404 protein-coding genes, 2 tRNA genes, 1 other RNA gene, 4 pseudogenes and 2 riboswitches (2 of these 413 cut by a window edge) are annotated in these 457,345 nt (G+C 63.9%); of the genes and pseudogenes, 192 read left to right on the top strand and 219 right to left on the bottom strand.

From position 1 onward, the window contains the following. A riboswitch (SAM riboswitch) is annotated at positions 1–73 on the top strand (it extends 5 nt beyond the left edge of the window). Between the two features lie 54 nt (positions 74–127). Then, complete coding sequence (locus tag AC04SI_RS02605; RefSeq protein ID WP_488473866.1) at positions 128–1,315, top strand: O-succinylhomoserine sulfhydrylase; 1,188 nt, start codon at positions 128–130, stop codon at positions 1,313–1,315. Positions 1,316–1,355: 40 nt separating this feature from the next. Here AC04SI_RS02605 and AC04SI_RS02600 read toward each other — a convergent pair whose 3' ends face one another. Then, a complete protein-coding gene (locus tag AC04SI_RS02600) occupies positions 1,356–2,504 on the bottom strand; it encodes a ceramide glucosyltransferase (protein WP_488473865.1) in 1,149 nt (382 codons plus the stop codon). Positions 2,505–2,734: 230 nt separating this feature from the next. Here AC04SI_RS02600 and apaG point away from each other — a divergent pair, with 230 nt between their 5' ends. Next, on the top strand, positions 2,735–3,127 hold the full coding sequence (apaG, locus tag AC04SI_RS02595; RefSeq protein ID WP_006199938.1) for a Co2+/Mg2+ efflux protein ApaG: 393 nt from the start codon (positions 2,735–2,737) through the stop codon (positions 3,125–3,127). Between the two features lie 87 nt (positions 3,128–3,214). Here apaG and AC04SI_RS02590 read toward each other — a convergent pair whose 3' ends face one another. From AC04SI_RS02590 to AC04SI_RS02580, 3 genes are all read right to left on the bottom strand, one after another. After that, complete coding sequence (locus tag AC04SI_RS02590) at positions 3,215–4,249, bottom strand: Hsp33 family molecular chaperone (RefSeq protein ID WP_404280068.1); 1,035 nt, start codon at positions 4,247–4,249, stop codon at positions 3,215–3,217. Positions 4,250–4,327: 78 nt separating this feature from the next. Continuing rightward, a complete protein-coding gene (gene argF, locus AC04SI_RS02585) occupies positions 4,328–5,239 on the bottom strand; it encodes an ornithine carbamoyltransferase (protein ID WP_404280067.1) in 912 nt (303 codons plus the stop codon). 17 nt (positions 5,240–5,256) lie between these two features. Beyond that, entirely contained in the window at positions 5,257–6,456 is a 1,200-nt protein-coding gene (locus tag AC04SI_RS02580; RefSeq protein WP_404280065.1) for an aspartate aminotransferase family protein, read from the bottom strand. Between the two features lie 357 nt (positions 6,457–6,813). Between AC04SI_RS02580 and AC04SI_RS02575 the strand changes: the two genes are divergently transcribed. Then, positions 6,814–7,332, top strand: a complete 519-nt coding sequence (locus tag AC04SI_RS02575; protein WP_192179200.1) for a GcrA family cell cycle regulator — start codon at positions 6,814–6,816, stop codon at positions 7,330–7,332. Positions 7,333–7,399: 67 nt separating this feature from the next. On the opposite strand, the gene AC04SI_RS02570 is transcribed toward AC04SI_RS02575, so the two are convergent. The 3 genes from AC04SI_RS02570 to AC04SI_RS02560 all read right to left on the bottom strand — a co-directional run bounded on the left by AC04SI_RS02570 (position 7,400) and on the right by AC04SI_RS02560 (position 10,607). Further along, positions 7,400–8,410, bottom strand: coding sequence for a magnesium and cobalt transport protein CorA (locus AC04SI_RS02570; RefSeq protein WP_488473864.1), 1,011 nt, complete (start codon positions 8,408–8,410; stop codon positions 7,400–7,402). Between the two features lie 91 nt (positions 8,411–8,501). Continuing rightward, positions 8,502–9,227, bottom strand: coding sequence for a phosphate signaling complex protein PhoU (phoU, locus tag AC04SI_RS02565; RefSeq protein ID WP_006199951.1), 726 nt, complete (start codon positions 9,225–9,227; stop codon positions 8,502–8,504). Positions 9,228–9,341: 114 nt separating this feature from the next. Continuing rightward, positions 9,342–10,607 carry an ATP-binding protein gene (locus tag AC04SI_RS02560; RefSeq protein WP_488473863.1) on the bottom strand — a complete coding sequence of 422 codons (1,266 nt, stop codon included), beginning with the start codon at positions 10,605–10,607 and terminating at the stop codon, positions 9,342–9,344. Between the two features lie 103 nt (positions 10,608–10,710). Here AC04SI_RS02560 and ppk2 point away from each other — a divergent pair, with 103 nt between their 5' ends. Continuing rightward, positions 10,711–11,616: a polyphosphate kinase 2 gene (ppk2, locus tag AC04SI_RS02555; protein ID WP_488473862.1), complete on the top strand. Its 906-nt coding sequence runs from the start codon at positions 10,711–10,713 to the stop codon at positions 11,614–11,616. Between the two features lie 212 nt (positions 11,617–11,828). Here the strand turns inward: ppk2 and AC04SI_RS02550 are convergent, their stop codons facing one another. From AC04SI_RS02550 to AC04SI_RS02540, 3 genes are all read right to left on the bottom strand, one after another. After that, on the bottom strand, positions 11,829–12,578 hold the full coding sequence (locus tag AC04SI_RS02550) for an enoyl-CoA hydratase-related protein (protein ID WP_404280056.1): 750 nt from the start codon (positions 12,576–12,578) through the stop codon (positions 11,829–11,831). A 16-nt stretch (positions 12,579–12,594) separates the two neighbouring features. Then, positions 12,595–13,233: an acyl-homoserine-lactone synthase gene (locus AC04SI_RS02545; protein WP_488473861.1), complete on the bottom strand. Its 639-nt coding sequence runs from the start codon at positions 13,231–13,233 to the stop codon at positions 12,595–12,597. 97 nt (positions 13,234–13,330) lie between these two features. Then, positions 13,331–14,062, bottom strand: a complete 732-nt coding sequence (locus AC04SI_RS02540) for a helix-turn-helix transcriptional regulator (RefSeq protein ID WP_404280053.1) — start codon at positions 14,060–14,062, stop codon at positions 13,331–13,333. 263 nt (positions 14,063–14,325) lie between these two features. Between AC04SI_RS02540 and AC04SI_RS02535 the strand changes: the two genes are divergently transcribed. Further along, positions 14,326–15,171, top strand: a complete 846-nt coding sequence (locus AC04SI_RS02535; protein WP_488473894.1) for an ABC transporter substrate-binding protein — start codon at positions 14,326–14,328, stop codon at positions 15,169–15,171. Positions 15,172–15,184: 13 nt separating this feature from the next. Here AC04SI_RS02535 and AC04SI_RS02530 read toward each other — a convergent pair whose 3' ends face one another. Then, positions 15,185–15,598, bottom strand: coding sequence for a tellurite resistance TerB family protein (locus AC04SI_RS02530; protein WP_404280050.1), 414 nt, complete (start codon positions 15,596–15,598; stop codon positions 15,185–15,187). A gap of 156 nt (positions 15,599–15,754) precedes the next feature. On the opposite strand from AC04SI_RS02530, the gene AC04SI_RS02525 reads away from it, so the two are divergent. Beyond that, entirely contained in the window at positions 15,755–17,404 is a 1,650-nt protein-coding gene (locus tag AC04SI_RS02525) for a lysine--tRNA ligase (protein WP_404280048.1), read from the top strand. Here the strand turns inward: AC04SI_RS02525 and AC04SI_RS02520 are convergent. From AC04SI_RS02520 to AC04SI_RS02485, 8 genes are all read right to left on the bottom strand, one after another. After that, a complete protein-coding gene (locus AC04SI_RS02520; RefSeq protein ID WP_404280046.1) occupies positions 17,367–18,212 on the bottom strand; it encodes a thermonuclease family protein in 846 nt (281 codons plus the stop codon). The genes AC04SI_RS02525 and AC04SI_RS02520 overlap by 38 nt on opposite strands. After that, complete coding sequence (locus AC04SI_RS02515) at positions 18,213–18,857, bottom strand: S24 family peptidase (RefSeq protein ID WP_404280043.1); 645 nt, start codon at positions 18,855–18,857, stop codon at positions 18,213–18,215. A 136-nt stretch (positions 18,858–18,993) separates the two neighbouring features. Beyond that, positions 18,994–19,539 carry a thioesterase family protein gene (locus tag AC04SI_RS02510; RefSeq protein WP_404280040.1) on the bottom strand — a complete coding sequence of 182 codons (546 nt, stop codon included), beginning with the start codon at positions 19,537–19,539 and terminating at the stop codon, positions 18,994–18,996. Positions 19,540–19,548: 9 nt separating this feature from the next. Continuing rightward, a complete protein-coding gene (locus AC04SI_RS02505; RefSeq protein WP_404280037.1) occupies positions 19,549–21,768 on the bottom strand; it encodes a 3-hydroxyacyl-CoA dehydrogenase NAD-binding domain-containing protein in 2,220 nt (739 codons plus the stop codon). A 23-nt stretch (positions 21,769–21,791) separates the two neighbouring features. Beyond that, entirely contained in the window at positions 21,792–23,000 is a 1,209-nt protein-coding gene (locus AC04SI_RS02500; protein WP_404280034.1) for an acetyl-CoA C-acetyltransferase, read from the bottom strand. Between the two features lie 31 nt (positions 23,001–23,031). Continuing rightward, positions 23,032–24,204, bottom strand: a complete 1,173-nt coding sequence (locus AC04SI_RS02495; RefSeq protein ID WP_488473860.1) for an acyl-CoA dehydrogenase family protein — start codon at positions 24,202–24,204, stop codon at positions 23,032–23,034. A 51-nt stretch (positions 24,205–24,255) separates the two neighbouring features. After that, complete coding sequence (locus tag AC04SI_RS02490; RefSeq protein ID WP_488473859.1) at positions 24,256–26,052, bottom strand: acyl-CoA dehydrogenase; 1,797 nt, start codon at positions 26,050–26,052, stop codon at positions 24,256–24,258. A 279-nt stretch (positions 26,053–26,331) separates the two neighbouring features. Beyond that, entirely contained in the window at positions 26,332–26,793 is a 462-nt protein-coding gene (locus AC04SI_RS02485) for a MerR family transcriptional regulator (protein ID WP_488473858.1), read from the bottom strand. 458 nt (positions 26,794–27,251) lie between these two features. Here AC04SI_RS02485 and AC04SI_RS02480 point away from each other — a divergent pair, with 458 nt between their 5' ends. The 4 genes from AC04SI_RS02480 (at position 27,252) to AC04SI_RS02465 (ending at position 34,563) form a co-directional block, all read left to right on the top strand. After that, positions 27,252–31,223 (top strand): peptidoglycan-binding protein, encoded by a 3,972-nt coding sequence (locus tag AC04SI_RS02480; protein WP_488473857.1) that lies wholly within the window; start codon positions 27,252–27,254, stop codon positions 31,221–31,223. A gap of 195 nt (positions 31,224–31,418) precedes the next feature. Then, on the top strand, positions 31,419–32,342 hold the full coding sequence (locus AC04SI_RS02475) for a TSUP family transporter (protein WP_192179184.1): 924 nt from the start codon (positions 31,419–31,421) through the stop codon (positions 32,340–32,342). Beyond that, entirely contained in the window at positions 32,342–33,133 is a 792-nt protein-coding gene (locus AC04SI_RS02470) for a TIGR02186 family protein (RefSeq protein ID WP_404280024.1), read from the top strand. Before AC04SI_RS02475 ends, AC04SI_RS02470 begins: the two co-directional genes overlap by 1 nt. Before the next feature lie 173 nt (positions 33,134–33,306). Continuing rightward, the gene (locus AC04SI_RS02465) at positions 33,307–34,563 is read left to right on the top strand and encodes an Hsp70 family protein (RefSeq protein ID WP_488473856.1); all 1,257 of its coding nucleotides are present in this window, start codon (positions 33,307–33,309) and stop codon (positions 34,561–34,563) included. A 5-nt stretch (positions 34,564–34,568) separates the two neighbouring features. Here AC04SI_RS02465 and AC04SI_RS02460 read toward each other — a convergent pair whose 3' ends face one another. Continuing rightward, entirely contained in the window at positions 34,569–35,465 is an 897-nt protein-coding gene (locus AC04SI_RS02460) for a LysR substrate-binding domain-containing protein (RefSeq protein WP_488473893.1), read from the bottom strand. Positions 35,466–35,745: 280 nt separating this feature from the next. Here AC04SI_RS02460 and AC04SI_RS02455 point away from each other — a divergent pair, with 280 nt between their 5' ends. The 3 genes from AC04SI_RS02455 to AC04SI_RS02445 are packed head-to-tail and all read left to right on the top strand — an operon-like array spanning position 35,746 to position 40,346. Continuing rightward, the gene (locus tag AC04SI_RS02455) at positions 35,746–38,676 is read left to right on the top strand and encodes a molybdopterin oxidoreductase family protein (RefSeq protein WP_488473855.1); all 2,931 of its coding nucleotides are present in this window, start codon (positions 35,746–35,748) and stop codon (positions 38,674–38,676) included. Beyond that, positions 38,673–39,407 (top strand): 4Fe-4S dicluster domain-containing protein, encoded by a 735-nt coding sequence (locus AC04SI_RS02450; protein ID WP_488473854.1) that lies wholly within the window; start codon positions 38,673–38,675, stop codon positions 39,405–39,407. Before AC04SI_RS02455 ends, AC04SI_RS02450 begins: the two co-directional genes overlap by 4 nt. 3 nt (positions 39,408–39,410) lie before the next feature. Then, entirely contained in the window at positions 39,411–40,346 is a 936-nt protein-coding gene (locus AC04SI_RS02445; RefSeq protein ID WP_488473853.1) for a dimethyl sulfoxide reductase anchor subunit family protein, read from the top strand. A 3-nt stretch (positions 40,347–40,349) separates the two neighbouring features. Here AC04SI_RS02445 and pdeM read toward each other — a convergent pair whose 3' ends face one another. From pdeM to AC04SI_RS02420, 5 genes are all read right to left on the bottom strand, one after another. Further along, positions 40,350–41,066: a ligase-associated DNA damage response endonuclease PdeM gene (pdeM, locus tag AC04SI_RS02440; RefSeq protein ID WP_488473852.1), complete on the bottom strand. Its 717-nt coding sequence runs from the start codon at positions 41,064–41,066 to the stop codon at positions 40,350–40,352. Positions 41,067–41,087: 21 nt separating this feature from the next. Beyond that, on the bottom strand, positions 41,088–43,607 hold the full coding sequence (locus tag AC04SI_RS02435; protein WP_488473851.1) for a ligase-associated DNA damage response DEXH box helicase: 2,520 nt from the start codon (positions 43,605–43,607) through the stop codon (positions 41,088–41,090). Positions 43,608–43,676: 69 nt separating this feature from the next. After that, a complete protein-coding gene (locus tag AC04SI_RS02430; protein ID WP_404280005.1) occupies positions 43,677–44,537 on the bottom strand; it encodes a C40 family peptidase in 861 nt (286 codons plus the stop codon). Between the two features lie 46 nt (positions 44,538–44,583). After that, on the bottom strand, positions 44,584–44,934 hold the full coding sequence (locus tag AC04SI_RS02425; RefSeq protein WP_404280002.1) for a MarR family winged helix-turn-helix transcriptional regulator: 351 nt from the start codon (positions 44,932–44,934) through the stop codon (positions 44,584–44,586). A 70-nt stretch (positions 44,935–45,004) separates the two neighbouring features. Continuing rightward, complete coding sequence (locus AC04SI_RS02420) at positions 45,005–46,369, bottom strand: leucyl aminopeptidase family protein (protein ID WP_488473850.1); 1,365 nt, start codon at positions 46,367–46,369, stop codon at positions 45,005–45,007. Between the two features lie 125 nt (positions 46,370–46,494). On the opposite strand from AC04SI_RS02420, the gene AC04SI_RS02415 reads away from it, so the two are divergent. Beyond that, positions 46,495–47,316: a tetratricopeptide repeat protein gene (locus tag AC04SI_RS02415; protein ID WP_404279997.1), complete on the top strand. Its 822-nt coding sequence runs from the start codon at positions 46,495–46,497 to the stop codon at positions 47,314–47,316. Between the two features lie 160 nt (positions 47,317–47,476). Here AC04SI_RS02415 and AC04SI_RS02410 read toward each other — a convergent pair whose 3' ends face one another. The 9 genes from AC04SI_RS02410 to AC04SI_RS02370 all read right to left on the bottom strand — a co-directional run bounded on the left by AC04SI_RS02410 (position 47,477) and on the right by AC04SI_RS02370 (position 56,602). Beyond that, positions 47,477–48,493, bottom strand: coding sequence for a type II secretion system F family protein (locus AC04SI_RS02410; RefSeq protein WP_404279995.1), 1,017 nt, complete (start codon positions 48,491–48,493; stop codon positions 47,477–47,479). 68 nt (positions 48,494–48,561) lie between these two features. Then, complete coding sequence (locus tag AC04SI_RS02405) at positions 48,562–49,575, bottom strand: type II secretion system F family protein (protein WP_488473849.1); 1,014 nt, start codon at positions 49,573–49,575, stop codon at positions 48,562–48,564. Between the two features lie 29 nt (positions 49,576–49,604). Then, on the bottom strand, positions 49,605–51,110 hold the full coding sequence (locus tag AC04SI_RS02400) for a TadA family conjugal transfer-associated ATPase (RefSeq protein ID WP_488473848.1): 1,506 nt from the start codon (positions 51,108–51,110) through the stop codon (positions 49,605–49,607). A gap of 29 nt (positions 51,111–51,139) precedes the next feature. Continuing rightward, complete coding sequence (locus tag AC04SI_RS02395) at positions 51,140–52,423, bottom strand: CpaE/TadZ family protein (protein ID WP_404275371.1); 1,284 nt, start codon at positions 52,421–52,423, stop codon at positions 51,140–51,142. 29 nt (positions 52,424–52,452) lie between these two features. Next, complete coding sequence (locus tag AC04SI_RS02390) at positions 52,453–53,193, bottom strand: CpaD family pilus assembly protein (RefSeq protein ID WP_404275333.1); 741 nt, start codon at positions 53,191–53,193, stop codon at positions 52,453–52,455. A gap of 14 nt (positions 53,194–53,207) precedes the next feature. Next, positions 53,208–54,740 (bottom strand): type II and III secretion system protein family protein, encoded by a 1,533-nt coding sequence (locus tag AC04SI_RS02385; protein WP_404275331.1) that lies wholly within the window; start codon positions 54,738–54,740, stop codon positions 53,208–53,210. After that, positions 54,737–55,549 carry a Flp pilus assembly protein CpaB gene (gene cpaB, locus AC04SI_RS02380; RefSeq protein ID WP_404275329.1) on the bottom strand — a complete coding sequence of 271 codons (813 nt, stop codon included), beginning with the start codon at positions 55,547–55,549 and terminating at the stop codon, positions 54,737–54,739. The genes AC04SI_RS02385 and cpaB overlap by 4 nt, the downstream gene beginning before the upstream one ends. Before the next feature lie 191 nt (positions 55,550–55,740). Beyond that, entirely contained in the window at positions 55,741–56,259 is a 519-nt protein-coding gene (locus tag AC04SI_RS02375) for an A24 family peptidase (protein ID WP_404275326.1), read from the bottom strand. Positions 56,260–56,431: 172 nt separating this feature from the next. Beyond that, a complete protein-coding gene (locus AC04SI_RS02370; protein WP_404275325.1) occupies positions 56,432–56,602 on the bottom strand; it encodes a Flp family type IVb pilin in 171 nt (56 codons plus the stop codon). Between the two features lie 355 nt (positions 56,603–56,957). Here AC04SI_RS02370 and AC04SI_RS02365 point away from each other — a divergent pair, with 355 nt between their 5' ends. From AC04SI_RS02365 to AC04SI_RS02355, 3 genes are all read left to right on the top strand, one after another. Next, entirely contained in the window at positions 56,958–57,380 is a 423-nt protein-coding gene (locus AC04SI_RS02365) for a pilus assembly protein N-terminal domain-containing protein (protein WP_404275323.1), read from the top strand. A gap of 144 nt (positions 57,381–57,524) precedes the next feature. Beyond that, complete coding sequence (locus tag AC04SI_RS02360; RefSeq protein ID WP_404275321.1) at positions 57,525–58,115, top strand: TadE/TadG family type IV pilus assembly protein; 591 nt, start codon at positions 57,525–57,527, stop codon at positions 58,113–58,115. Between the two features lie 37 nt (positions 58,116–58,152). Further along, on the top strand, positions 58,153–58,773 hold the full coding sequence (locus tag AC04SI_RS02355) for a TadE/TadG family type IV pilus assembly protein (protein WP_488473892.1): 621 nt from the start codon (positions 58,153–58,155) through the stop codon (positions 58,771–58,773). A 24-nt stretch (positions 58,774–58,797) separates the two neighbouring features. Here the strand turns inward: AC04SI_RS02355 and AC04SI_RS02350 are convergent, their stop codons facing one another. Next, a complete protein-coding gene (locus tag AC04SI_RS02350; protein WP_404275319.1) occupies positions 58,798–59,787 on the bottom strand; it encodes a phosphate/phosphite/phosphonate ABC transporter substrate-binding protein in 990 nt (329 codons plus the stop codon). A gap of 135 nt (positions 59,788–59,922) precedes the next feature. Here AC04SI_RS02350 and AC04SI_RS02345 point away from each other — a divergent pair, with 135 nt between their 5' ends. The 11 genes from AC04SI_RS02345 (at position 59,923) to AC04SI_RS02295 (ending at position 71,206) form a co-directional block, all read left to right on the top strand. Continuing rightward, the gene (locus AC04SI_RS02345; protein ID WP_404275317.1) at positions 59,923–61,170 is read left to right on the top strand and encodes a phosphopentomutase; all 1,248 of its coding nucleotides are present in this window, start codon (positions 59,923–59,925) and stop codon (positions 61,168–61,170) included. Beyond that, complete coding sequence (mutM, locus tag AC04SI_RS02340; RefSeq protein ID WP_404275316.1) at positions 61,154–62,044, top strand: bifunctional DNA-formamidopyrimidine glycosylase/DNA-(apurinic or apyrimidinic site) lyase; 891 nt, start codon at positions 61,154–61,156, stop codon at positions 62,042–62,044. The genes AC04SI_RS02345 and mutM overlap by 17 nt, the downstream gene beginning before the upstream one ends. A 46-nt stretch (positions 62,045–62,090) precedes the next feature. After that, positions 62,091–62,864, top strand: a complete 774-nt coding sequence (locus AC04SI_RS02335) for an enoyl-CoA hydratase (protein WP_404275315.1) — start codon at positions 62,091–62,093, stop codon at positions 62,862–62,864. Positions 62,865–63,012: 148 nt separating this feature from the next. Continuing rightward, positions 63,013–63,279 (top strand): 30S ribosomal protein S20, encoded by a 267-nt coding sequence (gene rpsT, locus AC04SI_RS02330; protein WP_404275314.1) that lies wholly within the window; start codon positions 63,013–63,015, stop codon positions 63,277–63,279. Positions 63,280–64,123: 844 nt separating this feature from the next. Further along, positions 64,124–65,668, top strand: a complete 1,545-nt coding sequence (gene dnaA / locus AC04SI_RS02325) for a chromosomal replication initiator protein DnaA (protein WP_040582979.1) — start codon at positions 64,124–64,126, stop codon at positions 65,666–65,668. A 199-nt stretch (positions 65,669–65,867) separates the two neighbouring features. Next, on the top strand, positions 65,868–66,986 hold the full coding sequence (dnaN, locus tag AC04SI_RS02320; protein ID WP_404275312.1) for a DNA polymerase III subunit beta: 1,119 nt from the start codon (positions 65,868–65,870) through the stop codon (positions 66,984–66,986). Positions 66,987–67,084: 98 nt separating this feature from the next. After that, positions 67,085–68,245: a DNA replication/repair protein RecF gene (gene recF, locus AC04SI_RS02315; RefSeq protein ID WP_404275310.1), complete on the top strand. Its 1,161-nt coding sequence runs from the start codon at positions 67,085–67,087 to the stop codon at positions 68,243–68,245. A 31-nt stretch (positions 68,246–68,276) separates the two neighbouring features. After that, positions 68,277–69,032 (top strand): molybdopterin-synthase adenylyltransferase MoeB, encoded by a 756-nt coding sequence (locus tag AC04SI_RS02310; protein WP_404275308.1) that lies wholly within the window; start codon positions 68,277–68,279, stop codon positions 69,030–69,032. Positions 69,033–69,036: 4 nt separating this feature from the next. Further along, positions 69,037–69,525, top strand: a complete 489-nt coding sequence (locus tag AC04SI_RS02305) for a GNAT family N-acetyltransferase (protein ID WP_488473847.1) — start codon at positions 69,037–69,039, stop codon at positions 69,523–69,525. Then, positions 69,522–70,775 (top strand): aconitase X, encoded by a 1,254-nt coding sequence (locus AC04SI_RS02300; RefSeq protein ID WP_404275304.1) that lies wholly within the window; start codon positions 69,522–69,524, stop codon positions 70,773–70,775. Before AC04SI_RS02305 ends, AC04SI_RS02300 begins: the two co-directional genes overlap by 4 nt. Continuing rightward, positions 70,772–71,206: an aconitase X swivel domain-containing protein gene (locus tag AC04SI_RS02295; protein WP_404275302.1), complete on the top strand. Its 435-nt coding sequence runs from the start codon at positions 70,772–70,774 to the stop codon at positions 71,204–71,206. The genes AC04SI_RS02300 and AC04SI_RS02295 overlap by 4 nt, the downstream gene beginning before the upstream one ends. On the opposite strand, the gene AC04SI_RS02290 is transcribed toward AC04SI_RS02295, so the two are convergent. After that, positions 71,196–72,197: a 2-hydroxyacid dehydrogenase gene (locus AC04SI_RS02290; RefSeq protein WP_404275301.1), complete on the bottom strand. Its 1,002-nt coding sequence runs from the start codon at positions 72,195–72,197 to the stop codon at positions 71,196–71,198. The genes AC04SI_RS02295 and AC04SI_RS02290 overlap by 11 nt on opposite strands. Positions 72,198–72,353: 156 nt before the next feature. Here AC04SI_RS02290 and AC04SI_RS02285 point away from each other — a divergent pair, with 156 nt between their 5' ends. Beyond that, positions 72,354–72,911: an SH3 domain-containing protein gene (locus AC04SI_RS02285; RefSeq protein WP_404275299.1), complete on the top strand. Its 558-nt coding sequence runs from the start codon at positions 72,354–72,356 to the stop codon at positions 72,909–72,911. Between the two features lie 81 nt (positions 72,912–72,992). Here the strand turns inward: AC04SI_RS02285 and AC04SI_RS02280 are convergent, their stop codons facing one another. Continuing rightward, the gene (locus tag AC04SI_RS02280; RefSeq protein ID WP_404275298.1) at positions 72,993–73,352 is read right to left on the bottom strand and encodes a DUF4260 domain-containing protein; all 360 of its coding nucleotides are present in this window, start codon (positions 73,350–73,352) and stop codon (positions 72,993–72,995) included. Between the two features lie 10 nt (positions 73,353–73,362). After that, on the bottom strand, positions 73,363–73,794 hold the full coding sequence (gene irrA / locus AC04SI_RS02275) for an iron response transcriptional regulator IrrA (protein ID WP_040582976.1): 432 nt from the start codon (positions 73,792–73,794) through the stop codon (positions 73,363–73,365). Positions 73,795–74,072: 278 nt separating this feature from the next. On the opposite strand from irrA, the gene fabA reads away from it, so the two are divergent. The 4 genes from fabA (at position 74,073) to AC04SI_RS02255 (ending at position 78,315) form a co-directional block, all read left to right on the top strand. Further along, positions 74,073–74,591, top strand: coding sequence for a 3-hydroxyacyl-[acyl-carrier-protein] dehydratase FabA (gene fabA, locus AC04SI_RS02270; RefSeq protein WP_006202935.1), 519 nt, complete (start codon positions 74,073–74,075; stop codon positions 74,589–74,591). 31 nt (positions 74,592–74,622) lie between these two features. Next, complete coding sequence (gene fabB, locus AC04SI_RS02265; protein WP_404275295.1) at positions 74,623–75,843, top strand: beta-ketoacyl-ACP synthase I; 1,221 nt, start codon at positions 74,623–74,625, stop codon at positions 75,841–75,843. Between the two features lie 12 nt (positions 75,844–75,855). Next, the gene (gene fabI, locus AC04SI_RS02260; protein WP_404275294.1) at positions 75,856–76,665 is read left to right on the top strand and encodes an enoyl-ACP reductase FabI; all 810 of its coding nucleotides are present in this window, start codon (positions 75,856–75,858) and stop codon (positions 76,663–76,665) included. Positions 76,666–76,767: 102 nt separating this feature from the next. Continuing rightward, the gene (locus AC04SI_RS02255; protein ID WP_488473846.1) at positions 76,768–78,315 is read left to right on the top strand and encodes a putative bifunctional diguanylate cyclase/phosphodiesterase; all 1,548 of its coding nucleotides are present in this window, start codon (positions 76,768–76,770) and stop codon (positions 78,313–78,315) included. A 15-nt stretch (positions 78,316–78,330) separates the two neighbouring features. Here the strand turns inward: AC04SI_RS02255 and AC04SI_RS02250 are convergent, their stop codons facing one another. The 10 genes from AC04SI_RS02250 to rimP all read right to left on the bottom strand — a co-directional run bounded on the left by AC04SI_RS02250 (position 78,331) and on the right by rimP (position 90,630). Continuing rightward, complete coding sequence (locus AC04SI_RS02250; RefSeq protein WP_404275291.1) at positions 78,331–79,344, bottom strand: class I SAM-dependent methyltransferase; 1,014 nt, start codon at positions 79,342–79,344, stop codon at positions 78,331–78,333. Positions 79,345–79,413: 69 nt separating this feature from the next. After that, positions 79,414–81,561 (bottom strand): polyribonucleotide nucleotidyltransferase, encoded by a 2,148-nt coding sequence (gene pnp / locus AC04SI_RS02245; RefSeq protein WP_006202930.1) that lies wholly within the window; start codon positions 81,559–81,561, stop codon positions 79,414–79,416. 409 nt (positions 81,562–81,970) lie between these two features. Continuing rightward, the gene (gene rpsO / locus AC04SI_RS02240; protein ID WP_006202929.1) at positions 81,971–82,240 is read right to left on the bottom strand and encodes a 30S ribosomal protein S15; all 270 of its coding nucleotides are present in this window, start codon (positions 82,238–82,240) and stop codon (positions 81,971–81,973) included. Between the two features lie 201 nt (positions 82,241–82,441). After that, on the bottom strand, positions 82,442–83,536 hold the full coding sequence (gene corA, locus AC04SI_RS02235) for a magnesium/cobalt transporter CorA (protein ID WP_404275285.1): 1,095 nt from the start codon (positions 83,534–83,536) through the stop codon (positions 82,442–82,444). A 45-nt stretch (positions 83,537–83,581) separates the two neighbouring features. Continuing rightward, positions 83,582–84,562 (bottom strand): tRNA pseudouridine(55) synthase TruB, encoded by a 981-nt coding sequence (truB, locus tag AC04SI_RS02230; RefSeq protein ID WP_404275283.1) that lies wholly within the window; start codon positions 84,560–84,562, stop codon positions 83,582–83,584. After that, the gene (rbfA, locus tag AC04SI_RS02225) at positions 84,562–84,966 is read right to left on the bottom strand and encodes a 30S ribosome-binding factor RbfA (RefSeq protein WP_404275281.1); all 405 of its coding nucleotides are present in this window, start codon (positions 84,964–84,966) and stop codon (positions 84,562–84,564) included. The genes truB and rbfA overlap by 1 nt, the downstream gene beginning before the upstream one ends. Before the next feature lie 126 nt (positions 84,967–85,092). Next, positions 85,093–87,663, bottom strand: a complete 2,571-nt coding sequence (gene infB, locus AC04SI_RS02220; RefSeq protein WP_006202925.1) for a translation initiation factor IF-2 — start codon at positions 87,661–87,663, stop codon at positions 85,093–85,095. After that, positions 87,660–88,310, bottom strand: coding sequence for an RNA-binding protein (locus AC04SI_RS02215; protein ID WP_192179214.1), 651 nt, complete (start codon positions 88,308–88,310; stop codon positions 87,660–87,662). The genes infB and AC04SI_RS02215 overlap by 4 nt, the downstream gene beginning before the upstream one ends. 38 nt (positions 88,311–88,348) lie before the next feature. Beyond that, positions 88,349–89,944, bottom strand: a complete 1,596-nt coding sequence (gene nusA / locus AC04SI_RS02210; RefSeq protein ID WP_404275278.1) for a transcription termination factor NusA — start codon at positions 89,942–89,944, stop codon at positions 88,349–88,351. A 47-nt stretch (positions 89,945–89,991) separates the two neighbouring features. Next, the gene (gene rimP / locus AC04SI_RS02205; protein WP_404275276.1) at positions 89,992–90,630 is read right to left on the bottom strand and encodes a ribosome maturation factor RimP; all 639 of its coding nucleotides are present in this window, start codon (positions 90,628–90,630) and stop codon (positions 89,992–89,994) included. Between the two features lie 294 nt (positions 90,631–90,924). On the opposite strand from rimP, the gene AC04SI_RS02200 reads away from it, so the two are divergent. Beyond that, the gene (locus AC04SI_RS02200; protein WP_404275274.1) at positions 90,925–91,089 is read left to right on the top strand and encodes a hypothetical protein; all 165 of its coding nucleotides are present in this window, start codon (positions 90,925–90,927) and stop codon (positions 91,087–91,089) included. Between the two features lie 61 nt (positions 91,090–91,150). On the opposite strand, the gene trmB is transcribed toward AC04SI_RS02200, so the two are convergent. The 18 genes from trmB to AC04SI_RS02110 form a co-directional block, all read right to left on the bottom strand. Further along, positions 91,151–91,852, bottom strand: a complete 702-nt coding sequence (trmB, locus tag AC04SI_RS02195) for a tRNA (guanine(46)-N(7))-methyltransferase TrmB (protein WP_404275273.1) — start codon at positions 91,850–91,852, stop codon at positions 91,151–91,153. A gap of 20 nt (positions 91,853–91,872) precedes the next feature. Further along, a complete protein-coding gene (gene metK, locus AC04SI_RS02190) occupies positions 91,873–93,138 on the bottom strand; it encodes a methionine adenosyltransferase (protein WP_006202919.1) in 1,266 nt (421 codons plus the stop codon). Between the two features lie 168 nt (positions 93,139–93,306). Continuing rightward, a complete protein-coding gene (locus AC04SI_RS02185) occupies positions 93,307–93,726 on the bottom strand; it encodes a helix-turn-helix domain-containing protein (RefSeq protein ID WP_006202918.1) in 420 nt (139 codons plus the stop codon). A gap of 140 nt (positions 93,727–93,866) precedes the next feature. Next, on the bottom strand, positions 93,867–95,459 hold the full coding sequence (gene lnt, locus AC04SI_RS02180) for an apolipoprotein N-acyltransferase (RefSeq protein ID WP_404275271.1): 1,593 nt from the start codon (positions 95,457–95,459) through the stop codon (positions 93,867–93,869). A gap of 117 nt (positions 95,460–95,576) precedes the next feature. Further along, positions 95,577–96,023, bottom strand: coding sequence for a VOC family protein (locus AC04SI_RS02175; protein ID WP_404275269.1), 447 nt, complete (start codon positions 96,021–96,023; stop codon positions 95,577–95,579). A gap of 10 nt (positions 96,024–96,033) precedes the next feature. Continuing rightward, on the bottom strand, positions 96,034–97,107 hold the full coding sequence (locus AC04SI_RS02170; protein ID WP_120015045.1) for a hemolysin family protein: 1,074 nt from the start codon (positions 97,105–97,107) through the stop codon (positions 96,034–96,036). A 27-nt stretch (positions 97,108–97,134) separates the two neighbouring features. Next, complete coding sequence (gene ybeY / locus AC04SI_RS02165; protein WP_404275267.1) at positions 97,135–97,641, bottom strand: rRNA maturation RNase YbeY; 507 nt, start codon at positions 97,639–97,641, stop codon at positions 97,135–97,137. 17 nt (positions 97,642–97,658) lie between these two features. Further along, positions 97,659–98,651, bottom strand: coding sequence for a PhoH family protein (locus AC04SI_RS02160; protein ID WP_246800759.1), 993 nt, complete (start codon positions 98,649–98,651; stop codon positions 97,659–97,661). An 83-nt stretch (positions 98,652–98,734) separates the two neighbouring features. Continuing rightward, a complete protein-coding gene (miaB, locus tag AC04SI_RS02155) occupies positions 98,735–100,144 on the bottom strand; it encodes a tRNA (N6-isopentenyl adenosine(37)-C2)-methylthiotransferase MiaB (RefSeq protein ID WP_488473845.1) in 1,410 nt (469 codons plus the stop codon). A 62-nt stretch (positions 100,145–100,206) separates the two neighbouring features. Beyond that, positions 100,207–101,007 carry a lyso-ornithine lipid O-acyltransferase gene (gene olsA, locus AC04SI_RS02150; RefSeq protein WP_404275262.1) on the bottom strand — a complete coding sequence of 267 codons (801 nt, stop codon included), beginning with the start codon at positions 101,005–101,007 and terminating at the stop codon, positions 100,207–100,209. Between the two features lie 133 nt (positions 101,008–101,140). Next, positions 101,141–101,635 carry a ribosomal protein S18-alanine N-acetyltransferase gene (gene rimI / locus AC04SI_RS02145; protein WP_404275261.1) on the bottom strand — a complete coding sequence of 165 codons (495 nt, stop codon included), beginning with the start codon at positions 101,633–101,635 and terminating at the stop codon, positions 101,141–101,143. Then, the gene (tsaB, locus tag AC04SI_RS02140) at positions 101,635–102,312 is read right to left on the bottom strand and encodes a tRNA (adenosine(37)-N6)-threonylcarbamoyltransferase complex dimerization subunit type 1 TsaB (protein ID WP_404275260.1); all 678 of its coding nucleotides are present in this window, start codon (positions 102,310–102,312) and stop codon (positions 101,635–101,637) included. The genes rimI and tsaB overlap by 1 nt, the downstream gene beginning before the upstream one ends. A gap of 138 nt (positions 102,313–102,450) precedes the next feature. Further along, a complete protein-coding gene (locus tag AC04SI_RS02135) occupies positions 102,451–103,557 on the bottom strand; it encodes a DUF1513 domain-containing protein (RefSeq protein WP_404275258.1) in 1,107 nt (368 codons plus the stop codon). A gap of 2 nt (positions 103,558–103,559) precedes the next feature. Continuing rightward, entirely contained in the window at positions 103,560–104,639 is a 1,080-nt protein-coding gene (locus tag AC04SI_RS02130; protein WP_404275256.1) for an imelysin family protein, read from the bottom strand. Next, entirely contained in the window at positions 104,639–106,246 is a 1,608-nt protein-coding gene (locus tag AC04SI_RS02125; RefSeq protein ID WP_404275255.1) for a di-heme oxidoreductase family protein, read from the bottom strand. The genes AC04SI_RS02130 and AC04SI_RS02125 overlap by 1 nt, the downstream gene beginning before the upstream one ends. Positions 106,247–106,258: 12 nt before the next feature. Then, the gene (gene bfr, locus AC04SI_RS02120) at positions 106,259–106,744 is read right to left on the bottom strand and encodes a bacterioferritin (RefSeq protein WP_065518165.1); all 486 of its coding nucleotides are present in this window, start codon (positions 106,742–106,744) and stop codon (positions 106,259–106,261) included. After that, on the bottom strand, positions 106,710–107,021 hold the full coding sequence (locus AC04SI_RS02115; protein ID WP_404275253.1) for a (2Fe-2S)-binding protein: 312 nt from the start codon (positions 107,019–107,021) through the stop codon (positions 106,710–106,712). Before AC04SI_RS02115 ends, bfr begins: the two co-directional genes overlap by 35 nt. 54 nt (positions 107,022–107,075) lie before the next feature. Beyond that, the gene (locus tag AC04SI_RS02110) at positions 107,076–108,365 is read right to left on the bottom strand and encodes an imelysin family protein (protein WP_404275251.1); all 1,290 of its coding nucleotides are present in this window, start codon (positions 108,363–108,365) and stop codon (positions 107,076–107,078) included. Positions 108,366–108,791: 426 nt separating this feature from the next. On the opposite strand from AC04SI_RS02110, the gene AC04SI_RS02105 reads away from it, so the two are divergent. Further along, on the top strand, positions 108,792–110,039 hold the full coding sequence (locus AC04SI_RS02105; RefSeq protein WP_404275250.1) for an NAD(P)/FAD-dependent oxidoreductase: 1,248 nt from the start codon (positions 108,792–108,794) through the stop codon (positions 110,037–110,039). Here AC04SI_RS02105 and AC04SI_RS02100 read toward each other — a convergent pair. The 12 genes from AC04SI_RS02100 to ffs all read right to left on the bottom strand — a co-directional run bounded on the left by AC04SI_RS02100 (position 110,036) and on the right by ffs (position 122,589). Beyond that, entirely contained in the window at positions 110,036–111,313 is a 1,278-nt protein-coding gene (locus AC04SI_RS02100; protein ID WP_404275249.1) for a 4-aminobutyrate--2-oxoglutarate transaminase, read from the bottom strand. The genes AC04SI_RS02105 and AC04SI_RS02100 overlap by 4 nt on opposite strands. A gap of 222 nt (positions 111,314–111,535) precedes the next feature. Continuing rightward, positions 111,536–112,285 carry an ABC transporter ATP-binding protein gene (locus AC04SI_RS02095; protein ID WP_404275246.1) on the bottom strand — a complete coding sequence of 250 codons (750 nt, stop codon included), beginning with the start codon at positions 112,283–112,285 and terminating at the stop codon, positions 111,536–111,538. Further along, positions 112,282–113,115, bottom strand: coding sequence for an ABC transporter ATP-binding protein (locus AC04SI_RS02090; protein WP_404275245.1), 834 nt, complete (start codon positions 113,113–113,115; stop codon positions 112,282–112,284). Before AC04SI_RS02090 ends, AC04SI_RS02095 begins: the two co-directional genes overlap by 4 nt. Then, positions 113,112–114,032 carry a nickel transporter permease gene (nikC, locus tag AC04SI_RS02085; RefSeq protein ID WP_488473844.1) on the bottom strand — a complete coding sequence of 307 codons (921 nt, stop codon included), beginning with the start codon at positions 114,030–114,032 and terminating at the stop codon, positions 113,112–113,114. The genes AC04SI_RS02090 and nikC overlap by 4 nt, the downstream gene beginning before the upstream one ends. Then, positions 114,029–115,096 carry an ABC transporter permease gene (locus AC04SI_RS02080; protein WP_404275243.1) on the bottom strand — a complete coding sequence of 356 codons (1,068 nt, stop codon included), beginning with the start codon at positions 115,094–115,096 and terminating at the stop codon, positions 114,029–114,031. Before AC04SI_RS02080 ends, nikC begins: the two co-directional genes overlap by 4 nt. An 18-nt stretch (positions 115,097–115,114) precedes the next feature. After that, positions 115,115–116,752, bottom strand: coding sequence for an ABC transporter substrate-binding protein (locus tag AC04SI_RS02075; RefSeq protein WP_488473843.1), 1,638 nt, complete (start codon positions 116,750–116,752; stop codon positions 115,115–115,117). 248 nt (positions 116,753–117,000) lie between these two features. After that, entirely contained in the window at positions 117,001–118,272 is a 1,272-nt protein-coding gene (locus AC04SI_RS02070) for a lytic murein transglycosylase (protein WP_404275239.1), read from the bottom strand. 24 nt (positions 118,273–118,296) lie between these two features. Beyond that, on the bottom strand, positions 118,297–118,902 hold the full coding sequence (gene recR, locus AC04SI_RS02065) for a recombination mediator RecR (RefSeq protein ID WP_006199390.1): 606 nt from the start codon (positions 118,900–118,902) through the stop codon (positions 118,297–118,299). Between the two features lie 126 nt (positions 118,903–119,028). After that, complete coding sequence (locus AC04SI_RS02060; RefSeq protein ID WP_404275237.1) at positions 119,029–120,012, bottom strand: cell wall hydrolase; 984 nt, start codon at positions 120,010–120,012, stop codon at positions 119,029–119,031. Positions 120,013–120,229: 217 nt separating this feature from the next. Further along, positions 120,230–120,553, bottom strand: a complete 324-nt coding sequence (locus AC04SI_RS02055; protein WP_006199387.1) for a YbaB/EbfC family nucleoid-associated protein — start codon at positions 120,551–120,553, stop codon at positions 120,230–120,232. Between the two features lie 16 nt (positions 120,554–120,569). Next, positions 120,570–122,387: a DNA polymerase III subunit gamma/tau gene (locus tag AC04SI_RS02050; RefSeq protein ID WP_488473842.1), complete on the bottom strand. Its 1,818-nt coding sequence runs from the start codon at positions 122,385–122,387 to the stop codon at positions 120,570–120,572. A gap of 105 nt (positions 122,388–122,492) precedes the next feature. Next, an RNA gene (gene ffs / locus AC04SI_RS02045) (signal recognition particle sRNA small type) lies at positions 122,493–122,589 on the bottom strand. Between the two features lie 199 nt (positions 122,590–122,788). On the opposite strand from ffs, the gene AC04SI_RS02040 reads away from it, so the two are divergent. From AC04SI_RS02040 to AC04SI_RS02030, 3 genes are read left to right on the top strand one after another with little or no spacing between them, the layout of a single operon-like run. Next, positions 122,789–123,208, top strand: coding sequence for an HIT domain-containing protein (locus AC04SI_RS02040; protein WP_404275234.1), 420 nt, complete (start codon positions 122,789–122,791; stop codon positions 123,206–123,208). A 39-nt stretch (positions 123,209–123,247) separates the two neighbouring features. Continuing rightward, the gene (gene nudC / locus AC04SI_RS02035; protein WP_404275232.1) at positions 123,248–124,189 is read left to right on the top strand and encodes an NAD(+) diphosphatase; all 942 of its coding nucleotides are present in this window, start codon (positions 123,248–123,250) and stop codon (positions 124,187–124,189) included. 10 nt (positions 124,190–124,199) lie between these two features. Further along, positions 124,200–124,502 (top strand): Dabb family protein, encoded by a 303-nt coding sequence (locus tag AC04SI_RS02030; protein ID WP_404275230.1) that lies wholly within the window; start codon positions 124,200–124,202, stop codon positions 124,500–124,502. Positions 124,503–124,546: 44 nt separating this feature from the next. On the opposite strand, the gene AC04SI_RS02025 is transcribed toward AC04SI_RS02030, so the two are convergent. Beyond that, positions 124,547–125,533, bottom strand: coding sequence for an aldo/keto reductase (locus tag AC04SI_RS02025; RefSeq protein ID WP_488473841.1), 987 nt, complete (start codon positions 125,531–125,533; stop codon positions 124,547–124,549). 85 nt (positions 125,534–125,618) lie between these two features. On the opposite strand from AC04SI_RS02025, the gene AC04SI_RS02020 reads away from it, so the two are divergent. Then, a complete protein-coding gene (locus AC04SI_RS02020; RefSeq protein ID WP_404275228.1) occupies positions 125,619–126,461 on the top strand; it encodes a LysR family transcriptional regulator in 843 nt (280 codons plus the stop codon). A gap of 47 nt (positions 126,462–126,508) precedes the next feature. Here AC04SI_RS02020 and AC04SI_RS02015 read toward each other — a convergent pair whose 3' ends face one another. Together AC04SI_RS02015 and AC04SI_RS02010 are read right to left on the bottom strand one after the other, a co-directional pair. Next, on the bottom strand, positions 126,509–127,372 hold the full coding sequence (locus AC04SI_RS02015; RefSeq protein WP_404275227.1) for a prephenate dehydratase: 864 nt from the start codon (positions 127,370–127,372) through the stop codon (positions 126,509–126,511). A 9-nt stretch (positions 127,373–127,381) separates the two neighbouring features. Beyond that, complete coding sequence (locus AC04SI_RS02010; protein ID WP_404275225.1) at positions 127,382–128,110, bottom strand: 3-deoxy-manno-octulosonate cytidylyltransferase; 729 nt, start codon at positions 128,108–128,110, stop codon at positions 127,382–127,384. Between the two features lie 191 nt (positions 128,111–128,301). On the opposite strand from AC04SI_RS02010, the gene AC04SI_RS02005 reads away from it, so the two are divergent. The 7 genes from AC04SI_RS02005 to AC04SI_RS01975 all read left to right on the top strand — a co-directional run bounded on the left by AC04SI_RS02005 (position 128,302) and on the right by AC04SI_RS01975 (position 137,739). Continuing rightward, on the top strand, positions 128,302–128,964 hold the full coding sequence (locus AC04SI_RS02005; RefSeq protein ID WP_404275223.1) for a c-type cytochrome: 663 nt from the start codon (positions 128,302–128,304) through the stop codon (positions 128,962–128,964). A 161-nt stretch (positions 128,965–129,125) separates the two neighbouring features. Continuing rightward, a complete protein-coding gene (locus AC04SI_RS02000; RefSeq protein ID WP_404275221.1) occupies positions 129,126–131,003 on the top strand; it encodes an extracellular solute-binding protein in 1,878 nt (625 codons plus the stop codon). 14 nt (positions 131,004–131,017) lie between these two features. After that, the gene (locus AC04SI_RS01995; protein ID WP_488473840.1) at positions 131,018–132,880 is read left to right on the top strand and encodes an extracellular solute-binding protein; all 1,863 of its coding nucleotides are present in this window, start codon (positions 131,018–131,020) and stop codon (positions 132,878–132,880) included. 30 nt (positions 132,881–132,910) lie between these two features. Next, positions 132,911–134,005: a microcin C ABC transporter permease YejB gene (locus tag AC04SI_RS01990; RefSeq protein ID WP_192179111.1), complete on the top strand. Its 1,095-nt coding sequence runs from the start codon at positions 132,911–132,913 to the stop codon at positions 134,003–134,005. Further along, the gene (locus AC04SI_RS01985; RefSeq protein ID WP_192179110.1) at positions 134,005–135,144 is read left to right on the top strand and encodes an ABC transporter permease; all 1,140 of its coding nucleotides are present in this window, start codon (positions 134,005–134,007) and stop codon (positions 135,142–135,144) included. Before AC04SI_RS01990 ends, AC04SI_RS01985 begins: the two co-directional genes overlap by 1 nt. After that, positions 135,141–136,769, top strand: coding sequence for an ABC transporter ATP-binding protein (locus tag AC04SI_RS01980; protein WP_404275218.1), 1,629 nt, complete (start codon positions 135,141–135,143; stop codon positions 136,767–136,769). The genes AC04SI_RS01985 and AC04SI_RS01980 overlap by 4 nt, the downstream gene beginning before the upstream one ends. A 28-nt stretch (positions 136,770–136,797) precedes the next feature. Next, positions 136,798–137,739: a 2-hydroxyacid dehydrogenase gene (locus AC04SI_RS01975; protein WP_404275216.1), complete on the top strand. Its 942-nt coding sequence runs from the start codon at positions 136,798–136,800 to the stop codon at positions 137,737–137,739. A gap of 10 nt (positions 137,740–137,749) precedes the next feature. On the opposite strand, the gene AC04SI_RS01970 is transcribed toward AC04SI_RS01975, so the two are convergent. Next, positions 137,750–138,058 carry a hypothetical protein gene (locus tag AC04SI_RS01970; protein WP_404275215.1) on the bottom strand — a complete coding sequence of 103 codons (309 nt, stop codon included), beginning with the start codon at positions 138,056–138,058 and terminating at the stop codon, positions 137,750–137,752. A gap of 180 nt (positions 138,059–138,238) precedes the next feature. Beyond that, positions 138,239–139,153 carry a class I SAM-dependent DNA methyltransferase gene (locus tag AC04SI_RS01965; protein ID WP_488473839.1) on the bottom strand — a complete coding sequence of 305 codons (915 nt, stop codon included), beginning with the start codon at positions 139,151–139,153 and terminating at the stop codon, positions 138,239–138,241. Between the two features lie 108 nt (positions 139,154–139,261). Between AC04SI_RS01965 and AC04SI_RS01960 the strand changes: the two genes are divergently transcribed. After that, a complete protein-coding gene (locus AC04SI_RS01960; RefSeq protein WP_404275212.1) occupies positions 139,262–140,272 on the top strand; it encodes a ligase-associated DNA damage response exonuclease in 1,011 nt (336 codons plus the stop codon). A 244-nt stretch (positions 140,273–140,516) separates the two neighbouring features. Next, on the top strand, positions 140,517–142,115 hold the full coding sequence (locus tag AC04SI_RS01955) for a cisplatin damage response ATP-dependent DNA ligase (protein WP_404275210.1): 1,599 nt from the start codon (positions 140,517–140,519) through the stop codon (positions 142,113–142,115). Between the two features lie 60 nt (positions 142,116–142,175). Here AC04SI_RS01955 and AC04SI_RS01950 read toward each other — a convergent pair whose 3' ends face one another. Further along, entirely contained in the window at positions 142,176–143,318 is a 1,143-nt protein-coding gene (locus tag AC04SI_RS01950; protein WP_404275209.1) for a hypothetical protein, read from the bottom strand. A 374-nt stretch (positions 143,319–143,692) separates the two neighbouring features. On the opposite strand from AC04SI_RS01950, the gene AC04SI_RS01945 reads away from it, so the two are divergent. Beyond that, positions 143,693–143,768, top strand: a tRNA-Thr gene (locus tag AC04SI_RS01945). Positions 143,769–143,852: 84 nt separating this feature from the next. On the opposite strand, the gene AC04SI_RS01940 is transcribed toward AC04SI_RS01945, so the two are convergent. The 7 genes from AC04SI_RS01940 to AC04SI_RS01910 form a co-directional block, all read right to left on the bottom strand. Then, the gene (locus tag AC04SI_RS01940) at positions 143,853–144,116 is read right to left on the bottom strand and encodes a GCG_CRPN prefix-to-repeats domain-containing protein (protein ID WP_404275208.1); all 264 of its coding nucleotides are present in this window, start codon (positions 144,114–144,116) and stop codon (positions 143,853–143,855) included. 197 nt (positions 144,117–144,313) lie between these two features. Next, positions 144,314–144,607 carry a GYD domain-containing protein gene (locus AC04SI_RS01935; protein ID WP_192178049.1) on the bottom strand — a complete coding sequence of 98 codons (294 nt, stop codon included), beginning with the start codon at positions 144,605–144,607 and terminating at the stop codon, positions 144,314–144,316. Between the two features lie 162 nt (positions 144,608–144,769). Further along, positions 144,770–146,341 carry an indolepyruvate oxidoreductase subunit beta family protein gene (locus AC04SI_RS01930; protein ID WP_488473838.1) on the bottom strand — a complete coding sequence of 524 codons (1,572 nt, stop codon included), beginning with the start codon at positions 146,339–146,341 and terminating at the stop codon, positions 144,770–144,772. After that, complete coding sequence (locus tag AC04SI_RS01925; protein ID WP_404275204.1) at positions 146,334–148,487, bottom strand: thiamine pyrophosphate-dependent enzyme; 2,154 nt, start codon at positions 148,485–148,487, stop codon at positions 146,334–146,336. The genes AC04SI_RS01930 and AC04SI_RS01925 overlap by 8 nt, the downstream gene beginning before the upstream one ends. A gap of 46 nt (positions 148,488–148,533) precedes the next feature. Further along, positions 148,534–149,016, bottom strand: coding sequence for a MarR family winged helix-turn-helix transcriptional regulator (locus AC04SI_RS01920; protein ID WP_404275202.1), 483 nt, complete (start codon positions 149,014–149,016; stop codon positions 148,534–148,536). Continuing rightward, positions 149,016–150,587: a phytoene desaturase family protein gene (locus tag AC04SI_RS01915; protein ID WP_404275200.1), complete on the bottom strand. Its 1,572-nt coding sequence runs from the start codon at positions 150,585–150,587 to the stop codon at positions 149,016–149,018. The genes AC04SI_RS01920 and AC04SI_RS01915 overlap by 1 nt, the downstream gene beginning before the upstream one ends. A gap of 306 nt (positions 150,588–150,893) precedes the next feature. Continuing rightward, positions 150,894–151,685 (bottom strand): cyclase family protein, encoded by a 792-nt coding sequence (locus tag AC04SI_RS01910; protein ID WP_404275198.1) that lies wholly within the window; start codon positions 151,683–151,685, stop codon positions 150,894–150,896. Between the two features lie 119 nt (positions 151,686–151,804). Here AC04SI_RS01910 and AC04SI_RS01905 point away from each other — a divergent pair, with 119 nt between their 5' ends. From AC04SI_RS01905 to AC04SI_RS01850, 12 genes are all read left to right on the top strand, one after another. Beyond that, positions 151,805–153,379, top strand: a complete 1,575-nt coding sequence (locus tag AC04SI_RS01905; protein WP_404275197.1) for a phytoene desaturase family protein — start codon at positions 151,805–151,807, stop codon at positions 153,377–153,379. 106 nt (positions 153,380–153,485) lie between these two features. After that, on the top strand, positions 153,486–155,012 hold the full coding sequence (locus AC04SI_RS01900; protein ID WP_404275195.1) for an ABC transporter substrate-binding protein: 1,527 nt from the start codon (positions 153,486–153,488) through the stop codon (positions 155,010–155,012). Positions 155,013–155,083: 71 nt separating this feature from the next. After that, entirely contained in the window at positions 155,084–156,091 is a 1,008-nt protein-coding gene (locus tag AC04SI_RS01895) for an ABC transporter permease (protein WP_488473837.1), read from the top strand. Beyond that, positions 156,084–156,932, top strand: a complete 849-nt coding sequence (locus AC04SI_RS01890; protein WP_488473836.1) for an ABC transporter permease — start codon at positions 156,084–156,086, stop codon at positions 156,930–156,932. Before AC04SI_RS01895 ends, AC04SI_RS01890 begins: the two co-directional genes overlap by 8 nt. Then, on the top strand, positions 156,929–157,810 hold the full coding sequence (locus AC04SI_RS01885; protein WP_488473835.1) for an ABC transporter ATP-binding protein: 882 nt from the start codon (positions 156,929–156,931) through the stop codon (positions 157,808–157,810). Before AC04SI_RS01890 ends, AC04SI_RS01885 begins: the two co-directional genes overlap by 4 nt. Further along, positions 157,803–158,639: an ATP-binding cassette domain-containing protein gene (locus AC04SI_RS01880; protein ID WP_404275188.1), complete on the top strand. Its 837-nt coding sequence runs from the start codon at positions 157,803–157,805 to the stop codon at positions 158,637–158,639. Before AC04SI_RS01885 ends, AC04SI_RS01880 begins: the two co-directional genes overlap by 8 nt. Before the next feature lie 144 nt (positions 158,640–158,783). Beyond that, the gene (locus tag AC04SI_RS01875; RefSeq protein ID WP_404275186.1) at positions 158,784–161,078 is read left to right on the top strand and encodes a bifunctional salicylyl-CoA 5-hydroxylase/oxidoreductase; all 2,295 of its coding nucleotides are present in this window, start codon (positions 158,784–158,786) and stop codon (positions 161,076–161,078) included. Then, entirely contained in the window at positions 161,075–161,848 is a 774-nt protein-coding gene (locus AC04SI_RS01870; RefSeq protein WP_404275184.1) for an SDR family NAD(P)-dependent oxidoreductase, read from the top strand. The genes AC04SI_RS01875 and AC04SI_RS01870 overlap by 4 nt, the downstream gene beginning before the upstream one ends. Beyond that, a complete protein-coding gene (locus AC04SI_RS01865; protein ID WP_192178062.1) occupies positions 161,842–162,312 on the top strand; it encodes a MarR family winged helix-turn-helix transcriptional regulator in 471 nt (156 codons plus the stop codon). Before AC04SI_RS01870 ends, AC04SI_RS01865 begins: the two co-directional genes overlap by 7 nt. After that, entirely contained in the window at positions 162,309–163,121 is an 813-nt protein-coding gene (locus AC04SI_RS01860; RefSeq protein WP_404275182.1) for an enoyl-CoA hydratase family protein, read from the top strand. Before AC04SI_RS01865 ends, AC04SI_RS01860 begins: the two co-directional genes overlap by 4 nt. Beyond that, positions 163,121–164,269 carry an acyl-CoA dehydrogenase family protein gene (locus tag AC04SI_RS01855; protein ID WP_404275181.1) on the top strand — a complete coding sequence of 383 codons (1,149 nt, stop codon included), beginning with the start codon at positions 163,121–163,123 and terminating at the stop codon, positions 164,267–164,269. Before AC04SI_RS01860 ends, AC04SI_RS01855 begins: the two co-directional genes overlap by 1 nt. A 66-nt stretch (positions 164,270–164,335) precedes the next feature. After that, positions 164,336–164,731: a RidA family protein gene (locus AC04SI_RS01850; RefSeq protein ID WP_404275179.1), complete on the top strand. Its 396-nt coding sequence runs from the start codon at positions 164,336–164,338 to the stop codon at positions 164,729–164,731. Between the two features lie 34 nt (positions 164,732–164,765). Here the strand turns inward: AC04SI_RS01850 and AC04SI_RS01845 are convergent, their stop codons facing one another. Beyond that, positions 164,766–165,857, bottom strand: a complete 1,092-nt coding sequence (locus AC04SI_RS01845) for an LLM class flavin-dependent oxidoreductase (RefSeq protein ID WP_404275177.1) — start codon at positions 165,855–165,857, stop codon at positions 164,766–164,768. Between the two features lie 124 nt (positions 165,858–165,981). Between AC04SI_RS01845 and AC04SI_RS01840 the strand changes: the two genes are divergently transcribed. The 5 genes from AC04SI_RS01840 (at position 165,982) to AC04SI_RS01820 (ending at position 171,245) form a co-directional block, all read left to right on the top strand. Further along, entirely contained in the window at positions 165,982–166,758 is a 777-nt protein-coding gene (locus AC04SI_RS01840; protein ID WP_404275176.1) for an HpcH/HpaI aldolase family protein, read from the top strand. A 182-nt stretch (positions 166,759–166,940) separates the two neighbouring features. Next, the gene (locus tag AC04SI_RS01835) at positions 166,941–168,137 is read left to right on the top strand and encodes a pyridoxal phosphate-dependent aminotransferase (protein ID WP_404275368.1); all 1,197 of its coding nucleotides are present in this window, start codon (positions 166,941–166,943) and stop codon (positions 168,135–168,137) included. A 73-nt stretch (positions 168,138–168,210) separates the two neighbouring features. Further along, positions 168,211–169,008, top strand: coding sequence for an ABC transporter substrate-binding protein (locus AC04SI_RS01830; protein ID WP_006202867.1), 798 nt, complete (start codon positions 168,211–168,213; stop codon positions 169,006–169,008). A gap of 219 nt (positions 169,009–169,227) precedes the next feature. Continuing rightward, positions 169,228–169,902 (top strand): amino acid ABC transporter permease, encoded by a 675-nt coding sequence (locus tag AC04SI_RS01825; protein ID WP_006202866.1) that lies wholly within the window; start codon positions 169,228–169,230, stop codon positions 169,900–169,902. Positions 169,903–169,949: 47 nt separating this feature from the next. After that, positions 169,950–171,245 carry a cysteine desulfurase-like protein gene (locus AC04SI_RS01820; RefSeq protein ID WP_404275174.1) on the top strand — a complete coding sequence of 432 codons (1,296 nt, stop codon included), beginning with the start codon at positions 169,950–169,952 and terminating at the stop codon, positions 171,243–171,245. Positions 171,246–171,281: 36 nt separating this feature from the next. Here the strand turns inward: AC04SI_RS01820 and AC04SI_RS01815 are convergent, their stop codons facing one another. The 5 genes from AC04SI_RS01815 to AC04SI_RS01795 are packed head-to-tail and all read right to left on the bottom strand — an operon-like array spanning position 171,282 to position 176,527. After that, positions 171,282–172,112, bottom strand: a complete 831-nt coding sequence (locus AC04SI_RS01815) for a dipeptide ABC transporter ATP-binding protein (RefSeq protein ID WP_404275173.1) — start codon at positions 172,110–172,112, stop codon at positions 171,282–171,284. After that, positions 172,109–172,966 (bottom strand): ABC transporter ATP-binding protein, encoded by an 858-nt coding sequence (locus tag AC04SI_RS01810; protein WP_404275172.1) that lies wholly within the window; start codon positions 172,964–172,966, stop codon positions 172,109–172,111. Before AC04SI_RS01810 ends, AC04SI_RS01815 begins: the two co-directional genes overlap by 4 nt. Next, complete coding sequence (locus AC04SI_RS01805) at positions 172,966–173,874, bottom strand: ABC transporter permease subunit (RefSeq protein WP_404275171.1); 909 nt, start codon at positions 173,872–173,874, stop codon at positions 172,966–172,968. The genes AC04SI_RS01810 and AC04SI_RS01805 overlap by 1 nt, the downstream gene beginning before the upstream one ends. After that, positions 173,874–174,881: an ABC transporter permease subunit gene (locus tag AC04SI_RS01800; protein WP_192178072.1), complete on the bottom strand. Its 1,008-nt coding sequence runs from the start codon at positions 174,879–174,881 to the stop codon at positions 173,874–173,876. Before AC04SI_RS01800 ends, AC04SI_RS01805 begins: the two co-directional genes overlap by 1 nt. A gap of 47 nt (positions 174,882–174,928) precedes the next feature. After that, the gene (locus AC04SI_RS01795; protein ID WP_404275169.1) at positions 174,929–176,527 is read right to left on the bottom strand and encodes an ABC transporter substrate-binding protein; all 1,599 of its coding nucleotides are present in this window, start codon (positions 176,525–176,527) and stop codon (positions 174,929–174,931) included. Positions 176,528–176,996: 469 nt separating this feature from the next. Between AC04SI_RS01795 and AC04SI_RS01790 the strand changes: the two genes are divergently transcribed. From AC04SI_RS01790 to AC04SI_RS01780, 3 genes are all read left to right on the top strand, one after another. Continuing rightward, positions 176,997–178,988 (top strand): long-chain fatty acid--CoA ligase, encoded by a 1,992-nt coding sequence (locus AC04SI_RS01790; RefSeq protein WP_404275168.1) that lies wholly within the window; start codon positions 176,997–176,999, stop codon positions 178,986–178,988. Further along, complete coding sequence (locus AC04SI_RS01785; protein ID WP_404275167.1) at positions 178,985–179,716, top strand: class I SAM-dependent methyltransferase; 732 nt, start codon at positions 178,985–178,987, stop codon at positions 179,714–179,716. The genes AC04SI_RS01790 and AC04SI_RS01785 overlap by 4 nt, the downstream gene beginning before the upstream one ends. Before the next feature lie 204 nt (positions 179,717–179,920). Next, complete coding sequence (locus AC04SI_RS01780; protein ID WP_488473834.1) at positions 179,921–180,154, top strand: hypothetical protein; 234 nt, start codon at positions 179,921–179,923, stop codon at positions 180,152–180,154. Between the two features lie 17 nt (positions 180,155–180,171). Here AC04SI_RS01780 and AC04SI_RS01775 read toward each other — a convergent pair whose 3' ends face one another. Beyond that, positions 180,172–180,894: an HAD family hydrolase gene (locus AC04SI_RS01775; RefSeq protein WP_120012245.1), complete on the bottom strand. Its 723-nt coding sequence runs from the start codon at positions 180,892–180,894 to the stop codon at positions 180,172–180,174. A 5-nt stretch (positions 180,895–180,899) separates the two neighbouring features. Next, on the bottom strand, positions 180,900–182,543 hold the full coding sequence (pgi, locus tag AC04SI_RS01770; RefSeq protein ID WP_488473833.1) for a glucose-6-phosphate isomerase: 1,644 nt from the start codon (positions 182,541–182,543) through the stop codon (positions 180,900–180,902). A gap of 252 nt (positions 182,544–182,795) precedes the next feature. Here pgi and pdxR point away from each other — a divergent pair, with 252 nt between their 5' ends. Both pdxR and AC04SI_RS01760 read left to right on the top strand, forming a co-directional pair. Continuing rightward, positions 182,796–184,289: a MocR-like pyridoxine biosynthesis transcription factor PdxR gene (gene pdxR, locus AC04SI_RS01765; RefSeq protein ID WP_404275162.1), complete on the top strand. Its 1,494-nt coding sequence runs from the start codon at positions 182,796–182,798 to the stop codon at positions 184,287–184,289. Positions 184,290–184,487: 198 nt separating this feature from the next. Next, a complete protein-coding gene (locus tag AC04SI_RS01760) occupies positions 184,488–186,077 on the top strand; it encodes a trimethylamine methyltransferase family protein (protein ID WP_404275160.1) in 1,590 nt (529 codons plus the stop codon). Positions 186,078–186,098: 21 nt separating this feature from the next. On the opposite strand, the gene AC04SI_RS01755 is transcribed toward AC04SI_RS01760, so the two are convergent. Beyond that, entirely contained in the window at positions 186,099–186,497 is a 399-nt protein-coding gene (locus tag AC04SI_RS01755) for a hypothetical protein (RefSeq protein ID WP_404275158.1), read from the bottom strand. A 161-nt stretch (positions 186,498–186,658) separates the two neighbouring features. Here AC04SI_RS01755 and AC04SI_RS01750 point away from each other — a divergent pair, with 161 nt between their 5' ends. Next, on the top strand, positions 186,659–187,078 hold the full coding sequence (locus AC04SI_RS01750) for a GFA family protein (protein WP_404275156.1): 420 nt from the start codon (positions 186,659–186,661) through the stop codon (positions 187,076–187,078). 120 nt (positions 187,079–187,198) lie between these two features. Here AC04SI_RS01750 and AC04SI_RS01745 read toward each other — a convergent pair whose 3' ends face one another. Then, entirely contained in the window at positions 187,199–189,004 is a 1,806-nt protein-coding gene (locus tag AC04SI_RS01745) for an IlvD/Edd family dehydratase (protein WP_404275154.1), read from the bottom strand. 149 nt (positions 189,005–189,153) lie between these two features. Between AC04SI_RS01745 and AC04SI_RS01740 the strand changes: the two genes are divergently transcribed. Continuing rightward, entirely contained in the window at positions 189,154–189,603 is a 450-nt protein-coding gene (locus tag AC04SI_RS01740; protein ID WP_404275152.1) for an SRPBCC family protein, read from the top strand. 12 nt (positions 189,604–189,615) lie between these two features. On the opposite strand, the gene AC04SI_RS01735 is transcribed toward AC04SI_RS01740, so the two are convergent. Next, on the bottom strand, positions 189,616–190,782 hold the full coding sequence (locus tag AC04SI_RS01735; protein WP_404275151.1) for an Mrp/NBP35 family ATP-binding protein: 1,167 nt from the start codon (positions 190,780–190,782) through the stop codon (positions 189,616–189,618). A gap of 198 nt (positions 190,783–190,980) precedes the next feature. On the opposite strand from AC04SI_RS01735, the gene AC04SI_RS01730 reads away from it, so the two are divergent. Beyond that, positions 190,981–191,358 carry a VOC family protein gene (locus AC04SI_RS01730; protein ID WP_404275149.1) on the top strand — a complete coding sequence of 126 codons (378 nt, stop codon included), beginning with the start codon at positions 190,981–190,983 and terminating at the stop codon, positions 191,356–191,358. Between the two features lie 20 nt (positions 191,359–191,378). Here AC04SI_RS01730 and AC04SI_RS01725 read toward each other — a convergent pair whose 3' ends face one another. Both AC04SI_RS01725 and AC04SI_RS01720 read right to left on the bottom strand, forming a co-directional pair. Next, positions 191,379–192,383, bottom strand: a complete 1,005-nt coding sequence (locus AC04SI_RS01725; protein WP_404275147.1) for an inorganic phosphate transporter — start codon at positions 192,381–192,383, stop codon at positions 191,379–191,381. Positions 192,384–192,386: 3 nt separating this feature from the next. Continuing rightward, positions 192,387–193,028 (bottom strand): DUF47 domain-containing protein, encoded by a 642-nt coding sequence (locus tag AC04SI_RS01720; protein ID WP_258605024.1) that lies wholly within the window; start codon positions 193,026–193,028, stop codon positions 192,387–192,389. A gap of 151 nt (positions 193,029–193,179) precedes the next feature. Between AC04SI_RS01720 and AC04SI_RS01715 the strand changes: the two genes are divergently transcribed. From AC04SI_RS01715 to AC04SI_RS01685, 7 genes are all read left to right on the top strand, one after another. Then, positions 193,180–194,079: a LysR family transcriptional regulator gene (locus AC04SI_RS01715; protein ID WP_006202846.1), complete on the top strand. Its 900-nt coding sequence runs from the start codon at positions 193,180–193,182 to the stop codon at positions 194,077–194,079. 134 nt (positions 194,080–194,213) lie between these two features. Beyond that, positions 194,214–194,693 (top strand): formate dehydrogenase subunit gamma, encoded by a 480-nt coding sequence (locus AC04SI_RS01710; protein ID WP_006202845.1) that lies wholly within the window; start codon positions 194,214–194,216, stop codon positions 194,691–194,693. Continuing rightward, complete coding sequence (locus tag AC04SI_RS01705) at positions 194,690–196,246, top strand: formate dehydrogenase beta subunit (protein ID WP_404275145.1); 1,557 nt, start codon at positions 194,690–194,692, stop codon at positions 196,244–196,246. Before AC04SI_RS01710 ends, AC04SI_RS01705 begins: the two co-directional genes overlap by 4 nt. Positions 196,247–196,256: 10 nt before the next feature. Beyond that, a complete protein-coding gene (gene fdhF / locus AC04SI_RS01700) occupies positions 196,257–199,166 on the top strand; it encodes a formate dehydrogenase subunit alpha (RefSeq protein ID WP_404275143.1) in 2,910 nt (969 codons plus the stop codon). A 2-nt stretch (positions 199,167–199,168) separates the two neighbouring features. Further along, complete coding sequence (gene fdhD / locus AC04SI_RS01695; protein WP_404275142.1) at positions 199,169–199,999, top strand: formate dehydrogenase accessory sulfurtransferase FdhD; 831 nt, start codon at positions 199,169–199,171, stop codon at positions 199,997–199,999. Then, positions 199,989–200,297, top strand: coding sequence for a formate dehydrogenase subunit delta (locus tag AC04SI_RS01690; RefSeq protein WP_404275140.1), 309 nt, complete (start codon positions 199,989–199,991; stop codon positions 200,295–200,297). Before fdhD ends, AC04SI_RS01690 begins: the two co-directional genes overlap by 11 nt. A gap of 21 nt (positions 200,298–200,318) precedes the next feature. Continuing rightward, entirely contained in the window at positions 200,319–200,582 is a 264-nt protein-coding gene (locus AC04SI_RS01685) for a hypothetical protein (RefSeq protein ID WP_488473832.1), read from the top strand. 133 nt (positions 200,583–200,715) lie between these two features. Here the strand turns inward: AC04SI_RS01685 and AC04SI_RS01680 are convergent, their stop codons facing one another. Next, positions 200,716–201,186: a VOC family protein gene (locus AC04SI_RS01680; RefSeq protein ID WP_404275138.1), complete on the bottom strand. Its 471-nt coding sequence runs from the start codon at positions 201,184–201,186 to the stop codon at positions 200,716–200,718. Between the two features lie 268 nt (positions 201,187–201,454). Between AC04SI_RS01680 and ilvD the strand changes: the two genes are divergently transcribed. Then, positions 201,455–203,299, top strand: coding sequence for a dihydroxy-acid dehydratase (gene ilvD / locus AC04SI_RS01675; protein WP_404275136.1), 1,845 nt, complete (start codon positions 201,455–201,457; stop codon positions 203,297–203,299). Between the two features lie 42 nt (positions 203,300–203,341). On the opposite strand, the gene AC04SI_RS01670 is transcribed toward ilvD, so the two are convergent. Further along, entirely contained in the window at positions 203,342–205,096 is a 1,755-nt protein-coding gene (locus AC04SI_RS01670; RefSeq protein ID WP_404275134.1) for an ABC transporter ATP-binding protein, read from the bottom strand. Between the two features lie 179 nt (positions 205,097–205,275). Between AC04SI_RS01670 and AC04SI_RS01665 the strand changes: the two genes are divergently transcribed. Both AC04SI_RS01665 and AC04SI_RS01660 read left to right on the top strand, forming a co-directional pair. After that, positions 205,276–206,568, top strand: a complete 1,293-nt coding sequence (locus AC04SI_RS01665) for an amidohydrolase family protein (RefSeq protein WP_404275132.1) — start codon at positions 205,276–205,278, stop codon at positions 206,566–206,568. Positions 206,569–207,064: 496 nt separating this feature from the next. After that, on the top strand, positions 207,065–207,988 hold the full coding sequence (locus tag AC04SI_RS01660) for a DMT family transporter (RefSeq protein WP_404275130.1): 924 nt from the start codon (positions 207,065–207,067) through the stop codon (positions 207,986–207,988). A gap of 12 nt (positions 207,989–208,000) precedes the next feature. On the opposite strand, the gene AC04SI_RS01655 is transcribed toward AC04SI_RS01660, so the two are convergent. Next, positions 208,001–208,903 carry a phosphotransferase gene (locus AC04SI_RS01655; protein ID WP_404275128.1) on the bottom strand — a complete coding sequence of 301 codons (903 nt, stop codon included), beginning with the start codon at positions 208,901–208,903 and terminating at the stop codon, positions 208,001–208,003. A gap of 102 nt (positions 208,904–209,005) precedes the next feature. Between AC04SI_RS01655 and AC04SI_RS01650 the strand changes: the two genes are divergently transcribed. Beyond that, complete coding sequence (locus AC04SI_RS01650) at positions 209,006–209,638, top strand: class I SAM-dependent DNA methyltransferase (RefSeq protein WP_404275127.1); 633 nt, start codon at positions 209,006–209,008, stop codon at positions 209,636–209,638. A 17-nt stretch (positions 209,639–209,655) separates the two neighbouring features. On the opposite strand, the gene AC04SI_RS01645 is transcribed toward AC04SI_RS01650, so the two are convergent. From AC04SI_RS01645 to AC04SI_RS01635, 3 genes are read right to left on the bottom strand one after another with little or no spacing between them, the layout of a single operon-like run. After that, positions 209,656–212,109: a GcvT family protein gene (locus tag AC04SI_RS01645; protein WP_404275125.1), complete on the bottom strand. Its 2,454-nt coding sequence runs from the start codon at positions 212,107–212,109 to the stop codon at positions 209,656–209,658. Continuing rightward, positions 212,106–212,990 (bottom strand): phosphotransferase, encoded by an 885-nt coding sequence (locus AC04SI_RS01640; RefSeq protein ID WP_192178096.1) that lies wholly within the window; start codon positions 212,988–212,990, stop codon positions 212,106–212,108. Before AC04SI_RS01640 ends, AC04SI_RS01645 begins: the two co-directional genes overlap by 4 nt. A gap of 4 nt (positions 212,991–212,994) precedes the next feature. Then, positions 212,995–213,384 (bottom strand): hypothetical protein, encoded by a 390-nt coding sequence (locus AC04SI_RS01635; RefSeq protein ID WP_404275123.1) that lies wholly within the window; start codon positions 213,382–213,384, stop codon positions 212,995–212,997. Between the two features lie 25 nt (positions 213,385–213,409). Between AC04SI_RS01635 and AC04SI_RS01630 the strand changes: the two genes are divergently transcribed. From AC04SI_RS01630 to AC04SI_RS01600, 7 genes are all read left to right on the top strand, one after another. Continuing rightward, positions 213,410–214,186, top strand: a complete 777-nt coding sequence (locus tag AC04SI_RS01630; RefSeq protein ID WP_404275121.1) for a DeoR/GlpR family DNA-binding transcription regulator — start codon at positions 213,410–213,412, stop codon at positions 214,184–214,186. A gap of 65 nt (positions 214,187–214,251) precedes the next feature. Further along, positions 214,252–215,163: a LysR family transcriptional regulator gene (locus AC04SI_RS01625; RefSeq protein WP_006204420.1), complete on the top strand. Its 912-nt coding sequence runs from the start codon at positions 214,252–214,254 to the stop codon at positions 215,161–215,163. 143 nt (positions 215,164–215,306) lie between these two features. Beyond that, positions 215,307–216,461, top strand: a complete 1,155-nt coding sequence (locus AC04SI_RS01620) for an ABC transporter substrate-binding protein (RefSeq protein WP_192178099.1) — start codon at positions 215,307–215,309, stop codon at positions 216,459–216,461. 215 nt (positions 216,462–216,676) lie between these two features. After that, entirely contained in the window at positions 216,677–217,675 is a 999-nt protein-coding gene (locus AC04SI_RS01615; RefSeq protein ID WP_404275119.1) for an ABC transporter ATP-binding protein, read from the top strand. Further along, positions 217,672–218,640 carry an ABC transporter permease gene (locus tag AC04SI_RS01610; protein ID WP_404275117.1) on the top strand — a complete coding sequence of 323 codons (969 nt, stop codon included), beginning with the start codon at positions 217,672–217,674 and terminating at the stop codon, positions 218,638–218,640. The genes AC04SI_RS01615 and AC04SI_RS01610 overlap by 4 nt, the downstream gene beginning before the upstream one ends. Then, positions 218,630–219,445, top strand: coding sequence for an ABC transporter permease (locus AC04SI_RS01605; RefSeq protein WP_192178102.1), 816 nt, complete (start codon positions 218,630–218,632; stop codon positions 219,443–219,445). Before AC04SI_RS01610 ends, AC04SI_RS01605 begins: the two co-directional genes overlap by 11 nt. A gap of 25 nt (positions 219,446–219,470) precedes the next feature. Then, a complete protein-coding gene (locus tag AC04SI_RS01600; protein ID WP_404275115.1) occupies positions 219,471–220,898 on the top strand; it encodes a gamma-aminobutyraldehyde dehydrogenase in 1,428 nt (475 codons plus the stop codon). Positions 220,899–221,037: 139 nt separating this feature from the next. On the opposite strand, the gene AC04SI_RS01595 is transcribed toward AC04SI_RS01600, so the two are convergent. Then, on the bottom strand, positions 221,038–222,630 hold the full coding sequence (locus tag AC04SI_RS01595) for a peptide chain release factor 3 (RefSeq protein WP_488473831.1): 1,593 nt from the start codon (positions 222,628–222,630) through the stop codon (positions 221,038–221,040). 141 nt (positions 222,631–222,771) lie between these two features. Between AC04SI_RS01595 and AC04SI_RS01590 the strand changes: the two genes are divergently transcribed. Further along, complete coding sequence (locus AC04SI_RS01590) at positions 222,772–223,845, top strand: NAD(P)/FAD-dependent oxidoreductase (protein WP_404275111.1); 1,074 nt, start codon at positions 222,772–222,774, stop codon at positions 223,843–223,845. On the opposite strand, the gene AC04SI_RS01585 is transcribed toward AC04SI_RS01590, so the two are convergent. From AC04SI_RS01585 to AC04SI_RS01575, 3 genes are all read right to left on the bottom strand, one after another. Continuing rightward, positions 223,839–225,212 carry an amidase gene (locus AC04SI_RS01585; protein WP_404275109.1) on the bottom strand — a complete coding sequence of 458 codons (1,374 nt, stop codon included), beginning with the start codon at positions 225,210–225,212 and terminating at the stop codon, positions 223,839–223,841. The genes AC04SI_RS01590 and AC04SI_RS01585 overlap by 7 nt on opposite strands. A gap of 162 nt (positions 225,213–225,374) precedes the next feature. Beyond that, entirely contained in the window at positions 225,375–226,175 is an 801-nt protein-coding gene (locus AC04SI_RS01580) for a class II glutamine amidotransferase (protein WP_404275107.1), read from the bottom strand. A 15-nt stretch (positions 226,176–226,190) separates the two neighbouring features. Then, positions 226,191–226,442, bottom strand: coding sequence for a DUF6356 family protein (locus tag AC04SI_RS01575; RefSeq protein WP_006206866.1), 252 nt, complete (start codon positions 226,440–226,442; stop codon positions 226,191–226,193). 115 nt (positions 226,443–226,557) lie between these two features. On the opposite strand from AC04SI_RS01575, the gene AC04SI_RS01570 reads away from it, so the two are divergent. From AC04SI_RS01570 to AC04SI_RS01550, 5 genes are all read left to right on the top strand, one after another. Continuing rightward, positions 226,558–227,028, top strand: coding sequence for an Lrp/AsnC family transcriptional regulator (locus AC04SI_RS01570; protein WP_404275105.1), 471 nt, complete (start codon positions 226,558–226,560; stop codon positions 227,026–227,028). Between the two features lie 84 nt (positions 227,029–227,112). After that, on the top strand, positions 227,113–227,598 hold the full coding sequence (dut, locus tag AC04SI_RS01565; protein WP_404275103.1) for a dUTP diphosphatase: 486 nt from the start codon (positions 227,113–227,115) through the stop codon (positions 227,596–227,598). Further along, positions 227,598–228,254: an HAD family hydrolase gene (locus AC04SI_RS01560; protein WP_192178110.1), complete on the top strand. Its 657-nt coding sequence runs from the start codon at positions 227,598–227,600 to the stop codon at positions 228,252–228,254. The genes dut and AC04SI_RS01560 overlap by 1 nt, the downstream gene beginning before the upstream one ends. A 78-nt stretch (positions 228,255–228,332) precedes the next feature. Next, positions 228,333–229,184 (top strand): hypothetical protein, encoded by an 852-nt coding sequence (locus AC04SI_RS01555; RefSeq protein WP_404275102.1) that lies wholly within the window; start codon positions 228,333–228,335, stop codon positions 229,182–229,184. A gap of 78 nt (positions 229,185–229,262) precedes the next feature. Next, positions 229,263–230,066 (top strand): isocitrate lyase/PEP mutase family protein, encoded by an 804-nt coding sequence (locus AC04SI_RS01550; RefSeq protein WP_404275100.1) that lies wholly within the window; start codon positions 229,263–229,265, stop codon positions 230,064–230,066. Positions 230,067–230,108: 42 nt separating this feature from the next. On the opposite strand, the gene AC04SI_RS01545 is transcribed toward AC04SI_RS01550, so the two are convergent. Together AC04SI_RS01545 and AC04SI_RS01540 are read right to left on the bottom strand one after the other, a co-directional pair. After that, entirely contained in the window at positions 230,109–230,807 is a 699-nt protein-coding gene (locus tag AC04SI_RS01545; RefSeq protein WP_404275098.1) for a sulfate transporter family protein, read from the bottom strand. A gap of 76 nt (positions 230,808–230,883) precedes the next feature. Beyond that, complete coding sequence (locus tag AC04SI_RS01540; RefSeq protein WP_404275096.1) at positions 230,884–231,786, bottom strand: DMT family transporter; 903 nt, start codon at positions 231,784–231,786, stop codon at positions 230,884–230,886. A 374-nt stretch (positions 231,787–232,160) separates the two neighbouring features. Between AC04SI_RS01540 and AC04SI_RS01535 the strand changes: the two genes are divergently transcribed. Then, positions 232,161–233,153 (top strand): adenosine kinase, encoded by a 993-nt coding sequence (locus AC04SI_RS01535; protein ID WP_404275094.1) that lies wholly within the window; start codon positions 232,161–232,163, stop codon positions 233,151–233,153. A gap of 133 nt (positions 233,154–233,286) precedes the next feature. On the opposite strand, the gene AC04SI_RS01530 is transcribed toward AC04SI_RS01535, so the two are convergent. Further along, positions 233,287–234,357, bottom strand: coding sequence for a sensor domain-containing diguanylate cyclase (locus AC04SI_RS01530; protein WP_404275092.1), 1,071 nt, complete (start codon positions 234,355–234,357; stop codon positions 233,287–233,289). 274 nt (positions 234,358–234,631) lie between these two features. Then, on the bottom strand, positions 234,632–236,911 hold the full coding sequence (locus AC04SI_RS01525; protein ID WP_404275090.1) for an NADP-dependent malic enzyme: 2,280 nt from the start codon (positions 236,909–236,911) through the stop codon (positions 234,632–234,634). 239 nt (positions 236,912–237,150) lie between these two features. On the opposite strand from AC04SI_RS01525, the gene mutS reads away from it, so the two are divergent. Next, complete coding sequence (gene mutS / locus AC04SI_RS01520; RefSeq protein WP_488473830.1) at positions 237,151–239,874, top strand: DNA mismatch repair protein MutS; 2,724 nt, start codon at positions 237,151–237,153, stop codon at positions 239,872–239,874. Between the two features lie 20 nt (positions 239,875–239,894). Here mutS and AC04SI_RS01515 read toward each other — a convergent pair whose 3' ends face one another. From AC04SI_RS01515 to AC04SI_RS01505, 3 genes are all read right to left on the bottom strand, one after another. Continuing rightward, entirely contained in the window at positions 239,895–240,740 is an 846-nt protein-coding gene (locus AC04SI_RS01515) for an aldo/keto reductase (RefSeq protein WP_488473829.1), read from the bottom strand. A gap of 91 nt (positions 240,741–240,831) precedes the next feature. After that, positions 240,832–241,224, bottom strand: a complete 393-nt coding sequence (gene copM, locus AC04SI_RS01510) for a CopM family metallochaperone (RefSeq protein WP_488473828.1) — start codon at positions 241,222–241,224, stop codon at positions 240,832–240,834. Between the two features lie 44 nt (positions 241,225–241,268). Next, a complete protein-coding gene (locus AC04SI_RS01505; protein WP_488473827.1) occupies positions 241,269–243,770 on the bottom strand; it encodes a heavy metal translocating P-type ATPase in 2,502 nt (833 codons plus the stop codon). A gap of 175 nt (positions 243,771–243,945) precedes the next feature. Here AC04SI_RS01505 and AC04SI_RS01500 point away from each other — a divergent pair, with 175 nt between their 5' ends. The 9 genes from AC04SI_RS01500 (at position 243,946) to AC04SI_RS01460 (ending at position 254,159) form a co-directional block, all read left to right on the top strand. Next, entirely contained in the window at positions 243,946–244,467 is a 522-nt protein-coding gene (locus tag AC04SI_RS01500; protein ID WP_488473826.1) for a glycosyltransferase family 25 protein, read from the top strand. Continuing rightward, positions 244,467–244,790, top strand: coding sequence for a hypothetical protein (locus tag AC04SI_RS01495; protein ID WP_488473825.1), 324 nt, complete (start codon positions 244,467–244,469; stop codon positions 244,788–244,790). Before AC04SI_RS01500 ends, AC04SI_RS01495 begins: the two co-directional genes overlap by 1 nt. Before the next feature lie 185 nt (positions 244,791–244,975). Next, positions 244,976–247,777: a [protein-PII] uridylyltransferase gene (locus AC04SI_RS01490; RefSeq protein WP_488473824.1), complete on the top strand. Its 2,802-nt coding sequence runs from the start codon at positions 244,976–244,978 to the stop codon at positions 247,775–247,777. A 46-nt stretch (positions 247,778–247,823) separates the two neighbouring features. Then, positions 247,824–249,434, top strand: a complete 1,611-nt coding sequence (gene murJ / locus AC04SI_RS01485; protein ID WP_404275083.1) for a murein biosynthesis integral membrane protein MurJ — start codon at positions 247,824–247,826, stop codon at positions 249,432–249,434. Between the two features lie 273 nt (positions 249,435–249,707). Beyond that, entirely contained in the window at positions 249,708–250,238 is a 531-nt protein-coding gene (locus AC04SI_RS01480) for a dTDP-4-dehydrorhamnose 3,5-epimerase family protein (protein WP_404275082.1), read from the top strand. A 1-nt stretch (position 250,239) separates the two neighbouring features. Continuing rightward, positions 250,240–251,604, top strand: coding sequence for a glycosyltransferase family 2 protein (locus AC04SI_RS01475; RefSeq protein WP_488473823.1), 1,365 nt, complete (start codon positions 250,240–250,242; stop codon positions 251,602–251,604). A 150-nt stretch (positions 251,605–251,754) separates the two neighbouring features. Beyond that, positions 251,755–252,822 (top strand): tryptophan--tRNA ligase, encoded by a 1,068-nt coding sequence (gene trpS / locus AC04SI_RS01470; protein WP_006206888.1) that lies wholly within the window; start codon positions 251,755–251,757, stop codon positions 252,820–252,822. 88 nt (positions 252,823–252,910) lie between these two features. Continuing rightward, positions 252,911–253,402, top strand: a complete 492-nt coding sequence (locus tag AC04SI_RS01465; protein ID WP_006206889.1) for a universal stress protein — start codon at positions 252,911–252,913, stop codon at positions 253,400–253,402. 187 nt (positions 253,403–253,589) lie between these two features. After that, a complete protein-coding gene (locus AC04SI_RS01460; RefSeq protein ID WP_006206890.1) occupies positions 253,590–254,159 on the top strand; it encodes a NifU family protein in 570 nt (189 codons plus the stop codon). Between the two features lie 156 nt (positions 254,160–254,315). On the opposite strand, the gene AC04SI_RS01455 is transcribed toward AC04SI_RS01460, so the two are convergent. Continuing rightward, on the bottom strand, positions 254,316–254,933 hold the full coding sequence (locus AC04SI_RS01455) for a L,D-transpeptidase (protein WP_404275079.1): 618 nt from the start codon (positions 254,931–254,933) through the stop codon (positions 254,316–254,318). Positions 254,934–255,160: 227 nt separating this feature from the next. On the opposite strand from AC04SI_RS01455, the gene cueR reads away from it, so the two are divergent. Further along, entirely contained in the window at positions 255,161–255,574 is a 414-nt protein-coding gene (gene cueR / locus AC04SI_RS01450) for a Cu(I)-responsive transcriptional regulator (RefSeq protein WP_006206892.1), read from the top strand. 37 nt (positions 255,575–255,611) lie between these two features. On the opposite strand, the gene AC04SI_RS01445 is transcribed toward cueR, so the two are convergent. Beyond that, a complete protein-coding gene (locus tag AC04SI_RS01445; protein WP_404275078.1) occupies positions 255,612–255,806 on the bottom strand; it encodes a hypothetical protein in 195 nt (64 codons plus the stop codon). 808 nt (positions 255,807–256,614) lie between these two features. Here AC04SI_RS01445 and AC04SI_RS01440 point away from each other — a divergent pair. From AC04SI_RS01440 to AC04SI_RS01430, 3 genes are all read left to right on the top strand, one after another. Continuing rightward, positions 256,615–257,115, top strand: coding sequence for an MmcB family DNA repair protein (locus AC04SI_RS01440; RefSeq protein WP_404275076.1), 501 nt, complete (start codon positions 256,615–256,617; stop codon positions 257,113–257,115). Between the two features lie 190 nt (positions 257,116–257,305). Beyond that, positions 257,306–258,052, top strand: a complete 747-nt coding sequence (locus tag AC04SI_RS01435) for an SDR family NAD(P)-dependent oxidoreductase (RefSeq protein WP_404275074.1) — start codon at positions 257,306–257,308, stop codon at positions 258,050–258,052. A gap of 42 nt (positions 258,053–258,094) precedes the next feature. Further along, the gene (locus tag AC04SI_RS01430) at positions 258,095–259,129 is read left to right on the top strand and encodes an RNA polymerase subunit sigma-70 (RefSeq protein ID WP_404275073.1); all 1,035 of its coding nucleotides are present in this window, start codon (positions 258,095–258,097) and stop codon (positions 259,127–259,129) included. On the opposite strand, the gene nhaA is transcribed toward AC04SI_RS01430, so the two are convergent. From nhaA to AC04SI_RS01405, 5 genes and pseudogenes are all read right to left on the bottom strand, one after another. Next, positions 259,126–260,325 carry a Na+/H+ antiporter NhaA gene (gene nhaA / locus AC04SI_RS01425; RefSeq protein WP_404275071.1) on the bottom strand — a complete coding sequence of 400 codons (1,200 nt, stop codon included), beginning with the start codon at positions 260,323–260,325 and terminating at the stop codon, positions 259,126–259,128. The genes AC04SI_RS01430 and nhaA overlap by 4 nt on opposite strands. A gap of 85 nt (positions 260,326–260,410) precedes the next feature. Then, the gene (locus AC04SI_RS01420; protein WP_040584356.1) at positions 260,411–260,974 is read right to left on the bottom strand and encodes an ActR/PrrA/RegA family redox response regulator transcription factor; all 564 of its coding nucleotides are present in this window, start codon (positions 260,972–260,974) and stop codon (positions 260,411–260,413) included. Positions 260,975–261,093: 119 nt separating this feature from the next. Then, the gene (locus AC04SI_RS01415) at positions 261,094–262,416 is read right to left on the bottom strand and encodes an ActS/PrrB/RegB family redox-sensitive histidine kinase (protein ID WP_404275366.1); all 1,323 of its coding nucleotides are present in this window, start codon (positions 262,414–262,416) and stop codon (positions 261,094–261,096) included. A gap of 55 nt (positions 262,417–262,471) precedes the next feature. After that, positions 262,472–264,934 (bottom strand): ATP-dependent helicase HrpB, encoded by a 2,463-nt coding sequence (hrpB, locus tag AC04SI_RS01410; RefSeq protein WP_488473822.1) that lies wholly within the window; start codon positions 264,932–264,934, stop codon positions 262,472–262,474. A gap of 83 nt (positions 264,935–265,017) precedes the next feature. Continuing rightward, positions 265,018–265,907 (bottom strand): annotated as a pseudogene (locus AC04SI_RS01405) (DMT family transporter). A gap of 26 nt (positions 265,908–265,933) precedes the next feature. Here AC04SI_RS01405 and AC04SI_RS01400 point away from each other — a divergent pair. From AC04SI_RS01400 to AC04SI_RS01330, 15 genes and pseudogenes are all read left to right on the top strand, one after another. Further along, positions 265,934–266,622 (top strand): annotated as a pseudogene (locus AC04SI_RS01400) (PIG-L deacetylase family protein). Positions 266,623–266,875: 253 nt separating this feature from the next. Continuing rightward, the gene (locus tag AC04SI_RS01395) at positions 266,876–268,207 is read left to right on the top strand and encodes an ABC transporter substrate-binding protein (RefSeq protein ID WP_404275066.1); all 1,332 of its coding nucleotides are present in this window, start codon (positions 266,876–266,878) and stop codon (positions 268,205–268,207) included. A 108-nt stretch (positions 268,208–268,315) separates the two neighbouring features. Next, the gene (locus tag AC04SI_RS01390) at positions 268,316–269,263 is read left to right on the top strand and encodes a carbohydrate ABC transporter permease (RefSeq protein WP_404275365.1); all 948 of its coding nucleotides are present in this window, start codon (positions 268,316–268,318) and stop codon (positions 269,261–269,263) included. Beyond that, positions 269,260–270,210, top strand: coding sequence for a carbohydrate ABC transporter permease (locus AC04SI_RS01385; protein WP_120012003.1), 951 nt, complete (start codon positions 269,260–269,262; stop codon positions 270,208–270,210). The genes AC04SI_RS01390 and AC04SI_RS01385 overlap by 4 nt, the downstream gene beginning before the upstream one ends. Continuing rightward, complete coding sequence (locus AC04SI_RS01380) at positions 270,207–270,413, top strand: hypothetical protein (RefSeq protein WP_404275064.1); 207 nt, start codon at positions 270,207–270,209, stop codon at positions 270,411–270,413. Before AC04SI_RS01385 ends, AC04SI_RS01380 begins: the two co-directional genes overlap by 4 nt. A gap of 3 nt (positions 270,414–270,416) precedes the next feature. Further along, positions 270,417–271,529: an ABC transporter ATP-binding protein gene (locus AC04SI_RS01375; protein WP_488473821.1), complete on the top strand. Its 1,113-nt coding sequence runs from the start codon at positions 270,417–270,419 to the stop codon at positions 271,527–271,529. Continuing rightward, entirely contained in the window at positions 271,522–272,535 is a 1,014-nt protein-coding gene (locus tag AC04SI_RS01370) for an ABC transporter ATP-binding protein (RefSeq protein ID WP_404275061.1), read from the top strand. The genes AC04SI_RS01375 and AC04SI_RS01370 overlap by 8 nt, the downstream gene beginning before the upstream one ends. 81 nt (positions 272,536–272,616) lie before the next feature. After that, positions 272,617–274,260 carry a dihydroxyacetone kinase subunit DhaK gene (locus AC04SI_RS01365; RefSeq protein WP_488473820.1) on the top strand — a complete coding sequence of 548 codons (1,644 nt, stop codon included), beginning with the start codon at positions 272,617–272,619 and terminating at the stop codon, positions 274,258–274,260. 76 nt (positions 274,261–274,336) lie between these two features. Beyond that, positions 274,337–274,939, top strand: a complete 603-nt coding sequence (gene dhaL, locus AC04SI_RS01360; RefSeq protein ID WP_488473891.1) for a dihydroxyacetone kinase subunit DhaL — start codon at positions 274,337–274,339, stop codon at positions 274,937–274,939. Further along, on the top strand, positions 274,936–275,325 hold the full coding sequence (dhaM, locus tag AC04SI_RS01355; RefSeq protein ID WP_404275057.1) for a dihydroxyacetone kinase phosphoryl donor subunit DhaM: 390 nt from the start codon (positions 274,936–274,938) through the stop codon (positions 275,323–275,325). The genes dhaL and dhaM overlap by 4 nt, the downstream gene beginning before the upstream one ends. Before the next feature lie 21 nt (positions 275,326–275,346). Next, positions 275,347–275,649 carry an HPr family phosphocarrier protein gene (locus AC04SI_RS01350; RefSeq protein ID WP_006206913.1) on the top strand — a complete coding sequence of 101 codons (303 nt, stop codon included), beginning with the start codon at positions 275,347–275,349 and terminating at the stop codon, positions 275,647–275,649. Further along, on the top strand, positions 275,633–277,219 hold the full coding sequence (gene ptsP, locus AC04SI_RS01345) for a phosphoenolpyruvate--protein phosphotransferase (RefSeq protein ID WP_488473819.1): 1,587 nt from the start codon (positions 275,633–275,635) through the stop codon (positions 277,217–277,219). The genes AC04SI_RS01350 and ptsP overlap by 17 nt, the downstream gene beginning before the upstream one ends. 8 nt (positions 277,220–277,227) lie before the next feature. After that, entirely contained in the window at positions 277,228–277,659 is a 432-nt protein-coding gene (locus tag AC04SI_RS01340; RefSeq protein ID WP_404275053.1) for a hypothetical protein, read from the top strand. Positions 277,660–277,692: 33 nt separating this feature from the next. Further along, the gene (dhaK, locus tag AC04SI_RS01335) at positions 277,693–278,679 is read left to right on the top strand and encodes a dihydroxyacetone kinase subunit DhaK (protein ID WP_404275051.1); all 987 of its coding nucleotides are present in this window, start codon (positions 277,693–277,695) and stop codon (positions 278,677–278,679) included. Positions 278,680–278,754: 75 nt separating this feature from the next. Beyond that, on the top strand, positions 278,755–279,780 hold the full coding sequence (locus tag AC04SI_RS01330; RefSeq protein WP_404275049.1) for a nucleotidyltransferase family protein: 1,026 nt from the start codon (positions 278,755–278,757) through the stop codon (positions 279,778–279,780). A gap of 22 nt (positions 279,781–279,802) precedes the next feature. On the opposite strand, the gene AC04SI_RS01325 is transcribed toward AC04SI_RS01330, so the two are convergent. From AC04SI_RS01325 to AC04SI_RS01315, 3 genes are read right to left on the bottom strand one after another with little or no spacing between them, the layout of a single operon-like run. Beyond that, entirely contained in the window at positions 279,803–280,789 is a 987-nt protein-coding gene (locus AC04SI_RS01325; protein ID WP_404275048.1) for a phosphoenolpyruvate carboxykinase (ATP), read from the bottom strand. Further along, on the bottom strand, positions 280,786–281,211 hold the full coding sequence (locus AC04SI_RS01320) for a lasso peptide biosynthesis B2 protein (protein WP_404275046.1): 426 nt from the start codon (positions 281,209–281,211) through the stop codon (positions 280,786–280,788). The genes AC04SI_RS01325 and AC04SI_RS01320 overlap by 4 nt, the downstream gene beginning before the upstream one ends. After that, positions 281,211–281,498: a PqqD family protein gene (locus AC04SI_RS01315; RefSeq protein ID WP_404275045.1), complete on the bottom strand. Its 288-nt coding sequence runs from the start codon at positions 281,496–281,498 to the stop codon at positions 281,211–281,213. Before AC04SI_RS01315 ends, AC04SI_RS01320 begins: the two co-directional genes overlap by 1 nt. Before the next feature lie 801 nt (positions 281,499–282,299). On the opposite strand from AC04SI_RS01315, the gene AC04SI_RS01310 reads away from it, so the two are divergent. The 3 genes from AC04SI_RS01310 (at position 282,300) to AC04SI_RS01300 (ending at position 286,386) form a co-directional block, all read left to right on the top strand. Then, a complete protein-coding gene (locus tag AC04SI_RS01310) occupies positions 282,300–284,207 on the top strand; it encodes a propionyl-CoA synthetase (protein ID WP_404275043.1) in 1,908 nt (635 codons plus the stop codon). Positions 284,208–284,390: 183 nt separating this feature from the next. Continuing rightward, positions 284,391–285,470 carry an acyltransferase family protein gene (locus AC04SI_RS01305; RefSeq protein ID WP_488473818.1) on the top strand — a complete coding sequence of 360 codons (1,080 nt, stop codon included), beginning with the start codon at positions 284,391–284,393 and terminating at the stop codon, positions 285,468–285,470. Between the two features lie 151 nt (positions 285,471–285,621). Beyond that, the gene (locus AC04SI_RS01300; protein WP_488473817.1) at positions 285,622–286,386 is read left to right on the top strand and encodes a metallophosphoesterase family protein; all 765 of its coding nucleotides are present in this window, start codon (positions 285,622–285,624) and stop codon (positions 286,384–286,386) included. 93 nt (positions 286,387–286,479) lie between these two features. Here AC04SI_RS01300 and AC04SI_RS01295 read toward each other — a convergent pair whose 3' ends face one another. The 6 genes from AC04SI_RS01295 to AC04SI_RS01270 all read right to left on the bottom strand — a co-directional run bounded on the left by AC04SI_RS01295 (position 286,480) and on the right by AC04SI_RS01270 (position 294,133). Next, positions 286,480–288,864: a polysaccharide biosynthesis tyrosine autokinase gene (locus tag AC04SI_RS01295; RefSeq protein ID WP_404275037.1), complete on the bottom strand. Its 2,385-nt coding sequence runs from the start codon at positions 288,862–288,864 to the stop codon at positions 286,480–286,482. 167 nt (positions 288,865–289,031) lie between these two features. After that, positions 289,032–289,928 carry a UTP--glucose-1-phosphate uridylyltransferase GalU gene (galU, locus tag AC04SI_RS01290; RefSeq protein WP_120011984.1) on the bottom strand — a complete coding sequence of 299 codons (897 nt, stop codon included), beginning with the start codon at positions 289,926–289,928 and terminating at the stop codon, positions 289,032–289,034. A gap of 72 nt (positions 289,929–290,000) precedes the next feature. Then, positions 290,001–290,951 (bottom strand): glycosyltransferase family 2 protein, encoded by a 951-nt coding sequence (locus AC04SI_RS01285; RefSeq protein WP_404275035.1) that lies wholly within the window; start codon positions 290,949–290,951, stop codon positions 290,001–290,003. After that, entirely contained in the window at positions 290,941–291,891 is a 951-nt protein-coding gene (locus AC04SI_RS01280) for a glycosyltransferase family 2 protein (RefSeq protein WP_488473816.1), read from the bottom strand. Before AC04SI_RS01280 ends, AC04SI_RS01285 begins: the two co-directional genes overlap by 11 nt. After that, positions 291,891–292,922 (bottom strand): glycosyltransferase family 2 protein, encoded by a 1,032-nt coding sequence (locus tag AC04SI_RS01275; RefSeq protein WP_488473815.1) that lies wholly within the window; start codon positions 292,920–292,922, stop codon positions 291,891–291,893. Before AC04SI_RS01275 ends, AC04SI_RS01280 begins: the two co-directional genes overlap by 1 nt. Positions 292,923–292,960: 38 nt before the next feature. Beyond that, on the bottom strand, positions 292,961–294,133 hold the full coding sequence (locus AC04SI_RS01270) for a glycosyltransferase family protein (protein ID WP_404275029.1): 1,173 nt from the start codon (positions 294,131–294,133) through the stop codon (positions 292,961–292,963). 190 nt (positions 294,134–294,323) lie between these two features. Here AC04SI_RS01270 and AC04SI_RS01265 point away from each other — a divergent pair, with 190 nt between their 5' ends. Both AC04SI_RS01265 and AC04SI_RS01260 read left to right on the top strand, forming a co-directional pair. Further along, complete coding sequence (locus AC04SI_RS01265) at positions 294,324–295,820, top strand: lipopolysaccharide biosynthesis protein (protein WP_488473814.1); 1,497 nt, start codon at positions 294,324–294,326, stop codon at positions 295,818–295,820. A gap of 31 nt (positions 295,821–295,851) precedes the next feature. Further along, positions 295,852–296,874, top strand: coding sequence for a phosphoribosyltransferase (locus tag AC04SI_RS01260; RefSeq protein ID WP_404275362.1), 1,023 nt, complete (start codon positions 295,852–295,854; stop codon positions 296,872–296,874). A gap of 60 nt (positions 296,875–296,934) precedes the next feature. Here AC04SI_RS01260 and AC04SI_RS01255 read toward each other — a convergent pair whose 3' ends face one another. The 8 genes from AC04SI_RS01255 to AC04SI_RS01220 all read right to left on the bottom strand — a co-directional run bounded on the left by AC04SI_RS01255 (position 296,935) and on the right by AC04SI_RS01220 (position 305,274). Continuing rightward, complete coding sequence (locus AC04SI_RS01255) at positions 296,935–298,017, bottom strand: glycosyltransferase (protein ID WP_192179379.1); 1,083 nt, start codon at positions 298,015–298,017, stop codon at positions 296,935–296,937. 71 nt (positions 298,018–298,088) lie between these two features. Continuing rightward, complete coding sequence (locus tag AC04SI_RS01250) at positions 298,089–298,538, bottom strand: hypothetical protein (protein WP_404275027.1); 450 nt, start codon at positions 298,536–298,538, stop codon at positions 298,089–298,091. A 13-nt stretch (positions 298,539–298,551) separates the two neighbouring features. Next, positions 298,552–299,994, bottom strand: coding sequence for a GMC oxidoreductase (locus AC04SI_RS01245; RefSeq protein WP_488473813.1), 1,443 nt, complete (start codon positions 299,992–299,994; stop codon positions 298,552–298,554). Between the two features lie 81 nt (positions 299,995–300,075). After that, positions 300,076–301,407, bottom strand: a complete 1,332-nt coding sequence (locus tag AC04SI_RS01240; protein ID WP_404275025.1) for a UDP-glucose dehydrogenase family protein — start codon at positions 301,405–301,407, stop codon at positions 300,076–300,078. A 133-nt stretch (positions 301,408–301,540) separates the two neighbouring features. Continuing rightward, positions 301,541–302,425: an endo-1,3-1,4-beta-glycanase ExoK gene (gene exoK, locus AC04SI_RS01235; protein ID WP_404275024.1), complete on the bottom strand. Its 885-nt coding sequence runs from the start codon at positions 302,423–302,425 to the stop codon at positions 301,541–301,543. A 97-nt stretch (positions 302,426–302,522) separates the two neighbouring features. Next, positions 302,523–302,906 (bottom strand): single stranded DNA-binding domain-containing protein, encoded by a 384-nt coding sequence (locus AC04SI_RS01230; RefSeq protein ID WP_404275360.1) that lies wholly within the window; start codon positions 302,904–302,906, stop codon positions 302,523–302,525. A gap of 126 nt (positions 302,907–303,032) precedes the next feature. Further along, entirely contained in the window at positions 303,033–304,055 is a 1,023-nt protein-coding gene (locus AC04SI_RS01225) for a glycosyltransferase family 2 protein (RefSeq protein WP_488473812.1), read from the bottom strand. Positions 304,056–304,125: 70 nt separating this feature from the next. Further along, positions 304,126–305,274 carry a nucleotidyltransferase family protein gene (locus AC04SI_RS01220; protein ID WP_404275021.1) on the bottom strand — a complete coding sequence of 383 codons (1,149 nt, stop codon included), beginning with the start codon at positions 305,272–305,274 and terminating at the stop codon, positions 304,126–304,128. A gap of 508 nt (positions 305,275–305,782) precedes the next feature. On the opposite strand from AC04SI_RS01220, the gene AC04SI_RS01215 reads away from it, so the two are divergent. The 6 genes from AC04SI_RS01215 (at position 305,783) to AC04SI_RS01190 (ending at position 311,594) form a co-directional block, all read left to right on the top strand. After that, a complete protein-coding gene (locus AC04SI_RS01215) occupies positions 305,783–305,935 on the top strand; it encodes a lasso peptide (protein ID WP_006205257.1) in 153 nt (50 codons plus the stop codon). Between the two features lie 167 nt (positions 305,936–306,102). Further along, positions 306,103–306,372: a PqqD family protein gene (locus AC04SI_RS01210; RefSeq protein WP_404275019.1), complete on the top strand. Its 270-nt coding sequence runs from the start codon at positions 306,103–306,105 to the stop codon at positions 306,370–306,372. Between the two features lie 10 nt (positions 306,373–306,382). Continuing rightward, the gene (locus tag AC04SI_RS01205) at positions 306,383–306,772 is read left to right on the top strand and encodes a lasso peptide biosynthesis B2 protein (RefSeq protein ID WP_488473811.1); all 390 of its coding nucleotides are present in this window, start codon (positions 306,383–306,385) and stop codon (positions 306,770–306,772) included. Between the two features lie 3 nt (positions 306,773–306,775). Continuing rightward, positions 306,776–308,707: a lasso peptide isopeptide bond-forming cyclase gene (locus AC04SI_RS01200; protein WP_404275015.1), complete on the top strand. Its 1,932-nt coding sequence runs from the start codon at positions 306,776–306,778 to the stop codon at positions 308,705–308,707. Continuing rightward, positions 308,704–309,696, top strand: a complete 993-nt coding sequence (locus tag AC04SI_RS01195) for a phosphoenolpyruvate carboxykinase (ATP) (protein ID WP_488473810.1) — start codon at positions 308,704–308,706, stop codon at positions 309,694–309,696. The genes AC04SI_RS01200 and AC04SI_RS01195 overlap by 4 nt, the downstream gene beginning before the upstream one ends. Positions 309,697–309,704: 8 nt before the next feature. Beyond that, positions 309,705–311,594 carry an ABC transporter ATP-binding protein gene (locus AC04SI_RS01190; RefSeq protein ID WP_488473809.1) on the top strand — a complete coding sequence of 630 codons (1,890 nt, stop codon included), beginning with the start codon at positions 309,705–309,707 and terminating at the stop codon, positions 311,592–311,594. Positions 311,595–311,627: 33 nt separating this feature from the next. On the opposite strand, the gene AC04SI_RS01185 is transcribed toward AC04SI_RS01190, so the two are convergent. Further along, positions 311,628–311,900 carry an exopolysaccharide production repressor protein gene (locus tag AC04SI_RS01185; RefSeq protein ID WP_404275010.1) on the bottom strand — a complete coding sequence of 91 codons (273 nt, stop codon included), beginning with the start codon at positions 311,898–311,900 and terminating at the stop codon, positions 311,628–311,630. A 608-nt stretch (positions 311,901–312,508) separates the two neighbouring features. On the opposite strand from AC04SI_RS01185, the gene AC04SI_RS01180 reads away from it, so the two are divergent. The 3 genes from AC04SI_RS01180 to AC04SI_RS01170 all read left to right on the top strand — a co-directional run bounded on the left by AC04SI_RS01180 (position 312,509) and on the right by AC04SI_RS01170 (position 315,812). After that, a complete protein-coding gene (locus tag AC04SI_RS01180; protein ID WP_404275008.1) occupies positions 312,509–313,186 on the top strand; it encodes a sugar transferase in 678 nt (225 codons plus the stop codon). A gap of 203 nt (positions 313,187–313,389) precedes the next feature. Then, positions 313,390–314,553: a polysaccharide biosynthesis/export family protein gene (locus AC04SI_RS01175; protein ID WP_404275358.1), complete on the top strand. Its 1,164-nt coding sequence runs from the start codon at positions 313,390–313,392 to the stop codon at positions 314,551–314,553. 170 nt (positions 314,554–314,723) lie between these two features. Next, positions 314,724–315,812: an acyltransferase family protein gene (locus AC04SI_RS01170; RefSeq protein ID WP_404275006.1), complete on the top strand. Its 1,089-nt coding sequence runs from the start codon at positions 314,724–314,726 to the stop codon at positions 315,810–315,812. Between the two features lie 118 nt (positions 315,813–315,930). Here the strand turns inward: AC04SI_RS01170 and AC04SI_RS01165 are convergent, their stop codons facing one another. From AC04SI_RS01165 to AC04SI_RS01145, 5 genes are all read right to left on the bottom strand, one after another. After that, positions 315,931–317,214: an O-antigen ligase family protein gene (locus tag AC04SI_RS01165; RefSeq protein WP_404275004.1), complete on the bottom strand. Its 1,284-nt coding sequence runs from the start codon at positions 317,212–317,214 to the stop codon at positions 315,931–315,933. Positions 317,215–317,462: 248 nt separating this feature from the next. Then, positions 317,463–318,290 (bottom strand): SDR family NAD(P)-dependent oxidoreductase, encoded by an 828-nt coding sequence (locus tag AC04SI_RS01160; RefSeq protein WP_404275002.1) that lies wholly within the window; start codon positions 318,288–318,290, stop codon positions 317,463–317,465. 103 nt (positions 318,291–318,393) lie between these two features. After that, a complete protein-coding gene (locus AC04SI_RS01155; protein WP_488473808.1) occupies positions 318,394–318,885 on the bottom strand; it encodes an acetone carboxylase subunit gamma in 492 nt (163 codons plus the stop codon). Next, positions 318,882–321,086 (bottom strand): hydantoinase B/oxoprolinase family protein, encoded by a 2,205-nt coding sequence (locus AC04SI_RS01150; protein ID WP_404274998.1) that lies wholly within the window; start codon positions 321,084–321,086, stop codon positions 318,882–318,884. Before AC04SI_RS01150 ends, AC04SI_RS01155 begins: the two co-directional genes overlap by 4 nt. 13 nt (positions 321,087–321,099) lie before the next feature. Further along, a complete protein-coding gene (locus AC04SI_RS01145; RefSeq protein WP_404274997.1) occupies positions 321,100–323,259 on the bottom strand; it encodes a hydantoinase/oxoprolinase family protein in 2,160 nt (719 codons plus the stop codon). A 112-nt stretch (positions 323,260–323,371) separates the two neighbouring features. Between AC04SI_RS01145 and AC04SI_RS01140 the strand changes: the two genes are divergently transcribed. From AC04SI_RS01140 to AC04SI_RS01120, 5 genes are all read left to right on the top strand, one after another. Then, the gene (locus tag AC04SI_RS01140; protein ID WP_404274996.1) at positions 323,372–324,154 is read left to right on the top strand and encodes a helix-turn-helix transcriptional regulator; all 783 of its coding nucleotides are present in this window, start codon (positions 323,372–323,374) and stop codon (positions 324,152–324,154) included. 121 nt (positions 324,155–324,275) lie between these two features. After that, a complete protein-coding gene (locus tag AC04SI_RS01135; protein WP_404274994.1) occupies positions 324,276–325,205 on the top strand; it encodes a TIR domain-containing protein in 930 nt (309 codons plus the stop codon). Between the two features lie 107 nt (positions 325,206–325,312). After that, the gene (locus AC04SI_RS01130; protein WP_404274992.1) at positions 325,313–326,065 is read left to right on the top strand and encodes an SDR family NAD(P)-dependent oxidoreductase; all 753 of its coding nucleotides are present in this window, start codon (positions 325,313–325,315) and stop codon (positions 326,063–326,065) included. 282 nt (positions 326,066–326,347) lie between these two features. Beyond that, positions 326,348–327,493 (top strand): glycosyltransferase, encoded by a 1,146-nt coding sequence (locus AC04SI_RS01125; RefSeq protein WP_404274990.1) that lies wholly within the window; start codon positions 326,348–326,350, stop codon positions 327,491–327,493. Between the two features lie 39 nt (positions 327,494–327,532). Continuing rightward, complete coding sequence (locus tag AC04SI_RS01120; RefSeq protein ID WP_488473807.1) at positions 327,533–329,101, top strand: glycosyltransferase; 1,569 nt, start codon at positions 327,533–327,535, stop codon at positions 329,099–329,101. A gap of 88 nt (positions 329,102–329,189) precedes the next feature. Here the strand turns inward: AC04SI_RS01120 and AC04SI_RS01115 are convergent, their stop codons facing one another. The 5 genes from AC04SI_RS01115 to AC04SI_RS01095 all read right to left on the bottom strand — a co-directional run bounded on the left by AC04SI_RS01115 (position 329,190) and on the right by AC04SI_RS01095 (position 334,109). Beyond that, positions 329,190–329,771, bottom strand: a complete 582-nt coding sequence (locus AC04SI_RS01115; protein ID WP_404274987.1) for a DUF1349 domain-containing protein — start codon at positions 329,769–329,771, stop codon at positions 329,190–329,192. A 15-nt stretch (positions 329,772–329,786) separates the two neighbouring features. Continuing rightward, on the bottom strand, positions 329,787–331,226 hold the full coding sequence (locus AC04SI_RS01110; RefSeq protein WP_404274985.1) for an aldehyde dehydrogenase family protein: 1,440 nt from the start codon (positions 331,224–331,226) through the stop codon (positions 329,787–329,789). Positions 331,227–331,428: 202 nt separating this feature from the next. After that, positions 331,429–331,914 (bottom strand): hypothetical protein, encoded by a 486-nt coding sequence (locus AC04SI_RS01105; protein ID WP_404274983.1) that lies wholly within the window; start codon positions 331,912–331,914, stop codon positions 331,429–331,431. An 81-nt stretch (positions 331,915–331,995) separates the two neighbouring features. Next, positions 331,996–333,336 carry an FGGY-family carbohydrate kinase gene (locus tag AC04SI_RS01100; RefSeq protein ID WP_404274981.1) on the bottom strand — a complete coding sequence of 447 codons (1,341 nt, stop codon included), beginning with the start codon at positions 333,334–333,336 and terminating at the stop codon, positions 331,996–331,998. Continuing rightward, positions 333,333–334,109 (bottom strand): DeoR/GlpR family DNA-binding transcription regulator, encoded by a 777-nt coding sequence (locus tag AC04SI_RS01095; RefSeq protein WP_404274979.1) that lies wholly within the window; start codon positions 334,107–334,109, stop codon positions 333,333–333,335. The genes AC04SI_RS01100 and AC04SI_RS01095 overlap by 4 nt, the downstream gene beginning before the upstream one ends. A 218-nt stretch (positions 334,110–334,327) precedes the next feature. On the opposite strand from AC04SI_RS01095, the gene AC04SI_RS01090 reads away from it, so the two are divergent. Beyond that, a complete protein-coding gene (locus AC04SI_RS01090; RefSeq protein WP_488473806.1) occupies positions 334,328–335,602 on the top strand; it encodes an FGGY-family carbohydrate kinase in 1,275 nt (424 codons plus the stop codon). Next, positions 335,599–336,450 (top strand): TIGR01459 family HAD-type hydrolase, encoded by an 852-nt coding sequence (locus AC04SI_RS01085; protein ID WP_404274976.1) that lies wholly within the window; start codon positions 335,599–335,601, stop codon positions 336,448–336,450. Before AC04SI_RS01090 ends, AC04SI_RS01085 begins: the two co-directional genes overlap by 4 nt. Position 336,451: 1 nt before the next feature. Here AC04SI_RS01085 and AC04SI_RS01080 read toward each other — a convergent pair whose 3' ends face one another. The 7 genes from AC04SI_RS01080 to AC04SI_RS01050 all read right to left on the bottom strand — a co-directional run bounded on the left by AC04SI_RS01080 (position 336,452) and on the right by AC04SI_RS01050 (position 343,539). Then, entirely contained in the window at positions 336,452–337,519 is a 1,068-nt protein-coding gene (locus AC04SI_RS01080) for an ABC transporter ATP-binding protein (RefSeq protein WP_404274975.1), read from the bottom strand. Between the two features lie 3 nt (positions 337,520–337,522). Then, positions 337,523–338,371 (bottom strand): carbohydrate ABC transporter permease, encoded by an 849-nt coding sequence (locus AC04SI_RS01075; protein ID WP_404274973.1) that lies wholly within the window; start codon positions 338,369–338,371, stop codon positions 337,523–337,525. Then, the gene (locus AC04SI_RS01070) at positions 338,371–339,294 is read right to left on the bottom strand and encodes a carbohydrate ABC transporter permease (RefSeq protein WP_404274971.1); all 924 of its coding nucleotides are present in this window, start codon (positions 339,292–339,294) and stop codon (positions 338,371–338,373) included. The genes AC04SI_RS01075 and AC04SI_RS01070 overlap by 1 nt, the downstream gene beginning before the upstream one ends. 178 nt (positions 339,295–339,472) lie before the next feature. Further along, entirely contained in the window at positions 339,473–340,750 is a 1,278-nt protein-coding gene (locus tag AC04SI_RS01065) for an ABC transporter substrate-binding protein (RefSeq protein ID WP_404274970.1), read from the bottom strand. 29 nt (positions 340,751–340,779) lie between these two features. After that, complete coding sequence (locus AC04SI_RS01060) at positions 340,780–341,982, bottom strand: PLP-dependent transferase (RefSeq protein WP_404274968.1); 1,203 nt, start codon at positions 341,980–341,982, stop codon at positions 340,780–340,782. Continuing rightward, positions 341,979–342,710: a FadR/GntR family transcriptional regulator gene (locus AC04SI_RS01055; RefSeq protein ID WP_404274967.1), complete on the bottom strand. Its 732-nt coding sequence runs from the start codon at positions 342,708–342,710 to the stop codon at positions 341,979–341,981. Before AC04SI_RS01055 ends, AC04SI_RS01060 begins: the two co-directional genes overlap by 4 nt. Before the next feature lie 121 nt (positions 342,711–342,831). Then, complete coding sequence (locus AC04SI_RS01050) at positions 342,832–343,539, bottom strand: DJ-1/PfpI family protein (RefSeq protein ID WP_404274965.1); 708 nt, start codon at positions 343,537–343,539, stop codon at positions 342,832–342,834. Between the two features lie 88 nt (positions 343,540–343,627). Between AC04SI_RS01050 and AC04SI_RS01045 the strand changes: the two genes are divergently transcribed. Further along, positions 343,628–344,575, top strand: a complete 948-nt coding sequence (locus AC04SI_RS01045) for a GlxA family transcriptional regulator (RefSeq protein WP_404274963.1) — start codon at positions 343,628–343,630, stop codon at positions 344,573–344,575. Between the two features lie 88 nt (positions 344,576–344,663). Continuing rightward, complete coding sequence (locus AC04SI_RS01040) at positions 344,664–345,149, top strand: alpha/beta hydrolase family protein (RefSeq protein ID WP_404274961.1); 486 nt, start codon at positions 344,664–344,666, stop codon at positions 345,147–345,149. Here AC04SI_RS01040 and AC04SI_RS01035 read toward each other — a convergent pair. The 5 genes from AC04SI_RS01035 to AC04SI_RS01015 all read right to left on the bottom strand — a co-directional run bounded on the left by AC04SI_RS01035 (position 345,072) and on the right by AC04SI_RS01015 (position 348,345). Next, positions 345,072–345,785 (bottom strand): DUF2161 family putative PD-(D/E)XK-type phosphodiesterase, encoded by a 714-nt coding sequence (locus tag AC04SI_RS01035; protein ID WP_404274959.1) that lies wholly within the window; start codon positions 345,783–345,785, stop codon positions 345,072–345,074. The genes AC04SI_RS01040 and AC04SI_RS01035 overlap by 78 nt on opposite strands. Positions 345,786–346,066: 281 nt before the next feature. After that, the gene (locus AC04SI_RS01030) at positions 346,067–347,086 is read right to left on the bottom strand and encodes an LLM class flavin-dependent oxidoreductase (RefSeq protein ID WP_404274957.1); all 1,020 of its coding nucleotides are present in this window, start codon (positions 347,084–347,086) and stop codon (positions 346,067–346,069) included. Positions 347,087–347,219: 133 nt separating this feature from the next. Next, positions 347,220–347,555 (bottom strand): hypothetical protein, encoded by a 336-nt coding sequence (locus AC04SI_RS01025; RefSeq protein WP_404274956.1) that lies wholly within the window; start codon positions 347,553–347,555, stop codon positions 347,220–347,222. A gap of 150 nt (positions 347,556–347,705) precedes the next feature. Then, positions 347,706–347,781 (bottom strand) — tRNA-Ala (locus AC04SI_RS01020). A 171-nt stretch (positions 347,782–347,952) separates the two neighbouring features. Next, on the bottom strand, positions 347,953–348,345 hold the full coding sequence (locus AC04SI_RS01015; protein ID WP_006204003.1) for a TIGR02300 family protein: 393 nt from the start codon (positions 348,343–348,345) through the stop codon (positions 347,953–347,955). Positions 348,346–348,538: 193 nt separating this feature from the next. On the opposite strand from AC04SI_RS01015, the gene aroA reads away from it, so the two are divergent. From aroA to rpsA, 3 genes are all read left to right on the top strand, one after another. Further along, complete coding sequence (aroA, locus tag AC04SI_RS01010) at positions 348,539–349,897, top strand: 3-phosphoshikimate 1-carboxyvinyltransferase (RefSeq protein ID WP_404274954.1); 1,359 nt, start codon at positions 348,539–348,541, stop codon at positions 349,895–349,897. Between the two features lie 259 nt (positions 349,898–350,156). Further along, positions 350,157–350,807, top strand: a complete 651-nt coding sequence (cmk, locus tag AC04SI_RS01005; RefSeq protein WP_404274952.1) for a (d)CMP kinase — start codon at positions 350,157–350,159, stop codon at positions 350,805–350,807. Positions 350,808–351,012: 205 nt separating this feature from the next. After that, positions 351,013–352,710 (top strand): 30S ribosomal protein S1, encoded by a 1,698-nt coding sequence (gene rpsA / locus AC04SI_RS01000; protein ID WP_488473805.1) that lies wholly within the window; start codon positions 351,013–351,015, stop codon positions 352,708–352,710. Positions 352,711–352,786: 76 nt separating this feature from the next. Here the strand turns inward: rpsA and AC04SI_RS00995 are convergent, their stop codons facing one another. The 3 genes from AC04SI_RS00995 to AC04SI_RS00985 form a co-directional block, all read right to left on the bottom strand. Further along, entirely contained in the window at positions 352,787–353,494 is a 708-nt protein-coding gene (locus tag AC04SI_RS00995) for an SDR family NAD(P)-dependent oxidoreductase (protein WP_404274948.1), read from the bottom strand. Positions 353,495–353,671: 177 nt separating this feature from the next. Further along, positions 353,672–355,252 carry a 5-guanidino-2-oxopentanoate decarboxylase gene (locus AC04SI_RS00990; protein WP_404274946.1) on the bottom strand — a complete coding sequence of 527 codons (1,581 nt, stop codon included), beginning with the start codon at positions 355,250–355,252 and terminating at the stop codon, positions 353,672–353,674. Further along, positions 355,249–356,097 (bottom strand): dimethylarginine dimethylaminohydrolase family protein, encoded by an 849-nt coding sequence (locus AC04SI_RS00985; protein ID WP_404275356.1) that lies wholly within the window; start codon positions 356,095–356,097, stop codon positions 355,249–355,251. The genes AC04SI_RS00990 and AC04SI_RS00985 overlap by 4 nt, the downstream gene beginning before the upstream one ends. A gap of 222 nt (positions 356,098–356,319) precedes the next feature. Between AC04SI_RS00985 and AC04SI_RS00980 the strand changes: the two genes are divergently transcribed. The 7 genes from AC04SI_RS00980 to AC04SI_RS00950 all read left to right on the top strand — a co-directional run bounded on the left by AC04SI_RS00980 (position 356,320) and on the right by AC04SI_RS00950 (position 362,765). Beyond that, positions 356,320–357,132, top strand: coding sequence for an ABC transporter ATP-binding protein (locus AC04SI_RS00980; RefSeq protein WP_404274944.1), 813 nt, complete (start codon positions 356,320–356,322; stop codon positions 357,130–357,132). 58 nt (positions 357,133–357,190) lie between these two features. Beyond that, the gene (locus AC04SI_RS00975; protein ID WP_404274942.1) at positions 357,191–357,985 is read left to right on the top strand and encodes a transporter substrate-binding domain-containing protein; all 795 of its coding nucleotides are present in this window, start codon (positions 357,191–357,193) and stop codon (positions 357,983–357,985) included. A 214-nt stretch (positions 357,986–358,199) separates the two neighbouring features. Continuing rightward, on the top strand, positions 358,200–358,865 hold the full coding sequence (locus tag AC04SI_RS00970) for an ABC transporter permease (protein WP_488473890.1): 666 nt from the start codon (positions 358,200–358,202) through the stop codon (positions 358,863–358,865). Beyond that, positions 358,865–359,674 (top strand): ABC transporter permease, encoded by an 810-nt coding sequence (locus AC04SI_RS00965; RefSeq protein ID WP_404274940.1) that lies wholly within the window; start codon positions 358,865–358,867, stop codon positions 359,672–359,674. The genes AC04SI_RS00970 and AC04SI_RS00965 overlap by 1 nt, the downstream gene beginning before the upstream one ends. A 90-nt stretch (positions 359,675–359,764) precedes the next feature. Beyond that, positions 359,765–360,766, top strand: a complete 1,002-nt coding sequence (locus tag AC04SI_RS00960; protein ID WP_488473804.1) for an Ldh family oxidoreductase — start codon at positions 359,765–359,767, stop codon at positions 360,764–360,766. Positions 360,767–361,151: 385 nt separating this feature from the next. Next, positions 361,152–361,604 carry a DoxX family protein gene (locus AC04SI_RS00955; protein ID WP_404274936.1) on the top strand — a complete coding sequence of 151 codons (453 nt, stop codon included), beginning with the start codon at positions 361,152–361,154 and terminating at the stop codon, positions 361,602–361,604. A gap of 186 nt (positions 361,605–361,790) precedes the next feature. After that, a complete protein-coding gene (locus AC04SI_RS00950; protein WP_404274934.1) occupies positions 361,791–362,765 on the top strand; it encodes a complex I NDUFA9 subunit family protein in 975 nt (324 codons plus the stop codon). Positions 362,766–362,786: 21 nt separating this feature from the next. Here the strand turns inward: AC04SI_RS00950 and AC04SI_RS00945 are convergent, their stop codons facing one another. After that, positions 362,787–364,163, bottom strand: a complete 1,377-nt coding sequence (locus AC04SI_RS00945) for a cytochrome P450 (RefSeq protein WP_488473803.1) — start codon at positions 364,161–364,163, stop codon at positions 362,787–362,789. 195 nt (positions 364,164–364,358) lie between these two features. Here AC04SI_RS00945 and AC04SI_RS00940 point away from each other — a divergent pair, with 195 nt between their 5' ends. The 6 genes and pseudogenes from AC04SI_RS00940 to gyrB all read left to right on the top strand — a co-directional run bounded on the left by AC04SI_RS00940 (position 364,359) and on the right by gyrB (position 370,261). Then, entirely contained in the window at positions 364,359–364,928 is a 570-nt protein-coding gene (locus tag AC04SI_RS00940) for an NADPH-dependent FMN reductase (RefSeq protein ID WP_404274930.1), read from the top strand. Positions 364,929–364,980: 52 nt separating this feature from the next. Continuing rightward, a pseudogene (locus AC04SI_RS00935) lies at positions 364,981–365,948 on the top strand (caspase family protein). An 81-nt stretch (positions 365,949–366,029) separates the two neighbouring features. Further along, the gene (locus AC04SI_RS00930) at positions 366,030–366,608 is read left to right on the top strand and encodes a hypothetical protein (RefSeq protein WP_488473802.1); all 579 of its coding nucleotides are present in this window, start codon (positions 366,030–366,032) and stop codon (positions 366,606–366,608) included. After that, positions 366,545–367,402 (top strand): tetratricopeptide repeat protein, encoded by an 858-nt coding sequence (locus AC04SI_RS00925; RefSeq protein ID WP_488473801.1) that lies wholly within the window; start codon positions 366,545–366,547, stop codon positions 367,400–367,402. Before AC04SI_RS00930 ends, AC04SI_RS00925 begins: the two co-directional genes overlap by 64 nt. Continuing rightward, positions 367,347–367,628 (top strand): hypothetical protein, encoded by a 282-nt coding sequence (locus tag AC04SI_RS00920; protein ID WP_488473800.1) that lies wholly within the window; start codon positions 367,347–367,349, stop codon positions 367,626–367,628. Before AC04SI_RS00925 ends, AC04SI_RS00920 begins: the two co-directional genes overlap by 56 nt. Positions 367,629–367,789: 161 nt before the next feature. Continuing rightward, complete coding sequence (gene gyrB, locus AC04SI_RS00915) at positions 367,790–370,261, top strand: DNA topoisomerase (ATP-hydrolyzing) subunit B (protein WP_404274924.1); 2,472 nt, start codon at positions 367,790–367,792, stop codon at positions 370,259–370,261. Positions 370,262–370,450: 189 nt separating this feature from the next. Here gyrB and AC04SI_RS00910 read toward each other — a convergent pair whose 3' ends face one another. Both AC04SI_RS00910 and AC04SI_RS00905 read right to left on the bottom strand, forming a co-directional pair. Further along, positions 370,451–372,193 carry a hydantoinase B/oxoprolinase family protein gene (locus tag AC04SI_RS00910; protein WP_404274922.1) on the bottom strand — a complete coding sequence of 581 codons (1,743 nt, stop codon included), beginning with the start codon at positions 372,191–372,193 and terminating at the stop codon, positions 370,451–370,453. Position 372,194: 1 nt separating this feature from the next. After that, complete coding sequence (locus AC04SI_RS00905; RefSeq protein ID WP_488473799.1) at positions 372,195–374,267, bottom strand: hydantoinase/oxoprolinase family protein; 2,073 nt, start codon at positions 374,265–374,267, stop codon at positions 372,195–372,197. 210 nt (positions 374,268–374,477) lie between these two features. On the opposite strand from AC04SI_RS00905, the gene AC04SI_RS00900 reads away from it, so the two are divergent. The 5 genes from AC04SI_RS00900 (at position 374,478) to AC04SI_RS00880 (ending at position 380,873) form a co-directional block, all read left to right on the top strand. Further along, the gene (locus AC04SI_RS00900) at positions 374,478–375,305 is read left to right on the top strand and encodes a ferredoxin--NADP reductase (protein WP_404274918.1); all 828 of its coding nucleotides are present in this window, start codon (positions 374,478–374,480) and stop codon (positions 375,303–375,305) included. 165 nt (positions 375,306–375,470) lie between these two features. Then, positions 375,471–376,520 (top strand): deoxyribose-phosphate aldolase, encoded by a 1,050-nt coding sequence (deoC, locus tag AC04SI_RS00895; protein WP_488473798.1) that lies wholly within the window; start codon positions 375,471–375,473, stop codon positions 376,518–376,520. 51 nt (positions 376,521–376,571) lie between these two features. Further along, on the top strand, positions 376,572–378,944 hold the full coding sequence (locus AC04SI_RS00890) for an aldehyde dehydrogenase family protein (RefSeq protein WP_404274915.1): 2,373 nt from the start codon (positions 376,572–376,574) through the stop codon (positions 378,942–378,944). A gap of 189 nt (positions 378,945–379,133) precedes the next feature. Continuing rightward, complete coding sequence (locus AC04SI_RS00885; RefSeq protein ID WP_488473797.1) at positions 379,134–379,865, top strand: SDR family oxidoreductase; 732 nt, start codon at positions 379,134–379,136, stop codon at positions 379,863–379,865. 162 nt (positions 379,866–380,027) lie between these two features. Then, a complete protein-coding gene (locus tag AC04SI_RS00880) occupies positions 380,028–380,873 on the top strand; it encodes a fumarylacetoacetate hydrolase family protein (RefSeq protein ID WP_404274911.1) in 846 nt (281 codons plus the stop codon). A gap of 211 nt (positions 380,874–381,084) precedes the next feature. Here AC04SI_RS00880 and AC04SI_RS00875 read toward each other — a convergent pair whose 3' ends face one another. From AC04SI_RS00875 to AC04SI_RS00850, 6 genes are all read right to left on the bottom strand, one after another. Further along, a complete protein-coding gene (locus AC04SI_RS00875; RefSeq protein ID WP_404274909.1) occupies positions 381,085–382,083 on the bottom strand; it encodes an ABC transporter ATP-binding protein in 999 nt (332 codons plus the stop codon). 18 nt (positions 382,084–382,101) lie between these two features. Beyond that, positions 382,102–383,163 (bottom strand): Gfo/Idh/MocA family protein, encoded by a 1,062-nt coding sequence (locus tag AC04SI_RS00870; protein WP_404274907.1) that lies wholly within the window; start codon positions 383,161–383,163, stop codon positions 382,102–382,104. Beyond that, positions 383,160–383,999: a carbohydrate ABC transporter permease gene (locus tag AC04SI_RS00865; RefSeq protein WP_404274906.1), complete on the bottom strand. Its 840-nt coding sequence runs from the start codon at positions 383,997–383,999 to the stop codon at positions 383,160–383,162. The genes AC04SI_RS00870 and AC04SI_RS00865 overlap by 4 nt, the downstream gene beginning before the upstream one ends. 11 nt (positions 384,000–384,010) lie before the next feature. Beyond that, positions 384,011–384,940 carry a carbohydrate ABC transporter permease gene (locus AC04SI_RS00860; protein ID WP_404274905.1) on the bottom strand — a complete coding sequence of 310 codons (930 nt, stop codon included), beginning with the start codon at positions 384,938–384,940 and terminating at the stop codon, positions 384,011–384,013. A gap of 221 nt (positions 384,941–385,161) precedes the next feature. After that, on the bottom strand, positions 385,162–386,421 hold the full coding sequence (locus tag AC04SI_RS00855; RefSeq protein ID WP_488473796.1) for an ABC transporter substrate-binding protein: 1,260 nt from the start codon (positions 386,419–386,421) through the stop codon (positions 385,162–385,164). A 2-nt stretch (positions 386,422–386,423) separates the two neighbouring features. Further along, a complete protein-coding gene (locus AC04SI_RS00850) occupies positions 386,424–387,383 on the bottom strand; it encodes an N-acetylmuramic acid 6-phosphate etherase (protein WP_404274902.1) in 960 nt (319 codons plus the stop codon). Between the two features lie 199 nt (positions 387,384–387,582). On the opposite strand from AC04SI_RS00850, the gene AC04SI_RS00845 reads away from it, so the two are divergent. The 5 genes from AC04SI_RS00845 (at position 387,583) to AC04SI_RS00825 (ending at position 392,697) form a co-directional block, all read left to right on the top strand. After that, positions 387,583–388,464 carry a glucosamine kinase nucleotide-binding domain-containing protein gene (locus tag AC04SI_RS00845; RefSeq protein ID WP_404274900.1) on the top strand — a complete coding sequence of 294 codons (882 nt, stop codon included), beginning with the start codon at positions 387,583–387,585 and terminating at the stop codon, positions 388,462–388,464. Then, the gene (locus AC04SI_RS00840; RefSeq protein ID WP_006202301.1) at positions 388,461–389,240 is read left to right on the top strand and encodes a GntR family transcriptional regulator; all 780 of its coding nucleotides are present in this window, start codon (positions 388,461–388,463) and stop codon (positions 389,238–389,240) included. Before AC04SI_RS00845 ends, AC04SI_RS00840 begins: the two co-directional genes overlap by 4 nt. Further along, on the top strand, positions 389,237–390,274 hold the full coding sequence (locus AC04SI_RS00835) for an SIS domain-containing protein (RefSeq protein WP_404274898.1): 1,038 nt from the start codon (positions 389,237–389,239) through the stop codon (positions 390,272–390,274). The genes AC04SI_RS00840 and AC04SI_RS00835 overlap by 4 nt, the downstream gene beginning before the upstream one ends. After that, the gene (gene nagA / locus AC04SI_RS00830; protein WP_404274897.1) at positions 390,271–391,443 is read left to right on the top strand and encodes an N-acetylglucosamine-6-phosphate deacetylase; all 1,173 of its coding nucleotides are present in this window, start codon (positions 390,271–390,273) and stop codon (positions 391,441–391,443) included. The genes AC04SI_RS00835 and nagA overlap by 4 nt, the downstream gene beginning before the upstream one ends. A 141-nt stretch (positions 391,444–391,584) precedes the next feature. Next, positions 391,585–392,697: an NAD(P)/FAD-dependent oxidoreductase gene (locus AC04SI_RS00825; protein ID WP_488473795.1), complete on the top strand. Its 1,113-nt coding sequence runs from the start codon at positions 391,585–391,587 to the stop codon at positions 392,695–392,697. Between the two features lie 35 nt (positions 392,698–392,732). Here the strand turns inward: AC04SI_RS00825 and AC04SI_RS00820 are convergent, their stop codons facing one another. From AC04SI_RS00820 to bcoG, 14 genes are all read right to left on the bottom strand, one after another. Beyond that, a complete protein-coding gene (locus AC04SI_RS00820; RefSeq protein WP_488473794.1) occupies positions 392,733–394,262 on the bottom strand; it encodes a malonate--CoA ligase in 1,530 nt (509 codons plus the stop codon). Between the two features lie 63 nt (positions 394,263–394,325). After that, complete coding sequence (locus AC04SI_RS00815; protein ID WP_404274891.1) at positions 394,326–395,066, bottom strand: GntR family transcriptional regulator; 741 nt, start codon at positions 395,064–395,066, stop codon at positions 394,326–394,328. 341 nt (positions 395,067–395,407) lie between these two features. After that, positions 395,408–396,085 (bottom strand): ribulose-phosphate 3-epimerase, encoded by a 678-nt coding sequence (gene rpe / locus AC04SI_RS00810; protein ID WP_006202308.1) that lies wholly within the window; start codon positions 396,083–396,085, stop codon positions 395,408–395,410. 249 nt (positions 396,086–396,334) lie between these two features. Next, positions 396,335–396,601 (bottom strand): hypothetical protein, encoded by a 267-nt coding sequence (locus AC04SI_RS00805; protein WP_488473793.1) that lies wholly within the window; start codon positions 396,599–396,601, stop codon positions 396,335–396,337. A 17-nt stretch (positions 396,602–396,618) separates the two neighbouring features. Next, positions 396,619–398,277 carry a hypothetical protein gene (locus tag AC04SI_RS00800; RefSeq protein WP_488473792.1) on the bottom strand — a complete coding sequence of 553 codons (1,659 nt, stop codon included), beginning with the start codon at positions 398,275–398,277 and terminating at the stop codon, positions 396,619–396,621. A 127-nt stretch (positions 398,278–398,404) separates the two neighbouring features. Next, positions 398,405–402,253, bottom strand: coding sequence for a DUF7929 domain-containing protein (locus tag AC04SI_RS00795; protein WP_488473791.1), 3,849 nt, complete (start codon positions 402,251–402,253; stop codon positions 398,405–398,407). A 10-nt stretch (positions 402,254–402,263) separates the two neighbouring features. Continuing rightward, positions 402,264–404,225, bottom strand: a complete 1,962-nt coding sequence (locus tag AC04SI_RS00790) for a hypothetical protein (RefSeq protein ID WP_488473790.1) — start codon at positions 404,223–404,225, stop codon at positions 402,264–402,266. A 418-nt stretch (positions 404,226–404,643) separates the two neighbouring features. Next, positions 404,644–405,585, bottom strand: a complete 942-nt coding sequence (locus tag AC04SI_RS00785) for an alpha/beta hydrolase (RefSeq protein ID WP_488473789.1) — start codon at positions 405,583–405,585, stop codon at positions 404,644–404,646. A gap of 21 nt (positions 405,586–405,606) precedes the next feature. Continuing rightward, positions 405,607–406,389 (bottom strand): carnitinyl-CoA dehydratase, encoded by a 783-nt coding sequence (locus AC04SI_RS00780; protein WP_120011890.1) that lies wholly within the window; start codon positions 406,387–406,389, stop codon positions 405,607–405,609. Then, positions 406,382–408,460, bottom strand: a complete 2,079-nt coding sequence (locus tag AC04SI_RS00775) for an acetate--CoA ligase family protein (protein ID WP_404274882.1) — start codon at positions 408,458–408,460, stop codon at positions 406,382–406,384. The genes AC04SI_RS00780 and AC04SI_RS00775 overlap by 8 nt, the downstream gene beginning before the upstream one ends. Before the next feature lie 64 nt (positions 408,461–408,524). Next, on the bottom strand, positions 408,525–409,688 hold the full coding sequence (locus AC04SI_RS00770; RefSeq protein ID WP_404274880.1) for an acyl-CoA dehydrogenase family protein: 1,164 nt from the start codon (positions 409,686–409,688) through the stop codon (positions 408,525–408,527). Between the two features lie 4 nt (positions 409,689–409,692). Further along, positions 409,693–410,787 (bottom strand): carnitine 3-dehydrogenase, encoded by a 1,095-nt coding sequence (locus tag AC04SI_RS00765; RefSeq protein WP_404274878.1) that lies wholly within the window; start codon positions 410,785–410,787, stop codon positions 409,693–409,695. Beyond that, entirely contained in the window at positions 410,784–411,413 is a 630-nt protein-coding gene (locus tag AC04SI_RS00760) for an HD domain-containing protein (protein ID WP_488473788.1), read from the bottom strand. Before AC04SI_RS00760 ends, AC04SI_RS00765 begins: the two co-directional genes overlap by 4 nt. A gap of 16 nt (positions 411,414–411,429) precedes the next feature. Next, positions 411,430–412,347: a 3-dehydrocarnitine:acetyl-CoA trimethylamine transferase BcoG gene (bcoG, locus tag AC04SI_RS00755; RefSeq protein ID WP_404274875.1), complete on the bottom strand. Its 918-nt coding sequence runs from the start codon at positions 412,345–412,347 to the stop codon at positions 411,430–411,432. 77 nt (positions 412,348–412,424) lie between these two features. Between bcoG and AC04SI_RS00750 the strand changes: the two genes are divergently transcribed. Beyond that, positions 412,425–413,405: a GlxA family transcriptional regulator gene (locus AC04SI_RS00750; RefSeq protein WP_404274873.1), complete on the top strand. Its 981-nt coding sequence runs from the start codon at positions 412,425–412,427 to the stop codon at positions 413,403–413,405. Between the two features lie 85 nt (positions 413,406–413,490). Here the strand turns inward: AC04SI_RS00750 and AC04SI_RS00745 are convergent, their stop codons facing one another. Both AC04SI_RS00745 and xylA read right to left on the bottom strand, forming a co-directional pair. Beyond that, complete coding sequence (locus AC04SI_RS00745) at positions 413,491–413,694, bottom strand: hypothetical protein (RefSeq protein WP_006202320.1); 204 nt, start codon at positions 413,692–413,694, stop codon at positions 413,491–413,493. Between the two features lie 201 nt (positions 413,695–413,895). Next, positions 413,896–415,221, bottom strand: a complete 1,326-nt coding sequence (xylA, locus tag AC04SI_RS00740) for a xylose isomerase (RefSeq protein ID WP_404274871.1) — start codon at positions 415,219–415,221, stop codon at positions 413,896–413,898. A 110-nt stretch (positions 415,222–415,331) separates the two neighbouring features. Here xylA and AC04SI_RS00735 point away from each other — a divergent pair, with 110 nt between their 5' ends. Continuing rightward, positions 415,332–415,694: a nuclear transport factor 2 family protein gene (locus tag AC04SI_RS00735; protein ID WP_404274869.1), complete on the top strand. Its 363-nt coding sequence runs from the start codon at positions 415,332–415,334 to the stop codon at positions 415,692–415,694. 32 nt (positions 415,695–415,726) lie between these two features. Here AC04SI_RS00735 and xylB read toward each other — a convergent pair whose 3' ends face one another. From xylB to AC04SI_RS00720, 3 genes are all read right to left on the bottom strand, one after another. Further along, complete coding sequence (xylB, locus tag AC04SI_RS00730; RefSeq protein WP_404274867.1) at positions 415,727–417,181, bottom strand: xylulokinase; 1,455 nt, start codon at positions 417,179–417,181, stop codon at positions 415,727–415,729. 82 nt (positions 417,182–417,263) lie between these two features. Then, the gene (locus AC04SI_RS00725) at positions 417,264–418,586 is read right to left on the bottom strand and encodes a tetratricopeptide repeat protein (RefSeq protein WP_404274865.1); all 1,323 of its coding nucleotides are present in this window, start codon (positions 418,584–418,586) and stop codon (positions 417,264–417,266) included. Between the two features lie 123 nt (positions 418,587–418,709). Further along, entirely contained in the window at positions 418,710–419,333 is a 624-nt protein-coding gene (locus tag AC04SI_RS00720) for a LysE family translocator (protein WP_404274863.1), read from the bottom strand. Positions 419,334–419,658: 325 nt separating this feature from the next. Here AC04SI_RS00720 and AC04SI_RS00715 point away from each other — a divergent pair, with 325 nt between their 5' ends. The 6 genes and pseudogenes from AC04SI_RS00715 (at position 419,659) to AC04SI_RS00690 (ending at position 425,593) form a co-directional block, all read left to right on the top strand. Further along, positions 419,659–420,321, top strand: coding sequence for a L,D-transpeptidase (locus tag AC04SI_RS00715; RefSeq protein ID WP_404275352.1), 663 nt, complete (start codon positions 419,659–419,661; stop codon positions 420,319–420,321). Between the two features lie 98 nt (positions 420,322–420,419). Further along, positions 420,420–421,582 (top strand): annotated as a pseudogene (locus tag AC04SI_RS00710) (diphosphate--fructose-6-phosphate 1-phosphotransferase). A 28-nt stretch (positions 421,583–421,610) separates the two neighbouring features. Next, the gene (locus AC04SI_RS00705) at positions 421,611–422,345 is read left to right on the top strand and encodes an MBL fold metallo-hydrolase (protein ID WP_404274860.1); all 735 of its coding nucleotides are present in this window, start codon (positions 421,611–421,613) and stop codon (positions 422,343–422,345) included. Between the two features lie 218 nt (positions 422,346–422,563). Beyond that, the gene (locus tag AC04SI_RS00700) at positions 422,564–424,105 is read left to right on the top strand and encodes a DegQ family serine endoprotease (RefSeq protein ID WP_404274858.1); all 1,542 of its coding nucleotides are present in this window, start codon (positions 422,564–422,566) and stop codon (positions 424,103–424,105) included. A 133-nt stretch (positions 424,106–424,238) separates the two neighbouring features. Then, positions 424,239–424,850: a sulfite oxidase-like oxidoreductase gene (locus tag AC04SI_RS00695; protein WP_404274857.1), complete on the top strand. Its 612-nt coding sequence runs from the start codon at positions 424,239–424,241 to the stop codon at positions 424,848–424,850. Further along, positions 424,847–425,593 carry a ferredoxin reductase gene (locus tag AC04SI_RS00690; RefSeq protein ID WP_404274855.1) on the top strand — a complete coding sequence of 249 codons (747 nt, stop codon included), beginning with the start codon at positions 424,847–424,849 and terminating at the stop codon, positions 425,591–425,593. The genes AC04SI_RS00695 and AC04SI_RS00690 overlap by 4 nt, the downstream gene beginning before the upstream one ends. A gap of 11 nt (positions 425,594–425,604) precedes the next feature. Here AC04SI_RS00690 and AC04SI_RS00685 read toward each other — a convergent pair whose 3' ends face one another. Both AC04SI_RS00685 and AC04SI_RS00680 read right to left on the bottom strand, forming a co-directional pair. Beyond that, positions 425,605–426,705: an FAD-binding oxidoreductase gene (locus tag AC04SI_RS00685; RefSeq protein ID WP_488473889.1), complete on the bottom strand. Its 1,101-nt coding sequence runs from the start codon at positions 426,703–426,705 to the stop codon at positions 425,605–425,607. 19 nt (positions 426,706–426,724) lie between these two features. Continuing rightward, on the bottom strand, positions 426,725–427,972 hold the full coding sequence (locus tag AC04SI_RS00680) for an aromatic ring-hydroxylating oxygenase subunit alpha (protein WP_404274853.1): 1,248 nt from the start codon (positions 427,970–427,972) through the stop codon (positions 426,725–426,727). A 114-nt stretch (positions 427,973–428,086) separates the two neighbouring features. Next, positions 428,087–428,288, bottom strand: a riboswitch (cobalamin riboswitch). A gap of 515 nt (positions 428,289–428,803) precedes the next feature. Here AC04SI_RS00680 and AC04SI_RS00675 point away from each other — a divergent pair. Together AC04SI_RS00675 and AC04SI_RS00670 are read left to right on the top strand one after the other, a co-directional pair. Then, positions 428,804–429,010 carry a DUF680 domain-containing protein gene (locus AC04SI_RS00675; protein ID WP_404274851.1) on the top strand — a complete coding sequence of 69 codons (207 nt, stop codon included), beginning with the start codon at positions 428,804–428,806 and terminating at the stop codon, positions 429,008–429,010. 77 nt (positions 429,011–429,087) lie between these two features. Further along, complete coding sequence (locus tag AC04SI_RS00670; protein WP_404274850.1) at positions 429,088–429,327, top strand: DUF680 domain-containing protein; 240 nt, start codon at positions 429,088–429,090, stop codon at positions 429,325–429,327. Positions 429,328–429,406: 79 nt separating this feature from the next. On the opposite strand, the gene AC04SI_RS00665 is transcribed toward AC04SI_RS00670, so the two are convergent. From AC04SI_RS00665 to AC04SI_RS00645, 5 genes are all read right to left on the bottom strand, one after another. Beyond that, positions 429,407–430,519 carry an ABC transporter ATP-binding protein gene (locus AC04SI_RS00665; protein ID WP_404274848.1) on the bottom strand — a complete coding sequence of 371 codons (1,113 nt, stop codon included), beginning with the start codon at positions 430,517–430,519 and terminating at the stop codon, positions 429,407–429,409. A gap of 27 nt (positions 430,520–430,546) precedes the next feature. After that, complete coding sequence (gene bglA, locus AC04SI_RS00660; RefSeq protein WP_488473787.1) at positions 430,547–432,211, bottom strand: beta-galactosidase BglA; 1,665 nt, start codon at positions 432,209–432,211, stop codon at positions 430,547–430,549. Between the two features lie 5 nt (positions 432,212–432,216). After that, positions 432,217–433,371, bottom strand: coding sequence for a carbohydrate ABC transporter permease (locus AC04SI_RS00655; protein WP_404274845.1), 1,155 nt, complete (start codon positions 433,369–433,371; stop codon positions 432,217–432,219). Position 433,372: 1 nt separating this feature from the next. Beyond that, positions 433,373–434,386 (bottom strand): carbohydrate ABC transporter permease, encoded by a 1,014-nt coding sequence (locus AC04SI_RS00650; protein ID WP_120011867.1) that lies wholly within the window; start codon positions 434,384–434,386, stop codon positions 433,373–433,375. A gap of 233 nt (positions 434,387–434,619) precedes the next feature. Next, a complete protein-coding gene (locus AC04SI_RS00645; protein ID WP_404274844.1) occupies positions 434,620–435,975 on the bottom strand; it encodes an ABC transporter substrate-binding protein in 1,356 nt (451 codons plus the stop codon). Between the two features lie 362 nt (positions 435,976–436,337). On the opposite strand from AC04SI_RS00645, the gene AC04SI_RS00640 reads away from it, so the two are divergent. Then, positions 436,338–437,357 carry a substrate-binding domain-containing protein gene (locus AC04SI_RS00640; RefSeq protein ID WP_488473786.1) on the top strand — a complete coding sequence of 340 codons (1,020 nt, stop codon included), beginning with the start codon at positions 436,338–436,340 and terminating at the stop codon, positions 437,355–437,357. A 61-nt stretch (positions 437,358–437,418) separates the two neighbouring features. Here the strand turns inward: AC04SI_RS00640 and AC04SI_RS00635 are convergent, their stop codons facing one another. From AC04SI_RS00635 to puuE, 13 genes are all read right to left on the bottom strand, one after another. Continuing rightward, a complete protein-coding gene (locus AC04SI_RS00635) occupies positions 437,419–438,873 on the bottom strand; it encodes a S8 family serine peptidase (RefSeq protein ID WP_404274841.1) in 1,455 nt (484 codons plus the stop codon). Beyond that, positions 438,863–439,531, bottom strand: coding sequence for an anti-sigma factor (locus AC04SI_RS00630; RefSeq protein ID WP_404274839.1), 669 nt, complete (start codon positions 439,529–439,531; stop codon positions 438,863–438,865). The genes AC04SI_RS00635 and AC04SI_RS00630 overlap by 11 nt, the downstream gene beginning before the upstream one ends. Beyond that, positions 439,528–440,094, bottom strand: a complete 567-nt coding sequence (locus AC04SI_RS00625) for a sigma-70 family RNA polymerase sigma factor (RefSeq protein WP_192179270.1) — start codon at positions 440,092–440,094, stop codon at positions 439,528–439,530. The genes AC04SI_RS00630 and AC04SI_RS00625 overlap by 4 nt, the downstream gene beginning before the upstream one ends. A gap of 282 nt (positions 440,095–440,376) precedes the next feature. Then, positions 440,377–441,216, bottom strand: coding sequence for an alkaline phosphatase family protein (locus AC04SI_RS00620; RefSeq protein WP_404274837.1), 840 nt, complete (start codon positions 441,214–441,216; stop codon positions 440,377–440,379). A 98-nt stretch (positions 441,217–441,314) separates the two neighbouring features. Further along, a complete protein-coding gene (locus AC04SI_RS00615) occupies positions 441,315–442,970 on the bottom strand; it encodes an ABC transporter ATP-binding protein (protein ID WP_488473785.1) in 1,656 nt (551 codons plus the stop codon). Next, the gene (locus tag AC04SI_RS00610; protein WP_404274833.1) at positions 442,970–443,794 is read right to left on the bottom strand and encodes an ABC transporter permease; all 825 of its coding nucleotides are present in this window, start codon (positions 443,792–443,794) and stop codon (positions 442,970–442,972) included. Before AC04SI_RS00610 ends, AC04SI_RS00615 begins: the two co-directional genes overlap by 1 nt. Before the next feature lie 10 nt (positions 443,795–443,804). After that, the gene (locus AC04SI_RS00605) at positions 443,805–444,764 is read right to left on the bottom strand and encodes an ABC transporter permease (RefSeq protein ID WP_404274831.1); all 960 of its coding nucleotides are present in this window, start codon (positions 444,762–444,764) and stop codon (positions 443,805–443,807) included. 16 nt (positions 444,765–444,780) lie between these two features. Beyond that, on the bottom strand, positions 444,781–446,367 hold the full coding sequence (locus AC04SI_RS00600; protein ID WP_488473784.1) for an ABC transporter substrate-binding protein: 1,587 nt from the start codon (positions 446,365–446,367) through the stop codon (positions 444,781–444,783). A gap of 154 nt (positions 446,368–446,521) precedes the next feature. Further along, complete coding sequence (locus AC04SI_RS00595) at positions 446,522–448,507, bottom strand: CocE/NonD family hydrolase (RefSeq protein WP_404274827.1); 1,986 nt, start codon at positions 448,505–448,507, stop codon at positions 446,522–446,524. An 83-nt stretch (positions 448,508–448,590) separates the two neighbouring features. Next, positions 448,591–449,184 carry a nucleoside deaminase gene (locus AC04SI_RS00590; RefSeq protein ID WP_488473783.1) on the bottom strand — a complete coding sequence of 198 codons (594 nt, stop codon included), beginning with the start codon at positions 449,182–449,184 and terminating at the stop codon, positions 448,591–448,593. A gap of 3 nt (positions 449,185–449,187) precedes the next feature. Beyond that, on the bottom strand, positions 449,188–449,691 hold the full coding sequence (locus AC04SI_RS00585; protein ID WP_404274826.1) for an ureidoglycolate lyase: 504 nt from the start codon (positions 449,689–449,691) through the stop codon (positions 449,188–449,190). After that, positions 449,688–450,551 (bottom strand): bifunctional allantoicase/(S)-ureidoglycine aminohydrolase, encoded by an 864-nt coding sequence (locus AC04SI_RS00580; protein WP_404274824.1) that lies wholly within the window; start codon positions 450,549–450,551, stop codon positions 449,688–449,690. The genes AC04SI_RS00585 and AC04SI_RS00580 overlap by 4 nt, the downstream gene beginning before the upstream one ends. Before the next feature lie 76 nt (positions 450,552–450,627). Then, positions 450,628–452,052, bottom strand: coding sequence for an allantoinase PuuE (puuE, locus tag AC04SI_RS00575; protein ID WP_488473782.1), 1,425 nt, complete (start codon positions 452,050–452,052; stop codon positions 450,628–450,630). A gap of 175 nt (positions 452,053–452,227) precedes the next feature. Between puuE and uraH the strand changes: the two genes are divergently transcribed. The 4 genes from uraH to xdhC form a co-directional block, all read left to right on the top strand. Continuing rightward, a complete protein-coding gene (gene uraH, locus AC04SI_RS00570) occupies positions 452,228–452,599 on the top strand; it encodes a hydroxyisourate hydrolase (RefSeq protein ID WP_404274820.1) in 372 nt (123 codons plus the stop codon). Between the two features lie 3 nt (positions 452,600–452,602). Beyond that, entirely contained in the window at positions 452,603–454,084 is a 1,482-nt protein-coding gene (gene xdhA, locus AC04SI_RS00565; protein WP_404274819.1) for a xanthine dehydrogenase small subunit, read from the top strand. After that, on the top strand, positions 454,084–456,426 hold the full coding sequence (gene xdhB, locus AC04SI_RS00560) for a xanthine dehydrogenase molybdopterin binding subunit (RefSeq protein WP_488473781.1): 2,343 nt from the start codon (positions 454,084–454,086) through the stop codon (positions 456,424–456,426). Before xdhA ends, xdhB begins: the two co-directional genes overlap by 1 nt. 61 nt (positions 456,427–456,487) lie before the next feature. Further along, positions 456,488–457,345, top strand: the 5' portion of a protein-coding gene (gene xdhC, locus AC04SI_RS00555) for a xanthine dehydrogenase accessory protein XdhC (protein ID WP_488473780.1). Its footprint extends 39 nt past the window's final position; the window shows 858 of its 897 coding nt (coding positions 1–858); it begins with the start codon at positions 456,488–456,490; its stop codon lies beyond the right edge, outside the window.

The following is a 457,345-nucleotide window of genomic DNA, read 5'->3' as shown; positions in this document are numbered from 1 at the left end:
ATCCCGTGGTGATTTGGCCGGTCGGCTTGCAGCCACGTTAAACAAGTCGCTAAAGGACCGTTGGCCGCAAGGCCGTATGGACCGGTTGCGACTTTCGCGGCCGGTTTTTTGTGTTTGGGACAGAGCAATGACCAAGAAGCGCGACTGGAAACCTCAGACGGCACTCGTGCATGGCGGGACCTTGCGTTCCGGCTTCGGTGAGACCTCCGAGGCGATGTACCTTACCCAGGGCTATGTCTACGAGACGGCACAGGCCGCGGAAGCCCGCTTTAAGGGCGAGGAACCCGGCTTCATTTATTCGCGCTATGCCAATCCGACCGTCGACATGTTCGAAAAGCGCATGTGCGCGCTGGAAGGTGCGGAGGACGCGCGCGCCACCGCCTCCGGCATGGCGGCGGTGACGGCAGCCCTTCTGTGCAGCGCCAGGGCCGGCGACCATATCGTGGCGGCGCGTGCCTTGTTCGGCTCCTGCCGCTGGGTGGTCGAGACGCTGGCGCCGAAATACGGCATCGAGGCGACGCTGGTCGACGGCACCGACATCGCCAACTGGGAAAGGGCGGTCAAGCCGAACACCAAACTTTTCTTCCTCGAAAGCCCGACCAACCCGACGCTGGAAGTGGTCGACATCGCCGCCGCCGCTGCGCTCGCCAATTCGATCGGCGCCAGGCTGATCGTCGACAACGTCTTCGCCACGCCCTTGCAGCAGAAGCCGCTGCAGCTCGGCGCCCACATCGTCGTCTATTCGGCGACCAAGCATATTGACGGCCAGGGCCGCTGCCTCGGCGGCGTCATCCTGTCGGACAAGAAGTGGATCGACGAGAATTTGCACGACTATTTCCGCCACACCGGCCCCAGCCTGTCGCCCTTCAACGCTTGGACGCTGCTCAAGGGGCTGGAGACGCTGCCGCTGCGGGTGCGCCAGCAGACGGAAAGCGCCGGCAAGATCGCCGACTTCCTCGCCGAACGCCCGGAAATCGCCCGCGTCATCTATCCGGGCCGGGCCGACCACCCGCAGGCCGATATCGTCAGGAAGCAGATGACGGGCGGCTCGACGCTGATCTGCCTCGACGTCAAGGGCGGCAAGCAGGCGGCGTTCGCCTTCCAGAACGCTTTGGACATCGTGCTGATCTCCAACAATCTCGGCGACGCCAAGAGCCTGATAACCCATCCGGCGACGACGACGCACAAGAACCTCAGCGACGAGGCGCGCGCCGAACTCGGCATCGGCCCGGGCACGCTGAGGCTTTCGGTCGGACTTGAGGATGCGGACGATCTGCTCGCCGATGTCGAGCAGGCGCTCAAATCAGCCAAGTAAAGGGTTCAGACTGCGATTTGGACAAACGCCTGAGCGTTGCTCAGGCGCCCTCTTCCAGTTCGGTCATCGCCTTGGTGCGGATGGTCATCGCATTGCCGCGCCAGTCGACGGCGCCGCCGAGCCAGCCGCGCGCCCAGATCGCCGGCAGCATCACGTCGCGCACCATCATCGCCGGGATGATGCGCGGCGACAGGTACCAGCCCTTGGCCCAGGCCAACGCGCATTCCGGCACATAGGCGAGCGCCAGGACGCAGAGCGCGGTGAGCGGCAGACTGATGCCGGCACCGGCGGCCGCGACCAGCGCCAGCACCAATGGCACGGCCACGCCGGTCAGGATTTCGGGAGCGAAGAACAGCGGAAAGGTGACGCGGCGCAGGCGCGCCCAACGGGCCTGGCGCGACCAGATTTCGCCGAGACGGCGCTCACCCAGAGGCTGCTCGAAAGGCGAAGCGACAAGATTGACGCGCAGCCCCAGCCCGTTGACCAGCTTGGTCGCGGCGGCGTCCTCGGCGATCTCGGCGGCCAGCGCGCGGATGCCGCCATTGGCGTCGAGCACAGGCTTCTTCCACAGCATGCTCTTGCCCTGGGCGAAGCCGAGGCCGAGCGCCTCGCCGGTATACTGCCAGCGCGCCTGCAGCGTGTTGAGGAAGGCGCATTCGACCTCGGCCCAGAAGCCGTCCGGCCGCGAGCCGACCGGGGTCGAGCAGACAAGGCCGGTGTCGGGCCGCCACGCCGCCATCAAGTGCTGGATATAGTCCCTGGGCATCAGCACGTTGGAATCGGCAAGGATGACCCAGTGGTGGCGCGCCGCTTCCCAACCCTTGACGCAATTGTTGAGCTTGGGATTGGCGCTGATGCGGTCGTCACCGACCAGCAGCCGGGCCGGCACCTTCGAAAATCGGACGATCGCCCTGTTTATCAGCTTGACCACCGGATCGTCGGCGTGGGCGACGCAGAAGATCAGCTCGTAGCGCGGCCAGTCGAGCGAGAAGGCGCGCTGAAGCGTTTCTTCGGTGAACGGCTCGACGCCGCGCGAGGGGATGACGATCGACACCGGCGGCGCCTTGCCGGGGGGCCGCGCAAGCGTGCGCGGCCGCTTCAGCCTGAAGGCCGCAAGCAGGATGCCGGCGAGATTTGAAAGAATGAGGGCTGTCGAAAGCACGGCGGCGGCGATGACGATCAGTTCCATCGAGATCTGGTCACTCCGGAAAAGCCGGCCGGAAGATGGCCGTTTTGAACAGGTCGACAGAGCGCTTGAGTCGCCCGGCACGGTCCGTGCACACCATCATTGTCATGTGTCACTCAAATGACATTGTTTGGCGGCAGGTGCGCACAAAGACGGAAGAGACAGGCGCCGCGCTCCGTTGACCTAGTCAAAGAGTGCACCGAGACTTCCGCCAGGACTGTTTGGAGTAGCTCATGTACCGCGCCATTACGCGCAACATCGAAGTGCAGGTCAGGCCGTTCTATCTCGAGGATCGCTCGGATCCGTCGGAGAACCGCTATGTCTGGGGCTACCACGTGACCATCGACAACCAGTCGGACGAGTTCGTGCAGCTGATGTCGCGCTATTGGCACATCACCGATGGCACTGGCCGGGTCGAGGAGGTACGCGGCGCCGGCGTCGTCGGCGATCAGCCCGAACTCAACCCCGGCGACAGCTACCAATATACGTCCGGCTGCCCGCTCTCGACGCCGTCCGGCATCATGGTCGGCCATTACACGATGCGCAACAAGCGGGGCGAGACGTTCGACATCGCCATCCCGGCGTTTTCGCTGGATCTGCCGGGCACGCGCAGGACGGTGAATTAAGGGAGCAAGCGGTCTAAAGTTCGCGCCGCCCCTCATCCGCCTGCCCGGCACCTTCTCCCCGTATAGTGACGGGGAGAAGGAGTTACGTCACTGAGCCGCCGCGAATTCCGCCGGGTCGAAGTCGTACTGCGTCGAGCAGAACTCGCAGGCGACATGGATGCCGCCATCCTCGGTGCTGTCCTTGATCTCCTGCGCCGAGAAGCCTTCGAGGATGCCGCGGATCTTCTCGCGCGAGCAGGAGCACTGGTCGGCCACCGGCACGCCGCCGAAGACACGTACGCCATGCTCGTGGAACAGCCGGTAAAGCAGCCGCTCGGCGCCGACCGTCGGATCGATAAGCTCGGTCGGCTCGATGGTGCCGAGCAGGGCCAGCAGCTCCTGCCAGGAATTATCGACCGGGTCATGGACCTCGTCGCGCGGATCGCCGTCGCCGCCGGAAATGTCCGGCACGCGCATGCGCTCCGGCGACTGCGGCAGGAATTGCGCCAACAGACCGCCGGCGCGCCATTGCTCGCGGGGACCACCGATGCCCGGCGTCACCAGCTTGGCAACCGAAAGCCTGAGATCGGTCGGGATCTGCTCCGACTGGCGGAAATAGGTGCGCGCGGCCTCTTCCAGCGTCTCGCCGTCGAGCTGGACGATGCCCTGATAGCGCTGCGTGTGCGCGCCCTGATCGATGGTCAGCGCCAGCACGCCGTTGCCGAGCAGCGTCTGTTGCGAGATTTCGCCGGCAGCCGTCAGCGCCTCGAGCCGGTCGGGGTCGAAGCGTGCATAGGCCCGCAACGCGGATGGCGTCGAAAAATCCGCCACCAGCATGTCGACCGGCCCGTCGGTGCGGGTCTGCAGGATGAACTTGCCCTCGAATTTGAGCGAGGTGCCGAACAGCACCGTCAGCACGCAGGCTTCCGCCAGCAGGCGGGCGACCGGCTCGGGATATTCGTGGCGTCCAAGGATGGCGTCGAGCATCGGCCCGAGCTGGACGGTCCGGCCGCGCACGTCGAGCGGGGCGACCTCGAACGGCACGACGTGATCGTCGCCGGCATAGCCGAATTCGCCGAGTTGAGGGTGGTGTTCAGTCACTTGACGGGTTTCCAACATGACAAAGCTCCGGCGCGCGGCCATGCGGCCCGGAGGGGCACATGCACCGAAACGCGCTCAATTTGCGTGATGGCCCGCAGATAGGCATCACACCTCCGGAGATCAAGCGCCCAGGCACCAGGCCAAAACCGCCTTCTGGGCGTGCAGCCGGTTCTCGGCTTCGTCGAACACCACCGAATGCGGCCCGTCGATCACCTCGTCGGTGACCTCCTCGCCGCGATGCGCCGGCAGGCAGTGCATGAACAGCGCGTCGGGCTTCGCCTTGGCCATGAGCGCCGCATTGACCTGATAGGGCAGGAAGACGTTGTGGCCACGGGCACGGTGCTCCTGACCCATCGACACCCAGCAGTCGGTGACGATGCAATCGGCCTGATCGACGGCTTCCTCGGGCGACCGGGTGAAGGTCAGCTTGCCGCCATTGGCCTTCGACCAGTCGACATGCTTTTCGTCGGGCTCGCTGCCTTCCGGCACCGCGACATTGAGGTTGAAGCGGAAGCGTGCGGAGGCTTCGAGCAGCGAATGCAGCACGTTGTTGCCGTCGCCGGTCCAGGCGATGGTCTTGCCGGCGACCGGACCGCGATGCTCCTCGAAGGTCATGATGTCGGCCATCAGCTGGCAGGGATGGGTGTCGTCGGTCAGCCCATTGATGACTGGAACGGTGGCGTTCTCGGTCAGTTCGAGCAGCCGCTCATGCGATGTGGTGCGGATCATGATGGCGTCGACATAGCGCGACAGAACCTTGGCCGTGTCGGCGATGGTCTCGGAACGGCCGAGCTGCATCTCGGTGCCGGTCAGCATGATGGTTTCGCCGCCGAGCTGGCGCATGCCGACGTCGAAGGATACGCGCGTGCGCGTCGACGGCTTGTCGAAGATCATCGCCAGCACCTTGCCCTCGAGCGGCTTGGTCCGCTCGCCGGCCTTGAGCCTGGCCTTTCGCACCACCGCATCGTCCAGCATGAAGCGCAGATCGCCTTCGGAAACGGCGGACAGGTCGGTGAAGTGGCGAACGCTCATCGGGAAAGGTTCCAGGATTACTTCGCGGCGGCCGCGGCGATGGCATCGGCCAGGCCCTTGGCGCCGGCGCGGATGCGGTCGAGCGCCTCGCTGATCTCGGCGTCGGTGACGGTGAGCGGCGGCAAAAGGCGGATGACGTTGTCGCCGGCCGGAACCGCCAGGAAATGCTGGTCGCGCAGCGCCATGTTGACCTTGGTGTTGGGCATCACGCATTTCAGGCCGAGCATCAGCCCGGTTCCCCTTATGCCCTCGATGACATCGGGGAATTCGTCGGCGACGCCGGCCAGCCCCTGTTTCAGCAGCAGCGCCTTGCGTTGCACATCCTCGAGGAAACCGCCTTCCAGCACCACGTCGAGCACGGCGTTGCCGACCGCCATCGCCAGCGGATTGCCACCGAAGGTGGTGCCGTGAACGCCGGCGGTCATGCCGACCGCGGCTTCGTCGGTGGCGAGGCAGGCGCCCATCGGGAACCCGCCGCCGATGCCCTTGGCGATCGCCATGATGTCGGGTGTCACACCCGTCCATTCATGCGCGAACAGCTTTCCGGTACGGCCGATGCCGCATTGGACCTCGTCGAAGATCAACAGCAGGCCGTGCTGGTCGCAAAGCTGCCGCAACCGCTTCAGGGATTGGGTCGGCACCGGGCGGATGCCGCCTTCGCCCTGCACCGGCTCGATCAGGATGGCTGCGGTCTCCGATGTGATCGCCTTTTCCGCCGCGTCAATGTCGTCGAAACCGACCTGGTCGAAACCCTCGACCTTGGGGCCGAAGCCTTCGAGGTATTTGTACTGGCCGCCGGCGGCGATGGTCGCCAGCGTGCGGCCGTGGAAGGCGCCTTCGAAGGTGATGACGCGGAAGCGCTCGGGATGACCCTTGACGAACTGGTAGCGCCGCGCCGTCTTGATGGCGCATTCCAGCGCCTCGGCGCCGGAATTGGTGAAGAACACCTTGTCGGCGAAAGTGGCGTCCGCCAGCCGTTCGCCCAGCCGCCTCTGCTGCGGAATCTCATAGAGATTGGAGACGTGCCACAGCTTGCCCGCCTGCTCGGTGAGCGCGGCGACCAAATGCGGATGGCTGTGGCCTAGCGAATTGACCGCGATGCCGCCGGCAAAATCGAGATATCGCTCGCCCTTGTCGGTGACCAGCCATGTCCCCTCCCCGTGGTCGAAGGCCAAGGGTGCGCGAGCAAAGGTCTCGAAAAGCGCCGAACCGCTCATTATATGCGTCTCCGGTACCGGAAAATCAAAAAAGCCGCCAAAGCGGCGGCCTTCGCGGCTTATCGTGTTTTTCGGCCATGAAGTCAACGAAAACGTCGCGCATAGGCGCGCGGCACGCCCCCGACAGGACGCCGGCTCATCAGCGACCGGGCAAGTTGGGGAAAACCGTAAAAACTGATTCGTGTGGCCTTTGGGACTCTTGTCACAGAGTCAGCGCATGAGGTATTTGTAGTCGAGAAATAACTAGATTTCGTGCGGCGGACCCAATCACCCGGTATATGTGGTGTTGTCTGCCCGGCGGGAGCCGGGACGGGAAAGGATTCCGATCGCCGCACTTTGCAGCAGGAGCGCGGTCACATGAACTGGACTGACGAGCGGGTCGAACTTCTCAGGAAACTGTGGTCGGAGGGGCTGAGCGCCAGCCAGATTGCCGCACAGCTCGGAGGCGTCAGCCGCAATGCGGTCATCGGCAAGGTGCACCGCCTGAAGCTGTCGGGCCGCGGACGCGCGACGGCCAGCCCGGCGCGCCAGAAGAAGGCAGTGCAAGGATCATCCGTCCAGAAATCGGTGTCACGCGCAGCAAGCACGCAGCGCCACGTCACTACGTCGATCGGTGCAAACGCGCTGCAAGTGCAGTTCGATGCCGAACCGGTGGCGCGCCACTACATCCGCCCGGTCGAGAACGTCGTCGTGCCGATCTCGCGGCACCTGCAGCTGGTCGAACTGACCGAGCGCACCTGCAAATGGCCGAATGGCGACCCACTTTCGGAAGACTTCAACTTCTGCGGCAACGATGCCGCCGAAACCGGCCCCTACTGCAAGTATCACGCGAGGGTGGCGTTCCAGCCGGCGTCGGAGCGGCGGCGTAGTCGGTGAGTAGTGAGGGAATAGGCGGCGAGCGCCGCTGCCACCAATCACTACTGACTACTCGCTACTCACTCCTTCACAGCCAGCCATTCTTGCGAAACCGCCAGTACAGGAACGAGCAGATCAGCGCGATCGTCACCAGCACGACCGGATAGCCGTATACCATCTTAAGTTCCGGCATATCGTCGAAATTCATGCCATAGATGCCGGCGAGCGCCGTCGGAACCGCCAGGATGGCAGCCCATGAGGCGAGCTTCTTGGTGTTCGCCGTTTCCTGGCTCTGGCCGACCAGAAGGCTGGCCTCGAAGGCAAAGGCGAGCACCTCGCGCAGGCTGTCGATCTTCTCCTGGACGGTGCGGATATGATCGGTGACGTCGCGAAACAGCGGGTGCATTGCGGCATGGATCTGCGGCAGCTCGGCGCTGGTCAGCCGGCGGCAAACCTCCACCAGCGGAAGAGCTGCATTGCGCAGGCGCAACAGATCACGGCGCAGCATATAGAGCCGTTCGATGTCGGGGCCGGTCATCGGCTGCAGCAGCACCCTGTCCTCGATCGCCTCGACCTCGTCCTCGATCTGCTCGAGCACCGGCATGTAATTGTCGACGATGAAATCGAGAATGGCATAGAGGACGAAATCCTCGCCCTTGGCCAATGAATGCGGGCAGCTTTCCCAGTGCTGGCGAACGGCGGCATAGGAGGTCGAAGGGCCGTGCCTGACGCTGACGATGTAGCCGGCGCCGACGAACAGATGCGTCTCGCCGAAGGTGACGCGGCCGTCGATCAGCTGCGCGGTGCGGGCGACGATGAACAGGGCGTCGCCATATTGCTCGATCTTTGGCCGCTGGTGCGGATGTTCGGCATCCTCGATGGCCAGTTCATGCAAATGGAATTGCGCCTGGACGCGCAGCAAAAGGTTGCGGTCCGGTTCCAGGAGCCCGATCCAGACGACGTGGCCGGGCTTGGCCGCCCATTCGCCGGCCTCCTCGATCGGAATGTCGGCGATGCGCCGGCCGGCCGTATAGACGCTGGACGCGATAATGCCGGATGTCGGCGGCGGGGCCGGAGTCAGGTTCCGAACGTTTTCCATCGCTACCTCCTCAAGGCATGGCCTCGGGTCAGGACCAGGTACGTTCGGGGAAGCTTAGCCTAAATTAGCCAAGGGTTCGAGGGGACGTCGTTCACTTAGCCGGAACGGTACCGGGAAGGACGATCTTGTCGGTCTTGTCGCCCTTCGGGCGCTCGGCCGGCATCTGGTCGCCGGTGACGATGTAATAGATCGTCTCGGCGATGTTGGTGGCGTGGTCGCCGATGCGCTCGATGTTCTTGGCGCAGAACAGGAGATGCGTGCAGGGCGTGATGTTGCGCGGATCTTCCATCATGTAGGTCAGGAGCTCGCGAAAAAGCGAGGTGTACATGGCGTCGATCTGGTCGTCGCGGTCGCGCACGAAGCCGATCTTCTCGACCGAGCGCGAGGCATAGACGTCGAGCACTTCCTTGAGCTGCGTTAGCGCCAAATTAGCCAAGGCCTCGAGACCACGAAACAGGCTGGTCGGCTGGCGCCCGTCGGTGACGGCCGCCACCCGCTTGGCGACGTTTTTGCCGAGGTCGCCGACGCGCTCGATGTCGGCCGAGATACGGATCGCGCCGACGATCTCGCGCAAATCGGTCGCCATCGGCTGGCGCTTGGCGATGATGACGATCGCCTTGTCGTCGATCTCGCGCTGGCCTTCATCGAGGACGATATCGTCGTGGATGACCTTCTGGGCGAGACCGGGATCGGCATTGACCAGGGCGGTGATCGCCTGCTCGACCATGCGCTCGGCATGGCCACCCATCGCAGCGATCCGCTTCGACAGGTATTTCAGCTCTTCGTCATAGGCACTGACGATGTGAACGGACTGCATGGGACGAAATGCCTTCCCCGGATCTTCTGGCCCGAGTCGTTTCCTCGAATCCTGTGCTGATACGCCAGCCGGATGACAGAAAGAAGAAACGGCCAGTTGGTAAATAGTACAGCCCTAGCGCGCCGGCAAATGGACCGAGAACGTCGCGCCCTTGCCGACTTCCGACTTGATCGACAGCCTGGCGTTGTGGCGTGTCAGGATGTGTTTGACGATCGACAGTCCCAGGCCCGTGCCTTTCTGAGTGCGGCTGTTCTCGACATCGACGCGGTAGAAGCGCTCGGTGATGCGCGGGATATGCTCTTCGGGAATACCGGGGCCATAGTCCCTGATGGTGACGTCGATGCCGGCTTCAGGCTCAGCTTCGGTGCGGGCGATCGACACCGTGACGCGCCCGCCCGACTGGCCGTATTTGCAGGCGTTTTCCAACAGGTTCTCGAAGACTTGAAAGAGTTCGTCGCGGTCTCCCGGCACCTCGAGCGCTCCCTCGACGAAATCGCGTTCGATGACGACGCCGGTTTCCCGGGCCAGCGGTCCAAGCGAGTCGATGACACTGTCTATGGTCTGGCGCAGATCGACCTCGGTTCCCGGCATCAGATAAGGCTTCATCTCCAGCCGCGACAATGACAGGAGGTCGTCGATCAGACGTGCCATGCGGCCGGTCTGGTTCTGCATGATCTGCAAGAACTGGTCGCGCGCCGCCGGATCGCCACGGGCCGGTCCTCTCAACGTTTCGATGAAGCCGGATATCGAGGCAAGCGGGGTGCGCAGCTCGTGGCTGGCATTGGCGATGAAGTCTGCGCGCATCCTGTCGATCCGGCGCGCCTCGCTCTGGTCCTTGAACACCAACACGTAGAGATCGGTGGCATGGCCGACGGAGGATGCGCTGACCCGGTAGGCCCGTTCGATCGGCAGCTTTTCGATGTAGTCGACCACATCCGAAGCGACCGTTCCGGACAGCACGCTGTCCAGCAAGGCCTGCATTTCGGGTGCGCGGAATTTCAGCGACAGCGACATGCCGGGCGCGATGCCGCCGAAGGCAGCGAAAGCGGCGGCATTGGCATGGACGATGGTGGCGGTGCGATCGAATATGATAAGCGGATCGGCAACCGCCGCGGCGAGATATTCGCCGGAAAGTCTCTGCAGCCCGCTCGCCTCGATCGCCGCCGCATCCTCGGCGGACTGGCGCGAGGCACCGGACGGCAGCAGCGCCGCCGCAAGCAGTAGCGCCAAGGCGGCCAGGACGACATAGGCGGACATGCCGGCAAAGCCATAGACGGCAAGGACCGCGACGATGCCGGCGGCCAGCAGCCAGCGGCTCTCCCACAGCCGTGCCGCGACAGCTTGCGCCCTGGTTTGCCGCTCTGCGCCGATGTCAGCCATTCGCGCGTCCCGTGCCCTTGCTCCGGTCGGTTGGAAAACTTCCGCTGGACCGGATTTGAGGCTCCCCATAGCATGAGTCCGCAAGCTGAAAAGGTTCGTCTCGATGAAAAAACCGAAGGAAAGTCCCGCTCCGGCACCAGCACAGGGCCCGCTGAAGATCAGGATCGGAGGCAAGGAGCGGGAGTTCGACATCGAGGACCCCGTGCTCCCGGACTGGATCGAGGACAACAAGCTGACGGTCGGCGGCTATCCCTACGACAAGAAGATGAAGAGCAAGGAATATGACGAGACGCTCGAGAGTCTGCAGATCGAGCTGGTCAAGGCGCAGGCCTGGCTGCAGGCGGCCGGCAAGCGGGTGATGGCACTGTTCGAGGGACGCGATGCCGCCGGCAAGGGCGGCACGATCTTCGTGCTGCGCCAGTACATGAACCCGCGCACCGCGCGCAACGTGGCGCTGACCAAGCCAACGCCGACAGAGGTTGGACAGTGGTACTATCAGCGCTATGTCGACCACTTCCCGACGGCGGGAGAGTTCGTCACCTTCGACCGCTCCTGGTACAACCGCGGCGGTGTCGAGCCGGTCATGGGCTTCTGTACCCCCGAGCAGCACGAGAAATTCCTCGACGAGACGCCACATTTCGAGCGGATGATCTGCAATGAGGGCATCCATTTCTTCAAATTCTGGCTGGACATCGGCCGCGAGACGCAGCTCGAACGGTTCCACGATCGTCGCTACAGCCCCTTGAAGAACTGGAAGTTCTCGCCGATCGATATCGCCGGCATCGGCAAATGGGACGACTACACCAAGGCGCGCGACCTCATGGTCGAGCGCACGAACAAGGCGTTCGCGCCCTGGATCATCGTGCGGGCCAACGACAAGCGGCGGGCGCGGCTGGCCGTCATCCGCCGCATCCTCTTGTCGCTGCCCTATGACGGTCGCGATCTCGATGTTGTCGGCAAGGAAGACAAGAAGATCATCGGCGAAGGGCCATCATTCCTGGAAAAATGACCGGCCTGGAAAAATGACCGGCCTGGAAAAATAGCGGGTCTGGAAAACGCACCTAGAGCGGTTCAGCTTTTGACGGAATCGCCGACCCGCTCTAAGTAGTTGTTTTTACGCAATTCCGGACGGAAAACCGCTACGCACTTTTCCTGAAATTGCTCTAGCCTTTCTCCGGATCGGCCCATTTCGCCAACGATCAACTTTCCGGCCAGACGGCTTTATGCCGCCAGCCGGGCAATCCGCTGCAGCCGCTTCAGGGTGGTGTCATCCTGCAGCGCCTGCTGGAACAGCGATATCTCCTGATCGATGCGGTCGCAGAGCGCGTTGGTGTCGCCCTTGAGCAGGCCGCGCGTCTGCAACAATGCCGCGACCGGCTTCTTGGCGAGCTGCCTTGCCCGGCCGAGAGCCGCTTCCTCGGCACCGCCGTCCGCCACAATCTCGCCGACCAGGCCGAGCGCTCTGGCATCTTCGGCATGAAGCGTGTCACCGAGGCAGAAGAAGCGGAAGGCGCCGGCATAGCCCAGCTTCTGCGGCGCCAGGATGCTGGTTGCCGCGTCCGGCACCAGGCCGAAATCGACAAACGGCACCCGGAACGTGCTGCCGCGCGAAGCGATCACCATGTCGCAATGGAACAAGATGGTGCAGCCGACGCCGACGGCATCGCCATCCACGCAGGCAAGGACCGGTTTGGGAAAGGTCGCCAGCGTGCGGAACATGTCGGTGACCGCGGCGATAAGCTGCTGATGCTTGGTGGCGTCCAGAAATTCGGAAAAGTCGCCGCCGAGGCAGAAGCAGCCTGCCAGGCCGCGCAGCACCACGACGCGGACGTCGTCGTCGACGGCGGCCTCATGGAAGGTCTTTGCCAGGCTCGCATAGGCGCGCCTGTCGAGGACGGGCCGGCCGTCGTCCGAGGAAACCGTGACGATCAGCGTATGGCCACGCAATTCGGGTTGCGGGTGGGTATTCATGGCGGGTCTCCAACTCTCACGAGGCCTGTTTCATTCCGAGCCTGTCGGGGTATCCCCTGGCCAGCACCGGCGCATAATGGTTGCGGCGCGAACGCACGACATCGAGTGTATGTTCGTTGAAGGTGAGCAGCGTGGCGACGACCTGCTGGTTGCCGTAGGTGCGCTGGTAGCCTAGTGGCGTTGCCAGGAAGTGCAGCTGCAGCGCCCGCAGGACCCACATCGGCTCGAATTCGATGATGACCTGGTTGATGCTGCGCGGCAGCCCCCACTCGACGAAACCGGCGATCAGCTCGGTGCCGACCGTCGACACGCCGCGCTTGCCGTCACGAAAGCCCGGCGCCACAGCATAGCGGGTCAGTTCCCAGACATTCGGCCCCGAGGGCGGCGTCCCTTCATAGAGGTCCGCCAGCACTTCGGTCAGAAGATGTGCCCGCGTCGTCGGCAGCATCCGCTGATAGCCGGCGACCTCCCCGTTGCGGATGACGATCTGGTGCACCGCCTCGTCATGGTCGAACTGGTCGATCTCGAGGCCATCGGGGCGCTGAAGATCGGTCCACCCCATTTCCTCGACGAAGATCTTGTAGCGCAAACGATGGACGGCCTCCCAGAGGTCGGGACGATCCATCAATTCCTGTGTGGTAAGGGAAAAAAGCATTAGCCGTCTCCTGGTTTCAAGAGGAAGATACGGCCGGGCTTTCCCGAAAAAATTACGCGATCACGTAGGCAAGAATTTCTAGGCCGGCACGGCCGACCTAACTAATATAGCCGCGCCTAATGGCTTCCGCGACCGCCTGCACCCGATTGACGGCACCAAGTTTGCTTTTGGCGTTAAGGAGATGTTTCTCGGACGTGTGCTCCGAGATGCCTAGAATTTGAGATATCTCCCACTCGGACTTGCCGACGGCGGCCCACTGCAGGCATTCGCGCTCGCGCGGCGTCAATTCGATGTGATCGATGGTCTTGCCCGCCATCGTGTGGATTTGCATGGCGCGGCCGATCGCATAGGTCGACACCAGCGACACGATTCCGAACTCGGCCTCCGAAAGTTCAACGGCCTCGCCGCCCAGCGACACCATGACGATCAGGCCGTCGAGGGTGATCAGCGGGAAGGCCAGGCCGTCGCGCAGCTTGAACTCCCTGGCGTCGCCCATGACTTCGCCGCTGCTCTTGTCGACGCGGATGCTTTCGGACGCTTCGCGCCATTGGAACGGCGCCTGAAGCTGCTTCATGTGGCTGACGACGGGGTCATGATCGACATAGTTGCGCGCCACGTAGCGCTCCAGCCATTCGCCCGGCCAGTCGCACAGCAGCACATGATCCTTCTGCTGGCCGCGCGGCGTGCCTGGCTGCGGAACGGTTCCCGCCATCAGCGCCGTCAGGCCGAAATCCGACGTGACCCCAAGCAGCCTTTCACAGACCGCCGCCGCCGTGTTGGCGTGCTGCAGCTGATCGATGTATTCCAGCGTGCGATCGAAATGTCCCATCGCAACATCTACCCTATGTTGCCTGCCGCCTCAGAGATCGATGGTAGATGCCCGAGACGCGCCTCGCCATCAACCCCGGATTGCAAAGCTGCACCGCTTTCGTGACGCTGGCGAATGCCTCCCTTTCGGCCGGCGCCGCGCTGCTACTTGCAAACCCGCTAAACCATACGCCTAAATCGGTAAGTTGAAATCAAAAACCATTGTGCCTGCGCCATTTTCGTACGAAAAGCCGAAAGCATGACGGGCGGAGCTCTATTGTGACATTGCGGTGGATACTCCTCGCTCTGGTATCGATACTGGTCGGGGCGCAGTCGTTTGCCGGCATCGCCGCCGCCGCCCAGCCGCAGGTGCCGGTGCTGTGGGACGCCAAGGAGCGGCTGCCGAAGCCCGATCTTTCCGCGCTGCCGCGTCTGAGGTTCCTCACCACCACCGATTTTCCGCCGTTCAACTTTCTCGACGGCGCCGGCCGGTTGTCCGGTTTCCACGTCGATCTGGCACGGGCGATCTGCGCCGAACTCGGCATCGCCGAAAAGTGCCAGATCCAGGCGCTGCCCTGGGGCGAGCTCGACGCGGCGCTGCAGAAGGGCGAAGGCGAAGCCATCATTGCCGGCATCGCCGCCACGCCGGAGAGCCGATCCAAATATGCCTTCTCGCGCTCCTATCTGCAGTTTCCGGCGCGCTTCATCATGCCGAAAACAACGGCCTTCGCGGAACCGATCTTCGACAAGTTGCGCAGCAAGCGCGTCGGCGTCATCGCCGGCTCGGCGCATGAGCACATGCTGCGCGCCTATTTCGGCGCCGTTCAGGTCGTCCCTCTCGACAGCCCGGAAAAGCTCTACGGCGACCTCAAGGCCGGCAAGATAGACGCCGCCTTCGGCGACGGGATGCGCTTCGCCTTCTGGCTGGGCGGCACGGACGCGGCGGGCTGCTGCCGTTTCGCCGGGGGGCCGTATCTGGCGCCGGAATATCTGGGATCGGGCATGGCCATCGCCACCAGGGCCGGCGATCCGGCCCTGGCCGCGGCCATGGACTACGCGCTGCAGGAGATCTCGGTGAAAGGTACGTTTGCCGAATTCTATTTGCGTTATTTCCCGGTCAGCTTTTTCTAGGGACTGCTGATTTTCAGGTCAGCGTGCGCAGGCGCGCCTTCGCGGCGCGCGCGATGGCTGCGACGGTCAGCGTGTCGAGATCGAGCTTCAGGCGGATAAGCTGCAGCACCCGCACTTCCTCGAGGCGCATTTCGAGATCGACGGCGGCGACCTCGAAGGCGGCGGCATAGGCGGTGTCGCGCAGCCTTTCGGGCAGCGCTTCGGCGACACGCGCGAGAACACCTTCCAGGCCGCCCTTTTCGTGCAGGCTCTTCTGGCAATCCTGGGCGATGCCGACAAGCCTGTCGTGGCTGAAATCCTCGAACACGGGCCAGGTGCGGACGACGTCGCCGATGCGCGCCAGTTCGACATCGGTCATGTCGCGATCGGAAGCCGAGGTGATGACCATCAGGTAGATCAGCGCTTCATGCGGGGACGGCAACGGCATTCGGGAACTCCTTGAAAGGGCCTCGTAGTTAGGAACAGCATATCGGTGCCGCAAGGAAAAACAGCCGCCATCGTTGACGCCCAAGGCAGGCACGCCTAGAGACCGGTTGAAAAACTCCCTTCCGGCGGCGCCGGCGAACGACTTGGAAACAGTGACATGGCGGGATCAAACATCATCGATCTCAATCCCGAGATGCTTGTGGCGGCGGCCGAAAGCAAGGCCTGGCCGTTCGAGGAAGCCAAAAAGATCATCGAGCGCTACAAGAACACGGACTTTCCGGAAACCGTCCTGTTCGAGACCGGCTACGGGCCGTCCGGCCTGCCGCATATCGGCACCTTCGGCGAAGTCGCGCGCACCTCGATGGTGCGCCACGCCTTTCGCGTGCTGACCAGGGACGCGGTCAAGACCAAGCTGCTGTGCTTCTCCGACGACATGGACGGCATGCGCAAGATCCCCGACAGCGTGCCGGATCGCGCCGCGCTCGAGCCGTATCTGCATATGCCGCTGTCGTCGGTGCCCAATCCGTTCGGCGGCGACTTTGCGAGCTTCGCGGACCACAACAACGTGATGCTTTGCCGCTTCCTGGACACGTTCGGGTTCGACTACGAGTTCGCCAGCGCGACCGAGTATTACAAGGCCGGCCGTTTCGACGCGGTGCTGCTGCGCGCGGCCGAACGCTATGACGAGATCATGGCGGTGATGCTGCCGACGCTTGGGCCGGAGCGCCAGGCCACCTACAGCCCGTTCCTGCCGATCTCGCCGAAGAGCGGCCGCGTGCTCTACGTCCCGATGAAGCATGTCGACGCCAAGGCCGGCACCATCACCTTCGACGACGAAGGCACCGAGACCACGCTTTCGATCAGGGGCGGCAAGGTGAAGCTGCAGTGGAAGCCTGACTTCGGCATGCGCTGGGCGGCGCTGGGCGTCGATTTCGAAATGTTCGGCAAGGACCACCAGACGAACGCGGTGGTCTACGACCGCATCTGCAACATTCTGGGCGGACGGGCGCCGGAGCATTTCGTCTACGAACTGTTCCTGGATGAGAACGGCCAGAAGATCTCGAAGTCGAAGGGCAACGGCATCACCATCGATCAGTGGCTGGCCTATGCGCCGACGGAAAGCCTCGGGCTCTACATGTACCAGCGGCCGCGGCAGGCCAAGAAGCTCTATTTCGACGTCATCCCGCGGGCCGTGGACGAGTATTACACCTTCCTTGCCGCCTATCCCCGGCAGGACTGGAAGGAGCGGCTGGGCAACCCGGTCTGGCATATGCATTACGGCAACCCTCCGGCAATCGACCTGCCGGTGCCGTTCTCACTGCTGCTCAACCTGGTCAGCGCCTCCAACGCGCAGAACAAGGATGTGCTGTGGGGCTTCATCTCGCGCCACGCGCCGGGCGTGACCCCGAAGACGCATCCCGAGCTCGACAGGCTGACGGGCTATGCGATCCGCTACTTCGACGATTTCGTGAAGCCGGCCAAGGTCTACCGGGCCGCCGACGCGGTGGAGCGCGAAGCGCTGGGCAAGCTCTCGGAGGCGCTGGCCTCGCTTCCCGCCGCAGCCGATGGCGAGGCGATCCAGAACGCGGCCCTCAACGTTGCGCGCCGGATCGAGCGCTACCAGGACCATTCCAAGCAGAGCCCGGAAGGTGGTCCCGGCGTTTCCGTTGCCTTCTTCCAGATGATCTACCAGGTGCTGATCGGGCAGGAGCGCGGGCCGCGCTTCGGGTCGTTCGCCGCGCTCTACGGCATTGCCGAAACGCGCGCGCTCATTGAGCGGGCGCTGGCTGGTCAACTGGCGGCGTAAGAACGCCGTCCTCTTCCTGCAATATGGAGCCCGGCGCCTGAGGCGCGGAGCTCGGTGCCGGCGGAACCGGCGGCAGGCCGGTAAGGATCGGCGCTGATCCGAAGATGCCCTTTTTCGCCGCGCGCGCCTTCTCGCCGGCCTCGACATAGGGGCCGCCCTCGGCGGCGCGGGCCCAGCCGTTCTCGACCAGCCATTGCCCCACATCCTGCTTGCCGATGCGGCATTCGGCGGTGATCACGTCGCGGCCGCCCTCGGGCGGCACCGTGCAGACCACCGCCCGGCCGCGCAGGAAAGCCCGGAACGCCGTGCGCGCCCGGATGCCGCAGGCCCAGTCCTTGCCGTCATCGGTGCAGGTCTCGTCCTGCCCGACGACATCGACGCCCGAAAGCGCGACCGAATAGCCCTTCGCCTCGATCACGCCGGCGGCTGACGCCACCGGCTGGAACAGTTTTGTGCCGTTCCAGTCGTCGGGCATCTTCAGCTTGGGCGGCTTGGGCGGGCCGGCCAGCGCAAGGTCGCTCAACGGCGCGCGCGGTTCGACCCGCTGAAGCTCTTCGGGGGTGAGCGGGGGCGGCGCCACCATTTCGGGATCGATCGACCTGGAATGGGGTGCCGGCTTTATCGGCTGCGGCCCGGGAATGGCCGAGGTGGCCGGCTCTTGGGGCGCAGCGTCGACGTCTGCCTGGATCTGGTCGACAGTGACAGTACCGCTGCCTTCGCCACGCTGCACGGTGCGACCGCCGGCGACGACCAGGGCCGCCATCGCCGGGACCGCCAGGGCGGCTATGGCGAGATGGAACAGCCGCACCTACTGGCTTGCCCAGACGATCCGCGCCACCCATTCGACATCGCGCATCGGGATATCGCGATCCGGATGCTCGGGATTGAGCGAGATCAGCACGATCGACTTCGTCGTCTGGCGATCCAACACCTTGGCCATCACCTCGCCGGCGTTGGTCTTCACGACGACGCGGTCGCCCTTGCGGGTGGCGGCGCCCGGCTCGACGATCAGCACGTCGCCATTGCGGTAGAGCGGCAGCATGGAATCGCCCTGGACCTGCAGCGCATAGGAGGTTTCGGTCGCCTGGGCAGGCAGCTCGATCAGATCCCAGCCCTGCCCCGCCGGAAAGCCGGCATCGTCGAAGAAGCCACCGGCGCCGGCCTGGGCGAAGCCGAGCAGCGGCACCGAAGACCGCTGCGCCGGCGCATGGCCGGTCTTGTCGCGGCCTTCGACCAGGCCGGTGAATTCGTCGAGCGAAGCACCAGTCGCCTCGATGATCTTGGCCAGCGATTCGGTCGAGGGCCAGCGCGGCCGCCCATCCGAAGACAGTCGCTTTGACTTGTTGAAGGCGGTCGAATCGAGCCCTGCACGCCTTGCCAGGCCCGAAGCCGACAGCGAATAGCGCTCGGCGAGAGCATCGATGGCGGCCCAGACACGGTCATGCGAGAGCACTTCGCTCTCCCCCGGAACAGGAAAAAATACCTTTCCTTTCTAGTCCGCAACCGCTCGATTGTCCACCCGCGAGGTGGCGGATCGTCAACAAAGCGGCAGCGCCGCGCGTCGCTCGCCACACGCGCGGCCAGCCTGATCAGGCCGGTCCCTTGGCCAGGCCGCGCAGGCCCTGATGGGAGGCCATGAACTTCCGCTCGGCCTCGGTGGGTGGGCGTGGTTGAGCAGAACGGCCAAGCGCAGCCACAACCTCGTCAATGTCGAGAAAGCGGCGACCGCGACGATCGTAAACGCCGCCCGTGGTCATGATAAGCGCAGCCGTTTCGCCATTGTCGAGCACGAAACGATGCTTGCCGATGACCTGCGTGCCTTCCCAGGTCTCGATCGAGGACACCACTTCGAAGTGCCGCCACAGCCGGATCTCGCGTACATAGGTCGATTGCAGCCCGCCGATCATCGGCGCCCAGCCATTCTTGCGCGCCAGTGCGATCAGGCCGGCGCGCAGGAATATGTCGATGCGGCCGAGGTCGGCCAGCATCATGTAGCGCGCATTGTTGAGATGGTTGTTGAAGTCGATATCGGTCGGCAGGCAGCGAAAGGCCAGCCGGCTCTCGCCACCTATCCGGTAAGGGCCACGGCCAGACGCCGTGGCCATCATGCGCGCCATACGCGCCCAGACATACATATCCGCGGATCAGGCGGCCTTCTTTACCTCGCCCTTGGCATAGGGGTCGAAGCGGCCGTAGAAGGTCTCGCCTTTCTCGGCCATGTCGAGCAGCAGCTTGGGCGCCTTGAACTCGGCGCCGTATTTCTTCTGCAGACCCTTGGCGATCTTGACGAACTGCCTGGCGCCGATGCCGTCGATATAGGACAGCGCGCCGCCGGTGAAGGGCGCGAAGCCGAAGGCGAGGATCGATCCGACATCGGCCTCGCGCGGATCGGTGACGATGCCCTCTTCCATCACCCTTGCGGCTTCCAGGGCGATGGTGACCAGCAGGCGCTGCTGCAGCTCCTCATAATCGACCTTTTCCGGCTTGAGCTGCGGATAGAGGTCCTTCAGGCCAGGCCATAGCTTCTTCTTGGCTGGCTTCGCCGGATAGTCGTAGAAGCCCTTGCCATTCTTGCGACCGGCGCGGCCATGGGTATCGACCATGGTGTTGATGAGCGCCATCTGCCTGGGATCGACGGCCTTGTCGCCGAGATCCCTGATGGTCTGCTTCATGATCTTCTGGGCAAGGTCGATGGCCGTCTCGTCGGTCAGCGCCAGCGGGCCGACCGGCATGCCGGCCGCCTTGGCGGCATTCTCGATCATCGGCGCCGGGACGCCCTCGATCAGCATCTTGTAGGCTTCCGACATGTAGCGGAGCACGCAGCGGTTGACGTAGAAGCCGCGCGTGTCGTTGACGACGATCGGCGTCTTCTTGATGGCGCGCACGAAGTCGATCGCGGTGGCCAAAGCCTTGTCGCCGGTCTTCTTGCCGAGGATGATCTCGACCAGCATCATCTTGTCGACCGGCGAGAAGAAGTGGATGCCGATGAAGTTCTTCGCCCGTCCCGAGTTCTTGGCCAGCGCGGTGATCGGAATGGTCGAGGTGTTCGAAGCGAAGATCGCAGCCGGCTTCAGCACGGCTTCCGCCTGTTCGGTGGCGGCCTTCTTGACGGCCGAATCCTCGAACACCGCCTCGACGACGAGGTCGCAGCCGGCAAGGTCGGCATAGTCGGCCGTCGGCGTGATCAGCGACAGGAGCTTGTCCTTCTCCTCGGGCTTGGCGCGGCCCTTCTTCACCTGGTCCGACACCAGGCTCTCGGAATGCGCCTTGCCCTTGGCGGCCGACTCCATGTCGCGGTCGAGCAGCACCACCGGAATGCCGGCCTTGGCTGTGACATAGGCGATGCCGGCGCCCATGAAACCGGCGCCGAGAATGCCGATCTTCTTGAACTTCGTCTCCGGCACGCCGGCCGGGCGGCGGGCGCCCTTGTTCAGCTCCTGCAGCGACACGAACAGCGAGCGGATCATCGCCGCCGCTTCCTTGCTCTGCATGATCTCGGTGAAATAGCGCTGCTCGATGCGCAGGCCGGTATCAAACGGCACCAGCAGACCTTCATAGACGCATTTCAGGATGGCGGCCGCGGCCGGATAATTGCCATAGGTCTCGCGGCGCAGGATGGCGATGGCCGGCGGCCACAGGTTGAAGCCGGCGGGCGAGTAGATCTGGCCGCCGGGCAGCTTGAAACCCTTCTCGTCCCAGGGCTGGACGGCCTTCAGGCCGTTCCTGATCATCGCCTTGGCGGTCTCGACCAGCTTCTTGGGTTCGGCGATCTCATGGATCAGGCCCATCGACTTCGCCTTCTGCGGCGAAAGCGTCTGGCCAGTGGTGAGCATCTGCAGCGCCTGCTGCTGGTCAGTCAGCCGCGGCACGCGCTGCGTACCGCCGGCGCCTGGGAAGATGCCGACCTTGACTTCCGGCAGGGCCATCTTGACCTTGTCCGAGTCGGCGGCAACGCGGCCATGGCAGGCAAGTGACAGCTCGAAGGCGCCACCCATGCAGGTGCCGTTGATCGCCGAAACCCAGGGCTTGCCCGACATTTCCAGCTTGCGGAACAGGCCGGTCATGCGGCCGGCACTGTCGAACAACAGCCTGGCCGCCTTCTCCGGATCCTTGGACTTCTCCTTGGCAAAGACCGTCAGCATCTTCTGCAGCATGGTCAGGTCGGCGCCGCCCGAGAAACTGTCCTTGCCCGAGGTGATCACCGCGCCCTTGATACCGGCATCGGCCACCACCTGGTCGATGATCTTGTCGAGTTCGTTCATCACCTCTTCGGTGAAGACGTTCATCGAGCGGTCGGGCATATTCCAGGTGACCAGCGCGATGCCGTCGGCGTCGGTGTCGACCGTGAAGTTTGTGTAGGTCATGTCTTTCTCCTTCCGGCCGAAAATCAGACGCGTTCGATGATCGTTGCGGTGCCCATGCCGGCACCGATGCACAGCGTCACCAGCGCGGTGTTGAGGTCGCGGCGCTCCAGCTCGTCCAGGACGGTGCCGAAGATCATCGCGCCGGTGGCACCAAGCGGATGGCCCATGGCGATCGCCCCGCCATTGACGTTGATCTTGTCGTGCGGGATGTCGAAAGCCTGCATGTAGCGCAGCACCACCGAGGCGAAGGCCTCGTTGAGCTCGAACAGGTCGATGTCCGACAGCTTCATCTTGGCGCGCTGCAAAAGCTTCTCGGTGACGTCGACCGGGCCGGTCAGCATCAGCACCGGCTCGGAGCCGATATTGGCGAAGGCGCGGATGCGGGCGCGCGGCTTCAGCCCCATCGCCTTGCCGGCCTTCTTGGAACCGAGCAGCACGGCGGCGGCGCCGTCGACGATGCCGGACGAATTGCCGGCATGGTGGACGTGGTTGACCTCTTCGACCTCGGGGTGCTTCTGCACCGCGACGGCATCGAAGCCGCCCATTTCGCCGGGCATGACGAAGGACGGGTTGAGCGAGGCCAGCGACTGCATGTCGGTCGAGGGCCGCATGTGCTCGTCATGGTCGAGGATGGTGAGGCCGTTCTGGTCCTTGATCGGGATCACCGAATTCTTGAAGCGGCCGTCGGCCCAGGACTTGGCGGCGCGCTTCTGGCTCTCGACCGCATAGGCGTCGACGTCATCGCGCGAAAAACCGTATTTGGTGGCGATCAGGTCGGCCGAGATGCCTTGCGGCACGAACCAGCCGGGCAAGCCGACGGAAGGGTCCATGAACCAGGCGCCGCCTGACGCGCCCATGCCGACGCGCGACATCGATTCGACGCCCCCGGCAATGACGATCTCGTCGGCGCCCTGCGCGATCTTGGCGGCGCCGAAATTGATGGCGTCAAGGCCGGACGCGCAGAAGCGCGAGAGCTGCATGCCGGGTGCCTTGGTGTCGTAGCCGGCCTCGAAAGCGGCGGCGCGCGGAATGACGGAACCGGCCTCGCCGACCGGGTCGACGCAGCCGAAGATGATGTCGTCGACGGCGCCGGTGTCGAGCCCGTTGCGGTCGCGTAACGCCTCCAGCACCTTGGCGCCCAGCCTTACCGCCGGCACCTCGTGCAGCGAGCCATCCTTCTTGCCCTTGCCGCGCGGCGTGCGCACGGCGTCGTAGACATAAGCTTCGGCCATTTTCATGCTCCTTGGGTTCGCTGAAAGCTGCTCAGAGAGAGCGTCCGATCAGCAATTTCATGATCTCGTTGGTGCCGCCGTAGATGCGCTGGACGCGGGCGTCGCGGTACATGCGGGCGATCGGGTATTCATTCATGTAGCCATAGCCGCCATGCAATTGAAGGCATTCGTCGACGACTTTGCCCTGCAGGTCGGACAGCCAGTATTTGGCCATCGAGGCGGTCACCGAGTCGAGGCCGCCATCGATGTGGCGGGCAACGCAGTCATTGTAGAAGACGCGGCCGATGGTCGCCTCGGTCTTCAGCTCGGCCAGCTTGAACTGGGTGTTCTGGAAGTCGATGATCGCCTTGCCGAAGGCCCTGCGCTCCTTGACGTAGTCGATGGTCAGCGCAAGCGCCCGCTCGATCATGGCAATCGCCCCGGTGCCGATCTGCAGCCGCTCCTGCGGCAATTGCTGCATCAGCTGGATGAAGCCCTGCCCTTCCTCGTGGCCGAGAAGGTTGGCGGTCGGCACGCGCATGTCGTTGAAGAACAGCTCCGACGTGTCGTTGGCCTTGAGCCCGATCTTGTCGAGGTTGCGGCCGCGCTCGAAGCCATCGACCTCGTCGGTCTCGACGACGATCAGCGACGTGCCCTTGGCGCCCTTGGCCGGATCGGTCTTGGTGACGACGATGACGAAATTGGCGAGCTGGCCGTTGGTGATGAAGGTCTTCGAACCGTTGATCCTGTACTGGTTGCCGTCCTTTTCGGCGCGCGTCTTGACACCCTGCAGGTCGGAGCCGGCGCCCGGCTCGGTCATGGCGATGGCGCCGATCAACTCGCCGGTCGCCAGCTTCGGCAGCCACTTCTTCTTCTGCTCCTCCGAGCCGTAGTGGAGGATGTAGGGGGCGACGATCGAATTGTGCAGGCCGATGCCAAAGCCGTCGACGCCGACATGGCCGATCGCCTCGATGATGGCGCTCTCATGCGCAAAGGTGCCGCCGGAGCCGCCATATTCCTCCGGCATCGAGGCACAGAGCAGGCCGGCGGAACCGGCCTTCAGCCAGCTCTCGCGGTCGACCATCTCGTTCTTCTCGAACTCGTCGTAGCGCGGCGCGATTTCTTCCGACATGAAGCGATGCGCCATGTCGTAGAGCATGCCGACCTCGTCCGCCGCCCAGGCGGGCTTCGGCAGGCCAAGAACTTCGGCTGGATTTGTCGCCACGATTTCCTCCGCGTTCCGACAATTGTGGGCCGGCGTACCGGCCCGCCAAACCTAGAACGCTTCCGCCGGCAGCGCCATTAGCGTGTCCGCGCCACTGGAAATGCGGGCGAGATGTGCCGAGGTCTCCGGCATGATCCGCTCCATGAAGAAGCGCGCCGTCACCAGCTTGTTGTCGTAGAAGGACGCCGGACCGTTGGCGCCGTCGGCCAGTTTCACCCCGGCCGCCTTGGCCATCTGCGCCCACATATAGCCCAGCGCCACCAGGCCGAAGAGATGCATGTAGTCGGTCGAGGCGGCACCGGCATTGTCGGGCTTGGCCATGCCGTTCTGCACCAGCCACATGGTCGCCGCCTGCAGATCGTTGAGGCCCTTTTTCAGCGCCTTGGTGAGGGGCGCCATCTTCTCGTCGGCGCGGTTTTCCTCGCAGAACTCGCCGACCTCCTTGAAGAAGGCCTGCACGGCGCGGCCGCCGTTGAGCGCGAGCTTGCGGCCGACGAGGTCGAGCGCCTGGATGCCGTTGGCGCCTTCATAGATCATGGCGATGCGGGCATCGCGCACGAACTGGCTCATGCCGTGCTCTTCGATATAGCCGTGGCCGCCGAACACCTGCTGCGCCATGACGGCATGGTCGAAGCCCTTGTCGGTGAGCACGCCCTTGACCACCGGCGTCAGCAGGCTTGTGTAGTCGTCCGCCGACTGGCGATCCTTGTCGTCGCCCGAGCGGTGGGCGATGTCGGACTTGATCGCAGTCCACAGCGCCAGCGCGCGGCCGGCCTCGTTGAAGGCCTTCATGGTCATCAGCGCACGGCGGATGTCGGGATGGACGATGATCGGGTCGGCCTTCTTGTCCGGCGCCTTGGCGCCTGACAGCGAACGGCCCTGCAGGCGGTCCTTGGCGTAGGACACGGCGTTCTGGTAGGCGATCTCCGACAGCGAAAGCCCTTGCAGGCCGACGCCGAGACGGGCCTCGTTCATCATCGTGAACATCGCCTTCAGCCCGCCATTGGCCTCGCCGAGCAACGTGCCTTCGGCCTCGTCATAGTTCATGACGCAGGTCGAATTGCCGTGGATGCCCATCTTCTCCTCGATCGAACCGCAGGAGAGCGTGTTCTTCTCGCCGGGATTGCCCGAGCCATCGAGCTTGAGCTTCGGCACGATGAACAGCGAAATGCCCTTCACCCCCTCCGGCGCGCCTTCGATACGGGCCAGCACCAGATGGACGATGTTATCCGCCATGTCGTGCTCGCCAGCCGAGATAAAGATCTTCTGGCCGGAAATCTTGTAGCTGCCGTCGCCGTTGGGCACGGCCTTGGTGCGCAGCAGGCCTAGATCGGTGCCGCAATGCGGCTCGGTCAGGTTCATGGTGCCGGTCCAGGCGCCCTCGACCATTTTCGGCAGCCATGTCGCCTTCTGCGCGTCGGTGCCGTGGGTGATGATGGCCGCGATCGCGCCTTGCGTCAGGCCGGGGTACATCATCAGCGCCATGTTGGTGGAGACCATATATTCGGCAACCGCGGTGTGCACCGCATAGGGAAGGCCCTGGCCGCCGAACTCGACCGGTGCGGCCAGCCCCATCCAGCCACCTTCGCGATACTGGTCGAAGGCTTCCTTGAAGCCTTTCGGCGTCGTCACCGAGCCGTCGTCATGGCGCACGCAGCCTTCCATGTCGCCGACACGGTTCAACGGGTGCATGACGTTCTCTGCGAGCTTGGCGCCTTCGGCGAGGATCGCCTCGACTACATCGGGCGTCGCGTCGGAGAATCCGGGAAGATTGGAATAGCGCTGGTAGCCCAGCACGTCGTTGAGAACGAACAGCGTGTCCTGGACCGGGGCCCTGTAGATCGGCATGCGTTTCCTCCACCATGCGGTCTTGGCCCAAAATCGTGCCGTGCGCGGCAGACGGACCAATGTTGAAGCCCGGATAGCAAAAATTGACGTTTGCGTAAACGTCAATTTTTGATGTTGCGACAAATTTTCCCTGGCATCGTGCATCGGGACGGTAGCGGTCCGGCGTCAAGGACGCCAGCGCAGCGGACGCATCTCTTCGTGAGGGAGTAATGCAAAGAGCCGCGCGGCACGGGCCGCGCGGCTCTCATTGGTCAGGCGGTTTTGCCTAATGCCGGCGGATCAGCTGGCCGCGCTGGCTTGCGGCGCCGAACGCTCCGCGAGCATCTGCCGCACGGCGGCCATCGAGCCGCTGAGCTCGTTGATGGCATCCTCGATGAGCGCCCGCTGCTTCTGCAGGCGGGTAAGCTGCTTCTCGGACTTGTCCAGCGCCAGCCGCAACTGCTTGGTGTTGGAGCCGGTCGGATCGTAGAGATCCATCATCTGCTTGACGTCGCGCAGCGAGAACCCGACCTTGCGGCCGAGCAGGATCAGCTTCAGCCTTGCCCTGTCGCGGCGCGTATAGAGACGGGCCGAACCGTCGCGCTGCGGATTGAGAAGGCCCTTGTCCTCGTAGAAGCGCAAGGTGCGCAGCGTCACGCCGTATTTCTTGGCCATCTCGCCGATGCGGACAAGATCCTCGCCGGCATCGTTCGGTATGTCATTGGTATTGGCCGCGGCTTCGCCGGGCGAAACAAGTTTCATGGTCACTGGCTTTCCCCGTCTGGTGGCATCGCGGTCCGGGACCTTGCGTCGCCTGAGTGGAAGCGGGGGCATGCTTCCAGTCGTGGTTTCAACAAACAAATCGCAAAAGGCGGGATCTGCGCACCGTTTACGTTTACGTCAATGCTATACCGATAGCCGTCTCATGACGCAAGGGCGTTCTCGGGCCAGAACTTTATGCCGCACCCGACAGGCAGCCCGTCAAGGATGTTGCAACTTCTTAAGCTTGGTTAACGCGTTGTTTACCACGTTGGGTGAAATGTGCGCATGTCGGTCACCCGTGTTTATCCTGTAGCGAATTTTTCACGGTTTTTCGAAGCGCGGGTGAAAACCCGGGAGGCTCGTCTTCCACCGCAGCAGAACCGCGCGGTCGTCTTCGTTCCCGGCAGGACTTTGGGGAATCCGGTCACGAGCCGGCCATTCTGAACACGGGCGCATCGATGAACAGCAAGCGGTCCTATCTCGATACACTCAATGCCGGCAGGCAGCGCAAGCCGACCACCACGCTCGAGCAGCTGAACCGCTCCCTGGAAACGCTGGAACAGCGGCTGGAGCGGACGCGCGAGGATACCGCCGAACGTTTCGAACCGCGCCGGCCTGCAGCCGAACCGCGTTACGCCAGCGCCCAGCCCTACAACCAGCAGCGCTGGTACGAGGACCCACAGCCCGCGCCGCGGCCGAAGAGCCCGGCGCCGTCAGCACCTGCCTTCGACCAGAACTATCAGGCGATCGCACGCGACATCGACCGCGTGCGCGGCCAGGAGGACAGCGTCGCCGTGGTCGGCAAGATCGCCGGCGAATTGCGAGGCCTGCGCGAGGAACTGCGCCACCAGATGACCGCCGGGCTCAAGCGCGAATTCGACGCGCTGCGCAAGGACATCGAGCGGGCCTTCCAGGCAAGCGGGCAATCGGGCGGCCAGGCGGGCAAGAGCAGCGCCGAACTCGGCGTCGAATTCGAGCGACTTTCGGGCGCCATCCAGACGCTGGCCGAAAAGAGCGACGACAGAAGCGTCAACATGCTGCGGCTCGAGGTGGAGCAGGTCAAGGCGGCACTCGACACGTTGGCGCGCGAGGAGAGCGTGCAGGCGGTCGATCGCCGCTGGGACGACTTCGACCGCCGCTGGAGCGCTTTCGAGGACCGCGTCGACGCCGATCAGCGCAAGCGCTCCGACGGTGCCGGCCTTTCGGCGCTGACCGAGCGGCTCGAGCAGATCAGCAGTGCGGTCAACAATCTGCCGGAATCGCTGTCGCTGCGGTCGCTGGAGGAAAAGGTCCGCACACTTGCCGGCGCCGTCGACCATTTCGTCAGCCAGCAGAGCAATCGCAGCAGCGACACGTTCGGCATGATCGACGAGCGGCTGGACGAGATTTCACGCGCCATCGTCGCCTCGACCGTCGCCGCGCAGGCCAACGCCTTCGATGCCGAGCCCTTCGAGCGCATCGAGAGGCGGATCGCCTCGCTGGCGCAGCAGATCGAAGAGGTCACGCACGCTCAGCCAAGCGGTGAAGTCATCGACCGCCTCAACATGCTGTCGAGCCGTGTCGACGAACTGGCCGGCCGCGCCAACCTGCCGGAACAGGCGATGGAGCGACTCGGCAAGCAGATCGCGCTGATCGCCGACAGAATAGACCGCGCGCCGGCCATGCCGGACGCCGACTATATCTTCCAGGGTCTGGAACAGCGCTTCGACGCGCTGTCCGGGATCATGGAACGCCGCCAGGGCGACGCGATCGAACAGGGCAACATGCTGTTTCGCGATCTCGAGCGGCGGCTGGAGGAAGTTGCCGACAGGCTGGACCAGCGCATGCCGCAGGCCGACAGCGCCGGCATCATGGACGCCATCGACGCCCGCTTCACCGCTTTGGCAAAGCGCCTGGAGACACGGGTTCCCGATCCCGCCAATGAAGCGGCGATCCGTGGCCTGGAGAGCCGACTCGAAGACATTTCAAGCCGGCTGGAATCGTCGGCCGCGCAGGTCGCCGGCATCGACCCGGCACTCATCCGCAGCCTGGAGGCGCAGGTTTCCGGCCTTTCGGCGCATCTGACCAAGCCCGGCACGCCGCTGCCGGAATTCGAGGATATCAGCCCGCGCCTCAACGAGATCGAGAAGTCGCTGGCCGGAACCCGCGATTCCATCCTCAGCGCCGCGCGCGAGGCGGCCGAGAGCGCGGTGCGCTCGATGGCCGATACGAGTGCCAACACGGCGGCCGTCAGCGGCCTCGCCCAGGACCTGAAGACGCTCGAATCCCTGACACGCCGCTCGGACGAGCGCAATTCGCGCACCTTCGAGGCCATCCACGACACGCTGCTCAAGATCGTCGATCGTCTGGGCTCGCTGGAAACCAGCGAACCGATTGAGGCCGTCAGCGAACTCGTGGATCCGCAGCCAACAGCCAAGCGGAGTGCACGCGGCTCCAAGATCGCGGTGCAGGACGCACCGTCGATGGATATCGACCAGCCGCTGCCGCTGACCGGAGACATGGCCGACCTCGATGGCCGCGCCGCCGCCATCCTGCGCAACGAACCGGCTACGCGTGGCGAACCGGTCATGCGTGGCGAACCTGCGCCGCGCTCGCCGGCTGAAGCGGCTGCCGCGGCCGCCATGGCGGCGCTCGGCTCGGACACGATCGCCGACAAGAAAGACACGACCGGCCGCAAGAAATCGATGTTCGGCGGACTGGCCCGCGCCTTCAGGGGCAAGAAGGACACGGATATGCCGCCGCTTGCCGGCTCGGCGCCCGATACCGACATACCGAGCGTCGATCTCGACGAGCCGCTCGACCCGAAGCTTGCCAACCGGCCGCTGGAGCCAGGCTCCGGCGCACCCGACCTCAACGCCATCATGAAGCGCGTGCGCGACGAGCGCGGCCAGCCGGTCAAGCGCAGCGAGGGCGACGCGGCAAAGTCGGATTTCATCGCCGCTGCCAGGCGCGCCGCGCAAGCCGCCGCCGCCGAAGCCGACGCTTTGAAGCGCCAGTCGACGATGAGTGGACCGGTCAAGGCGCTCAGGATCGGCGACCTGCTCAAGGCGCGGCGTAAGCCGATCCTGATGGCGGCGGCCGCGATCATGCTGGCGCTGGCCGGCCTGCAGCTGGGCAAAGCCTTCTTCTCCGACCCTGCCCCGGTGGCCAGCAACGACATTGCACCGATCATCGCTCCGCAGCCGGTGGAAACCGCATCGGTCAATGCCGCAAGCGAGCCGAAGGCAGAGCCCATGGCGCAGGACGCGCCGGCCCGTGCCGTCAGACAAGCGGAGCCGTCCGAGCCGACAGTCAAGGACGACATGCTGGCGCAACCCGCCTCCGCCCCGCCATCAGGCGCCGATATGCCCATGGATGGCGTTTCCGAGCCGGCGCCGGCCCCCATGGAATCAGCGGCACCTTCCGATGCGACGGAGCCAACTGCTGCGGCCTCAGCACCTGCGGCCGCGGAACCGGCGGCGGCGGATGCGGACAGCCAGCCAATGGCTGCCACGCCGGTCGCACCGACCCCGGCCCAGGACACCACGGGTGCCGTTCCTCCCGCCAATACCGCCACGGCAGCAGCCGCGGCCAAGATCGACATTCCGGCCGATGCCGGCCCGCAGGCGCTGCGCGATGCGGCCGTCGGCGGCGACGCCAAGGCGCTGTTCGAGGTCGGCTCGCGCTTTGCCGAGTCACGCGGCGTCAAGGAAGACATGGCGGCAGCCGCCAAATGGTACGAGAAATCGGCCGACCTCGGCTTCGCGCCGGCGGAATACCGTATCGGCAATTTCTACGAAAAAGGCATCGGCGTCGCGCGCGACATCAAGAAAGCCAAGACCTGGTACCAGATGGCGGCAGCGCAGGGCAACGCCAGCGCCATGCACAATCTGGCCGTGCTGTTAGCCATGGCCGCGGACGGCGTGACCGACAATGAATCGGCGGCGCACTGGTTCCAGGCGGCGGCCGACCTCGGCGTCAAGGACAGCCAGTTCAATCTCGGCATCCTCGCCGCCAAGGGCGTCGGCATGAAGCAGAACCTGGAGGAATCCTACAAATGGTTCGCGCTCGTCGCCAAGACCGGCGACAAGGATGCGGCGGCCAAGCGCGACGAGATCGCCAATGCGCTGCGGCCCGAGCAGTTGGAGCGGGCGCGCTCCGCCACCGAGCTGTGGAAGGCCAAGCCGCTCGACCAGGCGGCCAATTCGGCCGACATCCCCGAATCCTGGCAGGAAGGCACGCCGCAGACGACCGCCAGCATCGACATGAAGAAGGCGGTCAAAAACATCCAGCTCATCCTCAACAAGAACGGCTACGAGGCCGGCGGCGCCGACGGTGTGATGGGCCAGAAGACCAAAGATGCGATCATAGCCTTCCAGACCGATAACAAGATGAAGGCGACCGGCGAAATCGACGCGGATCTGGTAAAGGCGCTGCTGGCGCGCAAATAACGGCATATGCGTCGCTTCCGCGACGCCCTTGCCACACATTTGCCTGTTAACTGATTGAGATGATTTTTTGTTTCGGCGGCGCGGCATGGGTTTCCACCCCGGCCGCGCCGTCGGCGCAAGAAAAAATTGGCTTTTCGGTGCGACACTGCCGCAACGGCTGCAATCGCCGACAGGCAAACTGATCGAGACTGACGGGTGGGCATCTATCTCCCGATCGCGGAAATTTCCGTCAACGTCTTCGTACTGCTGGCCATGGGGGCGGCGGTTGGCTTCCTGTCGGGCATGTTCGGGGTGGGTGGCGGCTTTCTCATCACCCCGCTGCTGATCTTCTACAACATCCCGCCGGCGATCGCGGTCGCCACCGGCGCCAACCAGGTCATCGCCTCCTCGTTTTCGGGCGCGCTGTCGCACATGAAGCGCGGCACGCTCGACTTCAAACTCGGCGGGGTGCTGCTCGCCGGCGGCATTGTCGGTTCGACCGGCGGCATCTTTGTCTTTGCGCTTTTGCGCCGGCTGGGGCAGCTCGACCTGTTCATCTCGCTGCTCTATGTCGTGCTGCTCGGCACGGTCGGCGGTCTGATGCTGGTCGAAAGCGTGAACGCGCTGCGCGCCACCCGCAGCGGTGCCGCTCCTGTGCTGAAGAAATCCGGCCAGCACAACTGGATCCACCGGCTGCCGCTGAAGATGCGCTTCAGGGCCTCGAAACTGTTCGTCAGTGTCATCCCGGTGCTAGGGCTTGGCGCCGGCATCGGCTTCCTGTCGTCGATCATGGGCGTCGGCGGCGGCTTCATCATGGTGCCGGCACTGATCTATCTGCTGAAGGTGCCGACCAATGTCGTCATCGGCACCTCGCTGTTCCAGATCATCTTCACCTCGGCCTACACGACGCTGGTCCACGCCACCACCAACCAGACTGTCGATGTCATGCTTGCCTTCCTGCTGATGGCGGGCGGCGTCGCCGGCGCGCAATATGGCGCCAAGGCCGGCCAGAAGCTGCGCGGCGAACAGTTGCGGGCGCTGCTGGCGATGCTGGTGCTGGCGGTCGCCATCCGGCTTGCCATCGATCTGTTCGTCACCCCGCCCAATCTTTATTCGCTGTCCGCCGCGGGCCTGAACTGATGGCGGGCCTGAAAGCGTTCGCAGCCGCTGCTTTCCTGTCGCTCGTCGCCGCCGCATTGCCTGCGGTAGCGCAGACGCCGCCGGCCGAAAGCATCCAGATCGGGCTGTCCACGGATGCCGTGTCGATCACCGCCGGATTTTCCGGCGCCGACCTCACCATCTTCGGTTCGCTGGAAAATGCCGATCCGCTCGTCGCGCGCCAAGGGCGCTACGACGTGATCGTCGTGCTCGAAGGCCCGCCACGGCCGGTGGTCGTGCGGCGCAAGGACAGAGTGCTCGGCGTCTGGATCAATCTGGAGTCGGAAACGTTCGAGAACGTGCCGGTCTCCTATTCGGTGGCAACCACGCGCCCGTTGCAGGATGTCACCGATCCGAACAGCTACAAGCAGCTCTCGCTCGGTGCCTCCAATCTCTACATGAAGCCAGCTGACGTGACCGACAGCCCGGCGACGATCGAGGAGTTCACCGCCGCGCTGAGGGACCGCAAGACTGCGACCGGCCTCTACAGCGAGAATGTCGGCGGCGTGCAGTTCCTGTCGCAGAACCTGTTTCGCGCCACCGTCAGGCTGGCGCCCAATGTCCCGGTCGGCACCCACAAGGCCCGCGCCTTCCTGTTCAAGAGCGGCATGTTCATCAAGGAGAGCTCGGCCCAGCTCGAAATCCGCAAATCCGGTTTCGAACAGTCTATCTTCCGCGTCGCGCACGACTATTCCTTCCTCTACGGCGTCTTCGCCGTATCGCTCGCCATGCTCACCGGCTGGCTTGGAAGGCTGATCTTCCGCAAAGACTAGATTTCCTCGCGAAAGCCTGTTCCCCTTTGCGGGCTCATGCGCTAGACCGCCGCCTCCCGGCGCAACAAGCGCACATCACAATCCGGTTCGGCAGAAAGGTCCGGTCACCCGGACATTGGCGCGGCTGACAAGGCTCCGTCCCGCTGCCCCAGAAAAAACGACAGGAAACTGCGATGCGACCAGCATTCGGCGGTATCGATTTCGGCACGTCCAATTCCACCGTCGGCGTGATCCGCAACGGGCAGCCACGCCTGGTGGCGCTGGAGGACGGCCAGGTGACGCTGCCAAGTGCTGTGTTCTTCAACTTCGACGACAACCACACCTATTTCGGGCGCCGGGCCATCGCCGACTATACCGACAGCATCGAAGGCCGCCTGATGCGTTCGCTGAAGAGCGTGCTCGGCAGCTCGCTGGTGCATGAGAAGACGCGCATCAAGGCGCGCTCGATCGGCTTCATGGAAATCGTCGGGCTGTTCGTCGGCCACTTGAAAAGGCGGCTGGAGGAAGATGTAAAGGCACCTGTTGAAAACGTGGTGCTTGGGCGTCCGGTGCAGTTCGTCGACGATGACGCGGAAGCCGATGCGAAGGCTGAGGGCGAGCTCGAGAACGCAGCGCGCATCCAGGGCTTCAAGCACATCGCCTTCCAGTTCGAGCCGATCGCAGCAGCGCTCGACTACGAACAGAAGGTTACGCGCGAGGAACTGGCGCTGATCGTCGACATGGGCGGCGGCACGTCGGACTTTTCGATCGTGCGCGTCTCGCCCGAGCGCGCCCGCTCGACCGATCGCAAGGACGACATCCTGGCCAACCGGGGCATCCATATCGGCGGCACCGATTTCGACCGGCTGCTCAGCATCGCCCATGTGATGCCGCAGCTCGGCTATCTGTCGCCGACCAAGGACGGCAAGCGCAATTTGCCGGCCAGCTATTTCATCGACCTGGCGACATGGCAGCGCATCAACCTCGTCTACACCGCCAGGGCGATGACGCATCTGAGACAAATCCGCTTCGAGGCCGAACGCGCCGACCTGGTCGACCGCTTCATCCATATCGTCGAACATCGCTACGGACATGCGCTGGCAGGTCTGGTCGAAAAGGCCAAGATCGCACTGACGGACCAACCCTCGGCCGGCGTGCAGGTCCCGCTTCCCGACGCGCGCTTCGCCGCAGAAATCACGCGGGCAGGCCTCGAAGCGACGATCGGCGGCGATATCGACCGGGTGACCGCGACGGTAGGCCAGACCATCGGCGACGCCGGCGTAAAGGCCACCGACATCACCGCCGTGTTCCTGACCGGCGGATCGACGGCAATCCCGCTGGCGAGGCGGCAGATCCTGGAACTGGTGCCGCAGGCCTCAGTCATCGAAGGCGACATGTTCGGCTCGGTCGGGCTCGGCCTGGCGCTCGATGCCCAGCGGAAGTTCGGCTGATCCAGCTAGGCTGAAGCCATCGCCTTCTCGCTCAGATGCGCCTTCAATGCCATCTGGGCGAGGCTGGCCTGACGGTCGCGGTGGGTGATGATGGCGAAGTCGCGCTTCGGGAGGGCGATCGGCACCGAGCGCAGGCTGCCTTCGGCAATCGCGCCGGTGACGACGAGTTCGGAAATGATGGTGGCGCCGGCGCCGGCTTCGACCGCCTGACGGATTGCCTCGTTGCTCGGCAGCACCAGGAATATCTGCAGCTCGGCGAGTGAAATCCCCTCGCGGCGCGCCAGATCCTCCAGCACCTCGCGCGTGCCGGAACCGCCCTCGCGGATGATCCAGCGCAGTTCCCTGATGTCGGGGCGGCCCGGCGCGATGTCGGCAATCTCCGGATGCGAGGTAGCGACGACAAGCTTCAGCCTGTCGATGTCGACCTTGGCGCGCCGCAAGATGTCGGATTCGGTGCGCCCCTCGACCAGGCCGAAATCCGCCGTGCCGTCCAAAACATGGGTCTCGACCTGCCTGGTGTTGCCGATGGTGACGCTCAGCCTGACGGCAGGGTACGCCTCATGGAAGGAAGCCAGCCGGCGCGGCAGCCAATAGCTGGCGATGGTCTGGCTGGCGGCGATCGAAAGCGAGCCGGTGACGGTCTGCGAGACATCCTCGAGCACGTTGCTTGCGGCGGCCGCTCGTTCGAGCACGGCCTTGGCCTCTGGCAGGAACCGGCGACCGGTCTGCGCCAGCTCGATGTTGCGGCCGACCCGGTTGAACAGCTGCACACCATGCTGCTGTTCAAGCGCGCGGATGGCGGCCGATGCCGCCGACTGGGAGATGCCCAAAAGCGCTGCTGCCTTGGTCATGTGGCCGCGCTCGGCGACGGCTACGAAGATGCGCAACTGGTCCAGAGTCATGATCAACTAAGAAGCAAATTCGATCGGAATTACAAGATCTGTTTGTTAGACAGATCAATTGCTTTGTTCTAAGTTTTTGCGGAAAGTTGGAAAAAATTGGCGGTACCGCCGCAAAGGTTGGGAAATTGATCGGGCGCTTCAAATCGCTGTTCGCGCACTGGACCCGCCGGGTAAGGCGGCAGTTCGCCGGCGAGCGCTACCACCCTGAACAGCATTACATGCGCGGCCCTGGACCGAAGACGAAAGCCAGGACGGCGAGCGGCAAGAGCGTTCGCGGATCATGAGCTACGGAGCGCCGCGCGGCGCCAATTCCGCACCGTCGCAACGGCCGCTGGCCGACACGCGCGCACCCGACGAGGGCGACGGCGTCGACACTTCGCCAAGCGTATCCGACAGGATCGCCAAGACCACCTGCTACATGTGCGCCTGCCGCTGCGGCATCGACGTGCACGTCAAGGACGGCAAGGTCCGTTACATCAACGGCAACAAGGACCATCCGGTCAATCGCGGCGTGATCTGCGGCAAGGGCAGTTCCGGCATCATGCAGCATTACAGCCCGGCGCGGCTGAAGAAGCCGCTGCTGCGCACCGGCCCGCGCGGCTCGGGAGAATTCCGCGAGATCGAATGGGAGGAAGCTTTCTCCATCGCGACGGAGCGGCTTTCGGCGATCCGCCGGACCGATCCGAAGAGGCTTGCCTTCTTCACCGGGCGCGATCAGTCGCAGTCGCTGACCGGCTGGTGGGCGAGCCAGTTCGGCACGCCGAACTTCTCCGCCCATGGCGGCTTTTGCTCGGTCAACATGGCGGCCGGCGGGCTCTACACGATCGGCGGCTCGTTCTGGGAATTCGGCGAGCCCGACTGGGACAACACCAAATACTTCATGCTGTTCGGCGTCGCCGAGGACCATGATTCCAATCCGATCAAGATCGGCCTGGGCAAGCTCAAAGCGCGCGGCGCCAAGGTGGTCTCGATCAATCCGTGCCGCACCGGCTACAATGCGATTGCCGACGACTGGATCGGCATCCGGCCCGGCACGGACGGCCTGTTCGTGTTCGCCCTCATCCACGAACTGCTCAAGGCCGGCCGCGTCGATCTCGATTATCTGCTGCGCTACACCAACGCGCATGTGCTTGTCGTGCAGGAGCCTGGCGCTGCCGATGACGGACTGTTCGTGCGCGACGGTGCCGGCAATCCGCTGGCCTGGGACAGGGTGGCCAAGACACCTGTCGGCGCAGCCGACCCAAATGCAAAGCCGGCGCTGACCGGCAGCTTCACCGTCGACGGCCGCCGCTGTGTGCCGGTGTTCCAACTCGTTGCCGACCGTTATCTCGATGAGAACTATTCGCCCGACGCGGTCGCCGAGCGCTGCGGCATTCCCGCCGACACGATCCGCAAGGTCGCCGCCGAACTGGCTCACGTCGCGTTCGAACAGACGATCGAATTGCCGGTGGCCTGGACCGACTGGGCTGGCCGCCGCCATGAGACGATCAAGGGCCGGCCGGTGTCGATGCACGCCATGCGCGGCATCTCGGCCCATTCGAACGGTTTTCACTCCTGCCGCGCCATTCATCTGTTGCAGGTGCTTCTCGGCACGGTGGACGTGCCGGGCGGATTCCGCTTCAAGCCGCCTTATCCCCGCCCGGCGCCGCCGGGACCGAAGCCCGCGGGCAGGAATGTGCAGCCGATGACGCCGCTCGAGGGCATGCCGCTCGGCTTCGTCTGCGGGCCGGACGATCTCCTGGTCGACGAGGCCGGCACGCCCATCCGCATCGACAAGGCCTATTCCTGGGACGCGCCTTTGGCCGCGCACGGCCTCATGCACACCGTCATCCGCAATGCCTGGGCGGGCGATCCTTACCGGATCGACACGCTGTTGATGTACATGTCGAACATGGCCTGGAATTCCTCGATGAACACCGTCGAGACCATCGCCATGCTGACCGACGCAGACGAGGAGGGCCGCTACAAGATCCCCTTCATCATCTATTCCGACGCCTATTATTCCGAGACGGTGCCGTTCGCCGATCTGGTGCTGCCCGATACGACCTATCTCGAAAGACACGACTGCATCAGCCTGCTCGACAGGCCGATCAGCCACGCCGACGGTCCGGGCGACGCCATCCGTCATCCGGTGGTCGAGCCGGACCGCGACGTCAGGCCGTTCCAGTCGGTGCTGATCGAGCTCGGTGCGCGGCTCGGCCTGCCCGGCTTCATTGCCGACAACGGGTCGGCCAGATACCGCGACTATGCCGACTACATCGTCAATCACGAACGCACGCCCGGCATCGGGCCGCTGGCCGGCTGGCGCGGCAAGGACGGGACGGCGATCGGCAGCGGCGGGGCCAATCCGGACCAGTTGCAGCGCTACATCGACAATGGCGGCTTTTGGCACCACGATTTTTCCACCGACCAGCGCTACTACAAGATGGCCAACCGCTCCTATCTCGAGTTCGCGGAGCAGATGGGCTTCATCCCCAAGGCCGAGCCGATCGTTTTCCAGCTCTATTCCGAGCCCATGCAGCGCTTCCGCCTCGCGGCGCGTGGTCATGGAAAGATGCAGCCACCGGAAGCTGAGCGCAGCCGCATCGAGACCTATATGGACCCGCTGCCGTTCTGGTACGCGCCGTTCGAGGAAGCAGCCGTCGACCTGCAAAAATATCCGCTGCATGCGCTGACGCAGCGGCCGATGCACATGTACCATTCCTGGGGTTCGCAGAATGCGTGGCTGAGGCAGATCACCAGCCAGAACCGCTTGTTCGTGCACCACCAGACCGCAGCCGGACTCGGGCTTGCCGATGAAGACTGGGTGTGGATCGAGAGCATCAACGGCCGGGTGAAGGGACAGATCAAGCTGGTCGACGGTGTCAACCCGGACACGGTGTGGACCTGGAACGCCATCGGCAAGCGCCGCGGCAGCTGGGGGCTGAAGGACGACGCCGCCGAGAGCAATCGCGGCTTCCTGCTCAACCACATCATCGGCGACCAGACATCCGCCGATGCGAACGGCAAGCGCTATTCGAATTCGGACCCGGTCACCGGACAGGCGGCTTGGTTCGATCTGCGCGTCCGCATCGTCAAATGCACCGCGGAAGAAGCCGGCTTCACCGAACCGCAGTTCGAACGCTTCCGGCAGCCGCCGCGTTTCGAACCTGCACCCGACACACTCCGCTTCGGCGCCGAATTCCGCATGAACAGGGAAGCCGCCGAATGACCTGCCTTCCCGCCCATACCGACAAAAGGCTCGGCCTGGTTATCGACCTCGACACCTGCGTCGGCTGCCAGGCCTGCGTTACCGCCTGCAAGGAGTGGAACACCGGCGGCCACATGGCGCCGCTGACCGACATCGACCCCTATGGCGGCAATGTCGATGGCGTCTGGTTCAACCGCGTGCACAGCTATGAGCACACGACCGAGATGGGCGGGCGGACGGTCAACTTCCCGCGCTCCTGCCTGCACTGCGAGACGCCTGCCTGTGTCACCGTCTGCCCGACGGGAGCCTCCTACAAGCGCGCCTCGGACGGCATTGTGCTGATCGACGAGGACAAGTGCATCGGCTGCAAATTGTGCAGTTGGGCCTGCCCCTATGGCGCTCGCGAATTCGACACCGATGTCGGTGTGATGAAGAAATGCACGCTCTGTGTCGACCGCATCTACAACGACAATCTGGCCGAGGAAGACCGCGTGCCGGCCTGCGTCGCCGCCTGCCCGACCAGCGCCCGGCATTTCGGCGACCTCGGCGACCCCGCCTCGGCGGTTTCTCAGTTGGTGGCGGATCGCGGCGGCGTCGACCTGATGCCCGAGATGGGCTATCACCCGACCAACAAGTACCTGCCGCCGCGTGCCCACACCCAACGCGCCGCTTCGGTGGCCGCACCCGCGCTTGAGCCGTTGCGGGCCGAAGGCGGCTTCCTCGGCTGGGTCGACCGCATGCTTTCGAACTGACCCATGCATCCAGCCTTTTCCGTCGTCTTCTTCACCACCGCCACCGGTGCCGGCTACGGCCTGCTGGCGCTGCTTGGCGTGCTCGGCGGATTGGGGTTAATCCCACCTGATTTCTGGCTCGGGTTCATCGGCATGGGGTTGGCGTTGGGTCTGATCGTCGCCGGCCTGCTGTCGTCGACCGGCCATCTCGGCCGACCGGAAAGAGCATGGCGTGCCTTCTCGCAATGGCGCAGCTCCTGGCTGTCGCGCGAGGGCGTGTCGTCGGTCCTGACCTTCATTCCGGCCGGCCTGTTCGGCATCGGCTGGGTGTTTTTCGGCCGCACTGGTGGCTGGGTCACCTTGGCCGGACTGCTGACTGCCGTCGGCGCGATCGTCACCGTCTGCACGACAGGCATGATCTATGCCTCGCTGAAGCCGATCGCCCAGTGGCACAGCCGTTACACGCTACCCGGTTATCTGATCTTCTCTGCGATGACCGGCAGCCTGATGTTGAACGCACTGCTCCAGGGTTTTGGCGTTGGCTCAAAAACCGTGCAGGCATCCTCACTGCTCGTCACGCTTATCGGCTGGGGCTGGAAGCTGGCGACCTGGCGCCACAATGACCGGCTGGAAATCCCGACCACGGCCAACACCGCGACCGGACTTGCCGGCGGCACGGTGCGGTCGCTGGAATGGCCGCACACCGAGGAAAATTATCTACTCAAGGAAATGGGTTTTCGCATCGCGCGCAAGCACGGCGCAAAGCTGCGGCTGATCACGCAGATTTTGGCCTTCGCCTTGCCCAGCTTGCTGTTGCTCGCGGCGATCTTTCTACCTTGGCCGTTGGCGGCGATCGCATCGGTACTCGCAACCTTCGTCCAGTTCGCAGGCATGCTGGTCGAGCGCTGGCTGTTCTTTGCCGAGGCCAAGCACACGGTCACTTTGTACTATGGCAGATAGGTTTTACCCGGGCCTGAGCATCGAGCCGGAAATCGCAAAGATGCGCTCCGCACCGAGCATATAGACCATCAGCGTCTCGCGGCGGAACAGGCCGGCATAGGCACGGTCGAGCACGTTGAGCGAGCCGGTATAGGCGCCGAAGGCCGGCATAATCATGCGGCCGCCGTCACCGGCAAAGCAGCGCCGCCGCACCGAGCGACCGCGCTGGACGATACGGGCGCAGGGATGCAGATGGCCTGATATCTCGCCTTCGACTCGCACCTTTGAAGGCTCGTGCCGGAACAGCAACGCGCCGATGGCGAGTTCGCGCACGGTGTCACCAGGCAGATCGGCCGGCCCGTCCGGATCATGGTTGCCGGCGACCCAGAACCAGTCGCGGCCTGATATCAGCGCTTCCAGGCGCTCGCGGAAGCTTTGATGCATGCGCTCGGCGCCGCCGCCGTCGTGGAAACTGTCGCCGAGGCTGATGACGATCGCCGGCTGATAATCGGCGATCACCGCCTGCAGCCGGAGCAAGGTGGCGCCGGTGTCATAGGGCGGGATCAGCGCGCCGCGCCGGGCAAAGGACGAACCTTTTTCGAGATGCAGGTCGGACACCGCCAGCAGCCGAAGCTCGGGGAAATAGAGCACGCCACGCGGATCGCAGACGGCACGCTCGCCGGCGATGCCGACCAGGTCGGCCTCTGCCATCAGCGACGTGCGCGCCAGCGAGAAATTCATGCCCCCATCACTCTCAGTTCGTCACCTTCGGCCCATGGCCTCCTCGACCAGATCGGCGGCTTCCATCAGCAGCGTCTCGTTGGCGCCGCCATTGACCGGTTCCTTGCCGATCTCCAGCATCACCGGTATCGCCAGCGGCGAAATCTGATCGAGATGCTTATGCACGATTCGGCCGCGCACGCGCGAGAGCATCTCGGCAAGTCTGCTGACATCAAGCAGGCCGGCGGAGGCGTCGGTGCGCGTCGCCTGCAGCAGAATATGGTCCGGCTCGTGGCTGCGCAGCACGTCGTAGATCAGGTCGGCTGACACGGTCACCTGCCGGCCGCTCTTCTCCTGCCCAGGATAGCGCTTCTCGATCAGCCCGGCGATGACCGCGCAGGTGCGGAAGGTGCGCTTCAGCATCCAGCTGTCGTTCAGCCAAGCCTCGAGATCGTCGCCCAGCATGTCCTCGTCGAACAGCGCCGCCAGCGACGGTTTCTTCGTCTTGAACAGTGCCGCCATGTCGTCCAGCGCCCAGACGGCCAGCGAATAGTCGGTGGCGACGAAGCCGAGTGGCCGGGCGCCTGCCCGCTCCAGCCGTCGCGTCAAGAGCATGCCGAGCGTTTGATGCGCCAGCCGGCCCTCGAACGGATAGGCGACCATGTAGTGCCGGTTGCCGCGTGGAAAGGTTTCGACCAGAAGGTCGCCGCGCTTCGGCAGCACCGACTTTTCCTTCTGCAGCCGCAGCCAATCGGCGACCTGTTCCGGCAGTGCCTGCCAGCGGTTGCTGTCGGCCAGCATGCCACGCACCTGTTCGGCGAGATAGGTCGACAGCGGAAACTTGCCGCCGGCATAGCTTGGCACGATGATGTTGGCGCCGGCGCCGCTGGAGACGACGCATTCGTTCTCGCGGATTCCTTCGAAGCGTAGCACCTTGCCGGCGAATAGGAAATTATCGCCAGGGCGCAGCGTCTCGGCGAAATACTCCTCGATCTTGCCGAGCACCGGCCCGCCGCGGCCAGCCATGCCGCGCCCCTGCCTGACATAGCGGACATTGAGCTCCGGCATCTCGACGATGGTGCCGACGTTCAGCCGGTATTGCTGGGCGACGCGCGGATGCGAGACGCGCCACAGCCCGTCGACCGTCTTGCGGATGCGGGCGTAGCGCTCGTAGTTCTTCAGCGCATAGCCGCCGGTGGCGACGAAGTCGACGACGCGGTCAAAAGTCTCGCGCTCCAGGGCCGCATAGGGTGCCGCGCTACGCACCTCCTCGAACAGACGATCGGCATCGAAGGGCGCACCGCAAGCGACACCCAGCACATGCTGCGACAGCACGTCGAGCGCGCCCTTGATCAGTGGCGGTGTGTCCTGCGCGCCGAGATAATTGGCGTCAAGCGCTGCCCGGCATTCCAGCACCTCGAAGCGGTTGGCCGGGATCAGGATCGCCTTCGACGGTTCGTCCATGCGGTGGTTGGCGCGGCCGATGCGCTGCGCCAGCCGGCTGGCGCCCTTCGGCGCACCGACATGGACGACCAGATCGACATCGCCCCAGTCGATGCCGAGATCGAGCGTCGAAGTGGCGACGATGGCGCGCAGTGCATTCTCGCCCATCGCCTTTTCGACGCGCCGGCGCTGGCCGACATCGAGCGAGCCGTGGTGGAGCGCGATCGGCAGCGAATCCTCGTTCGCCCGCCAGAGTTCCTGGAACAGCAGTTCGGCCTGGCTGCGGGTGTTGACGAACAAAAGCGTCGTGCGGTGCTTTTTGATCGCCTCGTAGATCTCGGGGATGGCGTAGCGGGCCGAATGGCCTGACCACGGCACACGTTCTTGTGAATCGAGAATGGAGATGTCGGGCTTGGCACCGCCGACGATGGCGATCAGCCCAGCCATCGCGCCGGGTGGGTTCTGCGCGACCAGCCAGCGCCGCAACTCGTCGGGCTCGGCGACGGTGGCTGACAGACCTATGGTCTGCAGCTTGGGCACATAGTTGCGCAGCCGTGCCAGACCGAGCGCCAGCAGGTGCCCGCGCTTCGAGATCACCAACGAGTGCAGCTCGTCGAGCACCACGTAGCGCAGATCCTCGAAGAAGCGCCTGGCGTCGGGTGCCGCGATCAGCAGCGCCAGTTGTTCGGGCGTCGTCAGCAGGATGTCGGGCGGCACCAGCTTCTGCCGCTGGCGCTTGTGCGAGGGCGTGTCGCCGGTGCGGGTCTCTATGGTGACGGGCAGGCCGATCTCTTCCACCGGCTTGCCGAGATTGCGCTCGATGTCGACGGCCAAAGCCTTCAGCGGCGAGATGTAGAGCGTGTGGATGCCGCGATGCGCCTGGCCCGGTTTTCGCCTGGGACGATCGGCGAGTTCCGTCAGGGACGGCATGAAGCCGGCCAGCGTCTTGCCGGCGCCGGTCGGAGCGATCAGCAGCACGGACTGCCCGGCCCGGGCCCGCGCCAACAATTCGATCTGATGGGCACGCGGCGCCCAGCCTTTTTGCGCGAACCATCTGATGAACGGTTCGGGCAGGACGACGGCGGCATTCCGGTCAGCGAGGCGAGGCTGTTCTGTCACGCGCCAGAGGTAGCGCGACCGCGCGAGAACGCCAAGCAGAATCGGAACAAAAGGTGATCGACGGTCCTGCTACGGCCTTCGAAACCCCGTCGGGCCGCCATAGAGATAGCCGATGCGGGCGATGGCGTCCTTCAGCCCTTCGCGCGACACCAGCATGGTGTGGCCATTGGCGTGGATCATGGTGTCGGCGTCGGTCATGACGGCGACGTGGCCCTTCCAGAAGACGAGGTCGCCACGACGCAGCTCGTTGAAATCCGGGCCGGGTTCGAGCGGCTCGCCGATGGTCGCCGCCTGCATGTCGGAATCGCGGAGCACGTCCTGGCCTGCCATGCGCATCGCCAGTTGCACGAGGCCGGAACAGTCGATGCCGAAGCCCGAGGCACCGCCCCAGAGATAGGGTGTACCGAGAAAGGTCTCCGCGACCGATACATAGTCGGCAGACTTATCCGCGATCGGCCTGAGATGGCCTGCAATGACCGCCTGACCGGAGGGCAGCAGTCCATAGTGCGTGCCGCGGGTTTCCGCGGCACCCGTCACCGTCACCGCCGACCCCATCGACAACTGCCCGCTGATCGGAAAGCGAAGGTCGGGACCGGGATAGAGGAAGGTGCGCGGCACCGAGACAGTATGGGTCGGCGGATGGTCCCTCGCTCCCAGCACGGTGTCGGTGACATAGCCGACATAGCCGTCGCGCTCAGCCTGGATCCAGGCCCAGCCTTCCTTCTCCTCGAAGACGAGGATATCTTCGCCGAACAGGGCCTGGGTGTTGACCCCGGCATCCCAGCTCGGCGCCTTGCGGATATCGGCCACGGAAACCGAAATCCGCGCCGGCTGGCCGGCGACGAAGCGGTCGGCGGAAACTTCGCCTTTCAATCGCGCATCGGCGAGATCGCTGCGAAAAGCGTGAAGGCGGGCATCCCTGGCGGTCAAATCGGCAACTCGTCTTAATCGGTAAGGTGGGCAAATCGACAATTGGTCAGATGGGCAGTTCGTGGGCCCTGGCAACGATACCATCGCCGAAGCGCTCGACAAAGAGGGCGCCCTCGACCGTACGCCTGATCAGGACGTTGCGCTTGTCGAGTTCGTCGCGATGGCGCGACACCAGTTTCAGCGCGCCCATCGTATCGAGCGCGCGGGTGATGACCGGCTTGGTGACGTTGAGCCTTGCGGCCAGCCCGCGCACCGTGTGCGGCGGCGGATCGAGATAGATGGTGAACAGGATCGCCGTCTGGCGCATGGTGAGATCGGGTGCGCCGTCGCGCACCTGCGACAGCATCACTTGCTGCCACAATCGCATGGCCTGGCTTGGGCGCATCAAGATCGACATCCGCCCAGCATGACGCCAAATTGTTTCGGTTCCGTTTCAGTTTCGGAGTTTTGCCGGCTGCTCTGGATGGTCAGCCGTAACGTGTCGAGATGATCCGCTCCAGCGCGCGAATGCCTTGCGCCTCGCCGCCGGCGACGCCGTGCGGGCGATCGGACGGGTTCCAGGCGAAGATGTCGAAATGCGCCCAGCTGTGAGTCTTCTCGACGAAGCGCTTGAGGAACAGAGCAGCGGTAATCGAGCCGGCAAAGCCATCCGCGGTGACATTGTTGATGTCGGCGATCTTGGACGACAGTTTTGCGTCGTAGGGCCGCCACAGCGGCATGCGCCACAGCGGGTCCTCGACCACGACGGAAGCTGCTGCGAGATCGTCGGCCAGCGCCTCGTCGCCGGTGTAGAAGGGCGGCAGGTCGGGGCCAAGCGCGACGCGGGCCGCTCCGGTCAGCGTCGCCATGTCGACCAGCAGTTGGGGTTCGTCGTCGTCGGCCAGCGCCAAGGCATCGGCCAGCACCAGCCGCCCCTCGGCGTCGGTGTTACCGATCTCGACGGTGATGCCCTTGCGGCTCGTCAGCACGTCGCCTGGCCGGAACGCATTTCCCGCAATCGAATTCTCGACCGCGGGGACGAGCACGCGCAGCCGCACGTACAAGCCAGCGGCCATGATCATCGAAGCGAGGCCCAGCACATTGGCGGCGCCGCCCATGTCCTTCTTCATCAGCAGCATGCCCGACGACGGCTTGATGTCGAGACCACCCGTATCGAAGCAAACGCCCTTGCCGACCAGCGTTACCTTCGGCGCCCCCTCCGGTCCCCATCTCATGTCGATCAGGCGGGGCGCATCGGATGATGCGCGACCGACCGCATGGATCATGGGGAAGTTCTCCGCAAGCAGGTCGTCGCCCCTCGTCACCGACACCTCGGCCTGATGCTCAGCGGCCAGCATCCGAACAGCCACCTCCAAATGGTCGGGGCCCATGTCGCTGGTCGGCGTATTGACCAGATCGCGCGTCAGGAAAACGCCGTCGACGATGCGGCCGACACGCGCCGCATCGGCGCCGGATGGCAGGGTAAAGCGCAGCGCCTTGCCTGGCTTCTTGCCGTAACGCGTAAAGACATAGCCGCCGAGCGCCAGCGCAATGGCCGCGAGTTCGGGCTCCGCGGGGTCGGAGGCAAAATGCCAGTCGCCTTCCGGCAAGGCTCGCGCCAAGGCACCGACGGCAAGCATGCCCTCGCCGTCGCCGATGCCGAACAGCGCGCCGGCAAGCGCGCCGCTCTCGCCGGGAACGACAAGCGTCCTGCCGGCTTCACCGGAGAAGCCGTTGGCCTTGGCCCAGGCGATCGACGATGGCGCGAGACCGGCTGCTTCCAGATCGCCCTTTGCCACCAGATGAACCGGCAAGGCGGCCTGCAGCGTGCGTTCGACAAGTTCGACAGGCATTCGATGATCTCCGGCCGGTCGCATCGCGAGTCGGCGTTTCTTAACTGTCCGTTAGGGTTAACAGAATATTTCTGCGGGAGGGAAGACGGCCAGGCAATGGCCGCGTGAATGGAGACCGGGTGCCAATGCCGATCAAAGTGTCGAACATCACAGGCAAGCGTCTGATCACCACGGCATTCTTGGCGGCGTTGGCGGCGAGCGTAGCGGGTTGCGGCACCACCAGCAAGTTCACGACCGGCTCGATTTCCCGCTCCAGCAGCAAACCACTGGAGACCATGGCCGCCGGCGAACTGCACAACGCGACGATAGCGCTAGGCGAATCCTACGCCAAGAATCCCAACGACAAACGCATCGCCACGAACTATGCGGCGGCACTGCAGATGGACGGCGATGCCGACCAGTCGCTCGCCGTCATGCGCAAGCTAGCGATTGCCTACCCCAAGGACCGCGACGTGCTTGCCGCCTATGGCAAGGCGCTGGCCGCCAACGGGCAGTTCGAGCCGGCGCTCGATGCGGTGCGCCGCGCGCAGACACCGGAATATCCGGACTGGCGGCTGGTTTCTGCGGAAGCGGCCATTCTCGACCAGTTGGGGCAGAAGGACGAAGCGCGCCAGGATTACCGCAAGGCGCTCGACCTCAAGCCGAACGAACCATCGATCCTGTCCAATCTCGGCATGTCCTACGTGCTGGAAGGCGATCTGCGCACGGCAGAAACCTATATGCGCTCGGCCGCCGAGCAGCCCAACGCCGACAGCCGGGTCCGGCAGAACCTGGCTTTGGTCGTCGGCCTGCAGGGCCGCTTCGACGAGGCCGAGAAGATCGCCTCGCAGGAGCTCTCGCCCGAGCAGGCACAGGCCAATGTGGCCTATCTGCGCCAGATGCTTGCGCAGCAGAACGCCTGGAGCCAGCTCAAGGACCAGGACAAGGACAAGCCCGCCACCAACTGAAGGGACGGCTGGAGCAATTCCTGGAAAAGTGCTTAGCGGTTTTCCGTTCGGAATTGCGCTGATCCGCGCTAGCGCATCCATCCTGCAATCCCGCCAAAGACAAAAGCCGCGCGGCATAGCCAGCGCGGCTTTTCGTGTATGCGTGAGCCGGATCTCGGTGCTACTCGCTGCTCGACTTCTGCTGATCGCCGAAGATGCCGCGCTGGCTGACCTGGATGCCGGCCGGGCCGAGGATGATGGCGAACAGTACCGGCAGGAAGAACAGGATCATCGGCACGGTGAGCTTGGGCGGCAGCGCGGCGGCCTTCTTCTCGGCAGCGTTCATGCGCATGTCACGACTTTCACTGGCCAGCACGCGTAGCGCATGGGCGACCGGCGTGCCGTAGCGCTCCGCCTGGACCAGCGCCTGCGTCACCGACTTGACTGATTCCAGGCCGGTGCGGCTGGCGAGGTTCTCATAGGCCACCTTGCGCTCCTGCAGGTAGGAGAGCTCGGCGTTGGTCAGGACGAATTCTTCCGCCAATGCCACCGATTGCGCGCCGATCTCGTCGGCGACCTTGCGAAGGGCGGCCTCAACGGACATGCCGGACTCGACGCAGATCAGCATCAGGTCGAGTGCGTCCGGCCATGCCATCTGGATCGACTGCTTGCGTTTGGCGGCGCGGTTGTTGACGTAAAGTATCGGCGCATAGAAGCCGCCATAGGCGACGACGACGCAGACGAACAGCTTGATGAAAGTCGGCTGCAGGGGCAGTCCGCCGAGCATGAAAACGTATAAGGCCGCCAGCGCGAAACCGACGAAGGGCAGGACAAGGCGGAAGAACAGAAAGCGCGTCAGCGGGTTCTGGCCGCGAAAACCCGCCACCTTGAGCTTCTGCAATGTGCTCTCATCGGCCAGCGCGCGCTTCAGATCCAGCCGATCGACGATGTTGCGCATGCCGATCGACTGTTCCTCGCGCAGGCCCTTGCGGCGGCGATCGGCTTCGTTGGCAAGCCGCGTGCGCTGCTTGGCGCGCAATTCGTCACGCTCGAGCGCCACCGATTTCATGCGCGACTTGAGCTGGTTGCCGCCAAGGGCAGGCAAGACCGTGAAGACGGTCGCAAACACCGCGATGCCGACCAGGAGCGCGATCAGGAAAGCGGGGTCGGTAAGGGATTTGACGACCTGGTCTGTCATTGGTTTCTATCTTTTTGTTCGAGCATGATCTTCTCCGAAAACCGGGACCCACTCCTCGGGATCATGCTCTAGACATCGAAGTTCATCATCTTGCGCATCACCATGATGCCGATCGACATCCAGACCAGTGAGCAGCCGATGATCAGGTGGCCGGTGCTGGTGGTGAAGAGCGGCATGATGTAGTTGGGGCTCGACAGGTAGACGAGAAAGGCTACGACGAAAGGCAGGGCGCCGATGATGACCGCGGAGGCCTTGGCCTCCATCGAAAGCGCCTGCACCTTGGCCTTCATCTTCTTGCGGTCGCGCAGCACGCGCGAAAGATTGCCAAGCGCTTCGGAAAGATTGCCGCCGGCCTGCGACTGTATCTGGATCACGATGCCGAAGAAGCCCGCCTCAGGGCAAGGCATGGTTTCGGCCATGCGGATCGCCGCATCGGGGATCGACATGCCCATCTGCTGTGAATCGATGATACGGCGAAACTCGGTCTTTACCGGTTCCGGAGATTCGTTGGCGATCAGGCGGATTGAGTCATTCAGCGGCAGGCCCGACTTGACCGCCCGCACGATGATGTCGAGGGCGTTCGGAAACTCGGCGAGAAATGCCTTGACGCGTCGGCCGCGGCGAAACAGGACGAACCAGCGCGGCAGACCAAGGGCGCCGGCCAGCAACGCACCCGGAAGGATCAGCAAAGGCGCACCGGCCATATAGGCGAGAGCCGTGAGAACGATGCCGCAGACGGCCGAGTAGATGTAGAAGCGCTCAATGGAAACCGTCATGCCGGCTTGACGGATCAACGCCTTCAGCGGCGGCTTCTTGACGTTGCGATCGTTGGATTTCTGCTTTTCGTCGAGCTGCTTCAGCGAATCCTGGACGGATTTTCGCCGCTTGGTTGCTTCGGCGACACGATCACGCGAGGCCTTGACGACGGAACGATCGGTTTCGGCCGTCTTGATGGTCTCGAGCCGCTTGCCGACCTGCTTCTCGTTGCTTATCCGGGTGAACAGGAAAGCGTAGGCGACCGCGCCGGCGCTGAAGCCGGCCAGCACGACAAACGCCAGTACCGTGGTGTCAATTCCGAACATCGACCAGGACCCCTACGCCTCCAGATGCGTCAGTCAGCGCGTTTCTCCATGGCCTCGAGCGCCGTGGCGAGGCGCTGTTCCTCGCCATAGTAGCGGGCGCGATCCCAAAAATGCGGCCGGCCGATGCCGGTCGACACGTGCTCGCCCAGCAGCCTGCCGTTCGAGTCCTCGCCCTTGATGTTGTAGAGGACGAGGTCCTGCGTGATGATGACGTCACCTTCCATGCCGATCACCTCGGTGATGTGGGTGATGCGGCGCGATCCGTCGCGCAGGCGGGCCGCCTGTATGATCACGTCGATGGAGCCGACGACGATCTCGCGCACGGTCTTCTGCGGCAGCGAGTAGCCGCCCATGGCGATCATCGATTCGATACGGTTCAGGCATTCGCGCGGGCTGTTAGAGTGGATGGTTCCCATCGAGCCGTCGTGACCGGTGTTCATCGCCTGCAGCAGGTCGAAGACCTCCGGTCCGCGCACTTCGCCGACGATGATCCGCTCCGGCCGCATGCGCAGGCAATTCTTGACCAGATCGCGCATGGTCACCTCGCCCTCACCCTCGAGATTGGGCGGGCGGGTTTCGAGGCGAACAACATGCGGCTGCTGCAGCTGCAACTCGGCCGAATCTTCGCAGGTGATGACGCGTTCCTCGCGGTCGATGTAGTTGGTCAGGCAATTGAGCAGCGTCGTCTTGCCCGAGCCGGTGCCGCCCGAGATGACGATATTGCAGCGGACCCGGCCGATGATCTTGAGAACATCGGCGCCTTGCGGCGAGATCGCGCCGAACTTGACCAGCTGGTCGAGCGTCAGCTTGTCCTTCTTGAACTTGCGGATGGTGAGCGCGGTCCCGTCGATGGAGAGCGGCGGCGCGATGACGTTGACGCGGGAACCGTCGGGCAGGCGGGCGTCGCAGATCGGGCTGGACTCGTCGACACGGCGGCCAACCTGGCTGACGATGCGCTGGCAGATGTTGAGCAGCTGCTGGTTGTCGCGGAAACGAATGCCGGTCTGTTCGACCTTGCCGTTGACTTCGATATAGACGTTCTTGGAGCCGTTGACCATGATGTCGGCGATGTCGTCGCGGGCGAGCAAGGGTTCCAGCGGGCCGTAGCCGAGCACGTCGTTGCAGATGTCCTCGAGCAGTTCCTCCTGCTCGGCGATCGACATCGCGAAATTCTTGATCGCAATGATGTCGTTGACGATGTCGCGGATTTCCTCGCGCGCACTTTCGGGATCGAGCTTGGCAAGCTGCGACAGGTCGATCGTGTCGATGAGCGCGGAAAAGACCTGGCTCTTGGTGTCGTAGTAGCTTTCGCTGCGCTCGCGCTGGACCTTCTTCGGCGGCGGCGGCGCGAGCGGCGGCGGCTCGACCGGGCGTCGGGCGGGTGGGGCAACGGCGGCACCGGGCTGCGGCGGCGCAGAGGCCGGCCGCGCGAGAACCGCCGTGTCCGCGGGCACGGTCGCAGCCGGCGCCGGTGCCGGCTGACGGAATTCCGGATTGAACCGGTTGCCGTCGTCTGAGCCTCTCTTACCAAACATGATCGACTACCAATTCCGCTGCTTGAGCGTCACTTCTTGTTGCGCGAGAGCTTGCCCAGGAGCATGCCAAGACCTGCCTTCTTCTTGGCCTTGATTTCGCTGCGCCCGGTCAGCACATGGGCGATCTCATTGACCAGGCCGACGATCGGGCTCTTGGCATCCATCTCGCCAAGCATGCGCCCGTTGTTGGCCGCGTTTCCGAACAGGAGCGGGTCGAAAGGGATGACCGCCATCGGCGTGATGCCGAGCGGCTCGGCAAAATCCGACGACCCGATCTCGGGGCGCTTCGGCACGCCTGCCTGGTTGATGATCAGCCTTGGCGGCGGATCGTTCGGTCGAAGCCGTTTCAGCATGTCCACCATGTTCTTGGTGTTGCGCAGATTGGCCAGTTCCGGCGTCGCGGTGATGACGATCTCGTCAGCCTTGATCAGGGTGCTCTTGGCCCATCCCGTCCAGACGTGCGGGACATCGAGCACCAGCAGCGGTGCGCTGCGCTGGGCCGTGTCGATCAGCTGCGAAAAAGCGTCGGGATCGAAATCGTAGACCCGCTCGAGCGTCGACGGCGCCGCCAGCAGCGACAGGTGCTCGGCGCATTGCGCCAGCAAGCGATCCAGATAGACCTCATCGACGCGCTCGGGCGAGAATACGGCTTCGGCGATGCCCTGTGCCGGATCCTGATCGAAATTGATGTTGGCCGTGCCGAAAGCGAGATCGAGATCGGCCACCACCACTTCGGACTTGAACAGCGACGACATCGCCCAGGCGACGTTGTGGGCAATCGTCGAGGAGCCGACGCCGCCCTTGGCACCGATGAAGGCGATCGAACGGCCGATCGGCTCGGCCTCCGGATCGACGAAGATCGACGAAACCACGCTGACGATGTCGGTCATCGACACCGGTGCGATGACATATTCGGAAATACCCGAGCGGATGAGTTCGCGGTAAAGGCCGACATCATTGTAGTGGCCGATCACCACGACCTTCGAGGTCGGGTCGCAATATTCGGAAAGCTGGGCAAGCTGCTCCAGCAGTTGCTTGGGCTCGCTGCGCGATTCAAGCAGGATCAGGTTCGGCGTCGGCGCCGACTGATAGAATTCGATCGCCGTGGCGATGCCTCCCATATGGACCTTCAGATGAGCCTTCGCCATGCGGCGATCCTCACCGGCGAGTTTGACCGGATTGGCGACGCCCTCGGTCTCGCAAAATGCCTGGATCGAGATGCGCGGGACCGGCCGCAGGGCCTGCATCGCGGCAATGTCCTGTTGCGAGGTTTCTGCGCCATCTACGGGAGTGTCATAGGCAAGATTGCTCATCGTCATGCTCTTTCCGTGACTTGCGCCGCTCAGTAGGTCACTTCCGAATTGCCCAGGAACTCGTCCGAAATGCCTCTGCCGCGGTACGTGTCGATCACCGCGCTGCGATTTTCGGCATCAATATCGGAAGACTTGCGCGGGCCGAGCAGATCGGCCGGATTGGCCATCTGGGCGGCCAGGTTGTTCTGATACGAGCAGCCGAAATCGGCATAGTGCTTGTTTTCCGACGTCTGCAGCAGATCGTCGGGCCAGCGTCCGCATTTGTCGGTCTGGGCTTTCACCGAGATGTAGGCGACGCGCACAGGCGCCGACGCTTCGACGGAAACGGACTGATAGGACGTCATCACGATCCGGTTCCGCTTTATGCCGCTGGCGACCGCCAATCTGGCGAAATCGCGTCCCGCTGCGGCCGCCGCGATCTCGTTGGCCGAGCCGACCGGGATTGCGATCGTCAGCGCCGGGGCAGCGCTCCTGTCATAGCCGTCGAGAAAGCCCAGCAGCGTGTCGCGCTGGGACCCGGTCATGCCGCGGTCGCCGGCGCCGACCGGAAGATCGATCTTCTGGTTCTTCTCGGCGATCATGATGGGGTGGTTGGTGCGATAGTCGTCCGGAATGGCGCCGACCGTGACGCTGTCGCGCTTGAGGTTGGCGCAGCCGGCAAGCGATGCGACGAGCAGGACCGCCAGGGCCGGAACGACCGTCCGGTGGATCCGCTTGCGGCCGGACCCTGCGGCGGTGATCATCATGGCCTTCGATGCTGACTGGAACATGTCCGCTTCCCCGCTCACTTGTAGATGAAGCCGACAACGCCGTGGTAGCGGCCGTTGGGCTTGTCGGTCTGCATCGTGCCGTAGACGCGATTGACGCGGCCAAGGAACATGCCGGCGCCATCACTCGGCGCGTTGAAATTGTCGTCCGGCTTGGCGAGGTCGTTGCGCGCCACCGGCCGCGCCAGATAGGGCGTTATGATGATGACCAGTTCGCTTTCATTGCGGACGAAGTCCCGGCTGCGGAAAAGGGCTCCGAGCACCGGAATCTTTGTCAGCCCAGGCAAACCGTTTACCGCTTGCCTGATGTCATCACGGACGAGGCCGGCGATCATCATCGAACCGCCGGAAGGCAGTTCAACCGTGGTATCGGCCAGGCGCTTGCGAAGCGATAGTACATTCATGCCCGGGGCGGACACGCCGCCGGACAGCGATACCGATCCTTCCGTCGTCGGTTCCGAAACCGACGTCCTTACTTTCAGGCTGATGCGCCCGGGCGACAATACGACCGGCTGGAATTCAAGGCCGATGCCATAGTCGATCTTTTCCGTCGTATAGGTAATCGCGCCGCTACTGTCTGGCGCGGATTGACTTTGCACTATGTTGTATTCGCCGCCGACCTTGAAGGTCGCCTTCTCGCCGGAGACGGCGGTCAAGGTTGGCTCGGCCAGCGTTTTCATGACGCCGGCCTGTTCCATGGCGTTGATGTAGGCTTGCAGTGGCGGGTTGGCGCCCGGCCCGCTCGCGAAGTTAAATCCTGAATGCGAAAGCACCTTACCCAGACCGGTGAAGTTGTCACTGATCCCGCGATAGCTGATGCCGTTGCTGCCGCCATTGCCGACCATGTTGACGCCAAGCTGCTTCATCACCGAGCGGCTGACTTCGGCGACGGTCACCTTGAGCGTCACCTGATCATCGCCGATGATCTGCAGCAGGTTGACGATCTTCGAGACGCGGCGCTCGGCGTCCGGATTGTTGATGTCGACACCGCCATTGGCGGAACCGCCGGCGGCGGTCTGTGAATATTGTCCGGTCGTCGCTTCACCGCCGGACACGAAGATGGTTGCCAGGTCGACCGCGCGCTTGGCGTCGAGCGGGGTATCGACGCTTCCGGTCAGAACGACATTGTCGTTGAGCAGTTCGACCTTGATCTCGGACGACGGAATGAACCGCTTGAGATAGTCCTCAAGTCCGGCGACATCGCGCTCGACCGCCAGGTCCAGGCTGACGATCTGCTCGCCATTGGGGCCGAAGACGAAGATGTTGGTCTCCCCGACCGACTTGCCGAACAGATAGATGCGCCGTGCCGTGCGGGTCACCGCATCGGCGACCGCCGGGTTGGCGACGAGGATGTCATAGGCGTCGCTCGGCAGGTCGATGACCACCGATTTGTTGAGGCCAAGCTTGACGCGCTGCGTGGCAACGGACGCCGTCACGCCGGCTGTCCTGTTCGCAGCCTTCGCTTCGACAAGGCCAGGCGCGTTCGTGCCGGCCAGGAACAGGCCGATTGCCACCGCCATCGCGAACGGCAGTTTACCGTTTAGCCTCATTTCCTTGCTCCCACTTCGGAAACTTCGCCCGACTTGATCAACCGCACCGTTCCGCGCCGGCCGTTGCCGGAAACGAGATAGTCAGCCTCGCCCAAATTCTTTTCCTGGCTGTCCGTGATCGAGCGCAGCGCCAGGGTCAGGCGATCCGCCATCTGCTGGGCGACCGTGATGATCTCGGCCTGCTGTGGCGTCAGTTCCAGCGTGGCGGTCTGGCCGACCCTGGTCTTCTTGCCTTCCTCATCTTCCTGGATGGTCTGGTCGATCGCCAGAACGCGGATATTCTTCAGGATGGTCTCGGTGGTGAAACCGCTGCCACCGCTCCCGGTATCGGAGCGGCGGGTCATGATGACGTCGACGAAGTCATTGGGCAGGATGAAGCCGCCCGCGGACGTATCGGCCGATATCGCGGTCGCAACGGCACGCATGCCGGAGGGCAGGATCGACGACATGAAACTCTGCCCCTCGCCGATCAGCTTGGAGCGCCGCAGCGGCTCGCCGGTGAACATCGCGACGCGGGCAACGGAACCCTTCAGCTTCTCGACCGCATCGGGCTCCGCAGCGCGGGTGATGAAATTGGCATTGATGCCGTTGGACGGCCACGACTCCCAGCTGATGTTGTTTTCAAGCGGGGTGCCCATGGCGACATCGCCCGACAGGACAAGCACGTCCTGCAGCGCGATGGCCGGCGCCTGCGGAGAATCGACGATGACCTGGGGCGGCGGAGTCGCCACCATGTTCTTCGCCACATATCCTGCACCACCCGCCGCGGCCACCGCCACGCTCAGAATGATCAGTCGGGATGCTGGCATCTGTCCGAACCCTCGCCTTTGGCAAACCACCTAGCCAGGGGGGACTTTGCAGCCGCAATCGTCAAAACAAGGTTAATGTAATGCTTACGATCGTGATTAATTTAACGTTTACATAAATTAGAACGAACCGCTTCCCGCATACGAAAAAGGCGGCCAGGCCGCCTCTTCGAAAGCGAAATCTGAAAAGATGGCTAAGCCGCCAGCCTTGCCAGCGCCCACACCATCAGCGGCGAGTCCGGATAGGTGAGCAGTCCGCCGATGCCGAGCGCGATGCCATAAGGAACGCCGGACGTCTCGTCGGCGAAATGGCGCAGGAACGGGTTGTGGCCCGTATAGGTGGCGAGCGGCGATTTCCTGTAGACGAGGATGGCGATCGTCAACAGGCCGCCGATGATCGTCGAGGCCACGAGATATTCGACAAGGTGAATGTTGAGCCCCATCCAGACAGCGGTGGCGGCCAGCAGCTTGGCGTCGCCTCCTCCCATGCCGCCGAGCGCGAACAGACCGAAGGTCACGGCCAGCACCAGACCACCGGCGGCGAAATGCCAGCCATAGGTTGCCCAATCCATACCCGTCAGCGGCGCGACCAGGGCAAAGACGGCCACAAGCAGCACCGGCACGCGATTGGCGATTGTCATCGACAATGTGTCGGAGATCGCGGCGAAAAGCATGCAGAACGGAAAGACGACGAAGATCAGGGCTTCAAGCATGGGCGCGGCGCCTGTGGTCAAATGTACCTGGAAGCAGCCTAGGCATGTTCGATTAACGATTGATGAGGCCGGGCCTTCAAAATCGCCACACATCACGGGATGCAGACACTATAAAAATAAAGGGCCGCCAGTGAGGCGGCCCTTGATTGAAAGCAACCAGGTTGCTTCGGTATTACGAACCGTTGATTTCCGCGGCGATGTTCGCGAACTTGGCGTTCAGAGCATTGCCGAGGGCGCCAGCGCCGACCATGATGGCGAGCGCGATGAGAGCAGCGATCAGACCATATTCGATGGCGGTCGCGCCGGATTCGTCCTTCACAAAACGTGCGATCAGGTTAGACATTCGAGAGCTCCTACTCCACGTGTTACAGCACTTCCGTCAACTTCTCTTGCTGGTTGATCGGATGCTGCCAATCTAGGGAGAAGCTCTTTCGATCGGCTTAATAAACACCCTTACCGATTCCTTTCCGGCACCGAACCCGTTGCGTGGTTAACCGTGAGCTAAACGCCGGGAAAGTGGACCGGCAGGCTAGAAAGGGCGGAGATAGGCGCACCTTCAGTATTGCTAAAACAGCGCAGGCTGTAGCGCGCCGTGAGTTCGGCGCACCAATCCTTATCGCGACCAGCCCAGGTTTAACTGTTGGTTCACCAATCTCGTTCATGTTCCGTTGAACAGTTTGCCGCCTTGGAGCGTCCTGATGACCGGGTCGAGATCGTCATTTGCAGTTGTCGCGCTTCTCGCCGCCTCTGCCTTCGTCATGCCGGCCAAGGCCGGATCCGGTATCGAAGTCACGATGAACCAGGCGAAGATCGTCAAGTTGTCGCGCGCCGCCGACACCATCGTCGTCGGCAATCCGGCGATCGCCGACGCCGCCGTTCAGGATGCCTCGACTATCGTTCTGACCGGCAAAGGATTCGGCGTCACCAACCTGGTTGTCCTCGATCAGGACGGCAGCCCGATCATCGACGAACAGGTCACGGTCGTGCGGCAGGACGCGTCTTCGGTCAGAATCTACAGGCGCTCTGAAATCCAGACCATGTCCTGCACGCCCTATTGCGAAAGCTCCTACAAGAGCGACAGCGAGAAGGCCTCGGAAGCCGAGATGAGCGCCGGCCACTGAGCGTCCCGGCTGTCGGCACTTGGCGCCACGGTTAGCGGCCGGTTAAGGCCGTCTCGACGAATTTAGCGGTCATCCAAACCGGGTTTCAATGGGTCTTGGCTAATGTGCCCGCCGACACCGCACAAGCATCGGCAGGAACGGGACATGAGCAGGGATCCGGCACCCGAAGACGGCAATTGCAGCACCAGACGGCCATGGTTCCGCTCCCGTTTCCTTGGCGACAAGCGCGGCAGCACGGCGATAGAATTTGCCATGCTTGCCCTGCCGTTTGCCCTTCTCGTCTTTGCCGTCCTCGAGAGCTGCATCTCGTTTGCCGGACAGGAAGTGATGGCCAACGCCACGGACGATGTCGCCCGCCAGTTGCGCACCGGCCAATTGAGGCCGGCCGACGTAGCCGGGACCAAGTTGCGGGACCTCATCTGCAGCAGGCTTGAGATCATGGTCGCCAAGACCTGCCCGGGACTGCTGGTGGATCTGCGCGAATATCCGACCTTTGCCGACGCCGCCAAGGCGAGCTTCAAGATCGTGGACGACGTGATCGTGCTGAAGAACGGCACGAATGCGACGAGCTTCGCCATCACTCCCGGCCTGGCGGAATCGAAGAACATGCTGCGGGTTTTCTACAAATGGCCTGTCATGACCGATTTCATGGCCAAGTCGATGGCCAATTTCAAAGACGGCACCACGCTGCATTTCGCATCGGTGACCTGGCAGAACGAGCCGTTCGACAACTGAGATTGCAGGCTTGCTTTGGCAAAACGGGGGTAAAGGCATGTTTCGTGCGGGGGCACACCGGGGGATTTCAGCAGTCTGGACGAGAGCGATGCGGTTCTGCGCTGATCGCCGCGGCGTCGCGGCCATCGAGTTCGCCTTCATCGTGCCTGTCCTGCTCGTCATGTATTTCGTGACCATGGAGGCTTCGCAGGCCATCGAGACCAGCAAGAAGGTCAGTCGCATCGGCAGCATGGTGGCGGATCTCGTCACGCAGCAGAATACGATCACCAAAGCGGATCTCGATGCGATCATGCAGATCGGCACATCGACCTTGCAGCCCTATAACCGCTCGACCCCGAAGATCGTCATCACGGCGATAGAGGTCACGAGCGATGCTGCCCCGAAAGTGCAGGTCGTGTGGTCGCGCAAGCTCACCGATGGCACCGCGGCCGTCGATGCCGTCGAGGGCACCACCACCACGGTTCCAGCCACGCTGAAGGTTGCAGGCACTTTTCTTATTCGTGTCGAAAGCGATCTTGCCTACGAGCCGGTCATCACCTGGTCCGCGGACGGTCAGCAACGTCTTGGGTTGACCTCGGCCTTCAACAAGATATCGATGGGCGAGACCTATTACCTGCGCCCCCGCCGCAGCACGACGATCCCCTGCGGCGACTGCTGAGTGGGCGCGGTCGGGCGCCAAGGATCATTGCTGGCCGTTCTTGCCTGACACAAACTGGACGATGGCCGCAGCCATCGCATAGTCCTTCGAAGAGGCGACGGCGAACCCGCCGGAGTGCGCCGCCTCCAGCAGATCGTAGACATCAGGCGTCATCGACTTGAGGTTGGTGAGGAAAACGGTGAGCCGGCGCTTGGCCTCGGGGTCGAGGTCGCTGCGGACGGCATGCGGGCCGTATCTGAGCAAGCCGGACGTCCATACGACCTGAAGTTCCGTCTTCGAAAGACCCGCCGCCTCAAGCCTGGCCACTGTGCCGCCTGGGTCAGCCAGTTGGCCGTCCGGGACCGCCGATTGGCCGTCCGGGGTCGCGGGCTGGCCGTCCGCCATAGCTTCCACCCAACCGAACAGGGCATCGGCCTGGCCGTCGATGAGCATCGTTTCGGCCGCGGCGGCCGAGGCGGCGCGCATCAGATATGGCGCATCCTCGCTGAGCTCGACGCCATCCGCCTTGAGCCCGGCTAACGGCAACAGAGAACCGCCGATGCTGGCGAAAGGCGCGATCGCGATCCGGTGCGTCGCCATGGCGGCAAGATCCGGAACCTTGCCGTCGCGCGTCACGAGGACGGAGCGGATGCCGATGGCGCCGTCTGCATCGACCGGCGCCACGAGAGGTTCGACGCAGCCGCAGCGTTGCTGGGCGGTGGCGTAGGCCGTCGCCGAATAGACCGCGTATTCGATCCGGCCGCTTGCCTGCGCCTCGATCAGCGCCGCGTAGTCGCGGGCGACGACAAATTCCACCTTCATGCCGAGCGCCTTGGTATAGGCGTCCGTCAGCAGCGCCAGGCCCGGAACGGTGTTGCCGGCCCCGGGTTCGGCGACGATGCCGATGCGGAACGTGCCGATGTCGTCGCGCCAGTCGGCACGCGCCGCGTTCGGCCATGATGCGGCAAGCAACGCAAACGCGGCCGCGCATGCCCTCAAGGCGGGCCTCGCCGAAAATGCGCCACCATGTCTCATCCCTGCCCTGCCCGCTCGGCATCCGGTCTCGCCCCGACTATCGCGTCCAAGCCGTTGCCGTTTGGTTTCCGAATTGCCAATGGCGATGTGGAACCCTATGTCTGGGACCGCAGACAGGCAACACGATCCCATTCGATGGCACGCGCTTTCCTCTTCGTTCTCGATTCCTTCGGCATCGGCGGCGCCGCCGATGCCGAAGGCTATGGCGATGCCGGCGCCGATACGTTCGGACACATCGCCCTGGCCTGCGCGCAGGGCCGCGCGGATCGCGAAGGCCTGCGCAAGGGGCCGTTCGCGGTGCCGAACATGGTCTCGCTCGGGCTTGCCCGCGCGGCGGAAACCGCGACCGGTTTTCGGTTCGACGGCAGCAAGATCCCGCTTGCCACGGCCATTCATGGCGCGGCGCAGGAGGTCTCGAGCGGCAAGGACACGCCCTCGGGTCATTGGGAAATCGCCGGCCTGCCGGTGCGCTTCGACTGGGGCCATTTTCCTCAGACGGTGCCGGCTTTTCCGGCTGCCCTGACCGAGGCGATGATCAGGGAAGGAAAGGTGCCCGGCATTCTGGGCGATTGCCATGCGGCGGGAATCGAAATCATCGAGCGGTTCGGCGAGGAGCATATCCGCTCCGGCAAGCCGATCTGCTACACTTCGGTCGACTCCGTCCTGCAGATCGCTGCGCACGAAGCGCATTTCGGACTGGAGCGGCTCTACGAGTTCTGCAAGACCGTGCGCGGGCTGGTCGATCCGCTGAACATCGGCCGGGTGATCGCACGGCCTTTTGTCGGGGAAACCGTCGCTACCTTCGAGCGCACCTACAACCGCCGCGACTATGCGGTGCCGCCGCCGGAACCAACGCTGCTCGACCGGCTGACGCAACGCGGAAGCAAGGTCATCGCGGTCGGCAAGATCGGCGACATCTTCGCGCATCGCGGCATCTCCGAAGTGCGCAAGGCCGCCGGCAACATGGCGATGTTCGACAAGGCGCTGGGTGCGATGGACGACGCTGGCGACGGTGATCTGGTGTTTGCCAATTTCGTCGATTTCGACACCGAGTTCGGTCATCGCCGCGACGTCGCCGGCTATGCGGCCGCACTCGAAGCCTTCGACCTTCGCCTGCCCGAGGCGCTTGCCAAACTGAAACAGGGCGACCTGCTCATCCTCACCGCCGACCACGGCAACGACCCGACATGGCGCGGCACCGACCACACGCGCGAACGCATTCCGGTGATCGGCGTCGGACAGGGGCTCACAGGGGGCGATATCGGGCTCAGAACGACCTTCGCCGACATTGGCGAAACCGTCGCCGAACATCTCGGGCTGGCGCGTGGCCGTCACGGCACTTCTTTCTATGCGACGATAGGCGGCCATGCCCGAATTGCCTGAAGTCGAAACGGTCCGGCGCGGCCTGCAACCGGTTCTGGAAGGCGCCCGCCTCGTCCGCGTCGAGGCACGCCGGCCCGATCTCAGGTTCCCGTTTCCCAGGGATTTCTCCGCGCGGCTGACCGGCAAGACCATCACCGCCCTCGGCCGGCGGGCCAAATATCTCACCATGCATATCGATGGTGGGCCGGTGCTGATCTGCCATCTCGGCATGTCGGGTTCGTTCCGCATCGAGACATCAGATGGCAGCGATATCCCGGGTGTATTCCACCACGAGCGTTCGAAAAGCGCTGCGCACGATCATGTCGTGTTCGATGTGGCCTCCGCCGAAGGCGCCCGCTCGCGCGTGATCTTCAACGACCCGCGCCGCTTCGGCTTCATGCTGTTTGCCGAAGGGACGCCCGACACGCATCCGATGCTGGCCGGGCTGGGCGTCGAGCCGACCGGCAATACGCTGGACGGCGTTCTGCTCGCCTCGCTGCTCGAAGGCCGCCGATCGCCGTTGAAGGCCGCGCTTCTCGACCAGCGGCTGATCGCAGGACTTGGCAATATCTATGTGTCGGAGGCGCTGTGGCGCGCTGGCCTGTCGCCGCTGCGTGAATCTGGCACGATCGCCAAGGCTGGAAAGAAGGCGGCGGGGCAGAGCGAACGCCTGGCCGGGGCGATCCGTTCAGTCATCGCCGATGCAATCGCCGCCGGCGGATCGTCGCTGCGCGACTATGTGCAGACGGACGGCTCGCTGGGCTATTTCCAGCATTCCTTCGCGGTCTACGACCGGGAAGGCGAACCATGCTCAACGCCCGGCTGCGGCGGCCAAATCGAGCGCATCGTGCAAAGCGGGCGCTCGACCTTCTATTGCCGGACCTGTCAGCGGTAAGCTAGGACCAGTCGACATCTATCGGCCGGAACGAGGAGGCGAAGCCATGGCCTATGAAACCATCATCGTGGAAACGCGCGGCAAGGTCGGGCTGATCACGCTGAACCGACCCAAGGCGCTCAACGCGCTGAACTCCCAGGTCATGGCGGAGGTGGTGGCGGCTGTGAACGGGTTCGGCACCGATGCCGCGATCGGCGCGGTGGTCATCACCGGTTCCGAGAAGGCCTTCGCGGCCGGCGCCGACATCAAGGAAATGCAGGCGATCGCCTTTGTCGACGCCTATGTGCAGGACTTCTTCGTCGGCTGGGAGGAGCTTACGCGCACGCGAAAGCCTGTCATCGCCGCGGTCGCCGGTTATGCGCTTGGCGGCGGTTGCGAACTGGCAATGATGTGCGATTTCATCATCGCGGCCGACAATGCGAAGTTCGGCCAGCCCGAGATCACGCTCGGCGTCATGCCCGGCATGGGCGGATCGCAGCGGCTGACCCGCTTCGTCGGCAAGTCGAAGGCCATGGACATGTGCCTGACCGGGCGGATGATGGATGCGGCGGAGGCCGAACGCTGCGGCCTGGTATCGCGGGTGGTGCCCGCCGGCAACCTTGTCGAGGAAGCGTTGAAGGCGGCGGGCAAGATCGCCGAGTTTTCGCTGCCGTCGGTGATGATGACCAAGGAGGCGGTCAACCGCGCCTATGAGACGACCCTTGCCGAAGGGCTTCGCTTCGAACGGCGCCTGTTTCACTCGCTGTTTGCGCTGGACGACCAGAAGGAAGGCATGGCCGCCTTTGCCGAGAAGCGGAAGCCGAATTTCACCAACCGCTAAGCGGGGTCAAAAAGAAGGCCAAGCGGCGTTGACGCGCCGGAAAAGCTGAACTATAAGCCGCTCCAACCGAGGCGGCCTTTGGCTGCCCGTTTGTTTTTTGCGCCCTGCGGCAGCCCGCATGCGCCCACCAGATCAGAAGAGAGGCATCATGGCCAATACCTCCTCGGCCAAAAAGGCAACGCGCAAGATCGTCCGCCGCGCAGCGATCAACAAGAACCGCCGCTCGCGTGTGCGCACCTATGTCCGCCAGGTCGAAGAGGCGCTGGCCGCCGGCGACAAGACCGCAGCACTTGCCGCGTTCAAGGCCGCGGAGCCGGAATTGATGCGCGCCGCGACCAAGGGCGTGCTGCACAAGAACACGGCATCCCGCAAAGTGTCGCGCCTGGCCCACCGCCTCAAGGTGCTGTCGGCCTAATATTACATTTAACTAAACTTGGCTTGTTCAAACCCGGCGCATCGCGCCGGGTTTTTTCGTTTGCCGGCAAGTACTTAAAAAGAACGCCCGCAAAGCGCGTCTGGCCTGGATTTCAAAGTCCGGAATGGTTTGCCGGCATATACATGCGCGCTGATACCCGGTTATGCCGAAAGTGGCAGGGTCGGCAATTTGGGCTGACACAAATTCCATATATTTTTCAAAGACTTGCAGATGGTGATCCACAGCTTGTTCACATCGCGTCCGGGCGATGGGGGACAAGTTGCTGTCAAGAGAATTATTTCAGAAAATTTCGCGTCGGGTGGCCGTTTTCATATTCGCGGGAAAAGGGTTTGAATCACAATGGCTTTATCAAAATGTGCCGTTGCGGCATCTGCTCCGAACCCGTCTCCGCTAACCAGATTCGTTAAAAATTGGTTAGTCGTGGCCTTGCCCTATCCACAGCGATTTCGGTAATGTCCCTCCATCGAAGGGACGGGCTCTTGGCTCTCAACCCAGCCTGAATTGGCCAGCACAAAATGGCAGAATTCATGACGTGGATCAATTCCGCGAACGGGTTCGATTTGTCTTTTCGAGGCGGTAGGGGACTGGCGTAACTGTACATGGCAGGTCGATGGCGCCGGCGTTTTCGCCGGATGGCATTGTATTGCCCTGGTGTCGAGACGGCCCGGCTTGCGAGAGCCGGCACCGGTCCCTTTGTGACGAGGCGACATTCACCTGCCGGCGGCGGCGGTGGTGTCGCAGCGAAGATACGGTCGCCGGAAACATGGATGCAGGAGGCGCATCCCCGGCGGAAAAAGGGTACAAAAGGACAAGGAACTCGATCATGCAGAGCGGCATCGAAAGGGAGCTAACGAGCGAACTCCCATTCCCAGCAACATTTGTCGGAGGGGACAGCATGGCGGCTTCCAGCGACGCGGAACAGAAGTTCGAGCGCGTCAAGACCCAGCTGAAGGCACGTCTCGGAGTCGAGGTCTATTCAAGCTGGTTCGGTCGCATGAAGGTTGCCGAAGCATCCCGTGGCATTGTGCGCATCTCCGTGCCGACGGCCTTCCTGCGGTCCTGGATCAACGGCCATTATCTCGACCTTATCGCGGAGCTGTGGAAGCACGAGGATCCCGAAATCCTCAAGATCGAGATCGTCGTGCGCACCGCCACGCGCCAGGGACGCAACGGCGTCGAGCCGGAGGCTGTTCCGGCGCGCAAGATGACCAGGCAGACGCAGACGACGCTGGCAGCCGGCACTGCGGGGCCCGGCAGGGTGGAACGGGCGCCGGCGCCGCGCCAGGGCACGCCCATCGAAGCAGAATACCGGCACAATGTGCTGGGTTCCCCGCTCGACCCACGCTACACTTTCGGCTCCTTCATCGAAGGTCCGTCGAACCGGGTGGCCTTTGCCGCCGCCAAGGCTGTTGCGGAATCGCAGTCGAGCGCGGTGCGTTTCAATCCGCTCTTCCTTCATGCAACGGTCGGGCTCGGCAAGACACACCTTTTGCAGGCGATCGCGGCCGAATCCCTGCGGCACAATCCGAAGTCGCGCGTCGTCTATTTGACGGCCGAGTATTTCATGTGGCGCTTCGCCACCGCCATCCGCGACAACAACGCGTTGACGCTGAAGGAACAGCTGCGCGACATCGACCTCCTGATCATCGACGACATGCAGTTCCTGCAGGGCAAGTCGATCCAGCATGAATTCTGCCATCTGATCAACATGCTGCTCGACAGCGCCAAGCAGGTGGTGGTTGCCGCCGACCGGCCGCCGTCGGAGCTGGAATCGCTGGAGCCCCGCGTGCGCTCCCGTCTCAATGGCGGCGTTGCGCTCGAAATGTCGGCGCCCGACTTCGCCATGCGGATCGGCATGCTCAAGCTGCGCCTTGCCACCGCCAAGGTCGATGACGCCTCGCTCGACATTTCGGAGGAGATCCTCAACCATGTCGCCCGCACGGTGACCGGCAGCGGGCGCGAACTCGAAGGCGCCTTCAACCAGCTGTTGTTCCGCCAATCCTTCGAGCCGCAGATCAGCATCGACCGCATCGACGAGATCCTCGGCCATATCTATCGTTCGGGCGAGCCGAAGCGGGTGCGCATCGAGGACATCCAGCGCATCGTGGCGCGCCACTACAACGTGTCGAAGACCGAGCTTCTGTCCAATCGGCGCACGCGCACCATCGTCAAGCCGCGGCAGGTCGCCATGTACCTGTCAAAGGTGATGACGCCGCGTTCGCTGCCGGAGATCGGGCGGCGTTTCGGTGGGCGCGACCACACCACGGTGCTGCATGCGGTGCGCAAGATCGAGGATCTTTCCGGCAACGACAACACGCTGGCGCAGGAACTGGAACTGCTGAGAAGGCTGATCAACGACCAGGCCTGATCGGGTGGGAAAGGCCGGCTGGCGCGCCGTGCCGGCTTTATCCCCAGAAAGCCCGCGTAACCGGCCTGAACCGGTGGCGCGGGCTTGCGTTTGCAGGCTTTTTCCTGTCAGCTTACGCAGATTCTGAGCCTGTTCAGACCTTTCGCGGGGCGCCGCCAGCCGGAGACCCGCTCATCCATTCAAGCGAGCCTGTTTCGTCATGCGTGTTATCCTGGAACGGTCAAATCTCCTGAAGTCGCTCAACCACGTTCACCGCGTGGTCGAACGACGCAACACCATACCGATCCTGTCCAACGTGCTGCTCAGCGCCGAAGGCGCCAGCCTTGAAATGAAGGCGACCGACCTCGACCTCGAGGTGACCGAAGCCACGCCCGCCAAGGTCGAGCGCGGCGGGGCGACGACGGTTCCGGCGCATCTGCTCTATGACATCGTGCGCAAGCTCGCCGAAGGGGCGGAGGTGATGCTGAAAACCGACGAGGACGGCAACGCCATGACGGTGACGTCGGGCCGTTCGAGCTTCCGCCTGCAATGCCTGCCGCAGTCCGATTTCCCGGAACTCTCGGCCGGCTCCTTCTCGCATATCTTCCGGCTCGATTCGGTCGGTTTGAAGGGCTTGATCGAGAAGACGCAGTTCGCCATCTCGACCGAAGAGACGCGCTACTATCTGAACGGCATCTACCTGCACACGCATGAGGCCGGCGGCAAGCTGAAGCTGCGCTCGGTCGCCACCGACGGCCATCGCCTGGCGCGCGCCGAGATCGACGCGCCGGCAGGCTCCGAGGGTATGCCCGGCATCATCATCCCGCGCAAGACGGTCAGCGAGTTGCAGAAGCTGGTCGACGATCCGGATGTCGCCGTGACCACCGAATTGTCGGATACCAAGATCCGCTTCACCATCGGCAGCGTCGTTTTGACCTCGAAGCTGATCGACGGCACCTTCCCCGACTACCAGCGCGTCATTCCGACCGGCAATGACAAGAAGCTGATCATCGACCGCCAGACCTTCGCCGCCGCCGTCGATCGCGTCTCGACCATTTCGTCCGAGCGTGGCCGGGCGGTGAAGCTTTCGATCACCGAAGGCCAAGTCACGCTTGCCGTCAACAATCCGGATTCGGGCAGCGCCACCGAGGAACTGGCGGCCGACTATTCGTCCGATCCGATCGAGATCGGCTTCAACGCCAAATATCTGCTCGACGTAGCCGCGCAATTGACCGGTACGGAAGCGAAATTCATGCTGGCGGATGCCGGATCGCCGACGCTGATCCACGACATGGCCGACGAAACCGCGCTTTACGTGCTGATGCCGATGCGGGTGTAGGCCCGAACGAGGCCTATGCGAGAAATCACCCTTCTTCGTCGTGCCGGACATCTCCTGCTCATCAAGGGGGGTGGAGACCAGCACGCCATTTTGTTGCCGTGACCGCCAAACAGTTTCAAAAGCAAACTCATATAAGTAAGCTAACACTTACCAACTTCCGCAATTATGCGGCGCTGTCGATCGACCTCGCGCCAGGCGCCGTGGTGCTTTCCGGCGACAATGGCGCCGGAAAGACCAATCTCCTGGAAGCGGTCTCGCTGCTGACGCCCGGCCGCGGCCTGCGCCGCGCACCTTATGCCGACGTGGCGCGCGAAGGTGGCGATGGCGGCTTTGCCCTGCACGCCCGGATCGAAGGGGCGGAAGGCGAGGTTGAAATCGGCACCGGCATCGCCGGCGGCGACAATGCCGGCGAAGGCGGCAGACGGGTGCGGATCAATGGCGCGGCCGCACGATCGGCCGAGGATATGCTGGAATGGCTGCGCGTCATCTGGCTGACGCCAGCGATGGACGGCCTGTTCCCGGGGCCGACCGCCGACCGCCGGCGCTTTCTCGACCGGCTGGTGTTGGCGATCGACCCCGGGCATGGCCAGCGCGCGCTCGACTATGAAAAGGCCATGCGCGGCCGTAATCGTTTGCTTACGGAAGGATCGCGCGATGGCGCCTGGTTCGATGCGATCGAGACGCAGATGGCCGAGACCGGCGTGGCGATCGCCGCCGCCAGGGCTGAACTGGTGCGCCTGCTCGCCGCCATGATCGACCGGCTGCCCGATAGCGGCCCGTTCCCGCAGGCAGACATCGGCCTCTCCGGCGAACTGGAGGAGCAGGTGGCCACCACGCCTGCCGTCGATGTCGAGGAGCGGTTCCGCGCAACGCTTGCCGGCGGCCGCGAGCGCGATCGCGCCGCCGGGCGCACGCTTGAAGGTCCGCACCGTTCCGACCTCGTCGTGCGGCACCGGCCCAAGGCGATGCCGGCCGAACTTTGCTCGACCGGCGAGCAGAAGGCGCTGCTGGTCGGCATCGTGCTTTCACATGCAAGGCTGACCGGCGAGATGTCGGGCATGACGCCGATCCTGCTGCTCGACGAGATCGCGGCGCATCTCGACAGCGGCCGGCGTGCGGCGCTGTTTTCGATCCTGGAAGAGCTCAACTGCCAGGCCTTCATGACCGGAACCGATGCGGCGCTGTTTTCCAGTCTCGCTGGACGCGCGCAGTTCCTGACAGTCGATCACGGCACGGTTGGGCCAACCGAAGCCCCCTGACAAGGTTTTTGCGCCGCTATATGGTCCCGCAATGACCGCAATCGCCCTTTCCGACGAAGAGCTCGAACGCTATGCGCGCCATATCGTGCTGCCCGAGATCGGCGGTGCCGGCCAGCAGAGACTGAAGCGGGCTCGCGTGCTGGTCGTTGGCGCCGGCGGACTGGGAGCGCCGGTGCTGGAATATCTCGCCGCCGCCGGCGTCGGCACGCTCGGCATCGTCGACGACGACGACGTCTCGCTGTCGAACCTGCAACGGCAGGTGATCCACGGCACCGACATGATCGGGATGGCAAAAACCGACAGCGCCAAGGCGGCCATCGCGCGCATCAATCCCAATGTCGCGGTGGAACTGCACAGACTCAGACTGACGGCTGACAACGCCCCTGCCCTTGTCGCCGGCTATGACATCGCTGTCGACGGCTCCGACAATTTCGAGACGCGTTATGCCGTCGCCGATGCCTGTGCCGCGCAAAAGCGGCCGCTAGTGCACGCCGCCGTCGGCCGCTTCGACGGTTCGCTGACGGTGCTGAAGCCGTTCGAGACCGGTGCGGACGGCAGGCCGAACCCGAGCTATCGCGATCTCTTCCCAGAGGCGCCGCCGCCGGGACTGGTGCCGTCCTGTGCGGTGGCCGGCGTGGTCGGCGCGCTGACCGGCGTCATCGGCACGCTGCAGGCGATGGAGGCTATCAAGCTGATCACCGGCATTGGTGAGCCCCTGGTCGGCCGGCTGCTGCTTTACGATGCGCTGTCGGCGCGCTTCGACACCATTCGCTACAAGAGAAACTGACCGCATGGACCGGCCACCGAGCGACTTCGTCACACAGATTAGGCCCGATTTCGACTGCTGGGACGATGTGCTCAAGCTGATCCTGCGCGCCTTCGCCTACATGGACGGCATCATCGATCCGCCATCCTCGGCGCATCTGCTGACCGCCGAAAGGCTGAAGGACAAGGCCCGGCACGAGACGGGTTTTTTGGCGCTCGAGGCCGACCGGATCGTCGGCTGCGTTTTCGTTCTGGAGCGGGCTGATGATTTCTATGTCGGCAAGCTCGCCGTCGAGCCTGGCCTTGAAGGACAAGGCATCGGCAGGCGGCTGATGCAGGCTGCCGAGGGTCTTGCGCTGAGCCTCGGCAGGTGCGCCATCGAGTTGCAGACACGCGTCGAACTCAGCGGAAATCACGCCGCCTTCTCCCGGCTCGGCTTTCGCGAGACCGGACGCACGGCGCATACGGGCTATGACCGGCCGACTTCGATCACCATGCGCAAGGTGCTTTCGTGAGCCTCGCCCTCAGTCCGGAAGAACAGGCGATCGCCTACGGCAAGGACGGTGCGGCGATGGCGATGCGCATCGTTGCCGACAGCGCCCGCCTGCTCGGCGCGCCACGGCTGATCCCGATCGCCTCCGCGCATATAGACGGGGCGCTCTATCACGGCGATTCCGGCACTCTGTTCGCAGAGAGGCTGGTCGAGGGCGGAGCCCGGGTTTCCGTGCGCTCGACGCTCAATGTCGGGGCGCTTGACCTGATGGGCTGCTCGCGCATCCGCCTCGAGGAGCCGGCGCGCGGCATGGCGCGGCGGATGATGGAGGCCTACCGCAGGCTCGGCTGCGAGCAGAGCTGGACCTGCGCCCCTTACCAGGCCGGGCATCGGCCGGCGCTGGGCAGCGATGTCGCCTGGGGCGAATCCAACGCCGTGGTGTTCTGCAATTCGGTGCTCGGCGCGCGCACCAACCGCTATGGCGATTTCCTCGACATCGCTTGCGCCATATCGGGCCGCGCGCCGGACTATGGCCTGCACCGGGCCGAGAACCGGCGGGCGCGGCTGGTGTTCGATGTCACGGAGCTCTCCGCATCGTTCCTTGGCTCCGAGATCGCCTGGCCGGTGCTGGGCAGCCTCTATGGCCGCGAAGTCGGCAATACAATCGGCGTCGTCACCGGCGTCCAGCGTCATCCGGGGGAAGACGCGCTGAAGGCGTTCGGCGCGGCTGCCGCCTCATCCGGCGCGGTCGGCCTTTTCCACATTGCCGGCGTGACGCCCGAGGCGCCCGATCTTTTGACCATTCTGGACGGCGCGGCACCGGAAACGGTCGTTCGTGTCACGCCGGAGATGGCGGCGAAGGCCCGTGCTGGCTTGTCGACGGCGACGGCGGCGAAGACCATCGATGCTGTGGCGATCGGCAGCCCGCATCTGTCGCTTAGCGAGTTCGACATGCTGGAGCGGCTGATCGCCGGACGGCGGCTCAGCGTGCCGATTTATGCCTGCACCGGGCGCCATGTGCTTTCGTCGCTCGAACAGAACGGGCGGCGCAAGATGCTCGAAGCAAGCGGTGTCGTCATCGTGGCCGATACCTGTGTGGTGGTGACGCCGATCATGCCCGAGCTTGCCGGAGGTATATTGATGACCAACTCCGGAAAGTTCGCACATTACGCGCCGGGCAATACCGGCTACGCCGTGCTTTACGGCTCCTTGGCCGATTGCGTCGAAAGTGCTGTGCTCGGTAAGCCGGTATTTACGGATATCGCCGCATGAGCGCGCTTGCCGAAATCCTGGTGCCGGGTCGAGCCGGCAAGGGCGAGGCCCTGGTGCTGACGGCGCCGATCAGCTTCTGGGGCGGCGTCGATCCGAAGAGCGGCCGAATCGCCGATGTCCGCCATCCGCAGCACGGCGAAAATCTTGCGGGACGGGTGCTGTTCCTGCCGGGCACGATCGGCTCGTCCTCGGCTTCGGCCGTGCTGCTGGAACTCGTCCACAACGGCCATGCACCAGCGGCACTTGTGCTGCACGAACCCGACGCGATCCTGCTGCTCGGGCTGATCGTGGCCAGGGAAATGGGCTGGGAGACGCCGATGGCGTTGCGGCTCGGGCGCGATGTCTTCGACGCCTATCGCGGAAGCACGGTAACAGTCACCGACGACGGCGCGCTCGCCATCGCCACCCAACAGCGTGAGTCTATGTCCTGAGCGGCAGCACACGGTCCGGCGGGCGGTGGCCGTCAAAGAAGGCGCGGATGTTGATGATCACCTTCTCGCCCATGTCGATGCGGCCCTCGAGCGTCGCCGAGCCCATATGCGGCAAGAGTACGACCTTGCCCTTGGCCGCGAGCTTCAGAAGTTTGCTGTTCAGCGCCGGCTCGTGCTCGTAGACGTCGAGCGCGGCGCCGGCGATCTTGCCGTCATGGATCAGCTTGATCAGCGATTCCTCGTCGATGATGTCGCCGCGCGCGGTATTGACGATGTAGGCCGACGGCTGCATCAGCGCCAGCCGCCGCGCCGACAGCAGATGGAAGGTTGCCGGCGTCGACGGGCAGTTGACCGAGATGATGTCCATGCGGGCCAGCATCTGGTCGAGGCTTTCCCAATAGGTCGCCTCCAACTCGTCTTCCACCGCCGGCAGCACGCGGTGGCGGTTGTGATAGTGGATCGACAGGCCGAAGGCCTTGGCGCGCCTGGCGACGGCGGTGCCGATGCGGCCCATGCCGACGATGCCGAGCCGTTTGCCCCAGATGCGGCGGCCGAGCATCCAGGTCGGCGACCAGCCAGCCCATTTCTTGTCGCTGGTCAGCACATTGGCGCCTTCCGCCAGGCGCCGCGGCACCGCCAGCATCAGCGCCATGGTCATGTCGGCCGTGTCCTCGGTCAGCACGTTCGGCGTGTTGGTGACGGTGATGCCCTTCTTGGCCGCCGCCTCCACGTCGATCTTGTCGACGCCGTTGCCGAAATTGGCGATCAGCTTGAGATTGTCGCCGGCCTGGGCGATCAGCGCCGCGTCGATATTGTCGGTGATCGTCGGCACTAGGACGTCGGCCTCCTTGATCGCCGCGACCAGCTCGGGCTGCGTCATCGGCCTGTCCTCGACATTCAGCCTTGCGTCGAACAGTTCGCGCATGCGGGTTTCGACCGGGTCGGGCAGCTTGCGCGTGATGACGACGAGGGGCCTTTTCTTGCCTGCCATTGTTTCCTCGAACCCGATCTCGTTGAGACCTCTTTAACCAAGACAGGCGAAAATCGAAGCCGGTCGCGGTGCCAGCCACTCTGTAACAAGCGGTGCCGCCGAAGACAAAGAAAAAGGGGCGCCGGTGCCGACGGGCAAGCGCCGAAAGGAATGAAAGTGTCTGGTTTCGCGTCGCTCCGCCTGGCCTTCAGCGCAGCAGTCCTTGGCGCCCTCCTTTGTTCCCCGCAAACGGTGGCGCACAGCGCCGCGGCCCCCGCGCAGACGATCACGCTCGGGCCGAGCGGCCTGCCGCTGCCGCGTTTCGTCAGCCTGAAATCGGGTCGCGTCAACGCGCGCGTCGGCCCCGGCGCCAACTACTCCGTGAACTGGATGTACATGAAGGCCGGGCTGCCGATGGAAATCATCCAGGAATTCGATACCTGGCGCCGCGTGCGCGATGCCGACGGTTCGGAAGGCTGGATCAACCAGTCGCTGCTGTCTGGCCGCCGCACGGCGATCGTCGCGCCCTGGCAACGCGGCAAGGGCGGCCGAATCAACCTGCTTGACGACAAGGACAAGGACGCCAGCGTGGTGGCCATCATCGAGCCGGGCGTCATGGGGTCGATCAAGACTTGCGACGGCCAGTGGTGCGAAATGACCTTCGACGGCCACACCGGCTGGCTCCCCCAATCGGTCGTCTGGGGCGCCTATCCGGGCGAACACGTCAAGAACTGAGGTTTCTTGTCTGGACCATGTTCGTATCCGAACCGTAGGTCAGCGTAGCAAAAACCGGTTTCCACTTTTCGGGATCATGGTCTAGCGCCCGATGCGGCCGAGATGGGTGTCCTGAAAACCGCTCGACAGTTTGAGGCCGTAACCCAGCGCGCGGTCGACGGCGATGTGGATGACCCAGGTCAGGGCGATCGCGGTCGCCATCGGATTGGCAAAGACGTAGCCGGCAAGCGCCAGCAGCAGCGGGACGATCAGGATGTGCAGCGCGTTGTAGGCGACAGCACCGACGCGCGGCCCGGCGAGATAGCCCAGCATCGACAGGTCCGGCGCCAGGATGAGCAAGGCAAACAGCCACCACGAGACACCGGCCATCGCGTAGAGAACGAGCGCAACCCCTGCAACGGCAACCCATTCGAGCCGGATTGCCAGATCGACTGGTCTCATCGAGCGCGGATCAATCGCGGCGCTTCGGGCGCAGCCTCACCACGATGTCGACATTGGCGATCTCCATGCCCTCCGGCGGGTCGGGCAGATTGGAAACCGTCACCGGACCGCTGGCGATATCGAAGATACGGTTTTCGCCTTCGATATAGAAATGATGGTGATCGGAGGTGTTGGTGTCGAAATAGGTCTTCGAGCCCTCGACGGCCAGGATGCGCAGCAGGCCCGCCTGGGTGAACTGGTGAAGGGCATTGTAGACAGTGGCAAGCGACACCGGCACGCCGGCGGCGATCGCCTCTTCGTGCAGTTCTTCGGCCGACAGATGGCGATCGCCCTTGGCGAAAAGCAGATCGGCCAGCGCGATACGCTGGCGTGTCGGCCTTAGACCGGCTTCGCGAACCCGCTTGTCCACAGCGACATTATCCTTCCGGCAGCCCTGATCCATCCTATCCGTCGAAACTCGCGGTTCGGCCCCAAAAACCCGCCCAGAATGGCGAAAAAACGGCATCGGCCGAAACTGGACAGCTCCTGACATATATTCTGTCGGCCGAATTCGATCAATAGAGCAACATGCGCGATGCGCGCAGATATCCCGGTGCGCATTGACCCCGGCAGGCGGGCGGGTTAAGCGCAGACGCCGGTTTCCGGCCATAAACAGACTGTGTTAGGAAACCAACGACAAAGGGCGCCCTGCCGCCCAGGACGATCACGGGGACGAAATTGATGGCAGGTTCGAAGTCCAGCTACGATTACGAGGAACTGCTTGCCTGCGCCCGCGGCGAGCTGTTCGGACCGGGAAATGCGCAGCTGCCCTATCCGCCGATGCTGATGTTCGACCGCATCACCGAGATCAGCGAAACCGGCGGCGCGTTCGACAAGGGCTTCATTCGCGCCGAATTCGACATCAAGCCGGACCTATGGTTTTTCGCCTGCCATTTCATCGGCAACCCGATCATGCCAGGCTGCCTCGGCCTCGATGCGATGTGGCAGCTGACCGGCTTCTACCTCGGCTGGCTCGGCGAGCCCGGCAAGGGGATGGCGCTGTCGACCGGTGAGGTCAAGTTCAAAGGCATGGTGACGCCGTCGGTCAAGAAGGTCGAGTACGGTATCGATTTCAAACGCGTGATGCGCGGGCGGCTGGTGCTCGGCATCGCCGATGGCTGGCTCAAGGCGGACGGCGAACCCATATACGCGGCAACGGACCTAAAAGTGGGTCTGTCAAAGCAGTCGGCGGTCGCCTGATCGCCACCAGACACTTTGGAAGGAGCAGCCCATGAGACGGGTCGTAGTGACAGGCCTCGGCATCGTGTCGTCGATCGGCAACAATGCCAATGAGGTGCAGGCCTCGCTCCATGATGCCAAGTCCGGCATCAGCTTCTCGGATTCATTCGCCGAACACGGCTTCCGCTGCCAGGTCTGGGGCGCCCCGTCGCTCGACCCGTCGGCCATGATCGACCGGCGCGCCATGCGCTTCCTGTCGCAGGGCGCGGCATGGAACCACGTCGCCATGGACCAGGCGATCGCGGATGCGGGCCTCGGCGAGAGCGACATCACCAATGAGCGCACCGGCATCGTCATGGGCTCGGGCGGACCATCGACACGCACCATCGTCGAGGCGGCCGAAACGACGCTCAAGAACGGCAGCCCCAAGCGCATCGGCCCGTTCGCTGTGCCAAAGGCGATGTCGTCGACCGCATCGGCGACGCTCGCCACCTGGTTCAAGATCCACGGCGTCAACTATTCGATCTCGTCCGCCTGCTCCACCTCGGCGCACTGCATCGGCAATGGCTACGAGCTGATCCAGTGGGGCAAGCAGGACATGGTCTTTGCCGGCGGTCACGAAGACCTCGACTGGACGATGTCGGACCTGTTCGATGCCATGGGCGCCATGTCGTCGAAGTTCAACGACAGGGCGTCGGCCGCTTCACGTGCCTATGACGTCAATCGCGACGGTTTCGTCATCGCCGGCGGCGCCGGCGTGCTGGTGCTGGAAGAACTCGAGCACGCCAAGGCGCGCGGCGCCAAGATCTATGCCGAGATCGTCGGCTATGGCGCAACTTCGGACGGCTACGACATGGTGGCGCCCTCGGGCGAAGGCGCGGTGCGCTGTATGCGCCAGGCGCTGGCCACGGTTTCCTCGCCGGTCGACTACATTAACACGCATGGCACTTCGACGCCGGTCGGCGATTCCAAGGAGATGGGCGCCATCCGCGAAGTGTTCGGCGACAAGATGCCTTTCATCACCTCGACCAAGTCGCTGACCGGCCATTCGCTGGGCGCGGCCGGCGTACAGGAATCGATCTACTCGATCCTGATGATGCAGGGCGGCTTCATCGGCGAGAGCGCCCATATCGAAGAACTCGATCCCGAATTCGAGGGCATGCCGATCGTACGCAAGCGCATCGACAACGCCAGGATCGACACCGTTTTGTCCAATTCGTTCGGTTTCGGTGGCACCAACGCAACGCTGATTTTCCAGCGCTATTCCGCATAAGGATTGCCAGCCATGGACGGATTGATGAAGGGCAAGCGCGGGCTTGTCATGGGTGTCGCCAACGATCATTCGATCGCCTGGGGCATCGCCCAGAAATTGTCCGAGCACGGCGCAGAACTCGCCTTCACCTATCAGGGCGACGCCTTTGGCCGCCGGGTCAAGCCGCTCGCCGACAGGCTTGGCGCGTCGCTGGTCGTGCCCTGCGATGTCGAAGACAGCGCTTCGGTCGCTGCCACCTTCGAGGCGCTCGGCAAGGAATGGGGCGGTCTCGACTTCGTCGTCCATGCCATCGGCTTTTCCGACAAGAACGAGTTGAAGGGGCTTTATGCCGACACCAGCCGCGACAATTTCGTCCGCACCATGGTCATCTCCTGCTATTCCTTCACCGAGATCGCCCGGCATGCCGCCGCGCTGATGAAGGACGGCGGCTCGATGATCACGCTGACCTACGCCGGCTCGGTCCGGGTCATGCCCAACTACAATGTCATGGGCGTCGCCAAGGCCGGCCTGGAGGCGAGCGTGCGCTATCTCGCCAACGACTACGGTCCGCGCGGGATTCGGGTGAACGGCATATCGGCGGGACCAGTCCGGACGCTGGCCGGCGCCGGGATCTCGGACGCGCGCCACATGTTTTCCTACCAGCAGCGCAATTCGCCGCTGCGCCGCACGGTGACCATCGGCGAGGTCGGCGGTTCAGCTCTTTACCTGCTGTCCGATCTGTCTTCCGGCGTCACCGGCGAAATTCACTATGTCGATTCCGGCTATCACATCGTTTCCATGCCGACGCTCGACGAGCTGAAGCAGAGCGACGTTCGGGAATAGTCTGCGATCGGAAGAATAATTCCTGTCCGTAAAATTGGACGCAATGGCGGAAACCCATTTTAAGGGGATATCCGCTAGAAGTCCCGTAACTTAGGGACCCGCATGCCTGCTGTCAGCAACCCGAAGCGCACACCGTTGTTCCGGCTGATCACCATCGCCAGCTCGGGCTTGGGCGGTTTCATCCTCGGTATCTGGGGCCTGAAGTTCGGTTTCGGCGATGGTCTTGCCGGCATGCCGGCCTCGACGATGGTCGCCGTCATGGCCACACTTGGCGCGCTGGCCGCCGCGGGGGCCTCGCTGTCGTTCTTCGCCGGTGTCGATGAATCGGTGGACTACGTCTTCAACGAAACCAATTTCGACAAGCTGACCGGCCTGCTGACGCGCCCAGCCATGGTCGGCAAGATCGCGGACGCGGCAGCGGCGACGATCCGCAGCGGCGAACCAGTGTTTCTGATCGACATCGACATCGACCGCTTCAAGCAAATCAACGACGCGATCGGCTACAGCCACGGTGACGAGCTGATCCGCGCCTTTTCCCAGCGATTGAAGACCAGCATGCCTGAAGGCGCGGTGATCGGGCGCATCGGCGCCGGCGAGTTCGCGGTCCTGTTGCCGGATCGCGAACTCAAGGGATCCGTGGAACGGATCATCGAGAAGCTCATCGACGAGATGATGGAGCCCTACCAGCTCGATACCCATCTGCAATCGGTCAGCCTGTCGGTCGGCATCGTGGCCATGCCGAAGGACGGCGTCGATCCTGTCCTGGTGCTGCGCCGCTCCAATTTGGCGCTGCAGAACGCACGCGCCGGAGGGGTGGGCAACTGGTCGGTCTTCCATGCCGACATGGGTCGGGTCGCCGACCATCGGCAGTGGATCGAAGGCGAGCTGCACACCGCATTCGAGCGGGGCGATTTCGACCTCCACTACCAGCCGCAGCTCGACCTGCCGAGCGGCCGCATCATCGGCTACGAGGCGCTGATCCGCTGGAAGCACCCGGAGCGCGGCATGATCCCGCCGATGGAGTTCATCCCGATCGCGGAAGAAACCGGCATGATCAATCCGATCGGCGAGTGGGTGCTGCGCAAGGCGTGCAACGACGCCCGCCATCTGCCCGAGGACTGCTTCGTCGCCGTCAACATCTCGCCGGTCCAGTTCATGACCAAGGATTTTGTCGGCATCGTGCGCGAGACAATGGCAAGCACCGGCATCAAGCCGTCGCGGCTGGAGCTGGAAGTCACCGAGACGGCGATGATGCAGGACCGCGAGCGCGCCGCCCTCATCCTGCGCGAGCTCGCCGACATGGGCATCTCGGTCGCCGTCGACGATTTCGGCACCGGCTATTCCAATCTGAGCTACCTGATCGATTTCTCATTTGACAAGCTGAAGATCGACCGCTCCTTCGTCAGCCGCATCGACACGGACTCCAACTCGGGTGCCGTCGTCTCGACAATCGTCGGGCTCTCGCGGGCGCTCGGCGTCGGCATCATCGCTGAAGGTGTCGAAACCGAGAGCCAGGCGACGCTGCTCAGGGCGGCCGGCTGCGAGGTGGTGCAAGGCTATCTGTTCGGCCGGCCGGCGCCGCTCAAGATCGGGCCAGAGGCGCAGGTCATCCACGTCAAGAGCGAAGCGCGCATCGTCAGCGTGCATTAAGCCAAAACGTGCCAGTCACCGGCGCGCCGAGAAAACCTTGAACATGCCGTCGCGGGCGATCTCCGCATGGCTTGAAAACGCCTTCGCCAGCACCGGTTCGTAGGGAAGCTGCCGGTTCGCCACCATGAACAGCTTGCCGCCCGGCTTCAGCGCCTTGGCCGCTGCGTGGATCATGCCGGCGCCGATCTCCGGCTCGGCAGCCCGGCTGCGATGAAAGGGCGGATTCATGACGATCGCGTCATAGCGGCGTTCGACAGGCTCGCTGAGCAGGTCGGTCCAGAAGAAATGTGTCTCGGCTGCCGTGTTGCCGATATTGCCCTTCGCTGCCTCGAGCGAGGCGAAGTCCGCCTCGAAGAGATCGAGGCTGGATATGCCGGACGAGCGCGCCGCGACTTCAGCTGCCACATAGCCCCAGCCGGTGCAGAAATCAGCAATGCTGCCACGCAGATCGTGGGGCAGGTTGTCCACCAGCAATTTCGAACCAGCATCAATCTTATCGAATGAGAACATGCCGGGCACGGTGCGAAAGCGGCCTTCCACCACAAGGTCGGGATTGGCGGCGCGAAGGACTGACGCGGCCCCGGTGTCGGCCGGTCGGGCAAACCAGAAGGCGATGCCGTGATGTTTCGGCAGATGGCCGTCAAGCAGCACAAGCTCGTCGATGCGCTTGCGCAGGCTGGCAATACCGTCCTCCTTGCCGCCGGCGACGATGATCGATCCGCCCGGGGCGACACGTTCGATCGCCTCGGCAATGCGCAATTCGTTTTGCCCGCGATGACGCCCGGCAAGCACCAGTGCGGCGTCGAAGCCGGCACCTTCGGCTTGCGGCGTGACTTTGAAGCCCGACGCCTGCAGGGCGCGGAAATGCGGCCGGAAGCCCTGCACGAGGTGAAGCCCTGCATCGAAGCCCGAAGGCAAGCGGGAACCGGGTTCGGCGCCGAGAAAAAGGACACGGGCGTCCTTACGCGGCAGGGCGACGGCGTCGACCTCATAGGGATGGAACAGCGTCTTCAGCGGTTCTGCGGCCATTCTGGTGCCCCGTAAAAGAAAACGGGCGCGACTTAAGCCGCGCCCGCTTCAACTCTATCGTCAGGCCGATCAGGCGGCGTTTTCTTCGCCTTCGGCCTTCTTGTCGCGGACGATTTCCTTGCCGGTGGCCTGGTCGACGACCTTCATCGACAGGCGAACCTTGCCGCGCTCGTCGAAGCCCATCAGCTTGACCCAGACCTTGTCGCCTTCCTTGACGACGTCGGAGGTCTTGGCGACGCGATCGTTGGCCAGCTGCGAGATGTGGACGAGGCCGTCACGCGGGCCGAAGAAGTTGACGAAAGCGCCGAAGTCGGCGGTCTTGACGACCGTGCCTTCGTAGATCTCGCCGACTTCCGGCTCGGCGACGATGGTGTGGATCCACTTCTTCGCCGCCTCGATCTCCTTGGCGTTGGAGGAAGCGATCTTGACCGTGCCGTCATCCTCGATGTTGATCTTGGCGCCAGTCTTTTCGACGATCTCGCGGATGACCTTGCCGCCGGAGCCGATGACGTCGCGGATCTTGTCGGTCGGGATGTGCATGACCTCGATGCGCGGCGCGAATTCGCCGAGCTCGGCACGCGCGCCGGACAGCGCATGAGCCATTTCGCCGAGGATATGCAAACGACCGTCCTTGGCCTGGCCGAGCGCGATCTGCATGATCTCTTCGGTGATGCCGTCGATCTTGATGTCCATCTGCAGCGAGGTGATGCCGTTGGCGGTGCCGGCGACCTTGAAGTCCATGTCGCCGAGGTGATCCTCGTCGCCAAGGATGTCGGAGAGCACCGCGAAGCGCTCGCCTTCCTTGATCAGGCCCATGGCAATGCCGGCGACCGGCTTTGCCAGCGGAACGCCGGCATCCATCAGCGCCAGCGAGGTGCCGCACACGGTGGCCATCGACGACGAGCCGTTGGACTCGGTGATCTCCGAGACGACGCGCAGCGTGTAGGGGAACTGATCAGCGGTCGGCAGCATCGGGCGGATGGCGCGCCAGGCGAGCTTGCCGTGGCCGATTTCGCGGCGGCCCGGCGAACCCATGCGGCCGGTTTCACCGACGGAATAGGGAGGGAAGTTGTAGTGCAGGAGGAACTTCTCCTTGTACATGCCGGTCAGCGAATCGACATACTGCTCGTCCTCGCCCGTGCCGAGCGTGGCGACGACCAGCGCCTGGGTCTCGCCGCGGGTGAACAGCGCCGACCCATGGGTGCGCGGCAGGACGCCGACTTCCGAGACGATCTTGCGGACCGTCTTCAAATCGCGGCCGTCGATGCGCGAGCCGGTGTCGAGGATGTTCCAGCGCACGACCTTGGCCTGGAGCTCCTTGAACACGCTGCCGATCTGCTCGGATGTGTACTTGGCGTCTTCGCCTTCAGCCGGCGTGAACGCGGCCTTGACCTTCGCCTTGACGGCGTCGACGGCAGCGTAGCGCTTCTGCTTGTCGGTGATCTTGTAGGCGTCGCGAAGCTCGTTTTCGACGATCTTCAGCATCTCGCCCTCGAGCGCCGAATAGTCCGGCGCAGTGAAGTCGCGCGGGTCCTTGGCGGCGACTTCGGCCAGCTTGATGATCGCGTCGATCACCGGCTGGAAGCCCTTGTGGCCGAACATGACGGCGCCGAGCATCAGATCCTCGCCAAGCTCCTTGGCTTCGGACTCGACCATCAGCACGGCATCAGTGGTGCCGGCGACGACTAGGTCGAGCTTGGATTCCTGCATCTCGTCGACATGCGGGTTGAGCACGTATTCGCCGTTGATGTAGCCGACGCGGGCACCGCCGATCGGGCCCATGAAGGGGACGCCGGAGAGCGTCAGCGCGGCCGAGGTGGCCACTATCGACAGGATGTCCGGATCGTTCTCGAGATCATGCTGGACGACGGTGACGACGATCTGCGTGTCGTTCTTGTAGCCATCGGCGAAGAGCGGGCGGATCGGGCGGTCGATCAGGCGGGAAACCAGCGTCTCCTTCTCGCTCGGACGGCCTTCGCGCTTGAAGTAGCCGCCCGGGATCTTGCCGGCGGCATAGGTCTTTTCCTGGTAGTTGACGGTCAGCGGGAAGAAGTCGAGGCCGGGCTTCGGCTCCTTCATCGAGACGACGGTGGCGAGAACCTTGGTTTCGCCGTAGGTGGCCAGCACCGCGCCGTCAGCCTGGCGCGCGATCTTGCCGGTCTCCAGAACGAGCGGACGGCCGCCCCATTCGATTTCCACTTTGTGGTGATTGAACATATCTTGTCCTTTGTATGCGGAAAGGGCCGCGCCGTTTCACGGTGCGCGTATGCCCTTGCCTGGCTTCCTTTCTCGGGCAGCCACGGGCAAGACAACGGGAAGCTCGGGTCAATCGGCACGGTGGCCGCACGAGCATCCTGCAATCCTGCCCCATGACCGTCCATGGGCGGTTCCGAATGGCCCTCTGCACTTTCGAAACCGGGTCTGGCCAATCGATCCGACCGGCCTTGCGCCTGACTCCGAAAATCTCGGGAAGCATCACGCGCAAATTCAAACTTTTCGGAGCGTCCTTTTGCGCGTCCAAAGGGGGATGCACGGCGCTCCATTCCTTGCGTTGGAGTACTGGATTGACCCGATGCTCCAATGCGCGACCGGCGGGCTCTCCGAAGAAAGCCCGCCGGTCAATTCGTCAACGGCGCAGACCGAGCTTCTCGATCAGCGTCTGATAGCGCGCGTCATCCTTGCGCTTGAGATAATCAAGCAGGCTGCGGCGCTGGGAGACGAGAGCGAGCAGACCACGACGGGAATGGTTATCCTTCTTGTGGTCCTTGAAGTGGTCGGTCAGGTTCTTGATGCGCTCGGAAAGGATGGCCACCTGGACTTCCGGAGACCCGGTATCGCCCTTGGCGGTTGCGAATTCACCCATCAATTCCTGTTTGCGCTCAGCAGTAATCGACATCGTGTTTTTCCTTATCTGTTCGAGGAAACGGGACGCCCTCAGCCGGGATGTCGTCCAGCAGGGGCCGGTGCAAGCAACGCGTCAGGGCGCGAAGCTGCGGCGCATATAGGGCAATTCCGACAAAAACACCAGCCTAATTCACAAGCCGGCTTGTCGCAGGCTCTTGTTAGGAAAATCAAGAATTCCGCGGCCGAAATGGCTTTAAAGCCACTTCTTCCATTTGAAGAAGGCGACAAGCCCGACAGCAACAAGCGCCATGAACAACAGTGAAGCTGGATAGCCGTACTGGGACTTCAGCTCCGGCATGTTCCACGGCGAGCTGTCAGGGTCGAAATTCATGCCCCAGACGCCGACCAGGAAGGTGAGCGGCATGAAGATCACCGAGACGATAGTGAGATAGGAGATGACGTCGTTGGTGCGCGCCTGGCTCAGCGACAGATGCATCTCGATCAGGCCGGTCAGCATGTCGCGCTGGGTCTCGACCAGTTCGATGAGCCGCAGCGAATGGTCGAGCGTGTCGTTGAGGAAGATCTTGGTTTCCGCCTTCACATAGGGCACGTCGTTGCGGATCATCGTCGCCAGCGCGTCGCGCATCGGCCACAGCACGCCCTTCAGCACATTGGCGTCGCGGCGCAACTCATGCAGCTGCCGCATCTGGTGCTTGTGCGGCATGTTCAGCATCTGGTCCTCGATGCTGTCTACCTGTTCGCCGGCCGCCTCGATCGGTGGGAAATAGCTGTCGACGATAGCGTCGATCAACGCATATGCGAGATAATCGGCGCCACGCGAGCGCAGCCGGTTGGGCATCGAGCTTTCGATGCGCTTGCGCACGGGATTGAACGGGTCGCCCTCGCGCTCCTGGAAGGTGATGACGAAATTCTTGCCGAAGAAGACGGCGATCTGTTCGTAGCGATGCGCCGTGACGTCGTCGATCATGCGCACGACAACGAAGGCGTGATCCTCAAAGAAATCCACCTTCGGCCGCTGGCCGGTGTTGACGACGTCCTCCAGTGCCAGCGGATGCAGGCTGAAAATGCGGCCGATCTCCTCGATCAGCGGGATGTTGGCAAGGCCGGTGCAATCCAGCCAGATGACTGGCCAGCGGTCGCAATGCGTGTTGAGGTCGTCGATGCTGGCATTTTCGATGGTCTCGAATTTCTCCGGCGACATAAGGGTCAGCCTGAGTTCGCTGCGCCGCGCCGACGGATCGGCGATCAGCGTTCCCGGCGAGGCGCCGACCGGCGGCCGCCTTGTTTTCAGCGGCGCCCGCTTCCTGACCGTCTCAGCTTTTGCCATGTGCCCCCTCAAGCGTAATGTCGAGCCGAAACTAGCTGAGTGCCGTCACCCGGCAAAGACCCGCTTGGGCTTGAACATGCCCTGTTCGATGGCGCCGATGGCAACCAGCCTGCCGCGCGCCGTGGCGCAGGCTTCCTCGGCCTCCACAGGCGCGTCGCGGCCGCGAATGATGACCGGATTGCCGAGCCGGATTTTCACCGCCGCATCGTCGCTGATGGCGACCTGCGGCAGGCAATCGAGCGCGGCTGACGTGTCGACCAGCAGCGCATCGATGGCCGTGAAGTCGACCGGCAGATCGACAGCGTCGGATGCATCATCGGTCGTATCCGAACCCTCATCGCCCTGTTCGCCGAAACGCGCTGCCTCAAGCTCGGCGATGGTGATGAAGTCCTCCTGCGTGAACGGCTCGACCTCGACCCGGCGCAATTCGGCGATATGGCCGAAACAGCCGAGGTCGCGGCCCATGTCGCGGGCCAGCGACCGGACATAGGTGCCCTTGCCGCATTCGACTTCGAAAATGGTTCGCTCGCCACTGTGCTCGATGACGTCCAAACGTCCGATCTCGATCTCCCGCGCGGGTATATCGACCGTCTCGCCGTCGCGGGCGAGATCGTATGCCCGCTCGCCCGCGATCTTGATGGCCGAGAACTGTGGCGGTATCTGCATGATGACACCGGTGTATTTCGGCAGCAGCGCTCTTACTTCGGTCTCGGCGGGACGCTTGTCCGAACTGTTGGTCACCGGGCCTTCGAGGTCGTCGGTCGAGCGTTCGTCACCCCAGGCGACGGTGAAGCGATAGATCTTGGCGCCGTCCTGGACATAAGGCACGGTCTTGGTGGCTTCGCCGAGCGCGATCGGCAGCATGCCGGAGGCGAGCGGATCGAGCGTGCCGGCATGGCCGGCCTTTTCGGCCTGGAACAGCCACTTGATCTTGGAGACGGCTTCGGTCGAACCCATGCCGACCGGCTTGTCCAGCACCAGCCAGCCGGAGACCGGCCGGCCCTTCTTCTTGCCGCGGCGCCCCATTATTTCTCGTCCTTGTCGTTGTCGAGATCGCGCGCCACTTCGGGCGATTTCAAGAGGTCGTTGATCCTGGCGAAATTGTCGAAAGACGTATCGAGCCGGAAGCGGAATTCCGGCATGTACTTCATCTGCCGCAGCGCGCCCGAGACACGGCCACGAACGAATTTCGCATGTTTGTTGAGCGCCTCGACCACCGCGTCGGTGTTTTTGACGCCGAGCGGCGAGACGAAGGCGGTGGCGATCTTCAGATCGGGCGACATGCGCACTTCCGACACCGAGACCACGGCATTTTCGATCAGCGGATCGATGATCTCGCCGCGCTGCAAGGTTTCGGACAGGGCATGGCGCACCTGCTCGCCGACGCGCAGCATGCGCTGGGATGGACCTGATGTGGTTGAACGGGGCATTTTTCTCAATCCTGAAATCGTGAAGCGCGGGATGGGACCGCACCGCATGTCTCAATAAGGCTTTCTCAATACGGCTTGGGCGGCGGCCTTTCGACCACCGCCCGGTCGTATCGACAGTATACGAACTCAGAGCGTCCGGGTCACCATCTCGACACGGAAGCACTCGATGACGTCGCCGACGCGCATGTCCTCGTAGTTCTGGAAGGCCATGCCACACTCCTGGCCGCCCGGCACTTCCGAAACCTCGTCCTTGAAGCGCTTCAGGGTCTTCAGCGTGCCTTCGTGGATGACGACGTTGTCGCGGATCAGGCGCACACCCGCACCACGCTCGACCTTGCCTTCGGTGACACGGCAGCCAGCGATCTTGCCCACCTTGGTGATGTCGAAGATCTCGAGGATCTCGGCATTGCCGATGAAGGTCTCGCGACGCTCGGGTGAGAGCAGGCCGGAGAGCGCCGCCTTCACGTCATCCACGAGATTGTAGATGATCGAGTAGTAGCGGATCTCGATGCCTGCCGCAGCGGCCGCGGCGCGCGCCTGCACATTGGCGCGGACGTTGAAGCCGATGATCGCGGCACCCGAGGTTTCCGCCAGCGACACGTCGCTTTCGGTGATGGCGCCGGCGCCGGCATGGACGATGCGTGCGCGCACCTCGTCGGTGCCGAGCTTGTCGAGCGCGGCGTTGATCGCTTCGATCGAACCCTGCACGTCGCCCTTGATGACCAGCGGGAATTCCTTCAGCCCGCTCGTCTGCAGTTGCGACATCATCTGTTCGAGCGAGCCGCGCTGGCCGGCATGCTTGGCCACCGCCTTCTCGCGCGCCAGGCGCTGGCGATACTCGGTGATCTCGCGAGCGCGCGCCTCGTTGTTTACCACCGCGAAGCGGTCGCCGGCCTGCGGCGTGCCCTGGAGGCCAAGCACCTCGACCGGCATCGCCGGCGGTGCTTCCTTGACATGCTCGCCACGGTCGTTGACCAGCGCGCGCACCCGGCCCCATTCGTTGCCGGCAACCAGGATGTCACCCGGCATCAGCGTGCCGGTCTGCACCAACACCGTGGCGACGGGACCGCGGCCCTTGTCGAGCTGGGCTTCGATGACGACGCCTTCGGCGGTGCGGTCCGGATTGGCCTTCAGGTCGAGGATTTCGGCCTGCAGCAGGATCGCTTCGAGCAGCTTGTCGAGATTGGTGCCCTTGGTGGCCGACACTTCGACGTCCAGCACCTCGCCGCCCATGGATTCGACGAAGACCTCGTGGCGCAGCAGTTCCGAACGCACCTTTTGCGGGTCGGCATCATGCTTGTCGATCTTGTTGATCGCCACGATGATCGGGACACCGGCCGCCTTGGCATGGCTGATCGATTCGATCGTCTGCGGCATGACACTGTCGTCGGCCGCCACCACCAGCACGGCGATGTCGGTCGCCTGGGCGCCACGGGCGCGCATCGCCGTGAAGGCGGCGTGGCCGGGCGTGTCGATGAAGGTGATCTTCTGACCGTTCTTCTCGACCTGGTAGGCGCCGATATGCTGAGTGATGCCGCCGGCCTCGCCGGAGACGACGTTGGCGTTGCGGATGGCATCGAGCAGCGAGGTCTTGCCGTGGTCGACATGGCCCATGATCGTCACCACCGGCGGACGCGACACCAGGTCCTCGGCATTGTCGGCGATGTTGAACAGGCCTTCCTCGATGTCGGACTCGGCGACGCGGCGAACCGTATGGCCGAATTCGGTGGCGACCAGTTCGGCCGTGTCGGCGTCGATGACGTCGCCCGGCTTCATGATCTGGCCCTGCTTCATGAAGAACTTGACCACATCGACCGCGCGCTCGGACATGCGCTGCGCCAGTTCCTGGATGGTGATGGTTTCGGGCAAGATCACTTCGCGCATAACCTTCTCGCGCGGCTCATTGTGCATCGCGCGCTTGAATTTTTCCTGGCGGCGACGCATCGACGACAGCGAGCGGGCGCGCGCATCCTCGTCGGAAAGCGCCGTGTTGAGGGTCAGCTTGCCGCGGCGGCGGTCTTCCTCGCCCTTGGTGGGCTTGGCCGGACGCGCCACTTCGGGCGTGACCGGACGGCGCACGGGGGCGCCGGCGCCAGTGCGCTTCGGCTTGACGTCCTCATCGTCGTCGACTGTCGCCAGTTCGGCGGCTAGCGGGGCGCGACGGCGTGCCTCTTCTTCGGCGCGGCGCCGGGATTCGGCCTCCGTCTGCAGCCGCGCTTCTTCCTCGGCCTGGCGGCGCGCTGATTCCTCGCGCTCGCGCTTGCGGCGCTCTTCATCCTCGGCGCGGCGCTTGGCCTCTTCCTGGGCACGCTGGCGGTCTTCGACCTCACGGACCTTGGAGCCTTCGAGAGCCCTGCGGCGGGCTTCCATCTCGCCACGCGACAATTCGTTCAGCACCATGCCGCTGCGCTCGACCGGCGGCGGAGGCGGCGGCGCCTTGGGCGCTTCCTGCACGACGGGCGCGGCCGCAACAGTGGGCTTCGGCGTGAAGACGGACACGGGAGCGGCGGCCGGCTCCGGCTTGTCGCCGGGCAGCGAGAACTTGCGCTTCTTGGTCTCGACGACGACCGCCTTGGTGCGGCCGTGCGAGAAGTTCTGGCGCACGGTGCTCTGCTCCATGCCGGGCCGCTTCAGCGTCAAGGTCTTCTTCGGCGTAACGCTCAACGTCTTGTCGTCGCCCGATTTCGTATCGCTCATTCCATATCCTCTGCGGCATCATCTTCGTCAGCAACGGCCGCAAGCATTGCCAGATCGTCCGGGGAACCGCCCCGATACCGGTCGAGCGCAACCATGCGCCTCTGGACCGCCCTGCCCGCGTCTTGCGCGAGAACGGCAGCATGTATCACATTTGTACCCCCCAATGCCAAGCTCAACTCGGCCTCGGGGAAAAGTTTGTAGGCAAGGATGGCGGGGCCGCCGAGATGTACGGTTGCCCGCCGCGCCTGGCTGATCTTGCGCACGCCATCGTCGGACGCTTCAGTCGCGTGGAGCACGAAAAGCGCCAGCCCTGAGCGCACGGCGCTCTCCACCTTGGTGGCTCCGAGCGCGATTGCGCCTGCCTTGCGGGCAAGGCCGAGCATTCCCAGAGCGGATCTGGAAAGCAGCCCGTCGACCATGCCGCCGAGATCGGCGGGAACGGTCACCTGCGCCTTGAAGGCGCGGGCAAACAGGTTCTTCGCCGCTGCCTTGTCGACATGTAGGCGCTCGGCGCTGACCCAGCAACCGCGGCCGGGTAGATTTCTCTTGATGTCCGGAACGACGGCCGAATCCGGGCCGACGACGAACCGGATCAGCTCATCCGGTTCGGCCTGCCTGCGGGTGACGATGCAGGTGCGATCGTTCATCTCGTCCAAGGGCGGGTTCTGTGCGATGCGGTTTCACCTCACGCACCGACGGTTTCGTCAGCCGGCGCTTCCTGCGCGGCAAGCTTGTCCTCGGTGATCCAGCCGGCCTTGAGGCGGGCAGCCAGAACCATCTGCTCGGCATCGGCGCGCGAAACGCCGTGATTGGCGAGCACGCCTGGATAGACCTTGGTCTCGCCGTCCTTGCGTTCCTTCCAGCCGGTCAGGTCGTCGGCGGCATAGCCGGCGAAATCCTCGATCGTCTTCACGCCGTCCTCGCCGAGCGTCACCATCATGGCGGTGGTGATGCCCGGGATTTCGCGCAGTTCGTCGGCAACGCCGAGCGCCTTGCGCTTGTCGTCGTGCTCGGCCTCGATCTTCTCCAAATACTCGCGGGCGCGGGTCTGGATTTCCGAGGCGGTGTCCTCGTCGAAGCCGTCGATGGAGGCGATCTCGCCGGAATCGACGTAAGCCACTTCCTCGACGCTGGTAAAACCTTCGGAAGCAAGCACCTGGCCGACCATCTCGTCGACGTCGAGGGCTTCCATGAACAGCGCCGAACGCTCGACGAATTCCTTCTGGCGGCGCTCGCTCTCTTCCTGCTCGGTCAGGATGTCGATGTCCCAGCCGGTGAGCTGCGAAGCGAGACGGACGTTCTGGCCGCGGCGGCCGATGGCCAGCGACAGCTGGTCGTCCGGAACCACGACCTCGATGCGCTCGGCATCCTCGTCGAGCACCACCTTGGCGACTTCGGCCGGCTGCAGTGCGTTGACGATGAAGGAAGCGGCCGAGGGCGACCACGGAATGATGTCGATCTTCTCGCCCTGCAACTCGCCGACCACCGCCTGGACGCGGCTGCCGCGCATGCCGACGCAGGCGCCGACCGGATCGATGGACGAGTCGCGCGAGATGACGGCGATCTTGGCGCGCGAGCCCGGATCGCGGGCGACCGACTTGATCTCGATGATGCCGTCGTAGATTTCCGGCACTTCCATGGTGAAGAGCTTGGCCATGAACTGCGGATGGGTGCGCGACAGGAAGATCTGCGGGCCGCGCTGCTCGCGGCGCACGTCGTAGACATAGGCGCGAACGCGGTCGCCATATTTGTAGTTCTCGCGCGGGATCAGCTCGTCGCGGCGGATGATCGCCTCGCCACGGCCGAGATCGACGATGACGTTGCCGTATTCGACGCGCTTGACGGTGCCGTTGACGATCTCACCGATGCGGTCCTTGTATTCGTCATACTGGCGGTCGCGCTCGGCTTCGCGCACCTTCTGGACGATGACCTGCTTGGCCGACTGGGCGGCGATGCGGCCGAAATCCATCGGCGGCAGCTGTTCGGCGATGAAATCGCCGAGCTGGGCGTCGGGATTGCGCTCGCGCGCCGAGGAGATGGCGATCTGCGTGGCGTAATCGTCGACCTTCTCGACCACTTCCATCAGCCGCTGCAGCTTCATCTCGCCGGTGTTGGCGTTGATGTCGGCGCGGATGTTTGTCTCCTGGCCATAACGCGAGCGCGCCGCCTTCTGGATGGCGTCGGCCATGGCGGCGATGACGATCGACTTGTCGATCGACTTTTCACGCGCGACCGCGTCGGCGATCTGCAGCAGTTCAAGTCTGTTGGCGCTTACAACCATTGTCTTTCTCCCGAGCTTGTTGCCGGACCTCTCGCCCGGCAGCTCAATCAATTGTCCTGTTCGGTTCCGTCTTCGGCGTCCGCACCCTCGGGTGCGTCTTCCGGTTCGCCACGGCGCTTTTTTGCTTCCTTACGCGCCCTGTTGTCCTTCGACAGGGCATCGCGGATGAGATCGTCGGTCAGCACCAGCCGGGCATCGGCGATCGCATCGTAGGGCACGCGCACCGTCGGCTCCTCGCCATAGGCCGCCTTGTCGCGCGCGATCAGCACGCCATCGGCGTCGCTTTCGGCGATCTTGCCCTTGAAGCGCTTGCGTTCGGCGACGAGGACCGAGGTCTCCATCTTGATCAGATGGCCGGTCCATGTCGCGAAATCCGATTTGCGCACCAGCGGCCGGTCGATGCCCGGCGACGACACTTCCAGATGATACGCCTTTTCGATCGGATCATCGACATCGAGCGCCGGCGATACGGCCCGGCTGACCTCTTCGCAATCCTCGACGGTCATGGTGCCGTCCTCGCGCTCGGCCATGATCTGCAGCGTAAGACCGTTCTGGCCCGACAGATGCACCCGCACCAGGCGAAAGCCGATCCCGCGCAGCACCGGCTGCACGATCAGCGCGATGCGCGCATCGATACCGCTTTCGCGGATGATGCGGTCGTCGCCTTCGCTTGCCGTTGCAGTCATTCGGTCCCTGTCGTTCGATTGGTGGCTGACCGGCAGGTAATAAAAAAGAGCGGGACCGGGTGGACCCACTCTTCGTCATACCGACCAAGAATTTGAGGCTGATATAGACGATCCCGGCCGGCGTTTCAAGTCCGCCATACTGGGGGCGCCAAAGCTGCGGCAACGGCGCCAGCGTTGCACCTGGCGCATGGTGCCTATGCGGTAATCCACCTGTGTTTGCCGGCATCGCGTGCCTATCTATGTTGCATTGCACAAATATGACCGGCGCGCGGTGGCGCGCGAAAGGATATGACTATGAGCAATCGCCCGATGTTTTCCGCCATAGGCGGCTTCTTTACCGCATTCGGCAGCGCGGCTGCGGCCTCGTATGCTGTGCAGGCGGGCCGCAAGCCCCGTGACCGGGATTTGCGCAATCTGGGTATCGATCCGGCCGCCTTCGACAGGATCGGCCGCTTCTAAAATAACACTGGCGTCTGGCGCGGGAGGCGTTGAACCTCGACGCAAACGCGCGTTTGCGCAGCTATTTCCTGATAAAGGTAAGATAGGCCGGCCGCCGGCCCTCGCGGATGGCCTTTGCTTCGTAGCGCGTTCCGGGCCAGCCCTCATAGGGCCGATGCCAGTCGGCCGCGTCCTGCGCCTGCCAGGCGAACGCACCATGCGCCCGGCAATTGAGCAGCGTCCAGTTCACATAGCTGTCGATGTCGGAAGCAAAGCGGAATTTTCCGCCTGATTTCAGTACCTTGGCAAAACGGTCGAGATTGGACGGACCGACGAAACGTCGCTTCCAGTGCTTCTTCTTCGGCCAGGGGTCGGGATAGAGAAGATCGATGCCGTCGAGCGAGGCTTGCGGCAGCCAATCGAGCAGGCGCGTGGCGTCATCGTCATGGACGCGCAGATTGGCGAGCGGCTTTTCATTCACCGCCTTCATCAGCTTGGCCATGCCGTTGACGAACGGCTCGACGCCAATGAAGCCGGTCCCCGGGGCCTCCGTGGCGCGATGCAGCAAATGCTCTCCGCCGCCGAAGCCGATTTCCAGCCGCACCGCCGAGACATCCGCCTTGAACAGCTTGCGCAATTCGTCAGGCGATTCGGCGGACAGGTCGAGACCGTAGGTCCCGAGACCGCTTTCCAGCGCCGCCGCCTGCTGCGGGCGAATGGTCTTGCCACGCCGGCGGCCGAAGAACCCTTCGGTCGCGCGGCTCGGCCTGCCTTTCGGATCCATGGACGGGTTCCGCGCCGCCGTCAGGCGGCGACCGCGTCCTTGAGCGCCTTGGCGAGATCGGTCTTCTCCCAGGAGAAGGAACCGTCGCGGCCTGCCTTACGGCCGAAATGGCCATAGGACGAGGTCTTGGCATAGATCGGCTTGTTGAGGTCGAGGTGACGGCGGATGCCGGACGGCGACAGGTCCATCACGGTGCGCAGTGCGTCTTCGAGCCTGGCCTCTTCGACCTTGCCGGTGCCATGCAGGTCGACATAGACCGACAGCGGCTGGGCGACGCCGATGGCGTAGGACAGCTGGATGGTGCAACGGTCGGCAAGCTTGGCCGCCACAACGTTCTTGGCAAGGTAGCGCGCCGCATAGGCGGCGGAGCGGTCGACCTTGGTCGTGTCCTTGCCGGAGAAGGCGCCGCCGCCATGCGGTGCGGCACCGCCATAGGTGTCGACGATGATCTTGCGGCCGGTCAGTCCGGCGTCGCCGTCCGGCCCGCCGATGACGAACTTGCCGGTCGGATTGATGTACCAGTTGCAGTCGTCGGCGATCCTTAGATCGCCCAGCGCCTCGCGGATATAGGGTTCGACAACTTTGCGGACCTTCTTCGAATCCCAGCTCGAATCGAGGTGCTGGGTCGACAGCACGATCTGCGTCGCCTCGGCGGCCTTGCCGTCGACATAGCGGACGGTGACCTGGCTCTTGGCGTCCGGCCCGAGCTTGCCCGCATCGCCGCTGCCTTCATGGCGCGCGGCGGCCAGCAGTTCGAGAATCTTGTGGCTGTAGTAGATCGGCGCCGGCATCAGGTCCGGCGTCTCGCGGCAAGCATAGCCGAACATGATGCCCTGGTCGCCGGCACCTTCCTCACCCTGCCGGTCGGCGGCGTTGTCGACGCCCTGGCCGATGTCGGGCGACTGGCCGTGCAGCAGGACCTCGATCTTCGCCGTCTTCCAGTGGAAGCCGGCCTGCTCGTAGCCGATCTCGCGGATTGCCTTGCGGGCTACCGATTTGAACTTGGCCGGATTGACGACCGGATGACCGGCGGCATCCATCAGGATGTTGCCGGCCTTGTCCTTTTTCAGCAGCGTCTCGGGAACCCTGACCTCACCGGCGATGATGACGCGATTCGTTGTAGCCAGAGTCTCGCATGCGACACGGACCTTCCAGGGGTCCATGCCGGTCTTCTTGGCCTCGCGATAGACCAGATCGACGATTTCGTCGGAGATACGGTCGCAAACTTTGTCGGGATGGCCCTCGGCAACGGATTCCGAGGTGAAGAAGTAATTCTGCCGCGTCACGGGTGTCCCCTCTTGAAAAAAATCGGCAGGCTGCCGATTTTGGCGCGCCACGTGTTAGCGGTGCCGGGCGCCGCTCGTCAAGCGCTGCCGCAGTTCTGGCATGAAATGTCAGCACAGTTGGCTTGTGCCAGCGACGGCAGGGCGCCGCCGGTGGCACAAGCCCCTGGATCAGTCGGCGTCATCGGTGGAAAGGGATTTCACCAGATCTATGATCCTGCGGCGCACCTTCACGTCGCCAATCTTGACGAAGGCGCGGTTGAGTTGAAGCCCCTCCGGACTGCCGCAGAACTCGACGGCGAAAGCCATCGACGCATCTTCGGCAAATCCACGATTGCCCACGGCCTCCTGACCCGGGGCATCCTCGAAAAAGAAGGCAACGGGCACGCTAAGGATGGAGGCTATCGCCTGCAAACGGCTGGCGCCCACTCTGTTCGTGCCCTTTTCATACTTTTGGATCTGTTGAAACGTGATGCCGAGATTCTCACCCAGCTTCTCCTGGCTCATTCCAAGCATATTGCGCCGGAGCCTGATGCGACTTCCGACATGGATGTCGATCGGGTTCGGCTTTTTCTTGTTTTCTTCTGTCATTTTCTCCTCGCCGAATTTTTCCGGCTTTTTCTATTTTTTCCTGCCCAAACGAAGCCGGAGCCAACTGCCCCAACAGAACCACCAACCGACTTCGAGAAAATTTTAGGCACTTACAGTATGAGTTTCTAATGTGTCGGCTGTCAATTCACCCGTAGCCGTTGCCTTACATTCGATGTGAACCCTCCCAGGGCGAACAGGAATATGATCAGCAATCCGTTAATTCGCCGCTGGGCGGCGGAAATGAGAGCGCGCCCAGATATCGGCACCCGCACATCAATGGCTCCACGCGCGTCGACGGCGAGCGCGTCGACGATGCGTCCGCGCGGGTCGACAACGGCGGAAATGCCATTGTTAGCCGCGCGCAACAAAGGCAAACCATTCTCCACGGCCCGGATCTGAGCCTGCCTGAAGTGCTGGTACGGACCCGGTGTATCCCCGAACCAAGCGTCGTTCGTGACATTCACAATAAGCTCGGATGACGTAGCGTCAACTGCAACCAGATCGGGAAAGATAACTTCGTAGCAAATGAACGGGAGCGCCCGCACACCGTCCGGCAGCGTGATCGGATGCCGTTCGTTGCCGGCCGCGAAATTCATCGGCCCGGCGACGAGCTGTTCGATGCCGAAGCGGCCGAGCAGGCCGGCGAAAGGCAGATACTCACCGAACGGCACCAGGTGGACCTTATCGACGGCGTCCGTGATTTCGCCCTTGTCGTTGATCGCCACCACGGAATTGTAATAGCGGCTGTCGGCGCCGGCCGCCGAGCCGCCCTCCTCGCGAACGACGCCGGCGACCAGCATCTGGCCTTCGCCCAGCATATCGCCAAGCGCGGTCAGCGCGTCCGGGCGTTCGGTGAACAGGAAAGGCACCGATGTCTCCGGCCACAGAATCAGTTGCGGCTTGGCATGGCCGGATTCCGGTTCCTTCGCCGACAGGCCGAGCAGTGTGGCGAAGATGCGGTCGCGCACCGAAGCGTCCCACTTTTCGCTGAGATCGACGTCCGGCTGAACGATGCGGACATCGATCGAGCGGGTTGCCGGTTCGACCGGCATGGCAAGCCTGACATAGCCGAAGCCGACATGGGCGGCGATAAGCAGGATAAGCAACCCAAAGCCCAGGCGAAGGTGCCGGCGCCCCGCAACGAGCGCGGGCAGCGAAAAGACGAAGACCGCCAGCGCGTTCATGCCGATCATGCCGGTCACCGACACGCTCTGCATCAAGAGCGGCACTGGCATTGCCGCGTAGCCGACGGCATTCCAGGGAAAGCCGGTGAACAGGAAATCGCGCAGCCATTCCGCCAGGCCGAAACCGAAGGCGAGTGCCGCAATGCGGCCGATATCGTTGCTCCACAGGAGTCGCGCGACGACCGTGGCGAAGCCGTAGAAGAAGGCCATTGCAAAGGGGATTCCGACCACCGCGAAGGGCAGAGCCCAGGCGAAACTGTCGGCCTCGATCAGAAGCGCCTCGCCGATCCACCACAGGCCGGCAAGAAAATAGCCGAAGCCGAACCACCAGCCGATGGCGAAGGCGGGCCTGAGCCGCCTCAGCCACCCGTCGGAGGCCTCGCCGGTCGCGCCGTCGAGCAGCCAGACCAGGAGCGGGAAGGAGACGAAGCAGACGGCGAAGAAATCATAGGGCGCTTGGGCGAGAACCGCCAACGCTCCAGCGAGAAACGCCACCAGCGCGCGGCGCCAACCCCAAAGCAGTATTATCCGGCCGGCCAGGCGCTGCATACACACTTCCAGTCGCGCGAATCACGACCGCAGATTTATCAGATTTATCGGAACGGGGCTTGCGCCGAGAAACCCCGACCGGCCAATCACCGCGCTATCGGTGCCAGCCCTCGATCTTCAGATCGCCGAGCCGCTCAGCCTCTTCGCGTGGCACGGCGCGTATGGTCTGGGTGAATGTCCAGACATGGCCTTCGGATCGCGCGCCCGGCAAAGCCGTTCGCCATAGAACTGGTCGGCAGGCTCCTGGGTGATGTCGGCGCCTGCTGCCCTCGCCTGCTCGCAATGCACGTCCAGGCCGGCATCGAGGCGGATATAGATTGATTGCGTGTTCCAGCCGCCGACAGAAGCCGGGCTGGCGACATGATCGGCCCATTCGGAATCGACAATTATGTAGCCGTCGCCGAAGCGCATCTCGGAATGGACCAGCCTGCCGTCGGTGTCGCTGACGACCATGCTCGGCTCGAATCCGAAGGCCTTTTCGAGCCATTTCAACGCGGCCCGCGCGTCCTTGTAGAATACGCCGGAACCTATGGTCGAGTGCTTAAACGGGTCGCCGACCGACATCGATCAGCGCTTAGGCCTGTTCGGCGCGGGCGGCGCGGCGGCGACGCTCGCCCTTCTGGCTCTGCACGATGCGCACGCGCTTGACCCGGCGCGGATCGGCGTCGAGCACGTGGAACTCGAAGCCAGGTATGGCCTGCACAACTTCGCCACGGGCCGGCACGCGGCCAAGGGTGTTGAAGATCATACCGCCTATGGTGTCGACATATTCGCCATGCTCGCCGGCGGCGAAATCCTCGCCGATCATCTTGGCGACCTCGTCGATCTCGGCCTTGCCGTCGACGATGAAGACGCCTTCGCCGGTCTGGGTGATCATCGGCTCGTCGTCGTCGTGTTCGTCCTCGATGTCGCCGACCACCATCTCGACGATGTCTTCCAGCGAGGCGAGGCCGTCGGTGCCGCCATATTCGTCGATGACCAGCGCCATCTGGGTGCGCGTCGTCTGCATCCGACCCATCAGATCGGAGGCAAGCATTGACGGCGGCACGAACAGCACCGGTCGGATCAGGTTGAGATCACCGATGGTGCGCGCGAGATCGACCTGGGCGAGATCAAGCAGCGTCGTGGCCGGCGCCTTCCGGCTGGTTCGGCCCTTCTTTACGCGGGCGACCTTGGTGATGTGGGCAAGCACGTCGCGGATATGGACCATGCCGCGCGGATCGTCGAGCGTCTCGGAATAGACAGGCATGCGCGAATGTCCGGACTGTTCGAACAGGCCGAGAAGATCGCCCAGCGTCGTCGTGATCTCGACAGCCTCGATGTCGGCGCGCGGCACCATGACGTCCTCGACGCGCACCTCGCGCAGGCGCAGGATGTTGTTGAGCATTGCCCGTTCGCCGGGCGAAAAGGCGCCGGCATCGCTGGTCGTTTCGGCAAGCGCGCCGGCAATTTCCTCACGCAGGCTGGTGCCGTTGCGCTGCCTGAACAGGCCAAGCACGCGATCGAACAGGGAAGGACCGGCAGGCGATGGCTCGCTGGCGATGCTGCCGGTCGTTGTACTCGGACTCGAGCCCTCTTCCGTCGTTTCGGAAGGCTTGGTCGCACTGCCGGCGTCGGGGCGGGCGGCAGTCTCTGGTTTGTCGTTCATCGTCGTCCGGTCAATTGATCTTTTTAGTTAAGCGTAGGGATCGGGAATGGCAAGCCTCGCAAGCGCTGAGCGCTCGATCGCTTCCATCTCCTCGGCCTCGGCGTCGGTCTCGTGATCGTAGCCCAGAAGGTGCAGCAGGCCGTGGATGACGAGATGGGTGATATGGTTCTCCAGCGGCTTGTCTTCCAGGCCCGCTTCCTTGGCGACCGTCTTGGCGGCCAGCACGATGTCGCCCAGCATCGGCGGCAGCGGACCGCCTTTCGGAAACGGAAAAGCCGGGAAAGACAAGACGTTGGTCGGCTTGTCCTTGCCGCGCCAGCCGGCGTTGAGGGTGCGCATATGGGCGTCGTCGGAAAAGACGATGCTGAGCTCGGAACGGCCGGCGGCGCCGGTTTCGGCAAAGGCGGCCGACACGGCGCGATCGACCAGACGCGTCAGCGCCGCCTCATCAGGCCAGTCGCCCGACTCGATTGAAATATCGATGTCGATGGAAACCGAAAGATCCCCGCCGCCAGGTTTTATGTCTTCAGGCATGAGCCCGCATCGTCACATCAGCTCTCGGTGCCCAGGCCGCGCGCCAGCTTGGCGTCGCGGTCATAGGCCCTGACGATTTCCGCCACCAGCGGATGGCGAACCACGTCGCCGTCGCCGAAGCGAACGGTCACCGCGCCCGCGACGCCATCGAGGATGCGCAGTGCTTCGACCAGGCCCGATTTGGTGTTCGAGGGAAGGTCGATCTGCGTCGGATCACCGGTGACGATCATGCGCGAGTTCTCACCGAGACGGGTGAGGAACATCTTCATCTGCATCGGCGTGGTGTTCTGCGCCTCGTCGAGGATGACGGCGGCATGTGCCAGCGTGCGGCCGCGCATGAAGGCCAGTGGCGCGATCTCGATCACTTCGGCGGCAATCGCGCGCTCGACCTTGTCGGCCGGCATCATGTCGTAGAGAGCGTCATAGAGCGGCCGCAGATACGGATCGACCTTTTCCTTCATGTCGCCGGGCAGGAAACCCAGCCGCTCTCCGGCCTCGACGGCGGGCCGCGACAGGATGATGCGTTCGACCATGCCGCGTTCGAGCAGCATCGCCGCATGCGCCACCGCCAGATAGGTCTTGCCGGTGCCGGCCGGGCCGATGCCGAAGACGAGCTCGGACCGCTCCAGCGCCCGCATATAGGCGTCCTGGTTGAGCGAGCGGGCATAGATGGTCTTCTTGCGCGTCGATATCTGGGCGGCAGACATCTTGCCCTTGCGCTCCAGCGTCGGCAGCGTCAGCTGGTCGTCGGCGGCGATCGCCATGCGCACGGCGCCATCGACATCGGACTGGCCGATGTCGACGCCTTTCTGGAGAATGCCGTAGAGATTGTCCAAGGCGCGGCGCGCCTGCTCGGCGGCGGAGGCCGAGCCTTTTATGGTCAGCTGGTTGCCGCGCGAGCGGATATCGACGCCGAGCTTCTGCTCGAGTCTGGCCAGGTTCTCGTCGAACTGGCCATATAGGGCGCTGGCAAGCTTGTTGTTGTCGAAGGTCAGAACGATGTGCGCCATGTCAGAGGCCCCGGATGCCTGGCTCGGGGGCAGATTCTTCAGTTCAGCAGCGCTCAACCGTCTCTCCTCATCTGCCGAGGCCGTCAGGCCAATTCGGCGAACAGGCTATTGTAGCCCGTCCTTGTGATTCGCACCTGGATAATGTCACCGATTTCGCCGGCCTTTTCATCAACAATAACCGGCTGCAGCCATGGCGATCGGCCGACCTTCTGGCCGGCCTGACGGCCGGGCTTCTCGATCAGCGTGTCGATGGTCCTGCCGACCAGGCTCATGCCGAAATCCTGCTGCTGCTTCAGGAGCAGGGCCTGCAGGCGCTGCAGGCGTTCGTCCTTGACGGCTTCTGGCACGTGATCGGCCATTTCGGCGCCCGGCGTGCCGGGACGCGGCGAATATTTGAACGAAAAGGCCGAGGCATAGTTGACCTGGCGCACGAGTTCCATCGTCGCCTCGAAATCCGCCTCCGTCTCGCCTGGGAAGCCGACGATGAAGTCGCCGGACAGCGCAATGTCGTTGCGCGCAGCGCGGATACGCTCGATCAGCGCCAGATAGTCGCTTGCGGTATGCCTGCGGTTCATCGTCTTGAGGATACGGTCGGAGCCCGACTGTACCGGCAGGTGCAGATAAGGCATCAGCGCCCGCAGGTCGCGATGGGCCGATATCAGCTCGTTGTCCATATCGCGCGGATGGCTGGTGGTGTAGCGCAGCCGCGCCAGCCCGGGGATTTCGGCCAGCCGGAAAAGCAGGCGGCCAAGGCCCCATTCGCTGCCGTCCTCGCCCAGGTCGTGCCAGGCATTGACGTTCTGGCCGAGCAGCGTCACCTCGCGCACCCCGGCCTCGGCCAGGCGCTCGGCCTCGGCGACGATCTGCACCACCGGCCGCGAGACTTCGGAGCCGCGCGTATAGGGTACGACGCAGAAGGTGCAGAACTTGTCGCAGCCCTCCTGCACGGTGAGGAAGGCGGTGACGCCGCGCTTGATCACTTCGGCGCGCTTCGGCTGCGGCAGATGCTCGAACTTGTCCTCGACGGCGTATTCGGTCTCGACGATCTTTTCGCCGCCGCGCACCCTTGCCAGCACGTCGGGCAGCCGGTGGTAGGTTTGCGGGCCGATGACCAGATCGACGGCGGGCGAGCGACGGATGATCTCGGCACCTTCGGCCTGGGCCACGCAGCCGGCGACGCCGATCAGCAGTTCGCGCCCGGCCGCGGCGCGCTCGGCCTTCATGTCGCGGATGCGGCCAAGCTCGGAATAGACCTTTTCCGCCGCCTTCTCCCTGATATGGCAGGTGTTGAGCAGGACCAGATCGGCCTCGGTGATGGCATCGGTCGCGACATAGCCGTCGGCGGCCAGCGCATCGGTCATGCGCTGCGAATCGTAGACGTTCATCTGGCAGCCATAGGTCTTGACGAAGACTTTTTTCGCCGTGCCAGCGGGTGCAGGTGCGCTGTCAGCCGCAGGGCCGATGTCGTCGCGCTCTATCGTGTTCAAGTCCATTGGGCGGCTTCTAACGCCTTTCCGTGACAAAAAACAGACGATTCTGGCCTAGCGCTTTCAGCCTACCGACTCGGGCGCGGATCGGCGAGGGCCGCCTGCACCATCTCGCGCACCCTGGCTTCCATCAGCCTTGCCGTCTCCTTGCGGTTCGAGCGCTTGGCAAAGGCGATCGGTTCACCGAAATGGACCTCGACGTCTAGAGCACCTTCGGCCAGCAGCACCTTGAGATGCGGCATCAAATCCTCGTCGCCGATCCAGGCGGCGATCGGCCGGTGGCGGCGGCCGAGCGGCACGCCGTGCAACCGCGTGTAGACGATTGCCACCGGCTGAATGAAAACCTGTTCCGTCGCGCCTTCCGCGATCGCCATCGAGGCGGCGCCGAACAGCGTGCTCTTGAACGGCAACACCAGGTTGCCGTCACCTGTCGAGCCTTCGGCAAACAGCACCATGGCATCGCCCTTGGCCATGCGACCGGCGATCTCGCTCGCCTGTTCGCCCGACGTGCGCTTGCGCTCGCGCTCGATGAAGACGGTGCGCTGCAGTTTGGACAGCATGCCGATCAGTGGCCAGCCTTCCATATCGGCGCGGGCGATGAATTTCACATCGACCATGGACCCCAGCACCATGATGTCGGTCCAGGAGATGTGGTTGGACGCAACCAGCAGGGGGCGCTTGGTCGACAGCTCTCCCTTGACATGGATACGCAATCCCAGCGCCCTCGCGATCATCCTGTGCCAGATCTTCAGGATGAACGTCTCCGGCCAGAGCCCGGTCTTCATCGACAGTATCTGCAGAGGCGCGAAGATCAGCGTACCGGTGGCGACGAGGGCCAGCGCCGCGAAAATCCTAAATTTCTTGATCATTCGCCGGCCCTGCCGTTACAGCGCCGCGCGTCCTTTTTGGACGCGCAAAGGACGCTGTAACACTCTAATTTGAATTTGCCGCATGATCCTTTCCGAAAATCGGATCCGATTTTCGGGGTCATGCGGCGTCTGGCTAGCGAAGATCGCGGCGCATGACAAGCGCGCCGGTCGGGCCGTGCTCCGCCGATCTGTAATAGTTGGCGCGCTTGCCGACTTCGCGAAAGCCGAGCCGCCGGTAAAGCGCGATGGCCGCCACGTTGGTCTCGTCGACCTCGAGGAAAAGCGCCTCGGCGCGCTGCGCGTGCAATTCGCGCAGGACCGCATCCATCAACTGCCAGCCAAGGCCCTGACGGCGATGCGAGCGGGCGACGGCGACGGTCAGGATCTCGCCTTCGCCGGCGGCCAGCCGCGCCAGCACGAAGCCTACCGGCGGCTTGGAGCCCTGTCCGGTCTCGCGCGCAGCATAGCCGAACACCGTGTCCTGCTCGAGCAGCGAGGCAAACTCGCCGTCGGTCCAGGGTCGGACAAAATCCTCCTGGTGCAGCGCCGAGGCAGCGGGGCTATCGGCAACCGTCAGCGGTTCGAGCGCATAGTCCCTGCGGCGCGGGTGAAAGAAAGGAATGCGCATCAGGGTTGCTGCCTCGGTAAAATAAAGCCAGCCTGCGGCTTGGCGTCGGCACCACGAAGGTAGAGCGGTTTTGGCTTCTCACCTGGCCCCTTGATTGCGGCCAGCCTCGCATAGACGGCGATGTCGGCAGTGGCCGCGGTCGAGCCGATGTCGAAGGCGGGGCCGGCCGATGCCGCAATTTGCCGGGCAGCCGTACCGGCGAGCACCGCAGACATGTCCACCGCCATGGTGGCGGCCTGAGAAAGTGTCGTCGCTGCCGGACCGTAAGTCAAAACTGACGCTTTATCATACAGAGCAGCATGGATCTCGTCGCGTCCGGCATCGAGCGCGGCCAGCACCGGCCGGCCCGGAAACATCGTCGCCGCCTCCGCCGCCAGTGCTTCCAGCGTCGTTACGCCGATTGCCGGGATTTTCAGCGCCAGCGCCAGGCCTCGCGCGGCCGACACGCCGACGCGCAGGCCGGTGAAGGATCCCGGGCCGATGGAGACGGCAATGGCGCCAAGGCCGGGATATCCGGTCCCGGTGGCCTTCAGCGCCGCATCGATAACCGACATCAGGTGCTCGGCATGGCCCTTGCCGAGATCGAGCACCTGGCGGCCAAGCTCGCTACCGACCGCCGCGTCATAGACGCAGGCGGCGCAGAGACTGGCGGCACAGTCGATGGCAAGCAACTTCATGGTGTCTGGTTAACGCCCAGGGTTGAAAAACAATTCCCTGTGCCCGCCATGGCCCGCCGCCGCAAGGGGGATGGTGCACAATTGTTAAGCGGCTTCGCTTCGGCCAGGGTCCAGATCCGTCGGCCTCCGGGCCGCTGCCTATGCAGCCTGCTCGATGCGCAGCATGTGATTGTCCCAGACATAATCAGGCTCGGAGCGCTTCGTGCCATTGCCCTCGACGATCTCGCCGGCACCCGTCGTCGCCATGAAGCCCGAACCATCCGGCGCCAGGCCGCAGACCTCGACCAGCGCCCTGGTGGCGACGATACGGCCATTCCCAGCGTCGATGACGGCAAGCGAATTGCCTTCCGGCGAGGAGACGGCGACCGTGCCCGCAGCAGGATTGGCGGCGACCGAACCTATATAGTTGCGGAAACCGGAGAGCACATCCTGCGGCATGTCGAGCAGTTGCAATTCCTTGCCGCGCGCGGCCCGCCCGACCAGCAGCGGACGATCGGTGCCCGGCCCCCGATACTGGCAGCCGAACCAGACCGTGCCGGACGGATCTGCATCCATGTGGCGGATCGACAGCTGGTGCAGTGCTGCCGGCAATTCGTGCTTTTCGATGAGATCGCCGGTGATGCGGTCGACCAGCACATAGGACGGCTTCATCGTCGCGATGTTGAGCTCGGCGCGGCCGTAGTCCGGATGCGTCTCGATGCCGCCATTGGCGACGGCGATCGTCCTGCCGTCGCCCAGCAGCAAGAGCTCGTGCGGCCCCATGCCATAGGTCGGAAACTCGCCTATGCGGCTGAATTTCGCGCGCGCGTCATAGACGCCGACGACGCCAGCGGCGTTGTCGAAATCATTTTCGGTGGCGTAAAGCAGCGCCCCGTCGGTCGAGAACACGCCATGGCCGAAGAAGTGGCGGCCGGTGATGCTGGCGATGGTCAGCGGCTTGTCGCGGCCTGTGTGGTCGAAGACCACGGCGAAGGTGCCGGGCTGCCGGGCAAAAACCATCGAGCGCTTCGACACCGGATCGAAGGTGACGTCGTGGCCTCGATCGGGCAGGTCGATGGCGTGCAGCAGCTTGCCGGCCTCGGACAGCACCGCAGCGCCATAGCTGCCGTCGCGTTTGACGAAGGCGGTGGCAAAGACAGCATCCGTGCCAAGCGTGTTAGCCCAGGCCTGAGGTGCCATTGCAGCGATGAAGCCCGCGCCTGCGGCTTTGAGGAAATCCCGGCGGTCGATCAGCGGCGTCTTCATGATTAGTCTCCATCCAGCGAGGAAAAGCCGGCGGTCAGGCCGAATTCGGCGGTCAGCCTGGTGCCGATCAAGGTCGTCAGGCTGGAGGTGATCAGCGCGAAATGGTCGAGTTTTTCGCGCAGCGCCGGATCGGCGAGCGCTTTGTCGATCGGACCCTGGATAGATTTCGCTGTCGCGACGCCGTTGACCAGCTGGATATGGATCGAATCGGCCATCCAACGTGCGTCTTCCGGCAGTGCATCGCCAAGTTGCGAAGCCTGGAACAGCGTATCCATGCCCGAGAGATTTCCGGCGAGTGACGTGGCGGTGCTTTGCGAGCGCCAAAAGATGGCCAGCTTGGGCTTGTCCGCATCCGGCTTGCCGCCAAGGAAGCCTTTGAGACGCACGTCTCGGACCATTTCGAGTTCGTTGATGAACACGCCCACCAGTTCGGTCACCGCTTCGGTCCCGTCGCGGTAGAGCGGGTTTTGCGGTCCCGGATTGGCCCAGAGTGAGGCAAACCCATCGGGCTTTTTCCAGGCCTCGTCGACGTCGGCGGCCATCGTTTCGATGTTGCTGGCGACCGCCGCGCCGTAGGCACAGCGGTAGGGGTCGTCCTTGTCGGCGAGGGCTTCGGCGCCGTCGCCATAGAGCACGAACTCAAGCGCCCCGAGCCCCTGCATGGCGACGCTCTTGCCGGCCAGTTGTACCCGATCGGTGGCGGTCGGGTCCTTGCCGGCGAGTGCCGCCTGCACCTGCTTCAGGCCGATGCTCTTGCGGTCCGGCCAATAGAGCATGCGTTCCAGCCGGTTGCTCTCCTTGATCGGCCCGAAGCCGATGATCTCGGCCACCGACCAGGCCTCGACCGTGGCCGAATATTCGGCACGCGCCGCATCGAGGGCGCTTTGCGACGGCGCATCGCACAGATTGCGCATCGATTTGGTCAAGGTCTCAGCGTGCCGATGCAGACTGGCATAGGCCGGGCGGACAAATCCGTCGATCGCGCGCTCTATTACGTCGGTAGCCTTCACCTCAGCCGATGCCGGGGTAACTCCGGACATCGCCAGCGGAAGAACGAGAGCAAGCAAAAAACGCTTCGGCATCAGAGTGACTCCAGGAATTTGACCAGCGCATCGCGATCGGCCGCATCGGCGGCGGCGAAGCGGTCGCGCGCCTTCCGGCCCTCGCCACCATGCCAGAGGATCGCCTCGGGGAGCGTGCGCGCGCGCCCGTCATGCAGGAAAAAAGAGTTGCCGTTGACCGTCCGGGTGAGGCCGATGCCCCACAGCGGCGGCGTGCGCCATTCGCTGCCCATCGCCTCGCCGACTGCCTGCCCGTCGGCCAGATCAGGGCCTATGTCGTGCAGCAGAAAGTCGGAATAGGGCCAGATCAACTGGAAGGCTTGCGCCTTGTTCGGCGTGCCGCGAAGGGTGACGAATTTTGGCGTGTGACAGGAAATGCAGCCCATTTCGTAAAACTGCTTCTTGCCGGCAAGCACTTGCGGCGTGTCGAGGTCGCGCCGCGCCGGGACGGCAAGGTTTTGCGAATAGAAGGTGACCAGGTCCATGACCGGTGGCGGCGCCTCGACCGGGCCGAGGCGCTTCTGCACGCCATTCGGCATGGCAAGGCATGCCTTCTCGGCCGTGGTGCAATCGCCCTCGCTTTTTGGCATCTCGGGCGTCGAGATGCCGATGTCGCCGGAGAAAGCGTCGGCGGCCTGCTCGCGGATCGATGGCGACTGCGCCTTCCAGCCGAAGCGGCCGAGCGTCAGTTGGCCGCTTCGGCCGTCACGCACGATGTTGGGCTTGCCGGAAATGCCGTCGCCATCGCGGTCCTCCGGATCGGCATGGGCGAGGATATCTGTCGGCGCGATCTGCTCGATCAGGCCAAGGCCGATCATCGGCGGCGTGATGCGCGGCGACAGCGTGGTGTGCGGATCGAGCGGCCCGTAGGCCAGGCCATCGACCGAATAGCTGGGCTTGCGCAGCGAAACGACGCTGCCGTCGCCGAGCGTCACCTTTTGTTCCTGATAGGCGACATGCATCCTGCCTTCGCCGCGCAGACCGGGAACGGCGAGGTCCTGCAGTTGCGAACCGTAGACCGGGTCGGGAAAATTGAGCACCTTGTGGTCGGCGATCTCAGCCCTTTCTTCCGAGGTGCTGGCATCGCGCGCCAGCCGCAGGAACATCGAGGTGGAGCCGACGTCTCCTTCCGGCGGACGGCCGCGACCGTCCTTCAGATGGCAATTCTGGCAGGCGCGCTCATTGAACAGCGGGCCAAGCCCGTCCGAAGCCTGGGTCGAGGACGGCGCCGAGACCCAGTTCTTGCGGAAGAGGGCATTGCCGAGCTTGAACGTGCCTTCTTCCTCGAAGGTGATGTTGGCGGAGGATTGCGAGAAGGCGTCGCGATTGGCGTCCTTGCGCGACGTTCCGGCGCCGCCCTGCATCAGCTCGAATTGCTCGGGCTTGGAGAAATCCGAGGTCGGCCGTGTGACGGCAAGGACGCGCGCCTGATCCTTCGGCGTCAGATCAGTGCGGCTCGTCGCCAGGCCCACCGGTTCCGGTGCGCCGGCCAGGGCCGACGCCGAAAGCGTGACCACGAGTGCAAACGAAGCCCCGCGAAACAGCTGATATCGCGGGGTCTTCTGGAGCGACGGGCCATGATCTCCGGCCCGCCGCAAGCGGCGCAAGACTTCTACGGGGCGCCGCATTCCCGCATGTCCTTAGTCCGCCTCGTCGGCCGATGCGGCGTTGAGCTGGCCGTATTTTTCCTCGCCGATCGAGGCAAGCAGGTCGAGCTGCGTCTCGAGGAAGTCGATGTGACCTTCCTCGTCGGACAGCAATTCCTCGAACAGTTTCATCGACACGTAGTCACCTGCTTCTTCGCAAATCTCGCGCGAGCGCTTGTAGGCGGTGCGCGCGTCATACTCGCCGGCCAGATCGGATTCGAGCACTTCCTTGACGTTCTGCCCGATGCGCAGCGGCGCCACGGACTGCAGGTTCGGATGCCCTTCGAGGAAGATGATGCGGGCCACGAGCTTGTCGGCATGGTGCATCTCCTCGATCGATTCGGCGCGTTCCTTCTTTGCCAGCTTGGCGTATCCCCAATCTTCGAGCAGCCGGAAATGGACCCAATATTGATTGACGGCGCCAAGCTCCAGAAAAAGAGCCTCGTTAAGCCGCTCGATGATCTGCTTTTCGCCTTTCATGGGTTCTGCTCCCGTATTGGATGCGCAGGCCTCTGACGCGATCCAGGTGTGAAACGATATCCACGCCGCTCGCCTCCGAGCGGGCGTGGTAGTTCTCGGTTACCCGAATGATCGTTTCCACCACATTTGGGAAGCAGCCGCAACAGCGACCGCGCTTGTGCATGGCATGATAGACCTTTGCCGGCACGATAAGCTGCCAGGGATCCTGGTCCAGCAGCTCGACGATCGACTGCTCGATCTCCCTCTCGGTGATAATGTTGCAATGGCAGATCAGCATAGTTTGCTCTGGCTGACGGCGCTTCCGCGCCGTTTGGCTGGTACTTTTTTGATCCTACTTGAACACCTTGTCCGGCGCCTCGAGGCTGTCGGAACCCTCGAAGGCGATGGTGTTGAGCTTCAGCGAGCCGACGGCGCGTTCGATCGACTTGGTCTGGTCGATCAGCGCGTCGATCGCCGCCTGCACCGTGGCGTTGCCCTCGGTGTTGCCTTCAGCGATCTGCTGGTCATAGGCCTCGCCGGCCAGCGCGCGCGCCTTGATGGCCTCCATCTTGGCAATGGAGACATCCAGCTTGTCCGACAGCTCCTTGTCGATCGCCGGATCGGCCGCCTTGACCATGTCGTGCACCGAAGGCCCCTGAACGACGGTGCCGTCGAGGCGCGTGTAGCTGGCGAGATAGGCGGCGCGGATGCCGATGGCGTCGTAGTGATGGGAGTTGTAGGTGTTGTCGGAGAAGCAGTCGTGCTCCTCTTCCGGATCGTGCAGCAGCAGGCCGAGCTTCATGCGCTCGCCGGCCAGCTCGCCATAGGACAGCGAGCCCATGCCGGTGAAGATCGCGGTGATGGCTGTGTTCGGCTCGCCGTCAACGAGGTTCTTGCGGGCGGCGCCGTCTTCCTTCCAGTCGTTGACCATGTCCTGCAGGTCGGAAACCAGAAGGTCGCTCGCCGACTTCAGGTATTCGGCGCGGCGGTCGCAATTGCCGCCGGTGCAGTTGGCGAGGTCATAGTCGGTGTAGGGCCGCTCACCAGCGCCGGGACCGGTGCCGTGCAGGTCCTGGCCCCAGAGCAGGAATTCGATGGCGTGGTAGCCGGTCGCGACATTGGCCTCGACCCCGCCTGCCTCCTGCAGCGTGCCGGAGAGGAATTCCGGCGACAGCTTGGAGGCGTCGACCTTCTTGCCGTTGATCTCGATCTCCTTGTTGGCGATCACATTGGCTGTGTAGAGCGAATTGGTGTCGGACTCGGTGCCGTAGCTCTTGGCGACATAGTCGATCAGGCCTTCGTCCAGCGGCCAGGAATTCACCTTGCCCTCCCAGTCGTCGACGATCTTGTTGCCGAAGCGGTAGACCTCGGTCTGCTGGTAGGGAACGCGCGATGCCTTCCAGGCCTCGCGGGCGGCGTTCAGCGTGTCCACCGAGGGCTTGGCGAGCAGCGCGTCGACAGCCTTGTCGAGCGCCTGCGCGGTGGTCAGCGAATCCTCGTATTTGGCGAGCGCGATGTCGGCATAGGTCTTGATGACCGCCTTGGCGTCGGTTTCCGCCTTGGCCGGCAGCACAAACACCGCCGCCGTCAACAGAGCCGTTGCGCCGATCGCAGCCAGCCTGCCGCCATATCGTGCTGTCATCATTGTTCTCCAGTTCATTGGGAATTCGGGAAAAGGCGTGCGTGCCGACCGGTGCCAGGGCACAGGCATGCCGCAGGACACAAGTAACGCCGCGCCATTGCGCGGTTCGCGGAAGAAAGACACCTAAATGCCTCCAATCGAAAGGGTTCAAGGCCCAGACATCAAAGGGATGCGCTGACGCGCGAGCCTCCATAAAGCGGCGAAGGGGGCGGAAGTCAACTGGCACGCATCAGAAAATTCAATTGAAACAACAGTTTAGAATTATTCTAAACTACGACTGTCAACTTTAAGCTCTTATGCCGCTAGAAACACGGCGATTGACAGGCGACCATTCCCGGTGCGACCCGGATCGGGGGTCTTGCGGCGGCGGCGGACAATCGCCACTTGGCGCAACAGCCTAGATTTGATGGGAAAAGCAGGATTGCTATGAAGAACGGTGTGGTCATTGTCGGTGCGGGGCATGCGGGCGTGCAAGCGGCCGCAAGCTTGCGCGAAGAGGGCTATGACGGACCGGTTATCCTGATCGGCGACGAAAACGAGCTGCCCTACCACAAGCCGCCGCTGTCGAAGACCTTCATCAAGGACCAGGATGCAAAGCCGCAGCCTTTGCGTGGCGAGGCTTTTTACACCGGCAGCGCCGTCGATTACAGGCCGGGCGTCCGGATCGACGCTATCGATGCCGACGCCCGCAGGCTGGAGATATCAGGCGGAGGCGCGCTCGGCTTCGACCGGCTGATCCTGGCGACCGGCTCGCGGCCGCGCATTCTTAAGTTGCCGGGTTCGGAACTTGCCGGCGTGTTGTCGCTGCGTTCGATCGCCGATGCCCGCCTGATCCGCGAGTTGAGTTCGCAAAGCGAGGATGTCGTCATCCTCGGCGGCGGCTTCATCGGCCTGGAGATCGCGGCGACGCTGAGAGCGGCCGGCCGCAAAATAACGGTGGTCGAAGCCGTCGATCGGCTGCTTGGCCGGGCGGTGGCGCCGGTCATCGCCAGCCATGTCCGGCAGCGGCTGGAAGCGACCGGCGTGCGCATCCTCACCGGAACCACCATAGATCGGCTCGAAGGTGAAGACGGCCATGTGTCGGGCGCCGTGACCTCCGACGGCGAACGACTGCCGGCGCAGATGGTCATCATCGGCATCGGCGTGGTGCCGAATGTCGAACTGGCCGAGGCGGCCGGCATCGCGACCGCCAACGGCATCCGCGTCGACCAACAGATGCGCAGCTCGATGCCCGAGATTCTCGCGATCGGCGACGCTGCGTCCTACCGGCACTGGTTCACCGGCGCCGACGTGCGCCTGGAATCGGTGCAGAACGCCACCGACCAGGCGCGGCTCGCCGCGCGCACCGTGCTCGGCCATGCGGACGCCTATTCGGCGGTGCCGTGGTTCTGGTCCGACATTGGCGACATGAAGCTGCAGATGGTCGGCCTGACGTCGGGCGGCGACAGCCATGTCGTGCTGGGTGACATCAACGACAAGTTTTCGATCTACCATTATGCGGCCAACCGGCTGCTCGGCATCGAATCGGTCAACCGGCCGGGCGACCATATGCTCGGCCGCAAGATGCTCGGCGCCGGCTTCTCGCCGACGCCGCAGACTGTCGCGGCAGGTCCCGATGGATTGAAGGCGGCGCTCGCCGCCTTCCAGGCCGAACCTGCCCGAGCGGCTGGTTAAGCGGCGCGCGCTTCGCGGATCGAGCTTTCCAGAATATCGAGCGCTTCGTTCATGACGCCGTCCTGGATGGTGATCGGCGACAGGAAGCGGATGACATTGCCGTAGACGCCGCAGGTGAGCAGGATCAGGCCCTTGTCCAGCGCCTTCAGCCTGACGGCATTGGCGATCTCGGCCGACGGCAGGCCCTTCTTCACATCATTGAACTCGACCGCGTTCATGAAGCCCGGGCCTCTGATATCGACGATCTCCGGCACATCGTCACGGAACGACTGCAGCCGCTGCTTCAGCCGGGCGCCGAGCGCATTGGCGCGGTCGCAGAGCTTTTCCTCCTCGATCACGTCAAGCACAGCATGCGCGGCGGCGACGCCGATCGGGCTGCCGCCATAGGTGCCGCCGAGGCCGCCGGGGCCCGGCGCATCCATGAGTTCGGCGCGGCCGGTGACCGCCGCCAGCGGGAAGCCGCCGGCCAGGCTCTTGGCCATGGTGGTGATGTCGGCGGCGACCTCGTGATGATCCATGGCGAACATCTTGCCGGTGCGGGCAAAGCCGGTCTGCACCTCGTCGGCGATCAAGAGCATGCCGTGCTGGTCGCAGATCTTGCGCAGCGCCGCCATGAAATCGCGTGGCGCTTCGTAGAAACCGCCCTCGCCCTGCACGGGCTCGAGGATGATGGCGGCCACGCGGGCCGGGTCGACATCGGCCTTGAACAGGCGGTCGAGCGCTGCCAGCGAATCGGCGACGGAAACGCCATGCAGCGGCACCGGGAACGGCGCGTGGAAGACGTCAGCCGGCATGGCGCCGAAGCCGACCTTGTAGGGCACGACCTTGCCGGTCAGCGCCATGCCCATGAAGGTGCGGCCGTGGAAGCCGCCGGAAAAGGCGATGACCGCCGGACGGCCGGTGGCGTTGCGGGCGATCTTGATGGCGTTCTCCACCGCCTCGGCGCCGGTGGTGACGAAAATCGTCTTCTTGTCGAACTTGCCGGGCAGCAGCCCGTTCAGCCGCTCGGCCAGCCGCACATAGCTCTCATACGGCACCACCTGGTGGCAGGTGTGGGTGAAGCGGTCGAGCTGCGCCTTGACGGCCTCGATCACCTTGGGGTGGCGGTGGCCCGTGTTGACGACGGCGATGCCCGACGAAAAGTCGATGTAGCGGCGACCCTCGACATCCCAGATCTCCGAATTCTCGGCGCGGTCGGCATAGATCTGCGTCGTCATGCCGACGCCGCGTGAAATCGACTGGTTCTTGCGCTCGGAAATGGCTGAATTCTTCATTTCATCCCTCATCGGGTCGGCGCCCGTTCTCGTTGCTGGCTGTTACAGACCTCTTCTGACCTTATTTCACGTTTTCCTCAAGTCGGCAGCATTGCCGGGCGATTGGGCCTGCTGCCGCGCGCCGGAGGCTGTGCCGGCCTGCGCTTAGCCAACCGGCCGATACGCGTACGAAAAGGTTCCCTTTTCCCCCGAATACCGTTGGTCATGCGCAGGAAGACGAACTCAAGCAGTTCTCACAAACCCTTCGCTCGCCCTGAGCAGATTGCGTGTGTAATCCTTGGTCACCCTGTGGCCGATAAGCTGGCTCGCTGTAAGGTTCTCCACCGCCTCGCCATTCTGCATCACCATCAGCCGCTCGCACATATGGGTGACGATGGCGAGGTCGTGGCTGACCATCAGGAAGGTGAGCTTGCGCCGCCGCCGGATCTCTTCCAGCAGGTTGAGCACTTCGGCCTGCACCGAGGCGTCGAGCGCCGAGGTCGGCTCGTCGAGCAGCAGGATCGAAGGTTCGAGAATGAGCGCGCGCGCGATCGCCACGCGCTGGCGCTGGCCGCCGGAAAGCTGGTGCGCGTAGCGGAAGCGGAAACCGGTTCCGAGGCCCACCTCGTCCAGCGCGCGCTGAATGCGCTTCTCGCCATCAGCAAAGCCGTGGATGGCGAGCGGCTCCTGCAGCAGGCGGTCGACCGTCTGGCGTGGGTGCAGCGAGCCATAGGGGTCCTGGAAGACCATCTGCACCTCGCGGTAGAAGGCCTTGTCGCGGTGCGCCCCAAGCGTCTTGCCGTTGACGGCGATGGTTCCGGATGCGGCTGGTACCAGCCCGGCGATGGCTTTCAGCAGCGTCGACTTGCCGGAACCGCTCTCGCCGACCAGCCCGTAGGAGTCGCCTGATTTGACTTCGAGGCTGACGCCCTTCAGCGCGCGAAAGCGGTCGAAGACCACTTCCAGTCCGTCGATGGAAAGAGCCGCATTCATGCCGCCCACTCCGGCTTGCGGTCGAGCACCGGCAGCGGGTGTCGTTCGAAGCCGATCCTCGGCATGCAGTTGAGCAGGCCGCGCGTGTAGGGATGCTGCGCGTCGCGCAATTCCGACGCCTTCAGCTGCTCGACCACCTTGCCGGCATACATGACGATGACCCGGTCGCAGAAGGAGGAGACCAGGCGCAGATCGTGCGAAATGAAGATCAGCCCCATGCCGCGTTCGCTGACCAGCTTGTCTAGGATGCCGAGCACGTCGAGCTGCACGGTGACGTCGAGCGCCGAGGTCGGCTCGTCGGCGATCATCATCTCGGGGCCGGCGATCAGCATCATGGCGATCATAGCGCGCTGGCCCATGCCGCCCGAGACCTCGTGCGGATGCAGGTCGAAGACGCGGGCGGGATCGCGGATCTGCACCGCCTCCAGCATGGCGAGCGCGCGGTCGCGCGCTTCGGCCTTTCCGACCTTCTCATGCGTGCGCAGCGTCTCGACGATCTGGCGGCCGATGCTCATCACCGGGTCGAGCGAATATTTCGGATCCTGCAGGATCATGGCGATGCGTTTGCCGCGCAGCGCGCGGCGTTGGCGGGCCGGCGCCGCCAGCAGATCGATGCCGTCGAAGGTTAGTTTTTTCGCTGTCACCTCAGCCTGCGGCGGCGTCAAGCCCATGATAGCGCGGCCGGTCTGCGACTTGCCGGAGCCGCTCTCGCCGACGATGCCGAGCCGCTCGCGGCCGAGCGAGAAGGAAATGCCGCGCACCGCCTGGACCAGGCCGGTCCGGGTCGGGAAGTTGACGCGCAGGTCGTCGACCTCGAGAAGCGTGCTCATTGGTCGCCACTCCGAGGATCGAGCGCGTCGCGCAGGCCGTCGCCGAGCAGGTTGAAGCCGAGGCTGACGATGAGGATGGCGAAGCCCGGCGCGCCCGCCACCCACCATTGGTCGAGCACGAAGCGGCGGCCGGATGCGATCATGGCGCCCCATTCCGGCAGCGGCGGCTGCGCGCCGAGGCCGAGGAAGCCGAGACCGGCGGCTGTCAGGATGATGCCGGCCATGTCGAGCGTCACCCTAATGATCAGCGAGGAGATGCAGAGCGGCATGATGTGGCGGAGTACAATGCGGAACGGCGAGGCCCCCATCAATTGCACCGCCTTGATGTAGTCCGAATTGCGCACCGTCAGCGTTTCGGCGCGCGCGATGCGGGCGTAAGGCGGCCATGAGGTGATGGCGATGGCCAGCACCGCGTTCTCGATGCCGGGGCCAAGGGCGGCGACGAATGCCAGCGCCAGGATCAGCTTGGGGAATGCGAGGAAGATGTCGGTGATGCGCATTAGGATCGCATCGGTCCAGCCGCCGGCATAACCGGCGACGGTGCCGACCAGCAGGCCGATGGGTGCCGCGATGATGGCGACGAGAACGACGACGTAGAGCGTCCAGCGCGAGCCGTAGATGATGCGCGAATAGATGTCGCGGCCGAGATCGTCGGTGCCGAACCAGTGCGCGGCACTTGGCGCCAGCAGGCGAGAGCCCTTGAGGTCGCCAATGGTCGGCGAATAGGGCGCCAGCACGTCGGCGAAGGCCGCGACCACCAGCAGCCCGATGATGATGAGCAGCCCGACAAATGCCAGCCGGTTGGCGGAAAAGCGCCGCCAGGCCACATAGGCACGGCCTAGCCTTGCCTGCATGCGCGAGGCCGGCCGATTGCTGAGCAGCCAGTCGCGCCGGCTCTGGATTGCTTCCGCGCTCATCCTGCCTTGGTCCTTGGATCGAGCACCCGGTAGAGCAGGTCGGAGAAAAGATTGATGGCGATGAAGACCGAGCCGATGACGATGGTGCCGCCGAGCACGGCATTCATGTCGGCGTTCTGCAGCGAATTGGTGATGTAGAGGCCGATGCCCGGCCACGAGAACACCGTCTCGGTCAGCACCGAGCCTTCGAGCAACCCGGCATAAGAGAGCGCGATCACCGTGACCATCGGCACCGCAGCGTTGCGCAGTGCATGGGCCCAGATGATGCGCCGTTCCGACAGGCCCTTGGCGCGCGCGGCGACGATGTATTCCTGCGAAAGCTCGTTCAGCATGAAGGAGCGCGTCATGCGGCTGATATAGGCGAGGGAGAAGTAACCGAGCAGCGAGGCCGGCAGGATGATGTGGCGAAAGGCGTCGTAGAAGACATCCCACTGCCCCTGCATCGCCGCGTCGAGGAGATAGAAGCCGGTGATCGGCGTGAAGGTGTATTCGTAGACGACGTCGAGCCGCGCCGGGAAAGCCACCCACTGCAGCTTGGCGTAAAACAGGACAAGCCCGAGCAGGCCCAGCCAGAAGATCGGCACGGAATAGCCGATCAGGCCGATGATGCGCACGATCTGGTCTATAAGGCTGCCGCGCCGGACTGCCGCCAGCACGCCTAATGGCACGCCGATGACGGAACCGATCAGCGTGCCGAGCGTCGCCAGTTCGATGGTCGCCGGAAAGGCGCGGCGGATGTCGGTCATCACCGGGTTGGTGGTCAGCACCGAGGTGCCGAAATTGCCGTTCAGCGCGCCTTTCACGTAGATGTAGAACTGCTCGATCAGCGGCAGGTCGAGCCCCATCTCGCGGCGCGTCCGCTCGACGACATTGGCCGGCGCCCGGTCGCCGAGCACCGCCAGCACCGGATCGATCGGAATGACACGGCCGATGAAGAAGGTCACTGCGAGAAGACCGAGATAGGTCGTTATCGCAATGACCAGGAAGCGGCCGATCGATGATGCGATAGCGACGGCACGGGCGCTGCCGCGCCCCGCCGCCACTTCGTTTTCAACCGCACTCATGCGGCGCGTCCGCCAGCGTTACTCCTTGGAGACCGGGCCGACGAAGTTGGCGTCGAAGCTCGGGCCGAGCGCAAATCCCTTGAGGTTCTTGCGCAGGCCGGCCACTTCCAGCTGCTGGTGGATAACGACGAAGGGGCTGGTGTCGAGGATCTTCTTCTGCAGATCCTTGTACATGTCGGCGCGCTTGGCCGAATCCTTCTCCAGCAGCGCTGCCTCGGTTTGCTTGGTCAGGTCCGGGATGTCCCAGGCATTGCGCCAGGCGAGCGTCTTGATCTTGGCGGAGTCGGAATTGTCCGGGTTCGAGGCGAAAGTCTGGGCGTTGGAATTCGGATCGAAATAGTCCTGGCCCCACTGGCCGATATAAATGTCGTGGTTGCGGGCGCGGTATTTGGTCAGCGTCTGCTTGCCGTCACCGGGGATGATCTCGAGCTTGATGCCGGCCTGGCCCAGCGTCTGCTGGATCGATTCCGCCATGCCTGTCTCCGGCTGCTTGCTGCGCACGTCCATGGTCACGCTGAAGCCATCGGGCAGGCCGGCCTTGGCCAGCAATTCCTTGGCCTTGGCGACGTCGAGCTTGAACGGATTTTCGTCCAATTCACCGAGCACGCCCTTCGGCAGGAAGGTCTGGTGGATTTCGCCAATGCCCTTGAGGATGGTCGAGCTCAGCGCGTCATAGTCGACCAGATATTTGAAGGCCTGGCGGACCTCGGGCTTGGCGAGGTTCGGGTTCTTCTGGTTGAGGCTGATGTAGTAGACCGTGCCCTTCGGCGCGCTGGTGGTGGTGAGGTCGGCGTTCTTGGCGATGGCGTCGAGATCGTTTGGCTCGAGGTTGCGGGCAACGTCGATGTCGCCGGCCTCGAGCGCCAGGCGCTGCGCCGAGCTTTCCTTCATGTTGCGGTAGATGACACGGGCGAGCTTGGCCTTGTCGCCATTGTAATTGTCGTTGCGTTCAAGGACGACGGCCTCGTTGGCGCGCCATTCGCGCAGCTTGAACTGGCCGGAACCGGCATACCCTGTCTTCAGCCAGGCATTGCCGAAGTCATTGTCCCATTTGTAGTCGGCGCTCGGCGTCACCGCGGCGACATGTTCCTTGACCAGCTTGGCGTCGACCACCGAGGCGACGGTGGCCGACAGGCAGTTCAGCACGAAGCTCGGCGCGTAGGCCTTGTCGACGGTGAACTGGAAGGTGGTGTCGTCGACGGCCTTGGCCTTCTCGCCGACATTGTCGCCGCTGATGCCGAACTGGCTGATGATGAAGGCCGGGCTCTTGTCCAGCTTGACGGCGCGCTCGAAGGAATAGGCGACGTCGGCCGCCGTGATCGGGTTGCCGGAAGCGAATTTCAGGCCGGGCTTGAGCTTGAAGGTGTAGGTCAGGCCGTCGTCGGAAACGGTCCAGCTTTCGGCAAGATCGCCCTTGACCTTGGAGGTGTCGCTGAGGTCGAGGCGGACCAGGAGATCGTAGGTGTTGCCGGTGACCTCCGCGGTCGACAGTTCGAACGCCTCGCCTGGATCCATGGAGATGATGTCGTCGATCGCAAGACCTTCGACCAGCGTGTCGGCGGGCGTGACGGCAAACGCGGGTGCTACGAGCAGCGCGGACAGTGCCGCACCTGCAAGCAGGGCGCGTGAGCGGAGAGCAAACTTTTCCAGCATCATGGTGATCGTTCCCTGTTTTGTTGGTTTGTTGACCTGAGTTCCCGGCTCAGGATTGCAGAATTCTTTCGGGGCCGAACGACGGCCCCATGACCCTTTAGCGTCGTGGTTTTTGTCCAATTGGTCAACACCATACCCGGCGGTTTCCGAGCCGGCAACGAGGATTTGAAAGACAGCTTATTGGACCAGAATGGGCCGCAAGGGTCGACGCATATGCCGGCTAATCAATGCCGCCAATCGGGAAAAATCTGCTACTTCAGTGCCGCGACCAAGCCGGCATCCGGGAAGCAAGTTGCGGCCTGACCGTTTTTCGCCTGCCAGCTGCCGATTGAGCGGCGCGTCTTGAAGCCGGGCAGGCCGTCGGCGCTGCCGACATCGTAGCCCTCGGCCTCAAGTGCCCGCTGCAGGGCGGCGATGTCGGAGCGGTGCAGGCCGCCGACCGGCCCCCAACTGCCGGCAAAATTCGAGTCGCCATGGGCGATGCGGTCGGCGCCATGGCCGATGAACAGGGCGTAGAGGTCGCTGGTGTTGTATTCCTTCAGCACGTAGAAATTGGGCGTGACGATGAAGGCCGGGCCGCTGCGCCCGGCCGGCATCAGGAGAAAGCCCTCGGCCTTCAATTCGCTTGCCGGGAAGGCTTTCGTGCCGACGCGCCTGATGCCCATCGCCACCCATTCGGCGATCTTCTTGCCTTGGTCGGGTCCTTCGAGCGAGCAGGAGACTTTTTGCGGCACCGTCACCTCGAACCCCCAGCCGCGGTTCCTCACCCAGCCATAATGGACGAGATAGTTGGCGATCGAGGCCAGCACGTCAGGCGCCGAGTTCCAGATGTCGGGCCGGCCGTCGCCATCGAAGTCGACGGCGTGCTTCAGGAACGAAGTTGGCATGAATTGCGGCTGGCCGAGCGCGCCGGCCCAGGACGATTTCATCGCTGCGACCGGAGCCAGTCCGCGCTCGACGATCTCAAGTGCTGCCAGCACCTCGGTGCGGAAAAAATCCTTCTTCGTCGACATGAAGGCCTTGGTGCCCAGCACCTCGAAGGCGTCGTAAGGCATCTTGGCCGCGCCGAAGCCGCTTTCGCGACCCCAGATCGCCAGCAGCACCTCGCCCGGCACGCCATAGCGTTTCTCGAGCAATCCGAGCACCCGCGCATTGGCGCCCTCGCGCGTCCGTCCGCCAGCCGTGACGGCGCGAACGGTCTTTTCGGCGAAATAGGCGCCGGGCGACCCGAACTCGGACTGATGTTGTTTCTGCGGCGTCTTCGGCTTCTCGCCGGGCATCACAAGGTCGGGCAGCTTGAGGTTCGGCTTCACGCCGATGAAGGCCTCGTCGAAGGTTTTCTTGGAGATGCCCTTGGCCCTGGCCTCGGGCCAGAGGTCGTTCTGCAGCCAGGCGTAGAACTGGTCGTCGATCTTTGCCGCGGAGGCGGGGGTGACGAGGATGAGGGCAACAAGCGCTGCAAACAACGAAAGCAGAGCCAGCCTCAGAGATTGGAGTGCAATCGTTTCAGGAAAATCATCCATCACAGATCCTCCCCGCCAGTTGCGTCAAAACGCCGTCCGCGAGCGTAGCGCAGCAGCAAGCGTGCCTTCATCGAGATAATCAAGCTCGCCGCCGACCGGCACGCCATGCGCCAAACGAGTGACTTTAATTTCAAAGCCGGAAAGCTGATCGGTCAAATAGTGAGCCGTGGTCTGGCCCTCCACGGTGGCGTTGACGGCGAGGATCACCTCCTTTACCTCGCCACCCGCCACACGGTCTACCAGGGAGCGGATGTTGAGCTGTTCGGGGCCGATGCCGTCGAGCGGCGACAGCGTGCCGCCGAGCACGTGGTAGCGCACGTTCATGGCGGCTGCCCGCTCCAGCGCCCACAGGTCGGAGACATCCTCGACGACGATCAGCGTGGCGGCGTCGCGGCGCGGATCGGTGCAGATCATGCAGGGATCCGAGGTGTCGACATTGCCGCATGTGGTGCAGATGCGCACCTTGTCGGCCGCCTCGCCCATGGCGGCGGCGAGCGGCGACAAAAGCTGCTCCTTCTTCTTGATGAGATGAAGGGCGGCACGCCTGGCCGAACGGGGACCGAGCCCCGGCACCTTGGCCAGGAGCTGGATCAGGCGTTCGATCTCGGGACCGGCGATTCGCTTGGACATCGCACTGATCTAGGATTTTTCCGCGCGCTTTGAAACAGCGCAACGCCCATGCGTCCCCACGCCATACTGCCATTAGAGTCAGCCCGCCCAAAACGCCCAGCCAGGACGCTGGGCGCCGACCATTCCTTAGTAAGCTTCGAGCGGGCGGCTCTGGCTGACGATCATCGCGCCGATGGCATCGGTGTTCTCAGGCGTCGACTGGAACCCCATCGCCGCCTCTTGCGGCGCCGGGAACGAGGTGATGACCTGCTGGGGTGCGGGTCCGCCGAAACGGGAAGCGTCCGGTTCCTGCATGGGCTCCTGCATCGCCACAACGGTCTGCTTGGGCGGCGCGGATTTCACCGCCGCAGCGACGCGCGAGGATTTCGCCGGCTGCGCCACCGCTGCTGCAGTGACATAAGTTGCCTGGACGGGAACTGTCTTGTCGGCCGTCGCCCTGGCAGTCGTTGCCTTGACGGTGGTCGCTTTGACGCCGGGCAACGGCTCCGCGGAAGCAACGAGCGTCACCGGCGCAGTGGGCTCTGACTGCCGAGGCGTCACCGAGGCAACCATCGTCGTGGGCTCGTCCGGCAGCGGCTTCCAGTTGCGGCCGCGCTTCTCATAGAAGGCGTTGCCGCCCGCAACCATCGTGTAGTGCATGTTCTTGTAGGGGAAGCGCAGGCCGGCGGTGTGGAAGAACATCGTGTTCCTGAGCTTGGTCTTGCGCTCGCCCTTGAGCACCGCCTCGGCGGCTTCCTCGACATCGGGCATCGCCTTGGAGTTCATCGGCCGCGTCATCACGCCGGGGGCGAACTGGCCCTTCTCGCCAACGACTTCGCAGATGGTGTTGCCATGCTGGCCCGAGCGCAGCCGGTTCATCACCACCGTGCCGACGGCGATCATGCCGTCGCGGCTCGACCGGTTGGACTCGAAGAACATCGCCCGCTCCAGGCACTCCTTTTCCTTCGGCGTGTGGCCGTAGGCGCGTGTGCTGAGGAAGCTTGGCGTGATGGCATTGGTCAGGCTGGCGACCGACATGCCGTGCGTGGTGGTCTGGCTGCAACCGGCCAGGAACAGGGGAGAAGTGACGATGCTAAGCAGCAGCGGCGTCTTCCATCGCGTCGCGATCAACAAAAATGCCTCATTTTCAGCTGCCAGCCCGCCCCGAGATGTGGCAAGAATGAGACTCTTAACGGCAAAAAGATGGCTAAAGGATTAGCATTCGTGCAGCATAGGTAAAACTTTATAAATGCCCGGAAATGCCAGCGTGAACAAAGCCGGGGAAAGCCTTAACAACAGCCTCTGCGTCCAATTTTCGTTCATAATCAATTAACTGGTCGGAGCCGGCTCAGAACGGCAATTTCATTCCCGGCGGTATCGGCAAGCCTGCCGTCAGCGCCTTGGTTTTCTCCTGCATGACCTGCTCAACCTTATTTTTGGCGTCATTGTGGGCGGCGAGAAGCAGGTCCTCGAGAATCTCGACCTCGTCTTCCTTGAACAGCGACGGATCGATCTTCAGCGACTTCATCTCGAACTTGCCGGTCAGCGTAACACTGACCAGGCCGCCGCCGGCCTGGCCGGTGGCTTCCAGCGTGGCGATCTCGTCCTGCATGGCCTGGAACTTGGCCTGCATTTCCTTCGCCTTGCCCATCAGGCCGAGAAGATCTTTCATCGTTAGGTCCTCAGTTTCAGTTTTCTTCGTCGTCCGCCGCTGGCTCGACCGGCAGGTCGGCATCGGCATCGTCGACTTCCGGCACGTCGGGAATGCGTACGTCGATGATCTTAGCGCCGGGAAAGCGCGCCAGGATGGCGGCGACGGTCGGATCGCTCTTGGCATCGAGGAAGGCGTTTTCGCGTTTCGTCGATTCCATCTCGGCCATTGTCTGGCCGCCGGTTTCCTTCGACAGCGACACCAGCCAGTTGCGGCCGGTCCAGGCGCGCAGCTTGGTCGTCAGCTCGTTGAGCAGCATCTTCGGCGCGTCGTCGGTCAGGCTGACGTCGATGCGGCCGGGCTCGATGCGCACCAGGCGCACGCAGCGCTTGATCAGCACCTTGAAGGCGATGTCGCGATGCGTGTCGGCCAAGGCGGCGATATCGGCGAGCGATTTCACCGGAACAGCCGGCGCCTCCGCGACGGGTTCCGGCGCCGGCACGAAAGCCGCGGGCATTGGCTCGGTCTCGACCAGCCGCATGGTCTGTGCGCCACCGCCGGTCGTCGGCATGCGCGTCTGCGCAACCGCGCTGGCGCCGCTACCATTGCCGGGATTTGCGGGGGCTCCATTCGAGCGCGGCGCGCTATTGGGGACCGCTGCGGCGCCTTCCAGCGACTTCAGCGCCTCGTCCAGCGTCGGCAGGTCGGCGGCGTGCGCGAGACGGATCAGCACCATTTCGGCAGCGCTGACCGGCCGGTTGGACGACTGCACCTCGGGGATGCCTTTCAGAAGCATCTGCCATGTCCTAGACAGCACCCTGACCGACAGCGTCCCGGCGAAGTCGGTGCCGCGCCGGCGCTCATCCTCGGACAGCGAGGCGTCATCCAGCGCCGTCGGCACGAAGCGCAGCCGGGTAACCAGATGATTGAACTCGGCGAGGTCGGTGAGCACCGCGGCCGGATCGGCGCCAGTGTCGTATTGGTTGCGGAATTCGGCCAGTGCCGCCGCGACGTCGCCCTTCATGACATGCTCGAACAGGTCGACGATGCGGGCGCGGTCGGCCAGGCCAAGCATGGCGCGCACGGCTTCGGCGCTGACCGCGCCGCTGCCATGGGCGATCGCCTGGTCGAGGATGGAAAGCGAATCGCGGGCCGAGCCTTCGGCGGCGCGAGCGATCATCGCCAGCGCGTCGTCGTCAACCGCAATGCCTTCCTTGCCGGCAATGGACGTCAGATGCGCGACCAGTGCGCTGGCGTCGATGCGCCTGAGATCGAAACGCTGGCAGCGCGACAGAACCGTGATCGGCACCTTGCGGATTTCGGTGGTGGCGAAGATGAATTTGACATGCGGCGGCGGCTCTTCCAGCGTCTTCAAGAGGCCGTTGAAGGCCTGGGTGGAGAGCATGTGCACTTCGTCGATGATGTAGACCTTGTAGCGAGCCGACACCGGCGCGTAGCGGACGCGCTCGATGATGTCCCTGATGTCGTCGATGCCGGTGTGCGAGGCGGCGTCCATCTCGATGACGTCGACATGGCGGCCTTCCATGATCGCCTGGCAATGCTCGCCCAGAACGGCAAGGTCGACAGACGGCTGGTCGACGGTGGCGGTCTTGTAGTTGAGGGCGCGTGCCAGGATGCGTGCCGTCGTCGTCTTGCCGACACCGCGCACGCCGGTCAGCATCCAGGCCTGGGCGATGCGGCCGGAGGCGAAGGCATTGGTCAGCGTGCGGACCATCGGCTCCTGGCCGATCAGCTCGGAGAAATTCGAAGGCCGGTATTTGCGCGCCAGGACGCGATAGGCGCCGGCCTTGCCTGTCTGCGGACTTTCAGGCCCCAAATTTCCGGCTTCGCTCATTCGCCGTCAAAGCTCCCAGGACCGCGACGGAAGGCGGCCGATTCCTGCGCATAGTTTCGCCCGCACGGCTTGGCGCCGTCAATGTCGCGACAGAAAGGCGAAGAGGCGGGAGGCTGGAACAATGACCCGTTCCGGGCTCGTTAGGGCTGCTTCCTTCCGGACCTGACCCGGTTGGCGAGTGGATCGTCCACCACCAACCTCCCAGGCTCCATATCGGCAATTCGGCGATGAAATGCAAGGGCGCACGAGAATCGGCGCCACGAAGCCGGAAGGTTCTTCGCCCGACAGGCCTTCAAATCCGCAATACCGGCCAATGAATCGCTTGCAGCCCCCTTGCAGCCGCTCTAGCGTTCATGAGTCAAAAAAGCGCTGCAAAGCCCATAAAAATGAGGAAAACGCCGATGCTGCCGGGCCTCAAGGCCGGATTCACGCTCGACGCCAGGCTGGAGGCGGACAGCGAGCAGCTGATGTGGCTCGGCCTGTGCGAACTCAGGGTCATGAACGACCGCCGCTGGCCATGGCTGATCCTGGTGCCGCAGCGGCCGGGCGTGGAAGAAATCCACGACATGACGCCGCTCGACCAAGCCATGCTGACCTTCGAGACCAACATGGTGGCGCAGGCGCTGAAAAGGACCACCGGCTGCACCAAGATCAACACCGGCGCGCTCGGCAATATCGTGCGCCAGCTGCACGTCCATGTCATCGCGCGCTCGGAGGGCGATCCCGGCTGGCCGGGGCCGGTCTGGGGGCACGGCATGCGCGAGCCCTACCAACGCTCCGACATCCGCCGGTTTGCCCAAACGATCAAGGCGGCGTTATAAGCTGACCCCTGAGTCCATCCTGAGCAATTCTGAGTCTCCATGAGCTTCCGCCTGTTTGACGCGCCCTTGCGCGAGCCGAGCCAGTTCGTCGGCTTTGCCGGCAACACGATCGACCGGCAGTCCGAGAACCGCGCCGACGATTCCGTCGAAAAGTCGCTGGCCGACCCTTCGGCAAGGCTTTTGCTGATGCATGGCGGCCGGCTTTACCTGAAGCTGAGCGACGGTGCGTTCGACCCATGGTTCCATGTAGCCGAAAGCGGGCTGCTGCAGCCTTCCTTTGCACAAGGTGTCCTGCTCGGCTTTTCCGAGAGCGGCCCGGTGCTTGCCGTGCCGGTCGGGATAGAACCCGAGCAGCTTCCCGAAACGATCAAGGCCATCGACTACCGCTCGGTCTATATGCAAGGTCTGATCGACGAGGCGGCGGCCGGCGCGCTAGCGCAAGGCGCGGCCTTGCTGGCCTGGCATGCCAGCCATCGCTTCTGCAGCAAATGCGGCAATGAATCCGAAATGCGGGCGGGCGGCTACAAGCGGCACTGCCCGGCCTGCGGCACCGAGCATTTCCCGCGCACCGACCCGGTGGCGATCATGCTGACGGTGACGCCGGAAAAATGCCTGCTCGGTCGCGGCCGGCATTTCGGGCCGGGCATGTATTCGGCGCTCGCCGGCTTCATCGAGCCGGGTGAAACGATCGAGGCGGCGGTGCGCCGCGAAACGCTGGAAGAGGCCGGCATCCGGCTGGGCCGCGTCGTCTACCACGCCAGCCAGCCCTGGCCGTTCCCCTATTCGCTGATGATCGGCTGCTTCGGCGAACCGCTCAACGACGACATTCAGGCCGACCTCAATGAGCTCGAAGACTGCCGCTGGTTCTACCGCGACGAGGTGCGGCTAATGCTAACCCGCGAGCATGAGGGCGGCCTGATCACACCGCCGAAAGGGGCGATCGCCCACCACCTCATCCGTGCATGGGTCGATAGCGAGTAGGAGCAGAAAAATGATCCGTCATACCGTCGTGTTCACGCTGAAGCATGCGCCGCATTCGCTGGAGGAAAAGAGGTTCCTCGCCGACGCCAAGAGGATCCTCACCGCGATCAAGGGCGTCACCCATTTCGAGCAGTTGCGGCAGGTCAGCCCGAAGAACGACTATCGCTTCGGCTTCTCGATGGAGTTCGCCGACCAGGCCGCCTATACGCGGTACAACGACCACCCCGATCACGTCGCCTTCGTCCGCGACCGTTGGCTGCCGGAGGTCGAGGCGTTCATGGAGATCGACTACGTGCCGCTCGGCTGGAGCTAGGATCCCGCCCAAAGTGGCCACGCGAAGCCACAACGAAGCGGCAGCTATCGAGCGCGAAACTCACCTTCTGGCGGTCTTTGGAGAATGGTTTCGATCTCAGCCATCACGGTCTCTGACAGCGGCCCAAATTCCATCGCCGCGGCGTTCTCGACAGCCTGCCTGGGCGTTTTTGCGCCAGGGATGGGGTGAATGTCGCCACCTTTCGACAGCAGCCAGCACAAGGCCCCCTGACCGAGCGTCCGCCCACCAGTGGTGAGCAGATCGCGGATTGCATCGATCTGCCTGGTCAAGTCGTAACGGGCGCGCGAAGCTTCAAAGTATAGCTGCCAATCGGCAGGAACCGACCTGACATCGTCCGATGGAACCGACCGTCCATCCGAGAATTTCCCCGTCAACACGCCCATGGCGAGCGGCGACCGGATCAGCTGCGCCAAGCCGTTGTCACATGCGGTTTTGCAAATGGACGGCGCATCGAAGAAGACGTTCATCGCATGCTGGACCGTTGAAAAGCCGCTCCGGTCAGCGAAGGCTTCGACGCTTGGCGGAAAGTCCGTGCTCCAGCCATAGCTTCGAATATCGCCAGCCTGGACAAGTTGCTCCAGGACCTCGAACGCTGGTGCCGCATCTTCGATCGCAAGATCATTGAGGTGAAGCAACATCACGTCGATGCAATCGCGGCCCAGTCGGCGGAGGCTCTCAGCAACCGACCAGCGCACATAGTCGGGGGCGAACCTCGGGCCGGTCATCTGGCGGGAAACCCGATCGAAGGAATGGCCGAATTTCGACACGATAATTGCTTCCGAACGGCCGGCGAGCGCCTCGCCCAAAAGCTCCTCCGAGTGGCCGGCTCCATACACCGCCGACGTATCGAAGAGCCGAATTCCACCATCCCATGCCGCATGAATGGTTTCCACGGATTGGCTGTCGTCAGCGCCGGAATATCCGACCGGTGTCTCTCCTGACCAGAAGTGACCGCCGATTGCCCAGCAGCCCATGCCGATCCGCGATCCCAGGTGAATTCTCATTGCCATATCATGTTCTCCGCAGGCCACCCGGTCTTGATATGGCGCCAGACCGACCTCAGATGGGAGTCGGCAAAAATGGAGAGGGCAGTGCATGAATGAAACAGATATCGACTGGTCTGATCTGAGGATCTTTCTGGCGGTTGCGCGCGATGGGAGCCTTTCGTCCGCAGCCAAGGCTGTAGGTCAGAGTGCGGCGACGCTGAGCCGGCATGTCGTCGATCTTGAGCGGGCATTGGGCGCCGAGTTGTTCTCTCGGCTGCCATCCGGCTATGAGTTGACGGCGGCAGGTCGAGCGCTGACATCGCAGGCAGAGACCATCGAGCAACGGTTCCTGGATATCGCCAGGGAGTTCTCGCGACGAAACGTGTCGGCGCCCATCCGTGTGTCCGCCGGCACCTGGATGACCTGGTACCTGGCACGCAACATCGAAAAACTGGGGCTGAGCGACCGGAATATTGTCTTCAGCGCCGTTGAAGAGGTGCAGAGCATAGGCAGGCGCGAGGCATTGATCGGGATTCGGAACCGGAGGCCGTCCGAGCCGGGAGTTGCGGCTCGCAGGACAAAGACCGTCGCATTTGCTCCCTACGCGCATCCGAATGCGGTTCGAAAGGCTGATTGGATCGCGGCTACGGTGAACACGCCATCGGCAATCTGGGTGCGCGCCAACAGACGAGATCAAATACGCTTTGAAGTCACTCAGCCGCGCTCGCTCCTCGACCTCGCGCTTGCCGGCGCCGGCCATGTGGTATTGCCCTGCTTCGTTGGCGACGCCCACAACGATCTGGTTCGCACCGATGATGTGATCGAGGATCTGTCACATGAACAGTGGCTGGTGGTGCATGGCGATGATCGCAAATTGCCGGAGGTACGCGCGACGATCGACAGGATCGCACGGCTCATTGGTTCGGATCGATCCTTCGACGGCAAGAGCTGAGCGTGCGCAGTCCACCGACCGCGGACGATCCCGTTCAAACGAGGGAGCTAGTCGGCCACCTTCCACTGCTCGCGTGACTGGCTGGCAGGATAGACGCCGAGGATGCGCATTTCGCGCGAGAAGAAGCGCAGCTCGTCGAGCGCCAGCTTGACCAGCGGATCGTCGGGATGGCCCTCGATATCGGCGTAGAACAGCGTCGCGGTGAAGGCGCCGAGCTGATAGCTCTCGAGCTTGGTCATGTTGATGCCGTTGGTGGCGAAACCGCCCATGGCCTTGTAGAGCGCGGCCGGCACGTTGCGGACGCGGAAGATGAAGGTTGTCATCATCTTGACGTCCGGCGCCGGGCGCTCAGCCCAGTGCTTGTTCTTGGTCAGCACGACGAAGCGGGTGACGTTCGAGTCGGTGTCCTCGACATTTTTCTCGATGATATCGAGCCCGTAGAGCTCTGCGGCCAGCGCCGGGGCGAGCGACGCCATGGTGCGGTCCTTGACCTCGGAAACCAGCTTCGCCGAACCCGCCGTGTCGCCGGCGACCACCGGCTTCCAGCCATTCTTGCGGATGTATTTGCGGCACTGACCGAGCGCATGGATGTGGCTGTGCACGGTCTTGATCTCTTCGCGCTTCACACCCGGCAGCACCATCAGCTGGAAGTGGATCGGCAGGAAATATTCGCCGACGATGTGCAGCTTCGATTCCGGCAGCAGATGATGGATGTCGGCGACGCGCCCGGCGATGGTGTTCTCGATCGGGATCATGGCGAGCTCGGCCTTGCCGGTCTCGACCGCGTTGAAGGCATCCTCGAAGGTCGGGCACGGCAACGGTTCCATCGCCGGGAACATGTTGCGGGAGGCGGTGTCGGAATTGGCGCCCGGCTCGCCCTGGAAGGATATTCTGTTGGTCTTTTCAGGCATGCCCAAATCTCAGTTTGAAAGGATTTCTCTGGCGCGTTCGAGATCTTCCGGCGTGTCGACGCCGAGCGGCAGCGACTGGACGATCTCGGCGTCGATGCGCATGCCGGCTTCCAGCGCCCGCAATTGCTCCAGCCGCTCGCGCCGCTCCAGCGGCGACGGCTTCAGGGCGACGAAGCGCTCGAGCGCCGAGCGCCGATAGGCGTAAAGGCCGATGTGATGATACAGCGGCCCCTCGCCCCAGGGCGCTGTGGCGCGGGTGAAATAGAGCGCCCTGAGCCGCGTCGCCGACAGCGGCGACCCGACGATCTTGACGACGTTCGGATTGGTCTTTTCCTCGTCGCGGACGATCTCTACACCGAGCGTGGCGATGTCGACCGATGCGTTCTCGAAAGGCTTTAGCGCCGCGCCGATGATCTCAGGCTCGATCGTCGGCAGATCGCCCTGGACATTGACGATGGTTTCGACCTTGCGGTCGGGGTCGATGACGGTCAGCGCCTCGAAGATGCGGTCGGAGCCGGATTGGTGATCGTCTCGGGTCATGACCGCCTCGAAACCGTGCGAACGCACCGCTTCCGCCACGGCTTCGCTATCCGTCGCCACCACAACCCGCCCAAGCCCGGCCTCGGCGCCGCGGCGGGCGACCTGCACGATCATCGGCGCGCCGGCAATGTCGGCCAGCGGCTTGCCCGGCAGGCGGGTCGAGGCCATGCGGGCCGGGATGAGGATGAGCGTGGACATCGAGGTTGTGGGGCGTTGGAAAAGCGGATGGGAAAGTGGCAAAAGGTCTCACTGGAAGCGCCCTTATAGGTGTTGCAACGCCAGAGCAAAAGACCTAGTTTCCGCCCGATTTGACCGCCCCAGCTGGGCGGGCCACGATACCGACGGACGGAGTGGACGGTCGGTCCGCCGGAAAAGGGAGCAAGGGGCGCATGGATTCCAACGAAGTCAACAAGCTGCTCGCCGGATTCCTTGGCACCTGTTTCATCGTCTTTTCCGTCGGCATCGTCTCCGACGCGCTGTTTGCTTCGCCCGCGCCCGAAAAGCCCGGCTTCGCCATCGAGGCGACCGAGCCCGCCGAAGGCGGCGCGGCTGGCCCGGCGGCGGAAGCCAAGCCGATCGCCGATCTTTTAGCCACCGCCAATGCCGAGGCGGGCGCTGCCGTGTTCAAGAAATGCCAGGCTTGCCATACCGGCGAAAAGGGCGGCCCGAACAAGGTTGGCCCCGACCTTTGGGATCTTGTCGACCGCCCGGTGGCCGAGCATGAGGGCTTTGCCTATTCGGCCGGCATGAAGGATTTCTCCAAGGGCGGCGCCGAGAAGTGGACCTACGACAACCTCAACCACTTCCTCCTTTCGCCGAAGAAGTTCGTGAAGGGCACGGCAATGGGTTTCGCCGGCCTGGCGAAGGATGAGGACCGCGCCAACGTCATCGCCTATCTGCGTACGCTGTCCGACAATCCAAAGCCGCTGCCGGCGCCAGGTGCCGCCGCCGACGCAACCGCGCCGGCCAAGCCCGCCGAAGGTGCGGCACCGGCAGCACCGGCGCCAGCCGCTCCGGCAAAGCCGGCCGAAGGTGCAGCACCCGCCAAATAATAACGAATTTGTCATGCGGACATTCACAGAAAAGCCGGGTTCAGCCCGGCTTTTCTGTTAGGAAAACCGCATATGCGGCGACAAAGCCCGACCATTGCGGTTTTCATGGGCGTCAAATGATCTAGATTGCCTGTGGACGTGCATCGCAAAGAGGAGAACGCATGACGGTTGGCCGAACGCTTCTCAAATCCATGCTGGTCGCGACCGCCCTTGCCGGCGGCCTGCAGGCGGCCTTCTCGGATGAATGGCGCACCACCTCTTCGCTGATCGGCCCGTCCAAATACGGCGACAATTTCCAGCACTACGACTACGTCAATCCCGACGCGCCCAAGGGCGGCACCTACAACTCGGTCCAGCTTGGCACGTTCGACAGCTTCAACCCCTACATCGTGCAGGGGTCGCCGGCGGCCGGCCTCGTACCCTTCGGTGGCGGCCTGCTCTACGACACGCTGATGGATCAGGCGACCGACGAAGGCAGCGTCAGCCACCCGCTGATTGCCGACGCCTACAAATACCCGGCCGATTATTCTTCGGCGACCTATCGGCTGGATCCGCGGGCAAAATGGCATGACGGCCAGCCGATCACCGTCGACGACGTGATCTGGTCGTTCCAGGTGCTGAAGGCCAACAGCCCGCAATACAGCCGCTATTTCGAGAACGTCACCGATGCGGTCGCTGTCTCGGACCGCGAGGTCGAATTCCATTTCAACCAGAAAGGCAACCGCGAGCTGCCGAAAATCCTCGGCGACCTCGCCGTGCTGCCCAAACACTGGTGGGAAGGCACCGACGCCAACGGCAAGAAGCGCGACGTCACCAAACCGACGCTGGAAGTGCCAATCGGCTCCGCCGCCTACAAGATCGCCAGCTTCAAGCCGGGTTCGGAAATCGTCTGGCAGCGCGTGCCCGACTATTGGGGCGTCAAGCTGCCGGTGAAGATCGGCCGCGAGAATTTCGACACCCAGCGCTTCACCTACATCCTCGACGACAACGCCGCCTGGCAGGCTTTCACCAAGGGCGGATTTGACGACATCAAGCCGGAAAACAGTTCGAAGCGCTGGAAGACATTCTATGATTTTCCGGCGGTCAAGGCCGGCGATGTCATCAAGCAGGAATTCAAGACCACATCGCCCGAGCCGATGCAGGCTTTCATGCTCAACCAGAGGCGTCCGCTCTTTCAAGATCGTCTGGTGCGCGCCGCGCTGACCTATCCCTTCGACTTCGAGACGATGAACCGCACGCTGTTCTACGGTTTCAACACCCGTACCCAAAGCTATTTCCAGGGCACGGAGCTGGCCTCAAGCGGCCTGCCGCAAGGCAAGGAACTGGAAATCCTGGAAAAGTACCGCGACAAGCTGCCGCCGGAACTGTTCACGCAGGAATTCAAGCTGCCGGTCTACGATTCACCGCAAGCAGAACGGAAGTATCTGAAGCAGGCCGTCGACCTGTTCGCCAAGGCCGGTTGGGTGATCAAGGGCGGCAAGATGGTCAACGCCAAGACCGGTGAGCCGTTCAAGTTCGAGATCCTCGGCACGAACGACACGGACCAGGTCATCTCCAGCCCGTACATCGCCAATCTGCGCAAGATCGGCGTCGACGCTACGCTACGAATGATCGACCAGACCCAGTACATCAACCGCGTCAACCATTTCGATTACGACGTCGTCATCGGGCAGCTTGGGCAGTCGGAATCACCTGGGAATGAACAGCGCGACTTCTGGAGCTCGAAGGCCGCCGATACGCCGGGATCGCGCAATTACTCCGGCATCAAGAACCCGGTCGTCGACGCCCTTGTCGACCGCATCATCTTCGCCACCGACCGGGACGATTTGGTCGCGGCCACCCATGCGCTCGATCGGGTGCTTTTGTGGAACTACTATGTCGTGCCGCAATACTATCGGGCCGTTGTGTGGCTCGCCTATTGGAACAAGTTCGGCATTCCGGAAAAGCAGCCGGGTTACAGGGGTGCCGACACCGATTCCTGGTGGATCGATCCCGAGAAGGAAAAGGCGCTGGCCGCGAAATACAAGGGCAGCAATTGATGGGGCGGCAATTTATGGCGACCCGCCGCGACGTCCTGGCGCTTAGCGCCGCGGCCAGCGCGGCGGCGCTGCTGCCCGGCCGCGCCTTCGCCGCCATTCCGACCGGCGTCAAGATGCACGGCCTGTCGGCTTTCGGTGACCTCAAATACAAGCCTGATTTTGCCCATTTCGACTATGTCAATGTCGATGCGCCGCAAGGCGGCACCTTCAACTTCTCGCCGCCCAACTGGGGCTATAATCAGAACACAGAGACCTTCAACACGCTGAATTCCTTCACACCGAAGGGCGACGCGCCGCCACGCATGGGGATGTGCTTCGATTCGCTGATGGCCAGGGCGCTGGACGAGCCGGACGCCATCTACGGCCTGATTGCCGACGGCGTGACCATTTCGGACGACCGCAAGAACTTCGAATTCTCGCTCCGGTCCGAGGCGCGCTTCCACGACGGCACGTCGCTGACCGCCGAGGACGCGGCCTTTACCTTCAAGCTGTTCAAGGAAAAGGGTCATCCCGACCTGTCATTGTCGCTGACGCATCTGGAGGATGCGGTCGCTGTCGATCCGCGCACGCTCAGGCTTAGCTTTTCCGGCAAGCACTCCGTTCGCACCATCCTCAACGTCGCCGAATTCCCGATCCTGTCGAAGGCCTTCTACAGCGCTAATCCCTTCGATTCCTCGCAACTGAACCCTCCGCTCGGCTGCGGCGCCTACAAGGTCGGGCGGTGGTCGGCGGGGTCGTGGATCGAATATGAACGTGTCGCCGACTATTGGGGCAAGGATCTCCCGGTCAATCGCGGCCAGAACAATTTCGATCGCATCCGCATCGAGTTCTACCAGGACCGCACCGCCGGTTTCGAGGCTTTCAAGAAGGGCGAGATCCTCTACCGGGAGGAGTTCACCTCGCGGGTCTGGGCGACGGCCTATGACTTTCCGGCCTTCACTGCCGGCAAGGTGGTCAAGCACGAATTTCCCGCTGAAACAGTCCCTTCCATGCAGGCCACCGCCGTCAACCAGCGGCGCGAGCAGTTTCGCGACGCGCGTGTGAGGCAGGCGATTGCGCTCTGCTTCGACTTCGAATGGACACGGCGCAACTTCTTCTACGGTTCCTACGAGCGCTCGCAATCCTGCTTCGAGAAGTCGGACTATCGCGCCGAAGGCATGCCTTCGCCTGAAGAACTCGCTCTGCTGGAGCCGCTGCGTGACAAGCTGCCGCCGGAGACCTTCGGCGAGGCGGTGACGCAGCCTGCCTCGGACGGCTCAGGGCGGGATCGCAAGATGCTGGGGAAGGCCGCGAAACTTCTCGCCGAGGCAGGCTGGAAACGTTCCGGCGATTTCGCTGTCAACGAAAAGGGCGGGCGGCTGTCAGCCGAATTCCTCGTCGACGACGACACCTTCGTGAAGGTCTATTCGCCCTGGATCGCCAACATGAGGGCGGTCGGCATCGACGCCACGATAAGACTGGTCGATCCAGCGCAATATCAGCTCAGGCAGTCGACCTTCGATTTCGACCTGATCTCGGTCGCCTTCTCGTTTTCGGCGACACCGACTCGAGATGATCTCGAAATCTTCTTCCATTCGAGCACGGCGACAGTGTCCGGGTCGCGCAATCTTCCCGGCATATCGAGCCCCGCCATCGACGTACTGATCGACGCGGTTGGCGCCGCCAAGGACCGCGAAAGCCTGACCGTTGCAATGCGGGCACTCGATCGGGCCTTGCGTGCGCGGCGCGATTGGATTCCAAGTTGGTTCCTGGCGAATCACCGAAGCGCCTATTGGGACATGTTCGGCTTTCCCGAGCAAAAACCCGATTTCGGCTTTCCGGTCGAAGCGCTGTGGTGGTTCGACAAGGGCAAGGCGGCAAAAATTGGCAAAGCCTGACATTCCAGTTCGCGCAGGGCCGGCAGCCTGATGGGCGCCTATATACTCCGCCGCATCCTTCTGATGATCCCGACACTGTTCGGCATCATGGCGATATCGTTCGCCGTCATCCAGTTCGCGCCCGGCGGGCCGGTCGAACAGGTCATCGCCAGGCTGACCAACCAGGGTGGCAGCGACCGGCTCGGTGGTGGCGGTGGCGATGCCAGCGGCAGCAATGTCGATGTGGCCGGAGACGTCAGCTCGAAATATCGCGGCGCGCAGGGGCTCGACCCCGAATTCATCAAGAAGCTGGAAAAGCAGTTCGGCTTCGACAAGCCGCCGCTCGAGCGCTTCGGCATGATGCTGTGGAACTATGCGCGCTTCGATTTCGGCGACAGCTATTTCCGAGACATTTCGGTGCTCGACCTGATCCTGGAAAAGATGCCGGTGTCGATTTCGATCGGATTGTGGATCACGCTTCTGTCCTACCTGATCTCGATCCCGCTCGGCATCCGCAAGGCGGTCAAGGACGGCTCGACCTTCGACGTCTGGACCAGCGGGGTGGTGATCGTCGGCTATGCCATTCCCGGCTTCCTGTTTGGCATCATGCTGATGGTGCTGTTTGCCGGCGGATCCTTCTGGGACTGGTTTCCGTTGCGCGGCCTCACCTCCGACAATTGGGATCAGCTGTCCTGGTCAGGCAAGATCGTCGACTATTTCTGGCACATGACCTTGCCGCTGACGGCGCTGGTGCTGTCGGCCTTCGCGACGACGACACTTTTGACCAAGAACTCGTTCCTCGAGGAGATCCGCAAGCAGTATGTGGTGACCGCGCGCGCCAAGGGCCTGTCGGAGCGGAAGGTGCTCTACGGCCATGTCTTCCGCAACGCCATGCTGATCGTCATCGCCGGCTTCCCCGGCGCCTTTATCTCGGCCTTTTTCACCGGCTCTCTGCTGATCGAGAACATCTTCTCGCTCGACGGCCTCGGCCTGCTCGGCTTCAGGTCGGTGGTCGAGCGCGACTATCCGGTGGTGTTCGCCAATCTCTATATCTTCTCGCTGCTTGGCCTGTTCGTCGGCCTGTTGTCGGACCTGATCTACACCTGGGTCGATCCGCGCATCGATTTCGAGCGGAGAGACGTCTGATGGCAGAGGCCGCTGCCGGCACGGCGCCGGAACGGATCGCCCGGCCCTGGCTGTCGCCGCTCAACAAGCGGCGCCTGCAGAACTTCAGGGCCAACCGGCGCGGCTACTGGTCGCTGTGGATCTTCCTGTTCCTGTTCGTGCTGTCGCTGTTTTCCGAATTGATCGCCAACGACAAGCCGATCATCGCTTCCTACAAGGGCGAGATCCTGTTTCCGGTTCTGGTCGCCTATCCGGAAGAGAAGTTCGGCGGATTCTACGCGGTCACCGATTATCGCGATCCGGTCATCCAGGACGAGATCAACGCCAATGGCTGGATGATCTGGCCGCCGGTGCGCTACTCCTACCAGACCGTCAACAACGCCATCCCGGAGGCAGCACCCGCCAAGCCTTCCTGGCAATATGACGCCACGAAGCGCTGCAGCCAGTATCCACAAGGTGCTGCCGACCCCAATTGCATCGTCGGCAACTGGAACTGGCTGGGCACTGACGACCAGGCGCGCGACGTGCTGGCGCGCGTGATCTACGGGTTCAGGATCTCGGTGCTGTTCGGCCTGATCCTGACCTTCGGTTCGGCGCTGATCGGCGTCGCGGCCGGCGCCGTGCAAGGCTATTTCGGCGGCTGGACCGACCTTCTGTTCCAGCGCTTCATCGAAATCTGGTCGGCGATCCCGGTGCTCTATCTGCTGCTCATCGTCGCCGCCATCCTGCCGCCCGGCTTCTTCATCCTGCTTGGGCTGATGCTGTTGTTCTCCTGGGTGGCGCTGGTCGGCGTGGTCAGGGCCGAGTTCCTGCGCGCTCGCAACTTCGAATATGTCAACGCGGCGCGCGCGCTCGGCGTGCGCAACCTCACCATAATGTTCCGCCATCTTTTGCCCAACGCCATGGTGGCGACGCTGACCTTCCTGCCGTTCCTGCTCAGCGGATCTATCTCGACGCTGACCTCGCTCGATTATCTCGGCTTCGGCCTGCCGCCCGGCTCCGCCTCGCTCGGCGAATTGCTAAAGCAGGCGCAGCGCAACCTCAACGCGCCATGGCTCGGCATTTCCGGCTTCGTCGTCATCTCGCTGATGCTGTCGCTGCTGGTCTTCGTCGGTGAGGCGACGCGCGACGCCTTCGACCCGCGCAAGACGTTCAAATGAGCGACGCCCTGCTCTCCGTCCGCGGCCTCAGCGTCGCCTTCGCGCAAGGTGGCAGCCAGTCGATGGCCGTCGACCACATCTCCTTCGACATCGCCAAGGGCGAGACGGTGGCGCTGGTCGGCGAGTCCGGCTCCGGCAAGTCGGTCTCGGCGCTGTCGGTTCTGAAGCTGCTGCCCTATCCGAGCGCCAGCCACCCGTCGGGAAAGATCCTGTTCCATGGTGCCGACCTGCTTGCCATGGGCGAGAAGCAGCTTCGCCAGGTGCGCGGCAACAAGATCACCATGATCTTCCAGGAGCCGATGACCTCGCTCAATCCGCTGCACACGATCGAGCAGCAGATCGTCGAAGTGCTGAAGCTGCACCAGGGCCTCGGCGACCGCCAGGCCAGGGCACGCACCCTGGAACTGCTCAACGAGGTCGGCATCCGCGAGCCGCAGAAGCGGCTCGACGCCTATCCGCACCAGCTGTCTGGCGGCCAGCGCCAGCGCGTCATGATCGCCATGGCTTTGGCCAACGAGCCGGAGCTTTTGATCGCCGACGAGCCAACGACGGCGCTCGACGTCACCGTGCAGGCGCAGATCCTCGAACTGCTGGCGGGGCTGAAGAGCCGCAAGGGCATGTCGATGCTGTTCATCACTCACGATCTCGGCATCGTCAGGAAGATCGCCGACCGGGTCTGCGTGATGACCAAGGGCAAGATCGTCGAGACCGGACCGACCAAGGATATCTTTGCGAACCCGCAGCACGCCTATACCAAGCATTTGCTGGCCGCCGAGCCGAAGGGCAAGCCGCCGGCCGCCAACGCGACCGCCAAGCCGGTGATGACGGGCAGCGACATAAAGGTCTGGTTTCCGATCAAGAAGGGCTTCTTCCGCCGCACCGTCGACAATGTGAAGGCGGTCGACGGCATCGACGTCACCGTGCGCGCCGGTCAGACGCTCGGCGTCGTCGGCGAATCCGGCTCGGGCAAGACGACACTCGGCCTGGCGCTGGCCAGGATGATCTCGTCGACCGGAACCATCCAGTTCAACGGTCGCGACATCAACCAGCTGTCCTTCAACGCCATGCGGCCGCTCCGGCGCGAGTTGCAGATCGTCTTCCAGGATCCGTTCGGCTCGCTCAGCCCGCGCATGTCGGTGTCCGAGATCATCGAGGAAGGGCTGAAGATTCACGAGCCGAAACTGTCGCCGGACCAGCGTGACGAGCGCGTCGTCGACGTATTGAAGGAGGTTGGGCTCGATCCGGCCACCCGCAACCGCTATCCGCACGAATTCTCCGGCGGCCAGCGTCAGCGCGTCGCCATCGCGCGCGCCATGGTGCTCAACCCTCGCTTCGTCATGCTGGACGAGCCGACCTCGGCGCTCGACATGAGCGTTCAGGCGCAGGTCGTCGACCTGCTGCGCAGCCTGCAGGCCAAGCATGATCTGGCCTATCTGTTCATCAGCCACGATCTGAAAGTCATCCGCGCGCTTGCCAACGACGTCATCGTCATGCGCAATGGCCAAATTGTCGAAGCCGGGCCTTCCGAACAGATTTTTGGAAACCCGCAAACCGACTATACTCGGGCGCTGATATCGGCCGCGTTCAGAATAGAGACCGCGCCGGCCGGCATCGTCAGCGAGTAGGCTGAAGCAACAGGGAAAACATCCGCAGATGGAAAAAGGCCGTATCCTGCTTGCCGTCACCGGCTTTCATCCGCAGCGCTGGCGCGAGCTGCTGTCGGCCGAGCGCGAGGTCGTGCTCGAGCCGGACGGGGCCAGCGATCCCTCGATCAGCTACGCGGTGGTGTGGAAGCAGAAGCCGAACCTCTTGTCGAAACTGCCCAATCTGCGCGCCATCTTCTCGATCGGCGCCGGCGTCGACCATATCTTCGCCGACCCAGGCCTGCCGGACGTGCCGATCGTCAAGGTCGTCGCCGACAACCTCACCCAATACATGACCGAGTATGTCGTCTGGCGCGTGCTCGACCATCACCGTCAGGGCGCGCTCTACCGCGCGCAGCAGCGGAAGAAAACCTGGCATGAGCCGCCGCAGCGGCCGGCCGGCGACATCTCCGTCGGCATCATGGGGCTCGGCAATCTCGGCCGCGCGGCGGCCTCGGTGCTTTTGTCGCTCGGCTTTGCCGTCAATGGCTGGTCGCGCAGCGAGCACCCGATGAAGGGCGTGTCCACCTATGCGGGCGATGCCGGGCTGATCCCGTTCCTCAACGCCACGGACATGTTGGTGGTGCTCTTGCCGCTAACCGCCCAGACGCAAGGCATCGTCAACTACAATCTCCTGAAGGAGCTCAGGAAGCGCAACGGCCTCGGCGGCTCGGTGCTGGTCAATGCCGGGCGCGGACGGCTGCAGAAGGACGCAGACATCTTGCGCGCGCTGGAGGATGGGACGCTGAAGGAAGCCAGCCTCGACGTGTTCGAGGTCGAGCCGCTGCCCAAGACCAGCCCGCTTTGGGCGCATCCAAAAGTGTTCGTCACGCCGCATGCGGCGGCGACGTCCGACCCTGTCCATCTGGTGCCGATCATGCTGCGGCAGATGGCGGCTTACGAGCGCGGCGAAAAACTAGAGAATCTGGTGGATCGCAAGGCGGGTTACTGAGGCTTCGCCTTCAACCAGTTTTAGCGCCCGGCAGGGCGAAGGTTTCTTTCTTCTTCGGCTTGCCGCAGTCGCGGCGCTCGATCGACCGGCTCATGGCGTCGATCTCGCCGCTGGCCTTGTCGCTATCGCGCTTGGCCTTGGAGCGCATGTCGGGCGTGAACGGGCCGAAGCCCATCGCGGGATTGGAGAAGGTCGGCTTCGCGGTCGTCGGAAGCTTGTATTGCTGCGCCAACCCATTGCGCTGCGCCAGCAACTGGTCGCAAGGCACGTTGTCATATTGCAGCGAGGACTGGACATTTTCGTCCTGGCGTTCCGCCATCGAAGTGCCACCAACGCAACCGGCCATTGCCAGGCAAGATGCCAAAACCACCAAGTTCCAGCGCATGGGATCTGCTCCGTATCGAGTATCGCCCACAAATCAGCCCGTTTCGCGAGCCGGCACGAGTGATGCAGGCGCGGACCGAAAAAACATAATCACATTTTCAAACAGGAAAAGACGTCAGGTGTTGGCCGGCAGCGCCGCCACGACGGCGAGCCCTTCGACCGGCTGGCTGCGATCCAGCCGGATCACGGTAGGGTCCATCGACAGGACCGAAAAGCCGTTGGCTGCCAGAACCTGCCCGACATAGGCGTGCGAATGCGCGTAGCGGCGTGACGGCTGCAGCGCGAACCCGCCTTCGCCCACCAATGTCTCGACGGAGAAGGCAAACAGGCCGTCGCCGGCAAGCAGGCCGGCGATCCTGCCGATCACGCGCTCGAGCGCGCCGACATAGATGAACACATCGGCCGCCACCACCAGGTCGGCTTTCCGCCCGGCATAGGAAAAGTCCTGCAAATCCGCCTTGGCGAGCAGATCATAGACGCCCTTGGCGCGTGCCTTCTTGAGCATGGCGGCGGAGATGTCGTAGCCCTCCAGCCGGTCGGCCACCGGCCGCAGCCTCTGCCCCATCAGGCCGGTGCCGCAGCCGAGATCGAGTACCAGCCGGAAACGTCCCGGCCTCGCTCTCCGGACGGCCTGGTCGAGAAAGTCGGGCAGCCGGTAGCCGAGCTTGTCGACCAGCGACTCCTCGAAGCTTTCGGCATAGTGGTCGAACAGCATTTCGACGAAGGCGCTGGGCGGTGCCGTGGCGGAGGGCGCCTTGCCGATCAGTTGCAACTTCAGCGCGGCACCCAGCCGGTCCGTCGGCTCCAGCGTCAGCGCCATGGTCCAGGCTTGCGCGGCCTTGTCGGGTGCGGCCGCCTCGTGCATCTCACCGAGACGGAACCAGCCGGCCGCCCATTGCGGCGCCAGTTCCAGCGCGCCAAGCAGCAGTTCGGCCGCCGCTGCCGGCTCGCCGGAGGCGTAAAGCATCTCGGCGAAGTCGGCGCGACGGTCTGCGGTCAAGTCGCCGGACGTGGCCTGGAACGGTTTCATGGCGAAAGGATCCTGCCGGCAGGATATAATCGGCCGCTGGCTGTAGGATGAGTCAGCAGTCTCTTGCAACAGGCTTCCCGCGGCTGAATTAGCAACTATCTTGGCGGGATGCGCGCCAGCGACCTGCTCCATCCCCGGCCGGAAGGCCTCTACTGCCCGCCCGGCGATTTCTTCATCGACCCGGTGCGGCCGGTCAACCGGGCGCTGATCACGCATGGCCATTCCGACCATGCCCGCTCCGGCCATCGCTCGGTGCTGGCGACACAGCAGACGCTCGACATCATGGAGCTGCGCTGCGGCGAGGGTTTTGCCGAAACTGTGCAGGCGGCTGCGCTTGGCGAAACGATGGCGCTCAACGGCGTCTCGGTCACCTTCCATCCGGCTGGCCATGTGCTCGGTTCGGCGCAGATCGCGGTTGAGCATCAGGGGCTGCGCATCGTCGCCTCCGGCGACTACAAACGCCAGAAGGACGCCACCTGCGAGCCGTTCCAACCGGTCCGCTGCGACGTGTTCATCACCGAGGCGACATTCGGCCTGCCGGTGTTTCGGCATCCGCCGGATAGGGAGGAGATCGCGCGATTGCTGAAATCGGCGGCACAGTTTCCCGAACGCTCGCATCTGGTCGGCGCCTATGCGCTCGGCAAGGCGCAGCGCGTCATGCGGCTGCTGCGCGACGCCGGCTACGACAGGCCGATCTACATCCACGGCGCGCTGGCCAAACTCAGCGAATACTACCAGAGCCAGGGCATCGACCTCGGGCAGCTCGATCCGGCAACGGTCGACAGCGGCGGCAAGGACGATTTCGCCGGCGCCATCGTCATCGGCCCGCCCTCGGCCTTCGCCGACCGCTGGGCACGGCGCTTTCCCGATCCGATCTCCTGCTTTGCGTCCGGCTGGATGCGCATCCGCCAGCGCGCCAAGCAAGGCGGTGTCGAGCTGCCGCTGATCATTTCCGACCATGCCGACTGGGACGAACTGACCGCCACGATCAAGGAGACGGGGGCTGAGGAGATCTGGGTGACGCATGGCCGCGAGGAGGCGCTGGTGCGCTGGTGCGAGCTGGAGGGCATTGCGGCACGGCCGCTGCATCTCGTTGGTTATGAGGACGAGGGCGATTGATGATGGCGAAGGGTTTGTCAATCGCGAGAGTCGCGCACTACGGCACCCCCTTCTGGCCTGCCGGCCATCTCCCCCACTTGGGGGCAGATCGGCTATCGTCGCGGCTTTCGCCAATCGCTGACGTTGCGAGATGTGCGACAAGAACGAAACTGCCAATCTCCCCCCTCGTGGGGGAGATGTCCGGCAGGACAGAGGGGGGTGCGACAGAACGCAAGCTTCCCCCATCGGCCGGGCTCACCCCCTCATGAATCGCTTCGCCGAACTCCTCGACCGTCTCGTGCTGACGCCGTCGCGCAACGGCAAGCTGACGCTGCTCATCGACTATTTCCGCAGCGTCGAGGACCCCGATCGCGGCCTGGCGCTGGCGGCGATCACCGGCGATCTGTCGATCGCGGCGGTCAAGCCGGCGATGCTGCGCGCGCTGGTCGTCGAGCGCATGGACCCGGTACTGTTCGGCTATTCCTACGACTATGTCGGCGACCTCGCCGAGACCGTGTCCCTGGTCTGGCCGCAATCGCCGGACCATATCCCGAACCGCGAACCGACGCTTGGTGAGGTGGTGGCGAAACTGCAGGCGGCGAGCCGCTCCGACGGGCCGAAGGTTCTGGCGAGATTGCTCGACTGCGCCGGCATCTCGGCCCGCTTCGCCATCATCAAGCTGGTCACCGGCGGGCTGCGGATCGGCGTCTCGGCGCGACTGGCCAAGCAGGCGCTGGCGGAATTCGGCAAGGTCGACGTCGCCGAGATCGAGGAATTGTGGCACGGGCTGACGCCGCCCTATGCCGGCCTGTTCGCCTGGCTGGAGGGCAAGGCGGAAAAACCGCAAAGGACGGCGGCGGCTCTGTTCCGGCCGGTAATGCTGTCCAACCCGATCGGTGACGGCGATCTCGAAAAGCTCGACCCGGCCGACTATGCCGCGGAGTGGAAATGGGACGGCATCCGCGTCCAAGCGGTCTGCGAAGACGGCGTGCGCCGGCTCTATTCGCGCACCGGCGACGACGTCTCCGGCGCCTTTCCCGACCTCGCCGACGCCATGCATTTTTCCGCCGCCCTCGACGGCGAGCTGCTGGTCGGCGAGCCCTCGGCGACCGGCACGTTCTCCGACCTGCAGCAGCGGCTGAACCGCAAGACCGTGACGCCGAAAATGCAGCAGCTATATCCGGCCTTCATGCGCTGCTACGACGCGCTGCAAATCGGCGGCGAGGATTTGCGTGCGCTGCCCTTCCGCGAGCGCCGCCTCCGCCTCGAGGCCTTCGTCGGCACGCTCGACCCCAGCCGCTTCGATCTTTCCCCGCTGGTCGCATTCGCGGACTGGCAGGCGCTGGAACAGATGCGCCAGGCGCCGCCGCATCCGATCATCGAAGGGGTGATGCTCAAGCGCTGGGATTCGCCCTATCTCGCTGGGCGTCCGAAAGGCCCTTGGTTCAAATGGAAGCGCGACCCGCACACGGTCGACGCGGTGCTGATGTATGCCCAGCGTGGCCACGGCAAGCGCTCCAGCTTCTACTCGGACTATACGTTCGGCGTCTGGTCGGGCCCGGAAGGCGCTGAAGAGCTAGTGCCGGTCGGCAAGGCCTATTTCGGCTTCACCGACGAGGAGCTGAAGCAGATCGACAAATATGTCCGCGACAACACGGTCGAGCGTTTTGGTCCGGTGCGCTCGGTGCGCGCCGACCGCACGAACGGGCTGGTGCTGGAAGTGGCCTTCGAAGGGCTCAACCGCTCGACCCGGCACAAATCCGGCGTCGCCATGCGCTTTCCGCGCATTTCGCGGCTGCGCTGGGACAAGCCCGCGGCCGAAGCCGACCGCATCGAGACGCTACAGGCGCTGCTTGATGCGTGAGCGCGTGCCGAAAAGTGTGCAGCGGTTTTGGGATAGCGACACGCGCTGAGACAACAAGATTTACTGCGCGATCGAGACGCGGATCTCGTAGATGTCGACCGACTTGCCCTGCTTGTCGAAGTCGGAATTGATGGCGATCGTGCCGGCGGCACCGGGGGCCTTGTTCGGAAACTGCACGTCGAACAGATATTCATTGCGCTCGTGGCCGACGGCGTAGCGCTTGCGGCCGCAATCGCCGAGCTCGCCGAAATTGCAGTCAACCGAAATCTGCGTCTCCTTGCCCTCTTCGGAACGGGCGACGATGTCGAACACGGCGTGCTTGCCGGCGAGCTTTTCCAGCACGCCCTGGCCGACATCGAAGGCGATGGCCGAGCCGGACGTGCCGGAGCGGATGCGCAGGAACGAGCCGGTGTCGTCCTCCATCACCTCGGCCTTGGCATCGGAGGGTGCTGCGACATGGGTCGGGTCGGCAGGCGAAAACACGTTGATCCAGTCACGCGCCTGTTCGGCCTCGCTGGCCTTTTCCGGCGAGCCGGCAGGCGGCGTGAAGTCGTCGTCCTCGACCGTCGGCGGCGCCTCGGGCGGTGCCGTATCGAGCTGGGCCGGGGTCTTGAACACGCCGGTCTGCTTGGCAAAATAGAGGCCGATGCCGGCCGCGGCGAGCAGCGTTACACCAAAGAAGATCGCGGTCAGCGGCAGGCGGCGCCCTCTTATGCGCCGCTCATCGCGGTCCGGCGCCACCTCGGCCTCGCCGCTCTCCGTCGAGACGGCGGCCGGGGAATCGAGCGCCGGCTCACCGGGAAGAACCGCATCCGGCATGATGTCGGGAACGACAGGCAGGACGCGCGACCTTGGCGCGTCGGATGCAGGCGGCTGGACCGGCCCGTCGACGACGACAGCGGGTGACGGCGCGGCTTCCGCCGCAGCCGCCGTCGGCGCCTCCACGGCGGGCGCTGCCGCGTCAGTTTCCGTCTGCAGGGCAATATCGGGAACCGCCGGCAGGAATTCGGATTCGATCTCGGTGATCTTGGCCTGCACCGCCTTGCGGCGCTTGATGGCGACTTCCACCGTCACATTCGGATTGGCCTGGAGCACGCGGTCCAGCGCGGCAAAGGCCGAGCGGTAGACCCGCTCGCGAAACGCACGGTCCTCGGCATTGCCCTTGTCGAAGGCGTTGCGGATCGCTTTTTCGATCGGGTCCAAGCGAATTCCCTCTGCACGTTCGCTCACATTGCCATGATCGTTAGCCGCAGGCGACCAATCAATCAACAAGCGAGCGGCCGCATTCTGCCCCGGGCATGCATCCAGGGCCGATTTCGGCGGTTTTCAGCAAGAGAATCAACAGATTTCGCCTGATCACCCGGTGCCTTCGAGCGCAACCTGCCCGCGCGCCGCCGTCCGAGCAGGTGGCGGATGCGTGCGGTGGGAGTTCGGGTTCTGCGTGGAACGCCAACACGAATTGCCGCGTCCCGACCTGAATTCGCGACCGCCCATCTTGAATTCGTGACGGCCCATCTTGAAATCCCACCTGGTTGAGTCTATCACGCAGCCCATCTTGGAGGCCTCGGGCTTCCCGGGCCGCTTTAGCTCAGTTGGTAGAGCACATCATTCGTAATGATGGGGTCAGGTGTTCGAGTCACCTAAGCGGCACCACTTGCTTCAGCCTGCAATCCCGGTCTGCCTGACGGCAAAAACGCCCGCGCCATCTCCGACGCGGGCGCTGCAATCAGTCAGCCGTCAAAAAGCCCAATAGCCGGCGTGCCAGCGGTGGTGGTACCAGAAGCCGGGATGCCAGTGGCGGACGGGCCGGATCATCATGCGGTGGTTGGGCACGCAATTGCCCCAGCGGTTCATGTGCCAGCGGGGACCGCATCTCCAGCCGACAGTTTCTATGGGGAGCGGGGCGGCGGTGGGCTTTGCCATCGGCATGGCCTGCGAGCCGGCGGCACCCCCGCGACGAAAATACCATCGGACGGGCTGAATGCCGGGTGAACGAGACAATCACATGTTCGTCATTTGGGCCGTCGCTCTCGCAGGCGAAGACAGGATTGGCTACCGTCCCAGCAACGCCTGCGCCTTGCGAGGTCACCAAAAACCCCGGCCCGAGGCCGGGGTTCTCGCATCAGGGAAACAGACAAGCCTGCCGCCGTTCGGCTCAGCGGCCGGCTTCAATCGTCTGCGCAGGGCAGCAGTGGCGGTCAGGCCATCTTTGCCAGGATCTTGGCCATATCTGCCGTGTCGAAAGCCCTCAATGTCTGGGTTCTGATGTTACCCATCGATGCGATCGATAAGGCAAGGGCGGTCGCGGCAATCTCGTCGTCGGCTTCTGCAATCGCCACGACGTCATACTGACCAAGCGTCCACAACAGCGTGTGAACCTTGACGCCGCTCTTGCTGGCCATCGCCTTGAAAGCCTCGGCACGCTTCTGCGTGTCCTTGATGCTCTTGATACCTTGATCTGTGAAATTCGACAGCAATACGTAGTAAGCCATTGGTTCCTCCCACAATGGGGAGCGTACGGGCGCTCACGGCGCGTCCGCCGTCTCCCAGAAATACGATAGCACGAGCCGGGCGGGCGAACCACTAGCGGCACGGAAGGTGCGGCCGCGGCAGCCGCTATTTCACCGATCGGCTTGAGGCAGCAGGATCCGTTGCTACAAGGACGCCACGGTCTTCAGCGCTCCGTCGAGCATGTCGCCCTTCTCATCCTTCAGCGCCGCTTCGCGCAGGCGGCGGATCCAGTCGGCGGCGTCGGGGCGGCCCTTGAGCATATCGAGCGCCGAGAGCACGCGGTCGAACTTAGACTGGGCACGGGCGTGGGTGTCGCTGTAGCCCTTGATCAACCGGCGGCAGTTGAGGATTTCGACGGCCAGCGCATAGTCTTCGCGGACATGGCCAAGCGCCAATTCGTACCAGCGCTCGAGGTGCGCGACCTCTACCTTGTGGCGCAGCAGGCTGCGGCGCCAGCGGCGCAGGCCGCCGATGAACCAGAGCGCGGCAAAGCCGGCGAAACTGTCGGTGCGGATATGGCGGCCGCGATTGATGCGGCGGTCGAGGAAGGCGGCGAGTTTTGGCCGGCTATCGATATAGCTGCCCAGCCCCGCCGGCAGCGTGCCGCAGAATTCCTCGATGCGCGGGTGGAAATATTCTGTCACCTGCAGGACCGTTCCGTCCTTGACGCCGACCTCGCGACGCACCCGCTTGTCGCGGGTCGAGCGGGTCTTGAGGTCGGCGACGCGGATCATGTCGTCGTAGCACATGGCATTGGCGAGATGCTTGGCGGCGGCGACCGACAGCGCGTAGGCATGTCCGGCATCGTCCAATGCGAGCGCGCGGCCAAGCCGGTCGAGATATTCGCCGCCATAGGCGATGTCTTGGTAGTCGACGACTTTTTTCAGGCCGCGCAGCGCCATGTCACGAACAGGAGTCGGCAAAGTATCGATGCGAGCTGCCAGCTGCTGCCAGCCCTGCAGCAGGCTTTCCGGCCCGCTCACTTTCGCCGCGCCTGGACCGGTTTCCGAGGCCGTCGGCGTCTCGGTCGTTCCGCTTGCAGGGGCAGCGCCAGCAATACCGCGCGCGCGGTCATAGGCGGCGGCGAAGGCTGCAAGGCTGGCTTTGACGCCACGGCCGCCGGCGCCGATTGCCTGTTCGTAGCTCTCGCGGGTGAACGGCAGCACGTCGGAACCGGCCAGCGCGCCGAGCAGGCTGGCCGAGATCATCGTGCCGTTGTCAGCGGCGATCTTTTCCATGTCGAAGGCGATGAAGCGTTTTGCCGCCGCTTCCGCCGTCGCGTGCACCTTCGCCGACGAAGCGCGGCCGTCGCCTGGCTCGATCTTTTCCGAAACGGCGGCGATGCGGTGCGAGGAGGTGATCAGCGTCGTGCGCTCGGGCGTGACGAAACCCCTGATGATGGCGCGGCCGGCTTCCATCAGTTCGGCTGCGATCAGGATATCGACGTCGCCCTGTGACGGCGAAAGGGCGAAGACCGGCAGGCGGCCGGTGTCGCGGGCCATCTCGACATAGTAGATGGTGGCGCCGGTGCGCTGGGCGACGCCGGCGACCGAGGTCGACTGGGCGACGTAGCCGTTGCGCTCGGCGACGTCGGTGATCCAGTCGGCCAGCACCCCACCGCCCTGGCCGCCAACGGCCAGCACCGCGAGCTTGATGACGCGCTGGTCTTCGGCGGCACCCGCCTTCGGGCGCAATGGGGCATTGCGGTCAAGCATCGGCGAACGTCAAACGACGGCTTTCGCGGCGCCGCTGCAGGAGGCCGATCGCGGCGCGGCGCGAACTTTCGAGGAAACGATCCCAACGGCTCGGATTGTGCACGACATCGGCACGGTAGAAGGACGGGCAGAGCACGGCCGCATCGGCCACCTCGCCGCAATTGCCGCAGCCGACGCAAGTCTGGTCGATGTGTGCCACCGGATCGTCGCGCAGCGGATCGTCGAGCGACTTTACCGACAGCGACGGGCAGCCGGAGAGCCGCATGCAGGCATGGTCGCCGGTGCAGATGTCCTCGTCGACGCCGAATTTCGGCTTCACCACCCGCTCGCCGCCCTTGATCGCCTTGTCGACCAGCGGTCTTTCGCGGCGCTGGCGGTTCAGCATGCATTCCGACGAAGCGACGATGACCTTCGGCCCCTTCTCCTCCGTTGTCAGCGCCTCGCGCAGTGTCTCCTGCATCTTGCCGACATCGTAGGTGCGGTCGATATGGCGCAGCCATTTGACGCCGATGCCTTTCACCGCCTCGGTGATCGGATGCTTGGTCGATTTCGTCCGGTTGCCGGCGCGCGAGGACAGAATGTCCTGCCCACCAGTCGCGGCCGAGTAAAAATTGTCGACGATGACGATGACGCCGTCGTTCTTGTTGAAGACCGCATTGCCGATCGAGGAGGTGAGGCCGTTGTGCCAGAAGCCGCCATCGCCGACGAAGGAGATCGAGCGGCGCTTGGCGTCAGGCGAATTGAAGGCCGAGGCCGACGCCGGCCCGAGGCCATAGCCCATGGTGGTGGCGCCGAGCTCGAAGGGCGGCATGATCGAGAACAGATGGCAGCCGATGTCGGAGGCGATGTGGTGCTTACCGAGTTCCTGCTCGACCAGCTTGGTCGCGGCGAAAATCGGCCGCTCCGGGCAGCCGATGCAGAAACCGGGCGGTCGTCCTGGAACGACATTGATGAGGTCGGCGGTGTCGACGCCCTCGCCTGATTTGTTCGGTGCGCGCACCTCGCCGGGCAAAAGATGCGGCGCCTCGGCGCGCAGGAAGGAGCCGATGCCGTCGAGCATGACCTGGCCGGTGTATTCGCCGGCCATCGGCAGATGCTCCTTGCCGACCAGCCTGGTGCCGCGGCCGGCCTTGTGCAGCATGGCCGCAAAAGCCTGCTCGATGTAATTGGGCTGGCCCTCCTCGACGACCAGCACCGCCTGCTTGCCCTCGCAGAAGGCCAGGAACTCGTCGTCGACCAGCGGATAGACGGCATTGAGCACATAGAGCGGCACGTCGGTGTCGCCATAGGTGTCGGCGAGGCCGAGGCGCTGCAGGGCGCGGATCACCGCATTGTACATGCCACCCTGCATGACGATGCCGACCGAGCCGTGGTCCGATCCAAAAATCTCGTTGATCTTGTTCTTGCGGATGAAATCCACCGCCGCCGGCCAGCGTTTTTGCACCTTCTCCTTCTCGTGCAGGAAGGAAGCAGGCGGCAGCACGATGCGGCCGGTGTCCCGGCGCGGCGCGTCGAGCGCATCGGCCACCGACATTGGCGGCCGCTTGTTGTCCTTGGCGATGAAATGGCCGTGCACGTGGCAGCAGCGGATGCGGACCTGCAGCATAACCGGCGTGTTGGACGCTTCCGACAGCTCAAATCCGTCCTCCACCGCCTTGACGATCGACGGCAAATTGGGGCGCGGATCGAGCAGCCAGACCTGGCTCTTCATGGCGAAAGCGTGGCTGCGCTCCTGCATGATCGAGGAGCCCTCGCCGTAATCCTCGCCGACGATGATCAGCGCGCCGCCGGTGACGCCGCCGGAAGCGAGATTGGCAAGCGCGTCTGAGGCGACATTGGTGCCGACCGTCGACTTGAAGGTGGCGGCGCCGCGGATCGGATAATGCACCGAGGCCGCCAGCATGGCGGTGGCGGTGGCTTCCGAGGCGCTCGCCTCGAAATGCACGCCAAGCTCGCCCAGAATGTCCTGCGCGTCGGCCAGAACGTCCATCAGATGGCTGATCGGCGCGCCCTGGTAGCCGCCGACATAGCCGACGCCGCATTGCAGCAGCGCCTTGGTGATGGCGAGGATGCCTTCGCCGGCAAACTCCTCGCCGGCACCGAGCCTCAGCTTTTCGACTTCCTTGGCAAAAGACCGTTCGGCCATTTCTTCTACTCCTTCCGTTACCGCCCGGCGCTGGCGGCGCGTAGGTCTAGATGTCGTGCTTGCGGATGTTCTTCAGCATCTTCAAGAGCGTGGCGATGAGCGCGGCATATTCGGCGTCGTCGACGCCGTCGAACATGGCCTCGAAGGCGTCATGCATGGCTGGCCAGGCGCGGGCGAATTCGGCACGGCCTTCGTCGGTGAGGAATACATGGCGGAAGCGGCTGTCAGTGACGCCCTGCTCGCGCCGCACAAGGCCCTGCCCCTCCAGCGTGTCGAGCGTGCGGCTCAAGGTCGACTGTTCGATCACCGTGTAGACCGAGAGGTCATTGACGGTGATGCCGTCGGCGACCGACAGCACGGCCAGCGTGCGCACCTGCGGGATGGTCAGGCCCTGCCTGCGGAAATCCTCGCGCAAGGTGGCGTTGTAGCGGCCCATGATGCGGTTCATCAGATAGGGCGCGAATTGCTGCAGGCCGATCTCGCCAAGGGTCGAGATGCGCTGGCGTTTTTCGGGAACCTTCTGTTCCATCACAGCCTCCCCGCCAGCAGGAAGCCGGAGCCGCCGCCAAGGCCGGCGCCGGGATGGGTCGAGGCGCCGATGTGGTAGAGGTTTTTGATGCCGGTGTCGTGATTGCGGCTTGCCTTGAACGGCCGCCACAGGAACGACTGGTCGATGGTCGAGGAGCCGCCATAGGGATCGCCGCCGACCAGATTGACGTTCATCGCTTCGAGATCGGCCGGCGAATAGGCACGGCGCGCGATTACGCTGCTCTTGAAGCCGTCGATATGGCTGGCAAGGATCGCTTCGACGCGATCGGCATAGGCCTCGCGCAGTGCTTCGGTCCAGCGGCCGTCGGCCGGCGCCTGCAGCTTGCCGGCGGCATCGCCCTTGATATGGCGCGGCGCCTCGGGCAGTTGCAGCCACAGGATCGCCTTGCCGTCCGGACAGCGCGACGGGTCGAGCGCATGCGGCTGGCCGACGCAGATGGTCGGCACCTCCGGCAGCAGACCGCGCACCGCCTCGTTGCAGGCTCTTGAGACGCCATCGAGCCCCGGTGTCAGATGCAGGAGTGCGACCTTGTCGAGGCCTTCGCCGCGCCATGCCGGCGGCTTGCTTAGGGCATAGTGGATCTGGAAGTTGCCCTTGCCATAGCGGTACTTTTGAACGGCCTCGACGTCGTCCTTCGGAGCTACGCCGTCGAGCAAGCGGCCGTAGAGCTGGGTCGGCGTGACCGAGCAGATGACGCCCTTCTTCGCGTGGACCGTCTCGCCCGAAGCAAGCCGTACACCGGTGGCACGGCCTCCATCCAGGATGATGGAAGCAACGTCGGCTTCGGTGGAGATGACGCCGCCGCGCTCGATGATCAGCGCTTCGAAGGCGGCAAGCAGGTTTTTCGCGCCGCCCTTGACGATCGGCGCGCCGGCGGCCTCCAGCGCAAAGGCAATGACCTTGGCGATCTGGCCGGAAAATGCATCTTCCGGACCAAGGCCGGCATGCAGCACCCAGGGCGCCCAGAGCGCTCGGAGGGTTTCGGATTTATAGGTGCCCTCCAGCCATCCGCGCGCCGGCACCAGCGCCTCGCCGAGAAAGGCGGCAAGACCGCGCGGGCCGCGCCGCCAGGCGTCGCCAGCCAGCATTTTGGCCGTCGGATAGGACCACAGGGCACCGCCGAGCAGGCCGAACAACAGGCCGGCATTGCGCTCGATGCTACCGACGTCGCTGCCGTGACAGTCGCCGTCGCCGGACGCGATAGCATTGAGCGCCGCGATGTTGGCGGCGCGGTTGGTGCTGAGCACGGCATGGCTACCGTCCGGCCGCAGCACGCCGGTGGGCGTGGCGGTGTGGCAGAATTCCAGCCCATGCCGCGCCAGATCCTTGCCCAGTGATGCAAAGGCCGGCGAGGTGATGAACAGGACGAAAGTCGTCGCCATCACGTCATGGACGAAGCCGGGTGCCGTGATCTCCTCGGTGCGCATACAGCCGCCGATGCGGTCGTTGCGCTCCAGCACCAGCACCTTCGCGCCCTTGCCGCCAAGCATCGCCGCGCAGACCAGGGCATTGATGCCGCTGCCGACGATGATGTGATCGGGCGCGTTCATTGGGGGTGGCTCCCCGCCTTGGAGAATTGTGGCTCAATCAGATAGGGCGGCGTTCCTTCGCGCCCCCCTCTGTCCTGCCGGACATCTCCCCCTCTAGGGGGGAGATCGGATGTCATGCCAGCTTTCGCCAATTGTCCGCGTTGCAGGATTGAACGGGACGCCGGAACCGCCAATCTCCCCCCTTGAGGGGGAGATGTCCGGCAGGACAGAGGGGGGTGAGCGCCAGCGCTGCAAGGCTGCCACCCCTTACCCATCATCACTCCATCGCCCGCAAGCATGATCTTCTCCCGAAGACCGCCGCCTCGCCTATTTGCCCGGCACCAGCGCCAGCGCGCGGATCGGGCTGCCTGTGCCGTGCTCGATCTTGAGCGGGGCGGCGATCAGGATCGCGCCCTTCGGCGGCAGCTGGTCGAGGTTGCAGAGGCTGGCGAGGCCGTAGCGGTTGGCCTTGTGCATCAGCGTGTGCGCCGGGAATGGCGGCTCCATGCCTCCGGCCTTGCCGGCATCGGTGCCGATGGTCTCGCTGCCCCAGCCCTTGATGTCCTTGCTGATCAGGAACTGGATGGCTTCTGCCGTCGGGCCGGGCGTGTGTGGGCCGGTTTCGTTGGCGTTGAGGAATTCGGCTTCCGAGCCGTTGCGCTTGTACCAGTCGGTGCGCATCACCACCCACTCGCCGGGATTGATGGCGCCATGCTTGGCCTCCCATGCCTTGATGTGGTCGACGGTGAGCAGGAAATCGTGGTCGGTGGCGGCTTCCTTCGAGCAGTCGATGACATTGACCGGGCCGACGAAATTTTGGGCCGGAATGGTGTCGGTGGCGCCGTCCGGATAGTCCTTGCCGGTGATCCAGTGCTGCGGCGCGTCGAAATGCGTGCCCGAATGCTCGCCGAGCTTCAGCCAGTTCCAGGCCCACCACGGGCCGTTCTTGTCATAACGGGAGATCGAGTGGATCTCGACCTTCGGCGTGTCGACGGCAAGCTCCGGCGGCAGCTTGATCAGCGGCGTGTCGGGTCCGAGCGGCGCCGACAGGTCGACCACCTTGATGCCGCCTGAAAGCAGCTGGCCGGCGACTTCGCCGAGGAGTTTTTGCGTGTCCATGGTCTCAGTTCCCTCTTTGTCGATGATGATCGAGGCTCGTCTCGGCCCTTAATATCCTACTAGACGAAAACATATGCATCTGCAATTATCTTTAAGCATAAAGGAAATGGGTTTGGGGCGTGAGCGAGTTCGACGCCATCTTTGTCGGGGCCGGCCACAACAGCCTGGCATGCGCCGCGCATCTGGCGCTCAAGGGCTGGAAAGCCGCGATTTTTGAACGCAGTGCAACAATCGGCGGCGCTGTCCAGACCCACGAGTTTACCCTGCCCGGCTTCCGCCACGATTTCGGCGCGATGAATCTGAGCCTGTTTGCCGGCTCGGCCTTTCATCGGAAATATGCAAATGAATTGAAAACTCACGGGCTGGAATTCGCCCCGGTCGGCGACTGTTTCGCCAGCGCCTTTCCGGACGGACGCTGGTTCGGCGTCAGCAACGACCTGGAAAAGACGGCATCCAGGCTGGCAGGTTTTTCCGCCGCCGACGCCGCCACATGGCGCCGGCTGGTCGCCGGTTTCATGCCCGAGGCCGAGCATCTGTTCCGCCTGCTGGGCTCGCCGATGAGCGGACGCGCGCTCGCCGGCACCGCCTGGAACCTCTGGCGCAAGAAGGGTTTTTCCGGTGCCCTCGACACAGGGCGTCTCCTGCTGTCCTCAACCCGCGCGTGGCTCGAGGAGACTTTCGAATCCCCGCACGTCCGGGCGACGCTTGCCGCCTGGGGCATGCATCTCGACTTCGCCCCCGACATCGCCGGCGGTGCGGTGTTCCCCTATCTGGAATCGATGGTCAACCAGAGCTTCGGCATGGTGCTCGGCAAGGGTGGCGCCGACACCATGATCCGCGCGCTGTCCGGCATGGTCACGGCGGCCGGCGGCAAGATCGCCACCGGCGCCGAGGTGGCGGAGATCACTGTTGCCGGAGGTAGGGCTACCGGCGTGCGGCTCGCTTCCGGCGATTTCCACATCGCCAGCAAGGCGGTCATCGCCGGGGTGGCGCCGAGAGCGCTTACCGGCAAGCTTTTACCCGATGGGTCCGGCGATGCCGGCTTCGACGCGGCGATGAAGAAATTCCGGTATGCGCCGGGCACGATGATGATCCATCTGGCATTGGATGAATTGCCCGACTGGCGCGCCGGCGCCGAGCTTCGGCAATTCGCCTATGTGCATCTTGCGCCGTCGCTCGACGCCATGTCGCGCACCTATCAGCAGGCGATGGCAGGCATGTTGCCGGACGAGCCGGTGTTGGTCGTCGGTCAGCCGACGGCCATCGACCCGTCGCGGGCGCCAGAAGGCAAGCATGTTCTGTGGGTGCAGGTGCGCATGCTGCCGGCCGAAATCCTCGGTGATGCGGCAGGCAAGATCGCGCCGGACCGCTGGGACGAGGTCAAGCAAGCTTATGCCGAGCGCGTGCTCGACATCATCGACAGCTACGCGCCCGGCCTGCGCCAAAAAATCCTCGGCCGCGCCGTGTTCTCGCCGCTCGACCTCGAACGCGAGAACCCGAACCTTGTCGGCGGCGACCAGGTCTGCGGCAGCCACCATCTGACGCAGAATTTCTTGTTCCGCCCGGCGCGCGGTTACGCCGGTTGGAATACGCCGGTCGCCAACCTGCACCTGACGGGTGCTGCGACGTGGCCGGGCGCCGGCACCGGTGCGGCATCCGGCTACATGCTCGCCCAACAGCTCGGAGGGAATTAGGAGCCGAAGACTTCCAGGATGGACAAGGCGCGGTTGCCCAAGAGCCTGAACCTGACAATCGAACAATGATGCCGCGCGGACAAAGACCACCAACAGGGGAACGACCATGACCATCAACAGACGAGACTTGCTCGGATACAGTGCTGCAGCGCTCGGTGCGACCGCCCTCGGCCTGCCGAAAATTGCCAAGGCAGCGGGCGAACTGACCATCGCTTACAACGTCAACCTGCCGTCGTGGGATCCGACGACCGGGCCGTCGGCGGTCAATCCGACCATTCAGGGTCTCTACCAGTCGGTGTTCGACCAGTTCATCCCGCAGAAGCCGGATCTGTCCTTCGCGCCCGGCCTGCTCACCGAATGGGGTTGGAACGACGACCGCACCAAGATCATGATGACGGTGCGCGACGGCGTGAAATGGCATGACGGTTCGCCTTTCACCGCCGAGGACGTGGTCTGGTCGCTGCAGCGGGCGGGCGACGAGAAGACCGGCAACCCGATCCAGTTCGTCTGGAAGAACGTCAACAACTTCAAGATCGACGGCAACAAGATCACCGGCGACGTCGTGCAGTTCGACCCGGTGTATTTCAAATGGATGTCGTTCCTGACCGGCTACATCATGCCGAAGGCCTATTACGAGAAAGTCGGCGCCGAAGGTTTCGAAAAAGCACCGATCGGCACCGGCCCCTATATGGTCGACAAATTCGAGCGCAACGCCTTCCTGCGGCTGAAGGCCAATCCGAACTACTGGGGCGGCAAGCCGGCCTTCGAGAATGTGACGATCAAGTTCGTCACCGATGCGGCGAGCCGCGTCGCCGAGATCGAGTCCGGTTCCTCGCAGGTGACGCTCGAAATCCCCTATGAGGAGTATGACCGGCTGATCGCCAAGGACGGGCTTGCCGGCTCGTGCAAGAACGTTTCCGACATCGGCATGATCTTCTTCAACGACATCGAGGCGATGCTGGACAAGAATGTCCGCCAGGCCGCCGTCATGGCGGTGGACAAGGAACTTCTCGTCAAGCGGCTTCTGCGCGGCTACGGCCAGTCGATCGCTACGCTGGAGACGCCGGAATACACGGCCTTCGATGGCTCGATCAAGGTCGAACACAATCCGGAGAAGGCCAAGGAATTGCTGGCCGCTTCCGGCTATTCGCCTGAAAAGCCGGTCAAGTTCACCATACAGACGACCAAGGGCTTCAAGCCCAAGGACTACGAAATGATCCAGGCGATCGTCGGCATGTGGCGCAAGGTCGGCATCGAGGCGACGATCGAGGTCTACGAGATCGCCAAGCACTACGAGCTGCGCGCCGCCGACAAGCTGGCGCCGGCGGCCTTCTACAATTGGGGCAATGCCATCGGCGATCCGACGACGTCGACCGGCTTCGCCATGTACGGCCCCAGCCCGCATTCGGTGTGGGACAGCCAGGACCTGATCGACATGATCAACCCGCTATGGGGCGAGAAGGACGAGGCCAAGCGCATTGCAGGCTGGAAGGCGGTCGACAAATACATCGCCGAGCAGGCCTATGTGCTGCCGCTGATCCAGTATGCGCAGCCGATCGTGCATGCCAAGGGCGTCAACGTGGTGCAGCATGTGTCCGGTGCGCTGCTGCCGGCGCTGATGACCCCGGCCTGATAGCGACATAGACTGCATGCGCGCCACCGCAACCGGTGGCGCGCCCCTTTTCGCCAGACGTACAGGCGACCATGCTTCTGCAAAGATTTCTGATCCGTCTGCTGACGATGGCGATCACGCTGTTCGGCGTCGCCATCGTCGTCTTTGTCGTCATCCGCGTCGCGCCTGGCGACCCGATCGCGATGATGCTGCCGCCCGGTGCCAGCGATGCCGACATTGCCCGGCTGCGCGCGCTGTACGGTCTGGACAAGACCATCGTGCAGCAATTCTTCATCTGGCTGTCCGGCGTCGTCAGGGGCGATTTCGGCACTTCGATCTCGCTGCGGCAAGACGTGCTGGGGCTGGTGTTCAACCGGCTGCCGGCGACGCTGGAGCTCGCAACAGTCGCACTTGTTATGGCGGTGGCGATCGGCGGCACGGCGGCGATCCTCGGCGCGCGCGAACGCGGCACGGCGGTCGAGGCCGGCATCGACATCGCCAGCGGGACAGCACTTTCCATCCCAGACTTCCTGTGGGGCCTGGTGCTGATCCTGCTGTTCGGCGTGCTTATACCCGTGTTCGACATTTCCGGCCGGGTGTCGCCACAGCTCGACCTGCCCTTCGTCACCCAATTCTATCTCGTCGAGAGCATGCTGCGGCTGCGTTTCGACCTCACCTGGGACCTGCTGAAACATATGCTGATGCCGGCCGTGGCGCTGGCGCTGCCGCTGGCTGCGATCATCGCGCAGTTGCTGAAACAGTCGCTGAAGGAAGTGCTCGACCTCGACTATGTCGTGCTGGCGCGGGTGAAGGGTTTTTCCGAAACGCAGGTCATCCTGCGCGAGGCGCTGAAGAACGCCGCCTTGCCGACCCTGACGCTGGTCGGCGTGCAGGTCACCTTCCTCATCGGCGGCACGGTCATCGTCGAGCGGCTGTTTTCCTATGAAGGCCTCGGCAATATGGCGATCGATGCGGTCATCAATCGCGACCTGCCGCTGATCCAGGGCATCGTGCTCGTCTTCGCGCTGCTGTTCGTGCTGATCAACCTTGCTGTAGACATGATGTATGCACTGCTCAATCCAAGGCTGCGCCATGGATGAGGCACGCATCGCCAGGCGTGGCGTGGGGCCGAGGCTGTGGCTTGCCGGCGGCTGGCTGCTGCTGGCGCTGCTGGCGGCGATCCTGGCGCCGCTGGTCGCACCGCAGGACCCGCTGGCGCAGGACCTGATGCTGGAGCGGCTGCCGCCTTTCTGGCTGGACGGGACCGAGCCCGGCTATTGGCTGGGCACCGACAGCCTCGGTCGCGATCTGCTGTCGCGATTGATCTTCGGCGGCCGCATCGCCTTCATCGTCGCCTTCGCCGCGGCAATCGCCGCTTGTCTGGTCGGCTCGGCGTTCGGGCTGATTGCCGGCTATTTCGGCGGCTGGGCCGACCGAATCATCTCGCGCATCGTCGACATCTGGATGGCCTTCCCGCCGGTGCTGTTCGCTATCCTGCTGGTCGCCGTGCTCGGCACCGGCCTCAGCTCCGTCATCATTGCGATTGCTGTCATCGACTGGACACGCTTCTGCAGGGTGATCCGCGCCGAGGCGATGGGGCAGTCGCGCATGGACTATGTCGAGAATGCCCGCATCGCCGGCTATGGCCGCATCGGCATCATGCTGCGCGAAGTGCTGCCCAATGTGGTGCCGTCGATCGTCGCGCTTTTGTCGCTGGAAATGGGCATCGCCGTCATCGTCGAGGCGATCCTGTCCTTCGTCAATCTGTCGATCTCGACCGACGATCCGACCTGGGGCGGCATCATCGCCGAGGGCCGGCTGTCGATCCATCAGGCCTGGTGGGTGCTGGTGTTCCCGCTGATCACGCTGATCCTGACCGTGCTGTCGTTCAGCCAGTTCGGCGAGGCGCTGAAGGCGCGTTTCGATCCGGTGCTGCGATGAGCGCGGCTTGCCTCGATATCCGCTCGTTGAGCGCCGTGCTGCCGAACGGCCAGCGCGTGCTGCGTTCGGTCTCGCTCTCAGTCCAGCCCGGCGAGGTGCGTGCGCTGGTCGGCGAAAGCGGTGCCGGCAAGACGATGATCGGCAAGGCGGTGCTCGGCGTGCTGCCGTCCAGCGTGCGCATCGTCGAAGGCGACATGCTGCTCGAAGGCGAACACCTCGGCCAACTTCAGCCGAAGGCAAGACGCACGCTGATCGGCGCCCGCACGGCGCTGATCCCGCAGGACCCGTTGACCGCGCTCAACCCGTCGCGCCGCATCGGCCCGCAAATGACCGACCGGCTGGTGCGCATCCTCGGCTGGAGCGGCGAGAGGGCCGATAGGCGCATCCGCCAGTTGCTGGACGAGGTGCAGATCCGCGACCCGGAGCGCGTGCTGAAAACCTATCCGCACGAGCTTTCCGGCGGCATGCGCCAACGCGTGCTGATCGCGGCGGCCTTCGCCGCCGAGCCAAGGCTGATCGTCGCCGACGAACCGACCACGGCACTCGACGTAACGGTGCAGAAGCAGATACTGCGCCTGATCGCGCAATTGCAGCGCGACCACGGCACGGCGATCCTGTTCGTCACCCACGACCTTGGCGTCGTCGCCAAGATCAGCCAGAGGGTCTCGGTGCTCTACGCCGGCAAGGTGGTGGAAGAGGCCGAGACCGCGGCGCTGTTCGCAGCACCCCAGCACCCTTATACGCGGGCGCTGATGGCGGCCACGCCGCGCTACACCGATCCGCTCGCCTCGCTGAGACCGGTGGATGACGCCGTGCTGGCCGGGCTGGCTGCCGAGATTGCCGCCGCCGACCAGGCCTGGAGGCGACCGCATGGCTGAGCCGCTGATTTCCGTGCGCGGACTGAAGGTCGCGCTGCCCGACATGACCCGCAAGCCGCTGATCGGCCGGGCGCCGCTGGCCGAGATCCTGAAGGGGCTCGATTTCGACCTGCCCAAGGGATCGGTGACCGGCATTGTCGGCGAATCCGGTTCCGGCAAATCGACGCTGGGCCGCGCCCTGGTGCGCCTGCTTGAGCCCAGCGCCGGCTCGATCAGCTTCGAAGGGCGCGACATCAGCCATCTCTCGGAGGCCGAACTCAGGCCGCTCCGCCGCGACCTGCAGATGATCTTCCAGGATCCGATGTCGTCGCTCAACCCGCGCCGGACAATCTTCAGCATCATCGCCGCGCCGCTGAAACAGAATGGCCTTGGCGACAATCTCAAGACCCGAGTCGCCAAGGCGTTGCAGCGCGTCGGCCTGCCGCAAAATTTCGCCGGCCGCTACCGCCACCAATTGTCGGGCGGCCAGCGCCAGCGCGTCGGCATCGCCCGCGCCTTGGCGCTGTCGCCGAAATTCGTGCTCGCCGACGAGATCGTCTCCGGCCTCGACGTGTCGACGCAAGCGCAGATCCTGACCTTGCTGGAGAAACTCGCGGCTGAGATGGGCCTGACGGTCGCTTTCATCAGCCACGATCTGTCGGTAATCCGGCGGCTCTGCCAGCAGGCGATCGTCATGCGTGAAGGCAGGATCGTCGAAGCGAACGCCACCGACGTCCTTTTCGACAGTCCGAAGGACGCCTACACACGCGACCTGATATCAGCCATCCCACTGCCCCAAATCGACTCGGTCTGGCTGGGTACGCTTGCCACGACAAAGGCACCCACATGAACGCATTCGCATGCCACGCGCGGACGTCGGGAATCGTTTCGATATAAAACTTTAAGCTTGAAATAAATTACCTGCGGCGCGATACTGAGCGTCGGGATCGCCGGCCTTGCCGGCGACCCGGAAAGCGAAGAGGAGATCGCAGGCATGAAGGTTGCGGTTCTCGGCGGTGGACCAGCCGGCCTCTACTTTGCCATCTCGATGAAGCTACGAGACGCCACGCACGAGGTGACGGTGTTCGAGCGCAACCGTGCCGACGACACGTTCGGCTGGGGCGTCGTGCTGTCGGCCGAAACGCTGGAGAACCTGACCAGAAACGATCCGGTCAGCGCCGTCTGGATCAGGAAGCATTTCGCCTATTGGGACGACATCGCCGTCATCCACGATGGCGTGCGTACGGTCTCGACCGGCCACGGTTTCTGCGGCATCGGCCGCAAGCGGCTGCTGATCCTGCTGCAGCGGCGGGCGCGCGAGCTCGGCATCAGACTGGAATTCGAGACCGACATCGCCGATCCGCGCCCGTACATGGAGAGCCACGATCTGGTGGTTGCCGCCGACGGTCTGAACTCGAGAGCGCGCGGCACTTTCGTCGACGTGTTCAAACCGGACATCGATACCCGCAAGTGCAAGTTCGTCTGGCTCGGCACGCAGCAAAAGTTCGACGACGCCTTCACCTTCATCTTCGAGAAGACGGAACATGGCTGGGTATGGGCGCATGCCTACCAGTTCGACAGCGAAACCGCGACTTTCATCGTCGAATGCAGCGAGCAGACCTGGGAGCGCTTCGGCTTCGGCGCGATGACGCAGCAGGAATCAATCGCAGTCTGCGAGCGTATCTTCGAAAAACATCTCGGCGGCCATGCGCTGATGACCAATGCCAACCACATAAGAGGTTCGGCCTGGATCAATTTCCCGCGCGTGCTGTGCGAACGCTGGTCGTACAAGAACCTTGCCCTGATGGGCGACGCGGCGGCATCGGCGCATTTCTCGATCGGCTCCGGCACCAAGCTGGCGCTGGAAAGTGCTGTGGCGCTTGCCGATTATGTCGAGTCCGAGCCGGACCTCGAAGCGGCGTTCCGTAAATATGAGGACGCACGGCGCACCGAAGTGCTGAAGCTGCAGTCGGCGGCGCGCAATTCGCTGGAATGGTTCGAGGAGGTCGAGCGCTATCTCGGCCTCGATCCGGTGCAGTTCAATTATTCGCTGCTGACTCGCTCGCAACGCATCAGCCACGAGAATCTCAGGCTGCGCGACGCCGAATGGCTGGCCGGCGCGGAGAAATGGTTCCAGCGCCAGGCCGGCGCCGGCGGGAACAGCCTGCGCCGTGCGCCGATGTTCGCGCCGTTCAAGCTGCGCGAGATGGTGCTCGCCAACCGCATCGTCGTCTCACCCATGGCGCAGTACAAGGCCATCGACGGCTGCCCTACCGACTGGCATTTTGCTCATTACGCCGAGCGGGCCAAGGGCGGTGCCGGCCTGCTCTACATCGAGATGACCTGCGTCAGCCCCGAGGGACGCATCACGCCAGGCTGCACCGGCTTCTACGCGCCGGCGCACGAGGTGGCCTGGAAGCGCCTGGTCGATTTCGTCCATGCCGAAACAGAGGCCAGGATCTGCGCCCAGATCGGCCATTCCGGCGCCAAGGGCTCGACCCGCGTCGGCTGGCAGGGAACGGACGTGCCACTACCCTCAGGCAACTGGCCGGTGATGGCGCCGTCGGCTGTGGCCTGGTCGCCGCAGAACCAAGTGCCGAAGGCGATGGACCGCGCCGACATGGACCTGGTGCGCGACCAGTTCGTCGCTTCCGCCGAGATGGCCGACCGGTGCGGCTTCGACATGCTGGAGATCCATGCCGCGCATGGCTATTTGCTGTCCTCTTTCATCACGCCGATCACCAACCGGCGCACGGATGAATATGGCGGCTCGCTCGAAAACCGCATGCGCTTTCCGCTTGAGGTCTTTCGCGCGGTGCGCACTGTCTGGCCGGCCGAAAAACCAATCTCGATGCGTATCTCGGCCAATGACTGGGTCGGCATCGAAGGCGTGACGCCTGCCGACGCGGTCGAGATCGCCAAGCTGTTGCACGAGGCTGGCGTCGATATTTGCGACGTTTCGGCCGGGCAGACTTCGGCGTCGGCAAAACCTGTCTACGGCCGCATGTTCCAGACGCCGTTTTCCGACCGGATCCGCAACGAGGTCGGCATGGCGACGATGGCGGTCGGCAACATCTACGAGGCCGACCATGTCAACTCGATCCTGATGGCCGGCCGCGCCGATCTTGTGGCGCTGGCGAGGCCGCATCTCACCGATCCCTACTGGACGCTGCATGCGGCCGTCACGCTTGGCGACCGCGGCGTCAAATGGCCGGATCCCTATCTGCCAGGCCGTGACCAGATCTATCGGCTGGCCGAGCGCGATGCGGCAGCGGGGCTGAAAGTATGAGCGCCGTGTCAACGATCGCAGGCAGGCATGCACTGGTCACCGGCGGCGGCTCCGGCGTCGGCCGGGCCATCGCGCTGGCATTGGCCGGTGCCGGCATCAACGTCACCATCTGCGGCCGGCGCGAGGCGGCACTTGCCGAAGTCGCGGGGCAAAGCGACCGCATCTTCGGCATTGCCGCCGACGTTACCGATGAGGCGTCGATGACCTCCCTCTACAGCCAGGCGGAAGCAGAGCGCGGACCGTTCGACATCGTCGTCGCCAATGCCGGCATGTCGGGCAGCGCCCCGGCGCACAGAACCGCGCTCAGCGACTGGCAGCGGACGCTCGACGTCAACCTGACAGGCGCGTTCCTGACGGTGAAGCCGGCGCTGGCCGGCATGGCGGCGCGGAAGGTCGGCCGGATCGTCTTTGTTGCCTCGACCGCCGGCCTGAAAGGCTACGCTTACGTTTCGGCCTATGTCGCGGCCAAGCATGGGGTCGTCGGGCTGATGCGGGCACTCGCTGCCGAGACCGCCAGATCCGGCGTCACCGTCAATGCCGTCTGCCCGGGTTTCGTCGAGACAGAGATGCTGGAAACCTCCATCCAGCGCATCGTCGAAAAGACCGGCCGCTCGGTCGAGGACGCACGCACAAGCCTGTCCTCGACAAATCCGCAGGGACGTTTCATCCAGCCGGAGGAAGTCGCCGCCGCGGTGCTGTGGCTGTGCGGCGATGTGGCGGCATCGATCACCGGGCAGACGATTTCGATTTCAGGAGGCGAGACATGGTAGCCGGTCCCCTGCCCACCCCTTCAGGACCCGGCAAGGACCGGCTGCGCCTCTGGATACGCCTGCTGCGCGCCTCGCGCACCATAGAGGCGGAGCTGCGCGAGCGGCTGAAGAAGGAGTTCAACACGACGCTGCCGCGCTTCGACGTGATGGCGGCGCTCTACCGTGCGCCGGAAGGCATGCTGATGAGCGATTTGTCGCGCTTCCTGCTGGTGTCCAACGGCAATGTAACGGGCATCGTCGACCGGCTGGTGTCGGAAGGGCTTGTCGCCCGGGCCCGCCGCAACGGCGACCGCCGCACTTCGATGGTGCGGCTGACGGAGGAAGGTGTGAGGTCCTTCGCCATGATCGCCGCCGCGCATGAAGGCTGGGTCGGTGAACTGCTGGGCAATGTCAGCGAGGACGAAGCGCGCCGGCTGACCGGCATGCTGACCTCGTTCCGCAGCAATTGGGAGGGACGCGAATGACCCAAATGGCAGGGCGCAAGCCCAAGCACTTCCTCTGGCAGGTCGAAGGCCGGGTGGCAAACATCCGGCTCGACCGGCCAGAACGCAAGAACCCGCTGACCTTCGACAGCTATGCCGAACTGCGCGACACGTTCCGCGACCTGGTCTATGCCGACGATGTCGATGCGGTGGTGTTCCTGCCCAATGGCGGCAATTTCTGCTCGGGCGGCGATGTCCACGACATCATCGGCCCGCTGGTCAAGATGGGCATGAAGGAACTGCTCGCCTTCACCCGCATGACCGGCGATTTCGTCAAGGCGATGCTGAATTGCGGCAAGCCGATCATCGCGGCGGTCGACGGCGCGGCGGTTGGCGCCGGCGCCATCATCGCCATGGCCTCGGACATTCGCATCGCCACGCCGGAGGCGAAGACAGCCTTCCTGTTCACGCGCGTCGGCCTTGCCGGCTGCGACATGGGCGCCTGCGCGATCCTGCCGCGCATCATCGGCCAGGGCCGTGCCGCCGAACTGCTCTACACCGGCCGGACGATGAGTGCTGCCGAAGGCGAGCGCTGGGGGTTCTACAACCGGCTTGTCGATGCAGCGACACTCGAGGCCGACGCGCTGGAGATGGCAGCGCGCATCGTCTCCGGCCCCACCTTCGCGCATGGCATCACCAAGACGCAGCTCAACCAGGAATGGTCAATGGGGCTCGACCAGGCGATCGAGGCCGAAGCACAGGCGCAGGCGATCTGCATGCAGACCGGCGATTTCGAGCGGGCTTACGAGGCGTTCGTGGCTAAGGAGAAACCGGTGTTCGAGGGGAATTGATGGCTGACCGTTCCTTCCTCAACTGGCCGTTCTTTGAGGATCGCCACCGCGCGCTCGCCGAACAGCTCGACACCTGGTGCGCGAAAAACCTGCCGGTCGAACACCACGATGTCGACGCCGCCTGCCGTGAGCTGGTGGCGAAGCTCGGGCGGGACGGCTGGCTGAAACCAACTGCGCTCGATACCGAAAATCCCGGACCGCTCGACGTGCGCACGCTTTGCCTCGCCCGCGAGACGCTGGCCCGGCATGACGGGCTGGCCGACTTCGCCTTTGCCATGCAAGGGCTCGGCACCGGCGCGCTCAGCCTGTTCGGCACGCCCGAGCAGCAGCAATGGCTGGCGAAGACACGCGCCGGCAAGGCGATTTCCGCCTTCGCGCTGTCGGAGCCGCGCTCGGGATCGGATGTCGCCAACATGGAGATGTCGGCCACGCGCGACGGCGACTTCTATCTGCTGTCGGGCGAAAAGACCTGGATCTCCAATGGCGGCATCGCCGACCTCTATATCGTCTTTGCCCGCACTGGCGAGGCGCCCGGCGCAAAGGGACTTTCAGCCTTCATCGTGCCGACAGAAACGAAAGGCCTGAGCATCGCCGAACGGCTTGAGGTGATCGCGCCGCATCCGCTGGCACGGCTCTCCTTCGAAAACGCCCGTGTTCCAACCTCGGCGCTGATCGGCAAACCGGGCGATGGCTTCCGCATCGCCATGTCGGTGCTCGACGTCTTCCGCTCGACCGTCGGCGCTGCATCGCTTGGTTTTGCCCGCCGGGCGCTGGACGAAAGCATCGGCAGGGTGGCCGACCGAAAACTGTTCGGCGCGCCGATGGCCGAGCTGCAGATGGTGCAGGGCCATATCGCCGACATGGCGCTCGATGTCGATGCCGCCGCCTTGCTCATCTATCGCGCCGCCTGGACCAAGGACATGGGGGCCCCGCGGGTGACGCGGGAGGCGGCGATGGCAAAACTGTTCGCCACCGACAAGGCGCAACAGGTGATCGACAGGGCCGTGCAGCTTCACGGCGGCGACGGCGTGCGCAAGGGCCATATCGTCGAGAGCCTCTATCGCGAGATCCGGGCGCTGCGCATCTATGAGGGTGCATCCGACGTGCAGAAAGTGGTGATCGCCAGGCAAGTGATGGGCGCCGCCTGAGGCCGGAAATTATACGGCTAATTATTTTCGAACTGGACATTTTTGCGAAGTATCGGGAGGCCAGACATGCACACCATCCTGCAGCCGGAAGGCTGGGCGAAACCCGTCGGCTATGCCAATGGCGTCGCCGCGCGGGGGCAACTCGTGTTTATCGGCGGCCAGGTCGGCTGGACCGGGCAATGCCGGTTCGAGACCGATGATTTCGTCGGCCAGGTGCGGCAGACGCTTGAGAACATCGTCGCCGTGCTGGCGGAGGCTGGCGGTGAGCCGCAGCATATCACCTCGATGACCTGGTATTTCACCGACAAGGCCGAGTATCTGGCCAATCTCAAGGGGATCGGCGAAGCCTATCGTGCGGTGATCGGCCGACACTTTCCGGCCATGGCCGCCATGCAGGTGATGGCGCTGGTCGAGAACCGCGCCAAGGTGGAGATCCAGGCGACCGCCGTTATCCCGGAATAGCCAATCTCCGGAATAACTGTCCGTGCAGAATGATTTATTCGCGAAGCCCCGCCTGCCTCAACAGGGGCAGCACGCGGTCGCAGAAATAGGGCAGTTCCTGCGTGTAGTTGACGAAGGACAGCGCAATCCCCTGGTAGCCGTGCCCGGCGATAGCGATCATGTCGGCGGCGATGGTTTCAGGCGTCCCGATCAGCGGGTAGGTGCCGGCGCCACCGGCGAAGCGCTGCCGGTAGCGGTCATAGGCATGCGTATCGTGCGACTGCGAGAATTCCTTCTTGCCGGCCATATGAGCGTCGACCGCGTCGTGGTCGGCCATATCAACGGCGTAGCGCGTGTAATAGGCTTGCGCCTCTTCCATCGTCGGGCGGCAGACGACATGGGCCACCGTGTAGACGCCGACATCGCGGCCCTGCTTGTCGGCGCGCTCACTTATGTCGGCGACGTGCTTGCCGGCGTCAGTCATTTCGGAAAAGGTCGTGAACAGATAGTCGCATTTGGCGGCGGCGAAATCCCGGCCCGGCCCGCCGAAGGCCGCGTTCATGGTCACCGGTCGCGGAACTTGCAGGCTTGCCGGGCGGCTCACGGCCTCCTTCAGATGGTAGTAGGTGCCGTCATGGTCGAGAGGCTCGTCCGAGGCGTAAAGTTTTTCCAGGATTTCGATCCATTCGGCTGCCTGGTCGTAGCCCTTGTCGACCAGAGGCGTGCCGAACATGCCGAATTCCTTAGGGTTCCAGCCGCAGACGATGTTGAGTCCGGCGCGGCCCTGGCTGATGTGATCGACCGTGGCCAATGCCTTGGCGACGTAAAGCGGATGCACGAGCGGCACATGCACGGTCATGAACAGGCCGATCTGTTCGGTGGCCATGCTGAGTGCCGCCGCCCAGGTGAAGGTCTCGAACGACCATTCGCGCACCTTGTTGCGACCGCCAAAACCGCGCCAGCGCGCGATCGGCAGCATGAATTCGAGCCCGGCGCGGTCGGCGATCCGGGCCGCCGTCAGATTGTCCGGCCAGCTCGCCGTCCAGCGTTCCGGTACATCGGTGATGGCAAGCCCGCCATCGGCATTGGTCGAAAAGACGCCGAGCTTCAACCTGTTCGGGCCATGCAGGGGATGGGCTTTGATCATGTCTGAAAACTCTCGGCGGGAGACGGCAGGCTACGGTTACGGGAAAATATTTCAAGCCTGAAATAGCTTCGCTCGACCGTCGTTTGCGGATATGGATTTGGGCAGGACCAGGAAAGGGATGGGCATGAGCGAATTCCGCCAGAAATGCATCGGCAAGAAGAACCTCATCGGCTCGTTCGCCGCCATACCGCATGCGGTTGCGGTGGAGGTGATGGCGCAGTCCGGTCTCGATTTCCTCTGCATCGACTGGGAGCACGCCCAGATATCGCGGGACACGATCGAAAACATGGTGCGGGCGGCAGACATCCATCGCGTGCCGGCCATGGTGCGCGTGCCCGGCCATCAGCCGGAAGCGATCGCCGCCGCACTCGACAGCGGCGCGCAGGGCGTTCTGATCCCGCGCATCTCGACCGCCGCCCAGGCCCAGGCGGCGGTGACGGCCTCTCGCTATCCGCCGCAAGGCGAGCGCGGCGTCGGGCCCGGTCGAGCCGCAGGTTATGGCTACCGCATCCCGGAATACCTCACTGAGGCCAATGCCAGGACCGTCGTCGCGGTGCAGGTCGAGACCGCCGAAGGGCTCGCCAACATCGAGGAGATCGCGGCCGTAGACGGCATCGATGTGATCTTCGTCGGCCCCGGAGATCTTTCTGTGTCGATCGACGCTATTGGCGCGAAAGGCACCGACAAACTCAACGCAGCGATCCGGACGATCATCGGCGCGGCGATCGCGCACGACAAGACCGCAGGCATATTTTGCGCCAGCCCGCAGCCGGTCGGCCAGTGGAGCGCCATCGGCGCCAGCTTCTTCATCCTGGCCAGCGACACGATGTTTCTCGGCGCCGGCGCTGCCGCCAACCATGCTGCCGCCCGCGCCGAACTGGAACGAGACGAACGCCGGTAGCTCGGCTTGAAGTGCATCGTCGTCCGTGGTACAGCGGAAAACTTTTTAAGCTTAAAACTTTTGCCTTGAAAAGTCCGGCACTTTGGATAAGCATTCAATATCGATCGTGGCTGCCGTGCCGGACGGGCTTGCCGGCAGCCCTGTCGATGCGTTCAGGGTGCGAGGTTCAGTCCTTGTCGTTCATGCTGCCCCAGTCGTCGTCTCTGGCCAGCGCGCGTTACGCTTTCGATGGCGTCCGCGCCCAAATCCGCGATCTGCACACCGAAAACATTGCCAACCTTGCCGTGCGCGCCCGCGAACTGGGCGACGTGATCGCGCTCTGGTATGGCGAAGGCGACATGGTGACGCCCGCCTTCATCCGCGACGCAGCCAAGGCGGCGTTCGATGAGGGCCTGACCTTTTACGTGCCCAACATGCGCGGTCACGGCCCGTTGAACGAAGCGCTGTCTGAGTACCAGACGCGCATCCACGGCCGGCCGATCCCCATCGCACGCACCACGGTCACGCCCGGCGGTATGCAGGCCCTGTTCCTGGCTCTGGATCTGCTCATCGATACCGGCACCAACGTCGTCTACGTCGCGCCGCAATGGCCTAACATCCACAACGCCATCCACCTGATCGGTGGCGAGCCGCGCCCATTTTCACTCGACTTGAAGGGCGACTGGCAGCTCGATCTCGACCGTCTGTTTGCGACCTGCGATGCGCGCACGCGCGCGATCTTCCTCTCGACGCCGTCAAACCCGACGGGCTGGACCGCGTCGCGCGAGGAGATGCAGGCCCTCCTCGACTTCAGCAGGCGCACCGGCATCTGGATCATCTCCGACGAGGTCTATAGCCGGCTCTATTTCGACGGCGACGTGGCGCCTTCGATCCTGCAGGTCGCCGAGGACGGCGACAGGGTGCTGTCGGTCAACAGTTTCTCGAAAGCCTGGGCGATGACCGGCTGGCGCGTCGGCTGGCTGACCCATCCCTCTGATGTGGCCGACCAGCTCGGCGCCATGACCCAGTACGTGAACAGCGGCACGGCAGCTCCGATCCAGGCCGGCGCCGTGGCGGCGATCCGCCAAGGCGAGCCGCTGGTCGAGGAGATCCGGCAGCGGATCAAGACCGGCCTCGACCTCGCCTATGACAGGCTGGCTGAGATCCCCGGCATCGTCCTGCCCAAAAAGCCGCGCGGCGGCATGTATGCGTTCTTCGCGATGGAAGGCGAAAGCGACGCCCGTCGCGCCTGCGCAAAAATCCTGGAGACGGCGCGCGTCGGGCTGGCACCCGGCCACCTGTTCGGAAGTTCGGCAACGGCCTTCCTGCGCATGTGCGTCTGCCGTGACCGCGACCAGATAGCGACCGCGCTCGATCGCATGGTCGCTGCCATGAATTGACGCCCTGCCGGAAACGGGGCGGCAAAAAACCGTGCGGGACCAACCCGTCCGTTCAACAACAGAGGGAACACCAATGAGCTTCACGCGTCGCAATCTGCTTCTTCTCGCAGCCGCCATCGGCATCGCCGCCGGCCCCGCCACCGCCTATGCCGCGGATGTGCTCAATGTCGGCGCCTATCCGACCAACCCGCCGTTCGAATACAAGAACGAGAGCGGCACTTTCGAGGGCTTTGAAGTCGATATCGTCAACGAAGCCGCAAAGCGCATCGGCATGACGACGGAAATCGCCGATCTCGGCTTCCAGGCACTGTTCGCCGCCACCACCTCGAAGCGCATCGACGTGGCGATTTCGTCGATCACCATCACGCCGGAACGCCTGAAGTCGCAGTCCTTCACCCAGCCCTATTATGATTCCGACATGGGCATCGCCACCAAGACCGACAGCCCGATCAAGGCCGAGGCCGACCTCAAGGGCAAGATCATCGGCGTGCTGTCCGGCTCGACCGGCGAAACCTGGGTCAAGGAGCACCAGGCGGCCGGCGGGTTCAGCGATGTGAAAGGTTATGACACGCAGCAGAACCTGCTGCTCGATCTCAGCGCCGGCCGCGTCGACGCCGCCGTCAGCGACATTCCCGGCATGGAATACTCCTTCACCAAGATGAAGGACCTCACCGTCAAGGAGCGCATCAAGACCGGCGAACAGTACGGCCTTATGATGACCAAGGACCATCCGCTGCTCGGCAAGCTGAACGACGCGCTGAGCGCGATGAAGAAGGACGGCACGATCGCCGCGATCCACAAGAAGTGGTTCGGCAGCGACGCACCGGCCGATTCCTCGACCGTCAAGGAAATGCCGCTGCCGAAGGCCTGACCGGCAGGTTTCGCTGCAATCGTGCCGGCTCTCCAGGCCGGCACGATTTCAATCGTGGCGCCGCGCCTGCTGCCGATCCGCAGAGGGCGCACAGCGCTTCTATTTCACACGCCAGCGCCAGCGGCTGCGCCGTCTTGCCCTCAGCGGGACGTATTGGTTTCAACTTGAGCATCCTTTGCTCTAGCGTCGCGGGACGCCAACCGTTTCGGGAATGCTCCCATGTCGCTGCTGGACACCTTCTTCAACGCCGACGTCATGATGTCGAGCCTGCCGGCGCTGCTGCGCGGCTTCCTGAATACGCTGCTGCTCGGCATCCTCAGCATCGGCATCGGCATCCCGATCGGGCTGGCGATCAGCCTGGTGCGGCTCTACGCACCGAAGCCGCTGCGGCTCTTGGCAGTCGGCTACATCGACATCTTCCGCGCGATGCCGGTGCTGGTCGTGCTCATCCTGATCTACTACGCGCTGCCGTTCCTCGGCATCCGCCTGTCGTCCTGGACGTCCGCGGTGACGGCGTTCGCCATCATCATGGCGGCCTATTCGGCCGAGGTGTTCCGTTCCGGCATAGAAAGCATTCCGAGCGGCCAGTTCGAGGCGGCGCAAGCGCTCGGCCTGCCGTTCCTGCTGACCTTGCGCAAGGTCGTGCTGCCGCAGGCGATCCGCGTGGTCATTCCGCCGATGACCAGCAATTGCGTTTCGATGTTCAAGGACACGTCGCTCGCTTCCACCGTGGCGCTGCCGGAGCTGCTAAAGGAAGCGACCAACGCGCAGTCGCTCTACGCCAACCCCTCGCCGCTGATCGGCGCGGCACTGGTCTATCTCATCTTCCTTTGGCCGATGGTGCGCCTCGTCAGCCTGCTTGAACGCCGCTTCAAGACCGAGAAGACGCGCTGATTTCGGCTATCGATCCCCATCCGCAAAGCACTTCGCAGGAGACGACCTTGAACAAGCATCAAACCGCCAATGCGAACAGCGCCGCCGGCGCGTTTCCGGTCGAGGCCATCCGCGCGATGTTCCCCGCCTTGCAGCGGGCCGGCGACTTCATCTTCCTGGACAATGCCGCCGGCGCGCAGATTCCGCAGAGCGTGCTCGACGCGGTGACCAACCATCTGGTGGCGCACAATGTGCAGCGCGGTGGCCGCTATGGCCGCAGCGTCACTGTCGACCAGTCGGTCGCCGATGCGCGCGAAAGCGTGGCGTTGCTGATCAACGCCTACAGCCCATCCGAAATCTGCTTCGGCATGAACGCCACATCGTTCATCCGCCTGGTCAGCCTCGGCATCGGCCAGATGCTCGCCAAAGACACAGATGGAGGGCGCGACGAGATCGTCATCACCGACATGGACCACGACGCCAACATCGCCACATGGCTGGCGCTGGAATCCGCCGGCGCCAAGTTCAAATGGTGGCGCATGCGCGAGGATGGCAATCTGCATGTCGACGACCTCAAGCCGCTGGTGTCGGACCGCACTCGCCTCGTCGCCTGCACGGTGACGGCGCATTCGATCGGCTCGATCGTCGACGTCGCTTCCGTGGCGAAGATCGCGCACGCCGCCGGCGCCGAAGTGTTCCTCGACTGCGTGCATTACGGACCGCATGGGCTGATCGACGTACAGGCCTGGGATTGCGACTATCTGGTCTGCTCTGGCTACAAGAATTTCTCGCCGCATATGGGCTTCCTGTGGGGCCGCTTCGAGACGCTGAAGCGACTGCCGACATTCCGCGAGGATTTCATTCCCGACGAGCCGCCCTACAAGGTCGAGGCCGGCACTTTCATCTACGAGAATGTCTCCGGCATGGACGCCGCCGTGCGCTATCTGGAATCGATCGGCCGCAATCTGTTGCCCGAGAACAACCGGTCGCGGCGCGACAACATCGTCGCCGGCATGAACGCCATCCGCGACTACGAACTGGTGCTGGCGCGCGAGATGTTCGCCGTGCTCAAGAACTGCAATGCCACGATCTACGGCGTCGCCGACGAGGCCCGCATCCATGAGCGCGTGCCGACCTTCTGCTTCAACATCGGCACGCTGTCGCCGCAGCGGATCGTCGAGGAGATGGCCGAGATGCAGATCGGCATCCGCGATGGCCACATGTATGCGCCGCGGCTGATGAAGCGCCTCAACCTCTCGATGGACAGCGGCGCCATCCGCGCCTCGCTGGTGCACTACAATACGGTGGATGAAGTGCGCCGCTTCGGCGAAGCGCTGCGCACGATCATCGCCAAGCTGTCGTGATCTCTTTGAAAATTGCCCTGATGCGCCTTGGCCGCGTCAGGCAGCCTTCTTCTTCGCCAGCCTGGCTTTGATCGAGGCGACGTCGGCGCGCGGCGTCGCGGCGAACAGCGTCTTTGTGTAGCTGTGCTTAGGGTCGGCAAAGACCTCGTCGCGCGAGCCGTATTCAACCGCCTCGCCGAAATACATCACCATCACATCGTCGGCGATGTAGCGCACCACCGAAAGGTCGTGGCTGATGAAGACATAGGTGAGCTGGAACTCGTCCTGCAGGTCGGCGAGCAAATTGAGCACCTGCGCCTGGACCGACAGGTCGAGGGCCGAGACCGGCTCGTCCAGCACCAAGAGGCTGGGGTTCAGCATCAGCGCGCGGGCAATGGCGATGCGCTGGCGCTGGCCACCCGAGAACATGTGCGGGTAGCGGTTGTAGTGCTCGGTGCCGAGGCCGACCTTCTTCAGCATCTTCATCGCAAGGTCGCGGCGTTCCTCGGGCGGCTTGTCGGTGTTGATCAGCAGCGGCTCGCCCAGCACGTCGCCGATCTTCTGGCGCGGATTGAGGGAGCCGTAGGGGTTCTGGAAGACGATCTGCACCTTGCGGCGCATCTCCTTCGTCAGCCCGTCCCTGGCGATGTCGACCTTGTTGCCGTCGATGAACAGCTCTCCGGAAGTCGCTGGATCGATCAGCGTGATGATGCGGGCGAGTGTGGACTTGCCGCAGCCGCTCTCGCCGACGATGGCGAGCGTCTTGCCCTTGTCGACGCTGAAGGAAACGCCCTTGACCGCATGTACCGTGCGTGCACCGCGGAACAGCCCGCCGCCGACATGGTAGTCGCGCCTGATGTCCTTGCCCTCGAGGACCCTGACGCTCATTGGGCGGCTCCTGCTGCAGAGGGTGCCGGTTCGAACAGCATGTCGGATACGGTCGGCAGCCGATCGCCGACGGCGTTCTCCGGCAGCGCCGCCAGCAGCGCGCGGGTGTAATTGCTCTTCGGCGATTCAAACAGCGACAGCACGTCGGCCTCTTCCATCTTGCGGCCCTTGTACTGGACGATGACACGGTCGGCGGTCTCGGCCACGACGCCCATATTGTGGGTAATCATGATCAGGCCCATGCCGTATTTGGCCTGCAGCGAGACAAGCAGGTCAAGGATCTGCTTCTGGATGGTGACGTCAAGGGCTGTCGTCGGCTCGTCGGCGATCAGCAGCTTCGGATTGCAGGCAATGGCGATGGCGATCATGACGCGCTGGCACTGGCCGCCCGACATCTGGTGCGGAAAGGAGTCCAGCCGTTCCGCCGGGTCGGCAATGCCAACCTGCTTCAACAACTCGATGGCGCGGGCACGACGCTGGGCTTTGTCCATGCCCATATGGAAGCGCAGCACCTCCTCGATCTGGAAACCGATGGTGAAGCAGGGATTGAGGCTGGCCATCGGCTCCTGGAAGATCATCGACATGTCCTTGCCGACGATCTTGCGCCGCTCGGCAGAGCTCAATTTCAGGAGATCGCGTCCGGCAAAGCTCATCTTGTCAGCCGTAACCGTAGCCGTCCACGGCAAGAGGCCCATGACCGCCAGCATCGACACCGACTTGCCGGAGCCGGATTCGCCGACGATGGCCAGCACTTCGCGCTCTTCGACGTGAAGCGAAACGCCGTCGACCGCGCGGAAAGAACCGGAAGCGGTCTGGAACTCGACAACGAGATTCTGGATGTCGAGCAATGCCATCACGACCTCCTGAGCTTCGGATCGAGCGCGTCGCGCAGGCCGTCACCGACCAGATTGATGGCGAGCACGGTGATGAGGATGGCGAGGCCCGGGAAGGTCACCACCCACCAGGCGCGCAGGATGAATTCACGCGCCGAGGCGAGCATGGTTCCCCATTCGGGAGTCGGCGGCTGGGCACCTAGCCCGAGGAAGCCGAGGGCTGCCGCCTCGAGAATGGCGTTCGAGAAGGACAGCGTGCCCTGGACGATCAGCGGCGCCAGGCAATTCGGCAGGATGGTGCGAAGCATCAGCCTGAGATGTCCAGCACCCGCAACCTTCGCGGCCACGACATATTCGCGGCTTTTCTCCGCCATGACGGCGGCGCGTACCAGCCGGGCGAAATGCGGCTGCAGCACGAGCGAGATCGCCAGCATCGCATTGAACAGGCCAGGCCCGAGAATGGTGACCAGCACAAGCGCGAGCAGCAGCGACGGAAAGGCGAGGATCAGGTCCATCACGCGCATGATCGCGACGTCGACCCAGCCGCGGAAGTAGCCGGCAAGCAGGCCGAGTGTGATGCCGCCGAACAGCGACAGCGTGACCACGACCGCACCGATGAGCAGCGAGAAGCGGGCGCCATAGAGCAGGCGCGAGAGCATGTCGCGACCGACCGCGTCGGTGCCGAGCAGATACTGGGCGCTGCCACCGGCCTGCCATGCCGGAGGTCTCAAGAACGCGGTCTTGTCCTGAACATCCGGCGCATAGGGCGCCAGCACCGGTGCAAGCACTGCCGCCAACACCAATAGGATGAAGACGAACAGGCCGATGACGGCGCCGCGGTTCACCGAGAAATAGTGCCAGAAGGTCCTGAACCCCAACAAGCGGTCAGGGCTGGCGACGAGTGGCGTGATTTCGGTCGACTGGCTCATCATGCCGCCCGTATGCGCGGGTTGATGACGGCATAGAGCACGTCGACGATCAGGTTCACGGCCATGACGATGAGCGCGATCAAAAGCAGCCCTGACTGCACGACGACATAGTCGCGCTTGAAGATCGAATCGACCATCCACTTGCCGATGCCCGGCCAGGCGAAAATGGTTTCGGTGAGGATGGCGCCGGCAAGCAGCGTGCCGACCTGCAGGCCGATGGTGGTGACCACCGGGATCAGCGCATTGCGCAAGGCATGCACGCCGATGACACGGGCAGACGAAAGGCCCTTGGCGCGCGCGGTCCGCACATAGTCCTCACCCAGCACCTCGAGCATCGCCGAACGCGTCTGGCGGGCGATCACTGCCAGCGGGATGGTGCCGAGCACGATGGCGGGCAGGACCAGATGGCTCAACGCCGAGCGGAAGGCGTCCCACTTGCCATAGATCAGGGTGTCGATGGTCATGAAGCCGGTGATCGGCTTGAAGAAGAACTGCAGGCCGATGCGGCCCGAAACCGGGGTCCAGCCGAGGTAGCCGGAGAAGAAGATGATCAGCAGCAGGCCCCACCAGAAGATCGGCATGGAATAGCCGACGAGCGCCGTGCCCATCAATGACTGATCGAACCATGAGCCGCGCTTGACCGCAGCGACGATGCCGGCGGGAATGCCTAGCACCATGGCGAAGATCATGGCGAAGAACGACAGTTCCATCGTCGCCGGAAAGAGGGTCTTGAATTCTTCCATGACCGGGCGCTTGGACGAGATCGAGACGCCGAAATCACCGGTCGCGACCTCGCCGACATAGCGCGCATATTGCTGCCAGATCGGCAGATTGTAGCCGAACTGTTCCTTGAGCTGTTCGTAGCGCGCCGGCGCCACGCCGTGCTCGCCGGCCATGGCAAGTATGGGATCGCCGGGCAGCAGCCTGACGAAAGCGAAGGCACAGATGGTGATGCCGATGAGTGTCGGGATCACCAATGCGATTTTGTTGAGGAGATATCGGAGCATCTTGAAAAGGGGGCGGCGCTTGATCGCGCGCCGCCCGCCTAACAGTTCTATTCGGCCTTGTCGACGCCGTCGAAGCGATGAATGCCGAGCGGGTCCATCATGAAACCGCTGACGTTCTTGCGCACGACTGCGTAGACTTGGCTGTGTGCCATAAGGAAGGCAGGAGCCTGCTTCTGGAAGACGACCTGCGCCTGCTCATAGAGCTTGGTGCGCTCGCCCTGGTCGCTGGTCTTCTTGGCCTTCTGGATCAGGTCCTCGAAGTCCTTGTCGCACCAGCTCGAGTAGTTCGACACGCCGATGGCGGAGCAAGCGAACAGCGTGGCGAAGAAGTTGTCCGGATCGCCATTGTCGCCGGTCCAGCCGATCTGGAACGCGCCGGGGCGGTCCTTCTTCTTGCCTTCCTCACGATATTTCGTCCACTCGTAGTTGACGATCTCCGCCTTGACGCCGACCTTGGCCCAGTCGGCCTGGATCAGTTCGGCGGCACGCTGGAAGTTCGGGTTATAAGGACGAACGCGATCGGAAGCCCAGAGCTGGATTTCCTTGAGCCCGGCATCGGCCAGCACTTTCTTGGCCGCTTCCGGATCATAGGAATCGAACTTCACGCTCTTGTCCCACGACCACATGGTCGGCGGGATCAAATTGTCGGCCGGCGTGGCGCCGGCGTCCTGGAACAGCGACTTGATCAGAGCTTCCCGGTCGATCGCCTGGTTAAGCGCGTGGCGAACCTCAGGCTTGTCGAGTGGCGGGACGGTGGTGTTGTAGCTCATGTAGCCGATGTTCAGGCCGGCCTGATCCATCAGGGTCACGTCCTGGTTGGCCTTGATCGTGCCGATGTCGGCAGGATTCGGATAGGGTGCGATGTCGCATTCGCCGGCAAGCACCTTCTGGATGCGGGCGGTCGCGTCGGGCGTGATGGCGAAGACGAGATCGTCGATCTTTTCCTTGCCCTTGAAGTAATCCGGATGGGCCGCATAGCGGATGACCGAATCCAGCTGGTAGTCGACGAACTGGAACGGACCGGTGCCGATCGGCTTGGTCGAGAAATCGGCCATCTTGCCGGATTTCTCCAGCTGCTCGGCATACTCCTTCGACGCGATCGAGGCGAAGTCCATGCCGAGATTGGCAAGCATCGGCGCGTTCGGCTCGGTCAGCGTCAGCTTGACGGTCAGGTCATCGACCTTTTCCCACTTGGCGACGTATTTCGGCATGTCCATGCCGGTGTAATAGTCCCAGGTCAGGTTCGGCAGGTACTTCTCGCCGTTCCAGGGGTTTTCCTTGTTGAACTGGCGATCGAAGGAGAAGACGACGTCGTCGGCATTGAGGTCACGCGTCGGCTTGAAATAGTCGGTGGTCTGGAACTTCACGCCCGGATGCAGGTGGAAGGTATAGACCAGGCCGTCGTCGGAGATTTCCCACTTGTCGGCGAGACCGGGCTCGATCTCGGTGCCGCCATGCTTGAACTCGACCAGACGCGAATAGACCGTGCGCGACGAGGCGTCGAAATCGTTGCCGCCCGTTGTGGTACCCGGGTCGAAGTTGGCCGGCGATGCCTCCGAGCAATAAACCAGCGTCTTGGCATTGGCCACGCCGCCGAGGACGCTTGCAGCCAGCAACGCGGCTGCAAAAGTCAGTTTCTTTTTCATTGAGCACTCCCTGATGTTCTTCCAAGCCCTTCTATCAGGCTCGCGAAGCGCGCATATAAGCACCGTTTTCCCGGCTTTGGAACTCCCCGTTTGCCTACCCCACCGTAAGCAGAAAATGTTTCTCGGTTTTTGCGCAATTTCAGAAAAAAATAGCAAAACCTACCAATCACGGGATTGTTAACGACTGCATTTTTTTATTGATTGCCGATGCGGCGATTACAATGAACCACAGGCTTCGCTTCGCCACCGGCGTGACAGGAGGCTAGGGCTCGAGAGGGCCAGCGCCGGAAAGATTTCGACGGCAAATCTTTCCCGTTCTGCCGCAAGGGCAAGACTTGCACGGTCGCCGATAGTCGCAATACATAGGCGGCATGCTGGATTTCTTGGGGAATCCGCAACGCTGCGGCGGAGGACGTTTCTGTCATTCAGAGGCGACGCGGCACGAAGGAAAGATCGAGGGAGGCAACAGGTGGCAAAAGCAGCAAAGACAACGGCTCCGGAGAAGGCAAAAGCCAAGGCCGCTTCAAAGCCGGCCGCCGGCTCCGGCAAGGCGAAAGCGCCAGCCGCCAAGGCCGCCGCGCCGGCCAAGCCGAAGGCGGCAGTTGCACCGGCAAAGGCAGGCGCAAAGCCCGCGACCAAAGCCGCGGCTGCAAAGACAGCCAAGCCGAACGCCAAGACAGCGGCGGCGGCCAAGCCCGCTTCGGCAAATCCCGCGTCGAAGCCGGCATCGAGCCCGGCCAAGCGACTGCCGAAGGCGTTGACAGCACTTGCCGCCGGCCTGCCGCAAAAGCCATGGCTCGCCAGCTACCCGAAAGGCGTTCCGGCCGAGATCGGGCCTCTACCCTATAGTTCCATCGGCGACTTGCTGATCGGCGCCTGCAAGCAGTTTGCCGGCCAGCCGGCATTCGTATGCATGGGCAAGTCTATCACCTATGCCGAACTCGAGCGGCAGTCGACCGCCTTCGGCGCCTACCTGCAATCGACAGGGCTGCAGAAAGGCGCACGCGTGGCGCTGATGATGCCGAACGTGCTGCAGTATCCGGTAGCGATGATGGCCATCTTACGCGCCGGCTATACGGTGGTGAACATCAATCCGCTCTACACGCCGCGCGAGCTGGAGCATCAGCTCAAGGACTCCGGGGCGCAGGCCATCGTCATCCTCGAAAATTTCGCCAATACGCTGCAGGCGGTGATCGCCAGGACGGCGGTCAAGCATGTCGTTATCGCCGCAATGGGCGACATGCTCGGCGCTCTCAAGGGGACGATCGTCAACCTCGTCGTGCGCCGGGTGAAGAAAATGGTGCCGGCATGGTCGCTGCCCGGCCATGTCAAGTTCAACGCGGCGCTCAAGGCCGGCGCCGGCGTCGCCTTCAAGCCGGCCAAGGTGGCGGCCGACGATATCGCCTTCCTGCAATATACAGGCGGCACCACCGGCGTCTCGAAGGGCGCGACGCTGCTGCACTCCAACGTGCTCGCCAATGTCGCGCAGAACGCGCTCTGGCTCGAGGACGCCTATACGGTTAGGCCGCGACCGGCGCATCCCAACTTCGTCTGTGCGCTGCCGCTCTACCATATCTTCGCGCTGACGGTGAACGCGCTGATGGGCATGCAGCAAGGCGCCCAGAACGTGCTCATTCCCAACCCGCGCGACATCCCCGGCTTCGTCAAGGAACTGCAGAAATACCCGATCCACATTTTCCCGGGCCTCAACACGCTGTTCAATGCGCTGCTCAACAATGAGGACTTCCGCAAGCTCGATTTCAAGCCGCTCGTGCTGACGCTAGGCGGCGGCATGGCGGTGCAGAAGGGCGTCGCCGAGCGCTGGAAGGCGCTGACCGGCTGTCCGGTCAGCGAGGGTTACGGATTGTCGGAAACCTCGCCAGTGGCGACCGCCAACAAGTTCAGCGCAGGCGACTTCACCGGCACGATCGGCCTGCCGCTGCCCTCGACCGAGATCGCCATCCGCGACGACGACGGCAACAATGTGCCGCTCGGCGAAGTCGGCGAGATCTGCATCAAGGGTCCGCAGGTGATGGCCGGCTACTGGAACCGGCCGGACGAGACCGCCAAGGTTATGACCAAGGACGGTTTCTTCAAGTCGGGCGACATGGGCTTCATGGACGAGCGTGGCTACACCAAGATCGTCGACCGCAAGAAGGACATGATCCTGGTGTCCGGCTTCAACGTCTATCCGAACGAGCTGGAAGAGGTCGTGGCCCAGCACCCGGGCGTGCTCGAAGTGGCGGCGATCGGCGTGCCGGACGAGCATTCGGGCGAAGTGCCGAAACTGTTCGTGGTCAGGAAGGACCCGGCACTGACCATCGAAACCCTGACTGCCTATTGCCGCGAGAACCTGACCGGCTACAAGCGGCCGAAATACATCGAGTTCCGCACCGAGCTGCCGAAGACGCCCGTGGGCAAGATCCTGCGGCGAGCATTGCGGGACCAGGCGCGATCTTGAACGACGCCACCGGCACCGACGGGATAGCGGATAGTCGACGTCCCGACCCGGCGACGTTCATCAAGGCGAACATGCGCCTTGAGCCTGTTCCGGCGCTTCCCGAAATCCGGCTCTATACGGCCCATCCCGGCAGCGGCCTGAGACGGCTGCTCGACCCGGACGGGAACGATGTCGAAGCGGACGAAGCCGCCGATATCGAGCAGGCCGAGCCTCTGCCGCCCTACTGGGCCTATGCCTGGGCCGGCGGCGCGGTGCTTGCACGCTACATACTCGACCGGCCGCAGACGGTGGCGGGGCGGCGCGTACTCGACCTCGGCGCCGGTTCGGGCCTTGTCGGCATCGCCGCGGCGAAGGCCGGCGCCAGCACGGTGATCGCGGCCGAGATCGACCGCAACGGTGTTGCCGCGATCGGCCTCAACGCGGCGGCGAACGGCGTTGCTATTACCTTAATCAGTGAAGACATCACCACCGGCCCGCCACCGGCGGTCGATCTCGTTCTTGCCGGCGACGTGTTTTACGGCCGTGAGGTAGCGCTGCGGGTTACCCCGTTTCTCGACCACTGCCTGGCAGCCGGCATCGAGGTGCTGGTCGGCGATCCCCGTCGCGCCGACCTGCCGCTGTCGCGGCTGCGGTTGCTCGCCGAATACCAGGTGCCGGATTTCGGCGACGCGAAGGGAGCTGCGACCAAGTCGAGCGGCGTGTTTTCCTTCGAGGCGGAAGATCGCTAGCGCTGAGTTCAAAACCCAATCACTCTGAATGAGCGGGTTCGACCCATTGCGGACATTAGCGGGCCAGTGCACATTTGGCTGATGCATATTGTGGGACGCATCCTCGTGCCCCTGTTGGCCGCAGCACCTGTTCTGGGCGCTTGTACAATGCCTACCATTGCGGGAATGGCCCCGCCTTCCGTCCAAGCGTCATCAAACACCCAAATGATCGGCATTACCGCCACCGGGCCGCAAGCCGACCTGGACCGGTTGCAGGCCCTCACGACGAAGAGCGGCTTTCCGAGCAAGCAAATGGACTCGCCGGAAGGATGGGAACTCTTTGTCGTATTTCCGCCCGGCAGTGACGCCTCTGCCGTTGCAGCCTTTCTTGATCGGTTGCGCGGCAGCGAGTTTTCATCACTTCGGTTTGGGTCCGTTGAGGCGCCTGTGAAGCCGTAACCCCCAGGCCCTGCCGGTCAGACCGTCTCCTTGACCCGCGCCGAAAGAAAGCCGGGCAGGTCGGCAACCGAATCCAGGACGACGTCGGCGATCGACGACAGCGATTCACGCGTGCCGGTGCCGGAGAGCACCCCGACCGCCAGCCCGCAACCGCCGGCCCGCGCCATTTCGAGGTCGTGGCGGTTGTCGCCGACCATGGCGATCTCGGCCGGCCTGAGCCCCGTCAGGTCGCAAAAGGCGAGGATCGTATCCGGCGCCGGTTTCGGCCTTGCCACAGAGTCGTAGCCATAGGCGGCGTCGAACAGCTGCGCGACGCCGAGCGTCACCAGCGTCTTTTCGGCGCCGCTGGTCGAATCGTTGGTGGCGACGCCGAGCCTGTAGGATCTCTTGTGAAGCGCCCTCAGCGAATCGACGATTCCGGGCAGCTCCACCGCCATGGCCGAGCCCTGGACCGAGGTGATCTCGTTGAAGCGAGCGACGGCAAGCATCTGGTCCTCATCGGACAGGCGCGGGAACCACAGTTCGACGACATCCATGTTCGAGCCGGAAGCGAAGATCGAATCCGGCTTGAAGCGCTTGTTGACGAAATCGAAGCCCGCAGCGGCCAGCAGCCTGTCGGCCTTCCAGCGATCGCCTTCGGCGGCATCCATGGCCATGAAATCGGCAATGCCGAGCCATGTCGCGTTGAAGTCGACAAGCGTGCCGTCCTTGTCGAACAATATGCCCTTGATATCCGCCAAACTTTTCACTCCTGGCCGCGCAAGCGGTGAATGTGTTCCACCAGTCCGGCAGTCGAGGCGTCCCGCTTTGCGGCATTCTCCTTGCTTTCCACGACAGGCAGCAGGCCGGTCGCAAGTTCCTTACCGAGCTCGACGCCCCACTGGTCGAACGAATTGATGTCGAACAGCGTGCCTTCGACGAAGACGCGATGCTCGTAGAGCGCGATCAGCCGCCCGAACGTATGCGGGTCGAGCTTCCTGTAGAGGATGGTCACCGAGGGACGATCGCCTGAGAAGACACGGTGCGGCGCGATCTTGTCGACATCGGCCGGCTTCATGCCCTTGGCCAGCATCTGCGCGCGCGCTTCCTCCAGCGTGCGGCCCTTCATGAGGGCTTCCGATTGCGCCAGGCAGTTGGCGAGCAGCAGGTCGTGGTGATGCTTGAGATCGGGTTCGTGGCCGACGGCGGCGGCGAGGAATTCGACCGGGATGACGTCGGTGCCCTGATGCAGCAACTGGAAGAAGGCGTGCTGGCCATTGGTGCCGGGCTCGCCCCAGACCAGGGGGCCGGTCGGCGTGGTGACCGCGCTACCATCAAGGGTCACGCCTTTGCCGTTCGATTCCATGTCGAGTTGCTGCAGATAGGCCGGCAGCCTGGACAGGCGCTGGTCGTAGGGGATGACAGCGCGCGCCGGATATTTGCAGATGACGCGGTGCCACCAGCCGATCAGCCCCATCAGCGCCGGCAGGTTCTTTTGCAGCGGCGCGGTGCGGAAGTGTTCGTCCATCTCATGTGCGCCGTCGAGAAAGGCGCGGAAATTCTTCGGGCCGATGGCGATCATCACCGGTAGGCCGATGGCGCTCCAGACCGAGTAGCGGCCGCCGACCCAATCCCAGAAGCCGAAGACGCGGTCGGCCTCGATGCCGAACTTCGCCACCAGGTCGAGTGCGGTCGAGACGGCGGCGAAATGCTTGCCGACGGCTTCCTTGCCGAGTGCCTTCTGCACCCACTTCCTGGCCGTCTCGGCATTGGTCATCGTCTCGACCGTGGTGAAGGTCTTGGAGGCGATGATGAACAGCGTGGTTTCGGCGGACAAGCCCTTCAGTGTGTCGTGGATATGGGCGCCGTCGATGTTGGAGACATAATGCGCGCGCGGCCCGTCGTGATAGGGCGCCAGCGCCAGGGTCGCCATGGCCGGGCCGAGATCGGAACCGCCAATGCCAATGTTGACGATGTCGGTGATCCTCTTGCCGGTGGCGCCGGCCGCCTTGCCGGAGCGCACGGCGTCGGCAAAGGCGCCCATCGCGTCGAGGACGGCGAGGACTTCCGTCTTCACATCTTGCCCGTCGAGCACCACGCCCTTGCCGCTGAGGTTGCGCAGCGCCGTATGCAGCACGGCGCGGCCCTCGGTGACGTTGATCTTCTGGCCGGAGAACATCGCAGCGCGGCGGCCCTCGAGATCGGCGGCCCCGGCCAATTTCTCCAGCAGGTCCATCGTCTTCGCGTCGACCGCGCATTTCGACCAGTCGAGCAACAGGTCGCCGTCGGTGGCGGAGAATGTCTCGAAGCGCTTAGGATCGGCGGCGAAAGCTTCGCGCATGCTGGCGGACGCGGCTGTGCGATGATCGCGCAACGCGGCGAACTGTTTTTGAAAGGACGATTGATCCACTGCAAACTCCGAGACCTGAGCCATCATTAAGGACCGGATGTTTCCGGCGCGTGTCGTCGCGACAATGTATTGAGCCGAATTCCATCCGGTTCAATGCGCGGCGGTGACGCAGTGCAGCATCAAAATCACGTGAAGGATCACTGGCATAAATCCCAGCGATTAGAAAAATTGATTGGCGCAACCCCTTGTGCCACGGTTACGTTCGGCTGGTCCAGCCAAGCGAAAAAGGCTGGCCATCGAGGAACATTTCCCATGCCACAGCGTAACGACACGGCCATATGGTCCGGCCTGTTCCGGATTTCTGCGGAATCCGGGCAGACCCTGCAGGCGCAGATCCGTCAGGCGATCGTCGCCGCCATCCTCGACCGACAGATTGCCGCTTCGATGCCGCTTCCGTCCTGCCGCATCCTGGCCGAAAAACTCGGCGTCGCCCGCGGCACGGTGGTGCTGGCTTTCCAGCAACTGGTCGACCAGGGATTCCTGGTGGCGCGCGAACGGCGCGGCCATTTCGTCAACCCGGATGTGCTGGCGACGCCGGCCAAGCCGCACCAGAAGGCGCCCGACCAGGCCAACGAGATCGACTGGAAGGCGCGCCGGCAGATCGCCGCCAGCGACATGCCGCCGCCGGCCAAGCACGACAACTGGATCAAGTCGTCCTACCCCTTCGTCTACGGCCAGTTCGACCCGGCACTGTTCCCGACCGCCGAATGGCGCGAGTGCAACCGCATGGCGCTGGCCGTACTCGAGATCCGCAACTGGGCCTCCGACATGGTCGACCGCGACGATCCGCTGCTGATCGAGCAGATCCAGGCCCGGCTGTTGCCGCGGCGCGGCATCTTCGCCAATCCGGACGAGATCATCGTGACGCTGGGCGCCCAGAACGCGCTCTACATGCTGGCTACGCTGCTGATGACCAAAGGCTCGAAGGTGGCGATGGAAGATCCCGGCTACCCGGACGCCCGCTCGATCTTCCGGCTGGCGGGCGCCGACATCCAGCCGGTCCCGGTCGACCAGTCCGGCATCGTCACCTCGTCCATCCCCAACGATTCCGGCTTTGTCTTCGTGACGCCCAGCCACCATTGCCCAACCATGGTGCCGCTGTCGGCCGAGCGGCGGCAGGACCTTCTGGCGCGCGCCAACCGCCACAACCAGATCATCATCGAGGACGGCTATGACAGCCAGCTTCTCGACGAAGCACCGCAGCAGGCGCTGAAGAGCCTCGATCGCTCAGGCCGCGTCGTCTATGTCGGCTCGATGTCGAAGACGCTGGCTCCTGGTCTGCGGCTTGGCTACATCGTGGCGTCGGCCGGGCTGATCGCCGAGCTTCGCGCGCTGCGCCGCTTCATGCTCCGGCACCCGCCGGCGAACAACCAGCGCGCCGTCGCGCTGTTCCTCTCGCTCGGCCATCACGAGGCGCTGGTGCGGCGGCTATCCTCCGCCTTCGACGAGCGGCGCAAGCGTCTGGTCCATGCGATTTCCGCCTTCCTGCCGGAATGGCGCTCGACCGACTCGGCCGGCGGCACGTCGCTCTGGCTCGAAGGGCCGCGCGGGACCGATTCGCGCGGCCTGGCCGAGGCGGCCGCCTCGCGCAGCGTCATCATCGAACCCGGCGACCGCTTCTTCGACAGGACCGAAAAGCCGTCGCGTTTCATGCGCTTGGGCATTTCCTCGATCGCGCTGCAGCACATCGAGCCCGGCATTCGGGAACTCGCGACGGCGGCAGGCCGCAGGCCGGCGGCAGCCTGACAGGCCGCTCGGAGCCAATTCACAGCGGGGCCGGAAACGGCCCCGTTTTCTTTTAGCGCCCTGGCATATGCGACGGAACCCTCTGGCTCATAGGCTGTGCCAATGCCGGCGGCATAGTCGAGCTATAAAGGGGACGAAGCAGGCCGAAGGTGGACCAACCACCGCCTCCTGCTTTGCAGCTAAAGGTGGAGTGCCTCCATGTCAGTGGCTCTTGAGAAGCAGGAAGCGTCGAGCGACCAGCGTTCGCGGCGCTCAGGCGGGCGCGAAGCGCGTCGCGCCATGCGGGCGGCACCGCTCGCCGACGACATCAGGCCGGTGCGCGCCGGCCTCGAGGGCGGCAGTTATGGACCGCTCAGCGAGAACGATCGCGAGCGCATCCACGAGGCGGTGCTGACGCTGCTGGAGACGGTCGGCTTCGCCAACGCCATTCCCTCCTGCATCGAAGCGCTGACCAAGGCTGGCGCCACTTACGGCGATGATGGGCGCATCCGCTTCCCGCGCGCGCTGGTACTGGACACGATCAAGAAGGCGGCGCGGCATTTCACGCTGCACGGCCAGGACCCGAAGCACGACATGCTGATCAAGGGCAAGCGCGTGCACTACGGAACGGCGGGTGCTGCCGTGCACCTGGTCGATGTCGAGAAGCGCGAATACCGCGAGTCGCTTTTGCAGGACATCTATGACGCCGCCCGCATCGTCGAAGGGCTCGACAACATCCACTTCTTCCAGCGGCCGATGGTGCCGCGCGACATTCCCGATCCGCTCGATATGGACTTCAACACGCTCTACGCCTGCGTGATGGGAACGTCCAAGCATGTCGGCACCTCATTCACGGTGCGCGAGAACGTGCAGCCGGCGCTCGAGATGCTCTACGCGATCGCCGGTGGCGAGGAGAATTTCCGCGCCCGGCCATTCGTGTCGAACTCGAACTGTTTCGTCGTGCCGCCGATGAAGTTCGCCGAGGACGCCTGCGGCGTGCTCGAAGCCTGCGTCGAAGGCGGCATCCCGATCCTGCTTTTGTCGGCCGGCCAGGCCGGTGCCACGGCGCCGGCGGCGATCGCAGGTGCGGTGGTGCAAGCGGTGGCCGAGGTGCTTGCCGGCCTCGTCTATGTCAACGCCATTAAGCCCGGCCACCCGGCGATCTTCGGCACCTGGCCGTTCGTCTCCGATCTCCGGACCGGCGCCATGTCGGGCGGCTCCGCCGAGCAGGCGGTGCTGACCGCGGCCTGCGCGCAGATGGCGCAATTCTACGACCTGCCGGGCGGCTCGGCCGCCGGCATGACGGATTCGAAACTGCCCGACATCCAGTCTGGGTACGAAAAAGGCATCACCGACGTGATGGCCGGTCTGGCCGGACTCAACCTCGTCTACGAATCGGCCGGCATGCATGCCTCGTTGCTCGGCTTCTGCCTGGAAAGCCTGATCATCGACAATGACATGCTGGGCCACTGCCTGCGCTGCGTGCGCGGTATCGAGGTGACCGATGAGGCGCTGTCGATCGATACCATCGCCGATGTCTGTCTGAAGGGGCCGGGCCATTATCTCGGCAACGAGCAGACACTCAGGCTGATGCAGACAGAGTATTTCTATCCAGCCGTCGGCGATCGCTTCTCGCCGAAGGAGTGGAACGAAAAGGGCCGACCCGACATATTGCAGCGGGCGATCATCGAGAAGAAACGCGTGCTTGCCGAGCGCTTCCCGCGCCACGTGCCGAAGCTGGTCGACGACAAACTGCGCGCCCGCTTCGGCGAGATGATCAAGCTGCCGCGCGGCGGCATGGGCGGTTGAGGCGCCTGTCTCGGAAACCGGTCAGTCGGCGCTCAGCCCGTAATGCTCGACCACTTCGGCGCTGATCAGCTTGGCATGCAGCGCCATCAGCACGATCTGCGCATCGAAGCTGTCGCCGGCTTCGAGGGCCGCCTCGATCCGGCGTTCCGCATCCAGCCGCCGCTCGGTGCCATTGGCCTGCTCGAATGTCTGCGGCCCGGCGATGCAGTAGGCGAAAAGCTGCGCCATGGATCGATAAGCGTCTGACGGCGGCTCGTCGGGCCAGTGGTCCTTCATCAGATTGACGATGGTGAGCTTCACGCCCTCCGGAACAAGGGCTGGATGAAGGTCTGCACCGCGCAGCGCCGCGTCGAGCTCCCTGAGGTCCCCCGAACGGCCGAACATTCCAAGGAAACCAAGGGAAGAGCGCCGTTTCGTCATGATGATCCTGTTCCGCTTTCAAACAATATGGGCACCGCGCGCCGCTATTGCACATGGCGGCGGATTGCCAGGAGCGATCGGGAGCCTATCTGGCGTAGCTGCAAACATGAGTCTGGCTTCGCCGGCCATCGACGGGACAGTGCATTCTGCGAGGAGAACCCATGAAGAAGACCTATCACGGCAGCTGCCATTGCGGCGCGGTGCATTTCGAGGCCGATCTCGACCTCGCCGAGGGCATCCGCAAATGCAACTGCAGCTTCTGCTGGAAGCTCGGCTACAGGAAATCCTTCACGGCCTTCGAGGCGCTGCGCGTAACGGATGGCCGCGACCGGATGCGGGAATACAAGGCGAGCCCATCCAACTGGCCGGAAGGCGACATCAACCATTATATGTGCCCGAACTGCGGCGCGAATTTCTTCTCCCGCGGCTACCTCGATTTCATGGGCGGCAATTTCTGGGCGGTGAATGTCGCTTGCCTCGACGACGTCCCCGAGGAGGAACTCGCCGCCGCACCGATCATCTACGAGGACGGCAAACGCGACCGGCAGGACCAACCGCCCGAGATCACCGGATATTTGTGAGCGGTCCCGGACCAAACCAGGAAGGCCGTCGTCAGGCGTGGGTCAGGTGTAAAAAGGGCGGCTTGATCAGATCAGATCAAGCCGCCCTTTGTCGCTTGCACGAGCGCCGCGATGTGCCGCTCAGTGGTTGTCGCGCGGCACACCCCTGGTGTGCGCCACATCCTGGTATTTCACCGCCGGCTTCAGCACCATGCCGGCCGAAAACTGGTCGACCATGCCGCGCTGGATCTCTTGCCACGGCGTCTGGTGCTGCGGATAGTGATAGCCGCCATTGTTCTGCAGCGCCGCGCGCCGCGTGGCGATCTCTTCGTCGCTGACGAGGATGTTGGCGGTGCCCTTGTTCAGGTCGATGCGAACACGGTCGCCGGTCTTGAGCAGCGCCAGACCGCCGCCTATTGCCGCTTCGGGTGAGGCGTTGAGGATCGACGGCGAGCCCGATGTGCCCGACTGGCGGCCGTCGCCGATGCAGGCCAGCGCGTGGATGCCCTTCTTGATCAGATAGGCCGGCGGCTGCATGTTGACGACCTCGGCACCGCCCGGATAGCCGATTGGGCCGGCGCCGCGCATGAACAGGATGGTGTGCTCGTCGATGCCTTGCGCCGGATCGTCGATGCGGGCGTGGTAGTCCTCCGGCCCGTCGAAGACCATGGCGTTGCCCTCGAAGGCCTCCGGGTCCTTCGGGTTGGAGAGATAGCGCTCGCGGAATTCCGGCGAGATGCCGCTGGTCTTCATGATCGCCGAATCGAACAGATTGCCCTTCAGGTTGATGAAGCCGGCATTGGCCTTGAGCGGCTTGGCGACGGTGCGGATGACGTCGGCATTCTCGTTGGCCACGCCCTTGCAATTGTCGCCGATCGACTTGCCGTTGGCGGTCACGGCATCGGGATGCGGCAACAGCCCGGCCTTCAGCAATTCGGCGACCACGGCCGGCACGCCGCCGGCATGGTGATAATCCTCGCCGAGATATTCGCCCGTCGGCTGCAGATTGACGATCAGCGGCACATTGAGACCGACCGTCTGCCAGTCGTCATTGTCGAGCGGGACGCCAAGATGGCGGGCGATGGCATTGAGATGGATCGGCGCGTTGGTCGAGCCGCCGATGGCGGAATTGACGACGATGGCGTTCTCGAAGGCCTGCCGCGTCATGATGTCGGACGGCTTCAGATCCTCATGCACCATCTCGACGATGCGTCTTCCGGTCTCGTAGGAAATCTGGCCGCGCTCGCGGTAGGGCGCCGGAATGGCGGCCGAACCCGGCAATTGCATGCCAAGCGCCTCGGCCAGCGAGTTCATGGTGGTGGCGGTGCCCATGGTGTTGCAATAGCCGGTGGACGGCGCCGAGGAGGCGACGATGTCCATGAACTCGTCATAGTCGATCTCGCCGGCCGACAGGCGCTGGCGCGATTCCCAGACGATGGTGCCGGAGCCGGTGCGCTTGCCCTTGTGCCAGCCATTGAGCATCGGGCCGACCGACAGCGCGATCGCTGGAATGTTGACCGTGGCCGCCGCCATCAGCATGGCGGGCGTTGTCTTGTCGCAACCGATGGTGAGCACGACGCCGTCGAGCGGATAGCCGTACAGCACCTCGACCAGGCCGAGATAGGCAAGATTGCGGTCGAGGGCTGCTGTCGGGCGCTTGCCGGTCTCCTGGATCGGATGGCACGGGAACTCGAAGGGGATGCCGCCCATCGAGACGATGCCTTCGCGCACGCGCTTGGCCAGTTCGATGTGGTGGCGGTTGCAGGGCGACAGATCCGAGCCGGTCTGGGCGATGCCGATCAGCGGCTTGCCCGACATCAGCTCGGCCCGCGTCAGGCCGTAGTTCAGGTAGCGCTCGAGATAAAGCGCCGTCATGCCGGGGTTATCGGGGTTGTCGAACCACTCCTGCGAGCGAAATTTCTTTTTTCTGGTGGGGGCGCCGGCCATCATGGTCTCCATATTTGTAGGACAAATCGATATGGCAACGCGCGGAAGCAGGCAAGAGGCATGCGCGATCCGGACCAACACTTTGGTGCGATAGACACAACAGCGCCCCTGCGCTAGGGCTTCGGGCCAATCTTTCCGGGAGGTTTTTGATGGCTTTGGTGATCGAAGGCGAGGAACGCATCGCCGCACCCCTGCAAAAAGTGTGGGAAGCATTGAACGACCCCGATATCCTCAAGGACACCATCCCCGGCTGCCAGAGCCTGGAAATGAAGTCGGCCACCGAGATGGCGGCGACAGTGGTGCTGAAGATCGGCCCGATCAAGGCGACGTTCAACGGCGAAGTGACGCTGAAAAACCTCAAGCCGCCGCATTCCTACACGATCCAGGGCGAGGGCAAGGGCGGCATCGCCGGCTTCGCCAAGGGCGGCGCCGACGTGACGCTGACATCAGACGGGCCGGAAACGACGGTGCTCAAATACGCTGCCAAGGCCGATGTCGGCGGCAAGATCGCCCAGCTCGGCAGCCGGTTGATCGAATCGACGTCGAAGAAGCTTGCGGGACAGTTTTTCTCGAGCTTTGGCGAGAAAGTGGGCGGCTGAGCCGCGGCCGACTTACTCGAACACGATGCTTGGCACCGCGGCTTCCGCCGCGCCGCGTTCCTCATTGACCCGGTCCCATACCTTAGCTGCGATATCCCGATAGATCTTCGCTTCGGCGCTCTCCGGCTTCGAGACCACCACCGGCGTGCCGGCATCCGAGCTTTCGCGGATGCCCATTTCGAGCGGCACCTCGCCGAGGAAGGTGACGCCGAGGCGCTCGGCTTCGCGGCGGGCGCCGCCATGGCCGAAAATGTCGTAGCGCTTGCCGGTGTCGGGGGCGAGGAAGTAGCTCATGTTCTCGACGATGCCGAGCAGCGGCACGTCAACCTTCTTGAACATGTTGAGGCCTTTTCGCGCGTCGATCAGGGCGAGGTCCTGCGGCGTCGAGACGATGACGGCGCCGGCCAGCGGCACCTGCTGCGCCATGGTCAGCTGGGCGTCGCCGGTACCAGGCGGCATGTCGACGACCAGCACGTCGAGCGGACCCCACTCGACCTCGCGCAGCATCTGCGTCAGCGCCGACATCACCATCGGCCCGCGCCAGATCATCGGCGTCTCTTCGTCGACCAGGAAGCCCATCGACATCACCTTGAGGCCATAATTCTCCATCGGTTTCAGGATCTTGCCGTCGACAGTCTGCGGCCGGCCATGGATGTTGAGCAGCCTTGGCATGGACGGGCCGTAAATGTCGGCGTCGAGCACGCCCACCTTCAGGCCGTTGGCCGCCAGCCCAAGCGCCAGGTTGACGGCGGTGGTCGACTTGCCGACGCCGCCCTTGCCGGAGGCAACGGCGATGATCGCCTCGATGCCGGGCACGCCACGCTTGCCGTGGCTGTGCGAGGCCGGCGCCTGCGGCGCGGGCCGCGCGGGTGCTGCCGGCGCCAGCCGTGGTGCGGGACGCGGCGGAACCGGAGCCTCCATGCCACCGCCTTTTTTCTCGGCGGTCAGCGCGACGATGGCGCCGGCAACGCCGGGGATCGCCTTGACCACCCGCTCGGCAGCGGCGCGCAGCGGCTCCATTTCCTGCGCGCGGGCAGCGGGAACGGTGATCGAGAAGAACACTTTGCCATCGGCGATGAAAATCTCGGAAACCATGCCGAGGTCGACGATATTGCCGGTGAAGTCCGGCCCGTTGACCGTCTTCAGGCGCTCGATGACGATTTCCTTGGTAACGGACATCAGATCTTCCTTATGCAAGCTCGCGCCTGAGATAGTGCAGTTTCCGGACAGAACCAAGCCGTGGAGCAACGGCCGGCCTGGTGTGCCCCGGAAAACGACGGAAGCTGTCGGATTTGCCTGATCGACGGTCGCCAACCATCCGGCGCGACCTATCTGAAGGAGCAGCATGAGCACGACATCAAGGGAAGGAGACGGATCATGCTCGCAAACAGCAACGCAACGGCCAATCTCGCGGTGAAGGACCTGGCGAAGGCAAAAGCCTTTTACGAAGGGACGCTGGGCCTCAAACAGGTGGACGACATGGGCGACGAACTGGTCGTGTACAAAAGCGGCGACACCGTCATCAATGTCTATCATTCCGAATTCGCCGGAACCAACAAGGCGACGGCGGTGACCTGGACGGTCGGCGACGAGATCGGCGCCGTCGTCAAAACGCTGAAATCGAAAGGCGTCGCCTTCGAGCACTATGAGATGCCCGGCCTTTCGCTCGAAGGCGATATCCATGTCGGCTACGGCATGAAGGTCGCCTGGTTCAAGGACCCGGACGGCAACATCCTGAATCTGGTGGACAAATAGACTCCGGCGTTCGCTGCGCGTCAGCGCGCCAGGCCGGTGACAAAATAGGTGAGTGCCGAAATCGCCGCAGTCGCCGGCAAAGTGACGATCCAGGCGATGACGATGTTGCCGGCAATGCCCCAGCGCACCGCCGAGACGCGACGGGCGGCGCCGACGCCGATGATTGCGCCGGTAATGGTATGCGTGGTCGAAACGGGAATGCCGAGCCATGTGGCGGCAAACAGGGTGATGGCGCCGCCGGTCTCGGCGCAGAAGCCCTGCATCGGGTTCAGCCGGGTGATCTTCGAGCCCATGGTGTGGACGATACGCCAGCCGCCGAACAATGTGCCCAGCGCCAGAGCCGACTGACAGGTGAGGACGACCCACAGCGGTACGTAGAAATTCGCGCCAAGCATGCCTTGCGAATAGAGCAGCACGGCAATGATGCCCATGGTTTTCTGGGCGTCATTGCCGCCGTGCCCGAGCGAATAAAGCGAGGCGGAAACGAATTGCATGACGCGGAAGGTGCTGTCCACGGCGAACGGCGTCTGGCGCACGAACAGCCATGAAACGACAAGGACCAGGACAAGCGCCAGAACAAACCCGGTCGCCGGCGACAGGACGATGGCGGCCGTGGTCTTGCCCAGCCCGCTCCAGACGATGGCGCCGATGCCTGCCTTGGCAACGCCGGCGCCGACCAGCCCGCCGATCAGCGCATGCGAGCTGCTCGAAGGGATGCCGACAATCCAGGTGACAATGTTCCAGACGATGGCGCCGACGAGCGCTGCGAAGATCACTGCCGGCGTGACGATGCCGACGTCGACGATGCCCTTTCCCACAGTTTCGGCGACATGAAGGCCGAAGAACATGAAGGCGATGAAGTTGAAGAAGGCCGCCCACAGCACCGCATATTGCGGCCTCAGCACGCGGGTCGAGACGATGGTGGCGATGGAGTTGGCGGCATCGTGCAGGCCGTTGAGAAAGTCGAAGAACAGCGCGACCGCGACGAGGCCGACCAGCACGGGGAAGGCAATGGTGACTTCCATCGCCTATACATTCTCGATGACGATGCCGCTGATCTCGTTGGCGACGTCCTCGAAACGGTCGACAACCTTTTCCAGCTGGCCGTAGATCTCGCTGCCGATCAGGTAAGCCATCGGATCGCTGCGGCCATGCCGCTTGAACAGGTCCTTCAGCCCCTGCTCGTGCAGATCGTCGGCCCGGCCTTCCGCACGCATGACCTCTTCGGCGATGGCGTTGAGGCGCACCGTGTGCGCTCCGACCTTGCTGAGCAGCGGGATCGCCTCGGCGACCAGCTTGGCCGTATCGACGATGACGCCGCCCATCTCCTGCATCAGCGGGTCGAATTCCTTCCTTTCGAACAGCTTCACCGTCTTGACGGTCTTGTGCATCATGTCGATGGCATCATCCATCGACTGGATCAGGTCTTTGATGTCGCCGCGATCGAAAGGCGTGATGAAGGAGCGCCGCACCGCCAGCAGGACTTCCGCTGTGATATGATCGGCCTCGTCTTCAAGATCGATGATCTTCTGACACCAGCGATCGATGTCCTTGCCCTGCAGAAGCTGCTCCAGTGCCTCGGCGCCGCCAACCACGGTGCGGGAATGTCGTTCGAACAGGTCGAAGAAACGATCTTCGCGCGGCAGCAGCTTGCGGAACCAGCCTAGCATGGTTGATCTCCCAGTTTCATCCACATAGCGCCGCATATCGCCGCTGGAAACAGTAAGCCGGCTGAAAGATGTGGATGCGCAGCAGTTGCGCATACCGCTTGCGGCGAAGGACAATTTCCCCGACCTTGCGCGGAACGACCGGAAAGATGGCATGATCGACAAGCTGGAATTCTTCATCGCTCTGGCCAAGGAAGAGCATTTCGGCCGGGCCGCAGAAGTATGCGGCGTTACCCAGCCGACGCTCTCGGCCGGCATCAAGCAGCTGGAAGGCCAGCTTGGCGTCATGCTGGTGCTGCGCGGCTCACGCTTTCAGGGGCTGACGCCGGAAGGCAAGCAAGTGCTGGTGTGGGCGCGACGCATCGTCGGCGACAGCCGCACCATGCGCGAGGAGATGCGCGCGGCGCGACACGGGCTTTCCGGCCGCATCCGCATCGCCGCCATCCCGACGGCTTTGGCCATGGTGGCGCGGCTGACGACACCGTTTCGCGAAAAGCATCCGGGCGTCACCTTCTCGGTGCTGTCGCGCACCTCGATCGAGGTGCTGTCGCTGCTCGGCAATTTCGATATCGATGCCGGCATCACCTATCTCGACAACGAGCCGCTGGGGCGGGTGACCAGCGTGCCGCTCTATGACGAGCGCTACCAACTGATCACGGCGGTGGGAAACCCCTATTCCGACCGCGACAAAGTGACATGGGCGGAAATCAGCCAATTGCCGCTCTGCCTTTTGACGCCGGACATGCAGAACCGTCGCATCATCGACCAGCATCTGGCGGAGGCCGGCGTGCAGGTGCGGCCGACGCTCGAATCCAACTCGATGATCGTCTTGTTTTCGCATATCCGCACCGGCAAATGGTCCTCGATCATGCCGCTCAACCTTGCGGAAACATTCGGCTTTTCCGAACCGATCCGGGCCATTCCGATCGTCGAACCGGATGCCAGCCATACTGTCGGGCTGGTGGCGACGCCGCGCGAGCCGCACACGCCGCTGGTCCAGGCGCTACTGGACGAGGCGATGGCGCTGGCGGACGATTTCCACGCCCGCCGCTGAGCTAGACAGTGCTGGCTGAACAGACTTGATAGAAAATTTCTATCAAGCAACGGATAAGCCTTATTGATTCCAGAGGTTTCCTCTGATTTTGTAAAGACTTAGCGATAAAAGCTATCGACCAGGGAGGGCGCTGCATGACGATGCAGCCTGCAAGTACCGAGATCGCATCGCGCACGGCGGCGATCGTCCAGGAATTGAAGGACCTCGAAGGTCCGCTGCTGCCGATCCTCCACGGCATCCAGGAAGAGTTCGGCCATGTGCCGCACGACGCGCTGCCAGTCATTGCTGATGGGCTGAACCTCTCCCGGGCCGAAGTGCACGGCGTCGTCACCTTCTATCATGATTTCCGCGCCAAGCCGGCCGGCCGGCACGTGCTCAAGCTTTGCCAGGCGGAAGCCTGCCAGTCGATGGGGTCGGATGCCGTCGCCGCCAAGATCAAGCAATTGCTCGGTATCGGTTTCCACGAGACCACCCGCGACGGATCGGTTACGCTGGAGCCGGTCTATTGCCTCGGGCTTTGCGCCTGTTCGCCGTCGGCGATGCTGGATGGCGAGGTGATCGGGCGGCTCGACGACGAGAAGATCGAAGAGATCGTCGCGGAGGTACGCTCATGATCCCGCGCATCTACATTCCAGGTGACTCCGGCGCGCTGGCGCTCGGCGCCGAGAAGGTCGCAAAGACAATCGCCAAGGAATTGGCCGGACGCGGCATCGAGGCCAAGATCGTGCGCAATGGTTCGCGCGGCGCCTATTTCCTCGAACCGATGGTCGAGGTGGCTACCGCCGATGGCCGCGTCGCTTACGGACCGGTGAAGCCTTCCGACGTCAAAAGCCTGTTCGACAGCGGTTTCCTCAAGGGTGGCCATCATAAGCGCTGGCTGGGCGCGCCGGACAAGATTCCGTTCCTGGCCAAGCAGACGCGCCTGACCTTCGCGCGCTGCGGCATCAACGACCCGCTGTCGCTCGACGCCTACAAGTCGCTGGGCGGGCTGAAGGGCCTGCAGAATGCGGTGGCCATGGCGCCGCTCGACATCGTCAAGCAGGTGACGGAGTCCGGTCTGCGCGGCCGCGGCGGCGCCGGCTTCCCGACCGGCATCAAGTGGAAAACGGTGCTCGATACCGCCGGCGACCGCAAATACATTGTCTGCAACGCCGACGAAGGCGACAGCGCCACTTTCGCCGACCGCATGATCATGGAGGGCGACCCCTTCGTGCTGATCGAAGGCATGACGATCGCCGGCATCGCCACCGGCGCGACCAAGGGCTTTGTCTATATCCGCTCGGAATATCCGCATGCGGTGGCGACGATGAACCGGGCTGTCGAGGTCGCACGCAAGGCCGGCGTGCTCGGCGTCAGTGTGCTGGGTTCGCCCAACGCCTTCGACATGGAAATCCGCGTCGGCGCCGGCGCCTATGTCTGCGGCGAGGAAACCTCGCTGCTGAACAGCCTGGAAGGCAAGCGCGGCGTGGTTCGCGCCAAGCCGCCGCTGCCGGCGATCCAGGGCTTGTTCGGCAAGCCGACGGTGATCAACAACGTTATCTCGCTGGCCTCGGTGCCGATCATCATGGACAAGGGTGCCGCCTTCTACAAGGATTACGGCATGGGCCGCTCGCGCGGTACGATCCCGATCCAGATCGCCGGCAACGTCAAGCATGGAGGCCTGTTCGAGGCGGCTTTCGGCATGACGCTGGGCGAGATCGTCGACGATATCGGCGGCGGCACTGCGACGGGCCGGCCGGTGAAAGCGGTGCAGGTCGGCGGGCCGCTCGGCGCCTATTTCCCGCGCGCCTTGTTCGACACGCCGTTCGACTACGAAGCCTTCGCCGCCAAGGACGGGTTGATCGGCCATGCCGGCATCACCGTGTTCGACGACACCGCCGACATGCTGAAGCAGGCACGTTTCGCCATGGAGTTCTGCGCCATCGAAAGCTGCGGCAAGTGCACACCCTGCCGCATCGGCTCGACGCGTGGCGTCGAGACCATCGACAGGCTGGCGGCCGGCATCGAGCCGGAGAAGAACCTCGCTCTGGTCACCGATCTCTGCAACACGATGAAGTTCGGATCGCTGTGCGCACTGGGCGGCTTCACGCCCTACCCGGTGATGAGCTCGATCACCCATTTCCCCGAGGATTTCAAGCCGGCGCCGGCGCGCGTGGCGGCTGAATAGGAGCTGGCAGATGAACATCAAGGCCGACTTCCCGATACTCATCGAAGAGATCGATTTCGGAACCCCGCAATCGAATGCGGAAAAGCAGGTCACGCTGACCGTCGACGGCCGCAGCATCACCGTGCCGGAAGGCACGTCGATCATGCGCGCGGCGATGGAGGGCGGGGTCGAAATCCCGAAGCTCTGCGCCACCGACATGCTGGACTCGTTCGGTTCGTGCCGCGTCTGCCTCGTCGAGATCGAGGGCCGCGGCGGCACGCCGGCGTCCTGTACGACGCCGGTTGGCGAAGGCATGGTGGTCAACACGCAGTCCGAGCGGCTCGACGCCATTCGCCGCGGCGTCATGGAACTCTATGTCTCCGACCATCCGACCGGCTGGAACGAGAAAGCCGGGACCGGCGCCAGCGAGTTCGACGTTGTGGCGAAGTCGGTCGGCCTGACCGAAAACCGCTTCGGCATCGAAGGCCGTAACCACGTCAAGGAAGACGGCGTCGCGCCCGGTCATGGTTCGCTGGCGGTCGACTACATCGCCCGCGACGAATCCAACCCCTATTTCACCTATGATCCGGCGCAATGCATCGTCTGCTCGCGTTGCGTGCGGGCCTGCGAAGAGGTGCAGGGCACCTTCGCACTGACCATCGAGGGCCGCGGTTTCGAATCGCGCATGGTCGCCGGCATGCACGAGGATTTCATCGCCTCCGAATGCGTTTCCTGCGGCGCCTGCGTGCAGGCCTGCCCGACCGATGCGCTGCGCGAAAAAACGGTGCTTGAGAAAGGCCTGCCGGAGCGCTCGGCCGTCACCACCTGCGCCTATTGCGGCGTCGGCTGCTCATTCAAGGCCGAAGTGAAGGGCGACGAGGTCATCCGCATGATGCCCTACAAGGAGGGCAAGGCGAACCACGGCCATTCCTGCGTGAAGGGCCGTTTCGCCTATGGCTACGCCACGCACAAGGACCGCATCCTGTCGCCGATGATCCGCGAGAAGATCTCCGATCCCTGGCGTGAGGTTAGCTGGGAAGAGGCGATCGCCCATACGGCCAAGGAATTCCGCCGCATCCAGTATCAGTATGGACGCACCGCGATTGGGGGCATCACCTCCTCGCGCTGCACGAACGAGGAAACCTACCTCGTCCAGAAGCTGGTGCGGCAGGGCTTCCGCAACAACAATGTCGATACCTGCGCGCGCGTCTGCCATTCGCCGACCGGCTACGGGCTCGGCCAGACCTACGGCACCTCGGCCGGTACGCAGGATTTCGACTCCGTCGATTACACCGACGTCGCCGTCGTCATCGGCGCCAATCCGGCTTCCGCCCATCCGGTGTTCGCCTCGCGGCTGAAGAAGCGGCTGCGCCAGGGCGCCAAGCTGATCGTGCTCGATCCGCGACGTACCGAGATGGTCAAGTCGCCCCATGTCGAAGCCGCCTATCACCTGCCGCTGAAGCCCGGCACCAATGTCGCGGTGCTGACGGCGCTGGCGCATGTCATCGTCACCGAAGGTCTCTTCGACGAAGCCTTCATCCGCGAGCGCTGCGACTGGGCGGAATTCCAGGACTGGGCTTCTTTCGTCGCCCTGCCGGAAAACAGCCCCGAAACCGTCGGCAAGCTCTCCGGCGTCGATCCCGAACTGATCCGCGGCGCGGCGCGTCTTTACGCCACCGGCGGCAACGGCGCGATCTATTACGGCCTCGGCGTGACGGAACACAGCCAGGGCTCGACCACGGTGATGGCGATCGCCAACCTCGCCATGGCCACCGGCAATATCGGCCGTCCCGGCGTCGGCGTGAACCCGCTGCGCGGCCAGAACAATGTGCAGGGCTCGTGCGACATGGGCTCCTTCCCGCACGAACTGCCCGGCTATCGCCATATCTCGGGCGAGGCCGTGCGCGACATCTATGAGAGCCTGTGGGGCGTGAAGCTCGACGACGAGCCGGGCCTGCGCATCCCCAACATGCTCGATGCCGCCGTCGACGGCTCCTTCAAGGGCATCTACATCCAGGGCGAGGACATTTTGCAGTCCGATCCCGACACCAAGCACGTCGCCGCAGGGCTCGCCGCGATGGAATGCGTCGTCGTGCACGACCTCTTCCTCAACGAGACGGCGAACTACGCGCATGTCTTCCTGCCGGGCTCGACCTTTCTTGAGAAGGACGGCACCTTCACCAATGCCGAGCGCCGCATCAACATGGTGCGCAAGGTTATCGAGCCGAAAGCGCGCTACGCCGATTGGGAGGCGACGCAGGAGCTTGCCCGCGCGATCGGGCTGGACTGGAACTACCGGCATCCTTCCGAGATCATGGACGAGATCGCCAAGACGACGCCGAGCTTCGCCAACGTCTCCTTCGAACTGCTCGACCGTGTCGGATCCGTGCAGTGGCCCTGCAACGAGAAGGCGCCGCTCGGCACGCCGATCATGCATGTCGATGGCTTCGTGCGCGGCAAGGGCAAGTTCATCCGCACCGAATATGTGGCGACGGACGAAAGGACCGGGCCGCGCTTCCCGCTGCTGCTCACCACCGGGCGGATTCTGTCACAGTACAATGTCGGCGCGCAGACCAGGCGCACCGAAAATGTGATGTGGCATGCCGAAGACATGCTGGAGATCCATCCGCACGATGCCGAGAACCGCGGCATTCGCGAAGGCGACTGGGTGCGGTTGGCGAGCCGCTCCGGCGAGACGACGTTGCGCGCGCTGATCACCGATCGCGTCTCGCCAGGTGTGGTCTATACGACCTTCCACCATCCGGACACGCAGGCGAACGTGATCACCACCGACTTCTCGGACTGGGCGACCAACTGTCCGGAATACAAGGTCACCGCCGTGCAGGTGGCGCCGTCCAACGGCCCGACCGAGTGGCAGAGGGATTATAATGAGCAGGCGCGCCAGAGCCGCCGCATCGCACCGTTGGAAGCGGCGGAGTAACCTTGGCCGCGCGCCGCAAAGCAACGACGCAGATATCGCGGCTGGCGCACCGCGCCAGCGGGACGGCGGCCGCGAACCGCATGGTGCCGGAGGAGACGCCGGTGGCGTTCTCCTTCGCCGGCACGACGCATGCGGTGATGATGGCGAGCCCGGCCGATTTCGATGATTTCGCACTCGGCTTCTCGCTGACCGAGGGCATCGTTGCCGCTCCTGACGAGATCGAGGCGATCGAGGTCGAAGATCTTGGCGCCGGCATCGACATCCAGATCCGGTTGAAGGACAAGGCCAATACACGCTTCCAGGCGCGGCGGCGCCGGCTTGCCGGCCCGGTCGGCTGCGGGCTGTGCGGCATCGAGTCTATCGAAGAGGCCATGCGCTCGGTCGACGCGGTCGGTGCGTCAAAGCTTACGCTTGAAGCCGACGATATCGTCCGTTCGGTCAAGCTTTTGTCGAAGGTGCAACCGCTACACACCGAGACCGGCGCTGTGCACGCCGCCGGCTTCTACATCCCCGGCAAGGGCATCGTCATGGCGCGTGAGGATGTCGGCCGCCACAATGCATTGGACAAGCTGGCCGGCGCGCTGGCCAAGGCCGGCATCGACGGTGCGTCGGGCGCCGTGGTCGTGACGTCTCGCGTGTCGGTCGAGATGGTGCAGAAGACGGCGGCGATCGGCTCGGCCTTCATCATTGCCGTCTCGGCGCCGACCGCGCTTGCCATCCGCACGGCCGAGGCTGCCGGAATGACGCTGGTGGCGTTGGTTCGCGGCGAGGATTTCGATGTTTTCACCCACCCGGACCGGGTGGCTTCCGGAGTTGCCAAGCATGTCGCATGACGAAGAACACATTATGAGCACCAAGGAAAAGCTGGTGCGCATGGCCAACCAGATCGCCGACTTCTTCGATTCCAAGCCGCGCGAGGAAGGCATTGCCGGCGTTGCCGAGCATATCAACAAGTTCTGGGAGCCGCGCATGCGGCGGCAGCTGTTCGAGATGCTGGACGGCGGCACCGAGAATTTCAACGAGCTGGTGGTGGCCGCCTCCGCCAGAATCAAGCGGCCCAAGGCACCCGAACAGGCCGACAAGAACATCGGCTACACCGGGCCTGCCCCGGCCGAGAACGCAGCCCGCTGAAATAGCCTGACAACAGCGACCGTGCTCGAACTGTTGAAAAAATGGGAACGCGAGATCGGCTCGCAGGTCGGTATCGCGGACCTCAAGTTCCAGATCATGACCGGATCGATCGGCGCGCGCGAAGCGACGGTCGAGAGCCATCACGAGGTCCAGAGCCTGGCCCAGTTGGAAGAGTTCTTCGCCAAGATCGGCAAGATCGAGGCGCACGCCAAATGGGGCAAGGAGATTGAGCCCTATGTCGTGTCGGGCACCAGCCTGTGGAACATCTACCGCATCGTCGAGTAGGCGCCGAAGGCGACGGATGAGAGGTGTTCCAGGGAACACCAACGCCTCACTCCGTCCAACACCCCTCATCCCGTCTCGGCGCTGCGCGCCGATCCGCCTTCCCCTACAAGGGGGAAGGCAAGTGCGCCTCCACTCACCCCTTCGCCGCTTCTTCGATCTTGGCGATGTCGATCTTGCTCATCTGCATCATCGCTGACATCACCCGGCCGGCCTTGGCCCGGTCCGGATCCAGAAGCAGGCGCGGCAGTTGCTCCGGCACGACTTGCCAGGAGACGCCGAACCTGTCCTTCAGCCAGCTGCATTGCGACGGTTCGCCGCCGCCTTCGATGAGCCTGTCCCAGAAATAATCGACCTCTTCCTGCGTCTTGCAGTCGATCGACTGCGACATGGCCTCGTTGAACTTGAATTGCGGTCCGCCGTTGAGCGCCTGGAACTGCACGCCGTCGAGCTCGAACGAGGTCACCAGCACCTTGCCTTCATCTGCATGACCCTTTGGCCAGCGCATCACGCTCAGCACCTTCGAGTTCTTGAAGATGGAGACGTAGAAATTCATCGCCTCTTCGGCCTGGTCGTCGAACCACAGGCAGGTGGTGATCTTTTGCATGTCGTGCTCCTCGGGTTGCTTCGTTTGCTATTGCGGTAACGGCTGACTCCGAGAATGGTGCCATTCCTTGCCGTCTGCCCAAGGACGGCCGTGCCGAACGCGATCCGACAGTGGCGTGAAATTTTTTTGGAAAGTCCGGTTTTTCGGGAAAATCTGGCGCAGCGCAAAATTGTGGCCAGACCAGACTATGGCGTCTATAACCCCTGCGATCCGAATTCAGCGCCGCCACGCTCCGCATGGAGCGCAGCCAGCCAGCTAAGGAAAATTCATGCCTGCCTATCGTTCCCGCACCACCACCCATGGCCGCAACATGGCCGGCGCCCGCGGCCTGTGGCGCGCTACCGGCATGAAGGATTCGGATTTCGGCAAGCCGATCATCGCCGTGGTCAATTCCTTCACCCAGTTCGTGCCGGGCCATGTCCATCTCAAGGACCTCGGCCAGCTGGTCGCGCGCGAGATCGAGAAGGCCGGCGGCGTCGCCAAGGAGTTCAACACCATCGCCGTCGACGACGGCATCGCCATGGGCCATGACGGCATGCTCTACTCGCTGCCGTCGCGCGAGCTGATCGCCGACTCGGTCGAATACATGGTCAACGCGCACTGCGCCGACGCCATGGTCTGCATCTCCAATTGCGACAAGATCACGCCCGGCATGCTGATGGCATCGCTGCGCCTCAACATCCCCACCGTCTTCGTTTCCGGCGGACCGATGGAAGCCGGCAAGGTGGTGCTGGCCGGCAAGACGCAGGCGCTCGACCTGGTTGACGCCATGGTCGCAGCTGCCGACGACAAGATCTCCGACGAGGACGTCAAGATCATCGAGCGCTCGGCCTGCCCGACCTGCGGCTCCTGCTCCGGCATGTTTACCGCCAATTCGATGAACTGCCTGACCGAGGCGCTTGGCCTGTCGCTGCCCGGCAATGGCTCGACGCTCGCCACCCATGCCGACCGCAAGCGCCTGTTCGTCGAGGCCGGGCATCTCGTCGTCGACCTGGCGCAGCGCTATTACGAGCAGGATGACGAGACGGCGCTGCCGCGCAGCATCGCCTCCAAGGGCGCCTTCGAGAACGCCATGACGCTCGACATTGCCATGGGCGGTTCGACCAACACTGTGCTGCACGTCCTCGCCGCCGCGCATGAGGGCGAAGTCGACTTCACCATGGAGGACATCGATCGGCTGTCGCGGCGTGTTCCGGTGCTGTGCAAGGTCGCGCCGGCGAAGTCCGACGTGCACATGGAAGACGTTCACCGTGCCGGCGGCATCATGGCCATCCTCGGCCAGCTCGACCAGGCCGGGCTGATCAACCGCGACCTGCCGACGGTGCACACCGCGAGCCTCGGCGAGGCGCTCGAGCATTGGGACATTTCCCGCACTTCGAGCCAGAACGTGCGCGATTTCTTCCTGGCGGCACCCGGCGGCGTGCCGACGCAGGTCGCCTTCAGCCAGGACCGCCGCTGGGACGAGCTCGATCTCGACCGAGAGAAGGGCGTCATCCGCTCGGCGGACACGCCCTTCTCAAAGGATGGCGGCCTTGCCGTGCTGAAGGGCAATCTGGCGCTCGACGGCTGCATCGTGAAGACCGCGGGCGTCGACGAATCGATCCTGAAATTCACCGGTCCGGCTCGGGTGTTCGAAAGTCAGGACGCCTCGGTCAAGGCGATCCTGTCCAACGAGATCAAGGCCGGCGATGTCGTCGTCATCCGCTATGAAGGACCGCGCGGCGGCCCCGGCATGCAGGAAATGCTCTACCCGACTAGCTATCTGAAGTCGAAAGGCCTCGGCAAAGCCTGCGCGCTGATCACCGACGGCCGCTTCTCCGGCGGCACGTCGGGCCTGTCGATCGGCCACGTCTCGCCGGAGGCGGCGGAAGGCGGGCTGATCGGCCTGGTCCGGGAGGGCGATACGATCGAGATCGACATCCCCAACCGCACCATCCGCCTGGCGGTCAGCGACGCTGAACTCGATGCTCGGCGTGCTGCAATGGAGGCGAAGGGCGCGACGGCCTGGAAGCCCGAGGAAAAGCGCAAGCGCAAGGTTACGACGGCCCTGCGCGCCTATGCTGCCTTCGCCACCAGCGCTGACAAAGGTGCGGTCAGGCACGTGCCGGACTAAGGACCGCTTTACCTTCTCCCCTTGTGGGAGAAGGGAGGCGCCTCACGGCATCAGCTGATACTCATAAAGCTTCTGATAGAGCCCGCCCTGCTTGAGCAAGATCTTGTGCGGGCCGCTTTCCACGACCTTGCCTTTTTCCAACACCACGATCGTGTCGGCCTGGTGCACGGTCGACAGGCGGTGGGCGATGACGATGGTCGTGCGCCCGACCGTCAGCTGCTGCAGCGCGTCGCGGAACAGGGCCTCGGACTCGGCGTCGAGCGCGCTGGTCGCTTCGTCGAGCAGCAGGATCTCGGCATTGCGCAACATGGCGCGGGCGATCGAGATGCGCTGGCGCTGCCCGCCTGAAAGCAGGGCGCCGTTCTCGCCCACATCCGTCTCGTAGCCTTTCGGCATGGCGCTGATGAAGTCGTGGGCATTGGCCGCCTTGGCCGCGGCGATCACCTCCTCGTCGGTGGCGTCCTGACGCCCAAGCCGGATGTTGTGCATGATGGTGCCGGCAAACAGGAACGTGTCCTGGCTGACATAAGCGATCTTTTCCCTGACCGAAGCCAGCGTTGCGTAGGAGATGTCTTGGCCGTCGAACAGCACCTTGCCGCTTTGCGGGTCGTACATGCGCATGATCAGGTTGAGGATCGTCGACTTGCCGCTGCCCGAAGGCCCGACCAGCGCCGTCATCTTGCCGGCCTCAAGCGTCAGGTCGAATCCTTCGAATACCGGCGGGCTTTCCGGATAGGCGAAGCTCGCACCATCGAAGCGGATTTCGCCCGGCCCCGGCTGCAGTGGCTTGGCGTCCGGCTTTTCGGCCAAGGTCAGCGGCCGGTCGGCCAGCTGGAACATCATGCGCACGCCGACGATACCGGTTTCCAGCGATATGCGCACACGCGCCAACCGTTTCGCCGGCTCATAGGCAAGCAGCAGCGCCGCGATGAAGGCCATGATGTTGCCCGGCATCTGGCCGCCCTGCAGGACCAGGAAGCCGCTGACCAGCACGGCGCCTGAGATTGCCAGCCCGGCAAGCGTTTCCATCACCGGGCTGGTGGCAGCCTCCAGTGTTGCGATGTTGTTGGCGCGGTTCTCGACGTCCGATACCGCCTTGTACATCCGGTTGCGCATCGCGCCTTCGAGATTGAAGGATTTGACGACACGCACGCCGATTGCCGTTTCCTGCATCACATGCACGATCTGGCCGAGCGAGCGGAACTCCATCGCGGCAATCTTGCGGACGCGCTTCAGGATGTGATTGACGCCGTATATGGCTACGGGCCCGATGATGAAGCAGATCAGAGACAGTGCCGGCTGCTGCCAGACCATCACCCCCACCAGCACGATCAGCGTCACCAGATCCCGCACATAGGACGTGACAACGAGGTCAAGGACGCTGCGCGCGGCCTGTGCATTGTTGGTCATGCGGGTGATCAGGTCGGACGACGAGGTCGAATGGTAGAATTCGATGCCTTGCGCGAGGATCCGGTCATAGATCTTGCGCTGCCGGTCGGCGATGATGGCGTTGCCGACGCGGCTCATGAAATAGGCCTGGACGAAATTGGCGACGCCCTTGAAGATGAAGATTGCGGCGACCGCGGCCGCAATCAGGTTGACGCGGTCCAGTCGCTTGTAGATGACGAATTCGTTCGTGATCTCACGCAGGATCCAGGCGCTGGCGCCTGTCATGGCGGCCACCACCAGCATCGACAGTATGGCGGCGCCGTATCCGAACCTATGTTCCCGGAAGGATTCCTTGACCAGTCTCGCGATGAGGCGCTGGTTCTCCGTCGAGCGGAAGAAGCGAAACAAACGACTGATCCCATGCTTGGCTGACACGAATTTCCGGATTCGCCACGGAGGCGAAAGGCGGCTTATAGAGCGAGTTGCCGTCGGAGGGAACCTTTCGCGGCCACTGAAAGAAACGGCTGCGGCAAGCTGCCTTTTGCGCCACGATGGCACGATGATTCTGGAAAGAGGATGACGAAAAGATGGATTTCGACCTCATCGTGCGCGGCGGCACGCTGCCTGACGGCAGGGTTGCCGATATCGGCATCACCGGCGAGACGATCGCAGCGATTGAGCCCGAGCTGACCGCCGCTGCGGGCACGGTGATCAATGCGTATGGCGATCTGGTCGCGCCGCCTTTCGTCGATCCGCATTTCCACATGGATGCCACTCTCTCCTACGGCATTCCGCGCATCAATGCGTCGGGCACCCTGCTGGAGGGCATATCGCTATGGGGCGAGTTGAAGCCGCTTCTGACGCACGAGGCGGTGCGCGAGCGCGCGCTCGCCTATTGCGACTGGGCCGTATCGATGGGCCTTCTCGCCATCCGCACCCATGTCGATGTCTGCGACGATCGCCTTTTGGCGGTGGAGGCCTTGCTCGACGTCAAGAAGACGGTCGCGCCCTATATCGACCTGCAGCTGGTCGCCTTCCCGCAGGACGGGCTCTATCGTTCGCCGACGGCGCTTGAGAACACCGTCCGCGCGCTCGACATGGGCGTCGATATCGTCGGCGGCATTCCGCATTTCGAACGCACCATGGCCGACGGCACGCGTTCGGTGACGGAACTCTGCGAAATCGCCGCCAGGCGTGGGCTGATGGTCGACCTGCATTGCGACGAGACCGACGATCCGCTGTCGCGCCATATCGAGCAGCTTGCCTATGAGACGCAACGGCTCGGCCTGCAAGGCAGGGTGGCCGGTTCACACCTTACCTCCATGCACTCGATGGACAATTATTACGTCTCCAAGCTGTTGCCGCTGATCGCCGAGGCTGGCGTATCGGCCATCCCCAATCCGCTGATCAACATCATGCTGCAAGGCCGCCACGACACTTTTCCCAAGCGCCGCGGCCTGACGCGCGTCAAGGAAATGCTCGCCATGGGCATCCGCGTCGGCTGGGGCCAGGATTGCGTGCTCGATCCCTGGTATTCGCTGGGCACGGCCGACATGCTCGACGTCGCCTTCATGGGCCTGCACGTCGCCCAGATGTCGAGCCCCGCCGACATGGCGCGCTGCTTCGACATGGTCACCAACGTCAACGCGGCCATCATGGGGCTCGATCATCTCGGCCTTGCCGTCGGCAAGCGCGCCAGTCTCGTCGTCCTCGACGCCGGCAATCCGGTCGAGGCCATTCGTTTGCGCCCTGAACGTCTCTGCGTCATCGCCAGGGGCAAAGTGGTTGCCGAGCGGACGAAGCAGGAAACCCGCCTGTCGATCGCCGGCCGACCGACACAGGTGAACCGTCGGCACAAGGCAGCCGGCTCCCTGTCATAGGCGAGCCGAGCCTTTCAGGCCCAAAAGGCCAGCCTCTCTGCATCAAGGCTCTCCGCTTCGTCTGGCATAATTAAGTCTACAATAAGCCTCCACTTTGGCTCGAGGAGGATCACCATGTGGCAAAAGACTGTGATGGCGGTTGCGCTGGCGGCGGCTTGTGCGGGCTGCATGTCGGCGGAGGACCGCCGCGCCGAGATGAGGCGAAATGCCGGTCCTACGGCTTCACCAAGAAAAACGATGCCTTCGCCGAATGCTTGCAGCGCATCGACCTCGATCGGCGCGCGGAACTCCGAAGCGCATCGGCTTTCGATCCCTGGGACAGGCCGATCCTCTATCGCCCGATCATCATTCGGCCGCAGCCTAAATAGCGGATCGTACCGACGCGGCCTGCCGAAAGCGTACGGAAGGCATAGAACCAGCCGATTTCCGCCGCTGGTCTTATCGACTCCCTCGAATTCCGCTCGTCAAATCGGCCGCTTGCGTCTACGGAGCCGGCATGGCTCCCTCCCTTGCCCGCAATTTTACGATCAGGAACGTGCTTTTGGCCGGCATTTTGCTGATGCTGGCCGGCGATTTCCTGTTTGCGCTCAACGACGCGATGGGCAAGTGGCTGGTCGCCAGCTTCTCCGTCGGCCAGGTCGTGCTGATCCGTTCGGTCGGCGCCTTTTTCGTGCTCGGCCCGATGATCGCCAACCAGGGCGCCGGCAAGCTGTTCAAGATGGAGCGTCTGGAACTGCAGGTCCTGCGCGTGGTGATGACGACGCTCGACACTGCGCTGTTTTACGCCGCCGTCGTCTATCTGCCGCTCGCCGACGTGATGAGCTTCTACATGGCAGGACCGATCTATGTCGCGGCGCTGTCGCACTTCCTGCTCGGCGAAAAGGTCGGTTGGCGCCGTTGGGCGGCGATCCTGGTCGGCTTCTGCGGCGTCCTGATCATGCTGAAGCCGTCTTCGGCGGCGTTTTCGCTGTCCTCGATATTCGCGCTCGTTGGCAGCATCTCCTTCGCCTTCGCCATCATCCTCAACCGGCGGCTGCGCGGCACCAGCGACACCACTCTGGTAACCTGGCAGACCATCGGCACGCTGGTCGTTGGCGGCGTGCTGAGCATCGGCGCGTGGCAGACGCCGTCGGCGCTCGACTTCGGCGCCATGCTGCTGCTCGGCATCGTCTCCTGCGCTGCTCACCTGATGATCACCAGGGCGCTGAAGCTGGCGCCGGCCTCGACGCTGGCGCCGCTGCACTACACGCTGCTCCTGTGGGCGGTTGTCTTCGGCCTGGTCTTCTTCGGCGACGTGCCCGGTCCGCGTATCCTGATCGGCTCGGCCATCGTCGTGCTCGCCGGTCTGTTCATCTTCCACCGCCAGAAGGTGGTCGACACCGTGGTACCGCCGGAGAACGTGCCGAAGGGCGTGAACTGAACCGAGCCGGGCTTAACCCTGGCGCACGGCCGCCAGATGCCGTGAAAATTCCGGCGTCTCCATCAGCGCCTTGCAGCGGGCGAAGCGGCCGTCGGCATAGGCGCGGAAATCGTCGACCGGATTGTTGTTGGCAAGCTGCAGCAGTCCCCACAGTGTCCACAACAGATCGCACATCGCCTTGTAGATGACGACGCGGCCGCGCTCGACCGGTTTCGGCTGGCGACCGAAATAGGCGCGCATCAGTTCTTCATCCTGCGCAGTATCGAACTTGCCTTCGACCGAGAGGTCGCCGAGATCCCAGAGCGGATCGTTCATCCCCGAATATTCCCAGTCGACGATCCACATCCGCTCGCCGGTGTCGAGAAAGTTCTCGCACAGCGGATCGCAGTGGCAGGCGGCAAGCGGCAGCGGATGGGCTGCAAGTGCTGCACGCACGGTTTCGGCCTCGCGCACGACATCGTGGTAGCCATGCGGCAACGCCACGTCCTTGGTCGACAGCACCTTCAGATAATCGTCGATCATCGCAAACAGCTCGAAGCGGAAAGGAAACACCGCACCGGAAGTGTGCAGCTTGCGGAAGACCTCACCCGCGCGCGCCTGGCTGCCCGGGCGCAGTTTGAACTTTTCCGGCGACATCGTCTCGGTGCCGGCGATGAACCGGCTCACCATCACGCCCGTGCCGGCGTCGACATGCAGCACCTGCGGACTGACGCCGGCTTTCGCCGCCTCGCGCGCCGCCACGGCTTCATTGGCGCGGTTGATATACTCCTCGGTGCCTTTGCCGGGGATGCGCAGGCAGAAATCACCGGCCCTGTAGACAAGATTGGTGAGGCCGCCGAGCCGTTCCAGCGGTCCCTCATAGCCGGCCAGCACTGGAATGGTGGCCAGTGCCGCGCGTGCTATCTCATCCGCCATCGCCTCGATCCCCCTTCACGCGCTTATTATCGCGGCGACGGTTCCACAGTTTTCGCCATTTGGCTATCATCCCGTGACAGGCAAAGAGTCGGGCGAGCGGCAATGGCACACAGCAAGCAGAACACTGCGCTCGGCGCGGCCTATGCGGCGAAGCGACCCGAGGAGGTGGCGGCGCTTTACGACAGCTGGTCCGACACCTACGATGCCGACATGTCGACCGCCGGCTATCGCCATCCGACGATCTGCCTCGCTCTGCTGGCCCGCCATCTGCCCCGCGGGGCAGCCCCGCTTCTCGATGCGGGCGCCGGCACCGGGCTCAGCGGCGAATGGCTTGCCATCATCGGCTACCCGCAAGTCGAGGCGCTCGACATTTCCGAGGGCATGCTGGCCAAGGCGGCGGCCAAGGGTATCTATTCGGCGCTTCACTGCCTGGCGCTCGGCGGGCCGCTGCCTTTCGCGGACAATGCCTATGCCGGAATCGTCTCGGCCGGTGTCTTCACTTCGGGCCATGTCGGCGCCGAAGGACTGGACGAGCTGATCCGCATCTGCCGGCCGGGCGGCGCGATCGTGCTGACGGTCAAGAACACGCTGTGGGAGGCGGGCTTTGCCGCGCGCATCGCCGAATTGGAGGCGCAAGGTGTCGTCACGCGCGACGAGGAGACGGCGCCCTATGTCTCCATGCCGGGCGAGGCCGATACCGTGCCCAGCCGAGGTCTTGTCCTGCGCGTCATCTGATCGAGACTGGAGAAGGCCTAAGACCTGATCCTTTCTCCCGCCGGATCATACAGCGGCTCGAGATGGATCTTTGCCCGCGTGCGTTCCATCGCCACCACCAGCTCGTAGTCGCCGGAGGCGAGGAAGTCGTCGCTTATGCCCTCGGCATTGCGCACATAGCCGAAGCCGACATTCTTGGCCACCGTATAGCCATAGCCGCCGCTGGTGAGATAACCGACCGGCTCGCCGTTGCGCAGGATCGTCTCGCGGCCGACCAGCACGATCTCCGGATCGTCGACCGTGAAGCCGGCAAAGCGTTTCTTCGGCGCGTCGCCATTGACCTTCTCAAGTGCCCGCCGGCCGACGAAATCGGTGTTCTTCCTCAGCTTCACCGCCCAGCCAAGGCCGGCCTCCTGCGGCGTGTCGTTGGGCGTGATGTCCGAGCCCCAGGCGCGATAACCCTTTTCCAGCCTGAGCGATTCCAGCGCCCGGTAGCCGACTGGGCGGATGTCGTATGTCTTGCCCGCCGCCATCAGCGCGTCGAAGATCTCGCCGGTTGCCGCGATCGGCACATGCAGTTCCCAGCCGAGTTCGCCGACATAGGTGACGCGTAGCGCCCGAATTGTATGGCCGGCAATGGCGAACTCGCGCGCATGGCCGAATGGGAAGGCGGCGTTCGACACATCCGCGTCGGCCACTGCTGAAAGCACGTCGCGTGCACGCGGTCCCATCAGCGACAGCGTGCCGAAATCCTCGGTGACGTCGCTGAAGGTGACGTCGAGATCCTTGCCGACATGGTCGTCGATCCACGCGAAATCATGCGTGCGGAAACCTGTGCCTGTGACGATGTAGAACTTTTCTTCGCCAAGCCGAGCCACGGTCAGGTCGGCCTCGATGCCGCCGCGCGTGTTGAGAAGCTGCGTGTAGGTCAGCCGGCCGACCGGCTTGGCGACGTCGTTGGCGCAGATCCAGTCCAGCGCCTTCTGCGCATCCGCGCCGGTCATCTCGTATTTGGCGAAGGACGACTGGTCGAAAATGCCGACCTTCTCGCGCACATGCCTGTGCTCCTCGCCAACCGCCGAGAACCAGTTCTGCCGGCCCATCGAATAGATGTCTTCCGGTTTGCTGCCCTCGGGCGCGAACCAGTTCGGCCGTTCCCAGCCGAGTTTCGAGCCGAACACAGCGCGATGCGTCTTCAGCCGCTCATAGAGCGGCGAAACAATGCGCGGCCGTCCCGACAAGTACTCCTCATGCGGGAAACCAATCGTGTAGTGCTTGCCATAGGCTTCCAGCGTGCGGTCGCAGACCCATTGCCGGTCGCGGTGCAGGCCGGAAAACCGCCTGATGTCGACCACCCATAGATCGAGCGGCGCTTCGCCATCGACCACCCATTGCGCCAGCACCCAGCCAGCGCCGCCGCCGGAGGCGATGCCGAACGCGTTGAAGCCGGCGCCGACGAACATGTTGGCGCATTCAGGCGCCGTGCCGAGGATGAAATTGCCGTCCGGGGTAAAGCTCTCCGGACCGTTGATCATCTGCTTGACGCCGACGGTCTCCAGCGCCGGAACGCGCGCAATTGCCTGGCTCATATGCTGCTCGAAATGATCGTAGTCGTCGTCGAACAGACGGAATTCCCAGTCGTTCGGAACGTCGCCCCCGGGGAGATCAGTCATCCAGGCCTGCGGGTTCGGCTCATAGCCGCCCATCACCAGCCCGCCGACCTCTTCCTTGAAGTAGGTACGGCGGTCGGGGTCGCGGATGGTCGGCGCGTCGGTCGCCAGGCCCTCGATCTTCTCGGTGATGATGTACTGGTGCTTCACCGGCTGCAGCGGCACGTTGATGCCGGCCATGGCACCCACCTGCCTTGCCCATTGCCCGGCGCAGTTCACCACCTTGTCGCAGGCAATATCGCCCTTGCTGGTCTTCACCGCGGTGATGCGGCCGTCCTTCATCTCGAAGCTGGTGACGCGGACATCCTCGAACAGTTTCGCGCCATGCATGCGTGCGCCCTTGGCCAGTGACTGCGTAATGTCGGACGGGCTTGCCTGCCCGTCGGTCGGCAGCCAGGAGGCGCCGACGAGATCACCGGTTTCGAGCAGCGGCCACATCGCCTTGACCTCGGCCGGCGACAGCAATTGCATGTCCATGCCGAAGCTTTTGGCCGTAGTGGCCAGCCGCTTGTATTCGGTCCAGCGGTCGGCATTGGTGGCCAGCCTGAGGCAGCCGGTCATCTTCCAGCCGGTGGCGAGACCGGTTTCGGCCTCCAGGCCCTTGTAGAGTTCGACCGAATATTTGAGCACGCGGGTGATCGAAGCCGACGAGCGCAACTGCCCTACAAGGCCTGCCGCATGCCAGGTCGAGCCCGAGGTCAGCTTGCCCTGTTCCAGCAGCACGACATCGGCCTTGTGGTCGCGCGCCAGATGATAGGCCGTCGAACAGCCGATGATGCCGCCGCCGATGACGACGATCCCGGCATGGCTGGGCAAGGTCATGTCAGTATCCCGTATTTTGTCCGGTAGTTTTCCAGCGCCGCTTCCAGCCGCGTCAAGTTTTCCTCGGTGTAGGCGATGTAGTCGATGCCCGGCGCGTCGAGGTAGAGTTCGGAGACCATGCTCCACATCGCCTCGCGCAGCAGCGAGGCGCATTGCATGGCCGCATGCGAGCGGCGGATCGCTTCGTCCGGTTCCTTCATGAAGTAAGCCGTGAGCAGGGCGAAGGATTCCTGGTCGCTCAGGCCGGCATTCGAGGCAGCCCCGGCAAGGTCGAACATAGCGGTGTTGAAGCCGGCATATTCGAAGTCGATCAGCCACAGCCTGCTGCCGTCGTCGAGAATGTTGGCCGGCAAAAGATCGTTGTGACCGAAGACGATCGGCAGCAGCTTCTGCGCCCGCTCGAGCTCGTCCGCCAGCGTCAGGAGATAGGGCAGGTCGCCCCGCTTGCGGCTGCCGCCTTCCTCCAGCGTGCGCGCATAGTCGCGGATGACGTGGAACACCCAGAACATGAAGCCGGCGCCGGAGATGTGGTTGGGCATCTCGCGATGGAAACCGCGCATCAGGGCCGCGACGCGGCCGATGTTGGCGCGCACGTCTTCGGCCGTATAGGTCCTGGCGCCGAGATATTCCGTCACCATGATGCCCGGCTCTGCATAGCGGACTGCAGGTGCGAAGCCGGCGGCATGGGCCGCCCGCGATGTCATCACTTCGCGCTCGCGAAAGACGTGGTGGAAAGGATAGTCCTGGCCGAAGCGAACGACATGCCGCCCGGCCGCGTCCTTGACCACATAGTTGGCGTTGCTGAGGCCGCCCGGCAGCGGCGCAATCTCGATGCTGCCGGTCCAGCAAGGCAGGGCGCGGATGCGGTCTTCGGCAATCACGGGATCATCCCTGGTTCGGCTGAACTTCGACAAAGCGCCGCACATAGCGCAACGCTGGCGGGGAGAAACACAAAAACCTCGTCGGTGCGGGACGCCGGGTCATTATCCCGCACCGCACCGACGAGCCCCTTTTGGCCAGGTATTTGAGCCCCCGGCATCCGCCCCCGCGGATCTGAAAATTCCCTTGCGCAGGCACGTTCCAGACGGTCTGGCCGGTGCGTTTGCGTGCGGCTCTGCCATCAACCTCCAGTGGCAGTTCTGAGCCTGTCACGCGATTGATCTCACGCCAGTGCTGACCGGCTGTCAATAAAAAGCTGTGACTTTTTTTGGGTGTTTTGCCCGAAAACATAAGCAATTCCTTTAAAAACGTTTGAATTGCCTTAGAATCGGTCAACAGCGCAAGTCCCCGGGAAAGCCGCATGGTCCACTCGAAACGGCATGGCGAGATCCTGCGCCTACTGCAGGAGGAGGGCACCGTCACCATCGCCAGCCTGGCCGACCGTTTGGGGGTGTCTCTGGAAACCGTGCGGCGCGACGTCAAGCCGCTCACCGGCGACGGTTCCGTCCTCAAGATGCATGGCGCCATCGGCCTGCCGTCACTGGTCGGCGAGGCGCCGTTCGAGCGGCGCATGCGTGACAACGCCGACGCCAAGCGCCTTATCGCCCGCATGGTCGCCGCCACCATCCGCGACGGCGAATCGATCATGCTCGACACCGGCACGACGACGTCGTTCCTCGCCCGCGAGCTGCTCGGTCACCGGCGGCTGACGGTCGTCACCAATTCGTCCGACATCGCCCGCACTTTGGCCACCGTCAATGGCAACAAGGTCTATATGGCCGGCGGCGAACTGCGCAGCGATTCCGGCGCGGCCTTCGGCGCCTCGGCCATCGAATTCGTCAGCCGCTTCTCCGTCAGCCACGCGGTGATATCCATCGGCGCCGTCGACGCCGTGGCGGGCGTCATGGACTATGACTTGGATGAAGCCGAGTTCGCCCGCATGGTGCTGTCGCGCGGCCAGCGTTCCCTCGTCATCACGGACCACTCTAAGTTCGGCCGCCAGGGGCTGGTCCAGGTCTGCGGCTTCGACGGCTTTTCCGAACTCGCCACCGACCACCCACCGCCGCACGATATAGCCGCCGCCCTTGCCGAGTCCGGCGCGCGGCTGAGCATTGCGAGCGCCGAAGCCGGGTTCTGATCCGCACCGCAGGATCAGTGCCCCTGCCACTTCCCAGCGCGGCCTTCGCCGTGTTTAGTCCGGCCATGGCCTTCACCATCAGACAACTGCAGTTCTTCGTCGCCGTCGCCGAGCAAGGCACGGTGTCGGGCGCCGCCCAGAACCTGTCGATCTCGCAATCCTCGGTCACCGAGGCGATCAAGGAGCTTGAGAGCGATCTCGGTGTCGAGCTGTTCGAGCGCCATCCGCGCGGCCTCAACATCACCCACAAGGGCCACCAGTTCCTGCGCCACGCGACCAAGATCCTGGCCGATGTGTCCGATGCGCGCCGCGCCTTCTTCGGCGACCAGCTGGTGGCCGGCGGCCGCCTGCAGCTCGGCGTCACCTCGCTGGTCGCCGGCTATGTGCTCTCCGACCTTCTCGCGCGCTACCGTCGCGCCTATCCGGGCGTCGAGGTCTCGGCCATCGAGGACAATGGCGATTACCTTGAACACCTGCTGATCGGCGGCAAGCTCGACATCGCCGTCATGGTTACCTCAAACCTGCGCGACCGCACTGCACTGCAGTCGGAAATCCTCGAGGTCTCGGCCTACCGCTTGTGGGTGCCGCTCAGCCACAAGCTGGCCAGTGCCGACATCATCGGCATCGGCGACATCGCCGGCGAACCGCTGATCATGCTCACCGTCGACGAGATCGAGGAGAACACCGGCAAGCTTTTGGCGGCGATCGGCGCCAAGCCGCATGTCGCCTTCCGCACCCGCTCGGTCGAAGCGGTGCGCAGCCTGGTTGCCACAGGTGCCGGCGTGGCGCTGCTGCCCGACCTCGTCTACCGGCCGTGGTCGCTGGAAGGCGACCGTATCGAATCGCGCGACATTTCCGGCACGCTGCCCGTGGTCCAGGTCGGCATGGTCTGGCGCCGCGGTTCCAGCCTGCCGCAGGCGGCGCGTGACTTCATCGGCCTTGCCCAGTCGCAGCGCACGGTCCGCCAGCGACCTTGATAGGGCCTGGTCCTCCATCTATCGGAAAAACCGATATCGCCTTTCTGATAAATGAATTTGCGAAACCGGAAATTTCGCCGCACCTTTCATTTCAGGGACCAAAGCCGCCGCGAGAGTGCGGCCCCTAAAATGGGAGATCGACGATGAATTCATTCCTGAAGTCATGCACTGCATTGACGGTTGCGCTGACCTTCTCCGGCCAGGCCATCGCCCAGGTCAAGGAACTCGGCAAGGGCGAGGGCGAGGTCAATATCGTCGCCTGGCCGGGCTACATCGAGCGCGGCGAAACCGACAAGGGCTATGACTGGGTGACGTCCTTCGAGAAGGACACCGGCTGCAAGGTCAACGTCAAGACAGCCAACACGTCGGACGAAATGGTGTCGCTGATGAATGAGGGCGGTTTCGATCTCGTCACCGCCTCGGGCGACGCCTCGCTGCGGCTCGTCGCCGGCAAGCGCGTGCAGCCGATCAACACCGATCTCGTCCCGAGCTGGAAGACGGTCGACGATCGCCTGAAGGATGCGCCCTGGTTCACGGTCGACAAGGTGCACTACGGCGTTCCCTACCAGTGGGGTCCGAATGTGCTGATGTACAATACCGAAGTCTTCAAGGAAGCGCCCAAGAGCTGGAACGTCGTCTTCGAGGCGATGGACCTGCCCGACGGCAAGCCGAACAAGGGCCGCGTCCAGGCCTATGATGGTCCGATCCACATCGCCGACGCCGCCAACTATTTGATGTTCCACAAGCCGGAACTCGGCATCAAGGATCCCTACGAGCTGACCGAGGACCAGTACAAGGCAGCACTCGACCTGCTGCGCGTCCAGCGCACGCTGGTCGGTCGCTACTGGCACGACGCTGCCATCCAGGTCGACGATTTCCAGAACGAGGGCGTCGTGGCCTCGGGCTCGTGGCCCTACCAGGTCAACACGCTGGTCGCCGCCAAGAAGCCGGTCTCTTCGACCATCCCCGAGGAAGGCGTCACCGGCTGGGCCGACACCACTATGATGGAGGCCGACGCGGCCCATCCGAACTGCGCCTATATGTGGCTCGAGCACTCGCTGTCGCCGAAAGTGCAGGGCGATGTCTCGGCCTGGTTCGGCTCGCTTCCCGTGGTGCCCGCCGCCTGCAAGGGCAATGAACTGCTTGGCGAAGAGGGCTGCAAGACCAACGGCTACGACAATTTCGACAAGATCAAGTTCTGGAAGACGCCGGTGTCGAAATGCGCCAGCGAAAACAACCAGTGCGTGCCTTATTACCGCTGGGTGTCGGACTATATCGGCGTCATCGGCGGCCGGTGATTTCGCCCATTGCCCTCCCCTTTGTGGGGAGGGCCAACGCGTAACGTTGGGGTGGGGTCAGCGAGGTGGGGGGATTCTCGGCAGGTCTTGCCGGATCACCCCCACGCGCGACTTCGCGCGACCTCCCCACAAGGGGCGCGCAGTTCGCTGGCCCGCCCGCAATCCGTGGCGGCGCTGGCGATATCGACAAATCAACCGGCAACAGACTGACAGCCATGACCTCCGCCGTTTCCTTCCAAAAGGTCTCCCGCCATTTCGGCAGTGTGCGCGCCGTCGATGCGGTCGATCTCGACATCGCGCCGGGCGAGTTCTTTGCCATGCTCGGTCCGTCCGGGTCCGGCAAGACCACCTGCCTGCGACTGATTGCCGGTTTCGAGCAGCCGACCGCGGGCTCGATCTCGATTTTCGGCGAGCGTGCAGAGGGCGTCCCGCCCTATCGCCGCAACGTCAACACCGTCTTCCAGGACTATGCGCTGTTCCCGCACCTCAACGTGCTCGACAATGTCGCCTACGGGCTGATGGTCAAGGGTGTCGGCAAGCTGGCGCGGCAGAAGGCGGCCGAAGAGGCGCTGTCGCTGGTGCGGCTGCCAGGCTATGGCGCGCGCCGCCCCGGTCAGCTTTCCGGCGGCCAGCGTCAGCGCGTCGCGCTAGCGCGTGCCCTGGTCAACCAGCCCAAGGTGCTGCTGCTCGACGAGCCGCTCGGCGCGCTCGACCTCAAGCTGCGCGAGAACATGCAGGAAGAGCTGAAGTCGCTGCAGAAGGCGCTCGGCATCACATTCGTCTTCGTCACCCACGACCAAGGCGAGGCGCTGTCCATGGCCGATCGCGTCGCCGTCTTCAACGACGGCAAGATCATGCAGATCGGCACGCCCGAGGATATCTACCAGCGGCCGAGGACGCGCTTCGTCGCCGATTTCGTCGGCTCTTCCAACGTGCTGCCGCCAGATTTCGTCCAGCGTTATTCCGGCCAGCACCGCTGGGGCAGCCTGCGCCCCGAATCCATCCGCGTCGGCCACGGGGCCATGGGCGACGGCGTCGCCGCCCGTCTCGTCTCGACCAATTATCTCGGCGCCACCACCAGGCTGGCGCTCGATGCCGACGGACTGAGGCTGCACGCCATCGTGCCGGCAGGCACTGCGATGCCGGAGGCAGGTGAAGCGGTCGTGCTCACCTTCAATCGCGAACATCTGCATCTGATGGACGAGCCGGCATGACCCTCGACGCCGCCATGCCGCGCACCACCGCCCCCGCCATCCTGCCGGGAAGCGGCGGCCTGCGCGGCACGCTGTCCGACCTTTTCTGGCGCCGGCCGCAACTCCTGCTTTTGCTCATGCTGCTGCCGCCGGTGCTGTGGCTCGGCATCGTCTATATCGGCTCGCTGTTTGCGCTCTTGCTGCAGAGCTTCTTCTCGATCGACGAGTTCTCCGGCCTGATCAACCGGGAGTTCACGCTGAAGACCTATGGCGACCTGTTCCAGGCCGCCAATCTCGACATCATCCTGCGCACGGTGACGATGGCGGCGCTGGTCACGCTGGCCTCGGCGATCATCGCCTTCCCCATCGCCTATTATGCGGCTCGATATGCGCGCGGACGCTGGAAGGCGCTGTTCTATCTCGGCGTCATGCTGCCGCTGTGGTCGAGCTATCTGGTCAAGATCTACGCCTGGAAGTTGATCCTCGCCAAGGAAGGCATCCTCACCTGGCTGTTGGCCAAGCTGCATCTTTTGTGGCTGCTCGATGGCTGGCTGTCGCTGCCGGTCGTCGGCGGCAATTCGCTATCGGTATCCTTCACCGGTACCTTCATCGTCTTCGTCTATGTCTGGCTGCCATTCATGATCCTCCCCGTCCAGGCCGCACTCGAACGCGTGCCCGGCAATCTGGTCGAGGCCTCGTCCGATCTCGGCGCCTCGCCCGGCCAGACCTTCCGCAACGTGCTGTTCCCGCTGGCGCTGCCCGGCATCGTCGCCGGCTCGATCTTCACCTTCTCGCTGACATTGGGCGACTACATCATCCCGCAGATCATCGGCACGTCACGGCTGTTCATCGGCCAGGCCGTCTATTCGCAGCAAGGCACCGCCGGCAACATCCCGCTCGCCGCCGCTTTCACCGTAGTGCCGATCGTCATCATGGGCTTCTATCTGTGGGGCGCCAAGCGCATGGGAGCCTTCGATGCGCTCTGACCGCGGCCCGTCGGCCCCTCTCGGACTGAAGATCGCCGCTGCCTGCGGCCTGCTCTTCCTGCATCTGCCGATCCTGCTGATCTTCGTCTATGCGTTCACCACCGAAGAGAAAAGCTTCGTCTGGCCGCCACCGGGGCTGACCACGCAATGGTTCGCCGTCACCTGGAATCGTCCGGATGTGTGGGAAGCGCTTTCGCTGTCGGTCCGCGTCGCGGCCATCTCGACGGCCATCGCGCTGGTGCTGGGCACGCTATGCGCCGCCGCCGTCTCGCAGACGCGCTTCTTCGGCCGTGAAACCATTTCGCTGCTGGTCATCCTGCCGATCGCGCTACCCGGCATCATCACCGGCATCGCGCTGCGTTCGGCTTTTTCGCTGGCCGACATCCCGTTCTCGTTCTGGACGATCGTGCTCGGCCACGCCACCTTCTGCGTGGTCGTCGTCTACAACAATGCCGTCGCCCGTTTCCGTCGCACCTCAGGCTCGATGATCGAAGCCTCGATGGATCTCGGCGCCGATGGCTTCCAGACCTTCCGGCATGTCGTGTTGCCCAACATCGCCACGGCTCTGCTAGCCGGCGGCATGCTGGCCTTCGCCCTTTCTTTTGACGAAGTCATCGTCACCACCTTCACCGCCGGCCAGCAGCAGACCGTGCCGATCTGGATGCTGGAGGAACTGATCCGTCCGCGCCAGCGCCCCGTCACCAATGTCGTGGCCATGGTCGTGGTGCTGGTGACGCTGCTGCCCATCCTTCTTGCCTATTACCTGACCCGCGACGGCGACCAGATCGCCGGTTCGGGCAAATAACCCAAAGAATAAGGGAGAGACTTCCATGGACACCCAGATGCTGATCGGCTCGATCTTCGACAAGGGCACCGAGACCGAGGAGCCGATCCTCAATCCAAAGACCGGGGCGACCATTCTCAACCTGCCGGAAGCCAGCCCGGCGCAGATCGAGGCTGCCGTCACTGCCGCCGAACAAGCGTTCGTCTTGTGGTCGCGCACCACGCCGGCGCAGCGCTCAGGCTATCTGCTGAAGATCGCCGATCGCATCGAGGCCGAAGCGCAAGAATTCGCCGCGCTCGAGGCGTTGAATTGCGGCAAGCCGATCAATGCCGTGCTCAATGACGAGATCCCGGCGATCGTCGACTGCTACCGCTTCTTTGCCGGCGCTGTCCGCTCCATGCCAGGCGTGGTCGCCGGCGAATATCTGCCCGGCCACACCTCGATGGTCCGCCGCGACCCGATCGGTATCGTCGCCTCGATCGCACCGTGGAACTATCCGCTGATGATGATGGCCTGGAAGCTGGCGCCAGCGATCGGCGGCGGCAACACCGTCGTCTTCAAGCCGTCCGAACAAACGCCGCTGACGGCGCTAAAGCTGGCCAAGATCCTCGCCGATGTCCTGCCGGAAGGCGTCGTCAATGTCGTGCTCGGCCGTGGCGATAGCGTCGGCAACACGCTGATCAACCATGCCAAGGTCAATATGATCTCGATCACCGGTGACGTCGCCACCGGCAAGAAGGTGCTGCAGGCCGCCGCCAAGTCGGTCAAGCGCACGCATCTCGAACTCGGCGGCAAGGCGCCAGTCATCGTCTTCGACGACGCCGATCTCGGCGCCGTGGTCAACGGCCTGCGCGCCTTCGGCTACTACAATGCCGGCCAGGACTGCACCGCTGCCTGCCGCATCTATGCCGGCAGGAAGATATACGACAAGCTCGTCGCCGATCTCTCCTCGGCCGTTTCGACCATCAAATACAACCGCCCCGACGACACCGAGAACGAGATCGGGCCGCTGATCTCGCGCCGCCAGCGCGACCGCGTCTCCAGCTTCGTCGAGCGCGCCTCGGAACTGAAACACATCGAGATCACCACCGGCGGCAAGCCGGGCGAGGGCTCGGGTTTCTTCTACCAGCCGACGGTCGTTGCCGGCGCGCTGCAGGAAGACGAGATCGTGCGCCGCGAAGTATTCGGTCCGGTCGTTTCGATCACACGCTTCTCCGAGGTCGACGAGGCCGTGAACTGGGCCAATGACAGCGACTACGGGCTGGCGTCGTCGGTGTGGACGAAGGACGTCTCGCGCGCCATGGCGACGGCAGCCCGTCTGCAGTATGGCTGCACCTGGATCAACACCCATTTCATGCTGACCAACGAGATGCCGCATGGCGGAGTGAAGCAGTCCGGCTACGGCAAGGACATGTCGCTCTACGCGCTTGAGGACTACACCGCCGTGCGGCATGTGATGGTTGCGCATGGGTGAGGAGTGGTCCGCGTAGCGGACGAAAGCCAACGATTTGGCTTTTCGAACGACGAACGCCCGGAGCCATAGCGGAGGGCCGGGAGCCCGTCGCAGCACCTTCCCTTCTCCGCTTGTAAGGTGAGAAGGGAAGGGCCGCAGCTTACGCCGCCTTGTCGCGCACCTGATAATCCTTCACCGCGGCAAACCGGATCGCCTTCCAGCGCTCGGCTTCGTAGTTGAGCGAGAAGGCGTGCTGGGCCAAAAACACCGGGTCGTTGTCGAGGTCGCGGGCGATGTCGCCGCGATGCGCCTCGATGAAGCGCTGGACTTCGGCCTTGTCGTCGGCCGATATCCAGCGGCAGACGGAAAAGCGCGACATCTCGAAATCGACGGGCAGCGTGTATTCGAAGTTCAGCCGCTCCTTCAGCACGTCGAGCTGCAGTGCGCCGACGACGCCGACGATGGCCGGTGAGCCGTCCTCCGGCGAAAACAGCTGCACGACGCCTTCTTCGGCCATCTGGTGCAGCGCTTCCTTGAGTTTCTTGGCCTTCATCGCATCGCCGAGGCGAACGCGGCGCAGGATTTCCGGGGCGAAGTTGGGCACGCCGCGGAACAGGATCTCTTCGCCCTCGGTCAGCGTGTCGCCGATGCGCAGCGTGCCATGGTTGGGAATGCCGACGACGTCGCCGGCAAAAGCCTCGTCGGCGGTGACGCGCGTGCGGGCGAAGAAGAATTGCGGCGCCGACAGGCTCATCGGCTTGCCGGTGCGCACCAGTCTGGCCTTCATGCCGCGCTCAAGCTTGCCCGAGCAGACGCGCACGAAAGCGATGCGGTCGCGATGGTTCGGGTCCATGTTGGCCTGGATCTTGAAGACGAAGGAGGTCATCTTGTCCTCGGTCGCCTCGACCTTGCGGCTGTCGGCCTCCTGCGCGCGCGGCGGCGGCCCGAAGGCGCCGAGCGCCTCGATCAGGTCGCGCACGCCGTAGTTGCGCAGCGCCGAACCGAAATAGACCGGCGTCAGATGGCCCTCGCGGAAAGCATCGATGTCGAGCGGGCGGCAGGCTTCGCGCGCCAGCTCCAGTTCCTCGATGAAGGCCTCGCGCTCATTGTCCGGCAACAATCCGGCGACGCGGTTGGAATCGGGACCGTTGACCGGCGTGCGCTCCTTTTCGGCGTCGCCCTTGCGTACGGCGTTCAGCGCCAGGTGATAGGTGCCGGCAAAGGTCTTGCCGCGGCCGATCGGCCAGGTGATCGGCGCGGTGTCCAGCGCCAGCTTTTGCTCGATCTCGTCGAGGATCTCGAACGGATCGCGGCTTTCGCGGTCCATCTTGTTGACGAAGGTGATGATCGGAATGTCGCGCAGGCGGCAGACCTCGAACAGCTTCAGCGTTCGCGGCTCGATGCCCTTGGCGGCATCGATGACCATGACGGCGCTGTCGACTGCCGACAGCGTGCGGTAGGTGTCGTCGGCGAAATCCTCGTGGCCGGGCGTATCCAAGAGGTTGAAGACATTGTCCTCATATTCGAAGGTCATCACCGAGGTGACGACCGAAATGCCGCGCTCGCGCTCGATCTTCATCCAGTCGGACCGGGTCTGGATGCGGTCCTTCTTGGCCTTGACCTCGCCGGCAAGCTGAATGGCGCCGCCGAACAGCAGCAGCTTTTCGGTGAGCGTGGTCTTGCCGGCGTCGGGGTGCGCGATGATCGCGAAAGTGCGGCGGCGCGATACCGCCTGTTCGATGTCTTCAGCCAATTTTTGGAATCCTGTCTGTGGCGCGGGCTTCTAGCAGCGCTTTCCCGGCCTGTCGACGGTTTTGGGCGGATGGGCCCCGACCGCGCTTGAGCTTGGACCGCCGCAATGGCATCAGGGAGCTCAATTCGGAGAGAGTTCAGCATGAGCAAAGCGAAGGAAGTCATCGTCATCGGCGCCGGCATCATCGGCGCCTCCATTGCCTGGCATCTGGCCAAGGCCGGAGCGCGGGTGACGGTGATCGCAGATAGCGGCGCCGGCGGTGTCGCTACACCGAATTCCTTTGCCTGGATCAATGCAAGCTGGGGCAATCCGGAGATCTATTTCCGGCTGCGCACCTTCGCGATGGCCGAATGGACGCGGCTGGCAAGGGACCTGCCCGGCCTGCCGCTCGCCTGGTGCGGCAGCCTGTGCTGGGACATGCCGGTGGACAGGCTGGAAGCCCATGCCGCCGAGCATTCGTCCTGGGGCTATGGCGTCGAGCGTATCGGCCGCGAACAAGCGGCGCGCATCGAACCCAATCTCGTAGAGCCTCCCGACTTCGCCCTCCATGTCGCCGAGGAAGGCGCGGCCGAACCGGTCGCCACCGCGAAAGCGCTGCTGGCCGATGCCGAACGATGCGGCGCGAGAATGATGGTCGGAGCCGTCACCGCCCTGGTGCGTAGCAATGGCAAGGTCACCGGCGTGGAGATTTCGGGGCAACGGATTGCCGCGGACGAGGTGGTGATCGCTGCCGGCGCCGGTGCTCCGGCCATCGCCGCGACGACCGGGATCAACCTGCCGATCGAAACGCCGGCCGGCCTGATCGTCCACTCGCGCCCGTACAAAAAGCTGCTCAACGGCCTGGTGATGGGCGAGCCGCTGCATATTCGCCAGACGCTGGAGGGCCGCATCATTGCCGGTTCCGATTTCGGCGGCGGCGATCCGGGCCTGAACCCCGAAGCCACCGCACGCGATCTGTTCGCGACGGCGAAGAGCATGCTGCGCGGCGCCGACGGGCTGGAGCTGGATTTCCACACGATCGGTTACCGGCCAACGCCTATCGACGGTTTTCCAATCATCGGCCGCGCCGACGGTGTCGACGGCCTCTATATCGCGGTCATGCATTCCGGCATCACGCTGGCGCCGGCTGTCGGTCTGTTTGCCACCCGCGAAATTCTCGACGGCGAGCGCGATCCGCTGCTTGCCCCCTATGGAGTGGAGCGCTTCGGTCAATAATTGGGCGGGCGGCGAAAGCCGCCGGTGAGCGGTTCTATTGCCTTGGCGATTCCGAGCAGCCGCGATTCCGACCAGCGCTTGCCGACCAGTTGCAGGCCGATGGGCAGGCCGTCCCGGTCCTGTCCGCACGGCAGCGACAGTGCCGGATGGCCGGAATAGTTGAAGACCGCGCCATAGGCGGGCAGCATCCAGTAACTCTGCTGCTTGCCATCGACCTCGATCGACGTACCCGGTTCGCAATGCGGAAAGGCAGTGCACATGGCGACCGGGCAGAGCAGTGCGTCGCAGGTTTCGAAGAACCGGTCCCAGGCCCGGATCGAGCGGTCGCGGCAGGCGAGCGACTCGAACCAGCGGGAGACAGTCGAAGGCTGCTCGGGCGGTTCCGGCTGCGCTGCCTCCAGCATCATGCCGATCAGTTCGCCGCCCTGTTCCAGATCTTCATGCAGGTCGAGCTTCGGCAGTTTCGCTTCTTCCACGGCAGCGCCCTCGCCCTGCAGTTGGCGGGCAAAGCTTTCGATGGCGGCGCTGATATCGGCGGCCACCGGAAAGCCGTGAAAGGACGGCGCGATGGCGATGCGCAGCGATTTGAGATTGAGCGTCTCCATGGGCTCGACCGGCACCGGCGCAAGGTCGGTGTCGCTTCCGTCCGGTCCGGCGATGATCTGGTAGATCAAAGCCAGGTCCTCGACGGTCCGCGCCAGCGGGCCGAGACAAGACATCAGCCGCACGCTGCGCGCAGCGCCGCCGGGATCGGGAAAGGCGCCGGCCAGCGAGATTCGATGCTCGGTCGGCTTCAGGCCGTAGACGCCGCAGAAGCTGGCAGGCAGGCGGATCGAATCCTGCATGTCGGTGCCGACCTCGAACGGCGTCATGCCCGTTGCGACCGCCGCGGCCGCGCCGCCGCTGGAGCCGCCGGCGGTACGGTCGAGGTTCCACGGGTTGCCGGTGCGGCCGAACAGCGGATTGTCCGACTGCCAATCACCCAGCATGGTCGCGACATTGGTCTTGCCGGTCAGTACGCCGCCGGCGGCCTTAAGCCGCGCGACGACCGGGCTGTCCTGTTTCGCGACATAGTCTGCAAAGGACGGAAAGCCGACCGTGGTCTTCATGCCTGCCGTTTCGTGCGTGTCCTTCAGCGTGAAGGGCACTCCATGCAGCGGGCCGAGGGCGTCGCCGCGCGCCAATACTGCGTCGGCCTCTTTCGCACGCTCGCTGGCCCCTTCCCGGTCGAGAATGACGACCGCGTTGACCGCTCCGTTGTGCCGGTCGATCTGCGCCAGATGCACCTCCAGCGCTTCGACGGCGGAGATCTTTCGTGCGGCGATCGCGGTGGCGAGGTCGATAGTCGAGGAAAAGGCGGGGTCCATGACGAATGCTCCGGCTTGCTGGCGACGCCTGACCCATCAAATGGCGGGCTGCGGCGCGGCTTCAAGCCAAGTTCAGCATGGGAGGGCGTTGCGGCGCTTGATTGGGATTGCGCTGGATCCGTCGAGGTGGACGCGCTACGCCGGCGTGGCCACAATTTGCAATTAGATGACGAGTGCCAGCTTGGCCGACGCGGGCGCGAAGGCACGAATGGCCATGCCATCGCTGCCGATGGTGACGAAGCTCGATGGCGGGATCGCCTGCCAGTCGCCGCCGTCGCGGTCGAAGGGCTCCGACACGATGCAGCGGCCGCCACCCTTGCGGAAGACGGACGTGTAGAGCGTCGGCGCGTGGGCGTCGGTCGCGTAGCGCACGGCGTAGAGCGCCTGCCCATCCGAAAAGGCGGCGGTGAGCCTCAAAGCCGGCTCAAGACCGGCGCGGTAAGAGGCTTCGATGACGCGGCTGGTGGCACGCGACACTGCCCCTTGCGGATCCGCCGAAAGACCCTCGTCGATCATCAAGAGAAAAAAGAGTTCGGAATCGGTGGTGCCCTCGCGCTGGTCGAAAACGGCGTCGGAGAGCGAATTCTCCAGCGCGCGGCGGATCTTTTCGAAGCCGCCGATCTGGCCGTTGTGCATGAACGACCACTGGCCGGAGATGAACGGGTGGCAATTCATGCGACTGGTGGCGCCGCCGGTCGAGGCGCGCACATGGGCGAGGAACAGGCCGGATTTGATCTGCCGGCACAGGCTCTTCAGGTTGGGATCCGACCAGGCCGGCAGGATGTCGCGATAGAGGCCGGGCTCGGACCGGTCACCATACCAGGCGAGACCAAAGCCGTCGCCATTGGTCGGCGACTTGGCTTCCTGGGCGCAGTGGCTCTGGGCGATCAGCGAGTGGCAGGGCGCCGTGACGATGTCTTCGAGGAAGACCGCTTCACCAAAATAGGCCGCCCACCGGCACATCGCTTCTACCGTCCGTTATGCGCGGTCCATCAGAGCCGCCGGCTCCTTGGTCGCGTGCGAGCCTCTGTTGTGCGTCCGTTCGTAGAGTTCGCGGACGATTCGGCTTGCCGTAGTCTCGAACAGAAACGGCAAGAAAGCGTGAACGAGGGCGGCCCCCGCAGCCATCGACAGGCGCGAGCAGAACCACGCGGCAAAGGCCATATGGCTGAAATAGCTCTCGCCCACCTTGGCCGGGTGCGATGTAAAGAGCTTCGAAAGCTGCGTCATGGTGATCCTTCCTGCCGGGATAAGCCCCGATGCTGGGTATCCTGCCACGAGGCAAAGGTTCATTGGTCTCAATTTGTCCTTGTCATGGCGTACAATTTGGGACATTCATCCCAACATGTCGCGGGAAATCGATGAAATAGACCGAAGATTGCTGGCCGAGCTGCAACGTGACGGCACGCTGTCGGTCGACCAGCTCTCGGAAAGAGTGTCACTGTCGCGCAATGCCTGCTGGCGACGGGTCAAAAGGTTGGAAGAGGACGGCGTCATCACCGGGCGAGTGGCGCTGGTCGATGCCGACAGGGTTGGACTGGGGCTATCGGTGTTCATCCTGATCCGCACCTCCAACCACGATCCCGACTGGCTGCACAAATTCCGGGCCGCGGTGACCGGCTTTCCCGAGATCACCGGCGTCTACCGCATGTCCGGCGATCTCGACTACGTGCTGCGCGCCCGAGTCGCCGACGTGAAGGCCTATGATCGGCTCTACCAGCGGCTGATCGCCAAGGTGCCGCTGTCCGACGTCTCGGCCTCTTTCGTCATGGAAGAGATCAAGGAAACGACGGTCGTGCCTGTGGAACTGCGCTGAAACGGAACCGTCGCAAAAGAAAGGCGTTGATAGCCTTGCGGCCGAGTTGACCGAATCGGGATTCGTGCCGATAGGAATGGCTTTATGCGCGCAGCCCTTTGTCCCACTTCCGTCATCGGCCCCTCCGTCGGTTTCGTCAGGTTACCCCATGGCGAAGGCCTGCCGCTTCCAGCCTATGAAAGCGCGGGCGCAGCCGGCATGGATCTGCGCGCTGCGGTGCCGGACGACCGTCCGTTGCTGATCCTGCCCGGAAAACGCGCTTTGGTGCCGACCGGGCTGATCCTGGAAATTCCGGAGGGCATGGAAGGTCAGGTTCGGCCACGTTCGGGCCTTGCCTTCAAGCATGGACTTACTGTCCTCAATTCACCGGGCACGGTCGACAGCGACTATCGCGGCGAGGTGAAGGTGCTGCTGATCAACCTCGGCGCCGAGGACTTTGCCGTGACGCGCGGCATGCGGATTGCCCAGATCGTCTTTGCGGCGGTGACCCAGGTGGCGATCGAGGAGCGCTCGCTCGCCGGCGGTACAGCGCGCGACTCTGGCGGATTCGGATCGACCGGCACCGCTTAATGGGAACACCTAAACTCGTCATTTTCGACTGCGACGGGATCTTGGTCGATACCGAGAACCTTGCCAATCAGCGCCTCGCCGAATGGCTGAGCGCCGCCGGTTTCACAACCACCCTCGAATACTGCCGCAAGCATTTCTCCGGCCGCAGCATGGTCTCGGTGCAGCAGGAGGTCGAGGCGACCGGCGTGAGCCTCGGCGCCGATTTCGTCGAGCGCTGGAATGCAGGCTTGCCGGACCTGTTCGCGCATGGTGTCGAGGCTATCCCTTATGTGCGCGAGTTCATCGAGAAAGTCCGGGCGGCCGGCATCGACTACTGCGTCGCCTCTTCGGCGCGGGTGTCGAAGATGCACATCACACTTGGCCAGACCGGGCTGCTGCCGCTGTTCGAGCACGCCATGTTCTCTTCGACCATGGTCGGGCGCGGCAAGCCGTTTCCGGACCTGTTCCTCCATGCCGCGAAGACGATGGGCTTCGCGCCCGCCGACTGCATCGTCATCGAGGACAGCGTCGCCGGGACCGAGGCCGGTATAGCCGCAGGCATGCGCGTTTTTTCCTATCACGCCGATCCGTACTCCGATCCAGACGGCCTGGCCGAGGCCGGCGGCATCCTGTTCGACGACATGCGCGAACTAGCCGGCCTGGTGCCGATCCACTGAGCTGATTTCGGCCAGCGGACCTTGCTGTATGCCTCGTTTGTCCGTGCTAGCTTGATGCCCGCCAGCCCGGGGCCACACATGAACCTTTTGCTTCGCTTTGTCCTTTTCTGCCTGTTGCTGCCTTGCCTTGGGGCGACGGCGGGTGCGCAAGGCGTCAGCTTTCCCGATCTGGGTACTGCCCTGCCCGGCCAGCAGGATGTCACCTATCTCGACCTTGCCAGAATGGCCATTCCGGATCTGAAGAAAGGTACGGACGGCTTTTATGACGGCACCTTGCCGATCGAGATGCGCCACATCGAGGGACCGAATAGCGGTGGCTCGCCGCCGCCGACATCGAGCTTCCCCAACGCCGCCGTGCTCGACATCAAGACCGGCGGCAAGGACCGGCTGACGATGCTGTTGGACCTCGGCGACTCTCCCGACAGCGCCGAAGGCTTTGCGGTGCTGGCACTCTACGATCTCAGCGGCAAACCGAAACTGCTCGACGCCGTCAATGTCGCCGTCGACAGGAGCAGCTATTTCCGTGAACCGAACAGACTTTCGCTCGGCGCCGGCGACGATGCCGTCATCACCATGAGCACGCATTTCAACTCGAACCAGGGCTATGTCGGCACAGCACTGATCATGGTCCGCGACGGCCGCTTCCAGCTGATCGACATGATCTACACGTTCGATGAAAATGTCTGCGCCTACAGGCGCACGCAAAACCTGGCCTTTCAGACAAGTGGCGACAATCAACCCTATGCGGCGATCAAAGTGACGGTCACCGACGCCACCGTGCCCGGCGAGGAGGATTGCGGGGAAGCTCGGTCGGAGGCTTCCTCGCACGATATCTCGGTCACCTATAACTGGGACAAGATGGTGTCGCGCTACGTGAAGGACTCCGACGCGTTCGAGCGTTTGTCAGCAGAGAACGCCAAACGCTTCTGAGCCAAACGCATTCGTTTGCCCGGCGGAAACCGGCACGATAGACTCCGCCTCACAATTCCGTATCTGAAGGAAGTCTCCATGGACAAGGGCAAGATCTTTCGCGACCTGCATGCCTCGACCTTCGTCATGCCCAACCCCTGGGATGTCGGCACGACGAAGCTTCTCGCCTCGTTCGGCTTCAACGCGCTGGCGACGACCAGCGCCGGCTTTGCCTTCTCGCGTGGCCTGCCTGACGGCGCGGTGACGTTCGACACCATGATCCACCATTGCCGCGAGGTGACTGCGGCGACCAGCCTGCCGGTCTCGGCCGATCTCGAGCGCGGCAAGGGCGACAGCGCCGAGCGTGCGGCCGAAACCATCTTCGCGGCCGAAGCCGCCGGCCTTGCCGGCTGCTCGATCGAGGACCACACCGGCGATCCCGACAAGCCGATCTACGATTTTTCGCACGCGGTCGAGCGCGTCGCTGCAGCGGTCGAGGCGGCGCGGGCGCTGAAGCGCGATTTCGTCTTCACGGCGCGGGCCGAGAATTTCCTGTGGGGCCGGAACGACATCGACGACACGATCAAGCGGCTGCAGGCTTTCGAGAAAGCCGGCGCCGACGTGCTCTACGCGCCCGGCCTCGGCGATATCGAGACGGTGCGCACCGTGTGCTCGGCGGTGAGCAAGCCGATCAATGTCATGGCGCGGCCGGGCTTCACCGTCGCCGACCTTGCCCAGGCAGGCGTCAAGCGGATCTCGCTCGGGCCGTGGCTGACCAATTTCGCCTTCGGCATGTTGGAGACGGCGGCGCGCGAGATCCAGGAGGAAGGCACTTTCGGCTTCACCCGATCCGCCATGCCGTTCGGCAAGCTGCAGGCGCTGTTTGGCAAGTCCGGCGAATGACGCCTACCGTCGTCGACGTGGCGGCGAGCCGCTGAGGATATTTCACCGGCGGCTTTCGCGTGCCGAGACCGCCTTGTGGAGATGCACCATGATGGCGGCCGCGAAGAGCGGCGTCACAAGGTTGAGCAAGGGCACGGCGAGGAAGGCGGCGATGACCAGCCCGGCGAGAAACACCGTGCCGGCATACTTTCTGCGCAGTCCCTTGGCCTCCTCCTCCGGGCGAAAGCGCATGGCGGCGAATTCGAAGAACTCGCGCCCGAGCAGGTAGCCGTTTACGATGAAGAAGGCGGCTATGTTGATGCCCGGCACCAAAAGCAGCAGCAAGGCGACGATGTTGCCGAGGATGACGACGCCGAAGAATTTTATCGACAGCACCAGCGAGCGCAGCGCCGGCACGGCGCGTCCGGCCGGATCGCCGGGATAGTCGGTGCGCTCGACCACTTCGGCGACATCATCGAGGAACAGGCCGGCAATGATCGCCGTCACCGGTGCAATGAGCAACGCCATCCCGAACGCAAGAGCGATGGCGGCGATGATGCCGCTCAGCCATCCGGCCCAGGACGGCAGGTCGGGCAACAGCGTCTCGACCCACGGCAGGGCCAGCCAATCGACAAGACCCGTCAGACCGAACCACAGCGCGACCAGCGCCAGCAGGGTCAGCCCGAGCGTCTTCAGGAAAACCGCTCGGAATTCGGGAGAGAACAGCTGACTGGCAGCGGCGCGGGCAGCGTCAAGGATCACGGCGTTTCCACCCCCTGGGACAAAACGGACATCTCCGAGATAGGCGGAGACCCGACAGGCCACAAGAGCGACTTGCCTACCCGGCAAGTGCTGCCTTGCGGGCCGGGATGGTCATGGCCGCCACGCCGGCGACGACAAAACCCATGCCGAGCCAGGCCGTCGGGCCGAGGCTCTCGCCGAGGAAGAGCGCGCCGATGCCGACGCCGATCGGCACGCGCAGATAGGCCTGCGACGTCGTGCCGACCGAACCCAGCGTGTGGATGAGGCGGAAAAAGATCGAGAAGGCGAGTGCGGTGGAAAAGACCGACAGTCCAAGCAGCGCAAGGACTGACGCGGTCGAGGGCGAAAGCGTCCAGGGCCGGTCGAAAATGAGACTCAGAGGGATGAGGATTGCCGTGCCGCAGATCATCGAGCCGGCGGCGGGCAGCATCGGGTCGAGTCCCCTGAAGTTGCGCCCGAAAATAGCTGCACCCGCGTAGCTGACGGTGGCGGCGATGACGGCAAGCTGCGCCCAGAGCTGATGGCCAAGGCCGCCCAGCGCTTGCGCGCCGACGATGAGACATATGCCGGCGATGCCCGCGCCGACGCCGACCAGCTTGCGCAGCGTCACCGGTTCGTGGCGGGTGATCAGCGCCGTCAGCAGGAAGGTGAAGATCGGCGAGGTCGCGTTGAGGATGGTGGCAAGGCCGGCATCGATGGAGCGTTCGGCGGCGGCAATCAGCGTGAATGGGACAACGCTGTTCAGGCAGGCCTGGAACATGAACCGGCGCCAGGTCACCGCATCCCTCGGCATGGCGAGGCCGCGCCAGCGGATGAGCGCGAGCAGGATGCCGCCGGCGATCAAAGTCCGCCCTGCGATGAAGGTCACCGGCGGGATCGTCTCGACGCCGACCTTGATGAAGGAGTAGGACGCACCCCAGAGCACGGCCAGCACACCGAGCAGGGCCAGTTCGGTGGTCATGTTGGTCTTTTCGGGCATTGCCGGTTCGCGCCTCGGAAACTTCGATCGGTCCCGCTTCTAGCTCAAGAAGAAACGAAAATGCTTCGATCTGGATGCAACCATAGCTGCCACGGTCACAGCTGCCATGGTCCAGTTCGATCCGACGGCTACCGCAGCGAAGTGCCAAATGGCAGCCACAGGTCGGCGTCGCGGAAGACAATGCCGATTTTCGGGGTAGGCAAAGCGGCGGCAACTCCAGAGCCTGATCCAGCCCGATTGAATCGGGCTGGGGTCTCTATTTTTTGTTTGACCATGATCTTGTCCGAAAACCGGGTTCCACTTTTCGGGATCATGGTCTAGACCCGCGCGCGGCCGGCATGGCAGAAAGCCGGTGGTTGTTGGCGGAGATATTGATGCCGGACTATGACGTGCTTTGCATCGGCAATGCCATTGTCGACATCATCGCCCAGTGCGACGAGGCGTTCCTTGAGACCAACGGCATCATCAAGGGGGCGATGAACCTGATCGACACCAGGCGCGCCGAGCTGCTCTACAGCCGCATGGGCCCGGCGATCGAGGCGTCCGGCGGCAGCGCCGGCAACACGGCGGCGGGCATTGCCAGCTTCGGCGGCCGCGCCGCCTTCTTCGGCAAGGTGTCCAACGACCCGCTCGGCGAAATCTACACCCATGACATCCAGGCCCAGGGCGTCGCCTTCGATACCAAACCCCTCGAAGGCGAACCTCCGACGGCACGCTCGATGATCTTCGTCACGCCGGACGGCGAGCGCTCGATGAACACCTATCTCGGCGCCTGCGTCGAGCTCGGCCCGGAGGACGTCGAGGCCGACAAGGCCTCGGGCGCTGCGGTCACCTATTTCGAGGGCTATCTGTGGGACCCGCCGCGCGCCAAGGAGGCGATCAGGCAGACCGCGCGGCTGGCTCATGCTGCCGGGCGCGAAGTGTCGATGACGCTGTCGGATTCCTTTTGCGTCGACCGCTACCGTGACGAGTTCCTCGACCTGATGCGCTCGGGCACCGTCGACATCGTCTTCGCCAACAGCCACGAGATCAAGTCCCTCTACCAGACCGCTTCCTTTGAGGAGGCGCTGGCCGCGATCCGCAAGGACTGCAAGATCGCCGCCGTCACCCGCTCGGAAAAGGGCTCGGTCATCGTGCGCGGCGACGAGACCGTCATCATCGAGGCGACGACGATCAAGGACCTGGTCGACACCACCGGCGCCGGCGACCTCTACGCCGCCGGTTTCCTCTACGGCTACACGACGGGACGCAGCCTGAAGGACTGCGGGGACCTCGGCTCGCTGGCGGCCGGGCTGGTCATCCAGCAGCTCGGGCCGAGGCCGCGGCAGAATTTGCGCCGCGAAGCCGAGCAGGCGGGGCTGCTATAGTCTCGCAGCGTCACCCTTGACGGGCATCCAAAAGACGCCGCCTGTCGCGTGCCTGTCATGGAGCGCACATAGACGCAACCGAGGCGTTTCGCGACTGACATTTCGGGACGCCCGCAGCCAGTCGGCGCCCCGCTCAGGCGGTCCGGCGATGCTTGCTGGCCGCAGGCTCCAGGTCGGCGGTGACCAGCCGGTCGCGGCCGTTTTTCTTGCCGACATACATCAGCCGGTCGGCAAGCGCGACCAGAGCGTCGCCGTCGCCGGCTTCGGATGGATAGATGGCGACGCCGATGGTGCAGCTGACCTGGATGTCGCCGTTCGGCGCCGGAACCTTGATGCGAAGCCGTTCCAGGACGCGTTCGGCGACGCGCACGGCCTTTTGCCTTGCCTGGTCCGCTTGCCCCGAAAACAGCAAGGCGAACTCGTCGCCACCGAGCCGCGCCACGAAATCATCGCTGCGCAGGACGGATCGAAGGTGGTTCGACACGCGCTGCAGCAGCGCGTCGCCGGCCTCGTGGCCGAGCGTGTCGTTGACCTCCTTGAACTGGTCGAGATCGATGAACAGGAGACCGGCCGTCTGGCCGTTACCGGCGCAGCGGGCGACCACCGATTTGAGCTCGTTGTGGAAGGCGCGCCGGTTGGGCAGGTCGGTCAACAGATCGTGGTTGGCCGAATGGTCGCTCTGCTGCTTGGCCAGCTCGATCTCACGCTTTTGCGCGGAGAGCTCCTCATTGGCGACCTTCAGATCCTGCAGCAGCTGGGCGTTGAGGTCCTCGACAACCTTGCGGTCGCTGATGTCGACGACGAACCCTTCCAGGAATTCGAGTTCGCCGGCATCGTCCCAGACGCCGCCGCCGATCTCGCGGACCCAGAGCGGTTCGCCGACCTTGGGCACGATGCGATAGTCGACGTTCCAGTTGCGGCGCGCCTCAAGCGCGGCGTCGACGGCGGCATAGACCGAGGCAAGATCGTCCGGGTGGATGGCCGAGACATAGTCGCGCACGGCGTTGTGCACGAAATCCGTGGGCGGATAGCCGCTGACGGTGAAAATACCGTCGCTGATATAGAGCATGGTGTAGGATTGATCGTTGCGGCAGCGGTAGAGATAACCGTCCATGCGGCCGGTGATGCTGAGCAGCGCGTCGAGCCGCTCGTCGTGGTAGGCCCCGTGGCCGACCGCTGATACAGAAACCCCGTCATGCTTCATGGCCGCACCCCCGTTTGGCGGTCTGAGCGCGCCGCACATGCCGTTACGGCAAGTCGGCAAAGAGGTTCCCTATATCAGCTGGATATTATCAATCTCTTATGGGTCCGATGGCATTTCGGGCTTTGCTTCACGCGAAAAGCGTTCGCGGGCTCACCGTTGCCTTTTCGCCTCGTTGTGCGGATCGTTCGTCAGGCTGCCCTCCGCTATGGCTTCGGGCCTTGCCTCACTCGAAAAGCCAAATCGTTGCCTTTTGGTCCGCTGCGCGGACCGTTCGTCAAGCCCCCGCCGTATACGCTGCGATCGCCGCCATGTTGACGATGTCTGAGTCCTTGGCATTCAGCGAAACGATCTGGACCGGCTTGTTGAGACCGACCAGTAGCGGGCCGATGACGGTCGAGCCGCCAAGCTCTTGCAGCATCTTGGTCGAGATCGAGGCCGAGTGGAACGCGGGCATGATCAGCACATTGGCCGGGCCAGTCAGGCGGATGAACGGATATTGCGCCATGGCGCGGGCATTGAGCGCCACGTCGGCGGCCATCTCGCCGTCATATTCGAAATCGACGCGGCGCTTGTCGAGGATGCGCACCGCTTCCTGGACGCGCTCGGAGCGCTCGCCCTGCGGATGGCCGAAGGTGGAGTAGGCGAGCATGGCAAGCCTCGGCTCGTAGCCCATGCGGCGGGCGAAGCCGGCTGCCTCCTCGGCGATGTCGGCGATCTGCTCGGCATTGGGCATGTCGTGCACGGCGGTGTCGGCGACCAGCACCGTTCTGCCCCGCGCCAGCACGATCGACACGCCGATGACTCGGTGCCCGGGCTTGGCGTCGATGATGCGACGGATGTCGTCGAGCGCCGTGGAATAGTTGCGGGTGACGCCGGTGACGATGCCGTCGGCATCGCCCAGCGCCACCATGCAGGCGGCGAAATGGTTGCGGTCGTTGTTGATCAGGCGCTGGCAGTCGCGGAACAGGAAGCCTTTCCTCTGCATGCGCTCGTAGAGATAGTCGGTGTAGATGCCGTTGCGGCGCGACAGCCTGGCGTTGATGATCTCGATGCCCTGCTTGTTGAGCTCGATGCCGGCGTGCTTGGCGTTCTCCTTGATGACGTCGTCGCGGCCGAGCAGGATGGCGGTGCCGAGCTTCTGGTTCACATAGGAGACGGCGGCGCGCATCACTTGCTCCTCCTCGCCCTCGGCGAAGACGATGCGCTTGGGCTGCCGGCGGACGCGGTCATAGATTCGCTGCAAGGTCGAGGCGATCGGGTCGCGGCGGGCCGAAAGCTCCTGCGCGTAGCGGTCGAGATCGAGGATCGGCTTGCGGGCGACGCCCGACTCCATCGCAGCCTTTGCCACCGCAAGCGGGATAGCCGCGATCAGACGCGGGTCGAACGGCACCGGAATGATGTAGTTGGGGCCGAATTTCGGCCGGTTGCCTTGATAGGCGGCGGCGACGTCGTCCGGCACGTCCTTGCGCGCCAGTTCGGCCAGCGCGCGTGCCGCGGCGATCTTCATCTCGTCATTGATGGTGGTGGCCCTGACATCCAGCGCACCGCGGAAGATGTAGGGGAAGCCCAGCACGTTGTTGACCTGGTTCGGATAGTCCGAGCGCCCGGTGGCCATGATGGCATCGGTGCGGATCTCGGCCACTTCTTCCGGCGTGATCTCCGGATCAGGATTGGCCATGGCGAAGATGATCGGGTTCTTGGCCATCGACTGCACCATCTTGGTGGTCAGCGCACCCTTGGCGGAAAGGCCGAGGAAAACGTCGGCGCCGTCCAGTGCCTCGGCCAGGCTGCGCGCCTCGGTCTTGACGGCATGCGCCGACTTCCACTGGTTCATGCCTTCGGTCCGGCCCTGGAAGACCACGCCCTTGGTGTCGCACAGGATGATGTTTTCGGGCGCAAAACCCATCGCCTTCATCAGCTCGATGCAGGCGATGCCGGCCGCACCGGCGCCGTTGCAGACCATCTTCGTGGTCTTCATGTCGCGGCCAGTGATCTCCAGCGCGTTGATCAGGCCGGCGGCCGAGATGATAGCGGTGCCGTGCTGGTCGTCATGAAAGACCGGAATGTCCATCAGTTCGCGCAGGCGCTGCTCGATGATGAAGCATTCCGGCGCCTTGATGTCCTCGAGGTTGATGCCGCCGAAGGAGGGGCCGAGGAAGCGCACGCAGTTGATGAACTCGTCGGCATCCTCGGTATCGACTTCGAGGTCGATGGAATCGACATCGGCGAAGCGCTTGAACAGCACCGCCTTGCCTTCCATCACCGGCTTGGAGGCGAGCGCGCCGAGATTGCCGAGGCCGAGGATGGCGGTGCCGTTGGAGATGACGGCGACCATGTTGCCGCGCGTCGTGTAGTCGAAGGCGCGGCTCGGGTCCTCGGCGATGGCCCGCACGGGAACGGCGACGCCCGGCGAATAGGCAAGGCTCAGATCGCGCTGCGTCGCCATCGGTTTGGTGGCGACAATCTCCAGCTTACCTGGGCGGCCCATGGCGTGGAATTCCAGCGCCTCCTGCGCGCTGACGGAGGGACCGCTGTTTTCGGTTTTCCTGGCCATGATGCTTTTGATTTCCTCGCCGGTGCGGCACCCTTGAGATGGATGCCATGTTTTTGTGAGCTTCCGGATTAAGGCCACATGAGGACGCTGTAAACCGCCAAGCGATCCGGAAAAGCGCTTCCAGCATGTCGCGGGCCTTTGGCGGGCCGGCGCTGGCGACAGCAGGGGCAGCCGCTTCTTCCCCTGCTTTTCGAGCCGCCGGCATTAAACCGCGCCATTACATCTGCTAGCGTGCCGGCATGAACATGCACACGCCAACCGAGCCCGACGCCCCAGAGGCGATGACGCCTGCGACAGTTGCCGCTCCAACGCCGATGATGGAGCAGTATATCGAGATCAAGGCGGCGAACCCGGATTCGCTGCTGTTCTACCGCATGGGCGATTTCTACGAGCTGTTCTTCGACGATGCAGAGAAGGCGAGCCGGGCGCTCGGCATCGTCTTGACCAAGCGCGGCAAGCACCAGGGCCATGACATCCCGATGTGCGGCGTGCCGGTGCATGCGGCCGACGACTATCTGCAGAAGCTGATCGGCCAGGGGTTTCGCGTCGCCGTCTGCGAGCAGATCGAGGATCCGGCGGAAGCCAAGAAGCGCGGCGGCAAATCGGTGGTGCGACGCGACGTGGTGCGGCTGGTGACGCCCGGCACCATCACCGAGGACAAATTGCTGGCGCCGTCGGAATCGAGTTTCCTGATGGCGCTGGGGCGTGTGAAGGGCGGGGCGGAGCATTCCTTCGCGCTGGCCTGGATCGAGATCTCGACCGGCGTCTTCCGCGTTGCCGAAACCACCGCCGACCGGCTGCTGGCCGATGTGTTCCGGGTCGATCCGCGCGAGTTGATCGTCGCCGAACCGGTATTCTACGATCCGGAGCTGAAGCCGGTGTTCGATGTCATCGGCCGCGTCGCCAGTCCGCAGCCGCCATCACTGTTCGATTCGGCTTCTGCCGCGGGGCGCATCGCCCGCTTCTTCGAGGTGGCGACGCCGGACAGTTTCGGCACGTTCTCCCGCGCCGAGCTGTCGGCGATCTCCGGCACGATTGCCTATGTCGAGAAGACGCAGAAGGCCGAGCGGCCGCCGCTGTCGCGGCCCGAACGCGAGGAAGCCGGCTCGACGCTGTTCATCGACCCGGCGACGCGCGGCAATCTGGAATTGCTGCGCACTTTGTCGGGCAGCCGTGAAGGCTCGCTGTTCAAGGCGATCGACCGCACGGTGACCGGTGGCGGTGCGCGGCTGCTGGCCGACCGGCTGATGGCGCCCCTGACCGATCCGGCGGCGATTGGGGCGAGGCTGGATTCGGTGTCGTTCTTCCGCTCGGAGACGCGGCTCTGCCAGGCGGCGCGGACGAGCCTGAAGAGCGTCGCCGACATGCCGCGCGCGCTGTCCCGGCTGGCGCTCAACCGCGGCGGCCCGCGCGACCTCGGCGCGCTGCGCGCCGGCTTCGAGGCGGCGGGCGCCATCGCCGAGATCTTTGCCGCGACCGCCCTGCCCCAGGAATTGGCGGCAGCGCTCACCGCCATCAAGGCGTTGCCGCGCACGCTCTCAGAGCATCTCAGCCAGGCACTCAGCGAGGAGCTGCCGCTGCTCAAGCGCGACGGCGGCTTCGTGCGCGGCGGCTATCATGCCGAGCTCGACGAGATGCGGGCACTGCGCGACGAATCGCGCAAAGTGATCGCCGGGCTGGAGCGCTCGCTGATCGATGAGACCGGCATCCGTTCGCTGAAGATCCGGCACAACAATGTGCTCGGCTACTACATCGAGGTGACCGCCAATCACCATTCGATCATGACCGGCAGCGACGGCGCCAAGGCGCGCTTCATCCACCGCCAGACCATGGCCAACGCCATGCGGTTTACGACAACGGAGCTCGCCGAACTCGAGACAAAAATCGCCAACGCCGCCGACCGGGCACTGAGCATCGAGTTAGCCACTTTCGACAGGCTGACGGCGGAGGTGGTCGGCGAAGCAGACAGCATCCGCGCCGGCGCCGAGGCGCTTGCCGTGATTGACGTCTCGGCGGCACTTGCCCTGCTCTGCGAAAGCGAGGCCTGGTGCCGTCCGGTGGTAGATTCCAGCCTCGCCTTCGATATCTCCGGCGGCCGGCATCCGGTGGTCGAACAGGCGCTGCGGCGTTCGGGCGAAGGCCCGTTCGTCGCCAATGATTGCGACCTGTCGCCGGAAGGCGGCGCGAAGAACGGCGCGATCTGGCTGCTGACCGGCCCCAACATGGGCGGCAAATCGACCTTCCTCAGGCAGAACGCGCTGATCGCCATCCTTGCCCAGACAGGCTCCTTCGTGCCGGCGCAAAGTGCCCATATCGGCGTCGTCGACCGGCTGTTCTCGCGTGTCGGCGCCTCCGACGATTTGGCGCGCGGCCGCTCGACCTTCATGGTCGAGATGGTCGAGACGGCTGCGATCCTCAACCAAGCCGGCGAACGGGCGCTGGTGATTCTCGATGAAATCGGCCGCGGCACCGCCACGTTCGACGGCCTGTCGATCGCCTGGGCGGCGGTCGAATATCTGCACGAGAAGAACCGCTGCCGGGCGATCTTCGCCACCCATTTCCACGAGATGACGGCGCTGGCCGGCAAGCTGCCGCGACTGCACAACGTCACCATGCGGGTCAAGGAATGGGAAGGCGACGTGGTCTTCCTGCATGAGGTCGGCAAAGGTGCCGCCGACCGCTCCTACGGCGTCCAGGTGGCGCGGCTCGCCGGCCTGCCGGAAGCCGTGGTCGGGCGGGCGAAGGAAGTGCTGCACCAGTTGGAGGAAGGCGACGTTTCGGGCAAGGCCAACCGGCTGGTCGACGACCTGCCGCTGTTTTCGGTGGCCGTGAAGCGCGAAGCACCGAAGCCGGTGAAGAACGATGCACTGGGCGAGGCGCTCGGTGCGATCAATCCCGATGAAATGACGCCGCGCGAGGCGCTGGAGGCGCTGTACAGGCTGAAGGGGATGGCGGGGAAGTAGCCCGCGACCGCTCGCGTCGATCAGATCATCTCCAGCCCGCGCTTGCGCGTCGGCGGCGGGAAGGCGCGGTCGAGGTCGGCGATATCTTCAGAACTCAGCCTGAAGTCGAGCGCGGCGGCGTTCTGGCGCACATGCTCCCGCCTCGTTGCTTTCGGTATGGCGATGACGCCTGGCTGTGCCATCACCCAGGCAAGCGCGATCTGCGCCGGGGTGGCATTGTGGCGGGCGGCGATGGCCTCGAGCCTGGTGTTGCGCGCCAAGGCGCCCTGCTCGAACGGCGAATAGGCCATCAGCGGAATGCCGCGTTGCCGGCTCCACGGCGCGAGGTCGAATTCGAGGCCGCGCCGCGACAGATTGTAGAGCACCTGGTTGGTCTGGACATCGCAGCCGGCACGCAGGCCGACCAGTTCCTCCATCTCGTCGGTGTCGAAATTGCTGACGCCCCAGTGGCGGATCTTGCCGGCCTTTTTCAGCGCCTCAAACGCCTCGACCGTCTCCGCCAAAGGCACGCTGCCCGGCCAATGCAAGAGATAGAGATCGATGCGGTCGGTCGCGAGGCGTTTCAGGCTGCTCTCGCAGGCCCGCTGCACACCGGCGCGAGAGGCGTTGGACGGCAGCACCTTGGAGACCAGGAAGGTGTCGTCGCGGCGCCCGGCAATGGCCTCCGCCACCACCTCCTCGGCGCCGCCGCTGGCATACATTTCGGCGGTGTCGATCAGCGTGACGCCGAGGTCCAGCCCGAGCTTGAGCGCCGCAACCTCATCGGCACGGCGACGGGCGTCCTCGCCCATTTTCCAGGTGCCCTGGCCGAGCACGGCAACGGCTTCGCCCGAGGGCAGCGTGGTGGTTCTGATCGTTGACGGCATGACGTGCTCCAGTTGGCGCCGTATCGCAGTACAAGCGAGCCGTGAAATCCAGACGAAAGGCCTGTCCGAACGTTCGCGGTTACGCCTGCCGCTACTTCATCGGATGGGCGGCGAGCCAGGCCTGCATCTCTTTGATCTCGGCTTCCTGCGCGGCGATAACCCCCTCGGCCAGCTTGCGGATTTCCGGGTCCTTGCCGTTGGCAAGCTCGACCTTGGCCATGTCGATCGCGCCCTGATGATGCGGGATCATGCCGCGGACGAAATCGACATCGGCATTGGCGGTACTTTCGATCGCCATCATGTCGGCGTGCATCTTGTCCATCGCCGCCTTGTAGCCGGCGGTCGAAGGGTTTTCCGCGCCCATCGCCATGCCGGACATGTCGTGCTTCATCTCCTCCGATTGTGCAGGAACGCTTTCAAGGAACACCGCGAGCAGCATTCCCGCCGCCATCAGCAAAAGCACAATCTTCTTGGCCAAATTCATCCGTGATCTCCTGTTGAATGGAACGTCGTATTTGGGAGTTTTGCTCAGAGTTTCAACGTTCTCAGCCGCAACGCGTTGCCGATGACCGAGACCGAAGACAGGCTCATCGCCGCCGCCGCCAGCATCGGCGACAAAAGCGTGCCGGTGAGCGGATAGAGCACGCCGGCCGCGACCGGCACGCCGAGCACATTGTAGAGGAAGGCGAAAAACAGGTTCTGGCGGATGTTGCGGATCGTCGCCTGGGCGAGCGTGCGGGCGCGGACGATGCCGTTGAGGTCGCCCTTGACCAGCGTGATCCCGGCGCTTTCGACCGCGACGTCGGCGCCGGTGCCCATGGCGATGCCGACATCGGCGACAGCGAGTGCAGGCGCATCGTTGACGCCGTCGCCGGCCATGGCGACACCGGCGCCTTTAGAGCGCAATTCCTCGACAAGGGCCGCCTTCTGTTCCGGCAGGAGGCCGGCGCGAACCTCGTCGATGCCGAGCTTGCCGGCTATGGCCTTGGCCGTGCGCTCATTGTCACCGGTCGCCATGATGATCCTCAAGCCCCTGTCATGCAGCGCTTTGATCGCCTCCGCTGTCGTCGCCTTGACCGGATCGGCGACGGCGACGATGCCCGCCAGCCTTTTGCCCACCGCAACGAACATCACCGTCTTGCCGTCCGTTTGCAGCGCCGTTGTCTGTTCACCGAGCGGCGCGGTGTCGATGCCGAGATCGGCCATCATCGCCGCGTTGCCGAGCGCGACCTTGCTGCCCGACACCATGCCCGAAACACCCTTGCCGGTGACCGCCTCGAAATCGCTGGCGTCAGCGATCTTCAGGCCCCGTTCGCCGGCGCCAACGACGATGGCCTCGGCCAGCGGATGCTCCGAGCCCTTTTCGAGGGCGGCAGCGAGCGCCAGCAATTCATTCTCGACCATGCCTTGGGTGGCGACAACGTCGGTCAATCGCGGCCGGCCCTCGGTCAACGTGCCGGTCTTGTCGACGATCAGCGTATCGACCGCAGCGAAGCGTTCGAGGGCCGCCGCTTCCTTGATCAGCACGCCGGCATGGGCGCCGCGCCCGGTCGCGGTCATGATCGACATCGGCGTCGCCAGGCCGAGCGCGCAGGGACAGGCGATGATCAGAACCGACACCGCCGAGACGATGGCGAAGATGAGGCTCGGCTCGGGACCGAGGATTGCCCAGACGACGAAGGCGATGATCGCGACCAGCACGACGGCCGGCACGAAATAGAAGGAGACGCGATCGGCCAGCCCCTGGATCGGCGCGCGAGACCGCTGTGCCTTGGCGACGAGCTCGACGATGCGCGCCAGCGTCGTCTCGGCACCGACCTTTTCGGTGCGCATGATCAGCGAACCGTTCTTGTTGAGCGTGCCGCCGGTCAGGGCATCGCCTTCCGTCTTCTCGACCGGCAGCGGCTCGCCAGTGATCATCGATTCGTCGACCGCCGAGCGGCCTTCGAGCACGTTTCCGTCGACCGGCACGGCGTCGCCCGGACGAATGCGTAGCCGATCGCCGGCCTTGACCGTGTCCAGCGGCACGTCGGTCTCGGAGCCATCCGCGCCGATCAGCCTGGCCGTCTTCGGCGCCAGGTCGAGCAAGGCGCGGATCGCCGAGCCGGTCTTTTCACGGGCACGCAGTTCGAGAACCTGGCCGAGGAACACCAGCGCGACGATGACGGCGGCGGCCTCGAAGTAGACCGGCACAGTGCCGCCGTGGCCGCGGAACTGATGCGGAAAGATATCCGGGAACAGCGCGGCGACGACGCTGTAGAGGTAGGCAGCGCCGACGCCCAGCGAAATCAGCGTCCACATGTTGGGGCTGCGGTTGAGAACCGACTGCCCGCCGCGATGGAAGAAGGGGAATGCCGCCCACAGCACCACCGGGCTCGCCAGCGCCAATTCCAGCCAGGTCTTCGTCCGATCGTCGACGAGGCTTTCGACGCTCAGGCCGAGCATCGGCGCCATGGCGATGATGAGCAAGGGCAGGGACAGCACTGCGCTGACCCAGAAGCGCCTGGTGAAATCCGCCAGTTCCGGGTTCGGCTCCTCGTCGCCGGTCGGCACACCCATCGGCTCCAGCGCCATGCCGCAGATCGGGCAGGCACCGGGCTTGTCGCGGACGATTTCGGGATGCATCGGGCAGGTGTATTGCGTGCCTTTCGGCATTGCCTGCGGCTCAGGCCTGTCGCCGAGATATTTTGCCGGCTCTGCCTCGAACTTCGCCTTGCAACCGGCCGAGCAGAAATAGAAACCTTGGCCCTCGTGACGCAAGAAGTGCTTGGCGATGGCGCGGTCGACGCTCATGCCACACACCGGATCGGTGGCCGTCAGGTATTTTTCCGGCTCGTCGACGAATTTCGCACGGCAGCGCTCGCTGCAGAAATGGTGGACCTGGCCGCCATGCTCGGCCATCGGCTTACCGGCGGCCGGATCGACGGTCATGCCGCAGACCGGATCGCGGATGACGGCCGCCGCGCCTGGCGCGGCACCTTTGGCGGAACAGCAGCCGCCAGCGTGCGCGTGGTGATCATGGTCGGCCATCCGAAATGCCTCTTATGTCTCGATCTGGTGCGGAGGTAGGGCTTCCAGTAACTGGAAGGTCAAGGGCCAGTTTCGACTTTTCGAGCCGAGGCGGTCGGCGAAAAAATATCGCACGCGATTGCGCCCTTATGCTATGGACGCCCACTTCCCGCAATCGCATCGATCCCCGCTCTAAATGAAGTGTCTGGTCATCAACCTCGATCGGTCCCGGGACCGGCTTGCCCACATGACGGCGGAGTTGACCCGCATCGGTGTAGCGTTTGAACGGGTTGCGGCGATCGATGCATGCAATCCATCCGACATGGCCGCGAGTGCGCCATACTGGAATTCCTTTCCGTCGAACTTGTCCGATGCCGAGATCGCCTGCTTTCTGAGCCACATTGCATGCTGGCGCATCGTTGCTGAAAGCAATGATGCCTACACCGCAATCCTTGAAGACGATGTGCTGATTTCAGCCGTGGCCCGCCCATTGTTTGCCGACAGCGACTGGATTCCGGCCGACGCCGACATCGTCAAGCTGGAGACAGTCTTCAGCAAGACCTCTGTCTCCAGGATCCACACTTCCGTCGGCTACGGCCATTCCGTGTCCAGGCTCCGGGGGCGCATCTCGGCACTGCGGGCTATATCGTTTCGAAACGGGTCGCGCGCGATCTTCTCGAGGCAACATATGAGCTCGCCGCTCAGGTCGATTGCGTGATGTTCGATCCCGTCTTCCAGACATCGTGGCGCAAGACAACATATCAGCTCATACCGGCGCTGTGCATGCAGACCCAGTTCCTGAGCGATGACGAAGCTGTGCTGCCGAGCCAGATCATTGATGCGACACCCAGGTCGCCGGCGACGCCTGCGAACGAAAAACGAAAGAGGTCTACTCCCGAAAAAGTCCTGACCGAGGTCAAGCGGATATGGCACCAAGCCAGCAAGGTTTTCCAGCTGGAGCGGGAAATGATCATTCCGTTCCGCTATCATGGCAAAAGTGTCCGTCCGCCCCGTCCTGGGCATCGCTTGAAGGCGTTGTAGACGGTCACGTTTCTCTTTTCATGCCGCGGCCAGGCCTGGCATGACAGCTTGCCGATTTCTGCCGGCTGCGGCAGTGGAAGACCATCCCATTCGAACACCAGGGCAAGCGTGTTCGACCGCCCCATACCCAGCACCGCGAAAACGCGCTATAGACGCCGCCGAAAAGGCGAGACCGACCTCCGCATATGGCAAAAATATCCCTGAAACTCGACGAACTGATCGACGGCGAGGCTTTGCGCCGCGAGATGACGGCGCTGACCGCGGCAACGGCCGGCGACGGCTCCGGCCAGGCCACGCGAGGCCGCGTCCTCCAGCTTCTCAAGGGCCGGCTCGCCGACGGCCGCAAGGTCGCCGAGACCATGCTGAAGGACGATGGCGGCGGCACCGCCTGCGCCGCCCGGCTGTCGCATCTCATGGACGAACTCATCCGCGCGCTTTACGATTTCGCCGCGACCCATGTCTACCGCGTCAAGAACCCGTCTTCTGCCGAACGCATGGCCGTGGTCGCGGTCGGCGGCTATGGCCGCGGCACGCTGGCCCCGGGCTCCGACATCGACCTTTTGTTCCTGCTGCCCTACAAGCAGACGCCGTGGGGCGAGCAGATCGTCGAATACATGCTCTACATGCTGTGGGATCTCGGCCTGAAGGTCGGCCACGCCACCCGCAACATCGACGAGTGCCTGAGGCTGTCGCGCACCGACATCACCATCCGCACCTCGATCCTGGAAGCGCGCTTCCTGTGGGGCGAGCTGAAACTCTATGACGAGCTTCTGACGCGTTTCGACCACGAGGTGGTGCGCACGACCGGCCCCGAATATGTGCAGGCAAAGCTTGCCGAGCGCGACGAGCGCCATGCCAAGGCCGGCGAAAGCCGCTATCTCGTCGAACCCAACGTCAAGGACGGCAAGGGCGGCCTGCGCGACCTGCAGACGCTGTTCTGGATCGCCAAGTATTTCTACCGGGTGCGCACCGGCGAGGAACTGGTCGACAAGGGTGTCTTCACCGAAGCCGAATACCGCGAATTCCTCAAGGCTGAGGATTTCCTGTGGGCGGTGCGCTGCCACATGCATTTCCTCACCGGCAAGCCCGAGGAGCGGCTGCATTTCGACATCCAGCGCGAGATCGCCGAGCGGCTGGGCTACACCACCCATCCCGGCCTGTCGGCGGTCGAGCGCTTCATGAAGCACTACTTCCTCGTCGCCAAGGATGTCGGCGACCTGACCCGCATCTTCTGCGCGGCACTGGAGGAGGAACAGGCCAAGCATGTGCCTGGCTTCAACCGTATCTTCCTCACCTTCTCGCGCCGCAAGCGCAAGCTCGCCGGCACGTCCGATTTCATCGTCGACAACCACCGGATCAACGTCGCCGACGACATGGTGTTCGAGCGCGATCCGGTCAATCTCTTGCGGCTGTTCTGGTTCGCCGACAAGCATGGGCTGGAGTTCCACCCCGATGCGCTGAAGCTGCTCACCCGCTCGCTCGGCCTGGTCAACAAGTCGCTGCGACGCGACGAGGAGGCCAACCGGCTGTTCCTCGACATCTTGACCTCGGACCGCAACGCCGAGCTCAACCTCAGGCGCATGAACGAGGCAGGTCTGCTCGCCAAGCTGATCCCCGACTTCGGCAAGATCGTCGCCATGATGCAGTTCTCGATGTACCACCACTATACGGTGGACGAGCACCTAATCCGCTGCATCGGCGTGCTGGCCGAGATCGAGCGCGGCGACGGCGAGAAGGTGCATCCGCTGTCGCACACGCTGATGCCGGGACTGAAGAAGAGCCGCGAGGCGCTCTATGTGGCGGTGCTGCTGCACGACATCGCCAAGGGACGCCTGGAGGACCATTCGGAGGCTGGCGCGCGCATCGCGCGGCGCATCTGCCCGCATATGGGGCTTTCGGCGGCCGACACCGAAACCGTCGCCTGGCTGGTCGAGAACCACCTCGTGATGTCGATGACGGCGCAGACGCGCGACCTCAACGACCGCAAGACGATCGAGGATTTCGCCTCGATCGTGCAGTCTGTCGAGCGGCTGAAGCTGCTGCTGATCCTGACCGTCTGCGACATCAGAGGCGTCGGGCCGGGCGTGTGGAACGGCTGGAAGGGCCAGTTGCTGCGTACGCTCTATTATGAGACCGAGCTGCTTCTGACCGGTGGCTTCTCTGAAGTGTCGCGCGCCGAGCGCACTGCCGCCGCGCGCGAGCGGCTGGCCGAGGCGCTGGCGGATTGGCCGGCCAAGGACCGCAAGCGCTATGTCGCCCAGCACTACGAGAACTACCTGCTGACCGTGGACCTCGCCGACCAGCTGCGCCACGCCGAATTCATCCGCGAGGCGGACGCGGCGGGCAAGAAGCTCGCCACCATGGTCAAGACCCACCAGTTCGAGGCCGTGACCGAGATCACCGTTCTGGCGCAGGACCATCCGCGCCTGCTGTCGGTGATTGCCGGCGCCTGCGCCGGAGCCGGCGGCAACATCGTCGACGCGCAGATCTTCACCACCTCCGACGGCCGCGCGCTGGACACCATCCTGATCAGCCGGGAATTCGACCTCGACGAGGATGAGCGCCGCCGCGCCGAGCGCGTCGGCAGATTGATCGAGGATGTGCTGTCGGGCAAGAGCTGGCTGCCCGAAATGATCGAGAAGCGCACCAAGCCCCGGCGCGGCGCCAAGGTCTTCCGCATTCCACCGCGGGCTGAAATCCGCAACACGCTTTCGAATCGCTTCTCGGTGATCGAGATCGAGGGGCTGGACCGGCCTGGCCTGCTGTCGGAGATCACCGGCGCGCTGTCGGATCTCTCGCTCGACATCGCCTCGGCGCATATCACGACTTTTGGCGAGAAGGTCATCGACACTTTCTATGTCACCGACCTGACGGGACAGAAGATCGACAGCCCGACGCGTATAGCCACCATCCGCAAGAGGCTGATCGAGACCCTCGAGGGCACCGCGCCGGAGCGCAACGGCAAGGCCAAGGCGGCCGCCGAGTGAGGATCACCATCACTTTGTCCCATTCCCACGGTCAGTCTCCCCGCGCATGAGCCTTGTCAAGAAATTCGCCACCGTCGCGTCCGGCACGCTGATGAGCCGCGCGCTCGGCTTCGGCCGCGAGATGCTTATGGCGGCCGCACTCGGCACCGGGCCGGTCGCCGACGCCTTCAACGCCGCCTTCCAGTTTCCCAACACCTTCCGCCGGCTCTTCGCCGAAGGCGCCTTCAACGCCGCCTTCGTGCCGCTGTTCGCCAAGGAGATCGAGACCCACGGCACCGAGGGCGCCAAGCGCTTTTCCGAAGAGGTGTTCGGCGTGCTGTTCACGGCACTGCTGGCGCTGACCATCGTCATGGAACTGGCGATGCCGCTGATCGTGCGCTACCTGGTGGCGCCGGGCTTTGCCGACACGCCGGGCAAGTTCGAGACGACGGTCCGGCTTGCGACCATCATGTTTCCCTACCTGATCTGCATGTCGCTCGGCGCCATGATGGCCGGCATGCTGAATTCGCTGCGCCGCTATTTCGCCGCCGCCGTGGCGCCGGTGTTCCTCAACATCATCCTGATCGGTGTGCTGGCCTATGCCTGGTACAAGGGACTGGACGCCCACGCCGTCGGCTTCGGCCTGTCCTGGGGCGTGCTCGCGGCGGGGCTGGTGCAACTCGCCATCGTCTGGGTGGCGGTGCGCCATGCCGGCATCTCGATCGGCTTTCGCCGGCCGAAGATGACGCCCAGCGTCAAGCGGTTGCTGATCCTGGCGCTGCCAGCGGCGATCACCGGCGGCATCACCCAGATCAACCAGCTGATCGGCACGGCGATCGCCTCGGCGCAGGACAGCGCCGTGTCATCGCTCGCCTATGCCGACCGCATCTACCAGCTGCCGCTTGGCGTCGTCGGCGTCGCGGTGGCGATCGTGCTGTTGCCGGAACTGTCGCGGGCGCTGAAATCCGGAAACCTGATCGAGGCGGCCAATCTGCAGAACCGCTCGGTCGAGTTCACGCTGTTCATGACCTTGCCGGCGGCCGTCGCCCTCTGGGTCATGTCGGAGCCGATCGTGCGGCTGGTGTATGAGCGCGGCGCCTTTGCCGCCAACCATTCGACGCCGACCGTGGCGGCGATCCTGGCGATCTTTGGCCTGGGCCTGCCGGCCTTCGTGCTGATCAAGGCGTTCACCCCCGGCTATTTCGCCCGCGAGGACACGCGTACGCCAATGATGTTTGCCGCCATCTCGGTGGCGGTGAACGTCGCGACCGCGCTGACGCTGTTCCCGTCGATGGGCGCGCCGGGCATTGCGGTAGCCTCGGCCGTCGCCGGCTGGGTCAACGCGCTGATGTTGCTTGCCGTGCTGATCCGGCGCGGCCATTGGGGTCGCGACCTGCCGCTCTTGAAACGCATTCCCCGGCTGGTGCTGTCGGCGGCGGTGATGGGAGCGGCGCTCTATTTCGCTGAGCACTGGTTGGCCGTCAGGCTCGGCCCGGGTTCGCCACTGGTCGTCAAGGCAACGACGGTTCTGGCACTGGTCGCCGGCGGGGCGGCGCTCTACTTCGTCACCGCCTTCACTACCGGCGGCGCCGATTTCGGCATGGTCCGAAGGAACATCAAGCGCGGTTCGGCAAAGGCGACGGCGCCATCGGTCACGGAACAGTCTCCAGATCCGTGAGCCTGATTTCTTCGGGCCGTGCAAGCATCGGCACGGCTTGGTAACACGCGCGCGCTAGCGTAGTGAAAGCAGTCCGCCGTGTTCAGGCGGATGGCGTTGTTGCGGAACCGAGAGTGGCCTCGATGGAAAGCGAGGTTGCCTCGGCCGAGGCTGAAGCTCGCAAGGCAATTGCCCCGCGCTGAGCCGCCATCGCCCATTCGGGGTATTGTCTTTGGCGCCGACCGGACATAACGGAAGAGGCAAGCTCAGACTTGCGCTAACGTTGGGGGTTCGATGGAAACGCTGTCGCTCGAAGATTTCATCGATGACAAACCTTGGGGAGACGACGTTCCGCTTCTGGAGGACATTCCGGGCGAAAATCTGGTAGCGGGCGTGCGGATTCAGCGGTTGGTGACGAGAGGCGACAAGCGTGGCGACCTTACGGTCCTCATGTCGGCACTGCTGGAGCCCATCACCCCGCCGCCGCATGTCTATCTGGTATCAGCCGAGGTGGGATCGATCAGGGCATGGGTCTATCACAAGCGACAGTTCGACCGGCTCGCCTATACAAATGGCGACATCAGGGTCGTGCTCTACGATCTACGCAAGGATAGCCCGACATACCAAAAAATAGACGTTCTCGACGTCGGCGCGGCTAACAAGATCCTGCTGACAATCCCGCCCTATGTCGTTCACGGGGTTCAAAACCGTGGCAAGAGCACCGCGACATTCGTCAACATGCCGACGAACGTCTACGACCCTAGAAATCCGGACAAGTCGCGGGTCCGCTTCGATCACCCGGGCATCCCGTACAAATTCGAATAGCATGACGACGTTTTCCGTCATCATGGCCACCTACAATCGCGGCAGGCATATCCTTCCGTCGATACAATCGGTGCTGCGCCAAACCCGCCAGGACTTCGAGCTGTTGGTGGTGGGCGATTGCTGCACCGACGATACCGCGGATGTGGTACAGGCGCTCGCGTCCCGTCAAATCCGCTGGTCGACCCTGTCAGAGCGCGGCGGCAGCCAGGCCTTCCCCAACAATGCGGGCATCGAAATGGCGCGCGGGCAATACGTTGCCTATCTCGGTCATGACGATCTCTGGGCTCCGGACCATCTCCAGGCGCTCGCCGATCTTTTCGGAAGGGATCCGCGACCGGACTTTGTCGTAAGCGGCGCGATCTTTCATGGCCCCAGGGCAAGCAATTTTCGGTGGGTGACCGGCATCTTCAGCGAACCAGACGCCGCTTTTAAGCACTTCTTCCCGCCTTCGAGTTTCGGCCACCGACGCGACGTTGTCGATCGGATCGGCAAATGGCGCAGTCCGAAAGAGATAACTGCGCCCGTCGACGCGGATTTCATGTTGCGAGCGGCAAAGTCAGGCATGCATTTTGTGTCGACGCAGCGGATCACAGTCCAGAAATTCGCTGCCGGTCACCGCTATCTAAGCTATATGAGCCAAGGCTCGGACGAGCAGGAACGAATGGCCCGGCGAATGGCCCGGCCGGGATTTGAGGGCTATCTGGCCTCTGAACTGACCAAGGCAAAGGCAGCCAACACTTACATGGTCATGGTCCATCCGGACTACGAGCGCTTCGAGAAGGGTCAGCTCGCGACCCAGATTGCGACGAACAAGGGCATCGTCCGCCCGAATCTGAGCAGCCTCAGGAAGCGCGAGGTCATCAAGCAGGACAACTCGCCAAAGGCGCTCGACTGGTCTCCGCTCCAAGCAGGTGGCGACTGGATCCTCTGGGTCGGCTGCAATCCGCGCCCAAAGCTGCTTGTGCCGTTCAAATATGCCGGCAAGGCGCGGATTCGCCTGGAAATCCAGCATCCTCAACGCGAAACGCTGACCAGGCTCAAATTGTCCGTAAATGGCCAACCGGTCGTGGCAAGCATTTCCGCAGTGCGCCAGGAGGGCAATCTCTGGAACGCGCAAGCGACGTTTGAAACGTCGTTGCGAAAGGACGATCATACGATCCTGGAGCTTCATCTCAACAGATTGCAGAGACGCGCGGAACAACGCGCCGGCATCGGCGTGGCCGACATCGAGGTCACGCCGCTTGGGTGGCGAAGCGTTGTTGCACAGAGCAAGCGGTTCCTCGCCAGGTCGGCAAGGGGCAATCGGGTGCTCGCCAAGTTGGCAAGGGGCAAGCGCCTGCTCGCCAAGTTCCGCCCGGCCCGCTGATCCCTCTTGCCGCTTTTTTGGTCTTCGTCCATAAGCGCGCCGTCGCAAGACTTTCGCCGCGCGCGGTTTCCAGCCGCGTGATTGGCTCCAAAAAGTCTGCAACTTTTTGGAATCACGCTTATACGGCCCTCCACAAGCCATGAGGACATCATGACCGCCTTCAAACCACTCGTCTTTTCGGGCGTCCAGCCGACCGGCAATCTGCATCTCGGCAACTATCTCGGCGCCATCAAGAAATTCGTCGCCCTGCAGGAACAGTCCGACTGCATCTATTGCGTCGTCGACCTGCATTCGCTGACAGCGCAGCTGGTCTATGAGGACCTTGCCGACCAGACGCGCTCGATCACCGCGGCCTTCCTCGCCTCCGGCATCGACCCGAAGAAGCACATCGTCTTCAACCAATCGCGGGTCATGCAGCACGCCGAGCTTGCCTGGATCTTCAACTGCGTGGCGCGCATCGGCTGGATGAACCGCATGACGCAGTTCAAGGACAAGGCCGGCAAGGACCGCGAGAACGCCTCGCTCGGCCTGCTCGCCTATCCGAGCCTGATGGCCGCCGACATCCTGCTCTATCGCGCCACGCACGTGCCGGTGGGCGAGGACCAGAAGCAGCACCTTGAGCTGACCCGCGACATCGCGCAGAAATTCAACAACGACTTTTCGGACCGCATCGCGGCCCTTGGCGTCGGCGTCGAGATGCAGGTCGGCGAGGAGACGGTGAACGGCTATTTTCCGCTGACCGAGCCGGTCATCGGCGGGCCGGCGGCGCGCATCATGAGCCTGCGTGACGGTTCCAAGAAGATGTCGAAGTCGGACCCGTCGGACCTGTCGCGCATCAATTTAACCGACGATGCCGATACCATCTCGAAGAAGATCCGCAAGGCCAAGACGGACCCGGAAGCCTTGCCGAGCGAGTTGGACGGCCTTGCCGGCCGGCCCGAGGCGGAGAACCTGGTCGGCATCTATGCCGGCCTCGCCGAACTCTCGAAGGCGGATGTGCTGAAGGAATTCGGCGGCCAGCAGTTTTCGGTGTTCAAGCCGGCGCTGGCCGATCTTGCCGTCGACAGGCTGGCGCCTATCGCCGGCGAGATGCGCCGCATCGAAGGCGACCGCGCCTATGTCGACGCGGTGCTGAGGGACGGTGGCGAACGTGCCGGCACCCTGGCGGAATCCACGATGAAGACGGTGCGCGACATCATCGGCCTTTTGCAGGGCTGATCTGTCCTGTCACCATCTCGACTGCCGGCCGCTTGCGGCCGGTCAGCGCGGGTGGCAGATTGCGGCCGAAACCACCGAGTAGATAGACATGGTCTCCAAGCGCCTCAGTCGCGAAGCCGGACATCGCCGCAAGTTCCTGGCGATCATCGACGACACGCCGGAATGCGAGCGTGCCGTCGCCTACGCCTCGAAGCGGGCGCAGAGCACCAGTGGCGTGCTGGTGCTGCTCTATGTAATCGAGCCGGACGATTTCCAGCACTGGCTGGGGGTCGAGAAGATCATGCGCGAGGAGGCCAACGCCACGGCGCGCACCGCGCTCGACAGCTATGCCAACAAGGTGCGCCAGAAGCTCGGCATCGAGCCGGAGCTGGTGGTGCGCGAAGGCAAACCGACCGAAGAGATCCACAGACTGATCGAGGAAGACCAGGACATCGCCATCCTTGTGCTCGCGGCAGGCGCCGGCAAGGAGGGCCCCGGGCCGCTGGTCGGCGCGGTGGCTGGCAAAGGCGCCGCCTTCCCTATTCCCGTCACCGTGGTGCCGCAGAATCTTTCGGACGAGGAGATCGACAGCCTGGCCTGAGGTATCGATATTCAGGTGAGGCCGGCCTGACCTGAAGCTCAACACACCCAAAAGCGCGTCGCAGGGACGCTGAAAAAACATTCCGCCAGCCAGCCGTTCGGGCGACGCGTTTCGCTTGAATGTCCAGCCGATAGAGCCTATTTAGAACTATTCCAAACTATTGCCCGACACGGGCATGGAGACAGCCATGTTCATCCAGACCGAATCGACGCCGAACCCTGCGACGCTGAAGTTCCTGCCCGGCAAGGAAGTGCTGCGCGAAGGCACCGCCGATTTCCGCGACGCCGACAGTGCGGCAGGAGCTTCGCCGCTGGCCGGCCGGCTGTTCGAGATCCCGGGCGTGACCGGCGTCTTCTTCGGCTATGATTTCATCACCGTGACCAAGGACGGCCCCGACTGGCAGCATCTGAAGCCGGCGATCCTCGGCGCTATCATGGAGCATTTCATGTCGGGCGCGCCCGTCATGGCCAGGGCCGGCCCCGCCGCCGAGACCAGCCAGACCGGCGAATTCTACGACAAGGCCGACGAAGAGCTGGTTATCACCATCAAGGAACTGCTCGACACCAGGGTGCGCCCGGCGGTTGCCCAGGATGGCGGCGACATCACCTTCCGCGGCTTCGAGAACGGCACCGTGTTCCTGCACATGAAAGGCGCCTGCGCCGGCTGCCCGTCGTCGACGGCGACGCTGAAGCACGGCATCCAGAACCTGCTCCGGCATTTTGTGCCCGAGGTGCAGCAGGTCGAACAAGTCTCTTGACCCCATCGGCCGCCTTGCCCTGCTGACCAGCAGGGCGAGTTCTCAAAAGAGCTTCGCAACCTCAGAATGCAGACAACAAAAAACCGGGCCGAATTGCCCGGTTTTCTGTTTTTGGACGTCCATTTGTTGCCTAGACGGTCCGCGTCATAAAAGGTGTCACAGTACGATGACCTTGGCGCCGACCGACGTGCGGTCGTAGAGGTCGATAATGTCCTGGTTCATCAGCCGGATGCAGCCCGACGACATCGCCTTGCCAATTGAGTTCCATTCCGGGCTGCCATGCAGGCGGTAGCCCATGTCGCCGCCCCTGTTGAACAGATACATGGCGCGCGCACCGAGCGGGTTCTTCAGGCCGGGGTCCATGCCGCCGGCAAACTTGGCGAGCTCCGGCTGGCGCTTGATCATCTGCGAGGGCGGCGTCCAGGTCGGCCATTCGCGCTTGATCGCGATACGGGCGGTGCCGTGCCACTCGAAGCCTTCACGGCCGACGCCGATGCCGTAGCGTATCGCCCGGCCGTCGCCCTCGACGAAGTAGAGGAACTTGTTCTGGGTGTCGACGATGATGGTGCCCGGCTGTTCCCTGGTGTCGTAATTCACCTCTTGCCGGTGATACTTCCGCGGCACCTTTTCGATCGGAATGCGCGGCAATTGATAGCCCGCATCGGTGACCGCGCCGTAGTCGTTGGAAAACAGCCTCGAACCTATGGTGCTGCAACCGCTAATGGCGGTCGACAGCGCGAGGGCAGCGACAATTGCAAACGACTTCATGCGCATGAATAGGTCCGATGCCCTGCCCAGTTGATCGCGGCACGAGTCGGCCGCTTTTTCCTGAAACCATTCATGCTGGCATTTGCGTTGCTTGCCAAGCGCGCGATGCCTATATGCAGGACCTTACGTGCCGGTAAGCCCGCGACTGCGGCATTTCGGCAACAGCCGTCACAGGATTGTGAAGCAATTTCAATGGGGCAGTTCCGGGAGCTGCCGAAACCAGGGAAGACGCCATGAATGTCGGAGCTGCCGCGGAGCGTTCCGGCCTGCCGGCCAAGACCATCCGCTACTATGAGGAGATCGGCCTGATCGCGCCGGCGCGCGCCGGCAATGGCTACCGCGACTATTCGGGCGACGATATCCATCGGCTGGCCTTCCTGCGCCGCGCGCGCAACCTCGGCTTTTCCATCGACGACTGCCGCCAGTTGATGGCGCTCTACCAGGACCGCAGCCGCGCCAGCCACGATGTGCGCGAGATCGCCGCTGCCCATGTCAGCGCCATCGAGGAGAAGGTGCGCGAGTTGCAGTCGATGCGGGCGACACTACAAAAACTGATCCACGCCTGCCACGGCGACGACCGGCCGGACTGCCCGATTTTGGATGATATGGCTGGGGCGGCTGAAGGTAGTCGAGCGCCAACGGCATAGAGCGATGGTGCGGCATCAATGGCTGATACCGGGCCGCCTAAACGACGCGGTTGATAATTTCCTTGCCCGCTTCGCGCTTGGTTGTCCGCTTGAGGAACAATTTGGCGTGTTCCGCCCAATCGGCTGCTGAGACGTCATGCTCACGAACCGACTTCCTGAACACCTCGCGCAGAGCATCGAGGTCGAAGGCCGAGAGCTTCTCGCTTTTTGATGCTGCCCTGTTCACCGCCATGCCTACCCCTGAAGCAATGGGAAAAGTATATATTCTTATATGATCCGCGCTCGTGGGCCTTCAAGGCTGAAAACAGTCCTGGCCTGACTTCTTTTGGGTGTAATTGCCCCTTTGCGTAGCAGCCATCTAATCTGGCTGGGTCCGTCAATTTACGATCGCGGCCTGCACAAGAGCATCATCGGCCCGCCGATATCGCCTGGCTGCGATCACTACCGCCTCGCTCCAGGTTTTGCATGAGGCGCTGTTGAAGGCGGCGAAGGGACATCGCCGGCAAGGATCCAACTTCCATCCAATGGGCACGGGACGGGACCGGTGCAGCAACCGTCTTCACCAAAAATAAGCCCCGTCTGCTTTGGATGAAGCCGGCGGGGCGGAGGAAAAGTTGGCTAGGCCCTATCAGGTACCCAAGAATTGTTAAGCTGATGTGACAGGCATAGGCTGCGGCTCATTCAACGTGGGAACGGAGCCGGTCCCGCCGCCTACGGCGAGCATTGCTCGCTCCAGGCACTGCATGAGGCGCTGTTGAAGACGGTGAAGGACATCACCGGCAAGATGCAGCGTTCCCCTGTTCCCCTACGGCCGGGTACAGCCGCTGCCCGCAAGCCTTGCCCGGCGATAAAGCCTGTCTCGTTCCGTCGTATGAACGGCGACGCAACGCCATAAGCCATTCGAGCTAGGCTGGTGGCCTTTCGTTCATGGAAAGTCCGGCACGCGTTCCTAGCTACGTTAGTGGTCACTAAAGGCGTTTCACCGGCCTCGTGCTGTTCATGGGTTCAAACCGTGAACAAAATCTGGCATGGTGCCCATCATGCCCATCATTTCGCCGATTCCCCTCAACCCTTTGATCGATGGCCGCCAGTCGGAGCGGGCCATGCTGGTGCGGCGTGGGGTGCAGCGGCTGTTGATGGACATGGGCGCGCATGTGCTGCCTGAACTGTCCTTGGCCACCGGCCGCCGCGCCGACCTTGTGGCGCTCACCCGCCAGGGCGACATCTGGATCATCGAGATCAAATCCTCGATCGAGGATTTCCGGGTCGACCGCAAATGGCCCGACTACCGGCTACATTCCGACCGCTTCTTCTTCGCCACCCATCCCGGCGTGCCCGGGGAGATCTTTCCCGAGGAATGCGGCTTCATCCTCTCCGACGGCTACGGCGCCGAGATCCTGCGCGATGCGCCCGAGCACCGCATGGTGGCGGCAACGCGCAAGGCGCTGATGCTGAGGATTGCGCGGGCTGGTGCGGCACGGCTGCTGGCGGCGGAACTCGCCGGCGTGGCGGTGCCAGCACTCGAGGGCGAGAGCGAATAGCAGTGCGTCGCGCAGGCGACAGGCCTGGCGCGTCGCCGGCTGGCGACGGAGTCAGATCGGAGCTTTGCGCCGGCCCGCCCCATCGCCTGAGAAGGTTTTTTGACCTCGCACCGATGATTTCCGCCTGCCTGCGCTGTCCTGATCAACAGGCACGCTCGGATGGTCCGGCGGCCGGAAAGAGAGGTGATCCATGGGATCGTTAGAAGCTCAGAATGTCGTCGTCATCGGAGGCAGCCGAGGTGTCGGCCGCTCGATCGTGGAAGCAGCACTCGGCGAAGGGGCGACCGTACTTGCCGTTGCCCGCAGCGCGGCCGACCTCAACAAACTCTCCTGGGAGGCATCAGGCGTGAAGACGCTTTCGGTCGACGCGACGGAGGAGACCGCGCCCGACGCGGTTTTCGACGCGCTGGCGCCGGATGTGCTGGTGATCTCAGCCGGCGCTCTCGCGCCGTCCGCCCCCATCCAGGAGCAGAGCTGGGAGGTCTTCTCGGCCAACTGGGACATGGACGTCAAGGCGTCGTTCCTGTTCTGCAAGGCAGCGCTCCAGGGCCGGCTCAAGCCGGGGAGCCGGGTGGTGCTGATCTCCAGTGGTGCTGCCTTTAGCGGTGGGCCGCCGAATTCAGGCGGCTATTCCGGCGCAAAACGCATGCAGATGTTCCTGGCCGGTCACAGCCAGAAGGAAGCGGACCGGCTCGGCCTCGGCCTGCGCTTCATGGCACTTGCGCCGGCGCGCATCATGCCGGGCACCGGCGTTGGTGACCGCGGTATCGACGGCATTTCGGCCTATATGGGCATCCGACCGAAGGACTTCCTGGCGAGCATGACCGACATGCAGACACCGGCCGATGTCGCTCGCGCGGTGGTCGCGCTCGCCACCGGCAAACCGCAAGGCAGCTCCTTCACGGTGAGCGGCAGCGGACTTGCGGCGGCGGCATGAGGCGCGCAGGATGTCAGCCGACTTCAGCACCGCAGGCTCCGTATGACAGACGCTTCTGGCCCTGTTGAGCCCTTGGGCCGGCCAGGCCAGCCGATCCTCGATCGGCTGGCCTTCGAGCGCCTGACAGTGGTCCATCGCCGCGAACTCAAGCTGCATTGCTATCGGATGATGGGTTCACTGCACGAGGCGGACGACCTTGTCCAGGACACCTTCCTCAAGGCCTGGCGCGCAAGGTCGCAATTCGAAGGCCGGGGCTCGCTTCGTGGCTGGCTCTACGCGATCGCCACCAACAGCTGCCTCAACGCGATCAAGGCGAGGTCGAGTGTGCATCGCATTCTCCTTGAGCCCGAACGGCCGCCCTCTGACTCGAGGGCGACCGGCGGGCCCGCCGCCGAGCTCACCTGGCTGGAGCCTTATCCGGACGCGGAGCTTCCGGATCTGGTCGACGACAAACCGGGTCCGGACGCGCGCTACGAGGCCCGTGAAGCGGTGCAACTCGCTTTCGTCGCGGCGATCCAGCTTCTGCCGCCCAGGCAGCGGGCCGCCCTTTTGCTTTGCGACGTGCTTGGCTGGTCAGCGGTCGAGACGGCGCACTTGCTGGGCGGTTCGACCGCTTCTATCAACAGCGCCCTGCAGCGGGCCCGCGCAACGCTTGGCCAGAGCTATCCTCGGGGGCGTCCCCTGCAGCGATCGCAACCCAGCCCGCAAGAGGGGCTGCTGCTCGAGCGCTACATGCAGGCCTGGCAAGCGGACAACCTCGACGGCCTCGTCGACCTGCTGCACGAAGACGCCACCTACCACATGCCGCCATGGCGGGAATGGTACCGAGGGCGAAAGGCGATCCGGGCTTTTTTCGGGACCGTCTGGGGCAATTTTGCCGGCTATCGCGCGGTGGCCACCGGGGCCAATGGCCAGCCCGCGGTCGCGGTCTACGCGCGCAGCCATCAGAACCTTGCGTGGCTGCCCCATTCTCTGCATGTCATCGAGCCCGCCGACGGGAAGATCGCCTCGTTAACGATCTATGTGCCGCCGCTCGGCCCCTCATTGTTTGCTGCCTTCGGTCTGCGGCCAGCCTAGCCTTCGTCCGCCCCATCGGCTTCGCCAGCCGCCGGCGCCACCAGCAGCACGGCGGCGCCAAGCAGCGCGGCGATGAGGGAGCCGGCTAGGATGCCGACCTTGACCGCATCCTGCAGCGCTACATCGCTGGCGAAGGCGAGCAGGCCGATGAACAGGCTCATGGTGAAGCCGATGCCGCACAGAAGCGAGATGCCGACCAGATGCAGCCAGCCGGCATTCGCCGGCAGGTCGGCGAAGCCCAGCCGGATGGCCAGCGCCGAGGAGCCGAAGACGCCGACCAGTTTGCCGGCGACGAGACCGGCGGCCACCCCCAGCGTCAGCGGCTCGACCAGCGCGGCCAGGCTGACGCCGGCGAGCGAGACGCCGGCATTGGCGAAGCCGAAGATCGGGATGACGATGAAGGGCACGATTTTGTGCAGGCCGTGTTCGAGCCGGTGCAGCGGCGAATGTTCTATGTCGTGGCTGATGCCGGGAGAGCGTTCGAGCGGGATGGTCAGCGCCAGCGCCACGCCGGCGAGCGTAGCGTGCACCCCCGACTTCAGCACCAGCACCCACAAGACGATGCCCAGCACGAGGTAGGGCACGAGTGTCAGCACCCGCATGCGGTTGAGCACGACGAGCACCGCAATGACCGCGAAGGCCGCGCCCAGATAGGCGAGCGACAGGCCGCTTGTATAGAACAACGCGATGATGATGACGGCGCCGAGATCGTCGATGATGGCCAAGGCGGTGAGGAAGATTTTTAGCGAGGCCGGGACGCGGTTGCCGAGCAGCGACAAGACACCAAGGGCAAAGGCGATGTCGGTGGCGGTCGGGATCGCCCACCCGGACAGGGCAGCGGTGTTGTCGCGGTTAATAGCGACATAGACCAGCGCCGGAACCACCATGCCGCCTGCCGCCGCAATGCCCGGCAGCACGCGCCGCGGCCAGGTCGAGAGCTGGCCATCCAGCATCTCGCGTTTGATCTCCAGCCCGACGAGCAGGAAGAACACCGCCATCAGCCCGTCATTGATCCAGTGCGAGACGCTGAGCGGCCCGAGATAGGCGTGGAGGGCGGCAAAATAGGTTTCGGACAGCGGCGAATTGGCGACGATCAGGGCCAGTGCCGCGGCGCCCATCAGGATGATGCCGCCGGCCGCCTCGCCGTCGAGGAATTCGCGAAAGATGGAAACCGGCCGCGCTGTGTCGTCCCGCATATCGCCTCCGTCACTTCGGAATCGCCTTGGCAGATGATGCGCAAGCCTTGGTTGCGAGGCAAGCAGCCCGCAAGTCAGCCCGTGGTTAGCGTGGCGCGCGTTTGGCCAGGATCCGCTGCAGCGTGCGGCGATGCATGTTGAGCCGGCGCGCGGTCTCCGAAACGTTGCGGTCGCACATTTCGTAGACGCGCTGGATGTGCTCCCAGCGGACGCGGTCGGCCGACATCGGATTCTCCGGCGGTGCGGCGCGTTCGCCCGATGTGCGGGTCAGCGCGGCAAAGATGTCGTCGGCGTCGGCCGGCTTCGACAGATAGTCGATGGCGCCGAGTTTTACCGCCGTCACCGCGGTGGCGATGTTGCCATAGCCGGTGAGGATGACGGCGCGGGCATCGTCGCGCTTCTCGCGGATGGCAGCAACGACATCGAGGCCATTGCCGTCGCCGAGCCGCATGTCGACCACCGCGTAGGCCGGCGGATGGGCGCGTGCTTTCGTCACTGCCTCCTCGACGCTGTCGGCCGTCTCGACCACGAAGCCCCTGGTTTCCATGGCGCGGGCAAGCCGCGTCAGGAACGGCTTGTCGTCATCGACGATCAGCAGCGAGGTGTCCTCGCCTTCAACCATTGCGCCAGTCGTTTCGTCTCCGCTCATCGCTTCCAGAATTCCTGCTGCCTTAATTTTACGCAGATACAGTTCCGCAGCACTATTGTCCAATTTTTAGCGCCTGAAACCGGGGGGATAGGGCCAATATGCAGGTTGCGGCACCGATTTCAGGCGGTGTCGAACATGCTCGAAGACGATTCGGGATTGAGGAAGACGCTGCGCGGCCACGAAATATGCACCACGGCGCCCTCGCCCAGCCCGCTCGAATTGCGGAAATCGAGCGTGGCGCCGGAGCGCTCGAGCAAGGTCTTGGCGATAAACAGCCCAAGACCCAGGCCGCCGCCGGCCTCGTTGCCCTGGCGCGTCGACATATAGGGCTCGCCGATGCGGTCGATGATCTCAGGCGGGAAGCCCGGCCCATCGTCGATGATCGAGAAGGAGACGTGTTCGTCGTCCCAACTCCAGCGGACGGTGACGGTCTTGCGGGCGAAGTCGACGGCGTTCTCGACCAGATTGCCGAGACCGTAGATGACGCCCGGGTTGCGCCGCCCGACCGGTTCGGCACCGATGCGCTCGCCCGGCCGGAGCTTGATCGAAATGCCGAAATCGCGGTGCGGCGCCGTCACCTCCTCGACCAGCGAGGTCAGCGGCAGGCGGGAGAGATGCGCCTCGCCCTCGGAGGACAGGCTGGTCAGCCGTTTCAGGATCTCGCGGCAGCGCTCGCTTTGCGAACGCAGCAGCGTCACGTCCTCGCGGTATTTCGGGTCGTCGCCAAGCACCTTCTCCATTTCCTTGGCGACAAGCGCGATGGTGGCGAGCGGCGTGCCCAGTTCATGCGCGGCGGCAGCGGCAAGGCCGTCCAGGGCGGAAAGATGCTGCTCGCGCTGCAGCACCAGTTCTGTAGCGGCGAGCGCGTTGGCGAGCAGGCGCGCCTCCTCGGCGACGCGGAAGGCGTAGATAGCGGTGAAGGCGATGGACGAGAACACCGCCATCCAGATGCCGGCGACATAGACGAACGGCATCTCCAGGGGCGCGCCTTCGTGCCAGGGCAGCGGCTGATGGAAGAAGACCAGTAAGGTGGCCGCCGTCATGACCAGCGCGCCGAGCACCGCGGTGAGGCGCAGCGGCAACGACGCCGCCGAGATGACGACCGGCACGGTCATCAGCACCGAGAACGGGTTGGTGAGGCCGCCGGTCATATAGAGCAGGCCGGCAAGTTGCAGGCTGTCGAAGGTCAGGATGACAAAGGCCGACAGCGGGGTCAGCCGATGCGCCGCCGGATAGCGAAAGGTCAGCCACAAATTCATCCAGGCCGAGCAGGCGATCAGCGCGAAGCACATGCTGACCGGCAGCGGGAATTTCAGCCCGTAAGCGACGAGAAGCACCGTCAGGCTCTGGCCGACGATGGCCAGCCAGCGCAGCCTGATCAGCGTGTTGAGGCGCAGCCGCTGGCTTTGTTGAAAGTCGGGCGCGTTGAGGATCTTGATCATGGCCAAGGATTATAGCCGGGAAAGGACAAGCGGTAGATGTTTCTATCCGGATGCATCATGTCCCGCGCGGTTTTGCTCGGCTGGTGGCGGCGGCGAGCAGCGGGTTCTCGGGCCAGACATGCCGGGGATAGCGGCCGCGCATGTCGGTGCGCACATCGGCCCAGGAGCCACGCCAGAAACCGGGCAGGTCGCGCGTCGTCTGGATCGGCCGGTGCGCGGGCGACAGCAATTCGAGCGTCAGCGGCACGCTGCCGCCCGCGATCGCCGGATGCCGGTCGAGGCCGAACAATTCCTGCACGCGGATCGCCAGCACCGGCCATTCGCCGTCATAGCGGATCGGCACGTGGCTGCCTGAGGGCGCGTCGAAATGCGTCGGCGCCAGCGCATCGATCCGGCGTTGCAATTCATGCGGCACCAGCGCCATCAGGCCGGCCGAAAGCGCACTGGAATTGATGGCGGCAAAAGACGCCGCGCCGGTGAGGAACGGCAGTAGCCAGTTGTCGAGCCGGTCGATCAATGCTGCGTCGGAAACGTCGGGCCAGGGCGCGCCGAGGCCACGGTGCAGCCAGCCGAGCCGTTGGCGCAGGGTCTCGGCCTCCTTGCCCCAGTCGAGCAGCGACAGGCCGTGCTCGCGCAAGGCTTCGAGGATCGCCTGATCCGCGTCGGCGCCCGATGGCGCCGGCAGCATGCGTTCGGAAAGGGTGATGGAGCCGAGCCGAGCCGTCTCGCGCACGCGAACGGCGCGCCGGCCGCGGTCGAAGCTCGTCTCGCGGCGGGTCTCGATCCTGTCGGCGAGTGCCGCACGGATATCGGCCTCGTCGACCGGAGCCGCCGCGCTGATGCGGGCGTTCTGGGCCTTGCCCTGCAGATCGGCGACGACCAGCCAGGTCTCGCCCGCCAGCGCATCGGCGGCGTCGAGCATGGCGCCCGAGCCGTTGGCCAGCACGAAACGGCCGCGCTCGCCGCGTGCCCTGGCGACGCGGTCCGGCCAGGCGTGGATGAGCAGGGCGCCTGCAGATGCCGGCTCATTGTTCTTCGCACCGCCGGCCTGTTTGGCCAGCCGCTCGGCAAGCTGGCGCGCTGCGACGGCGCGCGGCGATTTTTCGCTGCGAAACCGCATCAGCCGGCGCTCGAGGTCGGCGCCGTCGCCGCCAAGGCCGCGCTCGGTGAGCAGCACGGCGAGCGTCGCGGCCTCAAGGGCGTGACCGGTTCCGGCGGCTTCGGCGACCATGTGGGCGAGCCGCACCGGCAGTGCCAGCTTGCGCATCGCGGCGCCCGCCTCCGTCAGTCGCCCCTCTCCGTCGATGGCGTGCAGCGCGCGCAGCAGCGCCCTCGCCTCGTTGAGTGCTGGCGCCGGCGGCGGATCGAGGAAGGAAAGGCTCGCGGGATCGGCGACTCCGAAGGCAGCGCAATCGAGCAACAGGCCGGACAGATCCGCCTCGAGGATCTCCGGCGGCGTGAAGGCGGGGAGTGCCGCCGTCTGCTCGGCCCGCCACAGCCTGACGGCGACGCCGGCTTGCGTGCGTCCGGCGCGGCCGGCGCGCTGGTCGGCCGAGGCGCGGCTGACCCGCACTGTCTCCAGCCGGGTCAGGCCGCTGGCTGGCTCGTAGCGCGGCAGCCGCGACAGGCCGGAATCGATGACGACGCGCACGCCGTCGATGGTTATCGAGGTTTCGGCGATCGAAGTCGCCAGCACCACCTTGCGACGACCTGGAGGCGCCGGCTTGATGGCGGCATCCTGCGCCCTGTTGTCGAGCATGCCGTAGAGCGGCACGATATCGGTGTCGGCGCCCATCCGGTCGTGCAGCCGCTCGGCGGTGCGCTCGATCTCGCGCTGGCCCGGCAGGAAGGCGAGCACGCTGCCGCCCTCCTCGGCGAGTGCGGCGCGGATCGCCTTGGCCATCGCGTCCTCGATCGGCACACCGGCCGGCCGCTCGTCGTAACGGATATCGACGGGAAAGGCGCGGCCCTGGCTTTCGATCACCGGAGCGCCGGACAGCAGCCGGGCGACGCGCGCGCCGTCGAGCGTTGCCGACATCACCAGCAGGCGCAGGTCCGGCCTGAGCGCCCCCTGCACGTCGAGCGCCAGCGCCAGGCCGAAATCGCCGTCGAGCGAGCGTTCGTGGAACTCGTCGAAGAGCACCGCCGAAACACCGGGCAGTTCCGGATCGTCGAGGATCATGCGCGCGAGCACGCCTTCGGTGACGACGAGGATTTTCGTCCGGGCCGAGGTGCGGTTCTCCATGCGCATGGCATAGCCGACCGTGCCGCCCGGCTCCTCGCCGATCAGCTCGGCCATGCGGCGGGCCGCGGCGCGGGCGGCGAGCCGGCGCGGCTCGAGCAGGACGATCTTGCCCGTGCCCAGCCATGGCGCGTCGAGCAGCGCCAGCGGCACCAGCGTCGTCTTGCCGGCGCCGGGCGGCGCCACCAGCACGGCGCTGCTCTGCTTTGCCAGCGCTTCGCCGAGCGCCGGCAGCACGGCGGAGACCGGAAGCTCCGGCAGGGGGTTTTTGCTCATTGTCCTCGGGGTGTACAGCCAGTCCGCATCGCCCGCATATCAGCGACAGCGACCACCGCGCAACCGGACCATTTCCGGCCGGCTCAAAGCCGGGTCCGCGAAAACGGGTTCCAGCGCACCGTGCCCAGCCGCACCTCCTCGCGCACCATGGTCAGCAGGCCGGAACCGCCGACGACGGCGAGGCCGACCAGCGACAGGCATCGGGATACTCCCGGAAGAACAGCGCGCCGAGGATCACCGCCCAGACGATCTGCGAATAGTGCGTCGGCGCGATGCGGTTGGCGGGAGCGTATTTGACCGCAAGCAGCTGCAGAAACTGTCCGCAGGAGGTGAAGGCGCCCGATATGACAAACCATACCAGCTGCCTGGCGTCGGGCAGCGTGAACGAGGTGGCGGCAGCGCCGATGCCGTTGAAGACCAGGCCGTAGCCGATCAGCACGCCGAGCATGGTCGTGCGTTTCTCCTGCTGCGCCAGCGAGCGCATCAGGATGACGCTGGCTGCGGCCAAGAAGGCAACGCCGAAAGCCGCGAGGTGGCCGAGATGCAGTTCGCGAAACCCCGGCCGCACGACCAGCATGACGCCGGCAAAGCCGGCGACCACCGCCAGCCAGCGCCAGGGGCCGACCTTCTCCTTGAGGACGACGGTGGAAAGGATGGTGACGCAGAGCGGCGCCAGGAAGATCAGCGCGTAGGCTTCGGCCAGCGGGATGGTGGTGAAGGCATAGACGCTGAGCACGCCCGATGCGATGCCGGCCCAGGCGCGCGCCTGCACCGCCCAGGGCCGCTTGGTGCGCCAGAAGTCACGCCACCGTTCGCCGTTCGGTCGGGTGAAGAGCAGGAAACAGCCGGAAAACAGCGTCGAGAAGAAGCCGATCTCGAAGACGCTGAACTGCCCGCCCAGGCTTTTGACAACGGCGTCGTTGCACGAATAGCTTGCGTAGGCGATCAGGGCGAGCAGGATTCCGTTCGGCACGTTGTTCCATTTCCGGGGAGAGTAGAGTGAGGGTACTGGCGCTCGGCGCGCATCCGGACGACATCGAGATCTTCACGTTCGGTACGATCGCCGCCTATGCCACGCAAGGCGCAGAGCTGACTTTTGCCATAGCCACGGATGGCGCCAAAGGTGGCCGAGGCGATCCGGCAACGCTTGCCCGCGCGCGCCGCGAGGAGGCGACGGAAGCGGCAGGGCTGCTCGGTGTTGTCCCACGCTTCCTCGACTTTCCGGACGGCGCGCTCGTCGCCGACGCCGCCCTGATCGCGGCGCTGAAGGCGCTGATCGGCGAGGTGAAGCCGGATCTCGTCATCACCCATGCGCCGAACGACTATCACGGCGACCACCGCGCGCTGTCGGACGGGGTGCGCATCGCAGCGTCCTTCACCGTGCCGGTGCTGCATGCCGATACGCTTGGCGGCACCGGCTTTGCGCCGACGCATTACGTTGAGATAACAGCCCACGCCGACATCAAGGCGCGGGCGATCCGGGCGCATCGCTCGCAGGATCCCGAGCGCTTCGTCGAGCGGCGCGTGTGCAGAACGAATTTCGTGCCGGCCAGTGCAACGGCGCGCCAGGCGCGCTCGCCGAAGCGTTCCGCTTCGAACCGGTGTTCCCCTTTGCCGACATCCGCGCTTTGCTGCCGCCGGCGCCGGCGATCCGGCCGGTGACGGTCAGCGCGAAAACGGTCAAGTAAAGCCGGCTGCCGGCACGTCGGGCACCCTGACAGCCACCATCCTCCCGGAATTTTCTTAGCCAGCTCAAAGCCCTCGCAAACCATGCTGCGATGCAGCAACGAATTCGCTTGCCTTGTTTAGTAAAAACAGCATTACTAAACAAATTACTAAACATCCGCCGCGCCATCGCGCCGCCATGTTTAGGCCCCGGAGGAGGGGTTAGCGGGCTCTTGAAACCGTCATCCGGACGTGTTTCGCAAATGGGAGGAAGGCATGAAATCGACCTTGAAACTGACGTTGGGTCTGGCCTCGGCGATGCTTGCGTCGACAGCCGTCTCGAACGTCGCGCATGCGGAAGACCTGACGCTTTGCTGGGCAGCCTGGGACCCGGCCAACGCACTTGTGGAACTGTCCAAGGATTTTACCAAGGAAACCGGCATCGGCATGAAGTTCGAATTCGTGCCATGGACCAACTACGCCGACCGCTTCCTCAACGAGCTCAATTCGAAGGGCAAGCTGTGCGACCTGATCATCGGCGACAGCCAGTGGATCGGCGGCGCGGCCGAGAACGGCCACTATGTCAAGCTGAACGACTTCTTCGACAAGGAGAAGATCAGCATGGACGACTTCGTGCCGGCGACCGTGGTCGGCTATTCGGAATGGCCGAAGAATTCGCCGAACTACTGGGCGCTGCCGGCCATGGGCGACGTCGTCGGCTGGACCTACCGCAAGGACTGGTTCTCGAAGCCGGAACTGCAGAAGGAATTCAAGGAGAAGTATGGCTGGGATCTCGCCGCTCCGACGACCTTCGACCAGCTGAAGCAGATCGCCGAGTTCTTCCAGAAGCGCGAGATCGACGGCAAGACGGTGTACGGCGCCTCGATCTATACCGAGCGCGGCTCGGAAGGCATCACCATGGGCGCCATGGACGTGCTCTACAGCTTCGGCTTCAAATACGAGAACCCCGACAAGCCCTACGAAATGGACGGCTTCGTCAATTCCGAGAAATCGGTGAAAGGCCTGGAGTTCTACAAGGCGCTCTATGATTGCTGCACCCCGCCCGGCGCTTCCAACAGCTACATGGGCGAAGGCGTCGATGCCTTCAAATCCGGCCAGGTGGCGATGCACATGAACTTCGCCTTCACCTGGCCGGGCCTGCAGAAGGACGAGAATGTCGGTGGCGACAAGATCGGCTACTTCGCCAATCCCAAGGGCCCCGACGGCGACCAGTTCGCCCAGCTCGGCGGCCAGGGCATCTCGGTTGTCTCCTATTCCGACAAGCAGGAATCGGCGCTGAAATACATCAAGTGGTTCGCCAACAAGGACGTACAGGCCAAATGGTGGTCGCTTGGCGGCTTTTCCTGCCTCAACGCGGTCGTGAAAGACCCGAACTTCCCGGCCAGCCAGCCCTATGCGCAGACCTTCCTCGACTCGATGGCCATCGTGAAGGACTTCTGGGCCGAGCCGAGCTACGCGCCGCTGCTGCAGGCCTCGCAGAAGCGCTTCCACGACTATGTCGTCGCCGGTCAGGGTTCGGCCAAGGACGCGCTCGACGGCCTGGTCAAGGACTGGACGCAGGTGTTCCAGGACGACGGCAAAATGTGAACGGCTCCTCCCGAGCTCGACCCGAGCGTCCCGTGCCGCCCTTGGCACGGGACGCAGTTCAGATAAATTCCATTGTCGAGACGTAAAGTGACCGAAGCAGGACTCACCATGCTCAATCGGACTGCGGACAGCGTTGCCCGGGCCACGCCTGAGCCGTTGGCCCGCCGGGTCCGGGGCATCAGCGACAAAGGCCTCGCCTGGCTGTTCATCTCGCCGACGATCCTTCTGCTGCTCGCCATCAACATCTTCCCGTTGTTCTGGGCGATCTATCTGTCCTTCACCAACTACCGGGCCAACCGGCCGAACGAGGTGGTGAAGAATCTGGGTCTCTCCAATTACAAGCGCATCCTCGGCGACCAGGACATCTGGATCGCCATGCAGACCACGGCGCATTTCGTGTTCTGGACCATCCTTTTGCAGACGCTGATCGGCTTCACGCTGGCCTGGCTGATCGACCGCAAATTCCGCGGCCACGCCTTCTGGACGACCATCATCCTGGTGCCGATGATGCTGTCGCCGGCGGTGGTCGGCAATTTCTGGCGCTTCCTCTACGAGCCGCAGATCGGCCTGTTCGCCTATGCCATCTCGTTCGTGTCGGGCATTTCGCCAACGGATATCCAGATGCTCTCCAATGTCTCGCTGGCGCCGTGGTCGATCATCATCGTCGACACCTGGATGTGGACGCCCTACGTGATGCTGATCTGCCTCGCCGGGCTGCGCTCGATCCCCGAATACATCTATGAGGCGGCCGAGGTCGACCGCGCCTCCAACTGGCGGCAGTTCTGGTCGATCACGCTGCCGATGGCGCTGCCCTTCATCATGCTGGCGGTGCTGTTTCGCGGCATCGAGAATTTCAAGATGTTCGACATGGTCAATCTTTTGACCGGCGGCGGGCCGGGCTCGACCACGGAAGTCGCCTCTATCACGCTGAAGCGGCAGGCCTTCGAAAGCTGGCGCACCGGCTATTCCTCGGCCTTCGCCATCATCCTGTTCGTCGCGGTGTTCGGGCTGGCCAACATCTACGTCAAGGCGCTGAACAAGGTGAAGCAGAGATGAGCCTGACCACCGCCCATTCCGTCGTCGCACCTTCCGCAAACGCGAAGCTCATCGCCGGCACGATCATCGTTGCCTATGCGCTGATCTCGATTGTGCCGCTGCTGTGGATATTCGCCACCAGCTTCAAGACGCCGCCGGACTCGATCGCCTATCCGCCGAAGGTCGTGTTCCAGCCTAGCATCGAGGGCTATTGCAATTTGTTCACGACCCGCACGAGGCAGACGCCGGAATACATCAACTCGCTGGGGCCGGCGACCGGCTTCTGCGACGAGACGGTGCGCAAGCGCAACATGGTGATCGCCGGCCCGTCGAACTTCCTGCCGCGCTTCGTCAATTCGCTGATCATCGCCTTCGGCTCGACCTTCTGCGCGGTGTTCCTCGGCACGCTGTCGGCCTATGGCTTCTCGCGCTTCAAGGTGCCTTTGGCCGACGACCTTCTGTTCTTCATCCTGTCGACGCGCATGATGCCGCCGATCGCGGTCGCCATCCCGATCTACCTGATGTACCGCGAGCTTGGCCTCTCCGACACCGCGCTCGGCATGATCCTGCTCTACACGGCGGTCAACGTGTCGCTGGCGGTGTGGCTGCTGAAGGGCTTCATCGACGAGATCCCGCGTGAGTATGAGGAAGCGGCGATGATCGACGGCTATACGCGGCTGCAGGCTTTCTGGCGCACGGTTTTGCCGCAGGCGACGACCGGTATCGCGGCGACCGCCATCTTCTGCCTGATCTTCGCCTGGAACGAATATGCGTTCGCAGCACTGTTGACCTCGGGCACGGCGCAGACGGCACCACCCTTCATCCCGACCATCATCGGCGAAGGCGGCCAGGACTGGCCGGCGGTGGCGGCCGGCACGACGATCTTCCTGGTGCCGATCCTGGTCTTCACCATCCTGCTCCGCAAGCAATTGCTGCGCGGCATCACCTTCGGCGCGGTGCGCAAATGAGCATGACCCAACCGACGAAACGCAAATCGCGCTGGCCGCGCTGGGCCAGGCGCGGGCTGATGGAAAATATCGCCACGGCGATCATTGCCATCGGTTTCCTGATGCTGTTCCAGCCCTTCGCGCTGTCGCTCTACACCTATTCCTTCATCACCATGCTTTTCGGCACGGCGATGTTCATCGTCGTCTCGAAGTTCCCGGAGTAGACGATGGCCGAGATCCGCGTCCAGAACCTGAGAAAGGCCTTTGGCGATTTCGTCGCCGTGCAGGATTCCAGCTTCGTCGTCGAGGATGGCGAGTTCTTCGTCATGCTCGGACCGTCGGGCTGCGGCAAGACGACAACATTGCGCATGATCGCCGGGCTGGAGTTGCCGACAGGCGGCAACATCCTGCTCGGCGGCGAGGACGTTACCATGCGCCGGGCCCGCGAGCGCGACATCGCCTTCGTGTTCCAGCTGTTCGCGCTCTATCCGCATATGAACGTGCGCAAGAACATCGGCTTCCCGCTGCTCGCGCAAGGCATGCCGTCGGCCGAAATCCGCCAGCGGGTGGAAGAGACGGCAAAGCTGCTGCGCATCGACCATCTGCTCAACAAGTCGGTGTCCGGCCTGGCCGGTGGCGACCGCCAGCGGGTCGCGCTCGGCCGCGCGATCGTGCGGCGGCCAAAATGCTTCCTTATGGACGAGCCGCTCGGCACTTTGGACACCAAATTCCGCGATTTGATGGTCCATGAATTGCGCGAGTTGCACAACCGCATCCATGCCACCACGGTCTATGTCACGCACGACCAGATGGAAGCCATGTCGATGGCCGACAAGATCGCGGTGATGAACCATGGCGTCATCGAGCAGTTCGGCACGCCGCGCGAGATCTACGACCGTCCCGCGACCATGTTCGTTGCCGATTTCATTGGCTCGCCGCCAATGAATTTTTTGGGATTTGGCGGCGGACTGGCAAAAGGTGCGAAGGAGATCGTCGTGCAAGGCGCCAAGGTGGCGGTGCCGGAGGTGCGCGAGGATATCGCCCCCGCCGACATGGCGCTCGGCATTCGTCCCGAACACATCCGCTTCGACGATGCCTCAAAGCTGCGCGGCGCCATCTACGGCACCGAATATCTCGGCACCACGCAGATCGTCGCGGTGGAGACGGCGGACGGCATCATCAAGGCACGGGTACCGGCAGAAATCCGGCTCGCCGCCGGCGACCATGTCGGCCTTTCGCTGAACAGCGCACGGCTGTCGCTGTTCGACAAGGGGTCAGGACGCGCGGTCAGAACCGCGATCCATGACTCAGCCTCCCAGGGGAGAGCGCAGCATGGCTGACGTGCACATCAGAAATGTGAGCAAGAACTTCGGCGAGCAGGTCGCTGTCAGCGGTCTCGACCTGCATATCGCCGACGGTGAATTCGTCGTGCTGCTCGGGCCGACCGGCGCCGGTAAGACGACGACGCTGCGCCTGATCGCCGGGCTGGAACGGCCGGATGCCGGCACGATCCACATCGGTGGCCACGATGCCACCGCGCTGTCGCCGGCCGAGCGCGACACCGCCTTCGTCTTCCAGCAATATTCGCTCTATCCGCACCTGTCGGTCTACGACAACCTGGCCTTCCCGCTGCGTTCGCCGGCACGAAAGATGCCGGAAGACCAGATCCGCCGCCGTGTCGAAGACGTGGCGAAGATGGTGCGCATCCACCACAAGCTCTCCAACCGCTCGACGAAACTGTCAGGTGGCGAGATGCAGCGCGTCGCGATCGGCCGGGCGCTGGTGCGCAAGCCGGCGATCTATTTGATGGACGAGCCACTGTCGTCGCTCGACGCCAAGCTACGCGGCGATCTCCGGCTCGAGCTGAAGCGCATCCAGGCCGAGCTCGGCGCCACCATGCTCTACGTCACGCACGACCAGATCGAGGCGATGACCATGGCCGACCGCATCGGCATCCTCGCCGATGGGGTGCTGGTGCAGATCGGTACGCCGCGCACGATATATTCGGAGCCGGCAAACCTCCATGTCGCGGCACGGCTTGGCCAGCCGGCGATCAATCTGTTGCCGGCGGGGTTGCTGCCCGACGGCGGCGCCCCGGACGGAACCAAGACCATCGGCGCCCGCACCGAGCATCTTTCGATCGCCAAGGCGGCGAATGGCCATGCCGACGGCATCGTCGACTGGGTCGAGCATCTGGGCGACCAGAACCATCTGCACGTGACGGTCGGGGCCAAGAAACTGGTGACGCTGACCGACCCCGACACGCCGCTGGCGAAAGGCGACAAGGTCACGATCCGCTACCGCGCGCCGCTTTATTTCGGCGCGGACGGGCAGAGGCTGATGTGAACGATTCGAAGTGTTCTCCATCCGGAACTTTGCAACGCCGGATTTCTGATTGACTGACGCGGCACGGACGGGACGAATTCGATGAAGCACTTTTTCAACCGCAGGGACTCGATCGTCACCGAAGCGCTGGACGGTTTGCTGAGGACAATCGGCGCCGGCGACCTGGCACGGCTCGACGGCTATCCCGAGATCAAGGTCATCCTGCGCGCCGACTGGGACAAGACGAAGGTGAGCGTCGTCTCAGGCGGCGGCGCCGGCCATGAACCCTCGCATGCCGGCTTTGTCGGCAAGGGCATGCTGACGGCCGCGGTTTCGGGTGAGATCTTCGCCTCGCCGAGCGTGGAAGCCGTGCTGGCGGCCATTCGCGCCGTTACCGGCCCTGCCGGCTGCCTGCTCATCGTCAAGAACTATACCGGCGATCGCCTCAATTTCGGCCTGGCCGCCGAAAAGGCGCGCGCCGAAGGCTTTCGCGTCGAGATGGTGATCGTCGCCGACGACATCGCGCTGCCCGACATCGCCCAGCCGCGCGGTGTTGCCGGCACGCTGTTCGTGCACAAGATCGCCGGGCATCTGTCGGAGACCGGCCATGACCTGGCGGCGGTCGCGGCTGCGGCGCGCGCGGCGGCCGCCGATATCGTTTCACTCGGCATCTCGCTCTCGTCCTGCTCGATCCCCGGACAGCCGCATGAGGAAAGGCTGGGGGCCGGCGATGGCGAGCTTGGCCTCGGCATTCATGGCGAGCCGGGCCTCGAACGCATTGCCGTCCAGAGTGCCGAGAAACTGGTTGCGATCATGGTGGAACGTATCGCCGCACGGCTCGATCCGGCAGCCGACTATGCGTTGCTGATCAACAACCTCGGTTCCGTGCCGCCGCTCGAGATGGCGCTTGTCGCCAACGCCGTGCTTGCCTCGCCGTTGGCGGCGCGCGTCACGCTTACCATCGGACCGGGGTCGCTGATGACGGCGCTCAACATGAACGGTTTTTCCCTGTCGCTGATCCAGCTCGATGCGGAACGCGAGGCGGGCCTGCGGACGCCGGTGGCGCCGCACGCCTGGATGCCGGCACGAGCCGTCCGTGCGCCGGCGATCGTGCCGGTGACAAGTGCATCTGGCCGGCACGCGGCAAGAATAGCCAGCAAGGACGCGCATACCGAGCGCCTTGTCGTTGCCATCTGCGAACGGTTGATCTCGCTCGAAGCGACGTTGAACGCGCTGGACGCCAAGACGGGCGACGGTGACACCGGCTCGACGGTGGCGACCGGCGCGCGGAGCGTGCTCGACCGACTTGGCACCCTGCCGCTTGCCGACCCTGCAGCAACCCTTGGCGAGGTCGGCGATATTCTGAGCAAGTCTATGGGCGGCTCCAGCGGGGTCCTGCTGTCGATCTTCTTCACCGCCGCGGCGCAGGCGCTGGAGGGTGGCGCCAGCGTGAGCAAGGCGCTGCTTGCCGGCCTTGACCGGATGATCTTCTACGGCGGCGCCAGGCCAGGCGACCGCACCATGATCGATGCCCTGGAGCCCGCCCTGAAAGCGCTCGACACCGGCGGCCTGGAGGACGCGGCGGCGGCGGCGCAACGGGGTGCCGAGGCCACTGCCGCCATGCGCAAGGCCAAGGCCGGGCGGTCCGCCTATGTCGGCAGCCAGCTCTACGGTGTCGTCGACCCCGGCGCCTGTGCCGTGGCCGAAGTCTTCGCGGCCGCGGCCACCTTGCTTGCGGCGGCCTGACAGGAAGGCGATGCTGCACATGTCGAGCACGGGTTTCCACACTGCCGACAGAGCAGGAGCCGGGAGCATGGTGGCAATGGCGGCGTCGGATCTTTCAAGGTTGATCGCGGCAGTGGCGGATACGATCGCGGCACATGCCGACGAACTGACCGCGCTCGACCAGGCGATCGGCGACGGCGATCATGGGCTGAACATGAAGCGCGGCTTCGAGGCGGTGCGTGCCGAGGCTGACACTTTCGCGGCAAAGCCGCTGCCGGAGGCGCTGAAGGCGATCGGCACCAAGCTGGTGATGACCGTCGGCGGGGCTTCCGGCCCGCTGTTCGGCACGCTCTTCATGGCGCTGGGCAAGGAGATTTCCGCGGAAGCGGACCGTGCCGGACTGACAATCGCCTTCGGCAAGGCCATCGAAGCCGTGGCCGCGCGCGGCAAGTCGCACACCGGACAAAAAACCATGCTCGACGTACTGCAGCCCGTGCATGAGGCGCTGGCCGAGGGAAAGACGGCAACCGAGATCGTCGCCGTCGCCGACAGGGCTGCGCAGGCCACGGTGCCGATGAAGGCCTTGCGCGGGCGCGCGTCGTTCCTCGGCGAACGCTCGATCGGCCATATGGACGCCGGCGCCCGCTCGACAGCACTGCTAGTACGGGCGGTGGCCGAAACAATCGAGAGGCACGCATGAGCAATGTCGGCATCGTCATCGTATCGCATTCGCCGCTGGTCGCCGAAGGCACTGCGGACATGGTGCGCCAGATGGTCGGCGACGAAGTGCCGCTTGCATGGTGCGGCGGAAACGGCCATGGCGGGCTGGGAACCAGCGTCGAGGCGATCATGGGCGCCATCGAAAAGGCCTGGTCGGAGGCGGGTGTGGCGATCCTCGTCGATCTCGGCGGCGCCGAGACCAACTCGGAGATGGCGGTGGAGATGATCGGCGAGCCACGCGCGCAGAAGATCATCGTCTGCAACGCACCGATCGTCGAAGGCGCCGTGATGGCGGCGACCGAGGCGTCCGGCGGCGCCTCGCTCAAGGAAGTTGTGGCGACGGCGCATGAATTGTCGCCGGCGTGAACGAACGGGAATTTTGACAGCATGTCCGCATCCGCCGAAGCCACCGTCCTGATCACCCACGCGGTCGGTCTGCACGCGCGCCCTTCGGTGAAGTTCACCAAGCTCGCCAAGACGTTTGCGGCCGAGGTCGAGGTGGCGCTCGCCGCCAACGGGCCCTGGTTCGACGCCAAGAGCATCGTCAAGGTCATGGCGGCCAAGGCGCCGAAAGGCACGCTGTTGCATATCCGCGCCAAAGGGGACGGCGCCGGCGAAGCGGTCGGGGCGCTGGTCGAGCTGGTGCGGCGTGATTTCGACGAGGGCGCGGACCATGCCCGAACCGCTTAGGCTGCAAGGCATTTCGGCCTCGGCCGGCTACGCCGAGGGGCCGCTGTTCAGTCTCGACCGCGCCGCCACGCATTACACGGTCAAGGCGACCGTCGCTGATGAAAAGGCCGCGCTGGAGACCGCAATCGGCATCGCGACGGGGCGGCTTGGCGGTCTGATCGAGACCGCCGACAGCGAGGCCGCCGGCATCCTCGAATTCCAGATCGCCATGCTGGAGGACGACGCGCTGAGCAGCCCGGCTTTTGCGGCGATTGCCTCCGGTCAACCCGCCGATGCGGCATGGCTACGAGCGCTCGATGCCGAAATCGCCGGTTACGAAACATCGGATCAGGACTATTTCCGGGCGCGCGCCGCCGACCTGCGCGATATCAGGGACCAGGTGCTGCGCGCCTTGAGCGAGGACGATGAGAGCACGGCACCGGCCGGCGCCATCTTCTACGGCGAGGACCTCGCGCCGACGCGGTTTCTCGAAACCGACTGGAGTTCTGGAGGCGGCATCGCGCTGAAGGCCGGGAGTGCCGCCAGCCATGTCGCCATGCTGGCGCGCTCGCGTGGCGTGCCGATGGTGGTTGGGCTGGGCGTTGCGCCGGCTAATCCCATTGGCGTTGCCCTGCTCGATGCCGAGCATGGCGGCATCGTGCTTTCGCCGTCGCCGGCCGAGATCGAGACGTTCCGGCGTTCGTCATCGTCCTTCGCGGCACGCCGCGACAAGGCGGAAACCTATCTGGCGAAGCCGGCGGTGACGAAGGCCGGCACAAGGGTACAGGTGCAGGTCAACATCGCCGATCCGTCCGATGTCGACGGCATCGATATCGCGACCTGCGACGGCATCGGGTTGATGCGCACCGAGTTCCTGTTCGGCAAGACATTGCCGGACGAGGAGACACAGTATCGCGCCTATCGCAAGGTGCTGGAATGGGCCGGCAAGAAGCCGGTGACCATCCGCACCGTCGATGCCGGCGGCGACAAGCCGGTGCCGGGCTTCACGGTCGCGGAAGCCAATCCGTTCCTCGGCCTGCGCGGCATCAGGCTGTCGCTGGCGCGGCCCGAAGTCCTCCGCGTGCAGATCCGGGCATTGCTGCGCGCCGCCGTCCACGGCAATCTGAAGGTGATGTTTCCGATGATTGCCGTCGCTGACGAATATGCACGCGCCGCAGTCCTGTTCACCGAGGAGCAGGCCGGGCTTGCCGCGCGCGGCTTCGCGCAGAAAATGCCGCCGCTCGGCATCATGGTCGAGGTGCCGTCGGTGGCGATCGCGCCGGAGGCATTCGCCGATGTCGCCTTCTTCTCGATCGGCTCCAACGATCTGACGCAATATGTGATGGCGGCCGCGCGAGACAACACTGCCGTCGCTCATCTTAACTCGGTCCGACATCCAGCCGTTCTCCGGCTGATCGCCTCCGTCACCGCCTTCGGCGAAGAGCAAAAAATACCGGTCAGCCTGTGCGGCGATGCCGGCGGCGATCCGGCTTCGATCCCGGCGCTGCTCGAAGCCGGCCTGCGCGACCTCTCGGTGGCGCCTGCCCAACTCGCCATGGCCAAGGCGGCCATCGCGGACGCTCCGGTTTAGGCGCCGACATGGCCACGACCGTCAAGATTCCTGAACCAGGGTCGGAAGACTCGATCCGCGCCTACAAGACGATCCTGTCGCATGTCATCGACCAGCGCCCGTCCGGCATGCGCCAGCGCCTTGCCGACGCGCTCGGCAAGCATCGCAGCTTCGTCACCCAGATCTCCAGCCCGGCCTATTCGATCCCAATCCCGTCAAAACATTTGCCTTCTATCTTTTCCGTCTGCCACTTCAGCCAGGCCGAGCGTGACCAGTTTCTCACCGCCTATCACCAGGCGCATCCGGGCAAGATGTCGGTGGCGTCCGGTCTGCGCAAGACGCGGCATGTCTCGCTGATCGTTCCCGATTTCGGCGACGACAAGCAGAACGCCGCGCTCGACCGGGCAATCAACGATTTCATCCAGAAGATCACCAGCATCGCCGGCAAGGGCAGCGGCTGATCGTCTTAAGCAAAAGCGTGTCGGGAGGACACCATGAAGAAATTCCTGAATTCGGTGGACACGATGCTGACCGAAAGCCTCGATGGCTTCGTCGCCGCCCATGCCGACATCCTGGTGCTGGGCGAGGAGCACAAGTTCGTCCGCCGCAAGGTGCTGAAGCCCGGCAAGGTGGGGCTGATCTCTGGCGGCGGCTCGGGCCACGAGCCGCTGCATGGCGGGCTGGTCGGGCACGGCATGCTGGACGCCGCCTGCCCCGGCCAGGTGTTCACCTCGCCGACGCCGGACCAGATGCTGGCGGCGGCGCAGGCCGTCGACACCGGCGCCGGCTGCCTGTTCATCGTCAAGAACTACGAAGGCGACATGATGAATTTCGACATGGCGGCCGAAATGTCTGATGGCGTCATGCAGGTGGTGACCAATGACGATGTCGCGGTCGAGAACTCGTCCTACACAACAGGCCGGCGCGGGGTCGCCGGCACGCTGGTGGTCGAGAAGATCGTCGGTGCGGCAGCAGAGCAAGGCATTGGGCTGGAAGCGCTGAAGGCGCTGGGCGAGCGCGTCAATGGCGCGACGCGTTCGATGGGCGTGGCCCTGACCAGTTGCACGGTGCCGGCGGCCGGTAAGCCGACTTTCGATATCGGCGACGGCGAGATGGAATTCGGGGTCGGCATTCATGGCGAGCCCGGCAGGCGGCGCGATGCCTTGAAGAGCGCCGATGCCATTGCCGAGGAGATTTGTACCGCGATTTTGGGCGATCTCGGCGACCAGGCTAAAGGCCCGGCACTGCTGTTCGTCAACGGCTTCGGCGGTACGCCGCTGATGGAGCTCTATCTGATGTACAACAGCGCCCGGGCGATTTTCGAGAAGCACGGGGTGACTGTGACCCGCTCGCTGGTCGGGTCCTATGTGACGTCGCTCGACATGGCCGGCTGCTCGATCACGCTGACCATGCTCGACGACGAGATGACCGCGTTGTGGGACGCGCCCGTGCATACGGCTGCGCTGCGCTGGGGAATGTAGCGGCGCTGGCTTCGCTAGGGCTTTTCTGCGACCATTGCGCCGAACTGACTGCGAATTCGCCAAGCTGCCCGGTTGATGCTCCCATCCCTTTCGCCCGCCGATGAAAAACTGCTGCTGACTTTCGCCGATCCCGAGGCACCTGCGGCCTGGGACCGAGGCGTCGCGGCCACTACCCTTTTGGCCCTGTTCGCCAATGCCGAATTCCACGGCGTGCTGCCGATCATGCTGCGCAAGCTGAGGGAAGGCGGCGACGCACATCTGCCTCGGGATGCCGGCTTGCAGGAGACGCTATCCGATCTGCGCCAGAAGTCGACGTTGGTCACGGGACAGTCGATGCTGCTGCAGTACCATGGCGACCGCATCATGAAGGCGCTTGCCGCGGACAAGATCCCGGCGCGGATCGTCAAGGGTCCGGTCTTTGCGCGAAAGCTGTACCGGCACGTCGCCGACCGCCCCTTTACCGATATCGACATCCTGGTCGAGCCGGCCCGTCTCAACGACGCCAACGGGGTGATCGCGGCGTCTGGTTTCCGGCTCTGCAGCGGCGAAGTCCAGTCGCAAGATCTGCAGGAGTTCAAATGGCTGGAGAAGGAGAATTCGAGCCTGCTGATCGAGCTGCATGGAAATCTGGTGCATGATTCCGGCATGCGGCGGCGGCTGTCGCTGGGATTCAAGGAATTGCGCGCGATTGACGGCGACGAGGCCGACACGCCGGCCGCCCTGCTCACAATCGCCATCGTCCACGCTTCGGGCGGGCACAAATTCCACCGGCTGCAGCTTTGCGTGGATGTCCTGCAAGGCGTGCGGGCGCTGCAAACGCCAGATGAGGAAGCGCGCCTGCTGGAGGCGGCGCGCATGACCGGGATCGAGCTTGAACTGGCGACCGTCCTCGATGTGACCGGCCGGCTGTTCGACGCGCCCCGCGCGCTCGAACTCGCCAGCCGGATCAGGCCCGATCTCGGCATCCGGCTCGCCAGATGGCTGATCACCCGGGATACGCTGCTCGGCGTCAACTCCAGGGACAGGATGCGTTCGCGCCTGCGGCGCGATGCTTTCCGCTGGGTCCAGAGATTGGCCAAGCCAAGGCCATATCGCACCTGACCCGAGCAGGCCGATCCGGCCGTCAGCCGGCTAACGCCGAGCGGATCAAGGACGCCGCGTCGGCTGGCTGTGCGCCCACCTCCAGGGCAAAGGTCGGAACTGTCGAGACCAGCCTGGCGATCGTCGCCAGCCGGCGCTTCTGCAGCGGCAGCAGGCCGGTCATGCCGGTCCTGACATTGTCGGCGGCCAGCGCCACCATGGCGTCGGTCCTGGCCATGGCCTCGAGCCGGCTCTGGCCATCGGCCGAGCGCGCGAGATGGAGGAGTGCGGCGACCGGCCGGGCACCGGGGCCCTCGACGCGGATGATCTTGCCGAGGTGCTCCAGCGAAACGGCCTGTTCGCCATTGCGGTCCCAGGAGAGACCGAGGCAGGGTGAGACGAGCGGGACCAGCTCGGCCGTCTTGCGGTGGATCTTCACATGGCGCGGCAGGCCCCAGGCGACGGCCTTGTCCGACGCCACATTCAGGATCATGGCATCGTCGGAGCAGAGGCCGAAGCCTTGCGACGCCAGGGCGAGCGACGTGGTCGTCTTGCCTGTGCCGCTGGGCGCATGGATGAGAACCAGGGCATCGCTGTCAGGCAGCGTCAGGCCGGCCGTGTGCAGCATATGCTGGCCGCCGGCATCAAGCGCGGCATCGAGCACCAGCATCCACAGCGTCCAGGCAATCTTGGCATCCGGGCGGACGCGGATTTCGGCCCGACGCTCGCCGGCATGGATCGAGACAGTCTGGCGGCCGGGGAAGATCAGATGGACGATGTCGCCGCCGTCGACCATGCGGCAGTGGCCGTCCTCGGGCACCTCGCCGTCGAAGGCGAGTGTCCCGGCCAGCGTCTCGGGCAGTGAAAGTGTCTCGAGGACGTTGACGCGAAAACCCGGCTCGACCGGGCCGGTGGCGCGCAAGGTGCCGAGCATGCGGTCCAACTCCCGCCACAGCTCGGCGCGTTCGGCCGAGACGCCGATGACCTGTCCGTCAAGGGCATAGCAGGCATCTGCGGTCGGGCCGCTCAAGCGGTTTTGCCCTCGGCGTGGTGACGATAGATCTCCACCATGCCGGGCAGGCTGTCGCTGACTACCGGACGGTCGTCGAGGCAGACCCAGCAATGCGCCGACATGCGCGGCGCATGCATCGACTTCGGGTCGACGCCGAAGCGCAGATCCGGGTCGAAGCCGGCAAGGCGCAGGAAGCGATGGGCAAGCAGGCCTTCCCGCAGACACCTGCGGTCGCGCATCAGCCAGGGATGCCTGACCGTCCGGTTGACGCTGGCGACGATGTAGGCGGAGGGCAGGCCGAGATAGGGGGTCGGCGCGCTGAGCGGCGCCCATTTCAGCACGGTCTCGAAATCGCGCTGGCCGATCAGCATCGGCATCAACCGCGCGCTGGCCCATAGATGGGCGCGAAACAGCGCGCGCAAGAACGGGCCGTCAGCCATCACGCCCCCGGATCGGCGAGGATACCTTCCGTCACCAGTTCGGCGGCCAGGGCCGCCATGTCCTGATCGAGCATATCCCTGTCGACCTCGAACTCGTCAGACAGCAGATCGACGATCTGGTCTAGGCTGCGCGCGCCGTCGACCTTGTCCAGAAAGGCTTCGGTGGTGCCGTTGCAGGTATAGAGTTGGCCGCTGCGCGCCAGAAGTACGACGGCGCCGTCGCCGACATGCTGCACCGAGGCGTCGTCCGCCAGCCGCAGAACCATTTCAGAAGCGATTTCGACCATGGGCCCTCCCCAGACCATGTACGTTAGCTGGAGAGCAATTAGCGCGGCAGCGCGGTGCTGTCTATCGTCGGGCCGCTTCTATCGCTGAAGCGGCTTTTTGCGTCGGCTACCTGCTGACAACCGTAGCCGCCACGTTCGACAGTTTCTCGCGCTTGCTCAACACAGGCTTTTCGTAAGTTTTCTTCATTGGAACCCCCGAATTCATCGATGATCTTAAGTGCCGATCAGTGGCGGGCCTTGTCAAGCCGGCGAAGCGATACGGGCAGAGAGTTGATTTTGTTCCCCAAGGTAAGCTAAAAAGCCGCCGGGGATTAGGGAGTTAGTATGCGTTACAATTGGGAACGGGCTCCGACAACGTTCGAACGTCATCGGAAGGCGCTGGCGGCGGCGATATTAATAGCCGGCGGCGTCGGCCTGATGCTGGCGGCATTGCCGCTCTAAAATAACAGATATCCATCGACCGGCGCGGATGCCCCCTTCGGGGTGCATGAGCGCTGTGGGCAGCCTAACGCAAGACCGGTCCGGCTCCGGTGTCGGCGATCAAGCGGCGGTCGCGTCCTTCAAACCCCTGGCTGAAACGTTGTACGAGCACGGCAAGCACGGCCGGCTTGCCGTGGGCTATCACCGAGCAGCAGCGGCGGTGCCGACGTCCTTGGTCGCGGCACCGCGATCCCCGAAGCCATGGTGCCGGATATCCCACCCCAAGGCGAGAGCAGGCATCGACGAAATTCCGGGAAGACATGGTTTCGAAAAACGGCATAGGCTAATGCAAGACGGCAAATTTTCCTGGGAGGAAGTTGGATGGCGTCACGCTACCATGAAGTCTACGAAAGCTGGAAACGCGACCCGGAACAATTCTGGGCCGAGGCGGCCAAGGCGATCGACTGGTATTCGCCCCCTGACAGCGTCTTCGATGCGAAAGCCGGCGTCTATGGCCGCTGGTTCAATGGCGCCACCTGCAACACCTGCTTCAATGCCGTCGACCGTCACGTCGGGGGTGGCCGCGCCGACCAGATCGCACTGATCCACGACAGCGCCATCACCGGCACGGTCAAAAAGTTCACCTATGCCGAACTGAAGCGCGAAGTGGTCGCGCTGACGTCGGTGCTCAAGAACCGCGGCATCGGTAAGGGCGACCGCGTCATCATCTACATGCCGATGGTGCCGGAAGCGGCCTTCGCCATGCTTGCCTGCGCGCGCATCGGCGCCGTGCATTCGGTGGTCTTCGGTGGCTTTGCCTCGCACGAACTTGCCACCCGCATCGACGACGCCCGGCCGAAGCTGATTATTTCGGCCTCCTGCGGCCTGGAGCCGGGGCGCACCGTCGCCTACAAGCCGCTGCTCGACACCGCGATCGAGCTCTCCCGGCACAAGCCGGACGCCTGCCTGATCCTGCAGCGCGAGCAGCTGCGCTGCGAACTGAAGGACCATTACGACATCGACTATGCCGACGCCGTTGCCCGCGAGCGCGCGGCGGGCGCCAATGTCGATTGCGTCCCGGTGCTTGCCACCGACCCGCTCTACATCATCTACACGTCAGGCACGACCGGCCAGCCGAAGGGCATCGTGCGCGACAATGGCGGCCACATGGTCGCGCTGAAATGGACGATGGAAAACGAGTTCGGCGTGAAGCCGGGCGAGGTGTTCTGGGCGGCATCCGATGTCGGCTGGGTGGTCGGCCATTCCTACATCGTCTACGGCCCGCTTCTGCATGGCTCGACCAGCGTCCTGTTCGAGGGCAAACCGATCGGCACGCCGGATGCCGGCACCTATTGGCGGGTCATCGCCGAGCATGGCGTGGTCGCCCTGTTCACCGCGCCGACCGCCTTCCGCGCCATCAAGGGGCAAGACCCCAAGGGCGAATTCGTGCCGAAGTACGATCTGTCGAAATTCCGCACGCTGTTCCTCGCCGGCGAACGCGCCGACCCGGAAACCATCAAATGGGCGGAGCAGAAACTGAACGTACCGGTGATCGACCATTGGTGGCAGACCGAGACCGGCTCGCCGATGACCATCAACCCGGCCGGGCTCGGGCTGCTGCCGGTGAAATACGGCTCGCCCGGCGTGCCGATGCCGGGCTACGACATCCGCGTGCTCGACGATGCCGGGCATGAGGTGTCACGCGGCACGCTGGGCAATGTCGTGGTCAAGCTGCCGCTGCCGGCCGGTTGCCTGCCGACGCTATGGAATGCCGACGCCCGGTTCCGGCAGGCTTATCTCGAAGAATTCCCCGGCTTCTACAAGACGGCCGACGCCGGCATGATGGACGAGGACGGCTATCTGTTCGTCATGGCCCGCACCGACGACATCATCAACGTCGCCGGCCACCGGCTGTCGACCGGCGCCATGGAAGAGGTGCTTTCAGCGCATCCGGACGTTGCCGAATGCGCCGTCATCGGCATCGCCGATCAGATGAAGGGCCAGGTTCCGCTTGGTTTCGTCGTGCTCAACGCCGGTGTTTCGCGCGATACCGGCGCCATCGAGAGCGAGGTCGTCTCCCTGGTGCGCGAACGGATCGGCCCGGTCGCTGCCTTCAAGACGGTGGTGACGATCAAGCGCCTGCCCAAGACGCGTTCCGGCAAGATCCTGCGCGGCACGATGCAGAAGATTGCCGACAAGGAAGAATGGACGATGCCGGCGACCATCGACGACCCGGCTATCCTCGATGAGATCATGGTGGCGCTGAAGGGACGCGGCATAGGGGCTTAGCAACCGCCTGGAACAGTCCCTTGAGATGGATGATGGCTCGCCAATTGTGCTGGCCATTGTCGAAGTCGGTGCTGCCCCTCATGCAGCGCCAACCCGTAGCGATTGCCGCAGTGCCCAATCTTCTGTTGTGCAATGCAGCAATCCACCCTAGTGTTGCTGTGGGGGGCCACCCGATGACACGGCATGGCTCAGCAAAAGACTACATTTGGCGGCGTCGACATCCTTCGGTTCCTCGCCGCCGTCCTGGTGATGTTCTACCACTACGGCTACTGGGTTTGGGCGTTCCCCGGCGGTATTTCGGCACGCGCCGCTGGCGGCATCCCGCCGCACCCTGAAATGGACTTTCTAGGCTCCGGCTGGGTCGGCGTGCAGGTGTTCTTCGTCATCAGCGGCTTCGTCATCGCCTTCAGCGCCGAGAATTCGACGCCGTTGCGCTTCTTCGAGGCAAGGGTGAAGCGCCTGGCGCCGGCGGTGTGGGCATGCGCCCCCATTACCGCTGCGGTGCTGCTTCTGGTCGACCTCAGCTGGCCGACGGATGCGGTGATCCGGCTCGTTCGCACCGGCCTGTTCGTTCCGTTCGATCCCTGGGTCGACAGCGTCTACTGGACGCTCGGCATCGAAATCGCTTTCTATGCCGTGGTCTGGACCTTGTTGCGGCTCGGTCGCTTCGACCTGATGGAAACCGTAGGCATCGCGATCGGGCTGATCAGCACGTTCTTCTGGTGCCTCTATTATCCCCTCGATTTGTCCGATCTCGCCGAGACGCGCTGGCTCCAGCTTGCGCTGGTGCATCATGGCTGCTTTTTCGCAGTCGGCGTGATGTTGTGGCTGATGCGGTTCAAGGCGGTGACGAGGGCCCGCCTCGGCTTCTCAGCGCTGTTCCTGGCCGGCGGTGTGCTGCAGATCGCAAGCTCGGTCGACGTGCACAGCATCAAGGTCGAAGCCGCAATGCCTTATGCGCCGCCGATCCTCATATTCCTTGTCGCCACAGGACTGATGGCATGGTCGCTGCAGCTTAACCTGTCCTGGCGAGGCTGGCGCCGGATCGGGCTGATGACCTACCCGCTCTATCTCATCCATGACGTCGTCGGTGCCGCCATGCTCGGCGCCCTGGTCCGCGCCGGCGTGCCGTACCTGCTTTCGATCGCTACTGTCGGCGCAACCATGATCGCCGCGAGTTGGCTGGTGGCGATAGAGGCCGAACCACGCATACGGCTGCTGCTCGACCACACCGTGTTCCGCTACCGGCTCAAGGCGGCATAAACGCCGCTCCCAGCACTTGTTTACCAAGACAGGGACTGTTCCTCACCGGTATGGAATTTCCGGCGCCAAGCATGGTATCGAGGCTTCATGCGTGCCCGTGTGACATGCTCCCTAACGCCAAAAGACCCGTGCGAGCACCGAGCCTCAATCCGTGAGCCTGTTCCAGCGATCGAGAAAGCCGCGCGCCGCGCCGCGCGAACGGCTGCAGATGGATATGCAGGATACGGTCGTCTATGCGATCGGCGACGTGCATGGGTGTTACAGCGAACTTCGTTCGCTGGAGCAGAAGATCGTTCTCGATGCGCTGCCCTTCCGCGGGCGCAAGATCATCATCATGCTTGGCGACTATGTCGATCGCGGGCCGCAGTCCAAACGCGTGCTCGACCATCTCACCGCGCCGCCGCCGAAGGGCTTCCTGCGCGTCTGCCTGGCGGGAAACCACGAGGTGGCGATGCTGAACTATCTCGACGGCTATCTTCCGCGAGAACCCTGGCTGGCGACGGGCGGCCTGGAGACGTTGTTTTCCTACGGGATCGATGCGCAGCATCTCGGCAATCTCTACAGTTCGAGCGAAGCCGTCGACCGGCGTATCCGCGAGGTCATTCCCGCCAGCCATGTCAGCTTCATGCGCGCGCTACCGGTCATGGTCTGCTCGAGGAAATTCGTTTTCGTCCACGCCGGCATCAGGCCCGGCATCGATCTCGCCGAGCAGGACGAAGACGACCTGCTCAGCATCCGCGCCGATTTCTTCGACAACGTCCATCTGCTCGACCGATGGGTGGTGCACGGACATACGATCGTCGACGTGCCCAGGCTCGACGGGCACCGGCTCGGCATCGACACCGGCGCCTTTCAGAGCGGACGGCTGACCGCCCTCAGGATAGCCGGCAAATACGGCAAGCTGATATTTTCCTGACCGACGAAACGGCGGCGCCTGTTAGAGCGGTTCGGCTTTCGATTGATCGCCGACCCGCTCTATCTCTTTGTTTTGACGCAATTCCGGACGGACCTAGGCCGCTGCCCTGGTGCGTGTTTCCGACTTGTCCAGATAGTAAGTCGAATATTTGTCGAAGAACTTCTCGGAACCGCCGAGCGATCCGTATTTGGCCAGCTTCTTCAGATCGACCTTGTTGAGCACCGCGCCGACGATCTTGTTGGCGACGTATGGCTCGGATTCCAGCAGCGACCGCACCACCGCGCGCGGCGTGCGGCCCCATTCGGTGACCAGCACGAAACCGTCGGCCAGCGGGGCAAAGGCCTTGGCGTCGACCACGGGGCCGAGCGGCGGCAGATCGACGACGACGTATTCGAACGTCTCCTTGGCGTTCTCGATGAAGCGCCGCATGCCGGCCGAGGAGAGAAGTTCGCTGGTGTGCGAGAACTGGCCGCGCAGGACGGCGGGAATGATGGCAAGCTTCGTCTGCCGGTCGACCTTGCCGACCGACTGCCAGGTCTGGCCGTTGACGACGGCTTCCATCAGCCCCTGCTCGGTTTCCATGCCGAGGCTGCGGCTGAGGCCGGGGTTGCGCAAATCGCCGTCGATGAGCAGCGTTTTGGCGCCATTGGCGGCAAGCAATCCCGCCAGATTGGCCGCGACCGTCGACTTGCCCTCGCCGGGCAACAGCGAGATCACGCCGATGACCTTGCTGCCTTGCCCTTCCATGACGACGTCGAAGGCGATTTTGGCGTTGCGCAGCGTTTCGGCGAACATCGAGGCGGGAGCGTCGATGCTGACCCGCATGCGCGCCCGTCTCTCGGCGGCCGACAGGCTGGCGATCTTGGCATCGGCCTCTGCATCGTCCGGCTTGGCATCCTTGCCGGGCTTGCCGCCGCCGATCGTCGGTAGATAGCCGAGGAATTTGAGGCCGACGCGATCGCGAATGTCCTCGCCAGTTCTGAAGAACCGTTCGTTGAACTCGTTCAGGCCGCCAAATCCGGCCCCCAGCAGCACGCCAAGCACGAGCGTAAGCGCCAGCACCTTGGATGTGCGCGGGCCCGCTGCCGACAGCGGCATTGTCGCATCGGAGATGATGCGGACCTTGCCGACCGGGAAGGATTGCTGCTGCGAGGCTTCCTCATAGCGGCTGAGGAATGTCTGATAGAGCGTGGTGAGCGCCGTCGCCTGCTGGTCGAGATCGCGCAGCTTGACCTGCGACTGGTTGTCGATGGAGCTCTTGCCGGCGGCGGTGGCGATCTTCTCCTTGAGCGCGGTCTCGCGCGCCTGCGCTACCTGATAATCGTTGCGATAGCTTTCGGTCAGTTGCTTCAGCTGTCCGAAGATCTGCGCCGAGACATCGGCTTTTTCCTTGGCAAGTGCTACCGCCTGGGGGTGATCCTTGCCGAAATTCGCCTCGACATCCTGCAGCCGCTTGGAGACGGTCAGATAGCGGGTTTTGAGCGTTGCAATGACCGAGCTGGCCGGCTGGTCGCTCGATATGGCGGAGTCCTGGAACGCATTGTCCGAGCCGCTGTCCACGATGGTCTTGTACTGCTGGTAGCGGGCGCTGGCGCGCGCCGTGTCGGCCTGCGCGACGATGAGCTGGCTGTTCAGGTCGGACAGTTGCTTGTCGCTGATCAGCTGGCCGTCGCTGCCCGCGGACAGCCCGTGCTCGGCCCTGAACATCTCGACCGCCAGGGCGGCCTTCTGCGAGCTTTCGCGAAGCTCGGTCAACCGGCCCTGCAGCCAGACCGCCGCGCGTTCGGTGGCGTCGAAGCTCGCATTGAGCTGGTCGGCGAGATAGGCCTCGGAATAGGCCTTGGTGATAGCGGTCGCGAGCGCCGGGTCCGTCGACTGATAGCCAAGGTCGATCACATAGCTGCGGCCGTTGCGCTGCGCCAGTATCTCGCTCTGCAGCTTGAGGATCGCGTAGTCGCGGCGGGCGGTGACCATCATGGCCTCGCGCGTCGCGGCGTCGACATTTTCGAGGCCGGGGATGTCCGGGCCCGAACTGCCACGGAAATAGCCAACCAGTCCGCGCACGAAGCCGATGCCCTTCGCCAGGGCAGACGTCGGAGGGTTCATGAACTCTTCGTTCTGGTCGAGCTTCAGCTTGTCGACCACCACCGCGGCCAGCCGCGCGGAGGTGAGTATCTCTATCTGGCTGAGAAGGGAGGCATCGGTCTGCATGGTGGCCGACGCCGCCGAGATGTCGTCGACGACCTTGTTCAGGCCTTCGTCGATCAGCACGCTGGCAACCGACATATACTGCTTGGGCGTGGTCTGCAGATAGAGCACGCCCATGAACAGACCGATGATCGCGCACGCAGCCACCACCTTGGCCTGCCGGGCAGCCATGCCGAGCAGGCGTTCGATGTCGATGAAGTCTTCGCCCTTTTCCGCGTCTGTACCGGGCAAAGGCACCCTCTTGTCGAGAGGAAAGTTGGCATAGTTCATCGTCGGTCCAATTCCAGGTTGCAGGCGCTATCGGCCTTCGAAGATTGGCGTCGTCACCAGAAAAGACCACGCAACATTCATGCCAGAAGGCGCTTGGCCGAATCGGCCAAGCGCGGCGGCGTATGTCGCGCCATCATCGATACGCACATACTCCCAAAAAATGGGCATTATGCGGCTTCTTCCCGGCGCTCATGCGACCGGACGAACTCCTGAAGCATTTCGAAGATCGGTCCCTTCATGTCGTCGCGCGCCAGGGCGAACGCGACATTGGCCTGGATGAAACCCTCCTTCGAACCGCAGTCGAACATGCGGCCGTTGAAAGGCTGGGCAAAGAAGGCCTGTGACTGCGCCAGGCGGACCATGGCGTCGGTCAGCTGGATTTCATTGCCGGCGCCGCGTTGCTGGTTGCCGAGCAGCGCGAAAATCTCCGGCTGCAAAATATAGCGGCCGTTGATGTAGAAGTTCGACGGCGCATTGGCAGGCGCCGGCTTCTCGACCATGGCTGTCACCTCGAAGCCGCTGCCGACCTCGGCGCCGCGGCCGACGATGCCGTATTTGCTGGTTTCGCTGGGTTCGCAACGCTCGACGGCGATGACGTTTCCGCCGGTGCGCTCATAGAGATCGACGGTTTCGGCAAGGCATCCGCGCCCACCGAAGGACACCATGTCGGGGAGCAGCAGGGCGAAGGGCTCGTCGCCGATGACTTCGCGCGCGCACCACACGGCATGGCCGAGACCCTGCGGCGACTGCTGGCGGATGAAGCTGGTGGCGCCGGCCACCGGAAGCAGGCTTTCAAGCGACTGGAGCTGCGCCTTCTTGCCGGTCTGCTCCAAGGTTCCGATAAGCTCAGGATGCAGGTCGAAATAGTCTTCGATGACCGCCTTGTTGCGGCCGGTGACGAAGACGATGTGCTCGATGCCGGCCTCGAAGGCCTCGTCTACCGCATATTGCACGACAGGCCTGTCGACCACCGGCAGCATTTCCTTGGGCATCGACTTGGTCGCCGGCAGGAACCGCGTTCCCAACCCCGCCACCGGTATGACTGCCTTCCTGACTTTCTTCATTGCAAATTCCTTCTGAGGAGATCGACTTTCAATACCTGCCGGCCACGAAAGTTCCTTCATGTGCCCGCATCTTCACCTCCCCGCCCCCACGGCAAACTGTGCCGCAACCCGTCGCAGCCGGACAGCGATCGGCATGCTCATATGCCTGACCGCTGCCGGATCGCTGAGCGCCGTCCATATCGCCTTGAGCGGGGACCGCGCCTTGATGTGTTGAACCAGAGACAGGAACGAAGCCGCCCGGCGCAGGCTGCGGCTGCGCCTGGCGAATGCGGCCGCGGCCTCCGGGTCCATCGCATGCGTCTCGGCAAAGATCGCATCGGCCTTGCGCATCGCTTCGACGTGATGAAGCTCGAGCACGCGGGAAATGGAGCCGCTGCGAATATGGTAGACGTAGCCAGTCGTCGGCTCGACCACGCATCTGCCGCCCTTGGCCAAAGCGCTGGCCAACAGGATGTAGTCTTCGCCGATGATCAGACCTTCATCGTAGCGAAGGCCGTTCTCGTTCAGGAAACGGCGCTGGAAGATCGGCTTGAGATAACCGAGGTTGAACCGCGATTCGAAGACTATGTTGCCGGCTATGTAATCGGCCAGCGAGATTTCGCCCAGGCTCTCCAGATAGGCGGCCGGGAACATCGTGTCCTCGGCAACGCCGTCCTCGCGCACGACCTGGAGGTTGTCGATTGCGATCTCGGCGCCGGCCTTTTCCGCCCGCGCGATCATGGTGCTGAGCCGGCCGGGATAGACGGCATCGTCGGAATCGAGGACGGCGACCCAGCGGCCGCGGGCAAGCTCGAGGCCGGCATTCCTGGCGCCGCCGGGGCCGCGGTTTTCGGGCAAAGCGACGACGCGCACGATGTCCTGCGGGTAGGACCGCGCCACCTCGAGCGTCCTGTCGCGCGAGGTGTCGTCGACGACGACGACCTCGACGCTGACGTCGCGCTGGGCAATCGCGCTGGCGATCGCCCGGTCGAGGGTCGCTTCGGCGTTGTAGGCGGCGATGACGAAGCTGACGTCAGGCTGCACGCTTGCCCCCTTCCTGCGGCGAGGGCAGTCCGTATTGGCGGATTTCGCGAACACCTACGAGACCGCTGACGACGCCGACATGCATGATGCCGCGCAGCACGCTGCGGTTCCGGCGAACCGGGCTGACCGCCGTCGCGATCGCCATGGCAAAGCAATAGGCCGCCTTTGCCGAGGCGAGGCCGATTTCCCTGGCGCGCCGGACGCCGGTTGCGTTGCTGCCGAGCAGGTGACCATGGGTCTGGCCGAAACGGAAGCGGCGGCGGCGCAGCCAGTCGAATGCGGCCCTGGCGCGCGGCACCACCTCGTCGACGAAGGCGCGCGGCGAAAAGGCGATGCGGCCGCCGGCCTTGACCATGTAATCGAAGAATTCGGTGTCCTCGCCGCCGGTCTGGCCGCGCGCCAGGCTGAAGCGGCGGTCGCGAAGGCTGGCGTCGCGTGTCCTCAGCAGGACGTTGCAGGTGTAGCCGGTGCGGATTTCGCCATGCACCCAGACCGGCAGGGTCGAGTGGAAATCACCTTTGCGCATCCAGGCTGGCGCATCCGAGCCGTAACGCGCCTTTACCGGGCCGAGCACGGCGGCTGCACCGCTCGCCTCGGCGGTCGCGACCAGCTCGGCGAGCCATTGCGGCGAGGCCGTTTCATCGTCATCGATGAAGGCGACAAAGTCCGATACGCTGGCGTCGAGACAGGCGTTGCGCGCCACCGAGATGTTGCGCGCGGGAGCATGGCGGTAGCGGACCGGCAGCTTCAATTCCTGCTCCAGCGCCTTGACCAGCGGCTGAGCGCTCGGCGCATCGTCATTGTCGGCGACAACGACGCCGATTTCGAATCCCTCCGGCCGGTCCATGGCGGCGATAGAGCGAAGCGTGTCGGCAAGCTCAGGCCGCCGGAACGTGCAGACGCAGATGTCGACGCTGCGTTTTGTTGCGGCCGCGCCCATTACGCCACCCCGTGCTGCGTCTGCGGTCGCGGCTCGAGAAGCTGCAGCCAGAAGCCCATCGACCAGCCCAGATGCATGACCATCGCCGACACCCCGACAAGCACAAGCGCCATATCGCGCCGCCTGATGGCGGTCACGAGGCCGTAGAAGATGCAAACCATCGACCATACAAGGAACGGCAACGCCGCCAGCACGTACACGAGAGAAAAGGGCGCCAACAGAACCACGGGAAACACCAGCAGCGGTATCATCTGCCGGACTTTCGGCATCACGCGGTGCTTGAGAACGTTCTTGGCGCGGCCGCGGCCATAGCCGAGATACTGGAAATACAGGCTCTTCAGCGAGGAGCGCGGATAGTAGACCATCTGCGTCCTGCCGCTCATCCAGATCCGGTAGCCGGCCTGGCGAAGCCGGTGGTCGAACTCGGCATCCTCATTGTGGCTGAACGTCTCGTCATAGCCGCCCACGGCCCTGAAGGCCGATATGCGCATCAATGCGTGGTGACCGTGGTCGACCCATTCTCCAGCCGACAAATGCCGGTGCTTGGAGCCGCCGGTGCCGAGCTTCGAGTTCTGCGCCGCGGCAACCGCCTTCTGCACGGCGCCGGTGCCGCTGGTCAACATCGAGACGACGACCGAATCCGCACCCGTGGCCAGTGCCTCCTCGACCAGCCGGTCGCAATAGTCATCGGAATAGCCGCCATGCGCATCGATCCGGATCAGATATTCAGCACCATCGCCGAAACTGGCCACGGCAAGATTGAGCGCGGCGCTCTGGATGCGCTTCGGGTTGTGGAGCAGAACGACGCGCGGATCCTTTGCAGCGACCGCCTGGACGATCGCCAGCGTACCGTCAGTGCTGCCGCCATCGGCAACGACGATGCGGGCGCCGAGCCGTTCGGCCGCCGGCCGGAGCTGCCCGAGCAGCGCCCCGATATGGGCTGCTTCGTTGAGGCACGGAATGACGATCAAGTTCGATGGGGGCAGGCTCGATGCGATCAGGCTCGATGCGGGCATTTCGGTTTGCGTCATCAGGCCTCGTCCATCCTTAGTTTCCATTCCCGGTCATCCTATGCCAGCGCCTCGGTGACGAAGGGGCCAGGCGCGGCAGCCAGACCACGCAGCTTGTCGACAAAGGCCAGGCAATCGCTGCGATCGTAGCTCCAGGTCCTCGGGTTGCGGGCAAGCACCCGCGCCTTCAGCTTGCGGAAGCGATCCTCTTCCATCCTGCCCAGCGCCGTTTCGAGCACCTCGGGCGCGGCCTCAGGCAGCAGAACGCCGATGTCCTGCTGGTTGAGGAAGCGCCCGGTTTCGGTGTTGCCCATCGAGATCGGCACTGCGCCGAAGCGGCATCCCTCGTAGAGGCGGTTGGGAAGCAGCCATTCGGAATTCTGGCCTTCCTCGAAGAAATCGATCGCCCAGGCGAAATGCACCTCGCTGTAGATCGCCGACATATCCTCCGGGTTGCGATAGGGGCCGCGGAAGGAGAGAAAGGGCTCGGCCTCGACGAAGGCGTGGAAATCGGGAAATTCGGAAAGCGCCGGGCGACCTCGAAGGATGACCTCGAAGCGTCCGTCGAGGCGGCGGGTGAATTCTGCCAGCAGCTGCAGCGAGCGGCGGCATCTGAGCGCACCGAACCAACCGATTCGCCACGGCGGCGCGGCAGGATTTTCCACTTTCAACCGGTCATCGGCCACCACCGGTGCCGTATCGAAATACTTGTTTTCGACCAGCTCGACCGGTGCGGCGATTTGTCCAAACGGCTTGAAATAATTGGCGATGAAGGCCGGCGAACTGGTCACCAGAAGCTTCACGTCGCGCGCCAGATAGCGTTCCGCGCCGCGCAGCGCCTTGCCCAGCAAATCGTCGCGAAGCACCAGGCGATGGATGTCGAGGCATTCGTAGACGATCGGTACCGCCCCTTGAAAAACGGCCTTGGCGCGCCGGGCAAGCGCCAGCATTTCAAGGTTACGCGCTATGATGAGGTCGGGCCGCGGCATTGTGGCGAGCTTCGAGCCGATAGAGACCGCCGCCTTGGCGACCGCCGCTAGGCGCTGGCCGAATCGGCCGTCGCGCGTCGCGCCGAGGTCGATCGGACGCAGTCCCTCGATCTCCGTGACCGGGCCTGTGGTGCGGCGGAAGCCCGCCAGTGTAACCCTGGCGCCGCCTGCTCTGAGCATTATGATCCGTCGTCGCACCGCCGGATCGGAAACGTCATGTACCAAGTACAGGACATGCAGCATGAAACTCGACCGCTGTTGGCCCACCCACAGGGATGCTAGTACAGCTCTTGCTGCATCGCAACATTTTTGGTGCAGCGTAGCAAGAATCCATGTTTTTTGTTGCACTGCAAAAATATTGCCGTAGTTTGTCCGAGGCGGCGGTTTGCCGGTCGTGATGTCACGGCCGGTGCGAAAATCAGGGATCCTGAATTTGGAAGCCAATGCATTCGATCCGCCAGAGGGCTCTCTCCGCAGATCGGTCGGGCGCGGTGCCATCGTCACGGCCATGGCGCAATCCGTGCGCGTCGCGACGCAGATCATCTCCGTCATCGTGCTGTCGCGGCTCTTGTCGCCGCAGGATTTCGGCGTCGTGGCGATGTGTGCGCCGGTACTTGCCTTTATCGCGCTGTTCCAGGATTTCGGCCTGACCCAGGCGACGATCCAGAAAACCGGCATCCGTCACGACGAGGTCAATTCCCTCTTCTGGATCAATGTCGCGGTCAGTGCCGTCCTTGCCTGCGTGCTGGCCGGCGCCGCACCTTTGGTCGCCGCCTTCTACGGCGAACCGCGCGTTTCGGGCCTGGTGGCGGCACTGGGGCTGCAGATCATGGCCTATGGCCTCGGCGCCCAGCACCTGGCGCTTTTGACGCGCCGCATGCAGTTCACCCGCCTGGCGATCATCGACGTCGCCAGCGCCGTCACGGGTCTTGCCGTTTCGATCGCCTGGACCTTCATCGACCGTTCCTACTGGGCGCTGTTTGCCGGCACGCTGACCGGAGCGGTGCTGCCGACGCTTTGCTATTGGGTCAGCTCCAGATGGCGGCCGGGCATGCCGCGCAAGGTCGAGGGCATTGGCCAACTGCTCAATTTCGGTGCCGGAATCACCGGCTTCAACTTCGCCAACTTCTTTGCCCGCAACCTCGACAATGTGCTGATCGGCAAATATTGGGGCGAAGCCCAGCTCGGCCTCTATGACCGCGCCTACAAGCTGCTGCTGTTTCCGCTCAGCCAGATCACCAACCCGCTCTCCAAGGTCATGGTGCCGGCCCTTTCCAGGCTGAAGGACGAGCCCGACCGCTACCGCAGCGCCTATCTGCGCGTCATGCCGCTGATCCTGCTGGTTGCGCTGCCGGGCGTCGCCTTCGCCACCGCCATGTCCGACGTGCTGATCCCCTTCGTGCTCGGCGAGCAGTGGCGGCAGAGCGCGCCGATCTTCCTGGCGCTCGGCTTTGCCGGGCTGCTGCAGCCGCTCAACAATCCCGCGGGCTGGCTGTTCGTCAGCCAGGGCCGCTCGGGCGATTTCATGCGCTGGGGCATCGTGACGGCGGTGACGTCGGTGCTGGCCTTCCTCATCGGACTGCCCTATGGCGCGCTCGGCGTGGCGATCGCCTATGCGGTCAGCGAATACATGAGAACGCCTTTCCTGTGGCTCTATATCGGCAAGACCGGGCCGCTGAAGGCACACCATGTGCTGCGCGCGGCAACCCCCTTCGTGCTTGGCGCGCACCTGGCACTGGCCGCCGTCTGGTTCGCCAAGCCGTTCCTGCCACAACAGCATATCGTCGCCATGGCCGGCGCGGTGGTGCTGTCCTATGTCACCACCGTCCTGGTCTCGCTTTGCTTCGCCGCCGGCCGCGAAGCCTTGCGCGAGGCCTTGAAGCTGGTGCCGATGCGGGCGCAGGCGGCTGTGCCCAGCGGAGCAAAATAACATGCGCACACTCGAGGATCCGACCCAGACCATGCACTACCGATCGATTTCCGACATGAACGACGCCATCGTCAGCAACCTTCACCGGCTGCCGCGCGACATCGACCTGGTGGTCGGCGTGCCGAGAAGCGGCATTCTCGCCGCCACGCTGGTCAGCCTTGCGTCGAACATCCCGATGACCGACCTCGACAGCTTCATCGCCGGCAAAATCTATTCCTCGGGCATCACCAAGCGGCGCGCCGCGCTCGACCGGCAGGCCACCGACATGCGCAAGATCCTGGTGATCGACGACAGCGTCAGCGGTGGCAACGCCATGCGCGACGCGCGCAACCGGATCGAGGCCGCCGGCATCAAGGCGGACTACACCTTTGCCGCGGTGTTCGGGCTGATGTCACAGCATCAGGAGACCGACGTCGTCTTCGAAGTGGTGCCGCACCCCAGGATGTTCCAGTGGAACTTCATGCACCACAAATTCCTCGCGCAATGCTGCGTCGACATCGACGGCGTGCTTTGCCTCGATCCGACCGAGGCGGAAAATGACGACGGCCCGGCCTATGAGAAATTCCTCGCCGAAGCGCGGCCACTCTTTGCCCCGACCCGCAAGATCGGCTGGCTGGTTACCAGCCGGCTGGAGAAATACCGCAAGCTCACCGAGGCCTGGCTCGACAAGCACGACATCAAATACGATGAGCTGATCATGCTTGACCTGCCGAGCAAGGCGGAACGGCAGCGGCTTGGCGTGCATGGCAGTTTCAAGGCCGATTTCTACGCCAAAACCGATGCGATCCTGTTCATCGAAAGCGAGCACCAGCAGGCGCTCAAGATCGCCAAGCTTTCCGGCAAGCCGGTGCTGTGCGTGGAAACCCATTTGGTGACCTATCCCGACGCGCTGTCGCTGGCGGCGCTCAACCAGGCGGCGCGCAACCTGCCGGCCAGGCTGCGTCAGGTCAATTCGCCCGAAGGGCGCAAGACTGTGGTCAAGAAAGTGGCGCGCACGCTGCTTGGCGAACGCGGCTACGAGACGCTGAAGAGCCGGGTCAAGCGACCGGCCTGATCCCGCCAATAACGCCGGGAACAGGGATGCAGCGCCACGACGGGCGCTGCTTCGCGAAGCTCACGCAGCCTGGCGTGTAGTTCGTTGTGCCGCCGCCTTGTCGAGCAACGAGAAGAACGTGGCGAACTGACGCTGCGGGTCCAAAGCCGGGCGCTCCGAGAATGTACGCGCCGCCGCGGAAAGCCGCGCATACTCCTGGGCATCGTTCCACAGCAGCCTGATCGCCGCCACCCAATCGTCGAGCGGACCGTCATAGTCCAGCACCACGCCGCCCGAGCCGATCGCTTCGGGCAGGCCGCCGCGCCGCGAGCCGACGACGGGAATGCCGCTGCAATGGGCTTCCGACGCCACCCGGCCCCAGGCCTCCTCCCACTTGCTGGGAGCGAGCAGGATCTTGGTGCGGCCATACACCGTCTTCATGTCGCTGGTGCGGCTCTCCAGCTTGACATTGGGGTATGGCGCGATCGTCTGTTCGATGCGGGCCCGATGATCGTCGTCGAGCTTCCAGCTTTCGACGAACAGGAACGGGATTTCGGGGCAGGCGGCGGCGATGCGCACCGCCAGGTCGAAGCCCTTTTCCTCGTAAGGATTGATCAGCGTGACGTACTCGCCTGTCGTCGGCGTGCTGTAGAAGCCGGGATTGATGGTCGGCGGAATGACCGTCGAATCGATGTCGAATTTCTGCTTGTAGGTGCGCGCCGTGAATTCGGAGTTGGCGATGTAGAGAGCCGAACGCAATTCACGCAGGTCGCCACCCAATTCATGGAATTCGACATTCCTGAGATAGACGACCAGCGGAACGCCTTCCGCCTCCAGCGCCTTGCCGATCGGAACCGACTTGTGGCATTGGACCACGGCGACGTCCGGCCTCAGCTTCTTCACGGCAAAGCCGGCAGCCTCCCAGGGAAACCATGCCCGCACCACCGGATAGCCCGGATAGGAGTCGATGACGGCACGTTGCCGCAAAAGCTTCATCTTGGCGCGCGCCTTGTAGCCGAAGACGCCCTGGCCGAAGAGCGCGGCAAGCACCGACGCCTCATGGCCATGCTCGATCAATTGCTCGGCCAGATGATGGGTGCTGGACTGGACGCCGCCACTGAATTGCGGCGTGTAACCGTTGCCACCTGCAAAAAGGACTTTCATGGGATCGGGCTCCTTGTCGCATTCTCGTGTTTCGTTCGGACGCTGGCCAGGACCAGCGTCTTGCCTTCGCCTCAAGCGACTTTCGGCGGCTCCAGATTTGCGAACGGATTGGTACAGGACTGCCAGCCGGTAAACCGGATCGGGTCGTTCGGCGAGCTGCGCCATGCGTAGTCGGTCAGCACATGGAATTCGGCGATGACCCAGCGGTCGAAATGCACCAAATCTTCCCGCTTTTCATGCGGCAGCAGCCGGCGTACGGCGCCCAGTTTGAGCTCCTCGACCAGAGTGACCGCATCGCTCAGCTTTTCGTTCGGAAATATCCAGGGATTCCGGTTGCGGAATTCCAGCACGAACTGCTGCAGGTGCTCGATGCGCATGTTCAGCGGACCGAGATATCGTTCCAGCGTGACGCGCACCAGGTCCTCGTCCGAGAACGAGGACACGGCGGCGTAAGCAATGCCGGTGGAAGCGAGCCCGCCGGCGACCAGGGCCAGAGCAGAGCGTCGCGTGATCTTCATCATTGCAGAGCTCCCTTCATGCGATCCGGCTCGCCGCCCTCAGCGACAGAGCCGCCGCCGTCAGGCTTGGATTGACGCAGGAGCAACTGGGATAGGTGCTCGTGCCGACAACGACGAGGTTCCTCAGCTGGTGGTGGATCATGTCGCGGTCGACGACTGAATCCGCAGGGCCAGTGCCCATCCGCAACGTGCCTTGCACATGCGATTCGGTCGGTCGGATGCCGCGATCGAACAGCTTTTCGACCGGCAGCGGCTTAAGCAGCGCCGGCAGCCTTTCCAGCGCCTTGGCCATGCCGTTGACGGCATAGTCCGACGCTCCCTTGAAACTGACGAAGGCGTTCTCATCCTTGTCGAGGATGACGCGGTTTTCCGGATCGAGCAGGTTTTCGGTGACGATGACCAGCGGCAGCGTCTGCCGCAGCCGACCCTTCTCGGCCCGCATGCCATGCTGCCAGCGGTTCTCGAAATAGAGCAGCGCCGCCGCGTGCTCGGCGCGGTGGGGACCGTCATAGAGCCCGAAATTCAGACCGGTGGTGATGGTGCTGCCGTCGAAATTGTCGACGCCGTCTAGATAGACCTCGAAGTTCCAGCCATAGGATTCGTGCAGGCCGAGGCCGACGAATTCGCCGCCGAGCCCGGACCGTAGCATGATCGCCGGGCTCTGGATCGCATTGGCGCCGAGCACGAAAAGGTCGCCACTGGCTGAATATTCCTTGCCGCCATGGGTGAACACCACCGAGCGGACGGAGCCGCCGGCATGGTCGAGCCGCCGCACTTCCGAGCTGAGGCAGACTGAAACATCCGGATGCTCGAAGACGTGCATCAGGCCGTTGTTGACGGTGAACTTGGCATCGGCCGGGCACAGCCAGCAGCGCAAATTGGCACAGCACGAGCTTCGCTGTGCGGTCGCCACACGCGCACGCGCGGTCGGCATGACGAAGTGCTGGTCGGGCTGCGCCGCCTTCATCATGCGGTCCGGCGTCGACATGCGATGCGGCGGCTGCGGAAACGGTTTCGAGCGCGGTAGCATCTGAGCCATGTCGGGATCGCCCGAGATCGACATGACCTCCTCGGCGTCGCAATAGAACGGCTCGAGCTCGTCATAGCTGATCGGCCAATCATTGCCGACGCCATAGGTGCTCTTCAGCCGGAAGTCGTTCGGATGGAAGCGCGGCGTCTGCGCGAACCAGCAGTTCGTGCCGCCGCCCAGTCCGATGGTGTAGTTCCACGGCTTTTCGGAGTTGGTCTTGTAGGTCGATTCGTCGTCGATGTCGGTGTTGGCATTCTGGCCGAGCTGCCACTCATGCGTGTTGTGCCGGCCCCATTCCAAAACCAGGACACGCGCTTTGCGGCGCTTGGCGAATGCGTGCAGGAAGAAGGCCGAACCAAAACCGGAGCCGATGGCGATGATATCGAAATGCTCGTTGGCGATTTGCTCGGGCCTGATATCCAGCACCATCAGATCCTATCCTTTCCCGAAAGCAGCGCGTTCACCGGCGGCCTCGTTGTCGTTCGTCGAGGCCGCCTTCTGAGCCGGCCTTCACGCAGCCACCCTGCCGATCGAGTGATATTCGATGCCGTGGCGGGCGATGACCTTCGGGTCATAGAGGTTGCGGCCGTCGAAGATGACCGGCGTGGTCAGCGCATCCTTCAGTGCGTCGAAGGACGGCGCGCGGAAGCTCTTCCACTCGGTGGCGATCATCAGCGCCTCGGCGCCGCGCAGAGCCGCTTCCTTGGTGCCGCAGAGCAGCAGATCGTCGCGCAGCCCATAGATGGCCTGGCATTCCTGCATCGCCTCGGGATCGTAGGCCTGCACCTTCGCGCCCGCCTTCCACAGCGCTTCCATCAAGTTGCGGGCCGGCGCCTCGCGCATGTCGTCGGTATTCGGCTTGAAGGCCAGGCCCCACAAGGCGAAGGTCTTACCCTTGAGGTTGCCCTTGAAGTAGCGGTTCACCTTGTCGAACAGGACGGACTTCTGCTCGTTGTTGCGCTCCTCGACAGCACGCAGCAGCTTGGCGTCGAACTTGACGCCCTCGGCGGTCTTGATCAGGGCGCGCACATCCTTGGGGAAGCACGAGCCGCCATAGCCGAGACCCGGATAGATGAAGTGGTAGCCGATGCGCGGATCGCTGCCGATGCCCTTGCGCACCTCCTCGATATCCGCGCCAAGCTGCTCGGCCAGATTGGCCATCTCGTTCATGAAGCTGATCTTGGTGGCCAGCATGCAATTGGCCGCGTATTTGGTGAACTCGGCGCTGCGCACGTCCATCACGATCATCTTCTCGTGGTTGCGGTTGAACGGAGCGTAGAGCTCGCGCATCACCGCCTCGGTACCCTCGCTCGAGGTGCCGACGATGATGCGGTCCGGCTTCATGCAGTCGGCCACCGCGGAACCCTCCTTGAGGAATTCCGGGTTGGAGGCGACGTCGAAGGCCAGGTCCTCGCGGCCCCTTTTCTTCAGCGTCTCGGCGATTCTGGCCTTGATCTTTTCGCAGGTGCCGACCGGCACCGTCGACTTGCCGACGACGATCTTGGGCGCCTCCATCTCGCGGCCGATCGCCTCGGCGACGGCCAGCACGTATTTGAGGTCGGCCGAACCGTCCTCGCCGGGCGGCGTGCCGACGGCGATCATCTGGATCTCGCCATGCTTGACGGCGGCCTTGGCATCGGTGGTGAATTTGATGCGGCCGGCGGCGTGGTTCTCCTTGACGAGGCTTTCGAGCCCAGGTTCGAAGATTGGGATAAGGCCCTGGTTGAGCCGTTCGACCTTCTTCTCGTCGATGTCGACGCACACCACCTGATGCCCGACTTCCGCGAGCACGGCGGCCTGCACGAGACCAACATAGCCTATTCCAAAGACCGTCAAGTTCATTCGGTGTGCTTCCTGTTCAGGGCCGTCTTCGGTGCGGCCGGTTCAGATGGCAGGCCGTCCAGGGCCTGTTTCCTATTGGAGCACGATCCGAAGCCGGTTCCCACTTTCTGCTGCATTCGGTTCGGGATCATGCCTAGTTGCTGTTGCTTATGCTGCATGCCAGCGATTCCGGGAACTGGCAGGGCTGGCCAAGCGCAGTGAATGCGACGCGCTCCACCTGCATCGTGACCTTGCGGCCCGGATCCGAGAAGGGGCCCATCCAGCTGGTCAGCTTCTCGCTGCCCCAGAGGCTGAAGAATATCTTTTGCGAGTGGGTCGGCAACTCCGCCGGGTTCGTCACTTCCTGGACGAGCTTGCCGTTGACGTAGAAGCGCAGCCGCTCCTTCTCCCAGACGAAGCCGTAGTCGTTGAAACCCTTGTCGGTGCCGCCTTCGACATCGGTGAGCTTTTCGTTCTTCGGCTTGCCGGAAATGTAAGTGTTGACCTGCACCTTGGAGGTGTCCTTGGTCAGAACCTCGAAGTCGATCTCGTCCCATGGCTGCTTGTCCTGGGGACCGATGTAGGAGAAGAACGCGGCATTCAGACCGGACCCGGTGTCCGTTTTCATGCGCGCCTCGTAGATTCCGTAGCCGTAGCGCTTTTTGGTCTGGATCTCGCCGCAGGCGAAAGCGCGATCCTTGGTCTGGCGCTTCTCGAAGCCCAACGTCAGTGCGCCGTCGGACAGGCTGACCAGGCGCTTCGACCAGGTGCAGTTCTGGTGCGGGCCGTTCGACCAGCCGTCGGATACGTACCAGCGCGAATGATCGAACTTGGTGAAATCATCGACGAATGAGGGTGCGCTCGGCAAGTCCTGCGCGTGGGCCTGGTCCTGCGCGTGGGCCTGGTGCACCGTTGCGGCAGCGGCCAGGAGAAGCGCTCCCGCCATGCACAGGTGCCAAAAGCTGCCTTGCCGATTCGACCGCATCGACGGCGTGGCATCGGCCACGACGATGGAGATAGTCTTGGGATCTGCGTTCATACTAACTTACCTTTGTGCTGTCCGCCCAACCCAAAGTCACCAATTGGCCCGCCGCATGACGAGCCGCTGCTGATCCTCCGCCCTTGTATCTTCCTCGTTACCTGCCTCGTGCCGCCAGACCGGCGGCTTGAGGAGACTCACCATTCTCTTCGACGATCGCGTCGAGTGAATGACGCAGTTCCTTCATCAGGCTGTTCTGGCGGGCAAGCGCTGCGATGCGCCGCTCGTAATTCAGGATCGATGTCGTCAGTTCGCTGACTTCGGACACCTTGCTCGTCGATGCCGAGCCGTTCTCCATCGCCTCGACCAGGAAGGCAGCGTTCGTCGCCTTTGACCGATAGCGATTCTCAAGCCCGGTCTTCTCCGCCTCGATCTCCGTCGCGATCTGATCCAGCAACCTCGCGAGACGATCGAAACGCTGGAGATCGGACTGCCGGTCCCGGGCTGGATCCCTGGATCTGAAGCCGAATATCGAAGCCATCCGGTTGGCCTTCCACAATTGCTGCACCGCAACATACACTGCCATTCCCAGGGCGACTAAGCAACCTCGGAGTTTGGCAAAGGCGTGTTTTTCGAATTTCCGGCCGCTGCCGCAGCGCGCCGAAACCTAGTTCTCGGCGGTTGCGGCGTTGGCCGCCATGAGGAAGCGCATCGGCGGCACCTGCTGCCGTTTCGAGGCAAGGCCGGCATGGCGAAACAGCGCCGCCAGCTTGTCGGCGGCGACGCCGCGAACGATGGGAATGAGGTTCGACTGGCTGGCCAGGGCGTAGGCGGCGGCCGATGCCAGGCCGCGCTCGGCCTTTACGTCGAGGAAGTTGCGCAGCCGGTATTTGTCGCGCACATGGCGTTCGTGCTTGCGCAGCACCGCTTTGGAGGTTTCCGGCAGGCTGTCGATCTTGAGCAGCGCCAGGTCGGCGTCGGCCAGACGCTTCAGATCCAGCGTCCGGTGGCGGCCGCTCAGCGAATCGGCACGAACGATCGCGCCGTAGCCGCAGGAGCGTATGACCTTGAAGCGCGCCCCACGGGCGACGGCGCGCGCATAGAGCTCGTAATCTTCGCCAAGGCGTAGGCTTTCGTCGTAGCGCAGGCCGTGGCGCTCGAGAAAGGCCCGGCTGATGACCGGCTTGAGGAAGCCAAGCTCGCCGCGCTGCACGCGGCGCCTGGAAATGTTGCCTTCGACGAACCTTTCGAGATCAAGGAACTCAGGGTCGGCCGAGAATGGCGGAGCGACGACCTTCGAGACATCGGTCGCCGCATCGTCCCTGATCAGCATGATGTTGTCGGCGGCGAAGTCCCAGTCGGCGCTGGCGAACAGCCTGCGAAACCGGCCTTCGAGAAAGAAATCGTCGGCGTCGAGAATGCTGATGAACGGTGAAGTGGAGCCAGCAATCGCGGCGTTGCGGGCAAAGGAGGGCCCTTTGTTGATGTCGAGGCGCATGACCGAGAGCCTGCCGCTGCCATCGTCGGCGGCGCGCGCTACTTGCGCAGTGTCATCGGTGGAGGCATCGTCGACGACGACGACTTCGGCCACTTCGGGCTCGCGCAGCGCGGAGGCGATGGCGGCCGGAATGGTGCGGGCTGCGTTGCGGGCTGCGATGATCACGCAGACCCGGGATTCCGTGTTGGACATCAATTCACCTTTCGATTGCACTGCACGAGTGACTCCGAATTTTCTGCCCCCTTGACGCCCGAAACGATGTTCACCGGCCGTCCGCCTCGCTAACTGTCGGCCTTTCGAAAATACGCCGGCTGAGATCGGCGGATGCCGCCCAGCCGGCCTCGGCCAGATAGCGGACCGGCTCGCGGCCGCACAATTCCCATAACACGGTGCGCCGCTGCGGCCAGCGCAAGGACGACAGCCAGGGCGCGATCACCATGTGGAACAGGTCGGCATTTTCTATGCGCGACAGGATGCGGGTGGCGCGCTCCGACAGGAGCATGTCCGAGCCGCCAAGAAGCACGTCGGCGGCCCTGAGGCCAAGCAGCAGCGTGCCCGCCAGGCCCTGCCCGGCCGCATAGGCGAGCACGCTCTGCTGTTCCGCTTCGCTCAGCAGGCTGGTGCTGGCTCTGATGTCGCAGACATAGCCGGCGCAGGGCTCGCGATTGAAGAAGGCCTTGGCGACGCTGATGCAGGACAAGAGCAGCGTGTCGGAGGCCGAGGTGAACGGCACCCTGGCGCCGGCGATCTCGACCTCGCGTTTGCGGCGCAGGAACCCGTCCGTATCGCGCGGGCTCGGTGATCCCGGCTGCTGCAGGCGGTAGTGAAGATCGACCGTGGACTGTTTCAATCCGCCGCCGCGGAGCATGTGCTGCTCCCCAAGGAAACGCAGCCACCAGACCGAGCGGGACTTGCCGGCGACCTCATAGCCGATCGAGCGCAGCGCCTCGCGTGCTTTGAAAAAGCCGCCCGGCGAGACCAGCAGGTCGACATCTCCCGAAGGCTTCATGAAATGGTCGCCATAGAGCAGCTGCTGCTGGAACGGCCCCTTCAGGAAGACGAAGTCGATCTGCCTGTCGCGCAGCACCTGGTGAATGGCCATCGAGTCCATCATGCAGGACGAGTTCATCGAAACCGTCCGCCTGCGATAGGTGTCGAGCCAGGCACGCAGTTCGGGCGGCGCTTGTGTTGCCGGCGCGCGCGACAAGGCCTTGAGCACGAAGGTCGCAACCTTGTTCAGCCTGACGATGTCGGCGACGCTGGCGAGCGAGATGGCCGCCCCAGGCGCCTCGCCCGCGGCAGCAGCCGGTCCGGAAGCGAAGAACAGCCTCAGGCAGGCTTGCACGTAGGCAACTTCATCGGCGCAGTCCGCGGCGCGCAGCCTTTCGTAAGAACCTTCCTGCACGGCCATTCCTGACAATGTCTCCGCAAAAATTCCGGTCGGCGCCTTATATTGCAACTGCGAAGCAAAGCATCGCCAAAATCGCTTCCGCCGTCTAGTTTTTCCTTAGGCGTCCCGTTTTGATGCAACCGCAACGTTTAACTGCGACATGCGAGCATGGTCGAGCGGAACTCCGATCGAGAGCCGAACCAAGGCCGCTATGAACGCCAAATCGGGCGATTTGCGAACAAATTTCTTCGTGCTTATAAAGCGGGCATTTGAGTCAAAAAATTTATCCTAATCAAATCAGATGCTTAATTCGGCGTCACTGGCGCGTCGTTGAATTCCGCTATCAGGCGTGACTAGGATGCGATTGCCGAAGGTTTGATCACAGGCAGAGCCAAGCGCAACCGGCAATTGATTAACAGTTGGTAAATCAGGCTTGACTCACATATGACGCCATGCAGCTATTGCATTGCAGCATTGTAAGTGCTGACGGCACTCGACAGGCCGTTTCCAGTCCATATTGGAGAGTAAAATGGAACAGAATGTTGAAAAGCATGAGTACGAAACGCCTAGCCTGACGGTCCACGGTTCGATCGAGACCATCACGCAAGGCGGCGGCGGCTCGACGGCGCTCGACGCGTCGTTCCCCGCGCATACGCCGATCGGCGAACTCACGTTCTCCTGAGCTTGATTTCGTCCCGGAGTGCGACGTTGGGGCTCCGGGCGTAAACGATAAGGGAGGCCGGGGGGCGTTAGTCTCCCGGCTTTCCAACCGGTCCCGAACATGACGAAGCGTAGCGTATTGTAAACAGAGGTTTTAGGATGAACTGGAACCCATCGGACCGCGACTGCGTGAGTGCGACCAATGATGCCGTGGCCTGCGAATTCGGCAACGGGCTGGCGCTGCTCAATTTGAAATCCAACATCTATTACAGCCTGAACAGCGTCGGCGCCTATATCTGGGATCTGATCCAGGAGCCGCGGCCGATCGCGGATATCCGCAGCGCGGTGCTCACGCGCTACGACGTCGATCCCGAGCGTTGCAAGGCCGACGTCGACGGGTTGTTGAAAGGCCTGGCCGAGGCAGGGCTTGCGAGGCTCCACCATGAGGAACTTGTCTAGGGTTCTCTCCTTGAGTGGCTCGGAGATGCTGTTTCTGGCGCACTGCCTGCTGGTGGTCGCGGCGGTGCGGCTGGGATTGACGCTGTTTTCGTACAACCGCCTTCGCCGCATGGTGACGCAGCTCGATGCGCCTCACGAGGCCGGCATCGGCGACCTGAGGCGCGTCGCCTGGGGCGTTGCCGCCGCGGCCCGTCTCGTTCCCTATGCAAGCTGCCTCACCCAGGCGATCTCCGGCCAATATATTCTCGCCCGCCAGGGCAACGCCTCGAAAATCCGCATTGGCATCGAGCGGGATACGGGCACGCAATTGAAGGCGCATGCCTGGCTGATTAGCGGCAACCATATTGTCCTTGGCGGTTCCATCAACGGATTCGCCCATCTTGTCGATCACGGCCAGTAGCCAATGAGCGGCATCGCCGGAATTCTGCCCAGGCAGCAAGGCAGGCCGTCCGCCGCAGCCGACATCCAGCAAATGCTGGCGCGCATGCATCATCGCGCCCGTGATGGCTGTTCGTGGTGGATGGACACGACCACAACCCTTGGTGCAACCCTTGGCCATGCTTGGCTGAACACAACGGATGAAGCCGGCCCCGGCCCCCTGACCATGGCCGGCGGCAAGCTTGCCGTCACCGCGGACTGCCGGCTGGACAATCGCGAGGAATTGCTGGCCAGGCTCGGCATCAGGGACTCTTCGCTTGCCGACGGCTCGCTGCTGATGCGCGCCTATCTGCGCTGGGGCGAGGCATGCCCGACCCATCTGCAAGGCGACTTCGCCTTCGCCATCTGGGACAGCGAGCGCCAAGTCCTGTTTTGCGCGCGCGACCATTTCGGGGTGAAACCCTTCTACTATCATGCGGATGACCAGCGTTTTATCTTCGCCTCGGAGATCGGTCCCATCCTCGGCGTGAGCGGCGCCGGCGCGCGCCTCAGCGAGCATCAGATTTCAGGGTTTCTAGCCGGGCTGCCCGACGATCCGCAGTCGACGCCCTATACCGACATGTTCCGCCTGCCGGCCCGCCACAGCCTGACGGTGAGCGACCGCCAAGTGGTGCTGCGCCGCTATTGGCAGATCGAGCCGTCGCCGAGACCGATGCGGTCCGATGCGGCGGAGGAGTTTCGTCACCTGTTCTCGCAATCGGTCCGCAACCGCATGCGAGGGACGCCGGCGGTCGGCGCGATGCTCAGCGGAGGCCTCGATTCTTCCGCGATCACCTGCGTGGCGGGCCTGCAGAACGCCATGGCGCGAAAGCCCAGATTACCGACCTTTTCGCTGATCTTCGAACGGGGTTCCTCGATGGACGAGAGGCCTTTCATCGACGCGGTAATCGGCCAGCAGAAGGTTGACGGCACGCTGATTGCCGTCGGCAATTATGCGCCGTTCGCCGAGTTCGAACGCATCCTCGAAGAACAGGAGGGGACGTTCCTGGCGCCCGGCCTGTCGCTGACGCGCGGTATCTACAGGGAGGCTGGCGCGAAAGGCATGAAGGTGCTGCTGGACGGCCATGGCGGCGACGAAGTCGTCTCGCAAGGCCATGGCCATCTGCACGAGCTTGCCAATGCCGGCAAATGGATGGAGCTGTGGCGGGAAATCCGCAGCGCCTCGAACACCTATGGCGACAGCATGCTGGGCCTGTACTACCAGTTCCTGACCCTCTACGGGCCGGCATGGCGCATCGCAAAACTCGGGCACACGGCACGCCGCATCCTGGGCAGGGTTCGCAGCAGGCCGGCCGCACCGCGCGGCCCGAGCTGGCGCCATCTGGTCAATCCGGAGCTTGCCAGGCGGACCGACCTCGTCGACCGCTTCCACCGGGCCGGACACATGCCGTCCACGGTGAGCGCCAGTGAAGCGCTTAGCCATCGCTGGATCCTGTCGAACGGGATTGTGCCGCACGCCTTCGAGGTCCTCGACAAGGCCGCCGCCAATTTCGGCGTGGAGCCGCGCTATCCGTTTTGGGACAAGCCGCTGGTCCAGTTCTGCCTGGCGCTGCCGGGCGAAGAGAAATTGCACAACGGCTTTGGCCGCCATGTGCTGCGCCGGGCCATGGAAGGGATCCTGCCGCCGTCAGTCCAATGGCGGCGCGACAAGATCGATTTCAAGTCCAACCTCGTCCACGGCATGCTCGGCAACCACCGCGATCTTGTCGACAAGGTTCTGGTATCGGATGCGGACCGCATCGCGCCCTATGTCAACCTGCCCGAGGTGAGCGCGGCCTATGCGCGGATCCTGCGGCAGCCGGATGAGGCGACCCTGCCCGATGTCCAATGTGTCTGGCGCTCGATCGCGCTTTCTCTCTGGTTACGGCAAGTTCAACTGCGTGGGAGCCAAGCATGACGAGATCGAACACGTCGCTCGCGGCCGACCCCGGGCATGCTCGGTTGCGTGTCGAAGGCACTCCTGCCAGAGAGCGCCGCTTCTACAAGGCCTATGGCCTGACGATCAGCTCGGAACTGGCCTTGCCCGAGCTCGAGCCGACGGCGCCCGCCGCGGCCGACATCGTGATCGCCGTCGGTCCGATCGACTATCCAAAACCCTCGCTCGAGGCCGGAACCGCTTTCCGTTTCGAGCCAAGGCAACAATATCTGGCATGGCAGGCGGTCGGCGCCTTCCTGATCAGCGACGCCTGCCGGATCATTGTCGATCCGGCGCCCGGGATAGACGACCAGCTGATCGCCTTTCCGCTGCTCGGGCCGGTCATGGCGCTGCTTTTGCACCAGCGCGGCCTGCTCATCCTGCATGCCAGCGCGATTGCGGTCGGCGGCAGGAGCGCGATCTTCATGGGCGACAAGGGCGCCGGCAAATCGACGACGGCCGGAGCGATGATCAGCGCCGGGCACGGATTGCTGACCGACGACGTCGTGGCGCTCGACCTGTCCAGCCCGGACGAGCCAATGATCGTTCCGGGCTTTCCGCAGCTGAAGCTGGCGGCCGACGCCGCGGCCGCCATCCCGATCCGGCAAGCGAAGGTGCGCCCACAGGTGCATCCGGCGATCGACAAGGCACAGCATCGCCTGCATGGCGGATTTTCGCCGGACAAGGTTCCGGTGACGAGGCTCTACATTCTCGAGCGCGGTGAAAAGGCGGCGATATCGCCGCTGCCCGAGATAGCGGCGCTGTCGGCCGTCATCAAATTCTCCTACGTGACACGCTTCGGCCGGCCGGCCCTGGTCGGCGATTTCGCCATCCGGCACCTTCGCCATTGCGCCGGGTTGGCGGGCCGTATCGGCGTGTGCCGCCTCGAAGTGCCGACAGGCCTTGGCCGGATCGGCGAGGCCGTGGCCCTCATCGAGAAGGACCTGGCGTCCGACGATCGTGCGCGGTGAGCAGATCCATGCCGGCATCATCCGTCCTTCGCTTGTCGCTGTTTCGGGAAATCGCCGGATTTGCCGGCGTCATCGCCAGGATCGGCGGGCGGCGGACCTGGACGGCCTTGCTCTTCCTGATCCTGGGAAGCCTGACTGAAGGCATCTCGATCCTGCTTCTCATCCCCTTGCTGCAACTGGTGGGGCGTTCCGAGCAGAATTTCGCGGTCAGACTGCCGGGTAACGACCTCGTGCGCTGGCTGGTGCCTGACGGGACGCTGCAGCTGACGACGGTGCTTTGCGCGCTGGTCGGGCTTGTCGCGCTGCAGGCGGCCTTCAACCGCTTCAAGTCCGTCTACATGGCCAGGCTTCTGTTCGATTTCATCAACCGTCTGCGCATGAATCTGTTCGAGAGCATCGGCAAGGCGCGCTGGGGCATTTTCTCACGCATGCGCAGTTCCGATCTCGACCACGCGCTGACCGGCGACATAGACCGCGTGCAGGCAGCGGCTTTCGCGCTACTTATGCTGGCGCAGATCGGTGTGCTGCTGGCGGGCTATCTCGTCATATCGCTTTTCATCTCGCCGGTGATGACAGGCCTCGCCATCGTGATCGGCGTGCTGATGTTCGTCGCGCTGCAGCCTTTTCGCACCCGCGCCACGGCGTTCGGCCGGGTGGTGACGACCAATCGCCAGGATCAATACCGCACGGTCTCGGAGTTCCTGGGCGGCATCAAGGTGGCCAAGAGCCTGAATGTCGAGGCGAGCTATTTCGCGCAGCTGCAGACGACCCTCGAAAAGATGAAGGCCGACAACATCAGCTATGTGCGCAACTCAACGATCGGCACCGCCTTGTTCCAGGTGGCGAGCGTCGTCGGGCTCAGCCTGTTCATCTATATCGCGCTAGTTCGCTTCAACCTGTCGCTGGCCGAAATCGTGGTGCTGTTGCTGGTTTTCATGCGCATCGCGCCGCGCTTCATGGACATGCAGACCCAGGCGCAGCAGGTTTTGATCAATCTGCCTGCCTATGCCTCGATGCGCGACCTGCAGACGCGCTTCGACGCGGAGCGCGAATTCGACGCGGAGCGCGAACCGGCAAGCAGTGAATCCGTTGAAGGCGCCAGGCTGGCGCTCGATACAGGGCTCAACATACGTGATGTTTCGTTCGCCTATGGTGACGTTTCCCCAGCACTCAGGGATGGCGAAGGGGGCGGCAGACCGGTGGTGAGCGGCATCACCTTCGGCCTTCCCGCCGGCAAGGTCACCGCCCTCATCGGTCCTTCGGGATCGGGCAAGAGCACGATTGCCGACATGCTGCTTGGCCTGCTCGAACCGACGCAAGGCAAGATCCTCGCCGACGGCGTCGAGATCGGAGCGCAAAACCGCCGACGCTGGCGCGACCAGGTGGCCTATGTGCCGCAGGACGTGTTCCTGCTGCACGATACGATCGCCGCGAATTTGCGTCTTGCCGCGCCGCAGGCCGGCGACGACGAACTGTGGGCGGCGCTGCGGGCGGCGCACGCCGCCGACTTCGTCGAACGGCTCGAGCATCGGCTGGATACGGTGGTCGGCGATCGCGGCGTCCGGCTCTCGGGCGGCGAACGCCAACGCATTGCACTGGCGCGCGCGCTGTTGCGCAAGCCGTCGCTTCTCATCCTCGATGAGGCGACCAGCGCGCTCGACTGGCAGAACCAGTCGCTGATCGCCAAGTCGATCGATGGGCTGCGCGGCCGGATGACCATCCTGACCATTGCGCACCGGCCGTCGATGATCGCCTTCGCCGACTGGGTCGTGGCAATCGAGAATGGCCGCATCGTCGAGGTCGGCCATTATCAGCGGTTGAAGCAGAAATCCGGCAGCCGGTTGTCACGGATGCTGTCAGGCGAACAGGCCGAGAGACAGACCGCCGACGTTCGCTGAGGACTATTTGGCCACGGCGCAGCGAAGCAAGAATCAGTGAATGCTTCGCCTGGCGCTGAATTTCTCGTTCTTGGCCGTCTGGTCCAGGCCCAGGTTTCTTTCGGCTTCGCGTGCCTTTTCGGCTGGCGTCGGGGCGCTCCTGGCGACCATGACGAAGACCAGCAGAAAGTAGCCAAGCTGAATGATGACGGCGCAAGCGATGGCACGCAGCAGCGTCATGCCCAGCGAAGCGCCATCGAAATACGACCACGCGACCACGATCGCGATGGCGAAAACCATTCCTATGATGAATTTTTGTAGTGACATGCCCGTCGTCCCGTCAACCGACGCGAGCATGCAAAAGCGACGACTTACCCACCCGAGTATCTCCCCATGCGCCACGCGAGCTTATTCTTATGCCCACTTTCGACCGGTTGCTTCCAGCCTTTCCAACCTATCCAAACTCTAACAGGAACAATTTGCGACTCTATTAAGGTGGGAAACTGTCGGCAAGGCCAACCGCAAATAATTTTGAGCGGGTCGACGGGATCGACTCTGCCATGCTGCGACGCACACGCAGGCACCATAGCGATTAGGAGGAAGTGAATTCTACTTCAGTAAAAGCTACAATGTTAATTAGTATTTTATGCGAACAACTCAGGTCATCCAGCGAATCTTAAGCAATTTAACGCCCCACGCTCTGCGACGAAGAACGATTCGCCCAAAATCGGCCCCAAAAAAGCACTACATTTTCAGCACTTGCTCACAAATTGTCACAAACGTGCCACAAAGGCGAATTTTTGGGCAGAGCGCGTTTATTATTTAGTCAATTCATGACGTGACTATTTCACCGTGATGGGAAATTGTGTGTTGCGCTGCAGCATTTTTTTGATATCGTGCCGTAAACCATTCGTTCAACGTATGGAGCTTTAAGCATGAGGGACGTCGCCAAGTCGGCCAATGCGGGGTTTTCGCAGGTCGGCATTGATTTTCCGCCACCCATCGGCGGCCTGCTCAAACGCAGTTTCGATATTGTCGGCTCACTGGTCGGCCTGGTTCTTCTCAGCCCGCTGTTCGTGATGGTGGCCCTTCTGGTCAAGCTGTCGGACGGCGGCACGATCTTCTATGGCCACAAGCGCATCGGTCGCGGCGGCCGGGTGTTCCCCTGCCTCAAGTTCCGCACCATGGTTCCGGACGGCGAGCGCGTGCTGGCTGCTTACCTTGCCGCCAATCCGGAGGCGAATGCCGAATGGATCGCGACGCGTAAGCTGAAGAACGACCCGCGCGTCACCCGCGTCGGCGCAGTGCTGAGGAAGCTCAGCCTCGATGAATTGCCGCAGATCATCAACATCCTGCAGGGTGACATGAGCCTCGTCGGACCGCGGCCCGTCGTGCGCGACGAACTGGAGATCTACGGCAGCGCCGCCGTCTACTATCTGAAGTCGCGCCCAGGCCTGACCGGGCTGTGGCAGGTCAGCGGCCGCAACGACGTATCTTATGACACCCGCGTGGCGTTCGATCGCCACTATGTCGAGAACTGGTCGTTGTTCGAGGACGTTCGTATCATCGTCAAGACCGTGCCTGCGGTGTGGATGTCGCGCGGCTCCTACTAGAGCTAGTCTCGCACGGCCGGTCTTGCATTGAGGCGGCCGCCTTCGGCCAGCAGCGAACCCATCGGGCGGTGGGGGCAAAGCGGATCGGAAACGTTCAGTTGAAAACAGACATCGTCGGACTTCTTCGCAGCAATCTGTCCATATCCACGGCGCCGGTACGGCTCATCGCAGCCTGCCTGGCGCTCTCGCTTTCGGTCCCGGCCATGGCCGGCGACTACCAGCTCGGACCGCAGGACAAGCTCAACATCCGCATCGCGGAATGGCAGACCGTCGAAGGCACGTTCCGTGACTGGTCGGCGGTCAACGGAGACTATTCGGTCGGCCCCGGCGGAACGCTCTCTGTGCCTTTCGCAGGCGAATTGCCCGCCGCCGGCAAGACCACCGCCGAGATCGCAGCGACGATCAGCCAAGCCCTGCAGCGTAAGTTGGCGCTTGCGGACAAGCCGGAAGCATCCGTGGAAATGGTGCAGTTCCGGCCGTTCTACATTTCGGGCGAAGTGCAGTCGCCTGGTCAGTTTCCCTACGTGCCCGAACTGACGGTGCTCAAGGCGATCAGCGTTGCCGGCGGCATAAGGCGCACTTCCGATCTCGGTGCCCAGCTCGGCAAGGACCTGGTCACAGCCAAGGGCAATTTTGACATTTACGACGACCAGCGGGTTCGGCTGGTGGTCAAACGCGCCCGCATCGATGCCGATCTGGTCGGCAAGACTAGCTTCGACGTGCCGAAGGAGGTCGAGGGCGATCCGCGGTTGCAGGCCATCGTTGCCGACGAGATGACAATCCTCACCTCCGACCAGAAAGCGCTGAAGCTGAAGCTGCAGGCGCTCGACGAGTTGAAGAGCGTTTTGCAGTCCGAAATCGAATCGCTGCAGCAGAAGATCGTGAACCAGCAGAAGCAGGTCGATCTGGCGCAGAAGCAGCTCAGCAACATCGGCCCGCTGGCTCAAAAGGGTTTGGTCGCCAATTCGCGATTGCTGGATTCACAGCAATCCGTCGCCGACCTGCAAGGCAAGATCCTGGACTACGAAACGGCCATTCTCACCGCCAAGCAGTCGATCAGCAAGGCGACGCAGGATGCCATCGATGCCCAAAACACCTTGAGCTCGAAGCTCGCCGCCGACCGGCAGCAGACCGAAGCCGATCTGAACGAGGCTGCGCTCAGGGTGGGCATGCAAAAAGGCCTGATGGCCCAGGCAACGGATCCGGCAACGACGGCTGCCATCACAAGCGGCGAAGAACCGGCCCTCCTCTATTCGCTGGTGCGCGTTGTCGACGGCAAGACGAGCGAGATCGCCGCCAAGGAGGACACACCGGTGCTGCCGGGGGACGTGATCAAGGTCAAGCTGGCGCCGATGGCCAGCCAGTAGGCATGACAATGGTCAGCCTGTAGGCCTGACAATCGTCAGCCAGTAGGTAAACGGCCCGGCGTCATCGACGCCGGCCGGCAGGAGTTGAGAAGGCAGCTCAAGTGCCGCCCAGCCGGGCGCAGGAGAGCCGCTGTAGACGTCGCGCAGCGATCCGCTGATGAAGGCCCATAATGCAGCCGGCACCCCGTCACGTGTACCTCAATCTCGACGCAATGCGCGGCGTGGCGGCGATCAGCGTCATGCTCTACCACTTCTCGCCATTCATCTCCGACGGCAAGGTGCTGCCTTCGAGCTACCTTGCGGTCGACCTGTTCTTCCTGCTCAGCGGCTTCGTCATTGCACACGCCTATGACAGGAAGATCGAAACCGGGATGAGCGTCGGCAGCTTCCTGCTGATCCGGCTGATCCGCCTCTACCCGCTCTACCTTGCCGGCACGCTGCTCGGCTTTTTCTATCTGGTGATCAAGAACAGGCTGATTCCGGCCGAGTATCTGCCGGTCTCCGACATTGCCGTCATGCTGACGACGGGCATGCTGTTCATTCCGCTGGTCGGCGATGCCTATCACACCATCTTTCCGCTCAATCCCGCCTCCTGGTCGCTGTTTTTCGAGCTGCTGGTGAACATTGCCTATGTGCTCTTGTTCTTCGTGCTGTCGAAAAGGGCGCTGGTGGTGCTGATCGCCGGCAGCCTGGCGTTGCTGATCCTTGCTGCGGTGCTGGCCGGCACGCTCGATTTCGGCATGACCGGACAGACCATCGCCAGCGGCCTGCCGCGCGTCACCTTCTCGTTCTTTCTGGGCGTGCTGCTTTGCCGGTCGATGGGGAGCATCCAAAGGAGTCTCGGGTTCCTGCAGAAAGGCTACTGGGTCGAGATGGCGATGATCCTGACACTGGTGGTCTTTGCCATCGCGCCGGCAGGCGCCGGCCGCGCGCCCTACGATCTCATCTGCGTCGTGCTGTTGTTTCCGCTCTTGGTCACGGTTGGCGCCGTAGCGCCGACCCGTCCAGGCCTTGCCAGGCTCTATGGCTGGCTCGGACGGATCTCCTACCCGATCTACATCATCCACACGCCGATGCTGATGATCATCGCGGGAGCGGGCAAGGCCGTCTCCATCGATCCGTTCGCCAACCATCCCTGGTTCGGCATCGTCATGGCGCTTGCCGTGATCGTCATCGCCGACATCGCAACCCGCCTCTATGACGAGCCGGTGCGGCGGTTCCTGCAGCGGCAGATGCAGCGTTCTCGCGCCATCGCCTGAGCGTCGGCCCTGCCGCTTAGAGCGGTTCGGCTTTTGATGGACCCGACGACCCACTCTAAGTATTTGTTTTCACACAATTCCGGACGGAAAACCGCTCCGCACTTTTCCTGGAATTGCTCTAACCTATTGCGTGGGTTCCGCTGCTTGCGGTTTTCGCTTCCTGGATGGCGATCCGCGACCGCTGCGGCCGCACCACCGGCACTTCGCGCAGCTTGAACAGTCCGTAGTAGACGACGAACGAGGCGGTGAAGTAGGGGCCGAGGATTTCGACCTCGAAGAAGGAGCGGAGCAGCATGAGGCCGACCGCGCCGGCGAGGACGACCGAATCGGCGCGCCAGTCGCGGAAGATCACGGACGATACGTGTCCATAGAAGGCGCGCAGGATGACCAGCGCAATCAGCGTCACCCCGACAAAGCCGAGCTCAACCAGCGTCTCGATATAGGTGTTGTGGAAGTGGAAGCCGGTGCGCGTCGTGATGTAGAACTCGGCCCACAACCGTTCGGCCTCGGCGAAACCCTGCACCCAATAGGCGGCATAGCCATAGCCGAGGACCGGGAATTGCTGGGCGGCCTCCCAGCCCTGTTCCCACAGATAGGTTCGCCCAGTGAGCGTCGAATCCTTGCCGAAGATGCCGAGCACGAAATCCATAAGGCCAAGATTGAGCGCCGCCATGATCGCCCCGACCAGCGTGCAGGCGCCGACCGCGAACAGCACCCGCCTGTAGCGGCGTGACAGCACCTTGCTCACGCCAAGCAGGATGACGACCGCCAGCCCCGCCGGCAGCGACGCCACCGAGGTGGCGGAATGGGCGATGGCCAGCATGTAAAGCGACAGCAGGCCGATCGGCGCCGTCCAGACCAGGCTTGGCCAGCCGCGCCGGTAAAAGATGACAAAGACGAAGCAGAGATAGATGCCGAACGAAGCGAAGAAGCCGACCTGGTTTTTGGAGCCGAAGGCCCCGACGAAATTGGTGGTCCCGTCGATGGTGTCGAGCGCATAGGCGCCGACATGCAGCGAATAGAGCAGGACGAAGAAAATTCCGATCAGGGAACCCACCACCAATGTGCGAACACTGACCGTGCGCGCGGCAACATAGGCGCAGAGGACATGCGAGAAATACTGAAGCGACGCCCTCGCGGTCGTGCCGGGCGCATGCGACCAGAAAACCGAGAAGCAGACATAGGCGACAAACAGCAGCGGCAGCCAGGCGTCGGAGAGATGCCGCAAAAACCGCCGGTAGTCGACAAGGATGAGCGGAAGCCAGACCGCGTAGTAGGCGAGGATGAGAACCTGGCCGAAATTGGTCGAGTAGGCGAAGGCAAAGATCGAAACGGCGACGGCGAAGGTGCCGTAGACGACACTCTTCTCCGGATCGATCAACAAGGATTTTGGAATCTTCATATCGCTAACGGATCTCTCATCCATTGAGCCTTCACGGCTGGGCCTGCCAGAGGCTGGTCCGAGGCCCGATCCTGGGCGTCTATTGTGCAGTGCAATATAACCTACCGTTCAATCGCGCCTCACTCAATGACAAATGTTGTCGCGGGCAAACGGCAAGGACCTGCGCATTGTCATGCAACAGGTGAATGGCGTTAATGCGGCGCGTTCGTCTCATAAGGCCGGACCGGGTCGGGGGCGGCGAGCCGGAGCTACCACAGAGCACCGCCGGTGATCTGGATGTTTTCCATGGTGATGCCCCTGGCCGCGTCCGAGCACAGGAAGACGGCAAGCCCCGCGATCTCTTCCGGCTGCAGCATACGCTGTTGCGGGTTGCCGCGCGCGATTTCGGCGATGGCTTCCTCCGGCGTACGGCCCTTGCCTTCACGCTCGACGACTTGCGCAACGTTGCGGCGCATCAGTTCGGTCTCCACCCAGGTCGGGCTGATCATGACGCAAGTGACGCCATGCGGGGCGCCTTCCAGCGCCACGCAGCGGGTCAGGCCGAGCAGGCCGGCCTTCGAGGCGCAATAGGCCGGATTGTCCTTCCAGCCGACGGAGGCCGCGGTCGAGCCGATGTTGACGATACGGCCCCAGCCGCGCCCGATCATGCCGGGCAGCACGGCACGGGTGACGCGGAAGGCACCGGTGAGGTTGGTGTCGACAATCTTGTCCCAGAGTTCGTCGGAATGGCCGCAGACCGGCTGCTCGGCTGTGGTGCCGGCGGCATTGACGAGGATATCGGCCGGCCCGATCGCGGCCTCCGCCTCGGCCGCGAAGCGATTGCTGAGATCGCTGTCGCGCACGTCGAGATGCGCAGCGTGGACTTTCGTGCCATGCGCCGCCAGAGCCGCGCGCACCCGTTCGATCTCGTCGGCGCCCGGATAGTAGGCGGCGTCGGTCCTGCCCGAGCCCGGCGCGGCCACATAGGAGCCGACGGCCACGTTGGCCCCGGCCTGTGCCAGCGCCGTGGCGATGGCAAAACCCATGCCGGAAAAACCGCCGGTGACGATGGCGGCGCGGCCCGAGAGATTGGTCATCGAACAGGTTCTCCGCAATCACACCGCAAGGCAGCCGCCATCGACCATCATTCCGGAGCCGGTGGCGAACTTCGATCCATCCAAGGCCCGGCAACCGGCCCGGTCAAGGCTGTAGCGGCTTGCCAAGCCAATCGCGGTAGAAGCCTTCCAGGTCAGGCTCGAAATCATGCACGATCGGATAGCCGGGTGCGGCGGCCTCGACCTCGTGCAGCGTGCCGCACTGCGGGCAGATGAACTCGCGGATCTCCATCCACGCGGGATCGGGAAGATCGCTGTTGGGATAGATCTCACGCACCGTCTCTTCGGTATCGCGCACGATGATCGCAGCCTTGAGCTTCCAGTTCTTGCGGTAGTCGCCGAAGGAATGGCCGCATTCGCATCGCGTTATCCGCTCTTCGCCGCTCTGGCAGATGAAGAGATGATCGCTAACCGGCAACAGGATCGGATCCTTCCAGGCGACGCGATCCTGATGGACGGCGACGATCTTGAAGAAGCGGTCATCGTCCTTGTAGGCGCTCATGATGCGCCGTGTCTGCGGCCAGGGCAGCTGACCGCTAGCCAGATCGCGGATGATTTCCTTGCTGTATGAGGTCATGGCTTTGCTCCCGCCGTGAAGATCGATCTGGCGTCGACGTTCCAGAAATCACTGAAATCTTTGGTGAAGCGCGGCGACAGTTTGATTGCGCTGGCATACATTTTCCTCACCTCCGGGGCGAAGTCGGCCTTCTCGACGCGGCCGCGCTCGGCGGCGATCCAGTCCGATACCGGGATCGCTTTGGCCAGGCGCTCCTTACGCATGGCGGCGCGGCGTTTGGCGGTCGCGTCGACATCGACGACCGGATAGCCCTCGGCATCGTCCTTGAGCACGATGCCGAAAACCTGGTCCGCCGCCTCGCGGGTGAGAAAGCCGTTTTCGACATCCCATGCCGTCTTGATCGGGTCGCGCTCCAGCACGTCGCCATAACCGCCGCCGCCATTGTAGGAATGGCTGAAGATATCGCCTTCCTTGTGCGGGGCGGTGATGTAAGGGCCTTCGATCACGACATGGTCGCCGCCGATGTTCCTCTCGTAATCCGAGACGTGCGGATCGGTGCCCGGCGCATGCGCCAGCGGTTCGCCTTTGGCTGCCAGTTCGTGAATGTTGGAGTTGCGCACGGCGCGATGCTTCTGGCAGGTCGGCGCAGGATAGCCGCCGCACATGCCGCCATTGTCGAACACGCGCGAGGAGTGCTCCGACGTGTGCAACCTGAGATGCGAGGTCTTGTTGATCAGCCAGGTCGAGATGAACGAGCAGCCGCCGCGATATTTGCCGGCGCCGCCCGAGTTGGGAACGATCGAGCGGCCGATATAGACCATCGGCATCGACTGTTCCCAGACCTCGATGTTGCCCATGTCGGATTCCGGGTTCCAGCCGACATAGGCGGTGTCGAGCCCGTCCTTGATGGCCAGCGCGCCGGAGCCGGCGGCGGCGCATTCGAAATGTGCCATGCCGAACGGCGTGCCGTACTGGCTCTCGCCACCCATTTCGATCATCGGGCTGTTGACCTGGCCGACAAAGGCCTCCTCGACATAGCCGCGCGCCACGAAGCTGCGCGACAGCAGCCGCTGGAACACGCCGTAGGCCGGCAGCAGCAGCGCCCATGATGTCGCCGTCGCCACCATCTCGTTGTCGGGATTGGTCCAGGTGCCATGCGGCAATTTCAGCTCGGTCGCCATCCAGGCACCGTCATTGACCAGGCCTTCGAAATTCATGTGCTGGGTCAGCGTCACGAACATGCCGCCATCCATGCCGGCCGGCGTGCAGTTCATCGAATGGTAGCCCCAGGGCTGGGTGCCCTCGAAGTCCATGGTGATCTTGCCGTCGGTGCCGATCTCCATCTCGATCGGGATGTTGTAGAGCCAGTCGGGATCGCCGAGCGGCTGGAAGCCGGGCTTGCCGGCGTTGACGTGGCCATAGAAGGTGTGGCCGCGATAGATGCCGGGCACGGTGAGCTGGCGCGTGCGGGCGAGCTGGGCGCGACGGCCCTCCTCGATGAACTCCTTCGACACCTTCATCCAGTAGTCGAGGCCAATTTCCGAAATCAGCTGCTTGACGCTTTCGCGCATGTCGATGCACGAGGCGACTTTGGCCTTCTCGTCCAGCACCCAGTAGATCGGCATGCGCAGATTGCGCTCGCAGCGGATGACATAGTCGCGGCGGATCTCGTCGTTCTCACCGATCTTCTCGGCGCAGACAAACAGGCCTTCGGTGAAGCGCTCCTGCGCCAGGCAGACGTCGCCGCCGGGCGTAATGCCACCGGCCTCCAGCTCGTGGCAGACAGCACCGGCCCAGCCGACCAACGTGCCTTCATGGAAGATCGGCACCACGTCCATCACGTCAGGCACCTGCACGGTGCCGATGAATGCATCGTTGTTGGCGAAGATGTCGCCTTCGCGGATGCGCGGATTGTCCTCGTAGCCGTTTTTGATCATCCATTTGATGAAGCGGCTCATCGTGTGGACGTGCACCATGATGCCGTTGGACAGCGCGATGGCGTCGCCCTCGGGGGTATAGATCGCCACCACCATCTCGCCGACCTCGCGCACGCCGGGCGAAGCCGAAATGCGGCGGGCCATTTCACGCGCCGAGACGCAATAGGCGCGCAGCTTGGTGTGCAGCGTCTCGAATTTCAGCGGGTCCTGGTTGCGCAGCGACAGCTCGGTGATGCCGTCATAGCAGCCGGTCTCTTCCATCAGCCGCTCGGAATCGAGCAGCCTTTCGCGAAGCCGCAGGGCCGAGGCAGGTTTGTCCAACATGGCGGTCGCCCTCTCAAGCATGGGAATAGTGAAGCAGCGTCCATTCATCGACGAAGACACGGTCTTGCAGATGAACGACGAGCGTGGTGGCAGGATGTTCGATAATGGCCGGGCCGATCACTTCATGGCCGGGCTGAAGCAGGTCCATCTCGTAGAGATTGGCCTTGTGCCAGCGCCCGGCGATATAGGCCTCGCGCACACCCTTATGGGCGGAGGCGGGATTGGAGGCGCCGAGCGGCCGCTTCAGCAGCACCGGCTTGACCTTGTCGGCGGTAGCGATGAGCCCGAGTTCAGTGATGGTGAAGCCCGCCTCGCCATAGCGCGAAACGCGATGGTTGACCTTGGCGTAGACCGCCTCGAACTCGTCGAGAACCTTGCGCATATCGTCGGCCGAATTGACCTCGGCAAGCGGTGCCATGACTTCGACGTCTTCGAGCTGGCCAGTGTAGCGCATCATCAGGAACGGCACGGTTTTGATCTTCTCGCGCGCATGGCCGTCGGCGATCATCTCGTCGACTGCCGCCTTGGTCAGATCGTTCCAGACCGTGGTGACCTTGGCGCCAAAGCCCGCAAGCGTCGCTTCGTCGGCGCGCGAGGGGATGTCATGCTGCGTCGACACCGAATGGCGGCGCATGAAATCGGCGGTGGTGCAGCCGAAAGCGGAGAAGGCGGCGGCGAACTGGAAGGTGATAATGTCCTTGAAGCCGATGCCGCGCGAACAGCCGGCAAGGTGCAATGGGCCCGAACCGCCATACGACAGCAGCGTGAACTCCGACGGGTGGATGCCCTGGCCGGAGATGACGCGCCGCAGCGCGTTGTTGGCGTCGGCCTCCAGCATGTCGATCATGCCCTCGGCCGCCTCCTCGACGCCGACGCCGAGCACGCGGGCGCATTTCTCCTCGAAGGCTTGCCGAGCCTTGTCGACCTGCAGCACGACCTTGCCGCCGAGGAAATAATGCGGGTTCAGCCGGCCAAGGATAGCGTCGCAATCGGCGATGGTCGGTTCGGTGCCGCCACGGTCGAAGCAGATCGGTCCGGGATCGGAGCCGGCGCTTTCCGGTCCGAGCGAAACTTTCTTGGTCAACGGGTCGACCTTCAGGATCATGCCGGCGCCGGCGCCGATCGTATCGAGATGCAGCGTCGGCACGTTGAGCTTGAAGCGGTCCATCAACGGCTCGTTCTCGATCCGCGTCTGGCCGCGGGTGATAACGCCCATGTCGAAGGAGGTGCCGCCCATGTCCGAGCAGATCAGCGAATCGTTGCCGATCAGCTTGCCGACATAGGCCGCACCCAGGATGCCGCCGATCGGGCCGGAGATCATCGTTTCGTGCAAGCGCGGATGGTTGATCGAGGTCAGCCCGCCGAAAGAAAGCAGCGTCTGCACGCCATATTTGAAGCCGTACTTTTTCGAGACATCCTCGATGCCCTTGAGCTGCTTGCGGCCGCGCGAAGTGGCGTAGGCCTCGATCAGCACCGAGTTCAAGCGCGACTGCTCGCGGATGACCGGACGCACCTCGTGGCTGGTGTAGACGAGGATGTCGGCGCCGGCGGCGGTGATCTCGTCGCGGCAGATCTCGGCGATGCGCTTCTCGTGCGCCGGATTGACGTGCGAGAAGATGGTCATGATGCAGATCGCTTCGACCTTGTCGGCGATCAGCTTTTTCGCGGCGGCGGAAACCTCATGCGCGTAGAGCGGCAGCACGATGTCACCGAACTGGTCGATGCGCTCGGTGACACCGTGCGTGCGGCGGCGCGGCACCAGCGGATCGGGATGATGATGGGTCACCGCATGCAGCCGGTCTGCATAGGAATAGTCGGCCCAGGCCTGCAGGCCGCGACCCATGAGGATCATGTCCTCCAGGCCCTTGGTGGTGATCAGGCCGAGTCGGCGGCCGGTGCGCGACAAAAGCGTATTGAGCATGCCGGTGCCGGAATAGAGCACGACGTTGACGCCGGAGAACAACGCTTCCAGCGAGATGCCCCAGGCATCGGCGGCGTCTTCCGCCGACGCCAGGAAACCCTCGGCTTCGTTCTTCGGCGTCGTCGCCGACTTGCCGATCTTGAAGTGGCCGTCCTGATCGACAAGGATCGTATCGGTCATGGTGCCGCCGGCGTCGATACCGATCACGATTGGATTGCCGACGATGGGGCCGGCGGGATTTGGCTGGGTCACGGTCGCCTTCCAGGATCTGCTTGAGGTGACGCAAGCTAGATTCGAGGGGCGGCCTTGCGCCATATGCCAAAAGACACAATGACGGCCGGGCGGACATCGCCGAGAAGAGGGCATGCGCATGGGCAACATCTGGGCGCCGCTTGCCAGGGCGATCGCCGCCACCGGCACGGACCGGCATGTCGACTGCCTGATCGACCTGATCGGCGCCGACATCGCGCATGACCTCGTCACCGTCACCCGCTATTCGGCGACGAAGACGCCAGAATTCGTCAAGCACCGGCGGTTTTCGGACGAGATGGTCCGGCGCTACCTCGCCAGCTACTATGTATTCGACCCCTTCTACGCCTCATGGCGACAGGAGCGGCGGCTCGGCATCATGCCTTTGAGGCGGTTTGCCGACGACAAGGCCAAGCGCGGCCAATACATAGCCGGCTTCCTGGCGCAGTCGGAAATCTGCGACGAGGTCGGCATATTGCTCGCCGATGGCGGCGACTGGTGCCTGGGCATCTTCCTCGACCGCTCGACCATGTCTTTCAGGGACAGCGAGATCGCCCAATTGCAGGAACGGCTGCCAGTGTTCGAGGCGCTGCATGCGCTCGACATCAGAGCACGCCGGGCCGATTTTTCCCGCACATCGGCGCCGACCGGTCCTGGTGCCTCGCCGCAACAGAAACCGAGTATTCCAGCGAGCCTGTGGCCGGAGCTGTCGCTGCGCGAGCGGGAACTCGTCCAGCTCATCCTGGCCGGCCACCCGACCGCCAACATTGCCGAGCGTCTCGGCATCACCGTCGGCACGGTCAAGAACCATCGCCGCCGTATCTATGAGAAGCTCGACATCACCACCGAGCGGGAGCTGTTTTTGCAGTTCTTCCAGCACCAGACGGAGAAGGCGTAGTAGCGAGATCGCGTCTTTCGTTCAGCCGTTGCTGCCGCCTGTGAGATGAATACAATAAGCGAAAATCGCCCTCGCAGGCTTATGTCGGCAGGAGCCGCGGGTACGCAACTGGAGAAAATGGATGGCCAAACCGCGAATCTTCCTGGGCTCGTCGGGAAAGCAGAAGAAACTGCTCGACGCACTGACACGCGGTCTTGAAGAGATCGCGCAAGTCGAGCCCTGGACGACCTCCTTCAGCCCCGGGACGACCACGCTGGGGCGTCTCATCGAGCTTACCCGCGAGGTCGACTTCGCCGCGTTTGTGTTCGCCCAGGACGACTGGACGAGCGCGAGCCAGCCGGAATCGTCCGCTTCGGTATCGGCTCAAGCTTCTCCCCGAGACAATGTGGTTTTCGAAGCCGGGCTTTTCGGCGGTGTCCTCGGGATGCGCCGCACGTTTATCCTCCATGCGAACGGCGCCAAGCTTCCCAGCGATCTGCTCGGCCTGACCTCGGTACGGTACGGCGAGGCAGCGACCGCGGCGGAGATGAGAGCGATCAATCAAAAGCTGCGGAGCGCAATCGAAAATGAGGGCAACATCGCCCGCATAGAGGGTCTCTGGTGGCAGTTTTCCCTGTCGGAGCGCACCGCGAAGGAGCCGTCCGCGGTGAGCCTGCTGCGCATCGCGCGAAACCGCGACGGTGCGATCGAGCTGACGGGTCGCTCATGGCGGGAGAATGGCAGCCTGTCAGCGAGATACTGGAGCGAAGCGCTGAAGGAGAAGAAGGAACCCTCCGGCATCTTCTACTATTGGAACGGAGAACGGCCCCTGGACGCAAACGCGCCGCAGTTGCACGGGACAGGCGAGATCCGGCTGGAGACCGCCGATCGCGCGTCGGGCTATTTCACGACGCGCGCGGATACGCAGCCGGAACTGAATGCGCGCACCTCCGGCGTCTATTTGCGCGCCGAGGCCGAAGACTTGGCGATCCTGGACGGGCGCGACAATCAGCGGCGGGTGGAGTTGATCGCAGAGCAGCTGAGCCATTGGCAATCGATCAAGAACGGCTGACAGCGCGCAGCTCCTGGTCCACCAAGATCCCCATCGGAGGCTCCAATCCCGACTTGAACTTGGCGGACGTTGACTTCACATTCGCCGCCGACCGGGAGGAGTGCCGCATGTCGATGCGTTTCGCAGGACGGTTTGCCGGACGATCGGCCGTGATCACCGGCGGCGCCTCAGGCATCGGCCTGGCGGTGGCGCAAAGGATCGTGGCCGAAGGCGGGCGTGTCTCGGTCTGGGACCGCGATCCGGCCCAGAGCGAGCAGGCCAAGGCCGCGATCCCGGGCTTAGACGGGACGATCGTCGACGTCGCCGATGCCGAAGCGGTCGGGCGTGCCGCGCAAGAGACGATCAGGGCGTTTGGCGCCGTCGACATCCTGGTCACAAGTGCCGCCATCACCGGTCCGAACATGACGGCCTGGGACTATTCGGTGGAGGACTGGCGCCGGGTCATCGACATCAACCTCAATGGTGTCTTCTACTGCAACAGAGCGCTGGTGCCGCATATGCTCGAGCGCGACTATGGCAGGATCGTCAACATCGCTTCGATCGCCGGCAAGGAGGGCAATCCCAACGCCTCGGCTTACAGCACCTCCAAGGCAGGAGTGATCGGGCTGACCAAGTCGCTGGGCAAGGAGTTGGCCAAGACCAAGGTGACGGTGAATTGCGTCACCCCGGCGGCGGTGCGCACGGCGATTTTCAACCAGATGAGCCAGCAGCATATCGACTTCATGCTGTCGAAGATCCCGATGGCGCGATTCGGCGAAGTCGAGGAGGTGGCGGCGCTGATCACCTGGATCGCTTCCGAGGAATGCTCCTTCACCACCGGCGGCGTTTTCGACGTTTCCGGCGGCCGCGCCACCTATTGAGGCGAACAAAGCCGGCTGTGGGTTGCATGCCCGCATTTTCCCGTGGCTATATCGCAGCCTGTTTGCCGATGTGGCGATTATGACGCGCGCCGTCACTTGTCTTTGCGCGATTCCGGACGGAAAACCGTGCACACTTTTCCTGGAATTGCTCCAGCGCCTAAGGCGTTGGGCCGGAGTTGGAAGCCCTTGCAGCATCATCCCCACACTCGCTTCGGACGACCGGCTCGGGCGGCTCCGCAAGCCGCATCGGCATCCGTATCCGGAAAAGCGCGTCGAACCCTGGTGGTTTGCATCGATCCGGCCTTTCCGCCGACATCGGGCGCCGATCTCAGGAACTTCGGCAACGCCGTGGCGGCAGCCGAACTCGGTCCGCTCTGCCTTGTCTCGGTCAGACCGCTGGCCGGTCCGCCGCAACCGCTCCCAGCCAACATTCGCGTCGCGGCCCTGACTGCCGAGGGAGAACCACGCACGCGGGCGCTCGGATTGTGGAGGGCCAAGACCGAGACCCGGATTCCGCGTCCGGCGCTGGCGCGGCTCGAGGCGCTGGTTCGCGAATTTCGCCCCGACACGATCGTGGTCGAGGGCATTCCGCTGTTCAGGCTGCTCAAGCCTTTGCGGCCGCTGGCCGGGCAGCTCATCCTCGACATGCACAATGTCGAATCGGACCTCGCTGGGCAGCTGCAGTCCGCCCGGGGCGCCGGCGCACCTGACGTCAGGCGCCTCGAAAGAAAGGCGGCCGCGATCGTCGACAGGATCTGGGTCTGCTCGCGCCTCGACCGCGAGAAATTCAAGTCGGTCGTCTCGAGCACAGTGCCGGTCGATATCATTGCGAACGGTATCCCACGGGCCGAGGACATGCCCACCGCGCTGCTGGCTGCCCCTTCAGACGGTTTCCCGCTCATCCTGCTCGTCGGCCACCTCGGATACGAACCGAACATCGATGCCGCCCAGCGGCTGGCCCGCAACATCCTGCCCCGCATCCGGCAGGCGCTGCCGACGGCAAGACTCACTCTTGCCGGCCGCTCGCCCGCGCCGTCCGTACAAGCCCTGGCAAGGCTGGACGGTGTGGCGCTGGTCGAGGACCCCGACGATGTCAGGCCGCTGCTGTCGGCAGCGCATCTCAGCATCGTTCCGCTATCCATGGGCGGCGGCACACGCATCAAGATCCTCGAGGCGATGGCGTGGGGCGTGCCCGTCATCGCGACGCCGCTGGCGGCCGAAGGGCTGGACCTGGTCGAAAACGAAGAGGTGCTGCTGGCAGCTTCGGATGAAGAGTTGGCGGCGATGGCGATCGCGCTCTGCGCGGATCCCGCCCGCATGGCCCGGCAGCGCGCCCGCGCCCATGAAGCGGTTTGGTCGCGATTCGGGCCGCAGGCCATCCGCGACGCCGTCCACAGTGGTCTCGGACTGGCAGATGAAGATGCATGACGCTCCGGCCGCGCCCAGTCAGCGATCGATGAGCCGTCGATGATCCCGCCGATCCTGCACCAGACATGGAAGACCGACGCGGTCCCTGCCCGGTTCCAGGCCTATGTCGAGAGCTGGAAGCGGCATCATCCCGACTGGACGATGATGTTCTGGAGCGACCGGATGCTGCTCGAGTTCGTCGCCGAGCACTATCCGGATTTCCTGCCGACCTTTTGCAGCTACTCGCACGGCGTGCTGCGCGCCGATGCCGGGCGCTATCTGCTGCTCTACCATTTCGGCGGCGTCTATGGCGATATCGACTGCGAATGCGTGGCACCTTTCGATCCCGTGATGGGCGAGAACCGGATCGTGCTTTGCAAGGAGCCGGACACGCACACGCTGGTGCAGGCGGACTTTCGCGGGCTGCCCTACCTTTTGTTCAACGGAACGATGGCCAGCCCGCCCCGGCATCCGTTCTGGCTCGAGATCATTTCGATGCTGCCCGGACTGACCCATGCCAGGGATGCGCTCGATGCGACAGGGCCTTGCCTGCTCACCTCGGCGCAGCTCGGCCATGGCGACCAGACGGCCTTCGCGATCCATCCGTCCGCCCTGTTCACGCCCATCGACTCGTCGGGGCGCAAAGACGGCAGCGCAGGGTTGACGCTGTCGATCCATCACTGGGCCGGCACGTGGTGGACACCCGAACCTGCGCCGGGGTTGAAGAGGAGGATTCGCACCCTCGCCTACTGGACATGGTACAGGCTGACGCGCGGCGCCCATCTGGATGAGACGGCGGCCAAGCGCGGCGTCGGCCAGGCGGCTCTTTCGGCGCCGCCACCGACTGGCCCAAACATCGCCGTCCTGGTGCCGCTTCGCGACGCTGCCGACCATATCCAGCCCTTCCTCGATGCCTTGCAGCAGCTCGACTACCCAAAGGACAGGATCAAGCTCGTCTTCTGCGAAGGCGACAGCTCGGATGGAAGCTGGGAACGACTGCAGACGGCGGTGGCGCCACTGGCCGGGGCGTATCGCGGCATCGTGCTGCTGCAAAAACAGCTCGGCAGCGCCAGCCTTGACCGCGCCAAGCGAGCGATGCCGCGGCTGCAGCGCAGCCGGCGCGGCAACATCGCCAAGGTCCGCAATCACTTGATCGATCAGGGGCTGGACGCCGACGATGACTGGGCGCTGTGGATCGACATCGACGTCTGGCGATTCCCGCCTAGCATTGTGAGCCGGCTTATCGGAGCCGGGCATCGCATCGCGGTGCCCAATTGCGTGAAGATCGCCGGCGGCGACAGTTTCGACCACAACAGCTTCGTCACAACCCGCCATTCGAAGGACTACCGTTACTACCGCGCAATCCGCAACGGCATTTTCCAGCCTGCCACCGGCGCACCGGGTCGGCTCCTTCTCAGCGACGTCCGGCATCTCGAGAAGATCGGCCTCGACGGCGTCGGCGGAACCATGTTGCTGGTCGATGCCGCGCTGCATCGCGGCGGTCTTCGTTTTCCCGAGCTTCCGTACCGGGACCTGATCGAAACCGAAGGCTTTGGCGCCCTTGCCAACGATCTGGGCATTAGGCCGATCGGTCTTCCCAAGCTCGAGATCCTGCATGTGCCGTGGTGAGCCAGCGGTGCCGTCTCCGCCCGACTCTTTGCTTTGCGCAGTTCCGGACGGAAAATCGCTACGCACTTTTCCTGGAATTGCTCTTGCCTCAGTCGTGCAGCTCTCGCGAGATCGGCGGGCCGACCGAAAAGTCGGCGAAGGTGACCTCAAAGCCTTCGCGCTGCGGCGAACAGCACATCATGCCGATATCGACCGACTTCGAGGGCGGGAAATAAGCAATTCGCACCGGCTTCCAGTGGCCATTTGAAGCGTCCAGATACTGGACACGGATGGCTTCGGCGTGGCGGGTCAGGCGGATCCTGACGCCATCAGGGTCGGCCGGGATGCTGACCAGCGACCAATCGGACGTGTCGTTGGTGACGACGACGGAGAAATAGGCCAGCCCGTCGGTGTATTCGATGCCGGCCTTGATCCAGTGCGTTTCGCTGAGCCGGACCATCAGTCCGGCCTGGTCGTAGAGCACCTGGTAGTCACCCTTGACCGTGACCTCGGCGCTGAAATCGCCCGTTACCGGGCGATACAGGAAATGGCCGTTGTCGCGCCGGAAGCCGTAGAAGGTTTCGCGCCAGAAGTCGGTCTCCTTGCCGGTGCGCACATGCACGGCATTGTCGCCGAATTCATGATGCGGCGGCGGGTTGAGCCAGGTCAGGTCCGCATTGACGGATATCATTGGCTCAGCCGTTGATTAGCCAGCAAAAGTATAGGCGGTTTTCACCGTGGTGTAGAACTCCGTAGCATAGCGGCCCTGTTCGCGCGGGCCGTAGCTCGATCCCTTGCGGCCGCCGAAGGGAACGTGGAAGTCGACGCCCGCCGTCGGCAGGTTGACCATCACCATGCCAGCCTCGGAATTGCGCTTGAAATGCGTGGCGTGCTTGAGGCTCGACGTGCAGATGCCCGAGGTCAGGCCGAAAGGCGTGTCGTTGGCCACGGCAAGCGCCTCGTCATAGTCCTTGACGCGGATGACGTTGGCGACCGGTCCGAAAATCTCCTCGCGCGAGATGCGCATGGCATTGGTGGCGCCGGTAAACAGCGCCGGCCTCAGATAGAAGCCGGGCGTTGCGGCATCGAGCCGCTCGCCGCCGAAGGCAAGCTCGGCGCCTTCCTGGCGGCCGATGGCTATGTAATCCTCGTCCTGCTTCAGCTGGGTCGCGTCGACGACCGGGCCGATCTGGGTCCTGGCGTCCAGAGCGTCACCGACGACGAGCTTTTCCATGCGCTCCTTGAGTGCCGCGACGAAGCGGTCGTGAATGCCGTCGGTGACAACCAGGCGAGAGGACGCCGTGCAGCGCTGGCCGGTCGAGAAATAGGCGCCGTTGATGGCGCAGTCGACGGCGACGGAAAGGTCGGCGTCATCGAGCACGACGAGCGGGTTCTTGCCGCCCATTTCGAGCTGGAACTTGCGCATGTGCTCGACGCTTGCAGCGGCAACACGCTTGCCGGTGCCGACCGAGCCGGTGAAGGTGATTGCGTTGACGTCAGGGCTGTCGAGCATGGCCTGGCCGACCACCGAGCCCTTGCCCATGACCAGATTGAGCACGCCCTTTGGCAGGCCGGCGCGATGCAGGATATCGACGATGGTCCAGGCGCTCTCGGGAACCAGTTCCGCCGGCTTGAAGACGATGGTGTTGCCGTAGGCGAGCGCCGGCGCGATCTTCCAGGCCGGAATGGCGATCGGGAAATTCCACGGCGTGATGATGCCGACGACGCCGACCGCTTCGCGCGTGATCTCGACGCCGACGCCCGGCCGAACGCTGGGCACCAGCTCGCCCGAAAGGCGCAGCGTTTCCCCGGCGAAGAAATCGAAAAGCTGGGCGGCGCGGATGGTCTCGCCGATGCCCTCGGCCAGCGTCTTGCCTTCCTCGCGCGCCAGGTTGCGGCCGATCTCGTCCTTGCGGGCCATGATCTCGTCGGACGCCTTCTTCAGCACCGCATGGCGGGCCAGAGGCGCCGAACGCGACCAGGCGGGGAAGGCGCCTTTCGCCGCGGCAATCGCCTGTTTGGCCTGCTCCGGACCGGCGGAAGCGTATTCACCGACCACATCGCCCGTATTCGAGGGGTTGATGTTGCGGGAGCCGGCCTCGCCCAGCCACTCGCCGTCGATGAGGTTTTTGCGGAACAGGGTCATGGTCTTTCCTTGTGGTGGTTCGCTGGTGGCGCCGTCTGCCGGGCTTCCTACCACCCAGTCATCCATCGCCCAAGTCATTTATCAGACAAATAGCGACAGAGTGAGGCCCTTTCAAATCGGACCCTCGATAGCCCATGACGCGCGCAGGGGAAAGCCCGCGCGTGTCGCCCTGGAGATCGGAACGAAATCAATGTGCCTGGTCTCAGACCGCGAAGGACCAGAACAGGCAGGCCAGCGTCGCCGCGGCAAAGACGACGAAGAACAGGCTTCTCAGCAGGACGTTGCGGCGAAGCTCGTTCATGGTGAGATGGGCGGCGACGACGGCCGCGACAAACAGGAACCGCCAGTTGATCAGCGCCCACAGCACGCCGCCCTGGCCGAAGGCCCATCGGGCGACGAGGCAGCCGACAATGGTCGCAAACAGCGCGATCGTTGCCCAAAACAGGGCATCGGCGGCATTGGTCAGCACAATGCTGGCGGCGCGGATGGGGAGGATCATCATCAAGAGCGCGCTGAAGAAATAGACGGCGGCCAAAGACAGAAACGAACCGGCATCGGCAATGCCGTCGAGGCGCTTCACGCCGATCGCGCCATAGGGATAGCCGTGTCTGGCCACCGCAAGGCTTAGCGCCATGAGCAGAGCGGTGAGCACCGCGACCAGTGCGAATGTGGTGAGGGCCTTGCTCATGCCGTTCCTTGTTCAAGAGCCCGATCTGGGCGAATCAACAAGGACGATTTTAGCGCACGGTTTTAAAATTGGCCGCAGGCTTCAGGTCACGCGGCCGCGCCAATCGTCCCGATAGCCGGCCAGCCCGGCGAAATGCGAGGCGCGCACCGGCTCCGGCGCTTCTGCGGCAAAGTCGCGGCCGACGCTCTCGAAGGCGAGCGCCGCGGCTCCCGTGGCGCTGCCTTCGAGCGTCGCACCCTGCAGGAAGGCCTGGCCGGGGCGCAGTTGCGCCAATAGGCTGGCGAGCAGGCCGCCGGTGTTCAGCCCGCCATCGACGATGACGGTGTTGTGCGAATGGATCAGGTCGAGGCAGAAATCGACCATCAGGGCCACATAGAGCAGCGCCACGGCCGCGCGCTGTTCTGCATTTGGCGTGCCGCCGACGATTTCGCCGCGACGGTCGGGCATCGGCCCGCCCGGCGCGAAGCTCGGCAGCGCCATCATGCCGGCGTCGATCGCCTGCTGTATCGCGGATGGCGCGATCGCGCCTTGCCAGCCGCCGCTGATGGTTGCGAATTCGCGCCCGCCCATGAAACGGATTGTCGGCACCGGGCCGCCATCGACATCGACATTGACCAGCATGTCGCGGTCGCGGTCGAGCGCCTCGAGCGGGCAATCCGGATTGAGCACGACGACCCAGGTACCGGTCGACACGACGGTGAGCGGTCCGAGCTGCTGCCGACGATAGGCGTGGAGCGCGGCATTCGAGTCATGGACACCATTGTGGATGGCGATCGGCCGCGCGGCTTCACCGAACCGCTGCTCGCCGATGACAGCGCCGGCGCGCGCGAAGGCCGGCATCTGGCCGCGCCAGCCTTCGGCGTCGACCAGCGAGGAGAAGTCGCGCTGGCGCGGCGCCCACAGATGCGAGTGGCAGCCGAGATAGGAAACTTCCGAGACCGCCCGGCCGCCGAAGCGCCAGCTCCAATATTGCGGATAGCCGAGGATCGATGTCGCGGCCGTGAAGGCGCGCGGCTCGACCGCCTTCAGCCACAGCATATGGCGGCCGTAGTTGAAGCCGAGCGGCAGGCGCGGCGAGAAGGTCTCGGCGAAATCCGGGATGTTGCGATCGATTTGCGCGGCGATGTCGGCCGGTGGTTCCTGCTCGTAGTCGAGGATCGGATGCGTCAGCGCCGTCTCGTCGACCAAAGCGAAGGTGCAGCCATGGCCCGACACCATCAGCCCCTCGACCCGGTGGTGGTCGACAGCGTCGGCAACGGCACGAACCGCCCAGTCATGCAACGCCGCCTCATCGAGCACGCTGAAACCGCCCTCGCGCGCCCAGGCAGGCTTGGTCCTGCGCTCGTCGAGAATTCGCCCATCCTGATCGAAGACGAACAGCTTGGAATTGGTCTTGCCGAAGTCGAGCACCGCCACATTCACTGGATGGCTCCCGGGGCGATCCGCACCATCACGCCAGCGTCCTCCAGCATGCGTGCATCCGCGTCGGAGAGGCCGTCATCGGTCACCAGCGTGCCGATGCGCGACAGCGGCAGCGCCACGTTGCGCGCATGGATCGACAGCTTGCGGCTGTCGGCCAGCACCACGATCTGGTCGGCGCAGGGGCTGAGGTCGACGATGGAGCGCACCAGCAGCGGATGCGATTCCAGCACACCTTCCTGGCAGAGGCCTTGCGCGCCGATGAAGAATTTGGAGGCATAGAAGGGCACGGCCTGGGTGAGCGAATGGATGATGCCGGGCTCGCGGTGCAGGTCGCCGCCGGCAATCGTCAGGCTGCAATGACCATGGTCGCTGAGATAGGCCGCTAAAGGCATCGAGTTGGTGTAGAGACGGATATTGCGGTCGGCCAGCCTGACGCCGAGATGGAAGCAGGTCGAGCCGCCATGGACGATGACCGCGTCGCCATCGCTCACCATGGTTGCGGCGAGGGCGGCGATCCGCCGCTTGGCCTCTACCGCGAGATCGCGGTTCTCGTCATAGGGCCTGGCATAGGCGACGCCGGTCTGCGAGGCGCCGTCGAGCGCAGAGATGCCGCCATAGACCTTGCGGGCCTCGCCAGCCTCATCGATCTTGTCGATGTCGCGCCTGACCGTCGCAGCAGAAACACCAAGCCGTTCCTGCAAGTCGCGCACCGAGGCGAACGGGCGATCCCTCAGCAATTCGACAATCTGACGCTGGCGGCCGGAGTCGCTCAATTTTTTGCTCCCGGGATGCCATTTCGGCATGAAATTTGGTTTAACTTACTCAAAACAAATCGGATTTCAACGCCGGTTTGACGAATATAGATCACAGTTGACGTAGATCGCTCGCATCTGCGATATCAACTCCGGTCCCGGCGACGGGATTTGGGCGAAACCGGCCGAGGCGCTGGAGAAAGCTCAACGCGGTCGGCAGCCAACAGAGGACGGATGACATGGCGCCACTTGCCATCGGCATCGACATCGGCACCTCGGGTGCACGCGCCGTTGCCATGCGTCCGGATTTTTCCATTACCGCGCAGTCCACCGTTGCCCTCGAGCGATTTGGCGCGAACGGCCGCGACCCCGCCGTGTGGTGGGAAGCGGTCGCGTCAGCGCTGGCGGAACTGCTGGTGGGCATCGATCGCGCGGCGGTGCGCTCGATCGCCGTCGACGGCACGTCGGGCACGTTGCTGCCGGTCGACAATGCCGGGCGGCCACTGGCCGAGCCGCTGATGTACAACGACAGGGTTGCAGACGACACCATCCTCGCCGCGGTCGCTCGCGAGGCACCGGAGACGAGCGCCGCGCACGGCGCAACCTCCGGGCTCGCCAAGGCGTTGTGGTTCCAGCGCCAGACCGGCGTCGCTCGAATGCTGCACCAGGCCGACTGGATCGCCGGGCGGCTTTCCGGCCGCTTCGACGTCAGCGACGAGAACAATGCGCTGAAAACCGGCTACGACGTCGAGGCCCGCCGCTGGCCGAACTGGATCGCGGCCACCGGCATGCGCATGGAGCTGCTGCCCGATGTCGTCGCGCCAGGCAGCGTGACTGGCAGGCTCACGCCAAGCGCCGCCGACCTGTTCGGTCTGTCGCCTGACGTGGCCGTGGTCGCCGGAACGACGGATGGCTGCGCTTCGTTTCTGGCGACGGGCGCGGCGGTCGCCGGCGACGGCGTCACCGCGCTAGGATCGTCGCTGACCATCAAGATCCTGTCCGACCGGCCGATCTCGGCGCCGCGCTATGGCATCTACAGCCACCGCCTGGGCGATGCCTGGCTGGCCGGCGGTGCGTCGAATTCCGGCGGCAAGGTGCTGGCCCAGCATTTTTCGCTCGCGCGCATCATCGAACTGAGCGCAGCGATCGGTCCGGAGACGGAGACCGGCCTCGACTATTATCCGCTTGGTACGCCCGGCGAGCGCTTCCCGATCGCCGACCCGACGCTACCGCCGTGCCTCGAGCCGCGACCCCAGTCCGAAGCCGACTATCTGAAGGCGATGCTGGAAGGCATCGCGGCAATCGAGGCACTCGGCTATCAGCGGCTCGCCGAGCTCGGCGCGCCCAGGCTAACCTCGGTCCGGAGCGTCGGCGGTGGTGCCGCCAATGCCGCCTGGACCGCGATCCGCCAGCGCAAGCTCGGGGTCGATTTCCTGCCGGCGCTTTCCGACGAGGCCGCCGCCGGCACGGCGCGGCTGGCGCTGATGGGCGCAAGCGAAGCGGGGTTGTTGTGAGCGCGAAACAGGCAAAACACCTCGACGGGATCGGAGCGCTGGCCGAGCGCTACGAGGTGTTCCTGCTCGACCAGTTCGGTGTGCTGCATGATGGCCAGCAACCCTATCCGGGCGCGGTGGAGGCGCTGTCGGCGCTGAAGCGCGCCGGCAAGACGGTGGTGCTGATCTCGAATTCCGGCAAACGGGCGGAACCCAACGAGCGGCGCCTGCAGAAGCTCGGCTTCGAGGCAGGAAGCTGGGATCATTTTGTCTCGTCCGGCGAGGTGGCATGGCGCGCCTTTCACGCCATGGCGGCATCCGAAGAGTTACGCCCGGGTACGAAATGTTTGCTGATCAGCCGCGACAGCGACCGCTCGGCAATCGAGGGCCTGCCCTTGACCCTGACCGACAGCGGCGGCAATGCCGAGCTGGTGCTGATCTCGGCCAGCGAAGGCGATCGTTTCGACCTCGACCACTATCGCACGCTGCTCGGCCCGGCGGCGGTGAAACAGGTGCCGTGTTTCTGCACCAATCCCGACAGGATCATGCTGACAGCGGTCGGACCGCGCTTCGGCGCCGGCGAACTCGCCGATCTCTATGAGAGCCTCGGCGGCAGTGTCACCCGCATCGGCAAGCCCTATCCCGCGATCTACGACGCGGCGCTGGCGCTCGCCGGCAATCCGGACCGAGCCAGCGTGGTCTGCGTCGGCGACAGCGTCGAGCACGACATTGCCGGCGGCGCCGGCGTGAGCGTCGCCACCGCGCTGGTGCTGTCGGGCATACTGGTTGATGTCGCCGACCTGGCCGGGGTTTTCGACCGGGAGGGCGCGTATCCGGACTACACGCTGGATGCGTTCCGCCTGCGCTAAACTAGCCGATACGGTTCCCGTTCGCCGGATCGAAGAGATGCAGCGCCGTCGGATCGGCGGCAAGCCGCACCATGTCGCCTGGCCGGACATTACTGCGCCCCATGACGAACACGCAGACCTGCTGGTTGGCGAGCTTGACATAGAACTGTGTCGACAGGCCGAGTGGTTCCACCACTTCGACTTCGGCCTTGAGCGGCCCATCTTCGGAGAGCTGGATGTGTTCCGGCCTGAGCCCGACGGTCAGCGCATCGCCATCCTTCAACGGCAGGCCATCGGGCAGTCTCAGTTTCTGGCCGTCAGCCAGTACGGCGTCGACCTTGCCACTTTTGCTGACCTTTGCCGGCAAAAAATTCATGCCGGGTGAGCCGATGAAACCGGCGACGAACATGTTGATCGGCCGGTCGTAGAGCTCGAGCGGATGGCCAACCTGCTGCACATAGCCGTCATGCATGACGACGATGCGGTCGGCCATTGTCATGGCCTCGATCTGGTCGTGGGTGACATAAACCGATGTGGTCTTGAGCTGCTGGTGCAGCGCCTTGATTTCGGCGCGCATATGGACGCGCAGTTTGGCGTCGAGATTGCTGAGCGGCTCATCGAACAGAAACACCTTGGGGTCGCGCACGATGGCGCGGCCCATTGCGACGCGCTGGCGCTGGCCGCCGGACAGCTGGCGCGGCAGGCGGCCGAGGAAACTGTCGAGGCCAAGCCGCTTGGCGGCCGCACCCACCCTGGTGTCGATCGTCGTCTTTTCGGCCTTCTTCAAGAGCAGGCTGAAGCCCATGTTCGACGACACGTCCATATGCGGGTAGAGCGCGTAGGATTGGAACACCATGGCGATGTCGCGGTCCTTCGGAGCGACGTCGTTGACCAGCCGCTCGCCGATGCGGATCTCGCCACCCGAGACCTCCTCCAGCCCGGCGATCATACGCAGCAAGGTCGACTTGCCGCAGCCGGACGGGCCGACCAGCACGACGAATTCGCCATCGGCAATTTCGAGGTCGACGCCGTGCAGGATGCGCAGCGAGCCGTAGTCCTTCTCGACATGTTGCAGCGTGACGGAAGCCATCGATTATCCTTTGACCGCGCCGGCGGTGAGGCCGGTGACGAGATAGCGTTGCAGGAAGGCGAAGAAGATGCAGACCGGGATCAGCGCCAGGATGGATGCCGCCATCATCTGCCCCCAGTCGACTGCGAACTTGCCGATATAGGTGAGCAGGCCGACGGCGAACGTCTTCTGGTCATCACTGGAAATCAGCATCAGGGCGAACAGAAGCTCGCTCCAGGCGGCTGTGAAGACGAAGCCGAGCGTGGCGCCCATGCCGGGCAGCGTCAGCGGCACGATCACCTTGCGCATCGCCTGGGCCCGCGTGCAGCCGTCGATCATCGCCGCTTCTTCGAGGTCCTTGGGGATGCCGTCGAAGAAGGACTGCATCAGGAAGGTGGCGAAGGCGGTGTTGAAGGCGGTGTAGATGATGATCAGCCCGACCAGGCTGTTGGTGAGGCCGAGCTCTCCCATGACGCGGTAGATCGGCGGGATGACCATCACCAGCGGGAAAGTCTGGGTGAGCAGGAGCAGGATCGCCAGCGTCGCCTTGCCACGGAAGGTGAAGCGCGACATTGCGTAGCCAGCAAGCGTGGCGATGACCGTGACGAATGCCGCCGTCGACACCGAGACGATGACGCTGTTCATGAAATAGCGCGGGAAGTCGGAGGCTTCGAGCACGGTGACGAAATTCTGGAACGTCGTCTGCGACGGCCACAGTGTGATGCCTTCGGAATAGAGCAGCCGTTCCGGCGTCACCGAGATCTTCAGCGTCCAGAAGATCGGGAACAGCGCAAAGATCATGTAGGCCGCGATGGCGCCGTAGAGGCCGATGCCGCCGACGATGCGCGAGGAAGTGGAGCGTCCGGCGATCATCAGACGTGCCTCACCAGCAAGCGGCGTATGGCGATCAGCGCCACCGCATAGGCAATCAGCAGCACCAGCAGCAGCACCGCCACCGCCGAGGCATAGCCCTTGTCCAGCGACTTGAAGGCGCTGACATAGATGTAGACCGGCACGGTGCTGGTCGAGCCGGCCGGCCCACCCTCGGTCATGACGAAGATCAGGTCGGCGAAGGTGGCGATCCAGATCGTGCGCAGCATGACGGTGATGACGATGGTCGGCGCCAGGAACGGCAGCGTCACCTTGGTGAAGCGCTGCCAGGGCGAGGCGCCGTCGATGGCGGCGGCCTCATGCAGTTCCGACGGGATCGACTTCAGCGCCGCCAGCAGCGTGATGGCGAAGAACGGGATGCCGAACCAGATGTTGGCGATGATCGGCCCCCACATGGCGGTAGCCGGATCGGACAGGATGTTGGTCGGCTCTGCCTTCAGCCCCAGCGCAAAGAGCCAATGCGGCAAGGGCCCGATGATCGGGTTGAACAGCCAGGCCCAGGTGAGGCCCGAAAGGAAGGACGGCACCGCCCAGGGCAGGAACACCACCGCCTGCACCAGTTTGCGGCCCGAGAATGGCTTGTCGAGCAGTAAGGCCAGGCCAAGCCCGAGGAAGAACTGGAAGAACAGACTGGCGACCGTCCACCATAGCGTGTTGACGAGCGCCTGTCCCAGCACCTGGTCGGACAGCATCGTTTCGTACTGGCCGAGGCCGACATATTCCGACCTGAAGGCGGAGAATTTGCGGAACGAGTAGCTGATGCCGATGATCAGAGGCACGAGAAGCACGACGACCAGCAGAACGATAGCCGGCGAAAGATAGAGCCAAGGCTCTATGGCGGCGTGAGATAGCCGTTTGCGTCGCGGCTTGCCTGTGGGTCGTATTGCGGACACGGCATAGGTCATCGGCTTCTGGATCGTCTCCTGGAGCAGCGTCGGGGACAGCGTCCTTCTCCCCGGTTACGGGGAGAGGATGCCGGCAGGCAGATGAGGGGCCGAGCCAGCGTTGCAGACGTCGCGCCGCCCCTCATCCGTCAGTTCGTGCCACCTTCTCCCCGTGAACGGGGAGAAGGAAGAAGCTGGCCTACTTCTTGTTCTTGGCCATCCAGTCCTGCTGCTCCTTGGTCAGGAACGCGGCCCATTGGTCGGCCACCTCCTTGGCCGTCTTCTGGCCGAGCAGCACTTCCTGGAAGTTCTTGATCGCCACCTGGTCGACGAAGTTGCCGAGGTTCTCCAGATGCGTCGGCGGCGTCACCATTTCATATTTGGAGCTGTCGCTCAGCTCCGTGAACCAGCCCTTGAACTGCTCGGTCTTGAAATGGGCATCCTGATCGGCGCCGTTGTGGATCGGGACGACACCGACTTCCTTGGCCCATTCCAGATTGTCCTTCGGCGACAGCAGCGTCGCCATCAGCTTCCAGGCATCGTCCTTGTGCTGGGAATTGGCGAACATCGCCCAGCCGGCATAACCGAGCGTCGGATAGGACTTGCCGCTCGGCCCGACCGGCAATGGCGCCACGGCGAAATCGTCGGCGCTCATCTTGTCGGCGATGCCGAGCAGCGCATCCGGATCCTGGTTGAGCATGGCGCAGGTGCCGGAATAGAAGCCGGTGACGGTTTCATTGAAGCCCCAGCTTACCGCATCCTTCGGCGCCAGGCCGTTCTTGTACATGTCGGCCAGCATCTGCAGGCCCTTGACCGAGCCTTCATCGTTGATGGTCGAGGTGCCATCCTCGTTGAAGTAGCCGCCCTTGCCGGCGGCAATGTTCATGAACATGTGCATGCCGTTGAAGGCGCCGGGGCCGCCACGCAGGCAGTAGCCATATTTTCCGGGAATGGCCGAGATCTTCTTGGAATCCTCGACGAATTCATCGAGCGTCGCCGGCGGGCCGTCGAGACCGGCCTCCTTGAACAGCTTCTTGTTCCAGAACAGCGCGTTCACATAGTAGCCGTAGGGGATCATGAACTGGGTGTTATTGACCGTCGAGCCGAACTGCTTGGCGCGGTCGCCAAGCGTCTTGGCGTCGTCCCACTTGGCCATATAGGGGCCAAGGTCCTCGAGCTGGCCGTTGGTGGCATAGAGGCCTATCCAGCGCTCCGGCATCTCGACGATGTCGGGCGTGTCGCCGGCCTGCACCATGGTGAGGAACTTCTCGAACGCCTGGCCCCAGGGCAGCGAGACGAGCTCGACCTTGACGCCCGGATTGGCGGCTTCGAACTCGGCGATCTGCTTCTTCAAAAATTCGGTGCGCGGCGGGCTGGTGATGACCTCGACCATCTTGAGCGTCGATTCGGCCATTGCGCTGCCGGCGGAGATCGCCAGTCCGGCGACGGCGGCAAGCATGAATGTCAGTTTTTTCATGTTCGGTACTCCCATTTTGAACTGCCTCGTTATTTTTTTGCTTTGTCGAAGGCTTGGGCGATGTCGGCCCAGAGATCCTCGACACTTTCCAATCCGACGTTGAAGCGGATGGTTCGGGGGCTGACGCCGAAGCGCGCCATCGAATTCAGGCCCGGCGTCTGCTCGAGCGTGGCCTTTGCCGGGACGACCAGGCTCTCGTGACCGCCCCAGCTGACGCCGATGCGGAAGAATTTAAGCGCGTCGACGAAGGCCGGAATGTCGACATCCTCCGTCACCTCGAAGGAAAACAACCCGGCATAGCCGGCCAGCGTCGCCTTGCCCGGATGGTTGGAATAGGCCGGGTGGTTGACGCGCTCGACCTGGCCGTGCGCCTTCAGCCGTTCCGCGAGGATGAGCCCGCTCTTCATGTGATGCGGCAACCGCAGCGGCAGCGTGCGCAGGCCGCGCAGCAAGAGCCATGCCTCGAACGGCGACAGCTTGCCGCCGAGCGAGGAATAGGTCTGCTCGTTGATGCGGCCGATATGGGGCGCCGAACCCGCCACCACGCCCGCGACGGTGTCGCTGTGGCCGCCGAGATATTTCGAGGCCGAGTGAAGGACGAGGTCGACGCCGTGCGAGATCGGCTTCTGGAACACCGGCGTCGCCCAGGAATTGTCGATGCTGGTGACGATGCCCTGTTCCTTGGCCAGCCGCGTCAGATGCGCGATATCCTGCAGCTCGAACATCATCGAGGTCGGGCTTTCCAGGTAGAGCAGCTTGGCGCCGGGCAGTGCCGCCGCGACCGCGTCGGGGTCGGAGCCGTCGACATAGTCGACCTTGATGTTGAGGCGCGGGAACAGCCGCTCGAACAGCCGGTAGGCGTCACCATAGCAGTTGCGCACGGCGACGATGCGCTCGCCGGCGCCGACGAAGGCAAGCACGGTGGCGCTGATCGCCGCCATGCCGCTGGAAAAGCCGCGTGCGGCTTCGGCGCCTTCGAGCGCTGCGACGCGCGCCTCGAACTCCATCACCGTCGGGTTGTCGCCGCGCGAATAGATCGGCTGGCGGCGGCGGCCGGCAAAAGTATCGGCCATCTCGGCATAATTGGCGAAGGTGAACAGCGAGGTCTGATAGATCGGCGGCACCACCGCACCGCCGGGGAACGGATCGTCATGGGCGAGGAGCGTCGCCGCCTCGGCGAGGTAGTCGCTGCCAAAAGTGCCTGGGTCGAAGCCGGTGGGGTGCTCGTTCATTTTCGATCCGAAAGTTTGAGATTGGCGGCGCCGCGCTTCAGGTCGTTCTCGACGGTGGCGATGAGCTTCAGCGCTTCGGCTCGAGCTCCCTCCGGGTCGTGGGCGGCGATGCAATTGAAGATGGCGCGGTGGTAGGGAAAGCTGGCATGGCCGAAATCGCGCACGCCGAGCGGATGTTCCCAGAAGCGGTGGAACAGCTCGTGCATGGCGCTGATGATCTGCTCGAACAGCGGATTGCCGGACGCGCGGTAGACCGCCTGGTGGAACTCCCAGTCTTCCTCCGACGACATGCCAGCGCGGGTCTGGAAGGCCTCTTCCATGATGTCGAGCTTGCGCTCGATCTCGGCGAGGTCGGCCTTGCCCGCCCGAACTGCGCAAAGGGCGGCGGCTTCGGCCTCGAGCGCGCGGCGGATTTCCAGCGTGCGCATCAGGCCGGTGAAATCATTGCCGCCGGCCAGTGTCAGCGGCATGTGCAGCATGTCGAGCGACACGGCCGCCTTGAGATAGGTGCCGCTGCCCTGGCGTCGCTCGACCAGGCCCAGCCCCTCCCAGCGCGTCAGCGCCTCGCGCACCGTGTTGCGGCTGACCTTGAGGCGCTCGGCGAGGATGCGCTCGGTCGGCAGCTTCTCACCGGGCTCCAGCTTTTCCTGCATGACGAAGCCGGCCAAAGCCTTCAGCACCGCATCGTCGCGGGCCGTCGTCTGGATCGGCGGAAGGAAATCGGTCACGCAGGCTGAGCCTAAAGTGGTTCAATGGTCCAACCAATTTCTGCACAGACCGACGGGCGAGTCAACCGCCGAAATGAAGCAGGGCCGAATAGCGCGGAGATGCGCCATTCGACCGGCCGGTTCAGCCATGGGCGCGTGACGGCTCGGGAACCGCGCCGGCGCTGCGCCAGCGGGCAAACATCTCCTCGCGAGCCCGCCTCGAGGCCGTAAGCCGCTCTTTTGCCTGCGCCAGCACAGCAGGCGAAGCCTGCGCGGGCGTGCCGGATCGGAAGGGAGGAGCCGGGGCATATTCGAGTGTGAGCTGCACCGTTTCGGCCTCGGCCTGGCCGAGAAGCCTGGCGACCAAGAGGAGACCGAAATCGATGCCTGAGGTGACGCCGCCTGCGGTGATCAGGTTCCCGTCCTCGACAATGCGCTCGTCGACAGGAATTGCGCCGAACTCGGCAAGGAAATCATGGGCATACCAATGCGTCGTCGCCCGCTTGCGCTTGAGCAACCCGGCCGCGCCGAGCACCAGGGCGCCGCTGCACACCGACGTGACGTAGCGTGCCTGCGCCGCGCGCTCCCGCACGAATTCGAGGACCGCCTGATCCTCCAGCAGCGCATTGATGCCTCCTCCGCCTGGAATGCACAGCACATCGAGAGGCGGGCAATCGTCGAACGTCTCCGTCGGCTCAAGGGATAGGCGGGTCGACGACATTATGGGATTGCGGTCCTTCCAGATCAGTTCCACCTCGGCGCCTTTTGCCGAGGCCAGGACTTCGTAAGGACCGGTGAGGTCGAGCTGCTGGACATTGGGGAATACGAGGATGCCGAAACGAAGGGCCATGGGAATCTCCGCAGGTTGACTCCGGCCAATCTAGGGGATCATGCTTTGGCACGATCGCCAATCACCCCTCATTTCGAGCCAAATCGCTATGCGCCGCATCGAAATCCTTGCCTATCCCGACGTCCAGCTCCTCGATGTAAGTGGGCCACTTCAGGTTTTCGCCAGTGCCAACGACTTCAAGCTGCAGGCCGGCGAGCCGGCTGCCTATGAGGTCGTTGTCGTGGCCGCCTCCCCGCGGATCAGGACGTCGGCCGGCCTCATGATCGAGACGGCGGCGCTGCCGCCGTGTGAGCTCGAAATCGACACGCTGATCGTGCCTGGGGGCTGGGGTGTTAACGCAGTCTGCGAGGATCCGAGCCTGATCGATTGGGTCATCGGCCGCTCGCGCGGCGCCACGCGAACGGCATCGGTCTGCAGCGGCGCCTTCCTGCTGGCGACGGCAGGTCTCCTCGACGGACGTCGCGCCGTGACCCATTGGGGACGCTGCGCCGAGTTCGCCCAGCGCTTTCCGGCGGTCCGGCTCGAACCCGACCCGATCTTCATTCGCGACGGCAATATCTGGACGTCCGCAGGTGTGACGGCGGGAATTGATCTCGCGCTTTCCTTCGTCGAGGCCGACCTTGGCCGGCGCATGGCTCTTGCGGTGGCTCGCCAGTTGGTTGTTTTCCTGAAACGCCCCGGCGGCCAGGCGCAATTCAGCCAGACCCTCAAATTGCAGGAAGGCGACGAGCGCTTCGACCGTCTGCATGGCTGGATCCTGGACAATCTGGGCGGTGACCTGTCGCTGCCGAACTTGGCCGACCGCGCCAATATGAGCCCGCGCAGCTTCTCGCGGCACTATCGGGACGCAACGGGCCGGACACCCGCCCGTGCAATCGAAGAGATCCGGATCGAGGCGGCGCGCCGGATGCTGGAACGGGGCCTGGCCGTCAACCAGACGGCTCGGCGCTGTGGCTTCGGCTCGGAAGAGACGATGCGGCGCGGCTTTCTGCGCGTCCTCGGCACGAACCCGCGCGACTATCGCGAGCGTTTCTGACGCACCAACCTGTAGAGAAGCGAATGTATCGCCGGGCGCGAAAGCGCTCTCCCCAAGCCTATGCGCGCTACTGCGACACCTATGCCAAATGGATTGCGCCTGGTATGCGGGCGGCCAGGCCTATGTCGATGACCAGCCGGTACGGGTCGACAAGGTCGATCTGCGCACAATCGACAAAGCGCGCTTCGAACGATCGAACCTCGATCGGCGCATCAAATCGGCGGTGCTGGTCGATCCAGGTCTCGCACAGGCCTACGAGGCACAGAGCCTGAAAGAGATCGCGGTCCCGATGAGCTTCATCAATCTGGGCAGCGCCGACACCATTCCCGAGGCGGTAATCGCCGACAAACTGGCTGCCCTGGTACCGCAAGGAACATACGCCACCGTCGCGGGCGCCGTGCACTTCAGCTTTCTGCCGGAATGCAAGCCGGGCGGCGCCGAACTGCTCAAATCGCTCGGGGAGGTCGACCCGATCTGCGAGGACGGCGGCAGCCGGTCACGTGCCGACCTTCATTCCGAGTTGATCGGCCTCATACGGAGAGCCCTGCTGCGAACCCTGAAGGATCCCATTTGATTGCATGGCGGCGTGACCGAGGTCGGTCAGCGCATAGACGCCGCGCTCGGCCCTCGCAAACCAGCCGTAGTAATTGTGCAGCAGGATGCTGGCCGCGCGTGGTGAAACGGCTTTCAAATCTCGCGGCCGCTTCGGGCCATCGGCCATGGCGGCGGCGCAAGCCAGCGCGTCCTGCCGGTAGGCGGTCATGATCGGTACGCGCGTGCTGCCGCCGGGTGCGGGATCGCCGCGCCGGCGCCGATGCTCGTCCATCAATCGCGACCGTCTCCTCGGGTCGCGCCTTGGCGGCAGCGCGGCAGGGCTGAGCAGCAGTTCGACCTCGCCCTTGCCGCCAACGCCCAGCAGGCCGAAGCCCAGGCGCCGGCACAACGCCCTGAACCGGCGATCCTGCTCGCGGCCCTTGCCGCGTGCCGACATGCACGCTGCAAGCCAGACTTCGTCGCAGGCCGCGGCGCGATCGACTGCCTGGAGCACGAGTTCGAGGTTGAACTGCAGTTTCAGCTCGCAAATGACGACCACGGGCGGCTCGCCATCGCGCACGCCGACGATATCGCAGCCGCCAATCTCGCCCTTGACGGTGAAGCCCTGGCTCTCGAGGAACCGCTTTACCGGCGTGTAGAGTGACGTTTCCTGCATAAGCAAGGCTTAGCCGATTCGGGCCAGGCTGGCACCGTGAAGACCGCGTGATGCCCGCTACGATCTACGGTGCCTGGCGCGACAAGCCTCACCAGAAACCGACGAGCGACCTCAGAAACGCTGCAGGGCCGGCCGCTTCCCGGCACAGCTTGCGAAACCCGGTTCGCCCTGTTGCGCTGATTACATCATCGTCGATGTCGCGAAGAATGGTCCGCGCATTGGGCGGTTTGCGCGAGTGCATAAGCGCCGCGCCCGCCTGCGCGCCGAAGAAGGTCGGAACATCAGCGCCAGCCGAGGGCCGGCGCGATGTGCTTCAGTATCGCCCCGATGACATGCGCGTTGTAATCCACGCCGAGCTGGTTGGGGACGGTCAGCAGCAGTGTATCGGCCTCGGCGATCGCTTCGTCCTCTCTCAACTGATCAACGAGGACATCCGGCTCGGCGGCGTAGGTACGGCCAAACACGGCAAGTTTGTCGGGCTCGATGTAGCCGAAATGATCCTCGCTCCCGTTGCTGCCGAAATAGGCGCGGTCGCGGTCATTCACCAACGCGAAGATGCTGCGGCTGACGGACACCCGCGGCTCGCGCGCATGCCCCGCTTCCTTCCACGCTGCGCGAAAAGCCCGGATCTGCTCGGCCTGCTGGATGTGGAGCGGCTGTCCGCCCTCGTCGAATTTGAGCGTCGAGCTCTGCAGGTTCATGCCGAGCTTGCCCGCCCATTGCGCGGTGGCGTTGGTGGCGGCGCCCCACCAGATCCTGTCGCGCAGACCGGCCGAGAACGGCTCGAGACGCAGCATTCCAGGGGGATTGGGAAACATCGGCCGCGGGTTGGGTTGCGCGAAGCCTTCGCCGCGCAGCATCTCGAGGAAAACCTCGGCGTGGCTGCGTGCCATGTCGGCATCGCTCTGGCCTTCCTGCGGCACGTAGCCGAAGTAGCGCCAGCCGTCGATCACCTGCTCCGGCGATCCCCGGCTGATGCCAAGCTGCAGGCGACCGCCGGCGATCAGGTCGGCCGCGCCTGCGTCCTCCGCCATATACAGCGGGTTCTCGTAGCGCATGTCGATGACGGCGGTGCCGATCTCGATGCGGCTGGTTTTGGCGCCAACCGCGGCCAGAAGCGGAAAGGGCGAACCAAGCTGGCGGGCAAAATGATGCACGCGGAAATAGGCGCCGTCCGCGCCCAGTTCCTCGGCAGCGACGGCCAGCTCGATCGCCTGCAGAAGCGCATCGGAAGCCGACCGCGTCTGCGACTGGGACGAGGGCGACCAATGGCCAAAGGAAAGGAAGCCGATCTTCTTCATGCGACAAGCCCGTTCATTCTACATCCTCGTCGGCGCGACAGGATTACGTCGGGTCCGTGGGTAGCGCGTCAACACACCCATCGTCCATGACACAGACTGTCAAGGTTCCGAGAACGGCGTTTGTCTGCCTCGACTATTGCCTGGCGAACGCGCCCGTGTAGGTCTGCCCGGCAAGCGTATAGGTCGCAGCCAGCGTTCCGTCCGGCAGCATCGCAAAGCTGGCATCCGCGCCATTGGGGAGGCGCCCAAGCTTCATTGTGTTCCCCACAATCTTCCCGGCGCCGTCGGCCACTCCCGGCCTGTTGTCGGCCAGATCGCCCCACGCATAGGTGACCGTCACCTGCCCGCGTGGAGAAATCGTCAGCACGGCCAGCTTGCCTTCATACATCCCATCCAGCCGTCCGGCCCATATGCCGGAAAAAGCGGCGTATTTGGGCGGAACGCCCTTGGCGGGGGGCGTGATCGCCACGGAGGGATCCAGAACCGCCGAACCCTCCGGAGCAGGAGCCGCAACAGCGGGAAGGGCGGGCTGTGGGGCAGGCGGTGGCGGTGTTTCAGGAGCCGATTGGCAGGCGGCGAGCACGAATGCCGCGAAACCAAGCATCGGAAAAGGACTGTTTGGTGGAGCCAATCGGAATCGAACCGACGACCTCTTGAATGCCATTCAAGCGCTCTCCCAACTGAGCTATGGCCCCACTCCCGGCAGTCAGCCGGCGCCGTTTCCGGCGAAGAGATCGGCGCGGGTTGCGAAGACCGCGCCGTTAGTGCAGGCGGCTTCTAACCCCGCCTTCCGTCAATATCAAGCCTTCCAGAGCCGCTTTTTCGTCACAACCCAAGAAAGCCTGCAGGCGCATGCCCGCGGCCGATCAGACTTCGTCGTCGTCGTCGCCAACGCCGATCATGTCGGCGACATCGTCGTCTTCTTCCTCTTCGTCGGCGAGGAACGTGTCGTCCTCGTCGTCGCCGAGGTCCACATCGTCCTCGTCGTCGCCCAGATCGGGAAGATCGTCGCCGGTCTTCGCCTCCTCATCGGCCTCTTCGAGCGAGACGATCTCGGCGCCCTCTTCCTCCTCGGCGTCGACTTCCTTCTCGGCGACTTCCTCGTCCTCCTCGATCGCGGTGATCTTGCCTTCGTCGAAATAGGAGCGCGGATAGCTCTTGCCGGTATAGGGCGAGACGATCGGGTCCTTGTTCAGGTCATAGAATTTCCGACCCGTTTCCGGGTCTATGCGTTTGGTGCCAAGTTCGGGTTTTGCCACGGCAAGCCTCGTAGATAAAAGGTTGGTCCCCTTAACCACTGTTTACGGCGCTGTCAAAGCCAAAAGCCGGCGTTACAAAAGCCGGCCTTCGAAGGCCCGGTACAAGGGGATGACCATTTCCGTGCGCCGTGATACGAGACCGCCGCAACAAAAGAAAATGGCCGGTCCGCCGGCATTCCATCCAGGGAAAACCATGTCTCACGCTGCCGCTCCGAAACCGGCCACGGCCCGCAAGTCACCAGCCCTTTCCGGCGCCGCGCGCGTGCCCGGCGACAAGTCGATCTCGCACCGCTCCTTCATGTTCGGCGGCCTGGCCTCCGGCGAGACCCGCATCACCGGCCTGCTCGAAGGCGAGGACGTGATGCGCACGGGTGCGGCCATGAAGGCGATGGGCGCGCATATCGAGAAGCATGACGACGAATGGGTGATCCGCGGCACCGGCAACGGCGCGCTGCTGCAGCCCGAAGGCCCGCTCGATTTCGGCAATGCCGGCACCGGCTCGCGCCTCACCATGGGCCTGGTCGGAACCTACGACATGGAAACCACCTTCATCGGCGATGCTTCGCTGTCAGGCCGGCCGATGGGCCGCGTGCTCGAACCCTTGCGCCAGATGGGCGTACAGGTGCTGAAGGCGACGCCCGGTGACCGCATGCCGATCACCCTGCGCGGTCCCAAGCATGCCGCACCGATCACCTACCGTGTGCCGATGGCCTCTGCGCAGGTGAAGTCCGCGGTGCTGCTGGCCGGCTTGAACACGCCGGGCATCACCACCGTGATCGAGCCGGTGATGACGCGCGACCACACCGAAAAGATGCTGAAGGGGTTCGGCGCCAATCTGACGGTCGAGACCGACGAGCGCGGCGTGCGCCATATCTTCATCGAAGGCCAGGGCAAGCTCACGGGGCAGATCATCGCCGTGCCCGGCGATCCGTCCTCGGCCGGCTTCCCGCTGGTGGCCGCCCTCATCGTGCCGGGTTCCGACATCGTCATCGAAAACGTGCTGATGAACCCGACGCGCACCGGGCTGTTGCTGACCTTGCAGGAGATGGGCGGCCGGATCGACATCTTGAACCCGCGCAATGCCGGCGGCGAGGACGTCGCCGACCTGCGCGTGCGCTATTCCGAACTGAATGGAGTCATCGTGCCGCCCGAGCGGGCGCCGTCGATGATCGACGAGTACCCGGTGCTGGCGGTGGCGGCGAGCTTCGCCGAAGGCGAAACACTGATGCAGGGGTTGGAGGAGTTGCGGGTGAAGGAATCCGACCGGCTCTCGGCGGTGGCCAACGGGCTGAAGCTCAACGGCGTCGACTGCACCGAGGGCGAAGCGACGCTTGCCGTGCGTGGCAGGCCGGGCGGCAAGGGCCTGGGCCAGCACCCCAATGGCCAGGGCACCATCGTCCAGACCCATCTCGACCACCGCATCGCCATGAGTTTTCTGGTCATGGGGCTGGCGACGGAAAAGCCGGTGACCATCGACGACCAGGCGATGATCGCGACGAGCTTTCCTGAGTTCATGGGGTTGATGAAGGGGCTTGGGGCGGAGATCGGATAGCGGTCGATGGCAATGGCTACCTTGGGAAATTGGCGCCTGACATCTCTCCCTTCGTCATCCTGGGGCGGAGCAAGGAGTGAAGCGACGCGGCGCAGACCCCAGGATCCATGCCGTTACATCGAAGCGCCGCAACGATGCTATCTTCGGCTGATGTCACGGCATGGATCCCAGGAGCTTCGCTCCGCTTCGCGTTCGCTGCGCCCTGGGATGGCGAAGACGCGAGGGCCTGTCGCCAGGCAGACGAGGCGTTGACCTACCAATGACCCCAACCTTCACCATCGCCATCGACGGGCCTGCCGGCGCCGGCAAGGGCACTCTCGCCCGGCGGCTCGCCGACCACTACCGGCTGAACCTGCTCGACACCGGCCTCACCTATCGCGCGGTAGCCTATGCACTGCTTCAACACGCGCTACCGCTCGACAATGTCTCGGCTGCCGAAACCGCGGCGCGTCAGGTCGATCTGGCTAGGCTCGACCGGGCCGTGCTGTCGGCGCATGCGGTCGGCGAGGCAGCTTCGAAGGTTGCGGTTTATCCGACCGTGCGGCGCATCCTGGTCGAAAAGCAACGCGACTTCGCCAAGACGCCGCCGGGTGCAGTGCTCGACGGGCGCGACATCGGCACCGTGGTGTGCCCCGATGCCGACATCAAGCTCTATGTGACGGCAAGCGCCGAGGTGCGGGCGCGGCGGCGGCTGGCCGAGATCGAAAGCATCGGCGGCAGCGCCGACTTCGCCACGATCCTTGCCGACATCCAGCGCCGCGACGAGCGCGACATGGGTCGCGCCGACTCGCCGCTGAAGCCGGCGGCCGACGCGCACTTGCTTGATACCAGCGAAATGGCTATAGAAGCCGCGTTTCTTGCAGCCATGGCGATCATCGACGACGTGCTGGCCAAGAGAAACAAGGCCTGATCCAGGTTTTTCCTCACGCTGCCGATTGCCGGCGGTGAAGAAAATACCCATATCGGGCACGAACCAGCCTGCCAGCATTCTTCATGCGCCGGAATTGCCGCTTAGAGCGGCCCAGGGCTTTGTAGCCCGGAACGCCGGTAGGCCAACGCAACGCTAACCCACGGCGCCCGTCCCGCTTGAGATGCGGGGCATTCCAGGAGAAAATATGTCAGCTGCAAATCCCACTCGCGATGATTTCGCGAGCCTGCTCGAAGAATCCTTTACCGCCGGCCATTCCGGCGAAGGCCAGGTCGTCAAGGGCACGATCACCGCGATCGAAAAGGACATGGCCATCATCGACGTCGGCCTCAAGGTCGAAGGCCGCGTGCCGCTGAAGGAATTCGGCGTCAAGGGCAAGGACACCACCCTCAAGGTCGGTGACACCGTCGAAGTCTATGTCGAGCGCATCGAGAACGCGCTTGGCGAAGCGATGCTGTCGCGCGAGAAGGCTCGTCGCGAAGAGAGCTGGGTCCGTCTCGAAGAGAAGTTCACCAAGGGCGAGCGCGTCGAAGGCGTCATCTTCAACCAGGTCAAGGGCGGCTTCACCGTCGACCTCGACGGCGCCGTGGCCTTCCTGCCGCGCAGCCAGGTCGATATCCGCCCGATCCGCGACGTTTCCCCGCTGATGCACAACCCGCAGCCCTTCGAGATCCTCAAGATGGATCGCCGCCGCGGCAACATCGTGGTGTCGCGCCGCACCGTGCTCGAAGAGAGCCGCGCCGAACAGCGTTCGGAAATCGTGCAGAACCTCGAAGAAGGCCAGGTGGTCGAAGGCGTCGTCAAGAACATCACCGACTACGGTGCGTTCGTCGACCTCGGCGGCATCGACGGCCTGCTGCATGTCACCGACATGGCATGGCGCCGCGTCAACCATCCGACCGAGATCCTCAACATCGGCCAGACGGTCAAGGTGCAGATCATCCGCATCAACCAGGATACCCACCGCATCTCGCTCGGCATGAAGCAGCTCGAAAGCGATCCGTGGTCGGAGATCGGCACCAAGTTCCCGATCGGCAAGAAGATCAAGGGTACCGTCACCAACATCACCGACTACGGCGCGTTCGTCGAGCTGGAGCCGGGCATCGAAGGCCTCATCCACGTTTCGGAAATGTCGTGGACGAAGAAGAACGTGCACCCCGGCAAGATCCTGTCGACGACCCAGGAAGTCGACGTGGTGGTGCTCGAGGTCGATCCGGCCAAGCGCCGCATTTCGCTCGGCCTCAAGCAGACGCTGGAAAACCCGTGGGAAGCCTTCGCGCGCACCCATCCGGTCGGCAGCCAGGTCGAGGGCGAGGTCAAGAACAAGACCGAGTTCGGCCTGTTCATCGGCCTGGAAGGCGACGTGGACGGCATGGTGCACCTCTCCGACCTCGACTGGACCCGTCCGGGCGAGCAGGTCATCGAAGAGTACAATCGCGGCGACATGGTCAAGGCGCAGGTGCTCGACGTCGACATCGAGAAGGAGCGCATCTCGCTCGGCATCAAGCAACTGGCCAAGGATACGGTCGGCGAAGCGGCGACCTCGGGCGAACTGCGCAAGAACGCCGTCGTCACCTGCGAGGTCATCGGCGTCAAGGATGGCGGTCTGGAAGTGCGGCTGGTCGACAGCGGCATCGAGACATTCATCAAGCGCTCTGACCTCAGCCGTGATCGCGACGAGCAGCGCCCCGAGCGCTTCACCGTCGGCCAGAAGGTCGATGCCCGCGTCATCGCCTTCGACAAAAAGACCCGCAAGCTGCAGGTCTCGATCAAGGCGCTGGAAATCGCCGAAGAGAAGGAAGCGGTCGCCCAGTACGGCTCGACCGACTCCGGCGCTTCGCTGGGCGATATCCTGGGTGCCGCGCTGAAGAAGCAGGGCAGTTAAGCCCCTTCGCACCGACTGAAAACAAAACCCCGCCGGATCGCTCCGGCGGGGTTTTTCTTTGGCTAGAAGATTGCGCTCAGGCCCTGCCGTAAAGCGGCACCAGCGTGCCGCTCATTGCCAAATTGGCCGGCGAGGCGAGATAGGCGATCGCCTCGGCGGCGGCTTCAAGGCTGACCCATTTGCTGAAATCGGCGTCCGGCATGTCGGTCCGGGTTGCCGGCGTGTCGAGAGTCGAGGGCGCCACGGCATTGACCAATATGCCCTTGCCTTTCAACTCCTCGGCCATGGCCAGCGTCATCGCGGCGACTGCCGCCTTGCTGGCGGCATAGGCGACCATGCCGGAGCCGCGCCTGGGCTCGAGCCCGGCGCGCGCCGAGACGTTGACGATGCGGCCCGCCGTGCTCGACGCCAGCATCGAGCGCACCGCCGCGCGACAGCACAGGAAGGTCGTGCGGGCGTTGGTGTCCATCATCTCGGCGAAGGACGCCGACTCGATCTTCTCCACCGGCGCCATGGTGAAGCCGCCCGCCAGGTGGATGGAACCCCAGAGTTCCGGAAGCTGGTGGTAGAACGCCTCGACCTTGGCGGAGTCCGAAAGGTCGACATTGTGCGCCAGCCTGACGCGATCATGCGTGGTGAAAGGAAAATGCGAAGGTGCGGCGGCATGGGCATTGGGAACATGGCAGACCGCGCCCTGCTCCAGGAGCTTGCCGACAACCGCGCCGCCCAGCGCCCCGGTGCCGCCGGTCACCACGATATGCCTGCCGTCCAGTGTTTCCGTCATATTCGACTGCTCCAGTGTTCTTATGCTTAGGCCACGCCGCCAGCGAAAGTCGCGCCTTTCACTCGATCACTCAACTGAAATATCGACATGGCTGGGTCGCGACTTTGCATCGCTCGGGCCGCCGGCCGGACGCAAGCCTCGCCAGGCTGACGCATGAAACGCGTTGCTCGGCCAAACTCAGTCCACGGTTATCTCGATGACGTAGGGCAGTCCGGTCGCGCGTGCGCGCTTGAGCGCATCCTCCAGCCCGCCAACGCCGGCAAGCCGCTCGGCGGCAATGCCATAGGCCTCGGCCAGCTTGCAGAAATCCGGCGGCGCCGGCGACACACCAACCGGTTCGACGCCGACATTCAGCATCGAAGTCTCGATCTCGCGATAGCCGCGATTGTTCCAGACGACGAAGATGACCGGCGCATCCGCATCGAGCGCGGCGCCCAGTTCCGGCAAGGTGAACTGGAAGCCGCCATCGCCGGTGAGGCAGACGACCGGTGCCTCAGGCACGGCAAGCGCGGCGCCGATGGCCGCCGGAGGGCCAAAGCCCAGCGCGCCGAAGCCGGTGGCGGCATTGAACCAGCCGCCCGGCCGGTCATGGTCGTAGTACAGGTTGGCGGCGTAGATCGGCTGCGTCGAGTCACCGACGATGATCGATCCGGGCAAGGCATCGCGGATCACTTCGACCGCGCGCATTTGCGCCTGCATGGCCGGGCCGAGCTCGGCAAACGCGGCCTGCCGGGTCGCGGCGGCGCGGGCCGGGCCGTCGGCCGATGCCGCCGGTGCGCTACCTGTTTGAGCCAGCAAGGCCTCGATTGCCTCGGCGCAATCCGCCTGGATGGCGACGGTGGCCGGGCGGCGCGCGAGCTGGTCGGCGCCGATGTCGATGCGGATTAGGTTGGGCGGTAGGACAAAACCGCCATCGCTATAGCCGTCATACTCGGTCGGACCGAATTCGGTGCCGGCGGCAATGACCAGGTCGGCCTCCGCCATCAGCGCCCGCACCGCCTTCAGGCAAGGGCCTGCCGGCACGCATAGCGGATGGCGGTGCAGCAGGCCGCGCGCATTGGCGGTCTCGACGACCGGCGCGCCGAGCCTTTCGGCCAGCCGCCGCAACGGCGCCTCGGCCCGCCTGGCGCCGCCGCCGGCAAGGATGAGCGGGCGGCGGGCGGCCGCGCAAAGCCTGGCCGCCTCCCCTATCGCCGCCGCATCGGGAACCGGCGGCGCGACATTGCTCAGCAAGGCTTCGATGCCGTCGCCCGGTTTGACCATGACATCGGTCGGGATTTCGATATGGACCGGGCCGGGACGCGAGGACGAGAACAGCGCGAAGGCGCGGCCGAGCACGCCGGGCAGTTCGCCGGCCTCGGTGACACGGTACGAGAACAGCGCCACCTTTTCCATCATGCCGCGCTGGTCGGGCAGTTCGTGCAGATGGCCAAGACCCTTGCCGAGCGTCGGCATGGCATTGACGCCGGAGATCACCAGCATCGGCACCGAATCGGCGCGCGCCTGGCCCATGGCGGTGATGGTGTTGGTGAGCCCCGGCCCGGTGATGACGAAGGCGACGCCCGGCCGGCCGCTGGCGCGTGCATAGCCGTCGGCCATGAAGCCGGCGCCCTGCTCGTGGCGCGGCGTGACATGGCGGATCTTCGAACGCGCCAGGCCGCGATAGAGCTCGACCGTATGGACGCCCGGAATGCCGAAAACGGTGTCGACGCCATGGGCTTCGAGCAAGGTGATGAGTGCTTCGCCGATCGTCGTCATTGTCTGAGCACCGGACGCGTGAGGCAGGTCGGGCCGCCCTCGCAAGCGATGCACAGAGCGTCGGCCTCGAAGGTCGAGACCGTGCAGCCGGCAGCCTGCATGGCGGCTGCGGTCTTCGGAAAACCGGCGACCGCGATGACCTGGCGCGGCGCGGTCGGCAGCACGTTGAGGCTGAGCCCGTTAGAGGCGAAGAATTCGTCGGCGTCGCCCTCGACCAGGCGAATGCCGCGGGCGCGCAGCATCTGGTAGAAGGTAGCCGGCAGCAACGGCGCGTAGACCAGCGCCAGATCGTCGGCCAGCGGGCTGATCACTGACATCAGGTGCAGGCAGGCCTCTTCGCCGTGCCACAGAGGAAGGTCGAAGCCATAGACCTGGATACCCTGCGGCGTCAGCAGGTTCGCAAGCTGCTGGATGCCGTCCTGGTTGGTGCGCACGCCGCGGCCTATGGCCAGCGTGGTTTTGTCCACCCAGACACAGTCGCCGCCTTCGACCTGGCCGGGGCTTTCGATGCGGCCAAGGACGGGAATGCCCATGCGCGTATAGGCCGCTTCGTGCAAGGCCGGTTCGTCACGGCGCAGCGCCTTGCCCATGGCGAGGATGATGGCGCCATGGTCGGTCATCAGCGAGGGATCGTGGGTGAAGACGGAATCGGCCAACCCGTCATCGGTGTCGGTCAGCCATTCGATCTCGGCACCCGAGCCCGCCACCAGCCTGGTCAGCGCCTCGTGCTGGGCGGCCGCCTTTTGCGGATCGAAGCCCGGGCCATAGTGCCACTCCGAAGCTCTGGCATGGCGCATGGCGCTGGCAGCGGAGCGCATCAAAACGCGTTCCAGTTGCCCGGCCATGGACTGCGACCCGAATGTTTTGCCCACCAACTTCTCCCTAAAACGTCCGTTGCCGCCACTAACCACCACAAGAGGCTGTGATCAATGGTCCAAAAACCGTGGTTGACGGAGGCAAGCGGAACGGTCCATCTTGTGACAGGGAACTTCTGTTTTGCGACGGGTAATGGGTAAACGATTGCAGCAGCGATGGGTCCGGCGGCTCCGCGGAGCACCGAAAGCGTAATGGCGTCGGCTACGGCTCCCGCACTGAAGCATACGGCGCAGGACGGCGCCGCCGAAGCCATCCATGTCGAGAACCTGCACAAGAAATTTGGCGAGCTGCATGTGCTGAAGGGCGTCTCGCTGTCGGCGCGCGACGGTGAGGTGATTGCCATCATCGGCGGCTCAGGCTCCGGCAAGTCGACTCTGCTGCGCTGCATCAACTGCCTGGAAAATCCGACCAGCGGCATCATCCGCGTCAATGGCGAGGAGATCAAGCTGAAGGCCGACAGCCACGGCCACACTGTTCCCGCAGACCGCAGGCAGATCGAACGCATCCGCTCCAAGCTCGGCATGGTGTTCCAGAACTTCAACCTGTGGAGCCACATGACGCTGATCGAGAACGTCATCGAGGTTCCCGTGCACGTGCTCGGCGTCAAGCGCGACGAGGCGATCGCCCAGGCCGAAAAGCTGCTTGCCCGCGTTGGCCTCGCCGAAAAGCGCGACGTCTATCCGGCCTATCTGTCTGGGGGCCAGCAGCAGCGGGCTGCGATCGCCCGCGCGCTGGCGATCAATCCGCGCGTCATGCTGTTCGACGAACCGACCTCGGCCCTCGATCCGGAGCTGGTCGGCGAGGTGCTGAAGGTGATCGGCGACCTGGCGCGCGAAGGCCGCACCATGGTGCTGGTCACGCATGAGATGAAGTTCGCCCGCGAGGTCGCGACGCATGTCGTCTACCTCTACAACGGGCTGGTCGAGGAAGAAGGACCACCGGAGCAGATCTTCGGTGCGCCCAAATCCGAAAGGCTCAAACAATTCATCCGCAACATCGGCTAACGATCCGGGGTAAGCGGGCGAAGAACCGGGAACCAACAACACACTGGGAGTCGTGAAAATGAAGACTGTTCTGAAGACATTCGCCGCAGCGCTGCTGCTCGGCGTTGCCGCCATGGGCATGGCCAAGGCCGATCCGGTCAAGATCGGCGTCGCCGCAGAGCCCTACCCGCCCTTCACCTCGCCGGACGCCTCGGGAAAATGGGTCGGCTGGGAGATCGATTTCATCGATGCTGTCTGCGCTGAAGAAAAGCTCGACTGCGTCATCACCCCCGTCGCCTGGGACGGCATCATCCCGGCGCTGACGACCAAGAAGATCGACGTCATTGCCAGCTCGATGTCGATCACCGACGAGCGCAAGAAGACGATCGACTTCTCCGACAAGTATTACAACACGCCGACCGCCATCATCGGGCCGAAGGACCAGAAGTTCGGCGCCACGCCGGATGACCTCAAGGGCAAGGTCATCGGGGTGCAGGTGTCGACCGTGCATGCCGTCTACGCCAAGAAGCACTTCACCGGTGCGGCCGAAATCAAGGAATACCAGACCCAGGACGAGGCCAACCAGGACCTCGCAGCCGGCCGTGTCGACGCGGTGCAGGCCGATTCGATCGCACTCGGCGAGTTCCTCAAGTCCGATCAGGGCAAGGGGTGCTGCGACCTGAAGGGCATGGTGGCTCCGGACGTCGAGGTTCTGGGTCCCGGCGTCGGCGCCGGCATCCGCAAGGAAGACACCGAGCTGAAGGACAAGATCAACGCCGGCATCAAGGCGATCCGCGCCAACGGCAAGTATGAAGAGATTTCGAAGAAGTACTTCGATTTCGACATCTACGGCGAAGACAGCCAGTCGAACTGACGGCCGCAGCTGAGCGAATAGCCATGCGGAGTGCTCCCCACTCCGCATGGTTTCGTCGAGACCTGTCCATGCAAGCTTGCTGCTGGCGGAAACCTCCAGCAGTCCTGGCGCCAGCCATTTGGGGGCGAAGCTGATCGAAGCACTTCTTCCGGCCTCGGCGGCCGGCATCATCGAGCTTCTCTCGCCCGTGCCGCCCGGCTGGGGCGGGACTCTGTTGCTCGGTCTGCTTCATTCGATAGAGATCGCGGTCGGCGCAACGTGCCTCGGTCTGCTGATCGGTACGTGCGGCGCCTATGGCAAGCTCTATGGCGGCCCGGTGGTGCGCGATCTCCTCGCCGTCTACACGACCGTGGTGCGCGCTGTACCGGAACTCGTGCTGATCCTGCTGCTCTATTACGCCGGCACCGACCTGATAAACCAGCTGCTGACGGCGATGGGCTATCAGCGTATCGACATCAGCGGGCTTGCGGCCGGCATCGCGGTGCTGGGCTTTGTCCAGGGCGCCTATTCGACCGAGGTCATCCGCGGCGCGATCCTTGCCATTCCGCAGGGCCAAATTGAAGCTGCGCGCGCGTATGGCATGTCTCCCGGCCTTCTTCTCAGGCGCATCACGCTGCCGGCGATGCTGCCTTTCGCCATACCCGGCCTTGCCAATCTCTGGCTGATCGCCACCAAGGACACCGCGCTGCTGGCAGTCGTTGGCTTTTTCGAACTCGCGCTGGCAACACGGCAGGCGGCGGGCGTCACCAAAGCCTATTTCACCTTCTATGTCGCGGCCGGCGCGCTCTATCTCATGCTGTCGCTGTTTTCCAACCTGATCCTCGGCCGCGTCGAGGCCTGGTCGCGGCGCGGCATGCCTTCGGTCAAGGAGGCACGTTGATGGCCGGCGAAGCGACCATCATCAACGTTGCCGCGCGCACATCGCTGTGGCTGCAGCCGCATCGTATCGTGCTGATCCTGATCGCGCTGGCGCTGGTCCTCGGCGCCGCCTTCTTCATGCGCTGGGACTGGCTGCCGCAATATTACGAAATGGGATTGCTGGGCATGTGGCGGTCGCTGTGGATCCTGGCCGTCACCTGCTTCCTGGGTTTCCTGCTCGCCGTGCCGCTCGGGCTGGCGCAGGCCGCCGGCCCGTTCTGGTTTTCCGCCCCCGCCAAGGCCTTCTGCACCGTGATCCGGGGAACGCCGTTGCTGATCCAGCTCTGGCTGCTCTATTACGGGCTGGGCTCGCTGTTTCCGCAGTACCCCTGGATCCGCGAGTCCTGGATGTGGCCCTATCTCCGCCAGGCCTGGCCCTATGGCGTCCTGGCGCTGACGCTGTCCTTCGCCGGCTATGAGGGCGAGGTGATGCGGGGGGCCTTCGCCGGCGTGCCGAAGGGCCAGCTCGAGGCTGCCCGTGCGTTCGGCATGAGCCGCTGGAAGATTTTCCGGCGCATCTGGCTGCCGCAGGCCATCTATCGGGCGCTGCCGACCCTGACCGGCGAAACCGTGCTGCAATTGAAGTCAACGCCGCTGGTGGCGACGATCAGCGTCATCGACATCTTCGCCGTCTCGTCCAAGGTGCGACAGGACACCTACCTCACCTATGAACCCTTGCTGCTGCTGGCGTTGATCTATATGGCGATCACCGGCATTCTCGTGTTCGCCTTCAGCCGGATCGAAGCGCGGATCCCGAACAAGATTGGTTAGCGAGTAGTGAGTGGCAAATAGGGTGTAGTCGGCCATTCGCTGACTCGTTTTCACTACTGACTACTCCCTACTCACTTAGGATTCATCGCCATGCAACTCAGTCTCGAGCAGGCAACCGGATTGTGCCGGATGGCGGCGCTGGGCGCCGGCGCCAATGAGGAAGCAGCGCAGTCGCTCGCCGCTTCGATCGTCGCGGCCGAGGCAGAAGGGCTGACCTCGGTCGGGCTGACGCATTTCATCGATTATCTGGAAGCGATCGAAGCCGGCCGCATCGACGGCAATGCCGATCCCGTCATCACCAGGCCGGCGCTCGCCGTCTATCTTTCCGACGCGCGTGGCGGCCTTGCCCATACCGGCTTCGACCGCACGATCGACGATCTCGCCAAGGCCGCAAAACTGTTCGGCGTCTCGATCTTCTCACAGAAGAACGCCTATACGTGCGGCGCGCTCGGCTATTTCACCGGCCGGCTGGCAGGACTTGGGCTGGTGTCCTTCGCCGCCACCAACGGGCCGGCGGTGCTTGCCGGTTCAGGCTCGGTCAAGCCGGTCTACTGCACCAACCCGATGTCGTTTGCCGCACCCACCGCCGACGGATCGCCTCTAGTCATCGACCAGTCGTCGAGCGCCACTGCCTTCGTCAACATCCGCAGGGCGGCTGAGGACGGCAAGAAAATTCCTGAAGGCTGGGCGCTCGACGAAAGCGGCAACCCGACCACCGATGCGGCGGCGGCCATGAAGGGCGCCATGCTTGCCTTCGGCGGCCAGCGCGGCGCCAACATCGCGCTGATGGTCGAGGTGCTGGCGGCCGGCCTGTCCGGCGCCAACTGGTCGCTCGACGCACCCTGGTTCAGCGGCGGGCCGGACAGCCCGGGAACCGGCCTGTTCGTGCTTGCGATCGAGCCGAAGCTGCTCGATCCGGATTTCGAGCAGCGCATGAGAGACCAGCTCGACCGGCTGCGGCGGCGCTACGGCGTGCACGTGCCGGGACGCGCCCGGGCCGAGGCGGCGGAGAAGGCGCAAGCGCGGGGCATTAACGCCCCCAAGGCGGTGGTGCAGCGCATTTCCGAATTCGCCGAGCGCTACTCGGCCTGAAAATCCTTATCCATCAAATAAATAGCCGATCTCTCGCGCGAGGCTGTGGGGCAGGCGTGGATTTTTGCGTCCGTCGCTGAACCTTCCGGTCAACCCCGGCGACCAATGCTTGTCCGGGTTGGGTTTGCCCGGTCGGTGCCTACTGTCGGATGCGTCCAGGGCTGGGGCGGGCGTCTCACGCCAAGCTGATACCGTCTCAGGTCAGGCCGTCTCGTTGGACCCTGGTTTCGACACGAACGTCACCCGGAAAACCCCGCTTCGGCGGGGTTTTCTACGTTTTGTCTCCTGTCAAGAAAAACATGTGTGCGATGGTCAACTTTTGTTTATTTGACACCGCCCGACGCCATCGGGCGTCTGCGGATGACAGCAACAGAGGGAGACCGCCTTGTCCGCAACCACCGACAACACCAGCAACAACCTTTTCATTCCCGCCCTTGGCGGCCTCTACGCCACACTGAACAATGCCGCGGAAACCATGTTGCGGGCGGTCGCCGGCATCTTCCTTACCATCCATGGCTCACAGAAGATCACCGATCCGCTCGGCGCCGCCGAGATGGTCGAGGGCCTCGGCTTCTATCCCGGCGCGTTCTGGTCGCTGCTTCTCTCCTGCACCGAATTCTTCGGCGGCATTTTCATCGCCATCGGCCTGCTCACCCGCCCGGCTGCCTTTGCCGGGATGTTCGTGCTTCTGGTGACTGTTTGGTTCCACTGGGTCACCATCGGCCAAGGTTTTTCCGGCGCAGAAAAGTCGCTGCTGTGGGCGGCGATCCTGCTCTTCTTCGTCATCCGTGGCGGCAACCGCCATTCGGTCGACGCGCGCATCGGCAAGGCGTTCTGAGGCTGGTCTGCCTGGACGCAATTCCCAAGGGAAAGCGCTATGCGCTTTTCCCGGGAAACCCGCTTCACACCTTTCCTGGAATTGCTCTGAAACAAGGTCACGAGCGACCTCCGGTCGCTCTTTGCCTTTGCCTCGAAACGGATTAAGAAGCGGCTTCAGCCAAGCTTGCGAGCGCCGGAGCCAGCCATGACCGAAATCCTGCAGACCCCCAAGCTCGTCGTCGTGTTCGGCGGGTCCGGTTTTGTCGGCCGCCATGTCGTTCGGGCGCTGGCCAAGCGCGGCTACCGCATCAGGGTGCCCGTCCGCCGGCCCGATCTCGCCGGCCATCTGCAACCGCTCGGCAATGTCGGCCAGATCCAGCCGGTGCAGGCCAATGTGCGCGTGCGCTGGTCGGTCGACCGTGCCGTGCAGGGCGCCGACCATGTCATCAACCTGGTTGCCATCCTGCATGAGAGCGGCCGGCAGAAGTTCGGCGCCGTGCATGAGTTCGGCTCCCGCGCCATCGCCGAAGCCGCGCGCTCGGTCGGTGCCGGCCTCACCCATATTTCGGCGCTGGGAGCGGACCTCAACGCGCAATCGGACTATGCCCGCACCAAGGCGCTCGGCGAAAAGGCGGTGCTGGAGACGATCGCGGATGCCGTCATCTTCCGTCCCTCGATCAATTTCGGACCCGAGGACGCCTTCTTCAACCGCTTCGCCAGCATGGCGCGCTATTCGCCGGTGCTGCCGCTGCTCGGCGGCGGGCACACCAAGTTCCAGCCAGTTTATGTCGGCGATGTCGCTGAGGCGGTGGCGCGCTCGGTCGAGGGCAAGGTCGAGGGCAGCCGGATCTACGAGCTCGGCGGGCCGCAGGTGCTCACCTTCAAGGAATGCATGGAAGAACTGCTCACCGTCATCGAGCGCAAGCGGATTTTGATGCCGGTGCCATGGTGGGTGGCGAACATGCAGGCGTCGATCCTCGGCCTGCTGCCCAACCCAATGCTGACCAAGGACCAGGTGCTGCAACTGCGCGAGCACAACATCGTCTCGGACGCGGCCGCCAGGGAAAACAGGACGCTTGCAGGCCTCGGCATCCAGCCGCAGTCGATCGGCACGATTCTGCCAAGCTACCTCTGGCGCTTCCGCGCCGCAGGCCAGTTCCAGCGCAAGTCGGCCGCGTAGCCGGCAGAAATTCGCTGCGGGTTATGAGGCGTGTCTGGCGGTGACCTGCATCGGCAATCCACCCTGCGGCTGCGTCGTCAGCTTCTGCACCGGCCAGGGCTTCGTCTCGGCAGTGGTGTCGAAGCGGAAGCGCGACAGCATGATGGCCAGCGCGATGATCGCCTCCTGCATGGCGAAGCTGGCGCCGATGCAGACGCGCGGGCCGGCGCCGAACGGCAGATACTGGTAGCGGTCGATTTTTTCACGATTCCCTGGATGGAAACGCTCGGGCATGAAGGCGTCCGGCCGGTCCCACAGCTTTCTGTGGCGATGCACGACCCACGGCATCACCAGCACCGCGGCGCGCCTGGGGATGTAAAGCTCGTTCCAGGTCTCCGGCTCGATCGGTTCGCGATTGATCGACGGCGCCGGCGGATAGAGCCTGAGCGCCTCCTCGAAGGCGGCGCGGGTGAGCGGCATGGCATCGAGCCATTTCGTCGGATCAGGCTCGCGCGCCAAGACAGTGTCGATCTCGCGCTCGACTTTTTCGCGCTCCCAGGGCGCCTCGGCCAGGCAATAGATCGTCCAGCCCAGAGCTCGGGCCGTCGTCTCGTGGCCGGCGCCGATGAAGGTGATGATGTTGTCCTCGACCTCGGCGCGCGTCAGCCCATCAGGCCCCTCGGCTTTGAGCAGCAGCGTGAGGAAATCCTGCGGCACCGCATCGGGATCGCGCTTCAGCCGCTCCTCGCGCATCCGGACGGTATCGGTGACGATCTTGCGGAAATAGGCCATCGTCTTGCGGCCACGGATGCGGGTGAGCCGCGGCAGCCATTCGGGCGCGCGCAGCAGGTCGAGCGGATCGACGCGGCCCATGGTCTCGAACAACCGGTCGATTTCCCTGGCCAAGCTGCCCGGCTCGCCCGAAATCTCGCCGGAAAACAGCGTCTCGGCCAGGATATCGTAGGTGAGCAGCGTCATGTCGTGGGCGATGTCGGAAGTGCCGCCGGCCTCGTAGCGGCTGACGAAGTCCAGCGTGCGTTTCAGCATCGGTTGGGCAAAACCGAAGATGTGGCGCGGCGTGAACACCGGCGCCATCGCCTTGCGCGAGCGCTTCCACACCTCGCCCTCGGCGGTCAGCAGGCCGTCGCGCAGGATCGGGCGCAGGATCATCTGGCGCACCGTCGCCATCTTGTAGTTCCTGGCATTGTCGACCAGCACATGGCGGATCAGGCCAGGGTCGTTGGCGATGACCAGCGGGCCGCCAATGCCGTTCACCGAGATCCAGGGTTCGTTGTAGGTGTGCTCGCCCCACAGCTCGAGCGGATTGCGGTGGACGATGCGCATCATCTCCAGCGTCGACGGCGGCGTGGTGCGCGGCTTCGGTGCGGGCGGAACGAAAGGGGCGGGCTGCGTGTCCATCGGATGCTCCGCTGATACCCCAATGTAGTGAGCGGCAAAGCCGGCGTCCATGTGGCCGAACGGCAGGGCACCGGGCATCCGCTCCCCGGAATGTGACCGGTCCCCTCGCCGTGCCTTCTTGCCGCTTGTTGGCGCGTGGCTTAGGTGACGGTCACCAACAGGTACCGCCACTGCCAATCATTCCAGGAGCCCGCCTTGAAACACCGGTTGAACGTCATCATCGGCAGCACGCGACCCAGCCGCGCCGGACCGGTTTTCGCCAAGTGGCTGGATGGCTTTGCGCGCGAGCACGGCAAGTTCGAGCCCGTCCTGACCGACATCGCCGCGTTCAACCTGCCGGTGCTAGATGAGCCGCATCATCCGAAGCTCGCCAAATATGAGAAGGACCACACCAAGGCCTGGTCGAAGGCGATCGACGCCGCAGATGCCTTCGTCTTCGTGGCGCCGGAGTACAATTATTTCGTGGCGCCGGCGATCGTCAACGCGGTCGACTATCTCTCCCGCGAGTGGAAATACAAACCCGCAGCCATCTTCAGCTATGGCGGCGTCTCCGGCGGCCTGCGCGCGGCGCAGGCGGTCAAGCCGCTGCTGACTTCGGTCGGCGTGATGCCGATCCCCGAGGGCGTGGCGCTGCATGCCTATCAGAAGCTGCTCGATGAGGATGGCGCTTTCGAGCCCAGCGAGCAGGTGCTTGGCGGTACCAGAACGATGCTCGACGAGCTGTTCCGCTGGAGCGAGGCGCTGAAGCCGCTGCGGGCCGGTTAGGCTCCGTTTACCGGCAAGACAACCCGGCTTGTTCACGCCATAAAGAGATGAAATGCTCCGGCCATTGACCGGGCCGGGGCGGTTCGACTTGCGATTTCTGTTTGCGCTATTGCTGATCTTGTCGACGGCCGCCGCCGCCATGGCGGAGCGGCGCGTGGCGCTGATCGTCGCCGATGACGACTACCGGCTGATCCGGCCGCTGGCCAATCCCGTCAATGACGGCGAGGCGATGGAAGCGGCGCTGAAAAAGCTCGGCTTCGAGGCGTCGTCGAAACCAACCGGGATCTGCGCCGCATGCGCCGCGCGCTCTACGATTTTCGCGAGGATGCCAAGGGCGCCGACGTGGCGCTGGTGTATTTCTCCGGCCATGGCGTCGAAATCTCCGGCGACAACCGGCTGCTGCCGGTCGATGCCGACGCTTCCTCGCTCGATGCGCTGAAAAGGACCAGCCTGCCGCTGGAAGAGGTGCGCGAGGCCGTCGCCGCGACGGCCAAGGTCGGGCTGATCGTGCTCGACGCCTGCCGCAGCGATCCGTTCACGGCAAGCGCCGGCGAAGGCCGTGGCGCGACAGCGCTGGCCAAGAATGTCTCGGACAAGGTGCGGCCCGGTCTCGGCCGTATCGGGAAGGCAGAAAATACCCTGTTTGCCTTTTCCGCCGCGCCCGGCGAGACGGCCGGCGACGGCACGGGCCAGAACTCGCCTTTCACCGCGGCGCTGGCGAAATATCTCGGCACCGACGGGCTCGAAATCCGCTCGGTGCTGACGCTGGTGCAGCAGGAGGTCTACGACCTGACGCGCGGCAAGCAACTGCCCTATGTCGAGAGCGGCCTGCCGCAACTGTTCTTCGCCGCATCCACCAGAGAGCAGTTGCCGGAGCGCGAGCGGCTGCTGCTGGCCATGGCCGAGGTGACACCACAAATGCGCGACGAGGTCGAGCGGATCGCCAGCGATGCCGACATGCCGCTGGCGCCGCTCTATGGCGCGCTGATCAGCGCCGATGCCAGCCATCTTTCGGCGTGAACGCCAGGCTGCGCGAGGCCGCCGACGCCTTCGTCAAGGTGCGCAGCGAAATGAAGGGGTCTCGGCGCCAGCGATCCGCAGGTGAGCGCGCTGCGCCAGCAGGCGCAAGAGCAGCTTTCGCTCGGCGCTTTCAATGCCGCGCGGGCAAAACTCGCCGAGGCCGCCGGCATCGACAGTGTGTCGCGCAAGGCGCTGAAGGCCAATTTCGCCAGTCGCACACTGTCCGAAGCCGCGACGCGCTTTCTGTCGAGCGGTGCGGCCCGCGCCGACCTCAACTATGGCGCCGCCATCAAGGATTATGAGGCTGTGCTGGCGCTCTATGGCGAGGCCGGGCCGTCGGCGCTCGATCCCGACGATTTCGACCGCCAGATCCGCACGCTGGATGAGCTGGGCAAACTCTACACCACCGTTAGCAACATCACCGCCGCCGGTCGCGCCTTCGAGGCGCTGCGGGCCAATCTCGAGCAAAGGTCGCGGCAGGAAACCGATCCGGGCGTGCGGCGCGATCTCGCCATCAGCCACACCAAGCTCGGCAACATCAGGATGGCGCAAGCGATCTGCCGGCGGCCCTGCAGAACTACCAGACCGCGCGCGCGATGCTGCGTGAGCTGGCCTCGGCCGACCCGGGCCGCCTGGAATGGTTCGGCGATCTGGCCATGAATGACGACAAGATCGGCGACGTGCTGGTGACAAACGGCGATCTGGCCGGCGCCTCACAAGTCTACCAGGAAAGCCTGTCGATCAAGAAAGTGCTCGCCGCCAACGAGCCGGAGCGCGCCGACCTGCAGCGTGACCTGACCATTTCCTATGACGAGATCGCCCGCCTCGCACGTGCCGCGGGACAGCTGGACGATGCGCAGGCGGCCTTTGAAGAAGGCCTGATTATCCGCCTTGCCTTGGCCGTGAAGGCGCCCGACGACGCGCAAAGGCAACGCGACGTCTCGGTCAGTCACGACACGATCAGCGACCTCAAGCGCGAGCGCGGCGACGCCGACGGCGCGCTGGCCGCCTACCGCAAAGGCCTAGGAATCGTCGAACGGCTGCTGAGCCGCGACCCCGATAACACCGAGCTGAAGCGCGATCTGTCGGTCGGCAACACCAAGATCGGCAATGCGCTGAAGGATCAGGAGGATTGGCCGGCAGCGCTTGCGGCCTATCAACAAGCGCTGGCGCAGGCCCGTCAGCTCGCAGACGGCGACCCCGGAAACACGGAGTGGCAGCCGCGACCTCTCGGTCAGCCTCGAAAAGGTCGCCGGCGTGCTTGCCATCCAGGGCGACCGCAAGGGCGCGCTCAAACTGTATCTCGACAGTTTCGTCATCGTCGACAGGCTGGCGAAGCTGGACCCGGCCAATCTCGACTGGCAGCGCGACCTGTCGATAACGCTGTCGGAGATCGGCATGCTCAAGGTCAAGCAGCGCGACATCAAGGGTGCGCGGCAGGCGTTCCAGGATAGCCTGGACATCCGCCAGCAGCTTGCCCAATCCGACCCCGACAACGCCACCTGGCAGCGCGATCTGGTGGTTGCGATGATCGACTATTCCCAGGTCGCCAAGAACCCGAAGGCGGTTCTTTCCGAGGCGCTGGAGATGACGCTGGAGCTCGACCGCAGCGGCCGGCTGGCGCCGCGCTACAAGTTCATGATCAAGTTTCTCAGGGATCGATTGGCCCGCGTGAAATAGGCCTGACCGAAGCCGGTCGCCGATAGCCGGCTCTTGCACCCCGGAAATGCTCGCAAACCTTGGAAAAACCGCCTTTTGCGCCTATATCTAGGACATCAAAACGGCGCGATTCGGAGCCAATTTCCGGCACCGGGCCAGCGCCATCAATCAGACAGGTTTTCATGAGCGATCAGACTGAAAGCGCCAACGGCGCGGAAGCCGAGTACGGCGCCGATTCCATCAAAGTTTTGAAGGGGTTGGATGCTGTCCGCAAGCGGCCAGGCATGTATATCGGCGACACCGATGACGGCTCGGGCCTGCATCACATGGTCTACGAGGTGGTCGACAACGCCATCGACGAGGCGCTGGCCGGCCATGCCGACCTCGTCACGGTGACGCTCAATCCCGACGGATCGGTCACTGTCATCGACAATGGCCGCGGCATTCCGACCGATATCCACACCGGCGAAGGCATTTCGGCGGCCGAAGTGATCATGACGCAGCTGCATGCCGGCGGCAAATTCGACCAGAATTCCTACAAGGTGTCGGGCGGCCTGCACGGCGTCGGCGTGTCGGTGGTCAACGCACTGTCGGCCTGGCTGAAACTCAGGATTCGCCGCAACGGCCAGATCTTCGAGATGAGCTTCAGCCATGGCAATGCCGACGCACCGCTGAAGGTCACCGGCAGCTACGAGCAGAACAAGACTGCCGGCACCTATGACGGACGCAGCGGCAGCGAGATCACCTTTTTCCCGTCGTCCGAAACCTTCACCATGGTCGAGTTCGACTATGGCACGCTGGAGCACCGGCTGCGCGAGCTGGCCTTCCTGAATTCCGGCGTGCGCATCGTGCTGACCGATGCCCGCCACGCCGACATCGTGCGCCACGAACTGCACTATGATGGCGGGCTGGAGGAGTTCGTCAAATATCTCGACCGGGTCAAGAAACCGCTGATCGACAAGCCTATCGCCATCAAGGCCGAGCGCGACGGCATCACCGTCGAGGTGGCGATGTGGTGGAACGACAGCTACCATGAGAACGTGCTGGCCTTCACCAACAACATCCCGCAACGCGACGGCGGCACGCATCTGGCCGGCTTCCGCGGTGCGCTGACGCGCCAGATCACCGGCTATGGCGAATCCTCCGGCCAGACCAAGAAGGCGAAGGTGTCGCTGATCGGCGACGACTGCCGCGAAGGGTTGACCGCAGTTCTGTCGGTCAAGGTTCCGGACCCGAAATTCTCCTCGCAGACCAAGGACAAGCTGGTCTCGTCCGAGGTCCGCCCGGTGGTGGAAGGGCTGGTCAACGAGGCACTCGGCACCTGGCTGGAAGAACACCCGACCGAGGGCAAGGTGGTCATCGAGAAGGTGATCCAGGCCGCCGCGGCGCGTGAAGCCGCGCGCAAAGCGCGCGACATCACCCGCAAGAGTTCGCTCGGCGTCACCTCGCTGCCCGGCAAGCTGGCGGACTGCCAGGAACGCGATCCGGCCAAGTCCGAAATCTTCATCGTCGAGGGTGACTCGGCCGGCGGCTCGGCCAAGGGCGGTCGTTCGCGGCAGAACCAGGCCATTCTTCCGTTGCGCGGCAAGATCCTCAATGTCGAGCGGGCACGTTTCGACCGCATGCTCGGCTCCGACATGATCGGCACGCTGATCACCGCGCTCGGCACCTCGATCGGCAAGGACGAGTTCAACGCCGATAAATTGCGCTATCACAAGATCATCCTGATGACCGACGCCGACGTTGACGGCGCCCACATCCGCACCTTGCTGCTCACCTTCTTCTTCCGGCAGATGCCGGAGCTGATCGAGCGCGGCCACCTCTACATCGCCCAGCCGCCGCTCTACAAAGTGACGCGCGGCAAGAGCTCGCAATACATCAAGGACGAAGGCGCGTTCGAGGAATTCCTGATCGGCTCGGGGCTTGAGGAAGCGTCGCTTTCGCTTGGTTCCGGCGAGGTGCGGGCCGGACAGGATTTGCGCAGCGCCATCGACGACGCGCTGGCGGTGCGGCAGCTGATCAACGGGCTGCACACGCGCTACAACCGCAGTGTGGTCGAGCAGGCGGCGATCGCCGGCGCGCTCAACCCGGATGTGCTCGGCGATCTTGGCCGCGCCAACGCCATGGCCGAGCGTGTCGCCAAGCGCCTCGACATCATTGCCGAGGACACCGAGCGCGGCTGGACCGGCCGTATGTCGACCTCCAACGAAGGCGTCGGCGGCTATGTGTTCGAGCGCACGGTGCGCAGCGTCAAGGAGTTCGCGCAGCTCGATCTCGGGCTGATCAATTCGGCCGACGCCCGCCAGCTCGATCGCTATGCGCCGCGCCTGACCGAAGTCTACGGCACGCCGCCGGTGCTGCGTCGCAAGGATGTTTCCGAGACCATTTCGGGACCGCTGGCGCTGCTCAACGCGGTGTTCGCGACCGGCCGCAAGGGCCTGACCATGCAGCGCTACAAGGGCCTTGGCGAGATGAACGCCGAACAGCTCTGGGAAACCACGCTCGACCCGAATGTGCGCTCGCTGCTGCAGGTCAAGGTCAATGACGCCACCGATGCCGACTCGCTGTTCTCGCGGCTGATGGGCGACGAGGTGGAGCCGAGGCGCGAGTTCATCCAGGACAATGCGCTGTCGGTGGCCAATCTGGATATTTGAAGCCGGCTTAGATTCACGCCTTGATGGAGTCGTTTCGTCAGGGCGTGAAAGAGACGGAGAGGCTTAGAGCAATTCCAGGAAAAGCGTGAAACGGTTTTCCCGGGAAAAGCGCGTAGCGCTTTCCCTTGGGAATTGCGTCAAAACAAAGAGATAGAGCGGTTCGGCGTTACCGTAAAACGATGAACCGCTCTAGCCGGCGCGCCGCTTCTCGGTTGCCGCCCGATCTACGGCCAGCCCGTCCGCCGACAAGGTAACGCCGAACTTATCACTGGCCTCCTTGGGCGTGTAGTAACCGAGTGCCACGTCTCTCAGCACCAGATTTGCCTCGCGTTGGAACGGATCGCCATAGCCGCCACCGCCCGGCGTGCCGACGCGGACGCGGTCGCCGGCCTTGAGCGCGATGTCCTGTTCCTTGGACAGGTGCGGCGGCACATGTTCCGCGCCGCCACGGAAGACAGACACCGTATTGGGCGCGCCGTCCTTGCCGCCCAGCGCGCCTTGCGGGCCGAAGCGGCCGTGGTCCATGACGAAGGAGGCACGAGCGTCGCCGCGCAGGATCTCCACCTCATAGGCGAGCCCGAAACCGCCGCGCTGCTTGCCGGCGCCGCCGGAGCCTTCGCGCAAGGCATAGTGGCGGTAGAGCACCGGAAAGGCCTGCTCCATGATCTCGACCGGCGGCGATTTGGAGATGCCTATCGTCGAGCAGCCATTGGTCAGGCCGTCATGGCCGGCATTGCCGCCATAGCCGCCGCCGGAGATCTGGTACATGACGTAGTCGCGGCCGCGCACCGGGTCGTTGCCGCCAAGCGCGAAATTGCCGCTGGAGCCGGCGGGGGCGGCCGTCACCTTGTCGGGCAGCGCCTGCACCATGGCCGCGAACACCGCTTCGGCGATGCGCTGCGACACCTCGGCCGCGCAGCCTGAGACGGGGCGCGGATACTTCGCGTCTAGGAAGGTGCCCTCCGGCCGCTTGACGATGAGCGGCTCGAAGGCACCGGCGCTGATCGGCACGTCCGGGAAAATATGGCGCATGGCCAGATAGACCGACGACAAGGTCGTCGCCAGCACGCTGTTCATCGGCCCGGCGCAGGGCTTTGATGAGCCGACAAAGTCGAAGGTAAGCGTGTCGCCCTGCTTCTCGACGGCGAGCGCAATGGTCAGCGGCTCGTTCACCACCCCATCGGAATCGACGAAGGCTTTCGAGCTGTAGGTTCCATCCGGGATGGCGGCGATGTTGGCACGCATCTGCTCGGCGGCACGGCGGCGGAGTTCCGCGATCGCCTCGACAACCGTTTCATCGCCGTAACGATCGAGGATTCCATTGAGGCGGTCCTGTCCGACCAGCAGTGCGGCGGCCTGCGCCCTTATATCGCCGATCCGCTGGTCGGCGACGCGGATGTTCGAGCAAATGATGGCGTAGATTTCTGCGTCGAGCACGCCCTTCTTGAACAGCTTTACCGGCGGCAGCCGCAACCCTTCTTGCTCGACCGCCGTTGCCGAAGCCGAGAAGCCGCCCGGCACGGAGCCGCCAATGTCGGGCCAGTGGCCGGTGTTCGACAGCCAGCAGAAGATTTTTCCTCCCCGATAGACCGGCATGGCGAAGCGGACGTCCATCAGGTGGGTGCCGCCGAGATAGGGATCGTTGACGATGTAGATGTCGCCGGGCTCCGGCGGCAGGCAGCGCCCGTCGGCGATCATCTCGATCACCGTCTTGGTCGAATATTGCATCACCCCGACGAACACCGGCAGGCCCTGGCTGCCTTGCGCGATCAGCGAGCCGTCGAGCGCCGAATAGATGCCGTCGGAACGGTCATTGGCCTCGGCGATGACCGGCGAGAAGGCAGCGCGCGAAAAGGTCAGGTCCATCTCGTCGCAGACCTGCTGCAGGGCCGCCTGAAGTACCGAAAGCGTGATGGTGTCGAGCTTTCCCATCTCAGGCCTCGCCGATATCGATGATGATGTTGCCGTCGGCGTCCGAACGCGCCCGGTCGCCAGGTTCGAGCACCGTGGTGGCGTCCATCTGCTCGAGGATCGCCGGCCCTTCTATCACCGCATCGAGCGGCAGTTTTTCGCGCGCGTAGACGGGCGTGTTGTGCCAGGCGCCGGCATACCAGACCGGCCGGATTTCGCGCCGTGCCTCGTCGAGTGTTTTCGCGCGTCCGGCCGGGTCGATCAGGCGGGAAAGATCGATTGCTGGCCTGACACCGGTCACCGAAGTGTTGAGATTGACCAGATTGGCGCGGATCTCCGGCAATTCGACCTTGAAGCGGGCGAAATAGGCCTTTTCGAACAGACGCTGCAGCATTTCACGTGTGACGGAAGAGGAAGGCAGCGGCACGTTGATGATATGCGTCTGGCCGACGAACTGCATGTCGGCGGAGTGGGTGACGCGGATCGTCTCCGGCATCACCGCCTCCTTGCCGATCAGCTCCTCGCCTTCGTTCCGGTGCCGTTCCAATATGCCGTGGAGCTGGCTTTCATCGAGCGCCGCCACCGGCTGGTTGACCGTGTTGACGAAATCGTGACGGAGATCGGCGACGACGCAGCCGAGCGCGTTGGTGATGCCGGGCCGTGCCGGCACCAGCACCTTCGGCAGGCCAAGCTCGCGCGCCAGTGCTGTCGCATGCAGCGGCCCAGCGCCGCCGAAGGCGAACAGCGCGAAATCGCGCGGATCGTGGCCGCGCGACACCGAGACCATGCGGATGGCACCGGCCATCTTCATGTTGCCGAGACGCAGCACCGCGCCGGCCGCTTCGACACCCGACAGGCCGGTGGACTTGCCGATCCTGTCCTCGAATATGCCGGTGACGCGCTCGACGGTGACCGGGTTTTCGACCGCCAGCAGCTTCTTCGGCGCCAGCCGTCCGAGCACCAGATTGGCGTCGGTGATGGTCGGCTCGTTGCCGCCGCGGCCGTAGCAGATCGGACCGGGATTGGCGCCTGCACTTTCCGGGCCGATCTGGATCAGGCCTGCGGCATCGACGCGGGCGATCGAGCCGCCGCCGGCGCCCACCGTATGCACGGCCAACATCGGCACATGGATCGGCATCGCATATTCGATCTCGATCTCGTTCGACACGGCCGGTTCTGCGTTGCGGATCAGCGCCACGTCGGTCGAGGTGCCGCCCATGTCGTAGGTGACGAGGTTTTCGAAGCCGGCACGTTTTCCGGTATAGGCGGCGGCGATGACGCCGGAGGCCGGTCCCGACATCACCGTCTTTGCCGATTCACGGGTGACGAAGCGGGCCGAGATCATGCCGCCATTGCCGTTCATGATCAGGAAATCGCGGGCGTAGCCCTTTGCCGCGAGTTCCTTGCGCAGGCGCTCGACATAGCGCTCGAGGATCGGCTGCACCGAGGCGTTGACCGAAGCCGTCACGCCGCGTTCGAACTCGCGCGCTTCCGACAGCAGCGCATGGCCCGTGGTGATGTAGCCGTTCGGCCAAAGTTCGGCGGCGATTTCGGCGGCGCGGCACTCATGCGACGGATTGGCATAGGAGTGCAGGAAATGGATGACGAGGGATTCGCAGCCGGCTTCGATCAGCCGTGAAACAGCGGTGCGCATCTCGGCTTCGTCGAGCGGAACCCGAACCGCGCCGGAGGCCTCGACCCGCTCCGACACTTCGAGCCTGAGATTGCGCGGAATGACCGGCACGAACGTTCCTGTCATGCCATAGGGCTGCGGCCGGGTGCGCCGGCCGAGTTCGATCACGTCGCGAAAGCCGCGCGTGGTGATCATGCCGGTTTTCGCCAGCCGGCGCTCCAGCACGGCGTTGGTGGTGGTAGTCGTGCCGTGCACGATGAGGTCGATGCCGTCGATGGGAAATCCGGTGGCGCCAAGCGCTGAAACCACGCCGAAGGCCTGGTTGGCGACCGTGGTCGGGGTCTTGGCGATATGCACACGGCCACCGTCTTTGCCGTCGATCAGAAGCAGGTCGGTAAAGGTTCCGCCAACATCGATGCCGGCGACGACATTGCCCGGCAACGCCGAAAAATTCTCTTTCATTGTCGAAACCCGAAATGCCCGGACTACGGATATGTCTCAGTTTGGAAAGGTGTTTTACGCTGGTCTCTTGACGCAAATATCATTTGTATACTAATAAATTCGGGACACAAGAGCTTACCGCTTCGCAGTGTGCAAACGGCACGCCGGAACCTGACTGGTTCGGGCGAGCAGGGGATAGTTTGGCGTCGGCGTCCTAGAAGGTTAGGTTTGATGAACACCACATCCGCGTTCAACACCGCTGGCGCCCGGCCGCTGCAGTTTCCGATTCCGGCCAATGTCTATGCCGAAACGGTCGTCTCGGTGAAGCATTACACCGACCGCCTGTTCTCGTTCCGCATCACCCGGCCGCAGTCGCTGCGCTTCCGCTCTGGCGAGTTCGTCATGATCGGCCTGCCCAATGCCGAGAAGCCGGTTTACCGCGCCTATTCGGTCGCCAGCCCGTCCTGGGACGACGAACTCGAATTCTTCTCGATCAAGGTGCCGGACGGCCCGCTGACTTCGGAACTGCAGAAAATCCAGGTTGGCGACACCGTCATCATGCGCCAGAAGTCGACCGGCACGCTGGTGCTCGACGCGCTGACCCCCGCCAAGCGCCTGTTCATGATCTCGACCGGCACCGGCATCGCGCCCTTCGCCAGCCTGCTGCGCGATCCCGACACCTATGAGAAGTTCGAGCAGGTCATCCTGACCCACACCTGCCGCGACAATGCCGAGCTGGTTTACGGCCAGGAACTGGTGGCGGCACTTGAGAACGACCCGCTGATCGGCGAACTGACCGGCGGCCGTGTCACCCTCTACAACTCGACGACGCGCGAAGAGTCGGCGCGCATGGGCCGCATCACCGCGCTGATCGGCTCGGGCAAGTTTTATTCCGACCTAGGCATCGACAAGCTCAACCCCGAGACCGACCGCATCATGATCTGCGGCTCGATGCACATGCTCAAGGACGTCAAGGAGCTGGCCGAGAGCCTGGGCTTCCATGAAGGCTCGCTGCATCAGCCGTCGAGCTTCGTCGTCGAGCGCGCCTTCGTCGGCTGAGACGTCGGGGCGCTTCGGCGCCTGTATCCGAACGCATGTTTTGACCATGCGGTCAAAAATCTGCTGCGTTCGCTGCCTTTTTCCGCTATGAGCCGCTTGAGGACTCGTGAAGTGCACCTTCACGGGCTATCTTCGGCGTACGCCGCTGAATGAAGAGGGCAGGAGATGAGCAGCACTATCCGTGAAGCCGACGCCGGCGCGTCCAAGGTCACGCCGCTGCCGGCGCGCACCGCCGCCAACACGCCTGCACTGCCGGACCACGCCATTGCCCGCAATCCCGGCATGCGGCTCGATCTCGGCTTCATGGAATCGGTGCGCAGCGTCAACCGCTCGGCGCTGGAGCGCCGCGTCGCCAGCCTTACCAAGCGGCGCTCGATCAAGGCCGACAACCAGGCCGCCTGGCTGCTGCGAGCCGTCGCCTGCATGGACCTGACGACGCTGAATTCCAACGACACCGAGGAACGCGTGCGCCGGCTCTGCGCCAAGGCAATCAACCCGTTCCGCCGCGACATCGTCGAAGGCCTGGGCATAGCGGGCGAGACCATCCGCCCGGCGGCGGTCTGCGTCTATCATCCCTTCGTCGCCACCGCTGTCGATGCCGTGCGCGGCACCGGCATCCATGTCGCCGCAGTCTCGACCGCGTTTCCGCACGGTCTCGCGCCGCTGTCGACGCGCCTGCAGGAGATCGAGGCCTCGGTGCGGGACGGCGCCGACGAGATCGACGTCGTCATCCCGCGCGGTCTGGTGTTCGGGGCGAAATGGCAGGAACTCTACAACGAGATCGTCTCGATGCGCGAAGCCTGCGGCGAGTCGCATCTCAAGGTCATCCTCGGCACTGGCGATCTCGCCACGCTGCGTAACGTCATGCTGGCCTCGATGGTGGCGATGATGGCGGGCGCCGATTTCATCAAGACCTCGACCGGCAAGGAAAGCGTCAACGCGACGCTGCCCGTCGGCCTCGCCATGGTGCGCGCCATCCGCGCCTATTTCGAGGAAACCGGCTATCTCATCGGCTTCAAACCGGCCGGCGGCATTTCGACCGCCAAGGCTTCGCTCGACTGGCTGGTGCTGATGAAGGAAGAACTGGGCCGGCCATGGCTGGAGCCCGACCTGTTCCGCTTCGGCGCATCGAGCCTGCTGACCGACATCGAGCGCCAACTCGAGCATCATCTGACCGGCCATTATTCGGCCAATCATCGCCACGCGATGGCGTGAGGCGCTACGTCGCGCCGCTCAGAACAAATTTCCTCCTAGCGGAGACGCCCGATGAACATTCTCGAACGCTATCACGCCATGGAGTACGGCCCGGCGCCGGAGGCCCGCAACGAGGCGGATGCGTGGCTTGCCGCGCGAGATTTCGGCAAGGCGCTGTTCATCGGCGGCGAGTGGAAGGCGGCGGGCAGCGGCAGGACCTTCGACACCAGCGATCCCGCTTCCGGCAAGCTGCTCGCAAAAGTCTCGGATGCGGGTGCAGCCGATATCGACGCCGCGGTGGCTGCGGCCGCCAAGGCACTGCCAAAATGGAGCGCTTCCTCCGGCTACAACCGAGCCAAGGTGCTTTACGCCATCGGCCGCGCCATGCAGCGCCATCAGCGCCTGTTCGCGGTGCTGGAATCGATCGACAATGGCAAGCCGATCCGCGAGAGCCGCGATATCGACGTGCCTTTGGCGATCCGTCATTTCATCCACCATGCCGGCTGGGCGCAGGCGCTGGACAAGGATTTCCCCGACCATAAGGGCGTCGGCGTCGTCGGCCAGATCATCCCGTGGAATTTTCCGCTGCTGATGCTGGCCTGGAAGATCGCGCCGGCACTGGCCGCCGGCTGCACGGTGGTGCTGAAGCCGGCCGAGTTCACGCCGCTGACCGCCATCCTGTTCGCCGAAATCTGCGAACGCGCCGGGGTACCGAAGGGCGTCGTCAACATCATCCAGGGCGGACCGGAGGCCGGTGCGGCCATCGTCAACCATCCCGGCATCCAGAAAATCGCCTTCACCGGCTCGTCCGAGGTCGGCAAGATCATCAGGAAGGCTACGGCAGGGTCGGGGAAAAAACTGTCGCTGGAGCTCGGCGGCAAGTCGGCCTTCGTCGTCTTCGAGGATGCCGATCTCGACAGCGCTGTCGAAGGCCTGGTCGACGGCATCTGGTTCAACCAGGGCCAGGTCTGCTGCGCCGGCTCTCGCCTGCTGGTGCAGGAAGGCGTCGCCGATGCGTTGATCGCCAAGGTCAAGACCAGAATGGGCCGACTGCGCGTCGGTAGTCCGCTCGACAAGAACACCGATATCGGCCCGCTGGTCGACCTCACGCAGTTGGAGCGCGTCAAGGGACTGGTTGCTGAAGGGGCAAAACAGGGCGCCGTCTGCTGGCAGCCGGACGCGGCACTGCCGTCCTCCGGCTACTACCATTTGCCGACGCTCGCGACTGGTGTTTCTCCGGCTAATATCTTGGCGCAGGAGGAGGTGTTCGGCCCGGTGCTGGCCACCATGACCTTCCGCAACACCGAGGAAGCGATCGAGCTCGCCAACAACACACGTTACGGCCTGGCCGCTTCGGTGTGGAGCGAGAATGTCAATCTGGCCCTGCATGTCGCGCCACAGCTGAGGGCCGGCGTCGTCTGGGTCAACGGCACCAACATGTTCGACGCCGCCTGCGGCTTCGGCGGCTATCGCGAGAGCGGCTTCGGCCGTGAAGGCGGCCGCGAGGGCATGTTTGAGTATCTGACGGCGAAACTGCCGCTCGGCCCGGTGATCAAACCGGCGACATCTTCCGCGCAGCCTGTCGAGCAATCGGAAGGCGACGCGATCGACCGCACGGCAAAATTGTTCATCGGCGGCAAGCAGGTCAGGCCGGACGGTAACTATTCGCTTGGCATTGCCACTGCCAAGGGCAAGCTTGCCGGCGAGGTCGGTCTCGGCAACCGCAAGGATATTCGCGACGCCGTCTCGGCTGCCCGCGCCTGCAAGGGCTGGCCGGACGCGACCGCCTATAACCGTAGCCAGGTGCTCTACTATCTGGCCGAGAACCTTGCCGGCCGCGCTAACGAGTTCGCCTCCCGCCTCGTCCAGCTCACTGGCGTCACCGCAAAAGCTGCGCGCGAGGAGGTCGAGCAGTCGATCGAGCGGCTGTTCCTCTATGGCGGCCTCGCCGACAAGTTCGAGGGCCGCGTGCACCAGCCGCCTGCCCGCGCCGTGGCCCTTGCCCTGCACGAGCCGGTCGGCGTCGTCGGCATTGTCGCGCCCGACGCGGCGCCCTTGCTCGGCCTGATCTCGCTGGTTGCTCCGGCGCTCGCCATGGGCAATACGGTGGTGGCGGTGCCATCGGAAAAATACCCGCTGCTTGCCACCGATCTCTATCAAGTCATCGAGTATTCCGACGTTCCAGCCGGCGCCATCAACATCGTCACCGGCCGCAGCGCCGAGCTTGCCAGCGTGCTGGCCAAGCATGACGATGTCGACGGTCTCTGGGTGTTCGCCGATGCCGAGACTTGTGCGAAAGCCGAAGCCGACTCGATCGGCAACCTCAAGCGCGTCTGGACGGGCAATGGGCGCAGCCTCGACTGGGCTTCGGCGGACGCCGCGGGGGACGCCTTCCTGCGCCGTGCCGTCGAGGCCAAGAACGTCTGGGTGCCCTACGGCGACTGACAGTCCGCGCGAGCGACCTGTGGCGACGTTCGGACTTGACGGGTCATTGGATGTTCTTTAACGAGAAAAAACAATTGGCCTGCAGGTAAGCGTCCGCACAGGCGGCACGATAGTGCCTGCCTGGCACATTGCACCTTGGCCGAATGCCCTTAGAAATCCGGGCGGCGATAGACAGTCGAGGAGAACAGCATGGCGGATCTGGCGGGCAAGGTCGTTGTCGTCACCGCAGCGGCGCAAGGCATCGGCCGGGCAAGTGCGCTGGCCTTCGCCAAGGCGGGTGCGGTGGTGCACGCCACCGACATCAACGAGGTGCTGCTGGCCGAGCTCGGCAAGACAAGCGGGATCAACACCCGCAAGCTCGATGTGCTGAACGACGAGGCGGTGAAATCGGGCTTCGCCGAGATCGGCCCTGTCGATGTGCTGTTCAATTGCGCCGGTTTCGTCCATTCCGGCTCGATCCTTGAAATGGCGGACGCCGATCTCGACTTCGCCTTCAACCTCAATGTACGCGCGATGATCCGCACCATCCGCGCCGTGCTGCCGGGAATGCTGGAGCGTGGCGGCGGATCGATCGTCAACATGTCTTCGGTCGCCGGCGCCGGCAAAGGTGTGCCCAACCGTTTCGCTTATGGTGTCACCAAGGCTGCGGTCATCGGCCTGACCAAGGCGATCGCCGCCGACTATGTCGGCAAGGGCATACGCTGCAACGCCATCTGCCCCGGCACCGTCGAAAGCCCGTCGCTGCATGACCGCATGCACGCGCAGGGCGACTACGAAGCCGCCCGCGCCGCCTTCATCGCCCGGCAGCCTATGGGCCGTCTCGGCACGCCGGAGGAAATTGCCGATCTCGCCGTCTATCTGGCCGGCGCCACCTATACGTCGGGGCAGGCCTACAATATCGACGGTGGCTGGTCGATCTGACAGTCTGAAAAACATGGTCCCCAGGCCATCTGGGGCTGCTTCCGCGCTTGCCCCGGGATAGGTCCATTCGTTACGTTCCGCCCGGTTTCTAAAAAACCATATCGTCACCTCGGCGGAGCGAGTTTGCAAACGGCCTCTGGCCGCAATCAGGAGAAGGACTGCATGAAACTGCTGCGCTATGGCGAGGTGGGGAGCGAACGCCCCGGCCTGCTCGATGCGGATGGGACGATCCGCGACCTCTCCGCTTATGTCGCCGACATCGCCGGCACGGTGCTCCATCCGGCCTCGCTGGACATGCTGTCGAAGCTCGACCCGAAATCACTGCCGGCGGTTTCCGGTAGCCCACGCATCGGCGCCTGCGTTGCCGGTACGGGAAAGTTTATCTGCATCGGGCTGAACTATTCCGATCACGCCGCCGAGACCGGCGCCGCCGTGCCGCCGGAGCCGATCATCTTCATGAAGGCAAGCTCGGCCATCGTTGGACCGGATGATGACGTGCTCATCCCGCGCGGCTCGGTAAAGACCGACTGGGAGGTTGAGCTCGGCGTGGTCATCGGCAAGACGGCGAAATATGTCAGCGAAGCAGAAGCACTGGATTATGTTGCCGGCTATTGCGTCTCGCATGACGTGTCCGAGCGCGCCTTCCAGGCCGAGCGTCAGGGCCAGTGGACCAAGGGCAAGTCCTGCGACACTTTCGGCCCGATCGGCCCCTGGCTGGTAACCAAGGACGAGGTGGCCGACCCGCAGAACATCAAGATGTGGCTGACGGTCAACGGCAAGACGATGCAGAACGGCTCGACCAAGACCATGGTCTACGGCGTCGCCTATCTGGTCTCCTACCTCAGCCAGTTCATGTCGCTGCATCCCGGCGACATCATCTCCACCGGCACGCCGCCCGGCGTCGGACTGGGCATGAAGCCGCCGGTGTTCCTCAAGGCGGGTGATGTGGTCGAGCTTGGCATTGAGGGGCTTGGCCAGCAGAAGCAGACGTTCAAGGCGGACGAATAGGCGAATCAAAACGAAGGGCTGCGCCGCCCCTCATCTGGCTGTCGCCATCTTCTCCCCGTAAACGGGGAGAAGGACGCTATTATCGCAGCGTTCGCCAAACACCAACGTTGCAGAATAAGCGCCGAGGATGCGGCCAGCTTATTTCTCCCCGTTTATGGGGAGAAATGCCCGGCAGGGCAATGAGGGGCGGCGCCAGCCTTCGTTGGCAAAGTTATTTTAAGACTCTGCCATCGGCCCCAAACCGATAGGTCTTCGCCGGGTCCGGCGTCGCGTAAAGCGTCGCACCCGGTTCGGCATTGTAGACGCCGAAGATGCGCACCGTGATCAGCCCGGCCTTTTCGCAGTCGAGATAGAGATTGGTGTCGGCGCCGAGATGCTCGGCATGCACCACCGTGCCCTTCCAGGCGCCGGATTTCGTGTCTACGGTCAGGTGTTCCGGCCTGACACCGATGGTCTTGGCCGTCTCGCCCAGCCTCGCGCCGTCGATGAAATTCATCTTCGGCGAGCCGATGAAGCCGGCGACGAATTCATTTGCCGGCGAATTGTAGAGTTCCATCGGGCCGCCGATTTGCTCGATCCTGCCGGCATTCAGCACCACGATTTTGTCGGCCAGCGTCATCGCCTCGACCTGGTCGTGGGTGACGTAGACCATCGTTGCCTTCAGCCGGCGATGCAGCTGCGCGATCTCCAGCCGGGTGTTGACGCGCAGTGCGGCGTCGAGATTGGACAGCGGCTCGTCGAAGAGAAACAGCTTCGGCTCGCGCACCACCGCGCGGCCGATGGCGACGCGCTGGCGCTGGCCGCCGGAGAGTTCGGCGGGCCGCCTTTCGAGATAGGGCTCCAGCGATAGCATCGAGGAGGCAATGCCGATGCGGCGATCGATCTCGGCCGCCGGCGTGCTGGCCTGCTTCAGCCCTAGACCCATATTGTTCTTCACCGTCAGATGCGGGTAGAGCGCATAGGTCTGGAACACCATGGCGATGCCGCGCTTGGCCGGCGGTGTAACGGATACGTCCTCGCCGTCGATCACGACACGGCCCGAGGTCGAATCCTCCAGCCCGGCGATGACCCTGAGCAGCGTCGACTTCCCGCAGCCGGACGGGCCGACGAAGACCACGAACTCGCCGTCCGTCACTTCGAGGTTGATGCCCTTCAGCACCTCGACCGGCCCGAAAGCCTTCTTCACATTCTCGATCTTCAGCGAGCCCACAATATTGGTTCCTAGCTTTTAGAGTTTGACGGCGGCGCCGCTGCGCACGCTCTCGTCGGCGGCAAGGCAGACGGCGAGCGACTTGACCGCGTCGTCCATATGCCTGTTGAGATCGAGATCCTCGCGGATCGCTCTGAGCACAAAGGCTTGTTCGAGATCGCACAGGTCCTGGTGGCCCGGCTCGCCTTCCATCGACAGCATCTCGTCGGGCCTGGCGAACTTGCCGTCCGGCCCGGTCGCGGCATTGTGCAGGCGGATGGTCGAGGTCTTGGTGTGGGTGTCGATGTCATCGGATTTGACGCCCTCTTTCATGACGATCGACACGCAGCCGTTCGGCGAGATGACGTCCTTCACGAAAAAGGCGGTCTCCGAAATCATCGGCCCCCAGCCGGCCTCGTACCAGCCGACCGAGCCGTCATCGAACAGCACCTGCAGATGGCCGTAATTGTACATCATCGGCGCGACCTCTTCGGTCAACCGCACCCCCATGCCGCGCACCTCGACCGGCCTGGCGTCGGTGATCTGCAGCATCACATCAAGATAGTGCACGCCGCAGTCGACGATTGGCGAGGTCGTCTGCATCAACTGCTTGTGCGTGCCCCAGGTATGGCCCGAGGATTGCTGGTTGAGGTTCATGCGGAACACGTAGGGGCCACCGAGCCTGCGTGCCTCGGCGATCAGCCGGATCCAGGACGGATGATGGCGAAGGATGTAGCCGATCACCAGCTTTTTGCCGTTGGCCTTGGCGGCGGCGACGACACGCTCGGCATCGGCGACCGTCGTTGCCAGCGGCTTTTCGACAAAGACGTGGCAACCCGCCTCGATGGCCCGCACCGCATAGTCGGCATGGCTGTCCGAATAGGTGGCGATGCAGGCGACATCTGGCTTTTCGTCGCGCAGCGCCTCGTCGAATGAGCGCCTGATGCCGTAGCCGGCAAGCCCTTCCGGCAGCGGCACGTCGGAGCGGTTGACCAGTGCCGCGATATCGAAACCCGGATTGGTGTGATAGGCCAGCGCATGGCTGCGGCCCATATTGCCGAGGCCGGCGACGACAACGCGAAGGGGTTTTTGCGAACTCACTTGACGGCTCCAGACGTGATGCCGCGGATCAGCTGCCGCGAGAAGATGACGTAGAGGATCAGCACCGGCATGATCGCCAGCGACAGGGCTGCCAGGATGGCGTTCCAGTTGGTGACGAACTGGCCGAGGAAGAGCTGCGCACCGAGCGTTACTGTCTTGGTCTCTTCCGACGGCGCCAGGATCAACGGGAACCACAAATCGTTCCAGATCGGGATCATGGTGAAGACGGCGACCGTCGCCATCGATGGCCTGACCAACGGCAGCACGAGCCGGAAGAAGATCGTGTATTCCGACAGGCCGTCGATGCGGCCGGCATTCTTCAAATCGTCGGACACCTGCTTCATGAATTCCGACAGGATGAAGACGGCAAGCGGCAGGCCTTGCGCGGTGTAGACTAGGATCAGCGCCGTCAGCGTGTTGACCAGCCCGCTCGCCACCATCAATTGCAGGATGGCGACGGTGCCGAGGCGGATCGGGATCATGATGCCGAGCGCCAGATAAAGCCCCATCAGCGTATTGCCACGAAAGCGGTATTCCGACAGTGCAAAGGCGGCCATGGCGCCGAACAGCAGCACGAAGAACAGCGAAGCGACGGTGACGACGAGGCTGTTCTGGAAATAGTGAACGAAGTCGCCCTGGCCGATCACCGTGGTGTAGCCGATCAGGTCGAAGGTCTTCGGCGTCGGCGGCGTCAGCGGCGCGCCGAAGATGCCCGCGCGGGATTTAAACGAATTCATGATGACCAGGATCACCGGGAACAGCGCGATCGCCGTATAGGTCAGCAGGATCGCGTGGGCGCCGATGGTGCGGGGCAGCGAACGGGTTGCGGTGCTCATTTCTCGCCCCCTCAGAACTGGTAGCGACGCAGGCGCGTCTGCACGAGGAAGAGATAGATGCAGACACCGCCGAGGATGATCAGGAACATCATGGTGGCGATCGCCGCGCCCATGTTGGGGTCGCCGATTTGCAGCTGGAAGCCGAAGAAGGCGCGATAGAGGAAGGTGCCGAGGATGTCGGTCGAATAGTTCGGTCCGGCCAGCGCGCCTTGCGCGGTGTAGATCAGGTCGAAGGCGTTGAAATTGCCGACGAAGGTCAGGATCGAGATGATGCCGATCGACGGCAGAATCAGCGGCAGCTTGATCTTCCAGAACTGCGACATGCCGGTGATGCCGTCACATTCGGCCGCCTCGAGCACCTCATCGGGGATCGACAGCAGGGCGGCATAGATCAGCATCATCGGGATGCCGACGAACTGCCACACCGAGATCAGGCTGAGCGCGGTCAGCGCGTATTCTTCCTTGCCGAGCCACGGCGTGAACAGGCTTTTCAGGCCGATCAGGTCGAGCATATGCGGCGCCACGCCCCACAGCGGCGACAGGATCAGCTTCCAGGCGAAGCCGACGATGACGAAGGACAGGATGGTCGGCACGAAGATCGCCGTGCGGTAGAAGGCGGAGAACCTGAGCCTGGGACTGGATAGCAGCGCCGCCAGCAGGACGCCGATCGGGTTCTGCACCAGCATGTGGATGATGAAGAACCAGACGTTGTTGCGCAGCGCATTCCAGAAGCCCACGGACCAGTTGGGGTTACCGAACAGGGTGCGGAAGTTCTCAAGCCCGACGAACACCTGGGACTGCTCGATGTTGCGGAACAGCGACAGCTGCAGCGTGCCGGCCAGCGGCAGGATCATGATCGCCGTATAGACCAGCACCGCCGGCGCCAGGAAGATTCCGATGTGCCAGCGGAACGGTCGTTTGGGTCGTGTTTGTGCGGCCATGAGTTCGGTCCCCGCCGTCTCTCGGTTCCAGGTGATGCGATGCTAGATGATGCCTCGATGCACGGCCTGCCTCCAAGAATGGAGGCTTGCGACACGTCAGCTTCGCCTTCCCCGCAAAGCGAGGGTAAGGCTGAGAGGCAGGGCCGACAATCGCAATCTCAAAACAGACGCTTTTCGAATGCCGGCCGGGCATGTGCCCGGCCGGCCCGTTGCCTGAGCTCTTACTTTGCCGGCTTGTACCAGCTGTCGAGACCGTCCTGCAGCTTCTTGGCGGCCGCTTCCGGCGTGTCGGTGCCGTTGATGACGTTGGCCGATTCAACCCAGGTCTCGTTTTCGAGGTTCGGCGTACCGCGGCCCAGGATCTGGTAGGTCGAGCGGATCGTCGACTTGCACTTGTCGCGCCAGGAGACGAATTCCTGGGCCAGCGGGTCTTCCATCTTCACTGGCGCCGAGTTCAGGCTGAAGAAGCCCGGCAACGCATTGGCATAGATGGTGGCGAAATCCGGCGAGGCGACCCAGGTCAGGAAGGTCTTGGCCGCATCCGCATTCTTCGAGGCCGCATTCAGGCCGATGCCGATGTCGGTGTGGTCCGAGATGTAGCAGGTGTCGCCGGCCTTCTCGACCGGCGGCGGGAAGGCGCCCATCTTGAACTGCGCCTGGGTGTTGAACAGCGCGATTTCCCACGAGCCGGCCGGGTAGATGGCGGCGCGGCCGAGCGTGAACAGGTTCTGGCTGTCCGGGTAGGTCTGCGCCTCGAAGCCGTCGCCAAGATAAGGCTTCCACTTGGCAAGTTCTTCATACGGCGCCACCCAGTCCTTGTCGGTCAGCTTCTGCTCGCCCTTGATGAGCGCTGTACGGCCATCCTCGCCCTTCCAGTAGTTCGGGCCGATGTTCTGGTAGCCCATGGTCGCTGCTTCCCAGAGATCCTTGGTGCCCATCGCCATCGGGATGTAGGTGCCGTCGGCCTTGATCTTGTCGAGCGCGGCGAAGAATTCGTCACGAGTCTCCGGCACCTTGATGCCGAGCTTGTCGAAGGCGTCCTTGTTGTAGATGAAGCCGTGGATGACCGAGGCCATCGGCACGCAGAATGTCGCCTTGCCGTCGTCGGTCTGCCAGGCGGCCTTGGCCACGGGGGAGAAATTCTCCATGCCCGGCAGCGCCGACAGATCGGCGAGGTTGCCCTTCTTGTAGAGTTCAAGCGACTTGTCGAACGGGCGGCAGGTGATCAGGTCGCCCGCCGAGCCGGCGGCGAGCTTGGCGCCGAGTGCGGCGTCATATTCGGTCGGCGCAGACGGTGCGAACACCACCTTGATGCCGGGGTTCTTGGCTTCGAAGGCCGGGATCAGCTTGTCCTTCCAGATGGCAAGGTCGTCGCCGCGCCAGCTTTCGATGTTGAGCGTTACGTCGTCGGCATAAGCCACCCCGGCGGTGCCGAGAATGCTGGTGCCGAGAAGAAGGGCCGTCAGTAGTTTCGTTGTCATGCTCAGTCTCCCTGTTGACCTTTTTCAGGTTCGGTTTTGATGAGAACAGAGGCTTGCGGCCCCTTGCTCCCCTCGATCGCGGAAAGCGCCGGCCGCAGCTTGTGGCCCGTTCTTTCCAGTATCTTCTCGGCCGCATCGGCGTTGGCGGCGCCGGCGGCGAGCAGAATGGCTGTCTTGACAACGCCGCCGCTCATTTCGAGCAGGCGCGCCGCATCGTCCCTGCCGCGCCCGCTGATGGCGGCGACGATGCGTGCCGCGCGATCGCGCAGCTTGATGTTGTCGGCGGTGAGATTGACCATGTAGCCGTCATGGACATGGCCGAGATGAATGGCGGTGAGCGTCGACAGCATGTTGAGCGCGATCTTCTGCGCGGTGCCGGCGCCCATGCGGGTCGAGCCGGCAATCAGCTCTGGCGGCGTCTCGAGCAGGATGGCGACATCGGCCAGCTTGAGCAGCGGCGTGTCCTTGTTGTTGGCGATGGCGACGGTCGCGGCACCGCGGCTGCGCGCATCCTCCAGCGCCCTGACCGCATAGGGCGTCGAGCCGCTGGCCGAAATGGCGATCAGGCAGTCGCCCGCGCCGATATCGGCATTGGCAACCGCAGTCGAGGCTTCGTCGGTGTCGTCCTCCGGCCCGCCGGCCAGTGTCTTGAAGGCTTCTTCGCCGCCGGCGATCAGGATGGCGATGCGGTCACGCGCAATGCCGAAGGTGCCCGGCAATTCCAGGGCATCGGCCACTGCCATCAGGCCCGAGCTGCCGGCTGCCGCATAGGCAAGCTTGCCGCCGCCTGCCAGCCGGCCGGCGATGATCTCGGCAGCGTTGGCGATGGCGGGAATGGCGCCGCGCACGGCCCTGGCGGCCTCGATCTGTGCGTCGGCCAAGAAGGAAAGGATGGCGTCCGGGGCCTGGATGTCCAGTCCCTCGGCGTTCTGATGATGCGCTTCCGTGCGCTTCTCGGCCATGCAATTCCCTCCAACTCGCAAAACAATACCAAAAAAATACCACTTGTCCACACGCATTAACGAAATCGCAGCCGCAAAATTCACTCGCCGGCAAATTACCTAGATTTTTCAATAAAATACGTCTTAATCTTTTTGAAACCGAAATTAACTCTTGGCTATTGGTATTTTATTGGTATTATTCGCTTGGAGGAGAAATCGCGTGAATTTCGTGCTTGGCATCGATGGCGGCGGCACCAGCTGCAGGGTAGCCCTTGCGACAGCGGGTGGCACGGTCGTCGGCCGCGCCAAGAGCGGCGCCGCCAACATCCGCACCGACCTCACCGGCGCCCGGACCAACATCGTCGAGGCGGCCCGGCAGGCGTTCATTGCTGCCGGACAGAATCCGGAACTGATCCCGCAGACCCCCGCCATTCTCGGCCTCGCCGGCGCTAATGTTGGCACTTACAGACAGCAGCTCGAGGCGATCCTGCCGTTCAGCCAAAGCCGCGTCGAGACCGATGCCGAGATCGCGCTGGAGGGCGCGGTTGGCTCCGGCGACGGCGCCATGGCCATCCTCGGCACCGGCACTGCGTATATGGCGCGCAAGAACGGCAGGTCGCGCGCCATCGGTGGCTGGGGTTTCCAGGTCGGCGACCAGGGCAGCGGCGCGCGCATCGGCCGCGACCTGCTCGAACAAACGCTGCTCGCCTATGATGGCATTCGACCGGCCTCGCCCTTGACAGACGCCATGCTCGCGGTCTTCCGCAACAATCCGGAAGACGTGGTCGAGTTCACCACCAACGCCAAGCCTGGCGATTTCGGCGGCTTCGCGCCCAAGGTCTTCGATCACGCCGCCAAGGGCGACATCGTCGCCAACTGGATCCTCGACAAGGCAATCGCCGATGTCGAGGCCTCGCTCGGCGCGCTCGATCTCTCGAGCGGTACGCCGCTCTGCCTGCTCGGCGGGCTGGCGCCGCTCTATGCGCCGCGCCTGTCGGCGCGCTACCAGGCGCTGCTCAAGCCGCCGCTCGACGATGCGCTGGGTGGCGCGGTGCAGATGGCGGTGCGCATTTTCGCCAATGCCGCGGAGACGGCCGGATGAACGCGGCCGACCAGATCTTCGCCATGCTGAAGGAGTCGTCGCAAAGCGGCGCCCCGCTCTATCTGCAGCTCAGGAAGAGCATCGAGGACGCGGTCAACCGCGGGTTGATCGGACCCGGCGACGCGCTGCCGTCCGAACGCGACATCGCCAGCAAGGCCGACATTTCGCGCGTTACCGTGCGCAAGGCGGTGCAGGACCTGGTCAAGGGCGGCATCCTCGTCCAGCGCCACGGCTCCGGCACTTTCGTCGCGCCGCGCATGGAGCGCGTCGAGCAGTCGCTGTCGCGGCTGACCTCGTTCACCGAGGACATGGCGCGGCGCGGCATGGCGGTGCGTTCGGCCTGGCTCGACCGCGGCCTCTATGCGCCCTCGCCCGACGAGATGATGGTGCTTGGCCTGTCGTCGAGCGAACTTGTGGCGCGCGTGGCGCGCCTGCGCATTGCCAACGACACGCCGCTGGCAATCGAGCGCGCCTCGCTGTCGGCCAGCGTGCTACCCGACCCGGAGGCAATCGGCTCGTCGCTCTACGCGGCGCTGGAAACATCCGGCAATCGGCCGGTGCGGGCGGTGCAGCGCATCTCGGCCGCCAATCTCGGCGACAGCGACGCGCGCCTGCTCGAAGTGCCGCCAGGCATTGCCGGACTGCACATTGAACGTATTTCCTATCTGGCGAGCGGCAAGGTGATCGAATTCACCCGCTCCATCTACAGGGGCGACGCCTATGATTTCGTCGCCGAACTCCGGCTGAGCGGGCCGGGCGAAGAGGGCCGGCCATGAGCACAACATCAACCACCCATATGCGACGCGAGATCGAGGAGATCCCGGAAGCCACCGCCCGACTGCTCGACGGCTCGGCGGCGGTGCTGACCGAAGCCGGGCGCGGCATTCGGGAGCGCGATCCGAGCTTCGTCGTCACAGTGGCGCGCGGTTCGTCCGACCATGCCGCCACCTTCATGAAATATGCCGTCGAACTGACCGCCGGCCTTGCGGTCGCTTCCGTGGGCCCGTCGATCGCCTCTATCTATGGCGCCAAGCTCAGGCTTGCCGGTTCGGCCTGCCTAGCGATCTCGCAGTCGGGCAAGAGCCCCGACATCGTCGCCATGGCGCAGGCGGCACGGGCCGGCGGTTCGCTGACCGTCGCCATCACCAACACCGCCGATTCGCCGCTGGCGCGCGCCTCGGACTATGCGATCGACATCCTCGCCGGACCCGAGTGCAGTGTCGCTGCGACCAAGACCTTCATCAATTCCGCCGTTGCCGGTCTCGCCTTGATGGCGCATTCCACCGGCGACGATGCGCTGCTGGCAGCACTCGCCCGCTTGCCCGAGCATTTCCGCAAGGCCATCGCCTGCGACTGGATGACCGCGCTGGCCGAGACGATCGAGAAGCAGAAGTCGCTGTTCATCCTCGGCCGCGGCCCGTCCGCGGCGATGGCCAACGAGGCGGCGCTGAAATTCAAAGAGACCTGCGGCATGCATGCCGAGGCCTATAGTGCGGCCGAAGTCATGCATGGCCCGCTGGCGCTGGTCGGACCGGGCTTCCCGGTGCTGGCGCTCGCCGCCCGCGATGCCTCGGAGCCTTCGGTGGCCGAGGCCGCCGATAGCCTGGCGGGCAAGGGGGCACCGGTGTTCGTCACCTCGGCGCTTGCCAACCGCGCTACGCGCCTGCCGCATGTCGCCACCGGCCATCCCCTGACCGATCCGCTGGCTCTGATCGTCTCCTTCTACATGTTCGTCGAGGCCTTTGCCCGTCATCGTGGCCTCGATCCGGACACGCCGCGCAATCTGCGCAAAGTGACGGAAACCGTATGAGCGACCGTTTTGCCCTGACTGGCGCCCGCATCTTTGACGGCGCCGACTGGCACGAGGATGCCGCCCTTGTCGTGCAGGGCGGTCTGGTCGAGGCCATCGTGCCTGCCGGTGCCATTCCGTCCGACGTCATCAAAGTCGAGACCGGCGGCGGGCTGCTTGCGCCGGGCTTCGTCGATTTGCAGGTCAATGGCGGCGGCGGCGTCATGCTCAACGACCATCCCGATGTCGCCTCGATCGAGACCATCTGCCGGGCGCATGCGCCTTTCGGCACGACAGCCCTGTTGCCGACTTTGATCACCGACACGCCCGCCATCACCGCCGCGGCAGTTGCCGCAGGTGCCGCGGCCGCGCGGCAGAAGCTGCCGGGCTTTTTGGGCCTGCATCTCGAAGGTCCGCATCTGTCTGTTGCCCGCAAGGGTGCGCATGACCCGGCGCTGATCCGGCCGATGACCGACGCGGATCAGGCAGGGCTGATCGCTGCGCGCGAAAGTCTGCCGGTGCTATTGACTACGATCGCGCCTGAATCCGTCGAGCCTACGCGCGTCACTGCGCTGGCCAAGGCCGGCATTGTCGTCAGCCTCGGCCACTCCGACACCGGCTACGCCACGGCGAGCGCCTTCGCCGCTGCCGGCGCGACGGTGGTCACCCATTTGTTCAACGCGATGAGCCAGATCGGCAACCGTGAGCCGGGGCTGGCGGGTGCCGCCATCGACACCGGCACATTGTTTGCCGGCATCATCGCCGACGGCATCCATGTCGATCCCGCCACCATGGCGATCGCTCTGCGCGCCAAGCAGGGGCCGGGCAAGATCGTGCTAGTCACCGACGCGATGGCGACGATCGGCACCGACATGACGTCGTTCACGCTGAACGGCCGCACCATCTACCGCAAGGACGGCAGCCTGCGGCTGGCCGACGGAACGCTTGCGGGTGCCGATCTCGACATGATCTCGGCGGTTCGATACGTCCACCGTGTCGTCGGGCTGGAGCTGTCGGAGGCGTTGCGCATGGCCTCGCTCTATCCGGCGCAGGCGATCGGCCAGTCGCACCGGCTCGGCCGTTTCGCCAACGGCACCGCGGCCGATATCGTCGCCTTGTCGGACGATCTGAACGTCAAGGGCGTCTGGATCGACGGCGCGAAAGTGTTTACGGACAGCAGCGCCACTTAGAGCGGTTCACCGTTTCACGGAAACGCAGAACCGCTCTATCTGTTTGTTTCGACGCAATTCCAAGGGAAAGCGCTACGCGCTTTTCCCGGGAAAACCGTTTCGCACTTTTCCTGGAATTGCTCTAGCGCTGAAAGCCTACCGATGCACACAGTCGATTGCGTTGTTGCCGGGGCGGGCGTCGTCGGCCTCGCCGTCGCCCGCGCTCTCGCTTTGTCCGGCCGCGAGGTGCTGGTGGTCGAAAAGGCCGCAGACATCGGCACCGGGACCAGTTCGCGCAATTCGGAAGTCATCCACGCCGGCATCTACTATAAGCCTGGAAGCCTGAAGGCCCGGCTCTGCGTCGAAGGACGCGAAAGGCTCTATGCCTATTGCCGCGAGCGCAACATCGGCCATGCCCGCACCGGCAAGCTGATCGTTGCCGTCGAAGCGGCGCAGCTCGACAGGCTGCAGACGGTCCGGGCCAACGCGCAACGCAGCGGGGTTGCCGATCTCGAATTGCTGACACGCGCAGAGGCGGAAAGCCTCGAGCCCCATCTGACCTGCGCCGGCGCGTTGCTGTCGCCCTCGACCGGCATCGTCGACAGCCACGCGCTGATGCTGTCCCTGCGCGGCGACGCGGAAGCCGCCGGCGCTTCCTTCGTTTTCCTGACCACGGTTGCCGCGGCAGTCACTGGTGCCGATGGGGTGCAAATCCGTACGCTCGACACCAGTGGTGAGCCGTTCGAATTGAAGGCCGGCGCCTTCGTCAACGCCGCAGGCCTTGACGCGCAGGCCTTGGCCGGGCGCATCGAAGGTTTCCCGCAACGCCTCATTCCCAAGCAATGGCTGGCGCGCGGCAACTACTTTGCGCTTTCGGGCCGTTCACCCTTCTCGCGGCTGATCTATCCGGTCCCGGTCGACGGCGGCCTTGGCGTCCATCTGACGCTCGATCTCGGCGGCAGTGCGCGCTTTGGACCCGATGTCGAATGGATCGACCATGTCGACTATACGGTCGATCCCGGCCGGGCCGATTCCTTCTACGGCGAAATCAGGCGTTACTGGCCGGGTCTTGCGGACGACACCCTGCTGCCAGCCTATGCCGGTGTCAGGCCGAAACTCTCCGGTCCGGGCCAGCCGGCCGCCGATTTCCTGCTGCAAGGCCCGGCCGACCATGGCGCCGGCCCCATCGTCAATCTGTTCGGCATCGAGAGCCCCGGCCTGACCTCGAGCCTCGCCATCGCCGAGCATGTTTTTGGGCTGTTGTATCCGAACTGACCCGCGCAGGCTTCGATGCCAGGGCCGAATTCAGCTCATGAGCCGGCTTTCGCTGGCGCGAAAATGTCCTTGTAGGTTTCGCGTAAAAGATTCTTCTGCACCTTGCCCATGGTGTTGCGCGGCAATTCGTCGACGAAGATCACCCGCTTGGGGTGTTTGTACTTGGCGAGCCGTGCACCGATCGCCGCGATAATATCGGCGGCGCCGATATCAGACGCTGGTGCCCGCACCACGACCGCCGTGACGCCTTCGCCGAAATCCGGATGGGCAATGCCGATCACGGCACTTTCGCTGACCCCGACAAGCGCGTCGATCTCGCTCTCGATCTCCTTCGGATAGATGTTGTAGCCGCCGGAAATGATCAGGTCCTTGCCGCGCCCGACGATGTGCACATAGCCATCGGCATCGACTAGGCCGAGATCGCCGGTGATGAAGAAGCCGTCGTCGCGGAATTCGGCCTTGGTCTTCTCCGGCATGCGCCAATAGCCGGCAAAGACATTCGGACCCTTGACCTCGATCATGCCGACCTCGCCCTGGGAAAGTGTGCGGCCACTGTCGGGATCGGCGATGCGCAGCGAAACGCCCGGCAGGGGAAAGCCGACCGTGCCGGCGCGGCGCTCGCCATCATAGGGGTTCGAGGTGTTCATGTTGGTCTCGGTCATGCCGTAGCGCTCGAGGATGGCGTGGCCGGTGCGCTCGCGCCAGGCCGCATGCGTCTCGGCCAGAAGCGGCGCCGACCCGGATATGAACAGGCGGATGTTTTTCGCCGCCTGGCCGTCCAGGCCCGCCTGCTGCAAAAGCCTGACGTAGAAGGTCGGTACGCCCATCAGCGCCGTGGCGCCGGGCAGCAGCGAGACGATGCGGCCTGCGTCGAATTTCTGCTCGAACAGCATCGAGGCGCCGGCCATCAGGATGACGTTGGTGGCGACGAACAGGCCGTGCGTATGGAAAATCGGCAGCGCATGGATCAGCACGTCGTCGGTGGTGAAACGCCAATGCTCGACCAGCACCCGCGCATTCGAGGCAAGGTTATCGTGGCTGAGCATGGCGCCCTTCGAGCGGCCGGTCGTGCCTGACGTGTAGAGAATAGCCGCCAGATCGTCGGGCTCGCGCGCAACATCGTGGAATTCCTTTGGCTGGTGTGAAGCACTCTCGGTCAGTGAACCTTCGCCCTTGCTGCAAAGCGTGGCTACGGCGGCGCCCGATCTCTCAGCCAGAGGCCCGATATCGGCTGCCTTCGCGGGATCGCAGACGACCAGCCGCGGTTCGGCATCGCCGAAGAAATAGCCGAGCTCCGCCAGCGTGTAGGCGGTGTTGAGCGGCAGGAAGGCGGCACCGGCGCGCAGGCAGGCAAGGTAGAGAAAAATGGCCTCCGGGCTCTTCTCGACCTGGACGGCGACGCGGTCGCCCGGTCTGGCGCCGAATTGGACCAGAGCATGCGCCAGCTGCGCCGACTGGGCCAGCATGTCGCCATAGGTGATGGAGCGCCCGTCATCCGTCGCCATCAGCCGCCGCCCGGGCGCGGGCATGCGGGCGCGGAAAGCGTCGAACAGGTGATTGCTCATGGTTTTCCCTGATATGGCGTCTGCAGCAGCGCAAATATCAGATTTTTGGCGCGGGACGAGAAGCTATTTACGGCCGCGCGATGCCTTGCCGGCCTTGGCCTGTTCGTCCTGGGCAAAGCGCTCCATGCACATGGCCGCCGTCAGGCGGTAGTGGCTGAGCAGGGCTTCGACCGCGCCGTCGGCGTCGCCATCCAGCGTGCGCTCGCCGATCAGGCGATGCTCGCCGAGATCGTCGCGTTCGATTGCCGGGCTGACCTGCGACATCAGCCGGTAGCGGGAGGCTTGATCGGAAAGCTGGTCGCAGAACCCGACCAGCCAGTGCGACCGGCAGGCTGCAATCAGCGCTCGATGGAAGGAGCGATGCAGCTTTTCCCAGTCCGGATTGTTCGACGAGGGCTCGTCCGGCAGGCGGCGCGGGGCGCGCGCCAGGCGATGCAGCGCCAGCACGAGCTGCTCTTCCCATTCCGGCGTGCGGTGGGCGATCGATTCGCGCAGCCCCCGCTCTTCCAGCCAGCAGCGCGTGCGGGTCAACTCCTCCAGTTCCTCGGCGCTGACAGGCATGAGGAAGAAGCCGCGCTGGTCGTGGCGGCCAAGCAGACCTTCCGAGGCGAGACGGTTGAGAGCTTCGCGCACGGGCGAAGCCCCTGCGCCATACCGCGAAACCACCCACTCGACCCGAAGCTTGCTTTCGGTTTCGAGCACGCCGCGCAGAAGATCGTCGCGTAGCTGATGATAGACCGTGCTGGCGAGGGTGCTCTTGGGTCCGGCCCCTTCATCGCCCAGATCGGCGGTTCCGTATGTCAATATAGCTCCTGTTGCCTGCTTGGGCCCGTTGTGGATTCTTGTGTCAAAGCAGCATTGATCCCGTACGCGTAATATACCGCGCCCTGCTTTCGACGCTCAAGCAGAAGATGGCGGTATTCGACTTAAAGAGGAGAGATGGCAGTACCCCATCCGCCAATGTAACTATTGTCAGGAAAATCTCTTTGTCCCGAAGAAACCCGCGCACACCGAACAAGAGGCGTTTGGCGCGTTTCCTTTGCCGTTACAATCGGAAGTTTGGCGACCAAGCCCGTGCCTGGCCTAGCATTTCGGGTTTCATCGTCAGGACCGGCTGAAGCTGTCGAATCTTGCTGCAATCGATTTCAGATGGCGGCGCGGTCCGCTGCCGTCCTGATCGCCTCGATGTTTGCCCGATAGGCTTCGACGCTGCCGCCCTTGAAGATGGCCGCGCCCGCGACCAGCACGTCGGCGCCGGCAGCGGTGACCAGGGGCGCCGTCTCCGGCGAGACGCCGCCGTCGATCTCGATCCGGATCGGCCGCTTGCCGATCATCGCCTTGACCCGCTTCACCTTGTCGACAACGGCCGGAATGAAGGCCTGGCCGCCAAAACCCGGATTGACGGTCATGATCAGGATCAGGTCGAGCCGGTCGAGCACATATTCGATTGCGCTTTCCGGCGTCGCCGGATTGAGCGACACGCCGGCCTTCTTGCCGAGGTTCCTGATGGTCTGCAGCGAGCGGTCGAGATGCGGTCCGGCCTCGGCATGCACCGTTATGCCGTCGCAGCCGGCCTCGGCGAAGGCGGCCAGATAGGGGTCGGCCGGCGCGATCATCAGATGGCAGTCGAAAAAGGCCTTGGTGCGGTTGCGGATCGCCTTGACCACCGGCGGGCCGAAGGTGATGTTGGGCACGAAATGGCCGTCCATCACGTCGAGATGGATCCAGTCGGCGCCGGCCGCCGCGACGGCCTCGACCTCGTCGCCGAGCTTCGAGAAATCCGACGCCAGCACCGATGGCGCGATCAGGGTCTTTTGAGCCATGTCCGCTTCCCGTTCTTGGAACCCGCTCCCTAACGTATCGGCCCGAAAATCGGAACCGATTTTCGGAAAGCACGATGCGTAGATTCAAAAGTGTTAGAGCGTACTTTGTGCGTCCAAATGGACGCACGTCGCTCTAATGGTCCCGACGCTGCTTGTCGACAGAAATCCGGCGCCGGTGCGTTCTCCACACAAGAAGAGAGGCAGCCTCAGCCGCCTCTCTCCTTCCTATGCGTCAGGATTTCAGTTCGCCTACCGCCGCAGCTTGGCCTGCCCCGGCAGAAGAGACCTGGGCCTGCCTTGCTTCAACTTCTGCAAGTCCGTCACGCCCGGCTTGGGCACGCAATGTCCACGCACCAGCTTTTCGGTTGCCCGGCAGCCAGTGGTGATGATCGCGTCCTTCACGCACGCCTTGCCGACCAGATGGTAGCCGCGCTTGCAGTCGATGATGACGGGAGGCTTGCGCACGCATTTGCCGTTGATGCGCAGTTCGTCGCGCCTGCATTTGTCGGCGATCACCGGGTTCTTCACGCATTTCAAGCCGAGCTGACGATAGCCCGGCAGGCAGTGGATGCTGACGCCGATGCACCTGCCGTTGACGAGCTTCTCGGTGCTTTTGCACGCGGCAACGAGCGGCCTGTCGATGCATTTGCTACCCACCTGTTTCTGGCCGGGCAGGCATTTGCGGCCTGGATCGACCACCACCGGAGGCTGCCTGGGCTTGCCGAAGTCCGGACGCGTGCTGGAGACAAGATCGTCGGCCTCCGGTTCGAAGGTGCGCTTATGCAGGTGAAATCCTCCTTGTCCGTATCGACGGTGGCGATGGTGCCATTCTGCTTGATCTCCTGCAGCGTGCACTGGATCGCGCGGGTTCTGACGATGCTGAGATCGTGGAAAGCGCTCGCCTTGAACGCACCGCCATCGTTGAAGGCGACCTTGGTTCCGGTGAAGAAGGCGCCGTTCGAGCAGCTGATCCTGTAGTGGAACGCGCCGGGCTCGTCGCGGCTCACTTCGAATGCGACCTGGCCCTTGCGTGGGCACAGTTTCTTTCCTCCGGCACTATCGGAAAAGGTCACTTCGCCCTGCCAATCGGCCTTTGCCGGCGGGTTGTCGGGATCGGCCTGCGGTGCGTCGGTGAAGCCGCCGCCGCCGGCGCCGGTACAATGCACCGTGATGTCCTTCCAGCCGTCGAAGGGTTCGAACGGACCATTGCCGACGATTTCGGTCTTATACTGGAAGTAGGCAGTTGCGCCGACATTCTCCCATTTCTCGTAGGTCGCGAAATAGCCGTTCTTGGCCGCGTCATATGACGCCCACGCCTGCTTGAACTCGGAGGTGATCGGTCCGCCGTCCTTCTGTCGCCAGATGCGCATAGAGACCGGCCCGGCCTGGTTGGCCTGCGCCCGGCTGGTAACCTTCAGCGAGGGGCAGACCGTGCCGGGCGTCGAGCCCGGTTGATTGGACTGGTAGGTGGTCAAGAACAGCTTGACGTTGTCGACCTCGAACTTGCCGAAATCGGCAGCGACGTCCTGGACCGCGGGCTTGATCACCGGATCGCAGACGATTTGGACCTGGAACGTGCCGTGCTCGGCGTAGTGCGAGTTGAAGAGTGGATAAGGCCAGCTGCCCGGCTGGGTTTCGGCGACGGCATTGTCCATGTCGAGCGCCTTGTCGGTAAGCGCCGTGAAGCTGGCGTGAAAAGTGTGGTTGAACGTGTAGGATTTCGTCGGTCCGTCGGCTTGCAGGTGCTGGTTGCACTTGGCGATGATCTGGTCGCCATAGGGCACGACGGCAATGCCGGTATCGGACGACAGCGGTATTTTGGACGGGTCAAAGGCGAAGTTTTCCTGGTGGTCGTAGTCGCGGCTGACCGGCGCGTCGCTCCAGATCGGCGGAAAAACGCCGCATTGGCCGGGTCCGCAGACGCCGAGTGCGACGCCGACATCCTGAACATAGCCGGGCCAGCGTGTATTGATCTTCATGTGGCCCCAGAACTGGACTGTGCCGCTCTTCAGCGTATCCCATTTCTGCTTGTCGCTCGAGACGACATGGAGGGTGGTGTTGACGCTCTGCGTGTCGAAGGACATCGACTTGATGTTGGCCTGTTCGGCGAAGGCGGAGGTGGTGGCTAGTCCGGCTGCGAGCAAGGCAACGGTCGCAACCGTATTGCGAAAGGCGTAGCTGACTGAAGACATATCTCTCTCCTGATGTGTTCCTTCAGGCGTTGGTCGCCGCTTGCCGCATCAAGGTTCACGCAATCAATCAAGCCACGAAAAACCCCGCCGGATTGCTCCGGCGGGGTTTGGTCTTTTGGTGCCAGGATTACGGCTTGGAGTTCAGGGTGGCCGGATCCTGCTGGTCCACCTGCGGCGCGCGCCTTGGCAGGACCTGCTGGAGGATGTTCGGATTGAGCAGCAGGTTCGGGTTGATCTCCGGCTGCCTGGGGATCGGCACGCAGTTCGGATATCTTCCAGTCGTCCCGGAGGGGCAGCGCCTGATAATGATCGGCTGGCATTGGCCGTTGATCAGCTGCGAGCCCGGCGCGCATTCCTGCCGAACCTTGCGGCAAGCGCCGTCACGGACCTCGGTGCCACGCGGGCAGACACATTCGCCGCGCTTGTTATGCACCTGGCCGCGGATGGTGCACTGCTCCAGCTGAGGCTTCTTCTGCCGGCAGGCGCCATTGCGGATCTCCGTACCCTTCGGGCAGACGCAATTGCCGTTGGAGTCGTGGACCTGGCCGCGGATCGTGCACTGCTCCGGCTTTGGCCGGACCGGGCGACAGGCACCATTGCGCACCTCAGTTCCTTTCGGGCAGACACAATCGCCGTTGGCGTTGTGGACCTGGCCGCGAATGGTGCACTGCTCCGGTTTCGGCCTGATCGGCCGGCAGGCGCCATTGCGCACCTCGGTCCCCCTCGGGCAGACGCAATCGCCGTCTGCGTCATGGACCTGACCGCGAATGGTGCACTGCTCGGGCTTCTGCTTGTCCCGCACGCAGGCATTCGCATTCCTGTCGAGATGCGTGCCGGCGGGGCAGCGGCAGTTGCCGTCCGCTGTCGGGACCGAACCGGGGATGGTGCAGCCCTGCGTGACCTTCACGCAGGCACCATTCTCAAGCTCGGTTCCGCGCGGGCAGATGCAACGTCCGTCCTCGGTGCGGATCTGGCCCTTGAGCAGGACGCAGGGCTTCGGCTTCGGGTCGGTGATGACGCCGCCGCCGGGCGAGCACTGGCCGTTTCGGAAGGTGGTGCCGGGCGGGCAGACGCACCTGCCGGCATCGTTCATGACGAAGCCTTGCGAGCATTCCTTCTCCACCTCGTTCTTGATGGTGAAGGGATGACAGGCATAGGCCTTGCCGCGATCGTCCTGGATGTTGGCCTGATCGCCAGAAAGCACGTCGCCGCCGCCTTGTACCCTTGTGTCGGGAGACAGGACGCCAACGCAGTTCTGGCCGTTGACCGTGCCCTGCAGATTGGCCAGACGGCCGTCGTCGGGAATGACCACGGTGACAGTGTGCACGTGGCTTTCCCCGGCGCCGAGCGTCAGATTGGCGATGCAGGACAGGGGCAAGGTTGCCGGTTCCGGCGAGCAGCCGAAGGGCGGCTCGATCGAGGTGATCGCAACGCCTTCCAGCCTGCCGAGGCCCTCCACGCCGATCGCATCACCGATGCGGACCGGACCTGAGAAGGGGGTCGTCCCGTCATTCGTGATGGTGATCTCGAACGTGCAGGGCCGGCCGGGCAGACACTCGCTGTCGCCAGTCTTCTCGACGCGGATGGTGGAGACCCCGCCGCCCTTGGCGCAAGCCTGGCCGATCGGGTAGACGATGTCGTCTCCCGGCGCCGGCCCGTAGGAGCCGCGCGCGCAGTTCTCGAACTCGCCATTGGCCGAGACCGTCACGTCGAAATGCCTTGAGGTTCCGGGCGTCATCACGGCGCCGGGAATCTGGCACGACAGCGCATTGGCGGGGACCGGTCCGCAAGCCCATTCCGCGCCGTCAGGAGTGACGGTCTGGATCTGGACCGGCGCGCCGCCAGCCACCAACGTCGCCGCATCGTTGACCCGCACCGGACCGGTGGGGGCAGCGGTGCCGAGGCTGATGACGGTGATGCGGCACGAGATGACCGCGGCACCGGCGAGCGAGCCGTTGCACACTTTGGTGATGCGCAGGGTCGGCTTGCCGCCATTGGGATGACGGAAGCGTTCCTTGGCGCAGGCCTTGTTGTTGGTGAGGTCGACCTCACCGGGGATGGGCTTCACCGCCGCGCAGTTCTCGACGGTGTCCGACTGATATCCGGCCGGCATCACCGCCTTGACGACGATCGGCGTCGAGGCGCCCGGCATCAGCACGATGCCGGCATTGTCGCAGCGGAACTGGCCGGGGCCATTCGGTCCGCATGTCCAGGGCGGGCTCGGACCGAAGGTCGAGGATGCCGGCGCGCCGCCTGGATAGTTGTCGATGACCGTCAGCGGCCCGTTATAGGGGACGCTGCCGTTGTTGATGATGTCGATCACGAAGTAGCATATGCCGTCGGGCGTGCAGACCGGGATGCGGGCACGCTTCTTCAGGATCAGGTCGACCTTCTTTTCGACCGGCGGCCGGCATTCCGGATCACGATCGCCACGCCGGCAGATCGGGATCGAGGCGCAGCCGCGATCGTTCTGCTGGCTGCCGAACAACGGCTTGCCGCTGGCGCCATGATTGTAGGTGGCGCAGTTGCGCAAAGCACCGCCTTGCCAGCCCCCGGCCGGCTTGAAGCCGAGCTTGAGGTCGACGGAAGCCCCCGGGTTGAGCGTGGTCACCGGATGGGTGCACGTCATCGGCGTTGCTCCGGGCACGCAGACCCAGGGCGGATTCGGCCCTGAATCGAGCGTGGAACCGGCCGGCAGCGTCACCTCGTCGAGGAGGATCTTGCCGTGATAGGGCGCGCCGCCGACATTGGTGACCCTGATGGTGAAGTCGCAGCCGCCGGCCATCGTGCAACGCGTCACGTCCGCGCGCTTCTCGACCTTGAGGTCCGGCTCCTTGTCGGGCGGGCATCTGAGGTCACGCGGAATGACGATGTCGATGGTCTGCGTGCAGCACAGGCCCCAGCCTTCCTCCGGGCCGGCATAGGTCTCGATACCGGTGACGATGAGGTGGATGACGTCGCCGGGCGATGTCCCGACGATCTTCCAGTTGAGCACACCGCCGCCCGCCGGCACCAGTTGCGTGTCGGGGATGATGGTGATGCCCGGCGTCGTCGTCGACACCTGCACCCACTTGCCGCCCATCTCCGGGCCAACCGGCATGTGGTAGATGAAGGCGCCGCCACCGGGCACGCAATCGACCTTGCCGCGCTCCACCTTGAAGCACTCCTTGCCGGGAGGTGGCGGCGGCCGGTTGCACTTGGTCAGGTCGATCTTGATCGAGGTCTTTTCGCCGGTGAGGAAATCGCCATCATCCGGTTTGCTCGGATCCTGCGACGGGATGATCTTCGCGGTGCCTGGTCCGGCGGTCACGGTGATCAGACCCTGGTTGTCGACGATCGGCGGCGCGGGAAAGGCCGCATGATCGATCTTGGCCGTGATGCGGAAATTTATGATGCGCTCGTTCGGAGCGCCGACGCCGTCGAGATCGGCGGCGGAAATCCGGAAATCGGAAACCGTCGCCGTGTCGTTCGGATCTGCCGACGTGCTGATCGTCGCACCCGGCAGCGGACCGCCGGACGAATCGGTGCCGTCACCGGACACGTTCACATTGACGATCTCGAGGCCGTGCGGAAGCTGGTCCTTGAAGTCGACCCTGATCTTTTTCAGTCTGGCTATGAGACTTGGATCGGCAAAGCCCTGCGGATCGCCGCGCAAGCCGAAGCTCAGCGAATAGACGACGTAGTCGCAGCCTCTTTGAGTGCCTTTCTTGGTGAAGAAAGGCACGATCCGGTCGGGCCTCGGATTGACGACACGCGAATTGTCGAGGTCGAGCCTCAGCTCCGGGCTGATCGGGACAGCGTCTTGCGCGAAGCCTTGTACCGGCGTCAGCATGGCGACCGCGATACCGGCCGCCATCAGCCAGCGCGCGCCGCGCCTGGCGAGTGACAGGGGTTTCATGATCGTCTCCATGACGGTTGGTTGCGTGCTGGTCGACCGGTTGCTCTGGGCGAGCGGGGAAAGTGCGAGATTCATCATCTTTCCCTCCTCACGGTTCGCAGCTGACGGCTGGCGTTCTGAGTGGCACGGTCATCTTGCAGCAAGGGAAGTAGCCGCCCTTGTCGCGGTCGGACTGCCTGTAGAAGCAGAGCCCGACATTGACGGTGTCGCCCGGATAATGGCCGGTGATGTTGATCGTGTAGGGCGCGTCGGGCGCATGCGACATGGGTGAGGTTACCCCGACGCCTGGCGTCCTGGACGAAGCCTTGATCGAATCGCCGCCGAAGCCGGCATGGTCATGGAGATAGAGATCGGCCTCGAGGCCGGAGGGCGTGCAGAAATACTGGACGTCTTCCACATCGAGACATGGAGGCAGATCACCGGGCGGTGGGAAGTCCGGCGGATAGAACGGTGGCAGATAGCCGCCCGGAATCTCCTCATAATAGCCGGCACGGCCCTCGCAGGGGCGCCAGACCTCGACGTCGCCGACATGGCCTTCCACCTCTGGGTCTTCGAAATAGCCGTCGAAGTCGACGAACCACGAGCCGAAGGGCGGCACGTTGGCTGGCTTGACCAGCGGCGTCGGCGTGATCTGCACGCCGTGCACGGCGGATGGCCCGCCGGTGGCGAGCTGTTCGGCCAATGCCGGATTGTCGCGCAACTTGTCGCCGGTGTTGACCAGCGTGTCGGCGCAGGAGCGGGTGTCGAGATTGCCGTCCGCGTCATAGCCATATTGCAGGTCCAGACCGCCGGCCGACTGCCGGTTGCCTTGCGGGAAGCCGACCGCATATTCCTGCGGCGCTTCCACCCAGACCGATTCCGTCGAGGGATCGTCCGGGTTCTCGCGCCAGTAGCGGATGACTTCGCCTTTGCCGGAATCGGCGAACTGGCTGTAGTCGTAGCGGTTTTCCACCGGACCGCGCTGCGCCAGGTACATGAAGCCCTGGTTGTCGAAGGCGATGTCGGTGACGGCGTAGTCCTTGTCGGCCTTGACCGTCAGCTCCCAGCGCGGATCGCCGGCGAAGCTGCCGTCGCGGGCAATGCCCACCGACCAGATCTCGGCCTTTTCGCCGACCGAGTAGTAAACCCGGCCACCATGATAGGCGACGGACCAGACGCGGCGTTCGTCCTGCGTATAGCCCCAGCTGTCGGGGTCTTCGCTGTCGAAGGCAGCCCCCTGGATATCCATCACCGCGCCGTCGTCGGCGACGGGGGCGAGCCCGTGCGCCGGGCGCCCGGCAACGCCGTGGTCGAAGCTGTCGATCAGCGCGCCGTTGGCGTCGATGCGATGGATGAGGCCGGTGTCGAGGTCGCTGGCGAAGAACTGGCGGTGGATGGCGTCGAAGCTGATGTCGCCGATGCCGGGACCGCTGTTGGTGTCGATGTCGGAGAATTTGGACACGGCGCCGGTGATGCCGTCGATCTTCCAGATCGTGCCGGGACCGCCGCCGTTCTCGATGCCGAACTGGCCGTCCATGAAGGTGGCACCCGCCGTGCCGCGGCGTTGGCGTTCCGGCCGTCCGTCGGAGTCTTCATCAGGCGTGACGATGCGGATGCCGTGCAGCGACGTGGCACCGGCATAGAGGTTCGGAATGCCCGAGGGAACGCCGTCGCGCACGCCGTCGTCATAGGCAAGGGCGAACACCTGGCCGATCTGCTCGGCCGTCACCTCGAAGGGCGGCGGCGTGTAGACGAGCTGGCCCGAGGCCGGTCCACCCAGCCCTGAAACGTCGAAAACGCGCAAGGTTGCGCGCGTGGTGTCGATGAAGGTTTCGTCGACCGGATCGACACCGGGCGGCAGGCCTTCCTCGAAGCCGGGAATGATGGTGCCGGAAAATCCGGTCACCGCCATCGAACCGGGATAGATGATCTGGGTTTCCTGCGCTTGGGCAGGGCTGCCCAGCCACAGGCCGGCGGTCAGCGCCAATGCCAGCAAAGCGCTGGCGGTTTGCCTTGCGCGGCGCAAACGGCCAGCGCGAGAGGGCACGAACGAGCCGTGATCGCGAGACATGACATTCCCCCCACAGGATACGGGAGAAACGTCCGGTCTCGCCGCGCGAATCAGGGCAAGGCGCGGCGTTCCGTCACGTTCGTCCCTGATCGAATTGTCTGCTTTCCTCCTGGTCACGATACGCTGGCTCTTACGCAGGGTCAACGGAATCAGCGGAAAGCCCAGCGCATCGACTCCGTCCCTAAGGCGGTGGTCGCGCTGAGCTTCTGTTGTTCCCGGAGACCATGGAGCCTCTGGGTGTCTGGTCATGGCGGGCTTTCCTTTCCGGGCCGCACCATGCGGCACCTCACGTCAGTCGCGGACGGAGGCGGAAAGGTTCATTGGCCGAGACGAAGGCTCGTGCGTTGGTCGCTCAGTTGGATCGAAGTGACTGACGGCAAGGCGCCGTCATTGCGGATCGGCGCAAATGGCGAAGGCTTCACCATATCCAGTCGCCCCTGCCCAGCGCCGACACCGCATCGACGATGCCGGTGAAGCTTGCGCGAGCCCGGCCGACAGTGTGCCGGGCCCTGAGATAGCCATGCACCAGCCCCGGCTCCTCGAACCAGAAGGCCCGCCCGCCGGCGGCAAGGATGCGGTCGCGATAGGCTTCGCCGTCGGACGACAGCGGGTCGCATTCGGCGGTGATCAGCACGGTCGGCGGCAAGTTGGCGAAATCGGCGTCGGCGAGCGGCGACAGGGTGATGTCGCCGGTCCGATCCACGCCGCCGGTGCGGACATGCTTGTAGTATTCGATATCGCGCACCGTCAGCATCGGCGCCTCGGCATGCGTCACGTAGGAACCCTTCGAACGGTCGCCGAAAAGGCCCGCATAGATCAGCACCTGGCCGATCGGTTTTCTAGCGTGGCCGCGCGTCGCATGGCTGACGGTGGCGCAGAGATTGCCGCCGGCGCTGTCACCGCACAGCAGGACTGGGCAGTTGTAAGTCTTGGCGGCCCATTCGAAGGCGCCCAATACATCATCGAAGGCGGCGGGGTGAAGATGCTCCGGCGCCAGCCGATAGTCGACAGAGACCACCTCGTAGCCGGTGCGGGCACAAAGTTCGGCGCAGACATCGTCATGGCTGTCCAGCCCGCCAAGAATGAAGCCGCCGCCGTGGGCATAGAGCACCATAGCGGCCGGGTTCGGCGTCGCGTTGCGGTAGATGCGGATCGGGATGTCGTGAGTGGGCGCTGCGATGACGGTGGTTTCAGCCGTCACGCCTCGCGGATAGCCGGCAAAGAATTCCCAGCACATGCGGTCATAGATCGCACGCTGCTCGGCGATCGTGTAGTCGATCGTATCGGGCGGATAATGGGAATTGGTGCGCTCGATGAAGGCCCAGGTCTCGGCGTCGATGAGGGTTTTGTAGTCGGTCATGGCTGCTGAACGGACTGCGTCCTACCTGCCCTTCCACACCGGGTCGCGTTTTTCGGCAAAAGCGCGAAAACCTTCCATGCCGTCCTCGGAACCGTAGAGGGCATCGACGGTCGGCAGCTGGCGGCGCGTCACCTTGTTCATCGCCTCCTGGAAGGTCAGCGCCTCGGCAACACGCGCCGTTTCCTTGATCGCGGCAAACACCAGCGGCGGGCCGCTGGCGAGCAGGCGGGCGATCTCCCAGACGCGGTCCTCGAGCTTTTCCTTGGGCAGCACTTCGTTGACCAGGCCCCAGCGATGCGCCTCGGCGACATCCATCCAGCGGCCGGTGAGCAGAAGATCCATGGCGACATGATAGGGAATGCGCTTCGGCAGCTTGATCGTTGCTGCATCGGCCAGCGTGCCGGCGCGGATTTCGGGCAGGGCGAAGGAGGAATGGTCCGAGGCGTAGATGAGGTCGCAGGACAGCGCCAGCTCGAAGCCTCCGCCGACCGCCATGCCGTTGACGCAGGCGATGACCGGCTTGTTGAGGTCACGCAATTCCTGCAGGCCGGCAAAGCCGCCGACGCCATAGTCGCCGTCGACAGCATCGCCGCCGGCAGCGGCCTTGAGATCCCAGCCGGCGCAGAAGAACTTGTCGCCGGCGGTCTTCACGATCGCCACGCGCAACTCAGGATCGTCGCGGAATGCCTTGAACGTCTCGCCCATCAGCCGCGATGTCTTGAGGTCGATGGCATTGGCCTTCGGCCGATCGAGCGTGACTTCGAGGATCGTGCCCTCGCGGCGGGTCGAAATGACGTCAGCCATTCTTCTTTTCTCCAAGCACCAGCAGAGCGTCGGCGATCCAGGCGCCCTTGCCTTCGGCGCAGACGATCAGTGGGTTGATGTCGAGTTCCTCGATCTCGCCGGCATTCTGCTGCACGAAGGCTGCGATGCCCGATATCGCCTCGATGGCCGCAGCGACATCGGCCTTCGGCCGGCCGCGATAGCCTTCGAGCAGCGGGTAGAGTTTCAGGCTGCGCAACGCGGCCTCGATGTCGTCGCGCGTCGCCGGCAGCATCAACGTCACGCTGTCGCGCAGCAGCTCGACCAGAACGCCGCCGGTGCCCAGCGTCATCACCGCGCCGAACATCGGGTCGCGGGTGAAGCCGACGATCAGTTCGGCAACGCCGTCGCGCACCATGCGCTCGACATAGAGGCCGGTGCCCAGCGGGCCGAGATCATGAGCGGCGGTGCTGACGGATTCGGCATCCTTGAGGTTGAGCAACACGGCGCCCATCTCGGATTTGTGGGTGACGCCCAAAGCCTTCAGCGCCACGGGGAAGCCGAGCGCCATGGACGAGATCACCGCCTCGACGGCATTGCCGGCACGCTCGCCTTTCGGCACCGGCAATCCGGCCTCGATCAGTCGCGCCTTGGCTTCGGCCTCGTCGGGCGTGACATGGCCGCCTACCGGCGCGCCCGATGCCGAGGTGTCGATCGGCTGCGCCTGCGGCTCGCGCCAGGCCCAGCCGATGAAGGCGGCCGCCTGGGCGGCGTCCATCGCCTCGGAAATGCCGAACAATGGCACCATGCCGCGCGCCATCAGGCCTGCCGTGTACTCTTCAGGCAGGTTTTCCGGCAGCGACGAGACGATCGCGCCTTGCGCCTTGTTGGTCTTGAGCGCCGATTCGAAAGCGCGCAAGGTTGCCCACCAATCGGTATCCGAGCAGCGGTCCGGGCGCGGGAAATCGAGCACCAGCATGTTAAGGTCGAAGCCGCCCGACACCATGGCGGTGAAGGTGGCGGTCATCGCCGGCTCGTTGTTCCAGATGAAGGTGTGGTAGTCGAGCGGGTTGGCGACCGCGACCAACGGCCCGAGCGTCGATTTGACATGGGCGCGGTGCTTGTGGGTGAGCTCCGGGAAATTGACCCAGCGCCCTTCCGCGCTGTCGGCCATCACGGACGCCTCGCCACCCGAACAGCTCATCGACGACAGCCGGTAACCAGGCAACGGGCCGGTGACGTGCAGCAGCTTCAGCGCCTCGATGAAGGCGGGGATGGAATCGACGCGAGCGATGCCCAGCCGCTTCAGGAACGCGCCCGAGGCGGCGTCCGAGCCGGCCAGCGAAGCGGTGTGCGAGACGGTCGCCTGCCTGGCCTGCTCGGAGCGGCCGACCTTCATGGCGATGATCGGCTTTTTCAACTCGCGGGCGCGCGCTGCCAGTCTTTCGAAGCCGGCTACCGAATCGAAGGCCTCGATATGCAGCCCGAGCGAGGTGACGCGCTCGTCCTCGATCAGGCCAAGCGCCATTTCGGACAGGCCCGTCTGCGCCTGGTTGCCGGCGGTCATCAGGAAGGCGATCGGCAGGCCGCGCTTCTGCATCGTCATGTTGATGGCGATGTTGGACGACTGGGTGATGATAGCGACGCCTCGGCCGCCCTCGGCCAGCCTGATGCCGCCATGCTGGTCGGGCCACAAAAGCGCACCGTCGGCATAGTTGATCAGGCCGTAGCAGTTCGGGCCGATGATCGGCATTTCGCCTGCGGCGGCGACCAGCTCGGCCTGCAGACGCTCGCCATCCTCGTCATAGGCTTCCGTCTCGAGGAAGCCGGCGGCAAAGCAGACGGCGCCGCCGGCGCCACGCTCGGCGAGTGCCTTGACCACCTCGATGGAAAGATGCCGGTTGACGCCGACAAAGGCGGCATCGGGTGCACCCGGAAGATCGGCGACCGAACGATAGGCCTTGCGTCCGGCGACCTCGTCCTTGGTCGGGTGCACCGGCCAGATCTCGCCGGCAAAGCCCATCTTGATCGACTGGGCGACCACGGCGGCAGCCTGCGCCCCGCCGAATACGGCAACCGATTTTGGGCGCAGGAGACGTTCGAGTTTATGCATGGTCATCTTTTCGTTTGAGCTCGATCTTTTCCAATAACCGGAATCCGGCTTTGGCGATCATGCTCTAAGCCCCGAACGGACGCAGCAGCGCCCGCGAAATAATATGTCGCTGAATCTCCGAAGTGCCTTCCCAGATGCGCTCGACGCGGGCGTCGCGCCAGATGCGCTCCAGCGGTAGGTCGTCCATCAGGCCCATGCCGCCATGGATCTGGATCGCCTCATCGGCGACGAAAGCGAGCATCTCGGTGGCCTTCAGCTTGGCCATGGCCATGTCCTGGTCGGTGACGGTGCCCTGATCGTACTTCCAGCCGGCTTCGAACACCATCAGGTCGGCGGCCTTCAATTCGGTCGCCATGTCGGCGAGCTTGAACGACACGCCCTGGAATTTGCCGATCTGCTGACCGAATTGCTGGCGCTGGGCGGCATATTCGACGGCATGGCCAAGCGCACGCTCGGCGCGGCCGAGACAGGTGGCGCCGACCTGCAGGCGGGTGGCGCCGAGCCAGGAATTGGCGACATCGAAGCCCTTGTGCACCTCGCCGAGCACCTGGCTCGCCGGCAAGCGGCAGTCGTCGAATTCCAGGATGGCGTTGGTGTAGCCGCGATGCGAGACGTTGCGGTAGCCGTCGCGCACCGTAAAACCCTTGGTGCCCTTGTCGACGAAGAAGGCGGTGATCTTCTTGCGTTTTCCACGCGAAGACTCTTCCTCTCCCGAAGCCATGAAGACGATGGCGAAGTCGGCGAGGTCGGCGTGGCTGATGAAATGCTTGGTGCCGTTCAGCACCCAGTCGTCGCCGTCCTGCACGGCGGTCGCCTTCATGCCACGCAGGTCGGAGCCGGCGCCCGGCTCCGTCATCGCCAGGCAGTCCCACTTCTCGCCGCGGATGCATGGGAACAGATATTTTTCGCGCTGCTCCGGCGTACCGGCCAGAAGAATGTTGGAAGGACGCGCCACGCAGGTCCAGTGGAGCGCGTAGTTGGCGCGGCCGAGTTCCTTTTCGTAGAGCAGCCAGGTCACCGTATCCAGCCCGGCGCCACCGACTTCCGTTGGCATGTTGGCGGCATAGAGCCCGGCCTCGATCGCCTTGACCTTGATCTCCTCGATCAGCTCGCGGCGCAGCACGCCGGTGCGCTCCACCTCTTGCTCATGCGGGTAAAGCTCGTTTTCGACGAACGCGCGCGTCGTCTCGACGATGAGTTTTTGCTCCTCCGACAGACCGAAGTCCATGGTCTCAGCCCTTCTTCTTTTTCTTCGGCTTTTCGGTTTTCTTCACCGGCTTGCTCGCCTTGGCCTTTTCGGCGGCCTTGGAGGCGGTCGGCTTCTTCGCTGCCAGCTTGGCCAGCTGCCTAGTGTAGTCCTTGTGCAAGGCGCCGGCACCCCAGCCCTTGCCCTTGTTCTGCTTCGACAGCGCTTCCATGATGGCGACCAGATTGTCGTCGCGGATCTTTTCCAGCTCGCGGATCGACAGCCCGTGCGCCTGGTCGTCCGACTGGGTGGCGATCAGGTCGACCAGTTCGTCGTTGAACTCCGGCACGTCCATCAGCTTGGTCCACGGCCATTGCAGGCAGGGTCCGAACTGCGCCATAAAGTGGCGCATGCCGGCCTCGCCGCCGGCGACGCGGTAGACCTGGAACATGCCCATCTGCGCCCAGCGCAGGCCGAAGCCATAGCGCATGATGTCGTCGAGTTCCTCGACGGTGCAAATGCCGTCCTTGATCAGCCACAGCGCTTCGCGCCAGGCCGCTTCGAGCAGGCGGTCGCCGACGAAGGCCTCGATCTCCTTACGGATCACCACCGGCTTCATGCCGATCGAGGCATAGATCTCCCTGGCGACCTCGATCGCCTCGGGGAAGGTCTGCTCGCCGCCGACGATCTCGACGATCGGCAAGAGGTAGACCGGATTGAACGGATGGCCGACGACCAGCCTCTCCGGATGCTTCTTCATCGCCACCTGCATGTCGGTCGGCTTGATGCCGGAGGTCGAGGAGCCGACGATGGCATTGGCGGGTGCATGGGCGTCGATCTCGGCCAGCACGCGGTGCTTGAGGTCGAGCCTTTCCGGCACGCTTTCCTGGATGAAGTCAGCGTCGGAAACCGCTTCGGCGATGGTCTTGGCGTAAGTGAGCTTGCCTTCCTTGGGCAGGCCGCCGGGCAGCATCTGCTTGTAGGCGCGCCGCGCGCCCTTCATCACTTCGCCGACCTTGCGGGAGGCTTCTGGATCGGGATCGAAGATCGACACGTCAATGCCGTTCAAGAGCAGCCGCGCCACCCAGCCGGCGCCGATGACACCGCCGCCAATGGCGGCCGCCTTGTTGATGATACTCATGCGGAGGCTCCGGTTCTTGTGTTCGCCATGTCTGGATCGATGAGGGGCACGCGCTCGCCGGCGCGGATGACCAATGGGTCGTAGGCCTTGCGGGCAAAGACTTCGAGCACGAAAGGTCGGAAGAAATCCATCGGCAGCGTCTCGTAGTCGGGGTCGAAGCTTGACTGGTCCCAGCGCTCGCAGAATTGGTCGCAATCGTCGAAGTAGGCGTGCCCGGCGAAGCGGTCGCGCGCGTGAGGATTGCCGCCGAGATGATGGGCGTAATAGAGGCGCTGGAAATCGCCGTGCTTTTCCACCACCCAGGTGCATTGCTCGCGTACGAAGGGTTTTAGGATCGCAGCCGCATATTCGTCGTGGTTGTAGGGCGCGTAGATGTCGCCGATGTCGTGCAGCAGGGCGCAGGCTATCCAGTCCGTGTCGGCGCCGTCACGCCAGGCGCGGGTGGCCGCCTGCAGCGAATGGCCGAGCCGGGTGATCTTGTAGCCGGACAGGCCCTCGTCGAGCTGCACCAGTGCATCGAGCAGCCGCTCGCCGGTCCTGGCAGCGTAGTCGATCTCATGCGTGGTCAGGAACTCATAGTCTTCCCTGTCGCCATCCTTCATCGCGGTGAATTTGACGGTAGTCATCTCGACACCCTCCAAACTACGCGGCGATCGGCGCCCGTTTGGTCAGGTTGAGCTTCTGGCGCGCTTCTTCCGGCCCGAGGATCCTAGCGCCGAGATTGGTGACGATGCTGGCGGCACGCTCGACCAGTTGCGCATTGGTCGCCAGCACGCCCTTGTCGAGCCACAGATTGTCCTCCAACCCGACGCGGACATTGCCGCCGGCCAGCACCGCGGCGGCAGCATAAGCCATCTGGTTGCGGCCGATCGAGAAGGCCGACCAGTTCCAGGTCGACGGCACGTTGTTGACCATGGCCATGAAGGTGTTGAGGTCGTCGGGCGCCCCCCACGGCACGCCCATGCAGAGCTGAACCAGCGCGTCGGGCTTCAGCACCTCTTCCTCGACCAATTGCTTGGCGAACCACAGATGGCCGGTGTCGAAGGCCTCGATCTCCGGCTTGACGCCGAGCGCCGTCATCATGCCGCCCATGGCGCGCAGCATACCTGGCGTGTTGGTCATGACATAGTCGGCTTCGGCGAAATTCATCGTGCCGCAATCCAGCGTGCAGATCTCCGGCAGGCACTGACGCACATGTTCGACGCGGTTGGTGGCGCCGCCCATGTCGGTGCCTTTTTCATTCAGCGGCAGCGGCGCCTCGGGCGACCCGAACACCATGTCGCCGCCCATGCCGGCGGTCAGGTTTAGCACCACGTCGACGTTCGCGTCGCGGATGCGCTCGGTGACTTCGCGATAGAGATGCACGTCGCGCCTAGGCTTGCCGGTCTCGGGATCGCGGACATGGCAGTGGACGATCGCCGCACCGGCCTTGGCCGCGTCGATCGCCGAATCGGCGATCTGCTTGGGCGAACGCGGCACATGCGGGCTGCGGTCCTGCGAGCCGCCGGACCCGGTCACGGCACAGGTAATGAAGACCTCACGGTTCATTGCGAGCGGCATGAAATTTCCTCCCAATCGAAACAGACGACAACATTGCGCTACTTGTCGGAAACTGTTTTGCGTTTTACGAAGGGGATATGATCAAAAGCGAAAAATCTGAAATCTTTCGCGCCGAGCGTTCACCGCTCAAGGTGACGCTGCTGGTGTTTTCAGGCTCGTCGATCATGTGCGTGGCCTCGGCCATCGATCCGCTGCGCGCCGCCAACCGCATCGCCGGCGAGACACTGTTCGACTTCAAACTGGTTTCGGTGACCGGTGAGGCGCCGGTCACCACTTGCGGCCTGCCGGTTGCGGTCAGCGGCCGCTTCGATGCCAACGAAGTCACCGACGTGCTTATCGTGGTCGCCGGTTTCGGCACGCAGAACTATGCCACGTCGGCGCTGCTTGCCGGCCTGCGCCGCGCGGCGCGTGCTGCGCGAGCCTGCGGCGGCGTCGAGGCGGGCACCTGGCTGGTCGCACGCGCCGGCCTGCTGGAAGGGCGCAGCGCCACCACCCATTGGGAAGACATGGAGGATTTTTCGTCGGCCTTTCCCGGCGTCGACGTGCGCCCCGACCGCTACGTTATCGACGGTCCCGTCTTCACCTCGGGCGGCGCCTCGCCGACCTTCGACCTGATGCTGCATTTGATTCGCACGCGGCTCGGCATGGCGGTGGCGCTCGATGTCGCCAGCGTGTTCATCTACGACCAGGCACGCGCCGCCACCGACGCGCAGCCGCTGGTCTCGCTTGGCCGCCTTGACGGCTATGATCCCAGGCTGGCGCAAGCCATCCGGCTGATGGAAGCGCATGTCGACCAGCCGCTGACCACCGCCGCGGTGGCCAAGCGCGCCGGGGTGACGGCGCGGACGCTGGAAAGCATTTTTCGCAAGTCGATCGGCGAGACGCCGGGCGCCTATTACCTCAGGCTCAGGCTGGGTGCCGCACGCCGGCTGGTGGTCGATACGCGCGTCGCCATGGCAGACATCGCCGGGCGGACGGGGTTTTCGTCCGCCGCAGCGTTTTCCAGAGCGTTTTCAAGAGCTTTCGGCGAAGCGCCGGTCAGGCTGCGCCGGGGATAGTGCGTGTCGCCCAAAAGTGTGTAGCGGTTTTGGGACAACGACATGCATGGAACAAAGATTCCAAAGCGCGGAGCGCTTTGGTGGCTCAAGCAGCGTTTTGACGATCGCTGCCGTTGTCGATCTGCGAGCGCATCTGTCTCGCCAGACGGACTTCGAATCGGCTGCTGACAGCGCGATCCCATTCGTTCTTCACATCGTCGGTAGGTCTCGGCAACGCCATCAGCCGATCGATGATCGATCCGGTCTCGCCGGACGAGAGTAGGGCGTCGATTTCGCGTTCGTGCTGCATATCGGTTCGCCTCCTTCTTCTTCACCCGCCACAGGAGCCATCCTTATACGAGATCCGTGACGGCTGTTTGAAGGCAAGAGCGAGGCGATTGAGGGGCGATGCGGGGCAGAACCGTGTCGTCGGTCCCGCCCATCGCGCAAAGCCGTTCCGGGGCAGCAATGCTTGGCCGCCCCTGGAAAGGGTATGGACGAAATTTCGCGCTCAGACGTAGCGGTTGACGATATTCTCGAGCAGTTCCTGGCGGCCCGAGCGCGGCTGCGGCTCGATCTTCTTCTTCACCACACGCTCGGCGATCTCCTCCAGCGTGCGTTTGCCCGACAGCATCGCCTTGGCCTCGGCCGAATTCCAGCCGGCATAGCGTTCGGCCAGCGGTCCCGACAGCGCCTTGTCCTCGACCATGCGGGCGGCGGCCTTGAGCCCGCGTGCACAAGAATCCATGCCACCGATATGGCCGATCAGCAGGTCCTGCGGATCGAGCGACTGGCGGCGCAGCTTGGCGTCGAAATTGGTGCCGCCGGTCTTGAAGCCGCCGGCCAGCAAGACCTGGTAGAAGGCCAGCGCCATTTCCGGGACATTGTTGGGGAACTGGTCGGTGTCCCAGCCCGACTGGTAGTCGTTGCGGTTCATATCGATCGAGCCGAAGATGCCCAACGCATTGGCCAGCGCCAGTTCGTGCTCGAAGGAATGGCCAGCCAGGATGGCGTGGCCCTGCTCGACGTTGAGCTTGACCTCCTTCTCCAGCCCGAAGCGCTTGAGGAAGCCGTACACCGTCGCGACATCGTAGTCGTACTGGTGCTTTGTCGGCTCCTGCGGCTTCGGCTCGATCAGGATGGTGCCCTTGAAGCCGATCTTGTGCTTGTAGTCGACGACGAGGCTGAGGAAGCGGCCAGCCTGTTCCTGCTCGCGGCCAAGGTCGGTGTTGAGCAACGTCTCGTAGCCCTCACGTCCGCCCCACAGCACGTAGTTCTCGCCCTTCAGCCGCTTGGTGACGTCGATGCAGCTTTTCACCGTCGCCGCCGCATAGGCAAAGACATCGGGATCGGGATTGGTGGCCGCACCCGACATGAAGCGGCGGTGCGAGAACAGGTTGGCGGTGCCCCACAGCAGCTTGACGCCGGTCTGCTTCATCTTTCCCGCAAAATAGTCGGCGATCTCGTCGAGGCGCGCGGCGCTTTCCGAAAAATCTTTGCCCTCCGGCCGGACATCGGCGTCGTGGAAGCAGAAATAGGGGGCGCCAAGCAGCGAGAACATCTCGAATGCGACGTCCGCCTTGAGCTTGGCCAACTCCATCGTGTCGATGCCGCCGGCCTTGGCGAACCAGGGACGGTCGAAGGTCTGGCCGCCAAAGGGATCGCCGCCCTGCCAGGCGAAGGAATGCCAGTAGGCCACGGCGAAGCGCAGATGGTCTTCCAGCCGCTTGCCGGCCACCACCTCGTCGGGATTGTAGAACCGGTAGGCCAGCGGATTGGTCGAATCCGGTCCCTCATACTTGATCCTCTGGATGTCGCCGAAAAATCCGCTGCTCATGATTTTTGTCCTCTCGATAGTTCGCCCTGATTACCTCAGGCGTAATTGGTTTCGTTCTTCCGCTGGTCGAAAAGGCTGGTGTCAAAGCCACTCAACGAAGGAGACAGACCATGACCGACCTCAACACGATCGCCCAAAACTACATCACCGCCTGGAACGAGAGCGATGCCGTCCGCCGGCAGGCTCTGCTGGAAGCGACCTTCACCGAGGATGTCAGCTACCGTGATCCGATCATGCAAGGCGACGGCCACGACGGTGTCGCCGCACTCATCGACGGCATGCAGCAGCGCTTTGCCGGCTTCCGCTTCTCGCTGAAGGGCAAACCGGACGGGTTTGGCGACACGATCCGTTTCTCGTGGAACCTCGGGCCGGAAGGCACCGAATCCGTGATCGAAGGCACCGACATCGGCGTCATCGACAACGGCCGCCTGAAGAGCGTCACCGGTTTCCTCGACAAGGTGCCGGCGCAGTGAGCCGCGATGCCACGGCCTGGGCGAAAGCCCGCTCATGCCGTGGCGCCCTTGATCGCCGGGTAAAGCGACCGGTAGCGGTGATAAGCGTCTGCATAGGCGCCGATCAGCGCCGTATCCGGTTCGATCGTGGCGTCGGTGGCCGGCGCAGTGCAGACGGCAAGCGGATCGGCGCCGGCCGCGGCGATCAGCCCGAGCCGGGCCGCACCGAAGGCGGCGCCGAAATCGCCTTCGGCAGGAATGTCAACCGGCACCTGCAGCGCGGTGGCGATCGCCTTCAACCAGTAGCGCGAGCGCGAACCGCCGCCGATCGCCGTCACCCGCGTCAAGGTCGTGCCGGCCTTTTTCAACGCTTCGAGACTGTCGCGGAAAGCGAAGGCGACGCCTTCGAGCACCGCCTGGGTCAGCACGGCGCGGCTGGACTCATGCGCCAGCCCGGTGAACGCGCCGCGAATGGCGGAATCATTGTGTGGCGTGCGTTCGCCCGAGAGATAGGGCAGGAAAGACACGCCTTTCGGCGCCTTGAGCGTATCGCCAAGCTCGGCAGTCAGTTCGCCAGCGCCCTTGCCCGTGATCTCCGACAGCCAGTTGAGCGAATCGGTGGCCGAGAGGATGACGCCCATCTGGTGCCAAGTATTCGGCAAGGCATGGCAGAACGTGTGCACCGCGCTTGCCGGATTGGGTAGGTAGGAGGCGTTGGCAGCAAACAGCACGCCCGACGTGCCGAGCGAGACGAAGGCGTGGCCGGCTCCCACCGTGCCCATGCCGCAGGCCGAGGCCGCATTGTCGCCGGCGCCGCCGGCGATCGGGATGCCTGATGACACACCCCATTTCGAGGCCAGTTCGGCGCGCAGGCCGCCGGCTTTCGCAGTGCCTTCGACCAGCGACGGCATCTGCTTCTCGTCGAGCGAGGTCGCGGCGAGAAGGTCGGCGGACCAGCACCGCTTGCCGACATCCAGCCAGGAGGTGCCGGCCGAATCCGACATTTCGGAAATATGCTCGCCGGTCAGCCAGTGCCGCAGAAAGTCCTTGGGCAAAAGCACCTTCGCCACCTTGGCGAAAACATCGGGCTCGTTGTTCTTCACCCAGGCGAGTTTCGGCGCGGTGAAGCCGGGGAAGACGATGTTGCCGGTGAGCTCGCGAAAGCGTGGATCGGCATCGAGCGCGGCCGCTTCGGCGTGGCTGCGCGTGTCGTTCCACAGGATGCAAGGGCGCAGCACCTTGTCTGCGGCATCGAGCAAAGTGGCGCCATGCATCTGGCCGGAGAGGCCGATGCCCTTGAGCGCGGCAAGCTCCTTTGGATGCGACGCCTTCAGCTCGGCGATCGCCGTCTCGCAGGAACCGATCCAGTCGGCCGGATCCTGCTCGGACCAGCCGGGATGCGGCCGCGACACGTCGAGCGAACCATGGCCGGAGCCGATGACGTTCTGACCTGCATCGATCAACAGCGCCTTGACGCCCGACGTGCCCAGATCGAGGCCGAGATACATGCTTCCCTCCCACTGCCATTATTTTTTTCGGGTCTCGAAAAAATCTGGCTTGGCCAGTTTTTAAGGCAAGATTCGCCGCCGGTCAATTCTCGGACAATTCGGCGGCGCGTTGCGAAAACAATGCCGAGAGCGGACTGTCCGGCCGCGCCAGCGTGCGTTCCGCCGTTAGCGCCCGCGACAGGGCATGGTCGCCGGAACGCAGCGCCGCCTCGATCAAAGTGAGATCGATAGCGTCGCGCTGCGCGTGGCTGCCGCCGAAGCGTTGAGCGATGGCGCGAATCGGCCGGATCAGGCGTACCGTCTCGGCATAGTTGCCGTCGCCGAAGGCCTTGATGGCGAGCGTCAGGGGATGGCCGACATCCCGGGTGAAGGCAGCATTGTCGTCGTTGCCGCGCATCGCCTCGCGCTGCGCTTCGAGTAGGGTTTTGGCCGGCGCTTCGAGGCCGGCGCCGACGAAGGCCATCATCGCATGCGCATCGTTGAAGGCGTAATTGCCGGCGCCGGCCTTGGGCCAGTTGGCGGCAAGGGCTGCCCAGCGGTCGCCGACATCGGCGCCGCCGAGATAGAGCCGCCACAGGATCGCCGAGGCATCGACCATGTTGAGCGCCAGCGTCGACGGCGTGCCGTAGATCGGCCCGTCATAGAGCGCCAGCACCTCGTCGGTCTCGCCGAGATCGTAGTGGAACAGCGACAGATGCCACCAATTGTGCACCTGCAGGAAGCTGTCCTTCGTCCACGCCTCCGGGTTGGCGCGCATCCAGGCGATGCCGTCTCTTTGCCGGCTCTGCATTTCCATGACATGGGCAACGGCGTGCTGCGCCCAGCCGTCGCGCGGCTCGATGTCGACCGCCGTGCGGCCAAGCTTTTCGGCGCGCGCATAGTCGCCCATCTCCTCCAGCCCGAAGGCCTGCATGCCGAGGACGGCGTGGTAGCCGGGCATGTCCTTTTGCCAGAAGGGCAGCGCGCGGCCGATGCGGTCGCGCAGCATGCGGGCATTGCCGGTGAAGAAATCGATCTGGTGCCCGGTCTGCAGCGCCACCATGTCGAGCGGAAAGTCGATGGCGATGTCCTCGAGCGTTCGCGAGGCCTCATGCCAGCGGCCGGCGGCGAGATGACCGAGGGCCGCGACATGCGCCTGCTCGCGCGGCGTCGCAGCAAGCGGCAGCGCAGCCTCGTGACAAGCCTTGGCCACCAGGCTTGCCGCCCGCTCAGTGGCGAGGCCGAAGAGATAGCCCTTGAAGACATGCGCCATGACGAAATCGGGGTTTTCGGCGATGGCGCGGTCGGCTGAGGCGACGGGATCGCCAATGAAGCACTGCAGTTCGCGCACGGCCTGGGCGTAGGGCGCGAAACCGGCCCCCGTCGCACCCGACAATGTCAGGCCGAATGCGTCCTTGACCGCCATGCCTTGCCCTCCATCAGATGCCGAGGCCAGCCTATCTTAGGCCAACAAAAGCTGGCACGCCAACCCTGGGCCCAGGCCCCATCGAGCAAGCAAAATCAGGCAGGGCAGGCGAATTCTTCCGCCTCAATTACCCGAGCGCACCGCCATGGTGGCGATGCCGGCGCCGACCAGCAGCGTGCCACCGGTGCGGTTGAAGATGCGGATCGCTTTGGGATTGCGCACGACATTGCGTGCCCTGGCCGCGATCAGCGCATAGCCGAAGGCATTGGCGAAGGCGAGCGCCAGGAAGGTCGTCTCGAAGACCAGCATCTGCGTCCAGAAATCCGCGTGCCGGTCGAGGAACTGCGGCAGGAAGGCGACGAAGAAGGTGATGCTCTTGGGGTTGAGCGCTGTTACCAGCCAGGCATGCGCCATCATTTTCGCCGAGGACACCACGTCGGTGCGCGGCTCGGCCTTGAGCGCGCCGCCGGCGCGGAACAGTTTTACGCCCAGATAGATCAGGTAGCAGGCGCCGATCACCTTCAGCACCGTGAAAACGGTGGCCGATGCCGCCAGCAGCGCGCCGATGCCCAGCATCGACAACGTCATGGCGGTGAAATCGCCCAGCGCCACGCCGACCGCCATCGGCAACGCCGTGCGCCAGCCCTGGCCCAGCGCATAGGACACGACCAAAAGGATGGTCGGGCCCGGAATGACGAGAAGGATGGTGGAGGCGGCGGCGAAGGCGGCCCAGTTTTCGAAGGACATCGGTGTCTCCTTGAGCGCAAAGAAAAGGATAAATCCTTGGGCGCGCAAAAATGTAAAGAGGCTTCTTCGAAATCCCGAGGCGGGCCGTTTCGCCTTGCCCGCGCGGGTGACAGCCGAACAGGGTTAAGACCAAAGTCCGGCTCTTCACGCTTTTTCAACCATGATTGGCGAAACTGGCCCTATCCGGCCGGACCGTGTTTCCGCCGACAGCGTAGGGTTTGGGTGCATGCGTAAGCCGCAAAATCTGACGCCGCCAGTGAATGGCGACGCGATCGAAGCCGACAATCTGCTTTCCCGCCGCGCGGTGCTTTCAGGCGCCGGCGCCATGGCGCTGCTCGGCATGGCCGGCTGCAGCCAGACGCTCGACCTGCCGCAGCTGCAGCTCGACGACACCACCACCGGCTCGGTGCGGCCAATCCGTCCCGCGATCAGCGTCGACAAGAACATCACCGGCCCGGACGTGATGTACGCCTCGCTCACCGATGGCGGATTCGAAGTGCCGGCAGTGCCCTATCAGAAGGTCAAGGCGGAATTTCGCCGCCAGATCGTCGTCGACAAGACCGGCGAGGCGCCCGGCACCATCGTCGTGCACCTGCAGGAGCGCATGCTCTATCTGGTGCAGCCCGGCGGCGAGGCGATCCGCTACGGCGTCGGAATCGGCAAGGACGGCTTCCGCTGGTCCGGCCGCGCCAACATCCAGTACGGAAAGGAATGGCCGGTCTGGACGCCGCCGCCTGAAATGATCGCGCGCAAGCCGGAGCTGGTGAAATGGCAGGGCGGCCAGCCCGGCGGCCTCACCAACCCGCTCGGTGCAAGGGCGCTCTACATCTACCAGGACGGCAAGGATACCGGCTACCGCATCCACGGCTCGCCCGAATGGTGGAGCATCGGCCAGGCGATGTCGTCGGGCTGCGTGCGCCTGATCAACCAGGACATCATCGACCTCTACAGCCGCGTTTCCAAGAAGAACCCGGTCGTCGTCGTCTGATCGTTCGACGGCTGCTCGCAGCCGTTTGACTCTCCCGTTGCGTGATGCCGCAAGACAGGCGAATGTGCCTGCGAAGCCACCATCGGGAGAATTGAAGAATGTCAGGAACGTTTGTGATCGCGCAGGGCGGCGGACCGACCGCTGTCATCAACCAGACCATGGTTGGTGCAGCACTGGAGATCCGCAAGCGGCATCCCGGCGCCAAGGTGCTGGGCTCGATCCACGGCGTGCGCGGCATTCGTGACGGCAACTATGCCGACCTCTCGGCCATCTCCGAGGAACAGCTCAGGCTGATCGCGGCGACGCCGAGTGCGGCACTGGGCTCGACGCGTGACAAGCCAGACGCGGCCTATTGCGAGGTCATCCTCAACGGCCTGAAGAAGGCCGGAGCCGACGCCTTCATCTATATCGGAGGCAATGACACGTCCGGCACGCAGCAGATCCTGACCGACGCCGCCGGCGGCACGATGGCCTTCGTGCACGCGCCGAAAACCATCGACAACGATCTCGAGGAGAACGACCACACGCCGGGTTTCATCTCGGCGGCCGAGTTCGTTGCCGGGGCCTTCCTCTCGGTCGATCTCGATTTCCGCGCCTTGCCCGGCATCTATGTCGGCATCGTCATGGGCCGGCACGCCGGCTTCCTCACCGCAGCCGCGGCCGCATGGCAGACCCCGACAGCGGCCCGCATCTCGTCTACGTGCCGGAGCGGCCGTTCTCGGCCGCCGGCTTCATCGACGACGTGCGCGCCGCGCTCGACCGCCACAAGCGCTGCATCGTCGCCGTATCCGAAGGCGTCAGCACCGCCGACGGCAAGGCACTGGTCGAAAGCCTGGTGCCACCGGAGAAGCTTGAGCGCGATGCCCATGGCAACGTCAAGCTGTCGGGCAGCGACCTGCCGGCAGCGCTGGAACGGGCGTTGGCCGAGGGACTGCCTGGCAAGCGCGCACGTGTCGATGCACTCGGCTATATGCCGCGCGGCTATGTCGGCGCGATCAGCGCCGTTGACGCCAAGGAGGCCTTCGATGCCGGCGCCTTCGCCGTTGCCGTCGCCGAGGAGGGTGGGGGCTCGGTGGCTCTGCAATATGACGGCACGAAGACCGTGCTGAAGAAGGTGCCGCTGAAAAACGTCGCCGGCAAGACGCGCCACATGCCCGACGATTTCATGAAGCCCGATGTCAACCAACTGTCCGAGGCCGGCATGGCCTATCTCAGGCGGCTGGTGCCGGAAAAATACAAGGTCGGAAAGCCCTTCGTCTGATGGCGCCAGTCTGGTGGGTGCCACTCTGATGGACGAACGTGTGCTGGGCGACTGGTTCAGCAAGACCAGTATCGACGCCAGGACGACGATGCTGACCGAGCCGTTCGTGCACGATTTCGTGCGCGCCAACATCTGGCATCTCAAAGGCCGCGACGTCGACCTGCTCGTCGACACCGGCATGGGCATCTGCCCGCTGGCGCCCCAGATTGACACGCCCGCCGGCAAGCCGCTGCTGGTCGTCGCCACCCATATCCATCTCGACCATGTCGGCTCGCTGCACGAATTCCCGCTGCGGGCGGGACCGGAGCAAAGCGCCGAAAAATTCGATAGCATGGATGAGGCGGTGACCTACGCCTACATGTTCCACAATCTCGACGGCGCCGTCTCGAAATTGCCGGCGCCCAGTTGGAAAGCGGCCGACTACAGGATCCCGCCGGCACCGCTGACAAGGACGCTTGCCGAGGGCGATGTCGTCGATCTCGGCGACCGGCAGTTCAAGGTGCTGCACCTGCCGGGACATTCGCCTGATTCGATCGCGCTGTTCGACGAGGCCGACGGCCTGTTTTTCGCCGGCGATGCCATCTATGACGGCATGCTGATCGACGACCTGCCGGATTCCGACCGCGCCGCCTATCGTCGCACGATGCAGCGGCTGCTCGACCTGCCGATCCGCATCGGCCATGGCGGGCACGGGCCGAGCTTCGACGGCAAGCGGATGCGGGAGATCGCCTCGGCCTATCTCAGGCGCACCAATGGGCGTTGATGCGCCGACCGAAGCGCCCGCGGACATTAAATCTTCGTAAGATGGCACAAGAACCCTAATTCGGACCCATCCAGACCCTAGATGCAGGTCTGTCGATCCGGTCGGCTGCCATGCCAGGCGAGACAGGCAATCGCAACCGTCGACACGCCGGATGGCCGGTTTCCCGTACGGGAGAAGCGGCCACGGCGCCGGATCAACTCTCGCCCGGACAGACGACCATGTCAGATATCCTTCGCAGACATCGCGTCGCGGCCTTGCTGGGCGCTGCGCTGATCCTATCCCCCTTCGTGGTGTCCTTCGCAGAGAGTGCGAACAATATGGGCGCAAGCAGCACCGTTCCGACAACCCAGACCCCCGTCGCCGGCATAAAGGCGCCGAACGGCTCGTTTGCTCCGATCGTGGCGGCCGACAAGCCGGCGGTGGTGACGGTCACCACCGTCATGAAAGCGCAGCCGGAAACGATGAGCGAAGACTCCCCCTTCGACGGCGGTTCGCCCTTCGACGACTATTTCCGTCAGTTTTTCGGCGACCAGGCAACACCCATGCCCAAGACCCCGCCGCAGCAACAGTCGCAGCGTGCGGAGGCACTTGGGTCCGGCTTCATCGTCGGCTCGGATGGCACCATCGTCACCAACAATCACGTCATCGATGGCGCCACCTCGATCAAGGTGACGCTCGATGACGGCACCGAGCTTCCCGCCAAGCTGGTCGGCCGCGATGCCAAGAACGATCTCGCCGTGCTCAAGGTCAAGGCCGACAAGTCCCTGCCGACCGTCAAATGGGGCGATTCCGACAAGCTAATGCCGGGCGACCAGGTGCTGGCTTTCGGCAACCCGTTCGGCATCGGCACCACGGTCACCGCAGGCATCGTTTCGGCGCGCGGCCGCGACCTGCACAGCGGTCCGTTCGACGACTTCATCCAGATCGACGCGCCGATCAACCACGGCAATTCCGGCGGCCCGCTGGTGGATGTCGCGGGCAATGTCGTCGGCATCAACGCGGCGATCTATTCGCCCAATGGCGGCAGCGTCGGGGTCGGCTTCGCCATCCCGTCTGACCAGGCCGAGAAGGTGGTCGCCAAGCTGATGAAGGGCGGCGACATCCAGTATGGCTATCTCGGCGTCCAGATCCAGGAGGTGACGCCGGACGTCGCCAGCGCCATGGGCCTTGACCATCCCGGCGGCGCACTGGTTTCCGAGGTCACCGACGGATCGCCGGCCGCGAAGGCGGGCATCAAGACCGGCGACGTCATCACCGGCTTCGCCGGCCGGGAGATAAAGGATCCGAAAGACCTGTCGCGTGCCGTCGCCGACGTAGCACCGGGCGCCAGGGAAATGCTCAATGTCTGGCGCGACGGCAAGACCATGCAGATTTCCGCCGATGTCGGACGCAACAGCGATGACGTGCAGACCGCATCGGCCGAAGGCAATGGCGGCAAGTCCACGGAGCAGGCCTTGCGCGTGCCGTCTCTCGGCCTCGGCCTCACCGACCTCACGCCGGATGTTCGCGAGCAGCTGAACCTGACCGACGACCAGCGCGGCGCCTTGGTCGAGCGCGTCAATCCGGACAAGGCGGCCTCGGCCGCCGGCATCCAGCCGGGCGATGTCATCGTCGGTGTCGACCAGACCCCGGTGAAGAACGCCAGGCAGGCAAACCAGGCGATCGCGCAGGCCGGCAAGTCCGGCAGGAAATCTGTGCTGTTGCTCGTCGATCGCGGCGACGCGCAGATCTTCGTCGCGGTGCCCTTCGCCGCCGGCTGAGGGACGAGTTCGACAGGCTTGCCGCATCGGCGGTGAGCCCGTCGGGCTGCCCAAGATTCCTGTTGCCCGTCGGGATATCTTCGCGAACACTGGCTGCGGTCGATTTCGAACGCAGCGCAAACGGATTGTCCCAATGGTTACCCGCGGCTTCTCTTCCGGGCGAAGGCCCCCGACGGATACGGACGCCCGCATCCCGCCCGGACAGTATCTCGAGCAAGGTTTTCCCGTGCTGTCGGCCGGACCGACGCCGCGCTTGCGCACCGAGGACTGGTCGTTCACGCTCAAGCACGGACCGCGGCCGATCAAGAAGTGGAGCTGGGCCGAGTTCAATGCGCTGCCGCTGACCCGGATGACGCGCGACATCCATTGCGTGACCGCGTGGACCAAGTTCGACACGGCATGGCAAGGCGTGCTGATCGACGACATCCTCGCGGATGCCGGCATTGGGTCGCCGACCTCCTTCACACTGGCGCATTCGTTCGACGGCTACGCCACCAATGTGCCGGTGAAGGACCTTGTCGCCGGCAAGGCGATGGTGGCGCTGCTTTATGAGGGCAAGCCGATCACGCCGGACCATGGCGGGCCGGCGCGGCTCCTGGTGCCGCATCTCTATTTCTGGAAGTCGGCCAAATGGCTGAACGGGCTGCAGTTCACCGAACGCGACGAGCCGGGCTTTTGGGAATTGCGCGGCTATCACATCTATGGCGACCCGTGGCGCGAGCAGCGCTACTCCGGCGACCCATGAGCGAGGCAGCGGCGGCGCAATCGCCCTGGCAGACGGCGAAGATCATTCGCATCGAAAAGCGCACGCCGCGCGTCACCAGTTTTGTCTTCAAGCTGTCGCGGCCTTTCGTCCATCAGGCCGGACAGCATGTCGATGTCCGGCTGACGGCGCCGGATGGCTACCAGGCGCGCCGTTCCTATTCCATCGCCTCGGCGCCCGAGAGTGGCGGGACTATCGAGCTGGCGATCGAGCGGCTCGACGATGGCGAGGTCTCGCCCTTCTTCCACGAGGTGGCCGTGGTCGGTGACGAGATCGAGTTGCGTGGTCCGCTCGGCGGCCATTTCGTCTGGTCCGACAGCGATGGCGAGCCGCTGCTTTTGGTCGGAGGCGGCTCCGGCGTGGTGCCGCTGATGGCGATGGTGCGCCACCGAGTGGCGCGGAAATCTTCGGTGCCGGTCGCGCTGGTGTTTTCGGCGCGGGTCTGGGATGAGGTGATTTTTCGCGACGAGCTGATCGGCCTCGACAACCGTCGCGACGGGTTCGACCTTGTGCTGACGCTGACGCGCGAGGCCGCACGGCGCCCCGAGGACTATTCGCGGCGGATAGACGTCCAGATGATGATGCAATCCATGGCGCGGCTGCCCGAGCCGCCGAGGCTTGCTTTCGTCTGCGGCTCGAACGCCTTCGTGTCAGCCGCCGCCCAGGCCTTGATCGATGCCGAAGTCCCGCCCGGCCTCATCCGTACCGAGCGCTACGGCGTTTGAACCGCTACGCTTCAGGCCTCGATTTCGAGCGCCGACAGCGGCTTCGAGCAGCAGGCCAGGATAAAGCCGTCGTCGATCTCGTGATCGAGAATGCCGCCATTGTGGCTCATCTCGACGTCGCCCGAGACCTTCTTGACCTTGCAGGTTCCGCACAGGCCGAATTCGCAGGCCGCGGGGATCCTGACGCCCGAGGCGCGCGCCGTCTGCAGCACGGTCTGCCCTGCAACGCATTCGGCGTCGACATCCGAAAGCGCGAAGCGGATCGGGGTCACGGCTTCGACAGGCACTCCGGTGCCGCCGTCCGCCGGGACGGCAAACGGCGCCGGTAGTTCCTCGACCGCGGGAGCGGCGAAGCTTTCCTGGTGGTATCTGGCCATGTCGAAGCCCGAGGCTTCAAGCATGCCGCGCACCGCGCGCATGAACGGATCCGGGCCGCAGCAGAAGATCTCTCGCTCACGAAAGTCGGGCGCCAGCAGTGGCAAGCGGATGGCATCGATACGGCCCATATGGCCGAACCAGCCTTCACGGCTCGACCGTTCCTCGATCATGAAGCCGAGCGACAGGCCGGGCATGCGGCTGCCCAGCAATTCGAGTTCCTTGCGGAAGATGATCTCTTCCGGCCGCCGGGCGCAGTTGACGAAGCCGACATCGGTCCATGGCGCGCAGTCGTTCAGCCAGCGCAGCATCGACATCATCGGCGTGACGCCGGAGCCGGCCGAGATGAACAGGTATTTCGCCGCCGGATGGCTGTGCAGCGAAAAGTCGCCCACCGGTCCATAGGCCTTGACGTGGGTGCCTGGCTTCAGATGATCGAACATCCAGCGCGTGCCGAGGCTGCCGGCCTGCGCCTTCACCGTCACCGCGATCGAAAACGGCCGCGACGGCGACGACGACAGCGTGTAGGTGCGCATCAGCGGGCCGCCGGCGGTTGGCAGTTCCAGCGTCACGAACTGGCCCGGCTTGTAGCGGAACCAGGTCTGGTTGTCGGAGCGGAAGGTGAAGGTCTTGACGTCGGGCGCCTCGTCGGCGACGCCGATCACCTCCAACACCTGCAGCCTGTCGTTCCAGGGCGCCATCTCGTCGAGGTGGCGGTAAAGCCCGAGGTCGGTCATCGCGTTCATCCCCCACCCCTCAGGCGACGCTGCGCAGCGCCGGCCGGCCGCCTTCGGCAAGGCGCGGGCCGATGAAGGCCGCGTACCATTCGACGAACTGGATGACGCCGCCCTCATGCAGTTCCGAATAGGGGCCGGGCTCATAAGCCGGCGACAGGATGCCGAAGGCATTTTCCTCGACAATGCGGCGGTCCTGATCGTTGGTTTCGGTCCAGACATGCGTGAGTTCTTCGAGGTTGTAGTCGACGCCTTCGACCGCATCCTTGTGGACCAGCCACTTCGTCGTCACCGCGGTCTCCGTGGCGCTGATCGGCAGCACGCGGAAGGTCACCGCGTGGTCGATGAGAATGTGGTTCCATGTCGTCGGGTAGTGATAGTGCATCAAGGTGCCGATCCGGTCGGCCGAGACTGTGTCGGACAGGTTCTTCGTCACTGCCCGCTTGCCGTTCATCGTATAGCTGACGGCATCGCGCAGCAGCGGCGCGCGGGTGGCGCGATATTGTCCGGCCGGGTCGATGCGGAACTTGCTAGGGAGGCCCGCCGCCTCGCATTTCGCCCAGTGCGCCAGCATTTCGGGGTCGCTGTCGGCGCCCTGCACACCGGTCACCGTCGGCGCTTCCGGGAAGGTCTTGCAGAGTTCGGGGTGGTTGCCGGCGCAGTGATAGCACTCGCGGTTGTTTTCCCAGACGAGCTTCCAGTTGCCCTTTTCGACGATGGTCGATTCGAAGGCGACCTTCGCCTCGCGCAGTCGGTGCGGCAGCAGATAGGGCTCGATCATGGCGCGCATCGGCGCGAAGTCGGCGGGCTCTTTTGCCAGGCAGATGAAGATGTAGCCGCCGACGCTTTCGCAAGCGACCGGCTTCAGGCTGAACTGGCTCTTGTCGAAACCATCGGCCATCTGCCGGGCGAACAGGAGCCGGCCGTCGAGTTCGTAGGTCCACTGGTGATAGGGGCAGACGAGCTTGGCAGCGGTGCCTTTCTCGGTGTTGCAGACGCGGCTGCCGCGATGGCGACAGGAATTGTGGAAGGCGTTGATCTTGCCTTGCTGGTCGCGCACCAGCACGACCGGATAGTCGCCGATCTGGGCGGTGATGAAGCTGCCGGGCTTCGGCAGTTCGCAGTCATGGCCTATGAACAGCCAGTCGCGATACCAGATCAGTTCCATGTCGAGCTTGAAGAAATCGGCGTCGGTGTAAAAGGGCTGTTCCAGCGAGTAGCCCTGCTTGCGGCTGTGCAGCAGCCTCAGCATGTCGTTGCGCGCATCCATGTCCTGTCCTCGTGTTCAAGGACTGAACTGGTGGTGATGGAGGAAAGATTAGCGGCAACCCGGCGCCAGGCCGGACATGCACCATCCACCTCTTGACCGCCCACCGCGATCAGTCGAGTCTAGAAATCTCGGGCTGGTTTCCGGGCTCTGGAGTGTCCTTGCGGACGGTCGCGACACCTTCCCAGGCTTGTGGCCCAGTGGTCTCCCGTTGCGACTTGAACTCCACCACCGTTGCGGGGGCAGCGCCGGGTTTTGACCGGCTTCCCAATTCTCCGCTTCGTCGTCACCAAGCGGCACCTGAGATGCCATGATCTAATCACGACGGCCGGTTCGGTGGCGGCATGAAAGCGACATCGTATCCATGCGGGCGCGACACGGAATGTGAATACCGCAGCCCATCTCCTAGGGAAGGCCGATCTCCCGCTTTTGCCGCACTTGGCGCCCGTCACGAATCGCCAGCCGATCGGGAGTTAGCCGGCGTCGAAAGGGTTAATAGTATCAAAAAGTGACTATTAGAGGATTCTGAAATCGAACCGAACGGTTCGTTTCTGTTGACGGTGCGTGCAGGACGGTGTGAACGCTGGCACTCCGACACTGTTGGTGATGCATAGGTGGCTTTTTGATAACCAATTGATAAAGTTGATAAAAAGCTTGGTGGTAGTAGGCTCTGGTACAATTTCAAGATGCAGAGTCATGGTCCAAGCGAAACAACTTCGTGATTGGAAACCGCCACCTGGCTTTCCCACATCGGGGCTGTCCGAACGACGCGATTTTCTTCCCAAGACACGCCGCTAGACGGACGAAAAAACTGAAAATACTGGAGTATAAAAAATGAAAAAGATTGTTCTCACTGCCGCCGCCCTTCTGGCCATTTCCGGCAGCGCCTTCGCTGGTAGCGACAATTATGGTTCCAACGGTGCGAACCAGCCTGCCGCCGCAGTCGACAGCTCGCATACCGCTTCGATCCAGAAGCCGGCCCATGCCGACAACCAGCCCGTCGTTCAGGGCAGCGACCGCAACCTTTTCGGCAACAACTAAACAGTCGATCCCAAGACGAGACGCAGAGCGGCGGTCAAGTCCGCCGCTCCGGGATCTGAAATCCAGGAGTGCCCAAAATGAAGAAGATTGTCCTTACCGCCGCCGCGCTTCTGATCGCCGCTGGCAGCGCCTATGCCAATAACGACAGTGTTGGTTCGAGTGCCGTCAACAAGCAGACGACCGCCAACATCGACACCACGCAGACCTCGTCGGTGCGCAACACCGAGTCGCCGGTCTACAAGCTGCTGAATTCGTCGGGCGACGTGCAAAAGTCAGCGCCCCAGGGCAGCGACCGCAACCTCTTCGGCAATCGCTAACCGCCGAAGTTGCTAGCAAACAAGAGCGGCGGGCCTGGCCCGCCGCTCTTGTTTTTATGCGATGCCGAATGGCCTGACGTTAGGCCGCCTTCACTTCCGGCGCGTGGAGCGAGAAGGAGTGGCCGTCCGCGTCGAAGATATGCAGGTCGCCGGCGTCCGCGCTCAGCCGCAGTGTCGCCCCGCGCTTGACCTCGACATTGCCCGGCATCTTGGTCACCAGCGGCAGGTCGGCGCGGCCGATATCGACATAGACGAGCTGGACCTCGCCGAGTTGCTCGACATAGTCCACCGTTCCCTCGAACAGATAGTCCGCGCCGGTAGCAATCACCAGATCCTCAGGCCGCACGCCGAAGCTGACCGCAGCACCCTTCGCCGACGCCGGCGTGGCGATCGGCACCGTTGCCTTGCGGCCACCGACATGGCTGACGACGGTCGGGGTGCCGGTCTTGTCGACCGTCGCCGGCAGGATGTTCATCGCCGGTGAGCCGATGAACTGGGCGACGAACAGATTGCCCGGTCGCTTGTAGAGCTCCATCGGCGTGCCGACCTGCTCGATATGGCCTTCCTTGAGTACGACAATGCGGTCCGCCAACGTCATCGCCTCGACCTGGTCGTGGGTGACGTAGATCATCGTCGTATTCGGCATCGATTCCTTCAGCTTGGCGATCTCGATGCGGGTGGCGACGCGCAGTGCCGCATCGAGGTTCGACAGCGGTTCGTCGAACAGGAACACTTTCGGATTGCGCACGATGGCGCGGCCGATAGCGACGCGCTGGCGCTGGCCGCCCGACATCGCCTTGGGCAGACGGTCGAGATATTTGGTCAGCTGCAGGATCTCGGCCGCCTGCCGCACGCGCTTGTCGATCTCAGCCTTGCTTTCCTTGCCGATCTTCATCGAGAAGGCCATGTTGTCGTAGACCGTCATGTGCGGGTAGAGCGCATAGGACTGGAACACCATGGCGATGCCGCGCTTCGACGGCGGCACGTCGTTCACCACCTCACCGGCAATCTTGAGCTCACCGGAGGTAATCTCCTCGAGCCCGGCGATGGACCTCAGCAAGGTTGACTTGCCGCAACCCGAAGGGCCGACGAAGACGATGAACTCGCCCGACTTTATGTCGAGGTCGATGCCGTGGAGAATGTGCAGATTGCCGTATGATTTCTTCACCTGTCTCAGCGTGACATCGGCCATGATTTCCTCCCAGTGGTTCCCTGCAAATTAATCGATACGCCCGAACCAGGCGCCGTAACCGCCGAGGCGGACCGAGCCTGTGCCAGACTGTCCTGAAAAGCCGTGCCCCGGCAAGGGCTGCAGCGCCTGGCCGCCGAGGGCGACCTCGGCCGGCTTGCTGCCCAAATTGAAGACGCAGACGACCTGCTCGTTGCCCTCGCGGCGGTTGAAGGCGACGGTGTCGCCCTCGCTTTCGATGAAGGTAATGTCACCCTTGGCCAGCGCCGGATGCTGGCGGCGGAAAGCGAGAAAGCGCCGGTAGTGCTCGAGCAGCGAGTTGGCGTCGCCCTGCTGCACGTTGACGGCTTGCGACAGATGCTTGTCGGGCACCGGCAGCCAGGGTTTTGCGGTCGAGAAGCCGCCATTCCTGGCAGCGGCATCCCATACCATCGGCGTGCGGCAGCCATCGCGGCCCTTGAACTCTGGCCAGAAGCGGATGCCGTACGGGTCCTGCAGGTCCTCGAACTGAAGCTCCGCCTCGCCGAGGCCGAGTTCCTCGCCCTGATAGATGCAGACCGAGCCGCGCAGCGACATCAGCAGCGCCGAGATGACTTTGAGATAGGCGGTCGGATCGGCTTCGCCGGCGGCCCAGCGCGAGGCCGGCCGCATCACGTCGTGGTTGGAGAAGGCCCAGCATGACCAGCCATCGCTGGCGACCTTGCCGAAGGCTTCCAGAACCGAACGTACCTTGGCGGCGCTGATCTTCTCCGGCGCCAGGAAGTCGAACGAATAGCACATATGCACGCGCTTGCCGCCGGCGGTGTAGGCCGCCACCACTTCCAGCCCTCGCTGCGAATCGCCGACTTCGCCGACCGCGGCCTGTGCCGGATACTCGTCGAGCAGGGCGCGGAAGCGTTCCAGAAAACCGAGGTTTTCGGGGCGGCTCTTGTCGTAGAGATGATCCTGGTAATTGTAGGGGTTCACGGCAGGCGCCGTCTGGTCGTTGCGCTCTTCCGGCGGCAGCGGCGGGTTGTTTTCCAGCCCCTGACTGTGGAAGTAGAAATTGATGGTGTCGAGGCGGAAACCGTCGACGCCACGTTCCAGCCAGAAGCGGGTGATGTCGAGCAGCGCGTCCTGGACTTCCGTGTTGTGGAAGTTGAGATCGGGCTGTTCGGCCAGGAAATTGTGCAGGTAATATTGCTGGCGGCTGGTGTCCCACTGCCAGGCCGAACCGCCGAAGATCGACAGCCAGTTGTTGGGCGGCGTGCCGTCGGGTTTTGCATCGGCCCAGACATACCAGTCGGCCTTCGCATTGGCGCGGCTCGAGCGGCTTTCCTTGAACCACGGATGGATGTCGGCGGTGTGCGACAGAACCTCGTCGATCATCACCTTGAGGCCCAGCCGGTGCGCTTCCGCCGTTAAGGCGTCGAAATCGGCCAGCGTGCCGAACATCGGGTCGACGTCGCAATAGTCCGACACGTCGTAGCCGAAATCCTTCATCGGCGACTTGAAGAAGGGCGAGATCCAGATGGCGTCAACGCCGAGCGATGCGATGTAGAGCAGCCGTTGGACAATGCCTTTCAGGTCGCCGATGCCGTCGCTGTTGGAGTCCTGATAGGAACGCGGATAGATCTGGTAGATCACCGCGCCCCGCCACCAGTCACGATCGACGGCGGGGTCCGGTCTGGATGTCACCTTCAAAGCCGATTGCATTACTCTCAACCTCCTTTCACCGAGCCGGCAAGCAGCCCGCGTACGAAATAGCGCTGCAGCGAGAAGAACACGATCAGCGGCACGATAATGGTCACGAACGCCGATGTCGTCAGGATCTCCCAGTCGCCGCCGCGCGAGCCGAGCAGCGCATTGAGCTTGGCGGTCAGCACGATCTGATCCCCCTCGGTACCGAGGAAAACCATCGCCACCAGGAGATCGTTCCATACCCAAAGGAATTGGAAGATGGCGAACGAGGCGAGCACCGGGAACGACAGCGGCAGCACGATCTTGACGAAGATCTCGAAATCGCTGGCGCCGTCGATGCGCGCCGATTCCATGATCTCGCGCGGCAGGCCGGCAATGTAGCTCCTGAGCAGATAGATGGCGAAGGGCAGGCCGAAGCCGGTATGCGCCAGCCAGATGCCGAGATAGGTTTTCGAAGGCACGCCGAAGAAAGTGCCGACGCCGTTGTAGAGTTTTAGGAGCGGGATCAGCGACATCTGCAGCGGCACGACCAGCAGGCCGATGATGACGGCGATCAGCAGCGCACGGCCTGGAAAGCGCATCCAGGCGAGCGCGTAAGCCGCGAAGGCCGCGATCAGGATCGGGATGACAGTCGCCGGAATGGTGACGGTCAGCGAGTTCATGAAGGAGCGGCCGATGCCTTCAGAGAACAGCACTGTCTGGTAGTTGTCGGTGGTGAATTTCGGCGGCGCCGACGAGGCGTAGTAGACGCGCTGGCCGCGATCGCCCTCGAACGCTTTTGGCGACTGCATGACGAACGTCCCGTCGGCGTTGAGCTGCAAGGTCACGCCGTCGCCGAGATCGGCAGTCGTGCCGGCCGGATACTGTGTCGGCGCGGCCGACTTGACGCCGAAGGCGCTGATGTTGCGGGCAGCGCCATCGCCGAAGATGTTACCTTGGAGGACGAACTTGCCGTCCTTTTCGACCTGCGCCGAGGCCGGCGGCAATCGGCCGGCTTCGGTCTGACTGGAACTGGCGAATGAATTCCACCAGCCGGAGGCGATGATCTGGTCCTTGTCGCGCAGCGACGAGACGAGAATGCCGAGCGTCGGCACGGTCCAGATCGCCACGAAGATGAGCACCGCGATATGGACGCCGAAGCGGCTGGCAAACGACTTTCCGGTTGCGACGGCCATCTCAGTGCCCTCCCGTCTCTTTGTTGGCCTGGCGGATGTTCCAGACCATGATCGGAATGACCGCGATCATGATGATGATGGCGATGGTGGCGCCGCGGCCGAAGTCACCGCCGCCGCGGAACATCCAGTCGAACATCAGATTGGCCAGAACCTGGCTGTTCCACTGGCCGTTGGTCATCGTCAGCACGATGTCGAACACCTTCAGCACCAGGATGGTGATCGTGGTCCAGACAACGGCGATGGTGCCCCAGATCTGCGGCACCATGATCTTCCAGAATATCTGGAACGGGTTGGCGCCGTCGATGACAGCGGCTTCCAGCGTCTCCTCCGGAATGCCGCGCAGGGCGGAAGACAGGATGACCATGGCAAAGCCGGTCTGGATCCAGATCAGGATGATCATCAGGAAAAAATTGTTCCAGAACGGCAGCGATATCCAGACCTGCGGCTGACCGCCGAAATACTGGATGATGGCGTTGAGCAGGCCGATCTGCGTCTGGCCCTCGCCGCGATACTCGTAGATGAATTTCCAGATCACGCTGGCGCCGACGAAGGAGATCGCAAGCGGCAGGAAGATCAGGCTCTTGGCGATCGTGCCCCACCAGATCTTGTCGGTGAGCACGGCAATGATCAGCCCGAGGAAGGTGCAGGCGGCCGGCACCACCGCCAGCCAGACGATATTGTTGAGGATAGAGTTGCGGAACTCGCGGTCGCCGAACGCCCATTCGTAGTTGGCGAAGCCGACGAAATTGCCGCCGCCGCGATCGAGGAAGGAGAGCCGCAGCGTCTCGACCACCGGATAGATCAGATAGATGGTGAGGATGATCATGGCCGGGCCGACGAACAGCCAGGGGCGGATCATTCCTTGCCGGCGCAGATTGTCGATGGCTGCCGCACCCTGGACGCCGCGCGACGGGAAAATAATGTCCACAAGCTTGTTGGCGCCCCAGAAATAGGCGACGCAGCCGCCGACGCCGACGATGATGACGAATATGGCCGAAAAGATCTGAGCCGCCATGGGTCCCTCTCCCCTGCGCATGATCCGCCAATCGAGAAAAAGCTTGGCGACGGGATCACGAGCCGATTCAGTTGTGAAGCGCGAGCAGGTGCCAGGCGGGTAGTCGCCGCGGCAGGCCACGCTTCATGCCGGAACTCTATGCTTCACGAAAAACGCTGCAGTCGGGCCGACGGTGGGACCCGGGCCATCGCGGCCCGGATCCTGTCAGGACGGATAAGCCTGCGATCGGCGGTTTACTTGATGGCGTCCCAGCTCTTCTGGATGTCGGTGGCGACATCCTGGGCCGACTTGCCGCCAACCAGGTCGATCATGCCGGTCCAGAAGGAACCGGCGCCGATCTTGCCCGGCATCAGGTCGGAGCCGTCGAAGCGGAAGGTCGAGGCGTTGGCCAGGATCTCGCCCTGCTTCCTCAGTGCGTCGCTGGCATAGGCTTCCTTGTTGACCGACTTGAACGGCGTCACAAAGCCGCCCTGGGCCATCCAGATCTCATGCGCCAGCGGCATCTTCAGGAATTCGATGAACGCGCGGGCACTCTTGCTATCTTTCGTGATCATGGCCAGCGTGCCGGCACCGAGAACCGGGGTGCCGAGCTCAGGCTTGGAGGCATAGGGCGGGAAGTAGAAGAAGTCGGCGTCCTGTCCCACCTTGGTGCCCTCAGGGAAGAAGGTCGGGATGAACGATGCCTGGTGGTGCAAATAGCATTTCGGCGGCACCGCGAAGAGGCCCTTCGGGCTGTCGCGGAAGTCGGTCGCGGCAACCGCCTTGGCGCCGCCGTCGACCATCTTGTCGTCGGTCGCGATCTTGCCAAAAATGTCGATGGCGTTGACGACCGCCGGATCGTTGAACGGGATCTCGTTCTTCACCCACTTGTCGTAGGTCTCCGGGGGCTGGGTACGCAGCATGATGTCCTCGACCCAGTCGGTCGCCGGCCAGCCGGTGGCGCCGCCGGAGCCGAGCCCGATGCACCAGGGCGTGCCGCCGTCGGCGATGATCTTCTTCTCAAGCTCGGCCAGTTCTTCCTGCGTCTTCGGCACCTTGTAGCCGGCTTCCTCGAAATTGTCCGGCGAGTACCAGACCAGCGATTTCACGTCGGCCTTGTAGGGGAAGGCGAAGAAGCCGGGCTTGCCGTCCTTGTCCTTGAATGTGCCGAGGTCGACCCATGATTGGCCGGCGCCGTAATTGTCCTTGACCCATTTGGCGGTGTCGTCGCCGAGCGGCGTCAGAAGGCCCTTGGACGCCAGGTCCTGGATCAGGCCGGGCTGCGGCAGCACGGCGATGTTGGGCGGGCTGCCGGCCTGGGTGTCGATGACGATCTGCTGTTCGTAATTCTCGGACGAGGAGTATTTGATCTCGACGCCGGTGGCGTCCTGGAAATATTCGAGAACGGTGCGGATAAGGCCCTCGTCCTCGCCGCGCCACGGCCCAAAAATGGTCAGCGTCTCACCCTTGAGATCGACCTTCTTCAGCTCTTCGTAATTCGCCCAGTTGAAGCGCGGGTCCTCGCCCGGCTTGAACTTCAGTTCGGCTTGCGCCGGCAGGCTCAGGGCAAGCGTTGCGAACGCAGCGCCCAGCAGAAGCATTTTCTTCATCGCTATTCCTCCCAGTGGTCATGAACACCCGGACGGAACCTCCATTCCGCCCGCCGACGCCGCAGGACTGTGACTCAGTCAGAAAGGAACCGCAACCTTTCGAAGAGTCTTCCAAAGCGCTTTGGTCTTCTTGATCTCGCCATTGAATCGCTCGGGAGTCAAGAGGGTGGCTAGCTAATCGATTTAGTTTTGGCAAATAAGCGGCAACTAAACTGCACTGCAGCACAGTTTTATGGCGGCGCAACAGCAATTCTGCTTCAAACTGGCCAGACCAGTGCGTATGCTAGCTCTGTTCGGCAGCGCCAGCCTTGGCACCGCTCGGATTCAAAATTAAAAGCGCTTTGAGGCTTTGGAGGCCTCCGGTGAACCTGAAGCAGCTCTCGCATATGCTGGCGCTTTCGCAGACGACGGTAAGCCGCGCGCTGAACGGCTATCCGGAGGTCAACGAGGAAACGCGGCGGCGCGTGATGGACGCAGCCAAGCGCCATGGCTACCGCCCCAATCCGAGCGCGCGCCGGCTGGCCACCGGCAAGACCGGGATGATCGGCTATGTGCTGCCGACGGGTGCTGCCGTCGAGATCGACCCGCATTTCGTCGAATTCCTCTCCGGTCTGGGCGACTATGCCCGTTCGCACGAGCTCGACCTGGTGCTGTCCCCGGCTGACGCCGACGACCAGGAGACCACTTACCGCCGCATCGTCGCCAACCGGCAGGTCGACGCCGTCTACATCTCCTCGCCGCGGCCAGTTGACCGGCGAGTGGCGTTGCTCAATACGCTCGGCATCCCCTTCATCGTCCACGGCCGCAGCGAAGGCTTCGGCTTCGACTACCCCTTCACCGACATCGACAATGAAGGCGCCTTCCACGAGGCGGCGCGGCTGCTGATCCAGCTCGGCCACCGGCGGCTGGCGCTGATCAATGGCGACGACCGCGAGACCTTCGCCATCCATCGTGAGCGCGGCATGCGCCGGGCACTCACCGCCAGCGGCCTGACGCTCGGCGAGCGCCATATCTGCTCCGTCACGATGACCGAGGAGAACGGCTATCGCGCCGCCCGGCGCCTGCTCGAGCAGAGCGAGCCGCCGACGGCAATCGCCTGCTCCAGCCTGATCATGGCGCTGGGCGTCGTGCGCGCGGTACGCGACCTCGGCCTGACGATCCCCGACGACCTGTCGCTGATCGCCCATGACGACGTCTTCCCATGGCTGAAGCCGGAGAATTTTTCCGTGCCGCTATCGACGACGCGATCGTCGATCCGTCTCGCCGGCGCGCGCGTCGCCGAACGGCTGGCGGCGCGGATTTCCGGGCTGGAAGAGGGCGCCCGCGGCGAAGTCTGGCCGGTCGACCTGGTGGTGCGGGGATCGGTTGCTGGGGCGCCGTAGGCTATGTGATGTTCAGGTGGGGCCGGCCTGGCCTGAATCTCACACAGCCCGTAGGTGCAACTTATTCCTTCGCCGCCTCTGCCGCCTTGGTGTCCAGCAGCCCATAGCCGAAATCATTGTCGCGGCCCTTCGGGCCGAGATCCCTGGCCGTTGCCGCCAGCGCCTTCTCGATCTCGTCGGCCGAGCGGTCGGGCGCGATGTGGATCAGATTGGCGACGGCCCCGCTCACGATCGCCGCCGCGAACGAGGTGCCGGTGACCACTTCGGAGCCTGCGCCGCTCGGTGCCACCATCTCGACGCCGGGGGCGGAGATGAAGACGTAGGCGCCGCGATTGGCCTGCGGCATCAATCCGTCCTTGGCATCGGTGGCGGTGACGGCGATGACACCGTCATAGGCTGCCGGGTAGCCATAAGGCGCCTTCGGCCCGTTGTTGCCGGCGGCGGCCACCAGCACGATGCCGAGCGCGCGGGCATTGCGGCAGGCGATGCCGAGCAGGTCGTTCTTCGGGCCGACGAAGCTCATATTGATGATGCGCACATCCTGCTCGGCCGCCCAGTCGAGCGCAGAAAGGATGACATCCATGGTCGACTTGCCGCCCTCGAAGGCGCGGGCGTGGTAGATCTTCGCGCCGGGCGCCATGCCCTTCAGCGCACCGACGCCGGCGATCAAGCCATCGATCGAGGTGCCGTGGTCGCGCTTTTCGATCGGCACGTCGGGCATGGCGTCGAACTGGTCGGCGATGACGCCGGAGAGCGCCGGATTGGTGTCGTCGATGCCGGTGTCGATGACGGCGATGCGCACATTCTCACCGCTGGCCTGCTTCTCGTCGAGTTCGATGCGATCGAAGGCATAGTTGACGATGGCGGCCGCCTGCTGCAGCGAATAGACATGGTTGGGCTCGCGCCGCCTTGTGCGGCCGTCGGCGGCCAACTGCGCCAGCACGACGCCGACCGGGCGGCCGTCGAGAATGCCGAAGCGCGCCAGTGTGGTGCCCAGCAGCCGCGACTGGCGCTGCGACCGCACTTCGAGGCCGAAGGAAGCGGCGATCTGCTGCACGACGCCGGCATCGCCGTCGACCGTGACCAGCACCTCGTCGGGCACGTAGTCACCGACGATGGCGCGCTGCGGCACGGTGGCGACGAGATCGGTCGGCGAAATGACCGGACCGCCAGGCACGGCGGCCGGAACCACCGGTGCATCGGCGGGCGCGGCCGGCGAAGGCAAAGCGCTGGCCGGGTCACGACGCGGGTCGGGCGTCGGCAACGGCGTCCCGCCGCCTCCGGTAGGATTGGGGAACAGGTCGACGATCAGCGCCGGGAGAAAGACGGCGCCCGTCGCGCCGGGCGTTCCGCCACCTTCGTCGTTGGCGCAGTCGGCGCCGGCAGCATTCGTCCGGTCGAGACAGTCGGGTTTCGACTGCGGCTGGTTCGTGCTCTGCGCAAAAACGGGCGTGGCGGCGATTGTCGCCGCCGCCAGCAGAAATCCAGCAAATCCGAAGACTGTTCTAGCCGCCACTCGCCGGTTTCCTTCCCTCGATCACAGCTTCCGCGAAAGGCTGGGCGGCAATAAGGCTGACCAGCTTCTCGTAGTCGGCAGCGGTCTCGGCCGCGATGGCGATGCGGAAGACACCATCGGCGGTCGGCCCGCCAGCGATCTTCAGCCCGTTCTCGCCAAGGAAGACGGCGATGTCCGACATCTTCGCCTCCGGCTTGAACTTGACCAGAGCGAACGGCATTTTTGCCAGATCGTCCTGCGCGCCGGCAATTTCGAAATCATTGCCCTTGCCGCCCGGCTGCACGAAGGACTGCACCCCGACCAGCGCCAGCAGCACCGCGGCCGCCGCCCAGGCGACGCCGACCGGCACCGCCATGAAGCGGTTGAAAGCCTGCGCCAGCCATGATTGACCTGCCGGAGCGCGCGCTGGGCCGGCCTCGGCGTCGAGCGCCTTGGCGAAACGGCTGAGCGCATCGGCCGGCGGGCGGATCGCCTCGTTGGCAGCGGCGATGCCGGAGAATTCGGCTTCCGCCTCGCCGAGCGCGGCAAGTGCCGCCGGATCGGTTGCCAGCCATTCCTCGACGGCTTCCAGTTCGGCGCCCTCCAGCGAGCCGTTCAAATAGAACGGCAACAGCGTTTCCATCTCGTCGCGGCGCGACATCTTTTCAGCGGCGCTCATGGCCACCCCCTGTCGTAACCGGCGGCCTTCAAGGCTTCGCCGAGTTTCTTGCGGGCGTAGAACATCCGGGTTTTGACGGTGGCGACCGGAATGCCGAGCACCTCGCCGATCTCGGTCACCGACTGTCCGTGGTAGTAGGCAAGGTCGATCACCGTGCGGTGCTCTTCCGGCAGCGCATCGATGAACCGCCGCAGGGCGGCTGCCTTGTCGTCCTTCATCGTGACGACTTCCGGCGTGTCGGCGCTGTCGGGGACCTGCGCCGCGTCATCGTCGTCGATCCAGTCTTCCTTTTTCTTGCGCAGCAAGGACAGCGCCTTGAAGCGGGCAATGCCGAGCAGCCATGTCGAGACTTCCGAGCGTCCTTCGAAGCCCGGCGCCTGGCGCCAGAGCTCGAGAAAGACCTCGTTCGCGATATCGTCGGCCATCATTTCCGATCCCGTCTGGCGCACCACGAAGCGATAGACCCGCGCGTGGTGGCGCATGAACAGGAGCCGCACGGCGGCCCTGTCGCCCTTCGCGACCCGGTCGACAAGCGCGCGATCGGTCTCCGTCGCCGCCGTCATGGCCGGTCGAGCCGCCTGGCTCCTGTCTGCTCTGTCGCCGATCGGTCCAAAAAGGTTCATCCTCCGCCAAGGAATTTTCGGAGGCTAACCGAAGAGCGCGGGTGTTGCCAGAGTGTAGCCTTCTCCCCGTCTCTATACGGGGAGAAGGTGCCGGCAGGCGGATGATGGGCGGCACCCGCGTTCGCTATTCATATTCAACGTTCGCGCTGCCCCTCACCCTTACCCTCTCCCCGTATAATGACGGGGAGAGGGGGCCGCGAACTTTGGTGGTCGCCTCCTCCGTCACCCCAAAAACGGCTTCGCCTTCATCGTCGCCGGCACCGGCACGCCGAGGCGCTTCAGCACCGTCGGCGCGAGTTGCAACTGGTCGAGCAGCGTATCGGCCTGCGGTCCTTTGCCCGGCCCGAAATAGTACAGCGCGAAATCCTGCATCTCATCGTCATGGCCGCCGTGATGGCCGCGGTTCGTCTGGCCATGATCGGCGGTGACGATCACCTCATAGCCGGCTCCGCGCCAGCCGGGCAGGAAGGCGGCGAGCATCCCATCCATCGCATAGCAGGCATGGTCCATCTCGTGGCAGTCATGGCCGAAGCGGTGGCCCATCGAATCCAGCGTGCAGGTATGCAGGATGCCGTAGTCGATGCTGTGGCGCCGGGTCAGCATGGTCAGTGTGGCGAACAGGTCGACATCGCTCGGCGTCATCTGGTTCTTGAGGTTGTAGCCAGTCATGGTGTGGAAGCGGCCATGCGTGATCGGCCCGCCTGGCTCGTCGAATTCCATGTCCTCGACCAGGTCGAAGGGATGGGCGCGGAAGAATTCGGACCAGTAGGAATGGGTGACTGCGCCGGTCTTGCCGCCGGCCCTGCTGATCTCGGAGAAAATATCCGGCTGCTTGACCCGGAACCGGTTCTCATTGGAGAGGATGCCGTGCACCTGCGGCGAAACCCCGGTGTGGATCGAGGCATAGCAGCAGGCCGAAGTCGAGGGCAGCACCGAGCGCATCTTCCAGACGCGCGCCTCTCCCGACTGCACCCAGCCTTCGAGATTGCCCATCAGGCGGCGCCAGTTCCGATAGGGCACGCCGTCGAGGATGATGAGCAGAAGTTTGGTCTCGAGCGCCACGAGTGGCTCCATGCGACTTGTCAGTTGAAATCAAAACGCCGCGGGTCTGTGGGACACGCGGCGCGTTGCTCGTGAAACAGTGTTTCCGGATTTCGCCCCTAGTTGCCGGCGCTCGCCATGCGCCGTCCCTTGATCGCCTTTTCCAGCCAGCCGATCTCCATTTCGGGAACCGATGACAGCAAAAGATCGGTGTAGGCGTCGAAGGGCGGCGTCAGCACCTTGCTCTTGGGCCCATAGCGGACCACCTCGCCGCGATACATCACCGCGATCGAATCGGCGATCGACTTCACCGTCGCCAGATCGTGGGTGATGAACAGATAGGCGACGCTCTCCTCCTTCTGCAGTTCGAGCAGCAGCTTCAGGATGCCGTTGGCCACCAGCGGATCGAGCGCCGAGGTCACCTCGTCGCAGATGATCAGCTTCGGTTTGGCGGCGAGCGAGCGAGCGATGCAGACGCGCTGCTTCTGGCCGCCGGAAAGCTCGGCCGGATAGCGGTCGGAAAAGCCCTTGCCCATCTCGATCTTGTCGAGCAGTTCGGCGACGCGCTTGTCGCGCTCGCGGCCGCGCATGCCGAAATAGAACTCGAGCGGCCGACCGATGATGGTGCCGACGGTCTGGCGCGGGTTCATCGCCACGTCGGCCATCTGGTAGATCATCTGCAGCTGGCGCAGATCCTCCTTCGGCCGGTCGGCGAGCTTGTTGGCAAGCGGCCTGCCGTCGAAGGTGACGGTGCCTTCCTCAGGCGGCAACAGCCCGGTGATGGCGCGCGCCAGCGTCGACTTGCCGGACCCCGACTCGCCGACGACGGCCAGCGTCTGGCCCGGATAGATGTCGACCGAGACGTTCTTCAATACCTTGATGTGGCTGCGGCCATAGGCGGCGGTGACGTTCTTGACCGACAGGAACGGCGTCGTGCCGGGCTTCTGCTCATGGTGTTCGATCTCGTGCACCGAGACCAGCGCATTGGTGTATTCCTGGCGCGGTTCCTTGATGATCTGGCGGGTGCCGCCCCATTCGACCAGCCTGCCGTGGCGCAGCACCATGATCTCGTCCGAGACCTGGGCAACCACGGCAAGATCGTGGGTGATGTACAAAGCCGCCACATGGGTGTCGCGGATGGCGTCCTTGATCGCCGCCAGCACGTCGATCTGCGTCGTCACGTCGAGCGCCGTGGTCGGCTCGTCGAAGACGATCAGGTCAGGCTCCGAACACAGCGCCATCGCCGTCATCACGCGCTGCAACTGGCCGCCCGACACCTGGTGCGGAAAGCGTTCGCCGATGGTTTCGGGGTTGGGCAGGCTGAGCTTTTTGAACAGCGCGACGGCACGCTTCTCGGCCTCGGCGCGCGTCGCCGTGCCATGCAGCAGCGTCGCTTCCACCACCTGGTCCATCAGCCTGTGCGCCGGGTTGAAGGCGGCGGCTGCCGACTGCGCGACATAGCAAACTTCGCGGCCGCGCAGCTTGCGGAAACCTTCCTTGCCGTCCTTGAGGATGTCGCGGCCGTTGAGGATGACCTCGCCGCCGGTGATGCGCACACCGCCGCGGCCATAGCCCATCGACGACAGGCCGATGGTCGATTTGCCGGCGCCCGACTCGCCGATCAGGCCGAGCACCTTGCCCTTTTCCAGCGTCAGCGAGACATCATGGACAAGCACAATGTTCTTCGGCGCCTCGCCGGGCGGATAGACCGTGGCCTCGATGCGCAAATTGCGGATGTCGAGCAGCAGGCCGGATTTCGCTTTGCTGTCAGCCATCACCCGCGCCCTCCCTTCAGGCTTGTCGTGCGGTTGAGCACCCAATCGGCCACGAGGTTGACGGAGATCGCCAGTGCTGCGATCGCCGCGGCGGGAATAAGCGCCGCCGCGATGCCGAAGACGATGCCGTCCTTGTTTTCCTTCACCATGCCGCCCCAGTCGGCATCCGGCGGCTGCACGCCGAGGCCGAGGAAGGACAGCGTCGACAGGAACAGCACCGCATAGATGAAGCGCAGGCCGAGTTCGGAGACCAACGGCGACAGCGCGTTGGGCAGGATCTCGCGGAAGATGATCCAGGTCTCGCCTTCGCCGCGCAATTTGGCCGCCTCGACGTAGTCCATGACGTTGATGTCGACGGCGACGGCTCGCGACAGGCGGTAGACGCGTGTCGAATCGAGAATGCCCATGACCAGGATCAGCGTCACCAGATTGGTGGGCAGCACGGAGAGCACCACCAGAGCCATGATCAGCGTCGGGATCGACATCAGCAGGTCGACGAGGCGCGACAGCAGCGTGTCGAACCAGCCGCCGAAAACCGCCGCCGAAAAACCGAGGATGGCGCCGAGCGAGAAGGACAGGGCGGTGGCGAGCACCGCGATGAACAGCGTAATGCGAGCGCCATAGATCATGCGCGACAACAGATCGCGGCCGAGATTGTCGGTGCCCAGCCAATGCGCCGCGGACATCGGCTCCCAGACGTCGCCGACGATCTCGCCATTGCCGTGCGGTGCGATCAAGGGTGCGAAGATCGCCGCCAGCACGAACAGCGTCGTCAGCACGATGCCGATCAATGCCGGGATGGGGATGCGTTTGATATCGAGCATACCCGCTCCCTTACTTCGGATGTCTGAGACGCGGATTGGCGACGATCGCCGCTATGTCCGCAATGATGTTCAGGCTGATGTAGACGGCGGCGAAGATCAGGCCGACCGCCTGCACGACAGGTACGTCGCGCTTGGTGACGTGGTCGACGAGATACTGCCCCATGCCGGGGTAGACGAAGATCACTTCGACCACGACGACGCCGACGATCAGGTAGGCGAGGTTGAGCATGACGACGTTGATGATCGGGGCGATGGCATTGGGGAAGGCATGTCTGCGAATGACATTGAAGGCCGACAGGCCCTTTAACTCCGCCGTCTCGACATAGGCCGACTGCATGACGTTGAGGATCGCGGCGCGCGTCATGCGCATCATGTGGGCGAGCACAACCAGCGTCAGCGCGGTGGCCGGCAGCGCGATCGCCTGCATGCGCTCGCCGAACGGCATGCCGTCATAGACGGTGGAGATGCCGGGGAATATCTGCCATTTCACGGCGAAGAAATAGACCAGCACATAGCCGATGAAGAATTCGGGAAACGAGGTCGAGGCGAGCGCCAGTCCGGAGATCAGCTTGTCGACCCAGCCATTGCGGTAACGCACCGCGATCAGGCCGAGGATGATCGCCAGCGGCACGGCGACGACCGCCGCCCAGAAGGCGAGGAACAGCGTGTTCCACAGCCGCCCCTTGATCGAGGTCGCGATATCCTGGCCGCTCGACATCGCCGTGCCGAGATCGCCGGTCAAGACGCCACCCAGCCAGTGGAAATAGCGGATATAGGCCGGGTCGTTGAGCCCGAGCTGCTCGCGCAGATTGGCGAGCGACTCCGGCGTTGCCGACTGTCCGAGGATGGCTTGCGCGACGTCGCCGGGCAGGATCTGGGTGCCGGCGAAGATCAGGACCGAAATGGCCAACAGCAGGACGACGCCCAGCGCAACGCGCTGGGCCACCAGTTTCACAATGGGTGAGGACATCTCGACAAGGCCGGGCTCAGGCTTCGAGCCAGCACTTCGCCAGAGCGTAGCCGTTCATCAGTTCCTGATGCGGATCGTCGACCCAGCCGGCGACCTTGGCGCCTGTCGCGTCGATGAACTGGTTGAACATCGGCAGGATCAGGCCGCCTTCGTCGCGCACCATGACGGCCATGTCGTGGTACATCTGCTTGCGCTTGGCCTCGTCGAGCTCGGCGCGCGCCGCCAGCACCATCTTGTCGAAATCCGGACGCTTGAAACGCGTGTCGTTCCAGTCGGCTGATGACAGATAGGCGGTTGAGTACATCTGGTCCTGGGTCGAACGGCCACCCCAGTAGGAGGCGCAGAAGGGCTGCTTGTTCCAGACCTCGTTCCAGTAGCCATCGCCGGGCTCGCGCTTGAGCTCGAGCTTGATGCCGGCCTTGGCCGCGCTCTGCTGGTAGAGCTGCGCGGCGTCGACGGCGCCGGGGAAGGCAACGTCCGAGGTCCTGAGCAGGACCGTGCCGTCATGACCCGATTTCTTGTAATGGAACTTGGCCTTGTCGGGGTCGTACTTGCGCTGCTCGATGTCGGTGAACAGCGGATAGGACGCGTTTATCGGGAAGTCGTTGCCGAGCGAGCCATAACCTCTAAGGATCTTGTCGAGCATCTCCTCGCGATCGATCGCCAACTTCAGCGCGGTGCGCAGGTCGTTGTTGTCGAACGGCGCCGTGTCGCAATGCATGATGAACACGTAGTGGCCGGGACCGGCATGGTTGCGGATGGTGACGCCGGGTAGACGCTTGATCAGGTCGACGATCTTCGGCTCGACGCGGTTGATCATGTTGACCTGGCCGCCCTGCAGGGCGGACGTGCGCGCCGTCGCGTCGTTGATGACGATGACTTCGACCTGGTCGGCATGGCCCATCTTGTCGCCCTGCCAGTAATTGGCGAAGCGTTCGGCGCCATGGCGCACGCCGGGTTCGTTGGTCTTGACCACGTATGGACCGGCCGAGATGCCGGCATCGGGCTTGTCCTTGCCGCCGTTGGGCTGGACAATCAGGTGATAGTCACTGAGCAGATAGGGAAGGTCGGCATTGGCCTCCTTCAGCGTCAGCACCACTTCCTTGCCGCTGGCCTTGATGCTCTCGATGCCCTTCATGTAGCCAAGCGCGCCGGACTTCGACTTCTCGTCGGAATGGCGCTCGAGCGTGGCGGCCACGTCCTCAGCGGTTACCGTCTTGCCGTTGTGGAACTCGACGCCGTCGCGGATCTTCAGCGTCCAGACCTTGGCGTCGTCCGAAGAGCCGATCTCCTCGGCGATGCGGTTCTCGAGCTTTCCTTCGGGGGACAGCTCGACGATCATTTCGCCCCAGCACTTGCCGAAGGCGAAGGGCACCTGCGTCATCATCAGCGCCGGATCGAGGCTGTTGGTGGATTCACCGCCGACCAGGCCGGCCTTCAGCGTGCCGCCCTTGACCGGGCCGGCGGCGCGCGCCGCGCTCGAAAGCAGCGAGTTGGCGAAGGTCGCGGTGATGCCGAGAGCGGCGGCGCGGCCGAGAAAATCACGACGGCTGATTTTGCCGGACGCAACGCGGCGGCTCAGATATTCCAGTTCATTGGACATGATGAGTTCCTCACTCTGTTGGTTCGACCTGAATGGTCGTTTTCTCGTTTCTTGTGAGGAGAATAATGACCGCAAGGGAAAGCAGTAAGCAAGACCGAATGCGACATGCCGTGGCGTAAATCGTACGTCGCAATTGGACCAATCGGGTGAGCGCTCACAGGAGGGCGCGGGGGATTTTCTCCTCGAAGTTGCGCTCGAAAACCAGCTTTTCGCCTTCATAGGCTTCGATTCTGGCGCTAACCGTGAAGCTTTGGGCGTCGGACCGCATCTCTGCCGATGTTTCGGTGCGCACCGACCATCCATTTCGCGACAAAGTCTGCGTCCAGTGGGTTTTTCCAGACGCCGACAGCGGATCGTCAGGATGGATCGCCCAGGTCTCCCTGGCGACGCTGCCATTGGCCAGACCATGCTGAAGATCGCGCACCTCGCCGAAATCGTCCGTTATGGACAGCGTGACCATGCCGGTCTTCTCGTCATGGTCGACATGGCGTTCGGAATTGGCGGGCCGGACCGTCTCTGTCGCCCAGGGCGTGGCCCCTTCCGGAGCGGCGAACGTGATCTCGTCGCCTTGCGCCAGAGGGCGCAGCGGCAGCGTCAGCGTCGCGGCCTTGAGCTCGAGCCGGACCGGTTCTGGCGACGGCCAGATCATCGGCCAATAAGCGTTCGACACGGCAATGCGCAAACGGTGGCCGGCCGGCACGCGGTAGGCGCATTGGTCGAGCACGACCCTTGCGGTGGCGGGCTCGCCCGGCACCAGCGGCTCGGGGAATTCATGCGAGTTGCGGTGCGTCAGGTTGAGCACCCCGTAGGAGATCAGCTCCGAGGCGCCGTCGGGATGCACATCGCATAGCCGCACGGCGATGTTCGCCTGAGGCCGATCCGACAAGACCCAGACCAGCACCTCCGGCGCGCCGACGATATCGATCGCTTCGCTGAGCGGCGGCCGGTCGAAACAGACCGACAGCGCATCGTCCGGACGCTGGTCGCCGGGCAGTTCCGGACCGAAGGTGAAGGGAAAATACTCGCCGCCGGCAAGGCCGCAGGACTGCGGCGAGGCGATGATGACCGGCCTGTCGCCCTCGGCGATGAGTTCGATCGTGTGCGCCTTGATGTCGGGCGATGGCCAAAACTGTTCGGCGATCCAGCGCCCCGGACGCTCGGGATGCCAGCGCGCCGGGCGCACGCTGTCCATGACATAGGCACGATAGGCGGGATCTGCATCAAGGCCGGTGTCGAGGCCCTTCAGCCAGCGGTCCCACCAGCGCAACGCCTCCTGCAGGAAGCCGATGGCGGGCCGGGGTGCCGCGTAGTGCGGGTATTTGTGGATCCAAGGGCCGACGATGCCCTTGACCGGCGCCTCGATGTTGCCGACGAGGTGGGAAATCGTGTTGCGATAGCCGTCGTGCCAGCCGCCGATCGACAGCACGGCGGCATGGACGGCGGAATAGTCCTCGCAGATCGAGCCGCGTTTCCAGTAGGCGTCGCGGTGCTGGTGCTTCAACCATAGCGGCGCCAGGAATGGTTGGTTCTCCAGCCGGGTCAGCCACAGATCGCGCCAGCGGTTGTCGCCGGCGATCAGCGGATCCGGCGGCCGCGACGAATAGGACAGCATGGTCGAGGCCCAGCCGAAATTCTCGATCAGCAGGCAGCCGCCCTTATAGTGGATGTCGTCGGCATAGCGGTCGACGGTCGAGCACAGGCTGATCACCGCCTTCAGCGCCGGCGGCTGCATCGCCGCCACCTGCAGGCAGTTGAAGCCGCCCCAGGAAATGCCCATCATGCCGACCTTGCCGTTGCACCAGGGCTGCGCGGCTGCCCAGGCGATGACATCGCAGGCGTCCTGCAATTCCTGCTCGGAATATTCGTCGTCCATCAGCCCTTCGGAATCGCCGTTGCCGCGCATGTCGACGCGGATCGACGCGTAGCCGTGGCCGGCGAAATAGGGATGCGTCAGCTGATCGCGAAAGATGGTGCCGTCGCGCTTGCGGTAGGGCAAATGCTCAAGGATTGCCGGCACCGGGTCGTCGCCGGCATCTGCCGGCATCCACACCCGCGCCGACAGTCGGCACCCGTCCGGCATGACGATGCCCATATCAAGGAATTCGACGACCTTGCGGGGGAATTCGGTGACGGTTTTCATGCGAGGACTCCAGGAACGCCAGATGATGGAGCCCGCTGGGTCGCGTCGTGGGCCAGCCAACGAATTCGGCTGGTCAATCCGCGTCAGTTCAGCGGAATGTCGTTTTCGGCCTTGCTCGCCTGATAGGCGCCGGACAAGTCGTCGTAGCGGGCGGAAATCCTGCCGATCCGTCCTTCCAAGCGCGACCGTTCGGCCTCGGGCAGCGACCGCACCAGCCTGCGGATCGAGAAGCTCTTCCAATAAGCGTTCTCGGCATTGTAGCCGCCGGGATCGAGGGTGAAAACCTCCTTCAGTATCTTCAAATCGTGCGGGATGGCGAAGCTGTCGCGCGAATCCTCGTGGCTGAACAGATAGTAGAAATTATCGAAGCCGGTCCAGGTGATCGCCGACAGGCAGAGCGAGCAGGGCTCGTGCGTGGCGAGGAAGATGGCATCGTTCGTGTCGACGCGCTCGGCCCTGGGCATTTCGTAGAAGCGCTTCAGGCAGTGCACCTCGCCATGCCAGAGCGGGTTTTCGATCTCATTGTTGGTTTCGGCCAGCACCAGCGAGCGGTCGTCCTTGCGCAGGATCGCGGCGCCGAACAGCTTGTTGCCATGGGCCACACCGTCGGCCGACTTCGGCACGATGTCGTGCTCGATGACGTCGAGCAGGCGGTCGATCAGCGAAATGTCGGTCATTCGTCATTGCTTTCCGTCGGGAAGATGAATTTCGTAGGGGTGGGAGAAGTGGCACTCTTCGAGGTTGGAGCCGTCGCCGCCACGATCGACGATGACAAAGTCCTGGACCTCGCCGATCGGCGTCAGCACGCCGTGCCAGAGGTTGCGCGGATAGTTGATGCCTTGCCCGGGCGCGGTGATAAAGGCGTGCGGTTCGCCGGGACCATCCTTGCCGTCATGGCAGACGACGACCAGAAAAGGGCGCGGCGACAGCGGGATGAAAGCCTGGCTGCCGAACGGATGGCGCTCGACCATGGTCAGCTTCAACGGCAATTCGTAAGGCGTGCCGCGCACCATGGAGATCAGCAGGCGCGCATTCGGCCCCTGGGCTTCGGCGGTGGCGAGATCGTGGAAGCGTTCGGCCTTGCCGCCATTGATCGGGTAGTGGTTGTCGCCGTCCATGTCGATGACGTCGCCGAATTCGGCGAAGCTTTCGCGGGTCAGCGGTTTAGCGACGATGCGGGTCACCGCGCGTGGCCTCCGACACCCACGCCGCCGAGCTTGGCGTGCCGGTTGACGTCCTTGTAGAGCAAATAGCGGAACTTGCCGGGACCGCCGGCATAACAGGCCTGCGGGCAGAAGGCGCGCAGCCACATATAATCGCCGGCCTCGACCTCGACCCAGTCCTGATTGAGACGGTAGACGGCCTTGCCTTCCAGCACATAGAGGCCGTGCTCCATGACATGGGTCTCGGCGAAGGGGATGACCGCGCCCGGCTCCAGAGTGACGATGGTGACATGCATGTCGTGGCGCATGTCGGCCGGATCGACGAAGCGCGTCGTTGCCCAGCGGCCCTCGGTGCCGGGCATCGGGCTCGGCGCGACTTGCTGCTCGTTGGTGAAGAAGGCTTCCGGCACGTCGAGGCCCTCGACCGCTTCATAGGCCTTGCGGACCCAGTGGAAGCGAACAGCCGCACCGCTTTCGTTGCGAACGGTCCAGCCGCTGGCCGGCGGCAGGTAGGCAAAGCCGCCCGGTTTCAGCACATGTGCCTTGCCGGCTAGCGAAACGCTGAGCTCGCCCTCGACCACGAACAACACGCCCTCGGCGGCAGCATCCGGTTCCGGCCGGTCGCTGCCGCCACCCGGCCCGACCTCGACGATGTATTGCGAAAACGTCTCGGCAAAGCCCGACAGCGGCCGCGCGATGATCCAGGCCCTGGTCTTGTCCCAGAACGGCAGCGCGCTGGTGACGATGTCCTGCATCACCCCCTTGGGGATGACGGCATAGGCCTCGGTGAAGACGGCGCGGCCGGTCAACAGCTCGCTTTGGCCAGGGTGGCCGCCATGCGGCGCGTAGTAGGTTCGCTCGGGCGTCTTGATCATATCCATGTGGTCCTAACCCTTAAGGCAATTCCAGGAAAAGTGTGCAGCGGTTTTCCGCCCGGAATTGCGTAAAAACAAACACTTAGAGTGGCAGCATGTCTCTCAGCCGAAGCAGCGCGATGCGCTCGACCTGTTTGCAGGCGGTGTCGAATTCGGCGCCGCGGCCGTTGCCGATGCGCGCCTCGAACTCCGCCAGGATTTCTTCCTTGGTCTTGCCCTTCACCGCTATGATGAAGGGGAAGCCGAACGTCGTGACGTAGGCGGCATTAAGCTTGGAGAACAGCTCGCGCTCCTTGTCGGTCAGAGCGTCGAGCCCGGCCGAGGCCTGTTCTTTCGTCGATTCCGCCGTCAGCCGCCTGGCCTTTGCCAGCTTGCCGGCAAGGTCCGGATGGGCGTTGAGCACGGAAAGCCGCTCGGCCTCTGTTGCGGCGCGGAAGACACGGCAGAGCGCGTTGTGCAGGCCGCCGGCGCTGTCATGCGCCGGGCCGAGTTCCAGCCCATAGGCGCGCTCGGCGATCCATGGCGAATGTTCGAAGACGCCGCCGAAGGCATGCACGAAGGCCTCGAATTCCATTTTCGACGGGCGCAGCGAGGGCTGCCGGAACGGATGGTTTTCGTGCCAGTGCCTGGCGATGTCGATGCGCCGCGCCAGCCACACTCTGTCATGCGACTTGACGTAGTCGACAAAGCGCTTCAGCGCCGCGACGCGGCCGGGACGGCCGACGAGGCGGCAGTGCAGGCCGATATTCATCATGCGCGGCCGCCCGTCCCTGCCCTCGGCATAGAGCGTGTCGAAACTGTCCTTCAGATAGGCAAAGAACTGGTCGCCGGAGTTGAAGCCTTGCGCCATGGCGAAGCGCATGTCGTTGGCGTCGAGCGTATAGGGAATGACGAGCTGCGGTTTTTCGGCACCGTCGCGCTCGAACCAGTAGGGCAATTCGTCGTCATAGGTGTCGGAGACGTAGTCGAAGCCGCCCTCCTCGGCCACCAGCCGCACGGTGTTGACCGAAGTGCGGCCGGTGTACCAGCCGGTCGGGCGCGCGCCGGTCACCTCGTAGTGCAGCTTGATCGCCGCTTCGAGGTCGCGGCGTTCGTCTTCGGCGGCATGGTCGCGGTAGTCGATCCATTTCAGTCCGTGCGATGCGATCTCCCAGCCGGCCTCCTGCATCGCCGCGACCTGGTCGGGCGAGCGCGCCAGCGCCGTGGCGACGCCGTAGCAGGTGACCGGCACCTGCGCTTCGGTAAACAGGCGATGGAGCCGCCAGAAGCCGGCACGGGCGCCATATTCGTAGATCGATTCCATGTTCCAGTGACGCTGGCCGACCCAGGGAGCAGCACCCACGATCTCGGACAGGAAGGCTTCCGATGCCTTGTCGCCATGCAGCACGCAGTTCTCGCCGCCTTCTTCGTAGTTGACGACGAACTGCACCGCGACATGCGCGCCGCCCGGCCATTTCGGATCCGGCGGGTTGGCCCCGTAGCCGCGCATGTCCCGTTCGTAACGCATTGTCACTCCTGCCGGATATTGAGATGAAGATATCGAAAGGAGTGCTTGCGCATTCCCCCGAAAATTTTTGAAAGAGCTTTTTGTCGCGCTCCGCTCGACCGGGACTTATGCATCGCCTTTAATGGGCGCACAATTCACCAGAAACGTTCGACTGTACCGGAATGGGAGACGGCCAGTGGCAGAAACGTCGAAAGCCGATGGCGGGCGTCTGACGACCCATGTCCTCGACACCGCGACCGGCAGGCCGGCGAAAGGCCTGTCGATCGAGCTTTACCGCATAGAGCGCCAGGCTCGCACGCATCTGAAGACGGTGGTCACCAATGATGACGGCCGCTGCGATTCGCCGCTGCTTGCCGGGGCGGACTTCCGCACCGGCGAGTACGAACTGGTCTTCGCGGCCGGCGACTATCTGCGCCGGCACGGCAAGCTGCCCGAGCCAGCCTTCCTCGACAGTGTGCCAATCCGCTTCGGCATGGCGGAGCCGGTGCACTATCATGTGCCTTTGCTGATCTCGCCCTACGGCTATTCGACCTATCGGGGGAGCTGAGGCATGGCCAAGCTCAAGACGCGCAACGAAATCCGCTTCATCCTCAACGGCGAGGATATCGCGCTGACCACGGTCGCGCCCGAAGAAACCTTGCTCGATTGGCTGAGGCTCAACCGTTCGCTGCGCGGCACCAAGGAAGGCTGCGCCGAAGGCGATTGCGGCGCCTGCACCGTGCTGGTCGGCAGGCTGTCCGCCGGCAGGCTGGTCTATGAAAGCGTCAATGCCTGCATCCGCTTCCTCGGCTCTCTCGACAGCACGCATGTGGTGACGGTCGAACACCTGCGCGGCGACGGCGAAAAGCTGCACCCCGTGCAGCAGGCAATGGTCGATTTCCACGGTTCGCAATGCGGCTTTTGCACGCCGGGCTTCGTCATGTCGCTCTACGCGCTGTGGATGCGCTCGCCCGAGCCGTCGGATGCTGCGATCGAAAAGGCGCTGCAGGGCAATCTCTGCCGCTGCACCGGCTACGAGGCGATCATGCGGGCGGCGCGCGCCATCTCCAGCTACGGCAAGGCGGCAAAGGACCCGTTGGCGGCGGAGCGCAAAGCAATCACTAAGAAGCTCGCGGCGATGAAGGACGGTTCGCGCGTCGAGATCGGCGCTGGCAAGGCGCGGCTGGTCGTGCCGGCCAGTGCCGATGATCTGGCCAGCGTGCTCGACAAGGAGCCGGGCGTCACCATCGTTGCCGGCTCGACCGATGTCGGCCTGTGGGTGATCAAGCATATGCGCGACATCTCGCCGGTGGTTTTCATCGGCAATCTCGACGGCCTCTGCGCCATCTCCGAAGACAAGGGCGTGATCTCGATCGGCGCCGGCGTCACCTACAGCGACGCGTTCTCGATATTGGCGAAACGCATCCCGACGCTCGGGCCGCTGTTCGACCGTATCGGCGGTGAGCAGGTGCGTAACATGGGCACCATCGGCGGCAACATCGCCAACGGCTCGCCGATCGGCGACACTCCGCCGCCGCTGATCGCGCTCGGTGCACAGCTGACGCTGCGCCGTGGCAAAAAGCGGCGCACGATGCCGCTGGAAGATTTCTTCATCGCCTATGGCAAGCAGGACCGGCAGCCAGGCGAATTCGTCGAGGCCGTGCATGTGCCGGTGCCGGCCAAGGGCAAAAAATTTGCCGTCTACAAGATCACCAAGCGCCGTGACGAAGACATCACCGCCGCGCTTGGCGCGTTCTACCTGACCTTGGCCAAGGATGGCACCGTGGCCGATGTGCGGATCGCTTATGGCGGCATGGCGGCGACGCCGAAACGGGCCTTCGGCGTCGAAAAGGCTTTAGTTGGCAGGCCGTGGACGGAAGCCACGGTCGAGGCTGCGATGGCCGAATACGCCAACGACTTCACGCCGCTGACCGATATGCGGGCCTCGGCCGAATACCGGGCGCTGGCCGCGAAGAACCTGCTGCTGCGCTTCTTTGTCGAAACCACCGGAACCAAAGCGCCATTCCAGGTGACCCGGTACGAGGCGGCGTGATGACCAAGCACACCCCCAACCTCAAGGCGCAGAAGATTTCCGGCGGCGTTGCCACCGACCAGCGCCATGATTCCGCGCACAAGCATGTCAGCGGCACGGCCGTCTACATCGACGATATGCCGGAACCGGCAGGCACGCTGCATGGCTGCCTCGGGCTTTGCGCCGCAACGCATGCGACTATCAGCAAAATGGACCTTTCGGCGGTGCGCAGCGCTCCCGGCGTGGTCGATGTGCTGACGGCGAAGGACGTGCCGGGCGAAAATGACATTTCGCCGACCGGCCGTCACGACGAGCCGGTGCTCGCCGACGGTAAGGTGCAGTTCTACGGCCAGCCGATTTTCTGCGTCATCGCCGAGACGCGCGAACAGGCGCGCCGCGCCACAAGACTGGCCAAGGTCGAATACAAGGAACTGCCTTTTGTCACCGACATCGGCGACCTCGATCCACGCAAGGACAGACTGGTCACGCCGCCGCTGACTTTGAAGCACGGCGATGCAGCCGCCGCGATCAAGGCAGCGCCGCGTCGGCTCAAGGGGCAGATGCGTGTCGGCGGACAGGAGCATTTCTATCTCGAAGGCCATATCGCCATGGCCGTTCCCGGCGAAGACGAGGACGTCACCATCTACTCCTCGACGCAGCATCCGAGCGAAGTCCAGCATATGGTCAGCCATGCACTCGGCGTGCCGAGCAACGCCATCACGGTGGAAATCCGCCGCATGGGCGGCGGCTTCGGCGGTAAGGAAACGCAAGGCAACCAGTTTGCGGCATTGGCCGCGATTGCCGCGAAGAAACACCATCGCGCCGTGAAAATCCGGCCCGACCGTGACGACGATATGATCGCCACCGGCAAGCGCCATGATTTCCTGGTCGACTACGAAGTCGGCTTCGACGATGACGGCAACATTTTGGGCGTCGACTTCATGTTCGCGGCGCGTTGCGGCTTCTCGTCGGACCTGTCGGGCCCGGTCACCGACCGCGCGCTGTTCCACTGCGACAACACCTATTTCTGGCCAACGGTGCATGCGCAGTCGGCGCCGCTCTACACCAACACCGTGTCGAACACTGCCTTCCGTGGCTTCGGCGGCCCGCAGGGCATGGTCGGCGCCGAGCGCGTCATCGACGAGGTCGCCTTCGCCGTCGGCAAGGACCCGCTCGAAATCCGCAAGCAGAACTTTTATGGCACCTCGGATCGCAACATCACGCCGTATCATCAGACGGTCGAAGACAACATCATCCACCGCATCGTCGCCGAACTGGAGGCGAGTTCGGACTACACAAGGCGCCGCCGCGTCATCGAGGCCTTCAACGCCAACAGCCGCTTCATCAAGCGCGGGCTGGCGCTGACGCCGGTCAAGTTCGGCATCTCGTTCACCGCCACCCACTACAACCAGGCCGGCGCGCTGGTGCATGTCTACACCGATGGTTCGGTGCACCTGAACCATGGCGGCACCGAGATGGGGCAAGGCCTCTATCTCAAAGTCGCGCAAGTGGTGGCCGAAGAATTCCAGATCGACCTCGACCAGGTGAAGATCACCGCGACGACGACCGGCAAGGTGCCGAACACTTCGGCCACCGCCGCGTCGTCCGGCTCCGACCTGAACGGCATGGCGGCGCAGAACGGCGCCAGGCAGATCAAGGACCGGCTGACCGACTTCGCCGCGGAAAAATACCAGGTGCCGCGCGACCAGGTTGTCTTCCTGCCCAACCGGGTGCGCATCGGCAACCAGGAGATCGCCTTCGCCGATCTGATCAAGCAGGCCTATATGGCGCGCATCCAGCTTTCGGCGGCGGGCTTCTACAAGACGCCGAAAATCCACTGGAACCGCGACAAGGGCCAAGGCCGCCCCTTCTATTACTTCGCCTATGGCGCGTCGTGCTCGGAAGTCTCGGTCGACACGCTGACCGGCGAATATGTGGTCGAGCGCACCGACATATTGCACGAGACCGGCCGCTCGCTGAACCGCGCCATCGATCTCGGCCAGGTCGAGGGCGGCTTCATCCAGGGCATGGGCTGGCTGACGACCGAGGAACTTTGGTGGGACGGCAAGGGCCGGCTGCGCACGCATGCGCCGTCGACCTACAAGATCCCGCTCGCCTCCGACCGGCCGAAGATCTTCAACGTGACGCTTGCCGACTGGCCGGAGGCGAGCGAGCCGACCGTGCATCGCTCCAAGGCGGTCGGCGAGCCGCCCTTCCCGCTCGGCATGTCGGTGCTCCACGCGCTGTCGGATGCGGTGGCCAGCGTTGCCGACCACAAGGTCTGTCCACGCCTCGACGCCCCGGCGACGCCGGAGCGGGTGCTTATGGCGATCGAGCGGCTGAAAGCCAAGACCAGGGTCTGAATCGGCCAAATCGTGCAAATCCGGCAGAAAACGCCTATATTTCCCAATCGGGAACGCGAAAATGAACTCGAAAGTGCAAAGCCTGAAAGCCTTTTTAGCCAGCGCCGGCCAGGCTGCCCTGGTCGAAGTGGCGGGCACAAAAGGCTCGACGCCGCGCGAGAAGGGCGCCCTCATGCTCGTCTCGCGCGTAGCGATCTTTGGCACGATCGGCGGTGGCCAGCTCGAATATATGGCGATCGACAAGGCGCGGCAGCTACTGAGGACACGGCCGTCGCCGCGGCCGGCTGAAGCCCGCATCGAGGTCGACGAGGTCTGCGCCACGCTCGACGTGCCGCTCGGGCCGGAGATCGGCCAGTGCTGCGGCGGCAGGGTCGAGGTGTCGATAAAGCTGCTCGACGCGGCGCTTGAGGCCGAACTGATCCGCAATGCGGAAGCGGAAGAGGCGCATCTGCCTCATGTCTATCTCTTCGGCGGTGGCCATGTCGGCCAGGCGCTGGCATCGGCGCTCGCGCTTCTGCCCATTCATGCCATCGTCGTCGAGACGCGCGCCGAGGCGCTGGAAGGCATGCCGGAAACGGTCGAGACGCGGCTGACGCCGATGCCCGAGGCCGTGGTGCGCGAAGCGCCGGCGGGATCGGCCTTCGCCATCCTCACGCACGACCATGCGCTCGATTTCCTGATCGTTGCCGAGGCGCTGAAGCGCGACGATGCCGCCTATGTCGGCATGATCGGCTCGAAGACCAAGAAAGCGACGTTCAAAAACTGGTTCCTGAAGTCGGCGGACGGCAACGAGGCGGAATTTGCCCGCCTCGTCTCGCCGATCGGCGGTGACGCGGTGAAGGACAAGCGACCGCAAGTGATCGCAGCGCTGGCGGCCGCCGAGATCATGACGGCGCTGGTTTCCCATGCCGCCCCGGTG

This window comes from Mesorhizobium sp. CNPSo 4689 (assembly GCF_057784325.1).
Note: the sequence above shows the minus strand (reverse complement) of the source record. Positions and strands in the feature narration are given on the sequence as shown.

Bases quoted from the DNA above. Each gene is read 5' to 3' on its own strand.
- AC04SI_RS01480 (WP_404275082.1), top strand. From the start codon at position 249,708: ATGGAAACGCTGTCGCTCGAAGATTTCATCGATGACAAACCTTGGGGA.
- AC04SI_RS02540 (WP_404280053.1), bottom strand. From the start codon at position 14,062: ATGGGACATTTCGATCGCACGCTGGAATACATCGATCAGCTGCAGCAC.
- AC04SI_RS00700 (WP_404274858.1), top strand. From the start codon at position 422,564: ATGTCAGATATCCTTCGCAGACATCGCGTCGCGGCCTTGCTGGGCGCT.
- AC04SI_RS02470 (WP_404280024.1), top strand. From the start codon at position 32,342: ATGGCGGGCCTGAAAGCGTTCGCAGCCGCTGCTTTCCTGTCGCTCGTC.
- AC04SI_RS00975 (WP_404274942.1), top strand. From the start codon at position 357,191: ATGAAGACTGTTCTGAAGACATTCGCCGCAGCGCTGCTGCTCGGCGTT.
- AC04SI_RS02455 (WP_488473855.1), top strand. From the start codon at position 35,746: ATGAGCTACGGAGCGCCGCGCGGCGCCAATTCCGCACCGTCGCAACGG.
- AC04SI_RS01230 (WP_404275360.1), bottom strand. From the start codon at position 302,906: ATGGCTTCGATATTCGGCTTCAGATCCAGGGATCCAGCCCGGGACCGG.
- AC04SI_RS01350 (WP_006206913.1), top strand. From the start codon at position 275,347: ATGTCCGCATCCGCCGAAGCCACCGTCCTGATCACCCACGCGGTCGGT.
- AC04SI_RS01330 (WP_404275049.1), top strand. From the start codon at position 278,755: ATGCTCCCATCCCTTTCGCCCGCCGATGAAAAACTGCTGCTGACTTTC.
- AC04SI_RS02050 (WP_488473842.1), bottom strand. From the start codon at position 122,387: ATGAGCGAAGCCGGAAATTTGGGGCCTGAAAGTCCGCAGACAGGCAAG.
- AC04SI_RS02525 (WP_404280048.1), top strand. From the start codon at position 15,755: ATGGCGGGATCAAACATCATCGATCTCAATCCCGAGATGCTTGTGGCG.
- AC04SI_RS01090 (WP_488473806.1), top strand. From the start codon at position 334,328: ATGGCGCCACTTGCCATCGGCATCGACATCGGCACCTCGGGTGCACGC.
- bglA (WP_488473787.1), bottom strand. From the start codon at position 432,211: ATGCAATCGGCTTTGAAGGTGACATCCAGACCGGACCCCGCCGTCGAT.
- AC04SI_RS02255 (WP_488473846.1), top strand. From the start codon at position 76,768: ATGCCTGCTGTCAGCAACCCGAAGCGCACACCGTTGTTCCGGCTGATC.
- AC04SI_RS01245 (WP_488473813.1), bottom strand. From the start codon at position 299,994: ATGGTGCTGGATATCAGGCCCGAGCAAATCGCCAACGAGCATTTCGAT.
- AC04SI_RS01925 (WP_404275204.1), bottom strand. From the start codon at position 148,487: ATGGCCGAACGGTCTTTTGCCAAGGAAGTCGAAAAGCTGAGGCTCGGT.
- AC04SI_RS02490 (WP_488473859.1), bottom strand. From the start codon at position 26,052: ATGCCGATCTACAGGGCCCCGGTCCAGGACACGCTGTTCGTTCTCAAC.
- AC04SI_RS02100 (WP_404275249.1), bottom strand. From the start codon at position 111,313: ATGAAGAATTCAGCCATTTCCGAGCGCAAGAACCAGTCGATTTCACGC.
- infB (WP_006202925.1), bottom strand. From the start codon at position 87,663: ATGAGCGATACGAAATCGGGCGACGACAAGACGTTGAGCGTTACGCCG.
- cueR (WP_006206892.1), top strand. From the start codon at position 255,161: ATGAATGTCGGAGCTGCCGCGGAGCGTTCCGGCCTGCCGGCCAAGACC.
- nudC (WP_404275232.1), top strand. From the start codon at position 123,248: ATGAGCTTCCGCCTGTTTGACGCGCCCTTGCGCGAGCCGAGCCAGTTC.
- AC04SI_RS00960 (WP_488473804.1), top strand. From the start codon at position 359,765: ATGCAACTCAGTCTCGAGCAGGCAACCGGATTGTGCCGGATGGCGGCG.
- AC04SI_RS00950 (WP_404274934.1), top strand. From the start codon at position 361,791: ATGACCGAAATCCTGCAGACCCCCAAGCTCGTCGTCGTGTTCGGCGGG.
- AC04SI_RS02090 (WP_404275245.1), bottom strand. From the start codon at position 113,115: ATGAGCACGCTTCTCGAGGTCGACGACCTGCGCGTCAACTTCCCGACC.
- AC04SI_RS00760 (WP_488473788.1), bottom strand. From the start codon at position 411,413: ATGACTACCGTCAAATTCACCGCGATGAAGGATGGCGACAGGGAAGAC.
- AC04SI_RS01080 (WP_404274975.1), bottom strand. From the start codon at position 337,519: ATGGCTTCCGTCACGCTGCAACATGTCGAGAAGGACTACGGCTCGCTG.
- AC04SI_RS01555 (WP_404275102.1), top strand. From the start codon at position 228,333: ATGAACCTTTTGCTTCGCTTTGTCCTTTTCTGCCTGTTGCTGCCTTGC.
- AC04SI_RS02400 (WP_488473848.1), bottom strand. From the start codon at position 51,110: ATGTTTGGTAAGAGAGGCTCAGACGACGGCAACCGGTTCAATCCGGAA.
- AC04SI_RS01680 (WP_404275138.1), bottom strand. From the start codon at position 201,186: ATGCAAAAGATCACCACCTGCCTGTGGTTCGACGACCAGGCCGAAGAG.
- AC04SI_RS01870 (WP_404275184.1), top strand. From the start codon at position 161,075: ATGAGCGCCGTGTCAACGATCGCAGGCAGGCATGCACTGGTCACCGGC.
- rpsO (WP_006202929.1), bottom strand. From the start codon at position 82,240: ATGTCGATTACTGCTGAGCGCAAACAGGAATTGATGGGTGAATTCGCA.
- AC04SI_RS01705 (WP_404275145.1), top strand. From the start codon at position 194,690: ATGATCCCGCGCATCTACATTCCAGGTGACTCCGGCGCGCTGGCGCTC.
- AC04SI_RS01070 (WP_404274971.1), bottom strand. From the start codon at position 339,294: ATGACCTATGCCGTGTCCGCAATACGACCCACAGGCAAGCCGCGACGC.
- AC04SI_RS01150 (WP_404274998.1), bottom strand. From the start codon at position 321,086: ATGTTGGACAAACCTGCCTCGGCCCTGCGGCTTCGCGAAAGGCTGCTC.
- AC04SI_RS00850 (WP_404274902.1), bottom strand. From the start codon at position 387,383: ATGGCCGAGAAGCGCACGGAAGCGCATCATCAGAACGCCGAGGGACTG.
- corA (WP_404275285.1), bottom strand. From the start codon at position 83,536: ATGGCAAAAGCTGAGACGGTCAGGAAGCGGGCGCCGCTGAAAACAAGG.
- AC04SI_RS02385 (WP_404275331.1), bottom strand. From the start codon at position 54,740: ATGAGGCTAAACGGTAAACTGCCGTTCGCGATGGCGGTGGCAATCGGC.
- AC04SI_RS01885 (WP_488473835.1), top strand. From the start codon at position 156,929: ATGAGCGCGGCTTGCCTCGATATCCGCTCGTTGAGCGCCGTGCTGCCG.
- tsaB (WP_404275260.1), bottom strand. From the start codon at position 102,312: ATGAAGTTGCTTGCCATCGACTGTGCCGCCAGTCTCTGCGCCGCCTGC.
- truB (WP_404275283.1), bottom strand. From the start codon at position 84,562: ATGGGGCGCCGCGGCAAGAAGAAGGGCCGGCCGGTCTCCGGCTGGCTG.
- AC04SI_RS00780 (WP_120011890.1), bottom strand. From the start codon at position 406,389: ATGGCTGACGTCATTTCGACCCGCCGCGAGGGCACGATCCTCGAAGTC.
- AC04SI_RS02460 (WP_488473893.1), bottom strand. From the start codon at position 35,465: ATGACTCTGGACCAGTTGCGCATCTTCGTAGCCGTCGCCGAGCGCGGC.
- AC04SI_RS02375 (WP_404275326.1), bottom strand. From the start codon at position 56,259: ATGCTTGAAGCCCTGATCTTCGTCGTCTTTCCGTTCTGCATGCTTTTC.
- AC04SI_RS01730 (WP_404275149.1), top strand. From the start codon at position 190,981: ATGCTCGCAAACAGCAACGCAACGGCCAATCTCGCGGTGAAGGACCTG.
- AC04SI_RS00890 (WP_404274915.1), top strand. From the start codon at position 376,572: ATGAACATTCTCGAACGCTATCACGCCATGGAGTACGGCCCGGCGCCG.
- pdxR (WP_404275162.1), top strand. From the start codon at position 182,796: ATGCCACAGCGTAACGACACGGCCATATGGTCCGGCCTGTTCCGGATT.
- AC04SI_RS00905 (WP_488473799.1), bottom strand. From the start codon at position 374,267: ATGAAAGAGAATTTTTCGGCGTTGCCGGGCAATGTCGTCGCCGGCATC.
- AC04SI_RS01960 (WP_404275212.1), top strand. From the start codon at position 139,262: ATGCGCGCCAGCGACCTGCTCCATCCCCGGCCGGAAGGCCTCTACTGC.
- AC04SI_RS01375 (WP_488473821.1), top strand. From the start codon at position 270,417: ATGGCCGAGATCCGCGTCCAGAACCTGAGAAAGGCCTTTGGCGATTTC.
- AC04SI_RS01050 (WP_404274965.1), bottom strand. From the start codon at position 343,539: ATGGCCCTTCGTTTCGGCATCCTCGTATTCCCCAATGTCCAGCAGCTC.
- AC04SI_RS00825 (WP_488473795.1), top strand. From the start codon at position 391,585: ATGCACACAGTCGATTGCGTTGTTGCCGGGGCGGGCGTCGTCGGCCTC.
- AC04SI_RS01735 (WP_404275151.1), bottom strand. From the start codon at position 190,782: ATGTCCGTTACCAAGGAAATCGTCATCGAGCGCCTGAAGACGGTCAAC.
- AC04SI_RS01395 (WP_404275066.1), top strand. From the start codon at position 266,876: ATGAAATCGACCTTGAAACTGACGTTGGGTCTGGCCTCGGCGATGCTT.
- AC04SI_RS02390 (WP_404275333.1), bottom strand. From the start codon at position 53,193: ATGTTCCAGTCAGCATCGAAGGCCATGATGATCACCGCCGCAGGGTCC.
- AC04SI_RS01745 (WP_404275154.1), bottom strand. From the start codon at position 189,004: ATGGCCGGCGCCCCCACCAGAAAAAAGAAATTTCGCTCGCAGGAGTGG.
- AC04SI_RS00910 (WP_404274922.1), bottom strand. From the start codon at position 372,193: ATGGGAAAGCTCGACACCATCACGCTTTCGGTACTTCAGGCGGCCCTG.
- nusA (WP_404275278.1), bottom strand. From the start codon at position 89,944: ATGGTTGTAAGCGCCAACAGACTTGAACTGCTGCAGATCGCCGACGCG.
- AC04SI_RS00945 (WP_488473803.1), bottom strand. From the start codon at position 364,163: ATGGACACGCAGCCCGCCCCTTTCGTTCCGCCCGCACCGAAGCCGCGC.
- trpS (WP_006206888.1), top strand. From the start codon at position 251,755: ATGACCGCCTTCAAACCACTCGTCTTTTCGGGCGTCCAGCCGACCGGC.
- AC04SI_RS01535 (WP_404275094.1), top strand. From the start codon at position 232,161: ATGCCGGACTATGACGTGCTTTGCATCGGCAATGCCATTGTCGACATC.
- AC04SI_RS00690 (WP_404274855.1), top strand. From the start codon at position 424,847: ATGAGCGAGGCAGCGGCGGCGCAATCGCCCTGGCAGACGGCGAAGATC.
- AC04SI_RS01200 (WP_404275015.1), top strand. From the start codon at position 306,776: ATGAGCGGCATCGCCGGAATTCTGCCCAGGCAGCAAGGCAGGCCGTCC.
- AC04SI_RS00715 (WP_404275352.1), top strand. From the start codon at position 419,659: ATGGCGCTGCTCGGCATGGCCGGCTGCAGCCAGACGCTCGACCTGCCG.
- AC04SI_RS01255 (WP_192179379.1), bottom strand. From the start codon at position 298,017: ATGAAAGTCCTTTTTGCAGGTGGCAACGGTTACACGCCGCAATTCAGT.
- AC04SI_RS02560 (WP_488473863.1), bottom strand. From the start codon at position 10,607: ATGGCTGACATCGGCGCAGAGCGGCAAACCAGGGCGCAAGCTGTCGCG.
- AC04SI_RS01185 (WP_404275010.1), bottom strand. From the start codon at position 311,900: ATGTCACTACAAAAATTCATCATAGGAATGGTTTTCGCCATCGCGATC.
- ybeY (WP_404275267.1), bottom strand. From the start codon at position 97,641: ATGCCTGAAGACATAAAACCTGGCGGCGGGGATCTTTCGGTTTCCATC.
- AC04SI_RS00990 (WP_404274946.1), bottom strand. From the start codon at position 355,252: ATGACGACGATCGGCGAAGCACTCATCACCTTGCTCGAAGCCCATGGC.
- hrpB (WP_488473822.1), bottom strand. From the start codon at position 264,934: ATGAGCAAAAACCCCCTGCCGGAGCTTCCGGTCTCCGCCGTGCTGCCG.
- AC04SI_RS02095 (WP_404275246.1), bottom strand. From the start codon at position 112,285: ATGAATGCGGCTCTTTCCATCGACGGACTGGAAGTGGTCTTCGACCGC.
- AC04SI_RS01970 (WP_404275215.1), bottom strand. From the start codon at position 138,058: ATGGCGGAACGCCAGGACGAAAATGTCCAGTCCTCGCTGCAATATGAC.
- AC04SI_RS01340 (WP_404275053.1), top strand. From the start codon at position 277,228: ATGGCCACGACCGTCAAGATTCCTGAACCAGGGTCGGAAGACTCGATC.
- AC04SI_RS01155 (WP_488473808.1), bottom strand. From the start codon at position 318,885: ATGACCTCATACAGCAAGGAAATCATCCGCGATCTGGCTAGCGGTCAG.
- AC04SI_RS01860 (WP_404275182.1), top strand. From the start codon at position 162,309: ATGACCCAAATGGCAGGGCGCAAGCCCAAGCACTTCCTCTGGCAGGTC.
- AC04SI_RS01610 (WP_404275117.1), top strand. From the start codon at position 217,672: ATGACCCTCGACGCCGCCATGCCGCGCACCACCGCCCCCGCCATCCTG.
- AC04SI_RS02510 (WP_404280040.1), bottom strand. From the start codon at position 19,539: ATGTATGTCTGGGCGCGTATGGCGCGCATGATGGCCACGGCGTCTGGC.
- AC04SI_RS02020 (WP_404275228.1), top strand. From the start codon at position 125,619: ATGAATGAAACAGATATCGACTGGTCTGATCTGAGGATCTTTCTGGCG.
- AC04SI_RS02055 (WP_006199387.1), bottom strand. From the start codon at position 120,553: ATGAAAGATCTTCTCGGCCTGATGGGCAAGGCGAAGGAAATGCAGGCC.
- AC04SI_RS02215 (WP_192179214.1), bottom strand. From the start codon at position 88,310: ATGAACGATCGCACCTGCATCGTCACCCGCAGGCAGGCCGAACCGGAT.
- AC04SI_RS00920 (WP_488473800.1), top strand. From the start codon at position 367,347: ATGCTCAAGGTCAAGCAGCGCGACATCAAGGGTGCGCGGCAGGCGTTC.
- AC04SI_RS02250 (WP_404275291.1), bottom strand. From the start codon at position 79,344: ATGGCCGCAGAACCGCTGAAGACGCTGTTCCATCCCTATGAGGTCGAC.
- AC04SI_RS00865 (WP_404274906.1), bottom strand. From the start codon at position 383,999: ATGAGCACCGCAACCCGTTCGCTGCCCCGCACCATCGGCGCCCACGCG.
- AC04SI_RS01465 (WP_006206889.1), top strand. From the start codon at position 252,911: ATGGTCTCCAAGCGCCTCAGTCGCGAAGCCGGACATCGCCGCAAGTTC.
- phoU (WP_006199951.1), bottom strand. From the start codon at position 9,227: ATGCAGTCCGTTCACATCGTCAGTGCCTATGACGAAGAGCTGAAATAC.
- AC04SI_RS01430 (WP_404275073.1), top strand. From the start codon at position 258,095: ATGACAGACGCTTCTGGCCCTGTTGAGCCCTTGGGCCGGCCAGGCCAG.
- rimP (WP_404275276.1), bottom strand. From the start codon at position 90,630: ATGACTGCAACGGCAAGCGAAGGCGACGACCGCATCATCCGCGAAAGC.
- AC04SI_RS00980 (WP_404274944.1), top strand. From the start codon at position 356,320: ATGGCGTCGGCTACGGCTCCCGCACTGAAGCATACGGCGCAGGACGGC.
- AC04SI_RS01965 (WP_488473839.1), bottom strand. From the start codon at position 139,153: ATGAAACCGTTCCAGGCCACGTCCGGCGACTTGACCGCAGACCGTCGC.
- AC04SI_RS01500 (WP_488473826.1), top strand. From the start codon at position 243,946: ATGAAGTGTCTGGTCATCAACCTCGATCGGTCCCGGGACCGGCTTGCC.
- AC04SI_RS00885 (WP_488473797.1), top strand. From the start codon at position 379,134: ATGGCGGATCTGGCGGGCAAGGTCGTTGTCGTCACCGCAGCGGCGCAA.
- AC04SI_RS02075 (WP_488473843.1), bottom strand. From the start codon at position 116,752: ATGATGCTGGAAAAGTTTGCTCTCCGCTCACGCGCCCTGCTTGCAGGT.
- AC04SI_RS01310 (WP_404275043.1), top strand. From the start codon at position 282,300: ATGGCGTCACGCTACCATGAAGTCTACGAAAGCTGGAAACGCGACCCG.
- AC04SI_RS02530 (WP_404280050.1), bottom strand. From the start codon at position 15,598: ATGCCGTTGCCGTCCCCGCATGAAGCGCTGATCTACCTGATGGTCATC.
- AC04SI_RS00900 (WP_404274918.1), top strand. From the start codon at position 374,478: ATGAACACCACATCCGCGTTCAACACCGCTGGCGCCCGGCCGCTGCAG.
- AC04SI_RS02500 (WP_404280034.1), bottom strand. From the start codon at position 23,000: ATGGCCGAAGCTTATGTCTACGACGCCGTGCGCACGCCGCGCGGCAAG.
- rpsT (WP_404275314.1), top strand. From the start codon at position 63,013: ATGGCCAATACCTCCTCGGCCAAAAAGGCAACGCGCAAGATCGTCCGC.
- AC04SI_RS01105 (WP_404274983.1), bottom strand. From the start codon at position 331,914: ATGAGCAAGGCCCTCACCACATTCGCACTGGTCGCGGTGCTCACCGCT.
- AC04SI_RS01895 (WP_488473837.1), top strand. From the start codon at position 155,084: ATGCTTCTGCAAAGATTTCTGATCCGTCTGCTGACGATGGCGATCACG.
- AC04SI_RS01130 (WP_404274992.1), top strand. From the start codon at position 325,313: ATGTCGATGCGTTTCGCAGGACGGTTTGCCGGACGATCGGCCGTGATC.
- dut (WP_404275103.1), top strand. From the start codon at position 227,113: ATGCGCGCAGCCCTTTGTCCCACTTCCGTCATCGGCCCCTCCGTCGGT.
- AC04SI_RS00650 (WP_120011867.1), bottom strand. From the start codon at position 434,386: ATGGCGGCTCAGATCTTTTCGGCCATATTCGTCATCATCGTCGGCGTC.
- trmB (WP_404275273.1), bottom strand. From the start codon at position 91,852: ATGGATCCGAAAGGCAGGCCGAGCCGCGCGACCGAAGGGTTCTTCGGC.
- AC04SI_RS02580 (WP_404280065.1), bottom strand. From the start codon at position 6,456: ATGAGCGGTTCGGCGCTTTTCGAGACCTTTGCTCGCGCACCCTTGGCC.
- AC04SI_RS01540 (WP_404275096.1), bottom strand. From the start codon at position 231,786: ATGCCCGAAAAGACCAACATGACCACCGAACTGGCCCTGCTCGGTGTG.
- AC04SI_RS00675 (WP_404274851.1), top strand. From the start codon at position 428,804: ATGAAAAAGATTGTTCTCACTGCCGCCGCCCTTCTGGCCATTTCCGGC.
- rbfA (WP_404275281.1), bottom strand. From the start codon at position 84,966: ATGCCCCGTTCAACCACATCAGGTCCATCCCAGCGCATGCTGCGCGTC.
- AC04SI_RS02350 (WP_404275319.1), bottom strand. From the start codon at position 59,787: ATGAGACATGGTGGCGCATTTTCGGCGAGGCCCGCCTTGAGGGCATGC.
- AC04SI_RS01810 (WP_404275172.1), bottom strand. From the start codon at position 172,966: ATGGCATTGCTCGACATCCAGAATCTCGTTGTCGAGTTCCAGACCGCT.
- AC04SI_RS00735 (WP_404274869.1), top strand. From the start codon at position 415,332: ATGACCGACCTCAACACGATCGCCCAAAACTACATCACCGCCTGGAAC.
- AC04SI_RS00705 (WP_404274860.1), top strand. From the start codon at position 421,611: ATGGACGAACGTGTGCTGGGCGACTGGTTCAGCAAGACCAGTATCGAC.
- AC04SI_RS01755 (WP_404275158.1), bottom strand. From the start codon at position 186,497: ATGACGAAACGGCGCTCTTCCCTTGGTTTCCTTGGAATGTTCGGCCGT.
- AC04SI_RS00790 (WP_488473790.1), bottom strand. From the start codon at position 404,225: ATGTCTCGCGATCACGGCTCGTTCGTGCCCTCTCGCGCTGGCCGTTTG.
- AC04SI_RS02080 (WP_404275243.1), bottom strand. From the start codon at position 115,096: ATGAGTGCGGTTGAAAACGAAGTGGCGGCGGGGCGCGGCAGCGCCCGT.
- AC04SI_RS01575 (WP_006206866.1), bottom strand. From the start codon at position 226,442: ATGACGCAGCTTTCGAAGCTCTTTACATCGCACCCGGCCAAGGTGGGC.
- AC04SI_RS01445 (WP_404275078.1), bottom strand. From the start codon at position 255,806: ATGGCGGTGAACAGGGCAGCATCAAAAAGCGAGAAGCTCTCGGCCTTC.
- AC04SI_RS01275 (WP_488473815.1), bottom strand. From the start codon at position 292,922: ATGACGCAAACCGAAATGCCCGCATCGAGCCTGATCGCATCGAGCCTG.
- AC04SI_RS02505 (WP_404280037.1), bottom strand. From the start codon at position 21,768: ATGACCTACACAAACTTCACGGTCGACACCGACGCCGACGGCATCGCG.
- AC04SI_RS01560 (WP_192178110.1), top strand. From the start codon at position 227,598: ATGGGAACACCTAAACTCGTCATTTTCGACTGCGACGGGATCTTGGTC.
- AC04SI_RS02010 (WP_404275225.1), bottom strand. From the start codon at position 128,110: ATGTCCACGCTCATCCTCATCCCGGCCCGCATGGCCTCGACCCGCCTG.
- AC04SI_RS02290 (WP_404275301.1), bottom strand. From the start codon at position 72,197: ATGGCAGGCAAGAAAAGGCCCCTCGTCGTCATCACGCGCAAGCTGCCC.
- AC04SI_RS02420 (WP_488473850.1), bottom strand. From the start codon at position 46,369: ATGCCTGTCGAACTTGTCGAACGCACGCTGCAGGCCGCCTTGCCGGTT.
- AC04SI_RS01980 (WP_404275218.1), top strand. From the start codon at position 135,141: ATGAGCGACGCCCTGCTCTCCGTCCGCGGCCTCAGCGTCGCCTTCGCG.
- AC04SI_RS01175 (WP_404275358.1), top strand. From the start codon at position 313,390: ATGGCCGGCGACTACCAGCTCGGACCGCAGGACAAGCTCAACATCCGC.
- AC04SI_RS02295 (WP_404275302.1), top strand. From the start codon at position 70,772: ATGAGCGCGCTTGCCGAAATCCTGGTGCCGGGTCGAGCCGGCAAGGGC.
- galU (WP_120011984.1), bottom strand. From the start codon at position 289,928: ATGAAGAAAGTCAGGAAGGCAGTCATACCGGTGGCGGGGTTGGGAACG.
- xylA (WP_404274871.1), bottom strand. From the start codon at position 415,221: ATGAGCAGCGGATTTTTCGGCGACATCCAGAGGATCAAGTATGAGGGA.
- AC04SI_RS01060 (WP_404274968.1), bottom strand. From the start codon at position 341,982: ATGAACGAGCACCCCACCGGCTTCGACCCAGGCACTTTTGGCAGCGAC.
- dnaN (WP_404275312.1), top strand. From the start codon at position 65,868: ATGCGTGTTATCCTGGAACGGTCAAATCTCCTGAAGTCGCTCAACCAC.
- AC04SI_RS01915 (WP_404275200.1), bottom strand. From the start codon at position 150,587: ATGAACGCGCCCGATCACATCATCGTCGGCAGCGGCATCAATGCCCTG.
- AC04SI_RS01910 (WP_404275198.1), bottom strand. From the start codon at position 151,685: ATGGACACGCAAAAACTCCTCGGCGAAGTCGCCGGCCAGCTGCTTTCA.
- AC04SI_RS01390 (WP_404275365.1), top strand. From the start codon at position 268,316: ATGCTCAATCGGACTGCGGACAGCGTTGCCCGGGCCACGCCTGAGCCG.
- AC04SI_RS00590 (WP_488473783.1), bottom strand. From the start codon at position 449,184: ATGACCGACATTTCGCTGATCGACCGCCTGCTCGACGTCATCGAGCAC.
- cmk (WP_404274952.1), top strand. From the start codon at position 350,157: ATGACCCCAACCTTCACCATCGCCATCGACGGGCCTGCCGGCGCCGGC.
- AC04SI_RS01190 (WP_488473809.1), top strand. From the start codon at position 309,705: ATGCCGGCATCATCCGTCCTTCGCTTGTCGCTGTTTCGGGAAATCGCC.
- apaG (WP_006199938.1), top strand. From the start codon at position 2,735: ATGTACCGCGCCATTACGCGCAACATCGAAGTGCAGGTCAGGCCGTTC.
- AC04SI_RS01625 (WP_006204420.1), top strand. From the start codon at position 214,252: ATGGCCTTCACCATCAGACAACTGCAGTTCTTCGTCGCCGTCGCCGAG.
- AC04SI_RS02365 (WP_404275323.1), top strand. From the start codon at position 56,958: ATGACCGGGTCGAGATCGTCATTTGCAGTTGTCGCGCTTCTCGCCGCC.
- AC04SI_RS01195 (WP_488473810.1), top strand. From the start codon at position 308,704: ATGACGAGATCGAACACGTCGCTCGCGGCCGACCCCGGGCATGCTCGG.
- nhaA (WP_404275071.1), bottom strand. From the start codon at position 260,325: ATGCGGGACGACACAGCGCGGCCGGTTTCCATCTTTCGCGAATTCCTC.
- AC04SI_RS00800 (WP_488473792.1), bottom strand. From the start codon at position 398,277: ATGTCTTCAGTCAGCTACGCCTTTCGCAATACGGTTGCGACCGTTGCC.
- AC04SI_RS01855 (WP_404275181.1), top strand. From the start codon at position 163,121: ATGGCTGACCGTTCCTTCCTCAACTGGCCGTTCTTTGAGGATCGCCAC.
- AC04SI_RS01815 (WP_404275173.1), bottom strand. From the start codon at position 172,112: ATGAGCGTCAGGGTCCTCGAGGGCAAGGACATCAGGCGCGACTACCAT.
- AC04SI_RS01845 (WP_404275177.1), bottom strand. From the start codon at position 165,857: ATGATCAAAGCCCATCCCCTGCATGGCCCGAACAGGTTGAAGCTCGGC.
- AC04SI_RS02590 (WP_404280068.1), bottom strand. From the start codon at position 4,249: ATGGCCGCGCGCCGGAGCTTTGTCATGTTGGAAACCCGTCAAGTGACT.
- AC04SI_RS00580 (WP_404274824.1), bottom strand. From the start codon at position 450,551: ATGGATATGATCAAGACGCCCGAGCGAACCTACTACGCGCCGCATGGC.
- AC04SI_RS01665 (WP_404275132.1), top strand. From the start codon at position 205,276: ATGGATTTCGACCTCATCGTGCGCGGCGGCACGCTGCCTGACGGCAGG.
- AC04SI_RS01440 (WP_404275076.1), top strand. From the start codon at position 256,615: ATGCCCATCATTTCGCCGATTCCCCTCAACCCTTTGATCGATGGCCGC.
- AC04SI_RS01420 (WP_040584356.1), bottom strand. From the start codon at position 260,974: ATGAGCGGAGACGAAACGACTGGCGCAATGGTTGAAGGCGAGGACACC.
- fabI (WP_404275294.1), top strand. From the start codon at position 75,856: ATGGACGGATTGATGAAGGGCAAGCGCGGGCTTGTCATGGGTGTCGCC.
- AC04SI_RS00855 (WP_488473796.1), bottom strand. From the start codon at position 386,421: ATGACAACGAAACTACTGACGGCCCTTCTTCTCGGCACCAGCATTCTC.
- AC04SI_RS02405 (WP_488473849.1), bottom strand. From the start codon at position 49,575: ATGTTCGGAATTGACACCACGGTACTGGCGTTTGTCGTGCTGGCCGGC.
- AC04SI_RS00605 (WP_404274831.1), bottom strand. From the start codon at position 444,764: ATGTCCTCACCCATTGTGAAACTGGTGGCCCAGCGCGTTGCGCTGGGC.
- AC04SI_RS01590 (WP_404275111.1), top strand. From the start codon at position 222,772: ATGAGCAAAGCGAAGGAAGTCATCGTCATCGGCGCCGGCATCATCGGC.
- AC04SI_RS01115 (WP_404274987.1), bottom strand. From the start codon at position 329,771: ATGATATCCGTCAATGCGGACCTGACCTGGCTCAACCCGCCGCCGCAT.
- AC04SI_RS01875 (WP_404275186.1), top strand. From the start codon at position 158,784: ATGAAGGTTGCGGTTCTCGGCGGTGGACCAGCCGGCCTCTACTTTGCC.
- AC04SI_RS01795 (WP_404275169.1), bottom strand. From the start codon at position 176,527: ATGAAAAAGAAACTGACTTTTGCAGCCGCGTTGCTGGCTGCAAGCGTC.
- gyrB (WP_404274924.1), top strand. From the start codon at position 367,790: ATGAGCGATCAGACTGAAAGCGCCAACGGCGCGGAAGCCGAGTACGGC.
- AC04SI_RS00840 (WP_006202301.1), top strand. From the start codon at position 388,461: ATGAACGCGGCCGACCAGATCTTCGCCATGCTGAAGGAGTCGTCGCAA.
- AC04SI_RS00750 (WP_404274873.1), top strand. From the start codon at position 412,425: ATGATCAAAAGCGAAAAATCTGAAATCTTTCGCGCCGAGCGTTCACCG.
- AC04SI_RS00820 (WP_488473794.1), bottom strand. From the start codon at position 394,262: ATGAGCAATCACCTGTTCGACGCTTTCCGCGCCCGCATGCCCGCGCCC.
- olsA (WP_404275262.1), bottom strand. From the start codon at position 101,007: ATGATCAAGAAATTTAGGATTTTCGCGGCGCTGGCCCTCGTCGCCACC.
- nikC (WP_488473844.1), bottom strand. From the start codon at position 114,032: ATGAGCGCGGAAGCAATCCAGAGCCGGCGCGACTGGCTGCTCAGCAAT.
- AC04SI_RS02105 (WP_404275250.1), top strand. From the start codon at position 108,792: ATGAAGAACGGTGTGGTCATTGTCGGTGCGGGGCATGCGGGCGTGCAA.
- AC04SI_RS01225 (WP_488473812.1), bottom strand. From the start codon at position 304,055: ATGTCCAACACGGAATCCCGGGTCTGCGTGATCATCGCAGCCCGCAAC.
- AC04SI_RS00630 (WP_404274839.1), bottom strand. From the start codon at position 439,531: ATGAGCGCCGCTGAAAAGATGTCGCGCCGCGACGAGATGGAAACGCTG.
- AC04SI_RS01220 (WP_404275021.1), bottom strand. From the start codon at position 305,274: ATGGCCGTGCAGGAAGGTTCTTACGAAAGGCTGCGCGCCGCGGACTGC.
- AC04SI_RS01270 (WP_404275029.1), bottom strand. From the start codon at position 294,133: ATGCTGCATGTCCTGTACTTGGTACATGACGTTTCCGATCCGGCGGTG.
- AC04SI_RS01650 (WP_404275127.1), top strand. From the start codon at position 209,006: ATGGCACACAGCAAGCAGAACACTGCGCTCGGCGCGGCCTATGCGGCG.
- rpsA (WP_488473805.1), top strand. From the start codon at position 351,013: ATGTCAGCTGCAAATCCCACTCGCGATGATTTCGCGAGCCTGCTCGAA.
- irrA (WP_040582976.1), bottom strand. From the start codon at position 73,794: ATGGATCAGGGCTGCCGGAAGGATAATGTCGCTGTGGACAAGCGGGTT.
- AC04SI_RS00595 (WP_404274827.1), bottom strand. From the start codon at position 448,507: ATGAAAACCGTCACCGAATTCCCCCGCAAGGTCGTCGAATTCCTTGAT.
- AC04SI_RS01075 (WP_404274973.1), bottom strand. From the start codon at position 338,371: ATGATCGCCGGACGCTCCACTTCCTCGCGCATCGTCGGCGGCATCGGC.
- AC04SI_RS01460 (WP_006206890.1), top strand. From the start codon at position 253,590: ATGTTCATCCAGACCGAATCGACGCCGAACCCTGCGACGCTGAAGTTC.
- fabB (WP_404275295.1), top strand. From the start codon at position 74,623: ATGAGACGGGTCGTAGTGACAGGCCTCGGCATCGTGTCGTCGATCGGC.
- dhaK (WP_404275051.1), top strand. From the start codon at position 277,693: ATGAAGAAATTCCTGAATTCGGTGGACACGATGCTGACCGAAAGCCTC.
- AC04SI_RS01280 (WP_488473816.1), bottom strand. From the start codon at position 291,891: ATGGGCGCGGCCGCAACAAAACGCAGCGTCGACATCTGCGTCTGCACG.
- AC04SI_RS01240 (WP_404275025.1), bottom strand. From the start codon at position 301,407: ATGAACTTGACGGTCTTTGGAATAGGCTATGTTGGTCTCGTGCAGGCC.
- murJ (WP_404275083.1), top strand. From the start codon at position 247,824: ATGAGCCTTGTCAAGAAATTCGCCACCGTCGCGTCCGGCACGCTGATG.
- AC04SI_RS00860 (WP_404274905.1), bottom strand. From the start codon at position 384,940: ATGGCCGCACAAACACGACCCAAACGACCGTTCCGCTGGCACATCGGA.
- fdhF (WP_404275143.1), top strand. From the start codon at position 196,257: ATGAACATCAAGGCCGACTTCCCGATACTCATCGAAGAGATCGATTTC.
- exoK (WP_404275024.1), bottom strand. From the start codon at position 302,425: ATGAACGCAGATCCCAAGACTATCTCCATCGTCGTGGCCGATGCCACG.
- recR (WP_006199390.1), bottom strand. From the start codon at position 118,902: ATGTCCAAGCGAATCGCCGGTCCCGAGATCGAACGCCTGATCCAGCTC.
- AC04SI_RS02395 (WP_404275371.1), bottom strand. From the start codon at position 52,423: ATGAGCAATCTTGCCTATGACACTCCCGTAGATGGCGCAGAAACCTCG.
- AC04SI_RS01830 (WP_006202867.1), top strand. From the start codon at position 168,211: ATGAGCTTCACGCGTCGCAATCTGCTTCTTCTCGCAGCCGCCATCGGC.
- AC04SI_RS02450 (WP_488473854.1), top strand. From the start codon at position 38,673: ATGACCTGCCTTCCCGCCCATACCGACAAAAGGCTCGGCCTGGTTATC.
- AC04SI_RS01110 (WP_404274985.1), bottom strand. From the start codon at position 331,226: ATGACCCTGTTCCGCAAAAACCTCATCGACGGCGAGTGGCTGGGCGAG.
- AC04SI_RS01930 (WP_488473838.1), bottom strand. From the start codon at position 146,341: ATGCTTGACCGCAATGCCCCATTGCGCCCGAAGGCGGGTGCCGCCGAA.
- AC04SI_RS02015 (WP_404275227.1), bottom strand. From the start codon at position 127,372: ATGCCTGAAAAGACCAACAGAATATCCTTCCAGGGCGAGCCGGGCGCC.
- dnaA (WP_040582979.1), top strand. From the start codon at position 64,124: ATGCAGAGCGGCATCGAAAGGGAGCTAACGAGCGAACTCCCATTCCCA.
- miaB (WP_488473845.1), bottom strand. From the start codon at position 100,144: ATGGACTTGAACACGATAGAGCGCGACGACATCGGCCCTGCGGCTGAC.
- fabA (WP_006202935.1), top strand. From the start codon at position 74,073: ATGGCAGGTTCGAAGTCCAGCTACGATTACGAGGAACTGCTTGCCTGC.
- AC04SI_RS01720 (WP_258605024.1), bottom strand. From the start codon at position 193,028: ATGCTAGGCTGGTTCCGCAAGCTGCTGCCGCGCGAAGATCGTTTCTTC.
- AC04SI_RS01750 (WP_404275156.1), top strand. From the start codon at position 186,659: ATGAAGAAGACCTATCACGGCAGCTGCCATTGCGGCGCGGTGCATTTC.
- AC04SI_RS01580 (WP_404275107.1), bottom strand. From the start codon at position 226,175: ATGTGCCGGTGGGCGGCCTATTTTGGTGAAGCGGTCTTCCTCGAAGAC.
- AC04SI_RS01525 (WP_404275090.1), bottom strand. From the start codon at position 236,911: ATGGCCAGGAAAACCGAAAACAGCGGTCCCTCCGTCAGCGCGCAGGAG.
- AC04SI_RS01065 (WP_404274970.1), bottom strand. From the start codon at position 340,750: ATGAAAAAACTGACATTCATGCTTGCCGCCGTCGCCGGACTGGCGATC.
- AC04SI_RS01615 (WP_404275119.1), top strand. From the start codon at position 216,677: ATGACCTCCGCCGTTTCCTTCCAAAAGGTCTCCCGCCATTTCGGCAGT.
- AC04SI_RS00775 (WP_404274882.1), bottom strand. From the start codon at position 408,460: ATGCATAAACTCGAACGTCTCCTGCGCCCAAAATCGGTTGCCGTATTC.
- AC04SI_RS01985 (WP_192179110.1), top strand. From the start codon at position 134,005: ATGGCAGAGGCCGCTGCCGGCACGGCGCCGGAACGGATCGCCCGGCCC.
- AC04SI_RS01890 (WP_488473836.1), top strand. From the start codon at position 156,084: ATGGATGAGGCACGCATCGCCAGGCGTGGCGTGGGGCCGAGGCTGTGG.
- AC04SI_RS00925 (WP_488473801.1), top strand. From the start codon at position 366,545: ATGCTGCGTGAGCTGGCCTCGGCCGACCCGGGCCGCCTGGAATGGTTC.
- AC04SI_RS02310 (WP_404275308.1), top strand. From the start codon at position 68,277: ATGACCGCAATCGCCCTTTCCGACGAAGAGCTCGAACGCTATGCGCGC.
- AC04SI_RS01850 (WP_404275179.1), top strand. From the start codon at position 164,336: ATGCACACCATCCTGCAGCCGGAAGGCTGGGCGAAACCCGTCGGCTAT.
- AC04SI_RS02025 (WP_488473841.1), bottom strand. From the start codon at position 125,533: ATGGCAATGAGAATTCACCTGGGATCGCGGATCGGCATGGGCTGCTGG.
- cpaB (WP_404275329.1), bottom strand. From the start codon at position 55,549: ATGCCAGCATCCCGACTGATCATTCTGAGCGTGGCGGTGGCCGCGGCG.
- AC04SI_RS01140 (WP_404274996.1), top strand. From the start codon at position 323,372: ATGCGCATGGGCAACATCTGGGCGCCGCTTGCCAGGGCGATCGCCGCC.
- AC04SI_RS01630 (WP_404275121.1), top strand. From the start codon at position 213,410: ATGGTCCACTCGAAACGGCATGGCGAGATCCTGCGCCTACTGCAGGAG.
- AC04SI_RS01550 (WP_404275100.1), top strand. From the start codon at position 229,263: ATGGACAAGGGCAAGATCTTTCGCGACCTGCATGCCTCGACCTTCGTC.
- xdhA (WP_404274819.1), top strand. From the start codon at position 452,603: ATGGCCAAGCTCAAGACGCGCAACGAAATCCGCTTCATCCTCAACGGC.
- AC04SI_RS02360 (WP_404275321.1), top strand. From the start codon at position 57,525: ATGAGCAGGGATCCGGCACCCGAAGACGGCAATTGCAGCACCAGACGG.
- AC04SI_RS02550 (WP_404280056.1), bottom strand. From the start codon at position 12,578: ATGAATACCCACCCGCAACCCGAATTGCGTGGCCATACGCTGATCGTC.
- AC04SI_RS00655 (WP_404274845.1), bottom strand. From the start codon at position 433,371: ATGGCCGTCGCAACCGGAAAGTCGTTTGCCAGCCGCTTCGGCGTCCAT.
- AC04SI_RS00645 (WP_404274844.1), bottom strand. From the start codon at position 435,975: ATGAAGAAAATGCTTCTGCTGGGCGCTGCGTTCGCAACGCTTGCCCTG.
- AC04SI_RS01035 (WP_404274959.1), bottom strand. From the start codon at position 345,785: ATGCAGGAAACGTCACTCTACACGCCGGTAAAGCGGTTCCTCGAGAGC.
- AC04SI_RS01180 (WP_404275008.1), top strand. From the start codon at position 312,509: ATGAGGGACGTCGCCAAGTCGGCCAATGCGGGGTTTTCGCAGGTCGGC.
- AC04SI_RS00995 (WP_404274948.1), bottom strand. From the start codon at position 353,494: ATGACGGAAACACTGGACGGCAGGCATATCGTGGTGACCGGCGGCACC.
- AC04SI_RS01380 (WP_404275064.1), top strand. From the start codon at position 270,207: ATGAGCATGACCCAACCGACGAAACGCAAATCGCGCTGGCCGCGCTGG.
- AC04SI_RS02410 (WP_404279995.1), bottom strand. From the start codon at position 48,493: ATGACAGACCAGGTCGTCAAATCCCTTACCGACCCCGCTTTCCTGATC.
- AC04SI_RS01990 (WP_192179111.1), top strand. From the start codon at position 132,911: ATGGGCGCCTATATACTCCGCCGCATCCTTCTGATGATCCCGACACTG.
- AC04SI_RS01165 (WP_404275004.1), bottom strand. From the start codon at position 317,214: ATGAAGATTCCAAAATCCTTGTTGATCGATCCGGAGAAGAGTGTCGTC.
- AC04SI_RS02465 (WP_488473856.1), top strand. From the start codon at position 33,307: ATGCGACCAGCATTCGGCGGTATCGATTTCGGCACGTCCAATTCCACC.
- AC04SI_RS01030 (WP_404274957.1), bottom strand. From the start codon at position 347,086: ATGAAGAAGATCGGCTTCCTTTCCTTTGGCCATTGGTCGCCCTCGTCC.
- AC04SI_RS01215 (WP_006205257.1), top strand. From the start codon at position 305,783: ATGGAACAGAATGTTGAAAAGCATGAGTACGAAACGCCTAGCCTGACG.
- copM (WP_488473828.1), bottom strand. From the start codon at position 241,224: ATGAATTTGGCCAAGAAGATTGTGCTTTTGCTGATGGCGGCGGGAATG.
- AC04SI_RS00685 (WP_488473889.1), bottom strand. From the start codon at position 426,705: ATGACCGACCTCGGGCTTTACCGCCACCTCGACGAGATGGCGCCCTGG.
- AC04SI_RS01825 (WP_006202866.1), top strand. From the start codon at position 169,228: ATGTCGCTGCTGGACACCTTCTTCAACGCCGACGTCATGATGTCGAGC.
- AC04SI_RS02115 (WP_404275253.1), bottom strand. From the start codon at position 107,021: ATGCTGATCTGCCATTGCAACATTATCACCGAGAGGGAGATCGAGCAG.
- AC04SI_RS01975 (WP_404275216.1), top strand. From the start codon at position 136,798: ATGGAAAAAGGCCGTATCCTGCTTGCCGTCACCGGCTTTCATCCGCAG.
- AC04SI_RS00610 (WP_404274833.1), bottom strand. From the start codon at position 443,794: ATGCTCGATATCAAACGCATCCCCATCCCGGCATTGATCGGCATCGTG.
- xdhB (WP_488473781.1), top strand. From the start codon at position 454,084: ATGACCAAGCACACCCCCAACCTCAAGGCGCAGAAGATTTCCGGCGGC.
- AC04SI_RS01740 (WP_404275152.1), top strand. From the start codon at position 189,154: ATGGCTTTGGTGATCGAAGGCGAGGAACGCATCGCCGCACCCCTGCAA.
- AC04SI_RS01315 (WP_404275045.1), bottom strand. From the start codon at position 281,498: ATGGTCGAAATCGCTTCTGAAATGGTTCTGCGGCTGGCGGACGACGCC.
- AC04SI_RS02305 (WP_488473847.1), top strand. From the start codon at position 69,037: ATGGACCGGCCACCGAGCGACTTCGTCACACAGATTAGGCCCGATTTC.
- AC04SI_RS02575 (WP_192179200.1), top strand. From the start codon at position 6,814: ATGAACTGGACTGACGAGCGGGTCGAACTTCTCAGGAAACTGTGGTCG.
- AC04SI_RS01530 (WP_404275092.1), bottom strand. From the start codon at position 234,357: ATGAAGCATGACGGGGTTTCTGTATCAGCGGTCGGCCACGGGGCCTAC.
- AC04SI_RS01800 (WP_192178072.1), bottom strand. From the start codon at position 174,881: ATGCTCCGATATCTCCTCAACAAAATCGCATTGGTGATCCCGACACTC.
- AC04SI_RS02110 (WP_404275251.1), bottom strand. From the start codon at position 108,365: ATGACAGCACGATATGGCGGCAGGCTGGCTGCGATCGGCGCAACGGCT.
- AC04SI_RS02130 (WP_404275256.1), bottom strand. From the start codon at position 104,639: ATGCCGAAGCGTTTTTTGCTTGCTCTCGTTCTTCCGCTGGCGATGTCC.
- AC04SI_RS00880 (WP_404274911.1), top strand. From the start codon at position 380,028: ATGAAACTGCTGCGCTATGGCGAGGTGGGGAGCGAACGCCCCGGCCTG.
- AC04SI_RS00745 (WP_006202320.1), bottom strand. From the start codon at position 413,694: ATGCAGCACGAACGCGAAATCGACGCCCTACTCTCGTCCGGCGAGACC.
- deoC (WP_488473798.1), top strand. From the start codon at position 375,471: ATGAGCAGCACTATCCGTGAAGCCGACGCCGGCGCGTCCAAGGTCACG.
- AC04SI_RS01605 (WP_192178102.1), top strand. From the start codon at position 218,630: ATGCGCTCTGACCGCGGCCCGTCGGCCCCTCTCGGACTGAAGATCGCC.
- AC04SI_RS02005 (WP_404275223.1), top strand. From the start codon at position 128,302: ATGGATTCCAACGAAGTCAACAAGCTGCTCGCCGGATTCCTTGGCACC.
- AC04SI_RS02545 (WP_488473861.1), bottom strand. From the start codon at position 13,233: ATGCTTTTTTCCCTTACCACACAGGAATTGATGGATCGTCCCGACCTC.
- AC04SI_RS00665 (WP_404274848.1), bottom strand. From the start codon at position 430,519: ATGGCCGATGTCACGCTGAGACAGGTGAAGAAATCATACGGCAATCTG.
- AC04SI_RS01295 (WP_404275037.1), bottom strand. From the start codon at position 288,864: ATGAACTATGCCAACTTTCCTCTCGACAAGAGGGTGCCTTTGCCCGGT.
- AC04SI_RS01490 (WP_488473824.1), top strand. From the start codon at position 244,976: ATGGCAAAAATATCCCTGAAACTCGACGAACTGATCGACGGCGAGGCT.
- AC04SI_RS00770 (WP_404274880.1), bottom strand. From the start codon at position 409,688: ATGGACTTCGGTCTGTCGGAGGAGCAAAAACTCATCGTCGAGACGACG.
- AC04SI_RS01505 (WP_488473827.1), bottom strand. From the start codon at position 243,770: ATGGCCGACCATGATCACCACGCGCACGCTGGCGGCTGCTGTTCCGCC.
- nagA (WP_404274897.1), top strand. From the start codon at position 390,271: ATGAGCGACCGTTTTGCCCTGACTGGCGCCCGCATCTTTGACGGCGCC.
- puuE (WP_488473782.1), bottom strand. From the start codon at position 452,052: ATGCGTTACGAACGGGACATGCGCGGCTACGGGGCCAACCCGCCGGAT.
- AC04SI_RS00725 (WP_404274865.1), bottom strand. From the start codon at position 418,586: ATGGCGGTCAAGGACGCATTCGGCCTGACATTGTCGGGTGCGACGGGG.
- AC04SI_RS01805 (WP_404275171.1), bottom strand. From the start codon at position 173,874: ATGAGCCAGTCGACCGAAATCACGCCACTCGTCGCCAGCCCTGACCGC.
- dhaL (WP_488473891.1), top strand. From the start codon at position 274,337: ATGGCGGCGTCGGATCTTTCAAGGTTGATCGCGGCAGTGGCGGATACG.
- AC04SI_RS01935 (WP_192178049.1), bottom strand. From the start codon at position 144,607: ATGGCTTACTACGTATTGCTGTCGAATTTCACAGATCAAGGTATCAAG.
- AC04SI_RS00600 (WP_488473784.1), bottom strand. From the start codon at position 446,367: ATGTCCAATGAACTGGAATATCTGAGCCGCCGCGTTGCGTCCGGCAAA.
- AC04SI_RS01435 (WP_404275074.1), top strand. From the start codon at position 257,306: ATGGGATCGTTAGAAGCTCAGAATGTCGTCGTCATCGGAGGCAGCCGA.
- pnp (WP_006202930.1), bottom strand. From the start codon at position 81,561: ATGTTCAATCACCACAAAGTGGAAATCGAATGGGGCGGCCGTCCGCTC.
- AC04SI_RS00985 (WP_404275356.1), bottom strand. From the start codon at position 356,097: ATGGCCGGGCAACTGGAACGCGTTTTGATGCGCTCCGCTGCCAGCGCC.
- AC04SI_RS02335 (WP_404275315.1), top strand. From the start codon at position 62,091: ATGGCCTATGAAACCATCATCGTGGAAACGCGCGGCAAGGTCGGGCTG.
- AC04SI_RS01600 (WP_404275115.1), top strand. From the start codon at position 219,471: ATGGACACCCAGATGCTGATCGGCTCGATCTTCGACAAGGGCACCGAG.
- AC04SI_RS02160 (WP_246800759.1), bottom strand. From the start codon at position 98,651: ATGGCGCACATCGTTCTGACCTTCGACAACAACAAGCTTGCCAGCGCC.
- AC04SI_RS02000 (WP_404275221.1), top strand. From the start codon at position 129,126: ATGACGGTTGGCCGAACGCTTCTCAAATCCATGCTGGTCGCGACCGCC.
- lnt (WP_404275271.1), bottom strand. From the start codon at position 95,459: ATGCAGCGCCTGGCCGGCCGGATAATACTGCTTTGGGGTTGGCGCCGC.
- AC04SI_RS01250 (WP_404275027.1), bottom strand. From the start codon at position 298,538: ATGATGAAGATCACGCGACGCTCTGCTCTGGCCCTGGTCGCCGGCGGG.
- AC04SI_RS02370 (WP_404275325.1), bottom strand. From the start codon at position 56,602: ATGTCTAACCTGATCGCACGTTTTGTGAAGGACGAATCCGGCGCGACC.
- AC04SI_RS00795 (WP_488473791.1), bottom strand. From the start codon at position 402,253: ATGATGAATCTCGCACTTTCCCCGCTCGCCCAGAGCAACCGGTCGACC.
- bfr (WP_065518165.1), bottom strand. From the start codon at position 106,744: ATGAAAGGCGAAAAGCAGATCATCGAGCGGCTTAACGAGGCTCTTTTT.
- AC04SI_RS01475 (WP_488473823.1), top strand. From the start codon at position 250,240: ATGACGACGTTTTCCGTCATCATGGCCACCTACAATCGCGGCAGGCAT.
- AC04SI_RS02600 (WP_488473865.1), bottom strand. From the start codon at position 2,504: ATGGAACTGATCGTCATCGCCGCCGCCGTGCTTTCGACAGCCCTCATT.
- AC04SI_RS01045 (WP_404274963.1), top strand. From the start codon at position 343,628: ATGCGCCGCATCGAAATCCTTGCCTATCCCGACGTCCAGCTCCTCGAT.
- AC04SI_RS01955 (WP_404275210.1), top strand. From the start codon at position 140,517: ATGAATCGCTTCGCCGAACTCCTCGACCGTCTCGTGCTGACGCCGTCG.
- AC04SI_RS00615 (WP_488473785.1), bottom strand. From the start codon at position 442,970: ATGGCTGACAGCAAAGCGAAATCCGGCCTGCTGCTCGACATCCGCAAT.
- dhaM (WP_404275057.1), top strand. From the start codon at position 274,936: ATGAGCAATGTCGGCATCGTCATCGTATCGCATTCGCCGCTGGTCGCC.
- AC04SI_RS01725 (WP_404275147.1), bottom strand. From the start codon at position 192,383: ATGGAAGTCACCATTGCCTTCCCCGTGCTGGTCGGCCTCGTCGCGGTC.
- AC04SI_RS01620 (WP_192178099.1), top strand. From the start codon at position 215,307: ATGAATTCATTCCTGAAGTCATGCACTGCATTGACGGTTGCGCTGACC.
- ptsP (WP_488473819.1), top strand. From the start codon at position 275,633: ATGCCCGAACCGCTTAGGCTGCAAGGCATTTCGGCCTCGGCCGGCTAC.
- AC04SI_RS01160 (WP_404275002.1), bottom strand. From the start codon at position 318,290: ATGACCAATCTCTCGGGCCGCGCCGCCATCGTCACCGGCGGTTTTTCC.
- AC04SI_RS01495 (WP_488473825.1), top strand. From the start codon at position 244,467: ATGTTCGATCCCGTCTTCCAGACATCGTGGCGCAAGACAACATATCAG.
- AC04SI_RS01880 (WP_404275188.1), top strand. From the start codon at position 157,803: ATGGCTGAGCCGCTGATTTCCGTGCGCGGACTGAAGGTCGCGCTGCCC.
- AC04SI_RS01320 (WP_404275046.1), bottom strand. From the start codon at position 281,211: ATGGCTGACGGCCCGTTCTTGCGCGCGCTGTTTCGCGCCCATCTATGG.
- AC04SI_RS02175 (WP_404275269.1), bottom strand. From the start codon at position 96,023: ATGTCGGTCGGCGACCCGTTTAAGCACTCGACCATAGGTTCCGGCGTA.
- AC04SI_RS01900 (WP_404275195.1), top strand. From the start codon at position 153,486: ATGACCATCAACAGACGAGACTTGCTCGGATACAGTGCTGCAGCGCTC.
- AC04SI_RS02030 (WP_404275230.1), top strand. From the start codon at position 124,200: ATGATCCGTCATACCGTCGTGTTCACGCTGAAGCATGCGCCGCATTCG.
- AC04SI_RS01710 (WP_006202845.1), top strand. From the start codon at position 194,214: ATGACGATGCAGCCTGCAAGTACCGAGATCGCATCGCGCACGGCGGCG.
- AC04SI_RS00695 (WP_404274857.1), top strand. From the start codon at position 424,239: ATGGTTACCCGCGGCTTCTCTTCCGGGCGAAGGCCCCCGACGGATACG.
- AC04SI_RS01260 (WP_404275362.1), top strand. From the start codon at position 295,852: ATGCACTACCGATCGATTTCCGACATGAACGACGCCATCGTCAGCAAC.
- AC04SI_RS01370 (WP_404275061.1), top strand. From the start codon at position 271,522: ATGGCTGACGTGCACATCAGAAATGTGAGCAAGAACTTCGGCGAGCAG.
- AC04SI_RS01690 (WP_404275140.1), top strand. From the start codon at position 199,989: ATGTCGCATGACGAAGAACACATTATGAGCACCAAGGAAAAGCTGGTG.
- AC04SI_RS01660 (WP_404275130.1), top strand. From the start codon at position 207,065: ATGGCTCCCTCCCTTGCCCGCAATTTTACGATCAGGAACGTGCTTTTG.
- AC04SI_RS01920 (WP_404275202.1), bottom strand. From the start codon at position 149,016: ATGGAACAGAAGGTTCCCGAAAAACGCCAGCGCATCTCGACCCTTGGC.
- AC04SI_RS01760 (WP_404275160.1), top strand. From the start codon at position 184,488: ATGTCAGTGGCTCTTGAGAAGCAGGAAGCGTCGAGCGACCAGCGTTCG.
- AC04SI_RS00720 (WP_404274863.1), bottom strand. From the start codon at position 419,333: ATGTCCTTCGAAAACTGGGCCGCCTTCGCCGCCGCCTCCACCATCCTT.
- pdeM (WP_488473852.1), bottom strand. From the start codon at position 41,066: ATGAATTTCTCGCTGGCGCGCACGTCGCTGATGGCAGAGGCCGACCTG.
- rpe (WP_006202308.1), bottom strand. From the start codon at position 396,085: ATGGCTCAAAAGACCCTGATCGCGCCATCGGTGCTGGCGTCGGATTTC.
- AC04SI_RS00765 (WP_404274878.1), bottom strand. From the start codon at position 410,787: ATGAGTATCATCAACAAGGCGGCCGCCATTGGCGGCGGTGTCATCGGC.
- AC04SI_RS02170 (WP_120015045.1), bottom strand. From the start codon at position 97,107: ATGAACGACAAACCAGAGACTGCCGCCCGCCCCGACGCCGGCAGTGCG.
- AC04SI_RS02485 (WP_488473858.1), bottom strand. From the start codon at position 26,793: ATGAAACTTGTTTCGCCCGGCGAAGCCGCGGCCAATACCAATGACATA.
- AC04SI_RS02125 (WP_404275255.1), bottom strand. From the start codon at position 106,246: ATGCGGCGCCCCGTAGAAGTCTTGCGCCGCTTGCGGCGGGCCGGAGAT.
- AC04SI_RS01170 (WP_404275006.1), top strand. From the start codon at position 314,724: ATGCAGCCGGCACCCCGTCACGTGTACCTCAATCTCGACGCAATGCGC.
- AC04SI_RS01415 (WP_404275366.1), bottom strand. From the start codon at position 262,416: ATGATCAAGATCCTCAACGCGCCCGACTTTCAACAAAGCCAGCGGCTG.
- AC04SI_RS02480 (WP_488473857.1), top strand. From the start codon at position 27,252: ATGAACAGCAAGCGGTCCTATCTCGATACACTCAATGCCGGCAGGCAG.
- AC04SI_RS02570 (WP_488473864.1), bottom strand. From the start codon at position 8,410: ATGGAAAACGTTCGGAACCTGACTCCGGCCCCGCCGCCGACATCCGGC.
- AC04SI_RS01840 (WP_404275176.1), top strand. From the start codon at position 165,982: ATGAGCGAATTCCGCCAGAAATGCATCGGCAAGAAGAACCTCATCGGC.
- AC04SI_RS01655 (WP_404275128.1), bottom strand. From the start codon at position 208,903: ATGGCGGATGAGATAGCACGCGCGGCACTGGCCACCATTCCAGTGCTG.
- AC04SI_RS02415 (WP_404279997.1), top strand. From the start codon at position 46,495: ATGCCGATCAAAGTGTCGAACATCACAGGCAAGCGTCTGATCACCACG.
- argF (WP_404280067.1), bottom strand. From the start codon at position 5,239: ATGAGCGTTCGCCACTTCACCGACCTGTCCGCCGTTTCCGAAGGCGAT.
- rimI (WP_404275261.1), bottom strand. From the start codon at position 101,635: ATGCGCATTCCTTTCTTTCACCCGCGCCGCAGGGACTATGCGCTCGAA.
- AC04SI_RS00680 (WP_404274853.1), bottom strand. From the start codon at position 427,972: ATGGATGCGCGCAACGACATGCTGAGGCTGCTGCACAGCCGCAAGCAG.
- AC04SI_RS02280 (WP_404275298.1), bottom strand. From the start codon at position 73,352: ATGAGACCAGTCGATCTGGCAATCCGGCTCGAATGGGTTGCCGTTGCA.
- AC04SI_RS01835 (WP_404275368.1), top strand. From the start codon at position 166,941: ATGCTGCCCCAGTCGTCGTCTCTGGCCAGCGCGCGTTACGCTTTCGAT.
- AC04SI_RS01365 (WP_488473820.1), top strand. From the start codon at position 272,617: ATGAAGCACTTTTTCAACCGCAGGGACTCGATCGTCACCGAAGCGCTG.
- AC04SI_RS02355 (WP_488473892.1), top strand. From the start codon at position 58,153: ATGTTTCGTGCGGGGGCACACCGGGGGATTTCAGCAGTCTGGACGAGA.
- aroA (WP_404274954.1), top strand. From the start codon at position 348,539: ATGTCTCACGCTGCCGCTCCGAAACCGGCCACGGCCCGCAAGTCACCA.
- AC04SI_RS01455 (WP_404275079.1), bottom strand. From the start codon at position 254,933: ATGCGCATGAAGTCGTTTGCAATTGTCGCTGCCCTCGCGCTGTCGACC.
- AC04SI_RS02445 (WP_488473853.1), top strand. From the start codon at position 39,411: ATGCATCCAGCCTTTTCCGTCGTCTTCTTCACCACCGCCACCGGTGCC.
- AC04SI_RS00835 (WP_404274898.1), top strand. From the start codon at position 389,237: ATGAGCACAACATCAACCACCCATATGCGACGCGAGATCGAGGAGATC.
- mutM (WP_404275316.1), top strand. From the start codon at position 61,154: ATGCCCGAATTGCCTGAAGTCGAAACGGTCCGGCGCGGCCTGCAACCG.
- AC04SI_RS01135 (WP_404274994.1), top strand. From the start codon at position 324,276: ATGGCCAAACCGCGAATCTTCCTGGGCTCGTCGGGAAAGCAGAAGAAA.
- AC04SI_RS01715 (WP_006202846.1), top strand. From the start codon at position 193,180: ATGATCGACAAGCTGGAATTCTTCATCGCTCTGGCCAAGGAAGAGCAT.
- AC04SI_RS00625 (WP_192179270.1), bottom strand. From the start codon at position 440,094: ATGACGGCGGCGACGGAGACCGATCGCGCGCTTGTCGACCGGGTCGCG.
- AC04SI_RS00670 (WP_404274850.1), top strand. From the start codon at position 429,088: ATGAAGAAGATTGTCCTTACCGCCGCCGCGCTTCTGATCGCCGCTGGC.
- AC04SI_RS02185 (WP_006202918.1), bottom strand. From the start codon at position 93,726: ATGACAGAAGAAAACAAGAAAAAGCCGAACCCGATCGACATCCATGTC.
- mutS (WP_488473830.1), top strand. From the start codon at position 237,151: ATGAACATGCACACGCCAACCGAGCCCGACGCCCCAGAGGCGATGACG.
- AC04SI_RS01570 (WP_404275105.1), top strand. From the start codon at position 226,558: ATGTCGCGGGAAATCGATGAAATAGACCGAAGATTGCTGGCCGAGCTG.
- AC04SI_RS02070 (WP_404275239.1), bottom strand. From the start codon at position 118,272: ATGGATGATTTTCCTGAAACGATTGCACTCCAATCTCTGAGGCTGGCT.
- AC04SI_RS02345 (WP_404275317.1), top strand. From the start codon at position 59,923: ATGGCACGCGCTTTCCTCTTCGTTCTCGATTCCTTCGGCATCGGCGGC.
- ppk2 (WP_488473862.1), top strand. From the start codon at position 10,711: ATGAAAAAACCGAAGGAAAGTCCCGCTCCGGCACCAGCACAGGGCCCG.
- AC04SI_RS01040 (WP_404274961.1), top strand. From the start codon at position 344,664: ATGGATTGCGCCTGGTATGCGGGCGGCCAGGCCTATGTCGATGACCAG.
- AC04SI_RS00965 (WP_404274940.1), top strand. From the start codon at position 358,865: ATGGCCGGCGAAGCGACCATCATCAACGTTGCCGCGCGCACATCGCTG.
- AC04SI_RS01120 (WP_488473807.1), top strand. From the start codon at position 327,533: ATGATCCCGCCGATCCTGCACCAGACATGGAAGACCGACGCGGTCCCT.
- AC04SI_RS01645 (WP_404275125.1), bottom strand. From the start codon at position 212,109: ATGACCTTGCCCAGCCATGCCGGGATCGTCGTCATCGGCGGCGGCATC.
- AC04SI_RS01385 (WP_120012003.1), top strand. From the start codon at position 269,260: ATGAGCCTGACCACCGCCCATTCCGTCGTCGCACCTTCCGCAAACGCG.
- bcoG (WP_404274875.1), bottom strand. From the start codon at position 412,347: ATGCCGCTCGCAATGAACCGTGAGGTCTTCATTACCTGTGCCGTGACC.
- AC04SI_RS02605 (WP_488473866.1), top strand. From the start codon at position 128: ATGACCAAGAAGCGCGACTGGAAACCTCAGACGGCACTCGTGCATGGC.
- AC04SI_RS02040 (WP_404275234.1), top strand. From the start codon at position 122,789: ATGCTGCCGGGCCTCAAGGCCGGATTCACGCTCGACGCCAGGCTGGAG.
- AC04SI_RS01305 (WP_488473818.1), top strand. From the start codon at position 284,391: ATGGCTCAGCAAAAGACTACATTTGGCGGCGTCGACATCCTTCGGTTC.
- AC04SI_RS02135 (WP_404275258.1), bottom strand. From the start codon at position 103,557: ATGAAGACGCCGCTGATCGACCGCCGGGATTTCCTCAAAGCCGCAGGC.
- xylB (WP_404274867.1), bottom strand. From the start codon at position 417,181: ATGTATCTCGGCCTCGATCTGGGCACGTCGGGCGTCAAGGCGCTGTTG.
- AC04SI_RS02425 (WP_404280002.1), bottom strand. From the start codon at position 44,934: ATGTCGATCTTGATGCGCCCAAGCCAGGCCATGCGATTGTGGCAGCAA.
- ilvD (WP_404275136.1), top strand. From the start codon at position 201,455: ATGCCTGCCTATCGTTCCCGCACCACCACCCATGGCCGCAACATGGCC.
- AC04SI_RS01995 (WP_488473840.1), top strand. From the start codon at position 131,018: ATGGCGACCCGCCGCGACGTCCTGGCGCTTAGCGCCGCGGCCAGCGCG.
- AC04SI_RS01780 (WP_488473834.1), top strand. From the start codon at position 179,921: ATGATCGGCATTACCGCCACCGGGCCGCAAGCCGACCTGGACCGGTTG.
- AC04SI_RS02200 (WP_404275274.1), top strand. From the start codon at position 90,925: ATGAGCAATCGCCCGATGTTTTCCGCCATAGGCGGCTTCTTTACCGCA.
- AC04SI_RS00785 (WP_488473789.1), bottom strand. From the start codon at position 405,585: ATGACCGACTACAAAACCCTCATCGACGCCGAGACCTGGGCCTTCATC.
- AC04SI_RS01585 (WP_404275109.1), bottom strand. From the start codon at position 225,212: ATGGACCCCGCCTTTTCCTCGACTATCGACCTCGCCACCGCGATCGCC.
- AC04SI_RS01865 (WP_192178062.1), top strand. From the start codon at position 161,842: ATGGTAGCCGGTCCCCTGCCCACCCCTTCAGGACCCGGCAAGGACCGG.
- AC04SI_RS01515 (WP_488473829.1), bottom strand. From the start codon at position 240,740: ATGCCGTCAACGATCAGAACCACCACGCTGCCCTCGGGCGAAGCCGTT.